At 45.8% G+C, this 461,373-nt stretch carries 431 protein-coding genes and 3 pseudogenes (2 of these 434 cut by a window edge); 61 read left to right on the forward strand and 373 right to left on the reverse strand.

The features are described from left to right. Positions 1-1,186, reverse strand: partial view of an acyl-CoA synthetase MbcS gene (gene mbcS / locus HW560_RS24950; RefSeq protein ID WP_179265031.1) — the 5' portion only. The gene continues 425 nt to the left of window position 1, outside the view; the window shows 1,186 of its 1,611 coding nt (coding positions 1-1,186); its start codon is at positions 1,184-1,186; the stop codon falls past the left edge of the window. Between the two features lie 277 nt (positions 1,187-1,463). Beyond that, positions 1,464-2,468, reverse strand: coding sequence for an aldo/keto reductase (locus HW560_RS24955; RefSeq protein WP_179265032.1), 1,005 nt, complete (start codon positions 2,466-2,468; stop codon positions 1,464-1,466). Between the two features lie 203 nt (positions 2,469-2,671). Between HW560_RS24955 and HW560_RS24960 the strand changes: the two genes are divergently transcribed. Then, positions 2,672-3,517 (forward strand): AraC family transcriptional regulator, encoded by an 846-nt coding sequence (locus tag HW560_RS24960; RefSeq protein WP_090896974.1) that lies wholly within the window; start codon positions 2,672-2,674, stop codon positions 3,515-3,517. An 87-nt stretch (positions 3,518-3,604) separates the two neighbouring features. Here HW560_RS24960 and HW560_RS24965 read toward each other — a convergent pair whose 3' ends face one another. The 13 genes from HW560_RS24965 to HW560_RS25025 form a co-directional block, all read right to left on the reverse strand. After that, entirely contained in the window at positions 3,605-4,003 is a 399-nt protein-coding gene (locus tag HW560_RS24965) for an Asp23/Gls24 family envelope stress response protein (RefSeq protein ID WP_053782092.1), read from the reverse strand. Positions 4,004-4,036: 33 nt separating this feature from the next. Further along, a complete protein-coding gene (locus tag HW560_RS24970) occupies positions 4,037-5,116 on the reverse strand; it encodes an AI-2E family transporter (protein WP_090896971.1) in 1,080 nt (359 codons plus the stop codon). Between the two features lie 100 nt (positions 5,117-5,216). Further along, on the reverse strand, positions 5,217-6,668 hold the full coding sequence (locus HW560_RS24975) for a HAMP domain-containing sensor histidine kinase (RefSeq protein ID WP_076291047.1): 1,452 nt from the start codon (positions 6,666-6,668) through the stop codon (positions 5,217-5,219). Next, on the reverse strand, positions 6,646-7,353 hold the full coding sequence (locus HW560_RS24980) for a response regulator transcription factor (protein ID WP_090896968.1): 708 nt from the start codon (positions 7,351-7,353) through the stop codon (positions 6,646-6,648). Before HW560_RS24980 ends, HW560_RS24975 begins: the two co-directional genes overlap by 23 nt. 219 nt (positions 7,354-7,572) lie before the next feature. Then, the gene (locus tag HW560_RS24985; RefSeq protein WP_179265912.1) at positions 7,573-9,000 is read right to left on the reverse strand and encodes a 4-hydroxyphenylacetate 3-hydroxylase family protein; all 1,428 of its coding nucleotides are present in this window, start codon (positions 8,998-9,000) and stop codon (positions 7,573-7,575) included. A gap of 197 nt (positions 9,001-9,197) precedes the next feature. Continuing rightward, positions 9,198-11,150, reverse strand: coding sequence for an ABC transporter permease (locus HW560_RS24990; protein WP_179265033.1), 1,953 nt, complete (start codon positions 11,148-11,150; stop codon positions 9,198-9,200). Next, positions 11,125-11,895, reverse strand: coding sequence for an ABC transporter ATP-binding protein (locus tag HW560_RS24995; protein WP_090896962.1), 771 nt, complete (start codon positions 11,893-11,895; stop codon positions 11,125-11,127). The genes HW560_RS24990 and HW560_RS24995 overlap by 26 nt, the downstream gene beginning before the upstream one ends. Positions 11,896-12,174: 279 nt before the next feature. Further along, positions 12,175-13,161, reverse strand: a complete 987-nt coding sequence (locus tag HW560_RS25000; RefSeq protein WP_179265034.1) for a sensor histidine kinase — start codon at positions 13,159-13,161, stop codon at positions 12,175-12,177. After that, on the reverse strand, positions 13,158-13,862 hold the full coding sequence (locus HW560_RS25005; RefSeq protein ID WP_053782085.1) for a response regulator transcription factor: 705 nt from the start codon (positions 13,860-13,862) through the stop codon (positions 13,158-13,160). Before HW560_RS25005 ends, HW560_RS25000 begins: the two co-directional genes overlap by 4 nt. 73 nt (positions 13,863-13,935) lie before the next feature. Then, positions 13,936-15,273: a beta-N-acetylhexosaminidase gene (nagZ, locus tag HW560_RS25010; RefSeq protein WP_256222021.1), complete on the reverse strand. Its 1,338-nt coding sequence runs from the start codon at positions 15,271-15,273 to the stop codon at positions 13,936-13,938. Between the two features lie 395 nt (positions 15,274-15,668). Further along, a complete protein-coding gene (locus HW560_RS25015) occupies positions 15,669-16,772 on the reverse strand; it encodes an NADH:flavin oxidoreductase (protein WP_179265035.1) in 1,104 nt (367 codons plus the stop codon). A gap of 196 nt (positions 16,773-16,968) precedes the next feature. Continuing rightward, positions 16,969-18,282 (reverse strand): hypothetical protein, encoded by a 1,314-nt coding sequence (locus tag HW560_RS25020; protein WP_179265036.1) that lies wholly within the window; start codon positions 18,280-18,282, stop codon positions 16,969-16,971. A 284-nt stretch (positions 18,283-18,566) separates the two neighbouring features. Next, on the reverse strand, positions 18,567-19,616 hold the full coding sequence (locus HW560_RS25025; protein WP_090896944.1) for a 2,3-butanediol dehydrogenase: 1,050 nt from the start codon (positions 19,614-19,616) through the stop codon (positions 18,567-18,569). 419 nt (positions 19,617-20,035) lie between these two features. Between HW560_RS25025 and HW560_RS25030 the strand changes: the two genes are divergently transcribed. Continuing rightward, positions 20,036-21,073 carry a LacI family DNA-binding transcriptional regulator gene (locus tag HW560_RS25030; protein WP_090896941.1) on the forward strand — a complete coding sequence of 346 codons (1,038 nt, stop codon included), beginning with the start codon at positions 20,036-20,038 and terminating at the stop codon, positions 21,071-21,073. 149 nt (positions 21,074-21,222) lie between these two features. Here the strand turns inward: HW560_RS25030 and HW560_RS25035 are convergent, their stop codons facing one another. The 3 genes from HW560_RS25035 to HW560_RS25045 form a co-directional block, all read right to left on the reverse strand. After that, positions 21,223-22,197: a D-2-hydroxyacid dehydrogenase family protein gene (locus tag HW560_RS25035; RefSeq protein ID WP_090896937.1), complete on the reverse strand. Its 975-nt coding sequence runs from the start codon at positions 22,195-22,197 to the stop codon at positions 21,223-21,225. A gap of 188 nt (positions 22,198-22,385) precedes the next feature. Further along, positions 22,386-22,637, reverse strand: coding sequence for a hypothetical protein (locus tag HW560_RS25040; RefSeq protein WP_179265037.1), 252 nt, complete (start codon positions 22,635-22,637; stop codon positions 22,386-22,388). Positions 22,638-22,670: 33 nt separating this feature from the next. Then, positions 22,671-23,255 (reverse strand): TetR/AcrR family transcriptional regulator, encoded by a 585-nt coding sequence (locus tag HW560_RS25045; RefSeq protein ID WP_179265038.1) that lies wholly within the window; start codon positions 23,253-23,255, stop codon positions 22,671-22,673. A gap of 243 nt (positions 23,256-23,498) precedes the next feature. On the opposite strand from HW560_RS25045, the gene HW560_RS25050 reads away from it, so the two are divergent. Next, positions 23,499-24,719: an MFS transporter gene (locus HW560_RS25050; RefSeq protein ID WP_090896926.1), complete on the forward strand. Its 1,221-nt coding sequence runs from the start codon at positions 23,499-23,501 to the stop codon at positions 24,717-24,719. Between the two features lie 6 nt (positions 24,720-24,725). Here HW560_RS25050 and HW560_RS25055 read toward each other — a convergent pair whose 3' ends face one another. From HW560_RS25055 to HW560_RS25105, 11 genes are all read right to left on the reverse strand, one after another. Continuing rightward, on the reverse strand, positions 24,726-24,884 hold the full coding sequence (locus tag HW560_RS25055) for a hypothetical protein (RefSeq protein ID WP_175382611.1): 159 nt from the start codon (positions 24,882-24,884) through the stop codon (positions 24,726-24,728). Positions 24,885-24,914: 30 nt separating this feature from the next. After that, positions 24,915-25,364, reverse strand: a complete 450-nt coding sequence (locus HW560_RS25060; RefSeq protein WP_371129153.1) for an SRPBCC family protein — start codon at positions 25,362-25,364, stop codon at positions 24,915-24,917. 183 nt (positions 25,365-25,547) lie between these two features. After that, entirely contained in the window at positions 25,548-26,639 is a 1,092-nt protein-coding gene (locus HW560_RS25065) for an HD-GYP domain-containing protein (protein ID WP_090896920.1), read from the reverse strand. A gap of 277 nt (positions 26,640-26,916) precedes the next feature. Next, the gene (locus HW560_RS25070) at positions 26,917-28,752 is read right to left on the reverse strand and encodes a UbiD family decarboxylase (protein WP_090896915.1); all 1,836 of its coding nucleotides are present in this window, start codon (positions 28,750-28,752) and stop codon (positions 26,917-26,919) included. Positions 28,753-29,030: 278 nt separating this feature from the next. Further along, a complete protein-coding gene (locus HW560_RS25075; RefSeq protein WP_179265039.1) occupies positions 29,031-30,368 on the reverse strand; it encodes a HAMP domain-containing sensor histidine kinase in 1,338 nt (445 codons plus the stop codon). Next, on the reverse strand, positions 30,365-31,033 hold the full coding sequence (locus HW560_RS25080; protein ID WP_179265040.1) for a response regulator transcription factor: 669 nt from the start codon (positions 31,031-31,033) through the stop codon (positions 30,365-30,367). Before HW560_RS25080 ends, HW560_RS25075 begins: the two co-directional genes overlap by 4 nt. A gap of 45 nt (positions 31,034-31,078) precedes the next feature. Continuing rightward, positions 31,079-33,043: an ABC transporter ATP-binding protein/permease gene (locus HW560_RS25085; RefSeq protein WP_179265041.1), complete on the reverse strand. Its 1,965-nt coding sequence runs from the start codon at positions 33,041-33,043 to the stop codon at positions 31,079-31,081. 173 nt (positions 33,044-33,216) lie between these two features. Continuing rightward, entirely contained in the window at positions 33,217-34,509 is a 1,293-nt protein-coding gene (locus HW560_RS25090; protein ID WP_179265042.1) for an amidohydrolase, read from the reverse strand. Positions 34,510-34,589: 80 nt separating this feature from the next. Next, positions 34,590-34,883, reverse strand: a complete 294-nt coding sequence (locus HW560_RS25095; protein WP_090896901.1) for a hypothetical protein — start codon at positions 34,881-34,883, stop codon at positions 34,590-34,592. A gap of 87 nt (positions 34,884-34,970) precedes the next feature. After that, a complete protein-coding gene (locus HW560_RS25100) occupies positions 34,971-36,068 on the reverse strand; it encodes a saccharopine dehydrogenase family protein (RefSeq protein ID WP_090896898.1) in 1,098 nt (365 codons plus the stop codon). Continuing rightward, positions 36,052-36,759 (reverse strand): class I SAM-dependent methyltransferase, encoded by a 708-nt coding sequence (locus HW560_RS25105; protein WP_090896894.1) that lies wholly within the window; start codon positions 36,757-36,759, stop codon positions 36,052-36,054. The genes HW560_RS25100 and HW560_RS25105 overlap by 17 nt, the downstream gene beginning before the upstream one ends. Before the next feature lie 131 nt (positions 36,760-36,890). On the opposite strand from HW560_RS25105, the gene HW560_RS25110 reads away from it, so the two are divergent. Further along, positions 36,891-38,006, forward strand: a complete 1,116-nt coding sequence (locus HW560_RS25110; RefSeq protein WP_090896891.1) for a helix-turn-helix transcriptional regulator — start codon at positions 36,891-36,893, stop codon at positions 38,004-38,006. Between the two features lie 144 nt (positions 38,007-38,150). Here HW560_RS25110 and yidC read toward each other — a convergent pair whose 3' ends face one another. The 3 genes from yidC to HW560_RS25125 form a co-directional block, all read right to left on the reverse strand. Further along, positions 38,151-39,017: a membrane protein insertase YidC gene (gene yidC / locus HW560_RS25115; RefSeq protein ID WP_090896888.1), complete on the reverse strand. Its 867-nt coding sequence runs from the start codon at positions 39,015-39,017 to the stop codon at positions 38,151-38,153. Continuing rightward, on the reverse strand, positions 38,954-39,304 hold the full coding sequence (locus tag HW560_RS25120; RefSeq protein WP_177185688.1) for a hypothetical protein: 351 nt from the start codon (positions 39,302-39,304) through the stop codon (positions 38,954-38,956). Before HW560_RS25120 ends, yidC begins: the two co-directional genes overlap by 64 nt. Before the next feature lie 92 nt (positions 39,305-39,396). Continuing rightward, entirely contained in the window at positions 39,397-41,043 is a 1,647-nt protein-coding gene (locus tag HW560_RS25125; RefSeq protein WP_179265043.1) for a DUF4153 domain-containing protein, read from the reverse strand. 133 nt (positions 41,044-41,176) lie between these two features. On the opposite strand from HW560_RS25125, the gene HW560_RS25130 reads away from it, so the two are divergent. Continuing rightward, a complete protein-coding gene (locus tag HW560_RS25130; protein WP_090896880.1) occupies positions 41,177-42,955 on the forward strand; it encodes an ABC transporter substrate-binding protein in 1,779 nt (592 codons plus the stop codon). Positions 42,956-43,016: 61 nt separating this feature from the next. Here HW560_RS25130 and HW560_RS25135 read toward each other — a convergent pair whose 3' ends face one another. Next, the gene (locus tag HW560_RS25135) at positions 43,017-44,366 is read right to left on the reverse strand and encodes an FtsW/RodA/SpoVE family cell cycle protein (protein WP_179265044.1); all 1,350 of its coding nucleotides are present in this window, start codon (positions 44,364-44,366) and stop codon (positions 43,017-43,019) included. Continuing rightward, the gene (locus HW560_RS25140; RefSeq protein WP_167434819.1) at positions 44,363-44,698 is read right to left on the reverse strand and encodes a PadR family transcriptional regulator; all 336 of its coding nucleotides are present in this window, start codon (positions 44,696-44,698) and stop codon (positions 44,363-44,365) included. Before HW560_RS25140 ends, HW560_RS25135 begins: the two co-directional genes overlap by 4 nt. Before the next feature lie 289 nt (positions 44,699-44,987). Here HW560_RS25140 and HW560_RS25145 point away from each other — a divergent pair, with 289 nt between their 5' ends. Next, positions 44,988-45,572 carry a P-loop nucleotide/nucleoside kinase family protein gene (locus HW560_RS25145; protein ID WP_179265045.1) on the forward strand — a complete coding sequence of 195 codons (585 nt, stop codon included), beginning with the start codon at positions 44,988-44,990 and terminating at the stop codon, positions 45,570-45,572. A 178-nt stretch (positions 45,573-45,750) separates the two neighbouring features. Here HW560_RS25145 and HW560_RS25150 read toward each other — a convergent pair whose 3' ends face one another. The 5 genes from HW560_RS25150 to HW560_RS25170 all read right to left on the reverse strand — a co-directional run bounded on the left by HW560_RS25150 (position 45,751) and on the right by HW560_RS25170 (position 53,273). Beyond that, positions 45,751-47,901 (reverse strand): hypothetical protein, encoded by a 2,151-nt coding sequence (locus HW560_RS25150; RefSeq protein WP_090896871.1) that lies wholly within the window; start codon positions 47,899-47,901, stop codon positions 45,751-45,753. 309 nt (positions 47,902-48,210) lie between these two features. Then, positions 48,211-49,176, reverse strand: coding sequence for a sugar phosphate isomerase/epimerase family protein (locus HW560_RS25155; RefSeq protein WP_179265046.1), 966 nt, complete (start codon positions 49,174-49,176; stop codon positions 48,211-48,213). 72 nt (positions 49,177-49,248) lie between these two features. Beyond that, a complete protein-coding gene (locus HW560_RS25160; protein WP_090896865.1) occupies positions 49,249-50,940 on the reverse strand; it encodes a hypothetical protein in 1,692 nt (563 codons plus the stop codon). A gap of 70 nt (positions 50,941-51,010) precedes the next feature. Further along, the gene (locus HW560_RS25165) at positions 51,011-52,207 is read right to left on the reverse strand and encodes an ROK family transcriptional regulator (RefSeq protein WP_179265047.1); all 1,197 of its coding nucleotides are present in this window, start codon (positions 52,205-52,207) and stop codon (positions 51,011-51,013) included. A 226-nt stretch (positions 52,208-52,433) separates the two neighbouring features. After that, positions 52,434-53,273, reverse strand: coding sequence for a YitT family protein (locus tag HW560_RS25170; RefSeq protein WP_090902208.1), 840 nt, complete (start codon positions 53,271-53,273; stop codon positions 52,434-52,436). 375 nt (positions 53,274-53,648) lie between these two features. Here HW560_RS25170 and HW560_RS25175 point away from each other — a divergent pair, with 375 nt between their 5' ends. The 3 genes from HW560_RS25175 (at position 53,649) to HW560_RS25185 (ending at position 56,545) form a co-directional block, all read left to right on the forward strand. Beyond that, on the forward strand, positions 53,649-54,707 hold the full coding sequence (locus HW560_RS25175; protein ID WP_090896858.1) for a Delta(5) desaturase DesA: 1,059 nt from the start codon (positions 53,649-53,651) through the stop codon (positions 54,705-54,707). 93 nt (positions 54,708-54,800) lie between these two features. Continuing rightward, entirely contained in the window at positions 54,801-55,949 is a 1,149-nt protein-coding gene (locus HW560_RS25180) for a sensor histidine kinase (protein WP_090896855.1), read from the forward strand. After that, positions 55,946-56,545: a response regulator transcription factor gene (locus HW560_RS25185; RefSeq protein WP_090896853.1), complete on the forward strand. Its 600-nt coding sequence runs from the start codon at positions 55,946-55,948 to the stop codon at positions 56,543-56,545. Before HW560_RS25180 ends, HW560_RS25185 begins: the two co-directional genes overlap by 4 nt. Positions 56,546-56,689: 144 nt before the next feature. On the opposite strand, the gene HW560_RS25190 is transcribed toward HW560_RS25185, so the two are convergent. From HW560_RS25190 to HW560_RS25200, 3 genes are all read right to left on the reverse strand, one after another. Beyond that, positions 56,690-57,598, reverse strand: a complete 909-nt coding sequence (locus tag HW560_RS25190; RefSeq protein ID WP_179265048.1) for a hypothetical protein — start codon at positions 57,596-57,598, stop codon at positions 56,690-56,692. Between the two features lie 60 nt (positions 57,599-57,658). After that, positions 57,659-58,399, reverse strand: a complete 741-nt coding sequence (locus HW560_RS25195) for a polysaccharide deacetylase family protein (protein ID WP_090896847.1) — start codon at positions 58,397-58,399, stop codon at positions 57,659-57,661. A gap of 396 nt (positions 58,400-58,795) precedes the next feature. Next, positions 58,796-59,299, reverse strand: a complete 504-nt coding sequence (locus HW560_RS25200; RefSeq protein WP_076291009.1) for a ferritin — start codon at positions 59,297-59,299, stop codon at positions 58,796-58,798. Positions 59,300-59,473: 174 nt separating this feature from the next. Here HW560_RS25200 and HW560_RS25205 point away from each other — a divergent pair, with 174 nt between their 5' ends. Then, on the forward strand, positions 59,474-60,736 hold the full coding sequence (locus tag HW560_RS25205; RefSeq protein WP_090896842.1) for an amino acid permease: 1,263 nt from the start codon (positions 59,474-59,476) through the stop codon (positions 60,734-60,736). Between the two features lie 56 nt (positions 60,737-60,792). Here HW560_RS25205 and HW560_RS25210 read toward each other — a convergent pair whose 3' ends face one another. The 4 genes from HW560_RS25210 to HW560_RS25225 form a co-directional block, all read right to left on the reverse strand. Continuing rightward, positions 60,793-60,912, reverse strand: coding sequence for a hypothetical protein (locus HW560_RS25210; protein ID WP_024631887.1), 120 nt, complete (start codon positions 60,910-60,912; stop codon positions 60,793-60,795). Positions 60,913-61,018: 106 nt separating this feature from the next. Then, the gene (locus HW560_RS25215; protein ID WP_090896841.1) at positions 61,019-61,276 is read right to left on the reverse strand and encodes a YolD-like family protein; all 258 of its coding nucleotides are present in this window, start codon (positions 61,274-61,276) and stop codon (positions 61,019-61,021) included. A gap of 162 nt (positions 61,277-61,438) precedes the next feature. Then, positions 61,439-63,133: a COG1361 family protein gene (locus tag HW560_RS25220; RefSeq protein ID WP_179265049.1), complete on the reverse strand. Its 1,695-nt coding sequence runs from the start codon at positions 63,131-63,133 to the stop codon at positions 61,439-61,441. Next, the gene (locus HW560_RS25225) at positions 63,130-69,840 is read right to left on the reverse strand and encodes a DUF7507 domain-containing protein (RefSeq protein WP_179265050.1); all 6,711 of its coding nucleotides are present in this window, start codon (positions 69,838-69,840) and stop codon (positions 63,130-63,132) included. Before HW560_RS25225 ends, HW560_RS25220 begins: the two co-directional genes overlap by 4 nt. A gap of 232 nt (positions 69,841-70,072) precedes the next feature. Here HW560_RS25225 and HW560_RS25230 point away from each other — a divergent pair, with 232 nt between their 5' ends. Then, a complete protein-coding gene (locus tag HW560_RS25230) occupies positions 70,073-71,191 on the forward strand; it encodes a GGDEF domain-containing protein (protein WP_090896836.1) in 1,119 nt (372 codons plus the stop codon). Positions 71,192-71,286: 95 nt separating this feature from the next. On the opposite strand, the gene HW560_RS25235 is transcribed toward HW560_RS25230, so the two are convergent. Beyond that, complete coding sequence (locus HW560_RS25235) at positions 71,287-71,808, reverse strand: hypothetical protein (RefSeq protein ID WP_090896833.1); 522 nt, start codon at positions 71,806-71,808, stop codon at positions 71,287-71,289. Between the two features lie 52 nt (positions 71,809-71,860). Next, entirely contained in the window at positions 71,861-73,510 is a 1,650-nt protein-coding gene (locus HW560_RS25240) for a GGDEF domain-containing protein (protein WP_256222020.1), read from the reverse strand. 300 nt (positions 73,511-73,810) lie between these two features. On the opposite strand from HW560_RS25240, the gene HW560_RS25245 reads away from it, so the two are divergent. The 6 genes from HW560_RS25245 to mnhG are packed head-to-tail and all read left to right on the forward strand — an operon-like array spanning position 73,811 to position 79,719. After that, positions 73,811-76,765, forward strand: a complete 2,955-nt coding sequence (locus tag HW560_RS25245; RefSeq protein WP_090902197.1) for a Na+/H+ antiporter subunit A — start codon at positions 73,811-73,813, stop codon at positions 76,763-76,765. 1 nt (position 76,766) lies between these two features. Further along, positions 76,767-77,105, forward strand: coding sequence for a Na(+)/H(+) antiporter subunit C (locus tag HW560_RS25250; protein WP_090896831.1), 339 nt, complete (start codon positions 76,767-76,769; stop codon positions 77,103-77,105). After that, positions 77,098-78,576, forward strand: a complete 1,479-nt coding sequence (locus HW560_RS25255) for a Na+/H+ antiporter subunit D (RefSeq protein WP_090896828.1) — start codon at positions 77,098-77,100, stop codon at positions 78,574-78,576. Before HW560_RS25250 ends, HW560_RS25255 begins: the two co-directional genes overlap by 8 nt. 6 nt (positions 78,577-78,582) lie before the next feature. Continuing rightward, positions 78,583-79,059 carry a Na+/H+ antiporter subunit E gene (locus tag HW560_RS25260; RefSeq protein WP_090896826.1) on the forward strand — a complete coding sequence of 159 codons (477 nt, stop codon included), beginning with the start codon at positions 78,583-78,585 and terminating at the stop codon, positions 79,057-79,059. Then, positions 79,059-79,343, forward strand: coding sequence for a Na(+)/H(+) antiporter subunit F1 (locus tag HW560_RS25265; protein WP_053782045.1), 285 nt, complete (start codon positions 79,059-79,061; stop codon positions 79,341-79,343). Before HW560_RS25260 ends, HW560_RS25265 begins: the two co-directional genes overlap by 1 nt. Further along, positions 79,327-79,719: a monovalent cation/H(+) antiporter subunit G gene (gene mnhG, locus HW560_RS25270; RefSeq protein ID WP_062324636.1), complete on the forward strand. Its 393-nt coding sequence runs from the start codon at positions 79,327-79,329 to the stop codon at positions 79,717-79,719. The genes HW560_RS25265 and mnhG overlap by 17 nt, the downstream gene beginning before the upstream one ends. A gap of 139 nt (positions 79,720-79,858) precedes the next feature. Here the strand turns inward: mnhG and HW560_RS25275 are convergent, their stop codons facing one another. The 6 genes from HW560_RS25275 to HW560_RS25300 all read right to left on the reverse strand — a co-directional run bounded on the left by HW560_RS25275 (position 79,859) and on the right by HW560_RS25300 (position 87,978). Then, on the reverse strand, positions 79,859-81,031 hold the full coding sequence (locus HW560_RS25275; protein WP_179265051.1) for a rhamnogalacturonan acetylesterase: 1,173 nt from the start codon (positions 81,029-81,031) through the stop codon (positions 79,859-79,861). 42 nt (positions 81,032-81,073) lie between these two features. Then, the gene (locus HW560_RS25280) at positions 81,074-82,093 is read right to left on the reverse strand and encodes an alpha/beta hydrolase family protein (RefSeq protein ID WP_179265052.1); all 1,020 of its coding nucleotides are present in this window, start codon (positions 82,091-82,093) and stop codon (positions 81,074-81,076) included. Between the two features lie 445 nt (positions 82,094-82,538). Further along, positions 82,539-84,794 (reverse strand): MMPL family transporter, encoded by a 2,256-nt coding sequence (locus tag HW560_RS25285; RefSeq protein WP_179265053.1) that lies wholly within the window; start codon positions 84,792-84,794, stop codon positions 82,539-82,541. A 41-nt stretch (positions 84,795-84,835) separates the two neighbouring features. Beyond that, on the reverse strand, positions 84,836-85,990 hold the full coding sequence (locus HW560_RS25290; protein WP_090896815.1) for a type III polyketide synthase: 1,155 nt from the start codon (positions 85,988-85,990) through the stop codon (positions 84,836-84,838). A gap of 171 nt (positions 85,991-86,161) precedes the next feature. Then, positions 86,162-86,827 (reverse strand): flavin reductase family protein, encoded by a 666-nt coding sequence (locus tag HW560_RS25295; protein ID WP_179265913.1) that lies wholly within the window; start codon positions 86,825-86,827, stop codon positions 86,162-86,164. 161 nt (positions 86,828-86,988) lie between these two features. Continuing rightward, a complete protein-coding gene (locus HW560_RS25300) occupies positions 86,989-87,978 on the reverse strand; it encodes an iron-hydroxamate ABC transporter substrate-binding protein (RefSeq protein WP_257031433.1) in 990 nt (329 codons plus the stop codon). 261 nt (positions 87,979-88,239) lie between these two features. On the opposite strand from HW560_RS25300, the gene HW560_RS25305 reads away from it, so the two are divergent. Continuing rightward, entirely contained in the window at positions 88,240-88,836 is a 597-nt protein-coding gene (locus tag HW560_RS25305; RefSeq protein ID WP_179265054.1) for a hypothetical protein, read from the forward strand. Positions 88,837-88,976: 140 nt separating this feature from the next. Here the strand turns inward: HW560_RS25305 and HW560_RS25310 are convergent, their stop codons facing one another. Beyond that, a complete protein-coding gene (locus tag HW560_RS25310) occupies positions 88,977-90,218 on the reverse strand; it encodes a multidrug effflux MFS transporter (RefSeq protein WP_179265055.1) in 1,242 nt (413 codons plus the stop codon). A gap of 41 nt (positions 90,219-90,259) precedes the next feature. After that, entirely contained in the window at positions 90,260-91,006 is a 747-nt protein-coding gene (locus tag HW560_RS25315; RefSeq protein ID WP_090902192.1) for a GTP pyrophosphokinase, read from the reverse strand. A gap of 370 nt (positions 91,007-91,376) precedes the next feature. On the opposite strand from HW560_RS25315, the gene HW560_RS25320 reads away from it, so the two are divergent. Next, positions 91,377-92,120: an alpha/beta hydrolase family protein gene (locus HW560_RS25320; protein ID WP_256222016.1), complete on the forward strand. Its 744-nt coding sequence runs from the start codon at positions 91,377-91,379 to the stop codon at positions 92,118-92,120. 134 nt (positions 92,121-92,254) lie between these two features. Beyond that, positions 92,255-92,986, forward strand: coding sequence for a YoaK family protein (locus tag HW560_RS25325; protein WP_256222015.1), 732 nt, complete (start codon positions 92,255-92,257; stop codon positions 92,984-92,986). A 24-nt stretch (positions 92,987-93,010) separates the two neighbouring features. Here the strand turns inward: HW560_RS25325 and HW560_RS25330 are convergent, their stop codons facing one another. After that, positions 93,011-93,907, reverse strand: coding sequence for a LysR family transcriptional regulator (locus tag HW560_RS25330; protein ID WP_090896796.1), 897 nt, complete (start codon positions 93,905-93,907; stop codon positions 93,011-93,013). Between the two features lie 139 nt (positions 93,908-94,046). Between HW560_RS25330 and HW560_RS25335 the strand changes: the two genes are divergently transcribed. From HW560_RS25335 to HW560_RS25345, 3 genes are all read left to right on the forward strand, one after another. Then, positions 94,047-94,751, forward strand: a complete 705-nt coding sequence (locus HW560_RS25335; RefSeq protein ID WP_179265056.1) for an O-methyltransferase — start codon at positions 94,047-94,049, stop codon at positions 94,749-94,751. A 77-nt stretch (positions 94,752-94,828) separates the two neighbouring features. Beyond that, positions 94,829-96,160 carry an MFS transporter gene (locus HW560_RS25340; RefSeq protein ID WP_179265057.1) on the forward strand — a complete coding sequence of 444 codons (1,332 nt, stop codon included), beginning with the start codon at positions 94,829-94,831 and terminating at the stop codon, positions 96,158-96,160. Between the two features lie 163 nt (positions 96,161-96,323). Continuing rightward, complete coding sequence (locus tag HW560_RS25345) at positions 96,324-97,436, forward strand: AbrB family transcriptional regulator (protein WP_257031434.1); 1,113 nt, start codon at positions 96,324-96,326, stop codon at positions 97,434-97,436. A gap of 78 nt (positions 97,437-97,514) precedes the next feature. On the opposite strand, the gene HW560_RS25350 is transcribed toward HW560_RS25345, so the two are convergent. The 23 genes from HW560_RS25350 to HW560_RS25460 form a co-directional block, all read right to left on the reverse strand. Next, positions 97,515-97,718 (reverse strand): hypothetical protein, encoded by a 204-nt coding sequence (locus HW560_RS25350; RefSeq protein WP_090896787.1) that lies wholly within the window; start codon positions 97,716-97,718, stop codon positions 97,515-97,517. 77 nt (positions 97,719-97,795) lie between these two features. Next, positions 97,796-98,059 (reverse strand): YkgJ family cysteine cluster protein, encoded by a 264-nt coding sequence (locus tag HW560_RS25355; protein ID WP_024631858.1) that lies wholly within the window; start codon positions 98,057-98,059, stop codon positions 97,796-97,798. A gap of 29 nt (positions 98,060-98,088) precedes the next feature. Further along, entirely contained in the window at positions 98,089-98,943 is an 855-nt protein-coding gene (locus tag HW560_RS25360; RefSeq protein ID WP_090896785.1) for a chemotaxis protein, read from the reverse strand. 274 nt (positions 98,944-99,217) lie between these two features. Then, positions 99,218-101,230, reverse strand: a complete 2,013-nt coding sequence (gene treP, locus HW560_RS25365; protein ID WP_179265058.1) for a PTS system trehalose-specific EIIBC component — start codon at positions 101,228-101,230, stop codon at positions 99,218-99,220. A 29-nt stretch (positions 101,231-101,259) separates the two neighbouring features. Continuing rightward, on the reverse strand, positions 101,260-102,981 hold the full coding sequence (gene treC / locus HW560_RS25370; RefSeq protein WP_179265059.1) for an alpha,alpha-phosphotrehalase: 1,722 nt from the start codon (positions 102,979-102,981) through the stop codon (positions 101,260-101,262). 313 nt (positions 102,982-103,294) lie between these two features. After that, positions 103,295-104,647 (reverse strand): C4-dicarboxylate transporter DctA, encoded by a 1,353-nt coding sequence (gene dctA / locus HW560_RS25375; protein WP_111619012.1) that lies wholly within the window; start codon positions 104,645-104,647, stop codon positions 103,295-103,297. Between the two features lie 239 nt (positions 104,648-104,886). Next, the gene (locus tag HW560_RS25380) at positions 104,887-105,579 is read right to left on the reverse strand and encodes a metal-dependent hydrolase (RefSeq protein ID WP_063563389.1); all 693 of its coding nucleotides are present in this window, start codon (positions 105,577-105,579) and stop codon (positions 104,887-104,889) included. Between the two features lie 89 nt (positions 105,580-105,668). After that, positions 105,669-107,360 (reverse strand): glycoside hydrolase family 13 protein, encoded by a 1,692-nt coding sequence (locus tag HW560_RS25385; protein ID WP_090896770.1) that lies wholly within the window; start codon positions 107,358-107,360, stop codon positions 105,669-105,671. Positions 107,361-107,480: 120 nt separating this feature from the next. Then, positions 107,481-107,939 carry a VanZ family protein gene (locus tag HW560_RS25390; protein WP_090896767.1) on the reverse strand — a complete coding sequence of 153 codons (459 nt, stop codon included), beginning with the start codon at positions 107,937-107,939 and terminating at the stop codon, positions 107,481-107,483. Between the two features lie 248 nt (positions 107,940-108,187). Beyond that, on the reverse strand, positions 108,188-110,620 hold the full coding sequence (locus HW560_RS25395) for a glycogen/starch/alpha-glucan phosphorylase (RefSeq protein ID WP_090896764.1): 2,433 nt from the start codon (positions 110,618-110,620) through the stop codon (positions 108,188-108,190). 332 nt (positions 110,621-110,952) lie between these two features. Beyond that, a complete protein-coding gene (gene glgD, locus HW560_RS25400) occupies positions 110,953-112,056 on the reverse strand; it encodes a glucose-1-phosphate adenylyltransferase subunit GlgD (RefSeq protein WP_090896761.1) in 1,104 nt (367 codons plus the stop codon). A 26-nt stretch (positions 112,057-112,082) separates the two neighbouring features. Further along, positions 112,083-113,252 (reverse strand): glucose-1-phosphate adenylyltransferase, encoded by a 1,170-nt coding sequence (locus tag HW560_RS25405; protein WP_090896758.1) that lies wholly within the window; start codon positions 113,250-113,252, stop codon positions 112,083-112,085. A 508-nt stretch (positions 113,253-113,760) separates the two neighbouring features. Beyond that, positions 113,761-114,903 carry an amidohydrolase family protein gene (locus tag HW560_RS25410; protein ID WP_090896755.1) on the reverse strand — a complete coding sequence of 381 codons (1,143 nt, stop codon included), beginning with the start codon at positions 114,901-114,903 and terminating at the stop codon, positions 113,761-113,763. Positions 114,904-114,905: 2 nt separating this feature from the next. Continuing rightward, positions 114,906-115,964, reverse strand: a complete 1,059-nt coding sequence (locus HW560_RS25415; protein ID WP_090896752.1) for a pyridoxal-phosphate-dependent aminotransferase family protein — start codon at positions 115,962-115,964, stop codon at positions 114,906-114,908. Beyond that, positions 115,948-116,733 carry an ABC transporter ATP-binding protein gene (locus HW560_RS25420; RefSeq protein WP_179265060.1) on the reverse strand — a complete coding sequence of 262 codons (786 nt, stop codon included), beginning with the start codon at positions 116,731-116,733 and terminating at the stop codon, positions 115,948-115,950. The genes HW560_RS25415 and HW560_RS25420 overlap by 17 nt, the downstream gene beginning before the upstream one ends. Positions 116,734-116,735: 2 nt before the next feature. Next, positions 116,736-117,488 (reverse strand): ATP-binding cassette domain-containing protein, encoded by a 753-nt coding sequence (locus tag HW560_RS25425; RefSeq protein ID WP_090896744.1) that lies wholly within the window; start codon positions 117,486-117,488, stop codon positions 116,736-116,738. Next, positions 117,488-118,354 carry an ABC transporter permease gene (locus HW560_RS25430; RefSeq protein WP_090896741.1) on the reverse strand — a complete coding sequence of 289 codons (867 nt, stop codon included), beginning with the start codon at positions 118,352-118,354 and terminating at the stop codon, positions 117,488-117,490. Before HW560_RS25430 ends, HW560_RS25425 begins: the two co-directional genes overlap by 1 nt. After that, positions 118,351-119,295, reverse strand: a complete 945-nt coding sequence (locus tag HW560_RS25435) for an ABC transporter permease (protein ID WP_256222012.1) — start codon at positions 119,293-119,295, stop codon at positions 118,351-118,353. Before HW560_RS25435 ends, HW560_RS25430 begins: the two co-directional genes overlap by 4 nt. Further along, positions 119,292-120,911, reverse strand: a complete 1,620-nt coding sequence (locus tag HW560_RS25440) for an ABC transporter substrate-binding protein (protein ID WP_179265061.1) — start codon at positions 120,909-120,911, stop codon at positions 119,292-119,294. Before HW560_RS25440 ends, HW560_RS25435 begins: the two co-directional genes overlap by 4 nt. Positions 120,912-121,121: 210 nt before the next feature. Further along, positions 121,122-122,273 carry an iron-containing alcohol dehydrogenase gene (locus tag HW560_RS25445; protein WP_090896734.1) on the reverse strand — a complete coding sequence of 384 codons (1,152 nt, stop codon included), beginning with the start codon at positions 122,271-122,273 and terminating at the stop codon, positions 121,122-121,124. A gap of 285 nt (positions 122,274-122,558) precedes the next feature. Beyond that, positions 122,559-123,416 (reverse strand): GNAT family N-acetyltransferase, encoded by an 858-nt coding sequence (locus HW560_RS25450; protein ID WP_167434810.1) that lies wholly within the window; start codon positions 123,414-123,416, stop codon positions 122,559-122,561. Between the two features lie 349 nt (positions 123,417-123,765). Then, positions 123,766-125,460, reverse strand: a complete 1,695-nt coding sequence (locus tag HW560_RS25455; protein ID WP_090896730.1) for a M3 family oligoendopeptidase — start codon at positions 125,458-125,460, stop codon at positions 123,766-123,768. 262 nt (positions 125,461-125,722) lie between these two features. Continuing rightward, positions 125,723-126,529 (reverse strand): glycoside hydrolase family 12 protein, encoded by an 807-nt coding sequence (locus tag HW560_RS25460; protein ID WP_256222011.1) that lies wholly within the window; start codon positions 126,527-126,529, stop codon positions 125,723-125,725. 682 nt (positions 126,530-127,211) lie between these two features. Here HW560_RS25460 and HW560_RS25465 point away from each other — a divergent pair. Then, the gene (locus HW560_RS25465) at positions 127,212-127,952 is read left to right on the forward strand and encodes a hypothetical protein (protein WP_090896728.1); all 741 of its coding nucleotides are present in this window, start codon (positions 127,212-127,214) and stop codon (positions 127,950-127,952) included. A gap of 141 nt (positions 127,953-128,093) precedes the next feature. Then, entirely contained in the window at positions 128,094-128,306 is a 213-nt protein-coding gene (locus HW560_RS25470; RefSeq protein ID WP_053779896.1) for a cation:proton antiporter regulatory subunit, read from the forward strand. A 97-nt stretch (positions 128,307-128,403) separates the two neighbouring features. Here HW560_RS25470 and HW560_RS25475 read toward each other — a convergent pair whose 3' ends face one another. Further along, on the reverse strand, positions 128,404-131,151 hold the full coding sequence (locus tag HW560_RS25475; protein WP_179265062.1) for a PAS domain S-box protein: 2,748 nt from the start codon (positions 131,149-131,151) through the stop codon (positions 128,404-128,406). Between the two features lie 269 nt (positions 131,152-131,420). Between HW560_RS25475 and HW560_RS25480 the strand changes: the two genes are divergently transcribed. Next, complete coding sequence (locus tag HW560_RS25480; RefSeq protein WP_179265063.1) at positions 131,421-132,248, forward strand: protein-glutamine gamma-glutamyltransferase; 828 nt, start codon at positions 131,421-131,423, stop codon at positions 132,246-132,248. Between the two features lie 187 nt (positions 132,249-132,435). Here the strand turns inward: HW560_RS25480 and infC are convergent, their stop codons facing one another. Together infC and HW560_RS25490 are read right to left on the reverse strand one after the other, a co-directional pair. Further along, on the reverse strand, positions 132,436-132,927 hold the full coding sequence (infC, locus tag HW560_RS25485) for a translation initiation factor IF-3 (protein WP_090896718.1): 492 nt from the start codon (positions 132,925-132,927) through the stop codon (positions 132,436-132,438). Positions 132,928-133,060: 133 nt separating this feature from the next. Further along, entirely contained in the window at positions 133,061-133,993 is a 933-nt protein-coding gene (locus HW560_RS25490) for a manganese-dependent inorganic pyrophosphatase (protein WP_090896715.1), read from the reverse strand. 1,044 nt (positions 133,994-135,037) lie between these two features. Between HW560_RS25490 and HW560_RS25495 the strand changes: the two genes are divergently transcribed. Beyond that, positions 135,038-135,274 (forward strand): helix-turn-helix domain-containing protein, encoded by a 237-nt coding sequence (locus tag HW560_RS25495; protein WP_090896713.1) that lies wholly within the window; start codon positions 135,038-135,040, stop codon positions 135,272-135,274. On the opposite strand, the gene HW560_RS25500 is transcribed toward HW560_RS25495, so the two are convergent. The 5 genes from HW560_RS25500 to HW560_RS25520 form a co-directional block, all read right to left on the reverse strand. Next, positions 135,271-136,023, reverse strand: coding sequence for a metallophosphoesterase family protein (locus HW560_RS25500; RefSeq protein ID WP_306459250.1), 753 nt, complete (start codon positions 136,021-136,023; stop codon positions 135,271-135,273). The genes HW560_RS25495 and HW560_RS25500 overlap by 4 nt on opposite strands. Before the next feature lie 92 nt (positions 136,024-136,115). Continuing rightward, a complete protein-coding gene (locus tag HW560_RS25505) occupies positions 136,116-137,123 on the reverse strand; it encodes an LLM class flavin-dependent oxidoreductase (protein ID WP_090896707.1) in 1,008 nt (335 codons plus the stop codon). Positions 137,124-137,316: 193 nt separating this feature from the next. Further along, a complete protein-coding gene (locus tag HW560_RS25510) occupies positions 137,317-139,254 on the reverse strand; it encodes an LTA synthase family protein (RefSeq protein ID WP_179265064.1) in 1,938 nt (645 codons plus the stop codon). 149 nt (positions 139,255-139,403) lie between these two features. Then, positions 139,404-140,489: an HAD-IIIA family hydrolase gene (locus HW560_RS34310; RefSeq protein ID WP_179265065.1), complete on the reverse strand. Its 1,086-nt coding sequence runs from the start codon at positions 140,487-140,489 to the stop codon at positions 139,404-139,406. A gap of 226 nt (positions 140,490-140,715) precedes the next feature. Further along, positions 140,716-142,986, reverse strand: a complete 2,271-nt coding sequence (locus HW560_RS25520; protein WP_257031435.1) for a putative PEP-binding protein — start codon at positions 142,984-142,986, stop codon at positions 140,716-140,718. A gap of 252 nt (positions 142,987-143,238) precedes the next feature. Between HW560_RS25520 and HW560_RS25525 the strand changes: the two genes are divergently transcribed. Together HW560_RS25525 and HW560_RS25530 are read left to right on the forward strand one after the other, a co-directional pair. Next, positions 143,239-143,616 (forward strand): VOC family protein, encoded by a 378-nt coding sequence (locus tag HW560_RS25525; protein WP_053779906.1) that lies wholly within the window; start codon positions 143,239-143,241, stop codon positions 143,614-143,616. 253 nt (positions 143,617-143,869) lie between these two features. Then, positions 143,870-144,538 carry an SOS response-associated peptidase gene (locus HW560_RS25530; protein WP_090896700.1) on the forward strand — a complete coding sequence of 223 codons (669 nt, stop codon included), beginning with the start codon at positions 143,870-143,872 and terminating at the stop codon, positions 144,536-144,538. Between the two features lie 210 nt (positions 144,539-144,748). Here the strand turns inward: HW560_RS25530 and HW560_RS25535 are convergent, their stop codons facing one another. From HW560_RS25535 to sbnA, 17 genes are all read right to left on the reverse strand, one after another. Then, the gene (locus HW560_RS25535) at positions 144,749-146,293 is read right to left on the reverse strand and encodes an AraC family transcriptional regulator (RefSeq protein WP_257031436.1); all 1,545 of its coding nucleotides are present in this window, start codon (positions 146,291-146,293) and stop codon (positions 144,749-144,751) included. A gap of 212 nt (positions 146,294-146,505) precedes the next feature. After that, positions 146,506-147,507 carry an ABC transporter substrate-binding protein gene (locus HW560_RS25540; RefSeq protein WP_179265066.1) on the reverse strand — a complete coding sequence of 334 codons (1,002 nt, stop codon included), beginning with the start codon at positions 147,505-147,507 and terminating at the stop codon, positions 146,506-146,508. A gap of 180 nt (positions 147,508-147,687) precedes the next feature. Then, positions 147,688-148,059, reverse strand: a complete 372-nt coding sequence (locus HW560_RS25545) for a hypothetical protein (RefSeq protein ID WP_179265067.1) — start codon at positions 148,057-148,059, stop codon at positions 147,688-147,690. Continuing rightward, complete coding sequence (locus HW560_RS25550) at positions 148,052-148,744, reverse strand: 3'-5' exonuclease (protein WP_177185681.1); 693 nt, start codon at positions 148,742-148,744, stop codon at positions 148,052-148,054. Before HW560_RS25550 ends, HW560_RS25545 begins: the two co-directional genes overlap by 8 nt. 20 nt (positions 148,745-148,764) lie before the next feature. After that, complete coding sequence (locus tag HW560_RS25555) at positions 148,765-149,712, reverse strand: class I SAM-dependent methyltransferase (protein ID WP_179265068.1); 948 nt, start codon at positions 149,710-149,712, stop codon at positions 148,765-148,767. A 44-nt stretch (positions 149,713-149,756) separates the two neighbouring features. Then, positions 149,757-150,344, reverse strand: coding sequence for a histidine phosphatase family protein (locus HW560_RS25560; protein ID WP_179265069.1), 588 nt, complete (start codon positions 150,342-150,344; stop codon positions 149,757-149,759). Beyond that, positions 150,341-152,650: a class I SAM-dependent methyltransferase gene (locus HW560_RS25565; protein ID WP_179265070.1), complete on the reverse strand. Its 2,310-nt coding sequence runs from the start codon at positions 152,648-152,650 to the stop codon at positions 150,341-150,343. The genes HW560_RS25560 and HW560_RS25565 overlap by 4 nt, the downstream gene beginning before the upstream one ends. Before the next feature lie 43 nt (positions 152,651-152,693). Next, positions 152,694-153,506, reverse strand: a complete 813-nt coding sequence (locus HW560_RS25570) for a phosphotransferase family protein (RefSeq protein ID WP_177185680.1) — start codon at positions 153,504-153,506, stop codon at positions 152,694-152,696. A 78-nt stretch (positions 153,507-153,584) separates the two neighbouring features. Continuing rightward, a complete protein-coding gene (locus tag HW560_RS25575; protein WP_177185679.1) occupies positions 153,585-155,183 on the reverse strand; it encodes a helix-turn-helix domain-containing protein in 1,599 nt (532 codons plus the stop codon). Positions 155,184-155,228: 45 nt separating this feature from the next. Further along, a complete protein-coding gene (locus HW560_RS25580) occupies positions 155,229-156,236 on the reverse strand; it encodes a FecCD family ABC transporter permease (RefSeq protein WP_090896664.1) in 1,008 nt (335 codons plus the stop codon). Then, the gene (locus HW560_RS25585) at positions 156,233-157,234 is read right to left on the reverse strand and encodes a FecCD family ABC transporter permease (protein ID WP_090896661.1); all 1,002 of its coding nucleotides are present in this window, start codon (positions 157,232-157,234) and stop codon (positions 156,233-156,235) included. Before HW560_RS25585 ends, HW560_RS25580 begins: the two co-directional genes overlap by 4 nt. Before the next feature lie 289 nt (positions 157,235-157,523). After that, positions 157,524-158,495: an ABC transporter substrate-binding protein gene (locus HW560_RS25590; RefSeq protein ID WP_177185678.1), complete on the reverse strand. Its 972-nt coding sequence runs from the start codon at positions 158,493-158,495 to the stop codon at positions 157,524-157,526. 134 nt (positions 158,496-158,629) lie between these two features. Beyond that, positions 158,630-160,702 carry an IucA/IucC family protein gene (locus HW560_RS25595; RefSeq protein WP_179265071.1) on the reverse strand — a complete coding sequence of 691 codons (2,073 nt, stop codon included), beginning with the start codon at positions 160,700-160,702 and terminating at the stop codon, positions 158,630-158,632. Positions 160,703-160,726: 24 nt separating this feature from the next. Further along, on the reverse strand, positions 160,727-162,625 hold the full coding sequence (locus HW560_RS25600) for an IucA/IucC family protein (protein WP_179265072.1): 1,899 nt from the start codon (positions 162,623-162,625) through the stop codon (positions 160,727-160,729). Between the two features lie 42 nt (positions 162,626-162,667). Beyond that, positions 162,668-163,891, reverse strand: coding sequence for a type III PLP-dependent enzyme (locus tag HW560_RS25605; protein WP_257031437.1), 1,224 nt, complete (start codon positions 163,889-163,891; stop codon positions 162,668-162,670). Further along, on the reverse strand, positions 163,882-164,901 hold the full coding sequence (sbnB, locus tag HW560_RS25610; RefSeq protein ID WP_090896648.1) for a 2,3-diaminopropionate biosynthesis protein SbnB: 1,020 nt from the start codon (positions 164,899-164,901) through the stop codon (positions 163,882-163,884). Before sbnB ends, HW560_RS25605 begins: the two co-directional genes overlap by 10 nt. Positions 164,902-164,928: 27 nt before the next feature. Then, complete coding sequence (gene sbnA / locus HW560_RS25615; RefSeq protein WP_179265073.1) at positions 164,929-165,936, reverse strand: 2,3-diaminopropionate biosynthesis protein SbnA; 1,008 nt, start codon at positions 165,934-165,936, stop codon at positions 164,929-164,931. Positions 165,937-166,168: 232 nt separating this feature from the next. Between sbnA and HW560_RS25620 the strand changes: the two genes are divergently transcribed. Continuing rightward, on the forward strand, positions 166,169-167,470 hold the full coding sequence (locus HW560_RS25620; RefSeq protein ID WP_179265074.1) for an MFS transporter: 1,302 nt from the start codon (positions 166,169-166,171) through the stop codon (positions 167,468-167,470). 24 nt (positions 167,471-167,494) lie between these two features. Continuing rightward, complete coding sequence (locus tag HW560_RS25625) at positions 167,495-169,339, forward strand: IucA/IucC family protein (RefSeq protein WP_179265075.1); 1,845 nt, start codon at positions 167,495-167,497, stop codon at positions 169,337-169,339. Positions 169,340-169,555: 216 nt separating this feature from the next. On the opposite strand, the gene HW560_RS25630 is transcribed toward HW560_RS25625, so the two are convergent. From HW560_RS25630 to HW560_RS25640, 3 genes are all read right to left on the reverse strand, one after another. Continuing rightward, positions 169,556-170,146, reverse strand: a complete 591-nt coding sequence (locus HW560_RS25630; RefSeq protein ID WP_373564962.1) for a GNAT family N-acetyltransferase — start codon at positions 170,144-170,146, stop codon at positions 169,556-169,558. A 5-nt stretch (positions 170,147-170,151) separates the two neighbouring features. Then, complete coding sequence (locus tag HW560_RS25635; RefSeq protein WP_090896634.1) at positions 170,152-170,598, reverse strand: RidA family protein; 447 nt, start codon at positions 170,596-170,598, stop codon at positions 170,152-170,154. A 153-nt stretch (positions 170,599-170,751) separates the two neighbouring features. Then, complete coding sequence (locus HW560_RS25640; RefSeq protein WP_256222005.1) at positions 170,752-171,177, reverse strand: GNAT family N-acetyltransferase; 426 nt, start codon at positions 171,175-171,177, stop codon at positions 170,752-170,754. A 270-nt stretch (positions 171,178-171,447) separates the two neighbouring features. Here HW560_RS25640 and HW560_RS25645 point away from each other — a divergent pair, with 270 nt between their 5' ends. Beyond that, positions 171,448-171,882, forward strand: a complete 435-nt coding sequence (locus HW560_RS25645; protein ID WP_179265076.1) for a hypothetical protein — start codon at positions 171,448-171,450, stop codon at positions 171,880-171,882. A 7-nt stretch (positions 171,883-171,889) separates the two neighbouring features. On the opposite strand, the gene HW560_RS25650 is transcribed toward HW560_RS25645, so the two are convergent. Then, the gene (locus HW560_RS25650) at positions 171,890-172,774 is read right to left on the reverse strand and encodes an AraC family transcriptional regulator (RefSeq protein WP_179265077.1); all 885 of its coding nucleotides are present in this window, start codon (positions 172,772-172,774) and stop codon (positions 171,890-171,892) included. Positions 172,775-172,899: 125 nt separating this feature from the next. Here HW560_RS25650 and HW560_RS25655 point away from each other — a divergent pair, with 125 nt between their 5' ends. The 7 genes from HW560_RS25655 to HW560_RS25685 all read left to right on the forward strand — a co-directional run bounded on the left by HW560_RS25655 (position 172,900) and on the right by HW560_RS25685 (position 182,607). Beyond that, positions 172,900-174,189 carry a Gfo/Idh/MocA family oxidoreductase gene (locus HW560_RS25655; protein WP_076289691.1) on the forward strand — a complete coding sequence of 430 codons (1,290 nt, stop codon included), beginning with the start codon at positions 172,900-172,902 and terminating at the stop codon, positions 174,187-174,189. Positions 174,190-174,297: 108 nt separating this feature from the next. Further along, positions 174,298-176,115: a cache domain-containing sensor histidine kinase gene (locus HW560_RS25660; protein WP_179265078.1), complete on the forward strand. Its 1,818-nt coding sequence runs from the start codon at positions 174,298-174,300 to the stop codon at positions 176,113-176,115. Then, entirely contained in the window at positions 176,090-177,652 is a 1,563-nt protein-coding gene (locus HW560_RS25665) for a response regulator (protein ID WP_179265079.1), read from the forward strand. Before HW560_RS25660 ends, HW560_RS25665 begins: the two co-directional genes overlap by 26 nt. Before the next feature lie 121 nt (positions 177,653-177,773). Next, a complete protein-coding gene (locus HW560_RS25670) occupies positions 177,774-178,688 on the forward strand; it encodes a carbohydrate ABC transporter permease (protein ID WP_179265920.1) in 915 nt (304 codons plus the stop codon). A gap of 4 nt (positions 178,689-178,692) precedes the next feature. Continuing rightward, positions 178,693-179,532 carry a carbohydrate ABC transporter permease gene (locus HW560_RS25675; RefSeq protein ID WP_179265080.1) on the forward strand — a complete coding sequence of 280 codons (840 nt, stop codon included), beginning with the start codon at positions 178,693-178,695 and terminating at the stop codon, positions 179,530-179,532. Between the two features lie 88 nt (positions 179,533-179,620). Then, positions 179,621-180,937, forward strand: coding sequence for an ABC transporter substrate-binding protein (locus HW560_RS25680; RefSeq protein WP_090896613.1), 1,317 nt, complete (start codon positions 179,621-179,623; stop codon positions 180,935-180,937). A 23-nt stretch (positions 180,938-180,960) separates the two neighbouring features. Next, positions 180,961-182,607: an MGH1-like glycoside hydrolase domain-containing protein gene (locus HW560_RS25685; RefSeq protein WP_179265081.1), complete on the forward strand. Its 1,647-nt coding sequence runs from the start codon at positions 180,961-180,963 to the stop codon at positions 182,605-182,607. A 162-nt stretch (positions 182,608-182,769) separates the two neighbouring features. On the opposite strand, the gene HW560_RS25690 is transcribed toward HW560_RS25685, so the two are convergent. Next, entirely contained in the window at positions 182,770-183,114 is a 345-nt protein-coding gene (locus tag HW560_RS25690; protein WP_076289685.1) for a hypothetical protein, read from the reverse strand. 120 nt (positions 183,115-183,234) lie between these two features. Here HW560_RS25690 and HW560_RS25695 point away from each other — a divergent pair, with 120 nt between their 5' ends. After that, entirely contained in the window at positions 183,235-183,633 is a 399-nt protein-coding gene (locus HW560_RS25695; protein ID WP_090896607.1) for a hypothetical protein, read from the forward strand. Positions 183,634-183,870: 237 nt separating this feature from the next. Here the strand turns inward: HW560_RS25695 and HW560_RS25700 are convergent, their stop codons facing one another. The 13 genes from HW560_RS25700 to HW560_RS25760 form a co-directional block, all read right to left on the reverse strand. Beyond that, a complete protein-coding gene (locus HW560_RS25700) occupies positions 183,871-187,044 on the reverse strand; it encodes a bifunctional cytochrome P450/NADPH--P450 reductase (RefSeq protein ID WP_218834981.1) in 3,174 nt (1,057 codons plus the stop codon). Between the two features lie 375 nt (positions 187,045-187,419). Beyond that, positions 187,420-187,974 (reverse strand): glutathione peroxidase, encoded by a 555-nt coding sequence (locus HW560_RS25705; protein WP_179265082.1) that lies wholly within the window; start codon positions 187,972-187,974, stop codon positions 187,420-187,422. Positions 187,975-188,232: 258 nt separating this feature from the next. Next, the gene (locus HW560_RS25710; protein WP_179265083.1) at positions 188,233-188,958 is read right to left on the reverse strand and encodes a LutC/YkgG family protein; all 726 of its coding nucleotides are present in this window, start codon (positions 188,956-188,958) and stop codon (positions 188,233-188,235) included. Then, entirely contained in the window at positions 188,948-190,465 is a 1,518-nt protein-coding gene (locus HW560_RS25715; protein ID WP_179265084.1) for a LutB/LldF family L-lactate oxidation iron-sulfur protein, read from the reverse strand. The genes HW560_RS25710 and HW560_RS25715 overlap by 11 nt, the downstream gene beginning before the upstream one ends. After that, the gene (locus HW560_RS25720; RefSeq protein ID WP_090896589.1) at positions 190,462-191,190 is read right to left on the reverse strand and encodes a (Fe-S)-binding protein; all 729 of its coding nucleotides are present in this window, start codon (positions 191,188-191,190) and stop codon (positions 190,462-190,464) included. The genes HW560_RS25715 and HW560_RS25720 overlap by 4 nt, the downstream gene beginning before the upstream one ends. Positions 191,191-191,257: 67 nt before the next feature. Further along, a complete protein-coding gene (locus HW560_RS25725; RefSeq protein WP_179265085.1) occupies positions 191,258-192,019 on the reverse strand; it encodes a DeoR/GlpR family DNA-binding transcription regulator in 762 nt (253 codons plus the stop codon). Between the two features lies 1 nt (position 192,020). Continuing rightward, on the reverse strand, positions 192,021-193,514 hold the full coding sequence (locus HW560_RS25730) for a rhamnulokinase (protein ID WP_179265086.1): 1,494 nt from the start codon (positions 193,512-193,514) through the stop codon (positions 192,021-192,023). Between the two features lie 238 nt (positions 193,515-193,752). Beyond that, complete coding sequence (locus tag HW560_RS25735) at positions 193,753-194,268, reverse strand: DUF2500 domain-containing protein (RefSeq protein ID WP_256222000.1); 516 nt, start codon at positions 194,266-194,268, stop codon at positions 193,753-193,755. A 108-nt stretch (positions 194,269-194,376) separates the two neighbouring features. Further along, positions 194,377-196,179 (reverse strand): oligoendopeptidase F, encoded by a 1,803-nt coding sequence (gene pepF / locus HW560_RS25740; protein WP_179265087.1) that lies wholly within the window; start codon positions 196,177-196,179, stop codon positions 194,377-194,379. 388 nt (positions 196,180-196,567) lie between these two features. Continuing rightward, positions 196,568-196,927: a winged helix-turn-helix transcriptional regulator gene (locus tag HW560_RS25745; RefSeq protein ID WP_090896576.1), complete on the reverse strand. Its 360-nt coding sequence runs from the start codon at positions 196,925-196,927 to the stop codon at positions 196,568-196,570. Between the two features lie 474 nt (positions 196,928-197,401). Then, positions 197,402-197,965, reverse strand: a complete 564-nt coding sequence (gene hxlB / locus HW560_RS25750) for a 6-phospho-3-hexuloisomerase (RefSeq protein ID WP_090896572.1) — start codon at positions 197,963-197,965, stop codon at positions 197,402-197,404. A 5-nt stretch (positions 197,966-197,970) separates the two neighbouring features. Next, positions 197,971-198,603, reverse strand: a complete 633-nt coding sequence (hxlA, locus tag HW560_RS25755; protein WP_063563327.1) for a 3-hexulose-6-phosphate synthase — start codon at positions 198,601-198,603, stop codon at positions 197,971-197,973. Between the two features lie 626 nt (positions 198,604-199,229). Further along, positions 199,230-200,312 (reverse strand): lactonase family protein, encoded by a 1,083-nt coding sequence (locus HW560_RS25760; RefSeq protein ID WP_090896569.1) that lies wholly within the window; start codon positions 200,310-200,312, stop codon positions 199,230-199,232. A gap of 216 nt (positions 200,313-200,528) precedes the next feature. Between HW560_RS25760 and HW560_RS25765 the strand changes: the two genes are divergently transcribed. After that, positions 200,529-201,458 carry an AEC family transporter gene (locus HW560_RS25765; RefSeq protein WP_179265088.1) on the forward strand — a complete coding sequence of 310 codons (930 nt, stop codon included), beginning with the start codon at positions 200,529-200,531 and terminating at the stop codon, positions 201,456-201,458. Here the strand turns inward: HW560_RS25765 and HW560_RS25770 are convergent. The 5 genes from HW560_RS25770 to HW560_RS25790 all read right to left on the reverse strand — a co-directional run bounded on the left by HW560_RS25770 (position 201,436) and on the right by HW560_RS25790 (position 205,540). Next, positions 201,436-202,026: a DUF2062 domain-containing protein gene (locus HW560_RS25770; RefSeq protein ID WP_090896561.1), complete on the reverse strand. Its 591-nt coding sequence runs from the start codon at positions 202,024-202,026 to the stop codon at positions 201,436-201,438. The genes HW560_RS25765 and HW560_RS25770 overlap by 23 nt on opposite strands. Positions 202,027-202,083: 57 nt before the next feature. Next, a complete protein-coding gene (locus HW560_RS25775; protein ID WP_090896558.1) occupies positions 202,084-202,542 on the reverse strand; it encodes an OsmC family protein in 459 nt (152 codons plus the stop codon). Between the two features lie 19 nt (positions 202,543-202,561). After that, the gene (locus HW560_RS25780; protein ID WP_090896555.1) at positions 202,562-203,329 is read right to left on the reverse strand and encodes a DeoR/GlpR family DNA-binding transcription regulator; all 768 of its coding nucleotides are present in this window, start codon (positions 203,327-203,329) and stop codon (positions 202,562-202,564) included. A gap of 150 nt (positions 203,330-203,479) precedes the next feature. Continuing rightward, on the reverse strand, positions 203,480-204,610 hold the full coding sequence (locus tag HW560_RS25785) for an NADH-dependent flavin oxidoreductase (RefSeq protein ID WP_179265089.1): 1,131 nt from the start codon (positions 204,608-204,610) through the stop codon (positions 203,480-203,482). A gap of 252 nt (positions 204,611-204,862) precedes the next feature. After that, positions 204,863-205,540, reverse strand: a complete 678-nt coding sequence (locus HW560_RS25790) for an SOS response-associated peptidase (protein ID WP_024632055.1) — start codon at positions 205,538-205,540, stop codon at positions 204,863-204,865. 227 nt (positions 205,541-205,767) lie between these two features. Between HW560_RS25790 and HW560_RS25795 the strand changes: the two genes are divergently transcribed. After that, complete coding sequence (locus tag HW560_RS25795) at positions 205,768-206,289, forward strand: zinc metalloprotease (RefSeq protein ID WP_090896550.1); 522 nt, start codon at positions 205,768-205,770, stop codon at positions 206,287-206,289. Positions 206,290-206,332: 43 nt separating this feature from the next. Beyond that, the gene (locus HW560_RS25800) at positions 206,333-207,007 is read left to right on the forward strand and encodes a hypothetical protein (protein WP_179265090.1); all 675 of its coding nucleotides are present in this window, start codon (positions 206,333-206,335) and stop codon (positions 207,005-207,007) included. A gap of 212 nt (positions 207,008-207,219) precedes the next feature. Here the strand turns inward: HW560_RS25800 and HW560_RS25805 are convergent, their stop codons facing one another. Further along, the gene (locus HW560_RS25805; protein WP_179265091.1) at positions 207,220-208,044 is read right to left on the reverse strand and encodes a helix-turn-helix transcriptional regulator; all 825 of its coding nucleotides are present in this window, start codon (positions 208,042-208,044) and stop codon (positions 207,220-207,222) included. A gap of 192 nt (positions 208,045-208,236) precedes the next feature. Between HW560_RS25805 and HW560_RS25810 the strand changes: the two genes are divergently transcribed. Continuing rightward, positions 208,237-210,231 carry a beta-galactosidase gene (locus HW560_RS25810; RefSeq protein WP_179265092.1) on the forward strand — a complete coding sequence of 665 codons (1,995 nt, stop codon included), beginning with the start codon at positions 208,237-208,239 and terminating at the stop codon, positions 210,229-210,231. Between the two features lie 117 nt (positions 210,232-210,348). On the opposite strand, the gene HW560_RS25815 is transcribed toward HW560_RS25810, so the two are convergent. The 3 genes from HW560_RS25815 to HW560_RS25825 all read right to left on the reverse strand — a co-directional run bounded on the left by HW560_RS25815 (position 210,349) and on the right by HW560_RS25825 (position 215,330). Beyond that, positions 210,349-212,898 (reverse strand): beta-mannosidase, encoded by a 2,550-nt coding sequence (locus HW560_RS25815; RefSeq protein WP_179265093.1) that lies wholly within the window; start codon positions 212,896-212,898, stop codon positions 210,349-210,351. 257 nt (positions 212,899-213,155) lie between these two features. After that, positions 213,156-214,181: a LacI family DNA-binding transcriptional regulator gene (locus HW560_RS25820; RefSeq protein WP_090896536.1), complete on the reverse strand. Its 1,026-nt coding sequence runs from the start codon at positions 214,179-214,181 to the stop codon at positions 213,156-213,158. Between the two features lie 201 nt (positions 214,182-214,382). Then, complete coding sequence (locus tag HW560_RS25825) at positions 214,383-215,330, reverse strand: DMT family transporter (protein WP_090896534.1); 948 nt, start codon at positions 215,328-215,330, stop codon at positions 214,383-214,385. Between the two features lie 165 nt (positions 215,331-215,495). On the opposite strand from HW560_RS25825, the gene HW560_RS25830 reads away from it, so the two are divergent. Beyond that, entirely contained in the window at positions 215,496-216,371 is an 876-nt protein-coding gene (locus HW560_RS25830; RefSeq protein ID WP_090896530.1) for a LysR family transcriptional regulator, read from the forward strand. On the opposite strand, the gene HW560_RS25835 is transcribed toward HW560_RS25830, so the two are convergent. The 7 genes from HW560_RS25835 to HW560_RS25865 all read right to left on the reverse strand — a co-directional run bounded on the left by HW560_RS25835 (position 216,368) and on the right by HW560_RS25865 (position 221,555). Further along, positions 216,368-216,571 carry a hypothetical protein gene (locus tag HW560_RS25835; protein WP_090896527.1) on the reverse strand — a complete coding sequence of 68 codons (204 nt, stop codon included), beginning with the start codon at positions 216,569-216,571 and terminating at the stop codon, positions 216,368-216,370. The genes HW560_RS25830 and HW560_RS25835 overlap by 4 nt on opposite strands. A 47-nt stretch (positions 216,572-216,618) precedes the next feature. Further along, the gene (locus HW560_RS25840; RefSeq protein ID WP_090896526.1) at positions 216,619-217,101 is read right to left on the reverse strand and encodes a tetratricopeptide repeat protein; all 483 of its coding nucleotides are present in this window, start codon (positions 217,099-217,101) and stop codon (positions 216,619-216,621) included. Positions 217,102-217,293: 192 nt separating this feature from the next. Then, a complete protein-coding gene (cyoE, locus tag HW560_RS25845) occupies positions 217,294-218,151 on the reverse strand; it encodes a heme o synthase (RefSeq protein WP_179265094.1) in 858 nt (285 codons plus the stop codon). A 157-nt stretch (positions 218,152-218,308) separates the two neighbouring features. Continuing rightward, positions 218,309-218,872, reverse strand: a complete 564-nt coding sequence (locus tag HW560_RS25850) for a hypothetical protein (protein ID WP_090896521.1) — start codon at positions 218,870-218,872, stop codon at positions 218,309-218,311. 234 nt (positions 218,873-219,106) lie between these two features. After that, complete coding sequence (locus HW560_RS25855) at positions 219,107-219,460, reverse strand: DUF3243 domain-containing protein (protein ID WP_090896516.1); 354 nt, start codon at positions 219,458-219,460, stop codon at positions 219,107-219,109. A 116-nt stretch (positions 219,461-219,576) separates the two neighbouring features. Beyond that, on the reverse strand, positions 219,577-220,131 hold the full coding sequence (locus HW560_RS25860; protein WP_179265095.1) for an MFS transporter: 555 nt from the start codon (positions 220,129-220,131) through the stop codon (positions 219,577-219,579). Beyond that, positions 220,128-221,555 carry an FAD-binding oxidoreductase gene (locus HW560_RS25865; RefSeq protein WP_090896509.1) on the reverse strand — a complete coding sequence of 476 codons (1,428 nt, stop codon included), beginning with the start codon at positions 221,553-221,555 and terminating at the stop codon, positions 220,128-220,130. The genes HW560_RS25860 and HW560_RS25865 overlap by 4 nt, the downstream gene beginning before the upstream one ends. A 147-nt stretch (positions 221,556-221,702) precedes the next feature. Here HW560_RS25865 and HW560_RS25870 point away from each other — a divergent pair, with 147 nt between their 5' ends. Beyond that, positions 221,703-221,891, forward strand: a complete 189-nt coding sequence (locus HW560_RS25870) for a hypothetical protein (protein ID WP_179265096.1) — start codon at positions 221,703-221,705, stop codon at positions 221,889-221,891. 134 nt (positions 221,892-222,025) lie between these two features. Here the strand turns inward: HW560_RS25870 and HW560_RS25875 are convergent, their stop codons facing one another. From HW560_RS25875 to HW560_RS26010, 28 genes and pseudogenes are all read right to left on the reverse strand, one after another. Continuing rightward, entirely contained in the window at positions 222,026-222,955 is a 930-nt protein-coding gene (locus HW560_RS25875; RefSeq protein ID WP_109999979.1) for an NAD(P)/FAD-dependent oxidoreductase, read from the reverse strand. A 197-nt stretch (positions 222,956-223,152) separates the two neighbouring features. Further along, a complete protein-coding gene (locus HW560_RS25880; RefSeq protein ID WP_257031438.1) occupies positions 223,153-224,784 on the reverse strand; it encodes an S-layer homology domain-containing protein in 1,632 nt (543 codons plus the stop codon). A 151-nt stretch (positions 224,785-224,935) separates the two neighbouring features. Beyond that, positions 224,936-225,538 (reverse strand): nitroreductase family protein, encoded by a 603-nt coding sequence (locus HW560_RS25885; RefSeq protein ID WP_090896498.1) that lies wholly within the window; start codon positions 225,536-225,538, stop codon positions 224,936-224,938. A 141-nt stretch (positions 225,539-225,679) separates the two neighbouring features. After that, on the reverse strand, positions 225,680-225,925 hold the full coding sequence (locus HW560_RS25890; protein WP_090896495.1) for a hypothetical protein: 246 nt from the start codon (positions 225,923-225,925) through the stop codon (positions 225,680-225,682). Positions 225,926-226,112: 187 nt separating this feature from the next. Next, positions 226,113-226,883, reverse strand: a complete 771-nt coding sequence (locus tag HW560_RS25895) for an acyl-[acyl-carrier-protein] thioesterase (RefSeq protein ID WP_090896489.1) — start codon at positions 226,881-226,883, stop codon at positions 226,113-226,115. A 55-nt stretch (positions 226,884-226,938) separates the two neighbouring features. After that, positions 226,939-227,799 (reverse strand): AraC family transcriptional regulator, encoded by an 861-nt coding sequence (locus HW560_RS25900; RefSeq protein ID WP_090896487.1) that lies wholly within the window; start codon positions 227,797-227,799, stop codon positions 226,939-226,941. 160 nt (positions 227,800-227,959) lie between these two features. Next, positions 227,960-228,508 (reverse strand): glutathione peroxidase, encoded by a 549-nt coding sequence (locus tag HW560_RS25905; protein ID WP_090896485.1) that lies wholly within the window; start codon positions 228,506-228,508, stop codon positions 227,960-227,962. A gap of 174 nt (positions 228,509-228,682) precedes the next feature. Further along, the gene (locus tag HW560_RS25910; RefSeq protein WP_090896482.1) at positions 228,683-229,468 is read right to left on the reverse strand and encodes an HAD family hydrolase; all 786 of its coding nucleotides are present in this window, start codon (positions 229,466-229,468) and stop codon (positions 228,683-228,685) included. Positions 229,469-229,494: 26 nt separating this feature from the next. Further along, positions 229,495-230,005 (reverse strand): annotated as a pseudogene (locus HW560_RS34510) (DUF6886 family protein). Positions 230,006-230,197: 192 nt separating this feature from the next. Next, positions 230,198-230,554: a GNAT family N-acetyltransferase gene (locus tag HW560_RS25920; RefSeq protein WP_257031439.1), complete on the reverse strand. Its 357-nt coding sequence runs from the start codon at positions 230,552-230,554 to the stop codon at positions 230,198-230,200. 39 nt (positions 230,555-230,593) lie between these two features. Continuing rightward, positions 230,594-231,229, reverse strand: a complete 636-nt coding sequence (locus HW560_RS25925; RefSeq protein WP_179265097.1) for a hypothetical protein — start codon at positions 231,227-231,229, stop codon at positions 230,594-230,596. A gap of 53 nt (positions 231,230-231,282) precedes the next feature. Then, positions 231,283-231,726, reverse strand: a complete 444-nt coding sequence (locus HW560_RS25930) for a GNAT family N-acetyltransferase (protein ID WP_179265098.1) — start codon at positions 231,724-231,726, stop codon at positions 231,283-231,285. Between the two features lie 258 nt (positions 231,727-231,984). Beyond that, positions 231,985-232,842, reverse strand: a complete 858-nt coding sequence (locus HW560_RS25935) for an MBL fold metallo-hydrolase (RefSeq protein ID WP_179265099.1) — start codon at positions 232,840-232,842, stop codon at positions 231,985-231,987. A gap of 318 nt (positions 232,843-233,160) precedes the next feature. Further along, positions 233,161-234,231, reverse strand: a complete 1,071-nt coding sequence (locus HW560_RS25940) for a beta-galactosidase BglB (RefSeq protein ID WP_090896468.1) — start codon at positions 234,229-234,231, stop codon at positions 233,161-233,163. 35 nt (positions 234,232-234,266) lie between these two features. Then, positions 234,267-236,822 carry a hypothetical protein gene (locus HW560_RS25945; RefSeq protein ID WP_179265100.1) on the reverse strand — a complete coding sequence of 852 codons (2,556 nt, stop codon included), beginning with the start codon at positions 236,820-236,822 and terminating at the stop codon, positions 234,267-234,269. Positions 236,823-236,827: 5 nt separating this feature from the next. After that, on the reverse strand, positions 236,828-237,646 hold the full coding sequence (locus HW560_RS25950; protein ID WP_371129152.1) for a carbohydrate ABC transporter permease: 819 nt from the start codon (positions 237,644-237,646) through the stop codon (positions 236,828-236,830). A 5-nt stretch (positions 237,647-237,651) separates the two neighbouring features. Continuing rightward, positions 237,652-238,557, reverse strand: coding sequence for a carbohydrate ABC transporter permease (locus tag HW560_RS25955; RefSeq protein WP_090896461.1), 906 nt, complete (start codon positions 238,555-238,557; stop codon positions 237,652-237,654). A gap of 92 nt (positions 238,558-238,649) precedes the next feature. Then, positions 238,650-239,921, reverse strand: coding sequence for an ABC transporter substrate-binding protein (locus tag HW560_RS25960; RefSeq protein ID WP_090896456.1), 1,272 nt, complete (start codon positions 239,919-239,921; stop codon positions 238,650-238,652). Between the two features lie 22 nt (positions 239,922-239,943). Then, positions 239,944-240,825: an AraC family transcriptional regulator gene (locus HW560_RS25965; protein ID WP_179265101.1), complete on the reverse strand. Its 882-nt coding sequence runs from the start codon at positions 240,823-240,825 to the stop codon at positions 239,944-239,946. 331 nt (positions 240,826-241,156) lie between these two features. Next, positions 241,157-242,623 (reverse strand): amidase family protein, encoded by a 1,467-nt coding sequence (locus HW560_RS25970; RefSeq protein ID WP_090896449.1) that lies wholly within the window; start codon positions 242,621-242,623, stop codon positions 241,157-241,159. 56 nt (positions 242,624-242,679) lie between these two features. Beyond that, complete coding sequence (locus HW560_RS25975) at positions 242,680-243,201, reverse strand: DinB family protein (protein WP_179265102.1); 522 nt, start codon at positions 243,199-243,201, stop codon at positions 242,680-242,682. A gap of 281 nt (positions 243,202-243,482) precedes the next feature. Then, entirely contained in the window at positions 243,483-244,424 is a 942-nt protein-coding gene (locus tag HW560_RS25980) for a GNAT family N-acetyltransferase (protein ID WP_179265103.1), read from the reverse strand. A gap of 79 nt (positions 244,425-244,503) precedes the next feature. Further along, complete coding sequence (locus HW560_RS25985) at positions 244,504-245,562, reverse strand: alpha/beta hydrolase (protein ID WP_179265104.1); 1,059 nt, start codon at positions 245,560-245,562, stop codon at positions 244,504-244,506. Positions 245,563-245,633: 71 nt separating this feature from the next. Next, entirely contained in the window at positions 245,634-246,569 is a 936-nt protein-coding gene (cysK, locus tag HW560_RS25990; RefSeq protein ID WP_090896436.1) for a cysteine synthase A, read from the reverse strand. A gap of 169 nt (positions 246,570-246,738) precedes the next feature. Further along, positions 246,739-247,215, reverse strand: a complete 477-nt coding sequence (locus HW560_RS25995) for a GNAT family N-acetyltransferase (protein WP_090896434.1) — start codon at positions 247,213-247,215, stop codon at positions 246,739-246,741. Between the two features lie 73 nt (positions 247,216-247,288). Next, positions 247,289-247,840 (reverse strand): GNAT family N-acetyltransferase, encoded by a 552-nt coding sequence (locus tag HW560_RS26000; RefSeq protein WP_179265105.1) that lies wholly within the window; start codon positions 247,838-247,840, stop codon positions 247,289-247,291. 219 nt (positions 247,841-248,059) lie between these two features. Next, a complete protein-coding gene (locus tag HW560_RS26005) occupies positions 248,060-248,596 on the reverse strand; it encodes a GNAT family N-acetyltransferase (RefSeq protein WP_179265106.1) in 537 nt (178 codons plus the stop codon). A gap of 256 nt (positions 248,597-248,852) precedes the next feature. Further along, positions 248,853-249,512: a DUF4367 domain-containing protein gene (locus tag HW560_RS26010; protein WP_179265107.1), complete on the reverse strand. Its 660-nt coding sequence runs from the start codon at positions 249,510-249,512 to the stop codon at positions 248,853-248,855. A gap of 209 nt (positions 249,513-249,721) precedes the next feature. Here HW560_RS26010 and HW560_RS26015 point away from each other — a divergent pair, with 209 nt between their 5' ends. Continuing rightward, positions 249,722-250,069, forward strand: a complete 348-nt coding sequence (locus tag HW560_RS26015; protein WP_179265108.1) for a hypothetical protein — start codon at positions 249,722-249,724, stop codon at positions 250,067-250,069. A gap of 182 nt (positions 250,070-250,251) precedes the next feature. Here the strand turns inward: HW560_RS26015 and HW560_RS26020 are convergent, their stop codons facing one another. From HW560_RS26020 to HW560_RS26295, 56 genes and pseudogenes are all read right to left on the reverse strand, one after another. Next, positions 250,252-250,620 (reverse strand): NIPSNAP family protein, encoded by a 369-nt coding sequence (locus tag HW560_RS26020; protein ID WP_090896420.1) that lies wholly within the window; start codon positions 250,618-250,620, stop codon positions 250,252-250,254. Positions 250,621-250,641: 21 nt separating this feature from the next. Next, positions 250,642-251,103 (reverse strand): GNAT family N-acetyltransferase, encoded by a 462-nt coding sequence (locus HW560_RS26025; protein WP_090896418.1) that lies wholly within the window; start codon positions 251,101-251,103, stop codon positions 250,642-250,644. A gap of 35 nt (positions 251,104-251,138) precedes the next feature. Beyond that, positions 251,139-252,137: an aminoglycoside phosphotransferase family protein gene (locus HW560_RS26030; RefSeq protein WP_306459218.1), complete on the reverse strand. Its 999-nt coding sequence runs from the start codon at positions 252,135-252,137 to the stop codon at positions 251,139-251,141. 21 nt (positions 252,138-252,158) lie between these two features. Beyond that, positions 252,159-253,223: a polysaccharide deacetylase family protein gene (locus HW560_RS26035; RefSeq protein WP_090896413.1), complete on the reverse strand. Its 1,065-nt coding sequence runs from the start codon at positions 253,221-253,223 to the stop codon at positions 252,159-252,161. 298 nt (positions 253,224-253,521) lie between these two features. Continuing rightward, on the reverse strand, positions 253,522-254,019 hold the full coding sequence (locus HW560_RS26040; protein WP_306459251.1) for a glycoside hydrolase family 5 protein: 498 nt from the start codon (positions 254,017-254,019) through the stop codon (positions 253,522-253,524). Positions 254,020-254,326: 307 nt separating this feature from the next. Next, positions 254,327-254,605 (reverse strand): hypothetical protein, encoded by a 279-nt coding sequence (locus tag HW560_RS26045; protein ID WP_179265109.1) that lies wholly within the window; start codon positions 254,603-254,605, stop codon positions 254,327-254,329. 27 nt (positions 254,606-254,632) lie between these two features. Continuing rightward, positions 254,633-255,439 (reverse strand): GNAT family N-acetyltransferase, encoded by an 807-nt coding sequence (locus HW560_RS26050; protein WP_179265110.1) that lies wholly within the window; start codon positions 255,437-255,439, stop codon positions 254,633-254,635. 162 nt (positions 255,440-255,601) lie between these two features. After that, positions 255,602-256,147 carry a GNAT family N-acetyltransferase gene (locus HW560_RS26055; RefSeq protein WP_179265111.1) on the reverse strand — a complete coding sequence of 182 codons (546 nt, stop codon included), beginning with the start codon at positions 256,145-256,147 and terminating at the stop codon, positions 255,602-255,604. A gap of 61 nt (positions 256,148-256,208) precedes the next feature. Beyond that, the gene (locus HW560_RS26060) at positions 256,209-256,670 is read right to left on the reverse strand and encodes a GNAT family N-acetyltransferase (protein WP_179265112.1); all 462 of its coding nucleotides are present in this window, start codon (positions 256,668-256,670) and stop codon (positions 256,209-256,211) included. A gap of 105 nt (positions 256,671-256,775) precedes the next feature. Continuing rightward, positions 256,776-257,177, reverse strand: coding sequence for an NUDIX hydrolase (locus HW560_RS26065; RefSeq protein ID WP_090896392.1), 402 nt, complete (start codon positions 257,175-257,177; stop codon positions 256,776-256,778). A gap of 90 nt (positions 257,178-257,267) precedes the next feature. Next, positions 257,268-257,684: a GNAT family N-acetyltransferase gene (locus HW560_RS26070; protein WP_179265113.1), complete on the reverse strand. Its 417-nt coding sequence runs from the start codon at positions 257,682-257,684 to the stop codon at positions 257,268-257,270. 33 nt (positions 257,685-257,717) lie between these two features. Beyond that, a complete protein-coding gene (locus tag HW560_RS26075; RefSeq protein ID WP_090896381.1) occupies positions 257,718-258,140 on the reverse strand; it encodes a DUF1801 domain-containing protein in 423 nt (140 codons plus the stop codon). A gap of 15 nt (positions 258,141-258,155) precedes the next feature. Then, on the reverse strand, positions 258,156-258,380 hold the full coding sequence (locus tag HW560_RS26080) for a hypothetical protein (RefSeq protein ID WP_143067012.1): 225 nt from the start codon (positions 258,378-258,380) through the stop codon (positions 258,156-258,158). Between the two features lie 5 nt (positions 258,381-258,385). Further along, entirely contained in the window at positions 258,386-258,808 is a 423-nt protein-coding gene (locus HW560_RS26085) for a GNAT family N-acetyltransferase (RefSeq protein WP_090896376.1), read from the reverse strand. A 15-nt stretch (positions 258,809-258,823) separates the two neighbouring features. Continuing rightward, positions 258,824-259,309 (reverse strand): NUDIX hydrolase, encoded by a 486-nt coding sequence (locus HW560_RS26090; RefSeq protein ID WP_179265114.1) that lies wholly within the window; start codon positions 259,307-259,309, stop codon positions 258,824-258,826. Positions 259,310-259,387: 78 nt separating this feature from the next. After that, positions 259,388-260,164: an rRNA adenine N-6-methyltransferase family protein gene (locus HW560_RS26095; RefSeq protein WP_179265115.1), complete on the reverse strand. Its 777-nt coding sequence runs from the start codon at positions 260,162-260,164 to the stop codon at positions 259,388-259,390. Between the two features lie 206 nt (positions 260,165-260,370). After that, complete coding sequence (locus HW560_RS26100; RefSeq protein WP_090896367.1) at positions 260,371-260,844, reverse strand: GNAT family N-acetyltransferase; 474 nt, start codon at positions 260,842-260,844, stop codon at positions 260,371-260,373. A gap of 103 nt (positions 260,845-260,947) precedes the next feature. Further along, complete coding sequence (locus HW560_RS26105; protein WP_257031442.1) at positions 260,948-261,400, reverse strand: GNAT family N-acetyltransferase; 453 nt, start codon at positions 261,398-261,400, stop codon at positions 260,948-260,950. 73 nt (positions 261,401-261,473) lie between these two features. After that, a complete protein-coding gene (locus HW560_RS26110) occupies positions 261,474-261,983 on the reverse strand; it encodes a DinB family protein (protein WP_179265116.1) in 510 nt (169 codons plus the stop codon). A 188-nt stretch (positions 261,984-262,171) separates the two neighbouring features. Beyond that, the gene (locus HW560_RS26115; protein ID WP_257032070.1) at positions 262,172-263,008 is read right to left on the reverse strand and encodes an aminoglycoside phosphotransferase family protein; all 837 of its coding nucleotides are present in this window, start codon (positions 263,006-263,008) and stop codon (positions 262,172-262,174) included. A 106-nt stretch (positions 263,009-263,114) separates the two neighbouring features. Then, complete coding sequence (locus HW560_RS26120; protein WP_179265118.1) at positions 263,115-263,639, reverse strand: P-loop nucleotide/nucleoside kinase family protein; 525 nt, start codon at positions 263,637-263,639, stop codon at positions 263,115-263,117. An 18-nt stretch (positions 263,640-263,657) separates the two neighbouring features. Continuing rightward, positions 263,658-264,158 carry a GNAT family N-acetyltransferase gene (locus HW560_RS26125; RefSeq protein WP_090896351.1) on the reverse strand — a complete coding sequence of 167 codons (501 nt, stop codon included), beginning with the start codon at positions 264,156-264,158 and terminating at the stop codon, positions 263,658-263,660. A 26-nt stretch (positions 264,159-264,184) separates the two neighbouring features. Next, positions 264,185-264,733 carry a GNAT family N-acetyltransferase gene (locus HW560_RS26130; RefSeq protein WP_179265119.1) on the reverse strand — a complete coding sequence of 183 codons (549 nt, stop codon included), beginning with the start codon at positions 264,731-264,733 and terminating at the stop codon, positions 264,185-264,187. 162 nt (positions 264,734-264,895) lie between these two features. After that, the gene (locus HW560_RS26135) at positions 264,896-265,420 is read right to left on the reverse strand and encodes a GNAT family N-acetyltransferase (protein ID WP_179265120.1); all 525 of its coding nucleotides are present in this window, start codon (positions 265,418-265,420) and stop codon (positions 264,896-264,898) included. A gap of 133 nt (positions 265,421-265,553) precedes the next feature. After that, positions 265,554-266,549, reverse strand: a complete 996-nt coding sequence (locus tag HW560_RS26140; RefSeq protein WP_179265121.1) for a serine hydrolase domain-containing protein — start codon at positions 266,547-266,549, stop codon at positions 265,554-265,556. Positions 266,550-266,575: 26 nt separating this feature from the next. Beyond that, positions 266,576-267,046, reverse strand: coding sequence for a DUF5662 family protein (locus HW560_RS26145; protein WP_257031443.1), 471 nt, complete (start codon positions 267,044-267,046; stop codon positions 266,576-266,578). Between the two features lie 17 nt (positions 267,047-267,063). Next, on the reverse strand, positions 267,064-268,173 hold the full coding sequence (locus tag HW560_RS26150) for a CHAP domain-containing protein (RefSeq protein WP_257031444.1): 1,110 nt from the start codon (positions 268,171-268,173) through the stop codon (positions 267,064-267,066). 163 nt (positions 268,174-268,336) lie between these two features. Next, on the reverse strand, positions 268,337-268,882 hold the full coding sequence (locus tag HW560_RS26155) for a GNAT family N-acetyltransferase (RefSeq protein ID WP_090896333.1): 546 nt from the start codon (positions 268,880-268,882) through the stop codon (positions 268,337-268,339). A gap of 159 nt (positions 268,883-269,041) precedes the next feature. Next, a complete protein-coding gene (locus HW560_RS26160; protein ID WP_090896328.1) occupies positions 269,042-269,266 on the reverse strand; it encodes a helix-turn-helix domain-containing protein in 225 nt (74 codons plus the stop codon). A 209-nt stretch (positions 269,267-269,475) separates the two neighbouring features. After that, complete coding sequence (locus tag HW560_RS26165) at positions 269,476-270,237, reverse strand: class I SAM-dependent methyltransferase (RefSeq protein ID WP_179265122.1); 762 nt, start codon at positions 270,235-270,237, stop codon at positions 269,476-269,478. Between the two features lie 203 nt (positions 270,238-270,440). After that, on the reverse strand, positions 270,441-271,379 hold the full coding sequence (locus tag HW560_RS26170) for a GNAT family N-acetyltransferase (protein ID WP_257031445.1): 939 nt from the start codon (positions 271,377-271,379) through the stop codon (positions 270,441-270,443). A 66-nt stretch (positions 271,380-271,445) separates the two neighbouring features. After that, positions 271,446-271,964, reverse strand: a complete 519-nt coding sequence (locus HW560_RS26175) for a phosphotransferase-like protein (protein WP_179265123.1) — start codon at positions 271,962-271,964, stop codon at positions 271,446-271,448. Between the two features lie 276 nt (positions 271,965-272,240). After that, on the reverse strand, positions 272,241-273,347 hold the full coding sequence (locus HW560_RS26180) for a DUF3626 domain-containing protein (RefSeq protein ID WP_179265124.1): 1,107 nt from the start codon (positions 273,345-273,347) through the stop codon (positions 272,241-272,243). Between the two features lie 268 nt (positions 273,348-273,615). After that, complete coding sequence (locus HW560_RS26185; RefSeq protein ID WP_179265125.1) at positions 273,616-274,143, reverse strand: YfiT family bacillithiol transferase; 528 nt, start codon at positions 274,141-274,143, stop codon at positions 273,616-273,618. Between the two features lie 237 nt (positions 274,144-274,380). After that, a complete protein-coding gene (locus HW560_RS26190) occupies positions 274,381-274,947 on the reverse strand; it encodes a histidine phosphatase family protein (protein ID WP_090896295.1) in 567 nt (188 codons plus the stop codon). A gap of 190 nt (positions 274,948-275,137) precedes the next feature. Next, positions 275,138-275,689 (reverse strand): 2'-5' RNA ligase family protein, encoded by a 552-nt coding sequence (locus HW560_RS26195; protein ID WP_090896292.1) that lies wholly within the window; start codon positions 275,687-275,689, stop codon positions 275,138-275,140. Positions 275,690-275,954: 265 nt separating this feature from the next. Continuing rightward, positions 275,955-276,725 (reverse strand): acetamidase/formamidase family protein, encoded by a 771-nt coding sequence (locus HW560_RS26200; RefSeq protein WP_306459219.1) that lies wholly within the window; start codon positions 276,723-276,725, stop codon positions 275,955-275,957. A 235-nt stretch (positions 276,726-276,960) separates the two neighbouring features. Further along, the gene (locus HW560_RS26205) at positions 276,961-277,548 is read right to left on the reverse strand and encodes a histidine phosphatase family protein (RefSeq protein ID WP_090896287.1); all 588 of its coding nucleotides are present in this window, start codon (positions 277,546-277,548) and stop codon (positions 276,961-276,963) included. A 223-nt stretch (positions 277,549-277,771) separates the two neighbouring features. Next, on the reverse strand, positions 277,772-278,149 hold the full coding sequence (locus tag HW560_RS26210) for a VOC family protein (protein ID WP_090896284.1): 378 nt from the start codon (positions 278,147-278,149) through the stop codon (positions 277,772-277,774). 245 nt (positions 278,150-278,394) lie between these two features. After that, complete coding sequence (locus HW560_RS26215; RefSeq protein WP_090896280.1) at positions 278,395-279,048, reverse strand: lysozyme inhibitor LprI family protein; 654 nt, start codon at positions 279,046-279,048, stop codon at positions 278,395-278,397. Between the two features lie 194 nt (positions 279,049-279,242). Continuing rightward, positions 279,243-279,763: pseudogene (locus tag HW560_RS26220) on the reverse strand (GNAT family N-acetyltransferase); the annotation flags it as partial. 215 nt (positions 279,764-279,978) lie between these two features. Then, complete coding sequence (locus HW560_RS26225; RefSeq protein ID WP_257031446.1) at positions 279,979-280,584, reverse strand: GrpB family protein; 606 nt, start codon at positions 280,582-280,584, stop codon at positions 279,979-279,981. 157 nt (positions 280,585-280,741) lie between these two features. Then, the gene (locus HW560_RS26230; protein ID WP_179265126.1) at positions 280,742-281,170 is read right to left on the reverse strand and encodes an NUDIX hydrolase; all 429 of its coding nucleotides are present in this window, start codon (positions 281,168-281,170) and stop codon (positions 280,742-280,744) included. A gap of 248 nt (positions 281,171-281,418) precedes the next feature. Continuing rightward, positions 281,419-282,294 carry an alpha/beta fold hydrolase gene (locus HW560_RS26235; protein ID WP_179265127.1) on the reverse strand — a complete coding sequence of 292 codons (876 nt, stop codon included), beginning with the start codon at positions 282,292-282,294 and terminating at the stop codon, positions 281,419-281,421. Between the two features lie 254 nt (positions 282,295-282,548). Beyond that, positions 282,549-282,956, reverse strand: a complete 408-nt coding sequence (locus tag HW560_RS26240) for a hypothetical protein (protein ID WP_179265128.1) — start codon at positions 282,954-282,956, stop codon at positions 282,549-282,551. Between the two features lie 209 nt (positions 282,957-283,165). Continuing rightward, on the reverse strand, positions 283,166-283,837 hold the full coding sequence (locus HW560_RS26245) for a hypothetical protein (RefSeq protein ID WP_090896266.1): 672 nt from the start codon (positions 283,835-283,837) through the stop codon (positions 283,166-283,168). A 143-nt stretch (positions 283,838-283,980) separates the two neighbouring features. After that, positions 283,981-284,547: a hypothetical protein gene (locus HW560_RS26250; RefSeq protein WP_179265129.1), complete on the reverse strand. Its 567-nt coding sequence runs from the start codon at positions 284,545-284,547 to the stop codon at positions 283,981-283,983. A gap of 230 nt (positions 284,548-284,777) precedes the next feature. Beyond that, a complete protein-coding gene (locus HW560_RS26255; RefSeq protein WP_244192865.1) occupies positions 284,778-285,305 on the reverse strand; it encodes an AAA family ATPase in 528 nt (175 codons plus the stop codon). A gap of 219 nt (positions 285,306-285,524) precedes the next feature. Next, complete coding sequence (locus HW560_RS26260) at positions 285,525-286,520, reverse strand: phosphotransferase enzyme family protein (RefSeq protein WP_090896256.1); 996 nt, start codon at positions 286,518-286,520, stop codon at positions 285,525-285,527. A gap of 130 nt (positions 286,521-286,650) precedes the next feature. Continuing rightward, entirely contained in the window at positions 286,651-287,589 is a 939-nt protein-coding gene (locus tag HW560_RS26265) for a Cthe_2314 family HEPN domain-containing protein (RefSeq protein ID WP_090896251.1), read from the reverse strand. Positions 287,590-287,797: 208 nt separating this feature from the next. Further along, a complete protein-coding gene (locus tag HW560_RS26270) occupies positions 287,798-288,895 on the reverse strand; it encodes a Gfo/Idh/MocA family protein (protein WP_179265130.1) in 1,098 nt (365 codons plus the stop codon). Between the two features lie 89 nt (positions 288,896-288,984). Further along, positions 288,985-290,157 carry a Gfo/Idh/MocA family protein gene (locus HW560_RS26275; protein WP_179265131.1) on the reverse strand — a complete coding sequence of 391 codons (1,173 nt, stop codon included), beginning with the start codon at positions 290,155-290,157 and terminating at the stop codon, positions 288,985-288,987. Beyond that, positions 290,154-291,068 carry a sugar phosphate isomerase/epimerase family protein gene (locus HW560_RS26280; RefSeq protein ID WP_090896239.1) on the reverse strand — a complete coding sequence of 305 codons (915 nt, stop codon included), beginning with the start codon at positions 291,066-291,068 and terminating at the stop codon, positions 290,154-290,156. Before HW560_RS26280 ends, HW560_RS26275 begins: the two co-directional genes overlap by 4 nt. 231 nt (positions 291,069-291,299) lie before the next feature. Continuing rightward, the gene (locus HW560_RS26285) at positions 291,300-291,797 is read right to left on the reverse strand and encodes a metallophosphoesterase family protein (RefSeq protein WP_179265132.1); all 498 of its coding nucleotides are present in this window, start codon (positions 291,795-291,797) and stop codon (positions 291,300-291,302) included. 36 nt (positions 291,798-291,833) lie between these two features. Next, the gene (locus tag HW560_RS26290; RefSeq protein ID WP_090896231.1) at positions 291,834-292,268 is read right to left on the reverse strand and encodes an Rrf2 family transcriptional regulator; all 435 of its coding nucleotides are present in this window, start codon (positions 292,266-292,268) and stop codon (positions 291,834-291,836) included. A 62-nt stretch (positions 292,269-292,330) separates the two neighbouring features. Next, a complete protein-coding gene (locus HW560_RS26295; protein WP_024630343.1) occupies positions 292,331-292,708 on the reverse strand; it encodes a DivIVA domain-containing protein in 378 nt (125 codons plus the stop codon). 207 nt (positions 292,709-292,915) lie between these two features. Between HW560_RS26295 and HW560_RS26300 the strand changes: the two genes are divergently transcribed. Next, on the forward strand, positions 292,916-293,482 hold the full coding sequence (locus HW560_RS26300) for a TraR/DksA C4-type zinc finger protein (protein WP_179265133.1): 567 nt from the start codon (positions 292,916-292,918) through the stop codon (positions 293,480-293,482). Positions 293,483-293,639: 157 nt separating this feature from the next. Here the strand turns inward: HW560_RS26300 and HW560_RS26305 are convergent, their stop codons facing one another. The 7 genes and pseudogenes from HW560_RS26305 to HW560_RS26335 all read right to left on the reverse strand — a co-directional run bounded on the left by HW560_RS26305 (position 293,640) and on the right by HW560_RS26335 (position 299,792). Next, positions 293,640-294,323, reverse strand: coding sequence for an ArsR/SmtB family transcription factor (locus HW560_RS26305; protein WP_179265134.1), 684 nt, complete (start codon positions 294,321-294,323; stop codon positions 293,640-293,642). A gap of 110 nt (positions 294,324-294,433) precedes the next feature. After that, positions 294,434-295,720 carry an MFS transporter gene (locus HW560_RS26310; protein ID WP_179265135.1) on the reverse strand — a complete coding sequence of 429 codons (1,287 nt, stop codon included), beginning with the start codon at positions 295,718-295,720 and terminating at the stop codon, positions 294,434-294,436. Positions 295,721-295,909: 189 nt separating this feature from the next. After that, positions 295,910-296,185, reverse strand: a complete 276-nt coding sequence (locus HW560_RS26315; RefSeq protein ID WP_090896220.1) for a barstar family protein — start codon at positions 296,183-296,185, stop codon at positions 295,910-295,912. A 17-nt stretch (positions 296,186-296,202) separates the two neighbouring features. Further along, positions 296,203-296,532, reverse strand: a pseudogene (locus HW560_RS26320) (ribonuclease); the annotation flags it as partial. A gap of 407 nt (positions 296,533-296,939) precedes the next feature. Beyond that, the gene (locus HW560_RS26325) at positions 296,940-297,947 is read right to left on the reverse strand and encodes a Gfo/Idh/MocA family protein (protein ID WP_090896213.1); all 1,008 of its coding nucleotides are present in this window, start codon (positions 297,945-297,947) and stop codon (positions 296,940-296,942) included. 2 nt (positions 297,948-297,949) lie between these two features. Then, positions 297,950-298,324, reverse strand: coding sequence for a replication termination protein (locus HW560_RS26330; protein ID WP_063563231.1), 375 nt, complete (start codon positions 298,322-298,324; stop codon positions 297,950-297,952). A gap of 322 nt (positions 298,325-298,646) precedes the next feature. Continuing rightward, the gene (locus tag HW560_RS26335; RefSeq protein ID WP_179265136.1) at positions 298,647-299,792 is read right to left on the reverse strand and encodes an acyltransferase; all 1,146 of its coding nucleotides are present in this window, start codon (positions 299,790-299,792) and stop codon (positions 298,647-298,649) included. A 61-nt stretch (positions 299,793-299,853) separates the two neighbouring features. Here HW560_RS26335 and HW560_RS26340 point away from each other — a divergent pair, with 61 nt between their 5' ends. Next, the gene (locus tag HW560_RS26340) at positions 299,854-300,264 is read left to right on the forward strand and encodes a YidH family protein (RefSeq protein WP_090896205.1); all 411 of its coding nucleotides are present in this window, start codon (positions 299,854-299,856) and stop codon (positions 300,262-300,264) included. Positions 300,265-300,404: 140 nt separating this feature from the next. Here the strand turns inward: HW560_RS26340 and HW560_RS26345 are convergent, their stop codons facing one another. The 11 genes from HW560_RS26345 to HW560_RS26395 form a co-directional block, all read right to left on the reverse strand. Then, entirely contained in the window at positions 300,405-301,007 is a 603-nt protein-coding gene (locus tag HW560_RS26345; protein WP_063563227.1) for a general stress protein, read from the reverse strand. Positions 301,008-301,581: 574 nt separating this feature from the next. Beyond that, positions 301,582-304,101, reverse strand: coding sequence for an ATP-dependent helicase HrpB (hrpB, locus tag HW560_RS26350; protein ID WP_179265137.1), 2,520 nt, complete (start codon positions 304,099-304,101; stop codon positions 301,582-301,584). Positions 304,102-304,472: 371 nt separating this feature from the next. Continuing rightward, a complete protein-coding gene (locus tag HW560_RS26355) occupies positions 304,473-305,279 on the reverse strand; it encodes an SDR family oxidoreductase (protein WP_090896199.1) in 807 nt (268 codons plus the stop codon). 189 nt (positions 305,280-305,468) lie between these two features. Then, positions 305,469-306,311: a hypothetical protein gene (locus tag HW560_RS26360; protein ID WP_090896196.1), complete on the reverse strand. Its 843-nt coding sequence runs from the start codon at positions 306,309-306,311 to the stop codon at positions 305,469-305,471. 11 nt (positions 306,312-306,322) lie between these two features. Continuing rightward, positions 306,323-307,075: a vWA domain-containing protein gene (locus tag HW560_RS26365; RefSeq protein WP_064639011.1), complete on the reverse strand. Its 753-nt coding sequence runs from the start codon at positions 307,073-307,075 to the stop codon at positions 306,323-306,325. A 33-nt stretch (positions 307,076-307,108) separates the two neighbouring features. Then, a complete protein-coding gene (locus HW560_RS26370; protein ID WP_179265138.1) occupies positions 307,109-309,178 on the reverse strand; it encodes a serine/threonine-protein kinase in 2,070 nt (689 codons plus the stop codon). Positions 309,179-309,335: 157 nt separating this feature from the next. Continuing rightward, positions 309,336-309,611, reverse strand: a complete 276-nt coding sequence (locus HW560_RS26375) for a WXG100 family type VII secretion target (protein WP_017689071.1) — start codon at positions 309,609-309,611, stop codon at positions 309,336-309,338. A 194-nt stretch (positions 309,612-309,805) separates the two neighbouring features. Further along, positions 309,806-310,354 (reverse strand): WXG100 family type VII secretion target, encoded by a 549-nt coding sequence (locus HW560_RS26380; RefSeq protein ID WP_063566322.1) that lies wholly within the window; start codon positions 310,352-310,354, stop codon positions 309,806-309,808. A 6-nt stretch (positions 310,355-310,360) separates the two neighbouring features. After that, positions 310,361-311,191, reverse strand: coding sequence for a hypothetical protein (locus HW560_RS26385; RefSeq protein ID WP_090896189.1), 831 nt, complete (start codon positions 311,189-311,191; stop codon positions 310,361-310,363). A 16-nt stretch (positions 311,192-311,207) separates the two neighbouring features. Then, positions 311,208-315,212, reverse strand: a complete 4,005-nt coding sequence (gene essC / locus HW560_RS26390) for a type VII secretion protein EssC (RefSeq protein WP_179265139.1) — start codon at positions 315,210-315,212, stop codon at positions 311,208-311,210. Positions 315,213-315,268: 56 nt separating this feature from the next. Continuing rightward, entirely contained in the window at positions 315,269-315,589 is a 321-nt protein-coding gene (locus tag HW560_RS26395) for a hypothetical protein (RefSeq protein WP_090896181.1), read from the reverse strand. Between the two features lie 423 nt (positions 315,590-316,012). On the opposite strand from HW560_RS26395, the gene HW560_RS34090 reads away from it, so the two are divergent. Next, on the forward strand, positions 316,013-316,252 hold the full coding sequence (locus tag HW560_RS34090; RefSeq protein WP_024630323.1) for a hypothetical protein: 240 nt from the start codon (positions 316,013-316,015) through the stop codon (positions 316,250-316,252). Positions 316,253-316,376: 124 nt separating this feature from the next. Here HW560_RS34090 and HW560_RS26400 read toward each other — a convergent pair whose 3' ends face one another. The 6 genes from HW560_RS26400 to HW560_RS26425 all read right to left on the reverse strand — a co-directional run bounded on the left by HW560_RS26400 (position 316,377) and on the right by HW560_RS26425 (position 321,602). After that, positions 316,377-316,529, reverse strand: coding sequence for a hypothetical protein (locus HW560_RS26400; protein WP_177185675.1), 153 nt, complete (start codon positions 316,527-316,529; stop codon positions 316,377-316,379). A gap of 248 nt (positions 316,530-316,777) precedes the next feature. Continuing rightward, on the reverse strand, positions 316,778-318,253 hold the full coding sequence (locus tag HW560_RS26405; RefSeq protein ID WP_179265140.1) for an aldehyde dehydrogenase family protein: 1,476 nt from the start codon (positions 318,251-318,253) through the stop codon (positions 316,778-316,780). A 182-nt stretch (positions 318,254-318,435) separates the two neighbouring features. Continuing rightward, a complete protein-coding gene (locus HW560_RS26410; RefSeq protein WP_179265141.1) occupies positions 318,436-318,975 on the reverse strand; it encodes a GNAT family N-acetyltransferase in 540 nt (179 codons plus the stop codon). A 66-nt stretch (positions 318,976-319,041) separates the two neighbouring features. Then, a complete protein-coding gene (locus tag HW560_RS26415; RefSeq protein WP_079346840.1) occupies positions 319,042-319,380 on the reverse strand; it encodes a L,D-transpeptidase in 339 nt (112 codons plus the stop codon). 56 nt (positions 319,381-319,436) lie between these two features. Further along, a complete protein-coding gene (rsgA, locus tag HW560_RS26420) occupies positions 319,437-320,516 on the reverse strand; it encodes a ribosome small subunit-dependent GTPase A (RefSeq protein WP_179265926.1) in 1,080 nt (359 codons plus the stop codon). A 492-nt stretch (positions 320,517-321,008) separates the two neighbouring features. Next, complete coding sequence (locus HW560_RS26425; RefSeq protein WP_090896171.1) at positions 321,009-321,602, reverse strand: DUF2087 domain-containing protein; 594 nt, start codon at positions 321,600-321,602, stop codon at positions 321,009-321,011. Positions 321,603-321,778: 176 nt separating this feature from the next. Between HW560_RS26425 and HW560_RS26430 the strand changes: the two genes are divergently transcribed. The 3 genes from HW560_RS26430 to HW560_RS26440 all read left to right on the forward strand — a co-directional run bounded on the left by HW560_RS26430 (position 321,779) and on the right by HW560_RS26440 (position 323,927). Further along, complete coding sequence (locus HW560_RS26430) at positions 321,779-322,777, forward strand: YpdA family putative bacillithiol disulfide reductase (protein WP_090896170.1); 999 nt, start codon at positions 321,779-321,781, stop codon at positions 322,775-322,777. A gap of 5 nt (positions 322,778-322,782) precedes the next feature. Beyond that, complete coding sequence (locus tag HW560_RS26435; RefSeq protein ID WP_090896169.1) at positions 322,783-323,226, forward strand: DUF441 domain-containing protein; 444 nt, start codon at positions 322,783-322,785, stop codon at positions 323,224-323,226. A 185-nt stretch (positions 323,227-323,411) separates the two neighbouring features. Further along, on the forward strand, positions 323,412-323,927 hold the full coding sequence (locus tag HW560_RS26440) for an ADP-heptose synthase (protein ID WP_179265142.1): 516 nt from the start codon (positions 323,412-323,414) through the stop codon (positions 323,925-323,927). A 125-nt stretch (positions 323,928-324,052) separates the two neighbouring features. On the opposite strand, the gene HW560_RS26445 is transcribed toward HW560_RS26440, so the two are convergent. Both HW560_RS26445 and HW560_RS26450 read right to left on the reverse strand, forming a co-directional pair. Next, positions 324,053-324,502, reverse strand: coding sequence for an NUDIX domain-containing protein (locus tag HW560_RS26445; RefSeq protein WP_090896167.1), 450 nt, complete (start codon positions 324,500-324,502; stop codon positions 324,053-324,055). A gap of 70 nt (positions 324,503-324,572) precedes the next feature. After that, on the reverse strand, positions 324,573-324,869 hold the full coding sequence (locus tag HW560_RS26450; protein WP_024630313.1) for a HesB/YadR/YfhF family protein: 297 nt from the start codon (positions 324,867-324,869) through the stop codon (positions 324,573-324,575). Positions 324,870-325,399: 530 nt separating this feature from the next. On the opposite strand from HW560_RS26450, the gene HW560_RS26455 reads away from it, so the two are divergent. The 5 genes from HW560_RS26455 to HW560_RS26475 all read left to right on the forward strand — a co-directional run bounded on the left by HW560_RS26455 (position 325,400) and on the right by HW560_RS26475 (position 331,117). After that, the gene (locus tag HW560_RS26455; RefSeq protein ID WP_090896166.1) at positions 325,400-327,145 is read left to right on the forward strand and encodes an ABC transporter ATP-binding protein; all 1,746 of its coding nucleotides are present in this window, start codon (positions 325,400-325,402) and stop codon (positions 327,143-327,145) included. Between the two features lie 12 nt (positions 327,146-327,157). Further along, positions 327,158-329,248 carry an ABC transporter ATP-binding protein gene (locus HW560_RS26460; protein WP_090896164.1) on the forward strand — a complete coding sequence of 697 codons (2,091 nt, stop codon included), beginning with the start codon at positions 327,158-327,160 and terminating at the stop codon, positions 329,246-329,248. A 198-nt stretch (positions 329,249-329,446) separates the two neighbouring features. Then, on the forward strand, positions 329,447-330,130 hold the full coding sequence (locus HW560_RS26465) for a TetR/AcrR family transcriptional regulator (protein ID WP_111619126.1): 684 nt from the start codon (positions 329,447-329,449) through the stop codon (positions 330,128-330,130). A gap of 5 nt (positions 330,131-330,135) precedes the next feature. Continuing rightward, positions 330,136-330,930, forward strand: coding sequence for a DUF4097 family beta strand repeat-containing protein (locus tag HW560_RS26470; protein WP_179265143.1), 795 nt, complete (start codon positions 330,136-330,138; stop codon positions 330,928-330,930). Between the two features lie 13 nt (positions 330,931-330,943). Then, complete coding sequence (locus tag HW560_RS26475; RefSeq protein ID WP_177185674.1) at positions 330,944-331,117, forward strand: hypothetical protein; 174 nt, start codon at positions 330,944-330,946, stop codon at positions 331,115-331,117. Positions 331,118-331,190: 73 nt separating this feature from the next. Here HW560_RS26475 and HW560_RS26480 read toward each other — a convergent pair whose 3' ends face one another. The 7 genes from HW560_RS26480 to HW560_RS26510 form a co-directional block, all read right to left on the reverse strand. Continuing rightward, positions 331,191-331,820, reverse strand: coding sequence for a YdcF family protein (locus HW560_RS26480; protein WP_179265927.1), 630 nt, complete (start codon positions 331,818-331,820; stop codon positions 331,191-331,193). Then, positions 331,820-332,371: a hypothetical protein gene (locus HW560_RS26485; RefSeq protein ID WP_109999877.1), complete on the reverse strand. Its 552-nt coding sequence runs from the start codon at positions 332,369-332,371 to the stop codon at positions 331,820-331,822. The genes HW560_RS26480 and HW560_RS26485 overlap by 1 nt, the downstream gene beginning before the upstream one ends. A gap of 102 nt (positions 332,372-332,473) precedes the next feature. Further along, entirely contained in the window at positions 332,474-333,184 is a 711-nt protein-coding gene (locus HW560_RS26490; RefSeq protein ID WP_090896144.1) for a hypothetical protein, read from the reverse strand. Continuing rightward, a complete protein-coding gene (locus tag HW560_RS26495) occupies positions 333,181-334,242 on the reverse strand; it encodes an ATP-binding cassette domain-containing protein (RefSeq protein WP_179265144.1) in 1,062 nt (353 codons plus the stop codon). Before HW560_RS26495 ends, HW560_RS26490 begins: the two co-directional genes overlap by 4 nt. A gap of 4 nt (positions 334,243-334,246) precedes the next feature. Further along, positions 334,247-335,980 (reverse strand): arginine--tRNA ligase, encoded by a 1,734-nt coding sequence (gene argS / locus HW560_RS26500; protein ID WP_090896132.1) that lies wholly within the window; start codon positions 335,978-335,980, stop codon positions 334,247-334,249. Positions 335,981-336,639: 659 nt separating this feature from the next. Continuing rightward, positions 336,640-336,975: a four-helix bundle copper-binding protein gene (locus HW560_RS26505; RefSeq protein WP_090896129.1), complete on the reverse strand. Its 336-nt coding sequence runs from the start codon at positions 336,973-336,975 to the stop codon at positions 336,640-336,642. Positions 336,976-337,039: 64 nt separating this feature from the next. Continuing rightward, on the reverse strand, positions 337,040-338,194 hold the full coding sequence (locus tag HW560_RS26510) for a CobW family GTP-binding protein (protein WP_090896126.1): 1,155 nt from the start codon (positions 338,192-338,194) through the stop codon (positions 337,040-337,042). A gap of 166 nt (positions 338,195-338,360) precedes the next feature. On the opposite strand from HW560_RS26510, the gene HW560_RS26515 reads away from it, so the two are divergent. Continuing rightward, positions 338,361-338,882, forward strand: a complete 522-nt coding sequence (locus tag HW560_RS26515; RefSeq protein ID WP_090896123.1) for a MogA/MoaB family molybdenum cofactor biosynthesis protein — start codon at positions 338,361-338,363, stop codon at positions 338,880-338,882. A gap of 41 nt (positions 338,883-338,923) precedes the next feature. On the opposite strand, the gene HW560_RS26520 is transcribed toward HW560_RS26515, so the two are convergent. The 104 genes from HW560_RS26520 to HW560_RS27035 all read right to left on the reverse strand — a co-directional run bounded on the left by HW560_RS26520 (position 338,924) and on the right by HW560_RS27035 (position 446,297). Then, the gene (locus HW560_RS26520) at positions 338,924-339,478 is read right to left on the reverse strand and encodes a hypothetical protein (RefSeq protein WP_179265145.1); all 555 of its coding nucleotides are present in this window, start codon (positions 339,476-339,478) and stop codon (positions 338,924-338,926) included. Positions 339,479-339,552: 74 nt separating this feature from the next. Further along, positions 339,553-340,572 (reverse strand): acrylyl-CoA reductase family protein, encoded by a 1,020-nt coding sequence (locus tag HW560_RS26525; protein ID WP_179265146.1) that lies wholly within the window; start codon positions 340,570-340,572, stop codon positions 339,553-339,555. A gap of 100 nt (positions 340,573-340,672) precedes the next feature. Beyond that, positions 340,673-341,320: a hypothetical protein gene (locus tag HW560_RS26530; RefSeq protein ID WP_179265147.1), complete on the reverse strand. Its 648-nt coding sequence runs from the start codon at positions 341,318-341,320 to the stop codon at positions 340,673-340,675. Between the two features lie 301 nt (positions 341,321-341,621). Further along, positions 341,622-343,076 (reverse strand): nicotinate phosphoribosyltransferase, encoded by a 1,455-nt coding sequence (locus HW560_RS26535; RefSeq protein ID WP_090896108.1) that lies wholly within the window; start codon positions 343,074-343,076, stop codon positions 341,622-341,624. Positions 343,077-343,281: 205 nt separating this feature from the next. Next, positions 343,282-343,851, reverse strand: coding sequence for a cysteine hydrolase family protein (locus tag HW560_RS26540; RefSeq protein ID WP_179265148.1), 570 nt, complete (start codon positions 343,849-343,851; stop codon positions 343,282-343,284). 64 nt (positions 343,852-343,915) lie between these two features. Then, on the reverse strand, positions 343,916-344,719 hold the full coding sequence (locus HW560_RS26545; protein WP_062326181.1) for an NUDIX hydrolase: 804 nt from the start codon (positions 344,717-344,719) through the stop codon (positions 343,916-343,918). A gap of 58 nt (positions 344,720-344,777) precedes the next feature. Further along, a complete protein-coding gene (locus HW560_RS26550) occupies positions 344,778-345,203 on the reverse strand; it encodes a PaaI family thioesterase (protein ID WP_090896101.1) in 426 nt (141 codons plus the stop codon). Between the two features lie 248 nt (positions 345,204-345,451). Beyond that, complete coding sequence (locus tag HW560_RS26555; RefSeq protein ID WP_373565016.1) at positions 345,452-345,865, reverse strand: YlbF/YmcA family competence regulator; 414 nt, start codon at positions 345,863-345,865, stop codon at positions 345,452-345,454. Between the two features lie 303 nt (positions 345,866-346,168). Then, on the reverse strand, positions 346,169-347,725 hold the full coding sequence (gene miaB, locus HW560_RS26560) for a tRNA (N6-isopentenyl adenosine(37)-C2)-methylthiotransferase MiaB (RefSeq protein ID WP_179265149.1): 1,557 nt from the start codon (positions 347,723-347,725) through the stop codon (positions 346,169-346,171). A gap of 308 nt (positions 347,726-348,033) precedes the next feature. Beyond that, positions 348,034-348,606: a phosphate propanoyltransferase gene (gene pduL / locus HW560_RS26565; protein WP_179265150.1), complete on the reverse strand. Its 573-nt coding sequence runs from the start codon at positions 348,604-348,606 to the stop codon at positions 348,034-348,036. Positions 348,607-348,819: 213 nt separating this feature from the next. Further along, the gene (locus tag HW560_RS26570) at positions 348,820-349,806 is read right to left on the reverse strand and encodes a dipeptidase (protein WP_090896091.1); all 987 of its coding nucleotides are present in this window, start codon (positions 349,804-349,806) and stop codon (positions 348,820-348,822) included. 93 nt (positions 349,807-349,899) lie between these two features. After that, positions 349,900-350,160: a stage V sporulation protein S gene (locus tag HW560_RS26575; RefSeq protein ID WP_019005392.1), complete on the reverse strand. Its 261-nt coding sequence runs from the start codon at positions 350,158-350,160 to the stop codon at positions 349,900-349,902. Between the two features lie 117 nt (positions 350,161-350,277). Then, on the reverse strand, positions 350,278-351,072 hold the full coding sequence (locus HW560_RS26580; protein ID WP_024630289.1) for a TIGR00282 family metallophosphoesterase: 795 nt from the start codon (positions 351,070-351,072) through the stop codon (positions 350,278-350,280). Positions 351,073-351,234: 162 nt separating this feature from the next. Beyond that, positions 351,235-352,773: a ribonuclease Y gene (rny, locus tag HW560_RS26585; RefSeq protein ID WP_024630288.1), complete on the reverse strand. Its 1,539-nt coding sequence runs from the start codon at positions 352,771-352,773 to the stop codon at positions 351,235-351,237. Positions 352,774-353,083: 310 nt separating this feature from the next. Then, the gene (locus HW560_RS26590) at positions 353,084-353,821 is read right to left on the reverse strand and encodes a regulatory protein RecX (protein WP_090902150.1); all 738 of its coding nucleotides are present in this window, start codon (positions 353,819-353,821) and stop codon (positions 353,084-353,086) included. 226 nt (positions 353,822-354,047) lie between these two features. Continuing rightward, positions 354,048-355,112 (reverse strand): recombinase RecA, encoded by a 1,065-nt coding sequence (recA, locus tag HW560_RS26595; RefSeq protein ID WP_090896085.1) that lies wholly within the window; start codon positions 355,110-355,112, stop codon positions 354,048-354,050. 239 nt (positions 355,113-355,351) lie between these two features. After that, entirely contained in the window at positions 355,352-356,608 is a 1,257-nt protein-coding gene (locus HW560_RS26600) for a competence/damage-inducible protein A (protein WP_090896082.1), read from the reverse strand. A gap of 107 nt (positions 356,609-356,715) precedes the next feature. Further along, on the reverse strand, positions 356,716-357,303 hold the full coding sequence (gene pgsA, locus HW560_RS26605) for a CDP-diacylglycerol--glycerol-3-phosphate 3-phosphatidyltransferase (RefSeq protein ID WP_063566359.1): 588 nt from the start codon (positions 357,301-357,303) through the stop codon (positions 356,716-356,718). Positions 357,304-357,626: 323 nt separating this feature from the next. Beyond that, positions 357,627-358,118, reverse strand: a complete 492-nt coding sequence (locus tag HW560_RS26610) for a YajQ family cyclic di-GMP-binding protein (RefSeq protein WP_017689115.1) — start codon at positions 358,116-358,118, stop codon at positions 357,627-357,629. Between the two features lie 152 nt (positions 358,119-358,270). Further along, positions 358,271-358,441 (reverse strand): hypothetical protein, encoded by a 171-nt coding sequence (locus tag HW560_RS26615; protein ID WP_157258470.1) that lies wholly within the window; start codon positions 358,439-358,441, stop codon positions 358,271-358,273. 67 nt (positions 358,442-358,508) lie between these two features. Continuing rightward, the gene (locus HW560_RS26620) at positions 358,509-359,549 is read right to left on the reverse strand and encodes a helix-turn-helix domain-containing protein (RefSeq protein WP_179265151.1); all 1,041 of its coding nucleotides are present in this window, start codon (positions 359,547-359,549) and stop codon (positions 358,509-358,511) included. Positions 359,550-359,615: 66 nt separating this feature from the next. After that, complete coding sequence (locus tag HW560_RS26625) at positions 359,616-360,383, reverse strand: DUF3388 domain-containing protein (protein ID WP_024630282.1); 768 nt, start codon at positions 360,381-360,383, stop codon at positions 359,616-359,618. Positions 360,384-360,580: 197 nt separating this feature from the next. After that, on the reverse strand, positions 360,581-360,844 hold the full coding sequence (locus tag HW560_RS26630; RefSeq protein ID WP_063566361.1) for a DUF3243 domain-containing protein: 264 nt from the start codon (positions 360,842-360,844) through the stop codon (positions 360,581-360,583). A gap of 174 nt (positions 360,845-361,018) precedes the next feature. Continuing rightward, complete coding sequence (gene ymfI, locus HW560_RS26635; protein WP_076289541.1) at positions 361,019-361,789, reverse strand: elongation factor P 5-aminopentanone reductase; 771 nt, start codon at positions 361,787-361,789, stop codon at positions 361,019-361,021. Position 361,790: 1 nt separating this feature from the next. Continuing rightward, positions 361,791-363,071 carry an EF-P 5-aminopentanol modification-associated protein YfmH gene (gene yfmH, locus HW560_RS26640; RefSeq protein WP_179265152.1) on the reverse strand — a complete coding sequence of 427 codons (1,281 nt, stop codon included), beginning with the start codon at positions 363,069-363,071 and terminating at the stop codon, positions 361,791-361,793. Between the two features lie 3 nt (positions 363,072-363,074). Beyond that, positions 363,075-364,355, reverse strand: coding sequence for an EF-P 5-aminopentanol modification-associated protein YfmF (yfmF, locus tag HW560_RS26645; protein WP_090896065.1), 1,281 nt, complete (start codon positions 364,353-364,355; stop codon positions 363,075-363,077). Between the two features lie 126 nt (positions 364,356-364,481). Beyond that, positions 364,482-365,312: a spore cortex-lytic enzyme gene (sleB, locus tag HW560_RS26650; RefSeq protein WP_090896062.1), complete on the reverse strand. Its 831-nt coding sequence runs from the start codon at positions 365,310-365,312 to the stop codon at positions 364,482-364,484. Positions 365,313-365,500: 188 nt separating this feature from the next. Continuing rightward, complete coding sequence (locus tag HW560_RS26655) at positions 365,501-368,230, reverse strand: FtsK/SpoIIIE family DNA translocase (RefSeq protein WP_179265153.1); 2,730 nt, start codon at positions 368,228-368,230, stop codon at positions 365,501-365,503. Positions 368,231-368,320: 90 nt separating this feature from the next. Next, positions 368,321-368,551: a YlzJ-like family protein gene (locus HW560_RS26660; RefSeq protein ID WP_090896053.1), complete on the reverse strand. Its 231-nt coding sequence runs from the start codon at positions 368,549-368,551 to the stop codon at positions 368,321-368,323. Further along, the gene (locus HW560_RS26665) at positions 368,548-369,321 is read right to left on the reverse strand and encodes a ClpP family protease (protein ID WP_371129122.1); all 774 of its coding nucleotides are present in this window, start codon (positions 369,319-369,321) and stop codon (positions 368,548-368,550) included. Before HW560_RS26665 ends, HW560_RS26660 begins: the two co-directional genes overlap by 4 nt. Positions 369,322-369,535: 214 nt before the next feature. Further along, positions 369,536-371,215, reverse strand: coding sequence for a ribonuclease J (locus tag HW560_RS26670; protein ID WP_090896050.1), 1,680 nt, complete (start codon positions 371,213-371,215; stop codon positions 369,536-369,538). A 472-nt stretch (positions 371,216-371,687) separates the two neighbouring features. Then, positions 371,688-372,569, reverse strand: a complete 882-nt coding sequence (gene dapA, locus HW560_RS26675; protein WP_179265154.1) for a 4-hydroxy-tetrahydrodipicolinate synthase — start codon at positions 372,567-372,569, stop codon at positions 371,688-371,690. A gap of 47 nt (positions 372,570-372,616) precedes the next feature. Beyond that, positions 372,617-373,834 carry an aspartate kinase gene (gene dapG, locus HW560_RS26680; protein ID WP_063566369.1) on the reverse strand — a complete coding sequence of 406 codons (1,218 nt, stop codon included), beginning with the start codon at positions 373,832-373,834 and terminating at the stop codon, positions 372,617-372,619. Positions 373,835-374,258: 424 nt separating this feature from the next. Continuing rightward, entirely contained in the window at positions 374,259-374,855 is a 597-nt protein-coding gene (locus HW560_RS26685) for a dipicolinate synthase subunit B (RefSeq protein WP_109999853.1), read from the reverse strand. Then, the gene (gene dpsA / locus HW560_RS26690; protein ID WP_179265155.1) at positions 374,852-375,751 is read right to left on the reverse strand and encodes a dipicolinate synthase subunit DpsA; all 900 of its coding nucleotides are present in this window, start codon (positions 375,749-375,751) and stop codon (positions 374,852-374,854) included. Before dpsA ends, HW560_RS26685 begins: the two co-directional genes overlap by 4 nt. A gap of 228 nt (positions 375,752-375,979) precedes the next feature. Further along, positions 375,980-376,426, reverse strand: a complete 447-nt coding sequence (gene dut / locus HW560_RS26695; protein ID WP_170867769.1) for a dUTP diphosphatase — start codon at positions 376,424-376,426, stop codon at positions 375,980-375,982. Then, on the reverse strand, positions 376,386-377,669 hold the full coding sequence (locus tag HW560_RS26700; protein WP_090896036.1) for a M16 family metallopeptidase: 1,284 nt from the start codon (positions 377,667-377,669) through the stop codon (positions 376,386-376,388). The genes dut and HW560_RS26700 overlap by 41 nt, the downstream gene beginning before the upstream one ends. Before the next feature lie 98 nt (positions 377,670-377,767). After that, positions 377,768-378,763, reverse strand: coding sequence for a polysaccharide deacetylase family protein (locus tag HW560_RS26705; protein ID WP_257031450.1), 996 nt, complete (start codon positions 378,761-378,763; stop codon positions 377,768-377,770). Between the two features lie 222 nt (positions 378,764-378,985). Beyond that, entirely contained in the window at positions 378,986-381,088 is a 2,103-nt protein-coding gene (gene pnp / locus HW560_RS26710) for a polyribonucleotide nucleotidyltransferase (protein WP_090896032.1), read from the reverse strand. Positions 381,089-381,340: 252 nt separating this feature from the next. Further along, positions 381,341-381,610 (reverse strand): 30S ribosomal protein S15, encoded by a 270-nt coding sequence (rpsO, locus tag HW560_RS26715; protein WP_056700672.1) that lies wholly within the window; start codon positions 381,608-381,610, stop codon positions 381,341-381,343. Between the two features lie 158 nt (positions 381,611-381,768). Continuing rightward, positions 381,769-382,713, reverse strand: a complete 945-nt coding sequence (locus HW560_RS26720) for a bifunctional riboflavin kinase/FAD synthetase (protein WP_177185673.1) — start codon at positions 382,711-382,713, stop codon at positions 381,769-381,771. A 60-nt stretch (positions 382,714-382,773) separates the two neighbouring features. Next, positions 382,774-383,697, reverse strand: a complete 924-nt coding sequence (gene truB, locus HW560_RS26725) for a tRNA pseudouridine(55) synthase TruB (RefSeq protein ID WP_090896029.1) — start codon at positions 383,695-383,697, stop codon at positions 382,774-382,776. Beyond that, positions 383,691-384,668: a DHH family phosphoesterase gene (locus tag HW560_RS26730; protein WP_090896026.1), complete on the reverse strand. Its 978-nt coding sequence runs from the start codon at positions 384,666-384,668 to the stop codon at positions 383,691-383,693. Before HW560_RS26730 ends, truB begins: the two co-directional genes overlap by 7 nt. Before the next feature lie 19 nt (positions 384,669-384,687). After that, positions 384,688-385,047, reverse strand: coding sequence for a 30S ribosome-binding factor RbfA (rbfA, locus tag HW560_RS26735; protein WP_062326091.1), 360 nt, complete (start codon positions 385,045-385,047; stop codon positions 384,688-384,690). 25 nt (positions 385,048-385,072) lie between these two features. Then, complete coding sequence (gene infB / locus HW560_RS26740; protein WP_090896024.1) at positions 385,073-387,655, reverse strand: translation initiation factor IF-2; 2,583 nt, start codon at positions 387,653-387,655, stop codon at positions 385,073-385,075. Next, positions 387,648-387,977 (reverse strand): YlxQ family RNA-binding protein, encoded by a 330-nt coding sequence (locus HW560_RS26745; protein WP_090896021.1) that lies wholly within the window; start codon positions 387,975-387,977, stop codon positions 387,648-387,650. The genes infB and HW560_RS26745 overlap by 8 nt, the downstream gene beginning before the upstream one ends. Beyond that, positions 387,967-388,275 (reverse strand): RNase P modulator RnpM, encoded by a 309-nt coding sequence (rnpM, locus tag HW560_RS26750; RefSeq protein WP_053783828.1) that lies wholly within the window; start codon positions 388,273-388,275, stop codon positions 387,967-387,969. The genes HW560_RS26745 and rnpM overlap by 11 nt, the downstream gene beginning before the upstream one ends. Before the next feature lie 26 nt (positions 388,276-388,301). Then, a complete protein-coding gene (gene nusA / locus HW560_RS26755) occupies positions 388,302-389,399 on the reverse strand; it encodes a transcription termination factor NusA (RefSeq protein ID WP_062326087.1) in 1,098 nt (365 codons plus the stop codon). Positions 389,400-389,522: 123 nt separating this feature from the next. Further along, a complete protein-coding gene (gene rimP / locus HW560_RS26760; RefSeq protein ID WP_024630253.1) occupies positions 389,523-389,984 on the reverse strand; it encodes a ribosome maturation factor RimP in 462 nt (153 codons plus the stop codon). Between the two features lie 259 nt (positions 389,985-390,243). Next, positions 390,244-394,563, reverse strand: coding sequence for a PolC-type DNA polymerase III (locus HW560_RS26765; RefSeq protein WP_179265156.1), 4,320 nt, complete (start codon positions 394,561-394,563; stop codon positions 390,244-390,246). A 152-nt stretch (positions 394,564-394,715) separates the two neighbouring features. Further along, positions 394,716-396,170, reverse strand: a complete 1,455-nt coding sequence (gene proS, locus HW560_RS26770) for a proline--tRNA ligase (protein ID WP_090896017.1) — start codon at positions 396,168-396,170, stop codon at positions 394,716-394,718. Positions 396,171-396,232: 62 nt separating this feature from the next. Next, entirely contained in the window at positions 396,233-397,504 is a 1,272-nt protein-coding gene (gene rseP, locus HW560_RS26775) for an RIP metalloprotease RseP (RefSeq protein ID WP_076289526.1), read from the reverse strand. Between the two features lie 113 nt (positions 397,505-397,617). Further along, positions 397,618-398,757 (reverse strand): 1-deoxy-D-xylulose-5-phosphate reductoisomerase, encoded by a 1,140-nt coding sequence (locus HW560_RS26780; protein WP_179265157.1) that lies wholly within the window; start codon positions 398,755-398,757, stop codon positions 397,618-397,620. Between the two features lie 67 nt (positions 398,758-398,824). Continuing rightward, positions 398,825-399,619 (reverse strand): phosphatidate cytidylyltransferase, encoded by a 795-nt coding sequence (locus HW560_RS26785; RefSeq protein WP_090896013.1) that lies wholly within the window; start codon positions 399,617-399,619, stop codon positions 398,825-398,827. 16 nt (positions 399,620-399,635) lie between these two features. Continuing rightward, positions 399,636-400,403 (reverse strand): undecaprenyl pyrophosphate synthase, encoded by a 768-nt coding sequence (locus HW560_RS26790; protein ID WP_063566384.1) that lies wholly within the window; start codon positions 400,401-400,403, stop codon positions 399,636-399,638. Between the two features lie 89 nt (positions 400,404-400,492). Next, positions 400,493-401,047 (reverse strand): ribosome recycling factor, encoded by a 555-nt coding sequence (frr, locus tag HW560_RS26795; RefSeq protein WP_090896011.1) that lies wholly within the window; start codon positions 401,045-401,047, stop codon positions 400,493-400,495. After that, positions 401,047-401,775 (reverse strand): UMP kinase, encoded by a 729-nt coding sequence (gene pyrH / locus HW560_RS26800; RefSeq protein WP_024630245.1) that lies wholly within the window; start codon positions 401,773-401,775, stop codon positions 401,047-401,049. Before pyrH ends, frr begins: the two co-directional genes overlap by 1 nt. Before the next feature lie 229 nt (positions 401,776-402,004). After that, a complete protein-coding gene (gene tsf, locus HW560_RS26805) occupies positions 402,005-402,655 on the reverse strand; it encodes a translation elongation factor Ts (RefSeq protein WP_062326078.1) in 651 nt (216 codons plus the stop codon). Positions 402,656-402,771: 116 nt separating this feature from the next. After that, positions 402,772-403,470 carry a 30S ribosomal protein S2 gene (gene rpsB, locus HW560_RS26810; protein WP_024630243.1) on the reverse strand — a complete coding sequence of 233 codons (699 nt, stop codon included), beginning with the start codon at positions 403,468-403,470 and terminating at the stop codon, positions 402,772-402,774. Positions 403,471-403,710: 240 nt separating this feature from the next. Then, positions 403,711-404,343 (reverse strand): endolytic transglycosylase MltG, encoded by a 633-nt coding sequence (locus HW560_RS26815; protein ID WP_090896009.1) that lies wholly within the window; start codon positions 404,341-404,343, stop codon positions 403,711-403,713. 3 nt (positions 404,344-404,346) lie between these two features. Continuing rightward, positions 404,347-404,919 (reverse strand): DUF6115 domain-containing protein, encoded by a 573-nt coding sequence (locus HW560_RS26820; protein ID WP_179265158.1) that lies wholly within the window; start codon positions 404,917-404,919, stop codon positions 404,347-404,349. Between the two features lie 66 nt (positions 404,920-404,985). Further along, on the reverse strand, positions 404,986-405,300 hold the full coding sequence (locus HW560_RS26825) for a hypothetical protein (protein ID WP_179265159.1): 315 nt from the start codon (positions 405,298-405,300) through the stop codon (positions 404,986-404,988). Between the two features lie 52 nt (positions 405,301-405,352). Further along, positions 405,353-406,762, reverse strand: a complete 1,410-nt coding sequence (locus HW560_RS26830; RefSeq protein ID WP_090896002.1) for a flagellar assembly protein A — start codon at positions 406,760-406,762, stop codon at positions 405,353-405,355. 70 nt (positions 406,763-406,832) lie between these two features. After that, entirely contained in the window at positions 406,833-407,621 is a 789-nt protein-coding gene (locus HW560_RS26835) for a FliA/WhiG family RNA polymerase sigma factor (protein WP_072732409.1), read from the reverse strand. Positions 407,622-407,636: 15 nt separating this feature from the next. Further along, complete coding sequence (locus HW560_RS26840; protein ID WP_064639054.1) at positions 407,637-408,080, reverse strand: hypothetical protein; 444 nt, start codon at positions 408,078-408,080, stop codon at positions 407,637-407,639. Positions 408,081-408,083: 3 nt separating this feature from the next. Next, complete coding sequence (locus HW560_RS26845; protein WP_063566391.1) at positions 408,084-408,581, reverse strand: chemotaxis protein CheD; 498 nt, start codon at positions 408,579-408,581, stop codon at positions 408,084-408,086. Then, positions 408,574-409,167 (reverse strand): chemotaxis protein CheC, encoded by a 594-nt coding sequence (locus HW560_RS26850; protein ID WP_090902137.1) that lies wholly within the window; start codon positions 409,165-409,167, stop codon positions 408,574-408,576. Before HW560_RS26850 ends, HW560_RS26845 begins: the two co-directional genes overlap by 8 nt. A 37-nt stretch (positions 409,168-409,204) precedes the next feature. Next, positions 409,205-409,666, reverse strand: coding sequence for a chemotaxis protein CheW (locus HW560_RS26855; RefSeq protein WP_090896000.1), 462 nt, complete (start codon positions 409,664-409,666; stop codon positions 409,205-409,207). 42 nt (positions 409,667-409,708) lie between these two features. Further along, the gene (locus HW560_RS26860; RefSeq protein WP_179265160.1) at positions 409,709-411,784 is read right to left on the reverse strand and encodes a chemotaxis protein CheA; all 2,076 of its coding nucleotides are present in this window, start codon (positions 411,782-411,784) and stop codon (positions 409,709-409,711) included. A 32-nt stretch (positions 411,785-411,816) separates the two neighbouring features. Then, positions 411,817-413,256, reverse strand: a complete 1,440-nt coding sequence (locus HW560_RS26865) for a protein-glutamate methylesterase/protein-glutamine glutaminase (RefSeq protein WP_179265161.1) — start codon at positions 413,254-413,256, stop codon at positions 411,817-411,819. Between the two features lie 33 nt (positions 413,257-413,289). After that, complete coding sequence (locus HW560_RS26870; RefSeq protein WP_090895995.1) at positions 413,290-414,177, reverse strand: MinD/ParA family protein; 888 nt, start codon at positions 414,175-414,177, stop codon at positions 413,290-413,292. Then, entirely contained in the window at positions 414,174-415,529 is a 1,356-nt protein-coding gene (flhF, locus tag HW560_RS26875) for a flagellar biosynthesis GTPase FlhF (RefSeq protein WP_179265162.1), read from the reverse strand. Before flhF ends, HW560_RS26870 begins: the two co-directional genes overlap by 4 nt. Continuing rightward, positions 415,526-417,559: a flagellar biosynthesis protein FlhA gene (gene flhA, locus HW560_RS26880; protein WP_179265163.1), complete on the reverse strand. Its 2,034-nt coding sequence runs from the start codon at positions 417,557-417,559 to the stop codon at positions 415,526-415,528. Before flhA ends, flhF begins: the two co-directional genes overlap by 4 nt. Before the next feature lie 25 nt (positions 417,560-417,584). Beyond that, a complete protein-coding gene (gene flhB, locus HW560_RS26885) occupies positions 417,585-418,667 on the reverse strand; it encodes a flagellar biosynthesis protein FlhB (protein WP_177185672.1) in 1,083 nt (360 codons plus the stop codon). Positions 418,668-418,690: 23 nt separating this feature from the next. Beyond that, positions 418,691-419,479: a flagellar biosynthetic protein FliR gene (gene fliR / locus HW560_RS26890; RefSeq protein WP_090895987.1), complete on the reverse strand. Its 789-nt coding sequence runs from the start codon at positions 419,477-419,479 to the stop codon at positions 418,691-418,693. 10 nt (positions 419,480-419,489) lie between these two features. After that, positions 419,490-419,759 (reverse strand): flagellar biosynthesis protein FliQ, encoded by a 270-nt coding sequence (fliQ, locus tag HW560_RS26895; RefSeq protein WP_024630226.1) that lies wholly within the window; start codon positions 419,757-419,759, stop codon positions 419,490-419,492. Positions 419,760-419,784: 25 nt separating this feature from the next. Beyond that, positions 419,785-420,540 carry a flagellar type III secretion system pore protein FliP gene (gene fliP, locus HW560_RS26900; protein WP_079694684.1) on the reverse strand — a complete coding sequence of 252 codons (756 nt, stop codon included), beginning with the start codon at positions 420,538-420,540 and terminating at the stop codon, positions 419,785-419,787. After that, a complete protein-coding gene (locus tag HW560_RS26905) occupies positions 420,537-421,076 on the reverse strand; it encodes a flagellar biosynthetic protein FliO (RefSeq protein WP_371121409.1) in 540 nt (179 codons plus the stop codon). The genes fliP and HW560_RS26905 overlap by 4 nt, the downstream gene beginning before the upstream one ends. 8 nt (positions 421,077-421,084) lie before the next feature. After that, positions 421,085-421,450, reverse strand: a complete 366-nt coding sequence (locus HW560_RS26910) for a response regulator (protein ID WP_017689175.1) — start codon at positions 421,448-421,450, stop codon at positions 421,085-421,087. Positions 421,451-421,478: 28 nt separating this feature from the next. Next, entirely contained in the window at positions 421,479-422,741 is a 1,263-nt protein-coding gene (fliY, locus tag HW560_RS26915; RefSeq protein ID WP_090895986.1) for a flagellar motor switch phosphatase FliY, read from the reverse strand. Next, on the reverse strand, positions 422,731-423,729 hold the full coding sequence (fliM, locus tag HW560_RS26920; RefSeq protein ID WP_090895983.1) for a flagellar motor switch protein FliM: 999 nt from the start codon (positions 423,727-423,729) through the stop codon (positions 422,731-422,733). Before fliM ends, fliY begins: the two co-directional genes overlap by 11 nt. 39 nt (positions 423,730-423,768) lie before the next feature. Beyond that, complete coding sequence (locus HW560_RS26925) at positions 423,769-424,227, reverse strand: flagellar basal body-associated FliL family protein (protein WP_090895979.1); 459 nt, start codon at positions 424,225-424,227, stop codon at positions 423,769-423,771. After that, positions 424,227-424,448, reverse strand: a complete 222-nt coding sequence (locus HW560_RS26930; protein ID WP_024630220.1) for a flagellar FlbD family protein — start codon at positions 424,446-424,448, stop codon at positions 424,227-424,229. Before HW560_RS26930 ends, HW560_RS26925 begins: the two co-directional genes overlap by 1 nt. 66 nt (positions 424,449-424,514) lie before the next feature. Then, positions 424,515-425,333 carry a flagellar basal body rod protein FlgG gene (gene flgG, locus HW560_RS26935; RefSeq protein WP_090895977.1) on the reverse strand — a complete coding sequence of 273 codons (819 nt, stop codon included), beginning with the start codon at positions 425,331-425,333 and terminating at the stop codon, positions 424,515-424,517. A gap of 82 nt (positions 425,334-425,415) precedes the next feature. Continuing rightward, a complete protein-coding gene (locus HW560_RS26940) occupies positions 425,416-425,799 on the reverse strand; it encodes a TIGR02530 family flagellar biosynthesis protein (RefSeq protein WP_090895975.1) in 384 nt (127 codons plus the stop codon). Further along, positions 425,796-426,341 carry a flagellar hook capping FlgD N-terminal domain-containing protein gene (locus HW560_RS26945; protein WP_090895972.1) on the reverse strand — a complete coding sequence of 182 codons (546 nt, stop codon included), beginning with the start codon at positions 426,339-426,341 and terminating at the stop codon, positions 425,796-425,798. Before HW560_RS26945 ends, HW560_RS26940 begins: the two co-directional genes overlap by 4 nt. A 19-nt stretch (positions 426,342-426,360) precedes the next feature. Beyond that, positions 426,361-427,734: a flagellar hook-length control protein FliK gene (locus HW560_RS26950; protein WP_090895969.1), complete on the reverse strand. Its 1,374-nt coding sequence runs from the start codon at positions 427,732-427,734 to the stop codon at positions 426,361-426,363. 42 nt (positions 427,735-427,776) lie between these two features. Beyond that, on the reverse strand, positions 427,777-428,712 hold the full coding sequence (locus tag HW560_RS26955; RefSeq protein WP_090895967.1) for a MotE family protein: 936 nt from the start codon (positions 428,710-428,712) through the stop codon (positions 427,777-427,779). Positions 428,713-428,756: 44 nt separating this feature from the next. Then, positions 428,757-429,209, reverse strand: a complete 453-nt coding sequence (fliJ, locus tag HW560_RS26960) for a flagellar export protein FliJ (RefSeq protein WP_090895964.1) — start codon at positions 429,207-429,209, stop codon at positions 428,757-428,759. Positions 429,210-429,220: 11 nt separating this feature from the next. Further along, complete coding sequence (fliI, locus tag HW560_RS26965; RefSeq protein WP_053783794.1) at positions 429,221-430,540, reverse strand: flagellar protein export ATPase FliI; 1,320 nt, start codon at positions 430,538-430,540, stop codon at positions 429,221-429,223. Continuing rightward, complete coding sequence (locus tag HW560_RS26970) at positions 430,527-431,387, reverse strand: FliH/SctL family protein (RefSeq protein ID WP_090895959.1); 861 nt, start codon at positions 431,385-431,387, stop codon at positions 430,527-430,529. Before HW560_RS26970 ends, fliI begins: the two co-directional genes overlap by 14 nt. Further along, on the reverse strand, positions 431,380-432,396 hold the full coding sequence (gene fliG, locus HW560_RS26975; RefSeq protein ID WP_053783792.1) for a flagellar motor switch protein FliG: 1,017 nt from the start codon (positions 432,394-432,396) through the stop codon (positions 431,380-431,382). The genes HW560_RS26970 and fliG overlap by 8 nt, the downstream gene beginning before the upstream one ends. 11 nt (positions 432,397-432,407) lie before the next feature. Further along, positions 432,408-433,991 carry a flagellar basal-body MS-ring/collar protein FliF gene (gene fliF / locus HW560_RS26980; RefSeq protein ID WP_090895957.1) on the reverse strand — a complete coding sequence of 528 codons (1,584 nt, stop codon included), beginning with the start codon at positions 433,989-433,991 and terminating at the stop codon, positions 432,408-432,410. A 137-nt stretch (positions 433,992-434,128) separates the two neighbouring features. Beyond that, positions 434,129-434,440, reverse strand: coding sequence for a flagellar hook-basal body complex protein FliE (gene fliE, locus HW560_RS26985; RefSeq protein ID WP_090895954.1), 312 nt, complete (start codon positions 434,438-434,440; stop codon positions 434,129-434,131). Between the two features lie 63 nt (positions 434,441-434,503). Continuing rightward, positions 434,504-434,956, reverse strand: a complete 453-nt coding sequence (flgC, locus tag HW560_RS26990) for a flagellar basal body rod protein FlgC (RefSeq protein WP_090895951.1) — start codon at positions 434,954-434,956, stop codon at positions 434,504-434,506. 5 nt (positions 434,957-434,961) lie between these two features. Next, a complete protein-coding gene (flgB, locus tag HW560_RS26995) occupies positions 434,962-435,369 on the reverse strand; it encodes a flagellar basal body rod protein FlgB (RefSeq protein ID WP_090895949.1) in 408 nt (135 codons plus the stop codon). 990 nt (positions 435,370-436,359) lie between these two features. Next, a complete protein-coding gene (gene hslU / locus HW560_RS27000) occupies positions 436,360-437,760 on the reverse strand; it encodes an ATP-dependent protease ATPase subunit HslU (protein ID WP_179265164.1) in 1,401 nt (466 codons plus the stop codon). A 138-nt stretch (positions 437,761-437,898) separates the two neighbouring features. Then, positions 437,899-438,441, reverse strand: coding sequence for an ATP-dependent protease subunit HslV (gene hslV / locus HW560_RS27005; protein WP_024630205.1), 543 nt, complete (start codon positions 438,439-438,441; stop codon positions 437,899-437,901). A 26-nt stretch (positions 438,442-438,467) separates the two neighbouring features. Then, positions 438,468-439,811, reverse strand: coding sequence for an FADH(2)-oxidizing methylenetetrahydrofolate--tRNA-(uracil(54)-C(5))-methyltransferase TrmFO (gene trmFO, locus HW560_RS27010; protein ID WP_373564963.1), 1,344 nt, complete (start codon positions 439,809-439,811; stop codon positions 438,468-438,470). A 23-nt stretch (positions 439,812-439,834) separates the two neighbouring features. Beyond that, positions 439,835-441,925, reverse strand: a complete 2,091-nt coding sequence (gene topA, locus HW560_RS27015; protein ID WP_090895940.1) for a type I DNA topoisomerase — start codon at positions 441,923-441,925, stop codon at positions 439,835-439,837. 120 nt (positions 441,926-442,045) lie between these two features. Further along, positions 442,046-443,176 (reverse strand): DNA-processing protein DprA, encoded by a 1,131-nt coding sequence (gene dprA, locus HW560_RS27020; RefSeq protein ID WP_179265166.1) that lies wholly within the window; start codon positions 443,174-443,176, stop codon positions 442,046-442,048. A gap of 247 nt (positions 443,177-443,423) precedes the next feature. After that, the gene (sucD, locus tag HW560_RS27025; protein ID WP_076289497.1) at positions 443,424-444,353 is read right to left on the reverse strand and encodes a succinate--CoA ligase subunit alpha; all 930 of its coding nucleotides are present in this window, start codon (positions 444,351-444,353) and stop codon (positions 443,424-443,426) included. A 79-nt stretch (positions 444,354-444,432) separates the two neighbouring features. After that, the gene (sucC, locus tag HW560_RS27030) at positions 444,433-445,593 is read right to left on the reverse strand and encodes an ADP-forming succinate--CoA ligase subunit beta (RefSeq protein WP_090895935.1); all 1,161 of its coding nucleotides are present in this window, start codon (positions 445,591-445,593) and stop codon (positions 444,433-444,435) included. Positions 445,594-445,841: 248 nt separating this feature from the next. Next, the gene (locus HW560_RS27035; protein ID WP_090895933.1) at positions 445,842-446,297 is read right to left on the reverse strand and encodes a MarR family winged helix-turn-helix transcriptional regulator; all 456 of its coding nucleotides are present in this window, start codon (positions 446,295-446,297) and stop codon (positions 445,842-445,844) included. Positions 446,298-446,821: 524 nt separating this feature from the next. Between HW560_RS27035 and HW560_RS27040 the strand changes: the two genes are divergently transcribed. Further along, positions 446,822-448,426 (forward strand): YifB family Mg chelatase-like AAA ATPase, encoded by a 1,605-nt coding sequence (locus tag HW560_RS27040; protein ID WP_090895931.1) that lies wholly within the window; start codon positions 446,822-446,824, stop codon positions 448,424-448,426. 239 nt (positions 448,427-448,665) lie between these two features. Here the strand turns inward: HW560_RS27040 and HW560_RS27045 are convergent, their stop codons facing one another. From HW560_RS27045 to rplS, 10 genes are all read right to left on the reverse strand, one after another. Then, positions 448,666-449,217 (reverse strand): nitroreductase family protein, encoded by a 552-nt coding sequence (locus HW560_RS27045; protein ID WP_090895928.1) that lies wholly within the window; start codon positions 449,215-449,217, stop codon positions 448,666-448,668. Positions 449,218-449,485: 268 nt separating this feature from the next. Continuing rightward, positions 449,486-450,697 (reverse strand): carboxypeptidase-like regulatory domain-containing protein, encoded by a 1,212-nt coding sequence (locus HW560_RS27050; protein WP_179265167.1) that lies wholly within the window; start codon positions 450,695-450,697, stop codon positions 449,486-449,488. A 64-nt stretch (positions 450,698-450,761) separates the two neighbouring features. Then, on the reverse strand, positions 450,762-450,923 hold the full coding sequence (locus HW560_RS27055) for a paeninodin family lasso peptide (protein ID WP_143067009.1): 162 nt from the start codon (positions 450,921-450,923) through the stop codon (positions 450,762-450,764). 496 nt (positions 450,924-451,419) lie between these two features. Further along, on the reverse strand, positions 451,420-451,818 hold the full coding sequence (locus HW560_RS27060) for a YraN family protein (RefSeq protein ID WP_090895924.1): 399 nt from the start codon (positions 451,816-451,818) through the stop codon (positions 451,420-451,422). Next, positions 451,812-452,120, reverse strand: a complete 309-nt coding sequence (locus tag HW560_RS27065) for an EscU/YscU/HrcU family type III secretion system export apparatus switch protein (protein WP_090895922.1) — start codon at positions 452,118-452,120, stop codon at positions 451,812-451,814. The genes HW560_RS27060 and HW560_RS27065 overlap by 7 nt, the downstream gene beginning before the upstream one ends. Then, positions 452,117-454,165 carry a TrbL/VirB6 family protein gene (locus tag HW560_RS27070; RefSeq protein ID WP_179265168.1) on the reverse strand — a complete coding sequence of 683 codons (2,049 nt, stop codon included), beginning with the start codon at positions 454,163-454,165 and terminating at the stop codon, positions 452,117-452,119. Before HW560_RS27070 ends, HW560_RS27065 begins: the two co-directional genes overlap by 4 nt. Before the next feature lie 31 nt (positions 454,166-454,196). After that, entirely contained in the window at positions 454,197-454,901 is a 705-nt protein-coding gene (locus HW560_RS27075; RefSeq protein WP_371129121.1) for a ribonuclease HII, read from the reverse strand. Positions 454,902-455,303: 402 nt separating this feature from the next. Then, a complete protein-coding gene (ylqF, locus tag HW560_RS27080) occupies positions 455,304-456,167 on the reverse strand; it encodes a ribosome biogenesis GTPase YlqF (protein ID WP_090895917.1) in 864 nt (287 codons plus the stop codon). 165 nt (positions 456,168-456,332) lie between these two features. After that, positions 456,333-456,953 (reverse strand): signal peptidase I, encoded by a 621-nt coding sequence (gene lepB, locus HW560_RS27085; protein WP_090895915.1) that lies wholly within the window; start codon positions 456,951-456,953, stop codon positions 456,333-456,335. A gap of 256 nt (positions 456,954-457,209) precedes the next feature. Further along, positions 457,210-457,551 carry a 50S ribosomal protein L19 gene (gene rplS, locus HW560_RS27090; RefSeq protein ID WP_024630190.1) on the reverse strand — a complete coding sequence of 114 codons (342 nt, stop codon included), beginning with the start codon at positions 457,549-457,551 and terminating at the stop codon, positions 457,210-457,212. A 509-nt stretch (positions 457,552-458,060) separates the two neighbouring features. Between rplS and HW560_RS27095 the strand changes: the two genes are divergently transcribed. Beyond that, a complete protein-coding gene (locus HW560_RS27095; protein WP_090895911.1) occupies positions 458,061-459,026 on the forward strand; it encodes a polysaccharide deacetylase family protein in 966 nt (321 codons plus the stop codon). Between the two features lies 1 nt (position 459,027). On the opposite strand, the gene HW560_RS27100 is transcribed toward HW560_RS27095, so the two are convergent. From HW560_RS27100 to trmD, 3 genes are all read right to left on the reverse strand, one after another. After that, positions 459,028-460,284, reverse strand: coding sequence for a hypothetical protein (locus HW560_RS27100; RefSeq protein WP_179265169.1), 1,257 nt, complete (start codon positions 460,282-460,284; stop codon positions 459,028-459,030). Between the two features lie 143 nt (positions 460,285-460,427). Beyond that, positions 460,428-460,808 (reverse strand): VOC family protein, encoded by a 381-nt coding sequence (locus HW560_RS27105; protein WP_090895906.1) that lies wholly within the window; start codon positions 460,806-460,808, stop codon positions 460,428-460,430. Positions 460,809-461,001: 193 nt separating this feature from the next. After that, positions 461,002-461,373, reverse strand: the 3' portion of a protein-coding gene (gene trmD, locus HW560_RS27110) for a tRNA (guanosine(37)-N1)-methyltransferase TrmD (protein ID WP_090895903.1). Its footprint extends 396 nt past the window's final position; the window shows 372 of its 768 coding nt (coding positions 397-768); its start codon lies beyond the right edge, outside the window — the gene reads right to left on this strand; it ends in the stop codon at positions 461,002-461,004.

Below are 461,373 nucleotides of genomic sequence, written 5' to 3' on the forward strand. Positions count from 1 at the left end.
CCTGATAATAAGCACGGAACAAAGCTGGCATATCCTTATGCACGGCGATATCTCCTACTTCACCAGCAGGTACAGGTTGTCCTTCTTCGTTGATGATCTCAATGAGGCCTGGTGTAATGGACTGCCCCATAGAACCGATTCGTACGGGAGCATCTTTCAAGCTGCCGATCAGCAGCGTGCTCTCGGTTTGTCCATATCCATCCCGGATCGTCAGGTCAAAGTGACGCTGGAAAATTTCAATTACTTCCTGATTCAGCGGCTCACCAGCAGACACCGCGCTGCGCAGTGCGGACAGATCATGGTGACCCAGATCGTCTGTTTTGGCCATTAACCGATATTCCGTCGGCGTACAGCACAAGACGTTGATCTGATGCTCCTGCAACAGTTCCAGATAACGTTTGGGTTGGAATGATCCATTATAAACCAGTCCGGTTGCCCCTCTTCCAAGTACGGACAGAAACGGACTCCAGATCCATTTTTGCCATCCAGGTGCTGCCGTTGCCCAGACCGTATCCGAAGGCTGAATATCCAGCCATAACGATGAAGCGATCCGCAAATGGGCGTAACCCCAACCATGACTATGTACTACGCCTTTTGGATTGCCAGTCGTACCGGAGGTATAAGCGAGAATAGCCATATCGTCACGATGTGTTTCCACCGCAGCCATCGTATCGGACTGGCCTTGCATTAACTGGTGTACATTGACCCAGCCTTCTCCAGGTACGCTATCATCACCATTTGGTGATGCAACGATGCGATGTGCCAACGCTGGCAGATCTGCATTTATCTTTTCAACTTCAGCAGTCGTCTCGGACCAGACAATGACAGCCCGGGCCTCGGAATGCCGAAGACGATACTCCAGATCTTTCGCACGCAGCATTTCGGAAGAAGGAATAACAGCAATGCCCAGTTTCAGGCAGGCAATGTATATAACATAGGCAATAATCCGGCGTGGTACCATGACCAGCACCCGGTCGCCCTTCTCCAAACCAAGATCACGCAAGCCTCCAGCAAGACGATTTGCCTGCTTCAATAACTCACCATAAGTGATCTCTTCCAATTCTTTATGATCGCTTAGCCATCTAAGTGCAACCCGATCCGACGGGTGATTCTCCATCTCGGATGTCAGGTTATAGGTTTCAGGCGAAATCCACTGTTGAAAATTCAAATGGAGCCTCTCCTTCATATTTCAAATGTATAGCATCTATATATTATACCCTAAATCCTAGGACCTGGTGCTATGATATGAAATAGTTTAAGAAAAAAATAAACACAGGTCAATTAAGACGAAGCTCTAAAAGGTCTATCTCTACATATAAAGAATGATATGTAAGACAAAAAAAGTGTCCTCCCGACTACAGGAAGACACCTTCGTTATCCCAACATATCTATAACAAATGGATCCATTTAATCATCGTAGACATGACTCTGAATTTCCAGAGTCGTATCTCTGCGTTACAATCTTACCAAGCGTAGTTTCCGATGCCATTCAAGATGCTTTCGATTTCACTCAGCTCTTCCGTTGTCAGGTCTGGTGCCTGAAGTGAGGCTACGTTTTCTTCGATCTGGGACACACGGCTTGCGCCGATCAAGGCAGAAGTAACTCGGTTACCACGTAAAATCCAGTTCAGCGCCAACTGGGAGATCGTTTGACCTCTACGTTCAGCAACCGCCTGAAGTGCTTCGAACTTGGCGATCCGTTCGTCCGTATAGGCTTCTTTTCTCAGATTGCCTGTTGGATTGGCGCGCTCTTCCTTGATCTTGTCCACATATTTATTCGTCAACTGTCCCCGGCCAAGCGGACAGAATGCGATCGCTCCTACGCCGTGCTCATCCAGCACATCCTGCAATCCATCCTCAATCCAGCGATGCAGCATCGAATAGTTTGGCTGGTGAACCAGGCAAGGTGTCCCAAGACGACGCAAAATAGTAACTGCTTCTTTCGTCTGTTCGGCATCATAGTTGGACAAGCCTACATACAGAGCTTTACCCTGTCTAACGATATGATCCAGCGCAGTCATCGTTTCTTCGATCGGTGTCTCCGGATCTGGACGATGATGATAGAAAATATCTACGTAATCCAGTCCCATCCGGCTGAGACTTTGGTCCAGACTGGCAATGAGGTTTTTGCGAGAACCCCATTCGCCGTATGGACCGTTCCACATATGATAACCCGCCTTGGTTGAGATGAGCAGTTCGTCGCGGTAAGGACGCAGATGTTTTTTGAAAATGACACCAAAATTCTCTTCGGCTGATCCTGGAGGTGGTCCATAGTTGTTGGCCAAGTCGAAATGGTTAATCCCCAGATCGAATGCGCGCAGGATCATCTCTTCCTGAATATCCAGGGTGCGATTTCCACCGAAGTTCTGCCATAAGCCAAGGGCTATTTGCGGCAGTTTGATTCCGGTTCTGCCAGAGCGTGCATACTTCATTTCACTGTATCGTTGTTCACTCGCTGTATAAGGCATGGTTAATCTCTCTTTTCCTGTAAAAGTTATTGAATACCCTTTCATCTTAGAGACTTTCCATGTAAAACGATATGGCATTTCACTACAACGATATGGAAAAATGATTGGTATCTTCATCAAATGATATTTATAAAACGATTCCTTTCCACCTTTTATATGTTAAAATGCAAGGTATAACGACCTCATAACAGGAGTGAATAGCCTTGATTACGTATATGTGCAAAAACAATCACTTTCAGGAGCTGCAGCTCCTTCATTACGGCACAGAAGCTTGCGCACCCGGTCACCACTTCGGCCCGGCCATGCGGGATTATTACAAAATCCATTACATATTGGACGGCAAAGGTACCTTCGAAGTCGGAGGCAAAAAGGTTACGCTGCGTAAAGGCCAGGGATTCCTGATCGTCCCCCATTCGGTCGTTCATTATGAAGCAGATCAGAATGACCCGTGGGAGTATAGCTGGGTTGCTTTCCAAGGAAGCACCTGCCCGTCGTTATTGCAGCAGGCTTGCTTGTGCGAACACCATCCGATCTTTGAGATGGGCAATGAGGATGACGAGATGCGCTCCTGTCTGCACCGCATGATTAGCTCTCGCAACACCCATAAGGGATGGGAGATCAGCATGACGGGATTGCTCTTTCAGTTTTTCTCCATTTTGATTGATCGGGCCAGTGAGGACAGACCTATTCCGTTCCAGGACTATACAAAAGAAACCTATGTCACTCAGGTAATGGATTTCATTGAGATTAATTATGCCAATTCCATAACCGTTCAGTCCATTGCGTCTCATGTTGGGTTGCAGCGCAGCTACTTGTGTTCCCTCTTCAAAGACAAGATGGGCACCAGCATTCAGTCTTATCTGGTCAATTACCGCATGCGCAGGGCGGCTGAGCTGACGCTGGACCCGGCTTTGACCATTGGGGATATCTCCCGTTCGGTTGGATATGCCGACCAGCTGCTTTTCTCGAAAATGTTCAAAAAAGTTATGGGCGAAGCCCCTACGTATTATCGCAAACACAAAACAGCACGTTCCCATTTATGCAGCTAATGGGAACGTGCTGTTTTTGTATTTTTACACAGGATATCACTACCTGTTTATGACTGAATTCCATTCGTTCGTTCTGCTCGTTTTGCTTTAAACTTGCTCCTGCATGGTCACGCCTACCACTTGAACTTTAATTTCATTCACCATAATGCCTGTTAATTGCTCGACAGCTTGCTGCACATTATGTTGAAGTTCCTGACAGACTTCATGCATCTTTTTGCCAAATTGAACATTGATTCGCAGTTGGATAGATGCCTGGTCATCTTTTATCGCAACGTCAATCCCTTTTTGCAAGCTCTTTCCGCTGATGCTCTTGGCGATTCCTTCGGTAAGACCAACAGACATGGAGGATATTCCCTCTGTAGTCTGAGCAGCCATGCCAACAATTTTGGATACTACATCATTGGAAATATGAATGGCGCCCATTTGAACAGATTGCGGCTCAATATACTCAGGTTCAGTGTATGGTTGTGGGATGATTTCAGACATGATTTCCACTCCTTCTATATCATTTATACATGTTTAAGCATTTTGCCATTTGTCCTTGAAGAATAGCTGATAGATTCGAACCAAAATAATTTTAACGATCATATAAACAGGGATGATAATCAGAATGGCAATAATGCCGCCCAGGTCCCCTGCACCGAGCACCAATATAATGGTGGTAAGCGGGTGAATATCGAGTTTTTTGCCGAATACATACGGTGCAACCAGATTATCCTGAATTTGCTGTGCGACCAGAATAATAATGAGTGACCAGATCGCAACCGAAGGGGATACCACAAGTCCCATAATGACAATAGGAACGGAAGACAGGATCGCCCCGATAAACGGAACAAAGTTCATAATGACCGCAATCACGGTTAACAGCAGTGCATACGGGAGACCAATGATCAGGAAACCGATATACATCAGCACGCCCAAAGCCAGATTCACGAGAACTCGTCCAACAATAAAGCCGCTTAACGCCTGATCGATCTCAAGTACCACGTCACGACTGTCTTTTTGGAAACGTTTTGGTGCAATGTGCACCAGCTTACGACCAAATTTCTCACCCTGCTTCAACATGTAGAACAATATGATCGGGAAAGTGAACAGAACAATCGCAAAGCTTGAGATGAGTGAGAAGAATCCACTCACATAGTTCGTGACAAAGGTGAAGCCTTTGTTAATGTAATCCGTAATCTGCGAAAACGGGGTCGACCCTTCCGGGAACAAAGCCGTAATGACACCGTTCTGTTCCAGCTCTTTAAGCTGCAAACTCAGTGAATTGATCAGATTTGGTGCGTTTTCTACCAGGTTGATCAACTGCTCGCGTAGTGACGGCCATAGTCCTATAATAAACAGGGCGAACAGTATACCAAACACCAGATAGATCAGCAAAATGCTGAGTGTGCGATTCAGCTTCTTTTTTTCCATGTAATTGACGAGCGGCCGCAGCAGATAATAAAAGAATACGGACAGCATCATCGGCACGGTAATCACCGTAAGCATGGTAACAAGCGGTTGGAAAATAAAGCTGACACGTGATAACAGATAGATATTAATCAGTATCAGTGCCAGTGCAATACTGAAACGTACAAACGAATTTACTTTGAACAAAAAGTTTCCCCTCCACTTAACCTTTTCTATATGAGCATTTTGCAAATGGTGATCAGAATGACAACATGTTTATGTCAACCTTATCCTTTATGTCGGTTCTTTATTTCGGAATCTGTATAGTGAACACCGTCGTCTCCCGTCCACGCCGGGAAAGTGTCAATCGTCCACCCATTTTCTCGGTGTTCCGCCGCGCAATTGCCAGTCCAAGCCCCGTACCCCCGGTTCCCGTACGAGCCTCATCCCCGCGTACAAATGGATCAAAGATCGTTGCCCACAACTCTTGAGGGATACCCACACCGGTATCAGCAACCTCAATAACCACATGGTTGTCCAGTGGGATTAACTCCACACGCAGCTCCGTCCCCCGCGGGTTGTAGGACAAGGCATTTGTAATCAGGTTCTGAATTACTCTGGACAAGAGCTCCGGATCATACCTCGCATAGATCTCTTCATCAGGAACGAGCACATGCAGGCCAAAATGGTTCTGCTCAATCTCACCATACGTATCCGCCATAATCTCACGAACAAATTCGCCGATTTCCCGCTGCTGAATGTGCATACGGAAGTCAGGTGAATCCACTTTGAGCAATTCCAGCATATTCTGAATCATGCGCGCGACCTGAACGGACTTGTTGTAGATATATCCCAGGTATCGCTGCTGCCTGTCCTTATCTTCCCCTCGCCCTTCCACCAAAGCCTGGGCGTATCCTTGAATACTCGTGATCGGGGTCTTGAGATCATGCGACAGATCCACAATTAATCGCTGTTTGCTTTCTTCGGCATAACGTTTCTCCGCAGAAGTATTCTCAATGACGTCCGCCATATAATTGAAGGTTTCTCCAATCTGGACAAATTCCCTCTCTGCCGAGATGGACATGCGCGTACTATAATTCCCCTGGATCATCTGGGTAAGACCTAGAGAGAGAATACTCAGCGGCTTTTTGATTCGCCGGGCGACCCAATAGCTGTAAACAAATATCAGCAGCAAGACCAATCCGATTCCGATCATAATGTAAAACGATAACGGATGCTTCAAATTGGTAATCAGCTGATTATCATTAATTCGCACACTGACCAAGTCACGCGGAATCTTCAGCAAAACGTACTTTGCAGCTCCCTCTGTTGAAAGCGGACTAATGGAGTAGTAGTATGGCTGTTCGTTTCGGTTTTCGAGTCCTGCATATAGCTCGGCTTCACTGTATTGAGTGAACGTATCCTGCTTGTCCCCGATATAACGAATGACCTTCCGCTCCGCATCCAGCACTTCAATCCATCCCCCGCTGTCCTTGAGACGCTGAATCTCGGTATTATTGGCCTCATCGGAACTTCCGGACAGCCACTCGTTCTCCAGTTCGGTCACATACACATGTGCCTCCACATTCAGATCAGGATCCACGACCTGATCCGAAATGCGGAAATCGACCACATCCAGATTAATGATAATGTACACGATGGCTACCAGTAACAACAAAAAGAAGTTAAAAAGCAAAAAGTCCAGTGTCAGGGACGTTTGCAATAGTCTCTTTTCTCTAGCTTTCCATGGGCGCTTCAATTTTGTATCCCAGTCCCCTTATCGTTTTTAAATATTCCGGTTGCCTGGAGTCGCGCTCGATCTTCTCCCGAATGTTACTGATATGTACCATTATCGTGCTGTCCTCGTGAGCGTAATAATCTCCCCAGACGGCTTCGTATATTTTTTTTCGGGTAAAGACACGGCCTGGCTGCTCCAGCAGAAGCTCCACGATTTTGTACTCTGTAGAAGTCAATGTCACAGGTTTACCCGAGCGAAAAAGGATACATTGGGATCGATCAAGCCTGAGTTCACCCAGCACAAGATTTAACTCCTTGGCAGCAGGCACGTCAGGTGCATCAAATTGATTGACTCTTCTGAGCAAAGCTTCCACTCTGGCGACAATCTCCAAAGGATTAAAAGGTTTGGAGATGTAGTCGTCTGCACCCAGTCCGAGTCCAAGGATTTTGTCGTGGTCCTGGCTTTTGGCCGACAGGAACAGAACAGGCATATGATGTGTGGTCCTGATTTGTTTGATCAACTGGAGTCCATCCATTACAGGCATCATAATATCCAGTATGACCAGATCAATCTGAGTTGAATGGATACACTCCAGCGCTTCTACCCCATTAACGGCTGTCACAATGTTGTAATCCTTCTCGAGGTACAACTGAAGCAGTTCCACAATTTCGGGTTCGTCATCTGCAATTAATAGTGTGTATCTCATGCGAATCCTCTCATTCCTATTTCAATAAATTCAGTTTTCAAACGAATTCGTATCCGTACATTCATTTGTTATTGTTCATATGTCTATACGTTACTACTATATACTACGTCTCTTAAATCAATCTAAACCATTTCTAAAGATAACCTAAATAAAAAGCCCGGGCATCAGGCCAGAGCTTCAAATATAAAGCTAAAATAAGTAAAGTTTCAGTACCATTCATCACTGGCTACGTAACCAGGGTTCAACCCGGGCATATAATCGGTCCTTATCATATTGCACATACTGACTCGCCCGATTGCGCACCGGGTCACCGGCATAGAAACGTTCATACAGATCATGTCTGGCTCCCAGCGGACTTCCTGTCAGCTCCCAGGCGAGCTGGAATAACCGAATCTTTTCTGGTGCCTGCATCGTTACGCCTCCAAGATACTTGTTCATCATGGGGCTGATACTTCCTTCGAGCTCCTGCTTCCCGGAAGGGATCTGAATAAGGCCACCTGCGGCAATCGTCTTCAAAATCTCAACAGCACGCGGGTAATAACGGTTCCCCAGATTACGGGCTGTTTCGATATATTTGAATGATGGCAGCCAGTTTCCATGAATATCCGGTGCAGCCTGAGCCTCGGATGCGATGATGAGTCCTTCAATCGTATGCATCTGGCTGATCATCTCCCCGAGCTGTTCCTGTACATTCAGGAAGGAATCCACTCCAATCTCCTTGGCAACGGAAGACGTGATGGCTGTAATGAATTCCAGCTTTGAATGCAGCCGAATAATGCTCTGATGGTAAGCCAGACTGGAGGATGCCACGTTGCAGCGAATCTGCCATACCGCTTCCGGATTGTTGTGCAGCAGTACACGCTCCCAAGGTACAAACACATCGTCAAAAAATAATACAGCATCCATCTCATCATACTGACTACTGAGCGGATGAGCAGTATCTGACTCTAAAGTTGCAAAAGATTCTCTACATACCATATGTAATCCTGGACTTCCTGCTGCCACAATAACCATATGCGCCAATTCCGGGCGATGTCCGGGAATGCGCTGAATCGGATATGCAATGATATCGTCCGCATGTGGAGCAGCAGTCGCCACCATCTTGGCCCCACGAAGGACAACGCCCTCCGTATTGGTACGAATGATTCGCAGCATTGCATCTTCATCTTCCCCAACGGGCAGAGCGCGGTTAATCTGCGGGTCACGCTGGACTATGGTCAGGAAGACATCCTTCCGTTTTGCCTCCTCATAATAGGCAGCGATTTTACCACCATATGCCGGGTCATATACAGCCATTGCATCCCGTGTGGCATACCATCCGGTCAGGCGGGACCGGGCGTAATCCGAGAGACGGCTCATTACACCATAGGTGCGATCAGACCACAATCGAAAGGCTGCCGCCCTGCTGCTGATCTCCTGAGCACTACGGGGTACTCGAAAAGCCTGGTGTACATATCCATTCGTCTGCTCATCCCAATAAGCCACTGTCTCTCTCGTGTCCGCATCATCCACCAGATTGAACAGATCTTCAATCGTTTGCAAGGTTCCCCGGAAGGCAGAATGCTCTGTTACTCGAATACGTTCTCCATCCAGCCATACATTCCGTTCGTCGTTCAACCGCTCCAGATAAGCTTGTCCACGGGACATCGTTAAGCTCAATTGTAATCCTCCTTCTCAGTTAGAAAGGCTAGGAAACTCAATAGTGTTGATGGTTTTATTCATTTCAAGAGTCAAGCTACATCGAAATGATACATACTGTATCTATTGAAATAGTACTTTGCTTTCGAGGAAAAAGTCAACAGACACCGAACCTAAGGTCCGATGCCTGTTCTATTAAAATTATGTTAGATCAGTTTGGCATACATATTGCGAAGATAACGCCAGCGTACCAGCAGGAAGAACAGAATCTGCATGGAAGCAAATACCAGGAAAATGCGCAAAGTATAACCCATGACGGAGAAATCTACTAACTGCTGTAATGCAACAAAGGCCACGGAGCTGTGGATAATGGCCAGGACGATTGGCAAGAAAAACATTAACAGCAGCTGTCTGGTTACGATGTTGCGAAGCTCCGGCCGACTCAGTCCCATCTTACCAATCATGCGGTACTGCTCTTCATCCCGTTCCAGATCTGCATATAACCGGAAGTAGGTAAAGCTTGCAGCAAAGGTAAAAAAGACGATGCCAATCAATCCACTCAGAATAAGGATAATGCCATTGGTTTGTTTGGAATTAAGCCAATCCAGCACGAGAGCGCTGATCTCGAAGTAGCCCCGATTACTTGAGTCATTTTGAATGGATTCAATCAGATCCGGCGCAAACTTCCGCGTCCCCATCCAATCTGTCACAACAAATTGCGTCTTTCTATCGGGATAATAATTTTCATCAGCCTCGATTTGAATATTAAATTCCCTATTCATCTTGTCGTACAGCTCATTGGATACCACATAAACTTCCCTTTTGAATTCAACAGGGATGACGATATCGGTTGCAGGTGTTGTTAATCTGACCTTTTCCTGAACTTCCCACATACTGATATTTTTCTCAGTTGAACCCTGCCCGGCTTCTGCTCGTAATGTCTTGCGACTCGTAAGATTGCCTGGAGTCATAAAGGAATCGTTCACATTCTCGAGAGTTCGCTCTTGGTAACCGAGCGCCTTGGCAAGATGATTATATTCACTTAGTTTGATGATATAGTTCCCCTCGTCATCAAACAGCGGAGTATAACTACCTTTCTGGTACGGAACCTCATTATCGATCAATGTCTCCTCGATCTTCCTGATGTGCCGTTCTGCGCCAGGTGTATCCCATGAATTTTGGTAGGTAAACGCATATGGATTTGACATCGATGACAATCCCGGATCGCCGATCGCCAGCATCGTGCCAATGCCTGTAAAGGCAGAAGCCGAGATCACACTTACCATAAAAAACATGACGGCATTATCTTTCATTCGATAGGTAAGTTCGGACAGAAACAGCAAATTCGTTTTGCGGAAAAACAAACGCTTATTGCTTTTAAGCGCCCGAATGGCATACACACTAAGTTGGGTGAATAACAGATACGTGCCTGCAATAACCAAAACCACACTGCCAAACAGCAAAGGGAAGGAGTATGTGATCCATACAAAGGCAAATACACCTGCATATCCACCCCCAATGAGTATGACGGAGAGAAGTGCTAAAAGACGAGAGGCCTTTGGCTCGGGTTTTGGTTTTTCCTCTGATTTTACAAGGTCAATCAATGACCCTTTTCGCATTAGCAGAGACGAGCTCAGCGCAATCACAACAAACAGCAGCAGAAATGCTCCGACAGTAAGTGCGATTGCTTTTAATGGAAAATAGAATCGAAGACTTTCCTCCACAGCCAGCATCGAACCGCAGATCAACAGGATCAGCTTGGCAAAGATCATTCCTAATCCAACGCCTGCCACAATGGCGGCGAGTCCAATGCACAAGTTCTCCATAAATAACAGTCGGTTCATCTGTTTACGTGTCATGCCAATGATTTGAAATATGCCGAATTCTTTTTTGCGCGTCTTGAGAAATGAACCTACGGAATAGAGTAGAAACAGAAACGAAAAGATGAAAATAATGATTTCAGCAATCAAAAAACCCTGATTCGCAAGCATGGTCACTGTCCCACTTGAACCCTTCAGTCCATCCTTCAGATCCGGGTGAAACAAAAGCAGCGCATACGTAAAAAAGATCATGACGGAAAACGTACTGCTCAGGAAATGAGCCAGATAAATTCGTTTGTTCCGAACAACATTATTAATGGCGAACTGGCGAAAATTCATGTCCTGAGCCTCCCATCAGGGATAATACGTTGATGATTCGCTGATAAAACGTTGATCGGTTATCTCCATAGTGAATTTCGTTGTACAGTCGTCCATCCTTAATAAATACAACCCGGCTGCAATAACTTGCCGCAACAGCGTCATGCGTGACCAGCAGCATAGTGGCCCGATCTTCCTGGTTGCGACGCTCCAGCATCTCCATTACATCACGCGCTGCCTTCGAATCGAGATTTCCTGTAGGCTCATCAGCCAGCACCAGCTTGGGAGAATGGATCAGGGCTCGTGCGATTGCTGTCCGCTGGGCCTGACCTCCGGAAATTTCATACGTGCGTTTGTTCAGCAGAGAGGCGATGCCCAGCTTCTCTGCGAGTCGATCAACACGTTCATTCATCTCCTCAACCGATACTCCGTCGAGCGTAAGCGGCAGGACAATATTTTCTTTTACCGTGAGTGTGTTGAGCAGGTTAAACGACTGAAATACGAATCCCAGCTCTCGGCGTCTGAACAGAGCAAGTTCATCGTGATCCAGTTCAAACGGGTTCTTTCCTGCAATCTGCAATTCCCCTGAAGTCGGGTGGTCAATGGTTGAAATCATGTTTAGCAACGTTGTTTTACCGCTGCCTGATGGACCCATGATGCCGACGAATTCACCCTCCTGAATACTGAGATCAATTCCTGACAAGGCTTCGTATGACACGATCCCTTTATAAATTTTGCTAATCTGTTTCACTGAACATATCTCCATAGGTTAATGGCTCCTTTTAGATTTCGAATTTGAATTAAACCACGTTGAACTGAACTTCTTCGCCATTCGAGGTCGTTCTCTACTTTCTGACTTCAGTCTATCGAAGTTTCGACCATTCTCCTATGGATTAACCTTTCATCTTCATGACATTATTGTAAGGTTATACAGTCTCACTATCCGACAATCGTCCTCTCATATGTAGAAAATGAGAAAGACGCCGATCCCTATCAGGGCACCAGACGTCTTCTCATTTCATTCCGCATTATGCTGCTTTATATTTCAGGTTTCAAATGTAATGGTTACCGTTGTCCCTTCTCCCTGAACGGATGTAAGGTCAATCTGATGGTTCATTCGTGTCAGGACATCCTTTACAATATACAGTCCCATCCCCGTGGATTCTTTAAAATGTCGCCCATTCTCTCCGGTGAAAAAAGGCTGGTACACTCGGTTAAGATCCGACTTGGGAATACCCACTCCCTGATCCTTCACTTCAAGAATGATGGAACGTGTGGATTCATAAGCCTGGATGATTACCTTTTGCCCGTTTCCCCCGGAAGAGTACTTGATGGCATTGGATAACAGTTGTACGAGGACAAACCGAATCCACTTCGCATCCGACTGGACTATTAACCCAGAATCAATTTTCATCTCGGGATACACGTGATTGCGAATGAAGAAACGTTTTAGTTCATGGATAGCTTCTTCTCCGGCCGCCTTGAGGGATACTGGTTCCACACTGAAATCTTGTTCAAATGTCTCCAGCCGCGCCATGTATAGCACGGTTTCCAGCCCTCGTCTCATCTGGTCTGCTTCCTCTCGAATGCTGATGAAACGGGCGTCCTCATCCTCCTGATCCTCAACCGTCAGTTCAATGACGGACAACGGTGTCTTCATCTGATGAACCCATTGATTCATAAAAGTCAGGTATTCCTGTTGACGCTGTTCCAGACGATGCAGATGCGCATGATAATGACCGTACTGTGAGTCCAGCAGTTCTGACAATGCCTGCGGCAAGGGCGCGGGCTCATTCAGTGGAACAAATTCTTTCAGATCATTCATTCGATGGGACATCCGGGAATAAAACATGCGATGGGACAGATACCGATAAATGAGATAGGCTGCATATAGGACTAACCCCAGAGATACCGCATAAGCGGCCGTTAACCAGTGGTCATAGCCGTCGTACCAGAAGACCGCAACCACGGTGAACAGCATAACGATTACCCAACAAGTCAGTACAATATGTTCTTTGATAAACAACTTCATGAGGGCGACGATGCCTTCCAATTACTGTTGAGTCGATAACCCGAACCTCGTACCGTCTCCAGCGCATCTGTAATTCCCAGCTCAGTCAATCGTTTACGAACTCGGGTCACATTCACGCTAAGTGTATTATCATCCACAAAGGAATCATCCCACAGCTTTTCCAAGATGGTTTCACGGCTAACCAGTTTGGGACTCCGACGCAGCAACGTCTCCAGCAAAATGGTTTCTTTCTTGGTCAGCTGTATCTTGCGGTCACCGAGCTCCATCTCCAATCTTTCCAGATAAACAGTTAATCCATCCAGCTCCACCTTTCGCTCTTCATGACGCGCAGCGTAATCGCCATACACCCGGCGCAGCTGACTTCGAATTTTGGCCATGACAATCTCATGCTCAAACGGCTTCGTAATATAATCGTCCGCACCATTCTCCAGCGCCATGACCTGATCCATCTTGCCACTACGGGCCGAGATGAAAATAATCGGACAAGTGGAGATGGAGCGAATTTGGCGACACCAATAGAACCCATCGTAACTCGGCAAGTTGATATCCAGCAGCACGACATGCGGCTTAATCTGTTCAAACTGCTGGACGACCTGCTCAAAATCCTCAACCGCAACGGCCCTGTCACCATATCTCTCGATATGGGATTGAAGTAAACCCGCAATCTTCGGATCATCTTCAATAATCATTATCGTATACATAAAAAGGTCTCACCTCTAACCTGTCATAATGGAATATGCAATTCTCTTTCCAAAATCATAACACAGGTGGGTACTATCGGGCATCGACCTTCTTGCGCCAATCCACAATGTCAGCGTTCAGCTGCTTCAAATCTCCAGATGGCTGCTGCTCATCGGACAAGTTATACTTCTGTTTCAACGCCAGAATTCGATATACACTTTCATTAATTCGGGATTCTGAAATTTTTCCTGACTTCACCGCACTCTTCAGCGTATCAAAAATAGTCTTGGCACTCTCATAACTGTGAGCTACCAGCAGAATATCGCTCCCTGCCTGAACCGTCGCCACGGCAGCATCGTTCAGCTTATAATTTTTCGCGATCGCGCCCATGCTCAGATCATCAGTGATGACCACACCGTCATACTTGAATTTGCCACGCAACTGCTGACCAATAATGACGTCCGACAAGGAGGCCGGATGGTCGGGATCCAGCTTCGGAAACAGAATATGGGCTACCATAACCGCCTCCACCTGTTCCTTCACCGCTGCCTCAAACGGAATCCACTCCAGCTGGGCAAGTTGCTGTTCCGTTTTGTTCACGACAGGCAGATCCAAGTGGGAGTCCACTGACGTGTCTCCGTGACCGGGAAAATGCTTCACCACCGGAATAATCCCTTCGCTGCGCAGCCCTTTCATTTCGGCTATACCCATTTGGGAGACCAGACTGGCTGAACTTCCAAATGAACGATCCCCTATCACCGGGTTATTCGGATTACTGTTTACATCCAGCACTGGAGCAAAATCGACGTTAAAACCTACCAGTTGAATTTGTCTTGCTAACAATTTGCCCATCGTTTCAGCCAAATCAGCATCCTTCGTCTTGCCCACTTTCCCATTGGAGGGTATAGTCTCAACCGTTTCCGGCATACGACTAACTTTGCCACCCTCCTGATCCACACTCATGAAAATTGGAACCGGATTGGAACGATTGGCATCCTTGATGGATTGTACGAAGTTTGCTGTTCCTGGCACGGTTGAGACATTATTGGCATAGAAAATAATCCCTCCCACCTTCTGATCCGTGATCATCTGTTTCGCTTGAGCATCCAAAGTGGTTCCCTGAACACCCGCCAGAATCATTTGTCCGATCTTCTCATCCAAAGACAATTGGTCGAGCTGCTCTTGTACCGGATCTTTCTCTTCCTGCGTAGGCACTGTATTCTGTTGATCATCCTGACCATTCTGATCTTCTGCACCTGCGTTTGAATTCGCATTCGTCTCCGTTCCGGCATTATTGTTATTTTGGTCTGACGAGGAAGGCTTCTGTGACTGCCCACATGCGGATAAGAGCAGGACTATTCCGAATAGCAGGAACAACATTTGAAGCATGTTTATGTGTTTGTTTTTTAACTTGCGATTATGGTAATACAAGGATGGTCATCCTCCTTAAGAGTTGTTGTCATTCAGGCTGAGTGTGGTTCAGGCATAACCTTATCATAAGGTGGTTCATTTTCAAAATGGAGACAGCCCAAGTACAAATTCTTAAGATGCAGCCTGAATGACGCAAAAAAATTTTCCCCTTGTGGGGTTAAAGTGTGGTATCTCATGGTGTTATTCCTTGGGCGTGTGTGATTGGAGGGGATGAGATAAGGTGTCAGCGGTGCAAAAAATGGTTTTCTATTGTGAATTTTTCATATGTTGAAATTGTTATTATAGTGAGGTGAAAAAGCCGCCTTTCGGCGGCAATATGTTTTATTTTCGTTGTTGTAGTCGTTGGTTTTCGTTGCTGTTGGCATTTGTTCTTTCCAAGCCTTAAAGATTATTCTTTAATAGAGTGTTTTCAACACTTCTGTTGTAAAAGGGACGATTTCGGACTGGCTGCCTTCGCGAACTTTGTTTGGCCATTCCGGATCACTCAGAAGTACACGCCCCAACGCGATCAAGTCAAATTCATTATTCTCCATTTTCGCGTTCAACTGATCCAGATGAGCGTCACCCGTTCCCTGGTTTTCGTTCGCTCTGTCCACGAATTCCGCTTCAAGCCCTACTGATCCAACGGAGATCGCCGGTTTGCCACTTATTTTCTGTGTCCAGCCTGCAAGATTCAGCTCTGAGCCATCAAATTCCGGCAGCCAGAATCGACGAGTCGAGCAGTGGAAAATATCTACACCTGCCGCCGTGAGGGGTGCAAGGAATTGCTCCAGTTGTTCTGGCGTTTCCACCAGACGTGCGTCATAGTTCCCCATTTTCCATTGGGAGAAACGAAGTACAATCGGGAAGTCAGGACCTACTGCAGCACGGCATGCTTCAATAACTTCAACTGCAAAACGCGTGCGCTGTGTCAGATCGCCACCGTATTTATCCGTACGACGATTGGTCTGCTCCCAGAAAAATTGATCAATCAGGTAGCCATGAGCCCCGTGAAGCTCAATACCATCGAAACCGATACGCTGCGCATCAGCTGCAGCTTGGGCATACGCCTGGATAATACCCTTGATCTCGTCCTCTGACAAAGATTCTCTCTCAGGTTCACCTGCCATGCTTATTCCCGATGGGCCTACCGGCTCAGCTTCTGCATTGGGCAAATCACCTGAACGGCGGGCTGTACCTACATGCCATAATTGTGGCATGATTTTGCCACCTGCCTCATGGACAGCCTTGACTACATTCGCCCAACCCTGCAGTGATTCTTCGCCATGGAACAACGGAATGCTTGCGCCACTAATGGATGAGGGGTGGTTAATGCCCGTTCCTTCCGTAATGATCAGCCCTACACCTCCGGCTGCTCTGCGACGATAGTATTCCACGACCTCTGGTCCGGGTACTCCTTCGGGTGAAAATCCACGAGTCATAGGCGCCATGACGATCCGGTTGGACAGGTTAAGCTTGTCCGAGGTGAATGGTTTAAACAAAGCTGACGGTACATTCATTGTGTATTGCTCCTTTACGATCAGATTGGAAGAAAACATGTAAACTTTCTTGCACAAAAAAATAGAGCAAGTTCAATGTAGCTTCTTCTAAGAAGTTCTACGATTTCAGCCTGCCCTACTTTTAACCCAAAACCGCCCTCTCTGTAACCAAAAATGTGGATGAAGCATAGTATATAATCCATAATCTTCCTTCAAATTAATTAGAATTAACAGGAATATCATTGCGATTAACTCTGAGCAGTTTGCCTGATGAAGTGGATAGAACATCCGGGTCTGTGCCCAGCCCAAAGTAGAAATCACCTTCGTGTTCTTCAAAAGACCTGGCGTACGTGTCTTGGTTAAAACGGAGAATTTCATTCCATGTGTTCAGATCTGTCGATTGATACACCCGGTTTATATAGAGATTCGCACTTTTGCGTGTGTAGGTAAGCACATAGACTTTCCCGTCCCGAAGCAGTAGATCCGTAGGAAGAGCTTGAGTATCTGGCAAAATGACGCGTACTGCCTGATTAATGTCGGTCATGACATTCAAGGATTTGGGTAATAGCTGCCCATCATTGAATACCCCTCCGGCAATATAAAGCAGCTTATTGTTGAAATTAATGTTTTTCCCTATTTTATTATACGGCACTGTGCCGGTTTGGTAGGATAAGCCTGGGAGCATTTTGCTACCATAGATGACGACATCTTTCTTTTCAAACTTCTCATTAATCTCTAATATATTGGTTTTATCACCCCAAATTTTATTGGCAGGATACATCATGCCTGATGCATATAATTTGCCCTTGATTTCAAATAACGTATATGCCCTGAAGCCAAACGTGTTGATGGTCGCGAATTTTTGCCATGTTTCGCCTTGATCATGAGAGATTAATACAGTAGGTTTCTGCTCGGTGCCCAGCGCTGCGAACAGTTTGCCCTGATAGGACGCCAAATCATATACGTGTACACCTAGCGGCAGATTGCGATACTTTGTCCATACATCTCCATCTAACCGGTAGAAGTTTCCCATATCCCACTGCTCACCATCCGAATCATTTCCGGGAATATATAATTTGTCGTTCAGCACTTTATAAATGTCAATCTGTTCCTCATCCACGTACAATTTGGTCGAAGGAACGATGCTCGGATTACTACTGGTGACGGACTGGGTTATAAATTTGGGATGGGCTGTATCGTAATAAATGACTGGAATAGGACCCGCATTAGGTGAAACACCCAAATTACTGCTGTTCCCATGACCCATATATATTTTCCCTCTGTACAGCTGCAAGTCCCAGACATTATTGGCATACGGTGCTTTCTTAAAAGGTTTTCCAAGCAACTCGATCTTGGACGTCACATCGGCTGATGTGATAGGCGTGCTAGACACCTTGGCAAGTGCCCGTTCGGCAGTCGGCTGCTGATCGGTTGAAACATTGTTTTTGGGTTTCGAATTCCCCATAAGCAGCCAGCCCATGCCTGCAACAATCGTCAAAATCACGGCTGCCCACTTCGTATTCCTCTGCATGTCCGCTTCCTCCTTCATTTTTTATGAGATAACACCTTTATATCAAAATGATACAAATTGTATCTTTTTATATTATGTAAAATGGAATGTACTTGCAACAAATTCCGCCCGCTCTGTGCAAAAAAAATAGACAATCGCATCCGAAGATGCGTTGTCTATTTGTCATTCATTCGTTGTGGCGCCTACCACTTACGCAACAGCTCAAGTTGAACTTCAACTGGGTGACTGTTGCCATTCGTTGACTTCCACCCTATTAAATTGTCTTGTTGTATGGCTTGGTAAATTTACTCTGCTTTTACCAGAATTTTAACCTGGTTTTTCTCTTTCAGCAGTGCTTCAAATCCATGCTCCACCACTTCGTCCAGGCTGATTCGTTTGGTTACCAGCTTGTCAGCTGGGAAGAAACCTTTAGCCATCAGGCTAATCACAGCCGGGAATACGTCACGGTAACCGATAATGCCATTGACCGTACGCTCCTTCATGACAATGGAGTTTGGCACAATCGGTGCTTCCTGTTCAAAAATGCTGACGATCATCAATTCACCGCCAATACGCGTTGAATCAATCGCTTGTTGCAGTACGCGCGGTACACCCGTTACTTCATAAGCTACATTTACGCCGCCTTGCGTACGTGCATGAATTTCGTCCACCACATTGTATTGTGTAGGGTCAATAACAATGGCACCAAGTTCTTCCGCTTTGGCTTTACGTTCCTTGGATAATTCCACGACATAAATATCCGATGCGCCAGAAGCTTTCAACGCTTCAATAACCAGCAACCCGATAGGACCCGCACCAAAAACAGCGGCAGTGTCGCCGACTTTCAGCTTGCTTTGACGAACCGCATGAAGAGCTACTGCGGAAGGCTCCACCAACGCTCCTTGCTCGTACGAGATGGAATCAGGAATGGCGTGCACCATATATTCCTCAGCTGTTACATACTCTGAGAAACCTCCTCCTCCACCAGCCAGGCCCAAGAAACCCATCTGATCGCACAAATTGTATTTCCCCTGTTTACAGGCTTCACAATGACCACATGCATAAATCGGTTCGACCACTACGCGGTCACCTGCCTGAAAACGTGTCACACCTTCTCCTACTTCAACGACTTGTCCTGAAAATTCATGCCCCATCACAACAGGTGCTTGTTCCCCTGTTAGCGGATGCGGCGCTTGAGCCGGAATGAAGATTGGGCCAGCAGTATACTCGTGCAAGTCACTGCCACAGATCCCACACCACTCCACTTTTATTTTAACCTTCCCCTGTTCAGGGCGGGGTTCATCAATATTTTCGAGACGCAAATCTTTTACTCCATGCCAACGCAATGCTTTCATTTGTTTCATCTCCCAGATCATAATTTTTGATATAATCGGAAACGTTTCCGTAAGTTAAATATGTCACATTTTAAATAGGCTGTCAAACATAATTTGTCACACATATGTCTATCTTATGAATTTTACGTCGATAATTCTGGTGAAATGTCAGCGTTTTCAATATATCTAAAGTTTTTGCTCTGTGGCTTCCTCTCCGTTCTCGTGTAAATGTTTAATTCAATGGATATAGAATAATACGCTATTTATCTCAACTCCCCTTAGGTTCTTTTGGGAAACCCAACAGACATCTCTGAACTTTCAATCGTATTCACGAGATACTTGTTGGCTCAAATGTTATAATCAAGGTATAGGATTGACATTCCATTCGTACATATTTTCAAAATTCGGAATCGTTTCCGATGAAGTGAGGTTAACTAAACGTGAGTAAAGATCAGAAGGTTACGATCAAGGACGTTGCAGAACTTGCAGGTGTAGGTATCGCTACCGTCTCCCGAGCCATTAACAATTCCGAAGGCATTAGCAACAAAACACGGGATAAAGTCTTGCAGGCCATTGAGGAGCTTGGATTTGTCCCCAATACCTCTGCCCAGAGTTTGAAAATACGCCAGACGCATCAGATCGCACTGGTTGTACCTGACATACGCAATGCCATCATTCCCGAGATCTCTTGGTCTGTTGAACAAACGGCGAAGCAGCACGGGTATCATGTGGTTCAAATCAATACGGCGGGTAATGCACGAACGGAACTGGAAACCATTCGTACGATCAAAAAATTGCACGTGGACGGACTTGTTTTCATGCCTCTGGCTTATCCCAAAACGTTGCCTGGCTTAATTGATAAAGCTCCTCTTCCCATTTCCATGATCAATTACGGTAAAAAGCTGGACCCCGGCATGAAAGCAGATGTTGTTTCTCTTTCACAGCCTGAAGGGAAACTGGTGATGGAACATCTGATTAAGATTGGCCGGACCCGCATTGCATACGCTGGTGCTCCGAAAGATATTATCGAAGAGCGTTATCGGGCTTATGAGCAGGCGCTCGGACATGTAGACATCTCGCTTGTTTACTTCGGAGAAGATTTTTCATTGAATACGGGGGCTAATGCAGCGGATTATTTCTATGGGCTGACTCACATGCCAGATGCCGTATACGCGATTAACGATATGGTCGCCATCGGACTGGTAAATCGGTTTAAAGAACTCGGCGTTCGTGTCCCTGAAGATATCGCTGTTGTGGGTGTTGATAACAACCAATGGACTACCGTTACGTCTCCGCAGATCAGTTCAGTCTCGATCATGGGCGAAGAAGTGGCCAGACTTGCAACGGAATTGCTGTTAAAACGGATTCGAGAGATGAGCACCACGGATTACGAGCATATTCAATTTGAACCACGGTTAATTGTGCGCGAGTCCAGCGTAGCCATGATCCGCTCATCTTCACAAGGACCACGCGCATAAGAATCATTGCGAAAACACCGGATGTAATGGACAGTCCCAACCATCGATAAACACAAAAAAGGTGTTCACCAGGAATAAATTCCGTCCTGAGAAACACCTTTTTTTTATCTTCATTCACACCTTTTTATCTCAAACCCACCTCCGAGCAATTACTTCTTCGAATGCAATTGTCTGATCGGTGTTCCTTTCATAAACATCTCAATATCCTCTACGGTATGGTTAAAATAAATGGCATAGTTGCCTTGAGTCACATAACCCAGGTGCGGTGTTGCCAGCAGATTGGGCAGTGTACGCAACGTATGATTCACAGGAAGAGGCTCCTGTTCATATACGTCCAGGCCCGCCCCGGCAATCCACTCCTTCTGTAAAGCTTCGACCATCGCCTCTTGATCCACAATGCCTGCACGGGACGTATTGATCAATAAAGCGGTATTTTTCATCCGTTGCAGCTCGGCTCGTCCGATCAGATTACGTGTCCGATCACTAAGCACTAGATGGATGGAAACAATATCGCTTTGTTCCAGCAGCTGTTCCTTGGTCTCTGCCCATTGGACGCCCTGTTCCTCCGCTCGTTCCTGTGTCAAATTCTCACTCCAGGCGATCACGTCCATGCCAAAGGCATGGGCAATCTCTGCCATCCGGCTGCCAATCTTGCCTAGTCCGAGCAATCCCAATGTCTTTCCGTACAAATCCATGCCAACTGTACTCTGCCAATTCCGATTGGAACGCAGTGCGTTATTTTCAGTTACCAGTTGTCTGGACAGACCCAGTATCAGCGCCCATGTGAGTTCAGTCGGAGGGTTCGAGCTGCCTTCCGTGCCGCACACGATTACACCGCTTTCTTCCGCAGCCTGGAGGTCAATGGAGGCATTGCGCATGCCGCTTGTAACAAGAAGCTTAAGATTGGGTAATTGAGTTATCACAGATTCAGGAAAAGGTGTACGCTCACGCATCAAGACAATAATCTCAAAATCCTGCAGTTCCTGAACGACCTTCTCTTCTGATCCCATGTAATTATTGAACGTCTGAACTTCAACCCGATCCAGGATAGGAGTCCAATCTGCTGAAGAAAGGGCTACATTCTGATAATCATCCAATATGGCACAACGCAACTTCGTCTGCATGGTTGAATCTCCTCCTCAATATGTGCATCATCGAACAAGGTTTAACATGTTTCTCGCATATGTAAATCATATGATACATCCTAATTTTATCTATACCCTATCTGTATTGTATCAACTCAGACCCGATCTGCCCAATGTCCTCAGACACAAAAAAGAGCAGGAACACGCTCCCGCTTCTCTCTTTCACATCAAAACAGTTTGAAAAGCAACGCCGTGATCAAAATGGCCATCGCTACTAGAAACAAGGACCGTATTTTCGCAAAAATCGTATCCAATTTCGATTGATTATTCTCTGTCAGGGAACCCACAATAGCAATAAAAGCAAGCACGGCAATTACAATCAAACTGAACTCGATGATCCCCATCCCACCGTACGTTGTTAGCAGCACACCTATAATGTATAAAACGACAAGGTAGATCCTATGAATATAACGCTCCATATGAACACCCTTTCTAAAAATGAAATTGCTCCCTCATCCTTCTAACAACGATAACGTAACCTTAATACTCTGCTGCACAAATGAGCGATCCGGCTCCGATTTCATCATTACGGTCAATCCAATCATCGATACCACCAGAGATTTTGAGAGATCATTTGCGTCAAGGTCGTTAGACAATTCCCCTGTTTCCTGCCCCCGTTCAATCGTCTCCTTGAAAATCGCCGCCAGATACATCTGGTGCTCGCGTGTCAGAACAGCGAATTTGGGGTCATGCGGAGCCAGTTCAACCATCGTATTGATGCAAAAACAGCCGTGACGAGCATCTGTCACATCCCCTTCTGCTCCGATATGTTCAAATAAAGCATGGAAGGCTTCTTTTACAGAGGATGTATGTTGAAGCCTGAATCTGACCTGAGCAGCATGCAAAGTCGTATATCTGCGAAGTGCCGTTTCAAACAATTCCTTTTTGTCACCAAAAGCCGCATATAGACTGGGGCGCTGAATCCCCATGACTGTTGTCAAATCACTTAAGGATGTCGCTTCAAATCCCTTATCCCAAAAAATCTGCATTGCCGCTTCCAGTGCCTGATCCGTATCAAATTCCCGTTGTCTAACCATGTATTCACCCTCTTTGTGTATCGATCAGTATATAACTATTTTAATCTACATCCCATTCCCATGTCAATTTCATCTCAATTTATAAAAAGAAAATTAAACATTCCACTTCAACTCTTGACATCGTGTGAAAGCGTGAAGTATGTTTATTCCGAATTGTAATGTACTGATCGGTATATTTATATTCAACAGTGTTCTTTCTGCTTCCCTACTTCCCACATTCGAATACAGAAAGGTGAATCATTCATGCAAAATGCATCTCATCAAGCACATCCCTTCAGCGAAGGACGAACGAGTATGTCCCGCCTTGTGGCGCTGTTATTTGCCCTGTGCAGCGGACTGGCGGTAGCCAACATTTATTATGCCCAGCCTTTGCTCGACTCCATTGCGGACGAGTTCAATATCGCGCATTCATCCATTGGCATCGTTATTACCGTAACGCAGATTTGTTACGCCCTCGGATTGTTATTACTCGTCCCTCTTGGTGATCTATTGAATCGGCGCAAGCTGATCATGATCCAGATGCTTTTATCGGTAATCGCCCTGATTGCTGTCGGTACCTCATCATCCAGCCAGGTTCTATTTATTGGAATGGCTGCGATCGGGTTGCTTGCCGTGATTACACAAACACTCGTTGCCTTTGCCGCCTCCCTGGCTGCACCATCTGAACGAGGGCGTATCGTCGGTCTGGTCACAAGCGGAATCGTCATCGGTATATTACTGGCGCGAACCATAGCAGGCACCTTAAACGATTGGATTGGCTGGAGATCGGTCTATCTCTTCTCTGCCAGTCTGACATTACTGGGGATTATCGCCCTGTTTCTTGTACTGCCCAAACACGAACCCAAGCGAGAGAAACTCACCTATACCCAATTAATCGTTTCTGTCCTGCAACTATACCGGGAGCTGCCTATTCTGCGAACACGCGGCGTTCTCGCCACGTTGATCTTCACAGCCTTCAGCATCCTATGGACTTCCATGGTGCTGCCGCTTAGCGCTCCCCCCCTTTCCCTGTCACATACTGCTATCGGAGCCTTTGGTCTTGCGGGAGCTGCTGGTGCGCTGGCTGCTGCACGTGCTGGAAGACTGGCTGATCGGGGATTGGGACAAAAGACGACGGGTGTTGCTCTTGTCATATTGCTTCTATCCTGGCTGCCCATAGGCTATGTTCACCACTCTGTATGGCTGTTTGTAGCTGGGGTAATTATGCTGGACCTTGCCGTACAGGCCGTACATGTCACCAACCAGAGTCTGATCTATGAAGTCCGTCCTGAGGCGCAGAGCCGTTTGACAGGCGCTTACATGATCTTTTATTCGATTGGAAGTGCTACCGGCTCCATTGCTTCTACTCAAGTGTACGCATGGGCAGGTTGGACTGGCGTTTGCTGGCTGGGTGCAGGCGTGAGTGCCGCTGCGCTTCTGTTCTGGACCATTGACCGGTATATTCATCGGAATTCGGATCAATAAATAAACTTAATCCAGCTTATTCCATACCACGATAAACAGCGTGGCTAACGGACCAAATAACAGGGAAATCAGAAACCAGTTACGACCACTTCTGTTTTTTCCCTGAGCAAGTCCGGCATTAATAAGAGCAAGTGTACCCCAACCCACAAAATATTCGTTTTCCATCAAACATCATCTCCTCCTGACAGATCAGCTCTATCTATTCTCTAGTAACGTCTTTAGCTTCAAGTTACGGCTCTCCAGGAAAGCCAGCATATACCTCTTGAGTACAATTCGCTCTGCAACCCAACCCAGAACACCAAGGGGAGCTTCAAATCTCAGTGTGTCTCTCATACAAGTGGTCTGCTCGCCAAGCTTGCTGAAGCTGTGTTCATGTCTCATGCTCTTGAAAGCACCTTTCTCCATCTGATCCACAAAAAGATATGGCCGATTGTACTCGGCGATCCGGGAAGTCAGCTTCTGCCTTATCCCGAAATGGCTTGCTTCAAAAGTTACCGTATCGCCTTCACCAATTCTGCCCGTTGTAACACCCGCTACAGCCTGCTCACGGGTATGTTTCCAGACCGTCCGGGTATGAATATCAATATCCCGCGCATAGTCAAAACACCGCTCAATCGGGGCATGAATTGTAATCTCGGTTACCACTTCAATCAAGGACGATCTCTCCTTTTCCGCTTCTGTTTCCTAAAAAGGAAGATTAAGGTCTTTGCAAAAGTATACTCCTGGTCACCATGAAGAACAACGCAGTGCGTCATATAAATGAAAAACGGGTCCCCTGTCATCGTACAGGAGGCCCGTTTTCGGTATGAATTCATTCGTTATTCAAACTTAGATAATTAATTCATTAATGGCAAGTGTGCGTTCTTTGGACAGATCACGATATTGTTCCGATTCCACCTTGATCAGTGGTTTGAAAATATCGGAAGTATTGTTCATGACAATAACACCCCGCTCGCCGTTGCTCAGCAGTACTTGTTTGCCAATAAAATTAGGAAGCAGATGCTGCATCAAGGCCTGAACCGGCTTCTCATTCAATTTGCCGAACCCCATCGCATAAATATCGCGCAAGTTGTTGATCAGGTTCGGATTGCTGCTTCCGTGACTGCCCGATCTCATCCCGATGTATATGTCAGCGACAGATACGATCTGTGTGTATGGATGGATTTCGCCTTTCTTCAGTTGCATCGGATATCCGGTACCATCCTCCAGTTCATGATGCTGAAGAGCTACCAGCGCTGTAGCTTCATCCGTCATGGAACTTTTGATAATATCATGTCCATAGATCGTGTGACGCTGCAATTCGAGCTGTTCATCTGCGGTTAACGGTTCCATCTTGTTGCGTATCCGATGGGATACCTTGCATTTGCCGATATCATGAAGATAGCCACCACGACTGATCTGATAACTTTCTTTTTGGGAATAACCAAGCCAGTTGGCCAGGTAAAATGATAACAGCCCAACCTGAATGGAATGGGTGTAGTTATTGACATCATCCCGTTCCAGCATCATCAGGAGATGTACGACATCCTTTTGCTCGTCCAATCCCTCTACCATCGGTTGAAGCGCATCGTCCACCATGGTTGCGTTGAACTTACCCACCGTCAGTGCTTCGAGAAACGCAGATTGATAGTTATGTACAGTTTGTATAAATTGAGATTTCATTTCTTCTTCAGGCGGTTCTTCCTTGGTGCTTGTGCTTGCTCCAGATGCAAATTTTGCTGCAGCAGCAAAGAATTCCGCTTCCGTGATCTCTTCCTCGCGTGGTTCAATATCCACATAGTCTACGCGGTGCTGCATCAGCAAGGTGATATCTTCACTTTTGATCACAGTACCCTGACCCAGAACGTGTAATCCCGCTTCGCTGAATGTATCCGCAGTTAGACGGTCTCCATCTTGCAGGTTCATAATATGGATTCTCAAATCGGTATTCCCCCTGAACAATCATTTATAGTCAACAGCACCCGTTAGATCGGGTCCCAAAAATCCCTATACTACTTTATATCGATAAATACATTCTTTTTCTCCATAGTCCAAACGACCTTAATCGTAAAAGGAAATACGAACGTATAAGACTTTATTCTCAGTCCCATTTTCAAAAAAGTCCCGGTTTGATTTTGCATTTTGATAACGGACATCTTGCTTTACACATATATAACCAAAAAGCCCAAAAAAATCTTTGGGCTTTTATTGAATTCAACTATATTTTGATCGAGCTCAGACTCGCTCCCTGTACGAAAAAGCGTTCAATCCCTTTCTCAACAGATGGGTCCGGAATTAACGGTGGCGCCTGATGCGGCTTCACTCTGGCATCGATAATGATCTGGTCACAGCCCCAATGTTTATAGTTGTAACTGCTGTTCACACCGTACATATCATGAGACGGATTACTGCGGGTAAATGTCGCCCACAAGAAGTTGCTGAGATTCGCACTCAGGAAAGAACTATCATCACATAAAACAATCATTGGACAAGAAGACAGATCTCCCTTTTCCTTCAGCATGTCCGTAAATGCCTTCATTTCTTGTTCTGTATCCGCATAACTGGTGAACGGCGCACTCTGAATAGCTATAATTCCTGGCATCACGAACTGTGGATTGTTATATCCCCGAATATCCTTCAATGTCTCCGGCACTCCAAGGCACAACTCCCGTTTCTTCTCCCCATAGGCTGCAAATACAACCTTGCTGCCGCTGTTCAACCCGGTTCCCGAGTAATCCAGCGTATCGATCGTTGTATTGGTATGGAAATGAATGTCCCGCTGCAGATCCATTCGTTCCAGGATGTACGTCAGGAATTCCACTTCACGGTGCGTATCCAGCGGTTGCTGATCTTCTGCTGTGATAAACAAGTACTTCGCCAGACTGAGCTGGCCTGTGCCCAGAATACGACTCGCAATGGTCAGCAGCTCTGTTGGCTGTTTTACCGTCTGGTAGGGCGTATAACGCTCACTTCCAATCGCAAAAAGAAGTGGATGTACTCCTGCTGCATCAACTGCGTGGACTTCTTTTACGCCCGGAATCTCCTGTTTAATGGCATCACCCGTAATTTCGTGAATCAGATCCCCAAATGCGGTATCCTCTTGCGGAGGACGACCCACCACGGTAAATGGCCAGATCGCATTTGGCTTGGCGTACACTTTATGCACTCTCATTAGTGGGAACGGATGGGTCAGACTGTAATATCCAAGATGATCACCAAACGGTCCTTCAGGCTTTGTCTCGTCCGGGTAAATATCACCGGTGATGACAAAATCGGCGTCATTGCTGATGCAATATCCGTCCTTATAGCTGTAGCGGAAACGACGGCCGGCAAGTAGCCCTGCGAAAGTCATCTCACTGAGGCCTTCCGGCAAAGGCATCACTGCAGAAAGTGTATGTGCCGGCGGCCCCCCAATGAAGATGCTCACTTTCAGAGGTTCTCCCTTTTTGACCGCTTTGGCCTGATGAATACCAATGCCGCGATGGATCTGATAATGAAGTCCAATTTCCTTATTCAGTTCATAATCATTACCACTTAGCTGTACCCGGTACATGCCCAGATTGGAGTTCATAATGCCTGGCTTGTCCGGGTCCTCCGAATAGACCTGAGGCAGCGTAACGAATGCTCCACCATCCATGGGCCAATGCTTGATCAACGGCAGATCCGAGATCTGAATCTCTTGCGCGGTTACAGGCAAACTGATGGACTTCTGCTTAGGGAGAGCCTGCCAGGCGGCAAGACCTGTGCTGATATGCTGAAATGGCGTCTTAAGTGCCTTCATTGGATCATCCCGGACAGCCATGACACGCTGTACACCTTCAAGCGTTCCACGGAACATGAATTTGCTTCGTTCCAGTGTACCGAACAGGTTCGAAACTGCCTGGAACTTCGAGCCTTTCACATTTTCGAAAAGCAGAGCTGGGCCTTTCGCCTCATGCACTTTCATATGTATCGCTGCCATCTCCAAATGAGGGTCCACTTCTTCCTTCACGCGAATCAAATGTCCGTGCTGCTCCAGATCATTAATGCAATCTTCCATATTGCGATATTTCATTGGATGGCTCCATTCTGTATATAATAAATTGTTATGTTCATATATTCACATAGATGTGTAAGGGTAGCGGATAGAATAAAACGTTGAATCTACTTCACTCTCGTCACACTACTATTGGATTGATGCTCGCATCTCCTCTATCTTATCAAATCATCTGCCACTAAACAAAACAATATATGAAATCGATCACGCAGCACTCACCAAAAAGCAATATTCAGGCAATAGGAGTCCTGTATCATGCGGACCACGATTGCTTAAATATTGCTTTTTGGGCTTTTTTAAGACGTAGCCGAAGGTCTGGGGATCGTAACTGTAAACTGCGTTCCTTCTCCAACCCTGCTCTCCACATTAATTGCACACTCATGTATTTTCAAAATTTTAATCACGATGGAAAGCCCTAGTCCATTGCCTCTAAGAGCACTGCTCCGCGCTTTGTCTACCATATAAAATCGATCGAAAATATACGGAAGGTCTTCCTCGGGTATTCCTTGTCCTGAATCTCTAATGGATACCTTCACAGATGACGTGGACATCTCGATTGCGATGTGAATGACCCCATCGGAACCTGTATATTTTATCGCATTGTTGATTAAATTCTGCCAGACCTGCTCAAACAGATCTTTATCAACGGTAATTTCGCAAGGCAATAAATCCAATTCAATCCTGATATTTTTGTGCGCCCACTGGGGTTCAGCTAATACGATCGCTCTTCTTAACTGTTCATCTAATTGGAAGGTCGTGAGATTAAACGGATGGTGCTCGGAATCCAGTGAGGCTAACCGAAGTAAATTATCGCTCAGCCTGGACAGGCGTAATGTTTCCTCATATATGATATCCAGATGCTCTTTCTGCTCTTCCAATGGGATAACACCATCTTGCAGCGCTCGTGTGAATCCCCTGATTGATGTTAGTGGAGACTGCATTTCATGAGAGACATTGCTGACAAAATCGTCACGCACCGAGTCTATTTTTTGCAGCTCACGGGCCATATGATTAAAGCTCTCCATCAGCTCACCAAACTCATCTGGATTGTTATGCTTCAACCGGACGGATAGATCGCCTGATGCCATTTTCTTAGCTGCAGCAGTTAACTTTTTGATCGGTTTCACAATGTACCCAGACATGAACATGATTAATAAGCTTCCTATGACTAAGACAGTGAGTAGCGATATAAATAATGTACGTTTCACATTATGAAAAATCGATGAAAAATTAATTTTGATCAGGAGCGCATCTTTCTCTTCATTCATCCTGGGAACACCGACGATGGCCGTTTCATCTTTTTTGGACATCATAAACGCTTTCGTCGAACTTTCATCGAATAATTCATGAACCTTATCATCCGGTAAGGAAGCAAGTACTTCACTTTGTTCGTTCACGGAGTTGATGTCCAAGCCGTATCGTGCAAAGATATCCAAGCTTGTTTTCACTTTTTCCGGATCATCAATCAGGTTTATTATCGTAGCGATATCCTCGGCAATCGTAATCATGGAATGATTTGGTGTGTTTTCCTGAGACCGCATATTTAAGATAAAGGAGAGAATTAAACTGACGATCACAATGCCAAAAAAGGTAACTACGATTCGTAAACGCAGGCTTTTCCTCACGATTTTCATACACTCTCCAGACGATATCCAAGTCCTCTTATCGTCGAAATGATCAGCTCGGGGATCGGTTCCAGCCGTTCTCTTAACCTTTTGATATGCACATCAACGGTACGCTCATCACCTTCATAATCGATTCCCCATATATCTTCTATAAGCTGTGTACGTGTGAATATTTGCCCTGGCAAACTCGCCAGAGCAAACAACAATTCACATTCCTTCTTTTTCAATTCAACCGTTTGGGCTCCTGCATCCACTGTCAATTTGCTCAGATCAATCGTTGCACCGCCTATATGAATAACATTTGATGAAATCTTGTTGTATCTCTTCATTAAGGATTTCACACGCAAGATTAACTCTACAGGATCAAAAGGCTTTACTAAATAATCGTCTGACCCTGCATTGAATCCTCTGACCTTATCCTTGGATTCTCCCTTGGCAGTCACCATCAGAATCGGAATATCCATATAAGATCGAATATCTTCGGTCAGTTCAATACCATCTACACGGGGCATCATCACATCTACAATTGCTAAATCAATTTTGGTATGAGACAAGATGTTCAGTGCTTCTTGGCCATCCGGCGCTTCCACAACGGAAAACTGATTTTTTTCGAGATAAATTCGGATTAATTTGCGGATATGCGAATCATCATCAACCACAAGAATCGTGTTCATTTATGCATTATCCTTTCCGCAATTTTCAATATTCACTACTTGGTTTTATTCATATCGTAAGGATTCCATCGGGTCGAGCTTGGCTGCTTTGGATGAAGGCATCAAACCAGCGATGATACTAATCACTGTACTTACAACGATTCCGAACAAGATATAATATCCCGAGAGATGAATCAGTTTTGCTCCAAACGCATTGTCCAAAAGAATATTTAATACATAACTAATAATTATCGCAAATACTACCGCAATGATACCACTGAATACCCCCAATAGAGCAGATTCAGAAAAGAAAATTCGCTTGATATCCTTCTTTCTTGCTCCAATCGCACGAAGGATTCCGATTTCCTTTGTTCGTTCCACGACACTAATATAAAGCACAACCAATATCATAATACCGGATACAATCAACGAAATGCCTGCAATACCAGACAGAACGATCGTGGCCATGTTCACATATGTCGTGATATTTTCCATGATTTTTGCCGTCTGGGAGCCTGAGAAGCCCGCATCTACAGCAGCAGCATTAATATCATTGACATATTTCATATCGGTTGCATATGCATTAACCTGAATTGGCCCAATCGTTATTCCATTGTCCGTATACATTTGCTCCAACGTCTGTGATGAAATGTAACCCGGTGATTGCTGCATGGGTGATCTTTGATCTGACGCTTGATATATACCTGATATGGTTATTTCTTTCTCCAAAGTTACCGGTTTATTATTGCCATCCATCTCATTGATATATAGAAACACAGACTTGCCGATCATCGATTCAGCTTGGTCATTTCCGCTTAATTTATTCGCCGTATCGAGGGGTAACAACATCTCATTTTCTACCGGAAGCGTACCCTTTGTTATCATTGCTGGATCAAAAGCATCCGTTAACGTCGTTAACTGCGTGAGTGCCACACTTTGCTTTGCATGAACCATAGTCGATTTGCCTGTAATGGTAGTGATCGTCGCTACATGATCCACATTAGGGAATTTGCGAATGGTCTCAATATCAGCTGCTGTGAACGGTTCACCTGTTGCCATCAAGGCTTCCGGGCCTTGCATATCTTTGGCATCTGCACTGGGCTTCGTTATATCCACGAGTAACGGGTCCATGCTTGAATTGATTTCGTCGTTCATATATGTCGTTATTCCATTACCCAAGGAGAGCATCAGGAGTACGCTTAAAATTCCTATCGACCCACCTAATGCTACCAGTATATTTCGCTTGCCGTTGAGTTTCATGTTTTTGAGAGCCATTTGGAAAGAAGCCAGTAAGCCCAGGTTTCTCGAAGCACCACGACTACCCTCATAGGTAGTCAAGGAACGATCTTTTAAATGGATATCATCCTTAATCCGCCCCTCCTCAACCTTGACTATACGTGTACCGGAATCGGCCACTTTCTGCGAGTGAGTTACCGCAATGACCAGCATCCCTTTTTGCGCAATACTGTCCAGCAAAGCCAGAATTTGATCCCCGTTTTCCTTATCCAGAGCACCCGTTGGTTCATCCGCCAAAATAATGTCTGGATTGTTCGATAATGCACGAGCAATGGAAACCCGTTGCTTCTGTCCACCCGACAGCTGGTTGGGCCGTTTATTCAGATGATCCTTCAGTCCGACCTCGGTCAAAATATCTATAGCACGCTTGTTGCGTTCCTTTTCACTAGTATCCGTCATTTGCATAGCAATCGTAACATTTTCCAGTACAGACAGATGTGGGATCAGATTGAAATTTTGAAACACAAAGCCGATATTATTCTTGCGATAATCATCCATTTCCTTTTCCGTCATGGTACTTAAGTTCTTACCACGAACAAGGATCTCCCCTTCAAAATCGGAGTCCATTCCACCAATAATATTCATAAGGGTTGACTTTCCGCAACCCGATTCACCAAGGATCGAGACGAACTCTCCTGTCTCAAAGCTCAAATTCACATCGTGGAGCACGGGTACCTTTTCCTTACCATACAGCGTGTATGATTTCTTCACATGTTTAACTTCTAATATAGTCATCTTGATCTCTTCCTCTCCAAGTCATACACCCTGTCTATCTATTGAACATTTCACATTCTAACAAATTTGTGTGAACTGATAATGAACTGGACAAGTCGTGTCTGCCTGGCAAAAGAAAATACACCTGCAATGACTTGAGTTGAACCATATCAAGTCACTGCAGGTGTCAAAAATTAAATCCCTTCAACAATACGCTTCGCCCGAACCTCTACCTGACGGAAAAGTTCTTCCTCATCTATCGTTAGCAGCTGCCTGCCTCTCATCAACACCCGACCATTCACAATGGTGGTATCTACATCGGCGCCGTTCACGCTGTATGCAAGTAATGATTCCAGCTCGTGAACCGGCTGCAAATGCGGTTTCTTCAGATCAATCAGAATCAGGTCGGCCTTGCGCCCAATTTCCAGCACACCCACTTCATCCTGAAGGTTCAACAGACCTGCACTTCCCCGTGTAGACATGTATAGTACCTCTCTTGCCGACAACCGGGTAGGGTCACCATAATCCAGCTTTTGCAGCCAGGTCGCAGCCTTGATCTCTTCAAACATATCGACGTTTGTCGCACTTCCTGCCCCGTCGGTTCCAAGACCCACGTTAATTCCCTGTGCAATCATCTCCGTAATTGGGGCAATTCCGCAGCCAAGCTTCAGATTGCTGACCGGATTGTGTGCTACTCCACCACGCATGCCTTTCAGTCTGCCAATATCTCTACGATTCAGGTGTACGCCATGGGCAAGCAGTACGTGTAGTTTTTCGAACATACCTGCCTCTTCCAAATACTCCGTTGGCGTCATGCCATAGCGTTCACGAATCTTCACAACTTCCTCTTTCGTCTCAGCCAGATGAATGTGGATAGGCACATTCTCCTGTTCCGCCATCGCAATGACTTCCCGCAAAGGTTCTACTGGGCAAGTATAAGGAGAATGCGGGCCATACATCGTCGTAATTCGACCCTCCGCCTTCCCCGACCAACGTTGTACCAAATCGACCGCTTCCTGTAATCTGCGCCCTCCGTCATCCTCCACGAATACCATTCCGCGTGTGAGCGATGCCCGAATGCCGGTTTCCGTCACCGCTTCTGCGATTTCATTCATGTGAATGTACATATCAGCGTAAGCTGTAGTTCCTGAACGGATCATCTCGGCGATGGATAATTGTGCTCCCCAGTATATATCTTCGGGTGTCATCCGGGCTTCTGCAGGCAGCATCTTACGGTCAAGCCAGTCCATCAGCTTCAGATCATCCGAGAATGCTCGTAACAGACTCATCGGTGTATGCTGGTGAGCATTGATCAGGCCCGGCATTGCCAGTTTATGTTGACCATCCATAATGTCATCACCCGGTTGAGCCTGAATGTGGGGAGCAATCTCTGCGATACGGTCGCCTACAATGCGAATATCCCCCTTGAAGGGGGAATCGGTGTCTTTCATCGTTAAGATTGTGGCTTGCTGGATTAATATACTCATTCGTTTCACAACTCCTCTAGGTTTGGATTGCCTTACTTCCAAATCCGAGGATAAGCCTTCACGTAACGGCAAGGTCAAGATTAAGTTAATTTTTGAGTCGTCATTGTTCTGAAACTTTGGATAAAAGGTTTGGGATCTATGTTGACCATATAAGGATAGACTCCGGTGCTGGTATGTAGATAGAAAAAACCACCTTCATTCCCCATTCTCCGAAAGGACATGTCGAACACTTCCGTAATATTAAACTCACGGTATTTCGTTACAATCTTGTCCGAGTACAGGATCATGGACCGATCGCTCTGCAGTATTTCCTGTGCGAGACCCGTCACTTCTCTCTGTACTTTGTAATATGGCAATACAGCAATGCAGTTCATGATCTCCCTCCGTTCTAGCATGATTATTTGTTCCATCATATCAGATCGGAGAGCCTGAGCAAAAAATGATCCAACCACATAGATGATTTACGTGATCTTCGTTGTTACTCTCAATGGAAAACGAAGTGCTTCCTGAATGTTCTGCAAGGACAGGCATTGTTCAATGTGGAAAACACCGTGCGGCAGTTCCGTCCGATACATTCGCTCCGCTACCGCCGCCGCAACTGCTGCTGTTGCATCTGCTTCACGTTCGCCAATCAGCAGCTGCTCGACATGGACTGGTTTGCCCTTTTTCCATCCCATTGCATCTACCTTAACTGCAAACATCGGCTCCCCTCCGGGAATAACCCCAAATGCCTTGACCGTACCCTTACGAAGGGAGGGAATACGCAATAGTGAGAACAGACCAATACGTTTGAAGATGGCCATGGATCTGGTCATCCAACGGGAATCGAGACATAACCTGGTGGACACCGTTGGAATACGAAGTGTACGAGCAACGACGTGTTGATCCGAAAAGTTAAACCGATACGCTTTCCTGCGGCCCAGGTCTGCGCCAAAATCAATCCATTTACCATCGTGAAAACTTACCACTTCGGCTGGCTTGCCCTTTTTCATAACCTGATAGGCAGCATTCATCTGATCCACAGTCCACTCCACCGCGGCTTTTCCGTGTTTCTCACCCAGTCCCAACATGACAGTGATGTCCGCTTCGTCCACTTGGTCCATATGGGTACCTGCTTCACGCACAAGCAGATTGGTCATACCAGGCGACAGTCCCACACTGAGCATCGCTGTTGCTTTGGAACGCTGCATTTTGGAATGCAGCCGTTCGACCTGACCCAGAAAATCATAATTGGCCGAAATATCGATATAATCTGTCCCTGCTTTCGCACAAGCCTCGACAAATCGGGTATCTGTCTGGTCCACACACATGATCACCAGCTTGACTGATTGAAGCATACCAGGATTAATGGCTTTTCGTACATCCAATTGAAGCGGCTGGACTATACCACCCGTAGATCGGCTGAATTCCTCAGCCCGGTTCATCCGTGTACCTGCCGCCCATACCTTGCCGGGAAACGAGCGTCCCAATTGCGTACATATCATTTGCCCCACCTGACCATATCCGCCAACAACCCAAATCTGGTCTTTCACAGACTCTATTTTAGTTTCGTTTCGCATAATATCCCTCCACCCAGAATGCTCCGAAATAACATGTAATGTGCGAGAATCCGCATTCTTTCATCAGCTCTACCATTTGTTCAGATGAGATGGGATCCGACTCTCGGCCTAGGGAAGCTGCAAACCGCTCCCATTCATCAGGCTGAATGCCACTACTTAACATGTGATCCTGCCAGGCTTGCATCATGGTTGGATATACAGGCGAATGAAGATCGGCATTCACTGCCGCAATAATGAGTGGCGCTCCAGGCTTAAGTCTGGCCGCAAGGTTGGACAGGAACCGTCTTTTGGACTCGATCCCCTGAATAAAATGCAGCATTAGCATGCTTGTCGCCCCGTCGTATACAGCCTCTTCCGGCAACGCTTCAAGCGTCATGGATTTAAGTTGCACTCTGGCGTCGACTCCCGCTTTCTGGACTCTTCTCTCTGTTAACTGAAGCATTGGCTGAGAAGGATCTACTCCGGTAAACGTCCATCTCTTATGGCGAGAACCAAGCAGAGCTATTTCCTTACCTCCACCGGCTCCGACAATTAGTATTTTAGCTTCGTTGTTATCCGTGATAGAAGCGGCAAGCAGCCGCTCCATCAGATCATGCATATGAGAATAACCCGGAATTTTCAGGGCTATCGATTGTTCATAACGGTTTTCATCCGCCGTATCCCAGCTCATAGGTGGTTGATTGTGGTCCATTGATACTACACTCCTCGTGAATTCAAGTTAGACTTGACTCTTCGTTCGTCTAATTTCATTATAAAAGGATACGCAGAGCGTACAATCCCAGAACAATGGGATATCTGCATGAGGAGAGGAGAGAGAGCTTTATGACATCACGTATGGAACGGAACCAGCGACTCATTACTTCTCTCGAAAAAGGAACCTGGACCTCTCGCACCTACCGGGAAGCTGTACTGAAACAAATTCAGAATATCGTTCCCTATGACGCGTATTGCTTCACAACAGTTGATCCACAGACTCTTCTCTCAACAGGTGCCGTGACGGAAGACGGCATTGAAGCCGTTCATGACCGGCTGTTCGTTAATGAATACATGGAAGAAGACATACATAAGTATGCTGATTTGATTCACAGCGGCGACTATACAGCGATCCTTCATGCATCGATAAGCGAAAACCCTGTATCAAGCGTTCGATATCATAACATCCTTCAACCAGCAGGTTTCGGTGATGAACTTCGAGCTGTACTGGTCAGTGCCGGAGCCTGTTGGGGGTATCTAACCTTATATCGCAGGACGGAAGAACCCGTATTCACGGAGGAGGAGCGACTGAGCATTCAGGCTTGGACACCTTCTATTGCATTGATGTTACGATCCACAAGTCTGACTCTTCTGGACGAGATGAAGAGCGGAAGTCCCTCGGACCCAGGTATTATGATCACATCGGACGCTTTCGAGCTGTTATCCGTGAACGCTCCCGCTCAATATTGGCTATCGCAATTACGTTTACTGGAGCATGTGGGACCAGATGTATTGCCACGTCCAGTCCGTGCTGTAAGTTCGCATTTACAGCGTCAGATTCGTACAGATTCCGATTTGATGGTTGTGCAAGAACCTATCCTTCATTCGCCTTCCAAAGTCTGCATTCAACTCCTGGATGGTCGTTACCTTGTGCTTCATGCCAGCCGTATGCAACAGCTTTCAGGTCCAGATCAGATTGCGATCAGGCTTGAACAGGCTATGCCACAGGACTTGCTGCCTTTACTCGCCGAGAGTCATGGGTTGTCCATTCGGGAACGGGAGTTGTTAGGTTACGTGCTGCGCAGCTATTCTTCCAAAGAAATTGCTGAAGCAATGCATATATCAGCCTACACGGTACAGGATCATTTAAAATCCATTTTTGCCAAAACAAACGTATCCTCCCGCCGTGAGTTAATCTGGTATTTTGTATCCCGTTTCCAGTTGTCTGATGAGCCGGCAATTTGAATGTTATAACCTGGACATACAAAAAGATGCCTTGTCCCATGGGACAAGGCATCTTTGCGCTGCATGATGGTGAAGAACATCCGTTATATCAACACATACTTTAAATTTATATGATTCTAGTGCACCAATCTCATGAGTGAAAACTTAGGACTTAGCGGGCTTCGCAGGTTTGATGTTTTTGTTCTTTACCTCTACAGCCACGGGCTCTTGCGGATGTTCTACCGGATACAATTTGCGGAACAATAACGTCTGCAAGACCAGGAATGAACCGCCGATCGTCCAATACAGCGGCATCGCTGCAGGTGCGGAAAGCGAGAAAAAGGCCATCATCAATGGAGAGATATATCCCATGATTGCGAATTGTTTTCGCTGTTCCGGCGCCATATTGGCTTGTGAAACTTTGGCTTGAATCAGATAAATAATAGCTACCACGACTGCAAGCACATAGTCCGGCGCTCCTAATTTGAACCACAGAAAGGAGTGGGATGACAACTCCGGCGTAAGCCGGATAGCCGTGTAGATACCTGACAGAATGGGCAATTGAATCAGCAGTGGTAAGCATCCGATATTCAGCGGATTGAACTTGTGCTTCTTGTACAGCTCCATCGTTTCCTGTGAAAGCTTCTGCTTATCAGCTGGGTCGTTTTTGCCCTCATACTTTTTCTTGAGCGCATCCATCTCCGGCTTCATAGCATTCATGATCACTCGGGTACCCTGCTGAGATTTTGCTTGTCGCATCATCAATGGCAACAACGCAAGACGGATAACGAGGGTGATCACAATAATAGCTACCCCATAACTTCCATTAAATATCGTTGCGATGTGCTGAATGAGATACGACAGTGGAAATACAACATAATGGTTAAAGAACCCTGGTGTTGATGAATTAATCTCTGAGACGTTGTTACTGCATCCAGCCAGTAGCATAACTGCAAATAGAATTGCAATCAGGCCATAGATCCGTCCCTTGCCAGATGTAAAAGTGAACCCCTTGCTTGTCTTATGTTCCATATATATCCTCCTCGTTGATTTGTAGAACGTACATTCAACGAGGAATGGCAATCTGGTTCATCTTCATCCGGGGATTCTCTTCGTCTGACGATTCGACTTAAAGCTTCAGGTCTGTGTTGTCCGTCCAAAGACAAGGTTGGCAATCCAGGTTCCAGACCACCTCCGGCGCCACCTTCCATCCAGTACTCTGTAATGCCGCAATGCAGATGGGCAATATACGCGTAACTGACTGTGAAAATGAGTCCGAGTGAAAATATATACGGTATCAATTCCTGAAGTTCAAACAAGGGATTCACCCCCTTTATAGGTTAGTTTTTATAGTATAACACTTACATATTGATTTTGCATAAATTCATTGCTGGAAAACAGGTAGATGGATTCATTCCCTTCTCAATTTGGACAATTCTAGCTGTGCTCTATGTCTCGCCGTATTAAAAGAAGCCCACGAACTGTCTGTTTCATCCAGGACGAAGCTCGCTTGACGCTCCAGCATTTCCCCTTTCAAATCCGGGTACTCTCTCTCAGCAAACTCTCGCAGTAGCGGAACGGCATCAGCAGATAAACTCGCCAAGTAGGATGCATCAATATGGCCTGTCTGATGATATCGTTTAATATTAAGCTCTGCAATCCGATTATCCATACCCACATAGTTGACAATCACATAGGCTGCAAGGGATAGTACGATATAGCAGCGGATCAACGGCATAGACGTATAACGAATTCGAAGAGCGGCAATAAGCAGAAGCAGCGCCAAAAAAATCATAAATGCATGTACGAGAAATCGAATGTAGGTATAACCATAAGCCTGTTCATACAGGTTGAGGCGTATAAACGCCGAGTACAGCATGATTGCGGAACAACTCACCAGGACAAAGAGCAGCACCTGATGCACAACAGAACCTATTTTGCCGCTTGAACGCGTGAACTGAAGGGAGATGATCAGGATGAAAAAATTAATGCCTGTTACCAGTATCAGCTCCACAAATCCACTTCTTGCATACTCCGCGTAGGACAAGTCTGACGGAAGATGCCCCTCACCCGCCCCAAAAAGATAAGAAAATTGTACAAGCACAAACAGAACATATAAACAGTTGATAACCAACAGCATCGTGCCCACAATGATGGGGTCCAATCTTATAGGTTCACGATGAACTTGAGTAGAGATCGTCTCAGGTGAGATCTTATTTGCTGTCTGACCCTCTATCATTGAGTTCGAGGAAGGATTCTCATGTATGGAATTCACGGAAACGTCTTCTCGCTCTTCGATTTCTGAAGCAACCGTAATTGCTTTTCCATTTTTCCAATGTGCATTTTCTCTTTTCTCCGCTTCATATTGCATCGGCTGTACGAATCCCCATACGTAACTGAACAATAAAACGCCCGCGATGAGAATCCAGATCACTCTCGGAAAACCTGGTGTTAGTGTCAGTTGATTTAACCATACCGGAAAACCGGATAAATACTGATTAAAAATCCCATCTGCTGAGGAGAGCAGTGCTACGACCACGATGAGAATGGGAACGGATGCTATAAGGCCAATGAGTACTTTGAAGGCAACCGTTTTCTGCGTTTTACCTAACCCTCGTCCTCCTGTTTTCATAACAATGCTGGCGACCGTTCCCCAATGACGGATGGATTGTGGCAGCAAATGGTCCATAGCGGTACCGATCAATCCAATGTCCCACCATTGTCTCTGTTTTCTGCCAACCAGATAAGTCATATGTAAGATAATAAGGCCCGGTATGACCAGAAAATTAAGGATACGCAGCGGTTCATTGTCGTATAACAGAAACGTCAGCGCCAGCATCAGCACCACTCCAGCCATAAAAGCATCAATGATGGACAATGGCCGCAAGCGGTCCCTGGCAAATAAGAACATAAAGCCATAAAAAAGGATAACAAAGATGGGATAAGAAACGCCAACCTCCTTGCCATAGAACAAATACTGATGAATGATAGCTAACATTAATGCGGATAGTAGCGTAATTAAAGCGCGGTTGGGTGAAGCCATTATTTTATCAATCATGGGAAAAACCTCCATTAACTTTCTAGACTTCATTCTAGATGATAAAATAAGAATATAAATAGAAATTAAAAACGATAAAACTTCTTATTTTATTATATTGTGTCAGCTACAACCTCCAGGAGGGATCAAAACCTTGAAATTACATCAGCAATATTTGCTGCTTCATAGCCGGTTTGGTCACATGTTAGAACATGAAGTAACGCTCTCTGACCTCGCCGAACTGCTCGATTGTACACACCGTAACACGTTAACGATCGTCAAAAAAATGGTTGCCCACGAATGGATTCGGTGGGTGTCCCAGCGCGGACGTGGACGGCGTTCTACGCTGACCCTGCTTGTTCCGGCTGATCAAATTGCAGCTGCATACATGATGCAGGCCATGAATCGCCGCGAGTTGCAGCAAGCTGCTGAACAGGTTGGTGCTTTCTCCAGTTCTACAACAATGCAGGATCACCTGAACAAGTGGCTGCTTGGATATTCTGGACACCATACAGAAGCTGGCAGCCATAATGAGCGAATTGATACGCTCAGGTTACCGATCCGCCAACAGCTGCATGCCCTTGATCCGCTTTATATCAATTTGCTGGCTGAATCTTTTGTCACCAGTCATGTGTTCGACGGGCTGGTTCAACGTAATGAACATGGTGAGATTGTTCCCTGTCTGTCCCACACCTGGGATGTCAGTTCAGATCGGAAGACATGGTTTTTTTATTTGCGTAAAGGGATTACTTTTCACAATGGACATCTGCTGACAGCCTCAGATGTGGTGTATACATTTGAACGACTGCAATCCTCAGAACGACGGACATTATACCGCGATGTGAGCAAACAGATTCTATCGATTGAAGCAGCAGATCCCTTGACCGTTTGTTTCAAGCTTAAAGCCCATCACGAATTGTTTTTGCCCTTTCTTTCGACAAGCCGTGCGGCGATTGTTTCACAAGCCACGTTCGGGCAACATAAAGATGGAGACAATGAACCTGATCTACCGATTACCATGCCAAAGCCTGTAGGAACAGGCCCTTTCAAGGTCACAACCTGGGATAATCACCTGTGCAGACTTGAAGTTTTTCCGATGTATTTTCAAGGCAGAGCCCATCTGGACCGGGTAGATATTCTACAAATTCCGTGGAGTGCCCCTGAACATTTGGATGAAAAGCAAGATATCGAATCTCCCTTCTTCCACCTTGTTCATAATCCATCCTCGTCTGAGGGTAGGGACTGGACACAGATTAGTGCAGGTGTGATGGTACGCAAATTAGTTACTTGTAATACGCAAAAAACCGGACCGCTAAGCGATCCGGGTGTAAGAGCACATGTTCAGGCGTGTATTACTAAATTGTATGTGAATGACATAAATGAAAGTAATGAAGGTGATCCAGGAGATGCTGATAAACTGTTGATGAATGCAGAAGAATTGACTTATTTGTCTCAGCACCCTACTTTTGATCTACCTATACCCTTGCACATCACAACCATTCCTCAGTATCGGATGGATGCTAGACGTTTGGCATCGTCATTGGAAATATACGGCTTCACATGTACTGTCCGCATTGGCACGATGGAGCAATTCAAAGGGAACCTGAGACTGGAATCCGATCTGATTCTCTTCTCCCTGATTCGGGACCGAGACGAAGAATTACGCAGATACGATCTCTATCTCACTTTATCTGAACATCTGGAGGACTCTTCCAAGAAGAGTATACAAGAGATGCTGCAAACCGTTGTTGCTTCGCAAATATCTGCAGACCGAGCTGCCGAACTGGACCGGATTGAACAATTTTTGGTGCAGCAGAGTTTATTGTTCCATTTAACTGAAAAACCTGTGGAGACTGCCTACCTGCCTTCCGTTCGTGGCCTCTCCTTCAACAGCCAGGGATGGGTAAACCTCAGGCACATCTGGTTCCCGTGAATAATCATTTAACGAGCATTACAATCCCTTCGTTTCAAGATGCGGTAATGATTTTGCATGCTTATGAACTGGTCATTGGGTCGGCATCCACCTTCTGCCGTATTTTTTCATTTTTCTTGGGAATGGTATCCTTCCGACGGTACACACCGAGAAGTAAACCGAGCATGGCATATTCGAAAAGCAGGTGATTTCCATATCCTATTAAAGGAAAAACAATGCTAAGAATTGGAGCCTTCCCGGTAGTCATCGCCAACGAATAGATGATTTGCAACGCAAACATGGATGTGATACTGAAAATTATCATTCGACCGAAATCATCCCGAATGTGAGGAAGGATCTTCACCATACTGGCAACAAACCAGATGATACCCACCAATAACAATATTCCGGCTGACCAGCCAAACACATCAATGAGCAGCACACCTGGGTAATCTAAATAACTCGTTTTAAACATGTCGAACGTTGTATCAATTCCATTCCCCCACCAGCCGGCTGATTGAATAATTTCAATAATGGAATTGTTGCTATAGCCACCGTAAGGGTCATCCTGAAGATTCAAAACGACAGAAAGCCTCTTCAGGCGTCCGTATTGATCTGCAAAAAACAATAACAATACAAAAATACTTCCTGTTACAACAGCACCTAAGGCTGTATAAAGCCATTTTCGCGTGAGCCAGCCAAATAAAATAATGGACATTGTGCCAAACAGAAACATGCGAACCCAGTCCGACATTTGAAACAATAGCACTACAGGTAACGCTACCAGAGCAATGTAGGTCAATATGGATTGCATATTGCAGTTTGAACGAAGCTTGTCCTGCACAATTGCCCCTATGGCAAGTGGCAAAATCCACACTGAAGCAGTGGTAAGGTCTATTACAAATCCAAGTGGTGCAATCAGGAATCTGCTCATACCATAAAAATCCGTAGATATCATTGGATTAATCCACAAAAGGGCATTAAGCAGAATATAGATCCACCAAGCAGCTTTTTTCAACTTACGATAATCAAAGTAAATAAAGAACAACATCAACATTACACCTATAACGGTATACACCACATGCCCCCGATATAAGGACTGATACTTTTCATCTGCGACATTCGTCGTAAAAATCCATATCAGTAACAGGCTAGTTATAGACAAGCCAATTAATCCAACTAACAACCCCCAATGCATACGATGACGATGCAATCTATGCATACTTTTGCCCACCACTGCAGGATCACCCATCTGCTCTATGGCGTATGCAGCTGCCTCTTCTTGGCTCAGTCCCTCTTGCTCCTTGTCCAACATCATTTCTTCCATGTGGTTGCCAAGCTCATCACGCAGATCAGTATGTACTTCACGTGCCTTAACCTGACTACACAGTTGATCAAGATAATGTTTAATCTTCTCATGTCGATCCGTCATGTTAAGCCTCCCTCTCCAAGCACCCGATCCACGGCACCGCGGAATAAAAGCCACTCGGCTTTTTTATGCTGTAACGCCTCCACACCCTTGTCACAGATGGAATAATATTTACGTTTCCTACCTTCAACCTCCATCCAGTAGGACTCCACCCATCCCTCAAGCTCCATCGCGTGAAGAATAGGATATAACGTACCTTCCTTCAAACTAAACACACCTTCGGATTGACGATGGAGTTCCTTGATCAATTCATAACCGTAAAGCGGCTGTTCCTTTAATAATGTAAGAATCAATGTCTCCGTGCTGCCTTTAATCATTTGTTTGTTTACCTGCAAAGCTGCCACTCCCTTTTGTTCATGCTTCCACGTTTAATAACAATAACCACTTTTTTAAAACTTCAACATGAACCTAATAAAACACTTGGCTACATACATCGGAAATCTATGCATAGTAAAACTAGGTATAATATTACCTGATTCTTCCTTTTCTGTCTAGCTATCAATTGGAGGCGTTTATGATAAAATAAACAAGTCATTTCACACCAGGGGTGTCATCATGAAATCTCTTATTCGTACTCACACATTACATATTCTTTCTATCGACTATGAGGAGGCAATTCAAACCATGAGCAAACTGATTTTCTTTCTTGGCGGGGCCGGGAGCGGCAAAACAACCCTTGCCAAAGCCCTCTCGCGTAAACATAAAACTGCTTTCTTTGATATGGATATCCTGCTGCGTCCAGCTGCTGAAGCAATCATGACCCTGCAGGGACTCGATCCATCCGATCGGGATTCACCGGAATACAAACGGCTGTGTCGTGACTTGGGATACCGAATCACGATGGATGCTGCACTGGACAACGTGCAATTGAGTATCGATACGGTGGTTGTAGGGCCTTTTACCAAAGAAATCGGAACTCCGGACTGGATCGAGCAGGAACTCGCGCGGATTGGACGTTCCCTCGATGATACGGATGTACGTGTGGCCTATATTTATCTTGCAAATGAAGCGTTGTATCGTGAGCGGATTACAGCCAGACAATCCCCGCTGGATGAGTGGAAGCTGGAGAACTGGGATGCCTTCACAGCCTCACTTGCCCGTAAACAAGTAGCCTGGCCGTTGCCCACCTCTGCTGTGGCTTATATCGATAATTCCGGTGGAAACCCTGATATCGCTTTTGCTGAAGTCGAACAACGAATGTACGAATAAAATATGAAATGGAATGGGATGACCGTTCACTTCTCCAATCTCTTTTCATGCTGCTTATACGCTCAATAAAACTAATCCACACCCAAAAAGGGGTATTTGTCATGTGACCCGCGCAGGTCCAACGTGACAAATACCCCTTTTTACAATGAACTATGGTCAAACATCTGAACCTGACTCGTTACAAAAACTGCTTCATAATATACTCTTGCTCCAGAGGAGTAATAACGGTGCGATCCACGGGTGGACCTTCTGTCAGATACTCTGCCACTTCAGCCACACGATTGGATTCCAGTTCCGCTGTAAATACAAGATTGGCCATCCCTAATGTCTCTACCTGTGTTCCCCGCGCTTTAGCGTGAAGCATAAATAAGGTATATAAATCCGGTGGTTTCAACTCCGTCATTGCCCAGGCGATCAAAGCCAAGTCGGCTTTGTTGTCCCCCACCGGAGGATGCGCTTTAGGCTGTCTTTTTAGTCCAAGATCGCACCACAAAATGCGCCGCTCCTGCATATCAATAATGGCTGGAATACAATTACGGGAATCTGCCGTCAGATCAATTCGCTCCTGCACCGTGGAAGGTTCAAATATTTCATCCGACTGTGGCGCCTGACGCATCATCCAGCCAGCATAACACTCCGGCAAATCCTGGATAGCATTATCCTTGAATGTGTTAACCATAATTATAATATAACGTGCGCCTAACCTAGAAAGGGAAGGCAAATGCAGATCCATATACTTCGCCGCTCCATCTGGTACAGTCACCATAAACCCGCTATTTGCAGCTACATATTCATTTGATTGCAGAGGGGTCCGGGGTGTTTGGTCCACATAACGCCAATCCTCATCATACAGTACACCGGACAGATCGGAATTCACACATTCGATTCGCTCCTCACCGCCTAAGCCTTCTCTCCACGACAGAAAAAAACGAACGGTATCTCCTGTGGGTAACGATATCCATGACGCACGCGATAGAGCCCGAAGAGATTCGCTTTCCCTGCGTTTTCCCGATGGAACTGAAAATTCTTGAAGTCTTTCATCAATGTAGACATTACCGAGTGGTGGAAGTACGGCAAACCGTTTCAACAGTGTATGTTCTACCGCCGATATCATCGCATGAACATCCTCAACGTTGAGGGGCGGCAGCGGCTGAGTGGAGACATACAGATTTGCCGTGTTGCCTTGAGGGAAAAAGCTCCTCCTGACCTGAAACTGCATCCGTGTGCCGAAATGAGCCATCACTTGCAGTAGCGCCCTTGTTGATACCTTCTCTTCCACAGTTTCCATTTTGCCGATCACTTGCTGTACCGGAATACCTGAACGTATCATTCGGTCCAGTTGACCAACCATCTCTCCCGGACGTTCGACGAGCGTCTCCAGAATAAGCATGTTATCCTTCTGTTCAAATGCCCGCTCTACTCTGCCATGAAAGGTAAGTGGTCGTTCCCCACATCGCAACTGGTCCAGCGCCACTACTGCTCTTGGATAACGGTGACGATATTCACCCGGATGCAGTCGCTCGGCCAATCTCTGCCAGCGCCCTTTATATCGAAACAAATCCTCCAACGGGTCCGAAGCACTCTCCAATAAAGCAAGTATTATCCGACGTTCAGATCGGGTAAATGAACGGAAGCGGGTATTCTTCTTCAGACTGACATCTCCATTAGAACACGCTACAGCCAACCGCAATATATCTGTTGCTGTGTGTAATTGCCGCTGGAGTTGCTCCACCGAAGCACGCCCCGCCTTTAATAAAGCCGCGCAATACACGGCTGCATTTTCCCTCACAGGTATTTGGCCTGCCTCTGGCTCAAATGCGGCCCAGCCTTCGTACTTTGTTGCAAACCAGATCAACTGCTCTCTTGCAACTGGCGTTAACGAAGCTTTTGCTGTAAGCAGGTCCATTCCCACTTGGTAAAAATCTGCTTCACTGCCGAGATGAATTACACGCAGCCGCAGCTTGTTGAGCAGTAATATGCGCTGCTCCTGTTCATGAGACTGCTGTCTCCAAGAATGCATCAGAGCATTTAAATAAAATTTACTCTCCTGAATATTCATTTTTCGCTTGGGAAATCTCGGATACATGAGGGTTTCCTTTAAATTGATTCCTTTTATCTGTCGAAGCTCGTCCATCAGCCGTTCGAACCAGGAAATGAATCTATCACGTTCCCAGCTGCTCAGCACATCCATCAGTTTCGTCGAAAACGTATATCCCAGCGATTCCAAATTTCTCAGTGCAGTCGCCAATATACGCACAGGCAGCTTGCCCTCGCGCTCTGCGATGATCACTTTCAAATTCCTGCTGAAATAGATTGAGAATAAGTCCATCACTTGTACTCTCCCACATGACGATAATATATTCAGCATTGGTATAACTTGGCCTAACTCGTGGCGATTCTTCATATGTATGACACAATCCAAAAAACTAAAAAAATCAGGGAAGCGGTACCCCTAATACCATTGTAAGAGTTCAGAAGGAAGGGATACCATAGCCTGATTAATGCATATTATATCTTATAATTGCCGATTAGAGAATATCACATCGGAAAGAGAGCGCCAGAAACCACTTAACCCGAAAGGTAAGATTATTCTGACCGCTCTCTTTTTGTTTATTTTTCACCGCTATTCTCTTGCCGATTATCCGTGCTGACGTGCCGCTTGACGTCCGGCGATACGAGCTGTAATTAACTGATGACTCTCATCAATCTCTTCCGGTGTGCAGGCTTCCTTCAACTCATATACTTTGACTGGAGAACGATCAATGATGTCCAGAAATGAATCAAAAAATGCCATGTCCTTACTATGTATATAAGGACACCAATGATCCGACAAACCTACCGTCTCATGAATATGGACCCCGACGACATGGTCTATCAATTCATTTGCTTCGCGTACATTATTATAGAGCCCCATACGGTCCATCATCATACCGTGACCAATATCGTACCACAAACCGAGTGGTGCACCTTTCATACCGTGGATAATCGCGCCCGCCTCCTGCAGCGTCGGCATCTGGTAACAGCGTGATCGAGTTTCAATGCCAAAATTCACTCCGTAGCCGCGCTGTTCAGACAACTCACACACTTCTTCCAGACTTTCCTGAATCCGTTTCAGGTAATGTGTGCTGCTCGCCTCACGCTTCTCCAGCATCTCTTGCCACAACGATTGATAGTCCGAGGAGTCTGGCCCTAGATCGTGATATATCTTTTTCAATGCTTCATCAATGTTATATTCAAACGGCACCTCGCCTGGATGCACGACGACTGCCTTCGCACCATACCGGTGTGCATATTCAGCTGAACGGAGTAACAATTCAACGGCGCGCTTACGACGAGGCTCATCGTCGAAACCGAGCAGAACCGAGTCGGTTCCATAATCCGGATCAGCTACATGCGGAAACGTGTTGTGCACACTGGATATACCGATTTCCCCCCGCTCAATCATCGGTTCGATCGTTTGCAGCATTTCGTCCGTCACGTTATAGTTCAGCTCCACCTGTCTGAACCCTAGAGATTTGATCTCCTCAATCATGCCTTGACCCGTAGTATGACGTTTGATGTTCCAGCAAGTCGAAAATGAATATTCCTTTTTGTCGGTAAACATGGCGTTGTCCTCCTAATATGCAATGTTCAACCCGTTCAATGTCTGATGAATCTTCTCTATTTTTAAATCAGCCTAGCTGATGTTTAATTCAAATCTCATTTTGTTCGCACTTGCCCCAGGTACATAACGATAGATGATTTCAGCATGATTCACGTAGAAAAGTACAGAAGGCTCTGGAGCCTCGGCTTTCACGTCACACACCAAACCCGGGAAACGCCATTGTTCTTGTAAAATGTCCTGCTGCCGAATGGATGGTCCTCTGATCTCAAAATAAATCTCGATCTCATCCGCCGTGTCCAGATCTACCTCAATAACTAACGAATCTTTCGTCACATCAGCTTCAAATGTTAACCCACGCAAATGGGTGTTCCATCCCTCCCCCACTTCACGACGAGCCAGTCGAAGATCATAACGTTCACCAGTCTCCGATTGCCAATGAATAGTCGCAGGGTACATCTGCCCGTTAGTGTTGCGGCTGCCGGACATCGCACCCATCATTCGATTCGCGCCAATCCAGGCTTTGGCTGTACATAAATTGCGATTGGCATGAGGCTCATCACGTTCGCAAAGCTCCATGAACTGTTTTTGCACAAGTCGATCACCCTGATGTGCCTGGAAATAAGGCACCGCTTCAACCGGCACATCTACACCCACAAGCGCTATCAAAGGGTCATGCCCTGATTCACAGTTGATCCCTGCAAGATGCTCATACCCTTCTCCGAACAAAAGGTAAAGAAATACGCCTATCGAGCTGTGCTCCCTCATCTCCATGTCATATGCCCTTGCAAACGGTCCGGACAAATTCTCCAGGTTGGCATTATAATAGAGTGCAATGTTATTCCACAATCCAGCCTCTATCTTATGCCCTATCTCGGTCAACCGCTCCGTGAATGCATATTTTCTCCACATTCCCAGTACAGACAGATCAACCCCGTAATAGGTTGTTGTGTTGAATTCGGCAAAAGTACCACCAAATTGGTCGAACTCTCGAAGGAAGGCTTCAGCCTGTTCATCCGAATGACGAATCCATTCCGTACGGTTGAAGCGGTGTCCATAATAATGGGTAATGAAGATATGCATCAGTTCAATATTGGTATTCATCGGGATGGCGTCCGACATACGACGATCAATGGAAGCCTGCACGGCCAGTTCCATTGCTTGATCCATTCGTTCCAGCAGCGTTCCTGGCACAAGAGTGGCGAATTCTGCGGTCATGATGGCACACACACACGCAATAAACTCACGCCAGTTCGGATCATAACTGATCCAGACGGGTGGAAGTATCTGATTCACCGCATCATGAAAAAGCTGTTTCATCCGTTTTCCATCTGCCTGATCAGTCAGAATTGAATCCGCATCCTGCAGATCATGGATAAACTGTGCAGACACCTTTTCAAAGGTACGTTCCAGGAAATATGCCGTGCCTGGCGCAAAGGATTTCCAAGCGTAGTGGCCCACAGGTGGATGAATTGCATCCGGTCTGGTCCGAAAGGTTCCGTGATAAATTTCATCGGGTGCATCATATTGCATATCAAGCACCTTGTGGAACACCCGAACAGCGCGCTCCACATCACCCGTTTCATTTCGCACCAACAAACCGAGTGCATAATGCGCACTTGACCTTGTGCTATGTTGCGATGAATTCTCTTCAAAACTCCTCATCAAATCCAGTTCCTTGTCATAGAAGTTATCCATCATTAACATAGACTGGTTTACAAGAAACTGCTGTTCTTTGGACATCTTTTCAACCATTCGCTCTGTCATGATTCCATTTCCCTCCTGAGAGTTTAGCCTTTTACCGCACCTACCATTACACCACTAATGAAGTAACGCCTTATTCCAATGCCTCTTGCTGAAGATTCAGCATCGTCTGTTGCAAGGCTATCTGCACTGCTCCAGTCACTACAGCCCGCTCGCCCAGCTCTGAACAGATCAGTTCCGGCTTCACCGGGAACTGATCAGATACGATCTGTCTGAGACACGGCAACAATACGTCCCCATTTCCCCCAATACCTCCGCCAAGTACAACGAGATGTGGAGCAAGGACGACACAGATATGCCGCAGAGCCGATGCAATCATTTGGCTGTATGGTTTCAGAATCTGCACAGCCTGTGTTTCTCCACTTCGCGCAGCTTCGAACAGATTCTCAGGAGTGAGGTGTTCACGAAGATCTTCTATACCAGAATGAGGGTCTTCAAGAAGACTGGCATCCAACTGACACTTGGCCAGTTCCATCAAACCATCAGCAGACAGGACATCTTCCAATCGACGCCCCCCTTCCAACAACATCTCCGCGAGCTCGCCTGTCAACCCGCCCATGCCTCGTAGCAATTGCCCGTTCACCATGATGCCTGCACCTGTTCCAGTGCCGATGGAGAAAAAAACAAACAGATTGGAATCCGCTGCTGCTCCCCTCCTGAACTCACCAAGTGCGGCCAGGTTCACATCGTTCTCCAGAATCACTTCACACGGGAAGACTCCCGACAATGATTCAAGCGAGAGCAACTTTTCCATTCCCTCTAACGGGGCAACGATTCGATCAACATCTCCAGATTCGGGCAGTACAACACCTGGAATGCCAAAACCAATACATCGAATCTGCTCCCAATTCAATTGATTTTCTGTCAGTAATTCATCCATATGGCTTCGTAGCACATCAAGGATTGCCATCCCTGCTCGATTATCAGTTTGACCGGATAACGTTGGATACGTTCTGTAATCCATAATCTCACCATTCAGATTAGAGAGTGCGATCCGAATTCGGGTTGCCCCAATATCGATGCCACAGACATAATAAGCGGTTTCGTTGAATCGAATGAGTGTCGCCTTACGACCCTGGGCATTGTCGGCTCTACCCGTTTCCAGCACCAGGTTTCGTTCAATCAGATGTTCAACCGCCGACGACACCGTAGGTTTGCTGAGTCCCGTATGACGACTGATATCTGCCCTGGACATCCCACCAGAAGCGATCAGCGCATCCATGATCAGATTCTCGTTCAGATTGCGAATATATTGCGGTGTGCCAGCCATTTTATCGCCTCCTTCTATAGTTAGTTAAGTTTCTTAACGAATTAAATTTAATATATCATCGGCTTTATAACGTGTACAGCTTTTTGTCTGTATAGGATCAGATGATTTTAAAAATCAAAGCCTGATCTCATCGCGGTCCTTTAATTTCAACTTTGCACCCTATAAATCAAAAAAAGCCGCAGGTGATAAACACCGCAGCTCCTTACTTCCTTATATATACGTTTTATTACGATTTGGACAACTCAATGAACCCTTCACCAAATACGTCACGCACATCATGGATCGTTATGAAAGCAATTTCATCCTCCGCTCGCACAATCTTCTTGAGCATTGGAACTTCTTGTTTGCTAATGACAATATATAAGATCTCTTTCGGGTTCTTCGTATAATAGCCATGACCAGACAGGACGGTGACTCCCCGATCCATCTTCTCAATGACCTGTTGAGCAATGGCATCCTGTTTCGTAGATATAATGGTGACTGCTTTTTTTGGATTGAGCCCTTCAATAATGAACTCCATCGTTTTCGTGCCGATGAACAGCATGACAATCGTACACATCAACCCTTGCGGCCCGATAATGAAGAACGACGAGAACGCCACGATCAGATCGAAGAATAACAGCCCATAACTGATGTTCCAATCCAGATATTTGTTGGCAAGTCGGGCCAGAATAACCGTTCCCGCCGTAGTGCCGCCTACTCTAACAATCAAGCCGATACCCAGACCGGCAAATAATCCACCAAAAATGGTATTGATCCAGAGCTCGTCCGATGCAATCGTCCAGCTCTCGGTCAGGTGCAGGAACAACGAGTTGAACACCACCGCAATAATGGTATACACCGTTGTGGTTCTGTCCAGAAACTTGTACCCCACAATCAGCAGAATACCATTCAGGAGCAAGTTCATCAGTCCTGGAGACCATTCAAAAAGGTAATACAAAATAATTGTAATGCCCGTAACGCCGCCTTCAGCCAGATCATTCGGGATGACGAACAGGTTCACTGCAAGTGCAAACAGAAATGCACCCGCCATAATAAATAGAATATCCGTTATTCTTTTCTTCATCATGCACTCCATCCAATCCATCAGAAAATCAACCTATCAACCAATTTCATAAGTTGTCATAACCACTCAATGATAGATTCTACCATGCCATGAGCAAAATTTGTATACATAATACAAATTGTTGCGCGAATTGTACAAAGGAATCTGAAATTGCTGTTATTTTAGGCTCTACAGAGCCTATTCACTTCACCACCCATGACAAATGTCATGGGTCATCATTGATATTCATCATTACAGTGTACTGACACTTATGACTTACTGCACTGGATGCATTCTTATACAATGATAAAAACGCCTCACTTGGAGACATCTTCCCAGGAAGCGTTCGGTTATAACTGATTACAGTTATTGACCATCGAAGGAGGACATAAGTCTATGAGCAGAACCAAAGAAATGGCCCTTAAAAAAGAAGTAACCCCTTATGAGAAAAATAATCTTCGCCTGAGTATTCAACAATTAGTGAATTCCATACTGCCATTATTATTATTATGGGCCGCAGCGTACTATAGCTTGTCCGTGTCCTACTGGTTGACATTTCCGATAGCCCTCGTAGCCTCGGGATTTGTTCTTCGAACGTTTATCATCTTCCATGACTGCTGTCATGGTTCATTCTTTAAGAGCAAACGTGCCAACGACATTCTCGGCACCATTACAGGTGTATTAACGCTCACACCGTACCTGCAATGGAAAAACGAGCATTCCATTCACCACGCAACCAGCGGCAATCTGGACAAACGTGGAGTTGGCGATATCTGGGTGATGACAGTTGAGGAATACAAAGCCGCTTCCCCTTGGGGTCGTTTGTTCTACCGGATTTATCGTAATCCGTTTGTCATGTTCGGTATTGGACCCATCTATGTGTTCCTTTTTGCCTACCGCTTTAACCGTAAAGGCGCAAGACGCAAAGAACGTATGAATACTCACCTGACTACAGTGTTGATCGTAGCGCTCTACGCCTCCATGTGCTGGTTGATCGGCTGGCAGGCTTTTGTTCTGGTGCAGGCACCCGTCTTTTTCTTCTCCGGCTTCTTCGGCATCTGGCTGTTCTACGTACAGCATCAATTTGAAGATACGTACTTTGAAAATGAAGATGAGTGGAGTTATGTGAAGGCTGCTGTAGAAGGTAGTTCATATTATAAATTGCCTAAACTGCTGCAATGGATCAGTGGCAATATCGGGTTCCACCATGTGCATCACTTGAGCCCACGTGTACCCAACTATTATTTGGAAGAAGCCCATAACGCAACACCGCCATTGCAGAAGGCTACAACGATTACGCTGCGTTCCAGTCTGGCTGCCCTGCGATTCCGTCTGTGGGACGAAGAATCCAAGCAATTTGTCAGTTTCAGAGAGATCAAAAACTTAACTCGCAAGCCTTACGTTCAACCGCCTATTCGAGTAAACAACCAAGCGAGTCTGACAGAGAAGCCTTAACTCTGTCGGATTCGTTTTCTTGTATTCAAGCTAAAGTCGTGCTACAGTCAGGCTAAGTTTGAGTACAATGCAAGTCCGAGGAGGAGAATTTTCATTCAAAAGTGGATGCAGCTCTTTTATAAAAATACAGGTTTGAATCCGTATGTATGGCTCGTCTTTTTCATCCTACCCTTCTATTATATTTCACAATATTCCAAATTGTGGCCCATGGTGGCGGGAATTTTCATCATTCTGTTCTTCTTTGTTTGTTATCTGCTTGCCTTCATCACAAAGGGCTGGCAGGTGTATATGTGGATTGGACTGTTGATCGCCATATCGATTACGATGACCATCGCCTATGATTATGCCTATTTCTCATTGTTTCTTGCTTTTTTTATTGGGAATATTAAAAATAAAGCCGGTTTCTTCACCCTCTATTCGGTGAACCTGGCAGCCAGTTTTCTAACCATTAATTATAGTTTCATCAAACAGAGCACCCTATTGCTCAGTCAGTTCCCGTTTGTATTCATTACTCTTATGGCATCCATACTGCTTCCGATCAGTACGTATAACAAAAATAAGCGTGAACAGCTGGAAGGCCAACTGGAGAACGCCAACAAACGGCTGGATGATCTTGTGAAAATGGAAGAGCGGCAGCGTATCGCACGTGATCTGCACGATACCCTTGGACAAAAGCTCTCTCTCATCGGTCTGAAAACCGATCTGGCGAAGCGTCTGCTTCGCATGAATCCTGATCAGGCCGAGATTGAACTGAACGATCTGAGACAGACAGCAAGTACCGCACTAAAGGAAGTTCGGGAAATGGTAACGACCATGCGTGGCACACAACTGGTGGATGAACTGTTTCGTGCGGAACAGATTTTAAAGGCCGCTTCCATTGAATATGTACTTGAAGGCAATCCGAAGTTGCAGGATACGTCACAACTAAACGAAAATGTACTCGGCATGTGTCTGAAAGAAGCCGTTACGAATGTCGTCAAACACAGTCAGGCAGCAGTATGCACCATCCGTATCGAGGAAACACTGTCCGATAATATAATAACGGTGCAAGATAACGGGGTCGGAATCGAACGTACCCGCAAGCAAGAACGGCGCGGTACCGGAATCTTGGGGATGAAAGAACGACTTGAATTTGTGAACGGTTGTCTGGATATTCGTTCGGGAGCAGACATGGAAGGTACAGGCATTGTCATCCATGTTCCCAAGCTGGTCCGCAAACCGATAAAGGAGGTTGAACAATGATCAGGATCGTAATCGCCGAAGACCAGCGTATGATGCTCGGAGCCTTGTCTTCCCTGCTCAATCTGGAAGAGGATATGGAAGTGGTAGGTCGCGCAAGCAATGGACAGGAAGCTCTTGCTCTCGTCAGAGAGCTTACACCAGACATCTGTCTGATGGACATTGAAATGCCTGTCAAAAGTGGCCTGGAGGCCGCTGAGGAACTTAAAGGCCTGAACTGTAAAGTCATAATTTTGACAACCTTTGCCCGGACCGGATATTTCGAGCGTGCTTTGAAAGGCGGTGTACGCGGGTATCTATTAAAGGATAGCCCGATTGAGGAACTGGCCGAAGCCATCCGTCAGGTCATGAATGGTAGACGTATTTTTGCACCCGACCTGGTAGACGAGGCTTATGTTCAGGAGAACCCGCTGACCGAACGTGAAAATGCCGTTCTCGGCCTGATGGCAGACGGTAAAAATACAAAGGAAATAGCCGGACATTTATTCATTACAACCGGTACGGTGCGAAATTACATCTCTATTATCCTCAACAAGTTAAATGCAAGTAACCGCATTGAAGCCATCACCCGTTCCAAAGAAAAAGGGTGGTTCAAATGAAAGTACCGCTTTAACCCAATGAAACATAAATAAGCAAGGCACACCGTACCATCGGTGCACCTTGCTTATACAAGGATAGGCTGGTATGGAGCATTCGCTCCGCGCCAGCCTGTTTCCTTTTGAAGCTTTATTTTGGATCCATGTTTATTTCACAGAAACAACCATACCCAAAGCTTCCAGTGGCACCTGCTCGGTCTGGAGCTGATGAATCTGCTTGCCGTCTTGCCAGGAGATCGTTACATTGACGCTTTTACCACCGCTCGGATACTCCACGTTAACGAATCCCTTATCCTTTGGTGCAGGCAGTGTGTGGGACTCCAGGTATTCAACCATTCTCTTCGCAATCCCCGGATTATTCATGTTATCTTCGGAAACGGATCGAATTTGAAGCGTCCATCTACCTTCTGTCCAAGTCAGATACTGACTGCCCGCCGCGCCTTCAGTCATCCCCTTGATGCCATGTCCCAGATCCACAGTCATGTCCTTAGGAATGTTTTTCAAATCTGTCTCAGGGAAAATATCGGTACTGTTTGGATCTTTATACGTCTTCACTTCATAGGATGCCAGAACAGGCACCTTGCTGCCAGAGGCCGTCAACGAAGCATCATTCACCGCAACAGACTGGTCAGTGGAATAAAAGTTGATGTGGAACGCATCTGAAGTATTCGATGTGATCGATGCAGTCAGATGTTTTCCCTTTTCCAGGGAAAATGAAGTAGGTAACGAAGCGTTCTTCATCTTCAGCTGACTGCGAATGTCCTGAATGACATCGTTCGCACTTTGCTGGGGTTGACCGCCACTGCCCGTTTCCGAATTCGATGTCCCGCTTCCTGCAGAACCTTCGGTCTCCGTTGTTCCTGTGGTATCTGTTCCGCTATCTTTCGTTCCATTGGAGAAATCGGCTCCTCCACTGCCTGACTGAGCCTGCTCGCCAGCCGCGGGGGACGTGTTGTCCGCTGATGATGGTGTGGTAGCCTGGCCACCACACCCCGCAAGAGCAAGCAGCACTGCTGTCGTCACAGGGATCGTCATCCATAATTTAGGTTTGTTCATGTTGTTGTCCTCCTTGAAGCTGTTATTGAGATTAGCTTATTTTTTTACCTAGCCATCATTTTAACGTTTGTCATTCCAGAAATTCACGGGCTGTTCTTTCTTCGTCAGCACTTCAAACTGGTAGCCTTCTGCTTTCAGTGTTTTTAACACTTGCGGAAGTACTTTCAATGTCGCTTCCTGGTCGTGCATCAGTACCACAGGGGTGGTTCCGTTCTTTTGCACATTATGGATCTGCTTCATCACGCTGTTGTAGACTTTCTGATGATCCTTCTTGTATTTCCAATCTTCGGAATCAACATTCCAATCCCACAGATGGAATCCCCCCTGCCCCAGTAGAACATTGCGATATGCGGATTTGAGATACGGCTTGCTGCCGTACGGAGTACGAACGAGACTGGTTTTGACACCTGCCACTTTATTCAAGCTTTCATTGGCCTGCTGCATCTCTTTCAAACCACTGTATGCGGATTTATAAAATTTACCGGGAACATGCGTTACGCCGTGCAAGCCCAATCCATGTCCGTCTGCAACAATACGCTTGGTCGCCTTCTGAAACTTCACCATCTGAGGTCCCAGCATGAAGAATGTCGCCTTGGCGTTGTACTGATCCAAGATATCCAGTAATTGTCCCGTGTGGGCGGTCGGCCCATCATCGAAAGTTAGATATATGATCTTGGAGCTCGCTTTATTTCCGGCATTCTTGGATGCGGATGGTGCAGCTGAAGCCGATTGCGGCAATAGCAATGGAATAATCAATAGAATAGCAAGTGCAGTGATGAACGTTTTACGAATATGTAGCATAATAAAAGTCTCCCTTATGTCTTGTATTTCCCCGGGTGTCTATGTTTCTCTCATTGCAGCCCTTGGCGATAATCCTAATACTATCAAAAAGAGTGCGTCCCATTCTCGCTTCAAATGCTACGTTCGAGTTACACTTTTGTCAGATTACCCAAAAAAATAAAACGAATTTGATAGATTTGCTCGAAAAAGAACATCCGTCGGGATAGATCCATATTGACATATATTCTATTAACCCAAATTGTGGTTTCTGATAGATTCATTTCTGGAATTTAAATGAAGCAAGCGAAGAAGCTTAAAATGGTATAACAAAAAAGCCTGCTCAAGAGCAGACTTTTCATATGTAGATCAATTTTCTTGTCGTTCGGATCAATCCTGATTGCTTTGCTTCGTCTCCTCTTACTCTGCAGGAGCTGTAAACGAACGTTTACCAAATTCAGCGTCCAGCATGTAGAAAGCATTGCTGTCTTTTTCGATGCGGCGCAGCTTCTGGATGATATTATCAAACAGAGCTTCCTCTTCGACCTGCTCATCGATGAACCATTTCAGGAAATACATCGTGGCATGTTCACGCTCATTGAGAGCAATGTCAGCCAGATTGTAGAATTTCTTCGTATTTTGCTGCTCGTGTGCATATCCGTGTTCAAACACGTCCAGCATGGAGGAATATTCATTCTTCGGCTCTGGCAATGCAGCAAGGGTTGCACGTTGTCCGCGGTCATTCAGGAATTTGTATATTTTCATCGCATGGAACCGCTCTTCCTCAGCTTGTACGATGAAAAAGTTGGCAAATCCGTCCAAGCTTTCGCCGGAACAGTATGCGGCCATCGCCTGATATACGTGAGCCGAATAAAATTCGAAGTTCATCTGTTCGTTCAAAGCTTCTGTCAACTCTTTACTCATTAGGGATACACCTCATTCTTTCTCTAGGGATGGTTTTATTTTATCATAACGTCCACACGACTGATATCGAAATTTCTACAAAATTCGCCAATGACTGATTGCATCTCTTCCTATATAATTACATAGTTCTCGCTCTAAAATTATTTCATTCTGGAAGGCAGGCCATTTTATTTCATGAACACATCTTCTTCGCAGCTCAAAAAAACGATAGGCATGCCGCAAGCTGTTGCGCTTTATATAAGTGCAGTTCTCGGTTCAGGTGTCCTGATTGTACCCGGACTTGCTGCCGAACTCGCAGGACCGGCTTCACTTCTCGCCTGGGGAGGCATGGTGCTGCTCATTCTTCCGCTTGCCCTGTCCATGGGATTACTTTCGGCCCGTTACCCCGACGCAGGCGGTGTATCACACTTCGTTACCCTCGCTTTTGGACAACGGGCAGGAGCCATAGTTGGCTGGTTCTTTCTAATGTCCGTTCCCATCGGTGCTCCTGTAGCTGCCCTTACAGGTGCAGGCTATATGACAGCTGCGCTGGGACTCGGGGAAGGATACAGAACAGCGATTGCCGCCCTCATGCTGGCGGTTGGACTGATCATTAACATCGTGGGCATGCAGGTCGCCGGAAAGGTACAGATTGGGGTTGTGCTGGCGATTCTTATCGTGCTTGTCATGGCATTTGTGTTCGCAATTCCGAATATGAAATCCATACATTACACACCCTTTATGCCGAGTGGCTGGGTCAGCGTGGGACAGGCTGGAGCCATTCTGTTCTGGTGCTTTATCGGTTGGGAAGCTGTATCTCACCTGTCTGAAGAATTTACTGATCCCCGCAAGGCCGCTATTAAAGGCGTAACGATTGCAGCCATCATTGTAGGTGTGCTCTATTTCTTGACTGCACTGGCGACAGTCGGAACTCAAAGCTATCTCCATGGCGGAGCAGATGTCTCTCTCGTATGGATTATTAGTCAGGCTCTCGGTTCCTGGGGTGGGTTACTTGCTGGACTGACTGGCATATTTATTTGCACCGCTACGGTCATTGCATACGCTGGTGCCGCATCCCGTGTCGCCTATGCACTGGCAAGACAAGGATCTGCCCCGCAATGGATGTCCCGCTTATCCAGTCGGTACCATACACCCATTGCTGCAATCGGCTTCCTGGCCATCTGTTTTACTCTGGTGTTGTGCATATACGGATCAGGTCTCGTGTCACTCACGACATTGATTCAGCTGCCCAATGCAACCTTTATTCTCACATACCTTGGCGGATGCGCAGCCGGAATACGTTTACTCAAGGGCAGTCGTACTGGGGTAACCATCAGTTGGATTTCCTTTGTGGCGACGGCCATTGTGTTCCCTTTTGCCGGGTGGGCCGTTCTCTACCCTGTGGTGATCGTTGTCCTCTATGGCCTAGTCAGCCGCAAACAACAAGACAAAATATAAACAAAAAAAGCTCTGCCGGTATGGCAGAGCTTCCTTTATTCATCTTGAATAAATCATTATACCAGGAACGCTTTGGAGATGATAACCAACAGGATGAACAGAACCAGAATGGCACCTACAGAAGTAAAACCTCCGTATCCGTAGCCTCTTGCTTCTCCACCTAATACTTCGCTCATTGACCGTACCTCCTCTGCAACAGGTATGGGTTATCTTATGCAGGGAGAATAGATTTGACAGGGCTGATGCCCTGTTTCAGATCCAGTTTATCATTTTTTCTTCTTTTCAATACCGTGGAGAATCAATACGCATAATATCAAGGAACGGCACTTTGGCCGTAAATTCTTCCTCTGTATACTCCACATGCACTAGCCGGGTACGTGAATCCAGCTTCACAATAACCCCTTGAACCTGATCTTCCTTGCCCCATACGGTCAGCAACACTTCCGAACGTTCATGAAACGCTTCAACTAATTGGTTCCCCAGCTCTTCCAGTTCAAACTCGTCCCGGGTAGGTCTTTTTGCAACTTTTGCTTTTGCCAATGTAGCGGCCTCCTCTATAGCTAATCCGACGTCCCGAATCCACGGGTTATTTGCCGAGGTCATATTTAATTAGTATACCATTCATTCCCGTTCGTGTAATGTCGGGACTCCATAATGAAGCAAAAAAAACCTTACATTTACAGAGAAAGCTATTGTTTCCCTTCATTCATCGCCATCTTCAACAATAACGGTGTATACATTCGAAATGGACTTTCCTGAATGCCTCTGACCGTTCCACTCGTAAGTATACATTGCAGTTACGGTACCCTGCTGGATTCCCAGTTGTTCAGCGGAGGATATTTGTGCAACGTAAGTAACCCATCTCTCCGCTCCAGGTTCCATCTCACCCAAATGTAAATATCTTGGTGAAGAATACTCTGAAATGATCGCTCGATCGGATACTTCTGCTTCCCCAATCCATTTGGCACCTGGAGGGAGCACATCACCCAACTGCACCCGTGCAGACCAGGTTCCTGTATTGGTCACATGTACATGAAAAGTTACATTTCCTCCCCTTTCAATCAAGTCGGGCTTCACTTCCACATGGACCGAAATGATGGGATGCTTCAACTGAATGACAGCCGAATTGGAGGTAATAATTCGTTGCACAGAACGAGAATCTGGCAAACGAAAGGTATAGCTCAGGCGAGCCTGATTCATCAGTTCGAAGACTCCAGGCACACCCTGATCCTGCTCTGCAAGATTCACTTCAAATTGGATATTAACCGTAGATCGTGCAGTCAACGTTCCGATATTAATGCCTTTGACCGGACTTGTTCCACGCCGCTTCACACCGTTCCACCCGAGGCTTCCCTCAACATAGCGCATACCTGACGGAAGAAAATCTGTCACGATAGCATCTACTGCAAAAGAACCTTCATTGTGTACCGTTATTTGGTATTGAACGGTATCCCCAGGAGTTGCGATGGATGGATTCACACTTTTCGCAATCGATATTCGAGGTTGAATGACGTTCAAAGTTGCTACGTTCGAGTATACAATCTCCAACGTGTCACCTGAAACGTACTCTAGCGTTGCCTGAATTGTTAAATTTTCAGCTATGCTTCCTCCCGTGACCTGTACTCGAAATTGAATTGGAACAGATTCTTCGGGCAGCACCTCGCCTATCATAATTCCGGAGTCAGGCGTCGTCTCGGGAACAAAAATCTCATTCACAATGACACTTCCCGGTAGAAATTCAATACCTTTGGGTAATGGGATCGTTACCCTGGCATCGTTTCCTATTATAAAACCCGGGTTACTCACCAAAAGGTTGTAAGTGACAATATCTCCGACAAAGGTTTGCACACGATCTGCATTCAAAACCAACGACAGACTTGACGACACCAGGTTTACTTCTACCACGTTGGAGTTCTCTTCCCCCTCAACCATTCGTCCATCCGGCGTCACAAACGTATAACGTATCTTCGCTTGATTCACCAGTTTCAAGGCCTGAGGAAGACCGACGATGATCACCTGAAAATGAATTCGCAACGTCGCACCAGGTACGATTTCCTGCGCTGGAATCCCGCTCTCTGGCGAAACTCCCGGCAGCGGAGTGCCATCCAGGAGTACACTGTTGGGGAGAAGTGAAGTTTCCGACGAGAGCGAATCCAACACATGGACCATGGCAGCACAATTACCCGAATTCACAATTTCAATCAGATAGGTCAGTGTCTGCCCCAGAGCAGCCTCAGCAACATTGCAAAACTTGTGAACCTCCAGCCTGGGACCGATCCATGGTGTAACTACTGTATTAGAGTAGGCCACCTGTTCCAGTTCAGTCGTACCCGAGCTGAATCGAACCAGTGACTGATTCTGTAGCATGTGGGACAACGGACCGGAAGATTGGCTCATATCACCACGACCTCCACTCTGAATGTAACGGTAACCGAAGCACCAGCAGCAATCGAACCAAGTGTTATTCCTGTATTCGGATTCCCAGTAGGCCTTGCCACCCCATCCACCGTAACACTTCCCGCCACAAATACGGTGCCTGTAGGTACAGGGTCTACCATAACCACATTATTGACCACCTCGATGCCACTATTGGTTACAACAATGGTATAGGTGATCACATCGCCAACAACAGCATCAACTGCACTCGCGCTTTTGACCACAACGACATTGGGTGCAGATACAGGAATCACCAGAACGTTAGAGGATACCGTGCCCGTCAACTGACGTCCATCCGGCGGACTAAATGTATAATTCGCTACCGCCTGATTGACCAGCTGCTGATTCTGCGGCAATGAATCCACAGTAACTTCCAGCGTGACCGTTACATTAACGGACCCTCCTGGAGGTATTGCACCAACAACGATCCCTGATTCCGGATTCGCCCCAGGCTGTGGAACACCATCAATCAGGACGCTGTTTGGAAGTAGGACTGCTCCATTCGGAATATTATCCGTAAGTGTCAGATTGGCTGCTAAATTCCCACTGTTGGAAATGGAAAAAGAATAGGTGATGATGTCACCGATGGTCGCATTGGACGTACTCGCTGTTTTGGTTACGGCAATAATTGGCTGATAAATTGGCGTTACCACGGTATTCGAATAGGCAGCTCCCGAGAATACACCCGATGTGAAACTTACCGATGACTGACTGCTCACTTGCGGTGGTGCAGGCAGCGTGTTGACCCGAACCGCATACGATACAGATACAGATGCTCCAGGTGCCAAAGAACCAAGAGCTATACCCAGTGTCGGGTTAGCCGAGAGACGCTGAACGCCGTCAACCAGGACACTGCCCGTGACAAAAGTAACAGCCGAACTAATTGGATCAGTTAAGACAACATTGTTGACAGGATCAATTCCGTTATTGGTTACGACCATCTCATATACAATCGTATCACCCACTACAGCATCAATTACCGGTGTCGTCTTGACGACACTGACATTTGGAGCAGACACCTGAATATTGAGAGCATTGGACGTAAGACTGCCTGCCAGTGTTCTTCCATCCGGCAGCGTGTAGGAATAGGTTGCTGAAGCTTGATTGGTTATGGCCTGGCTTAAAGGGAGGGTGATGATCACGACCGAGAACGTGACTACAGTTGTTGTGGAGACTACACCCAGTGGAATCCCTGAAGCCGGATCGGCTCCTGGTGCTGAAGCCCCATTAATAATGACGCTATTCGGCACAAGTTCTGTTCCTGCCGGAATGGTATCCGTTAACGTGACAGATGCCCCAAAGTTCCCTGCATTGGTGATCGCGATGCTGTAAACGACAGTATCCCCTACCGTTGCAACAGCATGGTCTCCCGTTTTGACTGCCGACAGAATCGGTTGGTATACCGGGGTAGTGACCGTATTAGAAAATGTAGTAGCTGAAAACACACCTGATGTAAAGCTCACCGTAGACTGATTGTTTAATACTGCACTGGATGGGAGTGCTGTAACCTGCACACTAAACACAACGGTCACGGTAACTCCAGGCGCGATGGAACCAAGCGTTATTCCGGTTGAAGGATTAACACCCGGTCGAGGAACACCATCAATAAACACGCTGTTTGCTGTAAGAACAGTACTTGCCGGCAATGCATCCGTGAATACCACATTACTGACAGTCGCTATTCCGTTATTAGTTACTGCAATGCTGTACGTTACGACATCACCAACAGATACAGCCGTAGATGTCGTAGATTTCACTACATCGACATCGGGAGCCGACACTGAAATGGTAAGTATATTAGACAAAACAGAACCCGTGATGTTGCGTCCGTCAGGCAGCGTGAAGGAAAGAGCAACCGAAGCCTGATTCACCAGCTGTTGCGGGGTCGGCAAAGTATCAATAACTACGGAAAAGGTAACCGTTGTTGTTGCCCCAGCAGCAACAGTGCCCGCCGGAATGCCTGTTGCAGGATTGGCTGCAGGTAATGGCTGACCATTTACAATCACACTGTTCGGAACAAGAATGGTTCCTGCAGGGATATTGTCCGTCAGGTTAATCTGGGCACCATAGTTCCCCTGATTGTTGACGGTAACTGTGTAACTTACGGTATCCCCAACGGTAGCATTTTGTGTACTCGCCGTTTTTTGTGCGGAGAGAATAGGTTGGAACACCGGTGTTACCACAGTATTGGAGAACGTTGTGCTTGAGAATGCCCCAGAGGTAAAACTCACTGTGGATCGATTGCTTAATTGTCCACTTGACGGGATCGCATTGACATTGATACTGAAAGTGACAGTAGCGGACGTTCCGGGAGCGAGCGTACCTAGCGATATCCCCCCTGCCGGATTGGAAGCGGGCTGCACTACCCCATTTATAGTGACACTACCTGCAACAAAAGAGGCCCCCGCAGGAATTGGATCCGAAAACTGAATATTGTTCACCGGTTCTATTCCGCTATTCGTTACCAAAATGGAGTAAGTAACTGTATCCCCTATGGCAGCCGCAGTCGAAACTGTACTTTTAACTACGGCAACGTTTGGCGACGAGACTGGAAACGTCAGTGTATTTGAAGTGGCTGTCCCTGTTAACGTTCGCCCGTCAGGAGGTGTGAATGTATAAGATGACGTCGCAAAATTGCTAAGTTGCTGTGGAGATGGAAGCGAATTTACAACAACCGCAAAAGTAACAACAGCTGTCGCTCCCGCTGCCACAATGCCTACCGGAATCCCCGTTCCTGGTGTCGCTCCAGGCTGTGGCACACCAGATACCACGAGGCTGTTGGGTACAAAAGTTGTGACAGCAGGAATCGTATCCGTCACTGTAACGTTTGCCTCCAGATTGCCTGTGTTACTGACAGTTACTGTGTATACAACTGTGTCGCCTACGGTCGCATTTACTGTATTTGCTGTTTTGATGAGTGAAATTTGCGGTTGTATAACCGGAGTCTGTGTTGTATTGGATGATGATGACCCCGAAAATGAACCGGATGTGAAGCTGACCGTCGACTGATTGTTAATCTGTGAAGGGATCGGCATAGTAATCGTCACCTCAAAAGTTACGGTAACCTCGGCTCCTGGAGCCAACGTACCGATTGGAATGCCGGCGGTCGGATTGGAGAGCGGGAAGGAAGTCCCGTTCACAATGACGCTTCCGGGTACAAATGGGGTATTCGGAGGAAGAGGGCTGACATATACCACATTGTTAACGGCTACTGTTCCGTTGTTACGAATAACAGATGTGTATCGAATGACATCCCCGACCACGCCGTAATCTACATTGTCACTGTTTACGATCGTTACATTGGGCAAGGATACGGGAATATTAACGGTATTTGATGACGAAGAACCGGCAACTGTTCTCCCACTTGGAAGAGTGTAAGCAAATGATGCAACCGCTTGATTAGTCAACTGCCTTGAATTAGGCAAACTTGTGACCGTGGCAACAAAGGTGACCGTTACGTTCGAGCCTGCAGCGATCGACCCCAAATTAATTCCTGTTACCGGGCTAACACCTGGTGTAGGTACGCCATTAATAATGACGCTGTTTGTACTGAATACAACCCCGGCAGGGATCGGATCAGTCAAGGTAACCGTTGCAGTAATATTGCCTGAATTGTTGACTTGGATGGAGTAATTAAAAGAGTCCCCTACCGTTAAATTCGAGGTACTCGCAGTTTTTGCTACTTGTATCACTGGTTGGTATATAGGTGTATTCACCGTGACAGATGATGAAACGCCATTAAAGCTGCCTGATGTAAATGCTGCACTTGCCCGGTTGCTGACTGAACCTGTGGACGGAACGGATGTCACTCTTGTTTGATAGGTCACCGTAACACTGCTCGAGCTGTTCAATACACCGACAGCAATGCCCGAAAGTGGACTTGCATTTCTTGCAGCAGTTCCATTAATTGTGACACTGCCGGAGACGAATTCCGAACCGGTTGGCGAATCCGAGATCACCAGATTTTGTACCGCACTGCTCCCTGCATTTGTTGCAACAACCGTGTAGGTCAGTACATCCCCTACAGTGGCGTCCGGCGTGCTTACTGTTTTGCTTATGGATATATTGGGGCTTGATGCAGGTATGCGAACGACATTGGATAAACTGCTTCCTGAGAGATTTCGTCCACTCGGAAGCTGGTACGTATAACTAGCGGCCCCCTGATTCTCCAGCGTTGGCGGCGATGGAAGTGTCGTGAGTGAAGTTCGGAATACAATCGTTGATGTTGCTCCTGGCAGCAAACTTCCCAACGTTATCCCGGTTAATGGGCTGGCCCCAGGACGCGCAGTACCATTCACGGTTACCGAATCCGGGATAAACGTCAAACCTGAGGGTATCGTATCGGTTACATTTACTTGAGTCGCTATGGTTCCGTTGTTCGTTACCACAAGTGTGTATGAAATCTGATCTCCCAGTGTCGCATTGGTTTCGCTCGCCAACTTGTTAATGCCGATTGCCGCCTGGTATACAGGGGTTGTAATGGAATTGGAGTTGGAAATCCCCGTGAACGCACCTGAGCTATAAGACACGGAAGCCCGGTTGACCAGCGAACCTGAAGCGGGCAGCGACTGCACATTAACCTGAAATGTCACCGTGGCAGAACTTCCGGCTGCCAACGTTCCTAGCGAAATTCCACTGCTCGGATTGGCCGATGGTGCGACAGTTCCTCTGACGGTCACACTGCCAGGTACGAATGTAGTTCCAACAGGGAGAGCATCCGTGAGTACCACATTGTTAATCACCTCGATACCGCCATTGGTAGTAACTACGGTGTACGTATACGTCTCTCCAACTGCAACATCAGTGACTGAAGCCGATTTTAATGTTGTTACATTGGGCAATGTAACGGGAATCGTCAAAGTATTCGAGGCTAATATGCCGTTAATAGTTCGACCATCAGGAGAGTTAAAGGAATAGGAGGACGTGGCCTGATCCACCAGGGTTGGAGGCGTTGGCAAGCTTGTTACAAGTACTTGAAAGGTTACAGTATTTGTACTTCCTGCCGCGAGACTCCCCAAATTAACGCCAGTTGCAGGATTCGCGCCAGCGATCACATTTCCATTCAGTCGGAAGCTGCCCGCCACGTACGAGCTGCCGCTCGGGATGTTATCTGTTAATGTAACGTTGGCAGCAACATTCCCCCCGTTGTTTACCTGAAGCGTATACGTGACCTGATCACCCACTGTGGCATTGGTTGTACTCGCCGACTTCACTATGGACAGGTTCGGTGAATAAACAGGAAGAGTAGAGTTATTGGACGGTATTACTCCCGTAATCACTGAACCCCCAGCAACACTTTGGAACGTAAAGGCGGCATTCGCTGAATTCACCAATTGTAATATGCTTGCATCCTGGGCAATGAGCGCACGATAGGTTACAACAATACTGCTAGAGAGGTTTAATGAACCAAGCGGAATGCCTGCAGTGACATCGAGTGTTGGGCGGGACACACCAGCGACGGTTACACTCCCTGGAATGAAGGTGAGACCTACAGGTAATGAATCAGATAGCACAACGCTGGCGGCACTGGCTGTACCTGCATTACTGACAGTAACGGTATAGAGAACGCTGTCCCCCGCTACCGCACCGGAAGCAGCGGAAGCCTTGGCTACTGTAATTTTGGGCGCATTAATATCAACCTGAATCGCATTGGCGTTGACAATGTAAGCATCCCCGGAGGTCGTTAACGTTAACACCGCAGAAGACTGGTTGTTGATCAGTCTCGCTGACACATCCACATTGGTAATATCCCAGCCTTGACGTCCGCCGATAATATTGGTACCTGGGGCGCCGTTCGTCTGGTTCCGCGTGCCGAAAGTCCCTGTTGTATTAAGCGTTCCTGTATCGCCATTGATTTGGGAAGCAAAAAAGTTTGCAGCCAGGTTGTTTGGTCCAGACAACGCAACCGAAGTTGCCGAGGTTGGCCCGAATAATGCCTGATCCCCGGTCCTATTCGCGTCCCCCTCCTGCGCACTGAACAATGCCCTTCCTCCCAATGCACCTGAAAGCGGAGTGGCAAATCCAGTCAGTGTGGTAACCACTGGCGCCGAGGTAGATTGGACAAGTACACCACCTGCACGCAAGGACATGTTGCGAAAGGGCAGGCTGGGGTTCTGATAAATGACTCCAAGTGTCCAGCCTGCATGATTGGCTGTAGCATCATTGGTGATGACAATCGTTCCTACAACTGCTCCGATGGTATATGTACCGGCTCCCCCATTTTGTACAAGCGAAGTAACATTGGCTGAACGCACATAACCAGAAGCGCCGTTCCCCAAATCAAATTGATTATAAGTAGCCGGGTCAGGAGTAACACTGGATGTACCTGCTGGTGTAATAAACGTAACCGGATTGTTGATTGCAGCACTCAGATTGACTGTCCCATTGATGTAACTTCCACCCCAGATCAATTCTGCATACAAGACAGTGCTGCCAGCAGGAAGAACAAGTATCGCCGCTGAACTGTTGCTCTGGTACAGACTCGTGGTTCCTAGCGGATAGGTTCCGTACTGGACGGAGGCATTCGTTGTCGTAAAAGCTCCAATACTGTCCTGTGTTCCGGGTACTCCGGCTGTGTCCGAACGACTCAGTCCGAGCGTATTTCCTGTAAATGTAATTGCTCCCGTAGCATTAACGGTTGAACGAACGATAAGAGGAATGGATCTCACCTCCCCTTCATCATAATTGGAATCATATGAATTGGAGCCTTCACACACAGTCTATGAGCCTGATTTGGATTTTTGTTTGTCCTACAAAAGAACTTTATGCGCTTTGTCGTTATGTAAGGTTTGTTTTCATAAAAATAATTAAATGATTTGCGTTTCGTGCAATGTGTTTTATAATTAAAATATACGAGAGCGGCGTCTGTCGTATCATTATGATGCAGTCAGCGGTGATATATTGAAGAGTCCACATTCACACAGCAACCATATCCCAACCGAGTACGAATTCAAGCATTCCAAATGGATCAAAAAAATGCTTCGTGCTTACTGGGTCGTCGTTTTAACGCATGTTGTCATTCAAATAGGCTGCTTTCTGTTTCTCGATTATGATCGCACTCCGGAAGACTTCATGATCCATGTATTGTTTTTGCCTACGTTAGCCAGCGCTTTCGCCATTCTGATTGCTAGTTGGGTGGAACGCCGTTTCAGCTTTTTCTCCTTCTATTCCATGTCCATGGCCAGCACGGTGATTGCCTGGACCATCATTCGTGTCAATTACGATATCCGCATTATACTGGCCATATGTCTGTTGCCGATCTTTGCTTCGGTTCTGTTCTTCAACAAGAGACGGGTATGGACGGTGTGCCTCATGCAGATGATTGGTTATATCATCGTACTCTGCGACCCAGACTATCGGCTGTACTTATCTTCGTTTGACATGGTATCCATTCCGGCATTTCTCATTGTAGGTACATATGTTGCACAGTTAATTGTTACGAGCGGCGTTGAGGTACTGGATGATCTGCAGGCCAGTATGCTCGCCAAGCAGGATCTGATTGTCCGAAACGCAATTATGACCAAGCAGTCCAAGACAGACGGGTTAACCAATCTGTATAATCAAAGCTCCTTTAAGGACTACTATGAGAAAGCGTTTGAGTATGCCAATAATGGCATGAGTCTACATTTAGCTCTGATTGATATTGATAACTTTAAGTCAATTAATGATACATATGGGCATCGAGTGGGAGACGCCATTCTGGAGAGAGTCTCTCTGGTCATTCAGGAGAACATCACATCAAGCGATATCGCGGCGCGTTACGGTGGAGAAGAATTTGCACTGTTAATGTTTGAGCAGCCTTTCGAGCAGGCATATGCCTTGGTGGAACAGATCCGCAAGAAGATCGCACGTCTCGTTCATAAGGAGCTTGAAGGCGCTTATATTACGGTAAGTGTCGGACTCAAAAGCTACAGCGCCCATCTGTCCAAGGACAAGCTGTTTGAGGAAGTGGATGCGTGTCTCTATGCCGCCAAACGAACGGGGAAAAATAAAACGATGACGTCCCTTGATCTGGTTTAGTCCTCAAAAAAACGCAAAAAGTAGTGCTGCTCACCGGGAACCGGCTGTACAGCACTACTTTTTTTTACTGAAATCGTCACTCCGAATTTATCGGTTCACTCTGCCCATTCCCAGCGATGTGTATTTTGCTCCAGCTTTGGGTGGAGCTTAACAGGCTCTCCATCAATAATCAGTCGTACTTCTTTAATCCAATCTTTGAACGAATCAAATGATGCAAACTGATTTGCCATCTCCACCGTGAGATACAAGAAATGGGGAGCCGGATATTCCTCTGCCATATGACGCAGGGCTGCTTCGATCGGCGTATACTTCTTTCGCTTGCCTTCCCAGCCTTCGACCCGTACGCGGGAGGATGCATGCTCCCTTCTCCAGTTATGAAGACGGTCTTCCCTTTTGTAAAAAGGCTGCACACCATCTTTGCTCATCCGCTTCACTGTATTCTCATGCAGCGGATAAAGCACAAGTTGCACAAAAGACCGTGTGTCCGCAATAGCAGCGGCACGTTCAAGCTGCTCATCCGTTACGTGCTCAAATGAATCATAGAAAATCAACGTGCCTTTCCGGGTAGCCGGCGGTGGTTCATAGCCATAGGGTACATTGGTATATTTTCCAGACATCTCATCGCTCCTTGCCTGTATGCTGAACAGTGACCTGCTACGTTACATTATATTATTCTCTACCTGTGTTCTTCCATTCTGGATAGAATGTCATTCTATTTTTGCCTGCACGTTTCGATTCATACAACGCCTCATCTGCCATGCGAATAATTTCACTCGGATTACCACTGTTGGCAGGATATTCAGCACCGCCAATGCTGCAGCCAATATGAATCCGCTCATATTCGATAATAAACGGCTTGTTTAGTATCTGTATAATATCTTCTGCATAAGCACGTGCTTCTCCTCTAGAATCTTCTCCCACTGAGCGGAAAACAATGAGGAACTCATCTCCGCCAAGCCTGACTGTGATCCCCTTATCCTGCTTAAAACTGGATAAACGCTGTGCCACTTTTTGCAGCAGAATGTCTCCGGTCTGGTGACCGAGCGTATCATTCACGCTTTTGAAGCCGTCCAAATCAATATACAGGAAAGTCAAGGTATGATCTGTACTTTCCGATTCGAGTGATTCCTCCAAATATACTTCCAGCGCAGTTCGATTGGGCAGACCCGTCAGTTGATCATAATGCGCAAGATTTTGCATGACCACCAGCTCTGAATCCTTATTCCTTAGCGAATTCAGCATATCCCTGAGGGAACGCGACAGCACTTCAATTTCCCTGAAGCCCCGATTTTCCGGAATCTGTACTTGTTCTCCGGCACCAAGTCGATTCGCTACCTGAGTCAGCCTTGCAATCGGAGCGGAGATTTGGCGGGAGATTAGCCAGCCAATCAGCGCGAACAGAACGGTAACAGCCAGTCCTGCCCATACATTGAACCAAAGCATATCTGATACGGAAGAAAACGCCGTTGATTTGAGCTGACGAATAACTACGGTCCATCCAAGACCCGGATAATCCAGATGGCCCTGACTGGTTGCAAATCCTGTAACATATTCTTGCCCGTCTGGCCACTCTTCTATGGACCAGGTGCTTTTATTCTGCCTCGCCGTTGTAATACCCGTTAGTTTCAGTGGTTGGCCAATCCATTCTTTTGGACCAAGCAGCACCGTATTTTCCTTTTGGCTGACAATAAACATCTCAATGTCCTTTTCCTCATGTTTCAACGGTTCCAGGACACTTTCCTCTACTTCCTTCGCCCAAGCCCAACTCAAATGTGCGGCCAGCACGCCAGCAATCTCTCCGTTCTTGTATTTCACCGGAAAGCTGATATCGACAAATTGCAGTGGTTCGCCAGTTGGGTTGGGAAGCAGCTTCGCCAGAAGGACAGCATCATGAACATCTCCAATAAATTTACCCTTGATGCCCTCCTGGTACACAGGTCTATCCGATAAATTTTCACCATGCAATATGCCGTCTGTGGAAGCCAGCACTTTTCCTTTTGGATTTATGAATCCAACCCATGAGAAAGTGGGAAAGCTATCTTGAAGCTGATTGAGCAGCATCTGCATTTCGGCAGGTTCGAAGCGGTCCTCCAGGGCAATCATTCGCCCCAGCAGTTCCAACTCCCCTGAACGCGTCCACATGAAACGGTCCAGCTTGTCCGAGGTCTGAGAAGCTGTGCTCGTCAGCGAGTGACCAATTTCGGTTTCCACAGCGACAGAGGATTTCTGGCTGAGAATATACCCAATCGTCAATGTGACTAGCAGGGATAAAACGCCAAAGGTCATGGTTAGTACAGTTTTAAGTTTAAATGACATCATTGCCTCCAATAAACGGTGAAACCAGCTTGCTTTTTTCAACATCATTCCTGCTGTTAAGAACTACGGGATGTCACCTGTTCGTTTTTATCTTTATCGGAAATAATGTCTTTTTTCATTATATAGATCCATACAATATGGGGACGCTATTCGCACCGTGTTTCTTCCATTCAAAGAATAGTCACGATTCTGTATATACATACTTGGGTTATGAATATAGAGAGCAAGCATGCTCACAGAGCCATATGGGCACTGTTTGCCACAACAAAGAGCATTAGAAATTCAGTCATTGGGGGTGTAATGTTGAGCCTGCTTCATGTTGTTGTAATTCTGCCTTTTGCCGCTGGGATTGTACTCGCCATGCTGCATCGATTCTTCCGTAAAATACATATGGGATGGCTGGTTTTACTTGTCCCGGCCCTATTATTTGTTTATTTTGCGAGCCTCGTACCCGCCGTGTCTCAGCGGAATACGGTATCCGGGTATATCCCCTGGATTCCGTCACTGGACATTGGATTTAATCTATATCTGGATGGTCTAAGTTTGCTGCTGACACTGTTAATCACCGGAATAGGAACACTGGTGGTCCTCTACTCCATTTTCTACATGGATACCAAAGAAGCCTTAAACCGCTTTTACTTGTATCTGTTGATGTTTATGGGAGCCATGCTTGGCGTGGTGCTGTCAGACAATATGATTGTGTTGTATGGATTCTGGGAGTTGACCAGTATTACGTCTTTTCTGCTGATCGCTTTTCACTACAAACGTAAAGAATCCACCTCAGGCGCACAGAAATCGTTCCTTATTACCGTATTTGGCGGATTCGCCATGCTTGCCGGATTCATGCTGATGTACCTCATGACGGGTACGTTCAGCATCCGGGCAACCATTACGGAATGGGGACAGATTCAGGATAGTGCACTGTTCTTGCCTGCTCTTGTGCTGATTCTGATCGGAGCTTTTACGAAATCTGCACAGTTCCCGTTCCACATCTGGCTGCCTGACGCCATGGAAGCTCCAACACCCGTCAGCGCCTATCTGCATTCGGCGACCATGGTAAAGGCGGGGCTGTATGTCGTCGCCCGGTTTACACCCATCTTTGGTGGACAGGGATTATGGTTCTGGCTTGTCACCGGGGTTGGACTGCTCACCCTTTGTTATGGATCATTCCTTGCCGTGAAAAAAAATGACCTTAAGGCGATCCTGGCCTATTCTACCATCTCACAGCTTGGTCTGATCATGTCTCTGCTCGGCGTTGGCTCTGCGGCCATCTATTTCGGATATGGCGAATCCTCCGCGATGTACACGGTTGCCATTACGGCAGCACTGCTTCATCTGTTCAATCACGCTACCTTCAAGGCGGCACTGTTCATGGTCGTTGGCATTGTGGATCATGAGACAGGCACGCGGGATATAAGGAAACTCGGCGGACTTGCTTCATTTATGCCAGTGACCTTTACGGTAGCGCTCGTCGGAGCACTCGCCATGGCCGGAATTCCGCCGTTTAACGGATTTCTGAGCAAGGAGCTGTTCTTCCAGGCTATGGTGGAAGTAACACATCTCCGCATCTTTGGACTCGGATCATGGAGTGTACTCTTGCCTGTCTTCGCCTGGCTCGCAAGTGTGTTCACTCTGATCTATGCGCTTATTATTGTGTTCAAAACGTTCCTCGGTCGCACCCGCAGCGAGATCCCTGCCGAGAAGCTGCATGAAGCTCCCGTTGGCATGTTGATCCCTCCGGTTATTCTTGGGTTACTCGTGATCATATTCGGTCTATTCCCGAATTTGCTGGCTGGATCATTAATTGAACCGGCGATGGCTGCTGTACTTCCATCGCTGCTGAACGGGAATGAGCACTTTGATGTTCATTTCTCCCTATGGCATGGCTTCACACCGGAATTAATCATGACTCTGGGTGTAATCGCCCTCGGTATTACATTGTACAAACTGCTGCCGCGCTGGAGAACGATTTATGAGCACTACCCACAAGGGTTAACGATAAACAATATGTACCATGTCATACTCGATAATCTTCAGCATTATGCACGCAAATGGACGGAAGCCTATATGAATGGCTCGGTTCGTAATTACCTGGTATACATTTTCTCGTTCACCGTTGCATTGCTGGTTTATGCCTTTTTCCGCTCAGGGGAAAACATCACCTGGAATTTCAAGGGCAACGCCCCGTTCTCTTTCTATGAAGCAGTACTGCTCGTCGCACTGATTGCAGCAGCGGTTTCGATCCCTTTTGCCAAGAACAGACTATCTGCAGTCATTATGACAGGCGCAGTGGGTTACCTCGTCACTTTGCTGTTCGTGCTGTTCCGAGCGCCGGATCTGGCATTGACCCAGATGATTGTCGAAACGGTATCCGTTGCACTGTTCCTGCTCTGCTTTTACCATCTGCCTGAACTGCAACGGGGCAAATCAAGCCGCCGCTATCTTAGTGTGAATATGGTCGTTGCCATTGCGGTAGGCGTGGTCATGACCTTTGTTGCATTAGCTGCGAGCGGAACCGCGTCACTGGAGAGCATTTCCGACTTTTTCATTCAGGAAAGCTACAATCTGGCTGGCGGCAAAAATGTCGTCAACGTGCTGCTGGTGGACTTCCGTGGTTTCGATACCCTTCTGGAGATTATGGTACTCGGGGTAGCTTCATTGTCCATCTACTCCATGATTAATCTGAATCTCGAAGCGAGGGACCTTGGTGCTAGACTGAAATTCCGCAAGAAAGAACAGACTGAAGAAACCGAAGAAGATACGGATGACAAATCGGACAATACGAAAAAGTATGGCAACCGTGAACGCAGCTCGTCAACGTGGGATACCGTTCCACTCCAGAGCAACGATGTGTTGTTGCAAACGACGACCAAAGTTGTTGTCTTTATCATTCTGACTTTCGCGCTGCATTTGTTCTTCGCAGGACATCATAACCCGGGTGGCGGGTTCATTGGCGGTCTGGTCACCGCTGCGGGTCTCGTGTTAATTGCGCTGGCATTCAGTACAGATACTGTACGCAAAGCGTTACCTATCGATTTCCGCACCATGACGGCCATCGGGCTGGGCATTGCCTTATTGACTGGAGCAGGCTCGTTTTTGTTCGGCGCACCTTTCCTGAGCCAGACCTTTGGTTACTTTGAGCTTCCAATACTCGGAGAAACGGAACTTGCAACCGCGATGCTGTTTGACCTCGGCGTATACCTCGCCGTCCTGGGCGTCACCATGACTATCATTCTACAGATCGGGGAGGATCGCTGATATGGAAATATTGATGTGTGTGGCCGTTGGCATTTTGTTTGCAGTCGCCGTCTTTTTAATCTTATCGCGGAGCCTGCTCCGAATTGTGCTCGGCATGTCCATACTCACTCACGGGGTGCATCTGCTGCTGATTACGATGTCCCGTCTCAAAACTGGAGCACCGCCGCTGCTTGGGGAACACGCTGAACGCTACGTCGATCCACTTCCCCAGGCGCTAATATTAACATCCATTGTCATTAATTTCGGACTTACCGCCTTTTTCTTTGTACTCTCCTATCGATCCTATTTGAAGCTGAAAACAGACGATATGGAAGAAGTAAGGGGGCGTCCTTATGAATAATCTCGTTGTTCTGCCCATTCTGCTGCCACTGATTACCGGGGTTATAGCCCTTCTGTTCTTCCGGCGGATAAGCATCCAGCGGGTTGTGAGTGTTGTTGGCCTTTTGCTGACAGCAGCCGCTTCAATCATGCTGATTACTCAAGTGGCACAGTCCGGCATACAGACACTCAATATGGGAGGTTGGGAACCACCCTACGGGATTGTACTTGTTGCAGATATGGTATCGGCCTTGCTCGTTGTGGCCGCTTCGATCATTGCACTGGCGTGTCTGCTCTATGCCTTCCGCAGTGTGAATAAGGAACGGGAAGAACATCATTTTTACCCGTTCTTTCATTTCCTGATTGCGGGCGTGAACGGTTCGTTTCTTACCGGAGACCTGTTTAACCTGTTTGTCTGCTTTGAACTGATGCTCATCTCTTCTTATGCGCTGATTGTATTAGGAGGTACGGAAAGACAACTACGGGAAACGATCAAGTATGTCTTGATTAACATTGTTTCTTCAGCGCTTTTTGTAGCTTCGATTGGCTTCCTCTATTCTGTTACCGGCACATTAAACATGGCCGACTTGTCCAATCGGATCGCCGAAGTTGGGCAGAGTGGAGTCATCACCTTGATCGCTGTCCTCTTCCTGATCGTATTCAGCATTAAGGCCGGACTGTTCCTGTTCTTCTGGTTGTCCGGCTCTTACGCAGCCCCTCCGGCAGTGGTCACCGCCCTATTCGCCGGTTTGCTGACCAAAGTTGGCCTGTACGCCATTGTGCGAACATTCACACTGATTTTCTATCACGATCCGGACTTCTTCCACACCCTTATCGGCTGGATGGCTGGAGCAACGATGGTTCTAGGGGTAATCGGGGCAATTTCCTATCGTGACGTCAATAAAATTCTAATCTACAACGTGATCGCAGGGGTGGGATTTGTAGCCTTCGGGATGGCTGCTGCCAGCCGTCCTGCACTGGAAGGTCTGCTCTTCTACATGCTGCATGATATGCTCATCAAAACACTGCTATTCCTGCTCGGGGGCGCTCTGATCGCGGTCGCAGGCACCTCCAAACTCGACAATATGGGCGGGCTGATTCACCGCTATCCTCTGCTCGGCTGGATGTTCTTCATCAGCGCACTTGCGCTAGCAGGTATTCCTCCGTTCAGTGGATTTCCTGGGAAATTGTTGCTATTTGAAGGCGGGTTGCAGGCAGGTCTGTACGGACTGACAGGCATCGCCGTCCTGTCCAGCCTGCTGATGTTGTATTCGGTTCTTCGCATCTTCATCCAGGCGTTCTGGGGTGAACCGCCGACAGGCGCAGTGAGAAGACCTTATGCCGTGAACGGCCTGCTCATCCCTGCCGGAATTCTGTTTGTGTTCATCATCGCGATGGGCGTGGGGGCTGAGGGCATGTTCCAACTGACCTCCCGCGCAGGCGACATTCTGCTGCATCCCAATGTTTATATTGATGCAGTGTTGAAGGAGTAGATGCGTATGGCCTTTCAGATTGTACTGAATCTGATCATTGCTTTTGTATGGATGTTTCTGAATAATGCGTGGAATGGTGTTGGCTTTCTCACGGGTTATCTGCTGGGTCTGCTATTGATTGGGAGCATGAGACGGTTCTTTCCGCAACGCTTCTATATCGTTCGTGTCTGGGCGATCATCAAGCTGATTGTCTTACTGTTCAAGGAACTGGTGCGGGCCAGTATTGAAGTTATTCGCCAGATTGTGAAGCCGAAGCTGGATATTCGACCCGGCATATTCACCTATCAGACACAGCTGTCCTCTGACTGGGAAGTTACACTCCTTTGTCTGCTCATCTCACTGACGCCAGGTTCCCTTCCACTCGAAATTTCAGGGAATCAACGCAAATTGTTTATTCACGCACTGGATATCAAAGACGAACAGAAAATGAGTGATGATATCAAAAATACGTTCGAAAAAGCCATTATGGAGGTGACACGATAATGTTATCCTCACTGTTATTCATTTCCTTGCTTATTCTTTCCCTCGCTATCCTGGGTTGTCTCTACCGGGTGCTGAGGGGACCCTCCATGGCCGATCGAATTACGGCATTGGATACGATCGGCATTAACGTCATTGCCATCGTTGCTGTTCTATCCATGATGCTTCATACCCAAGCTTATCTGGATATCATTCTGTTGATTGGCATTCTTGCTTTTCTAAGCACAGTTGCATTTGCACGATATATTGAACGGGGGGCGGTATTCAAAAATGAAGGAGATCGTTGATGGAACCGCAGGAATTGTCATTGGGCTCATTGTCTTGCTGGGAGCATTACTGAGCGCATTTAGCGCGTTCGGACTGATCCGATTGCCAGATGTATATTTACGGGCACATGCCGCCACCAAAAGTACTACACTCGGCGTACTTTGTGTACTGAGCGGAACGTTTCTCTTCTTCTGGTATTTCGATAACTATATCAGTGCTCGGGTATTACTTGGCATTGTGTTTGTATTTATCACAGCACCAGTAGCCGGACATCTCAACGGACGGGCTGCCTATCGCACAGATGTACCCCTATGGGAACAGAGTGTCCAGGATGAGCTTGAACCACTTTTGAAAGGTAAAAAGGTCAACCATGAAGCCAAGGATATGATGGAATAGTCACCAGGTTTACAATCAAATCCCCCCGGGACATGCCGCGGATTATGCGACCGTCCCGGGGGGATTTCTGGGTTAAATGCTTAAGCTTAGTCCAATCTATGTTTGTGGAGCAGTGGAACGTAGCTATATTTTAACCGAATCAGAATCCATTCAGTCCCTGTCTTTTCAGATCCGCAGCAACGATTCGTGCAAGCTGGGCAGCCCCTTCACGATTCGGATGCAGCGTGTCACCTGACATATACAAGGCCAATGTTGCAGCCGGTCCTATGGAAGTGAAATATGCGGAACTGAGTTTGTTCAGTTCTACAAGCGTTACTCCCTCTTCCTGAGCCAGTGCACGTGTAGCTGCATTGTACCAGCGATTTTCCGCAGTATGCACATTCGCTGAATTGAAATCAGTTGCCCGACCCTGAGGTGTCGATAGAACGACGGTGGCTCCTTTATTTTTGGCCTGACGGACCATGTCACGCATGATCTCTTTAAACTCCGCTTCCGTGGTATTGTTCTTGGCATTGGTATCATTAATCCCTAATTGCAAAATAAAGTAGTCCCCTGGCTTAATATACTTCAGAATCGCTTCCATCTGTCCATCATCGCGGAAGCCTCTTGCAAATTGACCACTAGAGGCCATATTGCGAACCTGAAACGTACTGGTATTCACGTAGGAAGGAAACAGCTGTCCCCAGCCACCCTGTACACTGCTGCTGAGCGGATAGTAATTGCAGACCGTTGAATCGCCGCCAATATAGATCGTACGGTTCGTCACCGTCTGATTCGAAATTTTCCGGATTTCAAGTGCGCTGAGTGTAAATGCAGTGCCTTGTTTCCCTTCCGTAACCAACAGATTTAACTGTCCATCCGTCACCGGAATTTGGAATTGATCGGTCGCCCCATTACCCGTCATATTAATGATCTGGTATACGCCTTCTGCCGCCACACTCGATCTGGCTGTATTGCCCAGGACTACCTTCACCTCGTAAAGACCGTTGGACAGATCCACATTAAACGTATTCGTACTCTTCGTTCCAAAAGTTACAAACTGTACGGCATCGCTTGCAACACCTGTTCCAGATGCCGATACATTACGCATGTTGGCAGGTGTATTGAATCCATAACCTTTCGCTGAAGTGTAGGCCTCTGTTGCCGATACACCTGTGTAACCGTTCTCAACTGCACCCGCACCAAAGTCAAATTTGTACTCATTCGCCGCAGCTTGGGCGACCTGTCCTCCATTAGCTGTCAGAGCACCTCCAATCAGACTAGTAAACAGGGTAAAACAGAGCAAATACCGGACGGATTTTGACCATTTCATAACTAAACTCTCCTCTCAAAGGTTCATTTATATAGGATTGCCCTACAGAACGTTATCCAGCCAGTCATAGGCTTTCGCTCCACTGATCTCATGACCTCCTGTAAAAAAGTCTGCATCGAGCCATTTCTGTGCCCCCGCCTGTTCATAGATCTCTGTCAATCGTGCATAAGCTTCTTTTGCTGTTGGCAGCGGAAATACCTGATCTTCACTTCCGGCTTCAATAAATAGCGGCCTCGGTGCGATCAGCCCTATGATATCCGGCAGCTCTGCCTCCCTCAGAATTCCTGGAATGTAATTGTCGAGACAATGATTTCTATCCAATATGCTGCCGTGGAATGTACTTGCGTAACCGCTCACGACAGCCGCACGGCAGCGTTCATCCAATGCAGCAGTGAATGCCGTCACGAGTCCGCCACCCGAGATACCCATGCTGCCGATACGTGCCGGGTCAGCTTCAGGACGTGTGGTTACATAATCCAGCACACGCATCGTTTCATAGATTCGGTGCCCAGCAAGCGTCTGCCCTGTCATGAGCAGATGGGCGGCAATTTTGGTACAGGAGCTTGCGCCGGGTGGTGCGTTTCGATCCTCCTCCAGCCTGCGGTCACCAAATCCAAGCAATTCAGGCGCCGCAACCACATATCCACGCTGTACAAGAGCGACGGCAAAGTCTTTATGCAAGCCAGGCTCTCCACTACGCGGTGAACCGTCGGGTTCCATACCTGAGATCTCCCTGCTGCCATAACCGTGACCGTGGCAAGCTATAATAGCTGGGCGCGATTCTTTGGTAACGCTTACTACATTTGGTATTAGCATATAAATGGGCATACGCAAACCAGCATAGGTCGTAATCTCAACCCGCTCCCGTATGTAGCCATCACATGAGGTGCGTTCGAGCAATACGGGATTCAGCTCCGCCGCCACGGACGGGAAGCCACCCAGCCGATCAATAATCCGTGCTCGCAACTGGCTGCGCCATTGCTCAAGAGATTGCCCCCTCTGATAGGCGGAGCGACCACGCGGGCTTGTTTGTTTTTGCAGATAAGATTCAATGTCTGACATTACCGTTTCTCCCTCCTGTGGATTCAATTGATATATAAATTGAACTAAAGAATATTTACACTTGCCACTCCGATGACAGAACAACCTTCCGATCGCTGTTATGCCCAGATTTTTTGAATTCCCTTTTTCAAAGGGGAACATCCGGTGATAAAGGCGAGGTGTATGCTTCCGATGCAGCTTTCTTTCTTCCATAAAGCTTGCAGCTCCGCTTCTTCAGGTTATTTCTGTTCTCTCCGTTCTCGTGTACATGTTTTGTTCAATTTATATAAACGTATGTAAAAAGATATATGTTGGACTTGTCCAGTCTATTATAAATCACAGTACAGTCGGTAAATTGAACATTATTGCCTGTTTTGCGCTGAATTCACACTATTTTGATGAAAAAAAGGATGTTCTCGAGTACCTGATCTTCAGGCTCCGAGAACATCCTTCTTAATCAGGCCTTTTATTCCCTATGCCCTGGTAGCCACCAGTTCCATCTGCCCATCAGTTTCATGAGTGCAGGTACCAGCACCAGGCGGATCATGGTTACATCAATGAACACCGCCGCTGTTATTCCGATTCCCAGCTGTTTGACACCCGCTACGTCAGCAAAGGCAAACGGTACAGTCACTGCCAGCAGAATCGCTGCCGCCGATGTAATGAGACGTCCAGTTGAAGCCAGTCCTTGCTGTACGGCCAGATCACTATCCCGTGTTCGTCTGTAAACCTCCTGGATGCGAGTCAGCATAAATACGCCATAATCCATCGAGATACCGAAGACAAGCCCGGCAATGAATACAGGAATCATAATAGCAATAGCAGATGGTTCCATGCCAAGATGGCCCTGATTAAATACCAGTACGAGCACGCCGAAGGAAGCAGCCAAGCTGAGCAGATTCATCAAAATGGCTTTGATTGGAATGAGCAATGACCGAAATGCTACGAGCAATACGAGATAATTTGATACCACAACAAACACCAGCACTTTGGGCAGTTGTCCAGAGATCTCTTCCATGATTTCATGCTGCATGACTGCTTCTCCCCCATAACGCAGGGGTACGAAGGGTATGGAGTTAACGTAGTCCTTTGCCCTCATTTGTTCCAGCCAGGATGCTGCCTCATCGGAACCCGGTGCTCCGTGAATGGTAGCCACCATACGAATAGAGTAGTCGGACACATATGAACGCTGCCATGCAGGCTGCTGAGACGTGGTTTCTTTCAGCGCTTCACGTAAAGATGGTGATGGAATGTTCATTTGAGGTTTGATATGAGCTTGACCTGAGAGCTTGTCCGGCAGCATGATTCCCCATGCGGACTCAACAGCCACCACATTCGAATCCTGCTGAAGCTCTCGCATTTTACTCAACGCCATCCGCCAGTGGTATAAGGTCAACGGCTCTGAAGTTCCACCAATTACAATCTCTACAGCAGAGACGTTCTTTTGTCCAAAAACGCGCTGGATCTGCTCAGTCGCCTGCCGAGACTCCATCCTGTCAGGCAAGGAAGAAGCATCGGGGATGGCCAACTCCAACCGGGTAACCGGTAGAACAAAAATAAGCAGCGTACCCGTTCCAAGCAGCGCCATCCGAACCGGCCGTTTCATAATCATGCCTGACCAGAATGCCCAAATCGAGCGTGACGGCAACGATTGTTGATGCTGGCCCTGTTTTGAAGAGAAGGAACGCCCGGAATGTTGTCTAAAGATTCGCGTAGAAAATAGGGATAGTATTGCTGGCAGCAGTGTTATATTCAGCAGAACCGATATGATGAGCACAATAATGGCTCCAAGGGATACACTCAGGAACATCGGCAATCTAATCCAGAGCAGACCGAGCAGTCCTAACAGCACACAAGCCACAGAAAAAAATACGGCTCTTCCCGCTGTACGCAGCATTCTCTGGAGAACCTCTTCGTCACCCAAACCTGGCTCTTCACTATTCTGACCTTGCTGGAGTTCTTCCCTGTATCTGCTGAGAATAATCAGAGCAAAGTCTATGCTGAGCGCCATTCCCACCATCGGAATAACGTTGATCACAAAGTTGGAGAGCGCCAGATGGTAACCCATCAGGGATGTAACTCCCATTGCCGTTATGACGCCGGATACTCCCATAATGACTGCAATCAGCGCTGCATAAATACCTCTGAATGCAAAACACAAAATGATGAAGGCAAGCGGCAATCCCACAACCTCTGCACGTTCCAAATCTCGAAAGCTGAGACGGTTTACATCCTGCTGGACAACGGATTCCCCTGTTATTCGGATCGTTCCCTTATCGTCGGTTCTAAGCACGGAACGCAGCTGTTCCAACGGCTCCCCCATCTTGTAAGGCGGTACATCAAACGCCAGCAAAGCGTAGGCCACATCCCCCCGCAGCATCCGGCTTCCCCGCGCTTCAAGCGGAGAGATTATGGACGTTACACTTGAAAGAGTGCGTGCCTGTTGCAGACGATCTTTAATCCAGCCCCGAAATTCAGCAGGGGTAGTGCCGTTCTTTTTTTCAAATAGAAGAATAACCGGATCAGCAGGAACGTGGAACTCTTTCTCCAGAATAAGCTCTACAGCATGAGCATCTCCATGGTTCCAATTCAATCCATGATCCTGAACAATGCCAGGCAATTTCCAGGCCCAGACGGCTGACATCCCGATGACAAACACCCAGCAGAGAATGATGAACCGCGGATATCGGCTAATGAGAACAGCAAGGCTGCGATAACCCATACCCAAGCTCCTCTGCTATCAGATTGGTAATTCCGTTTCTTCTAAATTACGCCTTGATTCACTGGTTCTCTTTCTTCAACGGGGGCAGGAACATAAGTAAAAGGAAGCAATTCCGCTGTCAGTCCCGGTCCAAATGCAAGGGCTATTCCGCTGGAAGCTTCTTTCTTTTTACGATAATCATCGCGGATGGCTTGTAAAACAAACAAAATCGTCACAGAGGATAGATTTCCATAATCCCGTAAAATGTTTCGACTGTAAGCGACCTGTTCATCTGACAGCTGGTACAGCTTCTGTACCGCATCCACAATACCTCTGCCTCCAGGGTGGATCGCCCAGATCTCCGGTAGATCGCTGCCGTTCAGCAATTGTTCAACCTCTGGGCCAAGATGTAAACCGAGCAGCTTCGGAATCTGTGGCGAGAGATACAGATCGAAACCGGTATTTCCCAATTCCCAGATCATCTCTTCCGAACAGTCTGGCAGCAACACGGAATGCCCACTACCCAATCTGAACAGTTCTTTGCCTCCTGTCCCGGACAGGCCCACAACACAGGCAGATGCGCCATCTCCGAAAAAGGACGCTGCGAACAGATCATCTCGCTTGGCGGACGGCTGAAAATGAAGGGTGCACAGCTCTACACATACGATAAGTACCTTAGCATCTTGGTCACTCGTCACAATCGAATTCGCCAACTGTATAGCCTTCAGACCCGCAGCGCATCCCTGGAACACAAGCGGAATCCGGTTAATACGCGGCGATAGTTCAAGCTGCTGAATCAGCCGAACATCTAGACCGGGCAGGAATTGCCCTGTACAACTGACGGTAATGAGATGTGTAATTTCAGAAGTCGAAACGGCGGCATCCTCGAGCGCCTGATGCGCTGCCTGAATTCCAAGTGGAACGGCTGCTTCCTTATATTTGGCCATACGTTCGGCTGTGGTCGGAACGTTATCCGTCTGGGTAAAGGGCAGATAACGGCAAGACTCTACTGGCTCCAGCAGGTTCGGTTCACAGGAATAACGCGTCTCGACACCGCACTGGTTGAATATTCGCTTGGCCCATCGTCTGGAATCCGGCTCATGCTCCAGCGCTTGTGCGAGCCGAGCAGACACATCCTTTTGCTCAATCCGGTGAACAGGCAATGCCGTTCCAATTCCCATGATACTTGCAGTTACGGTTCCATCAAGTGGGTTCATCGGCTCCAACCTCCTTATATATAAAATAGGTTCATGTCACATGTGCAGGATATAGTACAAGTCTATTCGGGGTTTGCCCTCTTTATGTTCACTAAACAAGCAAAGACGGACAACACATGCGAATTCCACACATGATTGTCCGTCTTTTTAAACAACGATACTACTTATATCTTATCCAGACCCATCCTTCAACAGGTCGTTCAGCCTGCTCAGCTGGTACTCCGGCCTGACCACCGTAAATCTCTCGCCAAGTTTGGCATAGTCATTCCCGGCCAGCCTGCTAATCGGTTTCAACTGATCCATTAATATATATTTGGTGGTAGGATCATACACGTTCTCACTGAAATGGTATTGTACAATACGAACCAGAAGCAGATCACTCACAGGTTCTCCCTCATCATTCGATATCGGAATATGCTGATACAACTTACATTCCATGCGAATGAGTGCTTCCTGTATTGCTGGTACGGAGACCACAGTACTTGGTACAGTCGTCAGATTTGTCCGTTCCAGCTCACTTTCGTGGGGCTCCAGCATGGCAGCCGTCTCGTTCATGTCAAGAGCGATCGATTCATCACAAATATGTACCACGAGTTCTTTCCTCGAAAGCACATTGCGAGCCGTATCTTTCATAACACCGTTCTTGCGTGCAATAGATATGGATAATATCGGCGGATCAGAGCTGACTACATTAAAAAAACTAAAAGGCGCTGCATTAATGACGCTGCCATCCTGTGAAAGAGTTGTCACAAATGCGATGGGGCGTGGCACCACCGACCCACTCATCAATTTATAGTTATCTCTGCCCGTCAATGCTCGCGGGTCCAAAGTATGCATCATAAGTTATCCCCTTCCGTGATCGTGAAACGAAACTCATCTCTCACGAGCTTCGCTTCATTTTAATATTATATATCGTAAAATGTTGAAATCACAAAAAAACTCCCTGGTGCTCATCGCACCAAGGAGTATTAAACATTCGGATTCGTATTTGATATTGTTTATTTTACAATACTTTTCTGAATGTCTTCCATAATTTGAAGGTTCGCTTGAACACCGCTATACAACCAGCTTCTCGAACGGGTAAATTCGAACAAGTTACCGTTTTTCACTGCCGGGATGCTTTGCCATACCGGATCTTTCAGTGCTTCTGAACCCGTACCTTCATCACTATTCACAAAGAACAAGTAGTCTGCATCCATTTCCGCCAATTTTTCCAGCGAGATGGAGGACCAGTTACCTGTCGCATTGGCAGAGATTTCTTTCACCACTTCGGGCTCAGCAAGTCCCAATTCCTTGTACATCACTTCACCACTGGATACATTGTCACTTACGATAAAGAATTTGCCGCTTACCAACCAGATAGCCGCTGCCGATTTCGTTCCACCTGTAACCGTGTTGATTTTTTCCTTGATTTCTGTGGCTTTCACTTCGTAATCATCCAGCGCTTTTTGTGCTTCATCGCCTTTATTCAGAATTTCGCCGATTTTTAGCAGGGTTTTGCGCCAATCGCTATTGATCTCATCGCCAAGTACATAAGTAGGCGCGATCTTGCTGTATTGAGCGTATTTCTCGCCTTCAACCACACTTTCGGAACCGATAATAATCAGATCCGGGTTGAAGCTTGTTACCGCTTCGAAAGGAAGATCGAAGGCAATTGTCGGAATGCCGTCCAGATCTTTTTGCAAATACTCCTGGATTCCATTGGCTACGGACCATTGGGCAACTGGCTTCACGCCGAGTGTAACCAGATTATCTTCCAGATACGAAGCGATGATCCGCTCCGGATTTGCAGGAATTTTCACTTCGTGACCCATTGCATCTGTCAATGTACGTTCTGTCGGAGCTTCTGTCTGTGTCTCCGTTGCTGTATTGTTCTCTCCTGCTGCTGTACCGTTGTCTGCTGGCTTCGATCCACATGCTGCAAGCCAGATGGACATGACCATTACGGTGATCAGAAGCATGATCATTTTTTTATTGTTCTTAAACAAGTGACTATCCCCTTTCAAGATGAACACCTCAATGGATTGAGTTGTTATGTCAGACTTAGACGTTTATACATTATTCATGCATATAATACTGGTATGTACTTTTGTCCAATTCCATTGACAATGATAATTGTTATCAACGAAGTTGTCAATGCAGCTTTTGCCTTTTAAGGACGAACGGCACCTTCAGTCGAACAATTCACATTTAGGCGGATGCCGCCATATGCTGATTCCAGAATACGACGACAGGAAGGATGTTCGTACATGGATTACGCATATAACTCAGGTTATGGAGAAGATCGCTCCTATCAGCTCCCGCCGCTGTTCCCAGGAGGCGCTCCTGGCGGTCAGCCCGCTCCAGGAATTCCCGGAGGACCCGGTTCTTATCCCCCATTCATTCCCGGCGTTCCAGGCGGAGGCACAGGGGGGCAACCTCCCTACTTTCCTGGAGGTGTCCCCGGCACGGCACCGGGTGTGCCCGCACAGTTATCACAAGGCAATCTGCCTGCCTTGCTTAGTGCCTACCCTCGCCCAGTGGGTCAGCCCTCTGCAGAGATGGTTTTCCTGTATAACCTGATCAAAAGCAGCCCGGGCCTTCTACCGCTATTTATCCAACAACAGCCACAGAATCTGACCCAAGCTGTGCAATTTGCCCAATCAGGAGTAGCAACGCCTCGTGATCCTGAGCAACGTGTACTGCAAAATTTCTGTTACAACCGTTGGTCTCTCGTATTCACGTACAATGACGTTTACTTAATGTGGCCATCCACCAATCTGTTCGGTTTTGTCATCGGTTACTTCTATCCGTTCCTGACTCCAGGTATCCTGCTTAATACACAGATTTTGTTTGCTCTCTGCTAAATCGCGTTCACATATAGAACAAGCGCCCCAAATGAAGGAACGAGCCTTCCAATTGGAGCGCTTTTTGGGATTTACATTTTTTCTTAGTGTTATTGTCAGCCAGTCTTTTTTTCTAATCAGTGCCACCACGCAAAACCAATTCACGCCAGCTGCTGTTTCCCCTGACGTTTCCCTCTCTTGCTTTTGCCTACCATTACAACATAAATCAGCAATGCACCCAGATCCGCACAAGCGATGACAATGCCCATTGGTACAGCTGTGCCTTCTCCTCCAAGACCCACAAGTGGAGCAACAATACCGCCGAACAGGAACGTCATCACTCCAATAAGTGCTGATGCACTGCCTGCTGATTTCTCCTGATTGGCCATCGCCAGTGCAAAGGAAGCCGTATTAACCAGACCCACACTGGATACCACGAGAAATAACGGGATCAGGACCGAAATCAGATTACCTCCTGCCAGAATGGCGATGAGCAGAGATGTTCCTCCCAGAGCAGCAGTTATCAGTCCTGCGCTCAACAGACGAGTTTCAGATACTTTACCCGCAAGTCTTCCGGCGATCTGACTTGCCAAAATGATACCGAGACCGTTAATGGCGAAGCAGACACTGAACATTTGCGGGGAGATGCCATATATTTTCTGAAGCACAAACGGCGAACCTGATATGTAGGCAAACATGCCAGCAGATACAAAACCTTGAGTTAAGGCGTAACCCATGAACAGACGATCCCCTGCGATTTGGCGGAATGTAACCAGCGTCTGCTTCAGTCCTCCGCTGGATCGTCGTTCTGCAGGCAGTGTCTCCCCTAGACCAACCACAACAGCAACTAAAGTCAAAATACCAATGATACTCAGCAAAATAAATACACCGCGCCACGACGTATATGCAAGCAGTTGCCCGCCGATAATTGGTGCAGCAATCGGTGCAACCCCGTTAATCAGCATTAAGAGGGAGAAGAAACGTGTTAGCTCCGGCCCGGAATACACATCCCTCACCACTGCGCGCGAGATAACGATTCCCGCTGCTCCCGCTGCCCCCTGAATGAAACGCAGCACAACAAAAGAGCCCATCGTAGGGCTGACCAGGCAGAGTATGGAAGCGATCGTATAGAGAATAAGACCCGCAATAAGAGGCGTACGACGACCACGCACATCACTTAGAGGTCCAGCCAGCAGCTGCCCTGCGGCCAGTCCGACCATACATGCCGTTAGACTGAGCTGGGCATAAGAAGTGGATGATTGAAATTCATCGGCCAGTGTGGGCAGTGCTGGCAAATACATATCCAGGGACAGCGGCCCAAAGGCCGACAGTGTCCCTAAAATCAATGCCATACGTACACGGGATGTAGAATGGGTGCTTAATGAAGCTGGTGAGCTTTTCATATGAATAATATATTCCTTTCCCTGCGGTAGTTCACGTTTCCTTATTGTTCCCCGTTTCCTAACAGCTTGAGCAGGTTGGAAGGCAGTGTAAACTGTTGATTGTTAATGATAATCCGGCGCAATTCTTCTTCATCACGCTCGTTCTCGGCGTCCTTGATCTCCTGAATCTCCCGGTGCAATCTCTCCATTTGCTGATCCAGTGCGTTGGCAGAGTCTGCTGCACTTTTCAGTTCTTTGGTTAAACGCTCGGGAACATCCTTATTGTATTTATAAAAGATTTTATGCTCCAGGCTCGCCCAGAAATCCATCGCAATCGTACGAATCTGAATTTCCACACACGCCCGTTCTTCTCCATTAGACATATATACAGGCACCTCAACCAGAAGATGAAGGCTTTGGTAACCGTTTGGCTTCGGATTCTGGATATAATCTTTCACTTCCAGCACGCGCAGGTCACTTTGGTTGCACAGCATATCCTTAATCCGGTAGATATCGGAGATAAAGGAGCAGGTAATCCGTACACCGGCGATATCCTTAATATTTTTCTTGATACTTTCAAAGGTTAACTCGTGATTTTTACGGAACATCTTGTTCATAATGCTCTCAGGTGACTTTAATCGGGATTTCGTATGTTCGATCGGGCTGTAATCATGCAGGGACTGAAATTCTTCCTTCAGCACCTCAATTTTGGTCTCCATTTGATCCAAAGCAAATTTATAGATCATCATAAATCTCGTAATTTCATATTTAAATTTCTTGAATTGATCAATCGGATGTGGAGCGTTCATCATGGTTTTCTTCCTTTCTTCGTACACACTAAAGTTAGTTTTTATAAATAAGAGGACAGAGGTCAATCCACATGTCTCCTGAACCATTATAAATCATATGGAGCCAAGAAACGAATTTCTCGCACCGAACGGCTGTTGCTGGTTGAAAGGTATGGGAACATCGTTTAGGCGCATCCTAAAGAAGAATCATGCTCAATTAGCACGCTATTCCCGTTGAAAGAGGTCGATTCCCCTGCTCTATCATGTGACGTATGCGTCCGATGCGCTTCGGGTAAAAGGCTATTTATGCCTGCCTGACGGCTGCTCCTTACCCGCCTTCTCACCGTTAGAAAACACCCATAGTAACTCTGGCTTCCAAAGATTAGCCGTAATGCAAGAATCCATGCAACTGCAACAGCTCGCAAGCCGCTACCCTCCTGTAGAAACACACACCATGGACGGTATTGCTGTACGTTGGCCGGTTCTGATCTATTGCCGCGGCGGACTGGGCAACTATGGTGGGGTAAATACCGCTTGGCTGGAGCAATTTGTCCACAAAGGTTATATCGTGTTCGCTCCATCATATCGTGGTAACGAGGGTGGCGAAGGACGCGACGAGTATGGCGGTCGAGATGTAGAGGATGTACATGCAGCTTACCGGCTTGTGCAAGAGTGGCCCTTTGCCAATACAAAGCGAATTTCAATAATGGGATTTTCGCGTGGAGCCATTAATGCCGTACAGACAGCAACGACCTACAATGAAGGACCTACGCAGGTACATAAACTCGTGCTTTGGAGCGGTGTCGCCGATGTGGAACGCACCTATCATGAACGAACCGACTTGAGACGTACTTTGAAAAGGGTGCTTGGCGGTTCACCGCGTTCAGTTCCGGAAGCTTATCTTGCCCGTTCCCCCTTGTCGAAGGCACACAAACTTCATTGTCCTGTGCTGATCATGCACGGCACGTCTGATACGCAGGTGAATTACAGTCATGGAACCCGGATGTATCATTGGCTGAAACGCAGAGGTGCCAACGTTACGTTTCACGCTTATGGGGGACAGGATCATCGTTTTCAGGAGAGGATGCATGAGGCGGCAGTGAACAATATGTTTGACTGGCTTGCAGCACCTTAGCTTCAAGGTAGGGACGATTTATACCTGTTTGCTGAAAAGGAAAATTTGCATTTGATCATGAGCTTCATTTTGAAGAATCACGCGTTGTGGATGTATACTGGAGGGGTTACGTTTTTGGGAAAGGACGGATGATCATGAAACAAAATACCCTCCAAAAGTACGCGATGCTGCTGCTATGCATGTCTGCCGGAATGGTCGATGTGATCGGATACCTGGGACTGGGGCATGTGCTTACAGCCAATATGACAGGTAATATTGTGCTTCTGGGGATCGCGATTGCCCGTGCTCAGGAGTTTGTTGTGCTGCGTGCACTCCTCGCCCTCATTGGTTTTATTGCCGGAAATGCCATCGCTGCACACATGATTGGACATGTGCAGACGAAAAATGGCTGGTCTTCCCGGGTCACCGCCGTGTTCACTGTAGAAAGTATATTGCTTCTGCTCTTTGCATTCGCCATGATCAGTCCTTATTCGGAACAACTATCCTATCTGCTGATTGCCATGCTGTCCACAGCTATGGGGATGCAAACGACTGCGGCACGCCGCATTGGAATTGCCGGTATCTCGACGACCGTGCTCACCAATAATCTGGCCGCCGTGGTTGAGGATGCGGTAAGCATTCTTCAGCGACTGCGACACGCCAATATCCGCTCGCTGGTCAAAGCGCTATCAGCAGATGCCTACCTTCGTGCTGGTGCCGTTGTAATCTATTTGGGCGGCGTTATTCTAGCTGCGATGTTGTTCCACCACGTACCCATGATGGCAGTCTGGATACCTGTTCTGATCGTTGGTGGAGTCACCCTTTTCGCACGGTTATACTCCAGAGGAACAACCAAAGCAGCGTCGACGGATGACTTTCAAAGTTAGCTCTCATGTAATTCCCCAAATATTTCATTTCATTACTGATGCTTCCTGTCTGATGAGTTCAACCAGATGCTGTGCAGCTGGAGATAACACTTCCCCTGCTCGTGTACATACGGCTACCGTGTTTTTCAACTGTACACCTCGAACGAATACACGTGCCAGTCTGCCTTGCTGCACATCTTCCTTTACGACCAGAGAAGAAATAAAGTTGGCCCCATAACCTGCCTTCACCGCACTAATCGTTTCGTTCAACCCATTAAACTGAAGCGCAATACGGGGTGCGGCCAGGTTATTAGTTGTGCAAAGAGACACGAGACGCTCTCGTGTAGCGCTTCCTTCTTCACGCATAATGAAGGGCTCCGCCACCATCTCCCGAAGCTCAATTTCCTTTCCCGCATACGGATGATCGGGATGTACTACAAACCACATTTCATCTTCAAACAATTCGTCCCAATGGATACCTGAATGTGTAATGCCACTTCCACCATAAACCGCAATCTCGGCCTCATAACGCAGCAGTTGGTCAAAAGCCATCCGGGTATTGGTTGTGCTCACAACCAGCTCCACATCCTCATGCATTTGCTTGAAGCGGGCAATCCAGCCCGGCAGCAGAAAATTCGAGGGCAAATAGGTAGCGGTAAGACGAATCAGACCTTTTTTGCCTGCCCGAAAATCCTGCACAAAGTTCTCGACATCCTGCTCCAGCATGAACAGACGTTCCGCGTAGCCTGTTAATTGCATTCCAGCATCGGTAAGAACCAGTCTTCTCCCCTCCGAAGCAAATAGTTGAATGCCCAACTCCCGCTCAAACTTCTTCACCTGAGAGGATACCGCTGGCTGGCTAATGTTGAGTTCTTCCGCCGCCCGCGTGACTCCCCCATATCTCACGATGGCATGAAACAATCGTAATCCGTGCAAATTCAACCGCTGCACCTTCTTCACTTGAAGTTATATAATCTAAACTTATATTAACATACATAATATATATTTTATTTATGTATCTGTTCACTTTATAGTTGAAGTATGAAATCCAATACAGGCAATTGGAAAGGAACAGATAACGATGAACAATGTGAATGGTTTTACTCAACAGCAAACCTGGACTCAAGTCGACGATTATTTGAACGCCTTATTAATCCCCTCGGATTCCCTGCTGGAGCAGGCCCTACGTACCAATGTAGAAGCCGGCTTGCCTGCTCATGATGTAACGCCTAATCAAGGGAAATTGCTTCAGCTCCTGCTTCAAATACAGGGCGCAACACGTGTGCTGGAAATCGGGACGCTTGGCGGATACAGTACGATCTGGATGGCCAGAGCCCTTCCCGAACACGGACATATTGTCACACTGGAAGCAGATCCACGCCATGCAGAGATGGCACAAGCCAACCTCACGCGTGCAGGACTTATGCACAAGGTTGACCTTCGAGTTGGTCCTGCCCTGACTACCCTTCCCGACGTTCAGGAAGAGTACAGAGAGCCCTTTGATTTTATCTTCATCGATGCTGACAAACCGAGTAATCCAGACTATTTGCGTTGGGCGCTGCGTCTGGCACGTCCAGGAAGTCTGATTATTGGCGACAACATCGTCAGGGACGGTGAAGTTATCAATGCAGACAGTACGGACAACAGGGTTAAGGGCGTTCAGTCTTTCCTGAAATTAATTGCAGATAACCCGCGTCTTGAAGCTACCGCACTGCAAACTGTAGGCAGTAAAGGCTACGATGGATTCGTGATTGCCCGAGTGCTGGAATCCCCCACTGCAAAATAAACAGTGGTCAATTCTTCCGCAAATCCCCCATTCCTGTTAAACTAAACTTACTGCACAGGCAGACTGGGGGAAACCACTTGAGACTTCTACAACAGATTCATGCTGAAATTCGGGGCTGGTCCCGCAATATTCAATTGTTTTTTCTAGCAAGCATCTTGTATCAGATCGGAAATGGCATGTTCTCTGTCTTGTACAATCTGTACATTCAGGGTCTCGGCTACAATGATACAATGAACGGCCAGATTGTAAGTATTCAATCACTTGCGACAGCGATTATGTTTGTTCCTATTGGACTATGCGGCGATTTCTTCAGCCGGAAGCGGCTGCTGATTACCGGCGCATTGTTCAGTGGAATCTTTCTGATTGGCCGTTCCTTCGATTATTCCGCCAGCGGACTGATCTGGTTTGCTGTATTTTCAGGACTTTTCGCTGGCGTATTTCAGGTACTGGCCATTCCCTTCCTCGCTGAGAATGTGAAGAAAAGTCAACGACTGAAGATGTTCAGCTACTACTCTTCCCTCGTACTCGCTTCTCAGGTACTCGGCAGCTTGGGTGGTGGCGTTTTTGCAGACCTGCTTCATACGGCTGGTCTTGCCAAAGTCACTGGATTGCAGACGGTATTATTCGTAGGTGGGGCAGCTACACTGGTTGCGTTTATTCCGATGTTGTTTGTATCCGAGGATAAGAAGGCACCACAAGCGGATACTCCGGCGCAACCTGTCACTGAATCTGCAACATCTGCAACGGATGATAAGCAGGGTGTCGTTCATTCCTCAGAACAAGGCAGCAAGAACGATACTCTAAGCCAAAAGAAAGATTCCCGTTTGATCGGTCAATTTGTCATAACCCAATTATTAATCGGGTTTGGCTCCGGACTGGTTGTGCCTTATTTGAATCTGTATTTCACCAACCGTTTTTCGGTATCCTTAAGTGCCATGAGTCTGCTCATTTCATTGGGTCAGATCATGACCATTGTATCAATGCTGATTGGACCTACACTTGCTGCTAAGGTGGGAAGTGTTCGAGCGGTCGTCATATTTCAGGTCATGTCACTGCCCTTCCTGCTGTTGACCGGCTTCACGAATCTGCTGCTCATCGCTTCAGTCAGTTTCTTATTCAGACAAGCGCTGATGAATGCAGCCAACCCGATTCAATCCGCCATTCTGGTGGACAGAGTATCGGACAAACGCCGAGGAATCGCCAATTCACTGATGCAGACCGCCTTTATGATTGGGTGGGCTACGATGGGACCCGTTCAATCCTATCTCGTGACCACTTATGGCACGTATTGGGGTTACGCGATCACGTTCAGCATTACAGGCAGTTTATACGTGATTTCCTCGCTGATGTACTATATGATGTTCAAAGAACCGAAGCCTTCTGCCCGTGTTCTCGCGGCGAACAGATAAATGATAACCATTCAGCAGGACAGTGGATGAATCAGCTCCCTGTCCTGCTTCGTAATGAGCCAATCACCGTCCAAGGATCAATCATTGTATCTTATCATCAGGAGTGATCTTACATGTACTTCAATCTACCTCATGCAGCCGAAAGACAACGCGGATGGAACTGATGCACAAGCTCGGTTCCCACATTGTCTTTCGTTTTTTTCTAAGTTTAGGTGTCTCTGTTCTTGGCGGGTTACTATTTACAGTAATACATACCCCCATCCCTTGGCTTCTTGGCCCGATGATTTTTATGCTGGTTGGTTCACAGATTGCCAAGCTGCCGCTCGTGTGGCCCACTTCCATTCGAGACTACAGTATTCTAATCGTGGGTTACTCTATCGGATTAACACTGACGGAAGAAGCGCTGCAAGGCATTTTGCACCAGCTGCCTATGATGCTGCTCATGACCCTGCTCTTAATCGGATTATGTACATTAACCGCTTATGCTGCTTCAAAGCTGACAGACTTTGACTTCCCCTCCCTGCTGGTTGGCAGCATTCCTGGCGGACTGTCCCAGATGGTCTCCCTTGCGGATGAGATGAAATCCATCAATCTGACGCTCGTTACTTTTTTGCAGGTCACGCGGCTGATCATGATTGTATTCTGTGTTCCGTTCCTGCTGTTCAGTCCATGGATCGGCGGAACGACAGGTGGAGGCACAGATCAGCCAATGATCGAGATAGCAACTTGGGCAGCACTCTTTCCCGAAATCTTGCTCTATGCCCCGCTCTGTGTCGCTGGTGCATGGTTTGCACGCAAGCTTCGGTTTCCGACAGCATTTATGCTTGGACCCATGATCGTCATGTGTGTTATTCAATTAAGCACAACGATGCACACACCCAATCTGCCGTCGTCCCTGCTTAATATTTCGCAATTGATGATTGGAAGTCATGTGGGTCTGATGCTTCGTCCTCAGCAGCTGCAACGCAAGATGCAGACCGTAACAATCGCAATCACGAGCAGTGTTCTCCTCATTGCAGGTTCGCTTGGCTTGAGCTATATATTAACGAAGATGTTCTCCCTCTCGGCGGCTACATCATTGCTGAGCATGGCACCTGGCGGAATGGACCAGATGAGCATCATGGCCCATGAAGTCCATGCCAACCTATCGGTGGTGTCCGGATATCAGTTGTTTCGCATCTTATTTATATTCTTTATCGTCTCTTCACTCCTTAAGATGATTCTCATGCATATGTTGAGGAAAAAAGATGCGATTACCCGCTCTTCGATCACGTAAATAATAAGTAGACATAGCAAAGAGAGTATCCGCCTGATTTCCAACCTGCGGATACTCTCTTTTATGTGTATACTCAAGTTATGAATAAACCCGACTATACATCCAGCTTACAATGCCTACGGTTACAACTGCCGTCCCAATAATAAATGCATAATAGCCAAGTTTGCTTTTTGCCCCTGATGTCTGCTTGTCATAGAAGTCTGAGTTTCGCCTGTAGAATCCCATCCACAGTTCTCCAATCATATTCACAACGATCATTACAAACCGTTTGGCAAGTTCCATTCATCCCATACCCCTTTCTTATCTCAAACCCCTTCCATATTAAGTATAATTTATCCTTTTCCCTTAAAACAACTCTGTCACGCTGAACTCGGTGCAGTTTCCTGCTCCAGCCAGCTCAATCGTTCAAATGCCTCCTGATCCGTGCTGCCACACATCTCTTCCGAAGCCTGCAATCCGCTGCATACAGCAGGGCGCTCTTTCTGACCAAAGATTCCGCAGCGATTGTCCTCCGTCAGCTGCACACAGCGCACACCTGCCGGCTTACCGTCAGCCATTCCGGGTATCGGCGATGAGATCGAAATTGCAATACAGCATGCGGCACAGCCTGTCCTGCATTCCATAATTATCGTCCTCCTTCCATTTCCCGTATTTAACCTGATCCACGATTCACCCACGTCCACGTTCGCGCCAAACCTTGTGCAATTCTGCGATTCATAGCTCCATTCGAGAAATATCCGCCATGACTCAACGGATTCCAGCTCCCGATTACACCGCCAGAGTTAATTTCCACGTCTTCGTTGACCGCTGCCTCATAGGCCGGATCAATAGGTCGCAGCGGGTAACCCAGAATATCATCCCGATCATAGAAATTAATCCATTCCCCTTCCAGCCCAGGAAAGTACTGCCCTGCCAACGGTGAAGGAACCTGAATCGGTCGGCTAAAATCATTGTAACGTAAGCTCCATAATGGTAACGTCGTTCCAAAGGAATAAAAGTTCGTTAAGGTATCACCCCGTTCCAATGCGGAAGTAACATCCACGATGGAAGGTGTGCGACTAGACGGATATTGCAGATCATAGAAAAAATTACTTGCAATCACCGCGCCCAAACTATGTGCAATGATACAGAGTGGAGCTTCTGGCCCATTCCGCTGTGCAAGTGCGTGCATCGCCCGATTCAGCGTATAATGTACCGCATCATAGTTATGCCCTTGATTTTCCACAGGTTGATACGCGACGGCATCAGCCAGATAATGTATAACAAATCGACGCAGCACTTGATAGTTCAATCCCTGAGAGCTGACAAGCTGCTGAAACAGCGCCTCTTCCCGATCCTCAAATACGTCAGCCCAAAATACGGGCTCAATATCCAGCATCTGTTTGGCTGCTCCCGGCAACACCATAACCTGATCCAATTCCTTATGCAAACGCGAAATCAGTGTATCCGCATAATTTTCCTTTTGCATACCCAGACCATGAATGACCATTACCGCAACACGAGTCATGGCTCTCCTCCTCCGTCCATTGACTAGCCACTCTCTTTGAACCATATGAACTTCTCAACGTGAACATGCATAGTCCTGATGAACATGCTTTCCGATCGCTGTGAACATGAGACTTTGCCACATACATTCTAGATACAGTTTACCACGATATAAATAAAAAAAAACGAGCTGCATCAAGGTCACCCTACACAAATTGGCATGCGTTCAGCTTGATCTCGGTATCAGGATGAAAAAAGAAGCTGCGAATATCGCAGCTCCCCATTTGTTCGTCAATTTAGCCTTTCAAATGAATCTTAAGCACACCGTTCTGGTTGGATGTTACATCACCAGTAGTGACCTCCACTCGATCAACCATGTCCTGACCGTCCGGAATAATGATTGGCGTAATGAGCGGATAGCCCGCAGCTTCAATCACTTTACGGTCGAATTCAAGCAACGTTTGCCCGGCTCTTACCTTCTCTCCAGCTTCAACGTGCATGTTAAAACCTTCGCCTTTGAGTGATACCGTATTGATCCCGACATGAATCAGAATCTGCAATCCACTCGCGTGCTCAAGAATGACAGCGTGTTTGCTCTTGATGACATGGGCAACCTGAGCGTCAAACGGGGCAACGACCTGATTGCCAGAAGGTTCAATGGCAACCCCTTCACCCATTTGTTTCTCTGCAAATGCCGGATCAGGTACTTGCTCCAGTGGAACAGCTGTACCCGTTAATGGTGCCATGATTTCCAGTGTATTCACAGGCTCATCCGCCACCTGAGCAGCACTGCGTGTGCGTGGCTCTGCAACTGCATTTGTTGTAGTTGTGCCAGAAGCTGATTTCGCTGTAGGCGTTTGACCACCAGCTACAGTAGCTTGATCTGCGTTGCGGTCTTCTTTTCTCAACTTCGCTCTTCCGAAAATAACAGTCAGTACAAACGGAACAACCAGTACAATCGCCATACCGATGAAGAATACTCCCCATTTGTTCGGGAAAATGGACAGGAATCCAGGTACCCCACCTACACCGATAGAGGTGGCCTGAACATTATTTATCGTGAGCAGTACACCGCCGATCGCAGAACCGACCATCCCGAAGATAAACGGATAACGATAACGGATATTCACCCCGAAGATCGCCGGCTCGGTTACCCCGAGGAAGGCCGAGACGGATGAAGTTGCCGCAAGTCCTCTCATTTTCTTCTCACGAAGCACAAGCATCATGGCAAGTGCGGCAGAACCTTGCGCGATATTGGACAGTGCCAGCATCGGCCACAGGAACGTTCCGCCCTGGCTACCAATCAACTGTACGTCTACCGCCAGGAACGTGTGGTGCATTCCTGTAATAACGAGCAATGCGTACAGTCCACCGTAGATCAGACCGCCCAGAGCCGCGTACGAATCGTATATATAGATCAAGCCGGATGTAATTCCATTCGCAATGGCAAACGTAACCGGACCAATGATTGTAAATGCCAGGAAGCCGGTAATCAATAAAGTGACAGGTGCAACAACCAGCAATTTGATCGAATCATGCACCCTTTTGTTCAGGAAAATCTCCAGCTTGGCAAGCAGATAGGCTGATACCAATACCGGCAGAACCTGCCCCTGATAACCGATCTTCTCAATATGCCAGCCGAACAGATTCCACGTAGGCACGGTGCCTTCGTTGACTGCATTGGCGTAGCCATAAGCACTCAGCAGATCGGGATGTACTAGGATCAGACCAAGGACAATCCCGAGCAACGGACTGCCGCCGAACCTTGTTACCGCGGACCAACCAATTAACGCAGGCAGGAAGGTAAAGGCTGTGCTCGCGATGGTATTAATAATAGATGCGAGGTCCTTCCATGCCGGATATACATCCACCAATGATTTTCCATCAAAGAATATGCCTGGTCCTGTCAGAATGTTATTAATACCGAGCAAGAGACCGGCCGTGATGATGGCTGGCAGGATCGGGATGAAGATGTCCGATAGCGTTTTGATCGCACGCTGGATCGGGTTCTGCTTTTTACCCGCAACGGCCTTCACGTCATCCTTGGAAGCGCGTTCGCCTCCGGTAATCTGAATCATTTCATCATACACTTTATCCACAAGCCCAGGTCCGATAACTACCTGGAATTGTCCTTGAGAGGAGAACTGGCCTTTGACCAGATCGTTCTGTTCCAGACTTGCTGTATCTACTTTACTTTCGTCGTACAGGGCGAACCGGAGGCGTGTGACACAATGCGTTGCAGCTTCAATATTTTCTTTGCCGCCGACCGCGCGTACGATCTCCTCAACCTGTTTTTTATCCATTGCCATATTGTCACTTCCCATTTATATAATGTGAATTAGTCCTGTTGCGGTACAAGCCACATATAGGATGAATACGGGCTCAGGGAGATTACTTGCTCGACTGCAGGCGATACCTCCGTATTGCCAATCAGCAGCTCTGCGGATTTACCCGCAATGTGGTCATTCCAGACGGCCTCCGAGAAAGCAAAAGTTACGTCCCGCTTGCTAAAGTTGGACACGACAAGCAACGTTTCGCTTCCATTGGTCCGGGCGTAGGCGAATACATCCGGATGTGCATCGTCCAAACGTTCATACAGACCGTCGGTCAGCACACGAACCTGTTTGCGCAGAGCAATCAGCTTGCGATAATGATAATAGATTGAATTCGGGTCAGCCATCTGCTGAGCCACATGAATCGACGGATATCGTTCATCCACTTTGATCCACGGTGTACCTGTTGTAAATCCGGCATTCTCGCTTCCATCCCATTGCATCGGTGTCCGGGAATTGTCCCGGGAACGCTCTTTCACAATTTGGAATGCTTCCTCGGCGGATTTGCCCCGTTCTTCCTGAAGCAGTCGGTACATATTGGTCGATTCAATATCACGGAACTCGCTAACGTCGTTCCAGACCGGATTCGGCATCCCGATCTCTTCACCCTGGTATACGTAAGGTGTTCCCTGCATGCCATGAATGGTCGTAGCAAGCATTTTGGCACTCTCCGCACGATAATCGCCATCATCAGCGAAACGAGACAACGCCCGCGGTTGATCATGGTTGTTCAGGAACAACGCATTCCATCCGCCACCTGCCTGCATACCTGTCTGCCACTCACTAAAGAGTTGTTTCATCGCTTCAAAATCGTAAGGCATCAGTTCCCACTTCTGTCCATTCGGATAATCCACTTTCAGATGGTGGAAGTTAAACGTCATGGAGAATTCCCGGGAAGCAGGGTTCGAATATTTGATACAGTGCTCCAGTGTAGTGGAGGACATCTCCCCAACCGTTACCATATTGTGTGGACCAAACACCTCTTCATACATCTCTGTAATGTACTCATGCACACGCGGTCCATCGGTGTAGAACTTGCGTCCGTCGCCTGGGGAAACGCTACCATCATCGTCGGGGAAACGCTGGTCCTTGGAGATCAGATTGATGACGTCCATACGGAAACCATCTACACCCTTCTCTGCCCAGAACTTGATCATGTCTCGTACTTCCTGGCGTACCTGCTCGTTCTCCCAATTCAAATCAGCCTGTGTTTTGTCAAACAACGTCAGGAAATATTGTCCTGTCTGCTCATCATACTGCCATGCAGGTCCGCCGAACTTGGATTGCCAGTTATTCGGCACACCGCCGTCCGGAGCAGGGTCCTTCCAAATATAATAATCGCGATACGGATTATCCTTGGAAGAACGCGATTGCTGGAACCACTCATGATCCGTAGAAGAGTGATTCACCACGATATCAATCATCAGCTTCATGTCACGTGCCTTCAGACCTTTAAGCAGTTCGTCAAAATCCTCCATCGTACCAAAATCCGGATTAATCCGATAATAGTCCGCCACATCGTAACCGTTATCATGCTGTGGTGAGACATATACGGGCTGCAGCCACACGATATCAATACCGAGGTGCTGCAAGTAATCCAGCTTTTCGGTCAATCCCCGAATGTCTCCGGTACCCGATCCAGTTGTATCGTTGAAACTCTTGGGATATACCTGATACACCGTGGAAGTCTTCCACCACGATGATGAAGTTGTGTTGGTTGAACTCATGTTAACGCCTCCAATAAATTGTATTGCTTATGTGGTTCTCTTGGCCTAACTTCATTTATATATTACATAACTAAACATGTATATACAAGTTGAAACTTCAATATGCTATCTTTTTCCTCTTCTACACATTCCCCATTAATGATTCCTCTGTAACAATTATTTTGCTGCTTACGTTCGTAAACACCATGATATCTGTATCTGAAACGAAAAAAACCGTCTGTTCCCCCATGATTTCATGAGGATAAACAGACGGTTTAAATGTATAGAAATGATGAGTTAAAAATTCATACGAAGCTCGTTCACTTCCTGTTTCTTACAACATGTCCGTCGAAACCATTCCTTTCCCCTGTTCCCTTTTGTTCAACTTCACCGAGGACAAGGACGCTTGTTCTTCTCTCTCCAGCTCTTCGGCACTAATCTCCCCGGAAAGCACAGCCCGCATGCGTTTTTGGTCCAACAGCCCTTCCCATTTCGCAACTACAAATGCCGCAACACAGTTGCCCATCAAATTCGTGAATACTCGCATCGTATCCATGAAGCGATCCGCACCAAGCAGTAAGGCAACAGCTGCTACCGGGAATGCATTCAGGGCCGCTGCTGTAGCAGACAAAGCTAGGAATGCGGAGCCAGGTACACCCGCCATACCTTTGGAGCTAAGCATTAATACCAGTAAAATCGTAATCTCTTGTCCAAGTGTCAGATCAATGCCAACCGCTTGAGCCAGAAAAACGGTCGCCAGCGACAGGTAGATCGAGGCTCCGTCCAGATTGAACGAGTACCCTGTTGGAACCACGAGACCGACGACAGCACGATCACAGCCTGCTTTGGTCAACTTGTCCATCATGCGGGGCATAACAACTTCCGAGGAACCTGTGCCAATCGCCAGCATCACTTCGGAACGTGTATATTTTACAAATTGCAAAAAGTTCAGCCCTGTAATCCACCAGCCAGCCAGTGCAAGCATCACCAGAAACAGTAATGCTGCTCCGTAACAGGCAATAATCAGCAAACCGAAAGAGGAAAGTGTAGATGCCCCATACGCTCCAACGGTGTACGCCATGGCTCCGAAGGCTCCGATGGGTGCCAGTTTCATAATGTACCCAATAATGCGGAACAAGATGCCCAATACATTTTCAATCAGCGTCAGCACATTCTCCTTCGCCTTACTTTCCGATGCTGCCAAGGCTGTCCCGAACAAACAGGCAACGAGCAGCACTTGCAGCAATGCATTTTGTGCAAAGGCATCTACAATACTTGTTGGAATAATGTTCATGATAAAGTCGACGACATGCGGCAGTTCAGAGCCATTGGTTTTGGCTTCGATCCCACTTGCATCAAGGGTCGAGGGGTCCACGTTCATGCTTGCACCCGGACGAAGCAGGTTGGCTGTGCCGAGTCCAAGGACCAGAGCAACCGTCGTTGCGATTTCGAACCATAGAATGGCTTTGAACCCAATCCGTCCAACTGATTTCAGATCACCGATTTTGGCTATGCCTGTCACGATCACCATAAAGATTAATGGAGCAATGATCATTTTGATCAGCTTGATAAAACCTGTTCCGAGCGGCTGCAGCAGACTGCCCAGATCAGGCCACAGAATGCCTACACCAATCCCGATGATAACCGCTACAATGATTTGAAAAAACAATGATTTCACAAATGACATGAACGCTCCCCCTGTTTTTCGGTCAATTCGGATTTCCGTTTGGTTTCCGTGTAATTTTTTATAACATTGCAGCAGAACTTCAACAATGGGATTTCAAGGTTTTTGTCATGCGGACCAACTATGGCGTACTAAATTGAACTTAAAACCGAAAAAAGACGAATATCACGTCAGTTATGTTGACGTGATATTCGTCTTTAGCTTTGTATTGCTTTTATGATTGAACAGTGATTAATAGAGCATTACAGGGTTAGGGATTGTCCCGGTGCCAGCACACGGCCTTCCAGACCTTTGGAAGCAAGCTGCTCCACAAACTTCTCGGCATCCTGACGAATCACGGGGAACGTATCATAATGCACCGGAATCGTCAGCTTCGCATTGAACCATTCAGCGGCTTGCAAAGCATCCTCCGGTCCCATGGTGAAATGTCCACCAATAGGCAGTAGTGCTACGTCGATATCATGACGGTCACCAATCATTTTCATATCACCGAACAAGCTAGTGTCACCGGCATGCAAAATGGTTTTGCCACCAATGTTAATAATATATCCTGCAGGCAATCCTGCGTACATGATCCGTTGTTCCTCTTCCAGCACAATTCCGGACGTATGGAAAGCCTGAATCATTTTGGCTTGCGCAAAGCCTAGATCCACCGTTCCACCCATGTTCATACCAAGGGTGTCCAGTCCTTTCCATGACATATATGTAGCCAGTTCCACAATCGCAACCACCTTGGCATTGTTAGCCTTGGCGATCGGTTCAGCATCCAAAATGTGATCCATATGTGCATGTGTCAGTAAAACGGCATCGGTCTTGATGTCTTCCGGTTTGGTGACAGCAAGTTCATTGCCACGCAGGAAAGGATCAATGATTAACGACTTCTCTTCTGTGCCCAGTTGTACACTGGAGTGTCCGTGGTAAGTAATATTCAGCAACTTGGTATCCTCCTGACATATGCGTTCGTTTGGTTTGATTTTCAACCTATATTATAATTCAAAACTCTTCGCCAAAGCAAAATGACGCCTCATCGCTGCATTCGGTAAACTCGTGCTTCGTAAGGCTGAAGAAGAATCGCTCCCTTATCGGTGGAATAACGTCTGCTTACATTGCTGATGACCGTCTTGGCATTTTCTTGATTCCATCCCTCAGGCCATTCCATCTCCGGCTCATGTTCACGGAAATTCAGAATAACGAGCATCTGCTCATCATCCAGCGTTCGGGTATAGGCATAGATATCGGGATCATCCGGCAAAAGCAGCTCATATGCCCCATAGATGAGTACTTTATGTTGTTTGCGAAGTGCGATCAGTTTACGGTAATAATGCAAAATGGACTGGGGATCACGTTCGGCATCCTCCACATTAATCTCAGGATAATTCGCATTCACCTGAATCCATGGCTCACCATCGGTAAATCCGGCATGTTTCGTATCATCCCACTGCATCGGTGTACGGGCATTATCACGACTCTTGCGCCAGATTGCTTGCATGACTTCATGCTTCGCTCGCCCCTGACCGATATGATGCCGATAATAATTCATTGTCTCAATATCCCGATAATCCTCAATATCAGGAAAAGCAACATTGGTCATGCCGATCTCTTCCCCTTGATAAATATAAGGCGTACCCTCCAAAGTGAGCATCCACGTAGCCAGCATCTGGGCAGAGCGCACCCTGTACTTTCCATCATCACCGAAACGGGATACCGGACGCGGCTGGTCATGATTGCCCATGTAATTGGCATTCCAGCCTCTGTCATGCAGCACGGTTTGCCAGTTGCTCATAATTTCTTTCAGCTCGGGCAGCTTCCACTCCCGATAGTTCCATTTGCCGATTCCGGATGATTGAGCGTCCACAAACATATGCTCAAACTGGAATACCATATTGAGCTCATTCCGATCTGTCCCAACATAGGCCAGCGCCTGTTCCGGTCCAAGCCCGGAAGTCTCTCCAACAGTCATTGGACCATAAGGCTTCAGGATCATGTCGTTAAGTTTGTTCAGAATCGAATGGACCTGCTCGAGGTTGGAAAAAAGCTGATACGCAGGAACAACCGGCAGATTATCCGGATTATGTGCGCTGGGTAACCCATCCGCCTTGGCGATATGCGCCACCGCATCGAAACGGAAACCATCCACCCCCTTTTCCAACCACCAATGCACCATCTCATACATCTCTTCTGCCATCTGTGCATTGTTCCAATTCAGGTCAGGCTGGTGTTCCGTATAAAGATGCAAATAATATTCATTCGTCTCCGGATCATGCTTCCACACAGAACCCCCAAAGTAGGACTCCCAGTTGTTTGGAACCTGACCATTTTTACCTGAACGCCAAATATAATAATCCCGTTTCGGATTCACTTTCGATGAACGTGACTCGGCAAACCACGCATGTTCATCCGACGTATGATTCAGCACCAGATCCATCATGATCTTGAGACCACGCTTGTGTGCTTCCGCCAGCAAACGGTCAAAATCCTCCATCGTCCCATATTTGCGCAAAATGGAGTAATAATCACGGATATCATATCCGTTATCATGACCAGGTGAATCGTAAATAGGACAGATCCAAATGACATCCACACCCAGATCAGTCAAATAATCGAGCTTGTCATATATCCCCTGCAAGTCACCCTGACCGTCTCCATCCGAATCTTTGAAGCTGTTGGGATAGATCTGGTACACCACACTCTCTTTCCACCAAACGATATAGACCACCTCGCTTTCATCACTCTTTACTATATAACCCGTTAGTATGTTTTATCCGAAATGTGCCTCTTATAAACAGAAAAGATCCATGAACACCAAAAGACCCGATCATTGACCGCTATTCGCAGTTCATTTTCGAGTCCTTCTCTGTGGGTATATGATTAAGGCAAATCCTACGTATCCAATCCAGGCACCCACCGTATTCAAAATAATGTCATCGACATCAAACGAACCCACACGGGTAATCAATTGTGTAATCTCAACAGCAAACAAAAGTAAGATGACAATTCCTGTAAATGGTAAAAACCTCCGGCACCTGCGGAATAACCAGGGAATCCATATCCCAAGCGGGATGAACAAGACAATATTCCCAAACAGGTTTTTCACCCAGGCTTCCGTGGAGTATCTGTTCTTTTCAAAAAGCAGGGGCTTGATAGTTTCTAATGGTACCAGATTATATTGATAATTCACGCCAGGCGTTCTCTCGCTGACAAAGAGCAAGTTACCCATAATCAACACATATAACCATGCCATACATGCGACGATTGTGAGCATCCACCTGGTGTGAAGCCACGAACGTTCGTTCATTTTCTCATATCCTCCGACCTTTTTTCCGTGGAGAGCGGTATGGTCTATTTTAAAGGGATATCCATCTTCATGTCCAGCTGCTCAGGCGTGGACTTCCATACAATTCTGAATCAGACTATTCTGTTACAACTCTCAACATACCAAAATCCCCTTGTGCAACAAGGAGCGATCTCTGATGAAGGTATATGAACCCGACAGAGATCAATCTAGTGTACAAGGGGATTATTTCATTGTTAAACCATAATTATTTAACCTTTCCAGTGTCCGGATACCGGATGAATACCCCAGATGTCCGTCGCATATTCACTGATGGTGCGATCACTGGAGAAAATGCCAGAGTGAGCGGCATTCAGCACCGCCTTGCGTGTCCAGCCCGATACATCGCGGTAGGCCGAATCAATGGCAGCATGTGCATCGGCATAGGCAGCAAAGTCACGTAACACAAAGTACTCGTCACCATGGGCCAGCAAGGAATCATAGATATCCCAGAATTCACCATCACGCTCACAGAACGCTCCCGGATGCACCAGCTGCTCCACAACCTCGCGAATCCGTTCATCCTGCTGCACAATCTCACTCGGCCGATAACTGCCAGAGCGGTAATATTCAAGCACTTCGTCTGCACTCAGACCAAAGATAAACATATTGTCTTGACCGACCTGCTCCGCCATCTCGACATTTGCGCCGTCCATGGTACCAATGGTTAATGCTCCGTTCATCATGAACTTCATGTTCCCCGTACCGGAGGCTTCCTTGCCTGCGGTTGAAATCTGTTCGCTGACGTCTGCGGCTGGGATGATTTTCTCTGCAAGAGAGACTGAATAGTTTTCTAGGAAAAATACCTGCAGGCGATCTTTCACGGCCGCATCGCGGTTGACTGTATCTGCCACCGTGTTAATCAACTTGATAATTTTTTTGGCAAAATAATAACTCGGCGCTGCCTTTGCTCCAAAAATGAACGTACGTGGCACGATATCAAACGAAGCATCGCTCTTGAGACGGTTATACAAATGCATAACATGCAGAATGTTCAGCAGCTGCCGTTTGTACCCATGCAGCCTTTTCACCTGTACATCAAAGATGGAATCCGGATTGACAGCCCTTCCGGTATGATCCAGGATGTACGCGGCCAGTCGCTCCTTATTATTACGTTTAATGGAATGGAAGTGCTGCTGGAATGAAGCATCGTCTGCAACGCCTACCAGCTCATTCAGTCTGCCTGGCTCCCTAATCCACTCACTTCCAATCGTATCGGTGATCAGAGTCGACAACTTCGGATTGGCATGCATCAGCCAGCGGCGATGGGTAATGCCATTGGTTTTGTTATTGAAGCGCTCCGGATAGAGTGCATAGAACGGAGCCATCTCCCGTTCCTTCAATATTTCGGTATGCAATGCCGCGACACCGTTGACGCTATGACTGCCCACAATCGCCAGATGAGCCATCCGCACCTGATCGTTCGCCACAATCGCCAGATGCTGAATACGATCCGGGTCTCCGGGATACCGTTCGAGCAGCATGCCGCAGAAACGTTTGTTGATCTCTTCAATAATCATGTAAATGCGTGGCAGCAGCTTGCTGATCATGGCCACAGGCCACTTTTCAAGCGCCTCACTTAGCGTTGTATGGTTGGTGTACGATACGGTGCGGGTCGTGATATCCCACGCTTCATCCCATCCATAACCTTTGACATCGATCAGAATACGCATCAGTTCGGGAATCACGAGTGTTGGATGCGTATCATTAATATGGAACGCCACTTTATCCGGCAATCGATCATACGAAAGCTCAAGCTTGTTAAATGTACGCAAAGCACTCTGTACGCCTGCGGAACACATGAAATATTGCTGCTTCAGACGAAGCAGCTTGCCCTCGTATTGGGAATCATCCGGATACAAAAACTCCGAGATCGATTCTACCGAACGGCTGTAATCCAGATATCCGTAATAGTTCGAAGGGGTATCGAGCGATGTCTCCCGTTTGGGCTCCGCACTCCACAATCGCAAGGTATTTACATGGGGCTGGCCATAAGCAATCACAGGCACATCATATGGTACAGCTACAACGGATTCGGCATCTTTCGTGACAAATTGATAATGTCCATCCTGTTCATAGGCTTCCACACGGCCCCAGAACTGCACTTCCACCTTTTTGTCCGGACGGCGCACTTCCCATTCATTGCCCTTCTCGAGCCAATTATCGGGTAGCTCCACCTGATTGCCGTTAATAATTTTCTGCTCAAACAAGCCATATTTATATCGGATTCCGCATCCATGTCCTGCATAACCGAGGGAAGCCAGTGAATCCAGAAAACAGGCTGCGAGTCTTCCCAGACCTCCGTTGCCGAGCCCTGCGTCCGCCTCCTGTTCTTCCACTTCTTCCAAAGAGAAGCCCAATTCAGCCAGACTGTCACGAACGAGTTCCAATTCATTCACATTTAACAGGTTGTTGCCGAGCAGACGTCCAATCAGGAATTCCAGCGAGAAGTAATAGACCTGTTTATCCTGGCGCTGCTTAAACCCCTGATTCGACGCCGCCCAATCCTGACCCGCGTATTCGCGAATCATGCTTCCAAGTACGTGATAGACATCCTCCTGCGTTGCTTCTGCTAATGGTTTGCCCAATTTGCTGACCAGATTGCGTCTAAAAATACTCTTGAACGTTTCCTTGTTGTCAAACAAAAGAAGGTTCCTCCCGGTGAAATCCTGTAGGATGGTGGCGGTTCATACACTCAAGTGCTCAATGTTCTGCAAAGTGGCCGTTACGGGTACGAATCGTTCTTTCGATCGCTGTTATCCCTGTATTTTCTTTATTCTATTATTCAGATGTGAAAATACAGTGATAAAGGCGAACGCTGCGCTTCTTCAGAATCGATTTCGTTCCCTCCACTACGTTTGCACGTTGGCAAGCACAATCGAAGTTGCATTTCAACTTTCGCTCATGAACCTTAAATCCATCCTACAGGATTTTTATTTTATATATATTTATAGATGATATCGGTTAAGTGTTGGTATTAGATAATAGTACTCTTCGCCAGAATATACGGGTTCGACGGGTCGCCGATCAGCGTCTGGCCGCCGCTTAGCTTTACATCTTTGTCGAGAATGACGTTCTCCAGAACGGCGCCTTCTCCGATGTAGCATTTTTGCATAATAATGGAGCCTTTAATTTTGGCCCCTTTCGCCACATGCACCCCACGGAACAGGATGCTGTCTTCCACTTCTCCACCCACAATGCAGCCGTTCGCGAGCAAGGAATGTTTCACCTCGGCAGTGTCCAGGTATTTAGCCGGAGCCTCGTATTTAATCTTGGTTTGAACAGGCTGTTCCTTGAACAGCTGCTCATACAGTCCGCTATTCAACAATTCCAGACTGTTGCGGTAATAGCTATCGATCGAATTGATCACGGCGTGATAGCCATCATAGGCATACGCCGCAATGTTCAAGCCATCCGGGTTTTTCTGAATCACATCACGGAAGAAATGGCTTTCCCCATGAGCGATGCAGCGCTGCACCTGGCGCAGGAAAAGTTCTTTTTCCATAATGAAAATTTCTGTATATATATTCGGGTGATCGGTGCTTTGGTGAATGTCCACCACATTACCGTTCCCGTCATCTTCAACTTTGACACAGGCGTCATGCTCAGGCAGCAGTTGATCCACTTTTTTGCAGACCAGCGTTACATCCGCGCCTTTGCTTATATGGTACCTGTATACATCCTGCAGATCTGCTTTGGTTACGTGCCGACTACCTGCGTGGACTACATATTGCCCTGAACCCCGGCGGAAGAAATCGAGATTATTGTGAAAATGCTGCAAATCCCCTTGTGACGTATCGGTTGGATCGTTCCAGTCCGGTGGTAAAATAAACATACCGCCATGCTTGCGATCCAGATCCCACGGCTTACCGTCTCCCAGATGATCCATGAGTGAACGGTACTTGCGACGAACAAAAACACCGATACTCTCAATGCCAGCATTCATCATATTGGATAATACAAAATCAATCAGACGGTAACGCCCGGCATAAGGCACCGCGGCTCCACAGCGAAAGTACGTCAATTCCTTCAATTCCTCAAGCTCATGGTCAAGGTTAATAACTCCGATCAATGGTTTCATCGCATGCACCGTCCTTTAGGTTTAGATTAGGCTTTACTTGTCATTCCCTCGAGAAGCTGACGTTCCAGTTCTTCCTGATCGACCAGTAATATATCACTTTCATCCTCAGGGGCGGGCGACAGATGTACTCCATCCGGGATCACCAATCCTTCGGCAATAATGGCTTTGTGAATACGTACATTTTGACCGATCTTCACTTTTGGCATGATCACTGAATCGGTTACGGAACTGTTCTCTCCCACCTCAATACCGTAGAACAACACCGAGTGTTTAACCTCACCATGTACCACACTGCCTTCACTAATGATGCAATTCCGCACCTTCGCTGATGGCGAGATGTATTGTGCAGGTTGGTTCGGATTACGTGTGAAAATACGCCAGTCCGGATCATTAAGATTAAACGGTGTGTCTTCGTCCAACAGGTCCATATTGGATTCCCACAGACTGCGAATGGTACCAACGTCTTTCCAATACCCTTCAAACGGATAAGCGTATAGTGATTTTTCATTTTCAAGCAGCAAGGGAATGATGTCTTTGCCAAAATCATAGGAGGTGGATGCCTGCTGTTCGTCCTGGATCAGGAAGCGTTTCAGTACATCCCACTTGAAGAGATAGATACCCATGGAAGCAAGCGTGCTCTTGGGTTCAGGAGGTTTTTCTTCGAATTCATAGATGCTATAGTCATCGTGGGTGTTCAGCACCCCGAACCGGCTGGCTTCTTCCAATGAGACATCAATGACCGATATGGTGCAATCTGCATCCTTTTCTTTATGGTATTGAAGCATTTTCTCGTAATCCATTTTATAGATATGATCCCCTGACAAGATGAGCACATGTTCAGGATCGAATTGTTCGATAAAATTCAGGTTACGGTAGATGGCATCCGCTGTACCGCGGTACCAGTTACTGCCGTCTTCACGTTCATGAGGAGGAAGTACATATACCCCGCCATTTTTGCGGTCCAGATCCCAATCACTGCCAATGCCGATATAGGAGTGCAGCACCAGAGGTTCATACTGGGTTAACACACCAACTGTGTCAATGCCAGAATTGGAGCAATTACTTAGAGGAAAATCAATGATGCGGTAGGTTCCGCCAAAATAAACAGCAGGCTTGGCCAGTGATTTGGTCAATCCCTTTAATCTTTTGCCTTGCCCTCCAGCGAGCAGCATCGCTACAACTTCTTTTTTTGCCATCATTACAGCCTCCTCCATGTGCATTCGTTCTAATTCATTTCAGAGCCCATAATCCGATATGCTGTTGTGTGGACACTTTTGTCATGATTAGGAGCATGCTGTACAGACTGTGTTGCATTAAAATTGCAGCCAAACGTCGTTCTTTGTGATGTCTGAAAGTAGATAATACATGCAGAATTGCCTGTACTTGTTGTGTAGAGGTGATAGGTGGATGTAAAAATTAAGGTGTACCCCGTGTAAAATGCAATACACTTCTCCTATATAACATTAAACACGAAACGGGCTGAGGAATCTTGCTGGAAAACTTCGACAAAAGTTTAAGTGGATATCGCTCCTTCCTTTATGCCGCTGTTATTAAATATTGTATTCGCTGATGGGTCTTGAAAATCCTTTTGGAAAAGTTTTGGGGATTTAATTATCGCTCAACATTCGCCAGACAGCCTGCTACTTCGAAAAAACATAACGCTCACTGCCCTCACGAGTAAAGAAAAAAACGCAAAAACCAATTTCATGGTTTCTGCGCTCCAATAATTACGGACTCTATGCTCTCTCGCAGCTGATCTGCATTTTTCGTTTGATACGGATCGGCATTGAAAATAATAGCATCCGCAATATAACCTTCTGCAATCTGTCCCAATTCGTTGCCACGCCCCAAAATCTCAGCAGCATTGGTCGTCGCAGATTGCCACGCCTCTGCCCGGGTCAAGCCATAATTGATCAACGTATCCAACTCTTGCAGGTTATAGCCGTGCAGTGAAGGTGTGGCGTAATCGGTACCGAAACCGAAACGGACTCCTGCTCTTTTGGCATATCCGATGGCTGTAGAATGCGCTTCAGCAGCGCGCGCGGCACGATCACTGATAACAGTAGGCAGCGCCAGCACACCTTTTGGATCTGCAGCAATACGATATATCGATGTGGTGGGCACAAAGGCCGTTCGGGACTGCGCAAGTCTGCCGGCCTGATCCTCCGATAAGAACATGCCATGCTCCACAGATTCCACTCCGGCCTGAATAGACCAGTCAATCGTTACCCCACCCCAGGTATGAACCAGCACCTTTTTATGGTGGGCATGGGCATAGCGAACGATAAACGCGAACTCTTCCTCCGAAAATACAGGATCGAGCACTTGTTCCGTAGGGGCTCCCAGTCCACCTGTCGCCATGATTTTAACCCATCCTGCTCCTGTATCAAAAATTCCGTTCAACCGTTGCTCCAGATACTTTACACCACGGGCATCTGCCGCTCCCAGCATTTCACTGCTGGTTTCAACTCTTAAGGGGTGTTGATAGTGCTGAGCGAGATGCCTCGCGATGCTTGGTAACAATCCGCCTGCATCACGAGCCGTAGTTACTCCCGTCCGAAGGGTAGCTGCAAAAGCTTGCGCCTGCATCACTTCAACCTCGTGGCTGTCCCGTTTCAATTGATCCGCATGGTCAAAGTCTGTCCAGGCCAGATGTGTATGAAGATCAATAACTCCGGGACTTATCCATAAATCTGTAACCCGAAGCGATGAGTCATCATTCTGCGGCACGGATTCTGTAACAGATGCAAACCGGCCATCCTGGATCGAGATATCGAACCGTTTGCCTTCAATGCCTGCTATAAAGATATGTTTGAAGCTTTGTTCCTCCGATTTTACCTGGGTCATATTCATCCCCCCCAAACGAGACGAACAGCCTGGACTGCTTGCTCATGGTCCTGATTCAATAATGCCGCAATAGTCGCAACAGCTTCCTCCACACCTGCTAAGGAAGCATTAACTCCAAAATGATTAATTCGCAGAAGCTGACCAAAAAGTTCTCCATCCCCCGGAGCAACGATGCCGATCGGCTGATCGATAAGCAACTTCTCCTCCCCTGCAATTCGAACCGTCGTAGTCAGTGTCGAATATGTTCTGTTATCTTTTTGCCAAGGCTCCAGACCCAGAGCCTGAATTCCCGCTATAGCAGATAACGCAGCCTGTTCATGACGCTTGATCACCTGCTCCAATCCTTCAGACTCAATAGCTGTCAAAGCCAAAATCAGTGCTCTGGCTTCCAGCGTTGGAATGTTGGGAGGAACGCGGACGGGTGCAGCTCCATCGCCGGGTGGCTTCAGATCAAGCAAAGACAGGATGGAGTTGCGCGGTGCATGTGCATTGGATTCGAGAAATTCCCATCCACGCGGCGAAATGCTTACTGCGCTGATGCCGTTAGGCCCGGCTAGGGCTTTTTGTGCACCCACCGCTACAAAATCAACACCCCATTCATCGACCAGCAGAGGCTCTCCCCCAATCGCTGAGACAGAGTCGCTCACTGTAATCAGGTTATGGGCACGCGCAATCTTTATAATTTCTTCTGCTGGATTCGACCCGCCTGTAACCACCTCTGCTTGAACAAAGGATAAAGCGGACGGTTGATACTTTTCAATCGCAGCAGTAACCTTCTCCACAGGTACAACTTCATCAAAAGGAACTTTGACTTCAATAACCGTTGCCCCTCCGCGTTCAAGCCACTGACCAAACAAACTGCCATAAGGCCCTGTTACGACATTGACAATCGTACGCCCCGGTGCAGATATTCCAGCTGCCACGGCCTCTATCCCCAAGATAGCCTCACCCGGGATGATCACCGGAGGATACTTTGTATTCAAAAGCCTGGAGAGCAATTGCGTAAGCGTATCGTATTCCGACAGGGTAAGGGGTATGTTTCCTTTATATTGTTGGCTCATATAAACCTCCTAAAGAACTTGATTTCGGCATCTTTGGAACTGCAGACAGCAGCTCTCGGCTGTAGGCCATTTCTGGCCGTGTGAAGAATTGATCTTTGGGACTAATCTCCACCAGCTTACCCTGCCGCATGACTGCTACCGTATCACTGATAGCATGGATAACTCCGAGATCATGGGAAATGAACAGTAACGTAAGATTAAATTCTCTCTTAAGTGAATTGAACAGATCGAGCACACTCCGCTGCACGGAAACATCGAGTGCACTCGTAGGCTCATCCGCAATCAGCAGACTCGGCTCTACGCTTAAAGCACGTGCAATGGCGATCCGTTGGCGCTGACCGCCGGAAAATTCATGCGGATACTTGTCCAGTGCCCTGCTTTCCAACTGAACACGGGCCAGGAGCTCTCTGGATCTTTTCTCCACCTGTGAACGGTCTACAATGCGATGAAACAACAACGCTTCAGCAAGAATCTGCCGAATGGAATGTTTGGGATTCAGTGAAGCATCCGGATTTTGGAAGATCATCTGTATGCTTTTATACTGCTCACGACTTCTCCTCTTCTTTAATTGCTGATCCCCCAACAAAACCTGCCCCTCATCCGGCGTAATTAACCCGGCAATAACCCTTGCAAGGGTCGATTTGCCCGAACCGGACTCACCAACAAGACCAAGCGTGGTATGCCTCTGAAGATTTAGTGTGATGTTGTCCAGCGCAGTGAAGTCACCATATTGAACCGTTACATTCTGAACTTGCAAAGCTAGTTCCATCGTTATTCGCTCCCTTCAAGCTTCGGTAAAGGAAGCACCGAGTTAATGAGCATCTGGGTGTAAGAATCTCGCGGGTTTTGCAAAAGGCCAAGAGAATCCCCGTGCTCCACAATCCGCCCCTGCTTCATCACACACAGCTTTGAGCACAGCGTCGCTGCAATCGCCAGATTATGTGTTACAAAGACCATGGCGAATCCCAGTTCCCGCTGCAAACGCTGGATCGTCTCCATAATTTGACGCTGCACAGTAACGTCCAGCGCCGTTGTTGGCTCATCACAGAGCAGAATGCCTGGCTTGCACGCCAGGGCCAGTGCAATGACTACCCGCTGACACTGCCCACCTGACAGCTGGCTAGGGTATCGGTCCTCACGCTTCAACGAGTCGGGGAGCCCCAACAGTTCAAGTAATTCTAGCGCTGCTACCCTAGAGGCCTTCCTGCTTAACTTTTGCCTGTAATAAACAACTTCCGCCAGCTGTTTGACAACGGGACAGAGCGGATCGAGCGCACCTCTCGGGTCTTGAAACACCATGGCGCTGTTCACGTCACTCCGAATGGTTCCGCCCGTCTGCTCCACACCACTTGGTAACAGTCCCAGAATCGAACGAAGAGTTAGTGATTTACCAGAGCCGGATTCACCTACTAACCCCAGGCTCTCCCCTCTGCCGAGCGAGAAATGTACATCTTGAACTAATGTTTGATTTGACTTGGTTGACAGAGATAGCGCCTTGACTTCAAGAATCGGTTCAGTGGACATTATTTTTTCCTCCATACATCGGCCAATCCATCACCGACAAGCGACAAAGCAATTCCCGTGTAAACGACTGCAAATCCCGGAACTGCCGAGAGCCACCAGGCTGTCGTGATAAAGGATTGTCCATCCGAGATCATCGTGCCCCAATCCGGGGTCGGTGGTGCGATGCCAATGCCCAGGTATCCAAGCGTAACAATCGCCACCAGCAGCCCCACCATATCCGTCATGAGGACAACGATTGCCTGAGGCAATACATTAGGCAGGAGATGACGAAGGATAATTCGTATTCCCGGCAAGCCTAACGTCTGTGCGGATGCGATCCATTCCTGCTTGCGGTACGATGCACTCAGCCCTCTGACAACACGGGCAAAGACAATCCAGCCAACGAGCATAAACGTAATATAAATCCCCCGCTCACCTGCTCCGCTGGCAAAAGCCACAATAATGACAATTAGATAAAAAGGGAAAGCGATAAATGTATCCGTAATCAACGATATGATCTTATCAATCCATTTTCCGTAATACCCTGCGAGCATCCCTAGAAATACACCCAAGCAAAAGGGTACAATTTCCGCCAGCACCATAATGCTCAAATCGGTTCGCGCGGCATAAATCAGTCTAGTGAACAAATCACGTCCCAGTTGGTCTGTGCCCAACCAATGTTCAGCAGACGGAGGTTGCAAAAAGGCACTCAAATTTTGCTCCGAAGGGTCATAAGGACTCACCCACGGTATGATTACAGCCAAGATGATCAGCACGGCAAACATCACACTTCCCACTAGCAGGGTAGGAGTTTTCAATATGCGGTTCATGAGGCTGGTGTTTTGGCTGTCTTCATATAACTGAGGTTCAATTCGTATCGTTTTCATGGTTTTCCTTTCGTTCTGGGATCAAGCCACCTGGACAGAAGCTCTATCAGGAGACTGATGATCACGACAGATACAGCACAGTAAAGGGCTATGCCTTGAATGACCGGGAAATCCCGTTTGGAAATGGAACTAAACAAAAGACTGCCAATTCCCTTGATACCAAATACCTGTTCAACGACCAATGTGCCGCCAATGAGATAAGAGATATTAACGCCAAGAAGGATCAGCGTCGGAAGCGCCGCATTGCGCAGGACATGTTTGAATAGAATGACCCGGCTCGGTAATCTCGCAGCCTTCAATGTAACTACAAAATCAGATTCCAGCACTTCAAGCATCTGGGCTCTTAATGAACGAACCAATGTTGGAATCTGTGAAAAAGCTACGGTAATGGCGGGAAGTGTCAAACTGTACAAGGTGCCCCACCACCCTTCACCGGCTCCACCAACGGGAAACCAGTGAAGATGAACACTCAGCAGCAGAATCAAAAGGATGCCAACCCAGAAGATTGGCATACCTAGCGTTACCGTAGGAAAAATACGTATCAAATGATCCAGCAGCTTATCCTTGTGTGTAGCAGCCAGTGTAGCAAGCACAAGTGCAATGACAATTGCCAATACACATGCCATGGCAATGAGCAGCAAGGTAACGGGTGCACGATCAGCAATCAATTCTCTAGTGGAAGTTCCGTTAATAATGGAGTTGCCGGTATCCCCCTTAGTGAACAGTGTCTTCACAAACCGTATGAATTGTTCCCCCAGAGGCAGATCCAGCCCGAGAGCATGGTGCATGCTCTCAACGGCCTCGGGGGTGCTGTACTCGCCAAGAATCATTTTGGCAGGATCTCCTGGAACCATTCTGATGAGAAAAAAGACTGCTGTCATCACACAAAGGATCACTGCCAACGCCCTTCCCACCGTACTGATCAACCAGAACTTCTTCATTTCTGAATACGAACGTCTTCAAAACGCACACTGCCGTTAGGCAAAACAACAATGCCATCTACTGAAGAACGAACGCCAATCAGAATATCCGGATAATACAGCGGAATGTAAGGCACTTCATCGGCAAGCGTTTGAAGCAGTTTGGAGTATATTTCGGCACGGACATCGCCGTCCGGTGTTTGTTGGCCTTTATACAAAAGCTTGGTTACTTCATCATTGGTGTAATGCGTCCAGTAAGATTTACTGAAACCATCAGGGTCAGTCTGGAACGCAATGATTGAGTTCGCTTCCGGAGAATCGGCTTGCCCACTGTTCAGCATCGCTGCGAAATCATAAGCAAAGAATCGTTCACGGAAGGTAGCGAGTTCAATCGATTCAATCTCGATGTTAATGCCAATTTGTTTACCCGCTGCCTGAATGATTTGCGCTTCTTGCGCTCTGGTGCTGTTGCCTGAAGCTACAAGCAGTTTTGTAGTAAATCCATCAGGGAAGGCCGATTTGGCCAGTTCCGCTTTGGCTGCATTTACATCAAAATTCAGTGCCTTGAGCGTATCATTCGAATTGTAAGGAATCGTTGTTGGCAGCAATGAATTAGCGGTCTGTGCATAACCAAAGGTAAGCGCTTTGGTCAGACCGTCACGATCAAGTGCCAGAGCCAATGCCCGACGAACATGCACATCGGAAAAATGCTTATCCAGCGTATTAAAGAACAATTGCTCTGTCACCCAGCTGCCGTTGGTTGCAACAGATGTATCTGCACCATTTTTTATTTCATCGGCATTTTGCAGGGCAAGCGACTCAATCGCATCCACTTCTCCTGCTTTCAATTGATTGATTGATTGGCTGTCATCTTCTATCAGCTTGTAAACAAGCTTATCAACCGATGGCTTTCCTTCTTGCCAGTAGTGAGTGTTCTTCGTAAAGGTCACATCGCCTGCAGGGTCCCACTGCTCAACTACAAACGGTCCTGTACCTACCGGTTTCTTGAAAAATTCTTCCTCGGTAACTCCGCCAAAATTGTTCGGAATAATACCGTTCGAGAAGTTGGACAGCTCAGAAATAAACGGCGTATACGGCTCTTTAAGTGTAATTACCAGTGTGTGGTTATCTTTGGCTTTGATCGTATCCACCTTCGCGGATATTGCCAATGGGCCACCAACCTTCAAATGCCGCTCCAGCGAAAATACGGCATCCTCTGCCGTAACATCTGTGCCGTTGGAGAACTTCAAGCCATCACGCAGCACAAACGTATACGTCAGACCGTCATCACTGATGTTATGCGACTTGGCAAGCCAATCCACAATCTCGCCTTTGCTATCAAAAGCAACCAGAGATTCAAATACTTTATCAATGGCGAAAGCGTTGTTCGATGTAATCTGATTATGCAAATCAAACGAGGTTACGGAAGCCGGCCGACCATATACAAAAGTCCCCCCCGTTGCAGTCTCGTCCGTCTTTGAATTTTCATCCGTACCTTGGCTCGTGCCTGGCTGGGCTGCTGCATTGGGAGCGGGATCATTGGTCGATCCGGAGCAACCGCTAACAATTACCAATAATAGAACGGCTAACGCTCCTACCCATAATGACTTTCTGGTTGATAATTTAAACTGTGACATGACTGACTCTCTCCTTCCAATAAAACTTATGTGTTTAGTATGGATTGATTATGGATTAAAGCACCCCCTCTGTCAAACAAAAAATAATGACCAGTGCGAGATAAAACTATTTTATCCAATGATGGAAATGAATCTGTATTCATAAGGCTAAGAAGCAGGTGCAACACAAAAAAGCCAGAATACTTTCTGGCTTTCTCTTTGTTCTTAACTTTATATGATTTTGCGGAACAGCTCCATGACTTCATCCCTGGAAGGTTGATACGGATTTCCCGGTGCACAGGCATCTTTCATGGCGTTATCCGCCAGCAGTTCAACATCCGGGTCTTTCACACCCAATTCAGACAGCTTCTCAGGAATGCCTACCTCCTTGGAAAGCTGTCTTATGGCCTCAATAACGTAATCTGAACATTCCTCATCACTTCTACCCTTTACATCCATACCGATGGCTTTGGCAATATGACGGAATTTACCCGGCACATGTTTTGCATTCAATTCTTCTACATAAGGGAGCAACATCGCGTTACATACCCCATGCGGCAGATCATAGACGCCACCAAGTTGATGGGCCATCGCATGAACATAACCCAGACCTGCATTGTTAAAAGCAATCCCGCCAAGAAAACACGCATACGTCATATGCTCTCTTGCTTCCAGATCACTGCCGTCCCTGACGGCTCTGGGTAAATATTCAAAGATCAGCTCAACGGCAGCCGCCGCTGTTGCACTCGTCACGGTGAACCCTCCAGGCGTCACCATGGCTTCCACCGCATGAGTCAATGCATCCATGCCCGTGGCGGCAGTAAGACTGGCCGGCTTGCTCAGCATTAGTTCCGGGTCATTCACCGACAGGTCAACGAGACTGTTTCGATCCACCATCACCATTTTCACCTTGCGTTCCTCATCTGTAATCACGTAGTTCATGGTCACCTCACTCGACGTGCCAGCCGTTGTGTTAATGGCAACAAGCGGCACGGACTTGTGTTTCGATTGATGCAAGCCTTCATAATCACGGATATGTCCACCGTTGGTTGCTACAATGCCAATCGCTTTGGCAGCATCCTGAGGTGAACCTCCGCCTATCGATATAATAGCGTCACAGCCATGGTCCTGAAATACCTGAAGTCCGTCATGTACATTTTGACAGGTTGGATTGGGCTGAACCTCATCATATATCACATAGTCTAACCCTGATTTTCTTAGTACAGACAGCACGTGTTCAGCAACGCCGGAAGAGATCAATCGACGATCACTTACAACAAGCGCTTTGCGAATACCCATTTTCTCAATCATCTTGCCTGCTTCGTATAAACACCCTCTGCCCATCAAGTTCACGGGCGGAACATAATAAGCGTGTGTTGCCATCTGAACCAGCCTCCTGTTACCCCTGATTTACTGTCTTTATTGTAACTGAATCCGTTTTCAGATATAGTGAAATAAATCACAACCAAGTTGATAAATGTTTCATTTGCACGGAATTATCCAATGGTTATTCCATGATTGTGACTGCTCTTCAGCAACGGGTTTATCTGTGCGTGAATTAAAAAGGCCAAGTTGATCTTGGATTGACAGGTTTCACCGCTCAAATCAAAGTACAGGGGCCGCCCCTGGTCATTTTCATGACTTCGGTACAGCCCCTGCAGATGATGTTCAGCAATTTAGAAGCTCCTGAATCGGCATGTAATAGACGGGATAGGCTCTGCCTTGATCAAAGCCAAGCTTACCCGCTATCGCAATGGAATCATGACGAAAATCTTCTGTCGTCCAGTGTGGAACACAATTCCGTTCCAGAACGGATTGCACATAAGCGCTTGCCATGGCCGTAGCCAGACCCTTGCCACGGTGTATCGAATCATAGGTGTGAATGCCTGTTTCATGGTGAATGCCCCTGACAAACACTGAGATACATGTACCTACAACCTGCCCTTCATATACCGTGCATGTTCCTGCTCCGTATTGGAAGAAGTCCTCCATCGAATGCCAGAATTTCAAAATTTCCTGCTCAATGATACAGCTTTTGTCCTGTAGCGTTACCGCTCGATCGATAACTTGAAGCTCATATCCGGGAGGAACAAACAAGGAGCTGGAACTGCGTTGCAGCCACTGTTCATACTTCACAAGATTGAATTGAAAAGGAACTCTCAATCCTTCTTGCAAACGCCCATTGAACATGTGATGCAGGACTGGAGACCAATCCGAGCCTGGCTCGGGGTAAACTTCAAGATTCAGCATGTCTTCGCCAGCATCTAATGCTGCAGGCAATAGCTCCTGAACGAGTACCTCCCTGACAAGACTATTGAAGTTTTCAGTATCCGATCTTCCGATCAGATAAAACATTTCGTTTTTGGCCCAAATCAGTGCACTTTTCGGAGCAAGAAGCTGGTCTGCATAGACACGCCCGCGTTGAAGTCCTGCAAGTACTCCACCCATGACCACATGCCCGTTCGTACCCGAGATGAAGGGCGCCAATTGTTTCCTTTGGGACGGTTGATCCAGTAAAACCAACATGGTATAACCTCGCATTCTTTGTATAGGGTAGGTGAATAAATACATTCAAATCCACCCTGCCTCAGAATGCTGTAACGTCAGGTGTATTCCTCGTTCCCTTTCACCTCTTCGACCTTTATTTTTATTGACCTAGAGAATATTTACCCTTGCCACTCCGATGACAGAACAACCTTCCGATCGCTGTTATCCCCAGATTTTTTTGATTCCCTATTTAAAGGGAAAATCCGGGGATAAAGGCGATGCGTGTGCTTTCGACGCAGCTTTCTTTCAGAAAGCTTTTAGCTCCGCTTCTTCAGGTTATTTCTGTCCTCTGCGTTATCGTGTAAATGTTTAGTTCAATATATATAGCTTACAGCGCTTTATCGTCTACTGCATCCAACCAGGCTTCGATATCACCGATGACGGAGGATACACAGCCGTCTTCAAACGGAGAATTCAAACCTGCCAGTTCTACCAATCCTGTGAAGGACAGGCTTCCTCCGGCTTTACACAATGTCAGGTAGTCAGCCCACGCGGACTTCATATCCTGATTGCTGCGTTTCCAGAACTGGAATGCACAGATTTGTGCCAGCGTGTAGTCAATGTAATAGAATGGCGACGAGAAGATATGACCCTGTTTGTGCCAGAATCCGCCTTGTTCCAAATAGGCGTTATCCTTGTAATTGATGTGCGGCAGATAGGTCTTCTCAATATTGCGCCAAGCCTGCTTGCGCTCCGTTGGTGTTGCATCCGGATTGGCATAGACAAAATGCTGGAATTCATCGACTGCTACGCCGTAAGGAATGAAGAGCAGTCCGGAAGACAGGTGATCAAACTTGTATTTGTCCGTATCTTCCTTGAAGAACAATTCCATCCACGGCCAGGTGAAGAATTCCATGCTCATGGAATGGATCTCTGCGGATTCATATGTCGGCCAGTTGTACTCAGGCACTTCGAAGTGACGGCTCTCATAGACCTGGAACGCATGACCCGCTTCATGTGTCAATACGTCGATATCGCCCGAGGTACCGTTAAAGTTGGAGAAAATAAACGGCACTTTGTAATCATTCAGGAAGGTACAATAGCCCCCGCCCTGCTTGCCTTTTTTGCTCACCAGATCCATCAATTCATTGTCGGTCATCATCTGGAAAAACGTATCTGTTTCCGGTGATAATTCAGCATACATTTTCTTACCATTGTCAATGATCCAGTCGGCATCGCCTTTAGGTGTCGGGTTCCCTGTCTTAAAGCTGAAGCCCTGATCGTAAAAATAGAGGGTATCCACATCAATCCGGCTGCGCTGACGCTCTCTGAGCTTCGTCGCTACAGGCACGATATAATCACGGACTTGTGCTCTGAAATTGGACACCATCTCCGCGTTGTAATCCGTACGGTTCATCCGGTCATAGCCAAGTTCCACATACGATGGATATCCCAGCTTCTTCGCGATCTGTGTACGCACTTTCACCAATTCGTCGTATATGCGATCGAATTCAGCCTCATGTTCAGCCATGAACGTATATCTTGCTTCGGATGCGCGTTCCCGCATGGAGCGATCCGTGGACAACTCAAACGGATGCAGCTGCGGCAATGTGCGTTCTTCACCTTCAAACGGAATTTTGGCCGAAGCAATCAGCTGGTTGTATTCCGTGGAAAGTTTGTTCTCTTTCTGAAGGTCCTCGATAATTTCCGGGCTGAATGTTTTCAGGGACAGATCCGCCAGCTGGAACAGCTGTGAGCCCCATTTTTGTTCCAGTTCAGCACGGAATTTGGAGTTTACCAATGCCCGATAATAATCGGTGATGTATTCTTGAATGATCGGAGAGCTTTCATCCAGAAATTCATTTTCTTCTTTGTAAAATGTATCATTGGTATCAATGGAATGACGGATGTAGACCAATTGTGCCTGAGTCTCAAAGTCACTGCGCAAAGCGTTAATTTTGTCCATATATCCGCTCTGCTCTTCAACCGTAGTTGCGGCTTCAAAACCACTCAGAAGCTCACGGAATGACGTTTTGATGTGTTCCAGATCGGGACGTGTATACGTATACTCACTAAATTTCATTTATGTACACCCTTTCCTGTTAGGCATATTTCGGGATTCCCCGAGTTGAACTAAACCCTATTATACAAAAGAGCAGCCTAAAAATCCCAACTTTACGAAAAATATTTGTCCATCGGTCAAATGGAGCTACATCACTCGTTACATATGTTACGTATGAATGTTAGGTCCAATTCACAAGTAAAAGATGCTGCATCAGCAGGAAATGGATTTTCCTCCGAGCAGCATCTCATTAAATCAGGAATATACGTGATAAACGGAGCCGTTACTGAACGTTCACATACCAGTTAGAGTAATTGATCTGGCCGCTGCCTTTCGTAATCTCGGTTCCATATTCAACACTGCTGACATATTTGCTGTTGGTAAAGTAACTTTTGGAGATCAGATAATCGGTAAAGTTTTTGACGTTGATGCTAAAGTTATTAGGAGATTTTGACTTTTTCAGGAACGAGTATACCCACCATTGATGCACTCCGTTGTCGGTAATCTCGCCGCGATACAGATCATAGGTTTGTCCACCAATGGATACATCCGAGAATACTTTGGAACCGATAGGCCCAACACCAGAAGTCCATTCGTTCCAGATCATGATCTCCTCGGTGGGTGTGCTTGACCAGGTCGCATTGCCGATATCATGCAGCCAGATATCATACGCGTTATTATACTCCCCATTAGTGTTGGACGCCTTAGAATAACTTACGCCGGTATTGATACTCTTGTTCGCAGACAATCGCGTTGGCAGTCCACTGCCTGGTGTGTAGCCCTCTGTCCAGTGCCAGCCACTGACCAGTGAAGGATAAGCTTTGACCCCACCCGCAGTCGTTGGCCAGTTCCAAACGTAACCCAGATCAGTATTGCTGTTCACATACACGGACTGGGACCAGCCACTGACACTTGAGCTTCCCCAGCTATTGTTGAAAATATAATACTTGTTGTTACTGAAATTAAGTTTGGCATACGCTGTGGAATCCGATGCTGCGCTGGCTGTAATTGGAACGGCCGCAATCAGTAGTGACATGACCAGCAGCATCCATGCTTTCTTGCCTGATCTTTTTTTCATCTTCAAACCCATAATGTTAGCCTCCCATACAATTTTAAATGTAAACGCTTACAGATATAAGTGTAAAACATTTCCATATTCAAGCATACCACTTAAATCCGACATTATTTCATGCTATATTTAGACTTTTTGGCATTATATACAAATAAGCCCGCCTCGCATCCATTGCGAAGCCAGCTTATAGGCTTGTCTTTTCTAGTTTCTTTTCAATATAACCTAGTGTTGATCGTTGTCCATAATCTTATAGAACCAGCCCATTCCGACCATTCCCACAACCATAATGATAGCCATAATAATGATATATGTCATGAATGTAACCCCCCTGCTCCGTATTTCTTCACACTACTATCAGTTTACACGGTGAAAGCCATTTTGAACTGACTCAACATTGACAAAAATACGAAATCTTCATTTTCACCCCATATCATGTGTCCTTTTTCATTGTAATCCTTGAAATTAATCAGCTGTTCCTCCTCAAGCACAATAAACAACTCGTCTGACTGGTTGTCCTTATCGAATCTCCCCTTTATTGCTTCGCAGCCTACTTCTTCCCACTTTAATTTATAGATTATCATTTTATAGCTGACGATTTACCTTGCTCTTGTCGTGAACAAAGTTTCATCCGCCATCCTTACGGTGTATACTATACTTCTATGAATTGGAATTGGATTATACGCAGAAAGGTTTGAACTGAATGTCGACTCGCATACCCTTTTATCGTCAGCTATTATTCGCTTTTTTACTAACTCTTATGCTGTTTATACTATCCGCCTGTGCTGATGGTGAAGCTCATGTCACGGTTAATATGGACGGTTCATCCGATCTGGCCCTGAATCTCAGCGTAACCGACTCCGCCCTGGGAATGATCGGACAAGACAATCTCATGACAATGCTCGCAAATACGTTGAAGCAGAATAATTTCCAGGCCGAAGTTTCGGATCAGGGAGATCGGACACAACTCAAAGCGACGACCCATTATGAGAAAAGTAATACCGTTTCTACTTTCAGCACGTCCGATCTGCCTGAAGGAATCAAGGTGGAGCAATCCACCACACCTGGCTTCTTCACTTCCAAATTGCATATCGCCGTGGAAGCAGACCTGCTGCAGACCATACCCGATGGTGAGGTCAAAGACCAAATTAGCAAGATTCCCGGGTTTCTCAAAAACTTGCTGCTGAAAGATGTCAACTTTGATTTCAAGCTGACGCTGCCGATCAAGGCGCAAGATTCCAATGCAGATCTGGTCGAAGATCACGGAAAAACCCTAATTTGGCACGTCTCCCCACTGAATACGAATAAGCTGGATTTGACCGTACAGGTCCCGAATATTCGGAACATCATAATTACGGGGGGCATTGCCTTGGTGCTGATCATTGCATTACTTATCTGGTTTATGGTCCGTCGCAGAAGAACCCGACAGAGTCGGAATGTATAACTAACCACAGCTCCAGAAGCTAATAGGATATGATTACTATTTCAGTTCCGACTTGCCAAACGGTGTTATGGATAGTAGAATACATCCGTACTGTGTGAACGGTTAAATTAACTATGAAAAGCTAAAGAGGTGACAGGTTTCATGAATATCCGGGAATGCCCTTTGCCTGGAATCGGTGTGAAGTACCAGTTTGATACAAAAAGCGGTAATAAGTTGGTCATTATTGTCCACGAAGACGGACGCCGTGAATTGTTCTCGGTGGACCCCAATGATAACGAAGAACTTACCCTAATTGCAGAACTGGAAGATGACGAGTGTGTAACCCTTTCGGGGTTAATTGGAGGATGGTCCTGACATCTGTCAGGGTTATACTGACAGAACGTAAATAACCTGTTCCCTCAATGGGGGGCAGGTTATTTTCTTATCCCATCATACAAAGTGCAGACGCCCTTCAGCGCTCGTGCCGGGACCGAATGTAAGGAACCCATGTGCTTAGCACACGGCTTATTTCCGCAGAGCTGAACGGTTTGCTGATAAAGTCCTGCATGCCGCATTTCAGACAGGCTTCACGGTCGTTCGGTCCTGCGAATGCGGTAATGGCAGCAATGACCGGAATTTCAGGGTGGGTTTGCCTGATTCTGCAGGTCGCTTCAATCCCATCCATCACAGGCATTTGGATGTCCATAAAGAGAAGGTCGTAGGTTTCCCTTTCCAATGCTTTCACAGCTTCTTCACCATTCTCCACGATATCACATACACCCCCGAGCTTACGAAGCATTTCCTCCAGCAAATGACTGTTCAAATACTGATCCTCAGCGACAAGAATTTTGATCCCCGCTGCCAGGCGTGTTCGGTCCAGCTTCAGCTCGTGATCAGACGCCTGATCCATCCGATCATTGGATTCGTCTTGCCATCGTTCAAGTAACAGGGTGAAGTGGAAATCCGCTCCCTCACCTGCCTCACTCTGCACCCCAATGGCGCCGCCCATTAATTCTACCAGCTTCTTGCTGATGGCCAGTCCCAGCCCTGTGCCTCCGTATTTACGATTGATCGCTGGATCCAGCTGTGAGAAGGACTGGAACAGCTGATGCTGCTTGTTAGACGGAATGCCAATCCCCGTATCTTTGACCGAAAATGACAAGATGAGATGATTCTCATCGTAAGAATCCGCGGGTCTGACATCCACGTGAACCTGAATGCTTCCCTTTTCCGTGAATTTGACGGCATTGCCTACCAGATTAATCAAAATCTGACGAATCCGTGTTTCATCGCCTCTTACACGTGTAGGAATCTGCTCTGACATTTCACAGTATAGTTCAATATTTTTTTCGGAAGCTCTAAGCGAGAATAGTTCCATGACCCCGCCAAGAACGGCTTTGATATCCACTGGTTGGCGTTCGAGATCCATTTTACCTGCTTCAATCTTGCTGAAATCCAAGATCTCATTCAGAATATGCAGAAGGGATTCACCACTGTCAATCATGATATCCACGAAGCCGTACTGCTCCTCGTCCAGCTCTGTTTCTTTTAACAGATGGGCCATGCCCATAATTCCATTCAGAGGTGTACGAAGCTCATGACTCATGATTGCCAGAAACTCGGACTTCGCCCGGTCAGCCTGTTCTGCCGCTTCCTTGGCACGGATGATATCCTTTACCGATGTCATATCGCGGAAAACGAGGACAGCCCCACGGTTGTCTCCCTGATCCATAATCGGTTTCAACTGAAATTCCGCCAGGAAGCTGGAGCCATCCTGTCTCCAAAATACAGACTCCGATCGCGGCAGGCTTCGCCCCTCGCGTACCGCCTGAAGAATCGGATTGCCATTGGAAGGATAAGGGATGCCTTCACTTTGCATTTGTAAGATAATCTCTTCGAGAGGTTTGCCATTCATTTCAGACGGACAGAAATTCATCATCTCCGTTGCAACAGGATTGGCAAAGATCAGTTGGCCATCTGGGTCCAGTCCAATGACTCCCTCTGAAATGGCATTGAGAATTAATGCCCTCTCGTAACTGAGATTTTCAATTTCCTCTACATACCTCTTGGACTCTGTAATATCACTGGTTATTCCATAAACGCCAACGACACGATCCTCAAGCAAAATCGGAACATTAATTACACTCGTTTCAATACGCTGTCCGTTCTTGTGAATCAGCCCTACCTCATAGCTCTGTGCATTTCCTTTTACAGTCTGTTCAAAATGATACCTTGTCTTATCCAGGTCCACGGGATCAATAAGATGATCAAACGGCCCGCTAAGCAGTTCCTCCTTGGTGTGGCCTGTCAACTGCTCCTGACCTGCATTGGCCTTCAACAGGTTTCCTTCCAGATCCAGTGATGCCACCCCCAGCGGGTTACAGTCAAACAATGATTGGTACTCCTGAAGACTTAATTGCTGCTGCATGCTCGCTGTAATATCACGGGTCACTCCGATCATTTCCTGCAGATTTCCCTGTTTGTCATATACATAATGGGTAATGGTATCCGCCCATATAACAGAACCATCCTTATGCAGGAGCCGATAGCTAATTCGATCAGGCGCAAGCCCCTGGATTTGAGCAGCCATGTAAGCTTCGACCAGAGCCACGTCGTCGGGGTGAATGCAGAACAGGCCAGATTGACCGACGACTTCTTCAGGATCATATCCCAACATGCTTTTGCTGGCTGGAGATACGTACTTGAACGTCCGCTCCGGGTCGGCTTGGTGTATAGCAATTAGATCAAGCGAGGATTCGGCCAGTAATCTTGAGATTCGACTGCTCTCTTCCAACTGCTTGCGCTGTACAATTAGTCGACTCTCGGCGTCCTTCTGTTTCGAAATATCAGCTGCCTGAACAAGCAAATAAAGCGGCTCGCCGCTCACTTCATCCCTGACGATGCAGGCTCGTAACGTGGCCCACAGAAGAGTAGAATCCTTGCGCTTAAGACGTAACTCGACCTCATACATCAGACTTAATCCGTTGGTCATATCCCAGAAGTTGGATCTGAATTCCTCCATTTCCAGGTCTTCCTCATGAATCATATGTACAATCGGGGAGTCAATCAATTCATCTTCACTGCATCCCAGCATCTCGCAAAATGCCGGATTAAGCTGGAGCCAACGTCCGTTCACATGTGAAGCAACAGCAATGCCGATCGGTGCATGTGTGTATAACTGTTCGAACAGAGAGCGATTCTCTGTAATTGGATTCGACACCGCATATCCTCCTTTATTGGGAATCTGAACATATTCCGTATGAACAGATCAACCTGAACATAACTTCATCTATAAGAGTAGTACCCCAAATGTAATGTTTTATAAACGAGATCAACAAAAATCCAAGCAACAATCGACGTTATTATCGTATATTTTCATGTTCTCTGTCTTTTAGATTTACAAAATCGCAAAATCAGCCTCATATACTACAGAATACGCGTGCACATCCGTTTGTACAAGGTTGAAAATTAATACAGGAGGTTATGATTATGATCATTGTTGCGAATCAACCAATTGAGCTGGTCCGTTCGGATTGGTCTGCTTTTGCATGGCAGTGGTTACAGCAGCTACAGAACAGTTCAACAGTGTACACCTATCAATCCATGGATCATCTTCACTTTGAATGGACACTGCGGGAGTCTCTGGTCAATGCAGCAGAAGCACTGGATCGAAGCGGGGTAAGCTTTGCCTCATTCGAGAAGTCCAGGTGCAACCCGGCATATTGGAATCGAAATGATCAAGGAGGCTTTGAACTAAGAGGTGAGGTAACACCTGCAGAGGGAATCCGGGACATTTGGAAGAATGGTCATTTGTATGCCTTTGAATGTGCAACAGCGACTGTGATTGTCCTGTATGGCGGCGTATTGAACAGCATTCGGGAAGATGATTTCAATTCACTGTTCCGCAACCTCCTGCTCTACGACTGGCACTATGACAGCGATCTTAGATTAACGGAGAAGAACGGCAGCGACTCTGCGCTTCCTGGAGATGTATTGTACTTCAAAAATCCGGACGTTTCCCCTGAAACGCCAGAATGGCAGGGAGAAAATACCATTAAGCTGCGTGAAGACGTATATTATGGTCATGGAATCGGGATTGCAAGCGGGGAAGAAATCATCCGTTCACTCAATCAAAACCGCATTCCCGGAAGTACAGTGTCAGCCTATCTAATGGATACGGTTATTTATCCGGACTTTCTATATCTATCCCGCTACGCCAAGAACAGTAATGCGAATACACAGACTGCCTCGTCTACTCCGGTCTTGCCGGGACAGTTGTATGTACGCATCGGCGGCAGCCGTTACTTGCGTGTCTAAACAGCTTGAGGCGTGATTGTTATTAGGCGTGCAGAGCCGCTATATCCATATTTCATGTTGAAACCCCCGTAGAACAGCAGGTTACTGTTGCTTCACGGGGGTTTTTGGATCAGTGGGGACAGCCAGCGCAATAAAGACCGGATAGTCCCCTCGTTCAATGTTATTCAGATGATTTCGATCAGCGTTATTATCCAATGGGGTCCAACTGTACTACCACCTGTTTGCCACTTACCTGGATACCCGTCGTTTTGCTGCCATACTCGGCCAGAGATTTGCACAGCTGTTCTGCCCATTCCTTGCCTGCTGTTCCTTCCTTGGCTCCATGCACCTGGATGACGAGCTTCACCGAGTCCCCCTTCGTCAGGATGCGCTCTGCCTGAGATTGCTTGGTCTCCCGATCGTGGTCTTCCATCTGCAGGTTCAGTCGGATCTCCTTCACTTTACGTTTATCCGGCGATTTCGCAGCTTTCTTCTTCTCTTGCTGCTTTTCCTGTCTCGCTGCTCCAGCGCCCATCAGTTTGCATGGCGGCGGGCTGGTCATTAGAGACATACAGATCAGATCCACCTTGTGCTGCTTCGCAAGTGCAAGTGCGTCACGAGTAGACATGATGCCCAGATCCTCACCGTTCAGACCGGTCAGCTGGACTTCAGTCGCTTTAATCTTTTCATTTTTGATCATGGTACATCCTCCTCCACAACAAAAGCCTGTCCTGACCTATAACAGATCAAGAGCAGGCTTGGATGTTGTAACTGAATATTCTTTCTATATCTGGACGTAATGGTCATACGTCGATTTTGTGCATTTGTGCATTTTACAACGAGTTGAACGCTTCGGTCAGAACCGGAACAATTTGCGATTTGCGGGATACGACGCCTTTGAGCAGCGCTCTGCTATCCGACAATGTTACATTGTACGCTTTTTCTACAGCTTTGGTGGAAGCACCATACGCCAATGCAACGGAATCGTTGTTCAAGATGTCGGTTACGACAAATACGAACAGGTCAAGACCTTTGCTGGAAATAATCGCTTCAATCGCTGCTTCAAGCTCAGGTTGCTTCACAAGCACATCATTCACGTCAACCGCGTTCACTTGTGCAATCTCCACTTTTGCTTGGCCCATGGCGAATTCTTTCGCATCCAGGGAGATCAGTTCAGCAATCGTTTTCTGGCTAAGATCCGCGCCCGCTTTCAGCATATCCAGACCATAGCTGTCTGCATCCACACCAGCAATGGCAGCCAGTTCACGTGCAGCTGCTACATCCTGCTCTGTGCATGTTGGGGATTTGAACAACAGGGAGTCGGAAATAATCGCGGAGAGCATCAGACCAGCAATCGGCGCGCTGATTTCCACGCCGTTTTCTTTGTACAATTTATTCAAAATGGTTGCTGTACAACCTACAGGTTCTGCACGGAAATACAAAGGCTGGCTTGTCTCAAAGTTCGCGATCCGGTGATGGTCGATAACTTCGACAACCGTCACTTCCTCAATATCGCTGACACTTTGCTGACGCTCGTTGTGGTCAACCAGGATGACCTTGTTCACTTCGTTGGCTGCTGTTTTGATCAGTCGTGGTGCTGCCACTTTGAATTGATCCAGTGCAAATTGAGTTTCGCCGTTTACTTCGCCGAGACGAACAGCTTCAACGTCCTGACCCAGTTTTGTTTTCAAGTCTGCATAGGCAATGGCCGAGCAGATCGTATCCGTATCGGGATTTTTGTGACCGAAGATTAATGCTTTTTCCATATTAATAGCCCTCCGTCAATTCTGATTTAGATGAATAAAATGTAATATTTCAATCATACCCTTACTGATTATAGCGTTAATAAGGCTTAATTCCAATCCCTTTACAGCGAATTAATTACAAAATCATTCTCAGAGAGTACAATATGATTTGGCACTGATCCAGATTAAAGATAGCTACAACTGCTGCATTTCAATCAGATTCGATATGATTTTTATGATTAGAAATAGGATAAAGGCGAGCGATCCGCTTCTTTAGAAGCGATTTCGTCCCCTCACTACGTTAGTATTTTCTTGGAAAATAGTTCTGGAGTCGTTCCCTCTCACCTGGGGTTGGAGTAGATGTCGAGGAGCTAAGGAATCTGTGACGTGTTATTCAAAGCTTTGAAGGTACCTGTTAAAGGCTACGGAACCTGAGACACGCTATATGAGAATTTATATCCTTTTTTAGCGTTTTAATCAGGAATTTTAGGAAATAACGTGTCTGGTGTTCCTTACGATTGAAAAACAAGGCTTTTGATCCAAATAAGATGTCCGATGTTCCTTAGAAAAAGAGCATGCTCAAGCCTCGTGTACCCTTGCCCGAATGCTCCGGCTTATGCATTGACACCCGTTCAGACTGGTGAACACATTCCGGTGCACATCTTCTTATTTTAAAGGCAGGAAAAAGTGCCCCCTCCTTAACACGCTTTTGGGCTAGAGAAGCCAGCTACAATGGCGGCATGAAACGAATGAGGAAGCACGCGTTTGCGCAAACGAATTACATGATACAAATCCAATACATAGACTTCTAAACCTTCCGCAGACGATGGCGTTAATCCAGGGGAAAAAGGCTCTCCAAGAAGCTCCTCTTTGGATAGAATGGTGGCATCGATGATATTTTGGCTTGCCTACGTTTGAAGATACGCCCTCCTTAAGTCCAAACTGGCTTGTTCTTAACCATATGTATTACAGCCTGCTGGTCTTTTTTGTGTCATCTCCATGCATCGCTCGTCTCCGTTATACACTAATAAAGTAGTTTCTCAACTAATCTTCCGGAGGATCACTTTGGATTTCGATAAAGTCACACTACACTGCAAACTCGATGAGATCTTGAAAAAGCACAACAACATGTCTGTCCTCAAATTGTCAGAAGAAATTGGACATCATAGAACAACCATTATGGAGCTGTTGCACAATACGAATATGGATAAGAAAAAGATTTCTGCATCCCTCATTGTGAAATTCTGTGTATACTTCGATATCACACCTAATGATTTATTTGAAATTCGCCGCGTGGATTAAACCTCGGGACCCTGACGGGTCTCACCTCTTCTCACAAAAAGGGTCTGTAGACTTCCATCTTCGCTGATCTCCAGCAAATTCAATTGAGCACCATAAGCACATCCGCCATCAATGCCAATCTTGTCCCCAGTGGGATCAAACCAGACACCTGACTCATTATGCAAATTTTTGACTGGCGTGTGACCGAATACCACCGTCTCCTTAAGCGAGGTTGGTCTGGAATAGAATGGCTCCCGAATCCAGATGAAGTCCCGCTCTGACTGGGTCCGCCAATCCTGCACCTCCGGATTAATCCCGGCATGTACAAAGATATAACCAGGAATTTCGTATACAAGGGGAAGCTGTTCCAAAAAACGAAGATGATGCTCATAGTGTGTACGGAGCCACTGTTTGGCTTCAGTATAAACATCCCAGTCCAACTGCTCATCATCCAAAGAAACCTCGACATAGCTGGCCAGCGTCTGTAAACCTCCATTGCGAATCCAGTGTTTGTCATAGTCCTCGACATCATGGTTCAGCGCCTTGACCATCATCGCATCATGATTTCCTTTAATCACAATAATGTTGTACTGCTCTTGCATCTGCATAATCTGTTCCACGACCTCTTTGCTCTTCGGTCCGCGGTCGACATAATCACCTAACAAAATCAGCTCGTCCTGCTTCGGATCGTATGCTGCCTGCTCAAGCAGAGCATTGAATTCGTCGTAACAGCCATGAATATCACTAATGACACATCTGCGAATGTGAATCTCTCCTCTCCCTGATCACGCAAGAGTATATCCGGAACCTTGCTAGGCAAGGCTCCAGCCATTTCAAAATACTAATTCCCGTTCAGTACCGATTAATCCTGCTTTAAATCAAAGGCTTCCGCGATCAGGCTGAATGAACGCAAACGATCCTCGAATGAGTGAATCGCTGAAGCAATAATAACTTCATCCGCTTCATAGCGTTCAGCCATTGCTGTAATTTTGTCTTTTACCTGATCCGGTGTACCTACAATGGAAAAAGAACGGCGTTGACGGATCTGTTCCATCTCCATGGCCGTAAATGGATAGTTATTCACCGTTTCCAGGGATGGGAATGAGTTCTGCTCCAGACCCCGGCCAAGCCGCAGGAAGAATAACTCATTGCTGCGAGCAAGATCAGCGGCCGCTTCTTCGGTCTCTGCACAGAATGCCGACACCGCAATCATGGAATGTGGTTTGTCATTCAGGATCGAAGGCTTGAAATGTCTGCGATAATGCTTCATCGCTTCCTCCCCACCCGGCGTTCCGAAAAATTGGGCAAATGCATAAGCGGTACCTTGTGCCGCAGCAATTCGCGCACCTTCGGAACTGGAGCCGAGCAACCATACTTCGGGAACAGTTGGTACGGATGGGCCAGCTACTAAGGATGCAAAACGATGATCCTCCGGCAGCTGCTCATGAAAGTATCCACCAAGATCGGCAATCTGCTGCGGGAAGAATTGCACATTCGATGACTTTCCTTCATTCAGAGCCCTGCTGGCAATCGGCATGCCTCCCGGTGCTCTGCCAATGCCAAGATCGATTCGGCCAGGGTGCAGCGCTTCCAGCAAACGGAAGTTCTCTGCAACTTTATATGCACTATAATGGGGCAGCATAACGCCGCCTGAACCTACGCGAATTCGATCTGTATGTGCTGCAACGTGTGCAATCATAACTTCCGGACTGGAAAATGACAATGCACCGCTGCCGTGATGCTCCGACATCCAGAAGCGGGAGAAGCCCAGTTCATCTACATGTTTGGCAAGAGTTACTGTCTCCTGAAGGGTATCCTGTACCGTCCGTCCTTCATTAATATGTCCATGTTCAAGTACACTAAGTTTCATCTATATTCATTCCTTTCGTCATCCTGCGTTAGTGGCTGCACTTTCCATTGTAACATTATTAATTACAGTTTCAAAGGAGTTCTGCTTCTCATTACACGTTCATTACACGTAAAGATGTATGATGAATAAACAAATAACGCCACCAGCTCGTGAGCCAGTGACGTTATAGTATTTCATAGATATAAAAATTCAATTACGGTGCACGTTTGGGCAGCAGCTTTACATACTCGTCAGACAGCTTCATCAAACTTAGCACATGCTCATAATCGGAACGATAGGGTTCCAAATCTGTGACGGGTTCATATGTTTTTAACGAGTAGGCTGTTCCATCATCAAAGCCCGCACCCGGAATAAACATAATGTCATTATTCACAAATGAACCTGTCGGCAAGTAATACCGGATACCGAACGCATTATGATCCATATTAAGCAGATCGTGTCCAAAGGCTGTGAATTTCTCTTCCTTCAGTGAGACACCCATCAGGTTCATCACCGTTGGCAAAATATCCAACTGACCGCCAGGCTGTTCTATGACTTGACCTTTCGCCTGTTTCGGGGTGTGGATCAAGAGCGGGATGTTGAAACGACTAACATTACCGTCATAGGGCACGCCCAGATTGGTTTGGATCTGCTGAGTAATCTCATCGTTTGCCGGTAGACCGAAATGATCGCCATATATAACGAGTGTTGTGTTATCCCATAACCCGTTTGCCTTGAGTTCATTGATCAGCTGACCTACCGCATAATCCGTATAATTGATCGCTTGCAGATAATCATGCAGCAACGTATTGGTGATTGTGGCCGGGATGGTAATTCTCGCCCGGTCCGCAGGAACCGTAAACGGCGAGTGGCTGGATGCTGTAATGAACTGGGCATAGAACGGCTGATTAGCCGCCTGATGTGCAGCCATTTTTTCCACACCTACACGATATAATTCCTCATCCGATGGTCCAAAATCATTAAACTTATCATTCTCGAAGCTGGGCTTGTCGAAGTACCGATTGAATCCAAGCGCCGGATACATTTTGTTCCGGTTCCAGAAGGTGACGTCATTGACGTGGAACGTTTCTGACTCATAGCCTTCTTTCCCAAGCAATTTTGGAAGACTTGGCAGATCACGGTCACTATACCCTGCTGACATGGGCACAACGCCGGTTGGATAGATGGATGTGTTCGACATGAACTCGGCATCCGACGTATTTCCCTGTCCGATCTGTTGGAAAAAATGAGAGAAATAATAGCTTTCTTTAGCCAGATCATTCAGAACGGGGGTTAATACCTGACCGTCGAGAGAAGCATTAATCGGGAAGTTTTGAAATGACTCCAGTTGCAGGACAATCAGATTGCTTCCTTTGGCCTGACCAAAATATTTGGTTTTAATAGCCGTTCCCTGACTGGGCTTATCCTGATATGGATATTTGCTAACCAGTTGATTAATTTTGTCGATGGTTTCGTTAATGTTACCATTTGCAATGGCTTCATTCTCTTTGCTCGTCAGAATTGCCGATGACACCTGATAATTCAGGAAACCAAGATTTTCGGCACGAACCAGTTCATTATCAATCGTTTCCCCTTTGACAATAAAGCTGCCTGACAGCACGATGCAAAATGCAGCCGTAAGGGCTACCCCCAACTTGCCCCAATACCGTCTCCGGCTTCTGCCGAAATGGAGGCTACTGTCGCCATAACTGCTGTTACGAGCTGAGGCACGACGACTGCGCAAGATAAACCATACGGGCAGAGCCAGTACGATATCCACAAAAAACAGGAAGTGCACAGGTCGTACCAGAGGTCCGATACTGCCTCTCACTTGGGCGACTTGGCCCAGTTCGCTGAGTGCCGTATATGTGGGAACCGAACTGAAATGTACGTTATAGAGTGTCGCCGCGAACAATACCAGCGAGAACAACACATTAAAACCTGCGTACACTGAACGCTTCCAGCCTTTTGGCACGATCAGATCGAGGATGCATACCACTGTCAGGGCCCCCAATGCGTCAGTAACGAAACCGATGCCGGACAGACCCTGGAAAAAGAAATACCGCAAAAGCGACAGCTTCAGCAGCATAAGAATAAATAACACGGCAAATAAGGTCCGTGATGAGGTCCGCTCATTTTTGGAATTAAACATGGTCGCTTTCAACCCTTATCTGAAATTTTTACGTTCATTTTACAAAACGCATATTTCAGTATAACAGTTTTGGGCTTGGTATTCCATGAGGGGATGCAGCAGACAAGAAAAAGTTCTCCCAAACTCCGTGTAAGGGAAATCTCTCTTTTCTACAGAGTTAAGCTGCTCTTGTTAAGGTCCTCATAAAGCTTACCCATAATAAATTCATCCACATATGTACCATTTACCAATAAAGACTTAGGCTTGATTCCTTCCTGTTTAAAACCAACCTTATGATATAAAGCTATCGCATTAAAATTATGGCTCATAACAGTCAGCTCAAGGCGAGTAATGTCCGCAGTAGGCCTCCATTCTTCCATTGTTGACATTAGATTTCTGCCAATCCCTTGGCCCGTATGGGCCTGTCTTACTCCAATGACGATACTCGCCCGATGTCGGATGCGTTCTGTTGTGCCCCCAATGACCGTAAGATGGCCGATGATCTTGCTCTGATGCTCCGCAATCCAGATTGAACTATTTAAAAAAGCATTCAACTGATCTATAAAACGAGCCTGCCCACTTAGCGTGGTCTTACGCTCTCCCGGATTATAGAGCATATAGGTACTTTCGCGATCCAGTGCTCGATGCAATTCCAGCAGGCGAGGCGCATCTTCTGCACATGCTTGGCGAATAATAACATCCTCGGTCGGCTTCTCCCTAATTTGCAAAATCCACTGCACCGCAGCGTTGAAATCAGTAGCCAAAAAGTCCGCTTCCAGCGCTTCCCATCGGGTACGGTTCTCTTCTAGCGACTCTACCCCTGCTCCGGTCAACACCAATATGCATAAACAGCCAGCTGCACGCGCAGCAGTCATGTCAGACCACCGATCTCCAATAACAATACACTGTTCAAGATTCAGATCATGTTCTAGCGCTGCCTGTTTTAGCATCGATGGTCGTGGTTTACGGCATTCACATTCAGCCTCGGCAGGGTGAGGACAGACATAAGTGTGCTCAATGCCAAAAAGCCTCATCTCCTGCTGAAAAGCTTCGATCGTTGACTTACCTTTTGAAATGCCCGGTTGATTCGTGAATCCAAACAATCGGATACCCTGTCCAGATAGTTTCCGGATGGATTCTTCAACTCCATGATATAGCTCCAGTTCACCAGGATATCGTATTTCATCTGTACCTCCAATCGTGCCATCCCGGTCGATAAAGATGGCCTGAATAGGAGTCTTATCATAAGTAGTCATATTGGATGTCTCTCCTTGTGCTCATTGTGGACGAAATAAATTCCATTGTTTATCTCAAATTAAAAAGAGGCAATGAATCGGCTTAGTGATAGTCATACGTTGACAGCAGATAAGTGAACACCATAAACAAGTTATGTCCACAAAAGCTTTTGCCTTTTTATTATTTCCGTATTATACCATCTGCCGATCCATTTACCTCTTTAATCGTTTACCCGAAGCAAAGCATTTACGCAATCGTCGATATATCGCCGTCCTGCCTGTTTTTGTTTTGGTCCTGCTTCTGGGCAAGGAGTGACGCCTGTGCGGCAGCAATACGAGCAAGCGGTACCTGTTCTGGCAGACAGCTTACATAATCCAGACCAATACGGTGACAAAAAGCAATGGATGCCGGATCAGCTGCATTCTCACCACAGATGCCTGCTTTTAGATGAGGTTTCCGGATTCGGCCCTGAACGAGAGCCATCTCCACCAACTGCCCCACTCCGTCGATATCCAGTACCTGAAATGGATTGCTGGGCAGTGAGCGCTGTGGCTCAACAAAATGAAGGAATGGCTTCTCCGTATGGTGACGGCTGTAACCAAACGTCATCTGTGTCAGCTCATCGGTGCCAAACGAGAAGAAGTCCGCATGACGCGCAATAGGAGCTGCGGTCAGTGCCGCTCGAGGAACTTCAATCCGTGCCCCCACTCTGTAGTGACAGTGACGCTTCTCCTCTCCAAGCACCTGGTCCGCTACATGATCCACCAGATCTCTCATGACCTGAAGTTCATTGGCATGACCCACCAAAGGAATCATGATCTCAGGCCGTACCCACTGCCCTTGGCGAATGCCCTTCACGGCTGCACGAAAAATGGCTTCCAGCTGCATATCGTAGATTTCAGGGAACACGGTTCCCAGTCGACAGTCCTGCTGCCCTAGCAACGGATATTGTTCATGTAATTCCAGCACCCTGCGGATGACACGCTCAAGCTCCTGCACCTCAGTGCTGTTTTCCTCCAATGCACTGAGAGCCAACTGTTCACGTCGTTCGTTTAACCGTTCAATATCAGGCAGCAGCTCATGCAGCGGCGGATCAAGCAATCGAATGGTTACCGGATAACCATCCATCGCTTCGAAGAGTTGTTCAAAATCAGCCTGCTGCATCGGCAACAGACGTTCCAGTCCGCGTTTGCGCTCAGCTTCGCTGTCTGCCAGAATCATTTTCTGTACAAAAGGAAATCTCGAAGCAGACAACAACAGTTGTTCTGTCCGACACAATCCAATGCCCTCAGCCCCTAACGCACGGGCCTTCACGGCGTCCTTTGGATGATCCACATTCGAAAGTATTGTAAGCCCCTTCATTTCATCTGCCCATTCAAGTAGAAGCTGCAGCTCTGGTGATAAAGTTGGAGATAATTTCAGCAATTCCTTCACATGCCAAGGCTGGATACGTAATATGGCATCCTCTTTGGTGATTACCCCTTCATCCACGAGATCTACAGTACTCCTCAGCGTCGCCTGTGATGTTAACCTCGCTTCACTGATTTCCACTAGATACAGGGTCCCAGTATCCACAACAAATTGGACTTCCTGTACCTCTCTCGTGTGAGACTCCAAATAACCGCAAGCGTCCTGCAAAAGACCATACAGTTCAGACTCTTCACTCCGCAGTTGATCCAGTCCTTCATTCGAAGGCCGAGAAGCAGCAATTGAAACGTAATCCCCTGTCATACCTCGTTCCCCTGTATCTGGATGACGAGAATATACCGTTCCGAACCCGCTGCGGTCACCACGCTCGCCATTGACCATCACCTGTATAAGAACAGCTGCTCCTTGAGTTTCATCGGAGAAAAGAGAAGGATTACGAAGAAGTTCTTGTTGGGAGTTGGACCGTATAACATGCTGTGAATCAGAAACTGCACGCATCACTTCTTTTAGCTGTAACTGAACATCTTGAGGGAAAGGATGACGTCCTTTCTCTTCTATTAAGCGTTTATATTCCGCGATGGCGAATGCTAACTTCGCTTCATCGAGTATAGAGATGTCTCCCCATTTTTCTTCAAATAGGGCATACGGAATGTCGTGCACCAGTTGACCATATTCCTGCAATAAAATTCGATAACAATTAAGGGCATACGGACGATCATTCGTTTGCCTTGCGAAACCCTCCACGGTCACATCATTCAGTCCTACATGAAGCAAAGCATGGGATGCTGTACCACGGGGACACGTTTCACTTGACCGGACGGCAAGCAGCAGCGGTGCTGAGGAATCACCGAAGATTTTGCCAGAATGCTTCTCAAGATGCTGAATTGCGCTGCCAATCTCTTGGGCTCCTTCAGCTGAAAGATGTGCAAGACGGGTACAGAACGTGCGACAGCCTTCCTTTGTTACAATGAATCCGGCCGGAACGGGCCAACCTGCCTGGAGCAACGCCGCAAGTCCAGCCCCTTTACTACCCATCAGCCCTTTCATCTCTGCCGTACCTTCTTCCAATAGAACTACCCGTTTTGTCATTACAGCGCTCCCATCTGCCATTACATGGCTGTGCTTAAAAGGCAATTCAGTCACTCGAATTGTCCTTTATCTAATGGTATGTGGCAATACGGCAGTCAAGGACATTTGCTTCCTCTTTTTGTGCTTGAATTGAAGTTGTATGTTGGGCGCTCGTATATGGTAATATAAAGCTTGACTCAATCTAAAAAAGCTACATTCAAACGCATACCTGCTTCAACCATGATCAACTACGTATATAAGGAGTGTAAATCAATGTTTACTCAAGTCGGGCAAATTATGTTGTATGTAAACGATCAGGATAAGGCTCTTCAATTTTGGACGGAAAAAGCAGGTTTCCATATCGTTAACGAAGTTAATGGGAATGGCATGCGCTGGATCGAGATTGCCCCTGTGAAGGATGCTCAAACCACCATTATCCTGCACGACAAAGAATTCGTTGCCAAAATGTCCCCTGAATTAAACCTTGGTACACCATCTCTCATGCTTTTCACAGATAACTTGGATCAACTATACACTCACTTATCCAATAAACAAGTTACGGTTGGCGAGATTGTAACGATGCCTGGCGGAAGAGTATTCAACTTTGCAGATGACGAAAACAATTACTTTGCTGTTATGGAGAAAAATTAAATCTCCTGGATCACCTGAGTAATACCACATCAAAAAGCCCGTTCAGTAGTGGACAGGCTTTTTTCTATATATTTTGCTCAAATGCAAACCTGCCTGCATACGTTGCTGTTTTCCCATGTTGTTGCGCAGTAATTCCACGTGATTTTTTGCATATTTATTTTTAATTGGATATACAACTCCACATATTACCCGTTTCTAACGTTAAATATTTGAGTTAAATTACATACTATAGCGTTTTAAAGGAGGCTTCGATATGTGCGGAAGATTCACGATTACAGATCCAATCGAAGAAATTATGGACAGGTACTATGCTTCTATTGCTGAAGGATATGAGTACAAACCTAATTACAACGCTGCACCTATGCAATTCATCCCGACAATTATCGGTAGCAAAGACGGTAATCGATTGGGGGCGCTCCGATGGGGTTTAGTTCCTAATTGGGCCAAGGATGAAAAAATAGGAAATAAAATGATTAACGCCCGTGCAGAGACCCTCACAGAGAAACCTGCCTTTAAGCGCCTGATCAGTTCCAAGCGTTGTATTATCCCATGCTCGGGATTTTATGAATGGAAAAAGGATGGATCCGTAAAGCAACCCATGCGGATTTTAATGAAAGATGACTCCATCTTCTCGCTTGCTGGCCTATACGATACTTGGATTGATCCAGAAGGTAACAAGCTTTCAACTTGCACTATCATTACTACGGAACCTAACAGTCTTATGGCGGACATCCACGATCGTATGCCAGTCATTCTCCGGCCGCAAGATGAAGCGGATTGGCTAAACAAGGAATCGGACAAGGAAAGCGTTCTGAGGCTTCTCAGCCCGCATGAGGCCGATGAAATGATAGCTTACAAGGTGGATTCTGCAGTAGGTAATGTGCGAAATAATAACGAGGAATTGATCAGAGAGGTCAGTTAAGAATAAAAAGGAGCAGCGAGGTTATCCCCTCTGCTCCTTTATGTAATGAATTAATAGAGATATATCATTAAGCTCTAATGATTCCATATTCTCAGCCATGTCAACGATTGTATCCGATTATTCAAGTATAATTCAATTGTGAGATTTAGCAGAGAATGTGATTTTCCTCGTGATTTTTTAAATTAATTTAGTCCTCCCGTGTTGCCTAATTCATCCCAAATACTGCAGTATATCGTCGATTTTCTTTCCGTGGGAGATGACACCATAATTCATCCAGGTCATAAAATCCACCTCATATACGTGACCGCTTTTCACTGCAGGCAGCCGTTTCCACTCATCTCTTTCCAGGAGCTTCCGCTCCTCTCCGGGATAGGCAGAATCCATATTGTCAAATGTAATAAAGAGATGATCTGCCTCAAGCTGACATAGCTGCTCAAGCCCAATACCAACTCTTCTACTTTGACTCGCCCATTGCTGAACACGAACATGCGGGGTTAATCCGAGATCCTGATACAGCACAGGCCCTACGTAACCGTACTGATCCCCATAGAGTGTAATTTCCGATGCAGAAATACGCAAAAAAGCGACGGTTTGGCCACGCATATGACGTGTCAATTGTTCCTTGGCCTCAACGGCTTTATCCTCATAGGCACCTATTACATCCTGAACTCGATTCACCTTCCCTAATACATCTGCTGTCGATTTCAAAATGGAACGCCAGTCCTCACCCTCGTGCTCCATATAAAATGTCGGGGCTACTTGCTCAAAGCGATCCAGATTCCAGCGTTTATACCCGTCGTTCAACATAATAAATTCAGGCACATTCGTTTCATTAAAACCTGCATCCATCCGAGTAACATCAAATTCAGGAACATCTTCCAACCCTAAATATTGCTGCCTGCCCCATGAGCGATGGGAGCACTGCAACACAGGTTTTATTCCAAGGGCAAGAACAAAGTCCTCCAGATACGGTGCAAACACACGCACCTCTTGACGGTGATGTCGCCGATACAATCCTGGTGAAACACCTGTATATTGCTTGAATCGGCGACCAAAATAATATTCGTTATTAAATCCCACATTCTGTGCAATATCATGCAAGCGATCATCGGTCATCTGTAACAGCAGTTTGGAATGCTCCAATCGTACAGCATTTACATAATCAAGCGGAAGCTTGCCTGTGATCTCCTTGAATTGTCGGGTATAACTGGATCTGGTAAGCCGGATCTCTGCTGCCAGATCGTCAACCGTTATGGGCTGATCATAGTGTTCCCGAATATAACGAATCGAGCTTTGAAGCCGGGCACGGTCATCCGGCGATTCAATCTCGGGATCATTTTGCCGAAGCAGCACTCGGAACCACTCCTGGAAACGAAGTTGTATCTCCCATTGGTCCAACCAATCATGAGCAGTCAGCCCACGCGATATCTGTTCCAACGATTTCAGACAGGAACTCCATGGACTATAATTCAGCTCAATAAGAGGCAACCGATCTGGATCTGAAATCAAGACTGGAAGCCCTTTTTGCACCGTTTCGTCTCTTATATTCAACCTACTGGCCTTGTCTTCTTTTACTTCAGCTACCATCAGTTCAAGTCTGTAATATTGCAACTCACTGGAGCCTTCAATCACAATGGTACGTCCAGCTGGAACAAACATAATCATCCCTTTTTCCAGACGAGTGTCCATATTGTCCAAAGTGTCTATAGAGCCATGCCCATCCGTCACTACGAAAAGAGTGTGTGATGATGTCATGTTATATGTCTGCCTGTTGGTGTTATCGACTTGGCTATAATCCGTGTATTTCATATGTTGAAGCAAGCATAACCAGGGCTTAGGAATTAGTTGTACAATCGTGGGACACATATTCATCTTCCTTAATTGAGAATTGTTATCATTTACAATAGTGTAAACGAAAAAAGAAAGCTCTTCAACCCTGAGGGAAGAACTTTCTTATGGAAAAGGGCTTATGGCGTCATTTTTTGCAAGAGATCATCAATCTTCATTGTGTTTGCGGTAATCGCACCTGATTGCCAATACGATCTTTCCATCATGTACACATGGTTGTTTTTGACTGCCGGAAGAGATTTCCACAACTTGCTATCGAGCACCTTCAAAGCTTCCTTGTTCTCTGGAGATGACCACTCTCCATTGGATGGAAATACAATAATATGATCCGCATCAAGCTCTGGAAAAGCCTCTTCGGACAGAATTTCCTGATATTCTTCCATGTTGGCAACCAGTGGATGAGGTGTTAGACCAAGCTCCGAATAAAGAAATCCCGTAAATCGATTTTTCACACCGAACAATGCCAATGTATTGTTGCTGATATTCAATCGGACAACCGCTACGGTTTCATCCCCAACGGCTTCCTGAAGTTTCGCCTTAGCATCTGCAATCTTAGCCTTAAATGTCGCAACAACTTCTTTACCCTTGTCCGGTTTACCGACAACATCTGCAATAGTCGTCAAGATTTGATTGGAATCCTGCAAAATATCTTCAGGCAGACGATACGTCGGTGCCACCTTTGAATACATCTCATATTTCTCCATGTCCGCTCCGCCATCCACAATGATGAGATCCGGATCATACTCCAACAAAGCCTCAATGCTACCTGTAGTATCGAATTGAGGCACATCCAGATCCAGATATTCCTGCACACCCCACATCGGATTATACCACTGTACTACAGGTGTGATATCGAGAGCCTTGAGATAATCTTCCACATAGATACCAGCAATCCGCTGCGGATGCACCGGAATCGTCACATCACCAAATTCATCCTGAACGACACGTGTCTCTGCTTCTTTTTCTGTTGTTTCAGATGTACTGCCATCCGATACCGTGGACTCAGATGCAGGAGCCTCTTCTGCTTTTGACTCAGAATTTGCACTACAGCCCGATATAACTACAACCATGAGTAGCAGTATGATCGTCCACCCTTTGAAGCCTTTACTGAACCTTACCATGATACCCTTCACCCCTATGTAATCTGTTGTTGTATCGGTGAGAATATGTTCCATGAATAATGATTATCATTCTCACTCAATGCTTAGATGAATTGTACCTTATGCTGTGCAAAACTCACAATACACATTCGAAGCTATTTTTTTATACAAACGAAAAGAATATACAACCGTCACCCCCGCTTAACGCAGGGGCAATGTACCTTGTTGATAACGTTCAAGTAATTGCATAACAAATGAATCCTGCATTTCGTCCTGTAACAGGGCAGCGCCAATCAATCCAATATCATCACTGACATATCCGGCCAGTTCAGGATCGCCCGCAAGAGCAATCGTTCGTTTGAAAGCCAGTTCCCTGCATGCACGAAGCACCTCTTCTTCCACGACGTCAGACTGAGCAAACCGTTCAAATGCCTGCATCCACTCATCGGCAAATTCGGAAGCATCCCGTTGATCCAGATAGGCTTCCACATCCAGTCCTTCGAATGTCTGCTGACTAAGAATCCGCCCTTCATTCATATCAGCCAGCAATTTATCCGCATCCAATCTACTCATCTGGCTTCCCTCCTCCGATCGGTGCTGTTAAATACATCTCGGGAATCACAAAACGCTTCATCTCACGTTCCCTATCCGCAGTAAAATGTTCCAATGCAAGATCCTGATATTCGTTCAGGACATGTTCAAATATACGAGCAATCACACCACAATCGGCCAAGGCATTGTGCCTGTGAATTCCGTCTGTATTCAGGTCATAATACTGGATCAGGAAATCGGTAGAGATGACCTCGGAGATTTCAGGATGAATATATGTAAACATCGCTTTTGTATCCAACACCGGATTGGTAAACATCGGTAGCCCATTCATATCACAATGTCGTTTCAAAATGGGTAAATCATACTCATACCCCGCTTGCGTGACTAATACCTTATCCCCGATGAATGCCAGGAAAGCGTGGTATGCTTCTGCGAACGAAGGAGCCTGGATCATATCCTCATTTGAAATGCCCGTTAACTTCGCGACCGCTTCTGGAATCGGTTTAGACGCAAGTACAAGTGAAGTAAACGATGAATCTAATGATTCTCCTTTTTTGTAATACATCGCACCAAATTGAGTCACACTCTCCTCAGCCGGATCGATCCCTGTGCCCTCTAGATCAAATATGCAGTACGTTCGATCGTGCAATTCAGGGACTTTCAGCTCTTCAACAGTGTACGTATTAGGCATAAACGTAATTTTCATTCGACTCTCCCCTTTTTCATCTAATCCAGCCGCGTAATTCGCGTCATTTGCTGTGTTGGTGTGATCCAGGTTCGACATACAAAGTACTGGGGAAGTTGATCTACGAATGACTCTATGAAAGGAACACTCGGCGCATAGAAGAAGGAACCTCCTGGTTTTAGCGCTCTTAACAGCTCCATATATTTCTGAGCGTATGCTTCTGGTTCGCCATCTGCCTTGAGATGATGATGTGTAAAATGGTTGGAAAATGCCAAATGGGATATTATTGTCCCCCACTGTTCTTGTTCAAATGAAGATTCTATCCAGCCCATACGTCGCAAAAACGGCCGATCTTCCGATTCCTCCACCTGTCTGTCCATCCCATAAGCTTCTATCTTTTTTCTACGTAAAAAATGGACCAAATTGGCTTGCGGACCGCAGCCAAGATCAAGCACCGGTGGATGCAGGCGCTTTATATCCAAGCCGAGCCAGGATACCTGCAGAGCTGCCGAATACTCCTCGCAAGGCACCCAGAACAGATGTGGATCCATCGTATATTTTTTAAACAATTCCTCGCCGTTGGTCTGTATTAGAAATGTTCTTAACTGTTGATAATGCTTCTGGAAAAATTGCTGCACTACCTCTTCCCCTGCCTCCTCGTTCTGCAAAAGAGACCAGATCCGCATAAATTGATCCTTATAAAATTCTGCCAATTGCAACTTGTCTTTGCTCGTAAACTGCATAAACTGATTCACCTGGATAAACTGGCGAATTCCTCGCTCTGCTAGTTTAATTGTAAAATGATTCAATAAACGATCTTTAAAAATATGTTCTAATGCTTTTGACACTTGAGCGCGATATTCCATTAGCCAGCACAACGTTCGCGGAGATGGCCCTAATGCAGACTTGCCTCCATTATAAAATAAACTTTTATTGTCATTAAAACGGATTTGTTGCTCCATAAAGGACTCTACCAACTTGAGGTTCATAATCATCGCCTCCTAACGTCGTTAGAACGTGTTACCTAGAGAAACTACATCTGTTTCTCCCATAATCGTGTTACCTGAACCAGCCTGTCTTCACGATCAAACTCCAGCTTGTAGATGTCCGGCATCGTTGTATTTGCCCAGAAGTCATAACCATAGGACGGATCATAATAATTGAAAATCAACGTCATGATATCCCCATGGATGCCAATCACTATTTTTTGTCCCGCATGCTTATCCAGAATTCGCTGGATAACAGCGATTGCCCGTGCCCCAGCGACTTCGCCGGATTCTCCACCTGGATAAGCAAATGCAGGATCATCATAGAGCCTTTGTTTGGCTTCACGAAAATGTTCATGCTTCACTTCAGGACCTGACAGCTCACGCTCACGCAAATCTTCTTCGGTGACCACAATGCCGCCTGACACTTCGGCCAACCCCTGAATCGTATCCACGGCCCGTCTATACGGACTGGAATAAAACGATTGGATCTGCTCCCGATGAAGCAAACCCGCAACGGTAGCCGCATCTCTCTTCCCTTGTTCCGTCAGACCTCGCTCGCGTTCCTGCCCTTCGATGTATTCAGATTCTGCATGCCTTACAAAATATAAAGCCGTGTTGGCTCCAGTCGTCATCTATCCGCCATTCCTTTCTTCTTTTCAATCACAATCAGGCAGGTGCTGTCTGGCAAAGATGCAGGTTGACCCTGTTCATCCATAAATAGTATTCGTTCTCCAAGCGCCTCCGTATATCCTTCCTGAAGAAAGTGCCGGAACGTTATAATTTCGGCTTCATCACCCAGCGCTTCGCGAATACAGTGCTCATATGCCGATGGGGTAAATATGCCGAATTGCTCCTGAATCTCATGAACATATGCTTCTTCGCCCCATGTATAGGTGTACAGAAATTCCATCGCATCGTTGATATCCAGCATTGCCTCATTCTCAGCGATCCGCTCGTATTCAATGCTGCGTCCCTGGAAATCCTGTGTATACCGCTCCAGCCATCGCATCCCATCCGGTTCGAGGAAACGAATCCGTCGCTTCTGTGCTTCGGGTTCGGTCATGATACCATCCCTAATCAGAATTCGGCCCCCGGGGGATAACACGTTAAATGAACTTCTTAGCGCAGCAACGACCGTATCCCTGTTAAATCTGCGTCCGTCACGTTCAATATATGAATACAGTTCATGCAGAATGGATGAAAAAATAACCGTATCCACCGTGCCTGGCTGCACGTATTGATCCAGTTGGAGAGCATCTCCCTTCAATACTTGCCAGCGATGTGCCTCTCGCTGCTTCTTGCGCTCCAACGCCTCAATGACATTCGCTGAAATATCAATGCCGATTGGTTCCATCTCAGGTCGTTCCTGCTCAATCAGATCGAGCAATATTCCACCGCCGGGACCGATATCGAGCACACGTTTGCCAACCATGTAATCCAGCAGTACTTTCTTATAATCACCTGAGCTGTTCATGTCGGCCAGATACGTCTCTTCATTATGGAACCGATCATACGCATCCCGACGAAGTCCAAATAGGTCAAATAACAACAGCACAGCCTTTTCATATAACGGAGACTTTTCTGCCTCAATACAGAACGCAATCAACTTCTCCGCCGCCGGGGAAAATTCAAATGTCACAAACACCGTATCCCGCAAATCCGGGTGCCGTTCAATCCGATGTCTCAGATGGGGGTAAGTAATCGTCTCACCTGCTTCAATCTGCTCCCACGAATATTGCTCCAAATATTTTTCAATCATTCGTTTCTTGTAAATGTTCAGTTTCTTGACACCTTTGTAATCGTAATACATCGTGTTCATTAATGGCTCGAAGCTGATATGCCTAACCTCAGCCAATTGTTGCTCCTGCGAAGTCGAATTCAAGCTCACTGCTTCTTCGTCGGCTTCTATGCCTATACCTGTGCTGTTCTTCATCGAGTCATCCCCAGATACCACCATAGCTTCATTGTGCAGCGTCAAAAGGAAGATCTGAACCATCTCCTGCAACGAAAAATCATGCATCGCTGACTCCACATACCATAAGGTTCGATGAGCCAGAGGAGCGAGAAGTTTCTCTATCTCAAGCTGGGCTTGGAGTTTGGCATATGCTTCATCCATCGCTTCTCCCTGACGGATAGACGAGCTCCGTAAGCGTGACAGCCGCTCCTTCACATTCCAGTCTGTATGATCCGGCTCTGTAATGATCCAGCCTATGATACGCTGCACTTCAGCCTGAACTTGATTCCACAACGCTGGATCAACGCCAGCAATGATACATTCATTTAATGCGATCAGGATGGCCTGCAATTCATCTGCGGTCATCCACCCTTGCGTTATGAACGAGTGCAGTGGGGCATTTTCGGCAAAGGGGATTTCTCCTCTTATGTACTGACCAATAAGTCCGTGTGTGGCAATAAGGGTACGAATGATCTCATGCCGAGGTGGGAGTGAACCATAAGCTGTTTGCACAATTTGTGTACTACCGCTTGGATCATCATTTGATAAATCACGCGAGGATTCTGATCGAGATGAATGTTCCTCCTCACGATGGCCTTGCTTGCCATGCAAATTTCCAACACTTCCATACATGTCATATAGCTGTGCTGAACCCACATTGTGCACGAACAGGTTTATTCCCTGTTTCTGCCATTTTCGCCGCTGTTTCGGTGATCCTGCCTTTGCCGTTTCCGACCAGACCAGCACATCCTCCAGAATTTCTCGCATCCAAAAAGAAACCTGAAGCTGCTCCAGCACCTGGATTGTGCGTTCTACGTAATCCAGCACCGGATTCGTGCCTTCCAGCTCAGCTATAGAATGAATGCGTTCCAGGTTAATATTCGGCTGCTCTGCCGCTGCCAGCAGCTGCAACCAAAGAGGCTGCTCTGCCTCCGGGAGATGGCCTGACTTGTAAGATTGTATGACCTTTAATGCGTTCAGCATTGCTTTCTTCACCTCGTTATCCTTGTTAGTTAATCTATATAGGTCATTTCAGCAGACGAATACGATCCTGCACAAGCTTAATTAACTGATCCTCTTCCACTGCAGGTAACCTTTCGTCTAGACGTGCAGCCGCGACAGGCAAAATCCAAGCTTCAAACTCCTGGCGGGATATCCCGGAAATCTGGATGTAATGTTGGATATAGTGATTAAGCATTACATTGCGAGCCAATTCAAATCCTTTATGAACAGCCGGGTCTGTATCCTCCGGCAACGTGCCGCTCATTAATATTACCCAGCTTCGTGCCACATCACCCGCCGGATCACCCGACATGCCTGTCATCCAATCTATAACCCAATATCGATCTTTCGTTTCATTCAACATGACATTATCGGGATGAAAGTCGCCATGACAAATTTGCTTTCGCTCTGGAAGAGCGGACATATAATTGATAACCTGCGTCTTATCCTCTTCCGACAACAGAGAGGTATTTCGAATGGCTCCAGTAAGAATCTGCTTTTGTGTGGGAAGTATTCCTTCATCGTCCTGCTGAACGTGAAGGCTATGATGACAGACTGCCATTTGACGCGATAGTTCTTCGATCAGAGCGGGTTTTTGAATCATGAGGGATAACATCGTATTGCCTTCGATCCGTTCAAATATAATCCCTTTACGCGATACATCATCCTTAAACAATCTTGCCTGTGGCACAGGTAAGCCCTTTTGGAATACTGCCTCGGTAATTCGAAACTCATTCTGGACAGCTTCGGTTGGAAAATCCGCATGGTATAATTTCATAATCTGATTTGATGGGTACTCATAGATCTCAGCCGTTCGTCCTTGCCCAATCCGTCTCATTTTCTTCACTCTCCCTGACATAAGTAGTTTGCCTATTGCTGCAGCTTCCCTGTTGAAATGCTAGCAGTTCAGCGGTGTTTATCGGTCTTGAGGTTCACCCACGGCTGCCATCAATTCATTCATAATCCGCTGTCTACCCAACGGAGTCCAGCTCATCACAAACCAATTGGGAATACGCTTAACTTTTCCATCCTTCACCGCCGGAATCTGGGGCCATACGGGCGTTCTGGTTAACTCATCATACATTTTGTCACTACCTGCTAGAATATGATGATGATGAATTAACAAATGTTCCGTCTCCAATACAGGCATGGCCTCCGGTTGCAGCTCCATACGCCACAGTTCTGCTGGAGCCTGATTACATGGGCGCAGGCCCAGCTCGCCGTATACCAATTCATTGAGCGGATGATTCACCCTGCCCTGAATGCCAATCGTCCTGTGGCTCACTTGCATGATGGTCATCCGTTCCTGGCCCAGTATCCGGCGCAATGTCTGGCCTGTTGTCTCAGTCTGCACATCCAGACGTGTCAGCATCTCCACAGCTTCGCGTTCCCGGTTCACCAACTCGGCAATTTTCTCAAAGTTTCCTTTCCAGTCCCACACAGAGAAATCCAGAAATACAGGCGCAGCGGTTTGTTTAAACTGCTCTCTGAACTCTGTATGATAATGATCGGCAATGATCATATCTGGATTGGACTGCTCCAATTCCAGCAGTTGTCTGTGCAATTGTTCCGCATACTGTTCATTGCTCTGACCTGGATACTGGAATAAATCCACCACACAGACCGGCTCAATTCCAACTGATTTCAGATGGTCGTCGAATCCGAGCGAGGATGCTACAGCCACCTTTAACTTGCCTCGCTTCATATATAATGTAGGAGATACACCCACCATGCGCTGAAACATGCGACTAAAGTAAAATTCACTTCGAAAACCAACCGCAGCTGCGACTTCTTTCACTCGACTATTCTTCGTATTCAGCATCTGCTTGGCCCGGGTCATGCGCACGTTACTTAGGTACTCGACTGGAGGCAGACCTGTTTCGCTTCGGAACAAACGTGAAAAAGCAACCGGCGGCATGCCACCTGCTGCTTCAGCCAGCTGTTCAATGCTTACTTTGTCCGTATAGTGCTGCTCCATATAAAGGATGCTCCGTTCAACCCGTTCATCCATTACGGTACTCTGCTGTTCCGGTTCATTCTTCATAATATCTTGGATCAATTGCTCTAACTGAATTCTCAACTTCAATGAATCCCGATTTCGTTCCTGCCCACTGTGATGATACAACTGCACGATCTGTTGGAGGATCTGTTGTGGATGATGCACGGGAATATGCCCTGGTGAGAGTGCACCAGATAAGGACAAGGAAGGCAATGCTTCATATCTACCTCTGGTTTTGGTTAACCTAATCGGTTCAAACCATATACCATAATATTCAAACGTACTACCTTGTTCCGGGAATTCCACAATCATGCCGGGTACAAGCAAATATAACTGGAGAGGACGAACCTTCTGGAGCGCACCATCCAGCACAACAACTCCTTCGCCCTCTGTAATAAAGCATAATATGTATACAGGAACCCGAACATGCTTGGCTTGTCGGGTCATGGGAAACTTTCGTTTACGTACTGAAGATAAAAGATAGATTAGATTGGCTTCGTTCACATATGATGGCATGAAAAAATGCACCAGCCTTTCTTGCATTCTGAATCCTTTACTTCATTATATCCCTCTGCGTCGTAACAGCAAATACATCATATATGGAGCCCCGATAATCGCCGTAATTAATCCAGCTGGAATCTCATACGGAGCGAACCATGTACGTCCGGCGAGATCTGCGAGCATGACTATCAGTCCTCCAAGCAACGCCGCAATCGGCAAACGAATCAGACTCCGGCTGCCCGCTAGATGTCTTGCCATGTGAGGAGCCATTAAGCCAACAAAGCCAATCGTTCCTGCCATCGACACCGCAGACCCGGCGAGCCCTACACTCATCAGAAGGAACAACACCCGCATGCTCTCCACCCGCAGACCCAATCCAGCAGCCGACTGGACATCCAGCAGAAACATATCCAGCCATCTGGCCATCCATATTAATAGAAGAAACAGGATGAGCAGCCACGGTAATAAAGGCCAAAAGTGTTCCCACGTTCTTCCGTATAGACTGCCTGCCATCCACACGGAAGCCTGGGAGACCCGGAATATTTTGCCCACCGTCAGTAAATACGTGATTAATGCGCCAGCCATTGCAGATATGCCCACACCAATCAGCAGCATGCGAACTGTGGAACTTGACTCTCCTTTTCTCCATGACAATCCATAGATTACCGTGGCCGCGAGAAAGGCTCCAATGAATGCAATCCACGGCATATGCCGCATTGGAAAAGTAGGAACCAGCACCATGACAGCAACCACCGCCGCAGCCGCACCCGAATTCAGCCCAATTACGCCAGGTGATGCCAGAGGATTCCTCGTAATGACCTGTAGGATTGTACCCGCCAATGCTAGACCGCATCCAACCAGAAAACCGATCAGTACCCGGGGCAGCCTTAACTGATGAATGGTGAAGTGATATTCCTGATCTCCCCTGCCCATCAGGCTGCGCAATACTTCTCCCGGAGGGATGGAGCGATCTCCCAACATCACATTAAGCACAAGCACCCCCACATTCAACAACAAGAGAATCAGAATAATGGTGAGTGCACGTCTCTTTATAATAGAAGAAATCATATCGATCTCTCCTTTCTTTGCGCCAGATAGATAAGGAAAGGAGCACCGAAGAAAGCTGTGACCACCCCAACAGGAATTTCCTGCCCTGGCAACACAAATCTCGCGCCAATATCTGCTGTGAGCAGCAGTAGTGCCCCTAGAACAGCAGCGTACGGCACTACCCAGCGATAGTCACTGCCTGTTATCGATCTTGCAATATGCGGAACGGCTAACCCGATAAATCCGATAGGTCCGGCAAGTGCGACAGCACTGCCAGCCAGCAGCACAATGGCGATAATACAGATGATCCTAATCATCTTCATTCGCTGTCCTAATCCTTGAGCCACTTCATCTCCTAAGCCAAAAATGTTCAATTGACTGCTTAATGCAAACGAACCGACGATGCCAGGGATCAGATAAGGCAGAATTTGAATAAAGAGATCGAGATCTCTGCCTGTCAATGAACCCGCTAACCAGAAGCGCATCGTATCCAGGGACTGCTCATTCAGGATGAGAATGCCTTGTGTCAATGAAGCAAATAACAAATTTAATGTAGCCCCTGCCAGAACTAGTTTGACGGAAGATAAGGGTTGTCTGCCCGTGGAACTAAGAAGGAAAACCAGCACACCTGCAACCGCCGCCCCCAACAGCGCAGACCATGCAAATAATTGCAGAGACGTCGTCCCCAGCCAAAAGGAAGCAAGCACCGCGGTAAGTGCCGCGCCATAATTAATGCCGAACAATTCAGGGCCTGCCAGAGCATTGCGGCTAATCGCCTGCATTAGGCACCCGGCCACAGCCAGTGAGCTGCCAACCACGGCGGCAATAACCGCTCTTGGCAGCCTAACGGTTTGAATGATCAGGTGTTCACGCGATCCGTCAAAGGCATAGAACGCAGCCACAACGGAACGCAATGGAATCTGTACGATGCCATACATGATGCTGAATAGAAATGCAAGAAGTGTCAACACGATGATGGTTGCTAAACCAGTGATTTTAAACCTGGTATTTGTGTTCATTTTTAAGCCTCCGACCTGCATGCTGCTTGATTTATGTACTTTAATAAGTTGTATAAATCATTTTAAAAAAACGGATTGTCAACATTTTTACTTCTATTATATAAGATCAAATATAGAGCACGAATATAACGTGGCACGAGCCTTATGCAGAAACATCAGAAAAATTGGATCGTCACATTCGACGACCCAATTTTACAGTTAAGCTATGACCACTTGGAAGCATAATTGCGAATGATAGTGCTGATTTCCCAATCCCCTATCTCTGGAAAAGGTGCAGCATATTTTGCGTTTAGTTGGCTACATAGGTGTTCAAGTCATCCACAACCTTGTTTACAGCCTGAATGCCCAGACCACTCATCCAGTACTCCCAATCAACCGGATGCACAGCTTGGTTTTGAACTCCTTTCAACGTCGCCCACAATTTACTTTTCTCCAGTTTGGCGAACGCATCCGGCTCACGGTTAAACCAGAAGATTACGTCACCATCGAGATCAGCAATCTGTTCTTCCGTAATATCCTTGGAGAAGCCTGCATCCTGCTGTGCTGCGGGACGAATAATTCCGGCATCTTCCATAATCGTACCTGCAAAGGTTTCTTTCAGATAGACCTGAATTTTGTCTTCACGGGGACGGAACAGCGATACTTCCTTGGCATCTTTGCCTGCAAGCGTGGATTTCAATTCCTCAATGCGCTGCTGATATGTATCCAACAGCTTCTTGCCATCTTCCAGCTTGTTTACAGCATTGGCATGAAGCTGCAGATTTTCTTTCCAGGTAACCCCGAGTGTTTCTACAAACACCGTAGGCGCGATTTGTTTTAACTGATCATGGATAGCATCATGTGTATCTTTATTACCAATGATCAAGTCCGGCTTCAGTGCATCGATAGCCTCCAGGCTTGGTTCATTCACCGATCCGATATTCTCAATGCCTTCTGTGCCTTTCAGATAGGCCGGGTATGGATCGCCTGCTGCGAGGATGGAAGGTGCGCCCACAGGTGTAATGCCTAACTCGAGCAAATTATCCAAGGCCCCAATGTCCAGTACCACAATTCGACTTGCATTGGTTGGAACCTGTACCTCACCATAAGCATCTTTGACGGTACGTGTATCTCCAGTATTGGCTACGGTTTCTTCTTGCTTTGGTTCGGTTGGAGCGGTTTCCGCTGCAGTACCATTAGCGGCACCCGATCCCGAATTTCCACAACCCGCGAGCACCAGCATCAGTACGGCCAACATCGCAAAATGTATCCATGATTTCATTCCAATTCTCTTTCTCTCTACTTGCATTCGATCCAACCCCCTGATCCTATTTAATAACCTAATCAATAATGATTATCATTATTAAAACAATATCCCACAATTCCAGTTTCTGTCCATGCAATATTCTTTTGATCTCATATACTATTTTTTATTCCATCGTCATTCAACCCATATTTATCCATAATCGAGTGCGCCAGTGGATTTGGAACCTGATGAATACGCAATTCATCATCTGGAAACAAACGCCGCTTCGTCAATTGCTCCACTCCAATCTCAGGATCAAACAAGGAATACAATTCGTAACGTTCATGAAATTCAGGAAAACGCTGTTGATAGTCGATAATGATCTTACGAGCTTTGTTCCAGAAGGTCTGCTCTCTGACCTCGTAATGCTCCTGTATGAACAAAGCCAGTTCTCCAAGATTGATAAAGAAAAAGGCATCGTGTATGAAATCCCGAACTTCTGTCGGTTCGTCCGTCTCCAGGAATGAATTGCGGTTCACACGGCGGTGATATTCCGGTACCTCGACAAGCGCTGGACAGAGCTTTGGATCGGCAAGGGCCTCTCTTGTAAATCGTATTCCATCGTGAAAATCCTTCAGCGCAATGCGTGAGGGCCTGCCTTCCCGGTGAATGAGCAGCATATTCTGTGCATGAGACTCCAGCGCAATCCCATGAGCGAACAACCAGTGAATGAGCGGTCGTACCGCAGTCAGCAGCAGCTCGGAAAGCCATTCATCAGAACCCAGCTTTTTCACCCAAGGATCAATTATCGGGCGCCCTGCATAGTCCAGTGTAGCTAATGCATTAAACGGAATCGCTGATTCACCCGGTTCCAGCCGGGAATGTACACTTTCCCTCCAAATGCAAGACATCACACCATACGAGAGGGGCTTCAAAGCATCCGGTGTCTGATGATTATCATATGCAACGCCAGCAATCTCCCCCAGAAGAATGACTCGCAGCTCATCTCTCAAATAGGGATCTTGCATGCTAATCCCCTGCAGCCAGTTGGTAATGAGAGGTGCATTCTCCACCGTATGTGGGGCGATCACCCTGCCTGTTGATGTGTTGATCATACTGAGCGACAGCTTTAGGTACGGTAAATTGGGACGTGATCGGTTAGCTAGCGTGCGGATCGACTGTTGAGCAGTGTACCGATCTTCGCTGCTGCCAAGCGGTACGATGCTTCCGTTACGAATATCTTCGGCAAGAACGGAACTGATCGTTGTTCGCCATTGCCACGGATGGACTGGCATCAGCACATATTCTGCCGGATCAGTACCCATTTCCTGTAGTGACGTGAGGAAGCGTTCCAGCACTTGTTCGCCAAGTTGATCCTGAAGCCATTCCCTTGCAGCCGGTCCATGTTCATTCGTACCATGACTTATCCGTGCGTTTTGTTTATGAATTCCGACCCATATCGGTTTAAAGCATCCGCCGAACTCGGGTCCATATTCAAGCTGATCTTCGATTCGGAAGCCGATACGGGATTTATAACTTGGATGATATGGATGGCCCTCGATAATTCCACTTTCCCAGTCTTCATCGGGAAGAGCATGTAAATCATTCTGCCGCTCAGCCCGTACATATCGCGCCAGCGTGTCATTGATCAGCGTCTGCTCCAGTTCTTTAACAAAATGCAGCAGCTTCCCTTCATCCGCGCCTATCGCTGGTCCGACTTCCAGCAAAAATAGAGAAATCGACTCCGCTTCTTGCCCAACTGCAGCTACAGCCTGAATAGGTTCTCCCTTTTGAATGCTGCTACTTCCCGAAACCCAAGCCGGAATCTCATCCACATAGACACGTCTTGTAATCGGTTCATGGTTCAACCGCAAACGACCAAAGGTCAGATGCCTCGTTCCCCTACATGCGTAGATAACCCGTTCGCCGTTCAAACCAATGCCTTCCATTTCCCAAACGTCGAACCCCTGCTCCTTCCGTGAGCTATATGCAATAACACCTTCGTACATCAAGGATTCAACCAACTGCCTGAATATGCGTCTACGTGCCTCCGTAAAGTGCTGTGAAGACAGCGCTGCGGTGTACAGTTTTCTTTGCTGATCTAGCCAATGCTCCTTCTCCACTCCAAGTCTAGAACTTGCAACACCATTTTCTAACTGGCTGGTGGAGTCCTCTGTGCAAAACGGTTGTCTATCCTGATCCTCATCATGGCTCCGATATTCAGATATTCTCTTACTTTCCATGCGTATGCTCTCCTCCCCTCCTGATTAGTGCTGTCGCACTGGCCTGTAGACATGCAGTGGATTATTTACCCGATGCACACAATCCCCCGGCCCTTCATGAATTCGCCGTCTGGTCAACTGTTCCACTTCGATCTCGGATGCAAAAACATCAAACTGTTCAAATCGCGCCTGTAACTCCGGGAACCGCTCCTGGTAATTCAAAATGACTTCGGCAGCCATGCGCCACCATTGCTTTTCACTCAAACCAAAATGCTTCTCCAGAAAAAATGCCACTTCGGTCAGGTTGATAAAAAGCAACGCGTCCAACATAAAGTCCTTCACCTCGGAAGGATCTTCCTTCTCCACAAACGAATTGCGATTCACCCGCTGATGGTTTGCAGGCGGATATTCAATATCCGGGTATCCAAACGGGTGAGGAATGGATGGGCAGTAACGGATACCGTCATGGAAATCCTTAAGCGCAATCCGGCTGGGCCATCCCTGTTTCAGCACGATGATCATATTTTGCGCATGCGATTCAAGCGCAGCTCCGTGCGCGTACAGCAGATGTATCAGCGGTACCACTGCCACATTCAGCAATTGCCGGGCCCAGCGATCCAGTCCATATTCGTTTATCCATGGTTTAATGACCGGAGTGCCATGCTGATCGAGATGACACAGCGCATTAAATGGCAAAGCCTCTTCTCCTGCCATTAAGCGCGGGTGCAGACTTTCCCGCCAGATCGCCCCGAGTGATCCGTATATTTTTTGCTCCAGCAGATTGGGCAGTTTCTGGTGATGGTACGATACCCCCGCAATCTCCTTCAGCACAATCAGACCAAGCTCATCCTGTAAAAACGTATCCTCTGCCACCACACGACCAAGCCAGTCCGAGATACGAGCCGCATTCATGATCGTGTGCTGTGCGAGAATTCGGCCGGATGACGTATTCACCATATTCAGCGGCAGTTTGACATACGGTTTATCGCGATGACTCACATTCGTCAATGTGCGAATGGATTGTTGAGGACGGTACGTGTCACCTGCTTGGCCCAGATATATAATCTCCCCTGTTCTGAGTTGCTCCGCACATGCCACCGATATGATTCGCTCCCACTGCCAGGGATGCACAGGAACGAATACATATTCATCCACACGTACAGCCCCATCCGTACTCACCTTCTCCTCAACATCCGCATCGGCATCTGCATTGTCATTGGCATTGGAACTCAATTTCAAATCCGCACTTGAGATAACTTCCTGCAAAATCAACTTGAATGCCTGTAGTTCCTGCCCCAGCTCGTTATGAATAAACTCAGCATATGTGTCCAGTGAAGACGAAATGGATATTTGGGCCGCATCCTGTTTCATCGCAATCCAGACCAACTTGAATTCCGGCCCGAACTCCGGTCCATAGGCTTCATTGTCAGAAAGCGTAAATCCAACTCTGGATTTGTAACAAGGATGATACGGATGCCCTTCAATCAGGGCAGATTCCCACTCGTCATAATCCGATACCTGAGGTTCGGGCTGACCAGCACGCCATCGCACGGACAGCGTGTCCTTCAGATGGGTTTGTTGAAGTTCATCCATGAATTGCGCCAGCTGAGCTTCGGATGTGGGAATATGCGCAGCTATCTCCAGTAAAAAACGAGGAATGGAATCCGCTTCAGCTCGATCTATCGATGTTATCCGCATAATCGGTTTATCTGACAGCCGAATGCGATCAAAGCTCTCTTTTCGAACAGCCCAAAAGGTGTATTCCACCTGCTCTCCTGTCTCCGCCTCCCCTCGCAGGGTATACTCTGCCTCCGCATGAGGCCCGATCACCGATTCACTCAAGATTTTCTCATACAAAAATGACTCCACTAATTGCCTGAAGATACGTCGTCGCACCATTATCCACTCTTCGGACCTGACCAATGCTGCTGTTAGACCGTTCATATGGCACCTCCCATGATTTCACTGCCTCAAACCGTTCATGTGTTACTGCAAATAAATGTGCTGCGGATGCGGATGACTCAAAAAGTCATGATGCGAGATCGCCCACCCGTAAGCGCCCGCGAAGTGGAACAGCAAAATGTCTCCTGCCCGAACTCTGCCTGATGTAACATCACTCGCCAAAATATCCTTCGGTGTACATAGCTGGCCTGCCACTGTAAAAGCGGCTTCCTTCACCTCGGGTCTATAGTACGGATGCGTCCAGTTCTCCACCTCAATCACCTCGAACGGATGACTGTGCTGCCAAGAAACGGGCAGGCGAAAGTGATGTGTACCGCCACGCACGATGACATATGTTTTGCCGTGGTTGACTTTAACGTCCAGCACCTCGGTTGCATAATACCCACTCGATGCCGTAATGTAACGCCCACATTCGAACAACAAAGTCGTTTCCGAAGGCAGTTTCTTTTGCAATACCGGTGCAATCCCATTCACAAATGTGTTCCAGTCGAACTGTTGCTCCAGATGCGCATAGTTCACACCAATTCCACCTCCGGCATTCAAATACCGAAATGTGAAACCATATTGCCTCGCCCAATCCCGCGCGATGGTGCAGTAATACTCAACCAGTTTCACATGCTGCTCCGCATCCAGGTTGTTCGAAAGGGAGTGAAAATGAAAGCCTTCCACCTGAATATGTGGCAAATGCCGGAACTGGTTCATGACTTGTGGCAGCATGACCTCGTCGATTCCGAACTGGGTCGGACGACCGCCCATCGCCAGTGTCGCCTGCGGCAGTGGACCTTTCAGGTTAATCCGCAGCAAAACGGATACCCGGACGTCATTTTGACGGGCAATCTCGTTCAGCTTGTTCAACTCGTGCATACTCTCCACATGGATAAGCTGCACCTTATGCTCTATCGCACCACGCAGTTCGGCTTCCGTCTTGCCTGGTCCACCAAACAGAATCGGAATATCGGCAGAGACTTGTCTCACCTTCATGATCTCGCCCAAAGATGCCACTTCAAAGCCATGTACTACAGGGGCCAGCGCTCGAAGCACCTCTTCTTCCGAGTTGGCTTTGATGGCATAGAACAGCTGACTAGATTCCGGCATGGATTGTACACGTTGACGCACATGAGCGACGAGTGCTGTTACATCCCGGATGTAGGCACATACCGGTTCGTTCTGCTGTTCTTTCAGTGCCAATAGATGCTCACGAACTCTCTCAACCTGAGGCATACGCCATGTATTCAACTCTACAACCATAAACGTGTGCCCTTTCCTTGTTCAACTGCTCTTGCATACATCTCTGCCGCACTGGAAATATCCTCAATCGCCATCCCCATCGGGTTCAGCACTATAATCTCCTCCTCATGTTCGCGTCCTGGCTTTTCCCCTATCAGGATCTCGCCGAGTTCAGCGTGAAGCTGCTCACGGGAGAATTTGCCTTCCAGCACCAGCTGATTAATAATCTTTTTCTCCCGGTTGGACTGATCCCAGTCGTCCACGACCACTTTGTCTGCCTGCGTAAATACATCCTTGTGCAAATCCATAATCGAGATGTTGCTGACAAATGTACCTTTGGCAATCCATTCAAACGGAATATGCGGCGATGAGGCTACCGTAGCTGTTACGAGTACTTCCGCTTGTCGTACCGCTTGTTCTGACGAATCTTCCACCAGCACTTCAACCTGATCAAAACGCAAACCAATTTCATCGGCAAGCTGGCGGGCCGTATCGGCATTCAGGTCATGCAGATAGATGGTCCGAATGGAGTCAAATTGTTCGAGGAGCGAGGTGATCTGCATTCTGGCGATCACCCCGCAGCCAATCACGCTCACTGTGCGAAAGCTTTCTCTGGCTAAATACCTTGCCCCGATGGCTGTAACTGCCGCCGTACGCATCCCGCTGATCACGCTGCCTTCCATCACCGCCACCGGATAGTTGCTTTCCGGATCATTAAGGATAATAAGGGCGCTTGCACGTTCCTTGTGACGCTTGGCCGGATTATCATGTTTGCTCCCAATCCACTTGAGACCACTAATCGCTACATCGCCACCTACATACGCAGGCATCGCAATAATGCGATCGGCAATATGACCGCTCTCCTCGTTAACCCGCAGATAAGGCTTCAACGGCTGCACGATATCCCGCTTGGCATGAAGCTCCAGTGCACGGGTTACTGCTTTGACATATGGCTCTGAATACAGCCCTCCCAGATCTATAATATCCTGTTTACTCATATACAAAAGGCTATGATCCTGAACGGTACTCATATCTGATCTCTCCTCCGAGATAAATTTTTAGATACTCTTGATCACTTGGCTTGGCGGCAATTGACTGACCCATTGCTCGTCATACACACTGTCCAGATAACGTTCTCCACGATCTGCGAAGACAGTAACCACCTTGGCTGAAGGCCGCAGGGTTGGAACCAGTTTCTCCAGTGCAGCAACCAGTGATCCGGACGAACCTCCTGCAAAAATGCCTTCCCGTTCCAGCAGCTTCTGGCAGCCCAGCACGGATTCCCGATCATCCACATGAATAACTTGGTCAATCTCGTTCGGGCTGAATAACTCAGGGACCCGGTTGGCGCCGATACCCGGCAGTTCACGCTGACGGGATGGTGTGCCAAAAATGATCGATCCGACTGCATCAACGGCTACAATCCGCGCATGCGGATTTGCCTCTTTCACGCGGCGGGATATACCCAGAATGCTTCCAGTCGTACTCACTGCACACACTAGTACGTCTATCTGTCCATCCATTTGCTCCACAATCTCCTGACCTGCACCATGATAGTGAGCTTGCCAGTTCAAAGGGTTGGCATACTGGTTGATCCAGTAACCTGCCGGGTCCTGACTTGCTAATTCCTTGACTCTGCGAATGCGGGATTGCAAATAACTTCCGTGTTCGTCCGGTTCAGTCACCATGTCAACCTGTGCCCCGAGGTAGGTTATCATTCTCAGATTCGTCGATGTGATTTTGGGATCAACCACACAGGTGAATTTCAGTCCATATCGTTTGGCGGTTAATGCGAGACCAATTCCCAGATTTCCTGAAGTGCTCTCGATGAGATGTGTATCCGGTTTGATCGTTCCGTCTCGCAGACCCTGCTCGATAATGTATCGTGCAGGTCGGTCTTTCATGCTGCCGCCGGGGTTCATCATTTCCAGCTTGGCATACACCGACGCTCCTGAAGATCCGAACAGAGAATTCAAGCGAACCAGTGGTGTTTGACCGATACAATCGATAATGGAATCCGCAACTTTTAACGATCGATCCTTGATTTGCAAGGTACTTTGTTCCATGTGTTTACACCAGCTTTCTGGGCCTATTGTTGTCCAAAATCACTTTATTGATAATGATTATCATTTTCAAAATTGGACACAGGGCCTATTATGCATATCCTTTTTTTTCCTGTCAACACTAAAATTTTTGGAAAGTTTTTGAAAAATTTAAGATTGACATTGAGAATCATTCTTGATAATCTGATCAGCAATTGGTTTCAAATTGCCAAAATCAAGGTGGTGTAGCAGACATATGCTGTCTCAAATGGCATGGAAACAGAGCGTCCGCATTTTGTGGGGTGGACGCTTTCTTTCCAGTGCCGGGCTGACTGGAATCAGCCCTTTTATACCGTACTACATGGAGCATCTGAACGCGGGAACGCCGGAAGAAGTGCTGATGTGGACAGGTCTGTCCGTATCTGCACCTGCTCTATCCTACGCTCTTCTGACCCCTCTTTGGGGCAAGATCGGAGATCGTTGGAGTCGAAAATGGATGGTTGTCAGAGCGCTGGTCGGACTGGCCCTTAGCATGTTTCTAATGGGCATTGCCCAGACGCCCTTTCAATTCTTTTTGTTCCGTCTCTGCCAGGGGGCTTTCGGTGGCATATCTGATGCGAGCAGTGCGTTTGTGGGAACCCATGCCCCTGACCAAAAGCAGGGCTCTGCGCTCGGACAGTTGGAGCGGGCATCGGCAGCAGGCCTGCTCGTGGGACCACTGCTTGGAAGCATATGTGTAAACACATGGGGAAGTCGTCCGCTATTGTTCATTACGGCCTCGTTGACATTGAGCTTTGCTGTGCTTGCCGCAATCGTATTAACGGGGGCAACAACGCATCGAACACGTACGGCCAAGAACAATACTCTGGTATCTCCTGTGGAACAGCACCAGCCTTCGGTCGCTTTGTTGAACAATCATGGCAAAAACAGAAACAAAAGCGGAATTATCCATGCCTTTGTTTCTCTAGTTACACATCCGATTGCCCGAAGACTCGTTATCGCAGGCATCATTTTCAAGCTTGCAGATTTCGCAACGTTTACGATGTTTACCCCGTTTATTCGTGAAATCGTGCCTTCCTCGGGTGCAGCTGCGCTTACGGTCGGAGTTCTGCTCGCGATGTCATCGGTTGGCGAACTGGTTGGCGCATCGTGGTGGGGCAAGCGAAACGATCGTTACTTACCCGAACGCAATCTCCGGCTGGCTGGTTTGTTATGCGGCTTGTGCCTGCTTGCACATACACTTCCATTCGGGGTGGCCTGGCTGCTGGTTGTACGTTTTCTGCAAGGATTCTTCTACAGCGCCCTATTGCAGACGGTCATGCTCAACGTGCTGAAATCCTCCACCGATCAGGATCGGGGCGTGCGCATCGGAGCTACCAACAGCATGTTAATGGCTGGTCAGATTGCCGGTCCGTCCATTGGGGTTCTAATCGGAGGTGTCTGGGGAATTCCAGCTGTATTTCTCGTCATGGGGACAGTCATGCTCGCCGCTTCGCTTGCTGTACGCCGCCCGGCGGTTCATGAGCCAAAAGCTCCCGTACAACTGCCGCTCCAATAATTTGTGAAAGGATGATAATCAATCATGACCAAGGATAACGTCACCATCGACACATTCCAGCAGACAGTTCATCCCTCTTCAGTATCCCCAAGTGGACTTGCCCGTCAGGAGATGCTAAGCCGGATATTGAACGCCTATCTTCGAGAAACCGAACAGCATGATCCTTATGTTCGAATTGCCACGCGGCCAGACCTTTCGCTTGTTATTGAGCTACCGCGTACTGGTCAGAAGATATATGGAAATCTGCTTCATCGTTCCGCCGCCGGACATCATGTCTATGGCGACACGTTTCACATTGCAGAATCAGACGAGGCACAGCCCGATGGTTGGAGAGAGGTTTCTTTTGAACAAATAACGACGCTGTTGCTTGATGAAATATCATCTGTAGAACCCAATCCTGAAGCCCGAATGTTGAAACGGGCCGAGCTGGAGCAGATGGTTTACAACAGTTTGGAGCATATGACCTCTTATCTGGAGCACGCATTGAATGCAGAGTCTCCTGTAACATTGGATTTTCGCTATCTGGAACAGGCACTGCTATGTGGTCATCCATTTCATCCAACGCCGAAAAGTCTGGAGGGCTTCAGTTCTTCGGATTCGCGTGCCTATTCGCCTGAATTTGGCGTTAGCTTCCCTCTCAACTGTTTTGCGGTGGCACCTGAACTCGTGTTGGAGGATTGGCTGGATATCGTGGACTATGGCAGTGAAGCACCCTGTGTTCCTGCGGAAATGGCCGAGGCTGCTTGGAAGCTCCTCCCTCTGGAAAGTAAACATTATGTCCTGCTCCCTTGTCATCCTTGGCAGGCTGCCTATTTGCGGACACTTGAACCTGTAAAGTCCTTATTACAGCAAGGTACTTTGATTGATCTGGGCACTACCGGGCCTTCTGTGTATCCTACCTCATCGGTGCGCACGGTCTGGAATCCGAAGGAAGGTTGTTTCTACAAGCTGTCTCTTCATATTCGAATTACAAACTTTATTCGCGAGAACAATGAAGAGCAGTTGCTGCGCACACTAGATGCATCCAGAATAGTACAGCAGATTCAGGATCGCTGGACGTCAGAGAAATTTCAAATTTTGCTGGAAAAAGGCTATCGTAGCTTGAAGGTACCGGAGATACCTTCGTCCACCCAGGAGGTGTTGATCTCAGGCTTTTCCATGATCCTGCGCGAAGCACCAGAGTCTTGCAGCTCTGCTACAGGGGCCCCTTATGTTGTGGCCTCTCTCATGGAGGTGCTTCCCGGAGAAACTGAACCTTTGTTGTTCCGGGCTGTCCGGGAAAGTCTTCAATCATCTTTGTCGCCGGATCGTGTAAATGATATGAGAGTGCAGACAGACTGGTATGAATGGCTTCGTCAATATCTGGAGTTGTCCATGATTCCACTTGTGGAACTGTATGCCGAGACAGGCATTAGTCTGGAAGCTCATGTACAGAATTCCATGCTGCGTCTTGAAGATGGCATGCCTGCCACTTTTGTGGTTAGGGATCTGGAGGGCATCAGTGTCAATCGAGTCTTAGCGGAACAGCAAGGTTGGATCGACCAGGTAGTCAATGCCAACAGTCCTGTTTTGTATACCGAAGAAGAATCACGGCATCGATTGAAATATTATTTCTTTGTCAATCACCTCAGTCATGTGGTGCAGCGCCTGGCATACTATACTGGTCAACCGGAGCAGCCATACTGGAGGGTGGTGAGAAATACGTTGGAGGACCTTTGGAAAAAGACAGCCGAGTCCTCTCACATCAACGACGTCATTCGTGATCTGTTGACCACCGAGACGTTACCGGCCAAAGCCAATCTGCTCAGCCGGTTCCATCAGCGTGGTGAGACGCCGTTATACGTCAACATTCCCAATCCAATGAGGTAAGGCGATTCCTTTTATCGGCTCCAATTCATTCAACAGGTCATTTAGCAGTCCATTAAGCATTACACCCACCCTCCAATATTTGCATACCAAAAAACGGCCCTGGATAACAACACAACGTGTTCTTCCAGGGACCGTTTCTTTCTTTCTTTCTTTCTTTCTTTCTTTCTTTCTTTGAAATCATTTTCCGATTCATTCCTTATCTCAGCTCAAACTATTCTATTCAAACTCATCGCCTCTTACCTTGGCAAACACCATCATATCTACTAACGTGCCTGTACTGTCACCCCGCATCTTGCGCAGTACACCTTCAAGCGTATAGCCTGCGCGCTCAGCCACTTTGGCACTTCGCACATTGCGGGCATCACAGCGGATTTCCAGCCGGTTCGCCTCCAGATAGGTTATTGCGAACTGCTCAATGCCTCTGACCGCTTCTGTCATGAGACCCTCACCGGCACGAGAAGTTCTGATCCAGTAACCGATCTCGAAACAGCGTGCATTCCAGTCGATTCGATGCAGTCCGCTGCTGCCCACGAATTCATCCGTAAATCTGTCACGTAAATGAAGCATCATGTCGGTACGCTCCAGAAATTGCAGCCTGGCTTTGCGGGCATTCGCTTCCGATTCCTCCAATGAAGGTATGCTCTCGGCAAAAGGCAGCCACAAACGTAATTGCTCCGCACTTTCACGAATTGCCTCATTCACTGCGGCTCCATCTCCCCACCTCGGGGCACGAATAGTCAAACGCGGTGTATCAAAACTTTCGGGAAATGACAGCATTAACGGATTCATTGAAGAGGAATTGGTCATGAACGCTACTCCTCTACCTGGAATATCGAGTCAATAATCAGTGGCAAGTTATCCCTCACGGATACAGCACCCAATACGGAACGGGCGTGCACGCCCTGTTCTCCGAACACATCCAGCATCAGATCCGAGAACCCGTTTAACACTTTATGGTGCTCCTCGTACGAGGCGGTAGCATTGATGAACCCCTGCACTTTAACCACCCGCTTCACCCGATCCAGCGAACCAAGCACTTCCTGAACGACAGCCAACACCTCGATGGCAGCATTTCGAGCAAATTCATATCCCTGCTCCGTCGTAAACTGCTCCCCCAGTTTGCCACGCTCTTGCGTATCCGGCCCTTTACCGGACACATACATGATTCCATTTACAATCACCGCATTGGTGTACTTTGCTGCCGGCGTACTTGCTTGGGGCAATACAATGCCCAATTCGTCCAATCTGGTCTGTATCATCGGCTTCTCCTTTATGTACAAGATGTCCTTACAAGCTATCAATCTTTCAATTTATTCCTAATTTAGTTAAATCTCAATATACGCCGGTTGCTCTTGAACCGCAAGATGTAAAATGAGCTGAAGGGATATTTTCCTTCTATTATAAGTCATTAATTACAGGGTGCTCGAAGAGTACAACAAAATATGGTCTCTCCGCTGCCACCCCTGGCTCGCCCAAAAACGATTACCGATTTCATTATCATCTAGCACCATCAAATGACATTTCATAATGCCGGCATGTCTCAATTGCTCCAGACTAAACCGAATGAGCGTTTTGGCAATGGAGCGCCCCCTATGAGCAGGATCTACGGCTACATGGTACATAAATCCTCTTCTGCCGTCATTTCCACTTAATACAGTACCAATAAGATTCTTATTCTCATCAAGACATACATAACTTAGCCCCGGGTTGCGCTGCAAATATGCCGAAATAGCTTTCCTTGAATCAACTTCTTCACTAAGTCCCATTCCTGGCGTTCGTTCCCACAACATAATGGCCTGATCATAATGCTCAATTGTCATTTCCTTATATGTATACATCGTTCCTACTCCCATCTTATCAGGAATTACTTGCAGTATTTTTCCACATTCTATCATATTTTCGTTACACTAAAAGGAGAAATTCACCCATGCTTTATCTGCGCACGCAGGATAGCTCAGGTTCGTTTTTTACATATTCAGCTTCGGATCGCGAGTCGCAAGAATTCCCTTCCTGTATCTACCTATAGGTTTAAGTGTCATTACATGTTATTATGTAGAACTCCATTTTCAAAATGGGAACATACTAAATACATAAATAACGACGTATTTATGAGTACAAAAACACGACATATTATTCTGATTTTATTCACTATCATTCTGATTATTGCATCCATCTTTTTTCATAAGTATCGTAAACTCATACATCGTGTCGAGTCTTCTGCCGATTCCGCTTACCGCAGTGTTATTCTGGAAAGTATACATTATAAAAAAGAGCTGGATCGATACATCAAAAGCAACAAAACAACAGATGAAACAAACCTGAGTATCTATACGAACAATATGAAGAACGCTTTCGAATATTATGGGCTCATTACGAATATGGTCGATGGAACGACACAAAGATTATATATCGAGCGAAGTGATCTTTTCCATCAGTACTGGCACCTGGTCCCTCCATCCTATGCGAAGCTTTCATTGAAAGAATTACAAAAGGTAAGTGACAAAACAAACATCATTTTTAAGGGACTCCAACGATTGAAATAAACCTCCCCTATCTCAGCACTCTCACCGAACCTGCTTCTCTAAACTCCTGACGATATGTCCTTGGTGACACCTGAACCGTTCGCTTGAACATCTTCCCGAAATGTGAAAAATTGCTGAATCCCGCTCGCAGAGCGATCTCCGTTATGGAATCCTCGCTTTCACGCAGCAAGCGCTGCGCCTCCTTCACACGAAGCAAATTGAGATAATCGCTGAACGTGAAACCTGTGGTCTGTTTGAACAAACGGCTGAGATAATGGGGACTAATTCGAAATAATGCAGCAACCTCCGGTAGCGCTAAATCCTGCTGATAGTTATCGTTGAGATAACGCACCACTGCCTGTGCCTTGGGATGCAGAACCGGCTCACTGTCGGCCGAGTGCACGGTGCTCAAATGTTTGTTACGGTAAGCAAACAACAGCAATTCAACGGATCGGTGACGAAGCAGCAGACTGCTTCCAGCTCTGGTATGGACCATCTCATCAATCATTTCACTGACCATTCGCTCCGCTGTTTCACTTACCTGTGAAGGAAGCCTCAGAATGGGAATATTCCAGCCAAATGGCTCCTTCAGCCCCTCTGCCAGCTCAGGTAAAATGGCCAATTCGGTGAACAGCTCTGGCTTGATATACAGAACAATTCGATCATGATCTGGCCTTCCACTCTCCATCGTTTTATGAACGGTATTCCGGTTAATGAATACGAAGTCTCCGGCTTTGACCCGATAAGTTCGATCCTTGATGAAGTATATGCGCTCACCCGATAGCAGGTAGTACAGCTCATAATGGTCATGCAGATGGTCATCGGTCATGGAAAAATATCCAATGCGGCGGTCATATTCGATATTCAAATATCCGGTGGGATCATGGTAATCCGCTTGAAATGTCTGTATCATGCAGCTGCCCCCTTTAGCTGAATTATAGCAAAATAAGCGGCATTTGAAAGCGATTACGCACAAAAAGCGGCGAATGAAGTGCTTCCTTGTTATAGTCTAGAGCTATATTCAAGGAGGCGATAGACATGAGTAACAAAAAACGTTACGTATTGGTCGGAACAGGCGGCCGTGCTGAATTCTTCTATGGAGCATTAGCCCAAAATTTCAGGGAAACATCCGAACTTGCAGCTTTTTGCGATATTAACCAGACACGCATGAATTACGCCAATCAGCTGCTGAGGGAAAAATATAAATACAATGAGGTGCCAACCTATCCTGCAGATCAGTTTGATCAGATGATTGAGAACGAGAAGCCGGACTTCGTCATTGTAACCAGCATCGACCGCACCCACCATAAATACATCATTCGGGCAATGGAGCTTGGCTGTGATGTTGTGACTGAGAAGCCGATGACCATCGATGAACACAAATGTCAGGATATTCTTGATGCCGTCAAGCGGACCGGACAAAATATACGCGTCACCTTTAACTACCGTTATGCGCCGCACCATACCAAAATACGTGAACTGATTCAGAATGACACAATCGGAAAAGTGACTTCGGTCCACTTCGAATGGCTGCTGAATACTCGCCATGGCGCAGATTACTTCCGCCGTTGGCACCGGGACAAGCGTAATAGTGGCGGACTGCTAGTACACAAATCCACGCATCATTTCGACTTGGTCAATTTCTGGATCGGTTCGCAGCCTGAGACCGTCTTCGCATTCGGCGATCTCATGTATTATGGTAGAGAGAACGCAGAGGAACGAGGCGTGACCCAGTTTTACACTCGTGCAACAGGCAACCCGATTGCGCAAGAAGATCCTTTTGCCCTGCACCTGGATTCGGATGCACATCTCAAAGCCATGTATCTGGATGCTGAACCGGAAGACGGCTACCAGCGGGATCAAAGCGTATTCGGAGATGGCATCAACATCGAGGATACGATGGGCGTTCTTGTCCAGTATCAGAACAAAGCCATTTTGACCTATTCACTGGTTGCATATCAGCCGTGGGAAGGCTACCGCATTGCCATTAATGGCACCAAAGGCCGGATCGAAATGAACATTGTGGAACAATCCTATGTTAACTCGCTGGGTGACAAAAATCTTGAAGGTGCATTGATTGGCAAAACACTGCGTGTCCTTCCCATGTTCGATGCCCCGTACGAGGTTCAGGTCGAGGAAAAAGAAGGCGGTCATGGCGGAGGTGATCCTGTACTTCTGAATGATCTGTTTGGAGAGCCAGCGGAAGATCCATACCACCGCGCTGCCAACCAATTCGACGGAGCAAGATCCATCCTCACCGGAATTGCAGCCAATCGCGCTATTGCAACCGGTTTACCTGTTCGCATCAACAATCTGGTTCGTTTCTAGGAACGCAAGGCCGCTCCAACCACATTTAATTCAAAGACTGCGTATAATACGCAGTCTTTTTCCCATTTTGACGATGGTCTTGACGTCTATTCGCTTAAGGAGGAACCCATGTTTTTCTCATTAAAAAGCCGCCTGATCGCCTTTATCGTTGTGCTCTTCGTTCTCTGTTTTGGTACACTCTCCTTCCTACTCTTTAAGGAATCACGTACTGTGATTCGCTCTTACATTGAATCCTCTGCTCTTGAGAAGATGGAGGAATACGGCTCCTATGTCGATATGGTTCAAATGCAGATCTATGATGCAGCCTCTCTTGTTTTCAACAGCGATACCGCCAAGAACTGGGATAACGCGATGAGTGACCCCAACCTTCCTGAAGGGGAAAAGATGCTTGTCAATCTGGGGATGAGCCGTTTTCTGACCCAGGCTACGAACAGCTACACGAGTATCTCCGATGTATCCATCTATCGACGAAATGGTCTGAGGATTGGCAGTGAAAATCAAGTAACGACCGACCCTCTCTTCTTGCAAGAATCATGGTACAAAAGTTTCTTTATCTCAGGGAATCACTGGCTGCCTGCACATACCGATCAACATGAAAACATAAGAGATCACGGCAACCCTGTAATTAGCCTGCTGATGCCCATTGGGACCTTTCACCATGCTACAGCCCAAAATGTGATGAAAATTAACGTCAACGAATCTTACTTTCTGGAACCGCTTAACCGAATCCATCTGGCCGAAAGCAGCACTATTTTTCTGCTGGGCGAACAAGGAAGCCCTATTCTTTCCCAACAGGCCAATCAGCTTGGTGCCGAAGCTTTAGCAGAAATCGATCAAATCCGGAACAACTCGCTCAAATCGGGTGTGGTCTACCTGAACAATGATGAAGGACAGCGTGACATTCTGGTATACAAAAAGCTGGGGCGTACGGGCTGGATGCTGGCGGGTCTGGCACCGGAAAAAGAGCTATATTCTTCTCTTCACAAACTTCAGAGTACCATTCTGGTGGTCACTATTGTTCTCATTCTCGTCTCTTTGTTTGCCGCTGCCTGGCTCTCTTATGGCGTCACCAAACCTTTAACACGACTGGTATTGGCCATGAGACAGGTACAGCGCGGCGCATTCGATCAAGCAGAGTCCCTTCTGCCTCCGGACAAAAATGTAAAAAGCGAAGTCAGTTATGTCATCTCCACTTTCCGCTACATGATCAGCCGATTGCGACAGCACATCCAGAACGAATTCGAGCTGAAGCTGCTCCGCCAGCAAGCTGAGTATAAAGCGCTGCTCATGCAGATTAATCCCCATTTTATGTTTAACACACTGGAACTGGTGAGCAGTCTCGCCATGCAGCGCCGAACGGATGATACAGTTCGGGTCATAGAGGATCTGGGCAAAATGATGCGATTCTCCATGAATACAAGTGACGACAGGGTACAGCTTGCAGAGGAACTGGCTTATATCCGCCACTATATCTCCATTCTGCAAACCCGTTTCGGTCATAAGCTGGATATTACTCTGACACAGGAAGGCAGGCTGAATTCTCTGGTCATCATCAAATTTATTCTTCAGCCGCTTATTGAGAATGCCGTCAAATACAGCTTCCAGCATCAGACGACGGCAGAGGTACACATCCGGATCTCCAGACGGAATAACCACCTGCATTTCAACATTTCAGACAATGGGCCCGGGATTCCAGCCGAAATCATTCAGAAAATTCATGATCCTGTTGAAACATCTCAGCTGGAACCCCTATTGCGAAGCCAAAGCTGGCACATTGGGCTCGGTAATGTAGTTGCACGCTGCCGCTTGCATTACGGAAGTCTGTTTAACATTCAGATCGAGAACGGAGAGCATAACGGCACGTCTATTGAACTGATTCTACCCGCACAGGAGGAATATGATGTACAACGTATTGATCGCAGATGACGAGATCGAGGTTCGCGAAGGACTAAAATTGAAAGTGAACTGGCAAGACTTGGGTTTTGTCATTTCAGGTGAAGCGGCAAACGGCATCGAAGCGGAGGAGCTTTTGAAAGCTGAACATTTTGACTTGTTAATTACAGACATGAACATGCCTGTCATGGATGGCGTCCAATTGCTGGACATTTGCCGAAGCCTTAATCCTTCCATTCAGATTATGATCATCACTGGATATGAAGATTTCCACTATGCCAGAGCAGGTGTGCGCAGCCAGGCCATGGACTATTTGCTGAAGCCTGTAACCCGGGATGAACTGAAAACCACTTTAAATAAAATCAAAGATGAGTTGGATAAAAAGAAACAGCTGCATGGCGATTCCGAAATGATGCAATGGCGTCTCTCCCAGTATTACAAAGAAATGAAGCAACGTTTCCTGCTTGATCTTGTTAGGGGCCATCGCCTCTCACCTTCTTCACTGCCAGAGCGGATGCGGCTGTTTCATCTGATATCCTGGCAGGATCACAGCGTCTGTTTCATCACCGCTGGCATGCGAAACTCCGTAATGCAGACTGCCTCGGTGGAACGTATTCCTGAAATGCTTCATCTTCCCTTTGAGCTGCTTTGTCACGAAATAGCCCAGTCTTATCCAGATAATGTACAAGTGTTCCATGACGGAGCCCACCCCGGTATTATGCATTTCATTACATTGGAAGGTATTCAGCACGAATTTGCTCAGCAGATCACAGCACAGACCCGCTCTGTCTTAACGATGGATGTACAAGTTGGATTGGGATTGTCCGTGTCTGGGGTTGACCGCTGGAAAGAAGGATATATTCATTCCCTCCTGGCTTGGAACTCTGCTGGGCGCAAAGGTGCACAGGACCGTGTGCCCGTAATAGATCATAGTCCATTACTGCCTGAGGAAACCAGTCGCATGCTGCATCGTTGCCTCATTCGTGGAGAGCTGGATTCCTTCCGCAGCGTGATTCAAAAGGAGCTTGCTGACTCATTTCGGATATCCACTTCCCATATGATCCGAAGCCTTTTTCAAATTTCATTATTGTTCGAACAGGAATCCTCGTGGATTTCCCCGGAATGGGTGCTTTGGCTAAAAACTCCAGACCAGGCAGAACTGCTGCTGATGCATTGGGCGGAAGATTTTGTGAATCAACAGCAGCCATCCGAGGTTGGAGAAGAGACGGTTATTGAATCGGCCAAACGATATATCGAGGAAAATTACATGCTGGAACTGACATTAACTTCGTTAGCTGAGCAATATAACTACAACTCTACCTATTTTTCAGAGATATTCAAAGAAGCTGCCGGCATCTCTTTTATTCAATATGTAACCGAGGTGCGAATGAAACATGCCATACGTTTACTGAGGGAAACCCAACTAACCGTCTGGGATGTTACAGAGCTGACAGGCTTCCGTTCTCCAAGCTATTTCAGTTCAAAATTCAAAAAAAAGTTCAACATAAGTCCTTCAGATTATCGTTTGATGCACTCCGAAAAAATTGATAATCATGATCCGAAGAAATGAGATTCCGGCTTCTCCTCCTCCCCGGTATGATGAATTTACCAAGAGAATCACTGCAAACATTGTAAGCGGATTCAACAGCGGTGATCACGAATTCACATCCAATCCTGAAGGGAGGCCTATGATGAGAAAGCTGTCCAAGCCGTTATACGGCCAGCAGAATATGACTGCTTATTTGTTTCTGCTGCCCTGGCTCATCGGACTTTTCTGTCTGACACTCGGACCGATGGTTGCATCGCTCTACCTATCCTTGACGAAATTTAATTTGTTATCATCACCCACGTGGACGGGGCTCAGCAACTATGTCCAGATTTTTACCGAAGACGATACCTTTCGCAGATCTTTGGGGCTAACGTTTTATTATGTATTTCTATCCGTTCCGCTCAGGCTTGCCTTCGCCCTGCTTGTAGCAATGGCGCTGAACAAAGGGATTCGGGGACTCGGCATATACCGAACTGTGTATTACATCCCTTCCCTATTGGGAGGCAGCGTCGCTATTGCGATCGTCTGGCGTCAGATTTTCGAAGGAAGTGGCTTGGTCAATCAGTTTCTGAGTTGGTTCGGAATCACCGGACCCGCCTGGATTGCCCATCCCGATTATGTGGTCTATACGATCATCACACTCTCTGTATGGCAGTTCGGTTCGGCCATGGTTATCTTCCTGGCTGGCCTAAAGCAAATTCCAGCCGATTTATATGAAGCTTCGGACGTCGACGGGGCCGGAAAGGTACGCCAATTCTTCGGCATCACACTTCCGATGCTCTCGCCTGTTATTTTTTTCAACCTGATCATGAGCATGATCCATTCGTTTCAAGCCTTTACACCCGCTTATGTGATCGGGGATGGACGAGGAGGCCCGCTCGACGCCACAATGTTCTATACCTTGTACCTGTATCTGAAAGGCTTCTCGTTCTTTGATATGGGTTATGCTTCGGCCCTGGCGTGGATCATGCTGGTCATTATCGGGGTATTCACCGCAATCGTCTTTCTCACCTCGAAGTTCTGGGTGTTCTACGGCGATAATCAGGAAGGGAGATAGTCACATGCCACTAAAGCGACGTTTGGTTCAAGCCGGGAGGCATGCCGCCATTATCCTCTTCGGTCTGCTGATGTTGTATCCGGTGTTATGGTTAATTCTCAGTTCATTTAAACCGAATCATCTCATCTTCACGAGTAGCAGCCTGATTCCAACCAGCTTTACTCTCGATCATTTTGTGAATGGCTGGAAAGGATTGCAAGGGGTGTCGTTTGGCCGTTTCTTCGGCAACTCGGCGCTGATCTCGGTCATGAGTGTGCTGGGAAATGTGATTTCTTGTTCCCTTGCAGCCTACGCTTTTTCCAGATTGAAGTTCAAGTTCAAAGGCTTGTGGTTCAGCATTATGCTGGTCACAATCATGCTTCCTTACCATGTAACTCTGGTACCTCAGTACATTCTGTATAACGAGCTGCATTGGATTAATACGTATTTCCCGCTCATTCTGCCCAAGTGGCTGGCACAGGATTCCTTCTTCATTCTGCTCATGGTTCAATTCATCCGTGGTATTCCACGGGAGCTGGACGAGAGTGCAACCATTGACGGTTGCGGGCAATCGCAGATTTTTTTCAAAATCGTGGTGCCTCTTCTCGTTCCTGCCCTGATCACAACAGCGATCTTCACCTTCATCTGGAGCTGGGATGACTTCTTTAGTCAGATGATCTACCTGAGCAAAATTGATCTGTTTACCGTACAGCTTGGGATTCGGTCGTTATTCGATCCATCGGGACAATCGGATTGGGGCGCACTGCTCGCCATGTCCACGCTGTCTCTGCTGCCTGTGACCATTATCTTTCTGGTATTTCAGCGTTATTTTCTAGAGGGGATTGCAACGACTGGGCTGAAGTGATTACGAAATTACGAAAATACCTGTCCAGACGCAATACGTGTACAACAGATATTATGTTTTTCATTATCTATCGTCAGGGGGATTTCTCATGTTCAAACGATTAATGATCACTGTTATAGCTTCGCTCCTGTTATTGGTAACTGCCTGCTCTGGAACGGATCATACCGGCGCTGATGAGCAGACAGAAACGAAGACAGCTGAAGACGGGCAAGTCGAATTGCGCATGATGTGGTGGGGCGATCAAAAACGGGCAGATATTACGAATGAAGCCCTGAAGGTTTTTCAGGAGAAACATCCGAATATTAAAATTGTAGGTGAATTTGCGCCTTCCTCCGGATATTTCGACAAGTTGAATACTCAGTTGGCATCAGGCACAGCACCGGATATTTTCTTCCTTGGAGGTAATGTGGTTGATTATGCCAAGAAGGATGTGCTTTTGAACCTGGACCCTTATGTCGGTAGTGAACTGAATCTGGATGGCATGGATGCCAGCATGGTTGACTACGGGCGTCTTGATGGGAAGTTGCAGCATATTTCCGCGGGTGCGAATGCACGGGGCATTGTCGTCAATCAGGCGCTGTTCGATCAAGCGGGAATCCCTTTGCCAGCTTCGGATTGGACTTGGGAAGATTATGCTGCAATCAGCAAGGAGCTGTCCGACAAGCTCGGCAAGGGCTTTTATGGAACCTATAATTTCACGGTTGATGGTATGGACATCTTTTTGAAACAACGCGGCAAACAGCTATATGATATGAAGAACGGCACGCTCGGATTTGCAAAAGAAGACATTTTGGAATGGTTCATTTACTGGGAGCAGGCTTCCAAATCCGGAGGTGTGGTCACGTCTGAATTGCAGGTTTCCAATCCACCGGATGATACGAGTAAATCCTTGCTTATTACGGGCAAGGCGGCGATGAGCCTGCTTCCTTCGAATCAACTGGCTGCTTTCCAGAGCCTCACGGAAGATAAGTTAATTCTTTTGCCTGTACCACGGGGGCCAAAAGGAACTGGGGTTGTATTTGAATCCAGTCAGGGGTTGTCCGGGTATGCAAATACCAAACATGCAAAAGAAGTCGCCATCCTGATGGATTTCTGGATTAATGATCCGGACGCAGCCAAAATTCTCGGCAACGACCGCGGCGTGCCCGTTACGGAAGCCAACCGCAATCTGCTTCAGCAAGAAGCGGGACCTGTTGAAGAGATTGTATATAATTACACCAGCTTTGTATCTGAAGCTACGAAAACGGAGCCTTTTGACGTGAGTTATAATCCTCCGGGATTCGCTGAATTCTCCAAGCTGGCCCAGACAACCAACCAGGAAATCGGCTTCGGCCGAAAAAGTGTGGAGCAAGCCGTGACTGACTTTTATAATGGCACCGTAAGAATTTTTGAATCCAATCAGTAATTAACCGCTTCAAGGAGGTCAACATGACAGAAGCCCTGCTAAACAAGCTGCGGCAGATCTCGATCCACGATCATGTGCAGCCAGGTAAACCGGAAGATCAAAAGTTAATACAGGAATGGCAGGCGTCGGGTGTTCGATTCGCGGCATCCGGCGGACGATTGGAAGCGACTTATTATTCCGCTTTGGAGAAGTTACTGACTTGCATTGTGCCCTTGAACGGCAGTGAGCCCATTCTTCAGGAAGGTGGCATCTATCTGGGTTGCTGGCTGGAGAGTACGGGCACCATTAATGCGGAGCTGCTGTCACGTCTGATTCCTTCTGTATCGGAAACGACCTATCTTGCTTTTGCCCGACACCAAAGAGAAGACGGATTGCTGCCTTATAAGCTAACGGAGAACGGCCCATCCTTTCGCCAGATTCAGCTCGTTACACCCTTGGCGCGAAGCGTATGGAACCACTACCAGCTTCATGGAAAGAACCGATCCTTCCTGAAGACCATGTACAAGGCCATGGTACAATACGACGAATGGATTGCAACGTATCGCGATACCCGAAGGACCGGCTGTGTGGAGGCATTTAGCACCTTTGATACCGGGCATGATCTGTCCCCGCGGTTCTGGCACGTTCCGGATACACCATATATGAATGATGCTGCGTCCTACCATCCGGACTCTCCAGTCCTGCCTTTTTTGGCACCAGACTTGACCGCCAATATATATTGTCAGCGCATGTATTTATCCCGAATGGCTGAGGAACTTGGAGAGTCTGGTGGTGAATGGAAAGAAAAAGCTGAAGCCAGTCTCGAAAGTCTCTTCCGCTACTGTTACGACGAAGAGGATATGTTCTTCTACGACCGGGATCGCAATGACGAATTCGTCAGGATACAGTCCGATGTGCTGCTGCGCGTGATGGCGTGCGAGGTGGGCGACCGTGAATTGTTTGATAACATGCTGCGCCGGTATTTGCTGAACACAAGCAAGTTTTTTGCCAAATACCCGTTTACCTCCATGTCGATGGATGATCCACGGTTCGATCCGTTCTCCTCTTATAACAGCTGGGGTGGAGCATCCAACTTCCTGAGTCTGATCCGTTCACCCCATGCATTTGAATATCACCATCGCTATGTGGAATTGACCTGGGTGCTGCAACCCATCCTGTCGTCCCTCTCCAAAGCAACTCGCTTTGCGCAGGCTTTAAGCCCATGGACCGGGGAGGAGGGTTTTACCGAAACCTACTCCCCCTCCATTCTTTGCCTGCTTGATTATGTGGAACGGTTATGCGGCATTATGCCGGTTGGATCGGACCAACTGTGGTTTACCGGTCTTCTCCCCATCGACATGGATCATGGCGAAGAAGTCGCTGGTCATACAGCGTATAGCCGCACGGTGAATGGACTGCATTTTGAATTGGTGAACACACCAGAACGAGTAACGGTATATCAGGATGGTAAGGCTCTTATGGAAGGGCCAGCAGGAATTCGATTCATTACGGATCGTAGTGGACATTTGGAAGGTGTCATCGGTATGAGCGTGCGCACGATTGAAGGTGAACTGATCTATCGAGGAAAATGCATTCCGTTTCGAATCAAAGGAAATGAACTCCAGCGATATATTGAGGGAAACTTGAAAACAGAACGGGATATCGGCATCATCTTTCCTTCTTATTGCTAGTGCGTTGAAGTAAGTAGTGTGCTCTCCACAGAAACATTAACAAAGCCATTCCCGATGAATAGTTGCAACACCAAAAGCGCAAGTGGCAAGGGTAGCTCCCCTGTACTTGCGCTTTTCCGATTTGATATCCTGATGAACTATCCACGAAAATAAATTTTCCGTTTATGCTTTCCGCTCCCACGCAGGGTGGCGATAGAACTCAATCGTATCTATATAGTTCACCGTGTACTTCTGTTCAACATCCGACAGCTCCAGCAGCTTTCTGTCCATTTGTTTCAAACCCATGACCACATCATGTCGGAGAAGGTCCATTGCGATTTTGCCTACAAAGCCGCCTTCCATCTCTTTATGTTTATTCCGAAATTCTTCATTATAGATCAGTTCCGGTGTAAACGATGCTTCAACAAATGCGTTAACAAGCGTAAGTTCATTACCCTCCATCTGCACCGCGATATAATAGTTGCCACGTTCATCGCGAATGAGGTCTTTATACATTTCCACGTCCATCTGAATCACTCCCTATATCTTAAGTTGTACCTTATCATGAGTAACATGGGCGCCATTTCGCTCACCTCTTGCCCTCGTCCATTCATATAGTAGGTATAAATGGCGAACGGAGGATTGCTTATGAATTGGCACCAACTTCATACAGGAAAAACACTTCAGCAGCGTCTGGCCGAGTTCCAGGGACATCTGGCAGAACTGAATGCTCCATTGTCTGGTCTGGAACCTGGAATAATTAGAAAAGTATATCCGCGCAATTTCATCAAAGTTAATCGGCAGTTATTTATTCCACTCAGCTTGTTTTCCATTCGTGTATTTGATGTACCACGAGCACGGCGAGGCATACGGGTAGGCATCCGCACGGTATTTCCATCCCGGAATGCATTTAACAATATCCGACTTGTTGGTGTTGGACTGGATTACATTGAGCTGCAGGGAAAGGGTAAATTCTCCTCACGTATTCTCTTTCCGCTAACTCAGGTCGAATCGATCTATCGCCCAACGAATAAAAAGAAGAAATAATGAGGCCAGACTTCGCTGAATTCATATCTGTCTGTGCCTGTAATCGCCCGATTAGAGAAACGATTCACATCTTGAGTCTATCCCATGTCATGATATCCATATTTCTCTTTCCCTAGTATAACTCATACCTGCATGAGTCTGCTCGGATATTGTGCATAGCAAAAAGCGGTGAGCACAGAACCTTTCTGTGTCTCACCGCGCAGATGCCTATTAATCATTGGAATCAGAACGTATCACTTAGATACCTGTCCACACATCTTTGGCATAACGGCCTTCCTGCTGCAAACGTTCTAACCACGCATCAGCTTGCTCCGCAGAGTTGCCGCTGACATCAACGTACGCCGTCTTAAGTGTTGCTTCAACATCAGGTGCCATCTTGCTGCCATCGCCGCAAACATACAGATGTCCACCCTGTTCGAGCAGAGGAATCAGTTTGTGCGCATCATCTCTCATTAGATGCTGCACGTAACATTTCTCTTCCCCGTCCACACGGGAGAATGCGGTATGAAGCTGGACAAGACCCTCTTGCTCGGCTGTTTCGAGTTCATTTTTATACAAATAGTCATGTTCAGGGTTGCGACATCCAAAATACAGATGGGCCTCACCCACCTGCTGACCTTGTTCCTTCAATACACGTCTTGCCTGCAGGAAACCGCGGAATGGAGCCACACCCGTCCCCGGACCAACCATAATGATTGGGGCCTCTGCATATTCCGGCAGTTCGAACCCGGACTCGGGCGTGCGTATGAACATGACTACCTCTTCACCCGGCTTCAGGTTCGCCAAATAGTTGGACGCTATGCCTTTATATTCTCCCTGACCACTCCACGCCGGAGCACGAACTACGCTGACGGTTATGCTGGCCTGCTCAGGCTGCACTCGTGGTGAACTGGAGATTGAATAATATCGGGCTTTCAGGGAAGGCAGCAGTTCCAAAAACCGTTCAAAAGGCAGTTCACATGCTTCGTATTTTACCAAATAATCCAGCATGGATATCCGTTTCTTACGTACTTCTTCCATGTATACAGACTCATCAAGAAGTGCTTCGAGCTCCTTCTTATGCGGTGGACATACCGTGTACGCCGCGAGTTCCCTCAGTTGGGCCCGAGTTGCCGCTTCCTGAAGTTCCACACTGTGACTGAGCAGATCGACCAAATTAACCGGTTGGTGCAATGGCAGATGAGCGGCGCTGCGACCGGAGGCATCCAGAACCAGATGTTCCGTGCCTGTGAATCCATATCGTTTCAGTACTCGTTCTACGAGCTCAGGCGGGTTTTGCGGTAAAATGCCCAGGTGATCGCCTTCCTTATACGTTGCGCCTTCAGGCAGTTTAATCTCCAGATGACGTGTGCTTCGTTCACTGCCCGCATCGTGAAGTTCCCGATTCTCAAGGAGTTCAGCAACATGTGCATCATACGTATCCGCGAGCGGCGTTACTGCCAGTCCGCTGACAAACTGTACAGACAAGGAGCTGCGCTCACTACCTGAGCTAGTGTTCAACTTGAGGCCCAGAGTTCGTGCCAGATCCGGCCATAGTTGCTCGGTCCAGTCTCCAACCTGTTTCTCAAAGTCCCCGCTGGCATCACTTTCTCCGATCGGTGATAACCGTTCTGCTCCTTTGGAAGATAACTGCTCATCAATCAATCGCGGGATACGCTGGTACGTGCTGGCCCAGTTGTGATCCCCACATCCGAGAACAGAGAATCGAACCCCTTGGAATTCCCCTGCATCCGCATGTTCAATCCACTCGACGAAGTCTTTGGCATTGCTTGGTGGCTGACCATTGTAGGATGCACTCACAATGATGACGACGCCTTCCTTGGGCAGTTTGCCAACACGATCATCCAGAGTAGCAACCTCGCTGCGGAAACCTTGGTATCTTGCGGTATCTGCGATTTCACGCGCAATGCCTTCCGCGGTCCCGAGATTGGAGCCATACAGGACGAGCATTGGGGTATGATGGGCATTTGCCGTATCCGGCTCTTGTCGTTTGGCCACCGGAGTTGGTTCCTCCACGGCAACACCCGGAACAGCCATGACTGGTTGACCCCCGCGTGCACGAACACGGATCGTGAAGTTATCGGGTTTGAGCGTCAGCGTTTCTTTCACTTTCAACTGATAGTCTGCATGATCGATGAAATCAAAATGCTTCAAAACCATGCCCAGCACAAGTGTTGCTTCCTGAAGGGCAAACTGCTGACCAATGCAGGCCCGCTGACCATTACCAAAAGGTTTATAGGCATCATGTGGCACCTTGCTCGGATCTTCAAACCGTTCCGGACGGAATGCCTCCACATCGTCACCCCACGCATCGCGGTCCCGATGCAGCTTGGGAATGAGCACACTGACACTATCCCCTTTTTGCAAAGGATATTTACCGTCCAGAACGATATCTTTCTTCGCGTATAAGGAGAATGCCGGAGCCGTAGGCCACAACCGCAATGCTTCATTCAAAACCATGCGAACATATTTCAGATTGCGAACCTGATTGTATGTCGGGACCGGATCTTTCAGAATCTGATCTGCTTCAGCTTGAGCCTTGGCGAGTGTATCTGGATTTTTCATTAAATAATAGATGGCAAAGGACAACAAGCCACTCGTCGTCTCATGTCCAGCAATCAGGAAGGTGATGATCTGGTAACGGATATTTTCATCGTCCAGCGTTTCCCCGGTTTCCGGGTCTTTCCCGCTAAGCATATGGGATAACAGATCGTCTGCCCCTTCCTGGGGCTGCTCCTTGCGCTCCGCAATAATATGATCCACCAGAGAGAACATCGAACGAATATCCTGCTCAAACTGTTTCTTCTTGGTGATCATCAGCTTGTCTTGTAGACGCAAACGCTGCAAAGAACTCATCGATTCGTCCAATGCCCGCACCATGCTGGTAATGAAAGGATGGGGCTCTTCCCGATAAAAGCTGTTAAATCGATAGTTGAACCCACACAGTCCAATCGTATCCAGGGTGAGACGAGTCATATCATCGGGTACGTTAACCGTCTCGTCCGGGTTCAATCTGGACCACTTCTGCACGAGCTGTACAGCGAGATCGATCATTTTATTGTGATACCCCTGCATCGCACGCTGGCTGAAGCTAGGCAGCAGCACATTGTGAGCTTTTTTCCAATTAGGTTCTTGTGTCCAGCTCGTAAACAGGCCATCCCCGGCAAATGCACGAACCTTCTCCAGCGGTGCCCATACACGTTTATCGAATTTGGATTCGTCGCTTACCTCGGCTACCAGTTCGTGACCTGATATATACAACTCACTTCGTCCAGGATACTCCATTCTAAAAATGGGTCCATACTCTTCAGCGAGTTTCACCAGGGATTGTACAGGCTCATCGGTATTTAACTGTGGTAAGTTTCCTAAAGGGCCAAAAGTTTTAGGTTGGGGAACTGAAATTTGCGCCATAATACTCACTCCTCTTCCAAGTAATACGTTCAACTAAATAATACCTTCGTTCAATTAAGACTTCAGATCAACAGACATGCCTTCATTTTCTGCAAATTTTCATATTTCATCCAGATAACCTAAAAATCATTCTGGAACCAATTGACCGAAATAGTATATTGGTCATTTTAGAATAAAAAAAATGGGTTCCTTCGTTATCTCTCTTTTACCCTAACATTTCCAGTCCTAATCTTCAACAGTCTCAAAGTCGTAGGACCAATGGGTATCCATCCGAATTGGCATGAGTAAAATTCCCTTTGGTCCATTAATATAAAAAATATTTAGCTCTGAACGAACACTAGAATTTTGAAGATACACAGTTCGCTCAAACTCAAACTAGGCCTGTCTCAGCAAATCCCGAATCGCGGACTCCATCGCTATCGGTGCAACTGTAGTCTCATAGCGGCCACTCACTTCCCCGGTTCGATCAATCAGAAATTTGGTGAAATTCCATTTGATCCCGTCTCCCCGGTATAAATCGGGATGTTTCTCCTTGACGAATTGATCCATCCACCGACCTTCTTCCGACTCCATATCATAACCTTCAAATGGGGCAGCTTCGACCAGATCGCGAAACACAGGGTGTATGGATTGTCCGGTAACCTCGATCTTCTCAAAAATCGGAAAGGATATATGAAAATGATTCCTGCAATACTGAGCTATCTCATCACTGCTGCCCGGCTCCTTGTGATTAAATTGATCACAGGGAAACGCCAGGATCTCCAGCCCTTGATCACGATACTGCTCATACAGGTGCTGAAGCTCCGTAAATTGTCGAGAGTAACTGCACTTGCTGGCTGTATTCACAATAAGCAGCACCTTCCCCTCATAAACAGATAAATCACCCGCGTGTCCATCCATAAATGGAACCTGATAAGAAAATATGCTCATTCATAACGCCTCCTTGGTCGGGTCTCACATGAACCCTCTCTTGAAATGGATTATACGCCGCTTCTCTTGATAGGTTAAATATATAATAATTATAATATTAATAGCCTTTATCTATAAAATATCTTATCTGCTGCCATATGATTAGATGGCTCATTATCCTTTTCATATTGGACATACTAGACATAGAAAAACTGCCCTTCGCAGACAAAAAGGCTGCTTTTGGACAGTCATTCGTGAGGTGAAGCATTTCGAATGGTGTTACCCCATAATAAGACCATAGACAATCCCCGGTCCATGTACCCCAATCGTCAAATCATTTTCAATATCGGAAGAACGACTGGGACCGGATATAAAATGAATGCCTGCGGGAAGATTCTCTCTTCCCGCTTCATCGAAGCGATCAAGCGTTTCACCGAGCCTGGTGTAGAGCCGTTCAATCGGAATAATAATGATGAGTACGGTGGGCAATAGACTCACTGAGCGTCCCTTTTCTGGCGAAGAAAGCACCGTGACGGAACCCGTATATGCTGTTGCATAATCCGCCATGACTACACCGATATCTGCCTCGGCTGCCCGTGCCTTCCAGTTCTCCTCTGCTTGGCTGTTCCATACAGAAATTTGCACATCGGGGAGTTGCTCTTCCAATCCAAGTTCGGTCAGCGCCTGTTCATTCTGACGTATGATATATTTCGCGCTTAATTCATGAGATTTGTTAGCGATGAAATCCGAGGCTTCGCCAATGTCTCTTACCCGCGCAATATGAGCACCTACACTCACAAAATTATCGGTAAATGCCTGTATGCGCTTATCTATGTCCCAATCCAGATCCGTCCAGAATGCGGGTGCACCGCGAAAAGGTTGAGTCGGAGCATGTGTCTTCCGTGGTCTTCTCAATTTGGACGCAATGTCATTCATAAAGTGTTCCTGCTTTGCACGGGACTTTTTCTCCATTTGCTCCAGCCATTCCTGATGTTCAGTGTTCATGTTGACCACCGCCCCCCTCGCGCTCACGCAGAATCTGTTCCATTCGGTCCCGAACGGAAGAATCCATCTCTTTCTTCTCCTGATTCAGCTCCTGATCCAGCTTGTTCCATTGCTGCCGGAAGGAACGCTTCGCGAGGCTTGGCGCAACCCGATAGCTGTTCCAGCCCTTGAGTGGCCCAAGTTTAAGTGAAATTCCGTTATTCCGCACAACGGCTTTCTGACCAATCTGTCCAAGACGTATAGCCGCTCCGAAGCGTTTAGAATTGGATACAACTGCTGCAAAACCTTTCATGCCAACACTCTCAAGCTTGTTGCCATGGCCCTCTTCCACCTTGCGTCTGCGTAAATATACGAGCATATCATGCAGCGGAATTTTGACCGGACAGGCTTCATAACAGGCTCCGCACAGACTGGAAGCACCCGCAATGTCGTTCCATTCATCAATATTGCCATTGAGTGCAGGCGTAAGCACCGCTCCGATCGGTCCGCTGTAGGTTCCACCATAGGCATGCCCGCCGATATGACGATATACCGGACAAGCGTTCAGACAGGCCCCGCAGCGAATACAGTTCAACAGCTCCTGGAATTCGGGATCACCCAACTGGAGTGAACGTCCATTATCCACGATAATAATGTGCATTTCATCTGGTCCGTCCCCATCTTCTGTTCGACGAGGACCAGTTATGCCTGACATATACATCGTCAATTTTTGACCTGTCGCGGAGCGTGGCAGAAGGGTCGCCATCACCTCGAGATCCGTCCAAGATGGAATGATACGCTCCATGCCCATTAAGGTAATCTGTGTTTTTGGCACGGTGGATACCATGCGGGCATTGCCTTCATTTTCAAATAGGACCATGGAACCCGTCTCCGCAATGGCAAAATTGCAGCCGGTCATGCCAATATCGGCTTCAAGAAACTTCTCCCGCAGCTTTTTACGTACAAATCCGGCAAGTACGGTGGTGTCCGGATCCAGAGTTTCACCCGCTTCCTTGGACAACAGGTCCGCAATCTGGTAACGGTTCTTGTGAATAGCCGGAATGACGATATGAGATGGAGCTTCACCCGCCAATTGAATGATGTATTCACCCAGATCGGTCTCTATCGCTTCAATACCTGCGGATTCCAATACATGATTGAGATGTACTTCCTCGGATACCATCGACTTGGATTTCACCACGGTAGAAGCCTGCTTATGAGCCGCAATATCCAGTGCAATCGCCGCTGCCTCTGCCGAAGTATCGGCAAAATGAATATGAACCCCATTGGCGCGTGCATTATTGACGAATTCATTAAGGTAATAATCCAGATGTGCGATCGTATGCAGACGAATCTGACGTCCACGTTCACGCCATTCTTCCCAGTTGCCATGTTCTTCCGATGCAGACTTCTTGCCATTACGCAATCGCTCTGTCGTAAACTTGACGGCTTTCCGCAGGAAATCATCATTCAAAGCCAGTTCTGCACGTTCTTTGACGGTAACATCCATTACGCCGGGTTGACTCATCCTGTTTGCACCCCCTCGTACAGCAGTTCGGCCAAATGCATCACACGTACTGGTTCATTCCGATACCGCAGATTACCTGCGATATTCATCAGACAGGCCATATCCAGTCCTACCAATACTTCGGCTTCCGTCTCTTTGATGTGATCTACCTTTTCTGTGACCATGGCACCAGATATATCCGGCATTTTGATGGCAAAGGTACCACCAAAGCCGCAGCAGTCCTCTCCGTAAGGAAGGGGGACAAATTCCAAACCTTTTACTGCCGAAAGTAATGCCATAGGCTCATCCTTTACGCCTAACAAACGGCTGCCATGACAGGAGGGATGATATGTAACCTTATGCGGAAAATGTGCACCCAAATCGGTGATGCCAAGCACCTGAACGAGAAACTGTGTGAATTCGTAGGCTTTGGCTTCCAAACGTTTAGCCTTCTCCAGCCATACAGGTTCATCGACAAACAGCTCTGGATAATGATGAATCATGTACGTACAGGAGCCCGAAGGACAGACGACAAAATCACTGTCATCAAAGGCTTCCATAATCGTTTTGGCGGCTACCCGTGTCTCATCCCAATACCCGCTGTTGTAGGAAGGCTGACCGCAGCAGGTCTGCACGGGCGGGAAATCCAACCGAACGCCGTGAGCGGCGAGCAATCTCACCATCGCCTCCCCCACACGGGGATATATGGCATCGCTGAGGCAGGTAATGAATAAGGAGACCTTCATAATTACACGCTCCTATAACTGATGAATTGTTGTTATAACGCATATACGTATCGAATATCGTATTGTTTTATACCGTTGTGATTGAGATATCATAGCTGTTCAGTCGTTCTATCACATCTTCATCAAGCGACTGATCCGTGATCACCGCATGAACCGCATTTAACCCGGTTACCCGGGCAAATGCACGAACCCCAAACTTGCTCGTATCTGCAAGCAAAATGACCTGGTCGGATATACCGACCATTTTCTGCTTCAACCGTGCCTGAAGCTCATTGGATTCACTGATTCCGCCGCCTTCCAGATGCACACCTTTACAAGACAGAAACAATTTATCGACATGATATGTCTCTAGAGAACGTTCGGCGAGCGGTCCAACAAAAGACAGCGATCTCTGGGCCAGCTGGCCTCCCGTCGAGATGACTTCAATCTTGTCCCTGCTGCTCAGTTCGGTGGCTACCTGTATGGAGTTGGTCAATACGGTCAGTGGCATATCCGGCATATTGGCCGCCATATACCCTGCTGTTGTGCTGGCATCCAGTAGAATTCGATCACCCGGACGAATCATGGATAGAGCCGACTGGGCAATTCTTTTCTTTTCCTCAGCATGTGTTGTTTCCCTTACCCGGTAAGGGATCTCCGACTGCTCTTCCTTCACGCTAACAGCTCCGCCATGGGAACGACGCAGTCGCCCTTCTTGCTCCAGCCGGTCCAGATCTCGCCGAATGGTCTCTTCTGTTACCCGGCAGTGCTCACTAAGCTCGGAGACACGCATGCTGCCCTTAACATTAACCATCTCCACAATCCGGTCATAGCGCTCTGCTGCCAGCATGTTACACCTCGCTCCCAGCTTGTGATTTGGGCAAAGCCGTCAACCTTAGGAATCTACCGTAGGCCTCTTCCCAGATTGGTCTGTCCTTTGGCTCATAATCGGTAACCGGGAATGAATCGCGAATGACCTTGCGGGCTTCCCATATATCTTTAAAGGCTCCACTTGCGATCCACTGTACAGCCATGTTCCCGATCGCACTACCTTCTGCTGGCCCCGCCCATACCGGTTTGCCAATGGAATTGGCTGTCCACTGACATAACAGGCGATTCTGAATGCCACCACCGACCATATGCAATCCATTAAAAGACTGTCTGGACAGCTGTTCTGTCCATTCCAGCACCCTCCGATACTTCAGTGCAAGGCTCTCCAGAATGGAACGGGCAATAGCCCCCTGATCTTGCGGCTCAGCCTGCCCTGTATCACGGCAATATTGTTGTATACGAGAGGTCATATCCCCTGCCGGCATAAACCGGTCATCATCGGGATCAAACAGGCTCGCAAATGGAGGAGCAAGTTCCGCCCTGCTCAGTAACTCCGCATAGCTGATTCCCTGTCCCTTCCGTTCCCATTCACGCATGCATTCCTGCAAAATCCACAGGCCCATGATGTTCTTGAGCAAACGGAACATGCCTCCTGCCCCGCCCTCATTCGTAAAGTTAAGCGCCAGACTCTCGGAACTGATGGCGGGGTGATCAATCTCCGTGCCCATGAGTGACCAGGTTCCGCAGCTCAGGTAAGCAAATGAACGCTCTGTTGCCGGAACAGCCACAACCGCCGAACCTGTGTCATGCTCTGCAACCGCAATAACCGGAATGGCAGATAATCCAAGATCACTGCAAATGCTGCTGCGCAGCTGCCCCACTCGAGTACCTGGCATGACTGCTTCTCCGAACAGTGTCTCCGAAATACCGATATGTGCAAGCAGTTCACTGTCCCAATGCCCTGTGGTGGGATTGTATAGCTGTGTTGTGGTGGCGTTGGTAAACTCATTCACCGCTTCACCGGTCAGAAAGTAACGAAGCAGATCGGGGATCATGAGGAAACGCTCCGCTTCGTTAAGCAGTGGGGAGCCTTTCCGCTTAAGCGTTGCCAACTGGTACAGTGTGTTAAAGCCAAGAAACTGGATGCCTGTGCGTTCGAAAATTCGCTGAGAGGTCAATTCCTTGCGCACCTGATCCATCATGCCGTTAAATTGTGCATCACGGTAATGATACGGATTACCCAACAACTCACCATGACTTCCAAGCAGTCCAAAATCAACAGCCCAGGAATCAATCCCCAGACTTTCAGGCTGCTCTCCCTTTTGTTTAACAAGATTTAGCCCTTCCAGCAATTCATGGTGCAGCCTCAATATATCCCAGTGCAGCCGCTCCCCCGCTTTTACCGGCTCATTCTTGAACCGATGGATCTCCATCGTTTCCATTCCCCGATCATTCAGATGACCCAGCAGTGCTCTCCCGCTTCCAGCACCCAAATCATACGCCAGCACACTCACCGCTCTTCACCAGCCTTTCATCCCAACTGTATTTCGTCCTTGAATATTTATTAATTTCATTCCTAGCTGCTCTGTACTTTATTCTTTATTTTTTGTTTGTTTGTTTTTGTTTTATACTGTTTAGTTTTATTTTACGAGTATATCATCATTGTAAGCGTTTGAATACCCTGTGATTGGTTTCTTTTACCCATACCAAAAACGACTCTCTCCACACGGGAGGAGCCGCTTCACTGTTATTTCACGTATAAAAGCTGTTTTTACTAACACCGGACTGAGGCTGCACATCTCTTTCAAAATGCTTAAACCTTGTCCCCTGATATGTCAGCATGCCTCGGTCATTTTCTACAAACATCCCGTAATTACTGCCGCCAACATTTAATTCCACACGATCTCCATTATCAAATTCAAACGTGGCGTAATACCAGGTAGATGCACTGCTGTCCCCGCTCCCACCTGTGACTTCTGTTCGTTTGGCCACAATTGTTGAATGCAAAGTTAACAGCGCTGATGCATTGTTTGATGACCATGTGCGTACCCCGGAAATAATGGCATAAACAATAACACCCGCAATGATGAGAAATATGCCGCCGATAAAGATTGATCCAAACGCACTCATTGCTCCAAACTCATTGAAACCAGCAAAAAAACCACCCTGATTGCCCTCAAATCCCGGAACATCATTCATGTCATCAAAAATACCGAAGCCATCCATGCTTAACCAGCCCAGTGATGAAGATATGCTCAATGACGTCATTCATCATCGTTCCCTTCTCCCTGCAAATTAAGATGCACCGTCCCCTGCCAAGGAGACGGTGCACGCAGACAACCCTACAAGCCTTGTCCGTATACTATATGAACCTGATTACGAATACAGACGTTCAAGTTCATCGACCAGACTGCCAACATAGGCCACGGCACTACGAATCGGCTCAGGCCCGGACATGTCCACACCTGCAAGCTTCATCAGCTCTTGCGGATCAAGGCTTCCTCCCGCTTTCAAGGCGTCAAGCCAGCGATCTACGGCAGGCTGCCCCTCTTCCCGAATCAGCTGTGCAGCAGCGGTAGATGCCGTCAGACCTGCTGCATAGGTATATGGATACAATCCCATATAATAATGAGGCTGTCTCATCCAGGTCAGTTTGGCCCCTTCGTCAATCACCAGTTCAGGCCCCCAGAACTCGGAGAGGATGTTTCCTTTCAGCTGACTTAACGTCTTCGCTGTGATCGGTTCATCCTTGGTTGCGAGTGCATACACCTGACGCTGCAATTCACCTTCAAGCAGATGCGTAACAAAGTTATGGTAATACGTATTGAGCAATTGCAAAATGACCCAACGACGCATTCTCGGATGATCAGAACGTTTCAACAGATGATCTGCCAGCAGCATTTCATTCATCGTTGAAGGCGCCTCGATGAAATAGAGGGACGGTCGTGTATTCGTGAGGCGTTGGTAATGCCCGGCAAGCATGAAATGTCCGGCATGTCCGACTTCATGGGCAAGTGTAAATGCTCCGCGCATATTATTTGCCCATGAGATGAGGATATAGGAATGAGAACCATATATGGACGAACAAAAAGCTCCTGTCGACTTGCCCGCATTATCCGCGTAATCTACCCAACGCTCACTAAACGCACGTTCCACAATGTCGCCATATTCCGGTCCCAGCACGGCAAGAGCCTCCCGAATGAGCGTGCATGCTTCCTCATATGTAATAGCAGGACTGAATTCAGGGTCCAATGGTGCTTTCAGATCACAGAACATCAGCTTGTCCAGACCTAACTCACGTTTCTTGAGAGCTGCCAGTCTGCGCATGTGAGGTGCGAGTTCCTGCTGGATGATATCCAGGACATTGTTATACATCTCTTTGCTTACCTGCTGAGGACTAAGCAGCATATCCGTAACATCATCATATCCACGAAGTCTGGACAGGACGACCTGCTTCTTCACTTCGGTGGCGTATCCTTCAGCAAACGTATTTTTGTAATCGTTCAGCTTGGAACTGAATGCGGCATACGCAGAGCGTCGCAGCTTTGTGTCCGATGACATTTCATAATTGTTCTCATAAAATGACCAGGACAGCGGGCGGTTATGGTCATCGCCGTCAAGTGCATCGTCAAACGTCATGTCTGCCAATTTACCGCGCAGATAGATCCGGTATGGCGAATCCAGCACTTCCCCAAGGGAAGCGAGTACCTTCTCCGTTTCGGGCGAAAGACGATGTTCTTTTTCCTGAATTAGACGCTCCAGACTGCGGGCATACGGCTGCAAACCCGGAAGTTCTTCAATATAACGTTTAACCGTTCCATCGGGAAGATTCACGATCTCGGAATTCACAAAAGACAAGGACGACGACAAATCCGATAAGATGTCTCCCGCCTTGGCTGAATTCTCAATATTCGCGGGATTGGTACTGTCCTCCGACTGTTTCAGCCTGGCATATGAAGCCGTTTTGCTAATGCGTTCCTGCAAAGCTTCGCGGGCATCCAGACAGGCCAGCAGCTGCTCTGCGCCTTCGCCCAGATGTCCTTTGAAGGTTTCAATATGGGCAGCAGCTTCAGGCAGTGATCTAAGCTCCAGTTCCCACTCTGCGTCAGTCCCAAACAAGTCTCGCAAGTCCCAGGTCGTCTCTTGGCTTACTTCATCGCGTGTACGTATTTTTTCCATCGTTATATGTCATCCTCCTTGCATTTCCAATATCTCTCATCGTATCATATTCGAAGCATTTATACCTTACATATCCTAAAATGAGGCTTTTGGTTCAATGGATTCACACCCAAGTTGAAAAATGTAGTTTGCTCGCGTCAATCCGCCGGCAGAATAACCTTCCGATCGCTGTTATCCCCAGATTTTTTGATCCCTTTTTTAAAGGGGAAATCCGGGGATAAGCATATGCTTCCGATGTAGCTTTCCTTCAGAAAGCTTTTAGCTCTACTTCTTGAAGATATTTCTGCCCACTGCGTTTGGAGTAAACTGTTGATCCACTGACCAAAATATAAAAAACCGTCGGGTGATGGAAGTAACCATTTACCCGGCGGTTCGTTCTGACTTTAACTTATTCTGATTTCCAAATTACATTTTCACCATAGTTCTTGCCCCAGTTATACATCGCATGTAGCACAGGCATCAGGCTGTGGCCGTGATCCGTCAACGTATATTCAACACGAGGAGGTACTTCTGCATACACTTTGCGCTCAATTAGTTTGTCTTCCTCCAGTTCGCGCAACTGGTTGGTCAGCATCTTTTGGGTAATATGAGGAATCAATCGCTTCAATTCACTGAAACGCTTAGTGCCTTCAAGACCCAGATGCCATAGAATAATCAGTTTCCATTTGCCTCCGATCACCGCAAGGGTCAATTCTTTCTCACAGTTAATCTCTTTCAAGTTGATCCGTTCCTTAACTTCGGACGCCATGGCACCGAGCCCCCTTCTCTTCCATTCGATCTTATATCGCTAAAATGCAATTCGCATATCACAAGAACACTCCGCAACAGGAGAACTTGCCGCTCCCTTGTATCATATAACGGGTTCATTGGTTCGATACAGCTTGTATACATTTTACTATAGCATGACCCCAATGTTAAGCAAACCCCGAATCAGACCACAAACAACGATAACAGAAAAGACCGGAACTCCCTCTTTTCAAGGAAATTCCGGTCTTCCATCTATATAAGTTGAACTAATGAATATTTACACTAGCCACTCCGATGACAGAACAATCTTCCGATCACTGTTTTGCCCAATTTTTTCATCCTATTTATCAAAAGTGAAAATCTGGTCATAAAGGCGAACGCTCCGCTTCTCCAGCTTATTTCTGTCCTCTACGTTATTTTGTAAATGTTTAGTTCAACTTATCTATTCTACTTTATAAAGTTTATGACACATGGACTATTCCAAGTTCGCATGACGCCCAAACATGTCTGCTCCAGTCATACTCTTCATTTCCATCATGGTGAGCACCAGTGCATCCATGCTCAGCAGCAGCCCCTGTTCAAACAGTGAGCCCATCGGCTGAATGGTCACGGCTGCTCCGGCGGTCGCTGTATCCTCTTTGGCGGAGGCCGGAAGACGAACCACGGTATCTGACAACTGCCCAATGGTGGACTCTGGTTTAATTGTGATCAGACCCACAGGAGCCCCTGCTTTACTGGCCTTCTGAGCCATCGCCGCCAAACTGCCTGTCTCCCCTGAGCCTGAGCATAACAAGAGGAAGTCTTTCGGGCTGATCCCTGGCGTAACGGTCTCCCCAACTACATATACCCGAAGCCCCATCTGCATCAATCTCATGGCAAAAGCCTTGCCCATCAGACCGGATCGGCCTGCTCCTGCCACAAAAACCTGTTCGGCAGCCAGAATATGTTCCGCCATGGCCTGCATCTCCGAGTCGTCGATCTGGCTTAGCGTACGTTCCAGCTCTTTCAAGATGTCCACTGCGTATTGCTCTGTGCTCATCTGTCTTACCCTTGTTGAACCAGACGTTGCATCTCAGCTGCTACTTTGGCTTTGTCAGCTTGGCCCGTAATACCGCCACCCACAATTACCAGATCGGGTTGTGCTTTAATCACTTCAGGCAATGTTTCCAGCTTGATGCCACCAGCTACAGCTGTTTTTGCATTTTTTACGGCTTGTTTGATCGTTTGCAGATCTTCGAACGGGCTTTGTCCTTCAGCTTGCAGGTCATAACCTGTGTGTACACAGATGTAATCTACGCCAAGCGAATCAACTTCACGAGCACGCTGTTCAAGGTTAGGCACGTTGATCATGTCCACAAGAACTTGTTTGTTTTGTTTCTTCGCTTCTGCTACTGCACCTTTGATCGTACTATCATTGGTTGCCCCAAGCACAGTGATCAGATCCGCACCAGCCTCAGCTGCTTTCATGATTTCATAACCACCCGCGTCCATAATTTTCAGATCGGCGAGTACTTGCAGATTAGGAAAGGCTTCTTTCATCGCTTTAACCGCATGCAGTCCTTCATTAATAACGATTGGCGTACCAATCTCAACGATATCAATATATTGTTCAACTTCTTTAACAAGTGCAATACCTTCAGGGATGTTTACCAAGTCCAGCGCCAATTGCAATTTCACGATTCATTTCTCCTTTGTTGTTCAAATATGAGTATGTCCTGTAAAGGATGTTAAATATTTAGCCTGCACCGTTCACCCAGTTCAGATGCATGCAATGTTTGTCATGGCTACTTATTCATTGTAGAACCTGACTATCGATTAAGGAAGTACGCACTTTGAAGTCAGGTAGTTACTTGCACGAAACTATTGAATAAAAGCAGTTGTTATATGAATTCCAAACCATCTCGAAACGGCTTCCCATTTCAGTAAGCGACCACAGGTCGGTTACCCTGATACACCAAACTTGCAAGGGCTAAGGAATCTACCGAACGCTAAATGACAGATTCGAAAGGGTTGCAAATTGTAACGAACTTCAGTGATGTTATTTCGGTGAAAAAACGGCTTCCAAGCCTCAAAAACGACGTAATCGATGAAATAACGTCTATGAGATTCGTTACATCTCAGAACGGTGCAGATGGGGGCAAATAATGTGTGCCAGGTTCGTTAGCCCTTTTTACATCTCAGCATAAAGACCCTGCCACAAAATACAAGGCAGGGTCTTTTTCCATTTTTCAATTCAGCAAGATGGTCCATATCAATCCTGAACTCAATGTGAGTCCCAAGCTAATATATCGCAAATCCAGGGTTTACAGATAAACAGGTTTCACGCATACCGGCTTGGATACACCTGTGCTGTGACCTGTGTATTTCAAACGTCCGCTCTCCTGATCTACTGTAAAGGAAACGATATTGTTGGTATCACGGTTAGCTGCGATCAACAGTTTGCCATTCGGAGTCAAAGCAAAGTGACGTGGGTGTTCACCCTCAGCAGATACATGCTCAACCAGTTTCAAATGTCCTGTTTCGGCGTCTACTGCGAATACCACGATGCTGTCATGCCCGCGGTTCGAACCATATACGAAACGACCATCGTTGGATACGGCGATTTCAGCTGTTGTGTTCTCACTGCCGTCATAGCCGTCAGGCAATGTGGACACGGTGGAAACCTCTGTCAACGTGCCTGCTGCTGCATCATAACGGAAAGTCGTAATAGAAGAATCCACTTCGTTAATAACATAGGCGAATTGACCGTTCGGATGGAATGCCAAGTGACGAGGTCCTGCACCCGGATGTGTTTTGGTTTCACTGTGCAGTACGAGTTCGTTCTTGTCTGCATCAATGGAGTAGATTGCGATTTTATCCGCACCCAAATCCTGTACCATCATGTATTTGCCATCCGGGCTGAAGAACGCGGAATGCACATGCGGCTTGTCCTGACGCTCAGGATGCGCACCTTTACCTTCATGTTTCTTCTCATCCAGAAGCACGCCAACTTCACCGTTATCCGTCAGGGCTTGCAGACCCACCAGACCACCGTGGTAGCTGGAAAGGATCAAGTAACGTCCGGAAGGATCACGTTGGATATGACATGGCGGAGCCGAAATGGAGTCATGACGATTCAGCAACGACAATTTTCCTGTAGAAGGATCAATGCTCAGAGCTACAGCTTCAGACATTTTATTACCTTCGGCAGACGCCGTTTCACCGATCGCATACAGTTTGTTACCTTCAGCATCCACGTTTACAAACGTTGGATTTTTCACGCCCGAGATGCCGTCAAGCTTGGAGAGGTTACCTGTATCCTCATTCAATTCATATGCGTAAATGCCCTCATTTTCCGCTTCGGCATAAGAGCCGACCAATACGAGCAAGCGTTTTGATTCACTCATTACAGTTTCCTCCTCTATGTGTATGTAATCTGGTTGCACCTCTTCTATAATAAATCTGCCATATCAAAATAGCAATCCACTGCCTCTGCGCATCCATCAAAGAAGTAGCCTCAAACATAAGCTCATTAAACAGGTCAATACCAAAATCCATTCCGACAAAGATCAACTTCTGCTATGATAAAATAGGTTTTTCATCCAGAAAGGACTGAATTTTGATTGTTTAATTCATTTCTGCTCACGTTATATCATGTATTTCTGCCCATATCCCTTCCGGTAATCGGAGGCATTCTGCTAAAACAGTTCAAAAATTGGGACACTCGGCCGCTGTCGACCTTTTCCCTTTATATTTTGAGCCCTGCGCTTATCTTTGATACACTGCTGCATGCCGAAATTACATGGACAGACGTAACAGGCACGTTCTGGTTCTCTATCATCAATCTGATCGCCCTGTGGGCACTAGCTGAACTGCTGAGCCGAGTTTTCCATCTTGGGGCAAGCGAAAAAGCAGGACTTACCCTTGTCTCCACGTTTACGAACTGCGTGAATTATGGGCTCCCGCTTGTATTGCTTGCCTTTGGACAGCTTGGATTGGATAAAGCTTCGGTATATGTCATCGGACAGATGATCATTGTTAACACAGTAGGAATTTTTTTTGCTGCCAGATCTGAATTCACGGTCAAAAATGCGATTCTGTCCGTCTTCCGTATGCCTTCCATCTATGCTGCTTCGATAGCCATCATCCTGCGTGCATCCAATCTGAGCTTGCCAGTGGCACTGGATGGAGGCATCTCCATCCTCGCAGCCGGTTACTCCCCTGTCGTACTAGCCATTCTCGGTGCACAGATGCTAAGACCGCGCGGTGCCTCCGAACCTTGGAAACCCAACGTTCGCAAAGCATTCTGGACGGGGCTTGTCGTACGACTGGCCGCAGCGCCAGTACTCTCATATCTAATCCTGACTGCACTTCAGATTGAAGGAACGTTATTCAGTGTGCTGCTGATCCTGGCTTCCATGCCAACTGCAGTGAACGCAGTCATTTTGGCCGAGCAATTCAATGCATCTCCGCAGTTTGTGTCTCGCTGCATTCTGTGGACAACCGCTGCCTCCATGGTCATTCTGCCGATTATGATTGTGATGTCTTCCTGATCAGCACGGGAGCTGGATTTGAAGACATTGCTGCCTGCTTGCGTTTCTCCAACCGGCGTTCAAAGCGGCGTTTAAGTGCTCTGACATAAAAAAACTTAACGACAAAGTAAGAAATAACACCCAGGATGACTCCAAAGACGGACATGCCTGCCAAAATATCCAGACCACCCAGCAAAAGTTCACTTAGCGCGGACCAGTTGCCGCGAAACAGCTCCATAAAGGCACTCTCATGAACAAGCCCCTGCCCCATGCTGTGCGCCGGCAATATCCAGGAACCGATTTGCTTGGCAAGCGGCATCAATATGATGGGCAGGAACGTTAGCTTGCCGACCACGTTGCCCACAATAGCCGCTGGCAGCGAGCCACCGGACAAACGTACAATGGGATAGAACACGAGATATACCAGTGACGCTGTCGAAATGACGATCAGTTCCAGACCAAAACCCAAAGCAAAGCCGGTAGATACTTTATGTGCCCCGCCGGGAGCACGTAACAATTTGAGAAAATTAAGCTTCAAAGCACGTGTTAAACGCGCAAAACGTGAGTTTTTGCTTTTCTGTAGGTTCATACCGAACTTCCCCTTATCTTACACAAATGACGGTCAAGCCGCCTATTCTTCAGTATATCACACCGCGTTAACCCCTGCTGTTATAATCACTGGCTGTGTCTCGAGGGCAACGTTACCTGCTACCGCTCTGGAGATCATGCAGGACTCTTCTGCTTTATGTGCCAAGCGCTCTGCCTTCGTTACATCAGCATCAGATGCGTCAGCTTTGAGCACAATGCGAGGTCTGTGTATGATCCGTTCGTACGTAAATACGTTATTGGTAACATCGACCGTCGCTTCGGACTCCAGTGTCAGCTCATCCGGTGTAATATCCGATCGCTCCAGCATTGCTGCCAGCGTAATTAAATAACAGGTGGAAGCTGCACCCAGCAGCATTTCATCCGGATTGGTACCGGTACCCGGACCACCCATCTCCTGTGGAATCGAAATGACTGTTTTTAACCCGCCCGCATCAATATGCCCTTCACTGTTACGTCCACCATTCCAAGTAGCTTTCAGGTGAAAAGGATGTTTCATTATATTCATTCCTTTCAAATTAGACACGGACACATGCTATAGATTGTTCATTCAGTGCGTTAACCTGCTCTTCCACTAAGCCCAGATCCGTTATTACTTTTGCCACACTGCCGAGCTCCGCCACTCTTGTAAAAGCCTGCACGCCAAACTTGCTCGAATCTGCCAGCAAAATAACTTCATCAGCGATGCTGATCATCTTCTGCTTCACCAGCGCCTGCAATTCATTCGACTCACTGATACCCTTGGTCAGATGTACACCTTTGCAGGATAAGAAAACTTTATCCACATGATAAGCATCAAGCGAACGTTCAGCAAGCGGCCCTACAAATGACAGGGACTTTGATGCAAGCTGCCCGCCTGTCGCGATTACACGGATCTGTTCCTTGTTACTCAGCTCCGCCGCGACCTTAATGGAGTTGGTTAACACAGTGAGTGGTATGTTTGGCAGACCTGCTGCCATATACCACGCCGTTGTACTGGCATCCAGCGCGATCCGGTCACCAGGCTCTACCATTTTCACCGCTTCGTCCGCAATTCTGCGTTTCTCTTCTGCATGAGTTACAGCCCGCTCCGGATAAGGGATTTCCGACTGCCCCTCTTCTTTATATTTTACGCTGACAGCCCCGCCATGGGAACGTCTGAGCCTTCCCGCCTGCTCCAGCTTGTCCAGATCACGACGGATTGTCTCTTCCGTTACGCCGCAGCGCTCACTAAGCTCGGTTACACGCATACTTCCCTGTGCATCTACCCATTCCACAATTTTCTCATAACGTTCAGCCACGAGCATCTTCATTCACTCCAAACCGTTGATTATCCAAGATGAATCCTGTTCATCCCATCATACCACAGTGCCCCTGGAAGGAGAATTTCATTGAGGGCGCAGAGGGTGCAAAAAAGAGGGAGCTTATGCTCCCTCCATTTTCAATGAAATAGTGTCTTATTTATCGTCAGCCATAGGGAACCAGCCCGGTGTGTGGATGATTGCATTCCACAGACCGTCAGGGATAACCAGACGTTCCTGATCCGATTTGGTGAGAATCGTCTCGATATCTTCCTCACGTCCGCTTTCGATTTTCTCAACCCAGTCAGGCTCGATAATCAGCTCACGACCAATGGCAAGCAGTGACACACCACTTTGAAGAGCTTCAACTGCCTCATCTGCGGTATGGATGGCCCCTACGCCAATCACAGGCAGTTTACCATCCACACGGTCAAGAATAAATTCAATTCTGGAGCGAGTATCTGCTTCACCTCGTCTTGGTTTGGACCAGAACTCGTTGAGGGATACATGCAGGTAATCCAGATTTTTATCTTTCAGCGCATCCACCAATGCATACGTCTCTTCCATGGTCAGTCCCGGTGTTTCCGGCTCTTCTGGTGAGAAACGGTATCCAACGATAAACGGCAGTTTCGTATGTGCAGCTACCACCTTCTGGACTTCATCCACCACAGCCAGTGGGAATGTGAGACGTTTCTCGATGCTTCCACCCCAACGATCTTCACGTCGGTTGGAATGCGGAGAGAAGAACTGCTGAATCAGATAACCGTTCGCACCATGAATCTCAACACCGTCGAATCCAGCTTCAATGGCGCGGCGGGTTGCTTCTCCAAAGTCTTTGATGATGGACGTAATTTCGTCATCAGACAGCTCTCTTGGTACAGGAGATCCGGGACGCTCACTGGCAACAGCACTTGGAGCGGCGACTTGACCCGCTGGTACCGCTTGTTCTGGCGTGAGACGACCTGCATGGAAGATTTGCAGTACGGCTTTGGAACCTTGCTGCTTAATCGTATCGGCCAGACGTTTCAGACCGGGAATAAAGCTATCATCATAGCTACCAAATTGAGCCGGAAAACCAATTCCATTCGGAGTTACATGAGTTACCGCTGTAACAGACATACCAGCACCGCCGGTACGACGTGCATAATAAGCAAGTTCAGCGTCTGATACAGTACCATCGGGATTCGATGACATATGAGTCATGGGAGCGAGCACGATCCGGTTTTTCAGTGTAATGCCGCTTGGCAGTGAAACTTGTTCAAACATTGGGCTATACTTTGGATTCATTCGTGGTTCCCTCCTGATTAAATATCTCTTTTAATAGATATATGAATATATGCGTTCGCTTACTGTAATGATTATAGTTACGTTTTACTCACATTGCAAATTTTCATTTTTCACCCCCTATTCATTCCATGCTTATAGGCTCGTTGCTCCTTTCATTTCCTGCCTTTTTTCCATTACACTTGTTCCTTCTTTCTCAACCCAAAAAGACGGAGTGTCTTACGACCCTCCGCCTCATTACACTCCTTGCTCAGCTTAGAAACTGCGTACGTATGCCAGCTTCTGGTCCATCTCTTCCACACATTCATAACAGTCATGCTCATCATTGGCTACCATCGGAGTAACCGGATACAGATTCATCTCTGTACTGTTGTAGGATTTCAACAACGGCAGCAGCTGGGTCACGCGTGTGTTCGCCGGATCCAGCCAGGTATTGATCTCTTCTTCAGACAGAATCGCCGGCATTTTGCTGCCAAACTCCCGTGTAACCATGTTCGCACCCGCCATCAGCATCGTGCAGGTACGCAGTGGTTGTTTGCGCGTATCTTTCCAGACCTCGTATAATCCCGCAATGCCAAACAATCCGCGATCGGGCATAACGACACGCACCGCATAGCTTTTCTTGCCTTCCTGACGCCAGTAATACAAACCATTGCATGGGATCACACAACGCTTCGTCTCTACCAGCTTATAGTAGGCTGGATTCTCATGCACTGTCATGAGGTTGGCGTTGACTGCATCGCGTCCCCAGAACGGAATGAATCCCCATCGAAATTCGTCCAATACCCGCTCACCATCCTGATGCAAAATAATCGGTGTATGCTGGGTTGGGCTGATATTGTAACGGTTTTTGTAATAATACATCACCCGTTCAATTTTAAAATGATCCCTGACCTCATCCAAATCCGCTGCCAATGAAAAACGGTTACACATGCTCAGGCACTTCCTTTCCCTGCGTGAATTTGAATGTATTGTTTGTTATTGCAGGGAAATTATGCATGCACCTATGGACAGCAATCGACTTTTTCAGACGAAAAGAAGGTCTAATCCAGCAAAATCCTTTGTTTTCAACACGAAAACAAAGACTTAAGACTCATTTCAATCGATCTATTCCTTGTTACTATAATAGAGAAAAAATACAATTATTGGAGGTTTTAAGTATGAAAAGGAAGTTTCTCATGAGCATCATGTTGTTTTCAGCCATCGCGATGTTCGGCAGTACCATCTATGCGGCAACTTTTTTAACCTACGGCTACCCGAGCTCCACCATCCCGATTCGTACTTATAACTACGCCTCCGCGTGGCAAACCCCGATGGATGCCTCTCTCAGCAACTGGAACAATGCCGGTGCCAAAGTACAGTTTACCAAAACGAGCAGTTCCCCCAACACGATTACGGCCGGAAACTTCAATAACACAGCCTATGGTGTCAACTACGCCTCGGTGTCTGGCAGCCAGGTTGTAAGCTTCCGTATTGAATTGAACGCAACCACCATAACGGCTGATGCAACCAACTTGTCCAACTTTATTCAAAGCGTATTCGTTCATGAGCTCGGACACTCCGTTTGGCTCGGGGACAATCCCTCCACTACCAGCCCTTCCATCATGCTCTACTCCCGTAACCGGAACACAATGACACAGCCTCAAACCTTCGACATCAACAATGTCAGATCCAAGTACTAATCCGCTATTTTCAAACCCCTAAATCCAAGGAGGACTCCTATCCATGAAAAAAATTCGCGTATTGACGATGCTTGCCTCTTCCATTTTCATTTTATCTGCCCTAGGCTGCTCCCCAGCAACGACAAATACAGCTGCCACCAAGGATGAACCAATCACGATGATTGCTTCCGAGGACTTCCCGAGTTACTCAAGCATCGGCGATCTCTCCGAGAGAGCAAACACCATCGTTAGAGGCAGTGTCATCCAAACACGGGTTGAAGCATTGAATGATATGATACAAACCCCTTCTGTTAATGAAAGTGCTCTGGATGAGGAAACGAACCCGGGCGGTGAGGATATTGTTCCTTTTGATAAAATCTATACAATCTATACCATTAAGGTTGCTGAATGCTTCAAGGGGACTCATGCTGCCGGAGACACCATTGAAGTGAAACAGCTTGGCGGACAGCTGGGAAATACCGAGATTATTAACGATGACAATATCAAATTCATTCCTACCAAAGATTATGTACTCTTCCTGGAAACGTATGAGGACACCCCTGCCAGCCTGCTGAATTCCGTGCAAAGCCTGTATGTGATCAAACCCGCAGCCAAATCCACTCAACCGGGTGAGCAGGCATTGAAGTCCGACGTTATTGTGAGCGCGAACCCCGAGAATGATCTCAAATTAAGCATCGATGAGCTCCAGGAAATCCAAAGCCAAAATCAGAACAAATAACCTCGTTGGGCATGGATCTATCTCCCTCCTCCTACTGTTCAGTCATATAGCAAAAACGTGCCGCTCAGTAGAAACTGGGCAGCACGTTTTTTTAGTATTGATGGTAGCCTATGCCTGTTTGGTACGTGATAACTTATTCACTATATTTGTTGAGATCATATTTAATGTGATATTTATTTATGTCTCACTTATCCCTCTTATCCCCCGCTTCCCTAACTGTACAATGATCTAAATTGCTGCGGTGTCATCCCGATATAGGTCCGAAACATACGAATAAAATAACTGCTGTGTGTAAATCCGCACTGAGAAGCAATTTGTTTCACGGATAATTCCGAGTCTACGAGCATTCTTTTTGCGACCATAATGCGGCAATCCAGCAGATATCTGCCCGGCGGAACCCCCATGATGTTCTTGAACATGCGATTAAAATAATACATGCTGTATCCCGCAGTATCCGCCATTTCAGCAAGACTTAACGGGTGTGTGCAGTGACGACGAATATAATCAGCAGTAGAACGAATCGTATCCTGATGGTTCAGTAAAGACGCCCCTTCAATTGACTCTGAATTCCGTGCCAGTTCAACTAGTAACTCATACAGTACCGCCGATAATTTCGGTTCATGCACACTCTCATAACCTGCACCGAGCTGGCATAATTGTTCATGCAACTCCTCGAAATGGTCCTCTCCAGAGAATGAAAATAGCCACACTTTATCCGGATTCCGCAAGTCTAACAGCCGCTCCAGATCGTGAGCTTGCAGATGAATCCATCCGATATCCCAGGGATCAGTTGGATCGGCATAATATTGCTGTGCCTGTCCCGGCGCATATAGAAAGCCTTGTCCAGCCGTTAAGCGGACGTTCCCCTGCTCGGTCCTCACTTCACCCTGTCCGTTAAAAACCAGATGCAGATTATACTCCCGTATTCCGTGCGGACGATGTTCCTTGTGCTCTGGATCAAGATATCTTCCGTAGGCTACCGGATAACATGCATACCCTGCATATCCTGGCTCCGGCATAAACCAATGATTTCGCATGTGTTCTTCCTCCAAAAATAGCAAGATCATGATACCCTACCGCAACATGTTATTATATTCCCCTCTCATTATCCATTATAAAATGAAATAGACTCGACACTTCTCCACAAGATGATGATAGTGGAGTCAATAAGCACGGGCTTGACCGTACTTAAAAATCATTATTTTTCTGACCAAAGGAGCGTAACATATATGAACCAAAACCGACCTGTTCAAATGGGCGTTGATTATTATCCCGAACATTGGGACCCTCATCTGTGGGAACAGGATGCCAAATTAATGGCCGATAGTGGTGTACGTATTGTACGTGTGGGTGAATTCGCCTGGAGCCGAATGGAGCCTGCCGATGGGCAATTCGAATGGTCATGGCTGGATCAGGCGCTCGATACCCTTCATCGTAACGGGCTTCAGGTGGTGATCGGCACACCAACGATGACACCTCCGCGCTGGCTCATCGACAAGTGTCCCGATATTCTGCCAGTGCTGCCAAGTGGACAGCTGTACCATGAAGGAGTTCGCGGCCATCGCTGTTATAACAGTCCGAGCATGCGAACGTACAGTGCACGAATTGTTCAGAAGCTGAGCGAGCGATATGTAAGACATCCGGCTGTAATTGGCTGGCAGACCGATAATGAATTCAGTTTCACAGATTGTCAGTGCACTGCATGTTCTGAGGCTTTTCGCGAATGGGTTCGTACCCGTTACAATACACTAGAGCAGCTCAACCAGGCTTGGGGTACCGTTGTCTGGAGTGGAGAATACAGCGATTGGGAACAGGTGACCCCACCCTATGGCGGCTCTCCGTTTCAGAATCCTTCGTTCCTGCTGGACTACTCCCGTTTTCAGTCGGATTCCATTGTAGCTTTTCAAACCATGCAAATCGAGATCATTCGGCATAACTGTCCAGATCATTTTGTCACTCATAATTTTCATAGCTATCCGCAAAAGGCAGATCAATATAAAATCGGTCAGGATCTGGATTTCGCTTCTTTTGATTACTATCCCAACCCTTCACCGAACAAAACAGACACCGCACCTTACAGTGGCGCATTGTCTTTAGATCTGACACGTGGCATCAAACGCCGCAATTTCTGGATCATGGAGCAGCTAAGCGGACCTCCGGGATGCTGGTTTCCAATGTGGCGCACACCACAGCCCGGCTTCTTGCGTGCTTACTCATGGCAGACTATCGCCCGTGGAGCAGATGCGGTCGTGCATTTCCGCTGGCGCAGTGCCACTATTGGAGCAGAACAGTTCTGGCATGGACTGATTGATCACAGCAATGTTCCAGGGCGACGGTTCAAGGAGTTCCAGCAACTGTGTACCGAAGTGAACAGTCTGGGTGAACGCCTGCAAGGCTCTACATTGCAGAACGAAGTGGCCATCCTGCATTCGCATGATCAGTTAAACGCTCTACGAATTCAGCCACAGGCCGAAGGTCTGGAGTACTACGAAAATATTAAAGTATGGCATCGTGCCTTGGCCAAATGGGGAATCAGTACAGATGTTATCCATTCCTCGGAAGCGCTGGATGGCTACAAAATCATCATCGCTCCGCATTTGTATTTGCTGGACGAGAACACCGCGGAACGTCTGCAAGCTTTTGCAGCGGATGGTGGCATATTGGTCTTAACGCATCGCACTGGTGTCAAAAACGATAACAACCGCTGTGTCATGGCGTCACTTCCAGGTATGTTATCTGCCTGCTCGGGCGTGCGTGTTACCGAATATGATCCCGTCGGTGGTGACCAAATTCAGATTCGGGACGAGAAGAGCAACATATATACTGCTTCACAATGGGCTGATGTGTTGGAACTGGACACGGCACAGGCGATTGCGGTTTATGCGGATCAATTTTATGCCGAAAGTGCGGCTGTCACCCAAAACAACTGGGGTAAAGGTGCTGTCTATTATGTAGCGACCCAGCCGGACGAAGCTTACCTGAGCCAGTTATTGCGAACCATCGCTGAACAATGTGGCCTCTCCGAGATTCATTCTCTGCCAGACGGTGTCCAGGTGACAACTCGCTCAGGACCGAATGGAACGTTTCGTTTTATCCTGAATTTAAGTCCTGAATCTGTCTCCATTCCGTTGCAAGCATCATACACCAGTGCCTTGGATGGAACTATAAAGGGAACTCGATTGGAACTGGGGCCGTATGATATCGAAATCCTGGAGATTCAATAATATGTAACATCTCTGCAGATCAAAACAAAATGAACCATGAAAAGGCCCGGTACACACGTCAAGTGCATACCGGGCCTTAAAGAATTGGCAAGAACACCGTAAACCCATCTTACTTGATTACAACTTGATGAAATCAGCCATGGAACGAACCTGAATGGCCCCTGCCTTGGAGACAGCACCATCAGATCCTTGCAATTCCTCTCGGGATGTGAACTTGACCTTCACCGGAATGCCAGGAATAAGGTCGAAGAAATTGTCCGAGAACACCCCTTCTGCTTCAGTAGAAATCCACACTTGTTTGGCAAGCACATCACTTTCCAGAACCAGATATACGCCATCATTCTCGGTAACTTCGGTTACTTTAATTTGCGCTGGTTGCAGTGCAATGTCCTTTGATGGTGCAAAATAATGCTCCTGTGTGATGTCGGCTGCCCCATCCTGCTTCAGATCCATACGCAGCAATGTTGTTGCAGCATCGCGACCTTCCAGCCATTCCGTCTGATTCAATGACAGCACCTGTTGACCAGAGTTGGATGACAGAGCGACTTCATGCTCTTCCTCACGATAGACCGTGCCATCAAAGCCAATCAGGCGTACCTGGAGTTTGCCTTTCACAGGTTCAAGCTGATCCGAGATGAGATAAATATCCGTCACATCTTCCTTCGTACCGTCTACCGATACCAAAATATCGCTGAAGCTGCGTTTCGCGTAATATTGCAGCGCTTTCCAACGTCCGAAATAATCCATACCCGCCCATGAAGCCACCGGCCAGCAATCGTTCATCTGCCAGTAGAGCGTTCCCATACAGAACGGTTTGCGACGACGGTGAGCTTCAATGGCTGTCTTCATCGCCTCAGCCTGGAGTACTTGGCTCATATAGAGGAAGGATGGGAAATCCTTCGGTTCATGCATGTACATATCCATGTATTGTTTGATCAGACGATTACCTGCCCCGTTCTTCTGATGCGCCAGCATGACTTCAGACTCTAGTGCCAGATCCTCTTCCTCCGCATACTTGCGAACCGAATCATATTCAGGGAAAGACTGAAAGCCATACTCACTCATGAAGCGTCCAACATGAACATTGTAATTCTCAAAGGGCTCCACATTATGCCACACACCCCAATAGTGGATATCCCCTTCCGATGTGGAGGGGTGAGCATGCTGCTTGTCGTCACCCGACAGGGATACCAGTGGTGAAGAAGGCCAATAATCCACACCAGGTGCATAGGTTTCGACCACTTCCGGCAAAAGATCATGGAAAATAGCTTCGTAATCCGCCCAAATGCGTTCTCTTTGCTCGGCGTTGTAATCTTTTTTCCAGCCCCAGCCGCCATCCTCAATGTAATGTGCCCACGCTGAATCAATCTCGTTATTACCACACCACAGCACAATGCTTGGATGATTACGCAGACGTTTCACATTATCAATCGCCTCATGCTTCACACTGTTCAGGAAAGCCTCGTCTCCAGGATACATGCTGCAAGCAAACATAAAGTCCTGCCATACGAGCAACCCATATTCGTCACACAACTCGTAGAATACGTCTTCTTCATAGAAGCCACCACCCCATACACGGAGCATATTCATGTTCGACTCGGCAGCAGATACAATCTCATGCAGATAACGCTCACGTGTCACTTCGGTTATGAAGCTGTCATTGGGAATGTGGTTCGCCCCTTTGGTAAAGACAGCAACTCCGTTTAACTCAAAATAAAAGGATGCTCCCGCTTCATCTTTGTCACGAACCAGACGAATGGACCGAATACCCGTTTTGACTGTAGACTCAGCCACAGCCTGTTCGCCCTGAATCACTTCCGTATGGAAAGAATACATATGCGCGTCACCCAGTCCACGGCTCCACCACAGCTTCGGCTCATTCATGGAGATTGCAACTTCCACAGTCTGGACACCCGGTTTAAGGGTTACAGCCTGCTCCCAGCTATGTCCGTCTGTTCCTACTCGAATAACCGTTTCTATCGATTGTGTAGACTCCACTTCCACGACCGCAGTGAGCGAAGCGGAAGCAGCGGTTACTTCATTTTGCTGAATGAATACATCATTAATTCGTATGTTCGTCCAGCCTTCAAGGCGTGCTTCACGCCAGATTCCGCTGGTTACAAAACGTGGACCCCAGTCCCAACCATAGTGATACGGGGCTTTCCGTGCAAAAATACTCACTCTTTTGTCGCCTAGTCCCCCCACGTCGGATTGATCATTCGATGCAGGCAGGGCATATCCGAGCTTCTCCAGCTTCGGCAGATCTTCATGGATCGGAGAACGAAAGCGTATTCGTAAAATGTTGCCATTTGCCTTTACAACGGATTTCACGTCGACTGTCCACACCCGGAACATATTGTCTGCCGACAATACATGTTGTTCATTTACATACACATCTGCATATGTATCCAGACCATCAAAAACCAGCTCCAGATGCTGCTGCGACAGCAGTGCTTCATTCACATCAAATTCGGTACGATATTCCCAGTCTTTCTTATCGACCCATTGAACTTCTTTTTCGTTAGTTCCATAGAAAGGGTCCGGAATTTTACCCAGTTTCAGCAAATCCGTATGCACACAGCCGGGTACGTGAGCCGGCAACCATTCCTGATCTTCACAAGCCTTGAACGTCCAATTCTGAAAAGTCTGCGATTGTATTTTGCTCATGACAGCCTCCGTTATCCTTATTGAAGTAGTTTGAAAAACACTTTGTTAGGTTTTGTTATTATAAAATCAAATAACTTACAAAACAAAATTAACATGATATGCTCAATTCAGTCAATCTGTTTTGTAGATTATTTCTAAAAAATATATCCGATAAACAAAAAAGACATGAAGCCCAATGTCTCCATGTCTTTTCATCCCAAGTTTATAGCGCATTGGCGTGTGCTATTTTTCTCATTACCGATTCACGTTCGTTAACTTTACGGCAAAATAGCATTGTACTCATCACGAATGATTAATTCCGAATAGATCAGCTTTCTTTCAAAAGGCCCGTCCGGATGCTCCATGCGCCATAATAACTGGTCCACCGCACGTCTGCCCAGATTTTCCTTATCGATATGCATCGTAGCAAGAATAGGCTCTGCTGTACGGGTATTATCGAATCCGGTTACTGCACAGCGCTCCGGCACCTCAATGCCTCTGCTTTGAAGTGCACCAATCACAACAGCGGCCATGTGGTCGTTAGCACATACCATCACTTCGGGGATATCCTCCATCTTCATACCCACAATCGATTCCCGAATGTGATCCAGATCAGGTCCCAGCAAATCTGCTTGCTGTGAAACCTGCAGCTGCATCTCTTCCAGTACCGAACGATAACCGAGCCATCGCTCTCTGAAACTGGCTGCATCAGGCAATTGGCCAGCAAACTGCAGCCGTCTGTAGCCTTTTCCAACGAGCATCAGAACCAGTTCCTGCATGCATTTCATGTTATCTGTAAATATCGTGTCTCCATGAATTGCCGGGTCTTCATGATCAACCATCACAAGTGGAATATGCAGTCGATAAATCTCGAGCAATACGGATGTGGAGATGGAACCGACGGTAATAATTCCGCTGATGGCTTCAGGATTAAGCACAGAAAACATGCGATCCGAGGAAGGTTCCGTCAAGGTTAGGATATCCATGCCCTTCTCATTCAGGCGTGCAGATATTCCATCAAAGATGGGACCCCAGTACAGGGAGGAGCGATTCTGAGAACGAATGTTAGGAAACAAGATCAGAATAGTCCCCTGTCTATCTATCTTCATCTCCTGTTCAGCAGGGGTTTCCACTAGATAACGTTTCGGTTCCGCTTTGAAATATCCGAGCTGTCCTGCCGTCCTGACAATCATCTCCCGGGTATGTTCACTGACACCAGGTTTGCCGGTCAACGCACGAGAGACTGCGAATTTGGATACCCCCGCAGCATCGGCAATTTGCTGCATGGTTACTCTTTTGGCCATCTTTCTCACCCGTTTTTCCTTTATTTTTCATTTAGTGTAGCATAAAAAAAGAGATTCAACAAAACAAGTTATGAAAAGTTTCATTTTGTTAGGTTGAGGATTTGCTATAGATTTTTAAAATTGCTCAAATAAATAACAAAAAAAGTTCCTCCACCACCTTCACAATGAAGTTGATGGAAGAACTCTTGCTTTATTTCTAAATTATACGCCCGGTGCTCCCTGATCTCCCAGTTCGGTCTGCAATGCTGTCCGCTTTCTGCGCCAGAATACCGGATAAGGGACTTTGATCTCCGTTATCAGGACACCAATGAGCATCAGTGCTGCACCCGCATACCCTTGCAGTGTAAGGGACTCCCCTTGAAAGGTAAATGCAAATGCTGCTGCAAACAGTGGTTCGAGCGAAAAGATCAGACTCGTTCTCGTTGGTGATGCATGCCGCTGGGCCAGAGTTTGCAAAATGTAGCCAATGCCGCTGCAAAGTACCCCCAGTCCTATAATGGCAGCCCAAGATTGTGGTGTGTCAGGTAAACGTGGTGTCTCCAGGAGAAATGTAGCAGCCAGCCCCCACAGGGCCGCAACGCCTAGTTGAACCGTTCCCAGCGTTAGTGGATCATGCTTCGGCGTATACTTGCCAGCAATCATAATGTAGATCGCGTACACTAATGCTGCGAGAATGCAAAGGATATCCCCCATATGCAGACTAAGCTCATGTTGAAGTGTCAACAATGCAAGCCCGGTTACCGCCACGAGAATACTTATCGTTAACCGCAAGTCTGGCATTCGCCGGTGCAGAATTGTCGTCAGGATGGGCACAAAGATCACTGCCAAACTGATCAAAAAACCTGCCTGGGAAGCCGTTGTGCGCTGTACTCCATACGTGATAAATACAAAGGCAGCGAATAACGCTGTTCCCATAATAGCCCCTGCTGCAAGTGTTCTGCGGTCCATTTGGAACAGTCGCCGATGGAAAAGAACAGCCGCCGCGATAAAGGCAATTCCAAACCGGAAAGCGACCAAATTCAACTCCTGTATGGACTCCAATCCTGATTTCATAAACAGATAGGATGATCCCCATATTACCGTTGCGAGCAGCATCTGCAAATCCGCTCTTCTTGATGCCTGACCTTGTGGTGCACGTACTCCGTTCATCTTGCTTCGACCTTCATTCTATGTATTGTAATCTGACCAAGGCTCTGTCGAACTAACTCGCCTTGGCAAGTATAAACGATCTCTTTGCATTATAAAAATGAATATTTATAATAGTTAATATGAAATAAAGTCATGTATTAAATGAAGAGAGGAACGGAATCTTTCATGTCATTGGTCAAATACGAAATTTTGAATGCCGTAGTGGAATACGGCAGCCTCACCAAAGCAGCAGAAGCATTGAATATTACCCAATCTGCCGTCAGTCATGCCATCGCCAGTCTGGAGACCGAGTGTGGTTTTTCACTGCTGAATCGAGGCCGCTCCGGTGTACGACTTACTGCTGAAGGGGAACGTATTCTGGGCTATACTCGTGAAATTCTGCGGTGGACGGAACTGATGAACCAGGAAATTTCATTAATTCGCGGCGCCGAGATTGGAACCGTGCGTATTGGCACCTTCGCCAGTGTATCCACGCAGTGGCTGCCTGGTATCCTGAAGCAATTTCGCCTCGGTCATCCCGGCATCGAAATTAAGCTGTGGGAGGGGGACTATGCTGAAATTGAAGGCTGGCTGGCTGGAGGTGCCATCGATCTTGGTTTTCTGTCCCTTGGCGATTCTTCACCTTTTGAGACGATTCCATTACAAAAAGACAGGATGATGTGCATCCTGCCTCTGGAACATCCACTCGCTACGGAGAAGTCTGTTTCATTTGATGTACTGCTGGAACAACCCTTTATTTTGCCTAAATGGGGTGGTGATAACGAGATCGAACGGTTGATCCGGCAGCATGCGGCCAAGCTGAATGTGGTCTATGAGGTCGCCGAAGATCAGGCCATCATGGCGATGGTTCGAAACGGTCTGGGCATCAGTCTCTTGCCTGAAATGGTTCTTCAACACCATACGAACGAGCTCGCTCTTGTTCCTCTCACTGGAGATCCTTTTCGTACCATTGGCATCGCATGCCCGTCTCTCACCAATCTGTCTCCTGCTTCACGTCGTTTTATCAGAGCGGTACAGGAATGGCTAACTCCATCGTTCTAACCGACGTTACTTATAAATTGTATAATGCCAATGACCAGCATGAGAACAAATACAACGGCAATCACAATTGCAAAACCAATCAGGAAGCGTACACCGGGTGAGCGTCTGTTCGCATGTTGAGCTTCTGCCAGGTAATCCAGCTTCTGCTCAAGCCGGTCAAGTCTTTCGTGCACTTGTTCTTGTTCGTGATTCGAATTCATCCAATCATCTCCTTTAGATTAATTGTTATCGCTCGATTACATTAGTTTTACTCCCATACTCGATCCAGTTGATCTGCATAGAAACGGATGGCTCTGCTGTAGTCGGTTATTCCCTTATCTTTTGATGTTTCGGCCAGTTGTACAAGCAGCCGTCTCATAGCCTCCGCATGCTCGCCCAGATTGTAGAGCACCATGGCAAGAAAAACTTCAAATTCCCGGTTCTCCGGGAATTCATTTAACCCCTTTTCAAACCAGGCCTTCGCCTGCTCATACTGCCCCAGAGTCCGATATGTGCTGCCAAGTCCAAGTATGGCACCTGTCCTGTCCTCAACCGGAAGCCCCAGACTTAGAGCCTTCTCATAATGCGGTACTGCTTCCCGCTCCAGTCCAAGTGAATCATGAGCCCAAGCCAGCTGGTACCAAACCTGTGCATTGTCCGGTTCATGTAATGCCAGTTCCTGCAGCAGCTCTATCGCCTCCTGCATTTTCCCCTCCGTTCTCAAGAGGATAGCCTGCTGTAAATCATTCATTTACTCCACTTCCCATTCTTCCAAAATCATTTTCCATAGTATAATTATAACAAAAAAACACCCCGAGAAGTACGCCCGGGACAACCAGAGGTTGTCCAAGCCTATTCTACAGCGTGCTTTTTCGTAAGATGCCAGCTACCTTGACATCTTCATATTCGAATATTTCACAAAAGTACAAAAGTGATGAGTTGCTCAGGACCAGGTTGTGTTTGCCACCATGACAATGAATACAACCATGAGATAATTGACGGAGATCAGAAAGTTAACCTTGGCCCATTTCTCATTATCCTGAGTTTTCAATCCGCTTAGTGTATGGACAAACCAGATCAGACCACCAATGACGGATACAAGCAGAAACACAAGCCCAACGAAGTTGTAGTAATACAACAGAAATACAGCAGGCAGCAACAGAAACACGTAAGGAATCATCTGCACCTTTGTACGCTTCACACCTTTGACTACCGGCAACAGCGGGAAACCGGCTGCACGATATTCTTCCACTCTGCGAATCCCGAGTGACCAGAAGTGAGGTGGCTGCCACAGGAATAACAGTGCAAACAGCAACCAGGCACCTGCATCAATCTGATTGGTTACCGCGCAATAACCGATTACAGGCGGCATCGCCCCCGCAATTCCACCCAATGACGTACTCCAGGTCGAGCTGCGTTTGAGCCACATCGTATAGATCACGATATAAGCAAACCATCCGAGCAGTGCCATCCAACCGGATAACGGATTGACCAGGAAGTATAGCAGCACAAAACCAACCACACCCAGAATAATTCCATACCCCAATACAAACTTGGGTTTAAGATGATTGATGTAATCAATCCGTTTTTTGGTACGCTCCATCTTCTGATCCAACTCACGATCCCAGTAGTTGTTAATGACACAAGCCGAAGCGATGACCAAGGTTGATCCAATCAACACCATGAGCAGAGATATCCACGAGATATCCCATTTTGAAGCGACCCAGAACCCTACCGCTACCGCAAACACATTCAGCCGCAAAAGTCCGGGTTTCGTTAATGCAATCATGTCTTTAAGCATGAGAAGCCTCCTGAACTATGTAAAAACACCATTCCTATAATGATACATGTACATACCATGAATTACAATCTCCTTCATGAATTTGTCATAAGCAAAAAGCATCCCTGCCGGTTCAATGAAACCGGAGGAATGCTTAACCGTTGCATTTGATCTAATTTTAAGGGATGTACTGCTGTACAATTTTTGTCACTTTGCCGTCCTGCACAGTGAGGTGATACGGGAATACGGACAGATCAAGAATATTGGTATTGTCATACAAGGATTCAAACTTGCTGAGCGCCACGGACTCATTCCATTGAATAGTAGTGCCCGACACTGTTCCATCACGATCATACAACTGCATCAGCACTTCAGCATTCGCACTTACTTCTACCTTTTCCTGCTCTTTGCTGTCATTGACAATATAATAACCATCAGGAGCACCATCTATACCCGAGTCCGGATTGCGTTGTTCAAAAACTTTATCGGCCTCTTCCCCTTGGTACCAGCCAATCTTGTCTACAATTAAATACAATTTACCGTTCTCATGCTGTATGTCATTCACATACGCTGTAAACATCTCGGAGTTAGCAGCCTGCGCTTTGGCAGAAGCCTGTACAGAGTCCCTGCTCTCCTCAGCGTTCGCTGGTGTAAGTAAATATGTAGCAAGCACAATCATGCCAAGCAATGCAACAGCCGCACCCAGCATTCGTAATTTCCATTGTTTCGCCGCGTTCTTCATAGGCAGCATCTCTCCTTATTATGAACGTTACTATTCCTTAACCGGAAGGCTTACTCTTCAAACGCTCATATGAATATTTACTCTTTCTTTTACTCTCTCTATCATAACGGGTGTACACCCTGCAAAAGTATCAGCCAGATGAAAAATAGTTACAATAGATGTCATCAAAAAGAAACCCTGAATGCCATGGCATCCAGAGTCTCTATTGGCTTAGCTTTTCGTTGCAGCTAAATTTTAATGATTCGGGGTTGAACCTTGTGCCAGACGCACAAGCATATGAGCCAGCATATGGCGTTCTTCCTCTTTCCCGACATTCCACAGTTCTTGCAGCAACTTCTCTTCACGGTTACGCGGCTCTTCCCGGGCTGCCAAATAGTCTGCTACTTTCTCGGCAATTTTGGCCATCTGCTCCTCACCTAGTCCAATCGATTCTCCCATTGCAATTCGTTTGCCCAGATAGCCTTTAAAGGTATCAAAATTCTGTAAAATCTGTTCCCGTTCCTCCGGCGCAATCTTATCAATCGCATTATCTACCTTGTCAGTTGAAACTTGGCCATCCTTATGGATAACATGATTTTGTTCATTCATCTGAAAAACCTCCTTGAGAATAATTGCTTTGTGATATGTAAGCAAAATGCTTAATCATACCAGGTTATCTATAATATAAACTTCTCGCTGGAGATTAATCAGACCATTTCTATCCTTTATCCATCTATTGTCTCTTTAGGGATGCTTCGTAATCGCCATACTACCAGAGCTCCCCACATATACAGTATGGCACTCAGATAAAATAAAACATCAATCGTCAGCCAATCAATCAGCACACCGCCTACAATAACCGCAAATCCTGACACGGCGGATGTCCAGAAATGATAGTGACCTACAGCTGGGCCACGCTGCCCAGCCACCGTATTATCGGCGAGCAGCACTCGTTCACTCATTCGCTGCATCGCATTGCATGTCCCCATCAACATTTGCAGCAGCAGCACCCAGATATAGGATATGACCCATGGAAATGCAATCATGGCTGCGGCCATCCCCAGTGAACTTACCATGAGCCACTGCTTGGCATGTCGATCCATCCGGGGAGCGAGCCATTGTGAAGCAGCAGCCGAACTTATTGTAAATACAGCAAAGGCAAGCCCATATTTGGAGAAGCTGTTACCCAGATTTTTGAGAAACAAAAGATAATACGGATAAATCATGCCCGAAGCGAGCGTAACGATACTTTGAGATCGAACAAGCCACTTGATATTCATGGATGATTTCCTCCATACTGCTCCATAAAATAGTTCATAAAAAGATGATTGGGGTCAACCTTTTCTTTGGCTGCAAAAAACTCATTCTTTCGTGGATAGGCCTGTTCGAACTGCTCTGGAGTTGCATAACCTGCATAGGGCAGATAATATGTTCCGTTATATCGAAGGACGGCATGGATCAGCTGCTGCATACTTTCCTTGAACTTCCCTTGTTCTTCCTCGGACAATGAAGCGTGAAATAAACAGACAAGACCGAACATATCCTGCGTTGCATAAGAAAGCACAGCTTCTTCATCATGTTTCACATACCTGACTGTAATGTTAAGCAGATCCAATTGCTCCTGGGATACAATCTCACCCATCTCCTGAACAAATGCGGGAAAGGCATCAACCGGAATAAAATATTCCTGCAGCAGATCATTTTCGCCGGGCTGGTGATACTCCATAAAGGCAGACGCAGAAGCCATCGCATTGTTTCGGCTGAGCCTCTTGCCATCCTGTGACTCGAAGTATCGCTGCTGCAGCGGCCAAAACCAGGCCTGCCCCCACTCGAATTCACGGTTCAGGTTGAATAGAAGTTTGCTCGTGAGCACGCCCCTTTCACGTTCATCCAGATGATTATAATCATCCAGTGAAGCCGTAGGATCATAGGCATAATTCAATGCATACATCTCGCGAAAGTAACCTTCACCCGGCTGAACTGAAATTCGGGCCAGATGCATACGCATCATCGGGTCTCCCAGGATATTCTTTTGAAAATAAGACGGGTAGTCCTCAACCTGCACCTGCTCCGTTGTGAGACGATAGACTTCGTCATCCGTTAACGTCAACGTAACGTCCAGAATTACGCCAAACAGTCCGTAACCGCCGAGAACAAGCGGGAAAAGCTCGGCATTCTCGGTGCGACTTATTTGCCGAATTAGACCGTCTGCCATCAAGAGATGGAAGGAATCAACACTTTCAATCAAGGAACCCTGCTGAAGCTCTCGACCATGTGCATTTACACTGATAGATCCGCCTACGGTGAAAATATTTTGGGACTGCATATTTTTGACCGCCAATCCATATGGATTAATGGCTCGCTGTAGGTCAGCCCAGGTCGCTCCAGCCTGCACACGCACCTTTTTGGCATCGGCATTGACTTCCAGCACTTTGTTATACGAGGTCATGTCTATGACAATGCCGTCTTTATAATAGGTGTGTCCTCCCTGACTATGGCGCTGCCCGGCAATCGATATCGTCAGGTTTCGCTCTCGGGCATCCTGGAGCAGTTCAACGAGCTGCTGCTCTTCATGACCTTTCACCACACGTTCAACCTTAACCGGATGAAGGCGGCTGTAGTCGGTAATCAGATACGGATTCTGATCATCGCTATCTGTCCTCCAATATGTCCACACACATAAAATCAGAAGTAACAGGAGCATGCTCGTTTTTTTGAACAGATGAACTCCTCCTCCCCTAACACTTAGCGTTTCAATTTGATTTAATTGGTTAATCGTTTACATATACATTACAAGGATTGGATATGTTAAGGAACACCTTAAACATACCTGAATAAGGAGGAATTTTCCATGAATGAACATAAAAAAGAACGAAAAAACAAAGATCTGCAGCCCGGTGTGAATGCAATTATTCAACCTGACCCGGACAATCCCGGACCAACGGACATGATTGAAGAAGCCGTAGGAGAAATCGTAGACAACATCACCCATCCTCACAAAGCCAAAACGAACGAGACACGCAATACAAACAGCAAATAATTTCAGACCATACTTTTGTAAACAGCTTGCGTACAACGCAAAAAGTCCTCCAACCTTTGTCTTAACGGTCGGGGGACTTTAAAATTGTTTTTTCTATGAATGGGGCTGTTCACCATCTGCATTTTAATTTGCGTTTAGATCTGCTTCACCTTATTTTCCTTTTTCATCTGTTGCAATGCCTTGTGAATCCAGATCGCAGCAATTGAGCCTTCACCCATGGCAACCGTAGCTTGTTCCGCGTGCAGACCCAGATCCCCGGCAATCCATACATTAGGGGCAGCCTGCATGCTGCGTGCGTTGGCTTCCACGTGTTTATTTTCCGCAATGACGGCTCCAAGCTGCTCTGCCAGTTCATAATGTACACGATTGCCTCCAAATGCGACAAATCCACGCTCTGACTCATATATCTGTCCATCTTCCGTCAATACACCTGTAATATGGCCATCCTCCATCTGTTGCACTTCTTGAACGGCCGCCTCAAGGTAACGAACTCCTGCCTCTTTCATGCTTCGATGAAGCTCAGCGGAGATTGGCGACTGCTCATGGTTGATGTACAACAATTCATTCGTGCGTTGAATCAAAACCATAGCCATGTTTGCACCGGCTTCGCCTGCACCCAGCAATATCGTGCGCTGGTCCTGAATCTCATATCCATCGCAATCCGGGCACACATATACTGTTCGTCCCAACGTAGGCCTTAATCCCCGAATAGCGGGTATTCTGTCCGTTAGTCCGGTTGCCAGCAAGACTGTTTTTGCCATATATTCAGAGCCGGAAGAGCCGAACAATTGAATCTGTTCTCCCCGGCGTCCTGCCTTAATGATACGGTCTTTCTCAAAAGACACTCCAGTCCGCTCTGCCTGCATTCTGCCTTTGGAGCGCAGCTCTTCACCGGATACTCCATCGGGAAAACCAAGAATATTATGATAGGTTCGGCATAACGTTGATCTGCCTTCTCCGGCGTCCACTACCAACACCCGATGGCAAGAGTAACGCCCCATCTGAATGGCTGCCTGAAGTCCTGCGAGTCCTCCACCTACTATGATGCAATCATACTCTCGCATGCTCCATCTCCCTCCTATGCTTCTATCTACTCATATGTTATTGGACAGTTCACTATCCTTCTATCCATTTACACCATTCAACCAAAATCAAACGTGATCCGTTACAACTTAGCTTTTACCAAAATAAAATAACCCAAACCATCCGTCTGAATAACGGTGCGTTTGGGTCAGTTAAGAAAGGGTTATGATTCCTGAATTCAGAAAATATATGATTCAAATCGTGAAGCATTCGAAATGGCATTCCATACATCTGCCGTCTCTCCACCCATATACCAGTAGGCCAATCCGGCAATATTACGTTCTCCGCTCATCATTACTTTCGCGGATAATGAACGACTGTCCTCTGCCCATATATATCTCGGTGTCCCATTACTGTTGTAGCCAATGACATATTGGACCAGATCTGCATCCCATCGTCTCACGGAACCCGAAGCTCGTGCACGAGTTCCCTGTTCTGCCAAGGTGATGTCCCATGAACTGGCTGCCGGATTAACGGAAGACCAATCCCGTGTATATAAAGGCAGGGCCAGAATGCTTTTGGCGCGAACGACCTCAGCGAGCATCGTGTCCAGAGCCTTTTCAACCCAAGGGAGAGAGGCCACAGACCCTGCTTGCGGATCGCCGTTCCAATGCTCCTCATATCCCATCAGTACCATGTAATCCGATACAGCGCCCAATTGCGCATAATCAAATGCATCCGTCCAGTCTGTCCCCAGATCGGGTGATACGTCCACGGATACAACAGCGCCCAGTGCATGTAGAGCCGTTGTCAGTGAAGTAATAAATGCGGTCATTCCTTCACGATCAGCTGGCAGTACGTTCTCGAAATCCACGTTAATGCCATCCAGTTTATATGTTTTCACATAAGATGCGACCTGTGAGATCACTGACGTCCGGTTGGCTGAGCTCGATAACATCTGGTGGGTAAGGTCCGGGTTCGAACGATTGCCAAGCAACGGCCATACCTGTCGGTCTGTAGCAGATGCCCATGATAATAACGATGTGTCCGTGAGATCCGTGACTTTCATGCTGCTATTCAGGAAGAACCAACGGGGAACCAGCGTATTGGCTTCCGATTGTTCGACCTGTTTCTTGAACTCAGCAGTAGAGGCATTATATTGCCATCCTAGCTGAATACCAAGCTGATCGTGGCCTTTCAGCTGATCTGACCAGGTTTTCTTTTGCAAAATGGCATCCAGCATCACTGCTGCCTCTTCTCTGGTCACTTGGTCATGCGGGCGAAACTTGCCATCACTGCCGCGCATCAAGCCAAGCTGATATACGGTCTGCACATAAGGACGCGCCCAGTCGGAAATCTCCGCTGCATCATCATACGTGGATGAGAGGAGATTCGTTGATTTGGAGGATTGTTTCAGCATCCTTACCAGCAGTGCAGCCGCTTCTTCCCGAGTGATGGAGGCGTTTGGCTGGAACACGCCCTGACTCTTGCCCTCAAGAATGGAAAGATTGGTCATGGCTGCAACGTTCCCGTAATACCAAGCGTTCATGCTGACATCGTTATAGGGATTAATATTGTTTTTAACAGGTTTCAAACCTAGCAGTCTCACAGCAAATGTTGCAAATTCAGCACGTGTGACTGCCTTTTTGGGTTCAAACGTATTCTCAGAGGTTCCGGCAGCAATTCCCGCCTTGACCAGATGTGCAATGGCATCCTTGGCATAACTGGAGGTTGTATCCTTGAATACCTGCTGAGCCGCTGCTGCCTGAGCTGTGGATTCACCGATGGAGATTGATCCTATCGCCAGTACACCGCACAAAACAGCATTGCATAGCTTTTGCCGGATACGTTTGTATATTCTATTATTCACATCAAAAAGCCTCGCTTCATTGGAGTACGATCTACATCATCGTATCAAATTGAAGCGAGGCCGTATGTGGTTAAATATTGGGAAATTCGCTGAACCAGTGTTTCTCAATTTTTTTGTGAATCGAGGTCACATTCGGCTTTGAGCGAAAGTCTTACTTGTGTACTTTTACACGTTGTTCAATCGGTTGGAATTCTTTCTCGCCTGGTGTTGCTGTTGGTTTGCCGAATGGCATTTGAGCGATTAGTCTCCAGTTCTCTGGAATGTTCCATTCCTGTTTGACCTTCTCGTCAATCAACGGGTTATAGTGCTGCAGGGAAGCGCCCAGGCCTTCTTGTTCCAAAGCAGTCCAGATCACCAGTTGCAACATACCGTTGGATTGGTTCGCCCAGATCGGGAAGTTATCGGCATACGCTGCAAAATTTTGTTGAAGCTGCGCGATCACATTGTTGTCTTCGAAGAAGAGTACTGTACCGTATCCACTGCGGAATCCGGCCATTTTCTCAGCTGTAGATTGGAAAGCTTCTGCATTGCCAACCACTTCACGCAAAATTTCTTCTGTGTGGTTCCACAGTTTGTCGTGTTGTTCACCGAGCAATACTACGGCACGAGATGTTTGTGAGTTGAAAGAAGTCGGAGTGTATTTTACCGCTTCTTCCACGATTTCCTGGATTTTAGCATCCGAGATCGTGGATTCCTTGCTGATTCCATAATAAGATCTTCTGTTTTTCAACGCTTCAAAGAAAGATGTAGACATAAATATTCGCCTCCCAAAATGGTATTTCCTAAGTTACCAACATAGTAACTATAATATAGTAACATACATTAGTCAACAAACTAATTTATTCTCACCACAAGTGCTTTTTGTTTATTTTAAACAGCTATTGCATCCATCTGATCACTGCGACTCGCGAAAATCTGCTCGATATTTCTCTTCCGATGACGAATTGCTCTTGGTCTGATCCTTATTCTTCTCTTCCTGCTTCTCCATATTCAGATCTTCCATCGGAATGGGGTCCACCGTCTGCTCTTCTTCATATCGGTCAAGCAAACTTTCCTGCTCTGTTGCATACTGCTCCGGATTGTCATGGGAACGATCCTGATGTGCATCCTTGTTATTTTGATCCGGTGTGCGCTCTTTCATTCGTGATTCCTCCTTCGTTTTCATTTTTCCATTTAACCTTCTTTTACCTTTTCTGTCTGGCTTCTAAACACGGAGCAGTTATGAGATGAATGTAACAGGTACGCCATGTCTGCATCAGGAGGTAAAATAGAAAAAAAGCCAACCAGAACAGACTGGTTGACTTCATCTACTTGTTTTCAGTTCCATTTCATTGATTAATAGGCGAAGCGGTTGAGTCTCCGAGACTTAATTTGGCTTCAAAAATAATGCTCTCATTCTCTTCGGCCAATCTTCCTCGGACCCACACAGCTCCCTCTGTAACTTCTGAACGCTCAACGATCATTTGCTCCTGCATACGAATCTCACGATGATATGATATTTGCAGACGGATCATGCCTGCAGCCAGTTCATCCAGTGTTAATGCATCACAACACACGTCTGCATACCGGGCGTTGTTCATATGACCATTACTGTCTGTGCTGCTGTATTGTACAGTTAAACGATATTGTTCCTGCAAGCTGAGTTCAGAAGGGACCGTGACTTTTGCAGGGGCTTCACCTAAGGATAAATCCGGATATGATTTCACTTCAAAAGGCAGAGCTGATGGTCTGACGACTCTGCGTCTCTTTAGATCGACCAACGCCCAAGCCGTGCGAGCCTCCGCCAGATGTGTTCCCTCTCGATCTGTGAGGATATAATCCCTTAACCAGGTCACACCTTTATTTTCTTTATGCCACGTCTGCAAGGATACTTCTTCTTCCAATCGGGCTGGGCGCATGATCGTGACATCTGTCGTTAATAACATCCAGCCCAATCCCTGATCCAGCATCTGCGATACGGTAACTCCCATACCTGCTAAATCACGGTCTGCTGCCAACTGCATATGCTCCAGTAAAGCAGATGGGCGACATTGTGATCTGTAATCAGCATCGGCTGATCCAATGCGGTAATCAAGCTTGAATGGTTGATCAGATTGCATTCCGTAACCTCCTCAGGCTGTGAAGCATGTAAAATTTTTTATCCGTAAAACAACATTAATCAAACGGTCGCTGTAATCGACTGCGGTAGAGATCCGGTGCACAACCTACACTTTGTTTGAACATACGGCTGAAATGGGATAAACGTTTGAACCCGGCCAATCGGCTGGCCTCTGTCACACTGATATCCGGCTGGAACTGGAATAACAGCTTGGCCTGATTGATGCGGCGGTCATACACATATTTAAATATGGTACTACCCGTCATTTCTTTAAACAATCCTGCCAGATAAGGCTTGGACAGATGAAGCTCATTTGCCAGATCATCCAGACCAATGTCCTCCATGTAATGGGTTTCGACATATCCAATAATATGCTGTACATGCCGCTCCTTCTCGGAAGAGGGAAGGTGGTCCTCAACCCTGCCTCGGCAGATTCCAGCTATAACATACAGCAGGTCACATAAACGAACGTTCATGCGTTCCTCTTTGAAATCACCCGGATTCACCGTAAGCTGATGCAAACTCAGCAGCAGAGATTCGAATTCGGAGCGGATATTGCCTGTCAGATTGATCCGGCAGTTTCTCAGTTCTTCGAACGGCTTCAACACTTCGCTCACCCGGTCCGGGTGCAGACTGCTGCGGATGGCTGAGGGATCGAAGTGCAGCGTCGTTCGCACATACGGTTTCCCCGGCATGGGATGTGGCCGATGAAGAGTCATGCCATGCATCAGGACCAGATCACCCGGTTCAAGGTTGTAGACTCGATCTCCAATCAGATAGGTGCATTCGCCATCATGAAAATAGTACACCTCATATTGCGGATGTGAATGAAATCCGTCCGAGGCTCCAGGGTCGTACGTGCTGGTGGAGCGATAGCTATATTCCAATGGACCACTAAATTGCATTACACTTGGCACGTTCAAGTACCTCCTGTTCTGGAGAGGTTTCTTACCATTTTACCCGTTTCACATCATGTCGGATAGTACTGGACAGACTTTGAAATATAGAAGGCCATGCACATATCCGCTTGTTTGCACGGTACGTGTCATGGCCCTTTGGGAGATTGGGAAAGATAACTTACAGAAGCTGTTCTATACTCGCCTGAATCTCGTCAATCGAATCAACAGGTTCAAAACGTTTAACCACATGCCCTTCGGCATCAATCAGAAATTTCGTGAAGTTCCACTTGATTGCATCACCATGCAACCATTCCGGTGCTTTGTCCGCCACCATCAGCTTCAACAGTTTCGCTTGCACATCTGACTCATCAAAACCTGCAAAAGGTCCCGACTTTTTCAAAAAGTCATACAGCGGATGTGCCGCTTCTCCATTGACATCCATTTTGGAGAACATGGGGAATTTCACGCCATAGTTAATCTGACAAAAGGACTCCGCCTCTTCGCTGCTTCCCGGCTCTTGCTCCGCAAACTGATTACACGGGAAACCAATGATCTGAAGCCCTTGCCCTTTATATCGGTCATAAAGCTTCTGCATGTCGTCGAACTGATGCGTGTACTTACACTTGCTCGCTGTATTCACGATCAGTACAGGTTTTCCTTCGTATTGATAGAGCGGGAAACGCTCTCCACTCGTTTTGGTTACGCTAAAGTCATAGATGGTTGGCATAAGATTGGTGCACCTCACGATGTTATGTAGTTATAAAGACTCATATGAATTTCTATTATATACGAAATAGAAGATTCTGTACCGTAAAAAAAGCCTATAACTGCTGCACGAACAAATCAATCTCATTATCGGGATGTTCAGGTTGATATCGTTCATCCCAAATTTCAAAATTATTCATCTCAACATCCGTTCCAGCACTATCGCAACTCCGTCAGAATCATTCGTATCAGTGATCTCTTTCGAGAGAATCTTCAACTCTTCAATTGCATTACCCATGGCTACCGACCAGCCACATATTTCAAATAACCCGATATCATTAAAATCATCACCGAAAACCATTACATCTTCAACTTTTATTTTCATTGCCTTACATAAAATTCTCAATGCATTTTCTTTGGAGGCTTTGATTGATGAGACTTGAACAAGATTACCACCGTCTGTAACCAAAACATTTAATCTGGATGCAAACTTCTTTCTGAGAAAATCTATATCCTTGAATCCCGTAAAAAGTACTTTTGTTGCAGCAATACCTTTGAGCTCTTCTAATGATTTTATCGATGGGTTTTCTTTAACTCTCATAAGCGTTGTATAATCATATTCTTTTAAACTAATCCATTGATCCTCCACTTCAAGGCTTAAACCCAGTTCATTGTTATTCTTCATGCCATAATTTATTAATTCAGCAGTGATCGCAGGGTCTATGTGTTCATATTGTTGAATACCAGTGTAATTGCAGTGGATATAGGCTCCATTGTAATATATAAAAGAACCGCTACGGAGCAATTCCTCAGGTAAAAGCAACCTTACTGCTCTTGGTGGACGTGCTGTAGCATAGATAAATCTGATCCCTTGTTTAGAGCATGTCACCATTGTCTCATAATTCCGTTTCGAAATTTGTTTATCTGTGTTGAGTAATGTTCCATCCAAATCTAATACTACTATTGGATACTGTATAGAAATCCCCCCCTATGCCACTCAAGTTCACTCTACACTTTCGTTGCGTTATTGAATCGATGTATTCCAAATTCTTTGAAATCCGATGTAAGTATCGCCTCTCTCATTGGGTGCAAATTTGGAGTAAATCTGAGTTCAATTCCTTTCTTAAATAATCTCTCCATTAAACCATCTATACGGTCTATTTGTAGAGGCTTAGTAACCTGATGAGAAATGTAGTATCCCGCCGTTGGATCAAAGTTCAAAAGTCGTGTCATCGAATTGGTACCTGTACAGGGTCTGATTCATAATGCTCGGATACCATGAACTTTCAACCGTAACGATGATATCTGCATCAGAATGCTTGAAAAACTTCTCCCTATTCTCATCACTTAAAGTGTCAGTCTTTTTACAGATGATTCTCGGGCAAGCTCTTGGAAAGTAATATGAATATTCATGCTCTTCATCAATAGCCCACACCACTGCTGGAAATTCAGCTCTGTTTTGTTTCTCTCTTGGAATAAAAACCTGGATATCTGAAACCTCGCTAAAATGATAAAGCATTCAGGCACCTCTCATCATTTAGTGATTCTTAAGCCTCGGAAAGATTCTCTTACATTCCAACATTGCCCCACTTCTCGTCACATAAAACGACAGAAGTCTCGATTTGTCTTTCGGGAACGTTCCAGTATCGAGTTAATAACTGCTTCTTCTCATCCGAAGAAACTAGGGTAAAACCATTTTTCAAATAGAATTTTATAGCCATTCTGCGGAGTCCCAAGTTCCTATTAATATCGGTTTATCGGTGGATGCCACCAGATGAGCCAACAGCTTTGTGCCTATTCCGCTCCCCCGTTGGTGAGTTCTTACATATGCGTGCCTGATTAAAGCAACATCACCTTTATCCTGAATTCCCATAACGCCCCATAATCTATTATTTTCTTCAAAGCCCCAGAATACGACGCCATCATGGATTTCCTGATTCAATTCTTGCAATGGCATATAGGGTTCATGATAGCGATCCTCAGGAATTACACCCTGGTATGCCTTTGCTGCATCATTAATGATCTCAACCATTGCATCTGCGTCCATGCTGTTACACAATCTGATCATGGCATAATCCTCCTGAAGGTTTACATTCTATTAATTGAACTATCGTAATGGATATACCAATTCAATAGGTTCGTTAATCAATTCCTCTTTGAAAATATAATTATGATCTGCTCCCACAACACATAGAATTTTCTTACCCGGATTCGAATGATATGTGTTCTTCACACGTTGAATCATGATCTGATTTCGTACGATCCATCTAAAGTTATTTGCTTTTGGATTAATCTGATCCAACCATTCATATTTCTGTTTGGTCATCGTATCAAACGCATCCGAGTTAAAGGGAATCGATCCAACATCATGTGTATTCATTTGTTTAGCAAACCATTCATCATCGACCTTCTCCAATGCTTTACGCTGCTCTTCTGAGAAACCGTTAAATGGATCAAAATCATTCCAGACATCTAACTCAAACCAGTCAATAGGTACAAACTCTATATTCCGTTCTTCGCATAATGGAAAGATAAGCTCCCAATACTCACTGGCTGGCTCCCCCCAATATCCCTTATCCTGTTTATCCTTGATATACTTCTTCCAACTCTGGGGATGCACTTCACCGCAGATGATATCCGGGTTGAATTCAGTGATCAGATCCTCATACAGGGTAAGTGAACTGTTATATTTCGCTCTTAATTCTTGATTATGAATTGTCCCCAAGATTCCAACGACGGTCATATCATTTCTCCTTTGTAGATGTTATATCATGATTCTGAGATTCCTATGTAAGTCTATAATCTTTTCTTCAGGAAATACTGAATAATTCCTTCCGGGTATTCATCTATCATTCCAAACACTTCATAACCCATCTTCTTGTAAAATTCAGGAGACTGATAAGAAAATGTACTTGTGTGTGAAAGTTTGCAGCCCTCCCGAACAGCAATGCTCTCTGCTTTTGTGATTAATGATTTCCCATACCCATTTTCTCTGTATTCTTCATCAATCCAAAAGTTATCAATATATAAAGTATAACAGTACGTAGCACAGAAGATCCCACCTACGGCTTTGCCTGTCTTATCCCTTAGAAACAAATTGATGCTTTTTCCAGGTTTCTTTAATAGACCATTGGTTTCTCTTAGATTGTATTGATACAGATTGCTACAGACAGCATGGTAATCCTCCTCATGATCTTCCAATACAATGTTCAATTCATCGTTAACAGCAGGGTTATTCATTTTTAACGTCCTCACGATTTCATATTATTTGTCTATGATTACATGTTAACAATGATCACCCTCTTTTTCCAATGATTTCTGAATACCCTTGAGGAATGAAAGCATAAGCAAAAAAGGCCGCCCTGCAGGCAGCCCTTTCCAACCTTATTTACGAACGGAGAGAATGAACTTCTCCAGCAATTCTGTATTGGTAATGCTGTGATTACATCCTTGGTTGTGAACAGGTAATAAACCTTCTTGTGTGTCGATGGTACTCTTTTATTCCGCTGCTTTTGATTGTAATATCTGATCATTCACAAATCCTTGTAAGAAGAAAAGCTCATTGTCATTCGCTGTTCGATTATTGGCTGCTTCAAAACGCTCGATCGCATCTTCTAATGACGTGGATTTCACAGCATCATTGGCTGAGATGAGCTCTCTCCAAAACGTATCCATCTCCTCCACGTCACAGATCGACTCATGACCAAGCAAGAAATGAACGGCATCATATTGCTGAATGTCCTCAATCATAGGCAATAACTTGTCTTGCTTAATATGATATAGCGAATTTGTAGTTGTGTTGTAAGCACTGTCCCCCAGAAAAATGACCTTTTCATCCGGAATATACACAACTGTTGAATCATCCGTATGCGTACTTCGAATGGTTTCCAAAATACACACTTTATTTCCCAAATCCACATGAAGTGATTTTTCAAAAATGATATCCGGGTGGCTTAATTGAAAGGTTTCTCTGTCGGGTATTTCATGTTGTATCGTTTCCATGCATAGTGTGTTCATCTTCTTGGAATCCACATACTCCTGAAGAGAGCGGTCATCATAAGAATAGTTCCGCCAATCATTCATCTTTTGGTTAGTTAGACTATTCATAATAATCGTAGCTCCGTATTCATTCATTCCTAAAAAATGATCCCAATGGGCATGAGTGATGACCACATATTTAACGGGTGGAACGTTTAACTTCTCTATTTCATGTAAGAAATCCCTGGCATGTTGAACCGAATTTCCAGCGTCAACGACGAGGCTGTATTTATCACCGCAAACTAACCCCAATGTCGGTCTTTCTTTATCATTTTGGTTAGATAGATAATAGATGGTTTCACTTAATTGATTTAGCATGTTCATTCTCCTCTATAATAAATTCTTGATCCATAAGAGAGAAAATCTGCATGCTTATTTAAATCAACATTTAGATTTTCTCATTTTATTTGTTTACCAATGGAATCACCTCCCTTGTTTACTCATGGATAGAAAATGTTAATTATATCCAAGCACTAAACGTTAGCTTAACTCATCTGATAAAAATATTCCATTAATTTTTCCTTATATGATAATTTCCACTCATAATTATAGGTAGCTCTAATGCAAAATAATCCCAAACCAAAAGGAGGATACAGGAAACTGTATCCCCCATCCTCCGTACAAGTCCGCCTTATTCTATTCGGCGGTTGGAACCCGCAAGCCCTCAATCAGGATAAACAACGTAAGTGCTTGTCCATAACCCATCGGACTGATCGGTATATCTTTATAAAACTGAGCATCCTGCCCCACAGGTGTACCATAGGACACCTGCTGTACAACACCGTGATCATCAATTTGTTTCAACACCGCTTCAAGCGCACTCAAGCCATTCTGGCGATAGGATTCATCCAGGTATCCATACCGGATTCCCTTGAGAATGCCGTATCCAATCGCTGCTGTTGCCGAGGTTTCTTTGTAAGATGCGGGGTCATCCAGTACGGTGTGCCACATGCCATCCTCACCCTGAAGCTTGCTCAGTGCTCTTACTTGAGCGGTTGCTGTATCCAGCAGATAGGCCTTGAGCCCGTCTTCGATCGGAATGATATTCAGGAAATCCATAACTCCCGCCGTATACCATGCATTGCCCCTTCCCCAATGAACAGCACCATAGTTATGATTTTCATTGAAATCCCAGCCATGATAGAACAATCCGGTTTTCTTGTTGTATAGATATTTGATATGCACAAGGAACTGTCGCTTTGCTTCTTCCACCATGTCCGGTTTCTTGAAGTATACCCCTGCCTTGGCCAAAAATAGCACCGTCATAAACAGGGTATCAATCAGAATTTGACCATCATTGGCGTCTCCCGTGATCATATGCTGAAACGCACCATCTCCGGTTCGCAGCAGTCCATCCATGATCCAATTGCTCCACTCCTCACAGACATGTTCGTACTCCCTGTTTCCGGTCAGCTCGCATAGTGAGATCAAAGTAAGGAGCGGAGCGCAGGTGTTCACATTTTTTTCCGGTAATCCTTCCATCAGCCTTGCATTGTACCATGATTCGAGAAATTCCAGCACTTTGGCATCCTTCGTTGCCTCATGAAGTTGAAGCAAGCCATACAGACCGACACCTTGCGGCCATTCCCATAGATGTATGTCGATTAATCCGATTGGAAACTGTTCATTGATGCTTGTGTTTTTCATAGACTCCATCGCTTGGGATACCTTGCTTATTCTCTCCTGCAGCACCATTTGATTCGGCATGTTGGTTCTCACTCCCTTGGTTTCTTACACACGATTCAGCGCTCCATGTCCAGTAACTTCAGTTGTCCCTTCACTCCATAACCTTCATGTACAATTTCCTTTTCTTGAATATGAAAAGGCTTGTTCATTCCCCATTGAATTGGACCATATACCGGGTCTGCTAGCGTGAGAGTTAAAGCTTGATTATCGAATTCCGGGCTGGCAGAACGAACTTGGTTGATAAAAGCGTCAAACGACCCGAATAGCTGTTCGCTTCCTGCTCTTATAATCCAGGCGTTACGCAAGCCAGGGGAAATAAGTTCGCGCTCTCTTGTCACTCCGTTGCTCTCCATACTCGTCCCGTTGGCCGCATATATGGCTGCATACCCCTTATCCAAACGGGCAAAATGCCAGTTCTCATGCTGTACCCATTCTGTGAAGGAGTGGGTAGGAAAATAAGCATGTGTCCAGTCAGCGGTCTGATCGGCAGGAATATCAAACATCATCAAAGCGATCCCTTCATGCTGAACAACATCGGGCAATATCCCATTCCCGGCCCAGAAGCAAGGCCGACCATCCCCATGCTTGTATATTTCTGCCGGATGATTCACCCAAATCTGCGCCTCAGGTGACAGAGATAAATGCTGAACGTGCTCCTGATAACCTGGCTTGCCTGGACGAAAGCGAATGATTGATGATAAGGAGTATTCATTTGTCCGAAAGTGATAGAGCTTGGCGTAACCTCCCTTGCCCTGCTGATTGGCGAACACCAATTGCTGATTTTCCCCAAGCAGCAGATGCTCCTGATATGCTGCTGGAGGACTGTAATCCGATATACTCAAGGCAACATTACTGATTGAATAATTGTTTACATTGCCAACGCCATAAGCGATCCAGCACATGGAAGTCGTTCCCGCTGCATAACTACCCAGCAGTTCCTTCTCATAGCTGCGCCCAAACGTTGTGGACACGACACCTTGATGCATCTGAACGGTAATATAATAGAATAACAGGTCCATTGCCTTTTTGGCTTGCTGCCTGAGCTGTTCATTATGGGCAAATTCATAGATATGCAGCAGCCCAACCGCATCAATCGGAATGTATGCACTTGAATTCCATTCTGCCAATCCTTCATCCAAAAAGCGCTCGAACCATAATGCAAGCCTCTGCTCTGCTTTTTGGCGATGTACTTCACCGGATTCACCACTGTTGCTGAATGTTTCATCCCCAAACAACTGTCCGGCTAACAGCTCATTGGTGTGGAACAACAAGGCATGGTTCTCACTGAAGAACCACATCACATCATCGCCAGGTTCATCAATCCAATATCGATAGCCCAGAATACTTGCTTTTACCCGATCCCAGAACAATTCACTGAACAGACCGCTATTTCGCTCATCTCTCCAAAGACGGAACAGTCCCACCAGATAGAAGTCACTGCAATCCTTCCGTTGTTCAATCCCTTCCACACCTTCAAGCAGCATGTTCTCTGCTTCTTGCACATTGCCATTTGTTTTTAACATGGCGATAGCCGTATGAATGTTAGGACTGCCCTTCTCAGCAATACATTGCAGAGCCAGAGATTTGCGTGCTTCAATATCCGCAGTTTGCTGAGCAGCCTCATCATAACTGGTATCGTAGGATTGACAGCCGAACTTCTTCGTCAATGCTACGTTTGAAACTGAAATCGTCAGCGTGAAGTATACGTAATGATGACCAATTTCATTGGTATGTGCCAGAACCAGTTCCGTTTCCTTCTCAGCTATGTGTATTGTCTTGTTTTCGGTGCCATCAAAAAAATTGCCATACTGGATATCAATCTCTCTAACGATGTCCGGTAAGGGAAGCGGCAGCTTGAGCTTAATCTGCTCACCTCTGAAGAGATCCGAAGGAAAATAAGCCTGTTCGAGGGCTTGCTCTGCGGATTTTACAGACTCGGCCAAATGAGGAGCAATAGGCAGGGAAATCACCAATTCCTCGTCTCCCAGATATTCCACCGAAAAAGCATACATGGTATCCCGCTCAGCCAGATCCTCCCAGCAGGCATAGATTTCATTGATTCCGGCTACAAGTTCAGCTTTAATAACGATTTCCTGCTCCTTGTTACGCATGAGTGGCGCAAAATCCGTTACCATTTCCCCATTCATCCACAACGTCAGACTGCCATAGGTCTTAATTCGCAAAGAGGCGGTATGAGCAGTCGGAGAAATTAGTCTTGTCGCCGCGTAACTGCGCAGATGTGTCGGTACAAACCAGAATCCTGATTTCTCCACCCGTGGATTATTCCAAGGAGAATACAGTGCCCAAGGCATTCCGTTCTCTTCTCCAACAAAGTCGTCTCCCGGGCTAGGAAACTCGCTCCATTGATCAAAAAATCGGTTCACAGGCTGCGTTCTCCTATGTTCTACAAATTCCTTTCTGCATGGATTCTCATGAATAGCAAAACCATCGATAAGCCAATCATTAATATCTCCCTCCATCGTTGTGGGAACAAAGGCAACAGGCTTCGTATATATACCGCTGATCATCCAATGATTAATGACCTGATTGTGACCTAATTTCATAGGTTTATAATTCAAGGTATCCATCTCACTCCGGGTGGTATCTGACATTCAACTCATCCTTTCATTCCTGAAGTAATCATACCGCTGACAAAATATCGCTGGAAAACCATAAAAACAATCAGTACCGGAAGCATCGTGATTACGGACATCGCTAGCAAACTTCCCCAATCTACGTTGTATTCACCAATAAAATTAGAAAGCGCAAGCTGAATCGTATATTTCGATGGATCACTAATAGCAATTAACGGCCATACAAAATCATCCCATCTCCACATGAAGGAGAAGATCGCGAGCACCGCAAGAATCGGCTTCGCTATGGGTAGAATAATGCTCCAGTAAATTTTCCATTCGCCCGCTCCATCCATCCGGGCAGCCTCCAGCAGCTCGTCCGGTACGGACAACAAATACTGCCGCATAAGGAATACACCTGTTGGGGTCGCTGCTGGCGGGATAATAATCGCGAGCAGACTATTATATAACCCCAGTGCGCTCAGCACCTTGAATATGGGAATCATGATTACCTCAATCGGAATCATGAGTGTTGAGATAAAACCGATTAATATGATCGTGCTTCCGCGGAAGCGATACTTCGCGAGTGCAAAGCCTGCCATGGAATTGATCAATAACAGCAGCACCGTTGAGGACACCGTTACAATCGTACTATTCATAAAATACAAGCCAAAATCGCCTTTCCTGAATGCCTCCTTGAAATGCTCGAAGGTGACGGGCTGCGGCCACAGCTTGGGTGGGAAACTATACAGATCGCTATTCGTTTTCAAAGCAGAAATCACGACCCACAGGACAGGCAGAAGCCACACCACGGCGGCGACACTTAACATACTGTAGATGACAATTTTGACCATAGGCTTCATTACCATCAGACAGCCCCTCCTTTCGATAGACGGAATTGCAGCGCCGAGAATCCGCCAATAAGGATAAACAGCATCACCGACATGGCACTAGCCAGACCAAGCTCCTGTCTGTTAAAGCCGATCTCATAAATATATTGAACAATATAGGTGGTTTCTTTGCCCGGCCCACCACCTGTAAGCGCAAACATAAGTGGGAATGCTTTGAACGCGTCAATCAGAGTCAGCATCACAACAAGCAAGCTTGTGGGCTTCAAAAGCGGGAGCGTGATATAGCGGAACACCTTCATTCCCGTTGCCCCGTCCAAGCGGGCAGCCTCATAATAATCCGTAGGTATAGCCTGCAAGCCTGCAATAAAAATGACCATGAAAAAGCCTGCACGTGACCATACCGTCGCGATGATTACAGCCGTATTTGCCCAAAAGGAAGAGGTTAGAAAGCCGACCGGTTCCACACCAACCACGGTTAACAGATGATTCAAGATGCCAAATGAATCTCCGAAAATCCACTTCCAGGTCAACCCTACGATAATGTAAGAAATCATGGTCGGCCAGTAAAATACGGCCCTGAAGAAACCGCGCATTCTAATCTCGCGTGCAAGCAGTAAAGCAATGCCTAACGCTGCTGCATAGATTAGCGGGACAACAATTGCTGCATAAATCCCCGTTCGTCCGATGGTCGACCAAAATTCCCGATCCCCTATAATTTTGATATAATTGTCCAGCCCGTTAAACTTCATTGGGTTCAATCCATCATAGACATGAAAGGAATAGTAGAGGCCCAATAAAGAGGGAAATACGATAAAAGTGCCAAAGATCAGGAGGTTGGGAAGTATAAACAGATAAGGAGCAATAACGAGCTTCCTGTTCTGTTTTGCCAGCGTATTCCTGTTTAATCGTTGTCCTTCACTCATCTGCTTGCCCCTTCCTTATGCGTTATTCGAAAGGGGGGCTTTACAGGAATCGGTAAGCCCCCGTTATGTGAACTAACCAAATGGCTTTAGGTTTATTGACTGCCAATAGCCTCATTAATCAGTTTGGCTGTTCGATCCAAAGCCTCCTGCGGAGTTGCCTTGTCAGACAGAACGTCCATAATATTATTTTTCAAATCCGTTGAAATTTTGGATATAAGCGTTTGCCTAGACCAGTCATTCGCTGCAAGAGGCGAACTGTTCTTCAGTTCATCTGCGAAAATTTCAAACATCTCCTTGCCAAATTCATAATTCAGCACAGAGCTGTCCTTCCGTGGACTCATGAACAACGACTCCTGATTGTATTTGGAATTCACCTCTTTGGACGTTAGATATTCAATAAATTCTGCCGCTTCCTTCTCATAACCACTGCCTTCGAAAGCCATCAGGAACTTGCCGCCTGGCACGGAAGAACGTTGAGTTTCTTTCGGCATATAAGTGACGCCCCATTCAAAGTCGGTGATATCCTTGTAATTGCTGATCATCCAGTTGCCAGCCCAGTGAGTAGCCACCGTTCCGGAACGGAACAGGTTGTTCGGATTTTCCCCTCCGAGCCAAACGGATTCGGGCATGATCCCTTCTTGATGAAGCTGCTTGAACTTCTCCATGGCACGGATTCCGGCTTCATTGTTAATGGCCGCCGCACTGCCATCCTCTGTTAAGATGCTTCCACCATACTGGTACAAAAGAGTGGACCATCGATGCGGTGTGACATCCCATACCATGCCATATCGTGCCCCGCCTTTGTCCATAACCTCTTTTAACGCAGCGGTGTATTCATCCCACGTCCATACCTGGTCAGGAGAGGTCGGTACTTTGACACCCGCTTTATCAAATAAGGTTTTGTTATAAATAAGCCCATTCGCTGTGACATCCATAGGCGCAGCTACCAGCTTGTCATTCATAACATAATAAGGTTTAAGGGAGTCAATAAATTGATCCTTGAATTGATCCGCATTGCCCATGTAAGGTGTAAGATCAACGGCCTGATTAGCAAACGATCCCGTATCCGTGACCCGACTCAGGGCAGGAGGCTTTCCGCCGGATAACATCGTTTTCAATTTGGTTTGGATATCCTTGAAGCCGACTTCAATGAGATTGATCTTAACCTGGGTGTTGGTCTGCTCATAATCTTTGATGATTTCCTTGATGACTTCTCCTTCTTTTCCGTCAGAGAACCACAAGAAATCCAGAGTTGCTTGTTTTCCATTGGCACTTGTACCTGAATTCCCGCAAGCAGTCAGCACGATGAGTAACATGACCAATACCATGCTAGTGATGAGCTTAAACGTTGTTCTTCTTGTCATATCAACATCTCCTTGGAAGGGTTTAATGAATTTGGGCTTCCTTAAGCAATTCACTTTTACGGAATACCTGTGGTGATACACCCACATATTGTTTAAAGGCCCTGCTAAAATATACCGGTGTGTTAAAGCCTAGTGTCTCTGATATGGACAAGATCGGCGCATCCGTAGACAGCAACATTTTTTTGGCCTCAGCAACTCTTTTCCGTATTACATAATTGCTTATCGTATATCCCGTCGTCTCTTTGAAAGAATGACAAATGTAGTACTTATTCAAATGGAGTGTTTTGGACAAGTCATCCAAAGATACATTCTCCGTGTAGTTCTGGTTTAAATAATGAAGAACCCGGCTTACGCTTGTCTGCTTTTGGGAAGAAAATAAAATATCATTTACGGATCGCTCACTGGTCATTTTCCGATAAATCCGCAGTAGCAATTGGGTAAGACTCAATTTGACCATGGTTTTGTATCCTGTATTTCCGGCATCCATCTCCTCTTTGATCCCCTTAAATATACCTGTGATATGCTCACGTTCCTCCGGGGGCCAATGCACCAATAACCCATTGGGATGACGGAATATGGACATCAGATTCTCCAACTGACTGACAGCAAGCATGTCCAAAAGCAATAATTCCGTGAAATTGACGAAACTTCGCTTGTACACGATTTCTCTTGAAGGATTGATTCGGTGCGGCACACCGCCTCTGAATATAAACATATCTCCGGGCAACGGCTTATATATTCGGTCACCGATTAAAAAGGTTGCATCTCCTTGAATAAAATAATGTATCTCATACCCATTATGCGTATGAACAGGCCATTCATCCTGAAAATTATCTGCTTCTGATCGCACATAAACTTCATTTTCTTGCAAAGCAATATTCGTCGGGGTGTGTATGGTTAGCATCAGTAAAGATCTCCCTTCCCAGAATATAAAAAGCAATATAGTTTAATAATTTACAATGATAGCGCTTTACAATGAATTGTATCACAGTTATTTCGATCTAATCTGAACTATATTGCTGTATTGTTGATCACAATTGTTGAAAATGAATAGAAAGGAATTCATAGGGATTCGAAAGATGGAAACAAAAAAACCGCTGTCCAGCCCATAGGCTATCACGCGGTCAATAAGAAACATTTGGATAATCATCTTAAACGACTTGAAGGCAACACCAACATATATGCTTGCGCTTCAAAAGCTATTATTCGATGTTCTATCAATACTATAGGTTCGATCATAGATTCGGTTTTTTTCTATGAGCTGTTAGCTGTTCAAAGGAAAAGGCAATACGAATCAACACCGATTCACTAAAGGCTTTACCTGCAAATGTGATTCCAAATGGCCTTCCACTTTCCTTATATCCCGCAGGTACAGCGATCGATGGATACCCAGCTCTTGCACAAAGATCAGCACCAGCATAAGAGGGGAAAACAATGGCGTCCAGTCCAAAGTTATGTAAAGCATAATCAATGCCGTTATTTTGCGAATGATATAGATCCGTTATTAACTCCAAGATGTAATTCGAATTATTTAATGGATTATTCAACTGTTCTCTATATTCGAGATGGTTTTGCCCATATTTTAAAGCCCTTTCTGCATTTTGCTTATTCCACTCGATTAATTCACTGAGGGTATGGACAGGTAAATGCGATGGAAGACTTTGCAGATAATGTTCAACGCTATGCTTAAATTCATGATTCAACTTGTTCCACTCCCACTTCCGGTCAAACGATGGGATGTCTATATCTTCAATAATATTAGCCCCAGCTTCTTTGATCTGGGTTACAGCGTTTTCAAATAGAACTTCATCATATTCTTCGTTATCTCGATATCGTGTAAGGGGGGCTTTTCTAAAGATGCCTATGTTTGCATTTTTCAACCCATTGAGGTCTAAACATGTTGTGTAGTCTACTGTAGAATACGGATTTTTCCAAGTAGCAGGGTCCTCCTCGTCTTTTCCTGAAAGTATTCCTAGTAGGATTGCTGCATCTGTTACAGTCCTTGCCATTGGACCAGCAGTATCTTGCGAGTGTGAGAACGGTATTATTCCACCACGGCTTATTAAACCTACAGTTGGCTTTATACCAACAATAGAGTTCTGAATGGATGGACTTAATATGGAACCAGATGTTTCGGTTCCTACGGAAACCATCGTAAAGTTAGCAGCTACCGCAGCAGCAGAACCTGTACTTGAACCCCCTGGAAAAAAATCGCCATAAGGATTCAAAACTTGTCCACCTCTGGCGCTGTATCCTGCCCACATATCCGAAGACATGCCATTTGCCCATTCTGTCATATTTGTTTTTCCAAGTATGATTGCCCCAGCTTCCCTCAGTTTAGTAACAAGAAAAGAATCCTTAGAACTAATATGGGTTTCCAAAGCCAGTGCTCCAGCAGTTGTATGCATTCTGTCGTTGGTTTCTATGTTATCTTTCAACAGAACCGGAATCCCGTGTAAAAGTCCTCTCGGTCCCACTGATTTCCTTTCAGCATCCAAGCCCTCCGCAATAAAAATCGCATCCGGGTTTATTTCCAAAACAGAATTGATCTTTAGCCCATTTTGGTCATATTGTGCAATACGATATAAGTAATTCAGAACCAGGTCTCTTGAGCAAAGCTCTCCCTTTTCCAGGGCAGCCTGTATTTCAAAAATCGTGTTTTCCTCAACATTAACATGGTTCAGTTCAGATAAATTTTCCATACCCTCACCTCTTCTTTGTGCCTCAACTTATTACCATACCGCTTTCTCATCTTTCTTTAGTGAGCGTCATGATACCATCTTCGAAGTTGATTAATGTGGGCTTGATGGTAACGACTATGGTCAGCGATATGCCATATACCCCAGCGTATGGTCGCTTGCTTCTCATTCTCATGTCCAAAAGTGACAAGCCTCGCTAAATCATCATCCTTTAAATGTGAACACGCGTCCTTCAACATGGTTATGACATCTTTATATGTCGACATAAGTGTACTCAAAGATATTCCTTGAACCATCGGAAGTCTGCCATTTTCATCAATCATAGGGCCATGTTGCTCTCTTAAGGTCTGAGGAAGTGGTAGTCCCTTTATTCGATAAACCCAATTCAGATCGACGTAGGTAATATGTTTTATTAATTGAGCGGTACTATTAAAGTTATTGTTAGGTCCTTTATAATCTATTTCTTCTTGCGACATCCCGCCCGTGATTTGTTGGAGTCGTTGGCTGTTTTCTTTCACCGCAGAATATAACATCCCCACAACAGGGGCCATATTGGCTTCGCCTTTTAAATCGTAAAGCACCCTAACGCCTCCTTGATGTTGTCTTCATCGTTCTTCCCTTAGAATCTCCTTGATTTCTCTTAATTCTTGCAATATTTCTTTGGTGTACTGGTTACTCTTAGAATTATCCATTCCGATTTTCACAACAAAAATACCAAGAATCAAAGACACTACCAACATTAATATAGTCCCAATAATAACCTTCCTTTCCTCATGCAACAGAAACCCTAGAGATTAAAAAGAGCGAAGCTGTCCCTCCAAAAGATTCTCTCGGATATGTTAGTTGATTAATTTAACCGTGACTACTCATGTACAGGAATATACATCGTTTGTATCTCTTGAACACCGGGAACAAATCCAAGATTAAAATAGACAGACTCTGCATCATTGCCTTCCATGACATATAACCTTAGAACTGGATACTTGCCTTTTAGTTCAGTCAGGGCTCTTTGCAGCATGCGTGTAGCAAGTCCTTTCCCTCTGTAAGCGGGGTTGACTCCGATGCTATATACTGCTGCTTGGTTGTCCTGCAAACATAGGCGACAGTTGGCTACGAGCTGTCCAGTAACCTTATCATATACAAGTGTAGAAGCTTGAGTTAGGTCCTCATTGGTATAATGGACTTCTTCGTTCGGGATAAAGTCTTCAAGGGATGTCTTCTTTCTGCGTAAGGCTTCGAAACCGCCTACAAAGCTGTCAAAGTCACATTGAGCAATTTCATCTTCATTAATGTATTGTTTGGTCCCCGTGTTATTCTCGATAATTTCGGGGCTCTTAATTATAAGATCATGATCCCAATGCACGTTGAAATGATCTGTAGGGCGCTGCATCCAGCGACATCTGAACTCATCTGGCCAGAATCCAGCCCTCGTAAATAAATGTACTTGATCGGGGAGAATTTCATATATCTTAATACGTTGAGTTGGATCAGACCATTTGATGAGTATTCTTTTAAGAAGCTTAAGTACCTCAAATGAATCATTGAACGGGGGAATAAAGAATAGATGATATAACGAATTAGGTGCCATCCTTACCCCACCGATTTTTGACTCTCCTTTATAAATCCAGAAAGAGTTATTCCGCGAAACAGTGAAGTAATCTTCCTCTCTAAAAAATCCAGTATAGGCCATATTATAATAGACGGAACAATACAGTCCCCATTCTTCGGGCTCAGCCTTTTGAATGGAATATTCATTTGATAAATTATAAGAATTAAGTTCCTCGGACCAATGATTTAATTCCACGCGTTATTCCTCCTCATTAATGCTAACTACCTCTAAAATATTTCAAGCGTGTGTGATCTAACCATTTCAAGTCCCCTCCTTAAATAACATGTCCTTTACTATCTAATAGATCAATTCCGTCATTAATCTTATTTTTCAGCAGCTCATGAAATTTCCTGTCTTCCTTCTTTAAATGCTCCTCAAGAAAAGCAGAGATATACTTATTAATCGTGGAATGTTTGTGTTCTATCCCATCTTCGTTGTAATGTATCGGAATATCGCTAAAAGTCATATGATGAGCACCGTTTAGTTTAATAAATGAGCTATTCAGATCACTCGAGTTAAACAAAGACTCATACCCACTCAGTAACAAAGCTAATAGGTCTGGAGAGATTTCATTTCCCAGTTCTTCAAACGAGCATTTCTCTTGCCGAGCTACCAATAACGGAGCAGATACTCCCTCTTCCTTACTCGCCGTTATTAAATGGAAACTAGGATCGAATAGAATACTAGCCTTAATTCTCTTTTCTCTTTTAAGCAATTCATAAGCAGCAGCCCCACCTAATGAATGACCGATGATCCCCATTTCATTCACATCGACTATAGCCCTAAGATCCTGATCTGAATCCAAGACCTTGTCTACATTTTTCAAAACCCAACTCATATCTCCAACTCTAAGCTTCAATAATTGTTTCCAAGAATGAATATCTAAACTGTCTATTTCGGATATCTCATTGGATTGTTGGATAAATCGACCGTCAGGAAAAATTGAAAATATAGATTCATGCGTGGCTCCTATAGTAAGGACAACAAATCCGCACTCCACTAAATGTTCTACACAAAAGGAATACATATCTCTAACGACACCAAAAGCCGGAGCTATAAAAATAACGGGACAGTTTTTAGCAGTAATATCAACACTCTCATCATTATGTATTTTTGTATCCAGATTATGAATATAATCCTTATCCACTCCCATACCAGAGAGCATATCAATAGAGGAAGAGATATTAGGTTCAAATAACGAAATATACTTCGACTCATGCTCCACTGGATTGGAAGGATAGTATATACTAATGAGCACTTCTCTGGCTTCCTTACTTATTGGATCAATACGCGATTTATCCTTTATAACAAAAACCTTTCTTCCAACAGTCATTGCATTCACCCTTATACTATTTTTCCGTCACCACAACGCATAAGCGGTGTGGGCATCTTATAACGTGCACCTTATGCTTCTGGATAAAGGTCTGTTGATAAATATCGTTCTCCTGTATCCGGGAATAGAACAACTATACTTTTATTTTTATTCTCTGGCCTTTTGGCAATTTGCACTGCTGCATATGCTGCAGCACCAGACGAAATACCAACTAATAATCCTTCGGATTTAGCTAAAAAACGAGCTGTTTCAAATGCATCTTGATTTCTTACCTGTACGATCTCATCAACGACAGATCTATTAAAATTGTCAGGAACAAAACCGGCACCTATTCCTTGAATGGTATGCACACCTTTAGTCCCTCCAGAAAGTACCGGGGAATCCGAAGGCTCTACAGCTATAATCTTAACATCTTCTTTTCTTTGTTTAAGTGCTTCGCCAACTCCAGATATGGTTCCACCTGTACCAACTCCACCAATAAAAATATCCACTTGGCCTTCAGTATCTCTCCAAATCTCTTCTGCGGTAGTTACCTTATGTACTTGTGGATTTGCTGGATTTTTAAACTGTTGAGGTATAAATGAGTTAGGGATTGTAGCGGCAATTTCTTCAGCCTTTTTGATGGCTCCAGACATTCCTTCTGTGGCAGGTGTAAGAACTAGTTCAGCCCCCAAAGCGATCAAAAGCTTCCTACGTTCTACACTGAAACTCTCAGGAAGTGTTATGATTAATCTGTATCCTAATGCTGCAGCTGCAAAAGCAAGCCCAACACCTGTATTTCCGCTCGTTGGTTCTATGATCACTGAATTTTGGTTAATTAACCCCTGCTCTTCAGCGTCTTTAATCATTCCATATCCGATTCTATCTTTTACACTACCTGCTGGATTAAAGTATTCCAATTTGGCAATGATTTTCGCCTCAACTTGATACTTTCTCGCAAAATTTGAAAGCTCCAATAGTGGAGTATTACCAATTAGATCTGTGAGATTCTTCGCGATGTTAGTCATAATTATACCTCCAAAATACATTTCCAACTAAAATAGTTGGTTTTAATATCACGTTATCATGTATGGTAAAAAAATACAACTGTTGAAATTTTACTTTATGACATAGGGAAGCAAGTGCTTTTAGACTGAGTTTGAAACTTTGTTATAACATCCCATCTAAAAATAGAAGTCACAGTTCCAATACTGTTATGAGTTCGTCGTGGCACACTTCACCATTTTCATGGAATCCAAAGCTCTCATATAGCTTTTTGGCAGCCAAGTTATCGGGACTATAAGGAATCCAACAATAACGCGCAGGACCAGCTGGGAAAGTTCGAATAAACTCCAATATTTTCTTTAATGCTTCCCGGCCATAGCCCATGCTCTGATGATGCTTGTCAATCATAAGTCGCAAAATACAATAGCTATGGTCAGCAATGACAGGAAGATCATAACCCGTGATTCCGTAAGTTATCATTACAAAACCTACAGGCTGCTCATCTGCGTAAATTGCAAGCGGAAACGGTGAGCCACCATTGGTTGCAAGAACATAACATGATGCTACACTTGAAAGGTTTGATGCAACATATTGACGCTGCTCTTCTGAGACTTCCAGGTTAAATATAGAACGTCGGTTCTCTAGCGTTATTTTTCTGAGCGTAATCATGTGGACCCTCTCCTTTCTTCACCAAAAATAGTAGGTTTAAGCGATTTCAAGATAATAACCAGGTTCATTCTTATTAGATCTTCTTTCTCATATACAAAGCTATTTCTTCCTTTTGGCTATGATTATTCGAATATAGTGATACATCAATTCCTTCTATTTGATAACCACATTGCATGTAAAAATGAATGGCTGGAACGTTCGTATTCTGGGTTTCTAACGTGATCGCTCTGAAGCCCCGTTCCTGGGCAATCTCATTGACTTTATTGATCAACAGTCTCCCATATCCTTTTCTTATGTATTTTTCATTCACCTGAAGATGCCATATCATCAGCGTATTATTCCAAGTTTGTGGTTCAGAAATGGCGAGCGCTATGATTTTCCCATCTATATATATTCCATAAGAATATCCCAGTTGTATGATTTCTTCATATCGTTCCAAATCATCTGTACTGTTCAATTCTTCTTTTTCGTAGATGTCATCCAAATTTATTAACGTTAGATGCATACTAAAGGAACCTTGTGTCTCTTTTTTGGTAAGCTCATATTTTTGAGTGGATTTATAACCAAAGCTTCCAAGTTGAAGCCAATCTTCATTAGATAGATTCTCTATTTTTTTGATCTCCATTACATCACCCCAGAATTAAAATACTTGGCTATTCGCTTATAAAGTTGTTTCATTCTTGCTTATATCTCTTCTTTCGACCTTAATTTCCATATTCCTGCACCCCTACTTATTGTTTCCTATCAACATAATTATGGAATATCAAAGAAAATAATAATAATCCCGACAGGACAAACCTGGCGGGATTTCGTTTGCATAGATATCGAAAGACGTTTTTAGTTGTTACGTAGCAACCACATGGTTCATTTCTTCACTTGTTATAAAGTCAGAACGATTCACGTAATACAAATCATAGATTTGTTCCGTATTGTTTATTAACTTATACACTTCGTGGTATATATCAGTTGCTAATTTGACATAAGGCAATTTTCCAACCGCTTTCTTGGATCGAATGTTTTGTTTTCGAATTTTAAGAAATACCGTTTCAATTTCATGTTGAAGAAATAACTCAGCGAAAAAGGCTTCCTTTGCTCGTTGATTGTAACCTTTTCCAAAATAAGGTGCTCCAATCCATGTCGCAAGAAAACCTGTCTTATGTTCCATGTGATATAAATCAATGGTTCCGATGGGATGTCCCAGCTCATTAAGGATCGTTCTGGAAATACATGTGTTTTGCTCTTCTTCATCGATCACCTGTTTGGTTGCAAATAAATATTCTTCATAAGATCGGCACTTATGACGAACGTATGGAAAAACAGCGGGGTCCACCATCAAATCATACAGTGAGTGGCATTCGTGCAAGTCTCGTTTTTTCAACATTTAAACAACCACCTAGTCCTTTTAGTTCGCTGAGTCAAACAAACTAAGTATATAAAAGGACGTGTGGAATTTAATGAATTCTGCATTGCTTTTATGTAAAATCCTTCATAGAAATGTTTTCCAGATTACATGCATAAACATATCTTTTTTTTGCCATATAGCTTAAAGAAATTAACATGCCAACTAAGGACAGAATCCGCTTGCTGCTTGATCGTTTCAGGTTTGACATTCAAATCCATCTACCCAACTGAATTTGTCATTCGATCATGGATTCAGCGATATTCAGTACCCATTCTAGCGACATATCGCTTACTATGATCTCATATTGCAATGCCTTACCACCCGCATCTTCTTCAATCCAGATCAATTGTCTGTTCTCAGCATTGGAAATATAATACGCCTCATGACCGCGCACATCCAGTTTCTCGATTTTGAATGATTCCGTATCCGGTACATGAATTCGGCTCTTGGTAGTGCCAAAAACGTGAAGCATAAACACTCCCCGATCCGATTGATATGTGATGTTGATGCCTGTAATAACATGATTAGGTTTTAAATCTTTTATCACGACATTGCTTCCGGTCCTTTCGCTTTCTTCAATCATTTCATTTATTTCTTGGTCGGACAGGTTATCGAAGCCGTGAAATACTTTAATATCTTGCACAACCGAGCACGTTGGAAAACGGGGTTGCCAAGGGTGCAGCTTTTCTCTCAAGGCGCCAAAATCTCCCTCCCAATCTCTGGCTGCATAACTCGTTTGTTGAGAAAATTTGTTGTCCTCGGCGTTAGAGATATAAATGCCTTTTCCATCACCTGGCTTCAGATCCATAATAATTTGATGTACCATGCCCTCATCTTCACTAGTCTGAAACTGAATTTTCCCAATTACATCTCCACTCTTGTTTTTAATATCCATGCCTTCAACTCCTCTTTTCAAAGTGTTTTTTTGCGAGAAACTTGGTCATACCACACAGTTGTTTGCTTCATTCATTTATTCTCGATTACCAGGCCAACTCCTTTCGTTGATCAAAAACAAATTCGCTAACAGCATTTCATGCCCATGGATAATTTTTTTGGTACGAGGAAACATTATTTATACTACTTATCCCTGGGAGTGATGTTGTTATGCTGTACCTTATCAGCTTTGTGCTCATGTTTGCTGGCTTAGCCTGTATCAACATTATTTTTTCATATCAAAGCAAGCATATTGACACTCAATTCTGGTCTACGTTTAAATTCCATCTTTGGATGCTGCCTTTGTTTCTCGCTGCTAATCTAAGCGTAGGGTACGGCATCAAATTTGGACTGAAAGCGGTTAGTCAACTGGGCTATGTTCTGGTCATTGCCAAATGCATAGAAGTGCTCATCTCCATATGGATGGGATACTGGTTTATGAAGGAGATCCCTACCTGGAAAACGTGGATTGGGCTTGTGGTCATCATCATCGGTGTTGTACTGGTTAAGCAGAAATAGGAGGTCCAAAAAGGGAGAGCTGCATTGTTTAGAGGGACATAACAGCACGATGCCACACTTGAAGATTTTTCTCAAATTAGGGATCTACCCGATTCTTTTCACAAGAAAACCTATCCTAAAGTTGAAACGTTTTTCAACCAGCCCCACACTGGCCAACTCAGATGGGGGCGATTTTTTACGTATTAGTTACACAATGTCTTTAAAATGGTCTTCTCTCTGTCAACGGTCGATTCAAAGAAATCTTGCTTAATATCTTTTCGAAATACTTCCTTATATCTATCTCTACCAATTTGATCAAAACGTTCTTGTACTCGCATGACATGTTCGTTGTCAGACTTGATCTTCTGCTCAATCTCTTCATACTGTTCAAACGTATCGTATTCCCACATCGCAAAAATCTCACTGGTTTCATCATCCATATGCTGATGCCATCTTCCAATCAATCTCGCTCCGTACTTGAGTTGTGAAGGTAATAGAATATCATTAAATAAAGCATTAAACTCTTCTACGAATGAAGATGCTACAACATATGTCTTCCTCCGATATATCATCACTGCACCCCTCTCGTTAAATTAAAAAACGAACCGGTAAACCATTTCACCATCATATACATCTCCGGTCTCTGAAAACCCCATTTTTTCATATAGCTTTCTGGCGACTTCATTTTCTGCACATACAGTTAAATTCAAACACTTGCTATGGACATAGTTCTCTTTTATATGGCTAATTACCGAATCTATCGTTGCTTTTCCATATCCCCTACCTTGATAACTTACATCGATCATAAAACCATTCAACCAATAGGACCAAGCTGTTGTTTCATCGACAGTGATCATAACAAAACCCACTAACATATCCTCCGTATTATATATGCAAAATGGCAGATACTTGTACTCATCCCCATCGGGACGAATGTGCACTTTCGCTAGAGACACGGCTACTGATGGAACATAATGATTTTGATTGGCATGAACTTGTATGTTTAATGCCTCTTTCCAGTTCTCTCTTGTAGTAGGTATTAATCTGATCACAATAATATCACTCGTTTCATTTCATTTTTTTATTTGGATTAACTCCAATCATCAAAATGCTTCTCAAGGAACCTTACTTCCTTCTCATAATGAGCCAAATGACCCTCTTCAATCATTTTGATAAAAGCTATTTCTCCAGACGCTGCCCGATCAGATAGTGTGGTACACATGAAATGAATTCGAGAAATCACCCACTCCTTCAAATCTGTCGGCACATCCATACCATAAGCCTTAAAAAATAATGCTATACGTCTTTTTCGCTCAGATGCATGGTCCTGTTTATGATATGGAACGACTTCTCTTTCATCTTTCCCCGGTGAAAAGCCTGCAAGCGGTACGGCTGTATACAATGTATATACGATATCCCATAGACGAGGACCAGGCCCGGCCATGTCAAAATCAATGATTCCTACAGGAAGCCGTTCTTTAAACACAACGTTATACAATGCAAAATCATTATGACACACAACTTCATGCTGAGCACTATCTGAATACGCGTTGGATGAAGGCGAAAAAGCTGTAAAATCCAACGTTGCATCATGATAACTTCTCAAAAGTTTAGCGAGTTCGGTTAACGTCTCATCCGACCACATGTAGCGTTCAATTTCTGGATACTCATTTCCCGAAACTACGCCTTCGATATAAGAAAGAACTTCTCTCCCCTGCTCATCGCGTCCCAAGTATTTGGGGGAATTGGGGTAGCCAACCTGTTCAAGATGTTTAAGCAATGCATGTACATATGAATTCGGTTTAGCATCACGACGAACTGTATTTCCAACTTTCGTAACCTTGTTCACATTGCCTCCAGCTAAAAGTTCCTCATGCTCTGACAATTGTACACCTCCTTGATCAGTAATCTGTATCCATTCTAGCTTGGCCTTTAAAGTAAATATCTGGGGTTCAAGTAAAACATTATTATGGATAACTTTTTCGATTTCCATCTCCCTATTCCTGCATAAAAATCCCGCCAAGGTAAACCTCGACGGGATTTCATTATAAAGAATCCGCATAGTTTCATCCAAACCATTCATTAACATTCAAATAACCACTTCGGATTTTTAATTTATCTCCAAATAATCAAGGTAAACATCCCATGTTCCGTCATCCGCTGTCACAACAAGCTGAATCTCCTGGTTTCCGGTCCCATGACTGATATTGTTAAGGGTATAGACCGCAGGACTGCTTCCGCCGAAGTAAAAGGTTCCCTTCGTCTGGCCGCCGATCTTCAAGTCCACTCTGGCCATGTTGGAATTACTTGATGCCCCGCGGAGTGAAAAATTGTGGGTGCCGCTTGCAAAATACTGCGTGTATTTGACCAAATCGTTATTAGCGTACAGAACAACTCCGTTAAATGGCGAGCTGATATTGCCGGTATACTGACCGCCTTTGGTCATATTCTCGGCTTCCACTTTTGTTCCGGTGCTTGGAGGATTAGTCGTGCCTCCATCAGGGGCAACCGCCCGTCCCGTACTCGAAGAGATCATGCCGGAGCAAAGGCCGCGGCTCTTCAGATTTTGCGCAATCTGCGGAATCGCTTGCAGTGTCGTCTGGTATTGATCATGCATCAGAATAACGTCACCACTTTGCATCCTGTTCACTGCGGCTACGATCTGGGCGGTGGAGGCGCCATTCCAGTCCTGGGAATCCACGTTCCACAGCACTTCGGTAAGACCGTTCTGACTGATAACGGATTTCAAGGTTGCGTTGGTCGCGCCGTAAGGCGGTCTGAACAGCTTCGGTGAAGTTCCGGTAATCGACTGGATCGTCTGCTGTGTCCGAGTGATTTCCGAAGACATCTGGGAGCTGCTTAATGTTGTCATATTAGGATGCGTGTAGGAATGGTTACCAATCCACATGCCTGCGGCCACCTGCGCACTAACCAGAGATTGATTGTTTTGCGCGTTCTGTCCCACATTGAACATCGTTGCACGCAAGCCTGCCTGCTTCAGTGCATTGAGCACGTTTGTTGTGTTATTGCTTGGACCATCATCGAACGTCAAACCTACATAACCGTTCGGACAACTGGCATCGGCCGCGTTAGCGGAAGGCAGGTTCGGGATAGTGAACAACGTGCTCAAGAGCGCAACAGACATTACTGCCTTTACAAGTTTTGCTTTGAACATTATAAATACCTCCTCTTCAATATCATGCCAGTATCGTTGTCCGCGGCACTCCCAGCCGCTTCAACTCTCTCAACTACACTAGGGAATTTGAATTTAGCCTCCTCTCTTTCTATTTTCCAACCCTTTAAAAAAGCGCTTTCATAAACATGAGTGCTATTTTCCCTTTAGGTCGAATGAAAGCATTTTCTTCCAGGTGAATCCAGTATAAACGATTTGTTCACTTAAAGTAAATTGAATTTAATCCAAATTATTCTATTTATTCACACCATTCTTCCCTCTGGATACCTCAAGGAAGCCCTTATTGTATGCCTTGCATAATTGCATTAATAATGCCTTGCTGGGTTACGGTGTTGTTGGAACGATTGAACAACGCAAATCCATGCTGTCCATTGTATCCGTTATCCCAATATACCGGAACCATCTTGTACGTTTTAGCTTTTGCTGTAACTGCTTTTGCAAATGCGGCACGATATACATTGTTTGTGGAATCATATGCTGCTTTGTCGATCGCGCCAAATTCGCCGATTACGACAGGATAACCTTGAGTTACAAATTTATCGTACATGGATTTGAACTGCGATTCCAGATAATCCTCTTGCCCCCACGTTGACTTCTTGGCAGGATTGGTGGCAGTGGCTCCCCATTGCGCTATATTTCCGTTTTCCTCGCCTGCAAAATCCCAAGGAGAGTAATAGTGAGCCGAGATCATAATGCGTTTCTGTGAACTAGGGATCGTAGAGGATCTGTACGTGTCTGTTGGAAGATCGAAGCCATAATTGCCAAATTTATTGGCGATTTGCCGCCGATGCCCGACTGTTCCAACCGGTAAAGACCACTGATGCCAACAAAACCAGAGCTAAACTGCAAACGCCGTATTTCTTCATTTTCATAAGCATGTCCAAACCTCCGCTTATATTATTGGTCGTGCAACAAGCAGAACATTTACCATGAACAGATAAAGCCAAAGATACTCTACTTCCATGCCTCCCTTCTATTGTGGGTCATAATCAATGATCAACTCCTATCTACCAGTTCCCATGACGGATAGAAAGGTAGCAAGGTCATTCCTCACCAGAACTAGTCTTCCGGAAAAACAAGTCCCCCTATGATCGATTTTGTGGGTACCTATTTGTTTTATCCTTTCTGGAATTCCCAGGGAATCCAGCAACCAATAGTACAAATCCGACGAAAAATAAGAAGTATACGAGAAAACCCGTGAAACCATTATCGTTTGCGGGGATTAACTCGCGCGTTTTCCCACCTGAAGCGTATCCCGCTTCCACTATGGCCATAGAAATTCTTACCGAGATTCTATCTAAGGTTGAAATAAAAATACTGCTAATCATGAGAACCGCACCCAGGATTTTATTTGTATTGTTCATGAGCTGCCTCCTATCTCACTCTGATTCTTATCTTTCAGTCCATGCTGTTCGGATATATCCCAACTTCATGCCGACATGCTCCATATTGCGATGGCTTTGAGATAAAAATGAACATTGCCCTACCACCAGATTACATTCCTTAATCAAGGCTTCCGTTATTCTTCTATTCAAAAGCTGCTGATGTACCCCCTGATTTCTAAACTCAGGTAATGTTGCTGCAAAGGTTAAGGATGCCTTTTGATTCTTAATAAACAGAACACTTACCGCTGCAGGGACATCATTGACATATGCGATGTAAAATTTCCACCCTGGACGGTGATAAAGAACCTTATTATTCTGGGCGACATAAGGGATACCGTCATCCGACAAACCGGTCCCCCTGCAATGGATGGTCGCGTATAGCTCGAATTGATCCTCTTCAAGTTCTTGAATTCGGATATGTTCTGAGTGATTCTTTTTTTCTTCAGGCTTGATGATCAGAGATGAATGAAATCCCGCTGTATACATGCCTATATCGGTTAAGCGTTTCAAGAAGTTCTGATCCACCACAGATGGAATGACTTCGAACTGAACCTTTCGACCTCGCTGTCTATAAAAATCAATGATAGCATCCAGGTGTTCCAGTTCATTATTTGTTAGCCCCTTCACCGTATTGAACGTGGGCCATGGCATGGTCTTACTGTAGAAACACATGGCATTTCCAAATTGCTGAATCTCAATTCCTTCTGGATTAGAGTCCCGACCTTGTATAGCAAGCATCCGATCTGTCATATAATCGATTTCCGAGAGTTCAATTTCTTTAATCAGATCTAAGGATGGAATCAGTGTATTCATATATTACCTCCATTAAAAATAACAATAGAATTTGCATATGGTTTTATAAAAAAACAGAAAGCAGTCAAGCAATTTCTAACACTCCATCCATAAAAGTAAAACTTTTCCAAATGATTTAATTTTCAATATGTAACCCTCCGCATTGGGTTGAACTTTATTTTTTCACTTTATTTCTACTACTCCGTAGTAAATCAGATCCTCATATCGACCTTCTTTCTTGACATGATCCCTCAGTACGCCTTCTTTTATCATGCCAATCTTCTGTATAACTTGTCCGGATGCCGGGTTAGAAGCAAAGTGTCGCGCATATACCTTATGATATTTTTTCACATCAAAAGCGAAGTCTAACATGGCTTTAGCCGCTTCCGTTGCATAACCTTTTCCCCAAAACGGATGACCCACCCAATAAGATAACTCCCCGTTATCGTAACGTTGTTGATTAGATAATGCTATTGCCCCGTATAAATCACCTGTTTTCCGATCACAAATAGCAAATTCATAACATTTATCCGCATTAAAATTTTCGTTATGGCGCTCTATCCAAGACAATGCACAATCTAATGTATATGGGTAGGGTAATGTGAGGGTACTTTTATAAATGTTGTAGTCATTACATAGTCTCGTAACGGTTTCAGCATCTGCTTTCGTAAATAATCTTAACAGCAACCTCTCTGTGGTCATCGTTTTATTGAGATCGTCGTACACCATACTATCCCCACCTTTTTTTATTAAAATGGATCATTGCACCTTCAAAATGACTGATTTCTGCTTATTTCAATTTTATTTTATATACTACTTCACCATCCTGAATTTCAAATGCCTGATCAATAAATCCTATCTTCTCATATAACGCTCTTGCATGAGCATTACTTTTTTCTGCGGTTAGTGAGATGATTTGGCATTGTGGATGCTTATCCTGAATACTTTCCAGTATCGTATAAAGTGATTTCCTTCCTAATCCTTTTCCTTGATAGTTCTTATCTATTTGAAATCCTCCAATCCAATAATTATCAGTACTAGCTGGTGTGTAGGATAAATAGAAAAAACCGAAAGCTTTATCGCCTTTGCGCAAAAGATATGGATCAAAAGCTGCATCCCAAGGTTTCACGTAGGCATATGCTAAAGATTCGATGACCGTCGGAACAAGATTGACTTGCGTTTCAAGTAGAGATATTGCGATCGCTTCTTCCCAATTCGTTTTATCGATTGGCTCTATAGTAATTGGATTCATTCAAATATCCCTTTCGTTTGCCGAATTATATTTCGTTGGAGTAGTTTAATGACTTACTTGAGTCCATATTGTTTTGCTATGATTCAAGATACCTTCACCCATATGTTATTCAGAGAACTCAACTAGAATGGGATGAGTGCTCTCATCCAATGCTTTGTGAATTCTCTCCTTGAAATTCCCCCAGGTTATCATTTCATTGGCTTGTTCTAGTGTAAAAAAACCAACCTCATCACTTTCACTACTTGTAGTTAGAGTTCCTCCAATCGGTTTTCCAGTGAATATATGGTTACATACTCCCCGCGTAGTATTCTGATATAGGCCACAAAACTTAATAAGTTCAATATCAATTCCAGTCTCTTCCTTCACCTCTCGAATAGCAGCTTGTGTGATGGTCTCACCTTCTTCCACACAGCCTTGAGGCATTTCCCAACCTCTCCTTCCCTTCATAAGTAAGATTTCATCGTTCTCATTAAGGACAATCACACTTGCAGACACAATAAATTTCATTTAAAGTCCTCCTTCTCAAGATTTAGATTTCATAGCCCCATATCTAATCCACATTTTAAATTCCCTCTAGATATCCAATATCTTTGTCGTTCATAGTTTCTTTTGTAGCAATACTTCTTCCGTTCTGGCATAGTTTGATTTTACGTATGTCTTTATAGCCCTTTCATTTCTTTGGCCTGTCAGAATCTTTACACTGGTAACACCTCGTTCTCTAAGTTCCTCCTCTATAAAAGCAATTAGCAACGTAGCCAATCCTCTTCTCCGGGCAACTTCGGCAATATACATTTCTGTGATTTCTCCCTGGAGTCCACGATAACAAAAAGATTTAAAATATTGAGCACAAGCAAATCCAACTGCCTGGCCGTCAATCAACTCATTAGATAAAGCAAGGCTCTCTTTTACTTCTTCTAAGGTTGTACCTACTCCATTAAAAGCATCATTGAGCTTAAGAAGGTCCTCTGCATCATTTCCGTTCGCCCATCGTATATGAATGTTCTCTTCTTGCATCACGTAACCTCCAATAATAATAGCGAACAGGAATTAATGATCCGGATAGGTTTCTTTCAAAAACCTGATGGATTGGTTGATCAACGCTTTTAATACATCTGTATCGATATCTGCAACTTTATTGATGTAAACACAAGCTTTTCCTGTAGTATGTTTTCCAAAGTCCCTTAATAGATCCTCTCGCTCTGCATCACCTGTCGCAAAATACAAACTGATTTTTGCTTTTCGGGGAGAAAAGCCCACCAATGGTGCATCTCCTTCGTGACCAGAAACATATTTATAATGATAAGCACCAAATCCGATAATACTCGGTCCCCACATCTTTGCTTTGTACCCTGTTGTTTCAGTGAAAATATCCAGTAGTTGATACGCGTCTTCACGCTTTTTGGGATTCTCAACACTTTCAATAAACTCAATGACACTGTTGTCTGTTTCTTTTGTTTTAAGTTTGTACATTGATAAAATCTCCCTTCATGTCTTTCGTAGCTTTAACGCAGGAAAAAGACTTAATATCAGACCAACAATCAGAAACAATATCCATTGTTCGTAACTAATGATTAGAATCAGTTCCCAAAAGCTTGCCGGCCCGGAGTTTGGTTCATCACTGTAGGGATAGGCAAAGATAGCTGGTATTACTCCAAGGGCTATAAAAACTATTCCAATGGTCAAAGAAAGAAAATAAATAGCTTTCTTCATAGTCATCACGCCCTCAAATAATCAGGAAGTCTTATCATGAAGCGTTCACTATTTCTATTAAATTGATATTGTTCATATAATTCATGTGCATCTAATGTTCCGAGTAACCCCATTAAATCTTTAAAGCGATCCGATTGTGTTATCACTTCAATTAGTTTCTTACCAAGTCCTTGGCCCCTATATTCCTCATGAATAAAAACATCACAAAGCCAATACATTGTCGCATCATCTGTGACAACCCTTGCAAAACCAACTTGAATTTCTTCCTTATAAATCCCAAAACATACTGAAGAATGGATGGACTTCTCAATTTTTTCATCGGATCTCTTATTGGCCCAATAGCTTCTAGCTAAGAAACCCTTTACCGCAGGGATATCCATAAGTTCTTTGTTATCACTGATAAGATATTTTCCATATATAAAATCCATCAATCCCAGCTCCTCTCAAAATCCTTGATAATTCAGGTAATACTTAATTCCAGCACGATCAACGTCGGAAAAATCTAATGGGTTCTCCATAAATAATTTATTTAGTTTCTTAATATCAATCCATTGAATATCTTTTGTTTCGTCACCAGCTTCTAACAAATCTCCACTTGCCTTACATCTAAAATAATATCCAACGGAATCAATTGGTCCCTTAATGGTTTGATAAGCTGCGAATGGTCTAAGACACTCCACTTCAAATTCAGGATTAATTCCACTCGTATCAATTCTTGTTTCAGTGCCTTCTATTTCATACACATTTAATCCAGTTTCTTCTTTAACCTCTCTTACCAGAGCTTGGACTAACGATTCAAACGGTTCAATTCTACCTCCAGGAAGTTCAAACTGAAAAGAGGAATCTGTCTTTGTTCTTTTTTGTATGACAATCTCCGTTGCTTCGTTACCAGATCTTTCAATGATCGCTCTTGAATTAACATAGAACATGCAACCAGTCCTTTATTAGTTTCAAATTTTCTTTATAGTGTTTATATCGTTGTCACATTTCGAAATGAATACTTTGAGTTACTTCAACTTCTTTCCTAAAAACAAAGCAACTCTATGGTCTTTAAAAATATATCCACCTGATCTATCAATAGAATTTTTGATTCTATTTAACAAATTGTTTCTGTCCGATTCAGACAGTTGCCTATGCTTTGAATTGGTATTAAGCAAAGAAATATAATCGCTGCTTGTATATGAAAGGATTTGGCTATATTCTTTGACTTCTATACTTTTAAAATTACCTGTTCCTTCAGTGATCGCTTTTCTTTCATTTATAGTTTCTTCAGGTGTTTGTAATGTTGAATCGTCCAAATGTGGTGCAAACTCTTTATAGTGAGATCGTATTTCATTATGGATCTCATCGTACATTGGCACATGAATGGTCCAGAAGAAACCAATTGCACCTGAATCCTCAAGTAACTCCCACACTCTGCGGTAACCAAACTGAGGATCAATAAAATGAAATGCAGTACCCGAAACTGCTAATTTAAAAGGATTACCTTCACCGTCCCAATCTTCGAACGATGTATTGATCACTTTAAGAGATGTATAGGATTTGAATTTTTCTGCAGTGAGATGGGCTAATTTATCCCCCAATTCAATACATGTAATATTTTTATATTCTCTATTAACTAATCCACTTGTTGCTTGTCCAGTTCCGCAACCGATTTCAAGAATTTTATCTTCTTTTACTACATTTGAATAATTGAAAATATCGTCAAACATTTCATTTGGGTAGGTGGGTCTATATTTTTCATATTCACTAGCAATACAATTAAACGTCTCTTTACTCTCCACTGGTCATACTCCCTTTATTATGATTTTGGTTATTTCCAATAACGTTTCTGTATCTATGAACCCTAAAAAGGGGTCTCAATTGAGATACTTTCCAATCTCCATCCCTCAGATCAAACTTCCGTCAGGACCAAAGCTTGAATATTACGTTATACAATTTTGTTAGCCTTCACGCGCATCGATATAGTCTTTGATTTTTTCTTGATAACCTAGGTCATACGTTTTTCATAAATCACAATTGTCATCTTGTCGTTAATTTGTTTCGTATCTCCCTTCTGTCTATATCCTAATTTCTCATAAAGGTAACAATTCCTCTGCTCTTCTGAGATTGTAGCCAACTCCCATATTCTCGCATCGCTGTACCTATCTTCAATCATTGAAAATACTTTTTGTGCAATCCCTCTCCCTTGGTAGTCGGGTAAAATAAATACAGGGCTTACTCGATAGATTTTATTCTCCTTTTTTACTATTCTAATGGCCCCCACAGGAATATTTGCTTCTCTTATTAGGTAATAATCGGTATAGCTTTGATTTATTCGATCTTCTATTTGTTCTACCGTTTGATTTGCTGGGCTTGTTTGATAGTCTTTATATTTATTTAATAGAGGCATGAATGCTTTTATTTGCATTTCGTGAATGATTGAAGCTTCCTTAAGACCTGCTTTGGATAATGAGATTTCCATTTCATATCATCCTCCGTTATTAAAGCTAATTTAATGTTCTGCTTCTATGTTAGTTCCCAACATTACACGTATAATATGCGGTTTCGTTCTTCTTGAATGCATTCTAAATCTCTAACTTCATTAGTAAAGTTATTATTTTTTGTTCATCTAAATCCGTTATTCGCATATCAATAGGTTTAAATCCTTGCTTGTAATAAAATGCTAGTCCTCTTGAGTTCGTGCTATGACATGATAATAATAAGTCTTTAACTTTATAAATCGATTTCGCCTTCATTATCATCGTTTTCAACAAATAATTAGCAGCACCTTTTCCTCTAAAATCCTTCGATACAATAACGTTGCCTAACCAACATACATCATCTTTATAGTCATATAAATTGGCATAAGCTACAACTTGACCTGACTCCTCATCAACAATAACTGTTGGTTCGTATCGATTCTCAAGAAGCTTTAATATTTGATCTGGTGTTAAAGGATATTTAAACCGAGGACTAATATAAAACAATTCTTCCTTTGACTGAGGAAAAGAACTTATACTTTTTAAGTCTTCATTCATTAGAGATCTATAAGAATAGATAGGTACCATCTCCTTTTTTGGATTAGACGTTTTCTATTGCGTTCTGTTGATATCAATCGTATTGCCAAACTAGCTGTCCTTTCCTTGTTTTGGCTGCATATATGATTTGACCCGTGTGATAATGAATTTCTCTTACCATTGCTATCATTAGATTCAAAACCGTTGTTTCATTATTTACTTGACTGAATGTAAGAGGGGGACGATTAATGAAAGGTTGAGATAACAACAAGCTTGGGTTGAAACTGAGGTATTCAAGATATTGAATGATAATATCGAATGATTCCTTAGTCATGTTATAGGCTTCTTCTATCGACATTTTAAGCTCATATTCAAACTCCTTATCCCTGTCTCTTGAATCAGCAATATCATAAAATATCGTTTCAATTCTTGAGTGAACACAACCTCTTATATGTGCAACCAAATTTGCAATACTATTACTTTCTTGATTTGGTGACCATGTGATATCTTCTTCTGATAATTGTGAGATAGCCTGGAGTGTCCATTTTCTTTCAGACTTAAATTTAATTAACATACTCTGAATTACTTCTAATTCAATTTCCATGAGCACACTCCGATCTATGGTTTTTATCTAATCTACCAAACAACCGAAAAAGTATTTTCTTTAACTCATTGCATCCTTGCGCTGATATTCTATAACGTTGTTGTTCAGCAAACGGATCGATTACTTATACTCGCTGCTGTTAGATTAAGCGTAGTTTCATCGTAATCTTTTTTTAGAATTCAATATAATTATCCTACAAAATTGGTTTCCAATGTCCATTCCAATCTTCTTAGCCATTCATTTTTCACTTCTTCATTTGTGTACTTTATCCGATCTAAAACATTAATTACTCTTGAAACTGAGTATACCTTCACTAATTCATTGGTAATCTTAAGATCTGAAAATTTACTATACGCATTAATAAAAATCTCAGACAACTCACGAGCGAAGTTTGGATAATGTAAATGTACAAACCATATTACCCATGCGACATCTTGCAGTGGATTCCCCCAGCCCGCCCACTCCCAATCAATAATAGATATTAATTTATTAGATAAAATTGCATTATGCGGCCCATAATCTCCATGGATTAAGGTTTTCTCCCCTATAACTGATACATTAAGTATCTGTTTCACTTGTTCCTTTTGATCATTCGATACATAGTTAAGAGCATCAATATCAATATTTATTAGTTCTATGATTGGCAGGTCAAAGTCAACCTCTCTCCATTTTAATGAGTGAATATCTTTTGCAAGATGAATTCCAAGTAACTTGTAGATTGCCTTAGCTTTGCGAATGTCTCCATCATCAAGAAATATCTGGCTGTTAATTCCGTGCACATAGTCCATAATAATGTACTGTGAATCGTTGTCTTCAAAATAATCATGAATCTTTGGCGACACACCTGAATTATTCAATAGGGTTAAACAGTTAATTTCTGTTATCGCATCACGATTATGAGCATTGAAAATCTTTGCTACGACCAGAGGATCTGATCCCTCAAGTAATATACTGCTGTTGGTGTAACCTCCGGTAAGCTCAGTCAATTTACGATATTGAAATTTATGTAATAAGATGTCATGCACCTTCAAATTCAGCCTTCTTTCTTTATTTTTAGAATCACGACTTGGAAAATGTTTTAAAGCGTTTGCATTTTTTTCTCATTGGATCTTCGATTTCACGAGATATCACTTATTGTTCATCAATATAATTTAAAACTTTATTTAAATACATCTCTATAGGTTGTGACGAATCAACAAGCAAACATGGAATATCATTAGGTCTCTTACTTTCATTAATATTTTTTCTAAACTCTTCTTCAGATGTGCCCGAAATCTGACTTATCATCCGTTCTCGATTTTGTAATCTTTTACTTATTTCATGATAGTCATTCAGGTAACATTCAACGTACTTATATTTAGCATTATACTTCTTACTTAATGATGAACCTCTTTCAATCATCTCAGGATAAAAGCATGGGCTATCGAATATTACGTCATAGCTTTGGGAGAGATAAAACTCTATCAGGGCCCAATCAATATTATATGAAGTCATACCTAGAACTTTTAATTCTAAATTACTATTCCCAATGGATTGTAATATGGAAGACTTTGAGATATCATGATCAATAATTATGGCACCCGTTATTTTAGCGATCCGTCTTGAAAGAGTCGACTTACCAGAACCAGGAAATCCCGACATTTGAAGAAAAAACATTGATGAACCCACCTTTCCCTACGAAATATCCAATTCATATTTAACTTGCGTTTTACTGTGCCCTTCTATGGTTTCGATCATTTCTTCTATTTCTTTAAATCCACTTTTCTCATAAAATGCCCTTCCTCTATGATTCTCTTTCCCTACCCAGGCAAACAGTTTATTTATTGGCTTTAAAACTTGAGTGAATCTCTGAATGAACTCTTTACCTATTCCCATTTTGTGATATTCAGGGCGTATATAGATTCTTAGCAATTCGTATTCTTCTTCTTTCACTTGTCTTGTTTGAGCATATCCAACGACTTTGCCATTAAATTCAGCTATTAAAAAATGCCGTTTGGCACTTTGAAGCTCTCTCTCGACAGATCGACTTAAATTCTCATCTGAATATGCTCTACTTAGAAAATTTTGTATGTAGGCTTCGGAGTATATGCCTTTATAAGTATAATTCCATGTTTCTTGAGCTATGGATTGAATGTGTGGGATATCCTCATTTGAGACAAATCTAATTGTAATCATCAAGTTATCCTTCTTTCGTTTAGTTATTAATGCACTTTATAGTCTTTCTTAAGAAATGCATAAATGGCATTATCAACAAATCGATTCTTCCAATAAAAATTTTCCTTCAATATGCCTTCTTCTCTGAAGCCGATTTTCTCAAGAACCTTTCTTGATCCCACATTCTCTGGTTCTACAAATGCTTCAATTCGGTTTAAGCCAAGCTTATTAAATCCATATTCAATTACCTTTTCAACTACCTCGGTCATAAAACCTTGATGCCAATATTCTGGTGTTAGTTCATATCCAATGACAGCTTTATAATGATTTTTCATCCAGCCATGACAGCCACATGTTCCAATTACTTTGTTTTCCGACTTCAAAGTGATTCCCCAACGAATGACTTGACCTGTTTCATATCTTTCATTCCATCTTTGAATTAATTCTTCTGCTTGTTTAATGGTTGTAAAACTCTCCACATCATAAAACTTCGTAACTTCATCCAATGAAAAAAATTGAAATAGTTCTGTGGAATCATTCTGTGTTAGCTCTCTTAATACAAGTCTTTTTGTTTCTAATTCGGGAAACTGAGACATTTTAGTTCTCCTTAATGGTTTAAGTAGTTTCACTCAGCGCTAACCATATTATTACATATATGAAGTAAATCAAGCAAAAAAAAAACAGATGGTCTCTCATCTGCCCTGAAATATGGAGAAAGCCATGCTTCTGATTTAAAATCCCCCTCCATGCTCTTGATCTTAATTTTCCTCGACTGCCAATCTCCAGTCATTACATCGTATGGTAGTCCCAATAGGGTATTCAAAATCACACTCGCCAATATACGAAAAGCCCAGCTTGCGACAAATGGCATTTGAAGCGGGATTCTTGGTTTTAGGAAAAGCGTGAATGAATTTATGTTTCTTCTTTTCAGAACGGATAGAAGCTATGGCTTTTGCTGTTGCTTCTGTCGCTATTCCTCTACCTTGATATTCCGACAAAACACTCCAACCTATCTCGAAAATAGATTCCTCTTTCCACGTCTGATCCCAATACCCTACACTACCCACGACTTCAAGATGCGGAAGTAAGAGAATCTTAAACATTTTCCCTGTTCCATTTTGGGCGATTTCATAATAGCGCTTATGACGAGCTAGAATTTTCTCCTCAGTCTCTGGTCCTCCGAAGTGTACTGTCATCTCAGGCGAATTTAATCGGCGATGCAAATCTAGATCTCCTTCGTCCCATAGTTCAATTCTTACCTCTGACGCATTCCTTTGTTCCATCTCACTCACCTCACTGTTTTTATTTGTAACCAAATTTAGAGGAAGAGATTTACTATTCTTAATTCAATTATACCAGAACATATATTCTTATCCAGTAAAAATATATCATTATCATTTAAGCCAAGTTCACGGTTTATAGATCTTCTATGTACTTACAGACCAAATTCCCAAATGTTTTGATATCCTCAAGATAATTGTACCCCAACGGATTTTGTTCAGTCTGATTATACATTCTTATCGCTACAGTTTTACACTTAGGAATGACAAGACAGGCACATCCAGTGGCACCCAGAGACTGAAAAGAACCGTCTGGAAGTTTATCACCTAATTCTGTATTAGACCGTGGTTCATCTTGCACAAACCAAAAAAAACCGTTTCTCGGCAATTGTTGTTCCAGATCAGGAGGACTAATTATAGTGGTTGTTTGCTCAAATATTTCTTTAGGAAGTATCTGCTTCCCGTTTATAGCTCCCTTATTCAAATGCAGATAACCCCAATATGCCAGTTCCTTTGTGCTCATAAATAAGTTGGCTTGGTTACCTTGATCATCCTTATATTGTTCATTAAGCCATACTAATTTTTCATTATTTTCCTTTCTCCATCCTGTTTGGCTAAAGCCCATAGGTGAGAATAAACGCTCTTCGAGTAATTGTGATAATGGGATTTTATATACTTTCCGAATAATCTCAATAAGCAGATTAACACCTGTATTATTGTACTTCCAGTCGGTTCCTTGAAGAAACAATCTATTATGCAGATCACCTAAACCATGAGTGTGGGTTAACAAATGTCGTATTGTTATATGCCTTAGTGCTTCCCTATCTAACTCATTCAAGTAGTCCACAACAAGATCATCTATACTTCTGACCTTACCTTCATATAATGCAAGACTAATAGCAAATCCTAAAAATGTTTTTCGAACTGAAGCAACATTAAATTGTGATTCCTCATCAACTAATCGACTATGTTTAGAATTGTCATGTACTCCTGAGTACCATTCATTCACGATACGATCATTATGAATAATATATGTCGCAGCAGCGGTAGCAGATATTTTATTCTTTACCTGTGAGACATAATCATTCAGTTCAATGAATGCTTTATTATTTGATATTTTTAGGTTAAGCAATGAAAGGTGCACCTTCTTCACTATGTTTATTGTTGTTGTTTTTTCTTCATGAAATTTTCAAGTTCTTCCCTTGTCTTTGGGTGTAATATTATACTTTCAGATGTCATCATTCTTTCTGGTAAATTAGTTTCTTTAACTTTACGCCCCCATTTTCTTGAGAAAGCCCGCCAGTCACATACCATTTCTATCAAATATTTCTTTGGCATTGGTAAGGCTTCTCTAGTATTTTTATTTACTATCCAATATTCCCAGTGGTGTTTATTATGATTTTGATGGTGCAGCCAAGCATTCTTCCACATCACCTCGGTATCCTCGTCCTTCTGATTTGAATAGAATTTACGTGCATAAGGAAAAAATTCGTTAGGAGAGAATTTAGACATGTCATGGATTATTCCTTGAAGATATAATCCTTCTGTCCAACATTCGATAAGAACGTTTAATTTATGATCCAAAACATAAAGAAAATACCGCCAATATACTAGGAGGATAGTGACCATCTCCTTCGGTTTTAAAGTTACTTACTCAATTTAGAAACAATCGGTATATATTCCCCGTCAAAATGAAATTGATAGCTGTCGTCTATACGTATATATCCGTAAATACAATGTTCCCTATCCCTGTAAAAAACGCTGGAAAAGTTTTTATTGTCTTTGTTACCTTCTGCAACCAATAATCGGTTTCCCTCACATGCCAAAACAATTCCAATATGATCATGAGAATTATCGGATAGAAGCTTTTCAAAAATGACAATATCACCACGCTTTGGTTTAAAACCCTGGTATCCATCTTGATATAAAAAATTTGTTTCAGGTAGCTGAGCCCAATCTAACCACGCGCCAACCCCAGCTAATCGATAATTGTGATTCGGGTATCGAATAGGGAGTATGATGCCAGCCTGCATACAGCAATGATATACGAATGCGGCACACCAATTTGATTCCAGTACTTTATAGATATCCGAGTCAGGCCAGTACTTGCATATTTCCCGATAGCCTTCATCCTCTGGAATTCCCATAACCCTTTGACCTGCAAGCGCTTCCGCAATTTCAGCCAAATTAAGACGTCTATCTTCAGTTCCTCTGTTTATCGTTCTTTTGTTTATCGTTCCTCTGTTACTCTTGCACTTCACCTCTACCTGTTCGATCGGAATCCCTAATTCAACAAAACCTTTTTGTAATCTATTTATCTCAATATCAGAAAAAAGATCCTCCGGATTCTGAACATACATCTGTATAAGTATGGCGTCTTTAATAATTTCTTCATACGGTCCATGGACCCGATGTTTATCTTTTTGATAAAAGATCGATCGAAGAATGACAGATAGCTCTTCGTCGGTAAAGATTTGGGTGCTACGCAAAATCGGTCTTACCGAATCTGCACTGTTAGGACCAGGGAAGTATTTTATGCCGATTTTATAGAAATAAAAATCATGGAGCAACCCTGCGATCGCAGCAATTTCCGAATTTTGTTGTCTTCGTATGGCAAGTAAAGAAGCAAAGCTAGAAACCCCGAAAAGATTAAACAATGCTTCTTCATTCTTGGAGGTATTCACTGTGGTAAGTAGCGTTTCAAGAACAAGAGCACGAACAAGTTCAACCCGTTTAAGCTTTTTCTCAGAAATCAAACTTTCGCCTCCTGTCACTAAATTAGGTTTAAATAGCTACTACCTTAGGTCGGCTCGCGTGTCGTCAGGATCAAATTCCTAGATTGTTAATTGAACGACAGAGGCATAAGCCCAATCGTAGAATTTAATCTCAGATGATGCGATGCTTTCTATAAAAAAAACACTATTCCGATATCCATTCATTAGCTTTCAATCCATAGATTATTCTATCTAGAAACCTTCCATTGATATACTCGTAATCTCTTAGTTCACCTTCACGTTTAAACCCTAATTTCTCAGGAATTGCACGGCTCTTTAAATTGTTTGTAGCTACTCCTATTTCAATTTTATTTAATTTCAGTTCGTCAAAAGCATGATTTATTAGTACTTTAATAGATTTAGTAATTAATCCCTTACCCTCATATTCTTTACCTAGCCAATATCCGATTTCAGTTTTTTTGTTCTCTTGATCTAGATATAAGTAACCAATAGAACCCACAAGTTTATCCTCACTCCATATTCCTAACCAGTAACCCTCTTCCTTGGCATATCTTATCCGTGTTCTTTCTATAAAGGTTTTTGAATCATCCGCTTCTACAGTAATACTAGGAAACTTCAACCACTCACCTATATGATCCCTATTACTGTTAATCAAATTATATAATTGTTCTGCATCTTTAATTTCCAATAGCGATAAATAAGAAGATTCATCAATTTCATATTTAAACATTGTTTCGCTCTCCTTTATTTCTATGTATTGTCTGATATAGCTAGCTGAGCGTATCTACTAAAGCAACTCCACAAAATCCTACAGCAGACCAAGGCTCCAATGGAGCCGCTGCTTGATTATAATGTTAAACGACAAAAACACTTCTTGAATCTACCTTCGCTATCTATTTTCTCCAGGTACATATTCAATCAAATCAGATAACTTGCAGTTAAATGTATCGCATAGCTTAAATAAGGTTTCTAATTTAGTTGTTTCTATATTGGTTTCCCGGTATAACTTATTGATTGAATTCCTACTTAAGCCGGATTTCGCCATCAATTCTGTTATATCATCGATTCGATGTTCTGCCATGAGTCCTCTTATATTGCACTTGATTACGGTCATCTTTTCCCCTCCATAATTCCATCTTATCTCCCATATCAGCAATCATCAATGAAAAGAGAACTAATAACTCTATAAAGTTAAAAATCCACCTTGTAATTAACTCTTTGAGGTTATATAATAACTCTATAGAGTTAATTAGGAGGAGTGTCAATGGTTAATACATTAGATTCACTAGTTGAACCACTTATAAGAATACGTCTGGAATTACTCTACACTGAACTATCAGAACAGTTTCTTGCTTTGATAACAAAGGTTACAGGAAACATCTTCGCTCTTTTTACGAGATCATTATTTTCATCATGCAGTTGGATTATTTCCTGATCGGTTTCTTCAATCATTTGTTCAATGACAAACCCTGCTTTCGCTAACGCATTGATATAGGTTGATAGTTTACGATCAGACAAAGTTAGCTCGCCTTGAACAAAATCAGGAGCGACCGAATACCAAGATTCATCAAAATAAGACTTGTTAAAAGAAAATCTATTATTTTCTTCAACAACACATTTGTGAATTGGATGCGACCAACTGAAAATAAATATGCCATCTTTTTTTAAATAAGAAGCGATCCGACGAAAAGTTCCTTCAAGATCGGTTGTCCAGCCTACAGCGTAAATCGAATAAACAAAGTCAAAATAATCCACGGGAATGTTACATTCTTCTTCCATGGGAGAACAGATCAATTTTGCTGAAAGACCACACGTTTTCAAATGTTGCGTTGCCTTTTCAATTTGTTTTTCCGATATATCCATCCCCCATAGTTCCGCTGCTTTACGCTCTCCCTGATATTGCAAAGACTGACCATCTCCACAACCAATCTCTAACATCTTTTTTCCTGAGACATCGCCAAAAAGTTGGCATTTTTCCTCTGTTACAAATGCTCCATAAAAAGGAAGCACGATTGCTCTTAAAAAGTCATTTCCCTTTGTATCCCAATAGGAGCTGTTTGTTTCATAAACAATATGCTTATTCATCCTGATAACCCCCTCTTATAATTTTATTTTTGTTCGTTGCGCATTCGTTTTAACTAATGCCTCTTCGCAATCGATCTTGCAGTGAACACTCCTTGAGCAGCAAAGATTTTGTTTTAATTGTCGAAACCATCATTGAATTAACTTACGAAGTTCTTCTCTAATCTCATAATTCAAACCACTCTTTCGAGAGGCTTAAGAAAGTATCAGATCTTATGCCAATAGAAAGTATAATGAGAATGCTGTTGAAAGCCTATTGATTTATAAAAAGAACTATCCGAAATAACATATGCTTTTTCAACACCTAAGGAGTGACCTCTTTTCAAGGCTTCCAATACCACTGCTTTTCCAAGCCCCTTCTGCCGATACTCTGGAATTGTACATACAGGTTCAACATAAACATAATCCGTTTTCTGACTGTACCATAAGCCACAATAAGCAACGTACTCTCCGTCTTCATTTTCAGCAACAATATGTAGGAATGAATTCATATTTCTTGCTGACAACATTCTTTTTTGCTTACATATAGTAGCTTCATCCGTAGGTACAGATCCTTCGTTGTCAAATGCCTTCCATAACAAATGATGAAGCTTATATAAGTCATTTTCTATATCTATATTTTTTAGTATTACGCCTTCAGGAATTACATAATCAAGGCTAACATTCTCTAGTGTAAGTTCAAGTATGTTTTCAGTCAGATCATTCTCCACAAACTTTTTACTGCGCAATAAATCTAGAGTGTGAGTATCGTTGTCATTCACCGCAATCCCAAGGCCATTTTCATTACTGAAAGTAGCTATGGTATATTCTAATATATCTTTTTCCAATTCTTCAAAACCTTGTTTTGTAGCAAAAAATGCTTCACCAAAATAGTGGTCATAGGTTGCTATACCCACTAACTCGTCATTACAATACCACAACCCGATCTTATCCATTAAATCTCGATTGAATTCAGGATGATAAAACATCCACTCCCACCTTGCCCAGTTCCAATTGATATGCCTACGGTCATCTGTTGATAATTCAATCAAAAAATCACAAACTTGTTCATAGAAAGAATCATTGAAATTTCTGAAAGTAATCTTCATTTTAATCCCCCATATAATATATATTTTTATGTCTTCATAATAAAAACGAATGGCCACCCCATACTTCTTCCTCACTTCAATGAAAGTTTGAAGTGTTTTGCTTTCTTGAACTGATATTTCCAATCATTGTTTTTTGAATAGTGATGTGATAATCATTTGAGCACACTCTTCCGGCGTATTCAAACTCGTATCGACTGAAAAGCTATAACGGATACGTTGCGACATTATTTTATTTTGCTCATCAGATTGATCTTCTCTTCTGTCACCACGTTCTATATTTCGCTTACGACAAAGATCTAATGGGCAGTACACCTCAACGATCTCCAAAGGATAGCCATCAAATATATCTTGGACTTTGTCATAATGTGGCTTTAATTCCGGTCTTTCAACAAGTATCCCATCGATTAAAACATTCTTTCCATGATCCGAAAATAATTTTGCTGTATGATACATTAGAATGATTGCTTCACTTAAATACTTCCAGTAGTCTGTTTGCAAATGTTTATCACCAATCGTATTTTCAAAAAGATCATTGGCCACAACATAAAAAAAGGGTTCATCGTAATTTTGCATCGCTTCTACGATTGAAGTTTTACCTGAACTGGTTACGCCATTCAGAAATATAATTTTCCCTTTATCCATTTTCTCATCTTCCTTTGCATGGGTTATGTTTGAGTGTCTATGATTCTTCGAATTGCAAAATACATAGACCTGTATGAAATTTTGAGTTTTTAATAGGTCGAACCATGGGGCCAACAAGCTCCGATGCGTGAATATAATACAAATACCAATTCCCTAAAAGATAACTACGATCCAGAAGAATAGATCTATTCCATGTTCAGCTCCTGTATTATGATCTACTAAAAATGCACTTCCCAACTCTGCCTTCACTGATTCAACCAGTATTTCCAGTAAAAATTAATTACTCTGATCATCAATCGATTTACCATATCGAACGAGTATATGCCACATGTATTTTAATTCCTGAAGCACTTCTTCGTAATTACCTCTGTCAGACCAGAGATCAGGATTGCGTTTCAAATCGTTGACAGCATTCCCGATCACACTTGCGTCGATGTGACCATTCCTTGCAATTCGCTTCGCTAATGATGGCATGGTTGGACCCCTAAAATCAGAGGGCACTTCCTCTGCACGCATCGCAAATCCCATATGCCAGAATAGTTCAATGGAATATTTGATACAGATTTGCTCTAAGTAATTCCCTATTTCGGTTCCTCTGAACGATGGATCAGCAACCAAAACTTCCACATCATCTTCAAGATATATATCTCCATGAACTTGAGTTTCGATGAAATGGTTAAGATTTCGATGTGGGGCCAGTTTTGACGGATCCTCTAACGGACGTTCCAGATTGTACAATAGCTGATCTATCAATTTTTTAGGAGTAAGATCTTTTTCTCCTATAGCATAATCCCGAAAGAAAGCATCCGTAAAAAGCGCAGATAAAATAGCGTCTAATTCCTCATGTGTCCCCTTTTCCTTTGGAGCATCTTGAGATCCTCCGTAAGTGAACGTACAGCGATGTAAAGCATTCGGTTTTAAAAGAAAATAACAAGATCCGAATCGTGGAGACGGTCCATCCGGATGTAACAACAAATGAAGAGCTCCATACTTTGGCCTTTCAAAGTTGGTTACACCCTCTATCTGATAAGCTCCGTCAAATAGTTCTTCCTCCCAAAGATCCCGTGCACCACCTGAATAAGCCGATACGCTCCCATTGGATATGAAAGTCTCGAACTGACTTTTATAGATCCCTTGCTCTAATAAAGATTGAGCCACACTTTTCATATCTACAACCGGACGATCCGGATGAAAATGCAAAGCCACCCTTGCATGGGATTTAAGTTTATGAACTGCTTCTTCAAAGGTGCTCCAAGGAATATTTGATAACTGGAAAATTTCTTTGAGTGATGCTTGAGCTTCTCTTTTTTGGGATCTCGCGCAATGACTTATATATTCAATTGCTGCGTTCTGAGATCTTGTAAGTTGTCTGTTATTCGACATAAGAATCACCCCCTTTTTCTAAAATTGAGATCTCAATCTACTCTATAATAGTTTTTGACTAGACTTAGAATTTCATCTATTTTGTTCAGCTTTCTGGTATTCATGACATCCTACTGATTTAAGGCTCCTTTTAAGGGCCGACCGCGATGCGGTTAGTTGGTGCAGATGTATTTGCTAAATTCGATTCACAGTCGGTTGAGCGTTGACCAAGGGCCGCTGATGTTAGGCGTAGTTGTTGTCTTCTTTAAAAAACTTACAAATTACCATTTTACCAACCTTTTGATATGATTAGTGATTCAATTTGTGCAGTGTGATGGCGGTTATGCCATATAAACCTTTGAAGTGCTATATCTAATGTTATTACGCCTAGAACTTGGGTTCTTAGCTTCCTCTGAAAGTCATCAGGAGTTAGATTATTGAGAAGAATAATAAAGCGTTCGTGGAGTATTTCTAGCAGTCGAATTGAATTTTCAATTGGTATATTCCTGTAATCTATGAGTTCTGCCCATAGGTCTTCTCGATATGAATTGGCTAGCGGCTCATCTTCAGTTAATGCCCTCTTAAACCTGATATAGGCATTCATATCATTATCAGCTAGATGATGAATGATTTGATTTATAGTCCACCCATCAGGACGATAAGGTGTATTTAGTTGATCAGAGTCAAGGCTCTTGTATATTTTATTTAAGGTATTTGTAATTAGTGGAATCTGATGAATTAAATTTGATCGTTCTTTACAAGTTAGGTTATGACGTGGACTAAATTGTCCAATGGGATACTGCTTATTTGTGTCCACTTCAATTATTTCTCCTTCCTCAACAGTCAGAAATTAAGCATAACATCGTTGTATCTACTCCCCAAAAAGATTAAAGTAGCGTATTCGACTGGGTGGATCGCCACTTGGCATCACAGGGTTGTCTGCCTGATCATACATCACCGAATTGCTTCGTGGGGGACCAAAGGGAGCTTGTCCTCCGCAGCGTGAATGCGCTATCAAGTGATGTCACATTCCTCCTTGATGACCTTAGGTGATCTAATCATTCCACATTCTTGTTACTTCTTCTAATTCTAAGTCTTCGAATTGCATTTTATAAATATCTGGTTTCTTTAATTGATTCAAAAACTCCAAACCAAAAGCTGAATCAAAATGATTCATCATCAAAGTCATTACAAGACCATGAGTTCCGATGGCTATTTTCTTCCCTCTGTTCTCTTTTAGAAAGGGTTTTAGAACTGAGATTGCTCTTTTCTGACAATCAGCGTTGGACTCTCCACCCGGCAAGGTATAATCAAAATCGTTAAAACTCTCTCTGATACTAGACATTAACTCTGCATTTTCAATATTATAAGATGCAAAATGTCGTTCTCTAAGATCTTCAAATACTTTAATATCTAACTTTAAGTTTTCGGCCAATCCCTCAACACTCAGAATTGCTCGAGTATAAGGACTTGATATAATCATGTCTATTCCTTCACCTATAAGTAACTTCGTTACTTTTTCAATATCGATCTTTCCTTTTGGGGTAAGCCCTCTTGTTCTTTCATTTCCTTCGTTGTATGGTGATTCTCCATGCCTAACCATATAGATAATTGTCTTCATACAAGCCTCCTTTAGATGCTTTCATTAAATGTCACACTATGATTTCACATAAAGTTGATATATTCGCGACGTCCATTCCCCCCTGTATTCATGACCCAGCGAATGCTGGGGTGTCCGACTCATTGTCGGATTCAGGGCGAATACCTGCAGCGTGAATATTATGTTATATGAAGTACCTAATCTCTTTAAATTAACTCACAAAAGATTGTTCAAATATGGTTATATTTCTGTTCCCTTCTTCTGACAGTTCAATCCTCACTAAACTCATTCTTTCTATGATTCCTTCCATAGGTTCAAATTCATTTACTACATCATGAATTCCCTTAGCGATCGCTTCTCTACTTAATTGTGTTCCCAGGGTACAATGTGGATTCCATTGATTTGGGCTATAATATATACTCGCTTGATTATTATATTTGTCTAACTTCTTATAATAGTCCTTATGTATACGTTGAAGTTCGTCCGTTATGGTCGGCGCTAAAAATATCGTTCCCGAGGTCGGAAAGGTAGCTACGATATCAAATCGTAAACGAAGAGGAGAAACATTATCAAAATAGATTTGCAGTTTTTCTTTAAATCCTTCCAAATTGGATATATCCTTATATACAGCAAGCGTGATATGGGGACTTAAGTTCTCAAATCTATTCATAAAATGACTGATTCCCTCTTTGTCAAAATGCATCCATACTTTTCTGACGTATTCATCGAATTCTTTGTTGAAGAATAATTCTACAGCATACAAGCGAACCCTCACCTTTCTTTTTTATTCCTATTCATTGCACAATCGTATGACTAAAGACGCAGCTTGAATGCGGTGTTATAAAATGTTGGCGTCCTCTTCGAGTTACGTTCGAATCACTTCAAAATTCCATGTGGTAGACAGGCATGTACCCCTTTAACCCCATTTACAATTTGCGTTATACGTAGATCAACAACTGAACTCCCTAAAGCAATAGCTTCAACACGATTTAAACCATACAACTCCCCCATCAAGGTAAGCATTCCATCTAAAGCTTGAACGGTTGCTTCATTAAGATCTTCATGAAACCCAAAAGTAACCCAATAGCTCGGGGGTTTAACAGATCTATCCCTTCAATCAAATTTACAGTTATATCAACAACTTCCATGGGACATTCAATAGCTTGGCAACTGATTTCTCCATCCCCTTGCAAAGCATGTCCATCTCCAATAGCAAGGTAACCCCCATCGACAGAAATAGGAAGATACAATTTGCTGCCTTTCACAAGCTCTTTACAATCCATATTTCCACCAAAATATAGTGGTGGCCAAGTAGAGTGAATTCCTATGTCATCTGGAGGCATTCCAATAACGCCCATGAACTGTCGTAACGAAACTGAGAAGGAATTGCCATTGATTTCACATACTCCCACCATGGATTTATTATCGAGTTTCCAATCAAGGCTAATTTCCTTATATTCGGTCAAATGTAACTTCTGGTTTTGCCAATTAGGATATTGACCTGCAGCAGTAAAACCATATTGCCCAGGTATAATATCATTAAACTCAACCTCTAAAGTCATGCCTTTCTTAGCACCTTCAATATAAATAGGTCCCACCATGGCGTGACCTCCATCCATTTTCTCTTTTCTTGAAAATGGCTTCCTTCTTTCACTATTACTTTTCCCGGTACCCCAACCTGCGTCTAATGTTTCAAAACGTATGGAATCACCCGATGACACCGAAAGGATAGGAGTTACTTCTTTAGTAAATGAACCAATTAGTGATTCTTGGGATAATTCAATTTTGTGCACTACCATAATATCGCCTCCAATGGGCTTATTATCTTTAGGCCAATTTCGTATGACGTTTCGTATTTGCGATGTCACCGACGTAAGTCTCCGTCAGGAGCCCCGTGATGCAGTTAGTCGGTGAAGATGTGTCCGGCTGCTTTCACTTCCTCGCTACTGAAAATCTAGCCCCGAATATTCCTCTAACTTCTGCCGGACCGAGGGGCAAATGCCCCGAAGCTTGAATATGGTGTTATCAGATAGATTAGCCTTCTTTGATATTACCCTCAAGATGTTTGGTACAGTTATGCAGTTCACATGTCCATTGATTATCTATTTTCTTTAAAATAGTTATTGATGTATTGCCAAAATCTTTTGTAGGAAAATCAGGAACTAAATTGATAAAGTTAAATTGAATTAAGGCACCATGAGAAACCACCAACACCTTTTCACCTTGGTGCTTCATCATTATTTCTTCTAAAAACTCTTCACCTCTCTTTTGGACTTTCTCAATCGGCTCAAGTCCAAGATCTAATTCTATCCAACCTGTTCCCCACTTTTCTATTCGTTCCTCTTCAGTAGTACCTTCAATCAATCCTCCGGACCTTTCCCGAAGACGATCATCAAGGTGAATATCAACTCCGATAGCACTCCCTACAATAAGAGCAGTTTGCTTTGCTCTTGCTAAAGTACTTGAATAGATATGATTCCAATCTTCTGATCTTAATCTCGTTGCTAAAAGTTCTGCTTGATTAATCCCATCCTGATCCAGCGAAATATCAGAGTTACCCTGTGCTCGTCCTTCTTTATTCCAACTCGTGCTGCCATGCCTTATCAGTGCTATAGTCGCCATATAGTGCTCCTTCAAATTTAAAATATAGATTTGCGTATCTTTACGATAACGTTATTTCATTCAGGAGCCCTCACCGCCTTAAGGAAATCTGAGAGGGTTAGATAGATCTTATCTTAGCCTCCCAGATCATCCGGCCGCGATAGCGACCCTCCGCGTGAATGCGGTGTTATATAATAATGCTGGCCCCTTCTTGAGATACTTACAAATTCTCTTTATATTGCGGTTAATCTTTTGGTTGAAATGCCCCTAACTCATTTCCAAATGGGTCTGTAAACTTAATTACCCATCCAAACCCATGATCTTCATATAGTCTTATCTTTACATCATGTGTTTGTAACGTTGTGTGTAATAATTCAATGTCCTTTGTTAGAAACATAAATGATGGCATAGGAAAACCATCATTGGACAACCATAATGTCTTATCATTTTTCGAACTGAAGTGAAGCATCAGTACGGGGCCTGAATTGAATTTCATCCATGCTGCGTGAGGATAAACTGTCAGTGTTTCTAACCCTAACACTTCACTGTACCATCCTACTGCCTGATCAACGTCTTTAACAGGTATTTGAACATGATCAACATTCTCAATCAAGTTATTCAAAGAGCTTCCCTCCTGGGTTTCGTGTTTTTCAGGGTTTAGCCAGTTTCATATAACGTTCTTGTATTCACGAAACGAGCCAGACTTAGATAGCACTTATCTTAGGCTGACTCGTTTGTTGTCTGAGTGTTCTTCCATGATTATACATCTGACAACCAAGGAGTGGTAGCCCGCAACATGAATACATTGTTATGCGCAGTTACTGTCTTCGAGGCATCACCTATTAACCTTTGATCAAGATTCCAACTCTATTTTTTACTTTGGTATAAAAACTCAACTTCACCATCTAGCAAATATCGATATTCAAATAATTGCATTGTTCTTTCCTTAATTCTCTCCCGTATAACCGTGCCTAGGCTTACCGATCCTTGTGATCCAAGGTAACCATTATTAATAAATGTCTTCTCTACAAATTTTGTTTCCTTTAAGTGATACTGTAACCATTCTTTCTGCGATTCGATTAGTGCTTCTCTTGGTTCTCTATCCAACTTAGAAAGAAGCTTTTTATATATTTGATTCAACTCTTTATCCCAAATCTCTGTATATTTGCTTTCCAACGCCCCCCATCCCATTGCTGTAATAATCTCTTTGGAATTTTGAGCTTCATTAAATTCCACTTCATAATCATGATCTATAGGATTTCGAAGCATCTCATCATAAAATTCTCCTTTCAATTCATAGTTCCCAATGCTCATGGATAAAACATCATTGTTAGAAGGATCTGATCGACCTTCCGTTATTTCTTTCAGTTCAGTTCCATTACCTGTACTCACTACATCAGGAGGCAGTTCAGAATTCATTATTATTTTAGTTTCGCTATTCAAAGTAGTCGATTGACTGCTATTTTGACAAGATGAAAACATTATCGTAATAAAAAATAAGAAGAGTATCTTACCTTTCATAAATTATCTCCTTAAATATTATCTTTAATATTTATCGGTAATGGCGCGTAACGTTTCTGTATTCATGAACCCCAAAGGAGTTGTCTGCTGTAATGCCTCTTCACAAAATCCATCCCCGTAGACCAAGGCTCCGTAAGGAGCCGAAACTTGAATATGTTGTTAGGCACAGTACCCTCTTCTTTAAGTAGCTTATAAATCTCTATCCAAAATCTATTTAGTATGTTTCCGTCTTCTTCTATAAAATCTTTATCCCTTAATCCGCCATTCTTAATAATTGTCTTTTTTGATGCTTCATTAATATCATCACATACTAAAAGCACCTTCAATATTCCCAGTCTTTTACTTTCAAATAAAGCCAGTCTTAAAAGCTCTGAAGCATATCCCTTCCGCCTTTCCGACGGTCTGATTCCATAGCCAATATGTCCTCCACTATGAAATAGTTTATCTGTCAATTCGTGTCTAATATTTACTGCCCCTACAACCATCTGATTTGCTACTAGCCAATAAGTTGAATTGGCAACAAAGCCATTTATATTAATGCCTTGTTTGTTATTGTTAAGCCATGTTATCATGTCTTCAAAGTTTTCTGGATCTTTCTCAATCACCATGGAACCATATCTTCTCCACTTTGTTTCCATTCCTGATAAAAACTCAAATAGGAGTCTTTCAGTTCAATACTCGGATTAGATAAAACCAACTGATCGTTCAACAGCATTGTCTCCTTTCCATTGCATTTAGGGTGTTACGCCTAACGTTCTTACATTTACGAACCCGAGAGGCTTAAGGCGCAAACGCGCCGGGTCCGACGGACTTAGCCTCGCAGGGTTGTCTGCCTGATACGACTTCCTCGAAATACCTCTGGCAATCCAAGGGACGTTAGCTCCACAGCGCGAATACAATGTATCCGATGTTTTCGTCCCCTTGAGCTACCTACAAAGTCTTTCCACATTCATTAAGTACTTTATTTACAAATTCGGTCTTCCCATCCGTATAAGACTGGCGATTTTCTCTATATTTAATAACCAGTTCTTTCTTTAGATTGGCATATTCGACTACAAATTCGGGATTGCTAATTAATGCATCTCTGAAGGATATATGTCTTAATAACTCTTTGCTCTCTTTATTACAAACATATAAATGATGTTCAGGTTTCTGTATTTTTACTATACTATAGGGAACATTTGCATCTTTTCTTGCAAAAGCTTCTCTGTGCTCAACACCCAAATTCCCTTCATGATAGTAACCTAATCTTTCTAATCCTTGAATTACATCTGGAAGCAAGTCCATAGAATCAATTACTACATCAATATCTAAAATAGGTTTTGCCGCTAGTCCAGGTACTGCTGTACTACCAACGTGCTCAATTCTAAGTACTAGATCCCCGAGTCTATGTTCTATGATGGATTTCAGATCAGAAAACATTTCAGACCATTCAGTGTTGTAATCTTCAATAATTATTGTTTTTTTACTCATTCTTGAGATGCCCCCAAAAAATAAAGTATTTGTGAAGATTTCAGCTAATGTTTCTGTATTCACGACGTCCATTCCCCTTAGATAGCTCTATCTAAGGGAAATGGATGTATCTGCCCGATTCTTCTTCCTCGAAAACACTCCTGGCAGATCAAGGGACGAGTGGTCTGCAGTGCGAATATTTTGTTATATGAAGGATAGCCGTCTCGAACAACTCACAAAATTACTTATTGCCTTCGTTAAAATATGTTATTTCATATCCATCTATTAATCTTCTTAATCCATCTTTATAATAAGGCATTAATTTTTCAGCCTTCTCTAATTCAATCCAAGCTATCTCAGAAATTTCATTAGGTCTAACTATTTCTTCATTCCCACCGATTACCTCACCTTTAAATGTTATAAATATTACATGTTCTTCTTTTTTCGGAAATTTACATTCATTTACTGCCACTATTCCATGAACTTTAATATCTAGTCCAGTTTCTTCTTTAGCTTCCCTTATCGCTGCTTGGTCTAATGCTTCTCCTCTTTCAACAGCCCCGCCTGGAAGTGACCATCGGTCACTAGAATCATCTACATTCCTTACCATTAATATTTTGGAATTGGTTGGATCAGTAATTAAGGAATAAGCTACATCGACTCTGATCATTGTGTTTGACTTCCCTTCTGATTTAGATCTGAATTACCGTGTTCACGACGTCCCACCGACTTAAGCGAACGATATTTAGCGGCCGCGATGTGGTTAGTCGGTGCAGATGTGTCCACTGAATCTGCTTTACTGCTACTATAATCCCGTCCCGAATCCACTTCTAAATTCTGCGGGCCAAGGGGGCGTAGTCCCCCGATGCGTGAACATTGTTATGTTTCAGCCTTCTTGAGTTTACCCAAGGGTTTCTCTTATTTCAAAAATTCTATTATTTCCTTGTTTATAACATCCGCTTGTTCATGATTAATCGCATGTCCAGCGTCTTCAATGATCTTGTACATAATATTGTTATCTTCTAATCTCTTAATTGCTTTCGGATAATTTGATAATCTATCGTATTTGCCAATTAAGAATAACACCTTATCTTTTAGAGCAAAAATTTCATGATTCGCATGTATTTCTATTTTGTGCTTCATCATTGATTGATTGTTAAAATATTTCAACAAATAATACCAATGCTTCATTAGATCTTCATTCTCTTCAAAGACAGAATAGTTTGGACCACTTAATTTTCTCAATAACTTTTTGCAATTTTTCTCCGTTGGAAATAAAGCTTCTGGTAGAAATGCAGTCATCATTTTGGATATAACTTCAAACTGACTCGAAGGAATCCTTCCAGCCATGCATATCGCCTTTTCAACTTTATTTGGTCTCTTTAATGCGTAATAATAAGATAAATATGCACCATAAGAAACCCCAGCAATATTTGTTCTATGTATTTCTGAGCTAGCTAACAGTTCGTCAATCCATACTATTTGATTGAAATGCTTATAATAATTGTCATTTGGTTCGCTTTTTCCTGAACCTCCTACAGCATCAACAGCAATTATAAAGAATTTTCCCGACAACATTCTAATATTGTAAATCCACATCATTGCTGAATTATCAGCAGTCCCATGAAAAAGTAATAGTGGAGGGAGTGTTGGGTCTCCTACTCTAATAATATGCGTACTACCAAATGTTGTTTCAATATCCTTTTCTTCAAAATCGATTCCCCATGATTTTAGTAATTTATCGTAGGATTCATAAATCAATTGCTTACCTACTGATTTATTATATCTTTCCATCTCTGTTCTCCTTTCATATTCATGATTTGCTGCAATTTCTTATAACGTTCCTGTATTCACGACGTCCCACCAACTTAAGGCTCCGTCAATAGACGACCGCGATGCGGTTAGGTTTGCAGTGTTGTTCGCCAGAACCCCACTTCTCTGAAATCCCTCGGGCGAACCGAGGGCCGAATGGCACGATGCGTGAATATGTTGTCCCGACTTCTTCGATCCACATCTACATTCTCATTTCATTGCACTCTACAAAACTGTTATTTTTCTTTATAGTCATTTGCTGCCTCTTTAATTTCTTCATTTTTTGAATTAATTCCCAATTCAATTCCCCAATTTAGTAATTTGGGAATTGCCTCTGAAAGTAGCTCTAACAATCTACGATACTCCCATTCATCATCAAGACAAATTGCTGTTTTAGCTACATTAGGAAGATGTTCTATTAGCCAATCAGAAGGAATTGTTTTAATCTTTTTCCTGGCTATTTCAATTGGGTGGGTATTTTGTGGCTGGCAAGCCCATTCAATAAGGATAGTGAGTATTTTTATTCCAAGCCCCGTAGGGATACGTTCAATATCTTCTAGTCTAGTTGATATATTAGGAGATATTTGATTAATTTCATAATCTATTTTCAGTTCTTGCCATGATGCCATACCATTATTCATCATCCTTCCCTCCTAATACATTCATCCTCAATTGGAACTTAGATCTCCGGGATTGCATATAACGTTATTGTACCTACGAACCCTCACTGCGTTAAAGGAGCATATGCGACTGGCCGCGACGCGGTTAGGCTGTGCATGGTTGTCTGCTGATTCCCTTCTTCGAAAATTCCTCGGCAGACCAAGGAGCAATGCGACACGGCGTAGATATCGTGTTATGTGCTGTTACTTGCCCTCTTCGAATTCGCCAATAAAGTTCTTGCTTTATAAAATATCCAGGTACTAGTCAATGACTCTTTATCTTTGTGAACTGCTACTTTATTCAAGAAAAAAAAATCTGATAAGGATACGCTTATCTTGGCTATTGGTGTTACAAATTCATTGCAAATCCACTCATCAAATTGCACTTTCCCATGTCCAGACATATGAAATTTATCTCTAGGTAGTATGTACAGCATGCCATCCGTCCAAGGATTATTATTAATTGTAGATTCATTTATCGAATAATAATGATACTTTTTGTTTCGCCCTATAATACATCCATTTCGAAAACTCCCAATTAATGCACTTCGATTAAATACTGAATAGAAAATAGACCATAATGGTTCTGTCGTTGCAAACACAGCTGTCGTTAGTTCATTGTTGTACAACGTCTGCTTACGTGGTTCAAATCTTTCAATATTGCCATCATTAGAACCGTGAAACACGTATTTTCCATTCAATGATAAATAATGTAGAAAACGGTGCTTGGGGTATTGTAAAGAATAATCAATTAATCGTCCTTCATTAACTGATTTTGATAACTCTTCATATTCTTCAATCTCTTCCTTAGTAAAAACAATGGTGGGAGATTGATACATTAATATCGATATAATAACTGAAATCATCTATGGAAATATCCCTCCCCATTAAACTTGTAAGTAATTGCAGATAACGTTTCTGTATTCATGAACCCCAAAGGAGGTGTCTGCTGAAATTCCTCTTTGAAATCCAACCGCAGACCGACGCTCGAATATTATGTTAAGTGAAGTTACTGCTCTAATTTCTTTAATTCAATTTTTTGTTTTAGGTTTTTTGAGAACTCTCGTATCGAATTCTCAACATTTCCTGTATATTCTATTTCTGTTGCCATCTCAAAGATCTCTTCTTCTAAAATCTCTTGTAAATCCTCTATACTACATGTCATTTCTTCTCCTAAAAATTCTTTTATAACTGCTTTTTGTTGGCTTTCAAAAACCAAAATCCATATCTTTCTACACTTCTCTTCTGCTCGCTCCATTAATACACGTAAAGAATCTTCGGCTTTATTTACTGATTTGATTGCATTGTTTAATTTCGCATCTTTTACATTGCCTTCTTGAGATATTTCCACCCAACTAGCTGGATAAAAACATTCAAGACTTTCATCTAAATTTGAATTCAAATTTGATAATCTTCCCCAATACTCACAAAAGTCTACGTACTCCGCAGTAATCATCTCAATGGCTTCTATCCAATCTTCTTTTTTATTGAAATCAAATGGTGTGCTTCGATGTTTCATCCCAAGTATTTGATTTAGTTGTTTGATTTTTGTTTGTTGGTCTTTTGAAATAAACATATGTATCCCTCCGTAAATAAGACTTTAGTAATTTGTGTTCAGACGTCCCACTCCCTTAAGCCCGAAGGGTGGACGCGATGCGGTTAGGAAGTTGGATGTGTCCGGCCGATTCCACTTCCTGCTGTTGAATTTGTCTCTTTGAATTCACCTCTAGCTTCTGCCGGACCGAGGGCAAATAGCACGATGCGTGAACATGGTGTTATGTGGAGTCAGTCACTTCGTTGAATTACTTATACATTGATTTTTGAAATCTTTCTTAGAATTATTCTTATAACTTCTTCTGTTTCTTTATTATCTGTGTCAATATGTTCTTCAAATTTAATATCTTTAAATGCAATTACACCCGCGTTTGTTTGCTTCTGGTACCAAACATCAAATTTATCTCCACGTTTTTCAATTCGTTTTTTGATTGTCTCTTCTGATGCTAAGAGGCAAAAATGAAAAGTATCTCGATCAATACTTCGAAATCCATTTAATATGTAGTTGAAATTTTTAGACTTATAAATTGTCATTGGAACAATAAGATGTTTCTTATACCGATTCATTAATTCTTGAGCTGTCTGTACTACAAGTATTCTCCATAGTTCTATATCCTGAAAATCATCAGTTCGTTCTTCTTCAAAGTAGATGTCTTCTGTTATGATTTTTCTCAACATATATCCAATTTCTTCAGGATCATAAATCATACTATTAGGTATTAGAGGCTGCAACTTTTGAGAAGTCGAGGTCTTTCCGGATCCAAATGACCCATTAATCATAATAATCAAGTGATCACTCCTTCTGGTTTAGGTTTACATTAAGCACTTGAATGATTTCACATAACGTTCCTGTATTCACGACGCGAGCCGACCTTAGATAGCTCTTATCTTAGGTCGGCTCGTGTGTCGTCCGGGTTATCTCCTATGATTATACATCTGGACGACCAAAGGGCGTAAGCCCCGAAGCGTGAATATAATGTTAGGCGATGCCGCATTGAACTACCTACAAAAATCCATTTCAATATAAGGGATATCATTCTTGATATTGTTCAAATAAAATTTCAACGCTTCTTTGTCCCAATCACTCCAGTTGTCATAATTATGAAAATTATAACTTCTATAAATCGCTGAAACTACTCCAAACTGCCTAAGATTAATAAAATCAGGTATTAATTTTAACCATGCTTGATCAATTGTATTTTCTTTTACATACCCATCCATGAAATTATTATAATACCTCTTGGTTATCTCTAACCTTTGTTTTCCATCTATTACCCAAGGGATCGGAATTTCATAGAATAAAGGAATAGCAATATCACTAACAAACCAACTGTATTCGGCTTCATCAAAATCAATAAAGACTACATCATCGTCTACGTTCAAATAATTCCCATGATTTAAATCTCCATGGATAATCCCATATGAATCAGTATTCTTGGGAAGCCGGCTGAGTTCATTTTTCAGAATTTCGTATTTGTCAATTACATAAGAAAGTTCCGCGGGTAAATACTTTTTCATATTGATAAGGAACTCTTTTTCATGCCATTTTCTCCTATTTAAATCATCTATTGGATTTAATTTCTTTGAAAGATTATGCATTCTTCCTGTATAATTACCAACTATTTGATAGAATAAATTGCTTTCTTCAGCAATTCTAGCCTTTCGTCCACTAGAAAACTCAAAAGAAGTTGCATAAAATTCCCCATTATCTATTTTCTCTACAAATTCCCCATCAATAGAGTTCACAGCTTTTGAAACAGATACATTATTTTTAGACAAGTAATTAATAAAATCAATTTCAGATAAAATCTCTTCTTCACTTCGATGTGATTTATGTGTTACCCGGAGAACAACACTTGTTTCATTTGACTTCCCAAAATAAACAAAGTTTTGGAACCCTTCTAAGTCTTTAAGACTTGATTCAACAATATTAAACTTTTGAGCCGCCTCATTAAGCACTTTCCAGGTAAAAAGCTCTTTAACATGCTTTTCCATAAAGTTTCTTCCTTTCTCTTCGCAATTTCGCCTAACGTTTCTGTATTCACGACCCGACGTACGTCGGGTGTCCTGCGAATGCCGGGCCAAGGGCGTATGCCCGCAGCGTGAATATTATGTTAGCTGTAGTTCAAGACTTCATTGTAATACTAATAGTTCCTTCAGGCTCATTAATTCTATGGTAAACAAATTTTACTGGTTTACAGTATTTAAGACTATGATTGTTTGCAAGCAATCTACACTCTTCACATGCTTCATCTGTATCGGATATTTCCCATATTTCATGGAGTTCTTGTAAAATAGTAATGGGTATATGCCTACCATCAGTAATTTCCCTTCCACAAAGTGTTTCAAAATGGTACTCAATTAGTATTGTCTTTTCCAACATTATCTTTTTGATTTGTTGATTGATTTTATTAAGAAATCTATGTAATTTAATAAAGTCTATAATTAAATACCTCAATTCCTTTATAGGGTGATCTGGCAATATGAAACCATCATCAGGCTGTAACATGCCATTATCACCATAGTAATGAAAAATTAGTTTGCCGTGTGGATCGCCATTATGTGCAAAAGTATTACGCAAATAATTTCTTACATACTGATGAAACGCTCCATTACAATATTTCTTTAACTCTTTAGCCAATCTTCTTTGATAAGGTTCTCGAGAACTTCTCATGGATCTTATAACATCCCAAATAGAAAGTTCATCACGCTTAAGACCTAGAGCATATGTTTCATTCAACAATTTCGCATACATATCCCAAAGAACCAATTGTCTATATACTGCATTCTCTAAATGGAATGAATAACTATCCCTATTATCAGTTTCTTCAATCGGTATTTTTATCTCTTGGGCAAATTCAATTGCATTAATTAAACAATATTCGTAATGCCTAATGAGTTTGTTCACTCTAATGACCCAGTTCAGTCCGTTCCTTACAATAAAAAGGTCTGGTGACATCATCAATATTTGCTCTTCTTTGTACAATCTATGCTCTTGAATTAAAGTGAATTTATTAATTTTTTTTAACATCAACTGATAATATTTTTGGTCTCCACCCTTCATTATTCATCCCTCATTCCATATTTCTTGAATTTCAGCTAACATCTAATTTATGTACTTCGTAAACACCACACATTTAAGTCAATTTCTGAACTACATACATAATAAACCATATTGTTCCATTTGCGAAGGTACTACAACAAACAAAAGAGCAGCCTGCACCAGGCCACTCTCCCCTTACATATTCTATTACTATCTTAAATAAAACCCTTTACTTCGCACCACTACTCCATACCACTCTCTCACTCATTGCCTTATGCTGCGCAATCAAGCAGAGTTCCGCCGCTTTGAACGCATGTTCCTGTGTCATTGCAATCTCTGTTCGATCCAGACAGTCCCGGATCAGTTCACCGAAGAATGGATAACCGACCTGTCCTTTGACGCTATAACGGTATTCCCCTTCATGGTTAACCAGGTACACCTGATCGCCTTCAGACTCTCTGGCCACGTCGATATACTTGCGCAGCTCAATGTATCCGTCCGTTCCCAAAATAACCGTTCGCCCATCGCCCCAGGTACCCAGACCATCCGGTGTAAACCAGTCTACCCGGAAGTAACCGGAAGCCCCGTTGTTGCCGATGAGTGATGTTTCGCCAAAGTCCTCCAGTTCCGGGAATTGTGGATGATTGAAGTTATTCACCCGACTGAACGCCACTTCTGCATCCGTACACGAAGCAAAGGTCAGAAACTGCTCGATCTGATGACTTCCAATATCACAAAGGATGCCGCCATACTTTTCATGCTGGAAGAACCATTCAGGCCGACCACCCGCATTCAATCGATGCGGCCCCGTTCCCATAACCTGAACAACCTTGCCGATGGCTCCCTGTTCGATCAGTTGTCCGGCATAGATCGCACTTTCTACGTGCAGACGCTCACTATAGTAGACCATGTACTTTTTCCCAGTGCGTTTAACCTCTTCACGCGCAAGGGCCAGTTGATCCAGTGTAGTAAAAGGGGCTTTGTCCGTAAAATAGTCTTTACCTGCGGCCATGACTCTCATGCCGAGTGGCGCACGTTCCGATGGTATGGCTGCTCCGGCTACGAGCTGCACTTCGTCATCGGCAAGTACATCCGCTTCAGATGCCGCAATCTGTGCCTGCGGGAACTGTTTCCGAAAAGCCTCGACTTTAGCTGGATCAGGATCGTATACCCATTTGAGTGTTGCCCCAGCCTCCACCAGCCCGCCAACCATACCGTAGATATGTCCATGGTCCAACGCCACAGCAGCAATAACAAATTCACCTGGACCGCATACGACCTCTTTTTTCAGACTCTTTGGTGCATAAAACATGCCGTCTTTAGCCATACCTTCTCCACCTTTTCAATTGGATTTTCCGTTTATCGGTTCCGTTATCCTGTACACGCCTTGAGTTCAGCTTGGTGTACAAGTTCCACTTACTTAAATGTCTTTGACAGATCAGCAGGTTGACTGCTGCTGCCTGCCTTGTCTTTCTTTGTATTTGAACTGGCAATCCGCTGCTGCAAATGCGCATAGAACAAATCCTCATCGATCGGCAGATCCACCCAGTTATCGGTCCAGGTTGACAGCAACATGGCATTGGACAAGGTTAACCCATGGATACCCTCTTCTCCAGGAGCAATGAGCGGGGTCCCGTTCAGGATGGCATCGATCCAGTTGCGAATCAGGCCAGGATGTCCGGTTTCCACACCCGTAATTGGCACCTCGCATTTCCAGCATTCCGGCTGTCCGAATCCTCCGGTAAATCTTTGATTGAATTCAGGTTCGGGTTCACGAAGACGCCAGAAAGTCAACTGACCATCTTCAATGACAATTTTGCCGCGATCCCCATTGACCTCGAACCGGTTGGTGCCTGGTGCTTCACCTGTCGTGGTCACAAATACACCCGTTGCTCCATTTTCATACTCGACATATGCCGTTACATCATCTTCTACTTCAATGTTCCGGTATTTGCCGAATGAACAGAAAGCACGCATACGCACCGGCATCATACCGATGGTCCATTGCCACAGGTCCAGTTGATGAGGGTCCTGGTTGATCAGGACACCGCCCCCTTCACCAGCCCATGTTGCCCGCCAGCCGCCTGAATCATAATAGCTCTGAGAGCGATACCAGTTCGTAATAATCCAGTTGGTGCGACGTACCTCACCCAGTTCTCCCGAGGCAATCAGATCTTTGAGTTTGATATATAAAGGGTTGGTTCGCTGGTTATACATCATGGAAAATACTTTGCCGCTTGCAGCAGCCGCTTCATTCATTTTGCGTACCTGTTTGGTGTACACTCCGGCAGGTTTCTCAATCATGACATGCAGGCCATACTGAAAAGCCTGAATGGCTTTTTCGGGATGGTCATAATGCGGGGTTGCAATAATTACCGCATCAATCGTCCCTGATGACATCATCTGCTCCGCATCCTGCCAATAGGTGACTGAAGCCGGAAGGTTGCTGGATACCCAGCTCTCCATTTCTTGTCTCACATCACACACAGCCACCAGTTCTGCACCAGGTACTTCTCCTGCTACCAACGTTCTGGCATGGGCTGCACCCATATTCCCAATTCCAATAACGGCTACTCGAACCAAACTCATACCTGTACCTCCTCGTCCACACGACGTTCAATTTCGGCAAAAACATCTGCAAAATGCTGTAACATCGCCTTCGATTCCAAGACTCCGCTAAAATCCTCAATCCCGTAATATCCATCATATCCAACGGATTTGAGGTCACGGAATACTTGCAACCAGTTCACCACACCCTCGGTTAAGGGGGCCCACTGACAATGCCAGTTTGATGTTAGCGAAATTTCTGTATTTTGTTCATTCACACTGGAATTCGAATTCATGTTTGATGCATCCTTGAACCAAGCTGCATTCTTCACATGCACATGTGCCAGATAAGGTCCCAGTAATTCCAGTCCCATACGATGGTTCTCATATCCTTCATGGACCATGTTACCTGGATCATACAATACCCCTACATGCTGTGAATCCAGAGATTGCACGAGCCGATAAGCCAGTGATGCAGTGGGGGCAATCGTTTGGTGATGGGTCTCTACTACAGCTTTTACCTTATACTGTTGGGCCATCTCTTGAACCTCATTCAGATAATGCACAGCTTGCTTGTATAATTCAGGATAGCTGGTTTTGCGATCATAACCGGGAACCCCAACACGCATCATGGATGCTCCCAAGGCTTGTGCCGTTTGAAATGCTTGCTCTGTAGCAAGCAGATCTCCGCAGCTCAGATAAGGCACCAATGCAATCGATTGTCTGCCATGCTTTTTTGCCACTTCACGGAATGCAGGTACCTGTTCCTCCCACTGGTCTGGATCTATCGAGCAACGATTATGTCTCCAATAAGAAGGTTCTTCGGACAAAGCATCCGCCGGTATTCCACGATATCTCCATTCGATCCCTTCAATACCGGCTGCGGCTGCAGCAGAAGCCAATTCTTCTGCGGTCAAGTCCGGTGTGGCTACAGTGAATACAGACAATTTCATCAACATTCATCCCCTTATGTAAACGTATTCAATTAATTGTTGTAAACGCATTGTATCATTCATACGAAGGCCTCCATAGGGGGCAACGAGAAGAGATGAATGACAGATAAACAGCAGACCATATTCCCCATTCAGAGATAACTTGCAAGTTCCTTTTTGAATGCATACATAGCAAAAAGCACCCCGAATAACAGAAGATCCTTCTGATTCGAGATGCCTAATTTGCAACTTCTATTTTACATCATAAAAAACATGTTCCGCCTGCAACTTCCCTAAATGTGTCGTCATAATACCAAAAGAATATTGGGGCTGAAAGCGCCGATCCGTAGGAGAACCCGGATTAAATATCAGCACACCATTGACCGTATGCATCACCGGAATGTGCGAATGTCCAAAAATCACAGCATCCACCTGCTGCCCTGCAAAGGTGTGGATCGCATTCTGCTCGGTAGACTTCGATCCCAGATGACCATGTACAAGACCAAGACGCAAACCATCCGCCTCAACGATGCGGGAGAACCCGAGTTTTTGACCTATTTCAGGCGGGTCCGTATTACCTGCAACACCTTCAAGCGGTGCGTAAGCGCTGAGCAGCTTGTGTACACTCCAGTCCGACCAATCCCCGGCATGGAGAATCAGATCGGCATCTGATAGCGCCTCAACCAAGGGATCGGGTAACTTACGTGCTCTTCGAGGTAAATGAGTGTCCGAGATGACAATAATTTTCATAGTACAGCACACCTTCCCTTTCCCTTACATTACGCTTTATTCGGCATGTGATGGAAGAACTTCAAGCTGGGAACAGGAACGCTCCATATCTTCAAGTGTAATGGATGCGAAGAACTGTTCCACCTTTGATTCGGCAACCTGGTACAGATTAGTCAGAAGGCTATCGATACGAAGGCCAACATCACAATTTGGATTACAGTTACCGTGAATCGGAAACAATGGCCCTTCATCCTTGGCAGCCTGATAGATCATGGATAATGTGATTTCGCTTGAAGGCTTGGCGAGGTAAAATCCTCTTGTTCCCGGTGAGGAGTCCACAAGTCCTGCCTTTTTCAACCCGCCCAGAATACGTCTGACCACGACAGGGTTGGTATTCACACTACCTGCAATCAGTGCCGAAGTGATTCGTTCAGGCGCGCTGAAAGACAACAACAACAAACAATGCACACTGACCGAAAAATGAGTACTCATGATTAACCACCTTTTATTTGAGCATTATAATGCTGATTTTATATCATCCCAGATGTGTTGGTTTACTCGGAGAACAGGTCCTGTTCAGGACGTGCCCGGATTTTTAACTGCCGAACGCTGTATTCCAATTGTTTCACAATATCATCCAGTTGTTTGCGATCAATCTTCGTTGGATCTTCCACTGGCTTCGCCGACGACTTCAGATCCCGAATCGTTAACTGCTGCTCTTGCCACTTGTCCATCAGATCCGCTATATTGGCATAGAAACGTTCGTAATCTTTAATAACCAAATCAAGATAGGCATCCACCTCATCCGGATCATAACCACGAAGTTTATAATTGAATTGTTTTTCATGAATCGATAAAGCATCGAGCTGCACGCCCAATTGTTTGAACAATTGTCTTTGTTTGTCCAATCTTCGTTTCATATGCTCATCCATATTGACAACCCTCCATTATCAAACGCGCCGCGGTATGCATCAAGAAGATTCTTTGATACCGCCGCATTTTCTCTCTATATTTTTTATAACACATTATCCGTCAGATATAAAATCGAACGACCCTTTTTGCACACGAAACTGATTGCTTCTTATGAAATTCGGGTAAGGACTGACTACAACCCCATTGCGGGAAAGGAGCATGTCCTTATGAGTACATTAACCAAAGATCAACTTCAAGAGCTGAAAAACGCTCTTTTGGAACAACGTGAAGACCTACAGCGCCATTTTGAATCCAGCATGGAAGACGGTGCTCCAGCCGAGTCCCTGAAAGATTCAACTGGCGAGCTGTCATCATACGATAATCACCCGGCAGATGCCGGTACGGAGACGTTTGAGCGAAGCCGTGACTTGGCGATAGATGATACGTTAACCGAAGAGTTCAATCAAGTGAATGAAGCGCTGGAGCGAATCGAACAAGGAACGTATGGCACCTGTGTGACCTGTGGTAAGGATATTCCCTTTGAACGACTCGAAGCGATCCCTTACACAGCCTACTGTATCGATGATACGCCTAACCGCGAGTTAAGCAACGAACGGCCCGTTGAGGAGGAAGTCATGACGATGCCACCGAGCGGTGCCGGAGAAGTCAGACAGCGCAATGCTGGCAAGTTCGATAACGCTGACGCCTGGGAAGCCGTCGAGGAATATGGCACATCGAATTCCCCTGCAACCGCAGCCAAACGTGACGTGAAAGATTATGATGAAAACATGTAGTTTATGAAAAAATTAAGAATGGTTACGCTAAAATGGTATATGTCTTCCATCATGCCAAATTACGCATGAAAAAGCCGCCAATGGCGGCTTTTTGCTTGGTGGAGCATATCATCTTTACACAAACGAAACTTTAATAAAGCCGATGAATATGCTTCGATTACTCTTCCGCCAGACCACCAGACGAGGATTCCTTCTGCTTTTTAGCAGGTCTTGACGTTTTGGCAGCGGGCTTGCCTTTATCGGGTGAAGCCTTCTTTTTCAATTTCCCTGCGGTTTCCGAAACAGGCTTATTCACCGTATCTTTGGATAGGGAACTGAATAAATGAAAGACCTCTTGTTCCGCATCATGCCTGTCTTTCGTTAAATAGGGTTCACACATCTTCGTAATGTTGTTGTACAACTGCTCTACTTCTTCGCGGCTAGCATACAACGTCATATCTGAGATAAACATACGGTCCCCGTTTTCCGCCTGATTCATAAATCTCCGACGGCTCTGCTCAAACATTTCATTTAACAACTTGAAGGTTTCGGAACGAAATACTTCCTTCAAAGGTGAATTCTCTTCGTCTTCGTTACGGAGCTGAATTTCCCCCTTGAAGGGCTCGTAATATTTGGCGATAATTCCATTAATTTCACGAGTGGATACGATGGTAAGCAGACCGATTTTCTCCAGTTTTTTCACATGATAATGTACCTTGGCTGGCACTTCGCCCATCTGGTCTGCGATCTCTTTAACCGTAGAGGGTCTGCCCTGTTTATTAAACATGTTCAAGATCTGTATCCGATACGGATCGGAGTAGACCTTAATTTCTTCAATCGTTGAAAGTACTTTGCGCTGCATACCTGTATCCTCATTTCCGGGGTACCTGTTGCCCATCATGTGTATATTATACCGTCCGAACAGGGTTTCGGTCAAAACAGGCTGAAGATAACAGGCTTCAGGAAGCCTTATTATAGAACCGTGCGGAAAGTCTTGCTCAGAAGCACCAGCGCGGCTGACATGGCAAGCATAACACCAAACACAATAAACAGAATCGGCAATGCCACCCAATCGGCAAGGGCTCCTGAAACCAAGCTCCCTAAAGGAGCAACACTGACGACGAGCATACTTTGAAGAGCATACACCCTCCCAAGCATATCGGAAGGCGTAACTTCCATCAGATAGGATGCAAGGGGTGTAGTAGCGAGTGGAATTCCCATGCCCATCATCAGACAAAAGACAGCAGCAACAGGCAGCTGGTAGGACGTCATGTAAGCCGGGAGTGCAGTCATGGCATAACTGAGCCCCAACATGACAATGCCGACGATGACCAGCACACTTTTACGGTAATTCGATCCTCGGTGAGACAGCCACAAGCCACTCAGTACCATGCCTGCCACAATCAGCCCACTGAGTAGACTTAACCCTCCTGCTCCGGCGTGCAGCGTTTCAATGACATATGGCGTGCGAAGAACATTGAATGGCATCAGACAGAAGTTAACGAAGGCAAACAGAATGGAAACGATCAGTAACAACACATGTTTACGCATAAAATGAAAGGCTTCTGTCATTTCAGAAAATATACTTTTTCTTGCTGGAGGAGAATCAGATGATTCTAATGTTTTATTTTCATTGTTAGATGATGTTTGAGTTTTCGGGTACCCCACACGGCTCATCAGGAGTGCACTTAAGGCAAACAAGCCCGCATCGATCAATATCGTCCACGTGATCCCTGCCGTTGCAATTAACGTCCCCGCTACTGCAAGTCCTGCGAGCTCTGCAACCCGGGTTGCAGATGAGGCCATGGCGTTACCAGACAACAGCATTGATTTGGGAAGTAATCGCGGTACAGTGGATACCTCTGCGGGTGACGCAAAACATTCCAGAAGGGAATTCAAAATAGTGATGACGAACAGATGCCAGACTTGCAGTTCACCCAGACCAAACAATAGTGCTGTAATGCCAACAAATAATCCTCGGCCGGTATTCGTCAGCACAATCACCTTTTTGGGAGACATGCGGTCAACCAGTGCGCCGACAAACAGCCCCAGAAAGATACTCGGCAAAAAGTTAACTGCCAGCAATGTTCCCATCAGCAGCTTTGAACCTGTCAAAATGTACACCATCCAGCTATAGGCAATGGAATCAATCGAATCGCCAAATCTGGATACAACCTTGCTCACCATAAACTGAACATAAGGTTTAATCCGAATTAATTCTCCGATCCCTTGTTTGTGTGCGACTGTACCTTCGCTCATGATTACTCCGCCTCTCAACGTGAAAATATTTTTAATGTTAATTTTATTTTAACGTATGATATGCGAAAATCAACCCTTTCGTGAAAATATTTTTAACGATGTGTTTATCCTTATACAACACAAAAAAACAGACCACAGGGTCTGTTCTCTTTGCATCAAAATTTGCTGCTATGATTCGTAGTTCATGTATTAGTCCTCAGTCTTGAATTGAAATCCAATACTCTCTTCATCTGCCTCCAGCATCAACTGATACACCTTCTCTGCCTCACTACCCAGCCGTTCCTTGCTGATCTGGTAGTTCGTCCAGGTTAGTTCAAGCGGCAGCTCAATCATGGCTGTAAGGCAGTCCCACAAGGCGTCCAGATTTGCACCGTAAAAGTCCGGCAGTTCAAGCTTTTGCTTTAATAGCTCATGCAGCTCTGTTGTGTTATAAAAATCCTCACCGTTAAGTACTATCCTCTTCATGTCGGTCCTGTCCTTCCTTATTTCAAGCGAGTAAAGGATGCATAGTGGTCTGTCGTTTTGTAAATCAAGCCGTCATTGGAGTACAGGATGCGGTCCGAATTACGGAATCCGGAAGTATAATTGATATCCGCTTCACGCCAAGTACGCCCACTTGCTGCTGGAAGCAAACCTTCCCGGTTGCTAAACACGTCTCCACCGATACTTTTGCCCGGAGCAACCGTAGCAAGGTTGCCTTGGGACGATACCCAGCCCAGTGCCGTTGCCTGTGCTTTGGTAATGTAGTTGCATGGCAGTTTGCCGTTGGCGCTGAGATAGTTAGCCACACCCGTAAACGTGTTGATGATGGTACACGTTGCAGCTGAAGCCTTCTGCTGTCCAACCGGAGCGATCTGTGAACTGGTGAAGAAAACAATCGTTAACATAACCGCGAGCAGTGCTGTAGACATAAACTTTTTCATCAATCCAGCCTCCCAATGACTTAAAATGGATGAACGTTGCCACTATGTAAGTGATATGAGATGTGAATTCCACCTGGATGTACGTTCTGCTAGATTATAGTGAACAAGCCATCTATTTACTATTTATATCACATCATTTTGGAGGAAAGATCAAATTCAACTGCCGTTTTTGTAAAAATATATAAATATAACATTTAAATACAACAAAAGACTCACATCCCGGGGGATGGAGTCTACCATTTCGGTAAATTCCTATCATCTATCATGCTAAGCATGTTATTATGTTAGCTTCTCCTTTAATCCACTAACTGTACCCGTTGACGGGTTCGTGCCGATTCCAGGCATGCATCAATGACACGCATATTCTGAATGGTGTTTTGCGGACTGAACGGTAGCTCTTCTCCTTCAAGCACTGCGGCTGCAAAGGTCTCCACCTGCAAAACGTAGGAGTTCGATACCGATACACGTTCCTCACGGCTGACGGAATCGGTGTGCACGATAATCTGTGGTGGAATATCACTGTTCTCCCAACCGAACACCTTGGGTAGTTCAATCCGTCCATCGGTACCGAGAATTTCCATCTCGGCTCGTCCCGAGGCCCACATGCCGCAGTCAAACGTTAACGCTACTGAATTGGGAAACTCCACAAGTCCTGAAGCCATCATATCGACGCCATCATGCTCTTCCGAAAATAGAGCGTGTACTGTTACAGCTTCCGGCTCCTGCCCCAGATACATGCGGGCTGCCGAGATTGGATATACGCCAAGATCAAATAATGATCCTCCGCCCATCTCCCTTTTGAACCTTACATTGTCTTTATCGTCAGCGGTATTACAAGTGAAATTGCCATGGAGCGCTCTGACCGTACCAATCTCCCCACTGGCAATAATCTCTTGCACACGTCTATGCTTGGGGTGGTATCGATACATAATGGCTTCTGCAAACAGTACGCCGTGCTGTTGACATACCTCAATCATTTCCGCCGCTTCATCTGAATTCAGAGCAGCCGGTTTCTCACATAATACATGTTTTCCAGCCTGAGCAGCCTTAATCGTCCACTCCTTGTGCATGTGGTTCGGCAGAGGAATATACACAGCTTCAATATCCGGGTCCGCAATGAGTTCATCATAGCTGCCATACGCTCTGGCAATGTCGAGCTCATTCGCAAGAGCTTCCGCCTTCTCCTTGCTGCGGCTAGCTATCGCCAAGACCTCACCACGTTCGGATTGTTGAATCGCCGGAATGACTGCATTTTTCGCGATTGTGGATGTACCAAGTACACCCCACTGTAGTTGTCTGTCCATGCTTATCTTCCTTTCACTCCGTAATTGTCCTCTTCTGCCTTGTGTAACATACCGAGACAACGATCAAGATCGGCTTTGACCTGTTTTTTATATAATTCGGCTTTCTCCGCACCATCATCCGTGAAGTGATATAAAACGATTTCCTGAAAATCGACTTTCGGATCACTGCCCTTTAGCTTCTTCGTACGATAAAAGACACCCTGTTGAACCAATTCATGCAGCGCCCGGTATATCTCGCTCTGGGGTGGTACATATCCGTAGGCTTTGAATTCCTGCTTCATTGCCTCCAGCATTTCATAGCCGTATCCCCTATGCTGTTCAACCATGGTAATCAGATACAGCTTAATAAATGCCCGCTGCGCAATCATAAAAGCCACGTTCATTCCCCTCCTGTCAGCTCTATATATCTAGTATTATAAAACTTATGTTCCCCTTCTGCCATCTTTATCCGTCTTTCTCCCTTTAATCCATGGGCGTTGGAAGGCAAGAAGGAGAAATGATGGCTAGGCAGGAACGTAAGGTAGAGCGAGAATTTGGGTTTTCTATTATGAATTTTTCATGTAATGAAATTTTAAAATTTATTTCAAAAGTGTTAATCATGGTATTGGCGTCACTTTTTTTTCAGGTTGTTGCCTTCATTTTTATCGGCCTTCAACTCACTGTTGTTCTGAATTTTTCATATAATGATGTATTCACCTGTTAATCAGGCTTGGACTTCGGTACGGTTCCCACAATCCACTTGCCCCAGCTTGCGCGAGAGATGAGCCATGTGAGTACGCAGGATAACTTAAGCGCAAGCAGCCAGGTGATGATCATGCGCACGACGGGGTTTAATCCCCATGCCACATAAAACTGTTCATCCGGAATGTAGCTGTAGCGCAACATCAGCATGTGCATCAGGTATCCCCCGTATGACACCCCGCCAATCCACGCCAGCAATCGTGTTACTCTGATATTGTGGAGCTTGCCAGCCAGCTGGTACATCACCATGATGGACGCAATGAGGAATAAGATCATATCCGGCCGGATGAGACTAACAGTATAGAACGTAATCTGTATACCCTCCGGCTTCTGGAACTCCTGCATTAACTTATATATAAACCGAAGACCCAGCACAATAAACACGGTCCAATATACCCAGCGCAAACGTTGAATCCGCTCATTCCAGCGTTGAACCGATAGACCGGCTGCCGCACCAAGCACAAAATAAAAAAAGAAATACAGGAAATTTCGATCAGCATAGGTGGTAAAGGCATCGGTCAGCACCGGGACATTCAACCAATCCATGAACCTGGCGATATTTCGCAATTGATCCGCGAGCACTAGGTACACCACACCGGAGATCAGAAGAGCTATGGTGCGCCCCTTCGCCTCATATCGGTTATAGACATAACGGATTGCTCTCAAAAACAGGGGAAATAAAAGATAAAACTGAATAAGCATAATAATGTACCAAAAATGCGAGGTCGTTTTACCCGTGATTAATTTCAAACCAAGGTCAGGGATATCCTGCCAACCAAATCCGTTCCATCCGCGAGGCGCGAGTGTGAAGTAGATCAGGGACCAGATCATATAGGGAACGATGACATCGGTTAAGCGCTTTTGCATGAAACGTCCATAATGCAACTTGTCTCCTGTATTATAGAAAAGCACCATACCTGTGATGAAAATAAACAGGGGTACTGCAAATTTGGACAGCATCAGCAGGATCGCGAGCAATACGCCATCTTCCAGTCCCGCTTCCGGGACTACGGAATAATGAGCTATGGAGTGCTGAAGGACGACTGCCGCAAAAGCAATTCCCCTCAGACTCTCAATTTCTGTAATTCGTTCTTTACGAGGCATAACAGACAGCCTCCTTTCTTGGTTTTGCCATGAAAACGACGTACAATGAAGCCATATATGGATGAACGGGGGGATTCACATCTCAGATACAGACCAAGACATAACTACCATTGACTCCAAATATGTACAACAGCATCTGGCTAATGAACGGACCTTTTTGGCCTGGGTTCGTACCGGCATTGCCATGGTTGGGATCGGCTTTCTCGCAGCCGGCTTCGGCTTCAGTTCAACGGCCTATGATCGGATGGCCCATCTCGCAGCCATCATCATTGGTATTACTTCCTTGGTCAGCGGCATTCTGATCATCTTGTGTTCCGCTTCCGCTTATCATCGAAAACGCAATCAGATTAATTCACAGACATTCCAGGCATCCACGAAATTGATTCGGTTCCTGACGCTGATGCTGCTGGTGATTGGACTGGCCCTGGCCGTATTACTGTATGTATTGTTATTCCCTGCCTGGCAGGTTTAACACCTGAACCTCAGACTTTCATTGATTCATCATATACAGGTACAAAAGCCGGCTTCCTCTAAGGAAACCGGCTGATGACCACCTGGTGGTTCACATATATCATTCCAGTTGAAGATTCCTGTCTTTACTGAACCGATTTATTATAGAAAAGTATTGTTGCCAAGTCGAGCGGCCTTATCCCGAGCTTCCAATCTTTGATTTTCCATATCGAGATCCGTGCGCTCAACCGTAACATCATCCCGATTGACATCGATTCTGTCCCGGTTCACATAACTGTTACTGCTAAACACGTCATAAACATCCGTGTCCCGATCCGTAGAGTCCACGAGTAGCAGGATTTTACCACTTTGCACGTATTCCTCATACTGTCTTGCATCCTCTTCCGGAATGCCGAGACCCACGAGTCCACCTACAAGTCCGCCTGCTCCTGCACCTACAGCTGCACCCGTAAAGGCTGCGGCAATAGGGCCTGCGGCCAGAATAGGACCGATGCCCGGAATCGCCAATGCTCCAATGCCAGCGAGCAATCCAGCGACCCCACCTAGCACTCCGCCTGTTGCCGCACCTGCAGCTACACCTTCGGGCGCTTTTGTACCCGTCTCTTCGCGAATGGCCTTCAGTTCATCCCGATCCTGTGTGACTACCGAGATTTCATCTGAAGTGAATCCTTGCGCTTTCAGTCCCTCGATTGCGGATGATGCCTCACGTTCTGTATTAAACACACCTACGATTTTCTTCTGCATAGTGAATCCCTCCTCATCTAATTGAGTGGTTCGCTATGTTATTACCCGCCTCGTTTTCTTTCAAACGCTTCCACCGCAATATCATAATCCTGGAAGACCTAAGAAATTGACAGAACAATGATATGCAGCGAGTCACCGCGCTAGGGTCTGCACACGGTGTGAAACGAAGTAGAACTCAGGAAAGTAACCGTTGATATGCAAAGCCTCATCTGGTTTTGGCTTCTATTCCGGAGCAATTGGACAGAAGAATACAAGGGGCTCAGCAGGTTGTTTTCTAAAGAACGTAGGACGTCTTAATTGGACCCTATACTCTCATTTTCAATGATAAGGAGCACCAGACACGTTATTTTCTCTAAAACGCCTTAAAAAACGCCACAGACAGCTCCATAATCAGATATAACGTGATCTCACGTTCGCTATCCCTCTGTAGGCGCTTCAAACTCCTGTATAACACGTCTCATGTTCGTTAGCGCTCAAGATGCCGCCTAATCCCTAATCTGCCCATCGCATACTCGCCCGGTTCAGGACGCAACCAGAACCCATTTTCAGATCCAGATTTGAAAACACATTCTAGCTAAACTCGCGGTTTAGCCCGGTTAGTCGCTATCGCTTCGAGCGGATCATCCGGCCAATAATGTTTGGGATAACGGCCTTTCAAGTCTTTCTTCACTTCAAAATAAGTCTCCCGCCAAAAGTTGGCCAGATCTCGTGTGACCTGTACAGGCCGCTGTGCAGGGGACAGCAAATGTATGGTCAGTGGCACTCGACCACCGCCAATACGCGGGGTCTCTTGCTGTCCAAACATTTCCTGCAGTCTCACCGCGAGCGTAGGATCTTCAGGTCGGCTGTAATCCACCGGAATGCGCGAACCACTAGGCACCTGAATATGTGTAGGAGCTTCACGATCCAATTGCTGTCGCTGCTCCCAACTCAATCCGCCGAGCAGCACATCCTGCATCGACAATTTCTTGAGATCCGCAGCAGATCGCATACCTGCCAGAAAAGGGCTGAGATGCTCTGCCAATTCTTCGGTCAGATGATCTTCGATAAGATCAGGCCATTCCGGCAAATGATGATGCAAAAAGCGCATCCTGTCTGCCAGCTGTCGCGATGATTTTGTCCAGGGCAGACAATCCAGCCCTTCGATACGTATTCCTGAAAGTAATGCTTCGAGCACCTGATCTTCGGGTGGCTGTGCAATACTGCTTTCTTTCAATGTAATGGCTCCAATTTGCAGCCTTTTATGTGCCCGCACACTGCGCGTGTTTCGGTCCCAGGCCACTTGCACTTCTTCATGAAGCAGATGTGGACCCAGCTCCAGCAATCTCTTCTCCTGCACCGGCGCAGCCAGCAGGATGCGCGCATCCGCGCCCTGGTCGTCGGCTTCGGCTGCGACCAGATAGGCTGAACGGCTCAGCGATTCTGTCGCTGCGAGCCGTACCCCGCGGCCGCTGCTCAGCAGATAGCGGCCGTCCTCCCGGCGCTGCCCGATCCGGTCCGGATAAGCGAAGGACAGCAGCCATCCGCAGCTGTCCTCATCCGGCCGTACCGGATCGGCCGCCGGGCCGAGCGCCAAGCGCAGCTGGCGGCTCTCCTGGAGCATGCGCCGCACGGCAGCACCGTCTGCGACAGACGCTGCCACTTGCGGCATGCCGCTGCTGTCTGCAGTCAGCAGCGATTCCACGCGCGGGCGCAGATCGGTGCCCGCCGCGCCTGCACTGCCACTGCTGCGGAGGCCGGCAGGCTCCTGCAGCAGTGCCGCCAGCATGCTGGCGTAGCTGGCCAGCCCAAGCTCCGCCGCGCGGAGCAGCATGCTGGCCAGTCGCGGATGCACGCCAAGCGTGTTCATCCGCCGCCCGAAGGGCGTGATGCGGCCTGCGTCGTCCAGGCCGCCCAGCTGGCGCAGCAGCGCCTGTGCCTGGCCGTAGGCTGCGGCAGGCGGGGTGTCCAGCCACTGCAGCTCTGCAGGGGACTGGACACCCCAGGCGGCAAGCTCCAGCGCCAGCGGCGCAAGGTCCGCGGAGGCAATCTCCGGCTTTGCTGCATCAGGCAGCACGCCATGGGCCTCTTCGCTCCATAGCCGGTAACACACGCCCGGTGCAATCCGCCCCGCGCGCCCCCGCCGCTGATCGGCTGATGCCTTTGACACCGGCAGGGTGACGAGCCGACTCATGCCGGTCCGCGGCGAGAATACCGAGGCACGGCTCAGCCCCGCATCCACCACCACTTTGACTCCAGCCAACGTAAGACTGGATTCGGCAATGGACGTGGACAGCACAACCTTCCGTTTACCTTCATCTGCGGGTCGCACAGCTTCATCCTGCCGTTCTACAGGCATGCTTCCATATAGAGTATGCACCTCAGCATGAGCAGGAAGCATGTGGTTGGACAGCTCTCGCTCTGTGCGATGAATTTCTTTTGCACCCGGTAGAAAAACCAGCACATCCCCTTCCTGTTCTGCCAGTGCCTTAACGACGGCCTGAGCCGTAAAAGTCTCGATCTGCTCGGATGCCGGTTTGGACATATATCGGGTTTTCACCGGAAACGTTCGTCCAGGACAGTCAATCCATTGGGTTGCCTCGCCAAGCAATGCACAGACAGGAGCGGGGTCCAGCGTAGCCGACATCACCAGCAATTTCAGATCGGGACGCAGCATGGCCCGGGATTCAAGCGCAAGCGCCAAACCAAGGTCACCCTGCAGATGCCGCTCATGAAACTCATCAAAGATAATCATCGCTGTGTCTTCCAGTCCCTGGTCCTGTTGAAGCATCCGGGTTAATACACCCTCCGTCACCACTTCTATGCGAGTGGACGGACTTACACGTGTATCCATACGTACCCGATATCCTACGGTCAGTCCCACTTTTTCACCAAGTGAAGCCGCCATTCGTGCAGCTGCCGAGCGAGCAGCCAGTCTGCGGGGCTCCAGCATAATGATTTTCCGTCCGGCAACCCATGGCTCCTCCAGCAGTGCCAGCGGTACTACGGTCGTTTTACCCGCACCTGGCTCCGCAATTAACACACCTGTATCCTTTTCCTGAAATAACTGCCTCAGCTCAGGAATAATTGGTTGTATCGGTAAATCCGTCTTCATCTCATCTCTCCTAATTGATGCTCCACGTGTCTTTGCGAATGTTAGCATTATAACAAAAAAAGAGCTCTCCCAGAAGTCATAAACATGACGGGGAACAGCTCAAGTTAAGGTTATGTTGTTCTAATGAACCGCGGACACGCTAATAGCTCCTACTGGCACAGGTCTGAAATGTAACGAATCACAAAGACGTTATTTCGTCGTTTGGGTCGCTTTTTAAATTCTTACGGCTTTTGTATAAAGGAATACCGTGCTGAGATTCGTGACATTTTACAATCCTCAATAATTCACTTTTTAAGATGTAGTCGGTTCCTTAGCATGTTGACCCAAAAGAGAAATTATTTCCTGTACAGGCTCATCACTGATACATCCAGTTAGCTCAGCAGAGACTCTGCACCATCAATAACAATTTCCGCACCTGTAATGTGTCTGGACTCCGCAGAAGCCAGGAAAGCTACCAGATCAGCGACATGTTCTGGCTGACCCGGCCCATCCGCAAGCGGCTGCTGGCCTTCCGGGAATTCCATTGGAATGACGATTTGATGCAGCTCATCCGTTTTGACCGTACTTTGGTCAATATTCGTTGCAATCGCTCCAGGACAGATGACATTGACACGTATCTTGAACTTGGCCAGTTCCAGCGCAGCCATCTTCGCAAAAGCAACCTGCCCTGCCTTGGATGTACTGTACGCCGACATGCCGAAGCTGGAGAAGCGCTGATTACCATTAATGGAGCTCGTGATAATGATACTGCCACCACCACGTTTCTTCATATGAGGCAGTGCATACTTGATCGTAAAAAAAGTCCCGTTCAGATTGGTCGTAATAATCTGCTGCCAATCCTCAACCTGAATTTCTTCAATCGGGGCCGATACCCCATTAATACCAGCGTTGGCAAAAACGATATCCAGGCCGCCAAACAATTCGATGGTCTCCAGAACTGCTTTTTCCACCCGGGAAGGATCGGAAATATCTACATCGAATGCTCTTGCCGCACCTGCACGCAGCTTATTAATTTCAGATTCTGTCTCCGAGATCCGATCATTAACCAGATCGAGCAGCGCAACATATGCTCCCTCACTCGCCAGTTTGAGCGCTGCCGCTTTGCCAATCCCCGAACCAGCACCTGTAATCATGGCGACTTTACCTTCGAACCGTGGCTTGCCGTTATGTTGTGTCATTATCCATTCCACTCCTTCTCGCTCCGTAATTATGTAAGAATGTACGTTCATGCAATATCTGTAAGTAGATTCTTCACAAGATTACCCAAAAAGAGTGTCTTTTAAATCAACATGCATAAGTTTTTTCGTAGTTGAGTCTCACCATGTTTAGCAGCATGATCAGATCATCTCGTAAGGCTTCACCCGACCTCACCATTCCAGCTCAATGAAAGCGGCATCATCTTCAAGCCCGCCCGTATGTCTCGCATCCAGCAGTACCTGGATGTGCTCATCCGGTATATAAGCCTGGATCGCATCCAGGTCATTCAGGCCATCCGTGTACATTTGCAGACGAACTACTTCACTGGCAGACAGTTTAGCTTCATAGATATGCGGTTTGCCACCAACCGGACCCTCCAGTGTAGACCAACGTTCATTCGTACGGCAGTTCACCTGAAATGCTGCCGATTCCTCCTGACCGTTACGCCAAAGACGAATGCGGGAGTCCCCCTGCCAGGCAAGCCACACCTTGCTTTTCCGGTTGCCCGCAGAGAGCTCGATACGTCCACACACATACATGGCCTGACTTCCCCTGCTCCGCTTCTCCATAAGCACTTCCCGCAGCAGTAAAGGTGAGTTTTCCCAAGGCTGCAATTTCTCCAGCTGCTCGGATGCAGGACTTGTCAAGTCATGAAGGAGACGCTCCATAGCATCCAGAGAAGGATGCTGAGTCGTTTCCAGCCAATCCAGCAAGGCGTTTCCCAGAAAGCGTGCAGCAAAATCACCAAGGTAACTCATGCCTACCCCATCACATAATACGAAAGTACACACATTACCTTTCATGCGAACAGCAGCAAAATCCTGTCCGGTGTCTCCCTGATTAACGGTCTCCGCCGCTCTTCCATAACCATACCTGCACTTGAATGTACCTTGATAACGGGTCAACGGCTGTTCCCCCGTCTGGACACTCACATAGCGGAAGCTGCCCTGATAGTGTTCAGCACGGCTTCCCTTATCTCCAGCAGACAATGTTGCCAAACGCATCGCTCTCATGATTTCCCCTCCTATCTCACAGGCGTAGCAGCGGACATCTGAAACCCGATGGATACCAGTTCTGCACAAGTACCAGGAAGCATCATCAGTGCACCAGGTGAAAGCAAATAATCCGCTTCAACCAGCATCTCACGATAACTTTCCGGCAGAACCGAGGACATATTACGCAGCTTCTCCCCGTGTTCATCCTGAAGAACCGTCTCCTGGGAAATTCCCTTCCATCTTCGTGGCTCCGGAATGGGACCTTCCAGCAGATGATCGGATATAAAAATATTCTCGACAAGTACATTGCCGTCAGGCACGCTCATACCCATGATTCTTTTGGCAATTGGCTCTGGATCTTCGCCAGTAGCTACCCCATCGGTCATATGACATACAAGCGGTGCAGGACAATCCTGCATATTTGGAATTTCAGCCTGTAGAATCTTCTCGGCCTGCAGGAAAGCTTTCGCTGAATCAGAGAATCTTTTCGGTGTTAAGTCGGGTAAGGAACCCACAGCAGCGATTTCGTCAATGCCCTTAATCCCGTTCAACAGATCGTACACATCGTCGCTGTATGCAAGAATCGCGATCCTGTAACGGGGTGTCAGTCGGTTCCCCTTGGTCGAACGAAACACCATTTGGCGAATAGCCAGAGATAAGGCATCATAGACGACATCAATCCGTCGACGGTTGTCCAGAACCATATTCATGGAGGCGCTAATATCAATTAAATAGATTATCAGTGCGGGTGTGCGCTGGGATGCTTGAATTGTGTAGTTCATCTGGGATGTGTCACCTCCGTCGTTCACGTTATTTTACAAGTTAGGTAATGCATAATCCGTATTGCTCAGGAATTTATTGATCGCATTCATTCGTGCTGCCACTTTACCGACACCTTTGAAATAGGTCGCATCGGTGTTGTACAGATTTTTAAAATCACGTGCATACGATTCAGCATTCTCAATTTTTCTGCCTTTTTGCGCATTATATGTTTTATTGTAATGGGCAATCAGTGTGACGACATTCTGAGCACGTTTTTTCTTGAGTGCAGCTTTCTGGGCTGCCTCCTGTTTGCGTTGTGCTTCGGCTGCTGCCTTACGCTCAGCTTCCTGCTTCGCAATTTTGGCATCATTTTCTTTTTTCCAGACTAGATAAGCTTCATATTTCGCCTGTTTGTCGTACTTTTCCTGCTCAGCCTTTTTGGCTGCATCAAGCTTTTGTTGTTTCTGCTTGGCAAGATAAGCCTCATATTTCGCTTGCTTATCATACTTGGCCTGAAGTGCTTTGCGCTCTTCTTCCTTCTTCTTGGCTTCTGCCTGCTTTTTCTTTTCCTCAGCATCAAGTTTTGCCGCATCTGCCGCTTTTTGTTTCTTTTCTTCTTCCTGCTGCTTCAGAGCAGCCACCCTCTCAGCTTCGGCCTCTTCCGCAGCCTTTAGCTCGGCCTGCTTGGCCGCCGCCTCCTGCTCCTTCTGTTTAACCTCGGCCTGCTCGGCCAATATTTTAACCGTTGGCACGCTTCCAGCCAGGAGAACAATCAGCACCGCCGAAGAAATCATAAACTTTTTGGATCTGTAGAAAGGAATCTTGGCTGGCTGAGCTGCATCATCATGCTTGGGATTTAGCTTCGCGTCCAGCTCTTGAATCGCAGCCTCAACTTCCATCTGCATCGCACTGTTATCCGGAATGAAATGATGTAATGAACGATACACTTCGAGCGCCGCAGCCGGTTTGCCTTCATCCTCTAATGCTCTCGCCTGAAGGAACAGACGATTGACTACCGCTTCCTGACCAGGTGAGGGTTCCACGGCGGACACGTTCTGATCCGTATTTCCCAGTTTATCCGATATACCGCTTGCTGCTCCTGTCCCTATAATCTGGTTCGTCTCTACTGCATTTGTCTGGTCTGAAGTCTTGACTTCAGATTCTTCAACTAATGCTGCGCTTGCCAGATGGATATCCACTGCAGCCAGCGCCACAAACCATTCCCCAAACGTAGGGCAGCTGCTGAGATCATGACTCTCCCAGGCACGAATAAACAGATCCGACACCTTGGAGCCCCAGCGCTTCTGGAGCGAATCTCTCATGGTATAATAACGCTCATTTACCGTCTGCATTTCATGCTGGTCAAAATAACTTTCTCCCCATGCTTTCTCCACAATCGCTGCATCAGACCAACTTAACATTTCAGCAATGATAACTGCTCCGGCAAAACGATCGGCATACGCACTCCACAAACCACTGTGCACTGTCCGATGGGCCGCATACCCCGGTGAACCGGCAAGCAATGCATCCGGACGATCCATTCTGGAACCATACATCTGCTCAACATCTACCAGTTCAACTGCTGAAACCCCTCTCAGGTTCTCCACTTCGGAAAAAAACGGAATCATCACATTGGGTGCGGACAAATCACAATGAGCCAGTCCACGCTGCTCCATAGCAGAACCGGTCCCGGCTAGAGCTCTCGCCAGCTTCAGGCTTTCTTCTGCTGTCAGCTGCTTCTGATCGCTGATTACATCGAACCAGGTCAGACCATGTACCCACGGCATCAATACCGCATACAACAGATCAGGATGTTCTCCAATAAGCGCTCCGTTTCTTTCCGGAGTGAGCACATCACGCTTGCATACCTGCAAACCTGGCAGTTCACTATAAGACTCCATATGCTCAGACTGATACACCATAGCCGGGATACGGAATTTAGGAAAAAATACTTTTAGTGCTTTGGCCCCACTTATGGAACCGTCACGGGGTAACAACTGATAGACGATACCCTGCCTTCCAGCTTGGGCGTAAGCCAGACCAGGTGCAGCCGGATGCTGCCCAATGATATAGGCAATGTCGTTAATCACCACTTCATCCCCGGGATTTGGTTGAAAAGACATGCTCATCCCTCTCTCTGTCATTCTGTCATAGTGCAACAAAAACCGGGAGTTGTGAAAACGCCCGGTTTTTGCTGTAGTTGTAAATCCTCAGCTTGCTTCCTGCATATGATTCTGGGCAAATTCGGAAATGGAACCTGCCTGAACTATGTATCGCAGATTAGCGAGCTTGGTCAGCCGTACGGAATTTGTTGGCAATAGCCGTCAGTTCCGCGCTGATGCTATTCAGCGTCTGAACGAAAGATTGCATTTGTTTGCTAGCTTCCTGGAATTCCTGGAAGAAGCGTTGCTTCGTCATACCTTCCCATTGTCCTTCCATGCTTGTGATGGATTGAGTCAATGTAGAAACGATTTGCTGACTTTGCTCACCGCTTTGTTTAAATTGGTTGGAAACCTGATCAAGCTGTTCTGGGGTAACTAAAATACGTCCTGCCATTTGTAAATTCCTCCTTGGTTTGTGCAATTAAATTCGCTTGTTCAAATTGTACTATACAAGGATCGATCGGACAAAAGCCGAAGGACCTAATCCTATTTACCCCATTTTTGGCATTCGAAACTTCGCCTAACAGACTATTTATAAAAAAAATCACTTTCTGCTGTCTTGCTTATTCAGCCTTGTCCTCCGTGAGCTCAAGAAACCACAGGTTCGGTTCCTCTTCTCCCACGAAAGGAGGGATCTGTGAATCTCCACGCCACAGGTTCAGGCTGCATGGCCTGAATCAGGGTCGCCGGTGAGCCATCAGGCGGTGCAGCATCCTGTACACGGTACACTGCCGCTACCGCGGAAAATGGATCGGATACAACAGCAGCAGTTGCCGAATGCGCAGGCATAATCTCTCCTGCACGCTCCGTCTGAAGAACATTCAACATATTGACTGCATTGCCATAGGCTGTATTCACATGACTCAACACTGTACGATACTCCATGTCCACCTGCTGGAATAACAAGGCCTTGCGTCCCAGCTGTACGCTCAAGTCCATAAAACGACGTACTGCTGCTTCGCAGAGTCGCTTGCTGTGATTCCATTCATTCATAATCGCGGCGCGGGCTTCAAGATCCCACTCCAGCGAATGAATGGCCTGATCCAATACTGTCATCTTTTGCTGTATTTGCTCCGCCGCATACTGAATCTGCCTGCTCAGTGCCCGAAGCACATCCGGTTCCACACGAATGCGCATTTACCATCACCTTTCCTCTTCCCCTGCAGGCTGTTTAAGCCAGTCCAGCAGCATCTCGTGAAACTGTTCTCTCGTCGTCAGTGCTGCAACAAGCCAATCATCCGAAGCCGCAGTACTCATGCGAAACAGCCAGTTGGATACCGTACTTGCAGCAAAAGCCGCAGACTGTGATTTCCATCCTTCTCCGTTCCATACAAGCAACCGCAGTTCTCCTTCTGATTCCTTGTTCACCAGACAGCGCGCAAGCGCAAGTGACCCCTCGGGATCGCTCGTCTCTTGTACCAACTCATCAGCCACTACCTGTAATTCTTTGTTCTTCAGATCATTCATCACATCATAGAATTTTTTCTTGGAGCACATCAGAGCCGGTTTTTCCGCCGGAGAATGACCACTCCAATTCATCCGTTGAATCAGAAAATCAATCGCTTCACGAACATTCCCCAAATCACTCAGCCGGAACGAATCCGGTTCGTCTGCAACACGGGATACTTCAACGACTCGTTCATCCGTGCAGTGCACATAACTTTCATACGACTTGCCGCTGTGCGTGTAGCGAATCCAGCAAGCCCTGTCGGACAGTCCCGCAATGGCTACCCTGGAGAAAACGGTCGGTGTCATGATCAGCTCATTGCTGTCCTGATCCTGAATCAGATATCCTTTGTCAAGCAGGGATGTTTTTACACGTTCCCACTCCAAAGCAATGTCTTCCGCCATATATCCGCGGAACGGATCTTCCACGCCAAGCAATCGGTCTGAACCGAGAATCCCGGCCAGGAAAAAAAGCTCTTTTATTTGCAAAGTGACTACCTTTTGCTTGGAATCATGAACCGTCAACATTATGAGCCACCTCCCCTCAAACTACAACATGCCATCGGTCACGAATTTCAGAAATCCAATCAGTCATATTCCAGGTGCCATCACATGGAATTGCACCTTTAACCCTGGAATATTTACGTTTTACATAATAACCTTGACCCGGAGGCAGTACCTTCAGCCCATTGGAACTCCCACCGGATTCCGAATAAGGTATACGGAAGAACGAGAGATCATTAGGGTCTAAAGTCCCGAACAACAATCCGCTCTGGGAAGCCTTCACATCGCTCACCCAGTCAGAACCAAAGGTCGGAAAGTCTGCCGGAACTCCTGACAGAATCACATGTATGCCTCGATCCCTGCCTTGACGAACGATCACTCCCAATTGATCCTTCACATTAAAATCATTTAATTGTTTGGATAATGTATCCGCATCGTCGATAACGAGAACGATCTCCGGTCCACCGGTTAACTCGCCTCTTTTTAGAACTTCATCGTACAACTGTTGGATCACAGGTGCAAGCTGTTCTTCACGGGATACATGTCCGCGGACATGGGGCAAACTGCTGATTTCCCCCAGTCCGCCGGAACCATACCGCATATCTACCGTGCATATTTGCACGTCTTCAGGAGACGCATGATAGGCAAGTGATAACATCCAGGTCAGCAAAAATGTCGTTTTGCCACCTTCCATCGGACTCGTAACCATGAAATGTGGCCCTTCACGCAAATTCAGCTGGAAGGGTTCCAGATCATCAGTCAGCAAACCTACGGGTACTGTTAAGGATGATACGTCTCCGACTTGCCCGAAGGTTCCTGTACGGATAAGCACATCTTTGAGCTTAATCTCTTCTGGGAGCGGCGCAATCTGCGGCGCTTCTTCTCCGTTCCAGCTTTCTCTGATCTCTGCAATCATGTGGCGCAGAGCGGAGGAACGCTTGCCTTCATCTGCGCCGGATGACGGCAAAGCCGCCTGGAACATCAATGGAGGAACCTGTCCTTTGACCAGTCCTCTTCCTGGTGGAAGCTGGCTAGGTGCCTTGGACGGCCGACCTACTGCGTAATAATAGTCGCTTGGATCAGATAATTCAAACGAAACCGCATTTGGAATATTGCTTCTGAATTTCTCAAATACATCCGTAACACGGTTGGCCGTGAGAATAAATGTGATTCCTAGACTGCCGCCTTCACGAAGGATCGTTTCCAGAAGTTCATTCTCCTCCGGATACGCATTTCGGAAAGAAAGATAACCATCGATAACAACTAAAATTTGCGGAACGGCTGCATGGGCTGTGCGACGGTAGGCTGATATCGTCTTAACTCCCGCTTCGGAGATCATGTCTTTGCGTTGTGCAGACAGTTTTAGAATATACCGGAATAACCGCTTGATTCGATCTTCCTCTTCAGACATCATTACCGCACCAATCTGAGGCAAACCTGCGAAATCCTTCATCATCCGGCCCATATCAATAATATAGCCATTCCAAGGCTCAGCCCGTTTAGAACGGGCCAGTGACATCAGCAAGGTTTGAACAAACGTCGTTTTTCCCAGACCAGGCATACCGTATACCACCAGATGTCCCTGATCCACCGGAAGTGCGAGCGGCTGCTGTCGTTGATTAGGCAGATCATCCAGCAGGCCAACCACAGGTTTCAGGCCACTGGCACCGCCGTCAAGCAATACCTCACGGTTCTCTTCTTCCTGCCAGTCGTTAAGGCTTTCCCATTCGAGTGTCTCAGGCAAGGGTGGCAGCCAGGGTCCCGGTAATCTAGTGATCCCCGCCTTTGCCGCCACTTCTGCCACATAATCAATAAATACCTGAAGCTGCTTGGGCACATCCTCCCCTTTGAGCACAGCCCTGCGCTCTCCAGTCAAGAGTGGTTCCCGTTTCCCATTCAAACGAACTTCCATAACAGGCAGTACCGTCGTTGTATCTTCCTGCTGATTATACGGCGCACCGCTCCAGGCGAATTGCATTTCCTCAAATACTTCATCACTGCCTACCTGGAAATATCCACGACCCGGCTTGGTGATCCAGGCCGCATTCGGAATTTTGATCATATCCCGACTATCCCCTTCGCTTTGAACGCGAAGACAGATACGGAAACGCGAATTGCTCCAGATTTTATCATCGACCACACCTGCAGGCTTCTGAGTTGCCAATATAAGATGTACACCCAGTGTCCGACCGATGGCCGCTATGCTGATTAATTCATCCATGAACTCCGGCTGATCCCGCTTCAATTGCGCAAACTCGTCAATGATGATAACTAAGTGCGGCAACGGCTGTTCATGTCTGGAACGCAGAATTTTGTAATATTCATCAATGTGCTGAAGATTTCCCGCATCATTTAATATTTTTTGCCTTCTGACCAGTTCGGCCCGCAGTGAAACATTGGCTCGCTCAATCAAATTCCCATCCAGATTGGTGATCGTACCGACGACGTGAGGCAAGCCCACAAATGTATTCGACATGCCTCCACCCTTATAGTCAATCAACATAAAGGCCAGATCATGTGGATGGAACTCGGCAGCCAGAGAAGCCACAATTGACTGGATGACTTCACTTTTGCCTGAACCCGTTGTCCCTGCGATCAGACCATGCGGGCCGTGCCCCTGGCGTTCAATTTTATCATGTAAGTTAATCGCAATTTTCTTGCCCCCAGCTCGCACGCCCATAGGTACGGGAAGTGTGTCCGGGTATCGTGTCTGGCTCCAGCGTGTGACCACATCCAGATCCTCTACTCGTGATGTGCTTAACATGTCGAACAACGGAAGCACCTGAGGTATATCCGAAGCGGATGATCGTTTCAGACGAATCGGTGACATATAACGCGCGAGCGCCTCTGCGGACTCTCTGGAAATCACATCTGGCGTGTATGTTTGCCTGATCACGTCAGCATCCTCGGTTTTTTTGATATAAAGCCCCTTGCCTTTGGAAGCCTCCATAATCAACTGACAATGCATGGGTAGCGATTCCTTACGGTTTGCCAATATGATGGTACATACATCGATCTCCTGAGCTGATTCCAGCAGCAGGGGAAGCAACGGCTCTTCTTCTATTAATTGCGTATCCGAGAGAACCACCACATAACATGGAGTTTGCACCGTTTTCTTGTAGCGATCTTCCTTATTATTGCGCCGTCGGTTCAACACGGAAAACAAGCTGTCCGCCAATTGATGCGCACCGCTGTGCCTGTCGGCCATATAGCGTTGTCCCTGATCTTCATCCCAAATGTGGGGCAACCAGCGCAGCCAATCCCATTCCTTTGATTCCTTTTCTTCATAAAAGGCAGCAATCTTTAATTCATCCGGTGAATGACGGACGGTCAGTTGTGAAATAATTACGCGCAATGAAGCGAGTACTTCCTCACGATTGCCGACCAACCCCATCACTTTCGACTGAAATAAAGGCAGTGTAATCGATGCTTCGGGCACCGTCTCGAACTCAGCTGCCAATTCATGAGCCGCTTCAATTAACTCATCCTTTTCATAACCGTCCACACGAGGAACCTGAAGTTTGATTCGAAACGGAATTTCACCTGTGCCGATTCGCACCTGCAAGAAGTCATCATCTTCTGGGGAACGTTCCCATAACGAACTGTTGCGATTCTTCACCAACTGAAGACATACATTGGGATCCCCATGAATTTCATACAGACTCTTCACTTGCTCCGCTTGAGCTTCCTTCAGCTCTACACGATGTTTCTCCAGTTGTGCACGATACATGGTAGTACGCTCTTCCAACTTTTTGCGATAGGACTTCTTGTTGCTCAGATATACAAAAAACGGAATCGTGTATGAAGTAAGCATCATCATAACCGTCATCATCTGAAACATCATATAATTGGGATTATTCATTTTGCCGCTCATATTGATATATACGTAGAAACCGATGCTGACCATCGTCATCATGATCGGTACAATAATAGAAATCATTGAAAATGTAGGTTTGTTTGGTTCTGCCGGAGGCCTCAGAATTTCCAGCCTTTCTTCCTTGAGAACCGGTGTCATTCTTGGAGAACGCTGATATAACACATTCACGAAGAGAAGACCTCCTTATATTTCATTGCCGTAAACAATATATACGTTTAGATTGTTCATTCGTTGCTGTCCTGCTGAAACAATGAACGTCTTCCATACACCGGCGCTTCTTCAGAAGTGGTGGAAAACGCCCGCTGGACCCGTACACAACTTCCTTGACGCAGCCCTGTTTCCATTAACTGTTGTGAGTTTTGTGGCGAGAACCACAATCCTTCCGGAAATTTGGCTTCAAGGATGTACTGAATGCCCTCTCCCGGTGCCTGACCGAAAATACGGACTCCCAGCAATGTCTTCAGATGTTCAATAGTACATTCATCCGGTACCTCGATGTCGAACCACTCGCCTTCCTCCCGACCGGAATACACGGTAAGAATCAAAATAATCCCTCCCATGGTCTCATATGTAAATTGTCCTAGTGTCAAATTAAATCAAAAAAATGCAGATGAAACGCTATTCCATCCCTATTTTCTTACATAAACACCCTGTTTGCAATGTGCAACCTGTAATTTTGTTACATATGACCCACGTATATATTAAAATATCGTCCATTCGACTCAGAACTTTCGTGGCAGTAGTCACGTTAATTATTGCAAACATGCGAAACTGTACGTCTTTCTTCCATATATATGGAATCTGTAAACTGATTTTTCGGGACTTTTTAATGCTTCGCCCACAATTGAATTGTGAACACTTTTCAAACATTGCACACCTTTATGTTTTCATAAGCTGATTTTAAGGTAATTTTAAGCATTGGAATTTAATATAACCAGTAAGAAATAACTCTCGTGAGGTGATTTCTAGTGAGAACACTAATAACTTTTCAAAACAAATCAATCCCTGTATATTTCAATCAAGAAAACAAACAACCTGTGCAAAAGACACTCCGATTGCTTAGCAGTGCCCTTGAGCATAAGATTAGCAATGGTAAACGTGCTTTACAGAAATGTCTGCAATCATTGATTAGTATTGAGATTGTCGGTGGTGAAGCCATTCTTCACAGCCGTAGCGAAAATGACTCCCTCGCCTTATCCCTTTATTAAGATGAGTCAGTTGTTTCATTCAACTTGGAAACTGCGAATTCATTTATTCGCGAACATAAGGAAAAGGAAGCTTGCCGTTAAGGACAAGCTTCCTTTTTCGTATACCGAATCCTTTTATCTATTTCTAATGCAATCTGCTGACGACATAAGCATTCTCGTGTTCTTCTTCCATCTCGGCCTTTTGGATTCGAATGACAAACAACCGAACCAGGTTATCACGTGTGTTTTCTTCCTCACAAGTATTCAGCTTTCTCAGAATGAAACGGTCAATGGACATGAAGTTCAGGCCCCTTTACCTATTGGATTTACGGATCTGTTCTGCCCGTGTATCCATAAATAACCAGATTACAGGTATGCCAAACAGCTTTTTCACACCATTTTCCAACCTATTTTTCAAACGTGTAAAAACATGCAAAAGACCGCCATATCAAGCTTGAGGCGGACTTTGCGCAATCTTTGTCACTCTTTCTCGAACCCTATCTGATTATAAAATAAAGTGTTCTCTAATCCATGTTCACTGTCGAATTATCGCACTCCCGGATATTCCCGATATTGATGCTGAATGCTGATCCAGCGAGTCCGTGTGAACTTCTCAATAGCCCAATCGCCACCAAAACGACCAATACCCGATGATTTCTCACCACCAAACATCACATGCGCCTCATCGTTCACGGATTGATCATTTACATGCACCATGCCCGATTCAATCTGCTGGGCCACTTGATACCCTCTTTCCAGATTTCCGGTGAATACAGAGCCGCTCAATCCATAAGGCGTATCATTCGCCAAACGCACGGCCTCCTGCTCATCCTTCGCTTTCATTAATACCGCGACAGGTCCAAACAATTCCTGTTGCACGATATGCTGCTCCGGTTTCACATCCGCAAGTACGGTGGGCTCCAGCACACTGCCTTTGCTCGTACCACCGAGCAGCAATCTTGCTCCTTCCGCCTGGGCTCCCTTAATCAAGTCCAGCAGGCGCTCCACTTCCTTCTCACGAATGAGCGGACCTACCAGCGTTTGGGCATCCGAAGGATCACCAGCCTGAATTTTTTTCGTTTTGGCGACAAAGGACTTCACAAACTTATCGTAAATATCAGCATGTACAATAATACGATTAAGTGCCATACAGATTTGCCCCTGATGCAGGAATTTACCGAACACCGCAGACTCTGCAGCACGTTCGATATCCGCATCTTTCAGGACAATCATCGCATTGTTCCCCCCAAGTTCAAGCGCAGTTTCTTTTAATTGCTCACCCGCGAGTTTGCCGATGCCCTGCCCCACCTCTGTGGAGCCTGTAAAGGAAATGACTTTGGGTACCGGATGCGCTACAAAATAATCTCCAATCTCACTCCCGCTCCCAGCTACCACATTCAGTACACCTTCAGGTAATCCAGCCTGCTCAAATAGATCAGCAATAAGCCAACCAGCCGTAATCGGAGTATCAGACGCAGGCTTAATAACGACTCCATTACCCAAAGCAATAGCCGGGGCTACGGAACGCAGACACAGGTGCAAAGGAAAATTCCAAGGGCCGATCACGCCGATAACTCCCTTGGGTTCCCGCACAACACGATTCTCTTTCCCGGATGTATTTGAAGGCAGAATCTCCCCCTTCATCCGATATGGGAACGAAGCTGTTTCATCCACAATCCGTTTCGCAGAAGCAAACTCCGACTCGGCCTTGATGCGTGTGCTCCCGGATTCCGTAATCAACAATTTTATAATTTCCTCTTTGCGCTCAACCATTAGAGCCGAAACTTTGCGGAGTACACCTTCTTTAACCGCCGGCAGAGACTGCTTCCATTCCACCGAACTCTTTTGAGCCGCCTTATATGCTCGATCTATATCTTCCTTGTTCGAGGATCGCCACGTTCCGATGACCTCTCCCGTGTAAGGATTTTTATTTTCCACTGTTTTCTCGCCGGAGCCTTCTACCCATTCGCCATTAATAAATTGTTTCGTCCATGTTGTATGTTCTGTCTCCATTAAAGTCATCTGAATAACGCCTCCCAAACAAGATTGAATGTCTCACCTCAAAGCTGTGTAGTAGTTCATTAACCTTGTTAAGGATTGCGCAAACGTGAAGGAGAGATGAATCCTTTCATCTTTTGATGGGAAAAGTATTGATAGAAAAAAGCTCCTCAATGCTCAACTTACTCAGCCAAATGTTTACTCCTTCAACTCCCGGGCACCGTCTTCTCTCCAAAAAGAGTCAAGTCTTCCCAGCCATAAGCCACCTCTAACAGATCTTGACCGCCAATCCGGATATGCTGGGTTTGGACAGGAGTTCCGCCCATTTTTTCATAGAAACGACAGGCTGAATTTTGCTCCAGTGCCCAAATCAACAGGTTCCTCATATCCAGCGAAAGGAGATAACGAACGACGTGTCTCGCCAGCTGCTGGCCGATACCCGTTTGTTGCACTTCTTTCAGTAAATAAATAGCATACAACTCAGCATCGTAAGGCAATTTGCCTTCACGTTCCTTTCCACCGCAGGCGAATCCGACAATTTTCCCATCTTCCTGCTCAGCCACCACCAGAATCTGATCCTTTTCGCCAGAACGGATATTTCGTTCCCATTGGGACAACCTTGATTCCGTAGTCAGATTGTCCAAAAAATCATCCGGCACGATCCCTCGATATGTCGTCTTCCAACTCTCTGTATGTACATGGGCTACGGCTTCTGCATCCCCTTCACGCGCTGGTCTGATTTGCATGTTATTACTCCCTTTCTCTCGGCCAAGCCGTGACTATACGATCCCCTTCTTCAGATAAATCCGGCCCTAGGGCCGGATCGTTACTTGTGTGCCCACTGACACTTTCGAAGAAAGGTCCAGCACATCCGAGTTATACATACGTATGCACCCATGAGAAACGGATTTGCCAATGGATGAAGGATCATTGGTTCCATGAATCCCATAATGCGGCGCCGACAACCCCATCCAAAGAACACCAAATGGCCCTCCAGGGTTCTCTTGTTTGTTAATAATCGTAAACACGCCGTTAGGCGTCTGCGTGAGCATCTTGCCTATAGCGACAGGATAACCCTTAACCACCTGCGAGCCATCCAAAAGATATAACATATGATCCGACAGGTCCACGATGATGCTGTAATCTGGCATGATGGCATCCCTCCTGATCTATCCTATGCAGGATATAGAGGGATGCCCGCCTGGTCTCAGGCCTCTTCCCAGTCTTTTGTACTGCGGACATGTTTCGGTTTGCGAGAGCTGACGGGTTTGCTTGAAGCGGTCCGTCGTTTGGATGCCGCCTGTTCCTTGCGCTGCTGAAACTTCAGTTCCTTCTGCATTTTCAAGTAGTTGCCCAGCCTTTTTTCATCCAATGAACCTTCCTGAATAGCCTCCTTTACAGCGCAGCCGGCTTCCCGGGTATGTGTGCAATCCTGAAATCTGCATTCCGCAGCAAGTTGCTCAATTTCACCAAAAGCATGTGACAAACCATCCTGACCTTCATCCCAAAGATTGAGTTCACGCATTCCCGGTGTGTCAATCAATACCGCTCCCTGCGGCAGTACAAATATTTCCCGATGAGTGGTCGTATGACGTCCGCGGCTGTCGTCCTCACGAACGGCCTGCGTAAGCTGTACACTCTCGCCCATCATCCAGTTGACCAGGGTAGACTTACCACTACCGGATGAACCCGTCAAGGCAACCGTTGTGCCTGGAGACAGAAATTTTTCAAGTAAAGATTTGCCCTGATCCTGAACAGCCGATATGGCCAACACTTCAATCCCAGGAGCGATGCCTTCCACCAGTGAAATTTGGTCTTCCACATTCTCGCTCAGATCGCTTTTACTTAGAATGATGACAGGTCTGACTCCACCATTCCAGGCCATCATAATGTATCTTTCGAGCCGTCTCAAATTAAAATCATGATTAAGAGCGGCAACAATCAGTAATGTATCCACATTCGCCGCAATCAATTGCTCTTTGGTCACTGGACCAGCGGCTTGTCTGGATACCCTGCTCTGACGTGGCACAATGCTGTGAATGATGGCTTCTTCTCCAGCTTGCCCTGTAGTAGCGACCCAATCCCCAACGGCTGGTACAATGCCAGTCTCCTCATGATCATGTCGCATCCGCCCGGATACCCGTCCCCAGCATTCTCCTTCAGCCGTAATCAGGCGAAGCAATTGCCCGTGATCCGCAATAATTCTTGCCGGTTTTCTTAATTGTTCTTCCATACCCGTCTGCTGCCACAGCTCCTGCCACTTTGCAGACCAGCCGTATTTCTCCATCGTGTTATTCAAAATAAAAATTCCTCCCGATAAATGGTGTGTTATCCTTCATTGACATTAACAACAATCAACAATGAACGCTCCGGTCCGGCATCAAAACCAAATAAGCCACGAGCAGCACTTCACCCGCGGCAATAAGAAGTTAGCCGAACGAAAGATTGTTTTTATGGCATTCATATCGGACACATCAATACGACAATCCGACACTCGTTATCCAGAAACAACCCATTTTCGGCATACAAAAAGCCACGGGTACGTCACCCGTGGCTTCATCTGTGCATGTTATTCTGTGTTACGTACATATGGACAATATTGCGAACAATACTGCCCAACTGCCGTAAAATTACATGCATTGATCCGTTCCGGAGACGCTGTTCATATTCAAATTAACGTATACTGCCATTAGATTTGTCATTTAACATCGCCTCCCTTGTAGAATTATCCATCATGTTACACAGCTTCAACCGCTCTTGTCAAGTTTATTTTTTTTACTTACTTTACTTGATCCCAGCGAGTCCACATCTCCTTCGGATTCAGTTCATAGATCCCATCTTCCCGGTACATGAACTGGTGCATGATAAACTCCCGACGAATAGTGGCAAAATCCTCATGATAGTTTTGAATGAATGCATTGATCTCTTTCTCCGTATATTTCCGTCCGAATTCCAGCTGCTCTACCAAATGACCCAGTACAATTAGCTTTTTCTTATATTGAGCCGGGATCTGACGCAATCGTCCATCCTTCGAGAAGAAATTACGCATCACGGATGCCTTCAGCGTCTCATTCACATCACTCATATCGGCAACCTCCTCTTGTCTAAAAATAAAATCAACTGAAGCTTGCGCATGCTCCCTGATAAAATAGGGATTGAGCGAGAAAAACACCGTATTTTTCTCTCTGCGTTCCTTGATTAGCGCCGCTTCTCTTAGTTTGGATGCATGATGTGTAACGGTTGGCTGAGACAAGTTAAGCTTCTCGGCAAGCGCTTGCCCATGAAGTTCTCCCTGAGATAACAGCAGCAGCATCCGAAGCCGGGTTGGATCAGCCAAAGCTTTATGGTAAGCCACAATCTTCTCCAGTTGCATTTCGCTCAACTCACTTTCGTTTAGATGATCATCTAATTTGATATTAGTCTTTTCCCTCTCTTAAGTCAATTCCTTAAGGTCAGGATCATTTCTTTACTTTCTTATCCTTCTTGAACTGGCATTAAACCCATATTTACGGTAGGATTATAGTGCTTGAAATAAGGAGGATTAAGAACATGGAAGATGTCATTATTATCGGCGGAGGCCCATGCGGTCTGTCTGCTGCCATTGAATGCGAACGGCTGGGACTGTCCGCAGTAATTGTTGAGAAGTACAATATCGTCCAATCTATTTATCTGTATCCAACCCATATGCAGTTTTTCAGTACAGCCGAATTACTTGAGATCGGGAATGTTCCGTTCAGTACACCGAACGACAAGCCTTTTCGTTACGAGGCACTCGCCTATTATCGCAAGGTAGCCGAACATTTCGGCCTGCGTGTTCATAACTATGAAGAAGCCCAAGAAATCAAACGCAAAGACGATGGCACGTTCGAGGTACATACGGTCAATCGGCGTGGGCAGGCAATCGTTCATGAAGGACGAAATGTCGTTGTGGCTACTGGTTATTTTGACCACCCTAACTATCTTGGCATTCCCGGAGAAGACAAAGATAAAGTCACTCATTATTTCCGTGAAGCTCATCCTTACACACGCACACGTGTCGCCATTATTGGAGGTAGTAATTCAGCTGTCGATGCTGCGATGGAACTGGTTCGTGTCGGCGCACATATTGACATGGTTTATCGTGGGAGCGGTGTTTCGGAACATATTAAACCATGGGTTCGTCCATTGTTCGAAAGCATGGTTCAAAAAGGAAAAATCTCACTTCACCTTGGCTCACGTGTAAATGAAATTTTGGATGATTCCATTCGGTTGCTCCATTCTGATGGATCCTCAAGTGAACTCGACAATGACTTTGTGCTGGCCTTGACCGGATTCCGTCCTGACCGCAAGCTGCTTTCTTCCGTAGGTGTGGAGATGTCTGAGGATATGGATAAACCGGTATATGACCCGCAGACAATGGAAAGCAGCGTACCAGGCATTTACGTTGGCGGAGTAATCGCATCAGGGCGCAATGCCAACGAAGTGTTTATTGAATCCGGGCGCTGGCATGGAAGATATATTGCTGAACATATCGTTGGTCGGCATCGCGGGCAGACCGAAGGGGAATGAAATCAATGGATATGACTTCACTGCTGTTGCTCGTTTTTGCCGCGTTAGGTATTATCAGCAGTAATACACCCGTAACCGTAGCGATGGTATTTCTGTTGCTGCTGCGGGTGCTGAACCTAAATCAGACTTTTCCTTGGCTGGAAAAGTACGGACTTACGATCGGTATTATCATCCTGACCATTGGTGTTATGGCACCTCTCGCCAGCGGCAAGATCAGTTTGCAGACGATTGGAGAGTCTTTTCTCCACTGGAAATCGCTGCTCGCCATTGGTGTAGGATTACTTGTCGCCCATTTGGGAGGACGAGGAGCTACGCTGATGAGTACACAGCCTACCGTCGTTGCCGGGCTGCTTATTGGTACAGTGCTTGGGGTTGCCTTGTTCAAGGGTGTACCGGTCGGTCCCCTGATTGCAGCAGGAATTTTATCGTTACTGCTCGGAAAATCATGATCAAAGTTGGGCCTTGACACCCTTCTGCTGACTGGCTGTTTTTCCCACCGTTGTATGATATACTTCTATTCATGCAATTCAAGCACCCAAGTCCATAGCAGAGAAATCAATTGGATGTTCCTTCATACAAAAGAAAATGGATATACCTCGCAACTATTAATGGCCGCAGGAGGATTCAGGAACCCATGTCACGTCAGTTTGTTACAGAAGCCGTGATGGTGGCAATTTACGGTCAATTACTCGCGCCGCCGGCGCCTGTTGAATATATTGTTCCTTACACCACCATCCTGGAGTTATATGAATTTCAGACCACCCCTGACCCTTTGATGGATAATCCGGCAGATGACCAGCATGTGAAATCCAAGATTAACGAAATGATTTCTTATTTTGAAGAACCGTTGAATAAGAAAAAAATAGAGCGCGCCCTGGCGGTTCCCTGGGCCAAAAGTCCGTCCATTTTGTTTGGTGATCAGGTCTCCATTGCCATTGTTAATGCAGTTGATACCGCACAATATGGTGAATATTTTGATCCCATTGAGACCGAACTGCTGCTCACTTCGCAGCGTCTGGATATCCCTATCCTTACCGACCAGGTCGAATTGATCGCTCGTATTATTGAATCGGCATCTCCTGTGCAAGTCTTCGATATTGACGATTTTGATTTTGCGATGGATGATGAAGAACCGCTTGATCAAGTCTAGTTATGACGGGAACCAGATCGCTCACAAGAATGATCATCGTACTCATGGATATCGATCCATAGATTGCTGATTGTCGCAACAAAGAAGACGCCTTCCCGTCAGGAAAGGCGTCTTCTTTGTTGCGTTTATTCAATTCCGGAAGATCTTAGCAGCAAGCGGCTAAGATCATTCAGCCTGGGCAATGATTTGAGATCAAAAAACTTCAGCCCCGCTTCGCTATTTACTCGTGATTCGACGAGAGAATCCTGAACAATTTGTGCCCTGAACATGGCAATGACAAAATATTCTTCATCCCCACTGGCATGCAAATGTCTCAGATTCGGACCGGAATGCAAACCTTCAAGTATCATATGATTGGTGGTCCACCCCGTCTCTTCCCACAGTTCCCTGTGCGCGGTGTCCTCAATGGCTTCTCCCGGGCGCATCTGTCCCGCAGGAATACGCCAATGTCCGTGTTCAGCATGCTGGATCAGCAATAATTCACCTTGTTCATTCTCGGCCCGAACCGCCGCCTTAACAACTATATGAGAGCGATTCGCGATATACTGGGCCAAATCTCGGGCTGGCGGATTCATGTCGTATCTCCTCCTGTTCGAAAATTGTGCGACCGGTGATGAGCCATTCTATATACGCGGAGATATCACGTTAAATCTCAGTGTAGCGATATTCGATATCCTGTCCTTCTTCAACAACATCTACATGAAGTTGATGACCCTTCAGATACCAGTAATCATGATCTTCCATAAAAAATTGGATACCCGATACCTTCGTTTGATCAGCAGGATGTCTCGGTTCCTCCACGGCGATTCCGAGGGAGAAGCCAGGATGAAGACCTCCGCCGGAGCTATAACGGGCGAAGAATCGAATGCTGTCTCCTTCGTTCAAATTCAGTTCTTCCTTATACCAGCGAGCAGCGCGGTCAGATACATGTATGGTACTCATTTGGTGTCAGCTCCTTCTCTATATATATGTTCCATCATATCGCTACAATGGCCTGATTACAAACCTCAACCACCCCAAATACGCAAAAAAAGTTCATTCACTTGTCATAATTCCATCACAATGGCAGCATCTTCTGTTTTGGAAAAACGTTTGACAGATTGTAAAAGTCGGTGTTAAGATGCAAACATACGAGATCCACATGCAATTTATTACCAAAAAAGAAAGGGTGATTACGGTGTTTAACAATGACGATCTACATCAATTCAACATACAACTAAATACCGGAGCACCCATGAAATCGTTATTCCGTTCATAAGACAGCATCACAGAAGCCTCTAGTCAGGTTTGCTGTTTTGTACTCTCACAATCGAACTTTATCTACGGTGGTGGCTCTGCTCTCGGAGCCATGCTGCCGTATGAATGATACTCAAGACATACCGCCTGCGTGCGGTATGTCTTTTTTTGTGGGCTCAAATGGCTAAACATGAACGGGACATGCATTTCACGAACTTGAAAGGAAGGGATACCACTTGTTCTCTGTACTTAAAAATCTGGCCTGGTTTTTCCGGCTGGAACGCAAACGATACCTCATTGGTGTCACCTTGCTTATTATGGTGGGCATCATTGAACTGCTGCCACCTCGTCTTCTGGGCAACGCTATTGACGAGATTGTACGCGGTTCCATCACCGGCGCTTCACTTACACGTTACATTTTACTTATTCTAGGATCGGTCATCATTATTTATCTGACAACGTACATATGGATGCACAAACTGTTTGGCGGTGCCAATCTGGTTGAACGTTTGCTGCGGTCACGCTTTATGGACCATTTGCTGCGGATGACTCCGCCCTTTTTTGAGAAGAACAGAACTGGCGATCTGATGGCACGTGCCACCAATGATCTTCGTTCCATTGCCACCACAGCAGGCTTCGGCATGCTGACGTTAACCGACTCCACTGCTTTTCTGGCAACCGTATTATTCGCCATGGGTTTTCTGGTTAGCTGGAAACTGACCCTGGCCGCAATTCTGCCTCTGCCCTTTATCGCCATCGCCATGATGATCTATGGTAAAGCCGTCCATCAACGATACACACTGGCACAGGATGCATTCGGGGATATGAACGATCAGGTGCTTGAATCTATTGCCGGCATTCGAGTCGTGCGTGCCTATGTTCAGGAACGCCTGGACGAGAAAAGATTCGCCGATGTCACCGAAGATGTGTACCGCAAAAATCTGGCCGTTGCCAAGATGGATGCACTGTTCGAACCTACCATCCGGTTATGTGTCGGACTCAGTTATGTGATTGCACTTGCCTACGGCATTTATCTTGTTTTTCATAATGAAATTACCCTAGGGGATCTCGTATCGTTCAATATGTACCTGGGGATGATGATCTGGCCAATGTTTGCAATTGGCGAATTGATTAACCTGATGCAGCGTGGCAGTGCCTCACTCGATCGTGTTAACGAAACGCTATCTGTAGAACCTGCCGTGAAAGATGTTGAGCAGCCTGCTCATATTCCTAATCCGGAAGAGATCGCCATGCAGGATGTTACCTTCCGTTATCCTAGTTCTACTGTCGACAATCTCAGTCATGTCAGCTTTTCACTTCGACGTGGGCAGACACTGGGGATCGTGGGACGTACAGGTAGCGGCAAGTCCACCCTGCTCAAACAATTGCTTCATGAATACCCGGCTGGATCGGGTAAATTAAGCATCTCCGGTCATCCGATTCAGGATATCGCCAAAGACGACCTGCACAGCTGGATTGGATATGTTCCACAGGAACAGGTGCTGTTCTCCAAATCAGTCCGTCAGAACATTCAATTCGGTAAGCCTGGTGCTGATGATAATGTGATTATGGAAGCGATTCGCACCGCAGCCTTTGACGGAGATCTGGGCACTTTATCCGATGGTCTGGACACACTCGTTGGTGAAAAAGGAATTGCGCTGTCCGGTGGACAGAAACAGCGGGTATCGCTGGCACGTGCCTTTATCGCCGATCCGGACATTTTGATTCTGGATGATGCTTTATCTGCCGTCGATGCACGAACCGAAGCCAAAATTATCGAAAATATACGCAGCAAACGCTCGGGCAAAACAACGCTGATCTCGACTCACCGCCTGTCCGCTATTGAACACGCAGACCGAATCATTGTACTGGAGCACGGGAAAATAACGGAAGAAGGAACCCATCAGGAACTGCTTGCTATGAACGGCTGGTACCGTGAACAGTATGAACGGCAGCAGGTGGAGTCTAATTTGTCCACGTAGGAGGTTAACGCTTTGAAGTCTAATACAGGCAAACGGCTGCTTCAATATGCCCTAAAAGCCAAAGGCACGTTTATTGCCGCTTTAATTATGCTTACGATTGGAGTTGCCGCCGAGCTTGCCGGCCCTTTCATCGCCAAGTCCATGATCGACAATCATTTGCTTGCTATTGAGCAGCCTTTCTATGAGACTACTGCTTCTAGCGAAGCAGCGGTCTACAATGGAAAGAACTACAAACGTGAAGGCCGGTTTGAACCGGAAGAAACGAAAGGTACCGAAGTACGCGTACTGCAAGCCGGTAGAAGTTTTTATTTTGTAAATGAACCCGTTAGTGCCCCCGATGGGGATCGAACATACGCGGACGGAACACTGACGGTTACACGCGCAGGCGAAGTGACGGGTCAATATGCGGCGGTGCCTTTATCCGCTGGTGAACTCTTTGCCTTTTACAAACCGGAGATGCCAAGCATCTATCAGCTGATTGTGTATTACATGATCTTCCTTGTCATCTCAGTCATTATGGAGTTTGGTAAAACATACTGGTTACAATCATCTGCCAACAAAGTCATTCAAAGACTCCGTAACGATGTGTATGCACACATCCAGCGATTGCCCGTACATTTTTTCGACAACCTGCCCGCAGGTAAAGTGGTCTCTCGGGTCACCAACGATACCGAAGCCGTCAAGGATCTGTTCGTTGCCGTTCTGTCGAACTTTTTCTCTGGCATCATTACGATTACTGGAGTGTACGTTGCGCTCTTCCTGCTGGATTTCCGCCTCGGATTGATCTCGCTGTTCGTTGTGCCGATGCTGGTTCTGTGGATTGTGCTTTATCGTAAAATCGCAACCCGGTACAACACGATCATTCGTTCACGTCTGAGTGAAATTAATGCGATTATTAACGAGTCCATTCAGGGGATGTCCATTATCCGGGTATTCCGTCATCAGAAACAGACCAAGCAGGAATTCGAGGATCTGAATGATGATTATATGAAACACCAGAACAAAATGCTCAACCTGAACGCTTTCACCTCACACAACCTGGTTAACGTCCTGCGGAATATGGCTTTTGCCGTTGTCCTGTGGTACTTCGGCTCTAGTGTGCTGGACGGCACGAGTATCATCTCGCTTGGTGTACTGTATGCATTCGTTGACGTTCTAGGACGTTTGTTCCAGCCAATTACAGGTATGGTGAACCAACTCGCGAACCTGGACTCCTCTATGGTATCCGCCGGACGTGTATTTGAACTGATGGATGAGAAAGGTGAACCGGTAACCGATGGCTCGATGCCGAGGTACAAAGGAAATGTTGTGTTTGACGATGTATCTTTTGCCTATAAAAAAGATTATGTGCTAAACAACATCTCGTTTAAAGCCTCACAAGGTCAAACGGTCGCGCTGGTTGGCCATACCGGTTCCGGTAAAAGCTCGATCATCAACCTGCTGTTCCGGTTCTATGATCCACAGAAGGGCAAGATCACGATTGACGGTCAGAACGTGAAGGATCTGCCTAAACAGTGGATTCGCGAACATATGGGCATTGTACTGCAAGACCCGTACCTGTTCACCGGTACCGTGGCTTCCAATGTCAGTCTCGGAGATGAACAGATTACTCGTGCACAGATTGAGCAGGCGCTGCGCGATGTAGGTGCTGAGCGAATTCTCGCCCATCTACCGCAAGGATTCGACGAGCCGGTTATCGAAAAAGGAAGCACATTATCTGCCGGACAACGGCAATTGATCTCCTTTGCTCGTGCACTGGCATTCGATCCAGCCATCCTGATTCTCGATGAAGCTACGGCGAATATTGATACCGAAACAGAAGCATTAATTCAAAATGCGCTCGAAGTCCTCAAAAAAGGACGGACCACTTTCATCATCGCCCACCGTCTGTCCACCATTCGTTCAGCAGACCAGATTCTAGTCCTGCATCGCGGACGGATCGTTGAACAAGGTGCACATGATGAATTGATGGAACTGAAAGGTCGCTATTTTCAGATGTATCAGCTACAGCAAGGTGCCCAAGCAGCACCGGATACGAATGAAAACAACCCACTGGGCGAGGCCATTCGAACCACTTCCTCCTTTGCTGGAGGCGGCGTGTAAGTAAAACGGGAAAAATTGCAAATATACTTTAACACCGACCGATATGCCCGCGGACCTCTTGGTCTGCGGCAGATCGGTTTTTTATTTTTAGATTTCATTCATGTATTCAGCTCTTCTGATTTCCTCTTATTGACAATGGAAACATCTCTCTGTATTATACATACCAACGGTCGGTATCTAAAATATAAGGAGGTTATTATGGCCAGAAACAAGCACCCTGAACAGACGGTACAGCAGATTCTGAACGTCGCTGCGCAGTTATTCACAGATAAAGGATTTGAAAAGACGAGTATTCAGGACATCATTGTTGCCCTAGGCATGTCCAAGGGAGCCGTGTATCATCACTTTAGATCCAAAGAGGAAATACTGGACGCGGTCATCGAACAACAGTTTAACTATTCCGCTCAGATGCTGGATCATTTAATTACAAATACATCGACCACACCAGCACGAGAGAAGTTAGTTCAGATTTTGGAGCATGTCGTCTCTGATCCACAGGCCCATTCACTGGATCACGTACTTCGAACCCAAATCAAAAATCCAGTGTTCATTGTACGAGGGATTCAACAGGCTGTGCGGATTGATGCACCGGTGATTGCAGCGATTTTGCGTGAAGGCATTACAGATGGATCTATCCATTCCGAGGATCCCGAAGCTTGTGCAGAAGTATTCATGATGCTGGTCAATATATGGATTAATCCAACACTGTTCGGCCGCAATTCGAGCGAAACAAAGCAACGTCTTTATTTTTTACAGCGGTTGATGAACATGCTTGGTGCCGATATTGTAAGTGAATCACTAATTGAACGTATTCTAGATCAACATGCTGCCATGGGTGCTTATCCTATTCTGAATGAAGACGATGACAGAAATGAGGGGTAACCAATTTGAATCCTAATAGACATATGATTTGCAAAGAATGGTTGTCCGAAGAACCCCTTCTCACCCTTTCTCTGGAATGGATGCAAGGCGAAGTGCATATCAGCCAAGGTACAGAATCGGTTATCCGTGTTACTCAATGGGGCTCCGCCCGTTTTCCAAGAATTCGATGTTTTGAAGCTAACGTCAGCCATGGTTTATTACATCTGATCGATGGACGAAAACAAGCTTTTCCGCTGGGCATAAACTTCCACCGCACATCGCTCCACATTGTACTGCCGCCTGCGGTCTTGAAAAGACTGTCGATCAACGGAGTTGGTTCCCACTTTCTTGTGAGTAACGTTTCTTCCGAACAATGGGATTGTCACTGTACATCAGGCAAGCTCACCTTATCTGGCCATGCCAATCATATCTGTCTACGATCAGTGGGAAGTCGAGTTACAGCAACAGACCTCCGTGCAGAACATATGCAACTGCAAGCCACTTCTTCACCTGTTCAGTTATCCGGTCAGTTCACCCATATTCAATCGAAAGTGACAGGTAGCCAACTCACCATTCAATCCTCAACGACACTTCAATCTCTGGATAGTCTCTCCACAGGTTGTAACGTTGAGGTGCGAATCCCACCAGAAAACGATGGATTCAAGTTAGACTTCAAGCAGGCCGGAGGCCGCTTCAGCAGTGATCTTCCGCTTCAATCCATTCATAATCAACATACGTATCGTAACGGTACTTATCCATTTCAAGCAGAAGTCAGAGGTGGGAAGCTTACCATAGGGAGCTCTTCATACCATTCCACATAGAGGAGGTAAACATATGAGCATCGGCTGGATCGTTGGCAGCAGCTTGGCTACCGTGGTATTACTTGCGGGGATTATCAATTTGTTCGTTGGTATACGTAAAAACAATCATCTGCGCTGGCCTTGGTGGTTCATCGGTTTTGGAGTGGCTGCGCTGATTAGCGCAGCGATTAACTATCCCGGAACATAGAAACGCCGCATCAACATGCGCAAAAAAAAGACAATCGCGCAGTCCAGTCACTTTCCGTGCTGCTGCGGATTGTCTATCCATCTATCCATCCTTTGACCATATATCCCATATATAATATCGTTTCTCTTGCCAGAAAAGGAAATTGGCTGCGCCAGGTCTGGTAAGCCGTCGTTCGTGTTGGGGACGGAACAGCATGCATGCCAAGTCCCTTAGCGAGCTTCATCGCCCGTTTCATATGTAACGGGTCACTTACAATGGTGTAGGTGTGAAATCCCGCCTGTTCTCCAACGCTAAGTGAATTCACCAGATTCTCCTCTGTAATTCTCGATTCTGTCTCCATTTGAATATCTGCCGGATCTACACCATGTGCAACAGCATAATCTCGTCCTACTTCGGCTTCGGCACGCTCACCTGGACTGCCAGAACCACCAGTAAAGAGCAGATGGCTGATCGTCCCCTGGCGATATAATACGATGGCATGCTCAATACGTTCGCGAAATACGGGTGAAGGGTTGTCCCCTTCTACGGCTGCACCGAGGATGATGGCTGCATCACTCTGTCTGGATGATTCATCATCGGTGTAGGCCCAGATGAGCGAGGCCGTAGTTATCGTCCATATGACCCCAAGCAACACGAGCGATACAATGGAGATTATCAGCCAGTGCCTGCTTTTTATTTTACGTGTACGGGACTTGCCTTCCATCACAATGATTCATCCTCTTCCAGTGCCCGGGCGTGCATGCTCTCTGCATGCATACGTTCGAGTGTCTGCAGCGCCGCCGCGGATTCAGCATCCAGCCCCAGCTCTGCAATCCAGGCACCCGTGTACTGCTGAAGACTAATCTCTAGTTCCTGTGCACGGTCTTTGAAATCTTCCAGCTCCTTGATCATGCGTGATCGTCCTTCAGGACTGAATGTCTCATGAATTCGTTCCTTGAAATAGTGATGTACAATGCTATTACGCTGCTTCCATAATTCATTCAACTGCCGAGTCTCTTCCTCCGAAAAGGTAAAATGATGGCGCACCTCATGAATGAGTTGTCCGAGTGAACTGCTCATCTTCCGTTCGTACAGATCTTCCAGATCTTCTTCGGAAACAACCTTGCCCTGAGACATTTTCATTAATAAAATCAGATTGACCAGTTGCTGTTCAAGCGCCTGTCCATAATATACAGCCAATCCGTAATATGCAAACAATTCTCTGGAGTGTTCGCTGTCCAGCATGTCACCATGCTGCATGTCTGTATTTTGCATAAGCGAGCGCCCCCTTTATCTCCGTACAATACGTTCCATTCCAACGTCCCTCTATGGTAACGAAACATAGACCAACATTCAAGTTCAGCAGAATAATAGCCTCTAACTCCGTAAATCCCTTCTTCCCGATAACCATATATGAATGATGAGTAGAACTATGGCATAGATTATAGCCCACACTGTCGTCAAAACAACAGCCCCCAACTTCAATTCTTCATATAACATCATCTCACGAACGAGATAAAATGCCGGAGGCAGAATCTTGACAACCCATTGTATGGATTCAGGCAAACGTCCGCTTAATGAACCTTGAACAAACGATAATAACAATAAAACAATGAAAGGTGGCATACTGCGGCTCAGCATGGGAATGTATGATTTTTGGAAGAACACACTGAGCCCCAGACCCAGGAGCGACAACGCCAAATGTCCGGCCCAAGCCATGATCCACTCCCCAGCGCTTGGTAGCCTCGCAAACATACCTGTAACAACTGGATATAACACGGTAATTGCAGTCAGGCCGAACTGCATGATCAACGCACAGATCAATTGTGCGAAGACAACCTTGCGTTTGCTACCTGCATGCAGAACAAGCAATTGATATTGCCCCGCAGGTTCCGTGTTCATTACCGTTAAGCCCAGCCAAGCCGCACCAAAAAAGAGCAGCATGGCTGTAACGCTGTAACTGTCCGCAATCGGATTAGGTTTGTAGGAATAGATGAGCAGCATCGTAATGATATAAAAGATCACTGGCGCAACATATTTCTGTGAACGTATGTAATGTTTTAATAAATAACGGGTCAAGTAGATCATTGGAGGTCGCCTCCTGCCGTAGATAGGGAGGAAGGGCGCTCTGCCGCTTCCCTGCTCATAACCTCACCTGGATGCCGCCCCTCCATCAATCCTTCCATATTTAATCTGGTCTCTTCCGGCTGCACAGATAAGATAGAACCGCCAGCTGCCAGAATCATTCCAATAATCTGATCTGCCGAACTGCGTGACACCTTCCAATCCCATACTTCTCGACCATCATCCTGACGAACCCTGCCGCGATGGCATGCAATGATTCCCGGTTGATCAACAAGCAGCGCATCAATAACAGATTGTTCCAGCCCTTCCATCACACTTTGGATACTCACAGCGGGCTCACCAGCTTGCTGCAAATCATCCTGGTTCCAGCGACGCAGCACCGTTCCCTTCTGTAACACGATGACCTGATCCGCGAGACGTTCAATCAGCAATGGTTCATGGCAAGCTGTAACGATCTGGCTTCCTTCCTGTTTCCACTGTCTGAGCAAAGCTACAATTGCTTCCTGCGCAGGAACGTCCAGACCGGACAATGGTTCATCAAGCAGCAATAACCCATCAGGTCCAGGCAGCAAAGCCTGAATTAAATTCACCTTCTGCAACGTACCTTTGGATAACTGAGGCAAGTTCTGATCCAGAGCCGTGCCTACGAATAACAGCTCACTCAATTCGCCTATCCGTTGACGCAATATTTCAGGCTGCATGCCTCGAATACGTCCCATTTCCCACAGGTACTCTTTTGGGGTGAAGGGCAGGCGTGACAGTCCATCCAGTGCATACGTAATCCGTCCATGCCTGGGCTTGCGTTGCGAGCCTGCGTCGGGCAGTAACATACCCGCCAGCACACGCAGCAATGTGCTTTTGCCTGAGCCATTCCTTCCCACCAGGACGATACACTCCCCCTGACCTACTTCCAGATTGATATCATTCAATACCTGCACATCCCCAAGTCGTTTGCTCACCTGTTGTAGCGATATGATTCGTCCGTTTGAGTCTGCTGCTGCTTTTCCTGCTTTATCGAAGAATCCACTTTCCCCTGCCCTTGCTCTTGCTCTCCATCCCATAGAATCACATCCGTTCAGGAGCCTGAACGCCCAGTAAATATAGGCTGTAGGCAAGACGCTCCGCCGTACGCTCTGTTAACGCCACCCGGAAGGGTTTGACGTCAGCCGGCGCATCCGCAATCCGTTCCGCATGATAGAAGCGGTTGAACGCTTGGGCAACATCTATCGCATATTTGGCAATGACCGAAGGCTCGTTGCGATGAATTGCTTTTTCCAGATACTGAGGATAATCCGCCAGCAGTTTCAGCAATGCCCATGAAGTGTCACCGACCATGACCGACTTGTTATCTGAGTTTGCCACAGCATTGTTACTACTACTAACATTTTCTAATTGATTTTCATTTTCCACGCGCTCTGTCTCTGCTGCCTTCGCAAGCACACTGTTAATCCGGGCATGTGTGTATTGCACATAAGGTCCTGTCTCTCCTTCAAAGCTCACCGCATCTTCGAGCGAGAAATCGACGTCGTTCAACCGGTTGTTGCGCAGATCACCGAATACAATTGCACCTACACCAACCGCTTCCGCAACCTCCTGCGAATTCGGCAGATTCGGATTTTTCTCCTGAATAATCTGTAATGCCCGAGCAACCGCCTCGTCCAGTACCTCCTGCAAAAAGACGACTTTCCCCCGGCGGGTAGACATCTTCCGTCCTTCGAAACGCATCAAGCCAAACGGAATATGTTCACAAATATCAGACCACGCATACCCCATCCGGGATAATACCGCAAATACTTGACGGAAATGAAGCTTCTGCTCACCCCCGACCACATACAGCATTTTATCCGCCTTCATCACATCATGACGATAAACGGCTGTTGCCAAATCCCGCGTTGGGTAGATGGTTGTTCCATCGGTTTTGATAATCAGGCAAGGCGGCATATTCTCATCCTCCAAACGTACCACCAATGCGCCTTCGCTCTCTTCGAGCAATCCTTTGGCTTTCAGTTCTTCAACTATCGCGCCCATCTTGTCATTATAAAAGCTCTCACCCAGCGTATGGTCAAACTGAACATTCAGACGCTCATACATCCGGTTGAATTCTTTCATGCTCACCTCTACAAAAAAGGTCCATAACCGCTGCGCCTCTTCATCCCCTTGCTCCAGCTTGCGGAACCAATCTCGTGCCTCGATCTCCAGAGATGGATCATTCTCCGCCTCATCGTGAAAACGCACATACAGCTCCAATGAGGTACGAATTGGCTCAGCCTGTAGTGCTTCATCATTCCCCCAACGTTTGTAGGCTGCAATCTGTTTGCCGAATTGTGTTCCCCAATCCCCCAGATGATTCACACTGACCGAAGTGTAACCTGCCTCGTTATATAACCGATACAATGATGCCCCAATCACGGTGGAGCGCAGATGACCAATTCCGAATGGCTTGGCAATGTTAGGCGACGACATGTCGATCACAACGCGTGCACCTGCCCCCAGTTGCAGCTTGCCAAATGTTTTATGTTCCAGTTCTTGCAGCAGCTTCGGCGCCAGCTCTTCCCGATTGAAACGTATGTTCACATAGGGTCCTGCTGGTGAAGCATCCAATCCAACGGTCTGTAATTGAACAGCAATATCAGTGGCGATAACCGCGGGTGCTTTTTTCAACGACTTGGCCAAAATAAAGCAAGGAAACGCCGCATCTCCCATCTCCGCCTGTGGTGGAACCTCCAGTAATCTCAACACCTCGTCTTGCTTCAATCCCGTTAAGGGAGCAAGTTGTGCTGCTGCCTGATTCATCAACATGTTGAACACTCCTAGTCATTATCATATTTAGCCATGCTATAGATAACAAAAAAAGCCCTCGTCTCTATATCAGAGACGAGAGCTGATCTTCACAGTTCCCGCGGTACCACTCTAGGTGAGCAGATGGCGAATGCACATCAAAGTACATTCACAGTCTGCTCCGCTCGATGCGATTAACGGCCGCCTGCCGGATTGCCCTCATGACCTGCTCTACATCCTCTCAAGGATGTAAACATACCTTCGGACAACCATCTCACGGGTGCGCTTCACTCAGATCATGTCATACCGGCTTCCACCTGCCCCGGCTCGCTGTCATGCATGGATTCTGGCTACTCTCCCGATCACAGATATTCATCGTTTCAATTCATTGCCATCATTATACAGATCACGCTCTGCTTTGGCAACCTGTTACATGCATTTGCCAATGTAATACCAGCTATCGATAGAAAATCTCACCATCGTATGGGGAGTAACAGGAACGTTACTTATGCTGAATCCATAAAAAATCCCCTCCAGCAGACAACGTTGCAAAACATCTTATCGGATGTCTTATTACGTTGTCTTCTGTGAGGGGATTAGCCCGGCATCTTTGCAACTTATCCAGGCTTTTTATTTTCGGCTTTTTATTTTCAATTCAATTTAATTCAATGGAGTTATATTTACGCAACTGCGGCCATCAGGCGGCAAGCCTCTGCACATTTGCGGCAAGCTTCTGCGCAAGCCTGGCAGTGATCATGTTGATGTTTGCCACACTCAGCAGCACAAGCTTCACATGCTTTCACACACAGTTCGCAAATTTCGGCGATGAAATCACTTCCACGTGTCATGGCTTGAGCAGCAAAACTGCAGATTTCCGCACATTCCCGATCCAAACGAATGCAATCACGCAGCATTGCCAGATCATATTCTTTCAGACTCGATATGTAACATACGTTGCAAGCATTCATACACTCCAGGCAAGCATCGATACATTGCTGATATTGTTGTTGTGTCATTTAAAGTTACCTCCCAGACTAAGTTTGCTATGCTTCTTAATACCCCGTCTGGAGGAACCTTGAATCATTCAGCCTGATTTGCAGCCTCTAATTCCAGCAATTGGTTGCGAATGATCGACTGATCGAAGTGCTCACCTATAAACACAGCTACGTTAGGCACATCCCCTTGAGGCGTGATTTTCATATAATCCGATTCCCGGTAAGCATATTGGAACCAGAACCGACTGGATGTATCGCTAAAAGATAAAATCCCTTTTGCCCGGTACACGTCGCGAGGTAACTCAGCTATCAAACGCTCAAAAGCCTCACTGTTCACCGGCTCGGTGAAATAGTGCGTATACACCATGACATGTTCATGCGAAGCATGGGGGTGGGCATGATTATGACTATCGTTGTGGTCATGAGGATGAGGATGATCATGGACATTTCCCTGAGAATGTTGATGTTCTTCGTGATCATGACCCACTTGCTCATGATGTACATGTCCATGATCGTGGCTGCATCCAAGCTCTGCACAAGCCTCGGAATGCACGTGATGTTCCTGCTCCGCGTGTTTACTCGTACCATCAACAGATTGATAGGCATGCACATTGTCTCCGCTGTGAAGCAGCACATCCATGTCGACTTCACACTTCACCGTAGGCAGTACCGGAGCGAAACCGTTCCAGCGTGCCAACAGGTCCTGCAGATCTGCTAACTGCTGCTCATTCACCCGATCCGTTTTGTTCAGGAGAAGTACAGACGCACAGCGAATCTGTTCCTGCATCAGCTTGAAAGTTTGTCCCTTCTGCTCCTGGTACAGCCCTGACAGATGCGCGGCATCTACCACAGTGATCAGGCTTTTCAGCTCCAGTCGCATATAAAGTGATGTTTCCGTAACTGCATCCAGAATCTCCATCGGGTTTGCTGCTCCCGTTGCTTCGATGATAATGACATCAGGTGATTCCTCCTGCACAAGATCAGCAAGCTGCAGCCCCAAGTCACCGCGCACAGTACAGCAGATGCATCCGCCTAACATTTCCGTCATTGGTACCGAAGCATCCACAATCTGACCATCCAGATTGACTTCACCCAATTCATTCATGACCACGGCGGGTCGGAGACCTTGCTGCTGCCAATGTTCAATCAGTTGAACAAGCAGTGTCGTTTTGCCACTGCCCAGGAAGCCTGACAATATATATACAGGTATGGATGATTCATTTGCTTTTAATTCACTCATCGTTGTTCACCTCTCTATTTGTCCAATGGAACTGGTCTATCTCTATCCTAGCGAGTGTACACTATCCTGCAATCTTTGCGCAATCCTGGCCTTCTATTTGCAGGTGCATTGCCTCATTCTACTGAATGGTCTATGCTATGAGAACATGTTGATTGGAGGAGGATGTATGATGACCAATTCAGTGGAACAACATCGTCAGGAAGCCCCTGACACGGTATCCTGTATGATTGTTACCGTATCAGATACCCGCACCAAGGACACCGATACAAGCGGACAACTTATGCATAAGCTGCTGACTGATTCAGGCTACCAGATCGTCGAATATATCATTACACCGGATGAAACTGAAACCATTCGAAGCATCCTGCAGGATGCAGCCGTTCGTGACGATATCGAAGCCGTGCTGCTTAGCGGTGGAACCGGAATTGCACCCCGAGATACGACGTACGAGGCAGTGTCCTCACTACTCGACAAGGAGCTGCCGGGTTTTGGTGAGATCTTCCGCTTCCTCAGTTATACCGAGGATATCGGTTCTGCTGCCATTCTTAGCCGGGCCGTAGCCGGAACGATTGGGCGCACAGCCGTATTCTCCATGCCAGGCTCCAGGGGAGCTGTCAAGCTGGCAATGGAAAAACTCATTTTGCCTGAACTGAGGCATGTCATGCGTGAAATATATAAACCCGTCTGAAAAATCAGACGGGTTTTTCGGAATTATTTTAGTGGAGTCCATTACTTCAGTTGCTCAAGCACATGCTGGAATACCTGCATAACATCTTCTTCATAATCGTCCTTTTCTCCACCTGAAGCCGTATAGACCAGTGACACGTAGTCTTTGCTGCGAATCGTTGTTTTGCCAAGTACATTTTCCATCACAGCCTCATCGCCATCATTGCCGTACATTTCGTTCATCCGGGCTACTCGTGTGTGGACATCACTGAAAACGTGGACCTTTACAATATGTCTGCCACTTCCATTGAGCAGGTACATATAAGAGATTCCGTCCTCACCATCATCAGCGGACATATTATTCATCAACTTTATGCCTTTTGCAGCAAAAGCTTCATCCAGCTCCTGAATTAATGGACCGTTTAACCCGTGACCTTGACTCTTTGCCCGAACATTTCCTTCATCCGTCGCTTGTCGGGTATATATTTTCCGTTCCTGCTCCACATTTGATGCTGAACACGCTACTACCGATATTGTACATAGCACCACGACCATACTGACCAAGACAGACTTCACACGTCCAGATCTATGATGCAATCCTTTTCCGTTAACACGCATACTCATCCTTCCTTTCCCGCCACATGCACGGTGACGCTCTCAGGTAGAGTTAGCATGTCTAGGAGAAAAGAATCTTATTCGGCAGGCGTATCTGACATCGTATTCACTACAGTACGACCTACAGCACCGCCTTTGAGAATTGTTTCCAGTGTCTGAGGCAGCTGTGCCCATGAGATTTCCTGAATCCCCAGCTCCAGCGCCCGATCCGGCTTCCATTCTCCGCCAAGCAGCTTCCATATCCGTTCCCGCCGTTCCATCGGGCAATAGACTGAATCAATCCCAATCAATTGAATCCCCCGCAAAATAAACGGAAATACGGTGGACTCGAACGCAGTCCCTCCGGTTAAGCCTGATACGGCGACAGCGCCTCCGTATTGAATTTGTTTCAGACGCTCGGCTAGTGCCGGACCTGCTGCCGGATCAATAACACCTGCCCAGAGCTGTTTGCCCATTGCTCCTTTGGCTGGCGCATCCGCTTCTTCGCGTGAAATGACATGTGAGGCACCCAGATTCCGAAGCAGCTGCTCCTGTTGATCTTTTTTGCCTGTACTTGCAGTCACTTCAAATCCCAGCTTCGCCAAAATAGCTACCGCCATACTGCCTACTCCTCCGGTTGCTCCGGTCACCAGAATATTTCCCATCTCCGGAGTCACCCCAGCCCGCAACAACGTATCTACGGAAAGTGCTGCCGTGAACCCTGCCGTCCCTATCGCCATCGCTTCCTTCTCACTGAGTCCATGCGGCAGAGGAACAAGCCATTCGCTGCGCAGACGCGCATATTGACTATAGCCTCCAAAATGAGACACGCCTGGCTCGAAACCTGTGCTGATCACCCGATCACCCGGTGCAAACCGGCCGCTCACGGATTCCTCAACAATCCCTGCGAGATCAATTCCCGGTACGATCGGATATTCGCGAACCACACCACCTTTCTCAGTTGTGGCAAGTCCATCTTTAAAATTGACGCTTGAGTATTGAACCTGAAGGGTTACGTCACCATTAGGCAAGTCCTCTTTTGTCAGCTGCTCCATAGCAGCCTTCACGCCACCCTGTTCTTCTTTACGCACGACATAGGCAGGAAAAGTATTTTTCATTCGTTATCCTCTCCTTAATTAAAATTTACATATTTTTCTATTAATATCATGAATTGTTCGCCTTCAGATTAAACAAGTATAAGTGCGGCCTCCGCCTAACTCAATCTCTCCGGCTTGTCATTAAATAAATGAGCGGGCCTATCAATGGGATCAATCCTGAAACGGCCCACCCACGAGAACGACGATTGTCAGAAGCATCCCTAAACAATTCGATCACGGAAAGCAAAGTCAGGATGACGAAATCAATCGTCATAATATGTACAAAGGAAGAATCCATGAACGCTTCCATGTATACATCAGGATGGCCTTGAGTCACTGCATAGTAGCCTGTGCCCAATGTAAGCAGCAAGAGAATGACATGGGTCAGCTTATTGGCGGCTACACGTTCGATCCCCGATTCACGCTGATTTCCAAATGAGAGGTGTTCGTACCCCGAACCTCTGCGGGTTTGTGAGGACCACGCAAAATAAGGCAGCAGCGCAAAGGCTCCCAATCCAAAAGACAGCAACACAAAAGGCCACGCCGGTACATGAGATCCTCTCCCTTTCCCTGAACTCCTTAACAGCAGACAAGCAAAAATAGCCGGATAAATTCCAAGCCACGAAAATACGGTTAGTAGCCAGGGTTCCTTGCTTTGCAATGTAACCAGTTCTTTAAACACAGGGTCACTCCCGAGAGGCTGCCCAGATACCCAAAACCAGACATACGCAATGAAGGCCACCCAGATCAGTGCCAAAATCCATCTCATGGTTGCACCTCCTCTTTCATTCATCCCCGGCCAATGCGCAGTTGAAACAGCCACAGAAACGGATCCTGTCGAAAGGCAAGCTCGGAAAGATGCAGCATTTGACGTCTCCTGCGCTTTCCCGAGAAATAATTGCTTCATTTGGCTTGTGATCTGCGTACGTTGAAGATATAGTATACCGCAGTTTATGGACGGTCTGTCCATGATGTTGCACACACCATCCGTCGTTTTTTGAACACAATGCAAGAAGAGCAAAAAAGCATAACCCGGTCTACTTCCTCCCGGTTATGCCCCTTTATTTGATTTATTCTTCGGTGAATTGCACGTGCTCAGCAATGAGCTTCTGCTTCATATTCCAGGCCGCAGGGCTGATATTTACGCGGTAAATCTCAGGATTGAGTTTACGCAGATATTCCGGCCAGAATAGATCCATCTGCTCGCGGTGATAACTGCGAATCTCATCCAGGGTAGGCAGTTCATACACTTTGCGCCCATTCACAAAGATCGGTTCCAGCATGTTCACTGCTTCGTAGCGGGTTACCGTCTTTTTCAGATAAGGGTGTAGCGGGTTGAACAGCTTGAGCGGTCCGCCCTGTAGCGGCTGCTCTTCATCTGGATAGCAGATATAATCTGCAATCGCCTTGCCATGTTTCGGATCAATGATCCGGAAAACTTCTTTTTTACCTGGTGTGGAGACTTTTTCGGGATTGGCCGAAATTTTGATCGTAGGCAGCATGGCGCCGTCCACTTCACGCTCCACCAATTTGTACACGCCACCCAAAGAAGGCTGGTCGGAAGCGGTAATTAGCTGTGTACCCACTCCCCATGTATCAATGCGAGCTCCTTGCGCCTTAAGGTTGAAAATCGTATTTTCATCCAAGTCGTTGGAAGCTACAATCTTCACGTAATCCAGTCCGGCGTCATCCAGCATCTGCCGAGCTTGAATAGATAGATACGCAAGGTCCCCGCTATCCAGACGAATGGCGTTCATCTTTTTGCCTTGGCTCTCCAGCTTCTTGGCGGTCTTGATTGCATGAGGAACACCACTGTTCAATGTATCAAAGGTGTCCACCAGCAGCGTCACTTGATCTGGCAGCACTTTAGCATAGACGTCAAACGCCTCCTGCTCACTCATAAAACTCTGCACCCATGAATGGGCATGTGTCCCTGCTGTCGGAATTCCGAAGCGCTCTCCTGCCAGCATATTCGACGTTGCATGGAATCCTGCCACATACGAGGCACGAGCCCCCCAAATGGCCGCATCCGCTTCCTGTGCACGTCGTGTTCCGAATTCGAGCAGAGTATCTTGACTTGCTACCTGTTTTATCCGGGAAGCTTTCGTTGCAATTAACGTCTGATAATTCATGAAGTTAAGTATCGCCGTCTCCACCAGTTGTGTCTCCATAATGGAGCCTTCTACCCGAATGAGCGGTTCATCAGGGAAAACAAGCGCCCCTTCCTTCATGGAATGAATCGTTCCCTGAAATGAAAACTGGAGCAACTCTTCCAGAAAGACCGGATCGTAATTTTCCTCTTGTTTGGATAAATATTTGATGTCCTCCATCGTAAACCGAAGCTGGCTGATATAATTCACAATACGTTCCAATCCGGCAAATACGGCATATCCGTTGCCAAAGGGAAGCTTGCGGAAATAGGCTTCAAATACCGCTTTCCGTTTGTGAGTTCCATTCACCCAATGGGCATACATCATATTGATTTGATATTTATCCGTATGTAAAGCCAGGCTAGTCGTCTGCATTTGTCTCATCCTCTCTGACTTCCGCTTGTGCCGGCAGGTCCAGCCTGCAGACACGGGTCAACATGTGGAGACTCATTGCTCATGATTCATGATTCTGGTTACGTATCATTGCATAAGTCTCCGGTTTATTCCTATTCACCATATTCCCCAGCAACATAACACTTGTTCAACCAACAGAATATGATGGATATGATCACAAGTTTGTTTACAGGTTCAAGCCTGCGAGAACGGTATCGCTCGCTTTGACCACTTGGGCCCCAAGGCTGGAACGAAAATGTCCAAGCGCCCAATCATGTCCCGCTGGATTGAAGCTCGCTACGGCGTCTTCATATACCGTTATGTGAAAACCTTTATTATAAGCATCCACTGCCGTGTGCAGTACGCAAATATCCGTACATACACCGATCAGTGCAATGTCTGTTATTCCACGTTCACGCAGCCGCAGCTCCAGATCTGTACCGCAGAATGCGCTGTATCTTGTTTTATCCACCCAACGAATCTGGGATTCCCGTTCTTCCATAACCTGGGCGAGACGACCATATAGCTGTCTTCCTTCTGTACCTCTGATGTTATGGGGCGGAAAAAGGGCCGTTTCCGGATGGTAAGGATCATTCTCTTCATGCAAATCCACAGCCATAACAACCTCATGCTTGTTATTGCAATAAGCCTCCGTTATCGCTGCAATCGTCTCCTCAATCTCCACAGCAGGCTGGCCTACAGGCAACGAACCTGTCACAAAATCACGTGTAAAATCGATTACAATCAGTGCTTTCATCGTCCACACTCCCTTTTTGAGAATAGGTTGATCCTGATTCAATCCATCATGATTCGCTTGCGAATTAAGTATAGATGGAAAGGCGAGGTACAAGCTCGGTAAAACGGTATAACTGCGCCGGACGCTGTGAATATTGATTGGAGCTTAGCAGGTTGCCCTCCTCATCCCGAACCTCTTCCACAATGCCTTTGCGACTACGTGTTGAAGTGATCTTCCGAATGAAATTCGGTTCCTCAAAGTCAGGTACAACACTCTGAATCACTTGGTATAACTCGCTTAGTGTAAAATCACGAGGCAGGAACTGTCGTGCAATCGTCGTTTCCAGCATTTGCTGCTGAATACGCCGGTATGCATCTTCTATAATCGTGCGGTGATCAAAGGCGAGCTCGAGCTCCTGCAAAGCTTCCTGAATCGTAAACAACCCAACATCCTCAGCATCATCCGCCGCCTGACGGTGTTCCAGCATCCATTCCTCTACCAGTGCAAAAAACGCATGGGAGATAATCCATCCTCTGGGGTCACGCCCGGGCTGACTATATACATTCAAATACTCCAGATGTCCGCCGTCCACACCTGTCTCTTCCATCAACTCGCGCTTTGCAGCACCATAGATGGATTCATTTTCTTGACAAAATCCACCGGGCAACGCCCATCTTCCCGCAAAAGGCCATCCTTTGCGCTTAATCAGCATGACCTTCAACTCCCGGATGGGGAGTGTCTTGGTTACTGTCTTACGCTCCCGCTTGGTCAAGGTGAACATGACGATATCCGCGGGAACACCATCGGGTGTACGATATTTCTTGGAACTATAGGCACGTGCTGCCTGTTCATCGCTTTCAGCATTGAATTGTTCGTAGTTTTCGCTCATGGGCACCACCGACTATTCTCATTTTGATATTTTCATTATGACATAATAATATCTTTTGTCAACCTTGGGATTCCGTGTTTTGCGTTTTTACTCGCGCTATACGGAATGTCGCCGTTGCCATACATCCCAGCGTTCCTGATGCATCACGGACCTCAGATTGTGCCGTCACACTACGCCCCGCTTGATGCAGGATCGTTGATGTCACGATTAATTCCCCTAGTTTCATGGGTGCCAAGAAATGCACATTCAGATTGGTCGTCACACAACTGTCTACTGCCATTGCGGCAGTAGCTACCATGCCCATCGCCTGATCCATCAGGGATGTCAGCACACCACCATGAATTATTCCCATGGAGTTGGTGTGGTGTTCGCCCGCTGTTAGCGCGATCTGAACTTCTTTTCCGTCCCCTTTAATAAACCGACAACCGAGAAAGCCCCAAAATCTTCCGTTTCCTTCTTCAACCATTTTGTCCAAAATACCCATTATTGAATTCCCCTTTATTGCACTTTAAGTATAAAGCCCATGATGTATGTTGTTGATGATGATTTCCCAGCATTGGTTCTTTTCATAGTTGATCTAAAGTGCTTCGTCATTATATTAAGCCTGCTCCTACGGAACAGGTCTTATCCAGTGAAGTTGTCTTGATCAGGCCACCACACAAAATAACCCCACCACGTGGAGTCTGAGATGATCAAAAAAGGCGCGGACTGCGTCCGCACCCTTCCGTTCAATTACCCGCAGCTGGTCGGAGGTGAATCCGTACCTGCCTCCACGTTCACTTTCTCGGAGACGGTATCTCGAATTACAGAAATAACAAGCTGAAGCAAATAATTGATATCGCTTTGGCTTTGCTGGAATTCCGTAACGAGTGGAATGCCGTCCAACTCTTCCTGTAGGTCCTCAATTTCCTGTTCAATTTTGCGGACCATGTCTGCATTTTTGAAGCTTTCAAAAGCAACGATTTCCTTTTGTTTCTTCTTGATCGTTGCAATTAATTGCTGGATGCGTTCATGATCACGAATTTTGGACTCAGCCTGTTGGAACTGTTTGACTTCCTCACTCGTTCCAAGCATATCAGCCAATTCTTTGGCTTTTCCCATAATGTCGTCGCGTATGACCAGATTGCGCGTATCGTAGGTAGGCATTCCATAACGGTTGTACTGCACTTCTTCCTGCGCCACTCGAAATCGCTCCATTCTATGAGATGATATAAGATGAACTACTCGATGTTGCACTAAGCTTAGTGACTGCTCGAGTGACCGCTACGGTTACGGATCGTTCTTTCGATCGCTGTTGTCTCCAAATTTTTCTGATTGTAATGGTCCGTGGTTAAAATTTGGAGACAAAGGCGAACGCTTCGCTTCTACAGAATCGATTCCGTCACCTTCGCTACGCTAGGCCGTAACCCGCCAAGTGCAAAAAGAATTTCATCTTATTAGGTTTGTGTATTACTGATTGGCGGCTACTGGCTCTGTGAGCAGATTGCCCCGAATATAGAAAGTCATTGGATCGGTGATTTCCACATGTACAAAAGTACCGATCAATTCTTTAGGTCCTTCAAAGTGCACCAGCTTGTTGCTGCGTGTACGTCCAGCCAGAACATTGGAATTCCGCTTGCTCTCACCTTCAACAAGCACTTCAACAACCTTGCCGCGCTGCTTCTCATTGCTGCTATGGCTGTATGCGTTGATCGTCTCGTTTAAGCGTTTCAAACGTTCCTTCTTCACGTCCATCGGCACGTTATCCTCCATCACCGCAGCAGGTGTGCCTTCGCGCGGAGAGTAGATAAATGTATAGGCAAAGTCGTAGCCAACTTCCTTAACCAGTGACAGCGTATCTTCGAACTGCTCTTCCGTTTCCCCCGGGAAACCAACGATAATATCAGTGGTTAACACGACATCTGGAATTGCAGTTTTAATTTTGTCAGCAAGCTTCAGGTAGTGTTCCCGACTGTACTTACGGCTCATACGTTTCAGCACTTCCGTGCTGCCGGACTGCACAGGCAGATGGATGTGCTCCACCAGGTTCCCGCCCTTCGCAAGCACCTCAATCAGATGATCATCGAAGTCACGTGGATGACTGGTTGTAAACCGAACCCGTGGAATATCGATTTTGCGAATATCATCCATCAGGTCACCGAAGCTGTAATTCAGATCCGTAAAGTCCTTGCCATAAGCATTGACATTCTGGCCGAGCAGCGTGATTTCCTTGAAGCCTTGTCTTGCCAGTTCGCGAACTTCGGCAATGACATCTTCCGGACGTCGACTGCGCTCTTTTCCCCGTGTGAACGGGACGATGCAATATGTACAGAACTTGTCGCAACCATACATAATGTTCACCCAGCCGCGCATGCCCTCACGTTTTTTCGGCAGGTTCTCGATGATATCGCCTTCCTTGGACCATACCTCAACAACCATTTCTTTACTGAACAGTGCTTCCTGAATCAGATGTGGCAGCCGATGCACATTGTGTGTACCAAAAATCATATCCACAAAGCCATGCTTCTGCATAATCCGGTTCACGACGCCTTCTTCCTGCGACATACAACCACACACACCCAGCAACAAGCCTGGACGTTCGGTTTTCAGGGTTTTCAGATGGCCTAGCTCACCGAACACTTTATCTTCCGCATTTTCCCGAATCGCACAGGTGTTTAACAGAATGATATCTGCCTCTTTGCGGTCCTCGGTAGCCTGATACCCCATTGATTCAAGCAATCCTTTGATCGTCTCGGAATCATGCTCGTTCATCTGGCATCCATACGTATATACGATATAGTGTTTGCCTTTCCCTACGTTTTTCAGTTCATCGGGTACGGCCGTTTCGTAAAGCACCTGGACGTCTTCCTTGCCCCGTTGTTTCTCCTGACGATGATTGGGTTCCGACTTGATGTTAATCTCCCGGCCCCGGATTCTTATCTTTTTGCTGAATTCATCTTGCGAAATTACTTTGGCATCGGAGAAATCAAAATATTGGGAGTAATCCTTTTTTGAGTCTTTAGCCATTTCCTTCGGTCACTCCTTACAGCCTCTATTAATAAAAAATCGTTATTTCATCTTGTTTCACGTGATTTGCACGCTTTATACATCAAAAGAGCATTACAGCAAATTATAACATGAATTGGGCTCTAGTTCCACATCGAAAGACGCTGCCCCTTCGCCTATCCCGAAATCTGTGCAGGTCAGCTGAACACCCCGAAAACACACAAAAACCTGAGTAATCCTCAGATCGAATGTATCGACGCTGTAAATATACTCAGGTTTATACGTGCATTCAAACCGTCAACATAACGGCTGAAGAAGGTTCCATTTAATTAGTCGATGATTTCAGCAGTATCGCCGTTACGAGCGCCAGCTGCATTAGCTTCATCTGTATCAATATGCATGTCCAGTGCAAAGGAATCCGATACACGAGCCAGTACATTTTCCAGCACCAGACCACGATCTCCACCCAGACGAACTTTCAGCAATTGTTTGTCCTCGATACCCCATTTAGCAGCATCAGAAGTATGGAAGTGGATGTGACGAGCAGCAACGATAACACCTTTATCGATTGTAACTTCGCCAGCAGGTCCTTTAATTGTGATACCTGGAGTACCTTCGATGCTTCCGGATTCACGCACAGGTGCCTTAACACCAATAGCGAAAGAGTCTGTCATCGAGATTTCCAATTGTGTTTCCGGACGAACTGGTCCAAGAATACGCACTTTATCAAACTGTCCTTTCGAACCAATAACCGCTACTGTTTCGTTAGCAGCATATTGTCCTGGTTGGGACAGAGGTTTAAACTCAGTCAATTCATAGCCTTTACCAAACAAAATTTCAACGTGCTCTTGAGATACATGAATGTGACGGGCAGATACGCCCACAGATACTGTTTTGCTCATTGTGAATTTCACTCCTTGTTTATCTATGGCCTGTAGCCAGGCTCTTAACAATCCTATGGTATTATACCCCTTTTTGAAGTGAAATGAAAACGAACTGCTGAAAATTCATGAAATACACTTATTTTGCAATCATTAATCCCCTACATTTGGTAAATCGGTCTGAACATGTACGACGTTTGCTTTCAGCTCGTTTTCTTCCGGGGACCAACGGTGTCATGATTCACCATATTCGATCTTCAAATTTTTCTTCGGCAAATTCTCTTCTAAATAACTCATGGCATTGCCCCACATCCAACCGCGAACCAGTGATTCGTCGTAGTGCTTGAGCAGCGTATTCATCAGTTTTGGATACTGCCCCGTATGTTCAAAGTCATGGATATACGTAGTAATTCCGTCAAAATCAGACCCCATCATCAGATGGTGCTCCCCACCCAGGGAACATATCCGCTCAATATGAGGCAACAGATCTTCAATACATACTTCGCCTTCCTGCTTCACAAACCACGGCACAAACGTCAGTCCGATCCTCCCTTCCCGGGCAATAATAGCTCGAATCTGATCATCCTTCAGATTACGCACATGCGGGCAGATGGCATAACTGTTGGAATGCGATGCGATAAAAGGCCGTTCACTAAGGTCAGCAAGTTCCCAGAAGCCTTTCTCAGTCAGATGTGATACATCCAGCAGCATGCCGATTTGGTTACACAGGTGAACCAGCTCCCTGCCCTTCTCCGTTAGTCCAGCCCCACGTTTCTCCAATACACCATCAGCTGCCCAATTGGCATAGTTCCAGGTAAGCCCAACAATCCGCACACCCATTTGATAACATAACTCCATATAAAAGAGATTGCCCTCCAGTCCATCGACACCCTCAAGTGTAAGCAGTCCCCATGGTCTGTCCGTCTGCCCGATCTGCGTAAGCTGTTCCCGCCATAACAATGTATGTGTACCTTTAGATCGTTCTTCGGTTATCTCCACACGTTTACGGTAGATGTCCAACTGCCCCATCACATGTTCAAACTTGCCTCTGCCAAGCACTTCGGGCAAATAGATTGCAAAGGCCTGTAAACCAATGTTACCTTCCCTCATGCGTTCCAGGTTCACATCCAGCTGTGAAGCATTTTCAAATGAAAGGCTAGGATTCATCAACATTTTACTCAAAGCATCACAATGAAAATCGGCTACCCGCCAGTTGTGCATCACAATCTCTCCTTCTACACGGTTAGGTTATGGAAAAAAAACGCAAAAAAACCTGTCTACTTCGTAAACAGGTTCAATGCATAAGTGCATGTATTATCTGGGCTCCACAATCAGCTTAATGGCCGTTCGGTCCTCGCCGTCGATCACAATGTCTGTAAAAGCTGGAATACAAATCAAGTCAACTCCGCTTGGTGCTACAAATCCCCGGGCTATCGCTACCGCTTTAATGGCTTGGTTCAGTGCTCCCGCTCCAATTGCCTGCAGTTCAGCATTTCCACGTTCACGAAGAACACCTGCAAGAGCGCCGGCTACGGAATTGGGATTGGACTTTGCTGAAACTTTTAATACTTCCATGGTAAGTACCTCCCTGGGAATGTTGAATGTTTGTTTCCACTTACTAGATGTTATTCGCGGGAGGCAAAAAAATTCCTTCTTTTTAGTCGGGTTTCCCTGCAAAATGGGACAATACCCCTATTCCATGCGCCACTCGTCTTCCATCAGACGAATTTTTTCAATACGTGTTGCAGCACCTGTGGCTTCATCAATCTCCACAAATACACCATGGAAATGCCATTTGCCATCATCAACAACAAATCGTACCGGAAGCTGGGTGTAGAACTTGCGAAGCACGGCTTCACGCTCCATGCCCAATATGCCGTCACGCGGCCCTACCATGCCCGCATCGGTTAAATAAGCTGTTCCTCCTGGCAAAATACGATCATCATTGCTCTGCACATGTGTATGTGTACCTACGACCAGCGATGCACGTCCATCCAGATGCCAGCCCATGGCAATTTTCTCAGATGTGGCTTCAGCATGCATATCGACCAAAATGCATTTGTGGTCCTGACGCAGTTCATCCACAATTTCATCGGCAACGCGGAATGGGCAATCTAGAGCAGGTAGGAACGTCCGGCCTTGCAGATTGACAATCGCCAGCTCCTTACCTTCACCTTTGACTACCGTGTATCCACGTCCTGGTGTTCCTGGAGGAAAGTTCGCAGGACGAATCATACGTGGCTCATCATCTATAAAATCAAATATGTCCTTATTGTCCCAGGTATGGTTACCAAGGGTGATGCCATGCACACCCCAGTTAAAGAATTCATTCGCAATTGCCCCGGTGATTCCCCGGCCTGCCGCTGCATTCTCCCCATTCACAATGACTACATGTGGCTTATACTTCGTTTTGAGGTAGGGGAGGTTTTCCTTCAGCGCCTTACGCCCTACATTCCCCACAATATCACCAATAAACAAAACTTTCATTTTACTGCCTCCTTAATCCCTACCAAGCGCAGCCTTCTTCTAAGCATCCGAAACTTCGCAGGACCTCTATCTCTTGCTCATCAATTTTATTATAAAAATGCCTTTTAACTGGCTATCAACAGGAAAAGTGGCCCACTACTGCGGCCACTTTTCCATAATGCTCTATTTTGCGTATTCAACCGCACGGGTTTCCCGGATGACGGTGACCTTGATGTGACCCGGATAATCGAGTTCGTTCTCGATCATCTTCGTGATGTCACGCGCGAGGCGGAAGGCTTCAGCATCGTCGATTTTCTCAGGCTGTACCATAACGCGAACTTCGCGTCCTGCCTGAATGGCATACGATTTCTCGACACCTTCGAACGATTCCGAAATCTCTTCCAGCTTCTCCAGTCGTTTGATATACGTTTCCAGCGTTTCGCGGCGTGCGCCCGGTCTTGCTGCGGAGAGCGCATCTGCTGCGCCAACCAACATCGCAATAACCGAAGTCGCTTCGCAATCCCCGTGATGGGACGCGATACTGTTGATTACAACCGGATGTTCTTTGTATTTCTTCGCTAGTTCCACGCCGATTTCGACGTGTGATCCTTCCACTTCGTGATCCAGCGCTTTACCAATGTCATGCAATAGACCTGCACGTCTTGCTAGGGTTACGTCTTCTCCGAGTTCGCCAGCCATCAATCCAGCCAGATAAGCGACTTCCATCGAATGTTTCAAAACGTTTTGACCATAGCTTGTACGGAACTTCAACCGGCCCAAAATTTTAATCAAGTCCGGATGCAGACCATGCACGCCCACTTCAAAGGTAGCTTGCTCACCGTATTCACGGATACGCTCATCCACTTCTTTGCGGGATTTCTCCACCATCTCTTCAATCCGTGCCGGGTGAATACGTCCATCAGCCACCAATTTTTCGAGGGCAGTACGGGCGATTTCACGGCGAATCGGGTCAAAGCCCGACAGAATAACAGCTTCTGGCGTATCATCGATAATGAGGTCAATCCCTGTAAGGGTTTCAAGCGCACGGATGTTACGTCCTTCACGACCGATAATCCGGCCTTTCATTTCTTCATTTGGCAAAGTAACAACGGATACCGTTGTCTCCGCCACGTGATCAGCCGCACAGCGTTGGATGGCGAGTGTAATAATCTCGCGGGACTTTTTGTCCGCTTCTTCCTTCGCTTGCTGTTCAATGTCCTTGATCATTTGAGCAGTCTCATGACGTACTTCCTGTTCTACGTTGGACAGTATGATACTGCGTGCGTCTTCCATAGTGAGGTTGGATATGCGCTCCAGCTCCGTCACCTGGTTTTTGTAGATCATTTCGATCTGCTGCTGTGTCTCATCAATTCGTTTCTCTTTGTTAGCCACTTGCTCTTCTTTACGTTCGAGTGATTCCAACTTTTTATCCAGCGACTCTTCTTTTTGCAACAATCGTCTTTCTTGTCGTTGAATTTCGTTCCGACGTTCACGAGTGTCTTTTTCAGCTTCGGCGCGAATGCGATGAATTTCATCCTTCGCTTCCAGCACCGTTTCTTTCTTCAGTGCTTCTGCCTCTTTCTTCGCGCTCTCCACGATTTGTACGGCAGCTTGTTCCGCACTGGAGATCTTAGCTTCTGCAAGAGATTTGCGAATAAAGTATCCTACTCCGAACCCAATGAATAGCGCGGCAACAACGAGAACGATCGTGATTGCAATCATACTGTTCACCTCCTCGTTGGTTCCTCCAAGGCATTCCTTGGGTCAATTTGCAGTTTTCAAACCTAACATATTTTTGGGAATAACGAATACTCACGGCGATCCCCCGCCGATTTTCATTTCAAGTGTACATGTCTCCACGCACTATCCGCCGTCTCCGACGAACCCATAATCATAAATGGTATAAATCTTAAAAAACAGAAACCGCTTTTTTGGAAGGAAAAAGGGTTGTCCATTTCTTACAGACTCATGTCCATTTTAGTATTTGACGAAAGAAATTGTCAAGAGAATGCAGTATAGTGAGTCCAGTCTGCTAATCCCATAACAACGATTCGTCATCTTCGGGGTCATTAGCCTCGTCTTCTTCAATTAAACCATTCACGACCCGACGCACCATATCCATGGAAAAACCTCGCCGCATCAGGAAGGGAAGCGTTTTACGTTTCTTCTCCTGGATGTCTCCTTTGACCTGATTCCATTTTTTGCGTCCGGCGGTTAGAGCCGTCTCAAATTCCGCATCTGTACTTACACCTTCAAGCGCTTCAGCAATCAGCTCATTGGCAATGCCCTTTTGACGCAGCTCTTGCCTTATCCACAGTTTTCCCTTCCGCTGTCCCTCCATACGCTGACGAGTCCATTCCTTCGCAAACAGTTCGTCATCGACCAAATTCTCCCGCTCAAGCCGATCCAGGGCCTCTTCAATCAACGGTGCAGCAAACTCTTTTTGACGAAGCTTCTGACTTAATTCGTGGCGTGTGCGGGGTTTATGCTCCAAATATCGCAAAGACTGTACATACGTCCGCTGTCGTTCGTCAGCTACTATGATATCTTCCAAGTCCTTTTTCAGAAACGTATTACCCCGGGTCATCCGATATTTAATCATTACATCTTCAAGCACCGTAATTGAATATAAACCAAAGGTAATTCGATAACGAGCTTCCCTGCTTTTTGTTCGTTCAACCCGTGTAATGGTAAGCTCTTCGTTATCCGGGAATTGGGAGATTCCCTCCACCTCGGCTTCTTCATATAAATCATCTTCATGTTGATCCATTTCGGTCTCCCCTTCCATCTAAACCTCATACGTTTAACGTATTTCAAAAGAAATATCAGATACTAATACAAAAGGCCGGAAACAATGTCCGGCCTCTCACTAATAGTAATCATACCAACAGCCCCTGCCCATTCGGACAGAGGCTGTTGGACAGCGCTAGCACACACTGGACCCTTCTTAGCTAGATCGAGCCAAGCTCAATCAGATAAGTACGGAATCCAGAGGATTACTCGTTAATTTCAAATAATTCTTGCTCTTCTGCCGCTTCTTTTTGTTGATCTTCAGTCGTAGGTGCAGGAACTGCAGTAGTCAGGTTGCTGGCTTCACGAATTTTTTGTTCAATTACTTGAGCAATATCTGCATGCTCTTTCATGAACTGCTTCGCGTTCTCACGTCCTTGACCTAAACGCTCACCTTCGTAAGAATACCACGCACCACTTTTGTTAACGATGTCCAGCTCTGTACCAATGTCAATGATACTGCCTTCTCTCGAAATACCTTCACCGTACATAATGTCCACTTCCGCTTGTTTAAACGGTGGTGCCACTTTATTTTTCACAACTTTGATACGGGTACGGTTACCCGTGATGTCATTGCCTGACTTGATACTCTCAATACGACGTACATCCAGACGTACTGTAGAATAGAATTTCAGGGCACGACCACCAGGTGTTGTCTCCGGGTTACCAAACATAACACCGACTTTTTCACGAAGCTGGTTGATAAAGATTGCGATGGTTTTGGATTTGCTGATTGCACCAGACAGTTTACGCAGCGCCTGAGACATCAGACGTGCTTGCAAACCGACATGGGAATCCCCCATTTCGCCTTCAATTTCCGCTTTTGGTACCAATGCAGCAACTGAGTCAATAACGACAATATCGACAGCGCCACTACGTACAAGCGCTTCTGCGATTTCAAGCCCTTGCTCACCCGTATCTGGCTGGGACAGAAGCAACTCATCAATGTTAACACCCAGTTTGCTTGCGTATTGCGGGTCAAGAGCATGCTCTGCATCGATAAATGCAGCTTGTCCACCCACCCGTTGTACTTCAGCAATCGCATGCAACGCTACCGTTGTTTTACCGGAGGATTCTGGTCCATATATTTCAACAATACGGCCTTTAGGCAAGCCGCCTGTTCCTAATGCAATATCCAGAGCCAAGGAACCGCTGGGGATTATTTCCACTTGCATGTGAGTAGACTCACCCAGTTTCATGATGGATCCTTTACCAAATTGCTTCTCTATTTGACGGAGCGCCATATCAAGCGCGGCACGACGGTCTGACAATAAGCTCACACCCTTTACTGTTTATAATATAATGATACCTTGTTTTAACACGTTTGCCAAGCTTTTTTTCGAACATACATTCGTTTTTTTTGTGAAGGCCGAGGCGCCTCTTCCTCAAGGAAACTTTCCATTAAACAGAAAAAAGAACCGTAAACAAGGCTGTAAAGCCTGATTTTACGGTTCTTCTGTCTTCCTTTATTATACTTGCTTGCCTTGGTAAATGCAATCCGAGCTGTGAACTAGTCCATCTCCACAAGCTTGCGCCACAAACGATAAAGAATCGCTTTCGCTGAACGGATCCGAACCGTCTCCCGATTACCATTAATGCGCAGTTCATGAATTTCTGTCTCTTTACCACGCTCTGCCAGAGCGATGAAGACAAGTCCTGGCGGTTTGCGTTCGGAGTAACCCGGACCCGCAACACCTGTAACCGACAGACCGAAGTCCGCATCCCCAATCATGCGAATCTGCTCTGCGAGCACTTTAGCCACTTCCGGACTCACTGCGCCAGGTGCATCTTCACCTTCCAGATAGGAATGCGGCACATGGAGCAGCTTTTCCTTAATTTCATTGGAGTAACATACAATTCCGCCCTTAAGCATCGACGCACTGCCAGGAACTGATGTCAGACTCTGCATGACCAGCCCTCCTGTGCAGCTCTCAGCCGCGCTAAGGGTCAGACCCATATCAGACATCATAGTAACAATTGTGTACTCTATAGGCACATCCTCGTTCGCGTAGAGATGCTCTGGCAATCGTTCCCGAATCTGAACTTCCATTGCATCCAGCTTCAGCTTTGCCTCACTCTCACTTGGAGCCTTTGTAGATACACGTACCGTAACTTCTCCCTCACTTGCATAAGGAGCAATGGTAGGATCTGTCTGTGTATCAATCAGATCTAGGAGTCGGTCTTCCAATGCCGATTCGCCGATGCCTGCAAACTTCAGCATTTTTGAGTAGATCGGCATTTCTTCTGTCAGTACATGCTGGAACAGCCAAGGCTTAACTTCCTGTTCAAACATAGGAATCAGCTCTTTCGGCGGTCCAGGCATCACTACATAATGCTTACCATTGTCGGAAATCGCATTTCCTGCGGCAAGACCTGTTTCGTTCGCCAGCGGTGTTCCACCTTCGATAACGATCGCCTGACGACGATTGTTTTCGGTCATGTCCACATTGCGATCTCGGAAGAAGCTCTCAATTTTGTCCATAGCCAATCGATCTATATGCAGTTTGCGGTTCAAGACCGCCGCGATCGCATCCTTGGTCAAGTCATCTTGTGTAGGACCGATGCCCCCGGAAAATAAAATGACGTCTGCACGACCCTGAGCAATGCGAATGGCGTCACTAAGTCGATTTAGATTATCACCAACCACCGTTTGGAAATATACATCAATCCCGATCGCAGCCAATTCACGGGATAGATATCGGGCATTGGTGTTTACAATTTGTCCAAGCAACAATTCTGTGCCAACTGCAATGATTTCTGCCTTCATTCAGCATCCTCCTGTACATGTGGTGAGTGATCAAAGGGCAATAGGATGATTTCCTATTGCCCTTCGTACCAATGATTTCTTCATGCTTATCCATTTAACCTCAAACGTTAAGCTTTCGATAAATGAAGCAAATTTTTGTTTTTGATAAAGTAATCAATGCCTGACCAAATCGTAATAATCGCTGCAGCCCAAACAGCAATAACGTCCATGTGAATACCCGTGAATGAGAACGGGAAATTATTCAACAACAGCAGCACAATCGCTACAATTTGCACGACGGTCTTCAGTTTGCCCCAGGCACTTGCTGCAACAACCGAACCATCCAATAATGCAATCTGACGCAAGCCGGTAACAGCGAACTCACGACTAATAATGACCACAGCAATCCAGGAATCCAACTTACCCATTTCCACAAGTGAAATCAGCACCGCGGTAACCAACAATTTGTCAGCCAGCGGATCAAGCAATTTCCCCAGGTTGGTGACCATATTATTTTTCCGAGCCAGATAGCCGTCAATTCCATCCGTGCTTGCTGCAATGATAAAAATGACAGCAGCAATCAATTGATTATACGGAAGCGATAAGCTTCCCAATTGCAACGGTTCTGGATAGAACGGAAAATCTACGAGCAGGAACACCATCAAAAAAGGGATTAAGCAAATTCGTGCAAGCGTAATCCGGTTGGGTAAATTCACAAGACGCCCTCCCTCTTATCCTCCATTACTCCAAACATTCATCTTAATCCCGTATTCATCATCCGGAACATGAAATTTACAGTTTCACTGTCAATCAGCACTAAAAGTGCTCTCACTATGTAAAAACGCAAAAAATAAAGTCAACCGTTCAAACGCAAAACCGTTTTAAACGTTCCGGTGACTTCCAGAAGATGTACTGCTTTTCACAAAGTCAGCAAACGATGATGACTGGGCTTTGATGCTTATCTGCTAGCAATGCACACTTAGTATAATATACGCCAATTGCAGTGTCAAAAAACACGTCTAGCTACAAAAAGGAGATATTATTTGAAATTTGTATATTGCAGGTCCAGAGGCAGATTGGCACCGTTCAACAGCTGCATAACTGCTTGCAAATCATTCTTACTTTTACCTGTTACCCGGAGTTGATCTCCCTGAATCTGACTCTTCACTTTCATCTTGGAGTCACGAATCAAAATATTGATTTTTTTAGCGATATCCTGATCAATCCCCTGCTTGAAATTCAAACGCTGTCTGACTGTACCTGACGAAGCAGGCTCTACTTTTGCATAATCAATGTTTTTTAAAGGTAAACCCCGCTTAGCCATTTTGGATTGAAGTACATCGATGACAGCCTTGAGTTTGGTCTCATCATCAGATACGATCGTTAACGCATCCTTATCCAGTTTCAGACTGCTCTTGCTGCCCTTGAAGTCATAACGCGTGCCAATTTCCTTTTCCGTTTGTGTAACGGCATTTGTCAATTCCTGCAAGTCCATTTTGGACACGATATCAAATGAATTTTCTGAACTCAAACCAGTCACCCTTTCAGTTAATCATATGTTCTGTAACATTATAGAGGATACGCCAAGCAAAAGTCTAATTTTATGAGGTTTTTCAAAATAAAAAAGCATTTTTGGCTGCCACTTGAAATGGTTGCCAAAAATGCTCGCCGTACGGCGCCCTTCTAATAACGGCTGCGATTAGGCTGTCTGAACATGTCAAGCACACCCAGAAGCACATGTGCAAGTCCAAAGCCCAAAATTCCGTAACCCCAGGCAGTTGGAGTCAAGTAATAACCCAGGAGGCTGACAATGATCCCCAAACCTGTTACGATCCAGCTGACTGTCACAGCCATCCACCTCACTTCACCAAAAGTTAACTGCAAGTTAAGACATGGTTAGTGTCTCCTGTAGAAACTTTGGTTATTCGCCGCTAGTGTTGGTGCTTCCTTCGGTAGTGCTTCCTGTTTCATTCGACGTAGTGCTATCGTTACCTATTGAGGATGTATCCTCACCAAGCCTTAACCGAATGCGGTTCGTCGCTTTCCCGTCTGTCACAACCTGCCCTGCAACCTCAATTGTGGTCGCTGCAGCGTAACCGGACTTAATGTACATTCCTGCACTGTCCAATTCAAAAGTATAACTGTCTCCATCAGCGGTGTTGCCATACTCCAACTTCTCTCCACTAGAGTTCTCGCCCTTGTATACTTCCAGCCAGCTATGCCCCGTTGCTTTAATCGTAACCGTCACAGGCTGCCCTGCGCTGCCGTTCACTTTAAAGTTCGTGATATTGCCTGATTTTCCGTCTTCAGCCACAGTTACAGAAGCTGGGGGATTTTCTGTTGGGTTCTCTTCATTTTCGCCCGTCGTTTGGCCATCCGTTTGTCCGTCAGTCTGTCCCTCTGCCGTTCCGCCGCCGTTACCGCCAGCCTCGCCTTCATTCGTTTCTCCGCTACCTGATTCATTAGCTGGCGGATTAGAAGCTTGACCATTATCTGTAGGCTCATCCGGTTTATCTTGAGGCAGCTGCTGGCTGTCTGTGATCTTGGTCTGATCCAGCCCTTGTGTATCCGAATCATCCTTGTTCATCACTACATACACGTACAACAGCACAAGAATTAATACCGGAAAAGTCCACATCAGCGCAACAGACATCCAACGGTTACTGCGCTCTACCGGGCGGTTTGAACGCTTTTGAATAACCGGCTCCATGGTTGCTTCCGTTTCTTCTGCAGGTACATCTTTCTTATGTCCCTCCAGCAGCTCATCAGGATTTAGTCCCACCGTTTCCGCATAGGTTTTGATAAATGCACGCACATAGAAGCTGCCAGGCAGCACTTTGTAGTCTCCTGCCTCTATTGCCTCCAAATACCTCTTGCGAATTTTAGTCATTTCCTGTACATCGTCAAGACTCATCCCTTTTTGCAGCCGGGCCTCTCTTAACTGCTGACCCAGTTCAGACATGCCATCTCCTCCTTATGTTTATCTCTATGGTTGTTGCTTATCTATTTCATGATCCCGTACGGAGCGTTACAGTTCGTCGGTGTAGCTGGCCGTAAACGTATCATAAATAATTTCTTCATTCGGATTGTTGCGCAGTTCAATAATAATGTCAAAATCATTAAAATCATATTCCGACTCCTGCACAAAAATATCCGGATGTTCAATAACCTTGGTACTTGGCATCGTCATGATGTCCTGTAACAGATTATAATGGCGTTCGCTTGAACGAATCGTACTGACAATTCCGTCAATGATAAACACATTGTTTGGATTCAATTCGTCCTCGGACATCTGGCTTCTTATGGTTTGACGAAGAAGTGTGGAGGAAACAAACGTCCAGCGCTTCATTGCACATACGCTGCCTGCAATAATGGATTCCGTTTTGCCTACACGCGGCATTCCACGCAAACCAATGACTTGATTTCCTTCCCTCTTAAATACTTCACCCAAAAAGTCCACAAGTAACCCAAGTTCGTCCCGCGTAAAACGAAATGTCTTGCGATCATCCGAATCACGATCAATATAGCGACCATGCCGTACAGCCAAAATATCGACCAGTTTCGGTTGACGCAAAGCAGACACAGTTATGCTGTTCACTTTGCCAAGCATTTCACCCAGCAGACGAATCTTCTCGTCATCATCCGATTCCAGCAGCATCCCCCGGGTTTTGCCTTCAACACCGTTGATGGTCAATATATTTACTTCAAGCATCCCCAGCATAGAGGCGATATCCCCTAAAAGGCCAGGTCTGTTCTTATGTATTTTATACTCCATATACCATTGTTTAGATTCCATTTAAACACCCCGTAAAGCATTATTCCACATTATTCGACAGTAACAGAACGCGTCCATTGGACGACAATCTGAGATATCTTCTAAAAATGGGTCACGTTAATGATATATAAAATGAAAATGAATTACAAGAACAGGTCTGTAATCAATGTGTAATCATTAGAGAAAAGCCCCCTTGCGGGAGCTTTCCATCGTTAATCTTATGCGTTTTGTTTGGCCAATTTGACCATCAGGCACGCAATCGTACGACGTTCATCCTCGTCGCCGACTTCCCATAGTTCTTTCAATGCCCGGTTGGAAGGGTTCGCCGGATCTACTTTCTCATCCAGGAAGTCGCCGATTTCATACGCAAGTTTGTTGATGGTTTCTTCATTCATCCCCATCTTCTCTGCTTGCTGTACTCGGTCACCCAAAAACTTCTTCCAAGTGTCGAAACTCGTGAGCACCGTTTTTTCTGTTGACATGATAAATCCTCCTTAGCTGACGCATGAGATTTAAAATCAACAGTTGTAATATGTGCTTCCCGGACATTTTATATACGAGCTTTTTGGAATTAATCGAAGATCATCTTCGAATCATACATTTCCATCAGGATACTACCTCGAAGTGAAAACAAAATTAAATTCACACCCCATATATTACGTGAGCCAGCCACCATTTGGACTTATAATCTGCCCATTAATGTAGCCAGACTCGGGAAGGGCAAGGAAGTAGACCAGTGATGAGATTTCATCTGGTTGGGCAAGTCTTCCTGCCGGAATTTCCTCTTCCAGCATTTTTAGTTCATCCTGATCCAGATGGTTCAGCATGGATGTTTGAACCGCACCCGGAGCTACAGCATTCACCGTTACGCCAGATGGAGCCAATTCTTTGGCAAGAGCTTTGGTGAATGCATTTACACCGCCTTTGGTAGTAGAATACAACACCTCACAAGAGGCACCCGACAATCCCCAGATAGATGACACATTTATGATTCGACCGTATCTTTGGGAGATCATGTGAGGCATCATTTCCTGTGTACACAAGAACGTGCCTTTCAGGTTAATTGCCATCACTTCATCCCAGATTTCTTCCGTAACATCGGACAGCATTCCATAATGAGATATCCCTGCATTATTCACCAGAATATCCGGCATCAGCCCGTGTGATTCCAGCTTTTCGCGCATACGTTCAATTTGTTCCCGGCTGCGAAGATCGGCAGACACCGTCATGACTTTACCACTGCCCTGTTCCATGCACCTTCTCGCCGCTTCATTAGCTGCTTCATGCGATTTCATATAGTGAATCACTACATTCATGCCCACCTTGGCAAAACGCTCTGCGATAGCTGCTCCAATGCCTCCACTCGCGCCTGTTACAAGTACCGTCATTTCTCCAATTGGCTTCAATTGTCCTGTTCCCCTCTCCATATTAAGGACTCACGACAAGCGATATCGACAGTTGATCCCAACGAATATGCTCTTTCAATCTGCGGTTTACCTCTTCCAGTGTAAGCGATTCATACAACGGGAGCATGTTGAAAAAATCACCACCACGGAATTGCTGCCGCGTAAATTCATTTGCAATGTTTTCTGGTGAATTGAGCATGCGCAAATATCCACCTATTTTCTTTTTGCGTGCGCGCTCAAAGTCGGTTGCATCAAATCCTTTTTCCACAATAGCATCGACTTCTTCACGGATGCGGGCAAGCAGTTGATCCGGGTCTTTGGTGTCCCCGCCAATAGCCGAAAAAGCATATTGCGTCGAACTGTTATATTCATGCCCAAAGCTGTCCGAAATCAGGTCTTCATCATACAATTTTTGAAATAGCGGAGTACTGGAACCAAACAATAGATCCAACATTAGTTTGGTTGTCATATCCCGGCGCAGCAGGTCTTCTCCAGTGAGTCCCACATCGGTTTCCTTAAAACCAAACAAACATTTGGGCAGGGAAACGGCCAATTTGGATTCACGTCTGGCTTCTCCCACTTGCTTAGGTTCCGGTTCAAATATTCGCTCAATCTGCCCTTGAGGCTTGTAATTTTTCTTCGCCTGGTTCGAACGAACCATATCGATCACTTCCTGCGGGTCTACTCCACCCACGACAAACAGAAGCATATTGCTTGGATGATAAAAAGAGTTGTAGCACGTATACAACGTTTCTTTGGTTATGATGCCAATGGATTCAACGGTTCCCGCAATATCAATATGCACCGGATGTTTCTGATACATCGCCTCAATCAGGCCAAAATAAACGCGCCAATCCGGATTATCCGCATACATATTAATTTCCTGTGCGATGATCCCTTTTTCCTTTTCCACATTCTGATCGGTGAAGTAAGGATTTTGCACAAAATCAACTAATGTTTGTATATTTTCATTGACATGTTCCGTCGCCGAAAACAAATAAACCGTCTGGTCAAAACTGGTAAAGGCATTGGCAGAAGCACCATGAGAAGCAAATGTGGCAAAAATATCACCAGTTGGTTCTTCAAACATTTTGTGTTCCAGAAAATGAGCAATTCCGTCCGGAACCTTCACTTCCTCCTGCCCTTCAACCTTAAAATGATTGTCGACCGAACCGTATTTAGTAGCAAATGTGGCATATGTTTTCTGGAAACCCGGTTTAGGCAAAATATAAACATGCAGCCCGTTATCCATCACTTCGTAATACAGCGTTTCCTGCAAACGATCGTATGTTATGCTCTCCACCGACTATTCCCCCTTCTCATCACGCAAGAAATAAATCGTATCCAGACGGAATTTCTCTGCCGCCTCACGAACATTTTCTTTGCTGATCTGTTCTACCTGGGTCAGCAGTTCCTCGGCGGTCCGCTCTTTGCCGGATAACTGTCGATTGAAATCATAAGCAATCAGCTCAAATGCAGAATCCTGCATTTCCTTGAGCAGATTACGGATCATCGCCTTGGTCTGAGACATCTCCAGGTCAGTGATATTTCCATTCTTCATTTCATCCAGCTGCTGCTTGATAATCCTGACGGCTTTTTCATAATTGGGGATTTCTATCCCGGATTGAATCGTTGCAATACCCTTATGTCCGTCATAACGGGAAGAGGCATAGTACGCCAGGCTTTCTTTTTCACGAACATTAACGAACAGTTTGGAATGCGGATATCCTCCGAGAATGCCGTTATACATCAATGCTGCTGCATACTGCGGGTCACCATAAGTAATTGACGTGCGAAGTCCCATATTGAGCTTACCCTGATTCACATTAAGCCGTTCTACAACGGTTTCCACTTCTTTATCTCCACGAATAGCTTTCTGTGTGTGATAGTCGGAAGAGATCGTACGTTCAACATTGAAATAACGCTGCACCAGATTCTCTACCTCTTCCAGCGTGGTGTCTCCCACCACATACAAGTCCATACTGGCTTGCTGCAACCATTCCTGGTACGAGGCTGTCAATGTATCTGGATCAATGCCGGGCAAATCCTTGCGCTCACCAAGCGGGTGCAAACGATACGGCTCGTTTTTACACATCTCCTCAATACTACGTTCCGCAGCATAACGCATTTTGTCATTGACGATGGACTCCAGCATTTTGCGAACAGTCTCCCGCTCAGCTTGTACATATGAGGTCCGAAAATGTCCATCCTCCTGTGCAGGGCGTGTGAGCACCTCCCCGAGAAAAGCAAAAGAACGATCCAACAGCTGCTCGTCCCCGCCAACAAAGGAATCATTAATGGTATCCATACGGAACTGTACAATCTGGTAATCGCCACGTTTATAGACATCAAAGCCAAAACCCGCTCCATACAAATGTTCCAACTGTTCTCGAAATTGCGTTGTTTCCGGATAGGATTCGGTCCCGCGCCGAAGCACAAAAGGTGTTAAGGCTACTTTGGTTACCGTATCTTCCTGCAGGGGAACCCCTGCGTAAAGTGAGATTGCAAATGTCTTAAAACGTTTCGTAGGAAGAACATGTATGCGGAATTCTTTCCGGTTTCCTCGTTCAAATCCTGATGTATTCAAATGTCAAAACCCCTTTACGGCGTCATTTATCGTGCAATAAGTGAAGCTTAAACGTAACAACCATTTTAACCCATTCAAAAGGCAAGAAGCAACCGAAGTCACGCCTTCTGGTTGCTTCCAAGATCATCACATACAGAATATATGCTGCCCGATTGTTTTTACCTGAGGACGTGTCCAGATCCATTTGGATGTAGCTGTCTTCGGATTAAAATAATAGAGGCATCCACCGGATGGGTCCCAACCATTTATCGCCTGTTCAACTGCCTTTTTAGCTTGTGCATTCGGTTCCAGATAAATCTGGCCGTCTGCAACGGCGGTGAACGCACCTGGCTGGAAAATTACTCCAGATGGGGTGTTCGGGAAACTCGGCGATTTAACGCGATTTAGGATAACTGCGGCTACTGCCACTTGACCTTCAAACGGCTCTCCGCGAGATTCACCATATACAGCGTTAGCCATAATTTTGATTTCGTTCTCCGACAACCCCATGGAATTGGCTGAGCCCATATTGTCCTGCTCTTTATCCGCAGTATTGTTATTGTTGCCACTATCTCCTGAAGTTTGATCCTTGTGCAGCGGTGTTTCTGTTGGCGACCATTGTTTTGAAGCATTATACAGCTTCAGCTTCGTTTTGGCTCCGACCACACCGTCTACCTTCATGCCAAATTCAGATTGAAACCATTTGACCGATTTCAGTGTACTGCTGCCAAAATTGCTGTCAATTTTACCATTGTAAAATCCCAAATACTTCAGCCGGCCTTGAAGCTCGTATACATCCTGACCATAACTTCCATATTTCACAGCATTGGTGCTAAAGGTGGGTAAGGACTTTTCTTCGACCTGCGGGGAACTTGGGTTTGGACTATCGGTTGCTGTATTCCCAGGAAGCAAATAACGAATTCCCAATGCGGACATCAGCAAAATAGCAGTGAAAAGCCATATGTTCATTTTTCGCATCGACTGTGCTCTACCTTTCTCTTGTGGGATTAACAGAATCGCTAAGGTTATTATGACAACCATACTTCGTTCCTATGCACCAAATCCTCCGATCATTGGACATCATGGCAAATCTTCAGTCAAATGACATGCAAAAAACCCTCAACCAATAAGGTTGAGGGCTTTAATCATTTGCACGTGCCAGTGTATTACGAGCTAATTTTATTCTGTTGATACTGCTCCAGTGAGATGAGTACTTCCCGTGGTTTGCTACCCTCGTAAGGACCGATCACACCTCGGGCTTCCATGGAGTCAATCAAACGTGCTGCACGGGTATAACCAACTCGCATTCGGCGTTGAAGCAGAGAAACCGAGGCTTGCTTCGCCTCCAAAATAATCTGCACCGCCTGTTCATATAACTCATCCTGTACTTCATCTGCTGCCTGAACGGAATCATCCACCTCAGGCACAAGGGATTCGTCATACTGCGCTTCACCCTGACCACGCACGTAATTCACGATATTTTCAACTTCCTCATCACTCATGAAAGCACCTTGTACACGAACCGGCTTCGAAGCTCCCATAGGCATGAACAGCATATCTCCCCGACCCAATAGCTTCTCGGCCCCGCCCATATCCAGAATGGTTCGGGAATCCACTTGAGAGGATACACCGAAGGCAATCCGGGAAGGGATGTTGGCTTTGATTACACCAGTGATAACATCCACAGAAGGGCGCTGTGTGGCAATGATCAGATGGATACCGGCTGCACGCGCCATCTGAGCCAATCGGGCAATCGCATCTTCCACGTCACCCGCGGCAACCATCATGAGGTCAGCCAGCTCGTCCACGATAACAACAATATAAGGCAAAACCGCCGCTGGGTTGTCTTTCATCAGATTATTATAGCCTTCAACGTTACGTGTACCCGATTTGGAGAACAGCTCATACCTTTTCTCCATCTCAACAACGATCTTTTTGAGAGCAAGTGAAGCCCTCTTAGGATCAGTTACGACCGGTGCCATCAGATGCGGAATACCATTATATACGTTCAGCTCGACCATTTTGGGATCTACCATTAGAAACTTCACTTCATCCGGCTTCGCTTTGTACAGGATGCTGGTAATAATACCATTGATACATACTGATTTACCTGAACCTGTTGCACCAGCCACCAGCAAATGGGGCATACGAGCCAGATTACCGATAATCGTCTGCCCAGAGATATCCCGTCCAAATGCAATGGTCACTTTGGATTCGGCTTCCTGGAATGTAGCTGTCTCCATGACCTCCCGCATCGTTACAACCGATACCTCTCCATTCGGTACCTCAATACCGATAGCGGATTTGCCGGGAATTGGCGCTTCCATCCGGATATCCTTTGCCGCCAGGGCTAATGCAATATCATCTGTCAGACTTACAATTCTGCTCACCTTCACACCAATATCCGGTTGGATCTCATATCGTGTAACAGCAGGCCCTCTGACGACTTCAAGTACTTTGGCGCGAACACCGAAGCTTTCCAGCGTTGCTTCCAGCTTGCGTGCAGTCTGCATATAGTCCTTCTGGTCGCCGCCCTTACCTCCGTTGTTGGGCTTCGAAAGAAGCCTGAACGATGGAAGTTTATATGGCTTGGGAGGTGGTGGAGGCGGCTTAACAGGCTGCACTTCCTGCCCCTCCGTATCCGAAGCATCCAATCCTTGAGCCGCATTGCTCAACGTAGATGCAACGTCTGAACTACCCTCAACAGCATCCATCCCATCTGTTCCGGCATCTGCCGCTCCAGGCCACTCCATGTTATCCACAAGTTCATCTGAAATCTTGATTGGAAGCTCATCTGTCTGCATATTATCCGTTAGATCATCTGGGAAAGGATACGCATCATCCAGATCATCATCTTTACTCGCATCCTCGGATCTGACATGTTCAAAGAAGTCACGGATGATTGGAGCCGAATTAGGTCTTGATTGCACTGGAACTGCTGCGGAAGCCATTACATCGGATGCGATGATTGGCTCGTCATGCCATGAATCTGCTGGAGGTTCCTGCTCAGCTCGGTAGACAACATGTTCCGTGTCTAAAGAATTATCCTCGTCCAAACCACGCTCATTCTTCGTCCGATCAGAACCCCATTTTCCAAAGAGTTGGAAAAATATCGGGGCTTTTCGTTTCGGTAGCTGCTGATCCTGCAGATCATCGTCATCATCTTCCTCATCGTTCACTGGAACAGGAACCACTTTGCGGACATTCCCGTTTTTCTTGCCCGCAGAACTTGAAACGGCTCGTGCTGACGGTCTAGCCTCCAGCTTTTTGTACATCGCACTTCCTGCATCCCATATTTTGGTTCTGAAAATGCGAATCAAATCGACATAAGAAAGATTGGTAACCAGCATGAAGCTGATAATGAACATCACGATCATAATCAATCGTGCCCCCAAGCTGCCAAACAACCACAAGAACAAGGCAAATTGCGCCGCTCCAATATAACCGCCGCTAATGTCCTTATTGAGCATTGAATCCCGTTCGCCTGGCGCAGCAGGCGTGAGCAGCTCGGTTTGCATATCATTATGTATCTGTGTAAGTACAGCACCAGGCTCAAGGGCTCCAACCGGAATAAGCTTCTGGTGCATGGCAGAGACGGTACTCATCAGGGTTAAGGCAAACACCAGTAATACAAGCCCTGTCTTGCGCGTTGTCCAACCACTAGGCCATTTTCGATGAATCATCACCATTAAGCCATAATAAATCCCGATAAGCGGAATCGCAAAATAGAACTTGCCAAGCATTAATCCAAACATCTTGGAAAGCGAGCGTCCTACGGTTGCTTCACCCGACAAAGCAATGACGGCAAGGGTAATAAGCACAATGCCGTAAATTTCATATTTTAAAACGCCACTAAACGCTGCGGCCTTTTTTTTCCTCTTTTTTCTTCTGGCCAAAATCAGGTCACCCCCAGAAGAATATTATACCATACAAATATAATCCGTACATATGTTCTTTTTCTTCTCAATTTGTCTTATTTCGTCGCGTTATGTTGGTCCCGGGTTACCCGAAAGCGGAACGATCGATCCGGGCATATTGGCTGGATTCAGATAAGCTTCCAAGGGGCATTCAAGCAAACGTACAATGACAGCCTCTTGTTCATTAACAGGTCGGACCTGCATCAATAATCCGTTCACCTTAATCTCCCGGGTGTCTTCTCCCTCATTCCACATCCCTGACCACAGCAGTTCAGGCGGCATCACGGTGTAAAGTGTCATTGGGTGTAACCCCCTGCCTGCAGTGTCTGTCTTTTGTCTCCTATAAGCTGATTCAACTGGGCGATGGCCTGGCCTATCCCGCCTACGGCATCCATTAATCCGTATTTGACCGCATCTGCGCTACCCACAGCTGTTCCAATGTCGCGGTTGAGTTCACCGGTCTTAAACATCAATTCCTTGAACATTTCTTCCGAGATATTGGAGTGCGACGTAACAAATCTTACGACACGTTCCTGCATCTTCTCCATATATTCAAACGTCTGAGGCACGCCTATCACGAGTCCGTTCATACGGATCGGATGAATGGTCATGGTTGCACTACCCGCGATCAGGGAATAGGTTGAAGCAACCGCGATTGGAACCCCAATGCTGTGTCCTCCTCCAATGACGACGGTAACGGTAGGTTTGCTAAGTGAAGCAATCATTTCGGCAATAGCCAAACCCGCCTCCACATCTCCTCCTACCGTGTTTAAAATGATCAAAATGCCTTCAATTCGCTGGTTCTGTTCTGCTGCAACCAGCTGCGGAATGATGTGCTCATACTTTGTTGTTTTATTTTGCGGTGGTAAAATTAAATGCCCTTCCACCTGACCGATAATGGTCATGCAGAAAATGTTTGATTCAGCTGCAGGTGACTGCGTTTGTCCAAATTGCTGAATGGCCTCCGTTACCGGAGACATGGTCTTTTCCTCTTGTGCCGGCACTTCCGGTGCCTCGGTGCCCGGTTGTTCCGATTTGGGTGTTTGCTTGCTTTTCATGTATTCACTCATTCGATTAATCCCCTTCTCCAGAAACATGTAATGTATTTCCTTAGTATGGGGAATGTTCCAGCTGACTTATACCCCATTACCATCAATTTCTCCAGAATCTGGTGTTGGGCCAGAAAACAACAAAAAAAGCCCCTTCTCTACGAGGAACCGTCCAATATTACTCGTAGAGAAGGGGCGACTGTGTGCCTGAATTTATGTTTTTGTTTGATTTATTTTAAACTTCCATAATGATTGGCAAAATCATCGGTCTACGACGAGTTTGCTCATACAAGAAGCGTCCGAGAGCATCTTTAACATTCGTTTTGAGTGAAGCCCATTCGTTAACGTTCTCACTCATCAACTTCTGCAATGTGCTGCTGACGATGCGATTGGCTTCATCAAGCAGTCCTTCCGATTCGCGTACATAGACAAATCCACGAGAGATAATGTCCGGACCGGATACAATTTTGCCATCCTGTTTGCTCAGTGTTACCACGACAACCAGAATACCATCCTGTGACAGCAACTTACGGTCACGCAATACGATGTTACCTACATCGCCTACACCCAAACCGTCGATTAACACGTTACCTGCAGTAACTTTACCTGCCTTGCGTGCAGCTCCGTTTTGAATTTCTACCACTTCACCGATATCCGTAATAAAAATGTTGTCTGGATCAATACCTACAGACTCAGCCAGTACCGCGTGGCGGCGCTGCATACGGAATTCACCGTGAATCGGCAGGAAGTATTTCGGTTTCATCAGGTTAAGCATCAGCTTGAGCTCTTCCTGGCTACCGTGACCGGATACGTGAACGCCACTGTTTGCACCGCTGTAGTGCACATTGGCACCCAAACGGAACAGTTCGTCAATCGTACGGCCTACATATTTCTCATTACCCGGAACTGGTGTTGCCGCGATAATTACTGTATCCCCAGGCAGAATATCTACCTTACGATGAGTGGAACGAGCCATACGTGTCAATGCTGACATTGGCTCGCCTTGGCTACCTGTGCAGAGAATTACTACACGGTCAGCAGCCATTTTGCCTACTTCTTCCGGCTCAATGATCATGCCGTCTGGAATCTCAAGGTAACCCAGTTCAGAAGCAATACCCACCACATTTACCATACTGCGTCCAATAACTGCGACTTTACGTCCAGTTACTTCAGCTGCATTGATAACTTGTTGAATCCGGTGTACGTTGGAAGCAAACGTTGCTACAACAACACGTTGGCTTGCTTTACGGAAGATATCTTCCAGAACGATACCCACATTTTTCTCCGAAGGTGTAAATCCAGGTTTCTCTGCGTTAGTACTATCGGACAAGAGGGCAAGTACGCCATTCGTTCCGATTTGTGCCATACGCTGGAGATCTGCATATTGACCATTGACTGGAGTGTGGTCAAATTTGAAGTCACCTGTATGAACAACAGCGCCTTCCGGTGTTTCGACACATACGCCGACGGAGTCCGGAATACTATGGTTAGTAGCGAAGAACGTTGCTTTCAATACAGAGCCGAGTTGGATCTCGGAATCCGCATCAATCAGGATGCGTTTTGTTTCACCCAGCAAATTGGCTTCTTTCAGCTTGTTTTCCACAAGTCCGAGAGTAAGCTTTGTTCCGTAAACGGGAACATTCAAGTGTTTCAGAACATATGGCAGACCACCGATATGATCCTCATGTCCGTGAGTCAAAATAATACCTCTTACTTTGTCACGGTTTTCAGTCAGATAAGAAATGTCAGGAATGACAATGTCAATTCCAAGCATATCTTCTTCCGGGAATTTAAGACCAGCATCTACGACTACAATGTCGTTAGCGTATTGGATGACGTACATATTTTTACCAATCTCGCCTACGCCGCCCAAAGCAAAAATCATCAGTTTATCGTTGTTATTTTTCTTAGACAAATGAATCTAAACCTCCTATGGTAGTTGGACGTCGTACCTTATTATTTTATTGTAAGTTAAGAAAAGCAGTCCATCACACCCATGCCCGTAAATAGGGATGAATGCAAAAGAGCACCTTTATTCACGATATTTGGAAGAAGTTCTTCGAAGTTATTCCCCTTCACCAACAAGATGGATTTTGAAATGATCCTCCTTAGCCGTTCCTTCCTTTTTCACCACAAAGCTACACCGAGAAACGATGTCGCTTTCAATTTCAAAAAAATACCGCACCCAGTCACTTGACATCATTATACATGATTAAAAACAAAAAAAACAAGTCACTCTCTCGTGAACCTCTACGTTTGCCTCCAGTTGTGAAAAGAAACCTAACAATCATCGTCAAAAAAAAGAACCGCCTCCTCTTCAACGAGGAGCGGTTCTTCTGCAATTTCTATGGGTTTATAAAAAATTCACAAACCCGTTTAATAACGTATTATTGATAATTAAACAAGCCACGAATAAAACCTTGCTCATCCTCTGTTGCAGCTATAAGCGGTAGGCGTACAGATCCGACATTCAGACCGCGCAATGTGAGAGCGTATTTCACCGCTACAGGGTTCGGTAAAGGCTGCGGGCACTCGAACAGACCTTTAAACACCGGAAAGAGCTTCTGATGGATCTGAGCCGCCTGTACAGGTGCACCACCGAAGTAGGCATCAATCATTTCTTTCATCTCAGCGCCTACCACATGGCTGGCAACACTAACGATCCCGTAAGCACCTACAGCAATCGCTGGCAAACCAGAAGCATCGTCACCGGAATACACCCTGAAATGTCCCGGTGCACCAGCAGCAATCTGCGTGACTTGCTCCAAAGAAACACATTCCTTCGTAGCAACAATGTTAGGAATCTGTGCCAAACGAAGCGTTGTTGCAGCTGAAAGACTGGCTGCCGTACGTCCAGGAACGTTATACAACATAACTGGCAGTTTCGTCGCGTTCGCAATCGCTTCAAAGTGTCTAAACATTCCCTCTTGACTGGGTTTGTTGTAATAAGGAACAACCAGCAAAACGCCATCTACACCAGCACGTTCAGCGTCCTGAGTCAGATGGATGGAATGAGCGGTGTTATTGCTACCCGTTCCAGCAATGATTTTGCACCGTCCAGCCGCATGTTTTACTGCGAATTCGAATAGCTCTACTTTTTCTTTGTCGCTAAGCGTGGGAGATTCTCCAGTTGTTCCAGAAATAACGAGCGTCTCTGACTTTTGATCTTCAATCAAATAGTCTATCAGACGTGCAGTTTCCTCCCAATGGATCTCCCCTTGTTCGTTAAACGGAGTGACCATTGCTGTAATCAATCTTCCAAAGTCCAATTCGATTCCTCCTTCAAAACAGGCCCGGCTCCGCTGACTTCAAAGTACTACAAGTGAAGTTCGAATGAGGCATGAAGCGCCCTCAGAGCTTGAACCATATCTTCTTTTTTCACAAGTACCCAAATCGTTGTATTGGAATCTGCAGATTGCAGGATCTGAATATCCGCCAGTGTCAAGGATTCCACGATCCGTGCCATAATGCCTGGCACTCCGTTGATCCCTCCGCCGATGACGGAAACTTTGGCACAGCCGGAAAGACTTTGCGGTTTAAGACCAATCTCCTGCAATACCTGAATGGCTTTCTCGGAATCACTATCAAAAACGGTATAGACAACTCCCAGGGGGGTAACATTAATAAAATCGACGCTAATCGAATTTTCAGCCATCGTTTTGAACACTTTCAGCTGCAAGCGATCTGCACCGCCCGGCACTTCTACCGTTATTTGCGTAACATTACTTACATAGGCAATCCCTGTTACATATCGGTCGACAATGCCTGTCTGCACATCCTGGAATCCTTCTGGATGCGTAACCAGCGTCCCTTCACTATCTGCAAAGGTAGACCGGACACGCACTGGAATCTGGGATTGCATGGCAATCTCGACTGCACGCGGGTGAATTACCTTGGCTCCTTGATGGGCCATATTACATATCTCGGCATAACTTACAACAGTCAAAGGACGAGCGTCCTCCACGATACGTGGATCTGCTGTCAATATCCCATTTACATCCGTGTATATGTCAACCATCTCAGCGTGTAATGCTGCACCAAGTGCTGTAGCTGACGTATCGCTTCCTCCACGACCAAGCGTTGTAAAGTCCCCGTTCTCGGTCTGCCCCTGGAATCCTGTGACAATGACAACACGCCCACTCTGAAGCTGCTCCAGCACACGAACAGGACGGACATCCAAAATTCGGGCATTCCCGAAATTGTCGTCCGTCACAAAACCTGCTTGTGCACCGGTCAGCACTGTAGTTGGAATGCCTTCATGTTCAAGTAGACTGCTCAAAGTCGTCGCAGATATAATTTCACCACAGCACAGCAGTAAATCCTTTTCGCGTGCAGATAGTGCATTTCCGTTCTGTGCAGCCCAGTCCAGTAACGTATCCGTAGCATAAGGCTCGCCGCGGCGGCCCATCGCTGACACAACGATAACCAGACTCAATCCTGCTTCAAGTTCACGTTTAACATGACGGAGCACATGCTCTCTCGCCTGAACGGTAGAGAGAGACGTACCTCCGAATTTCTGTACCATGATGCGCATCTTTATTCCTCCATTTGTGTACGCAAGAAGACTGGACACAGGTCAAATCAACAAATGGATCACCCTAGGGAGCGTTCCGATGCGATAATTTCAGCTATTTATACGGCATTTCATGCCGCTCCTCATCAAAGATTGTTGGAAACAATCCCGGATGAAGGCCGCGGTTGTTATCGAGATCATGACGCACACGTTCCCCGTGCACTGATCCCGCTTGCCTGACTTCATCATTGCAAGCAGGAATTCCCTTTTAATGAAAGGAACGTGGACACAGGTAGCTGTTTATGCCAGCATAACGTCCCTCATGATTTTCTTTGTCTCTCGAACCATCTTCATTTCTTCAAGCGTATAACCGTTATCCCCGAAACTAAGTCTGTTCAGAACCCTGTCTGAATACAAACAGATGTTACGGCGGACCCAATAAATATCAAGCCTGTGCAGAACGCTGCACAATCATTGGCTGCAACTGTTTGCCTTCAAGCGCACTCCAGCATGCCTCCGGAATCAGCTCCATTTTGGCCACTAACGAATTCGGTTTTTTCACCGGATCATCCTGCCCAAATGGCACAAAATACACATATTTGGCCACAAGCAATTTGGCGATGTTCGCAGCATTCAACCCAAGACCGTCATTGGTGGAAATGGCGAGTACCAGCGGACGCTGATTTCGCATCTGAGCTTTGGCTGCCATTAAAACCGGACTGTCCGTCATCGCGTTAGCCAGCTTGCTCGTCGTATTCCCTGTGCATGGAGCAATGACGAGCACATCGAGCAGCTTGGAAGGGCCTAACGGCTCTGCCTCAACAATTGTAGAAATGATATCATTCCCCGTTATATCTTTCAACTGTTTTTGCCAATTTTGCGCGGTCCCAAAGCGTGTATCCGTAGTCAGAACCGAATTGGATATAATCGGGACAACATTGGCACCTTCGGCCACGAAGCGGCTAATCACCGGCATAACCTCTTCAAACGTACAATGAGAACCTGTAATTGCGTAACCTACCGTTTTTCCCTGCCAGTTCATTGTTCAACCTCCCGTGCGTTTTGTTCTTCCAAAAGCAAACGGATTAACACGTCGGCAATAATGCCGCCAGCCGTTTTGGGAGCAACAATGCCGGGGAGGCCAGGCGCAAGTAGCGCTTTGATACCGCGCTTTTCGGCATACCTGAAATCACAGCCGCCAGGAGCGGATGCGAGGTCGATAATGACTGCTTTTTGCGGCATTTTGGACAGGATTTGTGCTGTGATTATCATAGTCGGTATCGTATTAAAAAGCAAGTCAACTTCCCCGGTTTGAGCGACCAAATCCGTTGTCATGAAAGGCTTCCAGCCCATTATGGCTGCTCGAGCAGCATCCTCTTCTTGCCTGATTCCCACCCGTACATTTGCCCCAAGTCCCTGAAGCGTTTTGGCCATTGTGAAACCTGTTCGACCCAAGCCAAGCACAATACATTCCGAGCCGTGGATCGTGAAGTCCGTCTCCCGAATCGCCATGGCAATAGCGCCTTCGGCTGTCGGAATGGAGTTGTAGAGCGCGATATCATCACGATCGAGCACTTCAACAAGTCGCAGACCATTTTCCCGGCACAAATCACGTAAAAAAGGCTTCGCCATACCCGTGAACACAATACAATGCTCCGGCAATGCCGAAACATGTTCCTTTTTCAAAAAAAGCGGTGTATCACTGAACGAAGTGCTCACTTTCCCCTGATCATCACACCCGACCACAGGAAGCACCAGCACATCCGCCGAAGCAAGTACATCGTCCTCCAATTCCTGGTGTTCGATACCCGGAATGGAACGCTCCAGCTTGTCGAAGCCCACCACACTTACCGTAGCATCCAGCTCTGCGCATTTTTGAATGACTTCAAGCTGCCGCGCATCTCCGCCCAGGACTATAATCCGGACACCGGTCAGCATCGGGACGTCACTCCTTTCACCACATGTATGCCTTATCGTATGCAGTGGCCCACAGGGGGGTGAAACAATAAAATTGAAGCAGGCAAAGAAACATTGGTTCTATCGTTCAAACAAAAGAAAAAGAGCCTCCCCCGTGGGGACGACTCTTCGAGAACATGCTCAGTAAATTAAACTGTGAAGCTCTTATTGCTGAAGATGCTCCTTATTTACAGTGTAGTTTCAGAACCTTTATTTTCCGGTGTGACCGAATCCGCCTTCTCCACGTACAGTTTCCGACAGTTCAGCGACCTCGGTTAATTCAACTGCTGGAACGGTTTGAAAGACGATTTGGGCAATGCGCTCCCCACGTACAATCGTGAATGGCTCCTGACCCAGATTAATCAAAAGGACCTTAACCTCACCGCGATAATCGGCATCAATGGTACCTGGTGTGTTCAGACAAGTAATTCCGTGTTTGAAAGCCAGACCGCTGCGAGGGCGAACCTGTGCCTCCAATCCAGCGGGCATCGCCATCGCGAGTCCCGTAGGAATCAACGTACGCTGTCCCGGCTGCAATACAACCTCTTCCTGCAATGCCGCAACTACATCAAAGCCGGAGGCCAACTCTGACATTTTTTGAGGCAACTTAATATCTTCATTGCCCGGTAACTTTTGAATTTGAACGTAATGCAACAAAATCATCCCTTCTTAATCCAGCGATGGTACGATCCGAAGCACCGACCATAGCGAGAGCAAATGGCTCAGCAAACATCAGGTCCAGCACAGCATCGACATCGTCCATCGTCACTTCTTCAATTTTGGCAATCATTTCGTCCAGCGTGTGATGTCTGCCCAGCATCAGCTCGTTTTTGCCCAAACGGTTCATCCGGCTTCCCGTACTTTCCAAACTGAGGATCAGACTGCCTTTCAGCTGTTCTTTTCCTTTACGCAGCTCATCTTCAGACAACCCATTTACAGCCAGATCGTGCAGGACCTCTTTGGTCAGATCCAGAACTTCCTTCGTCTGTTTCGGCGCTGTACCTGCATAGATGGTGAAAAGTCCACTATCCGCATGGGAACTATGATACGAATAAACGGAATAAGCAAGGCCACGTTTCTCCCGAATTTCCTGGAACAGTCTGGAGCTCATACCTCCACCAATCGCATTATTCAGCACGACCATCGCGAACTGAAGCGGATCTCCGATCTTACATCCTGGGAACGAGATACAGATATGATTCTGTTCCGTTTTCTTTTTGTGAAAGAGTTGTCCGCTCTGGAATGCAGGCAGCGTGACCTGTTCAGCTACACCGTTGACATCAAAAGCACCAAAATGCTTTTCCATCAAATCGATCACACTGTCATCAATGTTACCTGCAATACTAATAACGGTATTCTCAATCGTGTAGTGCTCCTTCATATATGCACGCAGATGACTGGAGTCCATCGCCTTGAGACGCTCCTCAGTACCTAGAATCGGATAAGCGAGCGGATGCTCGCCATAGGCGGCCAAGGCCATAAGATCATGGACCATGTCATCCGGCGTATCCTCATACATCGATATTTCTTCCAGAATGACATTTTTCTCCTTGAGCAGTTCACCATCATCCATTTTAGAGCGGAAAAACATATCAGACAGCACATCGACAGCTATTGGCAGATGTTCATCCAATACTTTGGCGTAATAACAAGTGTATTCTTTCGAAGTGAACGCATTCACGTTACCACCAATGGCATCGAATTGCTCCGCAATCGCCTTGGCATCATAACGATCCGTTCCCTTGAACAGCATGTGCTCAATAAAATGGGACACGCCGTTGTTTACAGGCTGCTCATTGCGAGAACCTGTCTTGACCCATATTCCAAATGACACGGAACGACAGGTCGGAATCTGTTCCATGACAACTCTGAGGCCATTGCCCAGCTGAATTTTTTTCACGGTTGGCCCTCCTACATCTCTATAATTGCCTGGATTTCAACGTCAAGTTGAAATCGACATTTGGTTCCAACTGTTTGATAGTAACAAAAAAACATCATTCACTCAACCGCTGAACCCTGCACCCGCTCCGATGACAACGTTTCGCTAACGGTTCCAAGCGTCAAACCCTTGGCCCGTATGGAATCAATCATTCCTTTTAAAGCTCCTGAAGAGGCAGCCGTGGGGTGCATCAGAATTAATGTACCGGCTTCTACGTTTTTGGCAATTTTGGCTACAACCGAATCAGAACTTGGTTTGCGCCAATCTACGGTATCCAATGTCCAAAGCACCGTTTGTAGTCCCATGCCGGAAGCAATGTCAACCGTCTGTTGATTAAAATCACCGGAAGGTGGAGCAAACCAGTGGTTCTCTACACCCAGCTTTTCTTTGAGCAGGTCCTGGGTTTTACTGATTTCCAGCTTCGCCCGCTCCTTACTCAACTGACTCATATTCGGATGTGAGTAAGCATGATTTGATAACTCATGTCCACGCTTTTGGATTTCCTTGGCCAGTTCCTCATTTTTGCTCAACCAGCTTCCATCCAGAAAAAAAGTAGCTTTAACTTTTTCGGCATCCAGCGTATCTAGCATCGGGATAATGAATTCATTGCCCCACGCAACATTAATCATGAAAGACACCATTGGTTTCTCTGCATTTCCCCGGTAAATCGGGTGTGCACCCAAATCCTTAAGCTGGATTTCAGGTACAGTCTGCCGATAGACATACGCTATCTTGGTATTCAGCGTTCCACCAAGTGCTTTGCGATACGTAGCTTCCACATCAATCTCTAGTCCGTTATACCCGGGTATTGCTTTCCAGACCCGATCCACTCTGGCATTTACCGGAGCGATTTTCGTTTCGGCCGCTTTATCCCGGATCGCCGACAACAGCTGCTCTTCTCCGGTTGCCTCTTTGAACATATCAAAAGCATTTTGCGTGCCTGGTCCATCACGGATTTCCGTAATGTATGTACGTACACTGCCCACTTGTCCGATCAGTATGACAGCTGCCATACCCACCAGAACAGCCGCCAGCTTTTTGGATTGGTTTCCCACAGCTCCATCCTCCCGCCGTCTTTGTCCCCATCATATGAGGACAAGAGCAAGAATATGAATAAAACAAGCTGTTCATGTTAACTATCTTCAAAGCTGGATTCATTGGCTTTATCTGTAGTCAACCCATTATATATACGTATTTAAACGTTAAAAAAAGAGCCAGAAATTCACATTCTGTCTCTTCATTCAATCTATCTTTTCATAAAAAAGTTGGCACGCATTCTATGATTGAGCCGGAGCTTCAGCAGTTAATACGGCTTTGCGGGACAAGTTGATACGGCCTTGAGGGTCAATTTCCGTTACTTTTACCGTAATGGAATCACCAATGGCAACAACATCCTCCACTTTAGCAACACGCTCTGTAGACAATTGTGAGATGTGTACCAGACCTTCTTTGTTCGGCAGCACCTCAACGAAAGCACCAAACTTCTCAACACGTTTTACTTTACCTACATAGATCTCGCCGACCAGTACTTCACGCACAATGCCCTCGATGATCGATTTGGCTTTATCATTCATCTCTTGGTTTGAAGAGGCGATAAAGACACGTCCATCCTGTTCAATATCAATTTTAACACCGGTTTCCTCGATGATTTTGTTGATAATTTTACCACCTGCACCGATAACATCACGGATTTTGTCCGGATTGATATGCATGGTTGTAATTTTAGGCGCATATTGTGACAACTGCTCACGTGGAGTTTTCATCACTTCGGTCATTTTGCTCAAGATGTGCATACGACCTTCTTTGGCTTGAGCCAATGCTTCGGACAAAATTTGACGATCAATACCATCAATTTTGATGTCCATTTGAATAGCTGTTACACCATCAGGTGTTCCTGCTACTTTGAAGTCCATGTCACCGAGGTGATCTTCCATACCTTGAATATCGCTCAGGATGGATACATGATCTCCGTCTTTAATCAGACCCATAGCTACACCAGCTACTGGAGCTTTAATTGGTACACCTGCATCCATCATAGCCAATGTGCTGGCACAGATACTTGCCTGGGAAGTTGAACCGTTCGATTCCAATACTTCGGATACCAGACGAATCGTGTATGGGAAGTCTGTTTCGGAAGGAATTACTTTGGAAAGAGCACGCTCACCCAGAGCACCATGTCCGATTTCGCGACGACCTGGAGCACGCAATGGACGAGCTTCACCTACGCTGAACGGTGGGAAGTTGTAGTGATGCATGAAACGTTTCGTTTCTTCAAGACTGATTCCGTCCAAAATCTGAACATCACCCAGTGCACCAAGAGTACAAACGCTGAGCGCCTGTGTTTGTCCACGAGTGAACAGACCTGAACCGTGAGTACGTGGCAGCAGGGAAGTATCACATTCAATTGGACGGATCTCAGCGAGTCCACGTCCATCCGGACGAACTTTATCATGTGTGATAAGACGACGCACTTCTTCTTTAACGATATCGTGCAGCACTTCTTTCACATCTTTGAGCAGTTCTGGAGTCTCAATATACTTCTCTTCGAAGTGAGCAACGGTTTCGTCATTCACGGCATCGATTGCATCCTGACGCGCATGTTTCTCAGCAATTTTAACCGCTTCAACCAGACGAGCACTGGCGAACTCACGTACACTGCTGTTCACTTCAGCATTAACGGCATGCAATTTCACAGCCATTTTTTCTTTACCAGCCACTTGTACGAGTTGTTCAATGACTGCAACAATGTTCTTGATCTCGTCATGTCCGAACATGATTGCTTCAAGCATGATTTCTTCCGGAACTTCGTTCGCTTCCGCTTCAACCATCATGATGGCATCTTTGGTTCCTGCAACAACCAGTTCAATCTCACTTACCTCAAGCTGTGCAATCGTTGGGTTAATGATGAACTCACCATTAATACGTCCAACTTTCACGCCACCAATCGGTCCGCTAAATGGAACATCCGAAATGCTCAGTGCAGCCGATGTACCGATCATGGCAGCAATTTGCGGTTCGCAGTCCTGATCCACACTCATAACGATATTAAGTACTTGTACATCATTCCGGAAACCTTCCGGGAACAAAGGACGGATTGGACGGTCTGTCAAACGGCTCGAAAGAATTGCTTTCTCACTTGGTCTGCCTTCACGTTTAATAAATCCACCTGGGATTTTACCTACGGCATACAATCTTTCTTCATAGTTTACCGTTAATGGGAAAAAGTCCAGATCTTTAGGCTCACTTGATGCTGTCACGGTACACAATACAACGGTATCCCCGTACGTTACCTTAACGGCAGCATTAGCCTGCTTGGCCAAACGCCCTGTTTCAAGCGTAAGCGTTCTTCCACCAAGCTGCATTTCAACACGCTGTTCCATGAAATCCCTCCTTTTATTCGTTCCTAACACAATGGATTCTGCATTTTCACAGTATTTCCTGCTTGTCCTGTATTCATTAACTCCACAGCAACATGCTCACTTGCAAAACAAAAGCTCCTTGCGGAGCCATCAGCTACAAATATATGGCAACATGTTCATCTACAAAACAACCCGGCTGTAAGCTCCGCTTGTCCTTTTAGACAAAGGAATGACGGATAACAGCCAGGTTGATTTTGAAAACATGTACGATAATTAACGACGCAATCCGAGTTTTTCGATCAGTGCGCTGTAACGTTTAACATCTTTGTTTTTCACGTAAGCCAAAAGCTTACGACGTTGACCTACCATTTTCAAAAGTCCACGACGTGAGTGGTGGTCTTTCTTATGCGTACGCAAGTGGTCTGTCAAACTTCTGATGTTTTCCGTAAGGATAGCAACTTGCACCTCAGGTGATCCAGTATCGGACTCATGAGTTTTGTGCTCGTCGATCAGTTGTTGTTTACGTTCTTGAGTCAATGCCATCCTATTCACCTCCTTCATTATAATCGCCATTAGCCTCGTCACCGCCGGTGAGAGCAAGTAACCAAGCCAAGGTTATTGTTGTCTCAATCGACAACGTAGTACATTATATCATAGTTGCCCAGACAAAGTAAATGTAAACATGTATTTTGTCCTGAGCCTTAGGTTAACAGGCGGGCGGCGGTTAATGCATCTTCACGAATCTGACTGATCAAAGCATCAATAGAGTCAAATTTTCGCTCTGCACGAATGTAGTGAACGAGATCAACCTTTAATTCCTGGTCATATATCTGCCCATCAAAATCAAGCAAGTGCACCTCAAACGTAGGTTTCATCCCGTTTTCGTGAAAGGTAGGTTTCACACCAAGGTTCATAACGCCACGCAGTTCCTGCTCCCCATACTGCACACGAACAGCGTAAACGCCTTTCGCTGGCGTAACATAATGATCCGTAAGTTCAAGGTTAGCGGTAGGAAAACCAATGGTCCGCCCACGTTTCTCTCCATGAATTACAATTCCCCTGATGCTGTAAGGTCGGCCGAGCCATTGGCTGGCTTCGTCCATTTCTCCACGTTTCAATAGGCCACGAATGAGAGAACTGCTTACCTTCTCACCATTTAACAGGAATGGAGGTACAGTTTCCACCGTCATTTCGCCTTCTCCCAATGTGCGAAGAAGCTGCTCATCCCCTGCTCCCTTGTGACCGAAGCGGAAGTCAAAACCAACGACCGCTGTTCGAGTCTGAAGCGGAAGCAGCAGATCATGTGCAAACTGCTGCGGCGTCAATTTTGAGAACTCCTCATTGAATTCAACCACATAAAGTACGTCTACACCCATCCCTGCCAGGATGTCTTCTTTATCTCTCAAGGGAGTTAGATAACCCTCGTAATCCCCTTTGCGCATAACTTCCTTCGGATGAGGATGAAAGGTCATCACCGCTGCCTGCATGCCCGTTTCGCGTGCAATGCGGACAGCTGACAAAATGACACTTGCATGTCCGAGATGCAGCCCGTCAAATTGACCGATCGCAAGCACTTGGGGATGTGTGCCCTGAACAGCCGATTGTAACGTCTGCGGATAGGTTAGCATTACGGTTTTCACAATCATTCACCTGCATTTCACTTGATAGGCCAGGCTTGAGTACCACCACTCAAACCAGAAACCTCTTTATTCCGGTAAAAAGACTTTAACAGCTCTCACCGTTGCTTTCAATTCATCCCGCTCAAATATCCCCAGAAACGTTCCATCCTGATCATATAACCGCAGTAGACCAGGTTGCTCTGCAGGCGGTTCGAGCAAACGCGCCGACAATTTCTGGCCCTGAAGTGCTCCTTTGGCTTGATCCGCACCCACCGTATGTGCCGGAATGGACGAAATGGCTTCATCAACCGGAATCAACACTTCGGCTAATGTTCCATCAGTCATACGTTGTTCCACTTCTTCAAAATGAAGGCAATGATCAGCAGAAATCCCTGCCGATATCGTGCGCTCCAGGTGTAGCATAGTAGACGGATATCCCAATTTTTTGCCGATATCCACGCATAACGTTCGAATATATGTCCCTTTGGAACATAAAGCGCGGAACGATATATCCGTAGTGTCGCCTTGATTTTCAATTCCTGTCAATTCGAGCTCATAGATCGTAACTTCACGGCTCTTGCGCTCTACCGTCTTGCCTTCACGAGCAAGCTCGTAGAGGCGTTTCCCATCCACTTTGACCGCAGAATACATAGGCGGAACCTGTGAGATAGTGCCTACGAATTGCTCAAGCACCTGCTGAACCTGTTCCTCTGTCACTTCAACGGCCTTCTCCGACCGCTCAATAACCTCACCCGTCATATCCTCCGTGTCTGTAGACAGACCCAGACGTAGCGTTGCCAGGTATTCCTTGGGAAGCTCCTGCATGTACTCCACCACACGGGTTGCCCGTCCAAGACAGAGCGGAAGTACGCCAGTAACTTGCGGGTCCAATGTACCGGTATGACCAATACGTTTCATTTTGAGAATGCGACGCATTTTGGCCACAACATCATGAGAAGTAAATCCCGCTGGTTTGTACACCGGAAGTATACCTTCGAATGGTTTTACCATTGAGTATTCACCTGCTTCAGCACGAGTGTGACGATATCTTCCAACTTGCCTTCTACGCGACATCCAGCTGCGAGAACATGTCCGCCTCCACCAAAGTTCTGTGCAAGCGCGGCCACATCAACCTTGCCAGCAGACCGAAGAGATACTTTCACCGCATTGTCATTGATCACTTTAAAAAAGATGCCCACTTCCACACCTTGAATGTTACGCGGGTAATTGACTACCCCTTCAAGATCTTCATTGGCCGCTCCACAAGCGATCATATCTTCTGGTGTAATGACTACCCAAGCAATCCTGCCATCGTCAGTCATTTGCAGACTTGAAAGTGCCTGATTCAATATACGGACTTGGGGAAGCGTAACCTGTTCAAGCAAAATCTGTGCAAGATAAGGTCCGTCCACACCATGTTCAAGCAATTTGGATGCGGTGGTCATCACATTAGGACTCGTATTGGCATAGCGGAATCCACCTGTGTCTGTTAGCAACCCCGTATAGACTGCTGTAGCCACATCCTTATTCCATTTCACTGGGAAAAGGTTGAGGAAATCAAATAGAATTTCAGCTGTTGCTGCGGCATCTGGCTTAATGATGTTTACTGTACCATACGCGTCATTGGTTGGATGATGATCAATATTTAAAATGACAGCATCTTCTGCGAAATAATGTCGAGTCAGGCCTACTCTGGAAAAGTCTGCACAATCCACACAGATTATCGCTTTATATTTCCGTTCCGGTGGTTGTTCGGTCATGTTCACAATCTTGCCAGCTTCCCACAAAAAATTCATGCGCTGTGGAATTTCACCTTCATTAATCATCGTGAATGTCTTGCCCAGACATGACAGCAGCCAGCCCACCGTTACCGTCGAGCTGACTGCGTCACCGTCCGGCTGTACATGCGACACGACCAGGTAATCATCATGCTCCAGCAGAAATTGCTTTCCGTCCTGAAGCGCCTGTTCATAAGTGTGCATTGCCGTCTCCTTTATGCTGTTACTCGGATTCGTTCTTGTCGGTACCGATATCACCAAGCAGCTTCTCAATTCGGCTGCCATATGCAATAGATTCGTCAATCTTGAATATCAACTCGGGAACATGTCGAAAACGGATACGCTTGCCCAGTTCCGAACGCAAAAATCCATTTGCTTTTGCCAACGCTTTAAGCGAGTTATCCTTTTGTTCCTGTTCACCGAAGACACTCAGATAAACCTTGGCTTGCGACAAGTCGCCTGTAACTTCGACTCCCGTTACGGTAATAAAGCCGATACGAGGATCTTTCAGTTCAGACTGGATGAGCAGACTTAATTCTTTCTTAATCTGCTCGCCCACTCTACCTGTACGAATCTTAGCCATTGTTGTTCACCTCATGCTTCCTTGCTTATCGTTGTACTGTCTCCATAATGAAGGCTTCGATAACGTCGCCTTCTTTGAGATCATTGTATTTATCCAGCGTGATACCACACTCATAGCCTTGAGCTACTTCTTTGGCATCATCTTTGTAACGTTTCAGGGAATCCAGCTTGCCTTCGTAAAGGACGATTCCATCACGAATCAGGCGTGCTTCCGCGGAACGCGTAATTTTACCAGAGGTAACCATACATCCAGCAATGGTGCCGACTTTACTGATGGAGAACGTGCTACGAACTTCAGCATGACCGATTACTTTTTCTTTGTAAATCGGATCAAGCATACCTTTCATCGCTTGTTCAATTTCTTCGATAACGCTGTAGATCACGCGATGCAGACGAATGTCTACTTGCTCTTGATCTGCCGTCGCTTTCGCCTGATTATCAGGACGAACGTTGAAACCAATCACGATGGCATTGGATGCTGCAGCCAAAATGATGTCGGACTCTGTGATCGCACCAGCGCCGCTATGAATGATTTTCACGCGTACACCTTCAACTTCGATCTTCGCAAGGGAACCTTTCAATGCTTCAACCGAACCTTGTACGTCACCTTTGATGATAACGTTCAGGTCTTTGATTTCACCGTCTTTGATGTGTTGGAACAAATCGTCCAATGTCACACGTGTGTTTGTACCCAGATCGGATTCACGTTGTGTAATGGCACGTTTGTCGGCGATAGAACGCGCTTTACGCTCATCCTCGAACACCATGAATGGATCTCCCGCACCTGGAACTTCAGTCAGACCGGTAATTTCTACAGGTGTTGAAGGTCCAGCTTCTTTTAAACGGCGACCTTTGTCATTCACCATCGCACGTACGCGACCGAAACAGTTACCTGCAACAAAAGCATCTCCGACTTTCAGTGTACCGTGCTGTACAAGAATACGGGCAACTGGGCCACGTCCTTTATCCAGCTCGGCTTCGATCACTGTACCACGGGCACGTTTGTCCGGGTTCGCTTTGTACTCGTTCACTTCTGCAACGAGCAGGATCATTTCAAGCAGACCTTCCAGACCAATTCTTTGTTTCGCCGAAACGTTAACAAAGATGGTGTCGCCGCCCCACTCTTCCGGAACGAGTTCATAGTTAGTCAATTCTTGTTTTACTTTATCTGCATCTGCACCCGGCTTATCAATTTTGTTGACAGCTACGATAATTGGCAGTCCAGCCGCTTTGGCATGGTTAATCGCCTCAACGGTTTGTGGCATAACACCATCATCTGCAGCTACAACAATAATGGTAATATCCGTAACCTGTGCTCCACGTGCACGCATAGCGGTAAACGCTTCGTGACCCGGTGTATCCAGGAACGTAATTTTTTTGTTGTTAATTTCAACTTGATAAGCACCGATATGCTGCGTGATACCGCCTGCTTCTCCGCCCGTTACATTCGTTGAACGAATCGCATCAAGCAATGTTGTTTTACCATGGTCAACGTGACCCATGATCGTAACTACCGGTGGACGAGATTGCAAATCTGCAGGATCATCATTCTCTTCCAGAGTTTCGAAGCGGTCATCTTCAAGGACAATTTTCACTTCAACCTCAACACCGAACTCTCCAGCAAGCAGCAGGATTGTTTCGATATCAAGCTCTTGGTTAATCGTTGCCATAACACCCATTGCGATGAGTTTTTTGATAACTTCGGAAGCATCTTTATGAAGCAGCTTCGCTGTTTCACCAACAGTCATATCACCACGTACGATGATTTTCTTAGGTGTGTTATCGATTTTCTCACGTTGTTGATACTGTTGTTGATTTCTGTTGCGATTGTTCTTGCCACCACGATTACCGCGGAAGTTGCCGCCACGGTTGTCGTCATAACGACGTCCACCGCCACCGCTGTTCGAACGATTGCCGCTATTGTTGTTATTGCCGGAATTACCTTGACCGCCTCTGCGTTGGCCTTGTCCTGAGCTCTGTCCTTGGCCACCAGTACGGTTGCCGCCAGTGCCCGTGTTGCCACCGCTGTTCGGTCCTGCGCTTCTTGTTTGACCGCCACCAGTGTTCGATGGACGTTGACCCGTACTTTGAGGACGGGATGCTGTACTGCTTTGTCCACCTTGAGCTGGTCTTGGACGATTACTGGATTGTCCTCCTTGGCTTGAGCCTTGGGAAGAGTTTGTTCTGTTGCGGCTGTCTTGGCCGCTAGGTCTTTGGGAGCCATTGTTATTGTTGGAATTTGGTCTATTGTTCATACCTACCTGCTTTTCCTGTTGTATTTTTGTTTGTACGGGACTACCGGATGGTTTGCTGCTATTCGGCGTGTTCACTCCGCCGGCCGGCTTGTTGCTGTCCACTGTTTTGTCACTGCGCACTGACGAAGTAGCAACGGATTTTGCTTCGTTGCTTTGTTTGGAAGCGGCAGTGGATTTTATATCTTTAAAAAATTGTTCCACCTTACCGACTGAACCATTCTCCATGACACTCATATGATTGTTTACGGGAATATCCAGCTTTTTAAGAATGGTTATAATTTCTTTACTACTCATATTAAGGGACTTCGCATATTCATAAACTCGCAATTTATCCTTGTTTTCCTGTTTACTCAATATACTCCACCTCCGACATTATACCGACTTGCTTGGAGATCATTTTTGCAAACCCTCGATCCGTTACTGCAAGAACAACCCGCGTTTCTTTACCGATACTTGAGCCCAGACTATCCCGGTCAAATCCGATCACCAGTGGAACGTTATATGTCCCACATTTGTCGCGAAATTTCTTTTGTGTATTGGCCGAGGCGTCACCCGCAACAATAACCATTTTAGCTTCGGAAGAACGGATCGCTTTAAGTACAATTTCTTCACCTGTTACAAGTTTGCCTGCACGCATGGAGAGTCCCAGATAAGACAATGTTTTATTATTCATCATGTTCACGCTCCTGCGCTGCGATGAATTCGTCCTCTACCGCAACGAAATCAGCTGCCAATTGCTCATAAATTTCCGGTGAGACTTTGCCTTTTAGCGCCCGATCCAAAGACCGGTTTTTGAGTGCAAGCTTAAAACAGGACTCTTTGCCGCATAAATAAGCACCACGTCCGGATTTTTTGCCAGTCAAATCGATCAGCACTTCATCCTCTGGCGTTTTAACGATACGGATCAGCTGCTTTTTGGGCATCATTTCCTGACACGCCACACATTTGCGCAGCGGTACTTTTTTTGTTTTCATACGTTATCGCCCCCCCGTGCTTTACTTTAGTCGACGGAGACGGAATCTTGGTGCATTTCCGAAGAAGAATCTTTCTCTCTGCCGAATTCCTGTTCCGCCTGGCTCTCGCTCTTAATGTCGATTTTCCAGCCGGTCAGTTTGGCTGCCAATCGGGCATTTTGGCCTTTGATCCCAATGGCGAGGGACAGCTGATAGTCAGGAACAATAACCCGAGCCATCTTTTCTTCCTCGAATACTTGAACTTCCAATACTTTGGAAGGACTAAGTGCATTAGCCACATATTCGTCTACCTGGTCGGAGAAACGAACGATGTCAATTTTTTCACCGCGCAGCTCACCCACAATGGTCTGCACGCGCATTCCCTTCGGACCTACACATGATCCAACCGGATCAACTTCCTCATTGCGGGAATGAACAGCAATCTTGGAGCGGAAGCCCGCTTCACGGGCGACGGAGCGAATCTCGACCACACCGTCAAAAATTTCAGGTACTTCCAGTTCAAAGAGACGTTTCAACAAGCCCGGATGGGTACGGGACAAAATGATTTGCGGCCCTTTGGTCGTATTCTCGACCTTGGTGATGTACGCTTTAATACGGTCACCATGAACAAACTTCTCGTTCGGCATCAATTCGGTCAGCGGTAAGGCCGCTTCGATTTTGCCCAGATCGATGTAGATATTGCGCAAATCCTGACGCTGCACCACTCCCGTAACGATATCTTCTTCCTTATCAACGAAAGCGTTGTAGATCAGGCCGCGTTCGGCTTCACGAATCCGCTGGGTCACTACCTGTTTGGCAGTCTGTGCGGCGATACGTCCGAAATCACGCGGCGTAACTTCAATCTCCGCAATATCTTCCAGCTGGAAGTGTGGGTTGATCTCTCGTGCAGCAGGCAATGAAATTTCGGTACGTGAATCCAGAACTTCTTCTACGATCAATTTGCGGGCGTATACCCGGATAACACCCGTATTACGGTTCATGTCAACACGCACATTCTGGGCGGTGTTGAAATTACGCTTGTAGCTGGAGATGAGTGCTGCCTCGATCGCTTCAAACAGCACATCCTTGCTGATCCCTTTTTCCCGCTCCAATTCATTCATTGCTTCAATAAAATCCATACTCATGAATGTTGATCCCCCTTTCAAACATGGCATCTCATACGTAAAACGGCGAAAGGCTCTAAACTCATGAGCACCTTGCCGTTATCGTGAGATGTGTCTTTTTTCATTAATAAGTGAACAAGGCACTTAAAACAGAATGGCCAGGCGCGCACTCGCAACCTTGTCATAAAGAATGGCATGCTGTTTCTTGCCTGCTTCGATCACAAGTTCCCCGTTATCAAAGGAAAGCAGCTTGCCTTCAAATTCCTTTATACCATTTACCGGCTCGTAGGTTGTAACAAATACATTTTTGCCTACGGATTTGGCAACGTCCTCCGGTTTCTTCAGTGGACGCTCCGCACCGGGAGAAGACACTTCAAGGAAATAGATGGTTGGAATCGGATCGTTCTCATCCAGCTTGGCGCTTAGCTTTTCGCTGATCAAGACACAATCGTCGATGTCGATGCCACCCTCTTTGTCGACATACACCCGTAAAAACCAGTTGCTGCCTTCTTTGACGTATTCGATGTCAACCAGCTCGAAGCCTTGTTCGTTCAAGTAGGGTTGGATCATTTCTTCCACGGTAGATTTAATGTTCGTTGTGCTCAAAACCGATAACCTCCAACTTAGGTTACACCAGCAAATATGGACTGGCAATTTCTTCATTACCCAAGATTCTTGTATACCAAAGACTAAAGAGTGGGTTTCCCCACTCTTTAGAAATTCGTACTATCTCGTTCACTTCAAAAATTATAACATAGTCTGGTAATAGTGACAAGTAAGCGATCACTCTGTCATTTTAACCACTAATGAAGAAAAATTTACGTAATCACATCACAGACCATAATTAGATACGCAAAATGCCATTTTAGAACAAGGATAATTGATTGCTTTCCGGCAAACCACGGAAGCATCCCATACCCGTTAGCAGCTCAACAATTGTTTTACTTGCTTTGGACTTCTGCTGGAAATCTTCAATCGACAGAAACTCTCCATGCTCTCTTGCCGCAGCGATATTGCGTGCAGCATTATCCCCGATTCCGCCCAATGCCGAGAACGGAGGAATAAGTGAATTTCCGTCAACGATAAACTTCGTCGCTTCCGAACGATACAGATCAATCGGTTTGAGCGAGAATCCGCGAGCTGCCATTTCCAATGCCATCTCAAGGACAGGCAGCATGTTCTTCTCTTTTGGCGGTGCCTGGAAACCTAATTGTTCAATCTCTACAATCTTCCGATAGATGGGCTCATAGCCCTGACATACCAGTTCAATGTCAAACTCATCCGCACGAACTGTGAAGTATGTCGCATAGTATTCAATGGGGTGATACAGCTTAAAGAAAGCTGTACGCACTGCCGAGATAACGTAAGCGGCCGCGTGGGCCTTCGGAAACATGTACTGGATTTTAAGACAGGAATCAATGTACCATTGCGGCACCTTGCAATTTTTCATCTCATCAATCCATTCTTGCGGCAAACCACGTCCCTTACGCACACTCTCCGTAATTTTAAAGGCAAGACTCGCGTCCATGCCCGCCTTATAGATCAGGAACAACATGATATCATCCCGGCAACCAATCACCGTTTTGATGTTACATGTTCCATTTTTGATTAGATCTTGTGCGTTACCAAGCCATACCCCCGTACCATGAGACAATCCGGAGATCTGGAGTAGATCGGCAAAAGAGGAAGGCTGGGATTCGACAAGCATCTGACGTACAAACTTCGTCCCCATCTCCGGTACACCAAAAGTGGCAACTGGTGAACGAATCTGCTCTGGTGTAACACCCAGTGCCTCCGTCGAGTTGAACATGCTCATGACCTTAGGATCATTCATCGGAATAGTTGTAGGATCGACACCCGTCAAATCCTGCAGCATCCGCATCATGGTTGGATCATCGTGCCCCAGAATATCAAGTTTTAGCAAGTTCTCTTCGAAGGCGTGGTAGTCAAAGTGTGTGGTTTTCCACTCCGCATTAACATCATCCGCCGGGAATTGAACAGGCGTTACATCTTCCACTTCAATGTAATCCGGTACAACGACAATACCACCGGGATGCTGTCCTGTGCTACGTTTTACCCCGGTACAACCGGAAGCCAAACGGTTCAGCTCAGCGCCGCGCCATTTCTTATGATGTTCTTCCTCGTATTTCTTGGCAAAACCAAACGCCGTTTTCTCAGCGACTGTACCAATTGTGCCCGCACGGAACACACTCTTTTCGCTGAAAAGCACCTTGGTATAGTTATGGGCATGCGGTTGATAATCACCTGAGAAGTTCAAGTCAATATCGGGAACCTTGTCCCCTTTAAAACCAAGGAAAGTCTCAAACGGAATATCCTGTCCTTCGCCTTTTAATCGGCCTCCACAATTAGGGCATTCTTTCTCAGGAAGGTCAAATCCACTTGGCACACTGCCGTCGAGGAACCACTCACTGTGTTTACACTCCGGATTCACACAAATATAGTGTGCTGGCAATGGATTAACCTCGGAAATCCCCAGGAAAGTAGCAACTACAGACGAACCAACCGATCCCCGGGAGCCGACAAGGTAGCCGTCTTGATTCGATTTTTTAACCAAACGTTCCGAGATCAGATAGTTGGCAGAGAAACCGTATTTGATGATTGGATTCAATTCTTTCTCCAGTCGTGCCACAATGACTTCCGGTAGTTCCTCACCATAAATTGATTTGGCGGTATTATAGCAGGTATTACGAATTTCATCGTCTGCACCTTCCAGAATCGGAGTAAACAGCTTGTCCGGGAACAGCTTGATTTCCTCGAATCGATCCGCCAATTCAACCGTATTCGTAACGACGACTTCGTAGGCTTTATCTTGGCCCAGGTACTGGAACTCTTCCAGCATTTCATCCGTCGTTCTTAGGTGAGCATCCGGTTTACGTTGATCCTTGAGCGGGCTGAAGCCTGTAATTCCGTGAATGGTGATATCCCGATATAGCTTGTCGCGCGGCTCCAGATAATGCACGTTACCTGTGGCTATGACTGGTTTCCCCAATTTTTGACCAATATCGACTACTTTACGAACCGCGAGCTTCAATTCCTCTGGTGTAGCCACCAGCCCTTTGTCCACCAAATGCATGTACATGGTGAGAGGCTGGATTTCCAAAATGTCATAGAAATGCGCGATCTCTTCCGCCTCTTCAAGTGATTTGTTCAGCACTGCCTCGAAAAACTCACCTTTTTCACAACCGGATAAAATAATGAGACCTTCACGCAAATTGATCAGCTTCGATTTTGGAATACATGGAACCCGCTTGAAATGCTCCGTATGAGAAAGAGATACCAGTTTATAAAGGTTCTTTTTGCCGACATCATTCAAAGCATAGATTCCACAATGGAATGGACGCGTATTCGAGAGATCAACTCCGACATAATCGTTAAGCCGATCAAGCATGGTCAAGCCTTTCATCTGGGCAGCATCATTAACCAATCCATTCAGTATTCCTGCGAGCGCAATCGTATCATCAATCGCCCGGTGATGACTTTCCAGTGCTACTTTATATTTATCTGCCAGCGTATTCAGACGGTGATTCTTCATTTTTGGATATAGGAGTCGTGCAAGTTCCAACGTATCCAGAACGGGATTCGGAAGCTCAGGCATGCCAAGCTTTTTCAATGAAGCCTGAATAAAGCCCATATCGAATCTTGCATTATGCGCAACCAATACGCCATCTCCGGCAAACTCTACAAAATCACGAATAACCGGTTCTAGCTCAGGTGCATCCTTCACCATTTCATCGTTAATGTTAGTCAGCTGCTGAATGTTGTATGGGATGCGCTCATGTGGATTTACAAACGTAGCAAAGCGGTCAATTTCTTTACCGTCCACTACCTTCACTGCCGCAATCTCGATGATTTTGTTCTGGGTTACAGACAAACCTGTGGTCTCAATATCAAACACGATATAGGTCGCTGATTTGAGTTCCAACGGCTGTGGTGCCATAACTACAGCAACCGAATCGTTTACCACATTGGCCTCAAGGCCGTAGATCATTTTAATTCCGTTTTTCTTGGCCGCTTTGGACGCCTCCGGATACACCTGCACACCGCCATGATCACTTACGGCGATTGCCTTGTGTCCCCATTCCGCTGCAGTTTTCACGTATTTGTCGATTGAAGTTACGGCATCCATTGTACTCATGGTAGAGTGCAGATGGAACTCAACCCGTTTCTCAGCTGCATTATCCTTACGGGATGGCGGTGCCTTTACTTCCATCAAATCTGAAGGAATCATGGCCAGTTCTGGAATTTGCATAAACCGGTCGTATTCTACACGGCCACGGACTTTTACCCATTTTCCATTAGCCAGCAAGCTGAGGATTTTGACATCCTCTTTTGTTTTGGCAAACATCTTCATTTGCATGGAATCTGTGAAATCCGTCAGATAAAAAGTAAACAAGGTATTTCCGTTCCGCAATTCCTTGCGATCCAGACCGAAGATTGTTCCCTGCAACGTAACCTTTTTCTCTTCATCTTGAATTTCCTGCATAGGTACAGCCGGTTCCTTGATCTCATATCCCATTTGTAAGCGAACATCGCCTTGTTCTTCCTCTTCAGGCATTTCCGAGTCGACTTCACTCATCATCTGCTCAATAACTTGAAGCTCCTCTTCCCGCTTCTTGAGCTGAAATTGTTCCATCGCCTCTTTATTGCTTTCAACCTCACCAACCAACAATTTGACCCGTATAGGCAGTTGAAAATATTTATCATAAAAAGTAGTTATAGCCTGGTCAATCTGCTTCTTCTTCGCAAGCTCCATCGACATGGCATCACTCATGGTCAATTGCAGCAGATCTGCTTCACATTCAAACTTGGTACGATTCATCCAACCATTAACAGATGGGATCTCTCGTGTAACCCATTCAAGGAACAGGTTCCAATATTCACTGACAATATCACCAATCGCGACCTGCTCACTATATTTGAATCCAAACGTAATCTTGGAAATATGATTCATTTTCTCCTGGATATGCAAGCAAAAAGTACGATAGATTGGAGCAGGTACCAAGGTATCCTTCGCAATCACAATCGTCCAGTCGCGGTTGCTACGGCTTGTCTCCACCCGTTCAATCCATCCATCCAAAAAGTAGGGCTCCATCAGGCCAGCCGGAAGCTCCGTCTGTTTCATCAACAACTCAAACCGTTTTCTCTTCTCCTCGAATCCACTCATCGTGTTCCTCCTTGTACCCCCTTAAAACAGGAAAAGCCTCTGCATTCAAAAATGTCCCCGATCCGAACCCGCACCGACTCATTTTATCCGACAGAAGCTCTCCATTCCTTACCCTTACGGTGAATAAGTGCTGTTAGTCAATTCTTCCTGACTTAGTACGCTCTTGCAAACACTACCGTGTGTTTCGCTTGTTCACCACAAGCCAGGCACGTATGCTTTTCTTCCGCAGGCTGGAACGGGATGTTCCGGCTTGTTGCACCTGTTACTTCTCTTACTTTATCTTCGCAAGCTTCAGAACCACACCATCCAGCCAGTGTGAACCCGCGTTTGTTCTCCATTAGTTCTTTCATCTCATCAAGCGTATCTACAGAGTAGAAGTTGTCCGACATAAACGTGCGAGCACGTTGCAGCATATCGGCTTGCACTTGAGTCAGCATCGTCTGGATTTCTTCCACCAGATTTGCTTGTTCAACAACTTTCTTCTCTCCAGTAATCCGGGAAACGAGAACACACACACCGTTCTCCATATCACGCGGACCAATTTCGAGACGAATTGGAACACCACGCATCTCGTATTCATTGAATTTCCAGCCTGGACGAACATCACTGCGATCATCCATTTTCACACGAATTCCCGCTTGTTTCAGTTCAGCGAACAACTCGTCCGCACGGCCTACAACGGCATCACGTGTTTTTGGCGGTCCAATTGGAATCATAACCACTTGTGTTGGTGCAACTTTAGGAGGAAGAACCAGACCACGGTCATCCCCGTGAACCATGATTAACGCACCGATTAGACGTGTGCTTACCCCCCATGAAGTGGTGTAAGCCAGCTCCAGCACATTATTCCGGCTAAGATACTGAATTTCAAATGCTTTTGCAAAGTTCGTTCCCATGTAGTGTGATGTACCTGCTTGTACAGCACGTCCATCCTTCATCATGGCTTCGATCGAGTACGTATCCACCGCACCCGCAAACTTCTCGGATTTGGTTTTCTGACCCACAATTACCGGAATAGCCAAATACTCTTCAACCACTTCACGATAAATCTGAAGCATTTTCATCGTTTCTTCACGTGCTTCTTCTTCGGTCTCATGCGCAGTGTGACCTTCCTGCCACAGGAACTCACTTGTGCGAAGGAAAGGCAACGTTCTTTTTTCCCAACGGACTACGTTAGCCCACTGGTTGATCAATACCGGAAGATCCCGATAAGACTGAATCCACTTGGAATACATGTGACCAATAATCGTTTCGGATGTAGGACGGATTGCCAGACGTTCTTCCAGCTTCTCTCCCCCAGCTTCCGTAACCCAAGGCAATTCGGGATTGAAGCCTTCAACATGTTCTTTTTCTTTTTGGAAAAAGCTCTCAGGAATGAACATCGGGAAGTAAGCATTGCGATGGCCCGTTTCACGGAAACGACGATCCAACTCATCCTTAATATGTTCCCAGATCTCAAATCCGTCTGGTTTGAAAACAATACAACCGCGTACGGGTGCATAGTCCATGAGATCAGCTTTTTTAATAACATCAATGTACCAGCGTGAGAAATCCTCGCCCTGAGGTGTAATTTCAGTCACGAACTGTTTATCATTTTCCTTTGACATAAGACTCCAGCGTCCTCCCATTACGACTATCTCTGAATAAACAGAGCGTAGTCAAACCATAATTATCCGTTAATTAATCGTAATATATCATTATATGTTACTGCCAGCATCAGTACAAACAACATGGCGAAGCCGACAAAATGAACCATACCTTCCCGGTTCGGGTCAACAGGTCTGCCACGAAGCGCCTCAATCCCCAGGAAAACCAAACGGCTACCGTCAAGCGCAGGGATAGGCAACAGGTTGAAGATACCGAGATAAAGGCTCAAAATGGCAGCCCATCTGGTTAATTGCTCAATCCCCTGTTTTGCAATCTGGCCCGTAACCTCAAACGTACGCACCGGACCACCGATATCGTCCATGTTAAATTGATTAATGAGATGTCTGAATCCTTCAAAAATCACTCTGGTCGTATCCACCATGGCTACTCCGGACACTTTAAATGTTTCCACGAATCCAACAGAACGAGTTGGCAGGGTAGGTACAATACCCACTTTGCCGCCTTCCTGGCCTTCTACCGCGCGAGGTGTGATCGTAATATTAAACGTTTCATTCCCCCGGCGCAGTGTCCATTCCATTGGTTTGTCTTTGGAATCGGCAATCATGCTCACCATTTTTTGCGAATCCGTACCAATAGCAGTACCATTGATCGTCTCAATGATATCTCCCTTTTGCAAATTTGCCTGGTAGGCAGCTCCACCTTCAAGCACTTCACCAATCTCCAGATTTTTCGGATTCTCAACTGGAACCCCAGCCATCTGTGCATAGACTGCAAATAAAACAAAGGCCAGGATGAAATTCATGAGTGGACCGGCAAAAATCGCCATTGCCCGCTGACCTACCGTTTTACTGCCAAATTGGCGATCTTTCGGTGCAATCTGCGTTTGTTTTCCACGGCTCACGAGCATCGCTTGCGGATGTATCCGGTACTGCTGAATTTCGCCATCCACATCAAGTTGCAATTTCAATGCATTCTCCATATCAATGGAGATGACTTCACCACGAATGACATTTTTTCGATTATCCAATTGATCGAGGTAGATCATTTTGACTTGGTCATCCGCTGATCTTACTGCAATGGTCTGACCTTCTTGAATCTCTACTAGTTCCGGGTCTTCCCCTGCCATACGTGCATATCCGCCAAAAGGCAGCAAACGCAGTGTGAACTGGGTCTCGTTTCTTTTATATGAGAACAATTTGGGACCAAAACCGATCGCAAATTCCCGTACAAGAATACCGGCGCGTTTGGCAAAATAATAATGTCCCCATTCATGAACCGTCACGATGACAAAGAACATGAGCACCGTTAGAAATACCACTTGTATGGTTTCCAATCCCTATCCATCCTCCTTCACGGCACGAACCGCAGTCTGTCCCTTTAGATTATCATTATTCTCTGATGCCGCACAAGAGAATCACTTCTTCCATTTTATCTTGAAAAAAGAGATTACAGACTGAACGCAAGTTGACGGATTTCCTGATCACATCTTGCGATTTCCTCCAGATCAGGCTCGTCCACATTGCGGTGCGCATCCAGCACAGAAGCAATAATATCCTCTATTTTAAGGAACGAAATCTCTTTACGCAAGAAACGTGCTACGGCAACCTCATTGGCTGCATTAAACGCCGTTGTTGCGGTTCCCCCCATTTTACCACACTCGTATGCCATTCTTAAACAAGGGAACCGTTCCAAATCCATCTCACGGAAATGCAGCTTGCCCGCTTGTGCTAGGGATAGACGTTGTGCAGGTGATGGCAAGCGGTCTGGATAGGTCAATGCGTACTGAATCGGAACGCGCATGTCCGGATTGCCAAGCTGTGCAATAATGCTCGTATCATTGAACTCCACGTAGGAATGAATGATGCTCTCCGGGTGAAGCAGCACTTCAATCTGATCATAACTTAAACCAAAAAGCCAATGCGCTTCAATAACTTCTAGACCTTTATTCACCATCGTCGCCGAGTCTATCGTGATCTTCGAGCCCATCGACCAGTTGGGATGTTTGAGTGCATCTTCTACGGTAACTTCCTTCAGCTGTTCACGAGTCAAATCACGGAATGATCCTCCAGAGGCAGTTAGCGTAATTCCCATCACACGTTCACGGGGTTCTCCATTCAAGCATTGGAAGATAGCTGAGTGCTCACTATCCACAGGCAGAATCGGTACCCCTTTCGCAACTGCTCTGGCAGTAACAATGTGTCCCGCTGTAATTAGCGTCTCCTTGTTAGCCAGCCCGATCTGTTTGCCTGCATCAATAGCAGCCAGGGTCGACTCAAGCCCAACACTTCCCATTACGGCAGTAACAACCGTATCTGCATCCGTGCCGGCAGCGACTTCCACCAGTCCTTCTTTGCCATAAAAAAGCTGCGTTTCGGCAGGCAAGTGCGGAGCTACGGTCTCTGCTAACTTTTTTGAGCCAACCGATACCTTTTTGGGCCGATAACGCTTCGCTTGCTCAATCAGCAATTCTATATTGCCCCCAGCAGCAAGTCCTTCTACTTGAAAGCGTTCGGGATGCATATCGACTACATCCAGTGTCTGGGTTCCAATGGAACCGGTTGACCCGAGAATCGCAATTTTTTTCATGCTGCACCTCATCTTTATTTATCCAATGCCTATGACAAATCGTTCGTCATGTGGCTTGTGCTCATTTTTAATAGGGCAGAAGCATTAGTATATGTACGAATGGAAAAACGACAATCCAGCTGTCGCACCGATCCAGAATACCACCATGCCCCGGGAGCAAATTACCGGAATCTTTGATGTTATACACACGTTTGTAAGCAGATTGAATCAAATCTCCCATCTGTCCTACAACCGCACATGCAACCCCAATCCAGATCGCTCTTTGCCAAGACAACAAGCCGTCTGACACCCATGCAAAAACAACAGAAGTGACTACTGCGATTATAATACCACCCAGCGCACCCTCCACCGTTTTGTTAGGACTGATCGAAGGCCAAAGTTTGTTCTTCCCGATAAGTTTCCCTACAAAATAGGCACCTGCATCACTTGCCCATATGGAGCCCAGAAGCAGGAACGTCCAGAACAGCCCATGATGCAAGTGTCTGGATTCCGCGATGTAATAAAAACCGATTCCAATATACATTACTCCCAGAAAGAGCATGGCGACTGTATTCACAGGAATCTTGTTTTTAGTTACAACAGACGCCGTCATTAATACAAGCATCACAAGCCAGCCAATCTGGAATAACGTTAGCGGCCTGGCTTCCCATACCATTTCCCAAGGAAACACAATTGCAAAGATACCTGCATAACCGATTAGGGCTACACCTGAAAAAGGCTGTACCCCGGTCATTTTCACAAATTCATAATAACCGATGAGAGCCATAAGCAATACCAAACCATGGTACCAGGGTCCGCCCAGCATGCAAAAACCCAAAAACAACACACCTGCTATGATTCCTGTCGTTAATCGCTGTTTCAACGGCTTCATCCTCCATCTATTTCAAACCGCCGTAACGCCTTGTTCTGCGCTGATATTCGGCTACTGCTTCAAGCAAATGCTTTTTGCCAAATTCGGGCCAGTATATATCCGTAAACCATAATTCGCTATATGCAAGCTGCCAAAGCATGAAATTGCTTAATCTCAACTCTCCGCTCGTCCGGATCAGCAAATCCGGATCAGGCATATCTCCAGTGAGCATATGTCTGTCAATGAGTTCAGGCGTAATGTCGTCTGCCGATAATTCCCCCGACTTTACCTGCAGAGCGATCTGTTTGACACAGTCTGTCATTTCGCGACGACTTCCGTAGTTCATTGCAAAATTCAAAACAAGTCCTGTGTTATGTTCCGTAAGACGAATAGCTTCACGCAAAGCATTAATGGTATGGGAAGGCAAGTGCTCCTCCTGGCCCATCATACGGATGCGTACATTTTTTTCTATAAGCTCATCCAGCTCTATCGCCAAAAATTCTTGCGGAAGCCGCATCAGAAAATCCACTTCTTCTTTTGGACGCGTCCAGTTTTCTGTCGAAAAAGCGTACATCGTCAGATATTTGATGCCCAGTTCATCCGCCGCGATGGTCGCACGTTTGACCGCCTTCATCCCATTCTGGTGGCCAGCTATTCGTGGGAGACCCAAACGTTTCGCCCATCGTCCATTGCCGTCCATAATGATGGCGACGTGCTGCGGGATATTATCCTCGGATATAGTCAGCGTTTCCTGCTTGTCAGCCCCATTCCACCACGACCGAACCCGTTTGATCATTCCTGTTCCTCCAAAATCCCTGAAGTTTCTTCACCTGAAGCTTGGAAAAAGAGACAAAACCCCACCGTATTGGAGGGGCTGCGCTTGTCTTACACTTCCATGATTTCTTTTTCTTTGGCAGCGAGTACCTTATCGACTTCAGCAATAAACTTGTCGGTCGATTTTTGGATGTCGTCTTGATGTCTCCGGGACTCGTCCTCGGAAATGTCTGACTTCTCCATTTTTTTAATATCATCATTCGCATCACGGCGAATATTACGAATGGCTACTTTGCCTTCTTCACCAAACTTTTTCGTCAACTTCACAAGTTCTTGTCTGCGTTCTTCCGTAAGTGCTGGAATGGACAGACGAATCATAGTTCCGTCGTTCGCTGGCGTAAGACCAAGATCGGATTTCATAATTGCACGCTCAATGTCCCCCATGGAGGATTTATCCCACGGCTGGATCAGCAGTGTCCGGGAATCCGGTGTACTGATATTAGCCAATTGGTTGAGCGGAGTCATTGCACCGTAATACTCCACTTGAATCCGGTCGAGAAGAGCCGGAGTTGCACGACCTGCACGCAAAGTGGCAAGATCACGTCGTAACGCTTGAATCGCTTTATCCATACGTTCTTCGGCATGTTTTTTAACCGCTTGTGGCATTAATCTACACTCCCTTTAACGATTGTCCCGATGCGTTCACCAAGAACAACACGTTTGATGTTACCTTGTTCCGTAATGGCAAATACGATCAACGGAATGTTGTTGTCCTTACACAGCGAGGACGCCGTTGAGTCCATTACACCAAGATCTTTGTTAAGTATATCCATGTAAGTCAACTGATCAAACTTGACAGCGGTGCTGTCTTTAAACGGATCTGCTGAGTATACACCATCCACTTTATTTTTGGCCATCAAGATGACTTCTGCTTCGATCTCTGCTGCGCGCAGTGCTGCTGTTGTATCGGTGGAGAAGAACGGGTTACCTGTACCTGCTGCAAAAATAACGACCCGGCCTTTCTCCAGATGACGAATAGCTCTACGACGAATATAAGGCTCTGCAATTTGCTGCATAGCAATCGATGTCTGTACGCGAGTAGGTACTTCAATCTGTTCCAATGCATCTTGCAGTGCGAGCGAGTTCATAACCGTCGCCAGCATCCCCATATAATCCGCAGTCGCTCTGTCGATGCCGTTCTCGCTACCGGCAATTCCACGCCAGATGTTTCCGCCGCCGCATACGATGGCAACCTGTACACCTAGTTCAACTACTTCTTTTACTTGCTGGGCAATCGACGAGATCGTCTCTGCATCAATACCGTAGCCATTTTGACCGGAAAGAGACTCTCCGCTGACCTTTAAGACAACACGTTTAAATACTGGCTGTTCCAATTATTCACCCTCCACTTTGAATTGAACACTTTCGGCGTTCAATCAACAAAACTTCTCGCGCATGGCCTCCTGCTTAAAAAGAAAGGAACACAGTTGTGTTCCGCTCTTTTAGGAAAAACGTTCAACCGGTAAGGCATTGTTTTCCTGGGATATAAGGGAGTAGCGCTTCGAAGTTTCATCATTCTTATATCTTCGAAAATCATTTCTGCTTGCCGATTTGAAAACCGTCTTATTTGTTTACTTGGGACATAACTTCTTCTACGAAGTTGTCTACTTTTTTCTCAAGACCTTCACCCAGTTCGTAACGAACGAAACGACGGATGGAGATGTTTTCACCGATTTGGCTAATTTTTTCGTTCAACAGTTGGGAGATCGTTTTGTCTGGATCTTTAACAAAGGTTTGCTCCAACAGGCAGAATTCTTCGTAATATTTACCGATACGGCCTTCAACCATTTTCTCAACGATTTTTTCTGGTTTGCCTTCGTTCAGAGCTTGAGCTTTCAGGATTTCTTTCTCTTTTTCCAGCTCTTCTGTAGGAACTTCTTCACGAGTTACAAATTTCGGGCTCGCTGCTGCGATTTGCATAGCGATGTCCTTAACGAAATCTTTGAATTGATCTGTTTTACCAACAAAGTCAGTTTCACAGTTAACTTCTACCAGCACACCAATACGGCCACCAGCGTGAATATAAGATTCTACAACACCTTCAGTTGCTGCACGGCCAGCTTTGCTTGCTGCTGCTGACAGACCTTTTTCACGAAGCAATTCAGCTGCTTTCGTGATGTCACCGTTTGCTTCTTCCAGTGCTTTTTTACAATCGAGCATACCTGCGCCCGTTTTTTCACGGAGTTCTTTTACTGCACTCGCATTAACTGCCATTATTAATTCCCTCCAAAAATAAGTAATTGTACGTACACTCTAAAAAAAGGGCAGTGAGAGGTTATCCACCTACCAACCACCCTTTTCATTTAATTCATTAGATATGTTCGAATCTATTAAGCGGAAGTTTCTTCGCCTTGGTTAGCTTCGATAACGGCATCAGCCATTTTACCTGTCAACAGCTTAACGGCGCGAATTGCGTCGTCGTTACCCGGAATTACATAATCGATCTCATCCGGATCGCAGTTTGTATCAACGATACCTACAATTGGGATACCCAATTTGCGAGCTTCCGCAACAGCGATACGCTCTTTGCGCGGATCGATGATGAACAGGGCGCTTGGCAGGCCTTTCATATTTTTAATACCGCCGAGGAATTTCTCCAGACGATCTTTCTCTTTGCGAAGCAAGATTACTTCTTTTTTAGGCAATACAGCGAAAGTACCGTCTTCTTCCCAAGCTTCCAACTGTTTCAAACGATCAATACGTTTTTGAATAGTTGAGAAGTTAGTCAGGGTACCGCCGAGCCAACGTTGGTTAATGTAGAATTGACCAGCGCGTTCAGCTTCTTCTTTAACGGAATCTTGAGCTTGTTTCTTAGTACCCACGAAAAGAATTGTACCATTCTCTCCTGCGATTCCTTTAACGAAGTTGTAAGCCTCTTCGACTTTTTTCACTGTCTTTTGCAAGTCAATGATATAAATTCCGTTTCTTTCAGTGAAGATATAACGATCCATTTTTGGGTTCCAACGACGAGTTTGGTGACCGAAGTGTACCCCAGCTTCGAGAAGCTGCTTCATGGAGATTACTGCCATCTTCACACACCTCCTAATATGGTTTTATTGTGTCCTCCGCCGGCATCATTTTTCGCCAAGACTCTCCATCAGGAAAGCACCCTCAACAAAATTAGCACATGCGTGTGTTTTAACACCGTTATCTAATATAGCATAACTGATTGCCTGATGCAACAGTCTTTCAAAGCAATTTATTGATCCATCATAGCGAGACAAAACTTGTCATTATTTATACGAAAAAACCGCCCTGCCTGAGCGTACTCAGTTTGACGGTTCTTTTGTAATCTTGGCGATAATAGATTTGAAGCTTTCGCCTTTTTCCAAGTCATAGGTACCAACCTGTATTTTGGTGTTAATCCGCTCTGCTCTTCCAGCCTTTATGAAAGCTTGTGCACTATCGACAATCCCGGCTTTCTCCAGATTCCCGGCCACGATGGCCAGACTGTTGCCTGAACGTACTTTGAACGATACAGTAGCCGCAGCTTCTGGACGATTAGGCGTTGACGGTTCGGTCGTCTTTGGCTGATCTACTTCGTCCTGTTTGTCGTTTTCATTGGTATCAGGTTGCTTTGGATCGTCAGGTTGCTCCGGTTTCACAGCCGATTCTGCCGCTTCAGGTGCCGTTGCCGTTTTCCCCTGCAGTTCACTGCTTTCCTGTTTCTTCTTCGCTACCCACTCAGCTTCTGTATACAGCTCATCATCAGAAGCTACAAGCTTCATATCCATGCTCTTAGCGGCTGCTTCAAGCTGTTCCATCGTCAGGTTGGCTGTAGCCAGTTCAGGGTCGAGATTACTCTCAGACAGTGCGTTTTGTCCAACCGTTGCAAGCTGCAGCAATACCGCACCAACAATCATGCCACTTCCAAGTCCAATCCATAAGGAGCGCTTGTCCATCTGTTAGCTCTCCTCCCGTTCTGCCAACTGTAAAATCAGCTGCACTTCTCCACGTTGTATGCCCGTCTGCTTGGCAATGGCATCCACTGACTTTCCTTCAGCATATAAATTAAACAGCTCTGCATATCGGTCCTTAATGGATTCACGTACAGGCTTAGATTCTTGTTCAGCGGCCTGCTCGTCTGCTTCTGACACCTGTTGGGCCGAATCTGCTCTTACACTGTCTACAAGCGCCTGAGCTTGCAATCCGCTTGAGCTATGTACCGGAATTATATTGGAGGGTACATCTGTTTGTGTCGCTTTACTTTCTTCCAGTTGATCCAGCCTCCGCTGTAATTCCTGAAGCTGTGATTGCATGCGCTGATCTGCCGCCGTCGCCTCACCCTTCATTTCAGCAACACGCTGAATAAGAGCATCATTGTCGTTTTCTATCTCAGCCATATAGTGTTCAAGCGTAGATTCCATCTCTTGCACCAGGTGATGCCCAGGCTCCTGCACCTTGTTTTTCTTGGGCATGATAAGCGCATATGCAATTGCGCAGGCTCCTAATATGACAATAATGATCCATGGTGACAAATTGGGTTCTCTCCTTTTAATGCAGCCATCGAGGTTCAAGACTACACGTGAGTCACATGTTATCCATTACAACGACAGGTCAATATGTTTACCTTTGTATGGATGCTCAGCAGGTTTGGCAGGTTCCAGGGCCGAAGTAGCTTCAGGTTCGTTGGAGCCACTCTGCTGCTCTTTGTTTCTAGATTGGCCATCACGAATATCTGTATGCGCTGTTTCATCCAAGGCCTCGCTTCGTTGCCTTGCTTCATTTGCTTCTTTGGCCGTTTGTTCCGCCAGCAAGTTCTGATCAATGACCGGTCTCTGCTGGGCTTCACTCTGATAACGCCCCGCCTCACTTGTTCTAGGTACGGCAATCTGCAGCTCAACCGCTTTGAAACTCATACGCTCACCTCACGGTATCGAATGGATTTCTTCATGTGCCTGAATGCTGTACTTAAACGAATGGAACCATCGTAATATCCCCATCATGATAATAAAAAGAAATTCGACTTATCGGATCTTTAATAAATTTGGTGTATCTGCCGATAACTATTTTAGAGCCACCGTAAATCATCTTATGAATATCGACGCGAGCCCTGCTTGTATCTTCAAGTACCTTCTCAATTTCAAAGATACGTGTTTTCGTTTCCTCGCTAAGACGAAGGGCAGATTTTTGTGTAGCACTTAGTTTGATCCGCATGGACATTTTATCCGGGCTCAGTTGGCCTGCAGCAGCTAACTGATCCAATAATGTCAAAGCTTTTTTCGTCTTATCCAAAGCATCCATCTGCTCCCTGACTTCCTTACGCAAGTCACTCAACTCATTACGGAGCTTAGGCAGTACGCCTACTTCAATGGAAGTCACAGTAGACATGGTGTTGCCAACAACACGTGCCGAGACGTTTTCACCAGCCTGGATCGACCCGCCAACGATAAGTCCTTTAGTGCCTTCACAGATCACCGCATGACCTGCTCGAATCGTGGAATGCATAATACTTTGGGATACCAGGACGTTTTCAGCCGCATCGACGTTACCTTCTTGAATAAACGTACATTTCACGTTATGTCCGGCTTGTATAAGCCCTTTGTTATAACCAATAATACCGCCGGTAATTTCGACAGAGCCACCTGCTTCCAGTTCAGCTCCCTCGACCCCTCCGACGACACGTATATCCCCCGCCGCTTTTACTTTAAATCCGGTAAGCACATTGCCACGAATGACAACCGTACCCACAAAATCGATGTTACCGGTGTTATAATCCACATCGCCATTAATCTCGTATACCGGAAACACATTCAGTTTGTTGCCATCTGTTTTGGTAACCAATCCATCCAGAGCGGCATACATCGCTGATCCATCAGGGTTAACAACAACATTTTTCCCCACTTTGAAGCGTGCTTCTTTCCCTGGTCGAAATGGTATTTCTTCACCTGTTACAGCCCTTCCCACCGTGCCATCCACAGGAGGAATTCGTTCGGCAATGATTTGACCTGTTCGAACATTGTTTAAGCGAGTCACTTCTTTGTAGTCAACTTTTCCATCCTCGGCCTCCAGAGGGCGGCGTTCATTGGAATCGTCCATGCCCACCAGCACTTTAATAAATCCATCCGTTCCCGGTACTGGTTTGATCCCTTCGGCAATCTTGTATCGATCCTTCACATACGTCTCAGGATGATTCACAAAAACAAGCAATGCTTCGCGCAGCACACCATACTTAATACCCTGACTCGCTAAATATTTTTCGAGTTCGTCCGGTGTACAGGCAAAACCTTCATCCTGTTTGGAAAATTCAAGGTAGGCCGTACTTTTATCATCTGATAAAACAATGCTCAAACACTGTTCCAAAACAGTTTGCTGTGTCAATGCATTTCTTCCCCCTTTAGACTTTCCACTCCCCAATATCCAATGTTAAAGCTCTATATTCATATATTAATTAATCTTTGCGCATAAGCAAGTCTTTCTGTTTATCCAGTGTTCCACGTAACCGTAAGATGGCCTTTGAGTGCAGCTGCGAGATACGTGACGGGGAAAGCGACATTACCTCAGCAATTTCACTAAGAGACAGATCTTCATAGTATAAAAGTGAAACTACCGTTCTCTCTTTGACCGTCAATTTTTCTAGCCCTTGCACTAAAGCTTCTTTTAAGTAGAATTCATTTACTTTGTAATCCGGGTTTTTGGCTTTTTCATCGACCATTAATGAAAGTCGAGTCTCGGACTCTTCTTCCCGGATTGGATCTTCCAGAGAGCACAGCGACATCACTGCCACTTCCTGAAGCATATGTTGAAAGTCTTTCGTAGACACGTCGAGATACTGACTCATTTCTTCATCACTTACGGAGCGTAAATATGTCTGCTCTAGCTGTTGGTAAGCATCTTCAATCCGCTTAGCTTTCTCCCGCACGGAACGAGGAACCCAATCTCCCTGACGTAAACCATCCAGAATGGCACCGCGCACCCGCCAGGATGCATACGTCTCAAATTGAAGACCACGTTCATAGTCAAATTTCTCCAACGCATCAATTAATCCCATGACTCCATTGCTTTCCAGATCATCTTTCGGAACATTTTTGGGCAGACCGACAGCCAAACGTCCGGATACATAGTTTACAATATGAAGGTACTTTTCGATCAAACTTTTCTTGGCTTCAAGGTCACCTTGTTCTTTCCACTTTTCCCACAAGTCAGCGTGGTTCAGATGTGAAGCTTTACGCTCGTTCAATTGCTTTCACCCTCCTTATTTGTCTGTCAGGTGACGAACGGCCTGCGCCAACTCCTCCGGATCCTTGGTCCGGACAAGTTTAGGCGGATCCAAAGGGGCAAATCCCGTTGGAGCTTTCGTCTCAGATGGTGGAAGGTTCTCCCCAGAGGAGGCGTTCTGTCCATGTTTGAGCAAGTCATTCAGCTCTTGTCCATCGTCTTCGAGTTTAATGTCCACCTGTGAACCTCTTAGTTCTTGAGCGCCCGGTGAATCATAACCATACCCATTTCCCTCTGATGAAGGGTTCAGCAGCAATCCCAGTCCCCAGCGTAAACCATAAGCAAGGACAAACCAGGCTACAAAGCCGATCAACCCGCGTATTAAACTGGTCATCAACACATTGCTGCTGTATGCTACAAAAAAAGTCAGAATAAATCCGACTATGCCTGCTCCAAGATTAATGCGGTAGTTTCCTATCATGTCTTATAGTTCCTTTACACCCATTTGGACACTTCGAATAGTCAAAAGTCCAGTTTCACAGTCCATTTCAATCGTTCGTCCATAATTCCCACCTGTATCTTCGGCAAGGAGTGGAATTCCAAGCTTTTCTAACCATTCCCGACAAGAATCCGCATTCCTCGGTCCGATACGCATCGTATCCCCTGCTCCCGCGAAGGCAAACATCTGAGACCCTCCAGCCATTTTGGACACAATACGTGAACGAGATGCACCGAGTTGTATCATTCTTTGTAACAATTCCGGCAATGCGGTATCTGCATATTTGGCTTTGTTCAAAGTTCCTTCACGAGCAATCTCTGAAGTGGGGAGCATGACATGCGCCATTCCGGCAAGCTTCAGATGAGGATCATACATTGTTAATCCCACACAAGAGCCCAAGCCAGTCGTACGGATTACGCCGGGAAGATGAGCAATGTTCAAATCCGCCATACCGACTTTAACGACGCTTTTGTCCTCAATCATGATCCAGTGGCACCCCTAGAGATTCAAATATCTTAGCAAATGATGGCGGGTCGGGAATCAGGAAAAATTGCCCCTCTACCTGATCTTCACCTTCAAAGAAAGATGTGTCAATCAATAATGCATCGTCTCCCATTTCACCAAACTGCAACAGACCATAACTCAAAATGGCTCCTGCCATATCAATAGCAAGTCCAGGAACGGTTGGATACATAGATAGTTTTGTGAAATCTGCCAAAGAAGAAAGGTATGAACCCGCCAAAATATTCCCGATTTCGGACAGAGCCGATTGTTCCATCTCCGTGAATGCAAGACCTTCCTTCAGATCAAAACCGGCAAGCCGGTTCAGCAGCATCTTGGCAGCCTCAGGCGTCATCATGAAGAACAGATTGCCTGGTGCTTCGCCTTCAACACGAAGAAATACAGTCACAACAATACGTTCATCTCCGCCCACTTTTTCAGCAACTTCTTCAAAAGGAAGCATCTGTACTGTGGGTACACCCATGTCAATCGGTCTATTGAGAAGCTGAGACAACGCCGTTGCGGCGTTGCCTGCTCCAATGTTACCGACCTCTTTGAGTACATCCATTTGGAAACCCTCAAATCGGTTGAACAGCTCCACGGTGTTAGCCCTCAATACTTTCCAGCTGTACAATCTCGCTTTTATTTAATACTTCGTTCAGGTTAAGCATTATCAACAAGCGCGCATCCTCCAGCTTGGCTACACCGCGCAGGTATCTTGCTTTGACTCCACCAACCACTTCAGGCGGACTATCGATAGCATCTCGTTTGATGTCAATAACATCATTTGCAGAATCAACGATAAAGCCAACTTGCATATCGTCCACACCTACAATGACAATACGGGTTTGATCCGTATATTCTGTTTCCGGCAAAGCGAAGCGACCACGCAGATCAATGACGGGAATAACGACACCACGTAAGTTAATAACTCCTTTTACAAAAGAGAAGGTCTTCGGAACACGGGTGATAGGCATCATACGCTCGATCGTCTGAACCTTGTCTACCTCAATACCATACTCTTCGGAACCTAATTTAAAGACAATGACTTTCAACTCTTCTTCCATGGAAAAAACCTCCCTATTAAATGTAAGACTTATCTTGCGTGCTTATTTAATAAATGCATTAGGGTCAAGAATCAGAGCTACTTGTCCATCTCCCAGAATCGTTGCACCAGAGATCCCTTCAATGGAAGGAAGATAAGTCCCCATCGATTTAAGAACTATCTCACTCTGTCCAATAAATTCTTCAACGGCTACAGCTGCAAGACGTTCACCTTTCCGAATGACTACAATTTCAGTTTCTTGTTCGTCCGCATCATTGAAATCAGGCACTCCGAAAACTTCGCTCAATGACAGGTACGGAATTAGAGACTCTCGGAACGTGATCATTTTATTGCCATGAATGTTGCGAACCTGTTCCCGCTGGACAATAGCTGTCTCCACAATAGAAGACAAAGGAACAGCATATTTCTCGGACCCTAGTCGAACAAGCATCGCAGCGATAATAGACAGGGTCAATGGTAACTGAACAGAGAAGTTAGTCCCTTTACCTGGTGTCGAATGAATGGTTACATTCCCACCAAGGGAAGTGATTTTGGATTTTACAACATCCAAGCCTACTCCACGGCCGGAGATATCCGAGATTTTATCAGCGGTACTGAAGCCTGGTGCAAACAACAGCTGGTTGACTTCATCATCGCTCATCTTGGCACCTTGTTCTTCGGTAACAACACCACGTTTGACCGCTGTTCTCAAAAGATTATCGCGGTAAATGCCTTTACCGTCATCTTCGATTTCGATAAATACATGATTTCCGCTATGGAAGGCCCGAAGATTAACTGTTCCCAATTCCGGTTTACCTGCTGCCACACGCTCTGCGATCGATTCAACCCCATGGTCTACTGCGTTACGCAGCAAATGCACCAGCGGATCGCCAATCTCATCGATTACAGTCCGATCAAGTTCCGTTTCGGCACCCGTAATGACCAGATCGATCTTTTTGTCGAGTGTTTTAGCCAGGTCACGAATCATACGTGGGAAACGGTTGAATACCGTATCTACAGGAACCATCCGCAATTTCAATACAATATTTTGCAAATCTGTACTAACTCTGCTCAGATGAGCTACCGTATCGGATAAATCATTGTTACCCGTCTCGCTGGCCAACTGCTCGAGACGCGAACGATCGATTAGTAACTCACTGAACAAGTTCATCAGTACATCCAGACGTTCGATATCCACGCGGATGGTACGTGATGGTGCAGCAGCTTGTTTTGGTGCAACTGTTTTAGTCGCTGCCGGTTTATTTGGTTCTTCTTTCGATGAAGAATTCGGTTCCTGGGATGCATCTACTGGAGCAGGAACAGGTGCAGCTTCCACTTCAGCTGTTACCGCAGCCTGATTAGTCATCTGCTGAAGCGTCTCTTGATCCAGCTGAATGACCTTGGCACTCTCAATTTCAGAGATGCTCATAATGCCTTTTTCAAGTTCCTGCGCCTCTTTGGTTGTTATGTAATACAACGAAAAACTGCGCTCAAACTTCTCTTGCTCGATATCCTGAACGGTTGGGAACGATTTAACCACTTCACCCGAGCGTTCCAACAGATCGAAGACCATATATGCACGTACGCCCTTCAGCTGGCTCTGCTCGCTGACAAGAACTTCAATATAGAGCACACGGTGACCTTCAGCTATGGACTGGTCCAATACGGAGTACTGGAATTCGTCGAGTTCAACCGCGCTTGATGTTGTTGTACCTGATGATTGATTTACTTCTGCTACCGGAGCAGTACCTCCCGTCCATTCACCACTCTCAATGGCTTGGAGAGAAGCTACGATGGAGGAGACATCCGCTTTACCCTCTCCACCTTGTGTAATATCCTGGACCATTGTTTCCAAAGCATCCAAACTCTTGAATAGAGTATCAAAAATAAAATCCTGCATTTTCAACTTTTCGTTACGTACCAGATCCAGCACATTTTCCATTTTGTGGGTCAATGATGCCAAATCCTCAAAACCCATTGTAGCAGCCATACCCTTCAACGTATGAGCAGAGCGGAATATGACCTGAACAATTCCCAAATCCTCCGGACTGCCTTCGAGTTGAAGCATATTTTCGTTAAGGGACTGCAGATGATCATTAGACTCATCAATAAACATAGATAAATATTGATTCATGTCCATTGTGAGGCACCTCCTCCATGAGTTAACTCCGTTTATTTCACAGCTTGAACAAGTTTTGGCGCAATCTCCTGCAAGGGCAGAAGATGACGCACGCATTGCAGCTCTACAGCAGAACGCGGCATACCATACACAACACAAGTTTCTTCATTCTCTGCAAAGGTTGATGTGACACCCGCTTCATACAATTTTTTCATCATACGAGCGCCATCACTGCCCATCCCTGTCAGCAAAACCAGATGTCGTTGCAATGATGTGTACGGCAGCAGCGATTCAAACATCGTATCTACTGAAGGCCTGTGTCCATTAACTGGTTCTTCCTCTGTCAGCTTTATGGTGAACCTTCCATCCGCAGTTTTGTTGACTTTGACATGGAAGCCGCCTGGAGCAATATAGGCTGTCCCTTTTCGTAGAACCATGCCTTCCTCAGCTTCAACCACATGCAGTTCACTGAACGTATTCAATCGCTGCGCAAGGGAACGGGTAAAGTTCGGCGGCATATGCTGTACGATAATGACTGGAGCAGGTAAATCACCTGGCAGTTGCTCCAGCAAAGTTTTGAGGGCTCTAGGTCCCCCAGTTGAACAACCAATTGCCACAAGTTTGTTAACTGATCCTTCCGGTCCTCCTGCTCCCTTATGAGACGGGATAACCTTTGCAACATCTTTGGATGGTTCAGTTGAAGCTGCCGCTGTCTCCTGTTCTACCAATCGAGATATATTGGACAAACGGTTTTCCTTGGGAGGCTGCGCTGGCTTGTTTGGCTTTGCTAATTTGTCAGTAAAGGCATCTGAAGCCCGATTTGCATCTCGTAAAGGTTGCAGCTTTTTGTCCATACGTTCTGCATTCTGCTTTGTCAGTGGGACAGTAGGTGGCTTCGGTTTTGCTCTTAAAGGTTCAGTTTGTCCGCTGCCAAGTCGTTTTCCTGACTGGGTAGGTTCTATCGTTTTCTTCAATTCACCTTTACGATCTGGTAAAGAAGGATCAACCTGAACTCGCTGGGACTGTTGCAACAGTTTGCTCTGTGCTTCATCCCGTTTCTTCATCGATGCTTCACGATCGGCTTTTCGCTTAATTTCATCCATAGCTGCTCGCATCCGCTCAACCAGCGCTTTACCTACTTGGGCAATGTCCTGATCATGCACAATCGATGGCTTACGAATAAAGTCAAACGCACCCGCCTCGAGAGCCATGATGGTTTCCTTCATGCCTTGTTCATTGATACCCGAGAGCATAATCACCGGAACGAAAGATTGCTTCATGATCGATTTTAATGCGTCCAACCCATTCATTTCAGGCATCTCAACGTCCATTGTGATAACATCGGGCTTCAACTCTATTGCTTTTTGAATAGCTTCCTTACCATTTGATGCTGTTGCCGTAACCTTAAACTCCGAATCTGCTTCAATTAAGTCTGAAACAATTTTACGCATAAAAGCGGAATCATCGACAACCAAAACTTGATACACCGCCATGTTATTTCCACCCCTATTTCCTTTATTCAGAAATCATGTTGTCCGCTTTAGCCACTTTTTCATAAATCCTCTGATTCCTGTCAAGGTTTCGGATCCCGGAGCAGCAGGTGCAGCCAGATAGTAATGTGCGAGTTTCAATATATCCCTGGAAGCTTTTGCATTTGGATATGCCAGACTGTATGGCACTTGCCTTTTAACTGCCTTTACAACTTGGGCATCTTCGGAAATATATCCAAGTAGCGGGATATCGATCTGTAAAAATCTTTTTGCCACTCCAGCTATTTTATCCGCCACCCGTTCCGCCTCTTGCTGGTCTTCAACCCGGTTAACGATCATCCGAAAGGGTGTGGCATTTTCCTGGCCATGCATAACTTTAACTAAAGCATAAGCATCGGTTATTGAAGTCGGTTCAGGTGTGGTGATGATCAGACATTCATCAGCTGCACCGATAAATTTCATATTTTCTCTGGAAAGTCCTGCCCCTGTATCAAAAATGACATAATCCATTTCCTGTGCAATCTCTTCAACTTGTCCAGCAAAAAACTCCAGATCTCGATCTGACAATGAGAACAATTCTTTCATCCCCGAACCTCCGGCGATATAAGGCAACCCGCTTGCACCTAGCTGTATGATTTCCTGTATGGATTTCTGTCGGTATAACAGATGGTACAGATTATAAGGAGAAGAGGTTCCCATCAGGACATCAATATTAGCCATCCCTATATCTGCATCAAACACCAATACCTTTTGCCCCATCGCCTGTAAGCTCAATGCAAAGTTAAGTGTAAAGTTGGATTTACCAACCCCTCCCTTTCCACTGGCAACGGTTATGATTTTGGAGGAGCGTGAATCACGTCCCCTCCCCTCCTCTCCGTTAGGCATGGCGACCATACTTCTGAGTGAGGCTGCCTGGTCCTTCATTGTACAAGCTCTCCTAACAATTGTTTGGTCAGAGAATCCGCATCAGGCTTGAGCAGGTCATCCGGCACATTTTGTCCGTTAGCCACATAAGCAAGTTTGAGCGGAAAACGGTGAAGCAGGTTAAACATTGGACCGCAGCTTCCGGTCTCATCCATCTTGGTAAAAATAACCTTATCCAGCCCATATTTGCTGAAATGCTCCGTAATTTGAACCATATCAGCACTTTTGGAAGTCATGCTCAAAACCAAAAAGGTTTCACTATTTTCCAAAGGCGCGAGTAAACTTTGCAGTTCTGAAACAAGCAACTCATTTCTGTAGTTTCTTCCGGCTGTATCCATGAAGATCAGATCACATTCCTCAAGACGGGAGATCGCACGTTGTGTATCACCCGGGGATTGTACGACCTCTAGCGGAACATTTAAGATGGATGCGTATGTTCTAAGTTGTTCTACTGCTGAGATCCGATAGGTATCCGATGTAATGAACCCTACCTTTCGCTGTTTGTTGAACATCTGTTCAGCCGCCAGCTTGGCAATGGTCGTTGTTTTACCAACACCCGTTGGCCCAGCTACATACACAATGCGTGTGGTTGGCAAAATACCCACGTCGATACGTTTCTCCAAAAAATGCGATATTTCCAATTGAACTGCTTGAACAGCTTCTACTTCATTTAATCCTTTTTCAGAGAGCTTCGTCTGAACAAGCTCAAACCAAGATTCCCATACTTCTGGCCAAATGTCTTGCTCCATCAACCTTTCTCGAAGAGCATGAAGCTCCTCTGGTAGAAGGTCTGCCGAAGCTCCTTGTTTAGACAACTTGGTCATCATCAGTTTGAGCTCCTGCAATTCAGACATCAGTTGGTCCTGCTGTGGATCGATCGCCTTCTCCTGCTGCCCACTCGCAGATGTTAAACCCGAAAAATCCGCCCCTTGCGGTCGCGGTTTATGCTCGATACTCAAAGAAGCTCTGCCGTTGCCCATGTCTGAACCGAGTTTACTCGATTCAGACACAGCTGTGGCATCCGTCGCTTTCTCTTGCACATTTTTTTCAGCGATACTTGCAGCCGATTCTTCAGAAGCAACGACAAACGAACGAGCCGTTTGCCGATATGCTTCAGGTACAAATGCGCGAGGTACGGGTGAAAATTGGTTTTGTAATTGATTTGTAGCCTGTTTTTTTTCTTCCTTATCTACAGCTGCTACAACTTCGATCCTTTTCTTTCGGAACATTCCCAGCACACCGCCCACCTTGATTTCCTTGGTGGACAGAATGACGGCATCACTTCCCAGGTCTTTACGAATTTGAAGCATAGCTTCGGGCATGGTTTCAACGACGTATTGTTTTACTCTCATAAGTTCACCACCCCGACACTTTGGATTTCAACATTCGGTTCCAACTCACTATAGGAAAGCACTGGTATGTCCTGCATGGTGCGCTCAATCACCTGACGAAGATACATACGAATGGTTGGAGAAGTTAATACAACTGGCTGCTGGCCCGACTGGATCAATCGATTAACTTGTTCAGTCAATTTTTGATATACACTTTGTGTTGAAGCCGGATCCAATGCAAGGTAACTGCCTTGATCGGATTGCTGCACACTCTCTGCAATTTTCTTCTCCAGACCAGGTCCAACAGTGATTACTCTAAGCGTTTCACCTTTTTGAGAGAATTGCTGGGTAATCTGACGAGAGAGCGATTGTCTCACGTATTCCGTCAGTACATCCGGGTCTTTGGTATACGTTCCGTAGTCCGCGAGTGTCTCAAAGATTGTAACCATATCACGAATGGAGACTTTCTCACGCAACAACTTGGCGAGCACTTTCTGTACATCTCCGATAGACAGGACGGATGGGATGAGCTCATCCACCAGCGCAGCATAATTCTCTCTGAGATTATCCACAAGTGCTTTGGTTTCTTGTCTGCCAAGTAACTCATGCGCATGCTTCTTAATCAATTCAGTCAGATGTGTGGCTACAACTGAGGGAGGATCTACCACTGTATATCCTGCAAGTTCAGCTCTGTCTTTGGTTACTTCATCTATCCATAACGCTGGAAGACCAAAGGCCGGCTCTGTCGTTTCGATTCCTGTAACCGATTCCTCTTCATACCCCGGACTCATAGCCAGATAATGATTCAACAACAGTTCTCCGCCGCCAACAACATTACCCTTGATTTTGATGACATATTCATTCGGTCTTAATTGGATATTATCCCGAATCCGGATAACGGGAACGACTAACCCCAGTTCAAGAGCACACTGCCTACGAATCATAATGATCCGATCCAATAAGTCCCCACCCTGTTGATTGTCAGCCAGAGGAATCAAACCGTAACCAAATTCAAACTCGATAGGGTCCACCTGAAGAAGGTTGATTACACTCTCCGGACTTCTAACTTCTTCGATCTGCTGCTCCTCTTCCATTTGCTCCTCTGCCTCTTGCTTCTGATTCAGATTGTTCTGCATCCTCCATCCGGCAAAAGCCAGCAACCCTGCAAGCGGCAACGTTGTAATAATGTGGATCGGCGTGAAAAAGCCGAGCATAGCTATTACAAAAGATACAATATAAAGGAGCATCGGGTATGTAAACAATTGCCCCGTAATGTCATCGGCCAAATTCCCTTCCGATGATGCTCTTGTTACAATAAGACCTGCTGCTGTAGATATCAGGAGTGCAGGAATCTGGCTAACCAGCCCATCCCCGATCGTCAATACGGAATAGGTGGATAGCGCATCGGCAAAAGCGAGACCATGTACCGTCATCCCGATGATAAAACCACCAATAAGATTGATCAGGAGAATAATGATACTTGCAATAGCGTCCCCTTTTACAAATTTACTGGCTCCATCCATGGCTCCGTAAAAATCAGCTTCGCGTTCAATTTTGGAACGGCGTTCACGTGCTTGCTGCTCGTTGATCAGGCCTGCATTCAAATCTGCGTCGATACTCATCTGTTTACCAGGCATCGCATCGAGGGTGAATCGTGCTGCAACTTCAGCTACACGCTCCGATCCCTTCGTAATAACGATAAACTGAACAACGACGAGAATCAGAAACACGATAAATCCGATGGCTATCTGTCCGCCAGCGATCCAGCTACCAAAGGTAGCGACTACCGATCCTGCGTTTCCTTGACCCAAAATCAGTTTTGTTGTTGATATGTTGAGTGCTAATCGAAACAACGTCGTAATCAGCAGCAATGCAGGAAAGATGGAAAATTGCAGTGCTTCTTTGCTGTTCATTGCAACAAGCAGTATCATCAGTGCAAGTGAGATATTGATGACAAGCAACATGTCCAACAACCAGGTTGGGATCGGGAGAATCATCATCAACACGATGCCGATGATACCCGCAAGGACAGCTATATCTTTTATTTTCAATGGATGTACGGCCTCCGATCCCCTGTTATTTCGTTCTGCCCTTTAATTTATATACATAAGCCAGCACTTCGGCTACCGCTTGAAACAAATCAGCCGGTATGGCGTCACCAATCTCGGCTCTCTGGAACAATGCCCGTGCCAGCGGCTTGTTTTCCATGGTAATGACACCGTGCTCTTTGGCAATTTCCTTAATACGTAAGGCGACGTAATCCTGACCTTTGGCTATAATTTGGGGCGCTTCCATCTCCGAGCCCTCATACTTAAGCGCAACGGCAAAGTGAGTTGGGTTGGTGATAATCACGTCCGCTTTGGGAACTTCCTGCATCATGCGCTGAACAGCCATACGACGCTGACGCTCCCTGATTTTACCCTTGATCAGTGGGTCACCTTCCATTTTTTTGTATTCGTCCTTGATGTCTTGCTTGGACATCCGAATGTTCTTTTCGTAATCATACTTCTGGTACATATAATCGAGTACAGCAAGTACTAACAGGGCTACTGCAATCTTGATTCCCAAGCTTAAGGTGATTGAAGCAGCAAAATGCAGAATCGCATCCAATGAAAAGTGAGACAATGAAGCAATATCTGACTGATAACCTGTGATTGTACTGTAAACCAGAAAGCCGATAATCGACATTTTCATAATGGATTTAGCAAACTCCACCAAAGAACGAAGAGAAAAAATGTTCTTGAACCCTTTAATCGGATCCAACTTTTCCAGTTTCGGCTTTAAACCCTCTCCTACAAGCAGGAAACCTACCTGCATGTAATTGACAATTAACGCAACGAGTACCGCACCGAGCAAAACAGGAGCAAGCAATAGCATCACCTCGATGCCATAACGCATCATTAAGGCTACGACGTTCTCCCCGGTAATTTCCATACTCATCCGATTAATGAAGATGTCTGTAAACAATCGAACTATACGTTCTTTGTAAAAGTTACTGAACATCATCATGATCAAAAAGGTGAATAGGAGAATGGATGCGCCGGACAGCTCCATACTTTTGACAACCTGTCCTTTTTTTCGCGTATCCTGCCTCTTTTTCGGGGTAGCCTTCTCTGTTTTTTCCCCTGCGAACATCTGGAGGTCGAGTTGATATTTCATTCGAATCTTGTCCTCCGTTTCACTCAGCCTGGCCTTTGTCCAATAGTCCCAAGCAAGTTTTCCATGGCTGTGAACATTACTTCGAACAATTGACTAAACACAAAGCCAAAACTGGGAACCAGCAAAAGCAAAATAGCAAGTCCAACGAGTACCTTAAGCGGCATTCCGACAGCAAATACATTAAATTGTGGAGCCGTCTTGGCCAAGAATCCCAGCCCTACATCTGTCAAAAACAGAGCTACTACAATTGGCGCAGACATCTGAAAAGCCAGCATAAATGATTGGCCTAATGTACTCACCAAAAATTCAGCAATACTTCCATCTGCCAATCGTAGAAAGAATACATTCGACAACGGAATCCAGCGATAACTGTAAACAATGGCATCGAGCAGATAATGATGTCCGTTCATTGTCAGAAAGAGCAATACCGCAAAAGCATATTTGAAGTTACCTGTAAGCGGAGCAGATGCACCTGTCATTGGATCATATACGTTGGCCATACCAAAACCGATCTGAAGATCGATAAAGGTTCCTGCTGTCTGTACAGCCGTCATTAACAGATATGCAACAAAGCCTAGGAGCAAACCAATCAATATCTCTCGGATAACCAGCAGGATATAACTCAGATCTGTAGGGACAACCTGATCTATGCCGTATACCATATACACAGTAAAGGTTACAAATGCCGATAAACCAATTTTAAGAGAATTCGGCACATTCCGAGCCGAGAAGACTGGCGCAGTTACAAAAAATGATGCTATTCGACAAAACATAAGCAGAGCGACAGGAAAACTTTGCAACAATGTCTCCATCTGCAACAGCCTACCCTATGTATCTGTATAAATTATCGAGAATGTTATACGTGAAATCGACCAGTATATTCAATATCCAAGGACCAAACAAAAGTACTGCCAGAAGTACAGCAATGATTTTAGGCACAAAGGCCAGGGTTTGCTCCTGAATTTGAGTGGTTGCCTGAAACACACTGATAATGAGTCCTACAACCAGAGCTAGAATAAGCATAGGTGCGCTGGCCAGCAGTGAAGTATAAACTGCTTTCCCGGCCAGACCGATAATAAACTCCGAAGTCATGACCGTCCTCCTTTAATATGCCGGCTCAAGTGTTAAAACTCAGCAACAGTGACTTCACGACCAGATACCAGCCATCGACAAGTACAAATAACAGTATTTTAAAAGGTAATGAGATCATTACAGGTGGAAGCATCATCATACCCATAGCCATGAGTGTACTCGCAACTACAATGTCTATAACCAAGAAGGGAATAAAGATCATGAATCCCATCTGGAATGCTGTCTTCAACTCACTGATTGCATATGCCGGTACCATCACAGTAATCGGAATATCCTGGTATGTGCTGGGCTTTTCGGTTTGATTGTACTTCATAAACAGCAATAGGTCTTTCTCCCTAGTGTGGGAGAACATAAACTTCTTCATGGGATCCGCAGCTTTTTCCAACGCTTCGGTTTGTGTGATGTCTCCCTTAAGATAGGGCTGAAGCGCTACCTGATTAATGGATGACAACGTCGGTGACATGATGAAAAGTGTCAGAAAAAGTGCTAAACCGACCAGCACCTGATTGGGTGGCATTTGCTGCGTACCCAAGGATGTCCGCACAAAACCGAGAACGATAACAATCCGTGTAAAACTGGTCATCAGTACCAGCAAGGCTGGTGCGATACTAAGTACCGTGATCAACAGGATAATGGATAGTGAACTCGTGCTTGGTGTGCTCCCATCCCCGTTCCCAATTTGAATATCAATATTCGGAATCGGTTCGGCAAAGGCAGCAGTGACGGAAGCCAGACTGATGAGTCCTATGAAAAAACACGCTAACCAAATCTTTTTCTTCATGAATCCCTCGACCGATCTGTAGTATTGTCTTCTTCCAGGACCTTCTCCATCTTCTCTTTACGGTTAGGCATCTGCCGAAGTTTAGATTCAAACAGTTCGTGAAAAGAGGTTGTATCCTCGAGTTCCATTTCTCGCGGCGGTTCATCTTTGCGCAAGCGGGCAGCCAGCTTTGCAATAAGAGGCGAAAGGCTTCCCTGTTGTGCTGAAGCATCCCGTTCAAATGAATCAATGATTCGCTGAGCCTCTTCAAGATCCGAAACCTTATCCACCAGCTGTATGTCATCACCCACACCGAGTAGGTAAACGCTACCGCCAATTTCTATAATTTGCAGCGACTTGTTTGGTCCCAGTCCGACCCCACCCAAAATACGAATTGTGCCGTTCCGGAACCATCGCTGATTCCGTTTGTTTAGAAAACGAATCAGATAGACTATAAGAACCAGAATGACGGCCAGGACAACAATCACCCATACAAGCTGAAAATAATAATTGACTCCCGTGCCCACATCATCTGGAATCTTATCCTGAGCCATCATCATGTCTCTTAAACGCCCAGCGTTTTGCTGATTGCTTCGATAACCCGGTCAGATTGGAACGGCTTCACGATGAAATCTTTAGCTCCGGCCTGGATTGCATCAATAACCATCGCTTGTTGACCCATCGCAGAGCACATAATTACTTTTGCGTTGGCATCAATTTTTTTGATTTCTTTCAAAGCTGCAATACCATCCATCTCAGGCATGGTAATATCCATTGTGATCAGATCAGGACGAAGCTCCTTAAACTTCTCAATTGCTTGTGATCCATCCTGTGCTTCGCCAACGACCTCGTATCCGTTTTTGGACAAAATGTCCCGGATCATCATTCTCATAAATGCAGCGTCGTCCACGACTAAAATTCGGTTTGCCATCTTGATTCAAGTCCTCCCTAAATTGTGCTTATTGTAATTTCTGAATTCGGTCCCATTGGCTTACGATATCTATAACACGAACACCAAAGTTTTCGTCGATTACGACAACCTCACCTTTGGCAATCAACTTGTTATTCACCAAAATATCGACAGGTTCACCGGCCAGTTTGTCCAGCTCGACAATTGAACCTTGTGACAGTTCTAAAATATCCTTAATTTGCTTCTGGGTCCTTCCTAATTCTACGGTGACTTTAAGGGGAATGTCCATCAATAAATTCAAATTGTTTTCGTCTACCTGGCCGAACGCCCCATTTTGCAAATTGGCGAATTGAACCGGTTGTACGTTTACATTCCTATTCGGCACACCGCCGTAATGCTGCGGTACACCATAAGGTTGCTGCGCAGGCATGCCATAAGGCTGCTGTGGCGGCATTCCTTGAGGCATCCCCATTGGAGCCTGTCCATAGCCATTATAATCCTGAACAGGCGGCTGCTGCGCCTGTGGCGGTATCTGTTGCTGAACCGGAGGTTGCTCAGGGGCAGCCGGTACTGCTGCCGGTGCTGGCTCAGGTGTAGACGCAACTGGTGCGCTAGCAGTAGACTCTTGGGCTCCGCCAATCAACATCTCTACCATTTCTTTTGCAAAATGCACGGGAAGCAGCTGCATGAGATTGGAATCAATCAGATCGCCAATCAACAGCCGGAATGATACTTGGATCAGAGTCTCATCTTCTGGAAGATTGCTGACTCCCTCACCACTTTCCATATTGAGAATATCAATTCCCGGAGGAGAAATATTCACGAAACGGTTAAAGATTGTGGACATGGATGTAGCAGACGAACCCATCATCTGATTCATGGCTTCCTGTACTGCACTGATATGGATTTCATTCAATTCTTCATCAACCGGATTCCCTTCACCGCCAAGCATCAGATCGGCTATGACTTGAGCATCCCGTTTTTTGATGACTAATGAGTTGATTCCTTCAAATCCATCTACATAATTCACATGGACTGCAACGTGAGGCTTAGGAAAGGCTTCATCAAACTGTGTCCGACTGATGATGGACACCTTAGGTGTTGTAATATCTACTTTTAGGCCTAATAGCGTGGACAAAGCTGTCGCCGCACTACCAAATGTAATGTTACCAATCTCCCCCAAGGCATCCTGTTCCAGCTCGGTCAAAAAATCATCAACTGTTTTCTCAGCCGGTTCCGAACTGTTCATCGATTCCGATTGTCTGAGCAAAGCATCGATTTCTTCTTGGGATAAATAATCCTTACTCGTCAAATTCTTCAACTCCTTCGGTGACAATCTTGTCTATTTGCACAGCCACACGATCCTTGATCGTTCCCGGGCTCCCCATATACTTCAGTCTGTCTCCAACTTTAATAGACAGTCCCTCATCAACGGGTTTGTTCAACGTAATGACATCGCCAACCGACAGACCCAAAAATTCAGCAATCGAAATCCTGGATTCTCCCAACTCCGCAACGACGGGCAGTTTAGCTTTGTTCACACGCTCTCTGAGAGCATCATATTCTTCCGGCGCTCTCGTCTTTTTCTCCGAAACAAACCACTGATGAGTCGACAACCGGGACATAATAGGCTCAAGAACGACATGCGGGATACACAAATTGATCATGCCTGTGGTGTCACCGATTTTGGTGCTCAGTGAGATCAAAGCAATGGTCTCATTGGGGGATACAATCTGCATAAATTGCGGATTGGTCTCCAGTGCTTCCATCCTTGGAGAAATATCCAACACCGTCTTCCATGCTTCCTGCAAACTCTCAAACGCACGGCTGAATATTCGCTCCATAATCGTCGTCTCAATTTCCGTCATCGATGCGATCTTGGTCGGTGCATTTCCTGTTCCGCCAAGCAGACGATCCAGCATTGCATAACCCACGTTGGGATGAACCTCCATCACCATCCGTCCCTGTAATGGCTCCGCCTCAAATATGTTCAATATCGTCATCTTTGGAATAGAACGGATAAACTCGTCATAAGGCAGCTGTTCAACCTGAACGACATTGATCTGAACGAACGTCCGCAGTTGGGCTGAAAAATAAGTGGTGAGAAAGCGTGCAAAGTTTTCGTGAATACGGGTCAAGCTTCGAATATGATCTTTGGAAAAACGAACCGCCCGCTTAAAATCGTAGGATCTAATTTTCTTTTGAGTTTCTTCCTTTTTCAATTCCTCCGCATCCATCTCACCAGAGGAAAGGGCAGCTAATAGGGCGTCAATCTCATTTTGTGATAATACATCCACCATGTTCTCACCCCCTTACAGATTTACAGCGTGTCCTGTTCATTACATTGGCGCCATCACAAAAGCAGAAAAACTAGTGCTGGCAAGTTTACCTTCTGGTAAAGCTTCATTAATAAGCTCGGTCAATTTTTTATTAAATTGAATGCGACCTTTCGCTGTAGCCAGCTCATCAGACTTGGTATCCGCAAAAGTCTGGATGATAATAGGCTTCACCGTGATTTCCTTAATTTTCTCAAAATCTTCTTTAGCCTTTTTGTCGGATAATTTGAAAGAAAAACTTACAACTACAACATGGTCTATATCAGCCAAATTGGTTTTAATTTCTCCAAGCTCTGAGGAAACTGCAACAATCTCATCCGCAGTCATCTTCTTCTCTGCCGCGGCTGCCGTATGTGTATCAATCTTATTCCCGTTCTGTCCTTGCATAAATACAAACACAACCACCACAATGAGTGTTATCGCTAGCAAGCTTGTTGCAAGCCAAGGCAACATCTTTTTCATCAGGACTCCTCCGTTTGCTGCACTTTAATAGTGGCTGCCTGAACCCCGATTTCACGGTTGTAATCTTTAATTTTGGAAATAACCTCATCGGCTTTCTCAAGCACAATAAGTCTCTTTCCGGTTACCAGAGTAATATACGTGTCTGGTGTCTCTTCCACAATTTCAACCATCAGCGCATTTAACCACATGGGAGAACCATTTAACCGCGTAACCGAAATCATGCTAAGCCCCCTTGATCAGAGTGGAGGAGCAAGCTCCTCCACGCATTAAAAATTGCTAATCAGCTATTAACGTTTCAGGTTAACAACTTCCTGAAGCACTTCATCGGACGTTGTAATAATCCGTGAGTTCGCCTGGAATCCACGCTGAGCAACGATCATCTCTGTGAATTCACCTGTTAGATCCACGTTGGACATTTCAAGTTGTCCTGCAATAATAGAACCCGTACCATTCTCGGCATCATTTGCTGTTAAAGGATCAAGTGTGCCATCAGGATTGGCATTGGCTGTCATTCGGTAAAGATTACCCCCTATTTTTTCTAGACCTTCAGGGTTGACAACTTTCCCAATACCCAGTTGAGTTTCACTTTCGATTGTTCCGTCAGCCATTGTTTGGTTAATCATACCGTTTTGGCCGATTGTAAAGGAAACGACATCATCAGCAATTGTGATTGGTCCACCTCCACTGTCTAGTACGAAGAGGCCGTCAGATGTAACCAGATTACGGTCCGCATCTACGTGAAAATCCCCAGCACGAGTTAGGAATGGAACTTCCTGATCCTCCGACATCGCAACCAGAAAGAAACCATCTCCATTAATACGTAAATCTGTTGGATTGTTTGTTGTCATAGGACTTCCTGCAAGATGCAATGTGTCAATTGATCCTACAGATACACCCAAACCGATTTGCTTCGCATTCACACCACCTGTTGGAGTATCCGTTGGTGCAGTCACCCCTGCAGTGGTCTGGCTCATAATATCTTTGAACATGACACGGCTACCTTTAAAACCAACCGTATTCACGTTCGCAATATTATTACCGATAACATCAAGTTTCGTTTGAAAACCCCGCATCCCGGAAACGCCTGAGTACATTGATTTCAACATTTTTTAAAAATCCTCCCAGCCTTAATTTGGTTACCGCGTCAGTCGGTCAGCGGCATTCCGGCTCCCGAGAAGGGCCAGCCGGTCAAGAAATGATTACAGCACTATCAATCTGGGTGAATACATTATCCTTCATGCTTTCACTATCCATGGCTGTAACAACAGTACGATTTTTGACATTAACGATAAAAGCCATATCTTTCATCAAAATCAAGGATTCCTTGGCTCCTTTGGCAGCAGCCTTATCCAGTGCAGTTCCAATCTGCTGCATCTGCTCAGTCTTAAGTTCAATACCGCGCTGTTCTAGCCTTTTGGCAGCATGATTACTCAATTTAAGGAGGTTGTCTTCCAATACCTGTGCAAAAGGGCGTTCAGGTACATTGGATGCTTCTCCCGCTTTGGAGCGGTTAAGCAAATTGGGTGTAATTGGACCTGAGTACAGTTGGCCTACGGTTATGCGGTCACTCATAACATGTTTCCATTGTCTTCAGGCTGTGCTGATGGTTCTGGTTCCTTGGTTTCGTTCGTTACAGTTGAATCTGCAGCGTCCTGAACTGGAGTTTCATTTTCCTCAGCCTGTGTTGGATTAGTTACCTGAATAATTTCATCTAGCTTGATTTCGTCATTGCCCACTTTGGCGTATTGAACACCATCTCGTACGATAATGGAATCCACAATCCCCTGACGGAGGGTTCCGTTATCCTCTTTATTAGAAGAAAGCCAACTGATCTCGCGGCCAATCATACCCGATACTGTCCCAAGGGACTGATTCAAAGTCTTGAGCTGAGATGAGATATTCACCAGTTGTTCTACCGAACTGAACTGAGCCATCTGAGCGATAAATTCCTTATCTTCCATTGGCTGCATCGGATCCTGATTTTGTAGCTGAGTGATCAATATTTTAAGAAACTGATCCTTGCCTAACTCTTTTGTTGCAGCGCTTGTTGTAGCTTTATTCGCTGCCGAATAGTTAGGCCATGTATTATTGGTAGAAATCGCTTCATTAGCCATCTTTTCACCTCATTTCTGTTTAAGCCTCTGCTGTAAACGTGTCTCTTTGCAGGTCGTTTCCTTCCTCATGCTCACTGCGCCAGTTGCGTAATTCTTCCTGGATTGTTGCTGTAGTTACAGCATCATCCGATTGTTCTTCACGTTCACGTGAGCGACGTTGTTGCTGAGAATTGCTCCCTGGCTGGCGTCCACCATCCTGGTACATTTGTGACCCCAGAGAACTGTTCTGAGTAACCTCAAGTCGTTCCACTTGAATGCCTTGAGCTTGAAGCGAGCTACGCAGTTGCATCATTTGCTGTTCCAGCATGTCTTTCGCCATCGTATGCTCAGTCATAAACCGTGCAACCAATTGCCCGTTTTGCAAAGTAATTTGCACATCCAGCTTACCCAGATGCTCCGGACGTAGTGAGATAGTTGCCTCCGAAAATCCCTTTTGCTGCACGATATCCAGCTTGTTCACCACAAACTGTGTCATCTCTTTTGCAAACTGAGATGCTTGCATGACAGGTTCGGCTGGTTTACCTGCTGATGTCCCGGATGAACGTAAGGACAACTCTCCTGCCGTAATGATACTTGAATGGTCCACTTCTAGAGCTTCATTTGCAATAGGTGTTGAGTCCGTTTCCGCTGTAACTTTAATTCCAGTATTTGAAGCGGCCGCAACAAGAACTTGTGATGCCACTGAGTCTTGCTTGGACGTTTGATTTGTTGGAGCCACTTGCACAGCCTGATCCTTAGCCACCGCTAATGTATCCAGAATGGATTTAAGTTCAGTCCACCCTTTGTTAAGACTGGTGTCAACGCCAGCATCCTGCAGCTGACTTTGAAGAGATTGAAGCAGATGCTTGAATTCTGGAGCATTCTTGACAACTGTACTATCCGGCTCATTCATACCCGCAATTAACTGTGTGAGCACATCCTGCAATACAAAGCGCACTGCTGCTGGATGTTCCGCCAGATCAATTGCTGATGCTGCATTTCCCGCTTCACTTGTAGGCTCATTAGAACCATCAGCTTGAATACCAGCATTATTATCTAATTGAGCGTACATCTGCTGAATCAGACTTTGTAAATCCCCTAGTAGTGACGGATCATTTTCCAAAGCTTCATCTAGTGAATCCAAATCTGCGAATAACGAACTCAAGATATCAGTGATCGATGTTTGTTCCCCGTCTTCACTAGCTGCAAAGGTAAACATCAGCGGATTCGCTGTTAAGCTCGCTGCTGCAGCCGAACTGTTCTCAGCCGTTGCATCACCACTCAATGATTGGGCAAGAGTTTGCAAAAAATCACCAGCTCCAGCAGTTGCACCTTTGGATCCAGTTCCAGCTGTCTGTGCTGCTCCTGTTGTCTTGGCAGATGATGTGGATGCCATTTGATATACAATCGACATTTATTTTCACCTCCTCTCCGTAGTAAACAGAAGTTACTACTCTTACTTGTTACCCATTAATTTATTTAATATTTTTGCAGTCTCAACCGAATTTTCAGTCGACATATTTTCCAGCAATTGAGATCGTGTAGCATCGTCGACAGAATTCAAAATGGTCAAGGTTTTGTCCGGACTCAGCTTGTATGTTTCGAGCAACAGCTTGGCTCCACTAGAAGCTGACATGGAAGCAAACGTTTGACTAAGCTGATTTTTATCCAAGTTTTTGGAATTGGTTGTAGACGCCGTTGATGTCGTTGCAGTCTCTTTCTTTAATCGAGATTGCAGTGCATCCAGAGCCAGATCACCGGATGGTTTCGCATCCTTCATCATCATCGTGACATCAGCCGCTGTTTTTGGGTCCATCTTTTCCAGCACCTTGGTCCGTGCAGCCGATTGCATCGCACTCAGAAGCAGTACCATCTCTTCATTCGTCATATTTTGCAAAATCGGCGCGGCTTTACTAGGACTCATCTCTGCATACATCTTCGCCAAATCTTTAATTTGTTTCTGATAATCAGACTCGGTCTCTGGATTCTGCGCAGCGGTTTCAGCAGCTTTTTCCGCATCATCCAATTTCTTTTGCAAATCGCTTGCTTTCTTCGCCTCTGTGGTTGTGGCATCCTTTGCTGCTTTGAGCTCTGTTTCTTTCTCGCTTACTTGTGCCTTAAGCTTATCAATTGTCGCTTCTGCACTCTCGACCTGCTGCTCGCTCTTCTCCAGTTTCTTTTTCTCCGGATCTAGCACAGGATCAGGTACCCAGTCCTTCACGACAGGAATTTTGTTAGCTACTTCAAGCAGGTTGTTGCGAATATCTACATTAAATAGCGTGAGCAAAACACCCAACAAAACCACAGTGAACACAATTGGGATTGAAATCATCAAGAACTTTTCCCAACCGCCGCTCGACTCTTTTTCCATATCTGTGTCTTTAACAGCCATTGTTCATTTTCCTCCTTCACGAGACAACTTCGCGTCCGGCCACATCAATTCGCGCGTCCGGCTTTGGCAGCGAAGCGTACAGTAGCCATCTCGTCCAGATCGTTCTGTTCCCGGAGGAGCATCTCCTGCTGAAATTTGATTTTGGCCTTGTCTCTCGCCCCAAGCCATACTTTTTCGTCCATCATTTTGCCGTTCAGAAACGTCTGATTCCGTTGCACATTGACCTCAGCATGTCTGACATCACTGCTTTTGCGTGAGATGCACTCGTCAAGGTGATGGACATACCGTTGCATCTCCTGCAAGCTGGATACGGAAGCTGAACTTTCCGTAGCGGATTGAATGACATCAATCAGTTCTTTTTTATCATTTAATAGTTGTAAAAGATGCTCTTCCTCCGTCTGAAGTTTCCCGATGGCTGTGGATAACATCCATTCCGCTTGCGTTTTTTCATTGCTTTTCAGGTCAACAACCTTCTGGAAATGATATCGAAATTTCATCGTTTACCCATTCATCTCCTTGCAAATTCAAGAATCAAACGTTCCTGCACTTCACTCAGCGTTACTTTTTCATCAACTTTCTGCCTTGTAAAATTCCAGATGCTATCAATCTGGTCTATGGATTCATCAATGGCAGCATTTGAACCTCTTTGATAAGCCCCAATGTTGATTAAATCCTCAGATTCCTTGTACACAGCCATCAGTCTCTTCATATTATTAACGGCTTCCAGCTGCTCTTCAGGAGCAATATCCTTCATAACCCGGCTAATGCTTGCAAGCACATCAATGGCAGGGAAATGACCTTTGTTCGCGATGGACCGATTCAGTACAATATGACCATCCAATATACCTCTCACCGCATCTGCGATCGGTTCGTTCATATCATCCCCGTCGACAAGGACGGTGTAAAAAGCAGTAATCGAACCTGTGGGTCCAGTCCCTGCTCGCTCAAGCAGCTTGGGCAAACTCGCAAAAACAGAAGGAGTATATCCTCTCATTGCAGGAGGTTCCCCCACAGCAAGTCCCACTTCCCTCTGTGCCATGGCATACCGTGTAACGGAGTCCATCATCAACATGACATTCATGCCTCTATCTCTGAAATACTCCGCAATCGTAGTTGCGATGACCGCACCTTTGATTCGAATCAGAGCAGGTTGATCAGAGGTAGCCACAATAACGACGGATCGTTCCAGTCCTTCCGGACCCAGATCCCGTTCAATAAAGTCACGAACCTCACGGCCCCTCTCCCCCACCAAAGCAATGACATTGACATCTGCCGCTGTATTGCGGGCGATCATACCCATCAACGTACTTTTACCAACACCCGATCCGGCAAAAATGCCGACCCTCTGTCCTTTGCCAACCGTCAACAGACCGTCAATGGCTCTCACACCTACACTCATCGTTTCGAGTACCCGTGGACGGTCCATCGGATTCACAGGCGTGTTGGATGTGGAGTACATTGGCATTCTGGAGGGCAACAAGGAACCATCCAAAGGTTGTCCCAAGCCATCTAATACCTTGCCGAGCAATTCAGATCCAACCTGAACCCCAAGTGGTTTACCCGTTCCGACCACATCACATCCAGGACCAATGGACTGAAGTTCACCGAGCGGCATGAGCAATACTTTGTTATCCCGAAACCCGACAACCTCTGCCTGAAGAGGCTTGGCAGATTTTCCGGGGTAGATGTAACATACATCACCAATGCTAGCATCCGGACCTTCAGACTCAACCATAAGACCAATGACCTGAGTGACCTTACCGTTAATGCGAACGGGATCAAATTGTTTAAGATGTTCCATGTATCGCTGTGAGCTAAGAATCTTCATGTTGATTTTTTCGCCCCTCATCCTCAAGTGCTATGCGGATCAGTTCTTTTTTAATTTCAGCGAGCTGGGTATCAATTCTGGCATCTACACTTCCAAACGACGACCGTATAACACACCCCTTGTCTTTTACCGTAGCGTCAGGCAAAATCTGTAACTCTGCCTGAGAGTCAATTGCCATAGCCAACTCTTCACGTGCAGCCTGCACAAAAGAAAATTGCTCAGGTGCCACACATAAGGTGATCATCCCCTGTTCACGTTTGCGGGACAAACTTTGACGAATCAGTTCAAGCGTGTGTTCCGGTTCAACGGAGAGTTGTTTGTCAATCACCTTCTCAGCGATACCACAGGCGAGATCCACAAGGAAGGGCTCTGCTTCCTGAATAATCAGGTCTTTGGCAACGTAAGCTTCTTCAAGCACTCCACGGGCTTCCTTCATCATCTCTTCGATCTTCACCTGGAGATCCAGTTCGGCCTGTACTTTGCCTTCTTCAAAACCCTGCTGAAAACCTTGTGAACGAAGCGCTTCAGTCAGATGTTCATCCTGCTGACGCTGCTCCTGCCACCAGCTATCAATCTGTTCACGGGCTTCTTGAAGCAATCGCTCCGCTTCCTCCGAAGCTTCACGTACCTGCTTTTCTGCAAACTCCTTGGCATCCTCCAGCATTTCCGCAGTAAGACGTTGTGTTTCTTCGTCCACGCGTGCCTGCAGCATCTCAGCTTCGGAACCTTCAGCACGTTCACCATCTAACTCCGCATCAGACTCCTGTCCACCATAATGATGATGATTTTCGAGTCGTTTGCGGTCATCAACCGGCACATACTGGAAAGATTTAATCAAATTAGACAATGATATCATCTCCTCCACCACGAGCGATAATGATCTCACCAGCTTCTTCCAATCTACGGATCGTTCCTACGATACGGGTCTGAGCTTCCTCAACATCACGCAACCGAACGGGTCCCATGAATTCCATTTCTTCCTTGAACGTCTCGGACATCCGTTTCGACATATTCCGGAATACAGCATCCCGTACTTCTTCGCTTGCCACTTTGAGTGCCAACTGCAAATCGGCGTTGTCGATATCCCGGATAATACGCTGGATCGAACGATCGTCCACATTGACGATATCTTCGAATACAAACATCCGTTTTTTGATTTCTTCTGCGAGTTCTGGATCTTGGATTTCTAGCGAGTCGAGAATAGTACGTTCCGTACCACGGTCGACGCCGTTCAAGATCTGAACGATGGATTCGATACCACCCGCATTTGTATAATCTTGCGTAACAGTAGAAGATAGTTTCTGTTCGAGCACCCGCTCCACTTGAGAAATGACTTCTGGAGAAGTACTGTCCATAACAGCAACCCTACGTGCTACATCGGCTTGTTTCTCTTGTGGTAACGAAGACAAGATCGCTGCTGCCTGCTCAAATTGCAAATACGATAATACCAGAGCAATCGTTTGCGGACTTTCGTTCTGAATAAAGTTCAAGATTTGATTCGGATCGGCCTTACGCGCAAAGTCAAATGGTCTAACTTGCAGCGTAGCCGTCAAACGGTTAATAACTTCGAGTGCTTTTTGCGACCCGAGTGCTTTCTCGAGAATTTCTCTCGCGTACGTAATACCACCTTGAGAAATGTATTCCTGTGCGAGACAGATCTGGTGAAACTCAGACATAATCATATCTTTTTCGGAAGCATCTACTTTGCGAACGTTGGCAATTTCCAACGTCAGTTGTTCGATCTCCTCATCCCGCAAATGTTTGAAGATTTGCGCGGATACTTCCGGACCTAATGTAATCAACAAAATTGCTGCTTTTTGTCTTCCAGTCAGACCTTGACTGCTTGCCTTCGCCAATGCGTTCACCTCTATTCGTCAGCCAGCCACGTACGCAGCAGATTGACGAATTCGTCTGGCTTTTTCTTGGCCAAACTCTCCAATTGTTTGCGCACTTGACTTTCGTTCGTTACACTGTCCAACGTAATGGACGGAAACTCTGTTGCTACCGGAAGAGGAATGTCCTCTTCTTCTATTTCGTTCTGTTTGCGACGACGGCGCACTAACAAAATAACAACCGTTGCAATCAATGCTGCCACCAGTGCTCCTATGCCCCACATCATTCCGGTGGAAAGCTGGAAGCCTGTATTGGTTGCCGCAGCAGTCTGGAAACCTTGAGACATTACCGAAACTTTTTTGGCCAAATCTGCGTCACTTATTACAGTGCCTGAGTCCGCCAATGATGCACGAACAATGTTAACCAAAATATTTTCAATTGCATCGTGAACCGGTGCTTGTATTTCTGTTTGTCCTGCCGGTGGTTCAACCGCGACGTTAATGGTTAAATCTTTTACAGTATATGGACTGGAAATGATATCTTTAACAATTCGGTTGACATCGTAGTTTTTAGTGCTAGATGTTTCTTCAGAGGTTGAATTTCCAGATGCATCCGATGACGGATAACCCGGAACTTCCTCTTGGCCTGTGCCAGCAACACCACCTGTCGGGTTGCTTGCCCCAGTGTAGCTTTTTTGAATCTCTTGCACACTGATCTCGATGCCTTTCATATTATCTACATCGACCGGTGTAACCAGGTTTTCTTTCCGTGTTTCCTTGTCAAAATTAAGCTTGGAAGCAACCAGAACATTAACATTCTCGTCACCCACAATCTGGGAAAGAAATTGTTTCACATTATTGCGAACATCATTTTCGAATTTCTTCTGTAACGCCATGTTCTCTTGGACTTCAGAAGACAATCCCCCGCTACCACCTCGGGCCGTCGGAATCAGTTCCGCTTCATCCGTGTTCGTTATTGTTATGTTTTCAATAGGTAGATTCGGAATGGCTGTCTTGACCAAATTAAAATATCCATCTACCGCAGCCTGATTGGGGTGATAACCCGGTTTAAACTGCAAGGCCACTGATGCTGATGCTTTATCCTGTTCTTCCAGGCCAGCAAAGATATTATCTTTTGGCATATTGACCAGTACTTTAGCATCCTGTATGCCTTGCATCCGTTGAAGCAGCTGCTCCACTTCTCCGTTCAATGCGTTGTTATACTTCACATCGAACTCTTTATCCGTCATCCCGATTGGAGATGATGACTCCTCGAATGACTTATATCCTAATGAACCGTTCTGAATAATTCCTTGTGATCCGATATTTACTTTTGCAATAGCAACATCCGTGCTCGGTACAGATATAGTCTTGCCGTCTGCACTTAATTTGTATGGAATACTGGATGAATCAAGATAACTAATGACGCCTGCGGAGTCACTTGCATTCAAATCCGTGAAAGCAACTTCATATTCCGTCTTTGACAATTGCATGGTTAGTACAACTGCAGCCAAAATTAAAAACAGGAAGGTGGAAATAAATAATACTTTTTGCTTTTTGCTGAAACTATTCCAATACTGGGATGCCTTATCCCTGTACTGGGCAATTCTCTCATTCACTCTGTCACCCCATCCGAAACTTTGCTTGGTCTGTCCTTCCGCAATCTCTATAGGTTCTAAAGTTTAACGGTCAGGAGCAGCATTGCAGCTGCTTGTTGTAGTAATCAGCGCTGTTGTCGAAGCGCATGTAAGCCATTTTATAATTGCGTACGCATAATCTCCTGATATGCTTCGACTACTTTGTTTCGGACTTGAGTCGTAAGTTGAAGACTCAGCAGAGCCTGTTCAGAAGCGATCATCACCTGATCAACGTTCGCTTTTCCAACCAGGAATTGGTTTGACATTTCATGTGCTTGGGTCTCCTGTGCAGCTACAGACCCTAGCGCATTCTGTAGGTATGTACCGAAGCTCTCAATGGTTTCGGCTGGTGTAGATGGTTTACTTTGTGCCGTACTTTGCATCTGAAGCGGTTGAATCCCCTGTGTGCTAAACATGTTGTTCTGAATCATTAATGTCCCTCCCTTTCATCTGTGTTCTTTGATTTTATGAACATTTCCACCTTTAGCCGTTAACTAGGCTCTTCCAATTTCCAATGCCTTGGATATCATCGCTTTGGTTGAGTTCAAAGCTGTGACGTTTGCTTCATATGATCGTGAAGCTGAGATCATATCCACCATTTCTTTCGCGATATCGACGTTAGGCATGTACACGTACCCTTCAGCGTTGGCATCCGGATGTGAAGGATCATAGACCGGTTTCAGTGGCGACTGATCTTCACGAATCTCTGATACTCGAACTCCCTCTCCAGACCCACTGCTTTTCATCTGATTTTGAAGCAAACTGTTGAAGGAAGTCTTGTTGGGCTCAAGTACAACCATCTTGCGCTTGTAAGGAACCGCCTCGCCGTTGGTTACACTCGCGCGCGTCGTCTCTGCGTTGGCAATGTTGGAAGATATAACGTCCATCCGCAAACGCTGAGCTGTTAGAGCCGATGCACTGATACTGAAACTGTTACTGATATTCACCTAAGTTATCTCCCTTCGACTCCAACACGCATCATTTTAATCTGTTCATTCACTTGCTGAATATAAGCGTTGTAACGCAGCTGGTTCTCCGCCAGAAGACTCATCTCTTTGTCTACATCGACGTTGTTCTGGTTGTTATTCATGGAGGTTGACTGGTCCATATTAACTACAGGTGTAGGTATGGAAGAGGAAGGACCTATGACAAAATGCCTTGAATCCGTTACTTTTCCTTTAAGAACAGGCATATCTCCATTCATTTTTTCCTGTAGCATTTCTTCAAAAGCAACGTCCGAACGCTTAAAATATGGGGTGTCCGCATTCGCAATGTTGTCAGCAATCGTTCGTTGTCTAATGTTGGAGGCATCGAGTGCACCTTGTAGCCTTTGAAAACTAATATCATTCAAAAGATTCATAATCGCCCTCCTCTCTTTAGAAATTATGGAAATAGATTCAATCTTTTTCCGTCAGGATGCTTATGTTTTTTCGACAAAAAACATTCGCTTTTACACGGTTTTCTAGGACTTAAGTAGAATTAACTCTGATGTTGTCGTATAACATAAGTTTCTTCGAGATTGGGATATATTACAATAAGAAAAAAGCCCTATCTTTTCTGAAAGACAGAGCTTTTTGTGTATTTTCTGCAAATTATGAATTTTTTCGTAAATGTCGGGGCCCAAAACAAAAATAAGCTTAAGTGCTCGATATGAGCTCTTAAACATTCTTAAAATTTATACTCTGCTTCAACACATTTGAGCACATCATAATAATACATACAAGGGATTCATCGAAAAGCTTCAAACGATTTCCAGTTAGAAATATTTACCGATATAATAAGCTTTCTTATTAATTCATCTACACTCTTTGAACTTCAATGAAATAGATAATTGACAAAATATCGATATTACATTATTTGATTTTACTGAATTTCCCCAACACTTTTTTAACATTTATATCTTGTATGCAGATTTTGATGAAACGATATTTTTTTGTCACATCCGCAATGAAATCCAATTCATATTTTGCACATTTGCGCAAACTCATCTTCTCTTGTTAATTAAACCGATAACCAGACTTGGAAAAAATAAATCCTTTTATTGGCATTTTTAGAACTATAAATTATTAGCTCCCACTATACCGATAATCTTAAATTCATTATATCTGCGGCACAAGTCCTAGATTATCTTTCGTCTTATAACAACTCCATCTCTTTTATCGGTTGTAATCCAGCATTATATTAGGTTATAACAAAAATAAACGGCATACAGATGGGTTCAATAAAGTCTACTACAGTCAGAACCAGGACCGGTTATCCTATATCCCTGTAGTCTTTTAACCTTTATTGATCCATAATGTATACCGTCATTCTACTTCCAATACACTTTGAACAGAGCATTACATCTATGTTACAAGATATATTGACTTAAATCACGATCAAGTGCAATGTCATTCAATTTCTCACGTACATATTCCGGAGTGATTATCATACGCTCCAGCGTAAGCTCTGGTGCTTCAAAAGACAGATCCTCAAGAAGTTTCTCCAGAATAGTATGCAGGCGCCGTGCACCGATATTTTCGGTATTCTGATTCACGGACTCAGCCAGCTTGGCAATCTCACGAATAGCATCATCCGAGAACTCAATCTCAATATTCTCCGTACGCAGCAAATCCACATACTGCTTGGTTAACGCATTTTTAGGTTCCGTGAGGATTGATACAAACTCATCAAGCGTCAGGCTGTTCAGTTCTACACGGATTGGGAAACGCCCCTGGAGCTCTGGAATGAGATCCGAGGGTTTCGCTACGTGAAATGCACCGGCTGCCATAAACAGGATGTAATCCGTTTTGACAGGACCATACTTTGTCATTACCGTAGACCCTTCCACGATTGGCAAAATATCACGCTGTACACCTTCACGGGATACATCGGGGCCGCTACCACGTCCTTGACTGGCCACTTTATCAATTTCGTCAATGAATATGATACCTGTCTGTTCCGCCCGGCGAATGGACTCCTGAGTAACATCATCCATATCGATCAACTTGCCCGCTTCTTCCTGAATGAGCACTTTGCGGGCTTCCTTAATCGCCAGTTTACGTTTCTTGGTACGACGAGGCAATAAACTGCCAAACATCTCCTGCATGTTCATCCCCATCTGATCGTTCCCTTGACCTGCGAACATGTCCATCATGTTAGGCGCGGTATCTTCCACATCAATCTCGATAACGTCATCTTCCAGTTTGCCAGATAACAAATCGAATTTGATTTTGCGTCGACGCTCAGCCACTCCCGTATCCGGTTCTTGCTCATCGGTTTCTGGCGTGTTGCTGCCATTATTGCCAAAAATCATTTCGAACGGATTCCGCTGATTTTTGGATTTGGATTGTGAAGGGACCAAAATATGTACAATCCGCTCATTGGCAGCCTCTTCCGCTTTGTCCTTGACCTTTTCAGTACGTTCCAGCTTGACCATCCGCAGCGATGTTTCAATCAAATCACGAATCATAGATTCCACGTCACGGCCAACATAACCCACTTCCGTGAACTTCGTAGCCTCGACCTTGACGAATGGGGCTCCTACCAACTTAGCCAGTCGGCGTGCAATCTCTGTTTTACCGACACCAGTAGGTCCAATCATCAGAATATTTTTAGGTACAATATCATCTTGGGTATGTTCGGGCAAAAGGCTACGGCGATAACGATTGCGAAGGGCGACCGCTACCGATTTTTTAGCCTGTTTTTGACCTACAATGTACTTATCAAGCTCTGTAACGATTTGTCTTGGCGTTAATGCTTGAGTATTCATATAGCTTCCCTCCTACCAGTATGCGAACCTTGTTTATGCGATAGAATGTTATAAATTTTACCTACAAGGACAAAGAATCTCCACGAAGTAACTGGAGCCGATTTAATCATCATGCCCCATAACGGGAGATTGCTTTCCTTACAACTCTTCAACAATTATATTATTGTTGGTATATACACATAACTCTGAAGCAATCTGGAGTGATTCACGAGCAATGTCTTTTGCTTCCAAATCCACCGCATGACGTTTTAACGCACGTGCAGCAGATAGGGCGAAGTTTCCTCCTGAACCAATGGCAATAACATCATCATCCGGCTCGATAATTTCGCCCCCACCCGAAATCAGCAGCATACCCGTTTTATCCATAACAATAAGGAGTGCCTCCAATTTGCGCAAGATCCGATCCTGCCGCCAATCCTTGGCAAGCTCTACAGCTGCGCGCTGCAGATTACCATGGTGCTCCTCCAGCTTGCCTTCGAATTTCTCAAACAAGGTAATGGCATCCGCTACGGAACCGGCAAAACCGGCTACAACCTGCCCACGATATAAACGTCTTACCTTTTTGGCTGTATTTTTCATCACAACACTTTGCCCCATGGTTACCTGACCATCACCGGCAATGGCTGCTTTGCCATTATGACGAACTGCACAGATCGTTGTAGCATGAAATGACATATCCATGATATCAGCCTCCTCCCACGATTAATTTACACGCGTTCCGGAACGGTTAGACCTTCTGCTGCTGCAAAACGGGCAATGCCATCCAGTGCACGCTGCGCAAGTGCTTCATTTTTTTCCTTTTTGTTGCGTATTTTAGTTTCCAGCTTTGGCAGCAATCCGAAGTTTGCGTTCATGGGCTGGAAGTGTTTGAAATCAGCTGTTGTAATATACTGTGCCATACTGCCCAGCGTGGTCTCCACAGGCAATACCACCAGTTCCTGCCCAAGCGCTGCTTTGGCCGCATTCATACCCGCGATTAAACCGGATGCCGCAGATTCAACATACCCTTCTACTCCCGTCATTTGACCTGCAAAGAACAGGTTCGGACGCTCTTTGAACTGATACGTTGGACGAAGCAGTTTAGGAGAATTGATAAATGTATTACGGTGCATTACGCCATAACGGACGAATTCCGCATTATCAAGTCCTGGGATCAAAGAAAATACACGCTTTTGTTCTCCCCATTTCAGATGCGTCTGGAATCCTACCAGATTATACAGTGTTCCTGCCGCATTGTCCTGTCTAAGCTGAACAACAGCATGAGGCAGTTCTCCAGTATGCGGATTGACAAGTCCTACAGGTTTCATTGGGCCAAACAAAGCTGTTTGTTTACCACGTTTCATCATGACTTCAATTGGCATACAGCCTTCGAAATAAATTTCTTTCTCAAACTCTTTCAGTTGAGCCACTTCCGCTGTGATCAATGCTTCATAGAACACATCGAATTCCTCTTCTGTCATCGGACAGTTCAAGTATGCTGCTTCGCCTTTATCATAACGTGAAGCCAGATAAACTTTATTCATATCAATGGAATCTTTTTCGATAATTGGCGCAGCCGCATCATAGAAGTAAAAGTATTCTTCACCCATAAGTGCCTTGATTTGCTCGGACAATGCGGGTGAAGTCAAAGGCCCCGTTGCAACTACAACGATTCCGTCTTCAGGCAAAGAAGTCAACTCTTCATTGACAACTTCGATGAGTGGATGCTGATGAAGCGTAGATGTGATCTCACCTGAGAATCCGTCCCGGTCCACTGCAAGTGCTCCACCTGCCGGAACGGCATGACGGTCTGCTGCACCCAAGACCAGAGAATTAAGCATTCTCATTTCTTCCTTCAATACACCGACTGCGTTGGTCAACCCATTGGCACGAAGCGAGTTGCTGCACACCAGTTCTGCAAATTTATCTGTATGGTGAGCCGGCGTTTTCACAACCGGTCTCATCTCGTATAGTTTTACGCGCACACCACGACTTGCGATCTGCCAAGCTGCTTCTGTTCCTGCGAGCCCGGCACCAATAACGGTTACTTGTTGTTCATTCGTCAAAATCATTTACCCCCATTAAGCTAATCCGCTCATTCTTCTTCCGGTTCCTCTACCGGCTCTTGATGATCACATGAAGTACACTGCAATCGTGTTCCCTGTTTGTTCCGCTTCTCAATCATTAGTGAGCCACAACTTGGACATGGTTTCGCTGACGGTTTATCCCATGATACAAAATCACATTCAGGATATTTGTCGCAACCATAGAAAATACGTCCCTTTTTACTGCGGCGTTCAACCACATGCCCTTCCTTACACTTCGGACAAGTTACACCGATATCCTTAATGATCGGTTTGGTATTCCGGCAATCCGGAAATCCGGAACATGCGAGAAACTTGCCGAAACGGCCCAGCTTATAAACGAGCGGTTTGCCGCACTTCTCACATATTTCATCCGATACTTCATCTTCAATCTCGATTTCTTTCATTTCTTCTTCTGCAAACTCAAGGCGTTTCTCAAAAGATTCGTAGAATTCTGCGAGTACTTTGACCCAATCCTCCGACCCTTCCTCCACATGGTCAAGATCACCTTCCATGTTGGCGGTGAACTCCACATTCAGGATCTCCGGGAAAAACTCCTCCATCTGTTCGATGACGAGTTCGCCCAATTCCGTTGGCATGAACTTCTTCTCTTCAATGGCAACATATCCACGCTTCTGAATGGTCTCCAGCGTTGGCGCATATGTACTCGGACGCCCTATGCCCAGTTCCTCAAGTGTTTTAACCAACCTTGCTTCCGTATAACGTGGCGGCGGCTGTGTAAAATGCTGTTTCGGCTCAATTTCCCGATTCTCCAGCACATCTCCATTTTTCAGCGGAGGCAGCAGACGATCTTCTTCCGTTGTGCCGTCATCATTACCTTCTACATATACCTTCATGAATCCTTGGAAACGAACCTTCGAACCAGCTGCCCGGAAAATTGTATCTCCTGCAGCAATGTCCACGGAGAGTGTATCCAGAACGGCAGATGACATCTGGCTCGCTATAAAACGTTCCCAAACCAGTTTGTACAACCGGAATTGATCACGACTCATAAACGATTTAATGGAATCCGGATCACGCAAAATTGACGTTGGACGAATCGCTTCATGCGCGTCTTGGGCATTGGCTGCTTTTTTGGAATAGTTTCTAGGCGTCTCTGGTGCAAATGGCTCACCGTACTTGCCAATAATGTATTCCTTGGCTTCTTCCTGAGCCGATGCTGCAATTCGGGTAGAGTCCGTACGCATATACGTAATGAGACCGACTGTGCCTTCTTTTCCGAGGTCTACCCCTTCATACAGCTGTTGGGCGACAGACATCGTCTTGGAAGCTCTGAAATTCAATTTACGCGCTGCTTCCTGCTGCAAGGAACTCGTTGTAAACGGAGCAGAAGGGTTACGGCTGCGTTCCTTCTCTTTAACTTCTTTGACTGTAAAAGAAGCGCCCTCGATCTGTTTTAAAATGGCCTGTACTTCTGCCTCACTGCCAAGTTCGGTCTTGGTGCCGTTTAACTGATGGAATTTGGCTTCAAACGGATTTCCGTCCGCTGTCAGTTTGGCAGTAATGCTCCAGTACTCTTCCGGTTCAAAATCATTAATTTCGTTTTCACGATCCAAAATGATTTTGACAGCCACGGACTGAACGCGGCCAGCGGACAATCCTTTTTTGACTTTCTTCCATAATAATGGACTAATTTTATATCCTACGAGCCGATCCAGAATACGTCTTGCCTGCTGCGCGTTAACCAGATCCATATTGATCTTGCGCGGCGTTTTGAACGCATCTTTGACAGCCTGTTTCGTAATTTCATTAAATACGACTCGGCAATCGGCAGTTTCATCCAGTTCAAGTGCATGGGCCAAATGCCAAGCAATAGCCTCACCTTCGCGATCCGGGTCAGCTGCGAGATACACTTTTTTCACTTTCTTTCGTGCATCCTTCAGTTCTTTCAAAATTGAACCTTTGCCGCGGATCGTAATATATTTCGGATTAAAATCGTTTTCCACCTCAACGCCGATCTGACTCTTTGGCAAATCGCGTACATGTCCCATCGAAGCTTTCACGATGAACTTGCTGCCTAAATATTTGCCGATCGTCTTCGCCTTTGAGGGCGACTCCACGATTACGAGTGCATCCGCCATAGGTTCATCCTCCTCTCAGTCATGAAACTGCTGCTTGTTTTTATGATTCATACTTCATCAACAGCAGGACTAACTTCCGCTAATAATCTATTTTCACATGCTGCCTTGATCGCAGCATCGTCATACCCTTGCGTATTTAGTTCCAGGTAATTGGCTAATCTGCTTTTTTATGATTAAAGATAACAGAACTGAATGCAAATGTCCAAAATCCCAGTTGAGCTGTTCCACAAGTTGATCCAGTGATTGTTCTTCCTGCTCTAGCAGATAAATAACACGTTCTTCATCTGAAGATAGTTTTACGACAGGGAATATTCCTTGATTCGAAGTTTCACTACTTTCCGCCGAACGTCCTCTATTGTAAGGAAGTTGCTCCGCATTTGGCAAGTCCAATCGAAACTCTTCCAATAAATCTGTGGCACATGTCACCAATTTTGCTCCCTGACGAATCAGATTGTGCGAGCCTCGGCTTTTGGGAGATGTAATGGGACCTGGGACTGCAAAGACGTCTCTTCCCGCTTCGAGTGCAGCATCTGCAGTAATGAGTGATCCGCTTCGGATATCAGCCTCAACGACTAGCGTACCGAGGGTTAACCCTGCAATGATTCGATTACGTTCAGGGAATAACCCCTGACGCGCCCGTGTTCCCGGAGGATATTCTGACAAAAGCAGCCCTGTTTCGGCAATTCGTTCGGCAAGACTTGTATTTTCGGGAGGATAAATGTTGTCAATTCCTGTCCCAAATACCGCAATTGTTTTGCCGTTTGCACGAAGAGCCGCATCATGACATACGCTATCTATTCCTCTAGCAAGCCCGCTTACAATGGTCAGCCCTGCCTTGCATAATTGCTCGGTCAGTTTTTCACCAATTTTACGTCCGTATACAGTGGGCATGCGGGTTCCTACCATTGCAATGGATTGAGCGTGCAAGAGATTTAGATCTCCGCGACCATACATTACCCAGGGCGGCTGAACGGTTTCCTTCATTAATATGGGGTAGTCCTGATCCAAATAGGTAACGACTTTAATTCCCTGTTTATAAACACTCTCTTGTCTCTGCTCAATCCAGTCGATATTAAATTGCTTGGTTAGACGGTCAGCCTGATCCTTCCGTAAACCCGCGGCAATCCAATCCCCTTCTTTATAATCCAGAAAATCCGTCAGTTGATGTTGTCCTGATAGCAGTTTCGAGATTGTTTTCTTACCAATACCATCCGTTTCATGCAGTCCAATCAAAATCCATCTCTCTTCCATAATCAGAAACCTCCCATAACGGGAAGAAAATCTTCCCTCATATTGTGTGATAAGTGACAACGGATTGCAAGCGTTTACTCTTACAGGCTGACAACAGCTTCCTTTTACACCCGTAAAAAAACGCAAAAAAGCAACCCTTCGCCCTGTTCAGGACAAAAGGTTGCTTACCTTTTCCGCATTATCAATAGTCGGCTCACCAGAAAAATAAATTTCCTGCACCGTTTCTTCTATTATAACGAAAAAAGAATTAGTGTGTCGTGCACAAATTCAGAATTCCGCGTTCTTCAAGTACGCTCACAAGAGTCGAGCCCATTTCAGCTGGCGTTGGAGCAACTTTGATTCCGCAAGATTCCAGTTTCGCAATTTTTTCTTTGGCTGTACCTTTACCACCAGAGATAATAGCACCCGCATGACCCATACGTTTGCCTGGAGGCGCCGTAACCCCACCGATAAATCCAACTACCGGTTTGGTCATGTTTTCGCGTACCCACTCTGCAGCATCTTCTTCAGCCGTACCACCGATTTCACCGATCATGATGACCGCATGTGTCTGCGGATCTTCATTGAACCGTTTCAGGATATCAATGAACTCGGAGCCTTTAACCGGGTCGCCACCGATTCCCACAGCAGAAGATTGTCCAATTCCACGTGCAGACAATTGATGAACAGCTTCATACGTGAGTGTTCCACTACGGGAAACCACGCCAACGTGACCAGGCATATGAATATAACCCGGCATGATGCCAATTTTGCATTCACCTGGTGTAATAACGCCCGGACAGTTTGGTCCGATCAGAACGGTATCTTTGCCTTCCATGAAACGGTCAACCTTGACCATATCAAGGACCGGAATACCTTCGGTAATACAGATCACGAGATCCAGCTCTGCGTCAACAGCTTCCATGATGGAATCCGCTGCAAATGCCGGAGGAACGTAGATGACGCTCGCTGTTGCGCCAGTAGCTTCCTTCGCTTCCTGTACTGTATTAAACACCGGCAGACTGACTACTTTGCCATCTTCCAGCGTGATATCAACATTGGTTCCGCCTTTACCCGGTGTAACGCCGCCTACCATCTGGGTTCCGTAGTCCAATGCGCCCTTCGTGTGGAACATTCCCGTTGAACCCGTAATGCCTTGCGTAATGACTTTTGTATTTTTATCAATCAAAATACTCACGTTGCTTCACATCCTTACGGTTATTTTTCAAGTGCCGGACAGCTCCGGAACTAAGGCAGCAATTTGCCCAGGAATGAACTTATTTTACGAGGGCAACAATTTTCTGTGCACCATCGGCCATGGAATCGGCAGGAACGATATTCAGGCCAGATTCACCCAAAATACGTTTGCCAAGCTCCACGTTAGTTCCTTCAAGACGAACAACCAGCGGTTTAGTCAGGCCCAGCTGCTTCGCTGCTTCAACAACACCATTGGCAATGACATCACAACGCATAATGCCGCCAAAAATGTTAACGAAGATACCCGCCACTTTGGCGTCAGACAAAATGATTTTGAAAGCTTCGGTCACTTTCTCTGTTGTAGCACCGCCCCCAACATCGAGGAAGTTGGCCGGGTCGCCGCCATAGTATTTGATGATATCCATCGTCGCCATCGCAAGTCCCGCACCATTTACCATACAGCCGATGTTGCCATCAAGTGCTATGTAGCTCAGGTCGAATTTGGAAGCTTCGATTTCTTTTTCGTCTTCTTCATCCAGGTCACGCAGTTCCAGAATGTCTTTGTGACGGAACAAGGCGTTGGAATCAAAATTCAATTTTGCATCCAGCGCGATAACGTTTCCATCTCCGGTAACAACGAGTGGATTGATCTCGGCAATGGAGCAATCTTTTTCGACAAATGCTGTGTACAACGCAAGCATAAACTTAACTGCTTTGTTCACCAACTCATTCGGAATACGAATGCTGTACGCCAGTTTACGTGCCTGGAACACTTGCAATCCAATTGCAGGGTCAATAATTTCTTTGAAAATTTTCTCAGGTGTAGCCTCAGCTACTTCTTCGATCTCTGTACCGCCTTCTTCGGAAGCCATCATTACGACGCGGCCTGTGGCACGGTCCACAACAACACCCACATAATACTCTTTGCGGATGTCGCACCCTTCTTCAATCAGAAGACGCTTCACTTCTTTACCTTCAGGTCCAGTCTGGTGTGTTACCAATACTTTTCCCAAAATTTCGGATGCATAAGCACGAACTTCGTCGATACTTTTCGCTACTTTCACACCGCCGGCTTTCCCCCGGCCACCTGCATGAATTTGCGCTTTGACTACAGTCACCGGACTGCCCAGTGCCTCTGCGGCCGCAACCGCTTCATCGACTGTATAAGCAACCTTTCCGTTTGGAACGGTGACTCCATACTGTTTCAGTACTTCTTTTCCTTGATATTCATGGATATTCATTCTCGAATCCTCCTATCAACATGACTGCAACAAGGCGGGTTGGTAGACTAACAAAAGACAAATGTTGACTATTTTCACTTAAACCCAATTCATTGTAACATGTTTTTAAAACGCTTTCCTTAAAAAAGTAATGGTTAATAGACAGTATTTTGATATGGGTATGATCCCATATTGTGAATGCTTGGATATTAATGGAAAAAACCTCGGCTAATAAGCCAAGGTTTCTAATAGTAATACAACGATGCAGTTTATTTTCTGGCTTCTTTGGTGTTGGTCTGATGGACTTTCTCCAGAAGCCCCTTGAACTGTCCCAGTAAAGATTCAAACTCTGAACTGTTCAGACATGCATCTTCCCGGATCGCTTCAGGTATAGACAAGGCTTTATGGCGAAGTTCCCGCCCGGCGTCGGTAAGTGTAATCAATACTTTTCGTTCATCCTGAACTGAACGTTCGCGATGAATAAGTCCCGCTGACTGCAAACGTTTCAGAAGAGGTGTCAAAGTCCCTGAATCGAGGTAAAGTGCCTCTCCGATTTCCTTAACCGTACATTCTTCACGTTCCCACAATACCATCAAGACCAGGTATTGAGAATAGGTTACACCAAGCACCTCAAGGTAGGGCTGGTACATCTTCGTAATTTCACGTGAACAAGCGTATATGGCAAAGCATAATTGATTATCCAGCTTCAAACTTTCATTCTGCATATATCTGTCTCACCTACCTATTGTGCATTCTATATTTCTTATAATTGAGGCTTACAACTGTTATAACCGCTATAATTCGCGAATTATAAGGAGCCCTTCATCTATCTTATCATAAATTAGAAAAAAAACAGAATAATTGAGCACAAATGATTTTACTTTTCTATTTAATAGTGATAAATTTAATTGTATAAAATATAATTTGAGACATAGATGATCAAAATCATATGACTACTTAACAAAAAACTATTGATTGTTGAAACAGCTCAACCAGCTTCTACATTCTTTTTTCCCAACAGCGCGACATTGATTCAGAACTGAACATTCTATACATCTGCTAGAAACTTCATGCGGTAACTGTAAACAATCCAGGAGTCAGGGAATGATATACAACAGCTATGACGATGACGGGTTGACGCCCTGATTTCTTTTATATAAAATGCTTGTTAGAAGCTGAGGAAGCACCTTAATTCGTAGACTGGCCCGTATTATGCGCGCCAAGGACGAAGTGAGGTGTTTCTTTTATTATGTACGGAAAACTGCATAGTGCCTGTTTATATGGAATTGACGGCGTTTTGATTGAAGTGGAAACAGATTTGTCGAATGGTCTACCCCAGACGTCTATTATCGGATTGCCGGATTCGGCTATTCGTGAAGCGGTTGAACGCGTTCGTGCCGCTATAAAAAACTGTGGCTATCAGTATCCGCTGCAGCGGATTACGATTAATCTGGCTCCTGCCGATTTGCGAAAGGAAGGATCTTCTTTCGATCTTGCCATTGCTATTGGTTTACTGACAACAAGTGGTCAGCTGGTACTTCCTGCACAGGAACGGACATTGGTGGTGGGTGAGCTGGCATTGGACGGTTCAGTGAGATCTGTGCCTGGTATTTTGTCCATGGTCGATTTGGCGAAACGGCAAGGCTTTACCTCTGTTCTTCTGCCCGCCGATAATCTGGAAGAGGCTTCGTTGATTCGGGGTATACGGGTATATGGCATTCGTCATTTGCAAGATATCGTACCTGAACAGGAAACGAATTCAAAGAACAAGGAAGGACGGCTACAGAATACCAGGCCTGTTGTTTTAAAAAATTACACCCATCTGTCTGCTCTGAATCCCAATGTCGGTGATATGGAGCGACGTGAGGGTCCAATGCGATCTCCGTCGTTGGACGATGATTATAGTGATGTTTTGGGACAGCATCATGTGAAGCGTGCACTCCTGATTGCCGCAGCAGGCATGCACAATATTTTGCTCGTCGGACCACCAGGAACAGGGAAAACCATGTTAATTAAACGACTGCCTACAATTCTCCCACCGTTGTCCGAAGACGAAGCGCTGGAAGTCACCAAAGTGTTAAGTGCTGCTGGCAAGCTTAAAGATACCTCGAATGGTCTCATCGCGGACAGACCCTTTCGCTCTCCACACCATACGATCTCCACTTCAGGTCTAATTGGAGGCGGCGGCATCCCCAAACCGGGCGAGGTAAGTCTTGCTCACCGGGGGATATTGTTTCTGGATGAGCTGCCTGAGTTTCAGCGGCAAGTCCTAGAAGTGTTAAGACAACCATTGGAGGATCGTAAAGTCACCATTAGCCGGGCAAGAGCTGCCTTCACATTTCCAGCACAATTTATGCTCGCCTGCTCTATGAATCCCTGTCCTTGCGGATATCTCTCTGCCCAATCGGAGGATCAGCGCTGTATATGCAGTCCTGCTCGTGTTGCCGCCTACCGTGCCAAAATCTCGGGACCTCTGCTAGATCGCATCGACCTTCAGGTCGAAGTTCCTCCCCCAGGCGAGTGGCGCAAGGCAGGCGCTTCTCCTTCATCTGCGGAAATGCAGTCCAAAGTCATTCATGCTCATCATATTCAGGCCGCACGATATGCGAATCGTTCTGTTCGCTGGAACAGCCAGCTATCAGGTACCCTTCTGCGTCGAACGATCCGTCTGCCTGAAGAAGCTGACCAACTGCTTCAGCGGACACTGCAAACACTGAATCTGAGCATGCGTGCACATGATCGAATTATTAAGATGGCCCAGACAATCGCAGACTTGGATCATGATGGCGTCATTTTGACAGCTCATGTGGCTGAGGCGATTCAGTATCGTCAACTGGATTTGAATTTATTTTGAGCGAGGGTCATCCAGGCAATAAAGGCTATTAGGGCAAGGCTATAAGGGGAAATACGTGCCTCACCTTTAAGCATCATGAAAGGTTCAAGCGAGATATCTGTAGATTTCAAATTCAAGGTTAAATATTTTCACAAATCAAATACCCCTGCATATATATCCTCTTTATAAAAGAAGAATGCATACGTGCAGGGGCTTGGCATATAACATCACGTTCGAAAGTATAGCGAACAAGATATCAATTATTCAAATATAGTCAGCTTGTCCTTGGCTGGTGTACGTTCTTTGGCAGAAGGAATAACCTCCGGATACCCCATGTAAACCATTCCGATAATTTTTTCTCCAGCCTGAATGCCAAGGGACTTCCGGAATTTGGGTCCATACAGGAAAGGCTTGGTTACCCAGAACGTTCCGATGTCTTCACTCCATGCAGCGAGTAGGAAGTTCTGTACCAATGCACTCACTGCAGCAAAATCTTCATCCCAAATATTCTGGCGCGGATCTTCTTCCATAACGACAAGCATGACGGAAGGGACCTGTTTGATATTGGCAGAGAACTTGTTATCCTCTCCCATCTCTGCATCAATAGCGTCTGCGAGCTTGTTCAGTCCATTTCCGCTAAACAATAAAAACCGCCACGGCTCACGCAATTTATGATTGGGTGCCCATACGGCTGTATCTAACAAATCAATAATCTGCTGTGTGGGAACAGCTTCTTTTTTAAACTTTTTGACGGTACGACGATTTTGAATGGCTTCTCTTACAACGTTACCCGTTTGAGTAGATTTACTCATGACCATGCCTCCCAGGTTATAAAAAATTATCCATGACCGCAGTTCAAGCCTGCGGTGTGAATCGACTCATTTATGAAAAATCAAACGGTGCAGCAAAACTGGATTACCCTCTTGATTATACACTGATCTGTTCATTGGATTCAAAGGAATGCGGATAACATTATTTCGTTCTGATTATTTCGGATGCAAAAAGGCGACTTCGACTCTTCCCCCACGGAGGGATTCTTAGAGTCAACGTCGCCTTTCTTCATTATAAATAGCTATTTAATCAATAAGGGTATGATCCTGCTCCTTCATATTTCCCATTCACAAAATCCATTTTGTTTATTTTTTCTTGGTTGCCGGCGATATCCGTGCTGAAATACTCCACTGTTTTGACATCAGGAGCATAAATTTTTATTGGTCCGGTAAACGTGATCCATTGCCCGCCATTGATTCTGTACTGGGTCATCTTCAAGCCAGATCCGTTAACTTCATCCGTTGCCTTTAACTTAAAATTAAAACCATTAATATATTGTTTTCCGTTAGATACCTCTGTTAGAGGAATTAAGGCATATTTGGTTATAGGCGCGGTTTTGTCCACATTACTCTTGAGAATAAAATCAAAATTATTGTTAGGTCCTTTGACCAAAGTTACCCTAATCGTTTGCTTGATATAACCATCCGCTTCGACAGAGATTGTGCTTGGTCCCGGAAGCTGCTGTTTCATCGTATACTTACCTTGTTTGTCTGTTGTTGTCTGTAAACCATTGATTGTCACTTTGGCGCCTATGATCCCCTTTCCACTCTCAGCGATCACCACGCCGTTTACAGCTGCAGCCTCTTGCAGATAGAAATTCAATTTATTCGTAGTTCCATAGGATACTGTCACATATTTCGTGTACGGAACATAGTCATTCGCATTGACCTCAACATCAATGTTTGTGGTTTGATATGCGTTAATCCCCGTGATGGCGTAGTTGCCATCCTTGTCTGTTTTAATTGTTTGGCTTACCGTTGTAGCTTTTACAATTGCACCCACAATAGGTTTGCCCGATTGGTCAGTCACTGTACCTACGATGGTGGCTGGCTCAAAGAGTACTAAATTCACTACTTTCGTATCCCCCGGATTCAAGGTTACATAACTAAAATTCATTCCTGAATCCAAGTACCCCTTCGCTACCGCTTTAATGGAGAAATCTGTGCTTTCACCTATCGCCGTTTCAAACCGAAAATCTCCTTTGGAATCGGTCTTCACTATTTGTTTTTGTTCCCCACCCGTTTGCTGCGTAATATGTACGTTCACATCTTTTACTGGAAAACCATCGAGATCAGTAATTTGTCCAATAATATACGCAGTTTGAGCGAAACGATTCCCCATTTCCCTGACAGAAGCATCTTTGGATGCTGCATATGTCGTTTCAGAATGCAGCAGACCAAACACCCCAGAAAATAATAAAAACACACTTAAACGAATCATCCATTTCCATTGAATACTCATGACAATCGTTCACCTCATCCAAATATAATAGTAAATTTTAACAATATGAAATTGTTACATCTATCTAACTGACTAACATTTCGAGCTTCCAAAATTCCCCGCCCCATACATATTGCCAAATCTCCTCGCCACCGTTCATGGTTTCACTTATATCCAGGACTTCCATTCGAGGAGTCTCCCAGACCTGTTTATCTTTCTTTTCTGCAGCAGATTGAATTTCCTTCATAGTTCACACCCTCTTTTTAATATTTTCTTTTCTTATTTTATTATAAATGATACATTTTGTATCTATTTATTTTAATACTTCAATCTCTTTTGTCGTCTAGCAATAAGTTAGAACACATCGCGAGGCTTTATTGTTTATGGAATTAGAATGAACTTGGGAATGGACATATATGGCAAGGAGAATGAGTGCACTTTATAACAAGCAACTCAGTAGCATAGACTGGTTTGAAACACATCGTTTGAGCTCTTATTTAGAGAATTATTAATGAGATGTAGTCCATTAACGATCGGAAAAGGAAATATTAACAATGAGGATAATTTCAATTACTCGCTTTTAGATACAAATTGTATCATCATTACTGCATGTGAAGCAGTTATGTTCTTAATTTCTTTTTACCTATAACCAGCCCAAAAAAAATAACCCACAGGAGAGTCACTTTTTCAAGTGTCTTTCCTGTGGGTTAACACATCAGAAGAATCCCTTATATAGTAGGAACTCAAAATGCATTAATAATATGATCAACCGAGACGGTTTCGCCTGCTTTATCCAGCATGACTGCGATCACATCAAAACGAATTTGATGATTTGTCTCTCCCGTCATTTGCAAATATACAGATGCAGTTGCACGTACCTGCTTCATTTTACGGATATCTACCGACTCCTGGGGTGTACCATACTGCATAGTTCCGCTTCTACTGCGGACTTCAATAAAAATAATCATGCCTTCATGGGAAGCAACGATATCAATCTCTCCGCTACGGCAACGCCAATTGCGCTTCAAAATGCGATAATCATGCTCCTGAAGCCAGTCGCAAGCAGCTTCTTCACCCAATCGTCCTTTTTGCTGACGTGTCAGTTTTGAAGCTGGAGCTTGTTCTGATCTGCGCTCTACCACGATTCCTCTTCCTCTCGTCCAGAAGCCAGACGGTCAGCACGATAAATGTAGGTCAACACTTCGGCCACCAGTTGATACAGTTCGGACGGAATCTGTTCATCCAAATCCAGCTTGGAAAGCACTTCAACAAGTGCGGCATCCTCCTGAACCGGCACACCATTTTCCTTGGCTTTATCCAGAATGGCCTCTGCTACTTTGCCACGGCCTTTGGCTACGACCACTGGCGCTTCGCTCTCACCAGGTACATATTTTAAAGCAACGGCCTTTTTGGATATCAGGTCCGGTTGCGAATCCTCTTTCATACCCGCATGTCCACCCCTTTGTATCGTTCAGGACTGTAGTCCGAGGCAGTCATTTTACGTTCAGCACCCTGTTCCTGGCCAACAGGCCAGGGTTCCGCCTTGAAAGTCAGCAACTGATAACCCAGCTTGTCCAGCGCCCGATGGATCTCTTCACGCCCACTTTCTAGAAGCGGTCCCATTCCTTCGCCGTCATTCAGTACACGCAGACTGACGATATTGTTGACAACATGCACATCGACCAGTGTTGGACCGAGACTTTTCATATCCAGATCGAACCACAGGCGACAGTTGGATGCATCCAACTCACCACGTTGTCCGCGGCGTGATTGAATTTGGACGGAAGCCGTCTCTTCTCCATCAGGTCCGGTAATGGGGATAAACCAGTGCATCTGTGCAAAGGTAGCACTCCGATCTGTTGTTAGCAATAACTGCTGACCTGTCAGAAATTGCACAGCCTGTCCGGCGGCATCCTTAAGCGCCGCCGGTGCACCATCGCTGCTGGCAAGCTGCAGCAGCAAGCCCTTGAGCGTGTCCGCGGTTCCCGGACTCGCCACATCCCCCACGCGCGCCTGCGCAGCCGCGCCGTGCACTGCCTGCTGCTCGTGCTCCGCACCGAGCAGCTTCAACACGCGCCCCACCCACGGGTCCCCCTCGTGGGTGACGGGCGCCGCCGCAGCTCCCGCAGGTGCTGCGGCACTACCGCCAGCCGGCAGCGCATCCGCGCCGGCTGGCAAAGGCTGCGGCACGCCTCCGGCAGCCGCAGCCGCCTGGCCGCCCTGCGATGCAGGGGCGGCCTGTGTCGCCGCACCCGGCTGTGCCGGTGCGGCTGTGGACGCGCTGCGCAGCGCGTCCAGCAGCGCCAGCAGCTTGGGCGCCAGCTGCGCTGCCGATGGAGCTGCTGGCGCCGCCTGCCCTGCTGCGGAAGGGCTAGGCCCCGCAGCAGCAGGCGTTTCACCGCGGCCGTCGGTTCGTCCGGCCACGCCACCCTCAGGCTGGCCTGCAATCACTCGGCCAACCGCAGCTTCCACTGCCGCCCCCGTCGTGCTCGGGCGGCTTCCAGCAACGCCCGCGTCAGCTGCACGCAGGCTCTCGCCAGGTATTCCGGTTCCTGCCGGAATACCTGTACCCACCTTGCCAGCAGTTTCAACATGGCTGGCCCCAGTCTTAACCCCAGCCATCTCGGCAGTCCCTGCTCCAGTCTGTCCATTGCCTTTCACCGCACTACTACCAACAGCATCCTCCGGTCCATCTGCCATTGGAGTACCACCAGCAGCTGCCCCAGGCACAGGTTGCCCAGATAAACCACTTGTTCCTCCTACCTGACGGTTACCGCCTAAGGCAGCTACCGTTTCTCCCGCCTGCTCTCTGTTTAACGGTACAGGCACTCCCCCCATAATGTTATTCTTCACCGTAGCCGCCTGTTCTCCGGTCGACAGCGTTTTACCCGCGGTTTGGGTTAGCATGGACTCCAGCTGTTCAGCCAACCCCTTCAACAACTGATGTAGTGGCGGGCCAAATACCGCTTGATGCAAGCCCTTTACCGTTTCCGCCGTAACCGGAAGACCACGCTGAAAAGCAATACCTGTTGCCTGCACCCACTCTTCAACAGGCACCTGCGCAGGTTTGGCTGTCATCATATTTTGAACCATGGCTACATTATCCTTGGTTAAAGGTAATCCGCTTCGCTGCATAGCTAACAGCAGTTCCCGATTCCCCTTGGTATCCGGTAAACCTACCTCCTGAAGCAAATTGTTCAAAGATGCCTGTGGCAGTTCTGCCAATGTACCCGTCAGAGGTTTCATTACCGTTACGCCATTTTCACCTGGAGGCTGGACCTGAAGCAGTGTTGTTTCGCCTGGGCGAAGCGGGGTTTCCAGTTTTGCACGCACCTGTACACCCTGAATCTGAAGAACCGCATCTGCTCCATCATCGGATACACTAACCACAGAACCCCGTACAACCTGACCTTCCTTTAACTCCAGCGGTTTGGCATTTCCCGGTTTACTATCCCCTAGCAACCCACGTATCACGGAACTTATATTCAAAACCTTCACCCTCCCTCCGTGTATGGTTTAATTAGAATAAAGTGTGCTGTTCTCCAAGCAGATTGCCGAGAAAACTGCGACGGTGCATGGGTGTAGCACCAAGAGCCATAATTTGTTCACGATGAAATTTCGTTGCATATCCCTTATGTATCGATAAACCATATTCCGGATATAACGTATCCCAATCCTCCTTGCAAAGCCTATCCCGGGTAACCTTCGCAATAATGGATGCTGCCGCAATGGATTGACTGTTGGCATCGCCTTTAATAATGGACAACTGCGGTATATTCACATCTACCTTTTCGGCATCCACCAACAGGTAGTCCGGCACGCCCTCAAGCGCTTCTACCGCACGTTTCATGGCAAGCCTTGCAGCCTGTTTAATATTCAGTTGATCAATCGTTTCCGCATCCGCATAACCGATCCCCACTGACAACGCCTTTTCCATAATGATGTCATATAATGCGTCGCGCTTTTTCTCCGTTAATTTCTTGGAATCATTAACCCCTTCCAGAATCAGATCACGAGGTAAAATAACGGCTGCCGCTACTACATCTCCAAATAAACAGCCACGTCCCACTTCATCAATTCCGGCAATATGTTCAAATCCGCTTTCCCAATATTCACGCTCATAGATCAGCAGATCTTTGGGCTCCACCAATTCTTTTTTCTTCTTTTTCGGTTCAACCAGGGCATCCAGTTGGGTCAATTCAGTTAACTCATTCATTTCCTTCATTACAGTGTCATCTCCTCTGCCCACTCTTGCTTCAACACATCATTTTTATATCATTTTATTATATAGACGTAGATTCCCCGATTTTTGTTCTATCAGATCCAATTAAACAAGAAATAAACTTCTGTGAAGCATACATGATCATACGATGGTGAGTTATTATTTTATCGGTATCTGATGGCTTAAATTGAAGATATTCAACATTGAGCTGGCTAAATCTTTATCACTCATCATAGCATGATTTAAGAGACCCAGATATACTTACAATGCAATCCCATAAAGTGCAATTTTCTAGAATCACCTTCCAGATCAATCACGGTTCCTCTATTTTAATTCCAGTACGGCAAAAAGCGACCGCTCCCGGTTATCCGGTAACGGCCGCTTCTTTCGGCAGTTGTTTCTTATTTAATAAGGAGCTTCCATAGAGAAACGTCCCATTTTGCCCGCACGCAGTTCACGCAGAAATGCTCGCGATGCCTTTTCCAAATCGATACGCCCACCACTTACCACACAACCACGTATACGACCAACCTGTTCCATGATCGCAACAACGCTGTCCGAATCATCCGCATCCTTGGAGAACTCCTGAAGTCCATAGCGTTCTTCAAGTGAATCCCAGTAATAACGCATCAGATAACTGATGCCAAAAAAGGCGATGTCTTCTGCATTCAGAATCTCTTCCTTAATTGCACCAGTTACCGCAAGACGATAACCCACGTTTTGATCTTCAAATTTCGGCCAAAGAATACCCGGGGTATCCAGCAGTTCCATCTCTTTACCCACTTTAATCCACTGTTGTCCCTTCGTCACACCAGGACGATCTCCCGTTGCCGCAATGTTCCGTCCAGCCAGTCTGTTAATTAACGTGGATTTACCCACGTTTGGAATACCAACAATCAGTCCACGAACCGCTCGAGGGTTAATCCCTTTAGCTACTTGACGGTCAATTTTTTCTTTAAGGAGAAGCTTGGCTTGTGTTGGGATGTCTTTCACGTTGGTTCCTGTTGAAGCATCTACAGGGAAAGCAGTGATTCCCTCTTTTTTGAAATATTCAATCCATTCTTGCGTCACTTTCGCATCCGCCAAGTCGGACTTATTCAACAAAATCATCCGGGGTTTGCCCTGTAAAATCTCGTCAATCATCGGGTTGCGGCTGGAGACAGGCAGACGGGCATCCAGCAGTTCGATGACCACGTCAATCAGCTTTAATTTATCCTGAATCTGGCGTCTGGCTCGGGTCATATGACCTGGAAACCATTGAATCGTCACCTTGTCTTCACCTCATTATTTGTTGATGTACAAGCTTTTTCTATAACATGCACACCGCATCACTTTGCTGGCAAAACCATCTTAGATCTCTATTATCCCCAGATTAGTTCTACCCTTAACGTTTAGTGCACATTCCATATTTTGCTTATACATCCTGCATTCATATTAATGGTTAATCCACTTGATATCGCCGATCGGCCAGAAAATCACATCTGCACGACCTACAATATCCTTCAATGACACATAACCGATCATCCGGCTATCTGTACTGTTCGGACGGTTATCCCCCATTACAAAAACATGACCTTCAGGTACTTTCCCATCCGGGAATTGCTCATTAGGGAAGTCCTTCACGTTATAGGTTCCACCGTTCGCTTCAGCAGCATCGATGGCTCCCTGAATGTAAGTCTCATCGACTTTTTTACCATTGACGAGAACCGTATCATCCTGGACCTCGACGGTATCACCAGCGACAGCAATGACACGTTTAATGAAATCACGGCCTTCAGATGGAACGTGGAATACGATAACTTCTCCGCGCTGTGGCTCTCTGATATCATATAAAATTTCATTGACGATCACACGTTCACCTGTATGAAAATTCGGCTGCATGGAAGGCCCGTCCACAACAAACGGTTTGAACAGCAACCACCGAATCAAAATGACAAGTACTAGTGCGATCACGATGGCTTTGAGCCATTCGAAAATTTCATTTTTGGCTTTTTTGGATCGACTGCCTTTCTCTTCGACAGTATTGCCCTGGTCCTGTTGAACTTCCTGTTCCATTAATGATCTTCCTCTCTTCACAGTACATGTTATAGCAGTTTTTACACATCATCAGTTATGTAATCTTTCACGCAAGCATTACCAGTACATTTAATCCACAATTCAAATGTCCTTCAATAACTGATTCCACAAGCCTCCCGGACTATTCGCGCGTGTGCCGCCATACCATTTTACTCGGAAGTGCACCTCCGGTTCAACTTTTCCCGGACAAAAACGAAAAGGGCTTGTCTCCAAGCCCTCCCCGGTATCCGTTATATTAACGAATTTCTTTAATTCTCGCTGCTTTACCGCGTAGTTCACGAAGATAATAAAGCTTCGCACGACGCACTTTACCACGGCGAGCCACTTCGATTCTATCGATTTTAGGGGAATGAAGCGGGAAAGCTCTTTCCACACCTACACCGTAAGAAATTTTACGAACTGTAAAAGTCTCACTGATTCCACCACCACGGCGTTTAATCACAACACCTTCGAACAATTGGATACGCTCACGAGTTCCCTCGATTACCTTAACGTGCACTTTCAAAGTGTCACCAGGACGAAAACTCGGAATATCTTTACGAAGTTGTTCTTGTGTAATCGCTTGAACGATATTCATCTATGACTCCCTCCTTCCGTACAGGCGTTCATACTTCTTCCAGAGAACACCTTGTCTCCTTCATTATCCATAGAGGACCGCCGTATTCCACATAACAGACTTATTGTATCACGCACCATAACAAAACACAAGGAAAAATAAACAAATTGCTGACAGCACTCTTTGGTTCTTCAATCGCCTTCTTTAATGACCTTTATTCCAATTAGTCGTTATCCACTATAACGTTCATCTTAAACAAATCCTGAATTCTATTATAGTCACATTACACTCCCATTAAGCTACATCTCTCCATCCTCTTTTCTGCACAATTCCTTTATGCACATCGAAGATTCGCCCCTATGGATTGTCATAATTAGTATTCTGGAATAAGTCAAGCATGAGACGGAAAAAATACTGTAACTTTCTGTCAAGAAAGATCGTCTATGATATAGCTTGTTGGATTACGTGCTGAGCATCTAAAATGTAATTCCACGAAGAAATGAAATGGCAAAAGGAGAACCAATCGACTTATGAAACACTTCAAAAAAATTGCTCTTGCTGCACTCGCATTACTCACTTGTACCATTACAATGTATGCGTATGCGGTAACTCATCCTACCAATGCAATGTCTCACAAAGCATGCACGTCCTGGGATATGGTCAAACGTAAGGCATTTCTAATGTCTCACTCCGACTATTCCAGCAAACCTGCACTTGATCTGGCTACCTTTCACATCGCACCAGGTTCGGCTACTGAAGTACCTGTACTGATGTATCATTACATACTGCCCAAAATCAACAATCACGAATCAAACAACAAATCGATCATTAATCTGGAAGATTTCGAAGAAAACATGAAATATTTGCATGAAGAAGGCTATAACACAATTACACTGGAGCAGCTAGAGCAATACGTGAATGGACAGATCTCCCTGCCCAAAAAGTCAATTGTCATCACCTTTGATGACGGATATCAGAACAATTATACGTTAGCCTACCCTGTGCTCAAAAAATATAATTTCCATGCTTCCCTGTTTGTAATCGGCAGCAAAATTCAGGATCAGCCTTCGGCTTTTGATCCAACCAAAAATACGTTTATCTCCAAACAGGAGATGCAGGCCGCTAAAGACGTCTTTGAGTTCAATAGCCATACCTATAATCTGCATCACAAAGGATATATGCGTTGCGGCGACAACGTACCTGTTGGACTCGACACAAGCCTGTTGAATGATGACGTAAAGCTGATGAAAGAAACGGGTATTGATACGCCATATCTTGCCTACCCTTTTGGTTATACCAGCACACAGATGATCTATCAACTTCAGCAAAATGGATATCGCATGGCCTTTTCCGTACGTTCAGGATTTGTTCGACCTGGGGATAATCCTATGAAGCTCCCACGATTAACGGTTACAACAGGAACCGATTTGGCTGCATTGCTCCATCATGAATCAGACCAACAGGAAATCCTTCCTGTCGTAGAGATCAGTCATTAAGTTAGATTGAAACTTCCCCGCCTGGATAAAGAGTCGAGCTATACAGCCTTTTCGGCTGAAGCTGGGCTCTTTTTAAGTTCACAGAGGTTGGAGTGGTTACATCCATCACTGAGCTGGAATAGATCACCGCCTCATGTGCATCATAAATGATGACCTGTTCCCTTCCGCTTTGACACAAGTCTGCGTGTACGGCATAGCCCTCTTTTCCGAACGCTGCAACCGTTTGCATGTTACCATTAATCAAAGATGGCAGGTCGCCCCCACCTCGGCGATAAGCCAGGATATAGTCAAGCCCGCTGTCATCCCAGTTGCGTACAGGCTCAATAATGGTTAACCAGCCACGAGTTTTACGATCTTCTTTCCATAGTTCTTTTCCGTCGCGATCCAGCATAAATAGTCCATCCTTACCATTCTCATCTCCACGAATAATCCGATCCAGACCTGCAATCTGTAATCCTTGTCTTTCGCCATAAAATTTCCCCAATGCAATATGCTGTGATTCAATCGAATCCTCATATCGCCATTTTTCATTACCGTGCCGATCCATCATCACCGTGACACTGCCACCGATAACAATTTCAACCTCTCCATCCTCGTCCACATCGCCAAACCATATACAGTCTGCATGATCATCAAGATTATGACAGGACCATAATAATGTTCCATCATGATCCAGCATGTCATACCCGGCCATCACTTCATCCTTGCCATCCCCATCGATATCGTATACCCACGGAAAATGACCTATATTGCCTTCATGCTTCCACAACACATTGAAATCATGGTCTAAAGCCCATAACGTCTTATACCGATCCTTCAGCAGGATATCCATTGTGTGTTGGTCCCCAGTCAGGTTTGCAAGGATAATACAGTCATGCGCTTGCTCTCCAGGCAAATCATGACGTTTCTTTATCACCCCGGTTCTTCCGTCCAGAATAAGAAATTGTTTGTTCATTACACACAGCACTTCATTATTTCCGTCCCCATCCCAATCTGCAATCTGAGCGGGATAGTCTGATCCTGGACCGCCTGCGTCCGGATTTGGTGTTCCGACCTGCCACATTAATGTTCCATCCAGATCATATGCCGACAAACAGCATACCTGATGCGGAACGTAACGATCGTCTATGCCCCCATCTGCCTGTACCAACAGCATCTCAAGCCTGCCATCTCCATTCAGATCCCCCAGAAGCATCTTGCAGCGCTCTCCAGCTTCACTAATATTCATTCTGCCAACTTCATAAGGCTGATGATTCATATTCTTCCTCCTCAGCATGTCGTCATACGCTTCTAGCTGAGATCACCATAAAGAAATTTTTCAGTTTATACAACCCCATTTCGGAACAAGCAAAAATGTTCAAAGCGGCAAGAGTGTTCAATAGTAGGAGTAAGCTTGTTAGCTTATGGCTTAATCCATTCTAGAAATTCAAGTCGATTTCCAAAGGGATCATTGATATAGAACCTTTTTACACCTTCATCAGTCCGCGCTTCATCATCAATGACTTGAATATGGTTACGATTCAGAACGTCACGCAACGCATCTAAATTCTGTACGTGAAATGCCGGATGTGCTTTTATAGCGGGAACAAAATCTTTTTGCACTCCAATATGTACTTGATGCATGCCACATTGAAACCAAACACCACCACGTTTTCTCAACATTTCAGGTTTGGGAATCTCGTTCCAACCTAACACTTTAATAAAAAAATCACGTGCATCCGTTTCACACTCTTCTGGTGCAGCAAGTTGCACATGGTCAAGACCATAAAAGTGATAAGACATATATAAGCCACCTTTCGTTTCATTTGATGAAACCAAGTTTCATATTATACTCACATTTTATAGTACCTGCCAATGAAAATCCAGTTTTTTCACATTCTTCAATATAAAAAAAGACCAACCTATATATCACTAGGCTGGTCTTTCAGACTTTCGAAAGAGATTATTTTACGTGCTCAAACGAAATACCATCAAATTACTCAACATTCTTTTCACGTTCGGAACGAATCTTATTTAGCCAAATTCGTTCTTTGTCCGTCAAGTCCGCCGTCTCCAACATATCGGGTCTACGTTCCAGCGTACGAAGCAAGGATTGCTCTCTGCGCCATGCCTCAATATTCAGATGATGTCCGGATAACAGCATATCTGGAACCTTCATACCTCTGAATTCGGGAGGACGTGTATAATGCGGGTATTCAAGCAATCCGGTACTAAAGGAATCCGTTACAGCACTTGTCTCATTGCCAAGCACACCCGGAATAAGGCGCACAATACTGTCAATCGCCACCATCGCAGGCAGCTCGCCACCCGTCAGCACGTAATCACCAATCGACAACTCGTCCGTCAC

The organism is Paenibacillus sp. E222 (assembly GCF_013401555.1).
In the GTDB taxonomy this organism is placed as follows: domain Bacteria; phylum Bacillota; class Bacilli; order Paenibacillales; family Paenibacillaceae; genus Paenibacillus.

Bases quoted from the DNA above. Each gene is read 5' to 3' on its own strand.
- HW560_RS25535 (WP_257031436.1), bottom strand. From the start codon at position 146,293: ATGACATCATCACACACTCTTTTCGTAGTGACGGATGGGCATGGCTCT.
- HW560_RS25080 (WP_179265040.1), bottom strand. From the start codon at position 31,033: ATGAACACGATTCTTGTGGTTGATGATGATTCGCATATCCGCAAATTA.
- HW560_RS26285 (WP_179265132.1), bottom strand. From the start codon at position 291,797: ATGAAAATTATTGTCATCTCGGACACTCATTTACCTCGAAGAGCACGT.
- HW560_RS25325 (WP_256222015.1), top strand. From the start codon at position 92,255: ATGAAACAAAATACCCTCCAAAAGTACGCGATGCTGCTGCTATGCATG.
- rpsB (WP_024630243.1), bottom strand. From the start codon at position 403,470: ATGGCAGTAATCTCCATGAAGCAGCTTCTCGAAGCTGGGGTACACTTC.
- HW560_RS25205 (WP_090896842.1), top strand. From the start codon at position 59,474: ATGAACACATCTTCTTCGCAGCTCAAAAAAACGATAGGCATGCCGCAA.
- HW560_RS26190 (WP_090896295.1), bottom strand. From the start codon at position 274,947: ATGAAGACAATTATCTATATGGTTAGGCATGGAGAATCACCATACAAC.
- HW560_RS27065 (WP_090895922.1), bottom strand. From the start codon at position 452,120: ATGAAAGAGGATTCGCAACCGGACCTGATATCCAAAAAGGCCGTTGCT.
- rnpM (WP_053783828.1), bottom strand. From the start codon at position 388,275: ATGAAAACAAAAAAAGTACCGCTGCGCAAATGTGTGGCGTGTCAGGAA.
- HW560_RS25295 (WP_179265913.1), bottom strand. From the start codon at position 86,827: ATGCATACTTTGGACCCGCGAGCATTGACGGGCAGAGATAACTATAAA.
- HW560_RS26125 (WP_090896351.1), bottom strand. From the start codon at position 264,158: ATGATTACAATTAGATTTGTCTCAAATGAGGATATCCCACACATTCAA.
- HW560_RS26580 (WP_024630289.1), bottom strand. From the start codon at position 351,072: ATGAAAGTTTTGTTTATTGGTGATATTGTGGGGAATGTAGGGCGTAAG.
- pduL (WP_179265150.1), bottom strand. From the start codon at position 348,606: ATGAGCAAAACAGTATCTGTGGGCGTATCTGCCCGTCACATTCATGTA.
- HW560_RS25125 (WP_179265043.1), bottom strand. From the start codon at position 41,043: ATGATTGATAAAATAATGGCTTCACCCAACCGCGCTTTAATTACGCTA.
- HW560_RS26070 (WP_179265113.1), bottom strand. From the start codon at position 257,684: ATGCAAGAAGAGAACATTCATATACGATGGGCGAACGGAAATGATGCA.
- HW560_RS26780 (WP_179265157.1), bottom strand. From the start codon at position 398,757: ATGAAAAAAATTGCGATTCTCGGGTCAACCGGTTCCATTGGAACCCAG.
- HW560_RS25820 (WP_090896536.1), bottom strand. From the start codon at position 214,181: ATGGCCAAAAGAGTAACCATGCAGCAAATTGCCGATGCTGCGGGGGTA.
- HW560_RS27075 (WP_371129121.1), bottom strand. From the start codon at position 454,901: ATGAAGGAAATGAATGAGTTAACTGAATTGACCCAACTGGATGCCCTG.
- hrpB (WP_179265137.1), bottom strand. From the start codon at position 304,101: ATGAAGACGGATTTACCGATACAACCAATTATTCCTGAGCTGAGGCAG.
- HW560_RS26365 (WP_064639011.1), bottom strand. From the start codon at position 307,075: ATGAACTACACAATTCAAGCATCCCAGCGCACACCCGCACTGATAATC.
- HW560_RS25150 (WP_090896871.1), bottom strand. From the start codon at position 47,901: ATGGACTTATTCTCAATCTATTTCAGCAGGAATTTGAAAGTGATCATC.
- HW560_RS25055 (WP_175382611.1), bottom strand. From the start codon at position 24,884: ATGGAAAACGAATATTTTGTGGGTTGGGGTACACTTGCTCTTATTAAT.
- HW560_RS26305 (WP_179265134.1), bottom strand. From the start codon at position 294,323: ATGCAGCGCAAAGTACTTTCAACGATTGAAGAAATTAAGGTCTACTCC.
- HW560_RS26105 (WP_257031442.1), bottom strand. From the start codon at position 261,400: ATGAATGAAGACTTAAAAAGTATAAGTTCTTTTCCTCAGTCAAAGGAA.
- HW560_RS26085 (WP_090896376.1), bottom strand. From the start codon at position 258,808: ATGGATTTTATATATGGAAAATATCTTATCAGTGATAACAAAGAACTT.
- HW560_RS25020 (WP_179265036.1), bottom strand. From the start codon at position 18,282: ATGCAGAGGAATACGAAGTGGGCAGCCGTGATTTTGACGATTGTTGCA.
- HW560_RS25155 (WP_179265046.1), bottom strand. From the start codon at position 49,176: ATGTTTACCGACAAAAAGGAATATTCATTTTCGACTTGCTGGAACATC.
- HW560_RS25930 (WP_179265098.1), bottom strand. From the start codon at position 231,726: ATGAATAACCCTGCTGTTAACGATGAATTGAACATTGTATTGGAAGAT.
- HW560_RS25800 (WP_179265090.1), top strand. From the start codon at position 206,333: ATGAAAAAAATTCGCGTATTGACGATGCTTGCCTCTTCCATTTTCATT.
- HW560_RS25955 (WP_090896461.1), bottom strand. From the start codon at position 238,557: ATGAGTGAAGGACAACGATTAAACAGGAATACGCTGGCAAAACAGAAC.
- HW560_RS26375 (WP_017689071.1), bottom strand. From the start codon at position 309,611: ATGGCAGGACGTATTTTAGTTACCCCAGAACAGCTTGATCAGGTTTCC.
- HW560_RS25635 (WP_090896634.1), bottom strand. From the start codon at position 170,598: ATGATACAGACCAGATTGGACGAATTGGGCATTGTATTGCCCCAAGCA.
- sucC (WP_090895935.1), bottom strand. From the start codon at position 445,593: ATGAATATCCATGAATATCAAGGAAAAGAAGTACTGAAACAGTATGGA.
- HW560_RS26165 (WP_179265122.1), bottom strand. From the start codon at position 270,237: ATGAATAAGCATATTGTTTATGAAACAAACAGCTCCTATTGGGATACA.
- HW560_RS25640 (WP_256222005.1), bottom strand. From the start codon at position 171,177: ATGTATACATATAAGGAAATGACAATTGAGCATTATGATCAGGCCATT.
- HW560_RS25920 (WP_257031439.1), bottom strand. From the start codon at position 230,554: ATGATCAGATTGTGTAACAGCATGGACGCAGATGCAATGGTTGAGATC.
- HW560_RS25570 (WP_177185680.1), bottom strand. From the start codon at position 153,506: ATGAGACGGATTGGGCAAGGACGAACGGCTGAGATCTATGAGTACCCA.
- HW560_RS25580 (WP_090896664.1), bottom strand. From the start codon at position 156,236: ATGATTTCTTCTATTATAAAGAGACGTGCACTCACCATTATTCTGATT.
- HW560_RS26625 (WP_024630282.1), bottom strand. From the start codon at position 360,383: ATGGAATCTAAACAATGGTATATGGAGTATAAAATACATAAGAACAGA.
- HW560_RS26120 (WP_179265118.1), bottom strand. From the start codon at position 263,639: ATGTTTTTTCTTCAAATGTCGGGATTTCCTGGTTCTGGTAAGTCGACT.
- HW560_RS25410 (WP_090896755.1), bottom strand. From the start codon at position 114,903: ATGACCCAGGTAAAATCGGAGGAACAAAGCTTCAAACATATCTTTATA.
- HW560_RS25420 (WP_179265060.1), bottom strand. From the start codon at position 116,733: ATGGAACTAGCTTTGCAAGTTCAGAATGTAACGGTTCAATATGGTGAC.
- HW560_RS25575 (WP_177185679.1), bottom strand. From the start codon at position 155,183: ATGCCATCATATGTGAACGAAGCCAATCTAATCTATCTTTTATCTTCA.
- HW560_RS26075 (WP_090896381.1), bottom strand. From the start codon at position 258,140: ATGTACAAACTTAAAACAAAAGAAACAGACAACAGTGTCATTGAGTTT.
- HW560_RS26950 (WP_090895969.1), bottom strand. From the start codon at position 427,734: ATGTCGATTGTATATCAAATGGCATCCACATCATCTGCCAAGACAACA.
- HW560_RS25210 (WP_024631887.1), bottom strand. From the start codon at position 60,912: ATGAGCGAAGTATTAGGTGGAGAAGCAAGAGGCTACGGATACGGAGGT.
- HW560_RS25350 (WP_090896787.1), bottom strand. From the start codon at position 97,718: ATGGAACTTGCCAAACGGTTTGTAATGATCGTTGTGAATATGATTGGA.
- HW560_RS26110 (WP_179265116.1), bottom strand. From the start codon at position 261,983: ATGGAAATTGAATTAGAAGTAATTCAGAGTATGTTAATTAAATTTAAG.
- HW560_RS25425 (WP_090896744.1), bottom strand. From the start codon at position 117,488: ATGTCCACTGAACCGATTCTTGAAGTCAAGGCGCTATCTCTGTCAACC.
- HW560_RS26765 (WP_179265156.1), bottom strand. From the start codon at position 394,563: ATGAGTGGATTCGAGGAGAAGAGAAAACGGTTTGAGTTGTTGATGAAA.
- HW560_RS25675 (WP_179265080.1), top strand. From the start codon at position 178,693: ATGCCACTAAAGCGACGTTTGGTTCAAGCCGGGAGGCATGCCGCCATT.
- HW560_RS26155 (WP_090896333.1), bottom strand. From the start codon at position 268,882: ATGTTTAAATATGAAATTGATGAATCTTCTTATTTATCGCTATTGGAA.
- HW560_RS25195 (WP_090896847.1), bottom strand. From the start codon at position 58,399: ATGCTACATATTCGTAAAACGTTCATCACTGCACTTGCTATTCTATTG.
- HW560_RS24955 (WP_179265032.1), bottom strand. From the start codon at position 2,468: ATGCCTTATACAGCGAGTGAACAACGATACAGTGAAATGAAGTATGCA.
- HW560_RS26955 (WP_090895967.1), bottom strand. From the start codon at position 428,712: ATGGCTGTTAAAGACACAGATATGGAAAAAGAGTCGAGCGGCGGTTGG.
- HW560_RS25695 (WP_090896607.1), top strand. From the start codon at position 183,235: ATGAATTGGCACCAACTTCATACAGGAAAAACACTTCAGCAGCGTCTG.
- HW560_RS25090 (WP_179265042.1), bottom strand. From the start codon at position 34,509: ATGAGTATATTAATCCAGCAAGCCACAATCTTAACGATGAAAGACACC.
- HW560_RS26850 (WP_090902137.1), bottom strand. From the start codon at position 409,167: ATGGATGTACTCAAAGAGGTCGGTAACATTGGAGCAGGCAACGCCGCA.
- topA (WP_090895940.1), bottom strand. From the start codon at position 441,925: ATGGCGGATGCACTCGTAATCGTGGAGTCGCCCTCAAAGGCGAAGACG.
- HW560_RS25725 (WP_179265085.1), bottom strand. From the start codon at position 192,019: ATGCTGGCAGCAGAGCGCTATGACCGGATTGTGGAGATGGTTAATGTT.
- HW560_RS26525 (WP_179265146.1), bottom strand. From the start codon at position 340,572: ATGAAAAATACTTTTCCTGCCTATGTCGTGCGTAAAGAAGAACAGGGT.
- HW560_RS27035 (WP_090895933.1), bottom strand. From the start codon at position 446,297: ATGCAGAATGAAAGTTTGAAGCTGGATAATCAATTATGCTTTGCCATA.
- HW560_RS25075 (WP_179265039.1), bottom strand. From the start codon at position 30,368: ATGAAAATCGTGAGGAAAAGCCTGCGTTTACGAATCGTAGTTACCTTT.
- HW560_RS26550 (WP_090896101.1), bottom strand. From the start codon at position 345,203: ATGGGTATTTTGGACAAAATGGTTGAAGAAGGAAACGGAAGATTTTGG.
- HW560_RS25035 (WP_090896937.1), bottom strand. From the start codon at position 22,197: ATGCAGACGAAGTTGCGTTGTGCCATATTGGATGATTATCAGAATGTA.
- HW560_RS26860 (WP_179265160.1), bottom strand. From the start codon at position 411,784: ATGGACATGAATCAATATTTATCTATGTTTATTGATGAGTCTAATGAT.
- HW560_RS25345 (WP_257031434.1), top strand. From the start codon at position 96,324: ATGCACAAGCTCGGTTCCCACATTGTCTTTCGTTTTTTTCTAAGTTTA.
- pnp (WP_090896032.1), bottom strand. From the start codon at position 381,088: ATGGAACAGCGTGTTGAAATGCAGCTTGGTGGAAGAACGCTTACGCTT.
- HW560_RS25525 (WP_053779906.1), top strand. From the start codon at position 143,239: ATGTTTACTCAAGTCGGGCAAATTATGTTGTATGTAAACGATCAGGAT.
- HW560_RS26050 (WP_179265110.1), bottom strand. From the start codon at position 255,439: ATGAATACACTGATTCCATCCTTAGATCTGATTAAAGAAATTGAACTC.
- sbnA (WP_179265073.1), bottom strand. From the start codon at position 165,936: ATGGAACAAAGTACCTTGCAAATCAAGGATCGATCGTTAAAAGTTGCG.
- HW560_RS25705 (WP_179265082.1), bottom strand. From the start codon at position 187,974: ATGAGCATATTTTCTTATCAGGTTCCATTTATGGATGGACACGCGGGT.
- HW560_RS25870 (WP_179265096.1), top strand. From the start codon at position 221,703: ATGAATGAACATAAAAAAGAACGAAAAAACAAAGATCTGCAGCCCGGT.
- dapG (WP_063566369.1), bottom strand. From the start codon at position 373,834: ATGCGCATCATGGTACAGAAATTCGGAGGTACGTCTCTCTCTACCGTT.
- HW560_RS26520 (WP_179265145.1), bottom strand. From the start codon at position 339,478: ATGCGTGTTAACGGAAAAGGATTGCATCATAGATCTGGACGTGTGAAG.
- HW560_RS26325 (WP_090896213.1), bottom strand. From the start codon at position 297,947: ATGGACAGACAACTACAGTGGGGTGTACTTGGTACATCCACAATCGCG.
- miaB (WP_179265149.1), bottom strand. From the start codon at position 347,725: ATGGCTAAAGACTCAAAAAAGGATTACTCCCAATATTTTGATTTCTCC.
- HW560_RS26730 (WP_090896026.1), bottom strand. From the start codon at position 384,668: ATGCACACTTATGAACAGGCGCTTCAGGACGGAAAGCAATTTCTGCTG.
- HW560_RS25050 (WP_090896926.1), top strand. From the start codon at position 23,499: ATGCAAAATGCATCTCATCAAGCACATCCCTTCAGCGAAGGACGAACG.
- HW560_RS26300 (WP_179265133.1), top strand. From the start codon at position 292,916: ATGAGTACATTAACCAAAGATCAACTTCAAGAGCTGAAAAACGCTCTT.
- HW560_RS26340 (WP_090896205.1), top strand. From the start codon at position 299,854: ATGAACGGGGGGATTCACATCTCAGATACAGACCAAGACATAACTACC.
- HW560_RS26440 (WP_179265142.1), top strand. From the start codon at position 323,412: ATGTCACGTCAGTTTGTTACAGAAGCCGTGATGGTGGCAATTTACGGT.
- HW560_RS25590 (WP_177185678.1), bottom strand. From the start codon at position 158,495: ATGAAATCATGGATACATTTTGCGATGTTGGCCGTACTGATGCTGGTG.
- HW560_RS25315 (WP_090902192.1), bottom strand. From the start codon at position 91,006: ATGAACGCTCCACATCCGATTGATCAATTCAAGAAATTTAAATATGAA.
- HW560_RS25085 (WP_179265041.1), bottom strand. From the start codon at position 33,043: ATGACTATATTAGAAGTTAAACATGTGAAGAAATCATACACGCTGTAT.
- rplS (WP_024630190.1), bottom strand. From the start codon at position 457,551: ATGAATATCGTTCAAGCGATTACACAAGAACAACTTCGTAAAGATATT.
- HW560_RS26015 (WP_179265108.1), top strand. From the start codon at position 249,722: ATGCTGTACCTTATCAGCTTTGTGCTCATGTTTGCTGGCTTAGCCTGT.
- HW560_RS25650 (WP_179265077.1), bottom strand. From the start codon at position 172,774: ATGATACAGACATTTCAAGCGGATTACCATGATCCCACCGGATATTTG.
- HW560_RS25715 (WP_179265084.1), bottom strand. From the start codon at position 190,465: ATGAGTCAACCCGGCGTAATGGATGTTACCGTCAAAGAACGTGCAGAA.
- HW560_RS25895 (WP_090896489.1), bottom strand. From the start codon at position 226,883: ATGCAATCTGATCAACCATTCAAGCTTGATTACCGCATTGGATCAGCC.
- HW560_RS26360 (WP_090896196.1), bottom strand. From the start codon at position 306,311: ATGAGAGCGATGCGTTTGGCAACATTGTCTGCTGGAGATAAGGGAAGC.
- HW560_RS25025 (WP_090896944.1), bottom strand. From the start codon at position 19,616: ATGAAAGCATTGCGTTGGCATGGAGTAAAAGATTTGCGTCTCGAAAAT.
- HW560_RS25905 (WP_090896485.1), bottom strand. From the start codon at position 228,508: ATGCCAACCATCTATGACTTTAGCGTAACCAAAACGAGTGGAGAGCGT.
- HW560_RS26685 (WP_109999853.1), bottom strand. From the start codon at position 374,855: ATGAACTGGCAGGGAAAAACGGTAGGTTACGCAATTACAGGTTCTCAT.
- HW560_RS25305 (WP_179265054.1), top strand. From the start codon at position 88,240: ATGGATTACGCATATAACTCAGGTTATGGAGAAGATCGCTCCTATCAG.
- HW560_RS25875 (WP_109999979.1), bottom strand. From the start codon at position 222,955: ATGCGAGAGTATGATTGCATCATAGTAGGTGGAGGACTCGCAGGACTT.
- HW560_RS26355 (WP_090896199.1), bottom strand. From the start codon at position 305,279: ATGACACAACATAACGGCAAGCCACGGTTCGAAGGTAAAGTCGCCATG.
- HW560_RS26910 (WP_017689175.1), bottom strand. From the start codon at position 421,450: ATGGCAAACCGAATTTTAGTCGTGGACGACGCTGCATTTATGAGAATG.
- HW560_RS24985 (WP_179265912.1), bottom strand. From the start codon at position 9,000: ATGTCCCGTGGACAAGCTTATCTGGAGCGGTTGAACGACGAACGGAAT.
- HW560_RS26280 (WP_090896239.1), bottom strand. From the start codon at position 291,068: ATGAAATTGTCTGTATTCACTGTAGCCACACCGGACTTGACCGCAGAA.
- HW560_RS26495 (WP_179265144.1), bottom strand. From the start codon at position 334,242: ATGGGATGGAGAGCAAGAGCAAGGGCAGGGGAAAGTGGATTCTTCGAT.
- HW560_RS27040 (WP_090895931.1), top strand. From the start codon at position 446,822: ATGTACGGAAAACTGCATAGTGCCTGTTTATATGGAATTGACGGCGTT.
- HW560_RS25335 (WP_179265056.1), top strand. From the start codon at position 94,047: ATGAACAATGTGAATGGTTTTACTCAACAGCAAACCTGGACTCAAGTC.
- HW560_RS25165 (WP_179265047.1), bottom strand. From the start codon at position 52,207: ATGGCTGGCACACCGCAATATATTCGCAATCTGAACGAGAATCTGATC.
- proS (WP_090896017.1), bottom strand. From the start codon at position 396,170: ATGTCAAAGGAAAATGATAAACAGTTCGTGACTGAAATTACACCTCAG.
- HW560_RS26510 (WP_090896126.1), bottom strand. From the start codon at position 338,194: ATGAGTGAATTAAAAGCAAATGAATCATCCATACCTGTATATATATTG.
- HW560_RS25620 (WP_179265074.1), top strand. From the start codon at position 166,169: ATGCTGTCTCAAATGGCATGGAAACAGAGCGTCCGCATTTTGTGGGGT.
- HW560_RS26310 (WP_179265135.1), bottom strand. From the start codon at position 295,720: ATGAGCGAAGGTACAGTCGCACACAAACAAGGGATCGGAGAATTAATT.
- fliJ (WP_090895964.1), bottom strand. From the start codon at position 429,209: ATGAAATTTCGATATCATTTCCAGAAGGTTGTTGACCTGAAAAGCAAT.
- HW560_RS26010 (WP_179265107.1), bottom strand. From the start codon at position 249,512: ATGGATATTAAAAACAAGAGTGGAGATGTAATTGGGAAAATTCAGTTT.
- HW560_RS25790 (WP_024632055.1), bottom strand. From the start codon at position 205,540: ATGTGTAACCGTTTTTCATTGGCAGCGGATTTGGATGAGGTCAGGGAT.
- hslV (WP_024630205.1), bottom strand. From the start codon at position 438,441: ATGGATATGTCATTTCATGCTACAACGATCTGTGCAGTTCGTCATAAT.
- HW560_RS26665 (WP_371129122.1), bottom strand. From the start codon at position 369,321: ATGAGTGAATACATGAAAAGCAAGCAAACACCCAAATCGGAACAACCG.
- HW560_RS26265 (WP_090896251.1), bottom strand. From the start codon at position 287,589: ATGAAGGGTGGAGACCAAAAATATTATCAGTTGATGTTAAAAAAAATT.
- HW560_RS25700 (WP_218834981.1), bottom strand. From the start codon at position 187,044: ATGGCGCAAATTTCAGTTCCCCAACCTAAAACTTTTGGCCCTTTAGGA.
- HW560_RS25775 (WP_090896558.1), bottom strand. From the start codon at position 202,542: ATGAAACATCCTTTTCACCTGAAAGCTACTTGGAATGGTGGACGTAAC.
- flhF (WP_179265162.1), bottom strand. From the start codon at position 415,529: ATGAGAGTAAAACAATACGTCGTTGAAACCATGCCCGAAGCTATGCTT.
- fliM (WP_090895983.1), bottom strand. From the start codon at position 423,729: ATGGTGGATGTATTATCACAAAATGAGATTGACGCCCTATTAGCTGCC.
- dpsA (WP_179265155.1), bottom strand. From the start codon at position 375,751: ATGCTGACCGGTGTCCGGATTATAGTCCTGGGCGGAGATGCGCGGCAG.
- HW560_RS26720 (WP_177185673.1), bottom strand. From the start codon at position 382,713: ATGATTGTGAAAACCGTAATGCTAACCTATCCGCAGACGTTACAATCG.
- HW560_RS25860 (WP_179265095.1), bottom strand. From the start codon at position 220,131: ATGAATATCAAGTGGCTTGTTCGATCTCAAAGTATCGTTACGCTCGCT.
- HW560_RS26575 (WP_019005392.1), bottom strand. From the start codon at position 350,160: ATGGAAGTATTAAAAGTTTCAGCAAAGTCCAATCCCAATTCCGTAGCC.
- HW560_RS26240 (WP_179265128.1), bottom strand. From the start codon at position 282,956: ATGATGAATAATGGTATGGCATCATGGCAAGAACTGAAAATAGATTAT.
- HW560_RS25235 (WP_090896833.1), bottom strand. From the start codon at position 71,808: ATGTCTGGAAAATATACCAATGTACCCTATGGCTATGAACCACCGCCG.
- HW560_RS26380 (WP_063566322.1), bottom strand. From the start codon at position 310,354: ATGCGCATTCGTGTGGAACCGGATGTGCTTCGGGCACTGAGCAGGCAG.
- rpsO (WP_056700672.1), bottom strand. From the start codon at position 381,610: ATGGCATTGACTCAAGAACGTAAACAACAACTGATCGACGAGCACAAA.
- trmFO (WP_373564963.1), bottom strand. From the start codon at position 439,811: ATGATTTTGACGAATGAACAACAAGTAACCGTTATTGGTGCCGGGCTC.
- HW560_RS25840 (WP_090896526.1), bottom strand. From the start codon at position 217,101: ATGAATGATTTACAGCAGGCTATCCTCTTGAGAACGGAGGGGAAAATG.
- HW560_RS25600 (WP_179265072.1), bottom strand. From the start codon at position 162,625: ATGAACGGTCTAACAGCAGCATTGGTCAGGTCCGAAGAGTGGATAATG.
- HW560_RS27095 (WP_090895911.1), top strand. From the start codon at position 458,061: ATGAAACACTTCAAAAAAATTGCTCTTGCTGCACTCGCATTACTCACT.
- HW560_RS26465 (WP_111619126.1), top strand. From the start codon at position 329,447: ATGGCCAGAAACAAGCACCCTGAACAGACGGTACAGCAGATTCTGAAC.
- HW560_RS25320 (WP_256222016.1), top strand. From the start codon at position 91,377: ATGCAAGAATCCATGCAACTGCAACAGCTCGCAAGCCGCTACCCTCCT.
- HW560_RS26000 (WP_179265105.1), bottom strand. From the start codon at position 247,840: ATGGAGATCAAAAAAATAGAGAATCTATCTAATGAAGATTGGCTTCAA.
- HW560_RS26030 (WP_306459218.1), bottom strand. From the start codon at position 252,137: ATGTTAATGAATGGTTTGGATGAAACTATGCGGATTCTTTATAATGAA.
- fliI (WP_053783794.1), bottom strand. From the start codon at position 430,540: ATGAAGATTCTTAGCTCACAGCGATACATGGAACATCTTAAACAATTT.
- HW560_RS25160 (WP_090896865.1), bottom strand. From the start codon at position 50,940: ATGACAGAGCGAATGGTTGAAAAGATGTCCAAAGAACAGCAGTTTCTT.
- HW560_RS26845 (WP_063566391.1), bottom strand. From the start codon at position 408,581: ATGATTGAGGACAAAAGCGTCGTTAAAGTCGGTATGGCGGATTTGAAC.
- HW560_RS25505 (WP_090896707.1), bottom strand. From the start codon at position 137,123: ATGAAACTTAGTGTACTTGAACATGGACATATTAATGAAGGACGGACG.
- HW560_RS25200 (WP_076291009.1), bottom strand. From the start codon at position 59,299: ATGAGTAAAGAGTTGACAGAAGCTTTGAACGAACAGATGAACTTCGAA.
- HW560_RS25005 (WP_053782085.1), bottom strand. From the start codon at position 13,862: ATGTATACGATAATGATTATTGAAGATGATCCGAAGATTGCGGGTTTA.
- HW560_RS26555 (WP_373565016.1), bottom strand. From the start codon at position 345,865: ATGCCTACCTACGATACGCGCAATCTGGTCATACGCGACGACATTATG.
- HW560_RS26160 (WP_090896328.1), bottom strand. From the start codon at position 269,266: ATGACCGTAATCAAGTGCAATATAAGAGGACTCATGGCAGAACATCGA.
- HW560_RS26445 (WP_090896167.1), bottom strand. From the start codon at position 324,502: ATGAATCCGCCAGCCCGAGATTTGGCCCAGTATATCGCGAATCGCTCT.
- HW560_RS26490 (WP_090896144.1), bottom strand. From the start codon at position 333,184: ATGATCTACTTGACCCGTTATTTATTAAAACATTACATACGTTCACAG.
- HW560_RS25560 (WP_179265069.1), bottom strand. From the start codon at position 150,344: ATGACGACTGGAGCCAACACGGCTTTATATTTTGTAAGGCATGCAGAA.
- HW560_RS25855 (WP_090896516.1), bottom strand. From the start codon at position 219,460: ATGAATGAACAAAATCATGTTATCCATAAGGATGGCCAAGTTTCAACT.
- HW560_RS25265 (WP_053782045.1), top strand. From the start codon at position 79,059: ATGTTATCCTCACTGTTATTCATTTCCTTGCTTATTCTTTCCCTCGCT.
- glgD (WP_090896761.1), bottom strand. From the start codon at position 112,056: ATGAAACCATTGATCGGAGTTATTAACCTTGACCATGAGCTTGAGGAA.
- hslU (WP_179265164.1), bottom strand. From the start codon at position 437,760: ATGAATACTCAAGCATTAACGCCAAGACAAATCGTTACAGAGCTTGAT.
- HW560_RS25145 (WP_179265045.1), top strand. From the start codon at position 44,988: ATGAGCAAACTGATTTTCTTTCTTGGCGGGGCCGGGAGCGGCAAAACA.
- HW560_RS25250 (WP_090896831.1), top strand. From the start codon at position 76,767: ATGGAAATATTGATGTGTGTGGCCGTTGGCATTTTGTTTGCAGTCGCC.
- HW560_RS25040 (WP_179265037.1), bottom strand. From the start codon at position 22,637: ATGGAGCGTTATATTCATAGGATCTACCTTGTCGTTTTATACATTATA.
- HW560_RS25510 (WP_179265064.1), bottom strand. From the start codon at position 139,254: ATGTTTAATTCCAAAAATGAGCGGACCTCATCACGGACCTTATTTGCC.
- HW560_RS25405 (WP_090896758.1), bottom strand. From the start codon at position 113,252: ATGGCAAAAAAAGAAGTTGTAGCGATGCTGCTCGCTGGAGGGCAAGGC.
- HW560_RS25850 (WP_090896521.1), bottom strand. From the start codon at position 218,872: ATGAAGAACGCGGCGAAACAATGGAAATTACGAATGCTGGGTGCGGCT.
- HW560_RS26430 (WP_090896170.1), top strand. From the start codon at position 321,779: ATGGAAGATGTCATTATTATCGGCGGAGGCCCATGCGGTCTGTCTGCT.
- tsf (WP_062326078.1), bottom strand. From the start codon at position 402,655: ATGGCAGTTAATGCGAGTGCAGTAAAAGAACTCCGTGAAAAAACGGGC.
- HW560_RS26515 (WP_090896123.1), top strand. From the start codon at position 338,361: ATGATGACCAATTCAGTGGAACAACATCGTCAGGAAGCCCCTGACACG.
- HW560_RS25440 (WP_179265061.1), bottom strand. From the start codon at position 120,911: ATGTCACAGTTTAAATTATCAACCAGAAAGTCATTATGGGTAGGAGCG.
- HW560_RS25555 (WP_179265068.1), bottom strand. From the start codon at position 149,712: ATGAACCTCAAGTTGGTAGAGTCCTTTATGGAGCAACAAATCCGTTTT.
- HW560_RS27105 (WP_090895906.1), bottom strand. From the start codon at position 460,808: ATGTCTTATCACTTTTATGGTCTTGACCATGTGCAACTTGCTGCACCA.
- argS (WP_090896132.1), bottom strand. From the start codon at position 335,980: ATGTTGATGAATCAGGCAGCAGCACAACTTGCTCCCTTAACGGGATTG.
- HW560_RS26425 (WP_090896171.1), bottom strand. From the start codon at position 321,602: ATGCAACTGGAGAAGATTGTGGCTTACCATAAAGCTTTGGCTGATCCA.
- HW560_RS25480 (WP_179265063.1), top strand. From the start codon at position 131,421: ATGATCATTGTTGCGAATCAACCAATTGAGCTGGTCCGTTCGGATTGG.
- HW560_RS26940 (WP_090895975.1), bottom strand. From the start codon at position 425,799: ATGAGTGACCGCATAACCGTAGGCCAACTGTACTCAGGTCCAATTACA.
- HW560_RS25710 (WP_179265083.1), bottom strand. From the start codon at position 188,958: ATGAACACTGAACATCAGGAATGGCTGGAGCAAATGGAGAAAAAGTCC.
- HW560_RS25015 (WP_179265035.1), bottom strand. From the start codon at position 16,772: ATGAATGTACCGTCAGCTTTGTTTAAACCATTCACCTCGGACAAGCTT.
- HW560_RS26290 (WP_090896231.1), bottom strand. From the start codon at position 292,268: ATGAGTACTCATTTTTCGGTCAGTGTGCATTGTTTGTTGTTGTTGTCT.
- HW560_RS26060 (WP_179265112.1), bottom strand. From the start codon at position 256,670: ATGAATCCAATTACTATAGAGCCAATCGATAAAACGAATTGGGAAGAA.
- HW560_RS25455 (WP_090896730.1), bottom strand. From the start codon at position 125,460: ATGAAATTTAGTGAGTATACGTATACACGTCCCGATCTGGAACACATC.
- HW560_RS25630 (WP_373564962.1), bottom strand. From the start codon at position 170,146: ATGACCAATTCCTCTTCAATGAATCCGTTAATGCTGTCATTTCCCGAA.
- rsgA (WP_179265926.1), bottom strand. From the start codon at position 320,516: ATGGAGAAATACGGCTGGTCTGCAAAGTGGCAGGAGCTGTGGCAGCAG.
- HW560_RS26230 (WP_179265126.1), bottom strand. From the start codon at position 281,170: ATGATCAGAGTCGATGTAGCTTATTCCTTAATTACTGATCCAACCAAT.
- HW560_RS27055 (WP_143067009.1), bottom strand. From the start codon at position 450,923: ATGAAGGAAATTCAATCTGCTGCAGAAAAGAAAGATAAACAGGTCTGG.
- HW560_RS25550 (WP_177185681.1), bottom strand. From the start codon at position 148,744: ATGAAAATTACGTTTATGCCTAATACGTACACTGTTGAAGAGCTGAAA.
- HW560_RS34310 (WP_179265065.1), bottom strand. From the start codon at position 140,489: ATGACTACTTATGATAAGACTCCTATTCAGGCCATCTTTATCGACCGG.
- HW560_RS25290 (WP_090896815.1), bottom strand. From the start codon at position 85,990: ATGAACCCACTTGATGGAACCGTAACTGCAAGTATCATGGGAATTGGA.
- HW560_RS26825 (WP_179265159.1), bottom strand. From the start codon at position 405,300: ATGAGTTTCAAAGCGGTTGAGCTGCAGATTGCCGTACCTAGAACAAGT.
- HW560_RS25070 (WP_090896915.1), bottom strand. From the start codon at position 28,752: ATGAAATATCGCAATATGGAAGATTGCATTAATGATCTGGAGCAGCAC.
- nusA (WP_062326087.1), bottom strand. From the start codon at position 389,399: ATGAGTATGGATTTTATTGAAGCAATGAATGAATTGGAGCGGGAAAAA.
- HW560_RS26415 (WP_079346840.1), bottom strand. From the start codon at position 319,380: ATGCCAGATTACAGCATCATCGTGGACCTGTCGGATCATATGTTATAT.
- HW560_RS26545 (WP_062326181.1), bottom strand. From the start codon at position 344,719: ATGAGCGAAAACTACGAACAATTCAATGCTGAAAGCGATGAACAGGCA.
- HW560_RS26600 (WP_090896082.1), bottom strand. From the start codon at position 356,608: ATGAAGGCAGAAATCATTGCAGTTGGCACAGAATTGTTGCTTGGACAA.
- HW560_RS25950 (WP_371129152.1), bottom strand. From the start codon at position 237,646: ATGAAGCCTATGGTCAAAATTGTCATCTACAGTATGTTAAGTGTCGCC.
- HW560_RS25670 (WP_179265920.1), top strand. From the start codon at position 177,774: ATGAGAAAGCTGTCCAAGCCGTTATACGGCCAGCAGAATATGACTGCT.
- HW560_RS25240 (WP_256222020.1), bottom strand. From the start codon at position 73,510: ATGATGTCATTTAAACTTAAAACTGTACTAACCATGACCTTTGGCGTT.
- fliQ (WP_024630226.1), bottom strand. From the start codon at position 419,759: ATGACTTCGGAGTTTATTATCGGTCTGGCCGGGAAAGCAGTTTATACT.
- HW560_RS25520 (WP_257031435.1), bottom strand. From the start codon at position 142,986: ATGACAAAACGGGTAGTTCTATTGGAAGAAGGTACGGCAGAGATGAAA.
- HW560_RS26090 (WP_179265114.1), bottom strand. From the start codon at position 259,309: ATGTTCTATGTTAATTCAAGAGCGATCATTGAAAGATCTGGTAACGAA.
- HW560_RS25415 (WP_090896752.1), bottom strand. From the start codon at position 115,964: ATGAGCCAACAATATAAAGGAAACATACCCCTTACCCTGTCGGAATAC.
- HW560_RS25255 (WP_090896828.1), top strand. From the start codon at position 77,098: ATGAATAATCTCGTTGTTCTGCCCATTCTGCTGCCACTGATTACCGGG.
- HW560_RS26450 (WP_024630313.1), bottom strand. From the start codon at position 324,869: ATGAGTACCATACATGTATCTGACCGCGCTGCTCGCTGGTATAAGGAA.
- yidC (WP_090896888.1), bottom strand. From the start codon at position 39,017: ATGGAACATAAGACAAGCAAGGGGTTCACTTTTACATCTGGCAAGGGA.
- rny (WP_024630288.1), bottom strand. From the start codon at position 352,773: ATGATTGCAATCACGATCGTTCTCGTTGTTGCCGCGCTATTCATTGGG.
- HW560_RS26080 (WP_143067012.1), bottom strand. From the start codon at position 258,380: ATGAAGAAAGCTATTTATTTTCTTTCTTTGACCATTGGAATAGTTTTT.
- sleB (WP_090896062.1), bottom strand. From the start codon at position 365,312: ATGCGAAAAATGAACATATGGCTTTTCACTGCTATTTTGCTGATGTCC.
- HW560_RS25815 (WP_179265093.1), bottom strand. From the start codon at position 212,898: ATGAGCAAAATACAATCGCAGACTTTTCAGAATTGGACGTTCAAGGCT.
- HW560_RS26245 (WP_090896266.1), bottom strand. From the start codon at position 283,837: ATGATTTCAGTTATTATATCGATATTAATGTATCAATCTCCCACCATT.
- dprA (WP_179265166.1), bottom strand. From the start codon at position 443,176: ATGGAAGAGAGATGGATTTTGATTGGACTGCATGAAACGGATGGTATT.
- flgG (WP_090895977.1), bottom strand. From the start codon at position 425,333: ATGTTGAAATCAATGTACTCAGGCGTTTCCGGGATGCGGGGTTTTCAA.
- HW560_RS26035 (WP_090896413.1), bottom strand. From the start codon at position 253,223: ATGTTCAAAGCAAAACTTGTAAAGGCAGTAATGTCTGTTGCGCTCTTG.
- HW560_RS25450 (WP_167434810.1), bottom strand. From the start codon at position 123,416: ATGTTGGTTTTACTGGATCAACCGTCCCAAAGGAAACAATTGGCGCCC.
- HW560_RS25795 (WP_090896550.1), top strand. From the start codon at position 205,768: ATGAAAAGGAAGTTTCTCATGAGCATCATGTTGTTTTCAGCCATCGCG.
- fliR (WP_090895987.1), bottom strand. From the start codon at position 419,479: ATGGAGACATTGTTGCAAAGTTTTCCTGTCGCTCTGCTTATGTTTTGT.
- HW560_RS26255 (WP_244192865.1), bottom strand. From the start codon at position 285,305: ATGATTAATGGGTCATTTGGATCCGGAAAGACCTCGACTTCTCAAAAG.
- HW560_RS25390 (WP_090896767.1), bottom strand. From the start codon at position 107,939: ATGAACGAACGTTCGTGGCTTCACACCAGGTGGATGCTCACAATCGTC.
- HW560_RS26345 (WP_063563227.1), bottom strand. From the start codon at position 301,007: ATGCAGAAGAAAATCGTAGGTGTGTTTAATACAGAACGTGAGGCATCA.
- flhB (WP_177185672.1), bottom strand. From the start codon at position 418,667: ATGAAATATCAACTCGACCTCCAGATGTTCGCAGGGGAAAAAACAGAG.
- HW560_RS25810 (WP_179265092.1), top strand. From the start codon at position 208,237: ATGAACCAAAACCGACCTGTTCAAATGGGCGTTGATTATTATCCCGAA.
- infC (WP_090896718.1), bottom strand. From the start codon at position 132,927: ATGATCAAAAATGAAAAGATTAAAGCGACTGAAGTCCAGCTGACCGGT.
- HW560_RS25770 (WP_090896561.1), bottom strand. From the start codon at position 202,026: ATGAACCTACAGAAAAGCAAAAACTCACGTTTTGCGCGTTTAACACGT.
- HW560_RS25110 (WP_090896891.1), top strand. From the start codon at position 36,891: ATGACATCACGTATGGAACGGAACCAGCGACTCATTACTTCTCTCGAA.
- HW560_RS25830 (WP_090896530.1), top strand. From the start codon at position 215,496: ATGTCATTGGTCAAATACGAAATTTTGAATGCCGTAGTGGAATACGGC.
- HW560_RS25825 (WP_090896534.1), bottom strand. From the start codon at position 215,330: ATGAACGGAGTACGTGCACCACAAGGTCAGGCATCAAGAAGAGCGGAT.
- HW560_RS25100 (WP_090896898.1), bottom strand. From the start codon at position 36,068: ATGCGAAACGAAACTAAAATAGAGTCTGTGAAAGACCAGATTTGGGTT.
- HW560_RS26840 (WP_064639054.1), bottom strand. From the start codon at position 408,080: ATGATAGGAAACTACCGCATTAATCTTGGAGCAGGCATAGTCGGATTT.
- HW560_RS26865 (WP_179265161.1), bottom strand. From the start codon at position 413,256: ATGGCGGTGTATCAAGTTTTGGTTGTCGATGATTCCGCTTTTATGCGT.
- HW560_RS26135 (WP_179265120.1), bottom strand. From the start codon at position 265,420: ATGGAACAAAGGAATGCGTCAGAGGTAAGAATTGAACTATGGGACGAA.
- HW560_RS25665 (WP_179265079.1), top strand. From the start codon at position 176,090: ATGTACAACGTATTGATCGCAGATGACGAGATCGAGGTTCGCGAAGGA.
- HW560_RS25565 (WP_179265070.1), bottom strand. From the start codon at position 152,650: ATGCTGAACGCATTAAAGGTCATACAATCTTACAAGTCAGGCCATCTC.
- HW560_RS25935 (WP_179265099.1), bottom strand. From the start codon at position 232,842: ATGCTAAATCAATTAAGTGAAACCATCTATTATCTATCTAACCAAAAT.
- HW560_RS25655 (WP_076289691.1), top strand. From the start codon at position 172,900: ATGAGTAACAAAAAACGTTACGTATTGGTCGGAACAGGCGGCCGTGCT.
- sbnB (WP_090896648.1), bottom strand. From the start codon at position 164,901: ATGAGTACCGTTCAGGATCATAGCCTTTTGTATATGAGTAAACAGGAT.
- HW560_RS25045 (WP_179265038.1), bottom strand. From the start codon at position 23,255: ATGGTTAGACAACGGGAATTTGATACGGATCAGGCACTGGAAGCGGCA.
- HW560_RS26570 (WP_090896091.1), bottom strand. From the start codon at position 349,806: ATGCACAACTGGCGGGTAGCCGATTTTCATTGTGATGCTTTGAGTAAA.
- HW560_RS25735 (WP_256222000.1), bottom strand. From the start codon at position 194,268: ATGACGTCATTGAGCATATCTTCATCACTGGGCTGGTTAAGCATGGAT.
- HW560_RS25355 (WP_024631858.1), bottom strand. From the start codon at position 98,059: ATGGAATGCAGGACAGGCTGTGCCGCATGCTGTATTGCAATTTCGATC.
- HW560_RS26175 (WP_179265123.1), bottom strand. From the start codon at position 271,964: ATGGATAAAGGGAAAATTATATTTCTGAATGGCGTAACCAGTTCAGGT.
- HW560_RS26400 (WP_177185675.1), bottom strand. From the start codon at position 316,529: ATGTCCATTGACCGTTTCATTCTGAGAAAGCTGAATACTTGTGAGGAA.
- HW560_RS26815 (WP_090896009.1), bottom strand. From the start codon at position 404,343: ATGGACAAGCGCTCCTTATGGATTGGACTTGGAAGTGGCATGATTGTT.
- HW560_RS25220 (WP_179265049.1), bottom strand. From the start codon at position 63,133: ATGAGCCAATCTTCCGGTCCGTTGTCCCACATGCTACAGAATCAGTCA.
- HW560_RS25925 (WP_179265097.1), bottom strand. From the start codon at position 231,229: ATGACCGTCGTTGGAATCTTGGGGACAATTCATAATCAAGAATTAAGA.
- HW560_RS26480 (WP_179265927.1), bottom strand. From the start codon at position 331,820: ATGGAAGGCAAGTCCCGTACACGTAAAATAAAAAGCAGGCACTGGCTG.
- HW560_RS25960 (WP_090896456.1), bottom strand. From the start codon at position 239,921: ATGACAAGAAGAACAACGTTTAAGCTCATCACTAGCATGGTATTGGTC.
- rbfA (WP_062326091.1), bottom strand. From the start codon at position 385,047: ATGGCTAAGATTCGTACAGGTAGAGTGGGCGAGCAGATTAAGAAAGAA.
- HW560_RS26250 (WP_179265129.1), bottom strand. From the start codon at position 284,547: ATGTTTATTTCAAAAGACCAACAAACAAAAATCAAACAACTAAATCAA.
- HW560_RS25720 (WP_090896589.1), bottom strand. From the start codon at position 191,190: ATGAAGGTCTCCTTATTCATTACCTGCCTCAGCGATGCCATATATCCC.
- HW560_RS26435 (WP_090896169.1), top strand. From the start codon at position 322,783: ATGGATATGACTTCACTGCTGTTGCTCGTTTTTGCCGCGTTAGGTATT.
- hxlB (WP_090896572.1), bottom strand. From the start codon at position 197,965: ATGAGCACAGAGCAATACGCAGTGGACATCTTGAAAGAGCTGGAACGT.
- HW560_RS25965 (WP_179265101.1), bottom strand. From the start codon at position 240,825: ATGCTAACCATACACACCCCGACGAATATTGCTTTGCAAGAAAATGAA.
- HW560_RS25835 (WP_090896527.1), bottom strand. From the start codon at position 216,571: ATGAATTCGAATCACGAACAAGAACAAGTGCACGAAAGACTTGACCGG.
- HW560_RS25995 (WP_090896434.1), bottom strand. From the start codon at position 247,215: ATGATTACGCTCAGAAAAATAACGCTAGAGAACCGACGTTCTATATTT.
- HW560_RS25690 (WP_076289685.1), bottom strand. From the start codon at position 183,114: ATGGACGTGGAAATGTATAAAGACCTCATTCGCGATGAACGTGGCAAC.
- HW560_RS26020 (WP_090896420.1), bottom strand. From the start codon at position 250,620: ATGATATATCGGAGGAAGACATATGTTGTAGCATCTTCATTCGTAGAA.
- HW560_RS25645 (WP_179265076.1), top strand. From the start codon at position 171,448: ATGAGTACAAAAACACGACATATTATTCTGATTTTATTCACTATCATT.
- HW560_RS25175 (WP_090896858.1), top strand. From the start codon at position 53,649: ATGAGCAGAACCAAAGAAATGGCCCTTAAAAAAGAAGTAACCCCTTAT.
- treC (WP_179265059.1), bottom strand. From the start codon at position 102,981: ATGAGTTCAACCAACACAACTTCATCATCGTGGTGGAAGACTTCCACG.
- HW560_RS26620 (WP_179265151.1), bottom strand. From the start codon at position 359,549: ATGTCTGAACTGGGTCAGCAGTTAAGAGAGGCCCGGCTGCAAAAAGGG.
- HW560_RS26855 (WP_090896000.1), bottom strand. From the start codon at position 409,666: ATGGAAGAAGAGTTGAAAGTCATTGTCTTTAAATTAGGTTCCGAAGAG.
- cysK (WP_090896436.1), bottom strand. From the start codon at position 246,569: ATGACTAACATCGCGAAGAATCTCACAGATCTAATTGGTAATACTCCA.
- HW560_RS26660 (WP_090896053.1), bottom strand. From the start codon at position 368,551: ATGACACTTTACACCGTGATGCCGCCTGAACTGCTGTGGTCAGGGATG.
- flgB (WP_090895949.1), bottom strand. From the start codon at position 435,369: ATGAATCTTTTGAATGATATTAGTTTTCAAAGGCTACAAGGTGCACTC.
- HW560_RS25785 (WP_179265089.1), bottom strand. From the start codon at position 204,610: ATGAATCCAAAGTATAGCCCAATGTTTGAACAAGTTTCACTGCCAAGC.
- HW560_RS26065 (WP_090896392.1), bottom strand. From the start codon at position 257,177: ATGAAATTTATTGTGTCTGCAAGTGTGATTGTCCTTAATGAGAACGAT.
- HW560_RS25105 (WP_090896894.1), bottom strand. From the start codon at position 36,759: ATGGACCACAATCAACCACCTATGAGCTGGGATACGGCGGATGAAAAC.
- HW560_RS25940 (WP_090896468.1), bottom strand. From the start codon at position 234,231: ATGCCGAATCAAATGGTGCTGCAGGAGAGAATAAGCAAGGTATCCCAA.
- HW560_RS24965 (WP_053782092.1), bottom strand. From the start codon at position 4,003: ATGTCTGAAATCATCCCACAACCATACACTGAACCTGAGTATATTGAG.
- HW560_RS25275 (WP_179265051.1), bottom strand. From the start codon at position 81,031: ATGAAATGGTCAAAATCCGTCCGGTATTTGCTCTGTTTTACCCTGTTT.
- mnhG (WP_062324636.1), top strand. From the start codon at position 79,327: ATGAAGGAGATCGTTGATGGAACCGCAGGAATTGTCATTGGGCTCATT.
- HW560_RS25745 (WP_090896576.1), bottom strand. From the start codon at position 196,927: ATGGCGTCCGAAGTTAAGGAACGGATCAACTTGAAAGAGATTAACTGT.
- HW560_RS26315 (WP_090896220.1), bottom strand. From the start codon at position 296,185: ATGAAGAGGATAGTACTTAACGGTGAGGATTTTTATAACACAACAGAG.
- HW560_RS25760 (WP_090896569.1), bottom strand. From the start codon at position 200,312: ATGAGTGAATCAAAACGCTTGCTCGTATTGGTCGGCTCTTATGCCGAA.
- HW560_RS26745 (WP_090896021.1), bottom strand. From the start codon at position 387,977: ATGATGAATAATAAAACATTGTCTTATCTGGGACTCTCCATGCGTGCA.
- HW560_RS26235 (WP_179265127.1), bottom strand. From the start codon at position 282,294: ATGGAAAGATATAATAAATCAGTAGGTAAGCAATTGATTTATGAATCC.
- HW560_RS25780 (WP_090896555.1), bottom strand. From the start codon at position 203,329: ATGCTCGTGGCTGAACGTTATGAGAAAATTGTGGAATGGGTAGATGCA.
- HW560_RS25000 (WP_179265034.1), bottom strand. From the start codon at position 13,161: ATGAAGTTGTTTATCAAAGAACATATTGTACTGACTTGTTGGGTAATC.
- HW560_RS25190 (WP_179265048.1), bottom strand. From the start codon at position 57,598: ATGAACAAACCTAAATTATGGATGACGATCCCTGTGACGACAGCAGTG.
- HW560_RS25985 (WP_179265104.1), bottom strand. From the start codon at position 245,562: ATGACTGTTGGAAGAAAGGTTTTTGTTATAAAGGATAAATCGCGTATT.
- HW560_RS26335 (WP_179265136.1), bottom strand. From the start codon at position 299,792: ATGCCTCGTAAAGAACGAATTACAGAAATTGAGAGTCTGAGGGGAATT.
- HW560_RS26205 (WP_090896287.1), bottom strand. From the start codon at position 277,548: ATGGCGACTATAGCACTGATAAGGCATGGCAGCACGAGTTGGAATAAA.
- HW560_RS25595 (WP_179265071.1), bottom strand. From the start codon at position 160,702: ATGGAAAGTAAGAGAATATCTGAATATCGGAGCCATGATGAGGATCAG.
- HW560_RS25625 (WP_179265075.1), top strand. From the start codon at position 167,495: ATGACCAAGGATAACGTCACCATCGACACATTCCAGCAGACAGTTCAT.
- HW560_RS25460 (WP_256222011.1), bottom strand. From the start codon at position 126,529: ATGGGTTTGAAGATGAAAAAAAGATCAGGCAAGAAAGCATGGATGCTG.
- HW560_RS26590 (WP_090902150.1), bottom strand. From the start codon at position 353,821: ATGGATCAACATGAAGATGATTTATATGAAGAAGCCGAGGTGGAGGGA.
- HW560_RS25490 (WP_090896715.1), bottom strand. From the start codon at position 133,993: ATGGAAAAAGCATTAATCTTCGGTCACAAAAATCCCGATACGGATACG.
- cyoE (WP_179265094.1), bottom strand. From the start codon at position 218,151: ATGCTTAAAGACATGATTGCATTAACGAAACCCGGACTTTTGCGGCTG.
- HW560_RS24995 (WP_090896962.1), bottom strand. From the start codon at position 11,895: ATGGAGATATGTTCAGTGAAACAGATTAGCAAAATTTATAAAGGGATC.
- HW560_RS25465 (WP_090896728.1), top strand. From the start codon at position 127,212: ATGTCGACTCGCATACCCTTTTATCGTCAGCTATTATTCGCTTTTTTA.
- HW560_RS25530 (WP_090896700.1), top strand. From the start codon at position 143,870: ATGTGCGGAAGATTCACGATTACAGATCCAATCGAAGAAATTATGGAC.
- HW560_RS25660 (WP_179265078.1), top strand. From the start codon at position 174,298: ATGTTTTTCTCATTAAAAAGCCGCCTGATCGCCTTTATCGTTGTGCTC.
- HW560_RS25430 (WP_090896741.1), bottom strand. From the start codon at position 118,354: ATGAAAACGATACGAATTGAACCTCAGTTATATGAAGACAGCCAAAAC.
- HW560_RS25545 (WP_179265067.1), bottom strand. From the start codon at position 148,059: ATGAGTAGATTGGATGCGGATAAATTGCTGGCTGATATGAATGAAGGG.
- HW560_RS25135 (WP_179265044.1), bottom strand. From the start codon at position 44,366: ATGACGGATCGACATGAGAAGATTAAACATTATCTTGATCAACTGTGT.
- HW560_RS26505 (WP_090896129.1), bottom strand. From the start codon at position 336,975: ATGACACAACAACAATATCAGCAATGTATCGATGCTTGCCTGGAGTGT.
- HW560_RS25260 (WP_090896826.1), top strand. From the start codon at position 78,583: ATGGCCTTTCAGATTGTACTGAATCTGATCATTGCTTTTGTATGGATG.
- HW560_RS26475 (WP_177185674.1), top strand. From the start codon at position 330,944: ATGAGCATCGGCTGGATCGTTGGCAGCAGCTTGGCTACCGTGGTATTA.
- HW560_RS25470 (WP_053779896.1), top strand. From the start codon at position 128,094: ATGAATATCCGGGAATGCCCTTTGCCTGGAATCGGTGTGAAGTACCAG.
- HW560_RS26530 (WP_179265147.1), bottom strand. From the start codon at position 341,320: ATGAGATGGATTTTGGCACTGATCTGGGTGGCCTTCATTGCGTATGTC.
- treP (WP_179265058.1), bottom strand. From the start codon at position 101,230: ATGGCAATGGATAAAAAACAGGTTGAGGAGATCGTACGCGCGGTCGGC.
- HW560_RS26385 (WP_090896189.1), bottom strand. From the start codon at position 311,191: ATGTTGACGGTTCATGATTCCAAGCAAAAGGTAGTCACTTTGCAAATA.
- HW560_RS26270 (WP_179265130.1), bottom strand. From the start codon at position 288,895: ATGGCTAAAGACGGCATGTTTTATGCACCAAAGAGTCTGAAAAAAGAG.
- HW560_RS25685 (WP_179265081.1), top strand. From the start codon at position 180,961: ATGACAGAAGCCCTGCTAAACAAGCTGCGGCAGATCTCGATCCACGAT.
- HW560_RS24990 (WP_179265033.1), bottom strand. From the start codon at position 11,150: ATGAATTTTCGCCAGTTCGCCATTAATAATGTTGTTCGGAACAAACGA.
- HW560_RS25445 (WP_090896734.1), bottom strand. From the start codon at position 122,273: ATGGCAACACACGCTTATTATGTTCCGCCCGTGAACTTGATGGGCAGA.
- HW560_RS25285 (WP_179265053.1), bottom strand. From the start codon at position 84,794: ATGGGTTATCGCAGCCTTGCTGTTCTCATTAGCCGATATCCGCGGTTC.
- HW560_RS26045 (WP_179265109.1), bottom strand. From the start codon at position 254,605: ATGAACAATACAAATAAAATCCTGGGTGCGGTTCTCATGATTAGCAGT.
- HW560_RS25185 (WP_090896853.1), top strand. From the start codon at position 55,946: ATGATCAGGATCGTAATCGCCGAAGACCAGCGTATGATGCTCGGAGCC.
- HW560_RS26295 (WP_024630343.1), bottom strand. From the start codon at position 292,708: ATGGATGAGCATATGAAACGAAGATTGGACAAACAAAGACAATTGTTC.
- HW560_RS26275 (WP_179265131.1), bottom strand. From the start codon at position 290,157: ATGAGTTTGGTTCGAGTAGCCGTTATTGGAATTGGGAATATGGGTGCA.
- HW560_RS26370 (WP_179265138.1), bottom strand. From the start codon at position 309,178: ATGTCTTTTCAACCAAATCCCGGGGATGAAGTGGTGATTAACGACATT.
- pepF (WP_179265087.1), bottom strand. From the start codon at position 196,179: ATGGAAAAAATACGTACACGCGATGAAGTAAGCCAAGAGACGACCTGG.
- HW560_RS25680 (WP_090896613.1), top strand. From the start codon at position 179,621: ATGTTCAAACGATTAATGATCACTGTTATAGCTTCGCTCCTGTTATTG.
- HW560_RS26260 (WP_090896256.1), bottom strand. From the start codon at position 286,520: ATGGAAAAGCATGTTAAAGAGCTTTTTACCTGGAAAGTGCTTAATGAG.
- HW560_RS26130 (WP_179265119.1), bottom strand. From the start codon at position 264,733: ATGTCTCAGTTTCCCGAATTAGAAACAAAAAGACTTGTATTAAGAGAG.
- frr (WP_090896011.1), bottom strand. From the start codon at position 401,047: ATGCCACAAGCGGTTAAAAAACATGCCGAAGAACGTATGGATAAAGCG.
- HW560_RS26615 (WP_157258470.1), bottom strand. From the start codon at position 358,441: ATGGCTGTGACAGTCAGCTGGATCGTAACAGGTTTGGGGATCATTGTC.
- HW560_RS26180 (WP_179265124.1), bottom strand. From the start codon at position 273,347: ATGTCGAATAACAGACAACTTACAAGATCTCAGAACGCAGCAATTGAA.
- HW560_RS25170 (WP_090902208.1), bottom strand. From the start codon at position 53,273: ATGAAGAAAAGAATAACGGATATTCTATTTATTATGGCGGGTGCATTT.
- HW560_RS26945 (WP_090895972.1), bottom strand. From the start codon at position 426,341: ATGGCTAATGAAGCGATTTCTACCAATAATACATGGCCTAACTATTCG.
- HW560_RS25970 (WP_090896449.1), bottom strand. From the start codon at position 242,623: ATGGAAAATTTATCTGAACTGAACCATGTTAATGTTGAGGAAAACACG.
- HW560_RS25945 (WP_179265100.1), bottom strand. From the start codon at position 236,822: ATGTCAGATACCACCCGGAGTGAGATGGATACCTTGAATTATAAACCT.
- HW560_RS25885 (WP_090896498.1), bottom strand. From the start codon at position 225,538: ATGTCTACATCTTTCTTTGAAGCGTTGAAAAACAGAAGATCTTATTAT.
- HW560_RS26405 (WP_179265140.1), bottom strand. From the start codon at position 318,253: ATGACTTTAATGGAGACAGAACATACAACATGGACGAAACAATTTATT.
- HW560_RS26930 (WP_024630220.1), bottom strand. From the start codon at position 424,448: ATGATTTCGGTTACGCGGTTAAATGGTTCTCCCATGTGGTTAAATGCG.
- HW560_RS26870 (WP_090895995.1), bottom strand. From the start codon at position 414,177: ATGAAGGACCAGGCAGCCTCACTCAGAAGTATGGTCGCCATGCCTAAC.
- HW560_RS24980 (WP_090896968.1), bottom strand. From the start codon at position 7,353: ATGAGATACACACTATTAATTGCAGATGACGAACCCGAAATTGTGGAA.
- HW560_RS25280 (WP_179265052.1), bottom strand. From the start codon at position 82,093: ATGTCAGACATTGAATCTTATCTGCAAAAACAAACAAGCCCGCGTGGT.
- fliE (WP_090895954.1), bottom strand. From the start codon at position 434,440: ATGATTCAGAACAACATGTTTAGCACACAGGGGATTCAACCGCTTCAG.
- HW560_RS25605 (WP_257031437.1), bottom strand. From the start codon at position 163,891: ATGGTTGTAGAGTTGAATACATGGCGTATGCCTCAGGTTGAGAGAGTT.
- HW560_RS25435 (WP_256222012.1), bottom strand. From the start codon at position 119,295: ATGAAGAAGTTCTGGTTGATCAGTACGGTGGGAAGGGCGTTGGCAGTG.
- fliP (WP_079694684.1), bottom strand. From the start codon at position 420,540: ATGAAGAAAAAGATTTGGTTAGCGTGTTTTTTCATAGGACTCATCAGT.
- HW560_RS25865 (WP_090896509.1), bottom strand. From the start codon at position 221,555: ATGCTCCTGTTACTTCTGATTTTATGTGTGTGGACATATTGGAGGACA.
- HW560_RS25805 (WP_179265091.1), bottom strand. From the start codon at position 208,044: ATGCGAAATCATTGGTTTATGCCGGAGCCAGGATATGCAGGGTATGCA.
- truB (WP_090896029.1), bottom strand. From the start codon at position 383,697: ATGGTAAAACCATTCGAAGGTATACTTCCGGTGTACAAACCAGCGGGA.
- HW560_RS27045 (WP_090895928.1), bottom strand. From the start codon at position 449,217: ATGAGTAAATCTACTCAAACGGGTAACGTTGTAAGAGAAGCCATTCAA.
- HW560_RS25360 (WP_090896785.1), bottom strand. From the start codon at position 98,943: ATGACTCGTGTTGCGGTAATGGTCATTCATGGTCTGGGTATGCAAAAG.
- ymfI (WP_076289541.1), bottom strand. From the start codon at position 361,789: ATGGAGAGGGGAACAGGACAATTGAAGCCAATTGGAGAAATGACGGTA.
- HW560_RS26215 (WP_090896280.1), bottom strand. From the start codon at position 279,048: ATGAAAGGTAAGATACTCTTCTTATTTTTTATTACGATAATGTTTTCA.
- lepB (WP_090895915.1), bottom strand. From the start codon at position 456,953: ATGGAACAGGAAGTTCAACAGGACCAGGGCAATACTGTCGAAGAGAAA.
- HW560_RS26535 (WP_090896108.1), bottom strand. From the start codon at position 343,076: ATGCAGACGACTAGCCTGGCTTTACATACGGATAAATATCAAATCAAT.
- HW560_RS26485 (WP_109999877.1), bottom strand. From the start codon at position 332,371: ATGCAAAATACAGACATGCAGCATGGTGACATGCTGGACAGCGAACAC.
- HW560_RS25310 (WP_179265055.1), bottom strand. From the start codon at position 90,218: ATGAAAAGCTCACCAGCTTCATTAAGCACCCATTCTACATCCCGTGTA.
- HW560_RS26200 (WP_306459219.1), bottom strand. From the start codon at position 276,725: ATGGTAGTGCACAAAATTGAATTATCCCAAGAATCACTAATTGGTTCA.
- HW560_RS27100 (WP_179265169.1), bottom strand. From the start codon at position 460,284: ATGAATCATCAGCCTTATGAAGTTGGCAGAATGAATATTAGTGAAGCT.
- HW560_RS26410 (WP_179265141.1), bottom strand. From the start codon at position 318,975: ATGCAAATCAGACCAGCGCGTGAAGGGGATGCAGAAGCCGTAGCCCAT.
- HW560_RS25585 (WP_090896661.1), bottom strand. From the start codon at position 157,234: ATGAACACAAATACCAGGTTTAAAATCACTGGTTTAGCAACCATCATC.
- HW560_RS25095 (WP_090896901.1), bottom strand. From the start codon at position 34,883: ATGAACTGCATTGCTGTATTGCCATATTACAAAGTACAGAGAGAAGTG.
- HW560_RS26540 (WP_179265148.1), bottom strand. From the start codon at position 343,851: ATGAAAGCACTGATTGTAATCGATTTTACACGTGATTTTGTGACAGGT.
- HW560_RS26905 (WP_371121409.1), bottom strand. From the start codon at position 421,076: ATGATGGCTCAGGATAAGATTCCAGATGATGTGGGCACGGGAGTCAAT.
- HW560_RS26790 (WP_063566384.1), bottom strand. From the start codon at position 400,403: ATGATCAAACGGGTTCGGTCGTGGTGGAATGGGGCTGACAAGCAGGAA.
- dctA (WP_111619012.1), bottom strand. From the start codon at position 104,647: ATGTCATTTGTGAAATCATTGTTTTTTCAAATCATTGTAGCGGTTATC.
- HW560_RS26630 (WP_063566361.1), bottom strand. From the start codon at position 360,844: ATGTCAACAGAAAAAACGGTGCTCACGAGTTTCGACACTTGGAAGAAG.
- HW560_RS26145 (WP_257031443.1), bottom strand. From the start codon at position 267,046: ATGGTCACTATCCTCCTAGTATATTGGCGGTATTTTCTTTATGTTTTG.
- HW560_RS26100 (WP_090896367.1), bottom strand. From the start codon at position 260,844: ATGGAAATCTCATTATCCAAAGCAGGTCTTAAGGAAGCTTCAATCATT.
- HW560_RS26925 (WP_090895979.1), bottom strand. From the start codon at position 424,227: ATGAAAAAGATGTTGCCTTGGCTTGCAACAAGCTTGCTAGCGATAACA.
- HW560_RS25890 (WP_090896495.1), bottom strand. From the start codon at position 225,925: ATGAAAGAGCGCACACCGGATCAAAATAACAAGGATGCACATCAGGAT.
- HW560_RS26005 (WP_179265106.1), bottom strand. From the start codon at position 248,596: ATGTTGAAAAAACGAGACTTGCACGAATGCCACTCACTGTATGATTTG.
- HW560_RS25540 (WP_179265066.1), bottom strand. From the start codon at position 147,507: ATGGTAAGGTTCAGTAAAGGCTTCAAAGGGTGGACGATCATACTGCTA.
- HW560_RS26055 (WP_179265111.1), bottom strand. From the start codon at position 256,147: ATGGTGTACGACGATCTCAATAAAACGATGACCACAGAGAGGTTGCTG.
- HW560_RS27050 (WP_179265167.1), bottom strand. From the start codon at position 450,697: ATGAGTATTCAATGGAAATGGATGATTCGTTTAAGTGTGTTTTTATTA.